This is a genomic window from Ensifer meliloti (genome assembly GCF_030064585.1).
GTDB lineage: Bacteria > Pseudomonadota > Alphaproteobacteria > Rhizobiales > Rhizobiaceae > Sinorhizobium > Sinorhizobium meliloti.
This window is the reverse complement of the sequence record NZ_CP120365.1, coordinates 113575-565442: the sequence shown is the minus strand read 5'-3', so window position 1 is coordinate 565442 and position 451868 is coordinate 113575. Positions and strand designations below refer to the sequence as shown.

General features: G+C 60.7%; 428 protein-coding genes, 8 tRNA genes, 8 pseudogenes and 1 riboswitch (2 of these 445 only partly in view). Of the genes and pseudogenes, 206 read left to right on the top strand and 238 right to left on the bottom strand.

The window, feature by feature from the left end:
* The 4 genes from PZL22_RS09785 to PZL22_RS09770 form a co-directional block, all read left to right on the top strand.
* On the top strand, nucleotides 1–1482 hold the 3' portion of the coding sequence (locus PZL22_RS09785) for an ATP-dependent nuclease (RefSeq protein ID WP_284718632.1). It extends 483 nt beyond the left edge of the window; 1482 of the gene's 1965 nt are visible here — the last part of the coding sequence; its start codon lies beyond the left edge, outside the window; its stop codon occupies nucleotides 1480–1482.
* Nucleotides 1483–1575: 93 nt separating this feature from the next.
* Nucleotides 1576–3333, top strand: a complete 1758-nt coding sequence (locus tag PZL22_RS09780; protein WP_284718631.1) for an RNA-directed DNA polymerase — start codon at nucleotides 1576–1578, stop codon at nucleotides 3331–3333.
* 145 nt (nucleotides 3334–3478) lie between these two features.
* On the top strand, nucleotides 3479–5437 hold the full coding sequence (locus PZL22_RS09775) for an nSTAND3 domain-containing NTPase (RefSeq protein ID WP_284718630.1): 1959 nt from the start codon (nucleotides 3479–3481) through the stop codon (nucleotides 5435–5437).
* Between the two features lie 46 nt (nucleotides 5438–5483).
* Nucleotides 5484–6673 (top strand): IS3 family transposase gene (locus PZL22_RS09770; RefSeq protein WP_086022611.1). Its coding sequence is split into 2 segments (ribosomal slippage): nucleotides 5484–5736 and nucleotides 5736–6673, totalling 1191 coding nucleotides; the frame shifts between segments, so codons are not numbered across the junction.
* Nucleotides 6674–7598: 925 nt separating this feature from the next.
* On the opposite strand, the gene PZL22_RS09765 is transcribed toward PZL22_RS09770, so the two are convergent.
* Nucleotides 7599–8282, bottom strand: coding sequence for an SOS response-associated peptidase (locus PZL22_RS09765; protein ID WP_284718629.1), 684 nt, complete (start codon nucleotides 8280–8282; stop codon nucleotides 7599–7601).
* Between the two features lie 266 nt (nucleotides 8283–8548).
* Nucleotides 8549–8734 (bottom strand): hypothetical protein, encoded by a 186-nt coding sequence (locus tag PZL22_RS09760; protein WP_284718628.1) that lies wholly within the window; start codon nucleotides 8732–8734, stop codon nucleotides 8549–8551.
* A 164-nt stretch (nucleotides 8735–8898) separates the two neighbouring features.
* On the opposite strand from PZL22_RS09760, the gene PZL22_RS09755 reads away from it, so the two are divergent.
* The 6 genes from PZL22_RS09755 (at nucleotide 8899) to tnpC (PZL22_RS09730) (ending at nucleotide 14679) form a co-directional block, all read left to right on the top strand.
* The gene (locus tag PZL22_RS09755) at nucleotides 8899–9246 is read left to right on the top strand and encodes a transposase (protein ID WP_234835345.1); all 348 of its coding nucleotides are present in this window, start codon (nucleotides 8899–8901) and stop codon (nucleotides 9244–9246) included.
* 204 nt (nucleotides 9247–9450) lie between these two features.
* A complete protein-coding gene (locus PZL22_RS09750) occupies nucleotides 9451–10701 on the top strand; it encodes a tyrosine-type recombinase/integrase (protein WP_127701869.1) in 1251 nt (416 codons plus the stop codon).
* The gene (locus PZL22_RS09745; RefSeq protein ID WP_027994007.1) at nucleotides 10695–11609 is read left to right on the top strand and encodes a tyrosine-type recombinase/integrase; all 915 of its coding nucleotides are present in this window, start codon (nucleotides 10695–10697) and stop codon (nucleotides 11607–11609) included. The genes PZL22_RS09750 and PZL22_RS09745 overlap by 7 nt, the downstream gene beginning before the upstream one ends.
* Nucleotides 11606–12619, top strand: coding sequence for a tyrosine-type recombinase/integrase (locus PZL22_RS09740; protein ID WP_127701868.1), 1014 nt, complete (start codon nucleotides 11606–11608; stop codon nucleotides 12617–12619). Before PZL22_RS09745 ends, PZL22_RS09740 begins: the two co-directional genes overlap by 4 nt.
* Nucleotides 12620–12691: 72 nt before the next feature.
* Nucleotides 12692–13012, top strand: coding sequence for an IS66 family insertion sequence element accessory protein TnpB (gene tnpB / locus PZL22_RS09735; protein ID WP_284718627.1), 321 nt, complete (start codon nucleotides 12692–12694; stop codon nucleotides 13010–13012).
* Between the two features lie 74 nt (nucleotides 13013–13086).
* On the top strand, nucleotides 13087–14679 hold the full coding sequence (tnpC, locus tag PZL22_RS09730; protein ID WP_284718626.1) for an IS66 family transposase: 1593 nt from the start codon (nucleotides 13087–13089) through the stop codon (nucleotides 14677–14679).
* A 1359-nt stretch (nucleotides 14680–16038) separates the two neighbouring features.
* Here tnpC (PZL22_RS09730) and PZL22_RS09725 read toward each other — a convergent pair.
* From PZL22_RS09725 to PZL22_RS09700, 6 genes are all read right to left on the bottom strand, one after another.
* Complete coding sequence (locus PZL22_RS09725; protein ID WP_284718625.1) at nucleotides 16039–16527, bottom strand: hypothetical protein; 489 nt, start codon at nucleotides 16525–16527, stop codon at nucleotides 16039–16041.
* Nucleotides 16528–16719: 192 nt separating this feature from the next.
* The gene (locus PZL22_RS09720) at nucleotides 16720–17526 is read right to left on the bottom strand and encodes a trypsin-like serine peptidase (RefSeq protein ID WP_284718624.1); all 807 of its coding nucleotides are present in this window, start codon (nucleotides 17524–17526) and stop codon (nucleotides 16720–16722) included.
* Nucleotides 17527–17570: 44 nt separating this feature from the next.
* Nucleotides 17571–19712 carry a protein kinase domain-containing protein gene (locus tag PZL22_RS09715; protein ID WP_284718623.1) on the bottom strand — a complete coding sequence of 714 codons (2142 nt, stop codon included), beginning with the start codon at nucleotides 19710–19712 and terminating at the stop codon, nucleotides 17571–17573.
* A complete protein-coding gene (locus PZL22_RS09710; protein ID WP_284718622.1) occupies nucleotides 19709–20476 on the bottom strand; it encodes a PP2C family serine/threonine-protein phosphatase in 768 nt (255 codons plus the stop codon). The genes PZL22_RS09715 and PZL22_RS09710 overlap by 4 nt, the downstream gene beginning before the upstream one ends.
* A gap of 2 nt (nucleotides 20477–20478) precedes the next feature.
* Nucleotides 20479–21156, bottom strand: a complete 678-nt coding sequence (locus PZL22_RS09705) for a vWA domain-containing protein (RefSeq protein ID WP_284718621.1) — start codon at nucleotides 21154–21156, stop codon at nucleotides 20479–20481.
* 503 nt (nucleotides 21157–21659) lie between these two features.
* Nucleotides 21660–21902, bottom strand: coding sequence for a class I SAM-dependent methyltransferase (locus tag PZL22_RS09700; RefSeq protein ID WP_284718620.1), 243 nt, complete (start codon nucleotides 21900–21902; stop codon nucleotides 21660–21662).
* Nucleotides 21903–22000: 98 nt separating this feature from the next.
* Between PZL22_RS09700 and PZL22_RS09695 the strand changes: the two genes are divergently transcribed.
* Nucleotides 22001–22165 (top strand): hypothetical protein, encoded by a 165-nt coding sequence (locus PZL22_RS09695; protein WP_284718619.1) that lies wholly within the window; start codon nucleotides 22001–22003, stop codon nucleotides 22163–22165.
* A gap of 68 nt (nucleotides 22166–22233) precedes the next feature.
* On the opposite strand, the gene PZL22_RS31595 is transcribed toward PZL22_RS09695, so the two are convergent.
* The 4 genes from PZL22_RS31595 to PZL22_RS31410 all read right to left on the bottom strand — a co-directional run bounded on the left by PZL22_RS31595 (nucleotide 22234) and on the right by PZL22_RS31410 (nucleotide 24234).
* Nucleotides 22234–22521, bottom strand: coding sequence for an HNH endonuclease (locus PZL22_RS31595; protein ID WP_411974196.1), 288 nt, complete (start codon nucleotides 22519–22521; stop codon nucleotides 22234–22236).
* Between the two features lie 388 nt (nucleotides 22522–22909).
* The gene (locus tag PZL22_RS09690; protein ID WP_284718618.1) at nucleotides 22910–23593 is read right to left on the bottom strand and encodes a hypothetical protein; all 684 of its coding nucleotides are present in this window, start codon (nucleotides 23591–23593) and stop codon (nucleotides 22910–22912) included.
* A gap of 273 nt (nucleotides 23594–23866) precedes the next feature.
* Nucleotides 23867–24142, bottom strand: coding sequence for a DUF5334 family protein (locus tag PZL22_RS09685; RefSeq protein WP_284718720.1), 276 nt, complete (start codon nucleotides 24140–24142; stop codon nucleotides 23867–23869).
* Nucleotides 24142–24234 carry a YHYH domain-containing protein gene (locus PZL22_RS31410; protein WP_223843467.1) on the bottom strand — a complete coding sequence of 31 codons (93 nt, stop codon included), beginning with the start codon at nucleotides 24232–24234 and terminating at the stop codon, nucleotides 24142–24144. The genes PZL22_RS09685 and PZL22_RS31410 overlap by 1 nt, the downstream gene beginning before the upstream one ends.
* A gap of 152 nt (nucleotides 24235–24386) precedes the next feature.
* On the opposite strand from PZL22_RS31410, the gene PZL22_RS09680 reads away from it, so the two are divergent.
* The 11 genes from PZL22_RS09680 to PZL22_RS09630 all read left to right on the top strand — a co-directional run bounded on the left by PZL22_RS09680 (nucleotide 24387) and on the right by PZL22_RS09630 (nucleotide 32958).
* Nucleotides 24387–25553 carry a hypothetical protein gene (locus PZL22_RS09680; protein WP_284718617.1) on the top strand — a complete coding sequence of 389 codons (1167 nt, stop codon included), beginning with the start codon at nucleotides 24387–24389 and terminating at the stop codon, nucleotides 25551–25553.
* Between the two features lie 58 nt (nucleotides 25554–25611).
* Entirely contained in the window at nucleotides 25612–25965 is a 354-nt protein-coding gene (locus tag PZL22_RS09675) for a hypothetical protein (protein WP_284718616.1), read from the top strand.
* Between the two features lie 39 nt (nucleotides 25966–26004).
* Entirely contained in the window at nucleotides 26005–26358 is a 354-nt protein-coding gene (locus PZL22_RS09670; RefSeq protein WP_284718615.1) for a hypothetical protein, read from the top strand.
* A 101-nt stretch (nucleotides 26359–26459) separates the two neighbouring features.
* A complete protein-coding gene (locus PZL22_RS09665) occupies nucleotides 26460–27116 on the top strand; it encodes a thermonuclease family protein (protein ID WP_284718614.1) in 657 nt (218 codons plus the stop codon).
* A 225-nt stretch (nucleotides 27117–27341) separates the two neighbouring features.
* Nucleotides 27342–27611, top strand: coding sequence for a hypothetical protein (locus tag PZL22_RS09660; RefSeq protein WP_284718613.1), 270 nt, complete (start codon nucleotides 27342–27344; stop codon nucleotides 27609–27611).
* Entirely contained in the window at nucleotides 27608–29017 is a 1410-nt protein-coding gene (gene hxsB, locus PZL22_RS09655; RefSeq protein ID WP_284718612.1) for a His-Xaa-Ser system radical SAM maturase HxsB, read from the top strand. Before PZL22_RS09660 ends, hxsB begins: the two co-directional genes overlap by 4 nt.
* The gene (gene hxsC, locus PZL22_RS09650; protein ID WP_284718611.1) at nucleotides 29014–30102 is read left to right on the top strand and encodes a His-Xaa-Ser system radical SAM maturase HxsC; all 1089 of its coding nucleotides are present in this window, start codon (nucleotides 29014–29016) and stop codon (nucleotides 30100–30102) included. Before hxsB ends, hxsC begins: the two co-directional genes overlap by 4 nt.
* On the top strand, nucleotides 30099–30758 hold the full coding sequence (gene hxsA / locus PZL22_RS09645; RefSeq protein WP_284718610.1) for a His-Xaa-Ser repeat protein HxsA: 660 nt from the start codon (nucleotides 30099–30101) through the stop codon (nucleotides 30756–30758). Before hxsC ends, hxsA begins: the two co-directional genes overlap by 4 nt.
* 496 nt (nucleotides 30759–31254) lie before the next feature.
* Nucleotides 31255–31686, top strand: a complete 432-nt coding sequence (locus PZL22_RS09640; RefSeq protein ID WP_284718609.1) for a winged helix-turn-helix domain-containing protein — start codon at nucleotides 31255–31257, stop codon at nucleotides 31684–31686.
* A gap of 6 nt (nucleotides 31687–31692) precedes the next feature.
* Nucleotides 31693–32178: a restriction endonuclease gene (locus PZL22_RS09635; protein WP_284718608.1), complete on the top strand. Its 486-nt coding sequence runs from the start codon at nucleotides 31693–31695 to the stop codon at nucleotides 32176–32178.
* 36 nt (nucleotides 32179–32214) lie between these two features.
* A complete protein-coding gene (locus tag PZL22_RS09630) occupies nucleotides 32215–32958 on the top strand; it encodes a hypothetical protein (RefSeq protein WP_284718607.1) in 744 nt (247 codons plus the stop codon).
* Between the two features lie 242 nt (nucleotides 32959–33200).
* Here PZL22_RS09630 and PZL22_RS09625 read toward each other — a convergent pair whose 3' ends face one another.
* Together PZL22_RS09625 and PZL22_RS09620 are read right to left on the bottom strand one after the other, a co-directional pair.
* Complete coding sequence (locus PZL22_RS09625) at nucleotides 33201–34007, bottom strand: metallophosphoesterase (protein ID WP_284718606.1); 807 nt, start codon at nucleotides 34005–34007, stop codon at nucleotides 33201–33203.
* 93 nt (nucleotides 34008–34100) lie between these two features.
* A complete protein-coding gene (locus tag PZL22_RS09620) occupies nucleotides 34101–36104 on the bottom strand; it encodes an AAA family ATPase (RefSeq protein WP_284718605.1) in 2004 nt (667 codons plus the stop codon).
* 320 nt (nucleotides 36105–36424) lie between these two features.
* Between PZL22_RS09620 and PZL22_RS09615 the strand changes: the two genes are divergently transcribed.
* Both PZL22_RS09615 and PZL22_RS09610 read left to right on the top strand, forming a co-directional pair.
* Entirely contained in the window at nucleotides 36425–36895 is a 471-nt protein-coding gene (locus PZL22_RS09615; RefSeq protein WP_284718604.1) for a helix-turn-helix domain-containing protein, read from the top strand.
* Nucleotides 36896–37195: 300 nt separating this feature from the next.
* On the top strand, nucleotides 37196–37453 hold the full coding sequence (locus PZL22_RS09610; protein ID WP_284718603.1) for a helix-turn-helix domain-containing protein: 258 nt from the start codon (nucleotides 37196–37198) through the stop codon (nucleotides 37451–37453).
* An 11-nt stretch (nucleotides 37454–37464) separates the two neighbouring features.
* Here the strand turns inward: PZL22_RS09610 and PZL22_RS09605 are convergent.
* Nucleotides 37465–37885: pseudogene (locus tag PZL22_RS09605) on the bottom strand (DDE-type integrase/transposase/recombinase); the annotation flags it as partial.
* 495 nt (nucleotides 37886–38380) lie between these two features.
* Here PZL22_RS09605 and PZL22_RS31590 point away from each other — a divergent pair.
* The 3 genes and pseudogenes from PZL22_RS31590 to PZL22_RS09595 all read left to right on the top strand — a co-directional run.
* A pseudogene (locus PZL22_RS31590) lies at nucleotides 38381–38557 on the top strand (helix-turn-helix domain-containing protein); the annotation flags it as partial.
* A 32-nt stretch (nucleotides 38558–38589) separates the two neighbouring features.
* Nucleotides 38590–38913 carry a hypothetical protein gene (locus PZL22_RS09600; protein ID WP_284718602.1) on the top strand — a complete coding sequence of 108 codons (324 nt, stop codon included), beginning with the start codon at nucleotides 38590–38592 and terminating at the stop codon, nucleotides 38911–38913.
* 71 nt (nucleotides 38914–38984) lie between these two features.
* Nucleotides 38985–39638 (top strand): tyrosine-type recombinase/integrase, encoded by a 654-nt coding sequence (locus PZL22_RS09595; protein ID WP_284718601.1) that lies wholly within the window; start codon nucleotides 38985–38987, stop codon nucleotides 39636–39638.
* A gap of 335 nt (nucleotides 39639–39973) precedes the next feature.
* On the opposite strand, the gene PZL22_RS09590 is transcribed toward PZL22_RS09595, so the two are convergent.
* From PZL22_RS09590 to PZL22_RS09575, 5 genes are all read right to left on the bottom strand, one after another.
* On the bottom strand, nucleotides 39974–41011 hold the full coding sequence (locus PZL22_RS09590) for a calcium-binding protein (RefSeq protein ID WP_003530927.1): 1038 nt from the start codon (nucleotides 41009–41011) through the stop codon (nucleotides 39974–39976).
* Nucleotides 41012–41371: 360 nt separating this feature from the next.
* Nucleotides 41372–41632, bottom strand: a complete 261-nt coding sequence (locus PZL22_RS09585; RefSeq protein ID WP_033048836.1) for a hypothetical protein — start codon at nucleotides 41630–41632, stop codon at nucleotides 41372–41374.
* A 560-nt stretch (nucleotides 41633–42192) separates the two neighbouring features.
* Complete coding sequence (locus PZL22_RS31405) at nucleotides 42193–42378, bottom strand: hypothetical protein (protein ID WP_017273565.1); 186 nt, start codon at nucleotides 42376–42378, stop codon at nucleotides 42193–42195.
* 361 nt (nucleotides 42379–42739) lie between these two features.
* The gene (locus PZL22_RS09580) at nucleotides 42740–42928 is read right to left on the bottom strand and encodes a hypothetical protein (RefSeq protein ID WP_324280302.1); all 189 of its coding nucleotides are present in this window, start codon (nucleotides 42926–42928) and stop codon (nucleotides 42740–42742) included.
* Nucleotides 42929–42942: 14 nt separating this feature from the next.
* Nucleotides 42943–43845: a LysR family transcriptional regulator gene (locus PZL22_RS09575; protein WP_003530936.1), complete on the bottom strand. Its 903-nt coding sequence runs from the start codon at nucleotides 43843–43845 to the stop codon at nucleotides 42943–42945.
* 94 nt (nucleotides 43846–43939) lie between these two features.
* On the opposite strand from PZL22_RS09575, the gene PZL22_RS09570 reads away from it, so the two are divergent.
* Together PZL22_RS09570 and PZL22_RS09565 are read left to right on the top strand one after the other, a co-directional pair.
* A complete protein-coding gene (locus PZL22_RS09570; protein ID WP_003530938.1) occupies nucleotides 43940–44605 on the top strand; it encodes a DUF924 family protein in 666 nt (221 codons plus the stop codon).
* A gap of 307 nt (nucleotides 44606–44912) precedes the next feature.
* Nucleotides 44913–45353 (top strand): YybH family protein, encoded by a 441-nt coding sequence (locus PZL22_RS09565; protein ID WP_003530940.1) that lies wholly within the window; start codon nucleotides 44913–44915, stop codon nucleotides 45351–45353.
* Nucleotides 45354–45775: 422 nt separating this feature from the next.
* On the opposite strand, the gene PZL22_RS09560 is transcribed toward PZL22_RS09565, so the two are convergent.
* Together PZL22_RS09560 and PZL22_RS09555 are read right to left on the bottom strand one after the other, a co-directional pair.
* Nucleotides 45776–45982, bottom strand: a complete 207-nt coding sequence (locus PZL22_RS09560) for a hypothetical protein (protein WP_003530942.1) — start codon at nucleotides 45980–45982, stop codon at nucleotides 45776–45778.
* Between the two features lie 271 nt (nucleotides 45983–46253).
* On the bottom strand, nucleotides 46254–47420 hold the full coding sequence (locus PZL22_RS09555) for a hypothetical protein (protein ID WP_003530946.1): 1167 nt from the start codon (nucleotides 47418–47420) through the stop codon (nucleotides 46254–46256).
* Nucleotides 47421–47548: 128 nt separating this feature from the next.
* Between PZL22_RS09555 and PZL22_RS09550 the strand changes: the two genes are divergently transcribed.
* Nucleotides 47549–48625, top strand: coding sequence for an ISAs1-like element ISRm21 family transposase (locus tag PZL22_RS09550; RefSeq protein WP_013844321.1), 1077 nt, complete (start codon nucleotides 47549–47551; stop codon nucleotides 48623–48625).
* Between the two features lie 153 nt (nucleotides 48626–48778).
* Here PZL22_RS09550 and PZL22_RS09545 read toward each other — a convergent pair whose 3' ends face one another.
* Nucleotides 48779–49261, bottom strand: a complete 483-nt coding sequence (locus PZL22_RS09545) for an Lrp/AsnC family transcriptional regulator (RefSeq protein WP_003530948.1) — start codon at nucleotides 49259–49261, stop codon at nucleotides 48779–48781.
* Between the two features lie 35 nt (nucleotides 49262–49296).
* On the opposite strand from PZL22_RS09545, the gene PZL22_RS09540 reads away from it, so the two are divergent.
* From PZL22_RS09540 to PZL22_RS09495, 10 genes are all read left to right on the top strand, one after another.
* On the top strand, nucleotides 49297–50859 hold the full coding sequence (locus tag PZL22_RS09540) for an aminotransferase class V-fold PLP-dependent enzyme (protein ID WP_003530951.1): 1563 nt from the start codon (nucleotides 49297–49299) through the stop codon (nucleotides 50857–50859).
* Nucleotides 50846–51721: an MBL fold metallo-hydrolase gene (locus PZL22_RS09535; protein WP_003530953.1), complete on the top strand. Its 876-nt coding sequence runs from the start codon at nucleotides 50846–50848 to the stop codon at nucleotides 51719–51721. The genes PZL22_RS09540 and PZL22_RS09535 overlap by 14 nt, the downstream gene beginning before the upstream one ends.
* A gap of 399 nt (nucleotides 51722–52120) precedes the next feature.
* Nucleotides 52121–53989: a TRAP transporter large permease gene (locus tag PZL22_RS09530; protein ID WP_003530955.1), complete on the top strand. Its 1869-nt coding sequence runs from the start codon at nucleotides 52121–52123 to the stop codon at nucleotides 53987–53989.
* A gap of 47 nt (nucleotides 53990–54036) precedes the next feature.
* On the top strand, nucleotides 54037–55047 hold the full coding sequence (locus PZL22_RS09525; RefSeq protein ID WP_127517398.1) for a TRAP transporter substrate-binding protein: 1011 nt from the start codon (nucleotides 54037–54039) through the stop codon (nucleotides 55045–55047).
* A 102-nt stretch (nucleotides 55048–55149) separates the two neighbouring features.
* Nucleotides 55150–55953, top strand: a complete 804-nt coding sequence (locus PZL22_RS09520) for an SDR family NAD(P)-dependent oxidoreductase (protein WP_003530959.1) — start codon at nucleotides 55150–55152, stop codon at nucleotides 55951–55953.
* A 3-nt stretch (nucleotides 55954–55956) separates the two neighbouring features.
* A complete protein-coding gene (locus tag PZL22_RS09515; RefSeq protein ID WP_003530962.1) occupies nucleotides 55957–56805 on the top strand; it encodes an IclR family transcriptional regulator in 849 nt (282 codons plus the stop codon).
* Nucleotides 56802–57971 (top strand): acetyl-CoA acetyltransferase, encoded by a 1170-nt coding sequence (locus PZL22_RS09510; RefSeq protein WP_003530964.1) that lies wholly within the window; start codon nucleotides 56802–56804, stop codon nucleotides 57969–57971. The genes PZL22_RS09515 and PZL22_RS09510 overlap by 4 nt, the downstream gene beginning before the upstream one ends.
* Nucleotides 57968–59617, top strand: a complete 1650-nt coding sequence (locus tag PZL22_RS09505; protein WP_003530966.1) for an acyl-CoA synthetase — start codon at nucleotides 57968–57970, stop codon at nucleotides 59615–59617. Before PZL22_RS09510 ends, PZL22_RS09505 begins: the two co-directional genes overlap by 4 nt.
* A gap of 8 nt (nucleotides 59618–59625) precedes the next feature.
* On the top strand, nucleotides 59626–60378 hold the full coding sequence (locus PZL22_RS09500; protein WP_027990713.1) for an SDR family NAD(P)-dependent oxidoreductase: 753 nt from the start codon (nucleotides 59626–59628) through the stop codon (nucleotides 60376–60378).
* On the top strand, nucleotides 60375–61232 hold the full coding sequence (locus tag PZL22_RS09495; RefSeq protein WP_033048838.1) for a PCC domain-containing protein: 858 nt from the start codon (nucleotides 60375–60377) through the stop codon (nucleotides 61230–61232). Before PZL22_RS09500 ends, PZL22_RS09495 begins: the two co-directional genes overlap by 4 nt.
* A gap of 16 nt (nucleotides 61233–61248) precedes the next feature.
* On the opposite strand, the gene PZL22_RS09490 is transcribed toward PZL22_RS09495, so the two are convergent.
* Together PZL22_RS09490 and PZL22_RS09485 are read right to left on the bottom strand one after the other, a co-directional pair.
* Nucleotides 61249–61512, bottom strand: a complete 264-nt coding sequence (locus PZL22_RS09490) for a hypothetical protein (protein ID WP_003530972.1) — start codon at nucleotides 61510–61512, stop codon at nucleotides 61249–61251.
* Nucleotides 61513–61669: 157 nt separating this feature from the next.
* The gene (locus tag PZL22_RS09485) at nucleotides 61670–62317 is read right to left on the bottom strand and encodes an outer membrane protein (RefSeq protein ID WP_003530975.1); all 648 of its coding nucleotides are present in this window, start codon (nucleotides 62315–62317) and stop codon (nucleotides 61670–61672) included.
* A 261-nt stretch (nucleotides 62318–62578) separates the two neighbouring features.
* On the opposite strand from PZL22_RS09485, the gene PZL22_RS09480 reads away from it, so the two are divergent.
* Nucleotides 62579–63586: a GlxA family transcriptional regulator gene (locus PZL22_RS09480; RefSeq protein WP_284718600.1), complete on the top strand. Its 1008-nt coding sequence runs from the start codon at nucleotides 62579–62581 to the stop codon at nucleotides 63584–63586.
* Between the two features lie 69 nt (nucleotides 63587–63655).
* Here the strand turns inward: PZL22_RS09480 and PZL22_RS09475 are convergent, their stop codons facing one another.
* The 3 genes from PZL22_RS09475 to PZL22_RS09465 all read right to left on the bottom strand — a co-directional run bounded on the left by PZL22_RS09475 (nucleotide 63656) and on the right by PZL22_RS09465 (nucleotide 66005).
* Nucleotides 63656–63961, bottom strand: a complete 306-nt coding sequence (locus PZL22_RS09475) for a hypothetical protein (protein ID WP_003530979.1) — start codon at nucleotides 63959–63961, stop codon at nucleotides 63656–63658.
* 329 nt (nucleotides 63962–64290) lie between these two features.
* Complete coding sequence (locus tag PZL22_RS09470) at nucleotides 64291–64698, bottom strand: DUF1236 domain-containing protein (RefSeq protein ID WP_003530981.1); 408 nt, start codon at nucleotides 64696–64698, stop codon at nucleotides 64291–64293.
* A 905-nt stretch (nucleotides 64699–65603) separates the two neighbouring features.
* Nucleotides 65604–66005: a DUF1236 domain-containing protein gene (locus PZL22_RS09465; protein WP_003530983.1), complete on the bottom strand. Its 402-nt coding sequence runs from the start codon at nucleotides 66003–66005 to the stop codon at nucleotides 65604–65606.
* A gap of 236 nt (nucleotides 66006–66241) precedes the next feature.
* Here PZL22_RS09465 and PZL22_RS09460 point away from each other — a divergent pair, with 236 nt between their 5' ends.
* Nucleotides 66242–66541: a hypothetical protein gene (locus PZL22_RS09460; protein WP_003530985.1), complete on the top strand. Its 300-nt coding sequence runs from the start codon at nucleotides 66242–66244 to the stop codon at nucleotides 66539–66541.
* A gap of 75 nt (nucleotides 66542–66616) precedes the next feature.
* On the opposite strand, the gene PZL22_RS31395 is transcribed toward PZL22_RS09460, so the two are convergent.
* From PZL22_RS31395 to PZL22_RS09445, 4 genes are all read right to left on the bottom strand, one after another.
* Nucleotides 66617–66856 carry a hypothetical protein gene (locus PZL22_RS31395; protein ID WP_003530986.1) on the bottom strand — a complete coding sequence of 80 codons (240 nt, stop codon included), beginning with the start codon at nucleotides 66854–66856 and terminating at the stop codon, nucleotides 66617–66619.
* 470 nt (nucleotides 66857–67326) lie between these two features.
* Nucleotides 67327–67590, bottom strand: coding sequence for a hypothetical protein (locus PZL22_RS09455; RefSeq protein ID WP_003530987.1), 264 nt, complete (start codon nucleotides 67588–67590; stop codon nucleotides 67327–67329).
* A 39-nt stretch (nucleotides 67591–67629) separates the two neighbouring features.
* Nucleotides 67630–67794, bottom strand: a complete 165-nt coding sequence (locus PZL22_RS09450) for a hypothetical protein (RefSeq protein ID WP_080573441.1) — start codon at nucleotides 67792–67794, stop codon at nucleotides 67630–67632.
* A gap of 166 nt (nucleotides 67795–67960) precedes the next feature.
* On the bottom strand, nucleotides 67961–68407 hold the full coding sequence (locus tag PZL22_RS09445) for an Rrf2 family transcriptional regulator (protein ID WP_127541775.1): 447 nt from the start codon (nucleotides 68405–68407) through the stop codon (nucleotides 67961–67963).
* Between the two features lie 102 nt (nucleotides 68408–68509).
* Here PZL22_RS09445 and PZL22_RS09440 point away from each other — a divergent pair, with 102 nt between their 5' ends.
* The 4 genes from PZL22_RS09440 to PZL22_RS09425 all read left to right on the top strand — a co-directional run bounded on the left by PZL22_RS09440 (nucleotide 68510) and on the right by PZL22_RS09425 (nucleotide 72572).
* Nucleotides 68510–69184: a TehB-like domain-containing protein gene (locus PZL22_RS09440; protein WP_284718599.1), complete on the top strand. Its 675-nt coding sequence runs from the start codon at nucleotides 68510–68512 to the stop codon at nucleotides 69182–69184.
* On the top strand, nucleotides 69181–70452 hold the full coding sequence (gene hmpA / locus PZL22_RS09435) for an NO-inducible flavohemoprotein (RefSeq protein ID WP_324280306.1): 1272 nt from the start codon (nucleotides 69181–69183) through the stop codon (nucleotides 70450–70452). The genes PZL22_RS09440 and hmpA overlap by 4 nt, the downstream gene beginning before the upstream one ends.
* Before the next feature lie 225 nt (nucleotides 70453–70677).
* Nucleotides 70678–71595: a hypothetical protein gene (locus PZL22_RS09430; RefSeq protein ID WP_244422793.1), complete on the top strand. Its 918-nt coding sequence runs from the start codon at nucleotides 70678–70680 to the stop codon at nucleotides 71593–71595.
* A gap of 332 nt (nucleotides 71596–71927) precedes the next feature.
* Entirely contained in the window at nucleotides 71928–72572 is a 645-nt protein-coding gene (locus tag PZL22_RS09425; RefSeq protein ID WP_003530992.1) for an HD domain-containing protein, read from the top strand.
* A gap of 302 nt (nucleotides 72573–72874) precedes the next feature.
* Here the strand turns inward: PZL22_RS09425 and PZL22_RS09420 are convergent, their stop codons facing one another.
* Entirely contained in the window at nucleotides 72875–73786 is a 912-nt protein-coding gene (locus PZL22_RS09420) for an SDR family NAD(P)-dependent oxidoreductase (protein ID WP_284718598.1), read from the bottom strand.
* 278 nt (nucleotides 73787–74064) lie between these two features.
* On the opposite strand from PZL22_RS09420, the gene tnpA reads away from it, so the two are divergent.
* The 4 genes and pseudogenes from tnpA to PZL22_RS31585 all read left to right on the top strand — a co-directional run.
* Nucleotides 74065–74508, top strand: a complete 444-nt coding sequence (gene tnpA, locus PZL22_RS09415; RefSeq protein ID WP_127702012.1) for an IS66-like element accessory protein TnpA — start codon at nucleotides 74065–74067, stop codon at nucleotides 74506–74508.
* Nucleotides 74505–74858 carry an IS66 family insertion sequence element accessory protein TnpB gene (tnpB, locus tag PZL22_RS09410; RefSeq protein ID WP_010975539.1) on the top strand — a complete coding sequence of 118 codons (354 nt, stop codon included), beginning with the start codon at nucleotides 74505–74507 and terminating at the stop codon, nucleotides 74856–74858. The genes tnpA and tnpB (PZL22_RS09410) overlap by 4 nt, the downstream gene beginning before the upstream one ends.
* Nucleotides 74859–74920: 62 nt before the next feature.
* Nucleotides 74921–76573 (top strand): IS66-like element ISRm14 family transposase, encoded by a 1653-nt coding sequence (locus PZL22_RS09405; protein WP_127702011.1) that lies wholly within the window; start codon nucleotides 74921–74923, stop codon nucleotides 76571–76573.
* A gap of 433 nt (nucleotides 76574–77006) precedes the next feature.
* Nucleotides 77007–78904 (top strand): annotated as a pseudogene (locus PZL22_RS31585) (PAS domain-containing protein); the annotation flags it as partial.
* A gap of 138 nt (nucleotides 78905–79042) precedes the next feature.
* Here PZL22_RS31585 and PZL22_RS09385 read toward each other — a convergent pair.
* On the bottom strand, nucleotides 79043–79477 hold the full coding sequence (locus PZL22_RS09385; RefSeq protein WP_003530995.1) for an EF-hand domain-containing protein: 435 nt from the start codon (nucleotides 79475–79477) through the stop codon (nucleotides 79043–79045).
* Nucleotides 79478–79715: 238 nt separating this feature from the next.
* Here PZL22_RS09385 and PZL22_RS09380 point away from each other — a divergent pair, with 238 nt between their 5' ends.
* On the top strand, nucleotides 79716–81155 hold the full coding sequence (locus PZL22_RS09380) for a catalase (RefSeq protein WP_003530996.1): 1440 nt from the start codon (nucleotides 79716–79718) through the stop codon (nucleotides 81153–81155).
* Nucleotides 81156–81261: 106 nt separating this feature from the next.
* On the opposite strand, the gene PZL22_RS09375 is transcribed toward PZL22_RS09380, so the two are convergent.
* Nucleotides 81262–82545 (bottom strand): epoxide hydrolase family protein, encoded by a 1284-nt coding sequence (locus PZL22_RS09375; RefSeq protein WP_080573443.1) that lies wholly within the window; start codon nucleotides 82543–82545, stop codon nucleotides 81262–81264.
* A gap of 252 nt (nucleotides 82546–82797) precedes the next feature.
* Here PZL22_RS09375 and PZL22_RS09370 point away from each other — a divergent pair, with 252 nt between their 5' ends.
* The 6 genes from PZL22_RS09370 to PZL22_RS09345 all read left to right on the top strand — a co-directional run bounded on the left by PZL22_RS09370 (nucleotide 82798) and on the right by PZL22_RS09345 (nucleotide 87842).
* A complete protein-coding gene (locus PZL22_RS09370; protein ID WP_003531000.1) occupies nucleotides 82798–83541 on the top strand; it encodes an SDR family NAD(P)-dependent oxidoreductase in 744 nt (247 codons plus the stop codon).
* A 395-nt stretch (nucleotides 83542–83936) separates the two neighbouring features.
* Nucleotides 83937–84665, top strand: a complete 729-nt coding sequence (locus PZL22_RS09365) for an alpha/beta fold hydrolase (RefSeq protein ID WP_284718716.1) — start codon at nucleotides 83937–83939, stop codon at nucleotides 84663–84665.
* A gap of 127 nt (nucleotides 84666–84792) precedes the next feature.
* Complete coding sequence (locus PZL22_RS09360) at nucleotides 84793–85233, top strand: hypothetical protein (RefSeq protein WP_003531005.1); 441 nt, start codon at nucleotides 84793–84795, stop codon at nucleotides 85231–85233.
* Between the two features lie 355 nt (nucleotides 85234–85588).
* Nucleotides 85589–86227: a response regulator transcription factor gene (locus PZL22_RS09355; RefSeq protein WP_003531006.1), complete on the top strand. Its 639-nt coding sequence runs from the start codon at nucleotides 85589–85591 to the stop codon at nucleotides 86225–86227.
* A gap of 305 nt (nucleotides 86228–86532) precedes the next feature.
* Nucleotides 86533–87012, top strand: a complete 480-nt coding sequence (locus PZL22_RS09350) for a carboxymuconolactone decarboxylase family protein (protein WP_003531008.1) — start codon at nucleotides 86533–86535, stop codon at nucleotides 87010–87012.
* A gap of 68 nt (nucleotides 87013–87080) precedes the next feature.
* Nucleotides 87081–87842: an SDR family oxidoreductase gene (locus tag PZL22_RS09345; protein WP_127542138.1), complete on the top strand. Its 762-nt coding sequence runs from the start codon at nucleotides 87081–87083 to the stop codon at nucleotides 87840–87842.
* A gap of 293 nt (nucleotides 87843–88135) precedes the next feature.
* Here the strand turns inward: PZL22_RS09345 and PZL22_RS09340 are convergent, their stop codons facing one another.
* Nucleotides 88136–89104 carry an alpha/beta fold hydrolase gene (locus PZL22_RS09340; RefSeq protein ID WP_003531013.1) on the bottom strand — a complete coding sequence of 323 codons (969 nt, stop codon included), beginning with the start codon at nucleotides 89102–89104 and terminating at the stop codon, nucleotides 88136–88138.
* Between the two features lie 289 nt (nucleotides 89105–89393).
* Between PZL22_RS09340 and PZL22_RS09335 the strand changes: the two genes are divergently transcribed.
* Complete coding sequence (locus tag PZL22_RS09335) at nucleotides 89394–90098, top strand: hypothetical protein (RefSeq protein ID WP_141630403.1); 705 nt, start codon at nucleotides 89394–89396, stop codon at nucleotides 90096–90098.
* Complete coding sequence (locus PZL22_RS09330) at nucleotides 90070–90789, top strand: winged helix-turn-helix domain-containing protein (protein ID WP_003531017.1); 720 nt, start codon at nucleotides 90070–90072, stop codon at nucleotides 90787–90789. The genes PZL22_RS09335 and PZL22_RS09330 overlap by 29 nt, the downstream gene beginning before the upstream one ends.
* 5 nt (nucleotides 90790–90794) lie before the next feature.
* On the opposite strand, the gene PZL22_RS09325 is transcribed toward PZL22_RS09330, so the two are convergent.
* From PZL22_RS09325 to PZL22_RS09305, 5 genes are all read right to left on the bottom strand, one after another.
* The gene (locus tag PZL22_RS09325; RefSeq protein WP_003531019.1) at nucleotides 90795–91445 is read right to left on the bottom strand and encodes an ArsR family transcriptional regulator; all 651 of its coding nucleotides are present in this window, start codon (nucleotides 91443–91445) and stop codon (nucleotides 90795–90797) included.
* 146 nt (nucleotides 91446–91591) lie between these two features.
* Nucleotides 91592–94429 (bottom strand): PAS domain-containing protein, encoded by a 2838-nt coding sequence (locus tag PZL22_RS09320; protein ID WP_003531021.1) that lies wholly within the window; start codon nucleotides 94427–94429, stop codon nucleotides 91592–91594.
* Between the two features lie 381 nt (nucleotides 94430–94810).
* A complete protein-coding gene (locus PZL22_RS09315) occupies nucleotides 94811–95992 on the bottom strand; it encodes an adenylate/guanylate cyclase domain-containing protein (protein WP_003531023.1) in 1182 nt (393 codons plus the stop codon).
* Nucleotides 95993–96184: 192 nt separating this feature from the next.
* A complete protein-coding gene (locus tag PZL22_RS09310) occupies nucleotides 96185–96556 on the bottom strand; it encodes a response regulator (RefSeq protein WP_003531026.1) in 372 nt (123 codons plus the stop codon).
* Nucleotides 96557–96621: 65 nt separating this feature from the next.
* Complete coding sequence (locus PZL22_RS09305; RefSeq protein ID WP_003531028.1) at nucleotides 96622–97260, bottom strand: response regulator transcription factor; 639 nt, start codon at nucleotides 97258–97260, stop codon at nucleotides 96622–96624.
* 486 nt (nucleotides 97261–97746) lie between these two features.
* Between PZL22_RS09305 and PZL22_RS31580 the strand changes: the two genes are divergently transcribed.
* From PZL22_RS31580 to PZL22_RS09265, 9 genes are all read left to right on the top strand, one after another.
* On the top strand, nucleotides 97747–97935 hold the full coding sequence (locus tag PZL22_RS31580; RefSeq protein ID WP_411974195.1) for a glutathione S-transferase N-terminal domain-containing protein: 189 nt from the start codon (nucleotides 97747–97749) through the stop codon (nucleotides 97933–97935).
* A gap of 73 nt (nucleotides 97936–98008) precedes the next feature.
* Nucleotides 98009–98395: a transposase gene (locus tag PZL22_RS09300; protein WP_015008426.1), complete on the top strand. Its 387-nt coding sequence runs from the start codon at nucleotides 98009–98011 to the stop codon at nucleotides 98393–98395.
* A gap of 68 nt (nucleotides 98396–98463) precedes the next feature.
* Nucleotides 98464–98736, top strand: coding sequence for an IS66 family insertion sequence element accessory protein TnpB (gene tnpB / locus PZL22_RS09295; protein WP_011970902.1), 273 nt, complete (start codon nucleotides 98464–98466; stop codon nucleotides 98734–98736).
* A 75-nt stretch (nucleotides 98737–98811) separates the two neighbouring features.
* Nucleotides 98812–100431, top strand: a complete 1620-nt coding sequence (gene tnpC / locus PZL22_RS09290) for an IS66 family transposase (RefSeq protein ID WP_284718597.1) — start codon at nucleotides 98812–98814, stop codon at nucleotides 100429–100431.
* A 23-nt stretch (nucleotides 100432–100454) separates the two neighbouring features.
* A complete protein-coding gene (locus PZL22_RS09285; protein WP_284718596.1) occupies nucleotides 100455–100883 on the top strand; it encodes a glutathione S-transferase family protein in 429 nt (142 codons plus the stop codon).
* A gap of 125 nt (nucleotides 100884–101008) precedes the next feature.
* The gene (locus tag PZL22_RS09280; RefSeq protein WP_003533188.1) at nucleotides 101009–102391 is read left to right on the top strand and encodes a mechanosensitive ion channel family protein; all 1383 of its coding nucleotides are present in this window, start codon (nucleotides 101009–101011) and stop codon (nucleotides 102389–102391) included.
* Nucleotides 102392–102700: 309 nt separating this feature from the next.
* Nucleotides 102701–103636: a LysR substrate-binding domain-containing protein gene (locus tag PZL22_RS09275; protein WP_003533189.1), complete on the top strand. Its 936-nt coding sequence runs from the start codon at nucleotides 102701–102703 to the stop codon at nucleotides 103634–103636.
* 145 nt (nucleotides 103637–103781) lie between these two features.
* Nucleotides 103782–104672 carry a LysR family transcriptional regulator gene (locus PZL22_RS09270; RefSeq protein ID WP_033049000.1) on the top strand — a complete coding sequence of 297 codons (891 nt, stop codon included), beginning with the start codon at nucleotides 103782–103784 and terminating at the stop codon, nucleotides 104670–104672.
* Nucleotides 104673–104900: 228 nt separating this feature from the next.
* Complete coding sequence (locus tag PZL22_RS09265) at nucleotides 104901–107798, top strand: PAS domain-containing sensor histidine kinase (protein WP_003533191.1); 2898 nt, start codon at nucleotides 104901–104903, stop codon at nucleotides 107796–107798.
* A gap of 57 nt (nucleotides 107799–107855) precedes the next feature.
* Here PZL22_RS09265 and PZL22_RS09260 read toward each other — a convergent pair whose 3' ends face one another.
* Nucleotides 107856–108218, bottom strand: coding sequence for a response regulator transcription factor (locus PZL22_RS09260; RefSeq protein ID WP_324280300.1), 363 nt, complete (start codon nucleotides 108216–108218; stop codon nucleotides 107856–107858).
* A gap of 18 nt (nucleotides 108219–108236) precedes the next feature.
* Complete coding sequence (locus tag PZL22_RS09255; protein ID WP_158000371.1) at nucleotides 108237–113819, bottom strand: trifunctional serine/threonine-protein kinase/ATP-binding protein/sensor histidine kinase; 5583 nt, start codon at nucleotides 113817–113819, stop codon at nucleotides 108237–108239.
* Between the two features lie 304 nt (nucleotides 113820–114123).
* Here PZL22_RS09255 and PZL22_RS09250 point away from each other — a divergent pair, with 304 nt between their 5' ends.
* Together PZL22_RS09250 and PZL22_RS09245 are read left to right on the top strand one after the other, a co-directional pair.
* Complete coding sequence (locus tag PZL22_RS09250; protein ID WP_003533202.1) at nucleotides 114124–114603, top strand: carboxymuconolactone decarboxylase family protein; 480 nt, start codon at nucleotides 114124–114126, stop codon at nucleotides 114601–114603.
* A 467-nt stretch (nucleotides 114604–115070) separates the two neighbouring features.
* The gene (locus PZL22_RS09245; RefSeq protein ID WP_033049006.1) at nucleotides 115071–116039 is read left to right on the top strand and encodes an MBL fold metallo-hydrolase; all 969 of its coding nucleotides are present in this window, start codon (nucleotides 115071–115073) and stop codon (nucleotides 116037–116039) included.
* 238 nt (nucleotides 116040–116277) lie between these two features.
* On the opposite strand, the gene PZL22_RS09240 is transcribed toward PZL22_RS09245, so the two are convergent.
* The 3 genes from PZL22_RS09240 to PZL22_RS09230 all read right to left on the bottom strand — a co-directional run bounded on the left by PZL22_RS09240 (nucleotide 116278) and on the right by PZL22_RS09230 (nucleotide 117009).
* Nucleotides 116278–116457 carry a hypothetical protein gene (locus PZL22_RS09240; RefSeq protein WP_003533206.1) on the bottom strand — a complete coding sequence of 60 codons (180 nt, stop codon included), beginning with the start codon at nucleotides 116455–116457 and terminating at the stop codon, nucleotides 116278–116280.
* 20 nt (nucleotides 116458–116477) lie between these two features.
* Nucleotides 116478–116783 (bottom strand): hypothetical protein, encoded by a 306-nt coding sequence (locus tag PZL22_RS09235; RefSeq protein ID WP_010969388.1) that lies wholly within the window; start codon nucleotides 116781–116783, stop codon nucleotides 116478–116480.
* A 150-nt stretch (nucleotides 116784–116933) separates the two neighbouring features.
* Nucleotides 116934–117009: transfer RNA gene (locus tag PZL22_RS09230), tRNA-Lys, on the bottom strand.
* Nucleotides 117010–117565: 556 nt separating this feature from the next.
* On the opposite strand from PZL22_RS09230, the gene PZL22_RS09225 reads away from it, so the two are divergent.
* Together PZL22_RS09225 and PZL22_RS09220 are read left to right on the top strand one after the other, a co-directional pair.
* Nucleotides 117566–118309: a cytochrome c biogenesis CcdA family protein gene (locus PZL22_RS09225; protein ID WP_003533210.1), complete on the top strand. Its 744-nt coding sequence runs from the start codon at nucleotides 117566–117568 to the stop codon at nucleotides 118307–118309.
* A gap of 138 nt (nucleotides 118310–118447) precedes the next feature.
* On the top strand, nucleotides 118448–119410 hold the full coding sequence (locus PZL22_RS09220) for an AEC family transporter (RefSeq protein WP_003533213.1): 963 nt from the start codon (nucleotides 118448–118450) through the stop codon (nucleotides 119408–119410).
* Here PZL22_RS09220 and PZL22_RS09215 read toward each other — a convergent pair.
* Nucleotides 119378–120589, bottom strand: a complete 1212-nt coding sequence (locus PZL22_RS09215; RefSeq protein ID WP_003533215.1) for a UbiH/UbiF family hydroxylase — start codon at nucleotides 120587–120589, stop codon at nucleotides 119378–119380. The two genes, PZL22_RS09220 and PZL22_RS09215, sit on opposite strands and share 33 nt — an antisense overlap.
* Before the next feature lie 343 nt (nucleotides 120590–120932).
* Between PZL22_RS09215 and pcsA the strand changes: the two genes are divergently transcribed.
* The 9 genes from pcsA to PZL22_RS09170 all read left to right on the top strand — a co-directional run bounded on the left by pcsA (nucleotide 120933) and on the right by PZL22_RS09170 (nucleotide 130606).
* Nucleotides 120933–121658: a phosphatidylcholine synthase gene (pcsA, locus tag PZL22_RS09210; protein WP_003533217.1), complete on the top strand. Its 726-nt coding sequence runs from the start codon at nucleotides 120933–120935 to the stop codon at nucleotides 121656–121658.
* A 52-nt stretch (nucleotides 121659–121710) separates the two neighbouring features.
* Nucleotides 121711–122688, top strand: a complete 978-nt coding sequence (locus PZL22_RS09205; protein WP_003533218.1) for a quinone oxidoreductase family protein — start codon at nucleotides 121711–121713, stop codon at nucleotides 122686–122688.
* A gap of 146 nt (nucleotides 122689–122834) precedes the next feature.
* Complete coding sequence (locus PZL22_RS09200; protein WP_003533224.1) at nucleotides 122835–124421, top strand: ABC transporter ATP-binding protein; 1587 nt, start codon at nucleotides 122835–122837, stop codon at nucleotides 124419–124421.
* Entirely contained in the window at nucleotides 124411–125505 is a 1095-nt protein-coding gene (locus PZL22_RS09195; protein ID WP_010969385.1) for an ABC transporter permease, read from the top strand. The genes PZL22_RS09200 and PZL22_RS09195 overlap by 11 nt, the downstream gene beginning before the upstream one ends.
* A complete protein-coding gene (locus tag PZL22_RS09190) occupies nucleotides 125505–126425 on the top strand; it encodes an ABC transporter permease (RefSeq protein WP_003533228.1) in 921 nt (306 codons plus the stop codon). Before PZL22_RS09195 ends, PZL22_RS09190 begins: the two co-directional genes overlap by 1 nt.
* A gap of 46 nt (nucleotides 126426–126471) precedes the next feature.
* Nucleotides 126472–127542: a BMP family ABC transporter substrate-binding protein gene (locus tag PZL22_RS09185; RefSeq protein WP_003533231.1), complete on the top strand. Its 1071-nt coding sequence runs from the start codon at nucleotides 126472–126474 to the stop codon at nucleotides 127540–127542.
* 172 nt (nucleotides 127543–127714) lie between these two features.
* A complete protein-coding gene (locus PZL22_RS09180) occupies nucleotides 127715–128464 on the top strand; it encodes a FadR/GntR family transcriptional regulator (RefSeq protein WP_033049008.1) in 750 nt (249 codons plus the stop codon).
* Nucleotides 128465–128596: 132 nt separating this feature from the next.
* Nucleotides 128597–129889, top strand: coding sequence for a hemolysin family protein (locus tag PZL22_RS09175; protein WP_003533234.1), 1293 nt, complete (start codon nucleotides 128597–128599; stop codon nucleotides 129887–129889).
* Between the two features lie 126 nt (nucleotides 129890–130015).
* The gene (locus PZL22_RS09170) at nucleotides 130016–130606 is read left to right on the top strand and encodes a hypothetical protein (protein WP_033049001.1); all 591 of its coding nucleotides are present in this window, start codon (nucleotides 130016–130018) and stop codon (nucleotides 130604–130606) included.
* 58 nt (nucleotides 130607–130664) lie between these two features.
* On the opposite strand, the gene PZL22_RS09165 is transcribed toward PZL22_RS09170, so the two are convergent.
* Genes PZL22_RS09165 through PZL22_RS09145 form a run of 5 tightly spaced genes read right to left on the bottom strand, consistent with a single transcriptional unit; the run spans nucleotide 130665 to nucleotide 136128 of the window.
* Nucleotides 130665–131885, bottom strand: coding sequence for a molybdopterin molybdotransferase MoeA (locus PZL22_RS09165; protein ID WP_003533236.1), 1221 nt, complete (start codon nucleotides 131883–131885; stop codon nucleotides 130665–130667).
* Nucleotides 131885–132379: a cyclic pyranopterin monophosphate synthase MoaC gene (moaC, locus tag PZL22_RS09160; RefSeq protein WP_003533238.1), complete on the bottom strand. Its 495-nt coding sequence runs from the start codon at nucleotides 132377–132379 to the stop codon at nucleotides 131885–131887. Before moaC ends, PZL22_RS09165 begins: the two co-directional genes overlap by 1 nt.
* Nucleotides 132379–133194, bottom strand: a complete 816-nt coding sequence (gene trpC / locus PZL22_RS09155) for an indole-3-glycerol phosphate synthase TrpC (protein WP_003533241.1) — start codon at nucleotides 133192–133194, stop codon at nucleotides 132379–132381. Before trpC ends, moaC begins: the two co-directional genes overlap by 1 nt.
* Nucleotides 133195–133203: 9 nt before the next feature.
* Nucleotides 133204–134217, bottom strand: coding sequence for an anthranilate phosphoribosyltransferase (trpD, locus tag PZL22_RS09150; protein WP_003533254.1), 1014 nt, complete (start codon nucleotides 134215–134217; stop codon nucleotides 133204–133206).
* Between the two features lie 18 nt (nucleotides 134218–134235).
* Nucleotides 134236–136128 carry a peptidylprolyl isomerase gene (locus PZL22_RS09145; RefSeq protein ID WP_003533255.1) on the bottom strand — a complete coding sequence of 631 codons (1893 nt, stop codon included), beginning with the start codon at nucleotides 136126–136128 and terminating at the stop codon, nucleotides 134236–134238.
* A 352-nt stretch (nucleotides 136129–136480) separates the two neighbouring features.
* Between PZL22_RS09145 and PZL22_RS09140 the strand changes: the two genes are divergently transcribed.
* The 5 genes from PZL22_RS09140 (at nucleotide 136481) to PZL22_RS09120 (ending at nucleotide 142928) form a co-directional block, all read left to right on the top strand.
* Nucleotides 136481–138127: a Na/Pi cotransporter family protein gene (locus tag PZL22_RS09140; RefSeq protein WP_003533257.1), complete on the top strand. Its 1647-nt coding sequence runs from the start codon at nucleotides 136481–136483 to the stop codon at nucleotides 138125–138127.
* 155 nt (nucleotides 138128–138282) lie between these two features.
* A complete protein-coding gene (gene glmU / locus PZL22_RS09135; RefSeq protein ID WP_003533259.1) occupies nucleotides 138283–139653 on the top strand; it encodes a bifunctional UDP-N-acetylglucosamine diphosphorylase/glucosamine-1-phosphate N-acetyltransferase GlmU in 1371 nt (456 codons plus the stop codon).
* Between the two features lie 243 nt (nucleotides 139654–139896).
* Nucleotides 139897–141723, top strand: a complete 1827-nt coding sequence (glmS, locus tag PZL22_RS09130; RefSeq protein ID WP_010969375.1) for a glutamine--fructose-6-phosphate transaminase (isomerizing) — start codon at nucleotides 139897–139899, stop codon at nucleotides 141721–141723.
* Nucleotides 141720–142217: a GNAT family N-acetyltransferase gene (locus PZL22_RS09125; protein WP_003537700.1), complete on the top strand. Its 498-nt coding sequence runs from the start codon at nucleotides 141720–141722 to the stop codon at nucleotides 142215–142217. Before glmS ends, PZL22_RS09125 begins: the two co-directional genes overlap by 4 nt.
* A gap of 18 nt (nucleotides 142218–142235) precedes the next feature.
* On the top strand, nucleotides 142236–142928 hold the full coding sequence (locus PZL22_RS09120; protein WP_003537698.1) for a DUF502 domain-containing protein: 693 nt from the start codon (nucleotides 142236–142238) through the stop codon (nucleotides 142926–142928).
* A gap of 14 nt (nucleotides 142929–142942) precedes the next feature.
* Here the strand turns inward: PZL22_RS09120 and recG are convergent, their stop codons facing one another.
* Nucleotides 142943–145048 carry an ATP-dependent DNA helicase RecG gene (gene recG, locus PZL22_RS09115; RefSeq protein ID WP_003537697.1) on the bottom strand — a complete coding sequence of 702 codons (2106 nt, stop codon included), beginning with the start codon at nucleotides 145046–145048 and terminating at the stop codon, nucleotides 142943–142945.
* Nucleotides 145049–145164: 116 nt separating this feature from the next.
* Between recG and PZL22_RS09110 the strand changes: the two genes are divergently transcribed.
* Nucleotides 145165–145470, top strand: coding sequence for an FAD assembly factor SdhE (locus PZL22_RS09110; RefSeq protein WP_003537695.1), 306 nt, complete (start codon nucleotides 145165–145167; stop codon nucleotides 145468–145470).
* Nucleotides 145471–145472: 2 nt separating this feature from the next.
* Nucleotides 145473–148988 carry a transcription-repair coupling factor gene (mfd, locus tag PZL22_RS09105; RefSeq protein ID WP_284718595.1) on the top strand — a complete coding sequence of 1172 codons (3516 nt, stop codon included), beginning with the start codon at nucleotides 145473–145475 and terminating at the stop codon, nucleotides 148986–148988.
* A 400-nt stretch (nucleotides 148989–149388) separates the two neighbouring features.
* Here the strand turns inward: mfd and PZL22_RS09100 are convergent, their stop codons facing one another.
* The 5 genes from PZL22_RS09100 to PZL22_RS09080 all read right to left on the bottom strand — a co-directional run bounded on the left by PZL22_RS09100 (nucleotide 149389) and on the right by PZL22_RS09080 (nucleotide 154796).
* Complete coding sequence (locus tag PZL22_RS09100; protein ID WP_003528029.1) at nucleotides 149389–149607, bottom strand: hypothetical protein; 219 nt, start codon at nucleotides 149605–149607, stop codon at nucleotides 149389–149391.
* Entirely contained in the window at nucleotides 149604–150398 is a 795-nt protein-coding gene (xth, locus tag PZL22_RS09095) for an exodeoxyribonuclease III (protein WP_003528030.1), read from the bottom strand. The genes PZL22_RS09100 and xth (PZL22_RS09095) overlap by 4 nt, the downstream gene beginning before the upstream one ends.
* A gap of 4 nt (nucleotides 150399–150402) precedes the next feature.
* A complete protein-coding gene (locus PZL22_RS09090; RefSeq protein WP_003528032.1) occupies nucleotides 150403–150579 on the bottom strand; it encodes a hypothetical protein in 177 nt (58 codons plus the stop codon).
* Between the two features lie 420 nt (nucleotides 150580–150999).
* Nucleotides 151000–152319, bottom strand: a complete 1320-nt coding sequence (locus tag PZL22_RS09085) for an alpha/beta hydrolase (RefSeq protein WP_284718594.1) — start codon at nucleotides 152317–152319, stop codon at nucleotides 151000–151002.
* A 98-nt stretch (nucleotides 152320–152417) separates the two neighbouring features.
* Entirely contained in the window at nucleotides 152418–154796 is a 2379-nt protein-coding gene (locus tag PZL22_RS09080) for an arylsulfatase (protein ID WP_033048528.1), read from the bottom strand.
* A gap of 360 nt (nucleotides 154797–155156) precedes the next feature.
* On the opposite strand from PZL22_RS09080, the pseudogene PZL22_RS09075 reads away from it, so the two are divergent.
* A pseudogene (locus tag PZL22_RS09075) lies at nucleotides 155157–156088 on the top strand (AraC family transcriptional regulator).
* Between the two features lie 90 nt (nucleotides 156089–156178).
* On the opposite strand, the gene PZL22_RS09065 reads toward PZL22_RS09075, so the two are convergent.
* Together PZL22_RS09065 and PZL22_RS09060 are read right to left on the bottom strand one after the other, a co-directional pair.
* Nucleotides 156179–156844: a DsbA family oxidoreductase gene (locus PZL22_RS09065; RefSeq protein ID WP_003528038.1), complete on the bottom strand. Its 666-nt coding sequence runs from the start codon at nucleotides 156842–156844 to the stop codon at nucleotides 156179–156181.
* An 82-nt stretch (nucleotides 156845–156926) separates the two neighbouring features.
* Nucleotides 156927–158741, bottom strand: a complete 1815-nt coding sequence (locus PZL22_RS09060; RefSeq protein WP_003528040.1) for an extracellular solute-binding protein — start codon at nucleotides 158739–158741, stop codon at nucleotides 156927–156929.
* A gap of 319 nt (nucleotides 158742–159060) precedes the next feature.
* On the opposite strand from PZL22_RS09060, the gene PZL22_RS09055 reads away from it, so the two are divergent.
* Nucleotides 159061–159690, top strand: a complete 630-nt coding sequence (locus PZL22_RS09055; RefSeq protein WP_003528049.1) for an invasion associated locus B family protein — start codon at nucleotides 159061–159063, stop codon at nucleotides 159688–159690.
* A 156-nt stretch (nucleotides 159691–159846) separates the two neighbouring features.
* Here PZL22_RS09055 and hspQ read toward each other — a convergent pair whose 3' ends face one another.
* The 3 genes from hspQ to PZL22_RS09040 all read right to left on the bottom strand — a co-directional run bounded on the left by hspQ (nucleotide 159847) and on the right by PZL22_RS09040 (nucleotide 162187).
* Nucleotides 159847–160176, bottom strand: a complete 330-nt coding sequence (gene hspQ / locus PZL22_RS09050; protein WP_003528052.1) for a heat shock protein HspQ — start codon at nucleotides 160174–160176, stop codon at nucleotides 159847–159849.
* Nucleotides 160177–160356: 180 nt separating this feature from the next.
* Complete coding sequence (gene glnA, locus PZL22_RS09045) at nucleotides 160357–161766, bottom strand: type I glutamate--ammonia ligase (RefSeq protein WP_003528053.1); 1410 nt, start codon at nucleotides 161764–161766, stop codon at nucleotides 160357–160359.
* Between the two features lie 82 nt (nucleotides 161767–161848).
* Nucleotides 161849–162187 carry a P-II family nitrogen regulator gene (locus PZL22_RS09040; protein WP_003528058.1) on the bottom strand — a complete coding sequence of 113 codons (339 nt, stop codon included), beginning with the start codon at nucleotides 162185–162187 and terminating at the stop codon, nucleotides 161849–161851.
* 345 nt (nucleotides 162188–162532) lie between these two features.
* Between PZL22_RS09040 and PZL22_RS09035 the strand changes: the two genes are divergently transcribed.
* A complete protein-coding gene (locus PZL22_RS09035; protein ID WP_003528061.1) occupies nucleotides 162533–164017 on the top strand; it encodes a bifunctional ADP-dependent NAD(P)H-hydrate dehydratase/NAD(P)H-hydrate epimerase in 1485 nt (494 codons plus the stop codon).
* 80 nt (nucleotides 164018–164097) lie between these two features.
* Here PZL22_RS09035 and gpt read toward each other — a convergent pair whose 3' ends face one another.
* Nucleotides 164098–164595 carry a xanthine phosphoribosyltransferase gene (gene gpt, locus PZL22_RS09030; RefSeq protein ID WP_003528063.1) on the bottom strand — a complete coding sequence of 166 codons (498 nt, stop codon included), beginning with the start codon at nucleotides 164593–164595 and terminating at the stop codon, nucleotides 164098–164100.
* Nucleotides 164596–164764: 169 nt separating this feature from the next.
* Nucleotides 164765–165526: a competence/damage-inducible protein A gene (locus PZL22_RS09025; RefSeq protein WP_003528065.1), complete on the bottom strand. Its 762-nt coding sequence runs from the start codon at nucleotides 165524–165526 to the stop codon at nucleotides 164765–164767.
* A gap of 161 nt (nucleotides 165527–165687) precedes the next feature.
* Between PZL22_RS09025 and wrbA the strand changes: the two genes are divergently transcribed.
* The 3 genes from wrbA (at nucleotide 165688) to PZL22_RS09010 (ending at nucleotide 167189) form a co-directional block, all read left to right on the top strand.
* A complete protein-coding gene (gene wrbA / locus PZL22_RS09020) occupies nucleotides 165688–166287 on the top strand; it encodes an NAD(P)H:quinone oxidoreductase type IV (RefSeq protein WP_003528068.1) in 600 nt (199 codons plus the stop codon).
* A 352-nt stretch (nucleotides 166288–166639) separates the two neighbouring features.
* A complete protein-coding gene (locus tag PZL22_RS09015) occupies nucleotides 166640–166882 on the top strand; it encodes a DUF2188 domain-containing protein (protein ID WP_003528075.1) in 243 nt (80 codons plus the stop codon).
* A gap of 88 nt (nucleotides 166883–166970) precedes the next feature.
* Nucleotides 166971–167189 (top strand): hypothetical protein, encoded by a 219-nt coding sequence (locus PZL22_RS09010; RefSeq protein WP_003528078.1) that lies wholly within the window; start codon nucleotides 166971–166973, stop codon nucleotides 167187–167189.
* Nucleotides 167190–167232: 43 nt separating this feature from the next.
* Here the strand turns inward: PZL22_RS09010 and PZL22_RS09005 are convergent, their stop codons facing one another.
* On the bottom strand, nucleotides 167233–167472 hold the full coding sequence (locus PZL22_RS09005; RefSeq protein WP_003528080.1) for a hypothetical protein: 240 nt from the start codon (nucleotides 167470–167472) through the stop codon (nucleotides 167233–167235).
* A 208-nt stretch (nucleotides 167473–167680) separates the two neighbouring features.
* Between PZL22_RS09005 and PZL22_RS09000 the strand changes: the two genes are divergently transcribed.
* The 3 genes from PZL22_RS09000 to PZL22_RS08990 all read left to right on the top strand — a co-directional run bounded on the left by PZL22_RS09000 (nucleotide 167681) and on the right by PZL22_RS08990 (nucleotide 168677).
* Nucleotides 167681–167932: a hypothetical protein gene (locus PZL22_RS09000; protein ID WP_003528083.1), complete on the top strand. Its 252-nt coding sequence runs from the start codon at nucleotides 167681–167683 to the stop codon at nucleotides 167930–167932.
* A gap of 205 nt (nucleotides 167933–168137) precedes the next feature.
* Nucleotides 168138–168527 carry a YciI family protein gene (locus tag PZL22_RS08995; protein WP_003528086.1) on the top strand — a complete coding sequence of 130 codons (390 nt, stop codon included), beginning with the start codon at nucleotides 168138–168140 and terminating at the stop codon, nucleotides 168525–168527.
* A 67-nt stretch (nucleotides 168528–168594) separates the two neighbouring features.
* A tRNA-Leu gene (locus PZL22_RS08990) sits at nucleotides 168595–168677 on the top strand.
* 22 nt (nucleotides 168678–168699) lie between these two features.
* Here PZL22_RS08990 and PZL22_RS08985 read toward each other — a convergent pair.
* Together PZL22_RS08985 and PZL22_RS08980 are read right to left on the bottom strand one after the other, a co-directional pair.
* Nucleotides 168700–169290 carry a hypothetical protein gene (locus PZL22_RS08985; RefSeq protein WP_003528236.1) on the bottom strand — a complete coding sequence of 197 codons (591 nt, stop codon included), beginning with the start codon at nucleotides 169288–169290 and terminating at the stop codon, nucleotides 168700–168702.
* An 84-nt stretch (nucleotides 169291–169374) separates the two neighbouring features.
* Entirely contained in the window at nucleotides 169375–170829 is a 1455-nt protein-coding gene (locus tag PZL22_RS08980) for a TrkH family potassium uptake protein (protein WP_010969358.1), read from the bottom strand.
* A 160-nt stretch (nucleotides 170830–170989) separates the two neighbouring features.
* Between PZL22_RS08980 and ilvA the strand changes: the two genes are divergently transcribed.
* Both ilvA and PZL22_RS08970 read left to right on the top strand, forming a co-directional pair.
* The gene (gene ilvA, locus PZL22_RS08975) at nucleotides 170990–172237 is read left to right on the top strand and encodes a threonine ammonia-lyase (protein ID WP_003528240.1); all 1248 of its coding nucleotides are present in this window, start codon (nucleotides 170990–170992) and stop codon (nucleotides 172235–172237) included.
* Between the two features lie 77 nt (nucleotides 172238–172314).
* A complete protein-coding gene (locus tag PZL22_RS08970) occupies nucleotides 172315–172635 on the top strand; it encodes an HlyU family transcriptional regulator (protein ID WP_003528242.1) in 321 nt (106 codons plus the stop codon).
* Nucleotides 172636–172947: 312 nt separating this feature from the next.
* On the opposite strand, the gene PZL22_RS08965 is transcribed toward PZL22_RS08970, so the two are convergent.
* Both PZL22_RS08965 and PZL22_RS08960 read right to left on the bottom strand, forming a co-directional pair.
* On the bottom strand, nucleotides 172948–174921 hold the full coding sequence (locus PZL22_RS08965; protein ID WP_003528244.1) for a bifunctional 2',3'-cyclic-nucleotide 2'-phosphodiesterase/3'-nucleotidase: 1974 nt from the start codon (nucleotides 174919–174921) through the stop codon (nucleotides 172948–172950).
* Nucleotides 174922–175049: 128 nt separating this feature from the next.
* The gene (locus tag PZL22_RS08960) at nucleotides 175050–175511 is read right to left on the bottom strand and encodes an Lrp/AsnC family transcriptional regulator (protein WP_003528246.1); all 462 of its coding nucleotides are present in this window, start codon (nucleotides 175509–175511) and stop codon (nucleotides 175050–175052) included.
* 157 nt (nucleotides 175512–175668) lie between these two features.
* On the opposite strand from PZL22_RS08960, the gene ald reads away from it, so the two are divergent.
* On the top strand, nucleotides 175669–176787 hold the full coding sequence (gene ald, locus PZL22_RS08955; protein WP_003528258.1) for an alanine dehydrogenase: 1119 nt from the start codon (nucleotides 175669–175671) through the stop codon (nucleotides 176785–176787).
* Nucleotides 176788–176828: 41 nt separating this feature from the next.
* On the opposite strand, the gene PZL22_RS08950 is transcribed toward ald, so the two are convergent.
* The 5 genes from PZL22_RS08950 to PZL22_RS08930 all read right to left on the bottom strand — a co-directional run bounded on the left by PZL22_RS08950 (nucleotide 176829) and on the right by PZL22_RS08930 (nucleotide 180825).
* Nucleotides 176829–177296: a DUF1203 domain-containing protein gene (locus tag PZL22_RS08950; protein WP_003528260.1), complete on the bottom strand. Its 468-nt coding sequence runs from the start codon at nucleotides 177294–177296 to the stop codon at nucleotides 176829–176831.
* Between the two features lie 101 nt (nucleotides 177297–177397).
* Nucleotides 177398–177961: a GNAT family N-acetyltransferase gene (locus PZL22_RS08945; RefSeq protein ID WP_003528262.1), complete on the bottom strand. Its 564-nt coding sequence runs from the start codon at nucleotides 177959–177961 to the stop codon at nucleotides 177398–177400.
* Between the two features lie 5 nt (nucleotides 177962–177966).
* Nucleotides 177967–178830 carry a 3-mercaptopyruvate sulfurtransferase gene (sseA, locus tag PZL22_RS08940; protein WP_003528264.1) on the bottom strand — a complete coding sequence of 288 codons (864 nt, stop codon included), beginning with the start codon at nucleotides 178828–178830 and terminating at the stop codon, nucleotides 177967–177969.
* 197 nt (nucleotides 178831–179027) lie between these two features.
* A complete protein-coding gene (locus PZL22_RS08935; protein WP_284718592.1) occupies nucleotides 179028–179777 on the bottom strand; it encodes an alanyl-tRNA editing protein in 750 nt (249 codons plus the stop codon).
* A gap of 7 nt (nucleotides 179778–179784) precedes the next feature.
* A complete protein-coding gene (locus PZL22_RS08930; protein WP_003528268.1) occupies nucleotides 179785–180825 on the bottom strand; it encodes a cysteine synthase A in 1041 nt (346 codons plus the stop codon).
* 314 nt (nucleotides 180826–181139) lie between these two features.
* Here PZL22_RS08930 and PZL22_RS08925 point away from each other — a divergent pair, with 314 nt between their 5' ends.
* The 3 genes from PZL22_RS08925 to PZL22_RS08915 all read left to right on the top strand — a co-directional run bounded on the left by PZL22_RS08925 (nucleotide 181140) and on the right by PZL22_RS08915 (nucleotide 182814).
* Nucleotides 181140–181988, top strand: a complete 849-nt coding sequence (locus PZL22_RS08925) for an SDR family NAD(P)-dependent oxidoreductase (protein ID WP_003528287.1) — start codon at nucleotides 181140–181142, stop codon at nucleotides 181986–181988.
* A 191-nt stretch (nucleotides 181989–182179) separates the two neighbouring features.
* Nucleotides 182180–182419 (top strand): AbrB/MazE/SpoVT family DNA-binding domain-containing protein, encoded by a 240-nt coding sequence (locus PZL22_RS08920; protein ID WP_003528289.1) that lies wholly within the window; start codon nucleotides 182180–182182, stop codon nucleotides 182417–182419.
* Nucleotides 182416–182814 (top strand): type II toxin-antitoxin system VapC family toxin, encoded by a 399-nt coding sequence (locus PZL22_RS08915; protein WP_003528291.1) that lies wholly within the window; start codon nucleotides 182416–182418, stop codon nucleotides 182812–182814. The genes PZL22_RS08920 and PZL22_RS08915 overlap by 4 nt, the downstream gene beginning before the upstream one ends.
* Before the next feature lie 76 nt (nucleotides 182815–182890).
* On the opposite strand, the gene PZL22_RS08910 is transcribed toward PZL22_RS08915, so the two are convergent.
* The 3 genes from PZL22_RS08910 to PZL22_RS08900 form a co-directional block, all read right to left on the bottom strand.
* On the bottom strand, nucleotides 182891–183217 hold the full coding sequence (locus PZL22_RS08910; RefSeq protein WP_003528293.1) for an SMR family transporter: 327 nt from the start codon (nucleotides 183215–183217) through the stop codon (nucleotides 182891–182893).
* Nucleotides 183214–183558, bottom strand: a complete 345-nt coding sequence (locus PZL22_RS08905; RefSeq protein ID WP_010969347.1) for an SMR family transporter — start codon at nucleotides 183556–183558, stop codon at nucleotides 183214–183216. The genes PZL22_RS08910 and PZL22_RS08905 overlap by 4 nt, the downstream gene beginning before the upstream one ends.
* A 77-nt stretch (nucleotides 183559–183635) precedes the next feature.
* Nucleotides 183636–183710: transfer RNA gene (locus PZL22_RS08900), tRNA-Asn, on the bottom strand.
* A 142-nt stretch (nucleotides 183711–183852) separates the two neighbouring features.
* Between PZL22_RS08900 and PZL22_RS08895 the strand changes: the two genes are divergently transcribed.
* The gene (locus PZL22_RS08895; protein ID WP_003528297.1) at nucleotides 183853–184146 is read left to right on the top strand and encodes a membrane protein; all 294 of its coding nucleotides are present in this window, start codon (nucleotides 183853–183855) and stop codon (nucleotides 184144–184146) included.
* Between the two features lie 47 nt (nucleotides 184147–184193).
* On the opposite strand, the gene PZL22_RS08890 is transcribed toward PZL22_RS08895, so the two are convergent.
* Nucleotides 184194–184541 carry a hypothetical protein gene (locus PZL22_RS08890; RefSeq protein WP_003528299.1) on the bottom strand — a complete coding sequence of 116 codons (348 nt, stop codon included), beginning with the start codon at nucleotides 184539–184541 and terminating at the stop codon, nucleotides 184194–184196.
* A gap of 400 nt (nucleotides 184542–184941) precedes the next feature.
* On the opposite strand from PZL22_RS08890, the gene PZL22_RS08885 reads away from it, so the two are divergent.
* Nucleotides 184942–186021 (top strand): calcium-binding protein, encoded by a 1080-nt coding sequence (locus PZL22_RS08885; RefSeq protein ID WP_003528301.1) that lies wholly within the window; start codon nucleotides 184942–184944, stop codon nucleotides 186019–186021.
* Nucleotides 186022–186065: 44 nt separating this feature from the next.
* Here the strand turns inward: PZL22_RS08885 and PZL22_RS08880 are convergent.
* The 9 genes from PZL22_RS08880 to PZL22_RS08840 all read right to left on the bottom strand — a co-directional run bounded on the left by PZL22_RS08880 (nucleotide 186066) and on the right by PZL22_RS08840 (nucleotide 192471).
* Nucleotides 186066–186139 (bottom strand) — tRNA-Cys (locus tag PZL22_RS08880).
* A 220-nt stretch (nucleotides 186140–186359) separates the two neighbouring features.
* Nucleotides 186360–187076, bottom strand: a complete 717-nt coding sequence (gene lexA, locus PZL22_RS08875) for a transcriptional repressor LexA (protein WP_003528303.1) — start codon at nucleotides 187074–187076, stop codon at nucleotides 186360–186362.
* A gap of 224 nt (nucleotides 187077–187300) precedes the next feature.
* Nucleotides 187301–187465, bottom strand: a complete 165-nt coding sequence (locus PZL22_RS08870) for a hypothetical protein (protein WP_086022558.1) — start codon at nucleotides 187463–187465, stop codon at nucleotides 187301–187303.
* A gap of 109 nt (nucleotides 187466–187574) precedes the next feature.
* A tRNA-Ala gene (locus PZL22_RS08865) sits at nucleotides 187575–187650 on the bottom strand.
* 181 nt (nucleotides 187651–187831) lie between these two features.
* Nucleotides 187832–189370 (bottom strand): DUF1254 domain-containing protein, encoded by a 1539-nt coding sequence (locus PZL22_RS08860; protein ID WP_003528305.1) that lies wholly within the window; start codon nucleotides 189368–189370, stop codon nucleotides 187832–187834.
* Nucleotides 189371–189445: 75 nt separating this feature from the next.
* Complete coding sequence (locus PZL22_RS08855) at nucleotides 189446–190933, bottom strand: DUF1254 domain-containing protein (RefSeq protein ID WP_033048537.1); 1488 nt, start codon at nucleotides 190931–190933, stop codon at nucleotides 189446–189448.
* Between the two features lie 469 nt (nucleotides 190934–191402).
* Nucleotides 191403–191492, bottom strand: a tRNA-Ser gene (locus PZL22_RS08850).
* Nucleotides 191493–191934: 442 nt separating this feature from the next.
* Complete coding sequence (locus PZL22_RS08845; RefSeq protein WP_003528309.1) at nucleotides 191935–192195, bottom strand: hypothetical protein; 261 nt, start codon at nucleotides 192193–192195, stop codon at nucleotides 191935–191937.
* Nucleotides 192196–192255: 60 nt separating this feature from the next.
* Nucleotides 192256–192471 (bottom strand): hypothetical protein, encoded by a 216-nt coding sequence (locus PZL22_RS08840; protein ID WP_003528311.1) that lies wholly within the window; start codon nucleotides 192469–192471, stop codon nucleotides 192256–192258.
* 450 nt (nucleotides 192472–192921) lie between these two features.
* On the opposite strand from PZL22_RS08840, the gene PZL22_RS08835 reads away from it, so the two are divergent.
* The 8 genes from PZL22_RS08835 to PZL22_RS08800 all read left to right on the top strand — a co-directional run bounded on the left by PZL22_RS08835 (nucleotide 192922) and on the right by PZL22_RS08800 (nucleotide 202144).
* Complete coding sequence (locus PZL22_RS08835; protein ID WP_003528312.1) at nucleotides 192922–193962, top strand: septal ring lytic transglycosylase RlpA family protein; 1041 nt, start codon at nucleotides 192922–192924, stop codon at nucleotides 193960–193962.
* 56 nt (nucleotides 193963–194018) lie between these two features.
* The gene (locus tag PZL22_RS08830; protein WP_003528313.1) at nucleotides 194019–195173 is read left to right on the top strand and encodes a D-alanyl-D-alanine carboxypeptidase family protein; all 1155 of its coding nucleotides are present in this window, start codon (nucleotides 194019–194021) and stop codon (nucleotides 195171–195173) included.
* 57 nt (nucleotides 195174–195230) lie between these two features.
* The gene (gene tmk / locus PZL22_RS08825) at nucleotides 195231–195935 is read left to right on the top strand and encodes a dTMP kinase (RefSeq protein ID WP_003528315.1); all 705 of its coding nucleotides are present in this window, start codon (nucleotides 195231–195233) and stop codon (nucleotides 195933–195935) included.
* Nucleotides 195932–196963 (top strand): DNA polymerase III subunit delta', encoded by a 1032-nt coding sequence (locus tag PZL22_RS08820; protein WP_003528317.1) that lies wholly within the window; start codon nucleotides 195932–195934, stop codon nucleotides 196961–196963. Before tmk ends, PZL22_RS08820 begins: the two co-directional genes overlap by 4 nt.
* Nucleotides 196964–197149: 186 nt before the next feature.
* Nucleotides 197150–198700, top strand: a complete 1551-nt coding sequence (gene metG / locus PZL22_RS08815; RefSeq protein WP_003528319.1) for a methionine--tRNA ligase — start codon at nucleotides 197150–197152, stop codon at nucleotides 198698–198700.
* Between the two features lie 14 nt (nucleotides 198701–198714).
* Nucleotides 198715–199494: a TatD family hydrolase gene (locus PZL22_RS08810; protein WP_003528321.1), complete on the top strand. Its 780-nt coding sequence runs from the start codon at nucleotides 198715–198717 to the stop codon at nucleotides 199492–199494.
* Between the two features lies 1 nt (nucleotide 199495).
* Complete coding sequence (locus tag PZL22_RS08805) at nucleotides 199496–200332, top strand: MBL fold metallo-hydrolase (RefSeq protein ID WP_003528323.1); 837 nt, start codon at nucleotides 199496–199498, stop codon at nucleotides 200330–200332.
* 402 nt (nucleotides 200333–200734) lie between these two features.
* Nucleotides 200735–202144, top strand: coding sequence for an ISNCY family transposase (locus PZL22_RS08800; RefSeq protein WP_284718591.1), 1410 nt, complete (start codon nucleotides 200735–200737; stop codon nucleotides 202142–202144).
* On the opposite strand, the pseudogene PZL22_RS08795 reads toward PZL22_RS08800, so the two are convergent.
* Nucleotides 202131–202869: pseudogene (locus tag PZL22_RS08795) on the bottom strand (hypothetical protein). The gene PZL22_RS08800 and the pseudogene PZL22_RS08795 sit on opposite strands and share 14 nt — an antisense overlap.
* Before the next feature lie 505 nt (nucleotides 202870–203374).
* Between PZL22_RS08795 and PZL22_RS08790 the strand changes: the two are divergent.
* Nucleotides 203375–203767, top strand: coding sequence for a GFA family protein (locus PZL22_RS08790; RefSeq protein WP_003529630.1), 393 nt, complete (start codon nucleotides 203375–203377; stop codon nucleotides 203765–203767).
* 27 nt (nucleotides 203768–203794) lie between these two features.
* On the opposite strand, the gene PZL22_RS08785 is transcribed toward PZL22_RS08790, so the two are convergent.
* The gene (locus PZL22_RS08785; RefSeq protein WP_193378095.1) at nucleotides 203795–205312 is read right to left on the bottom strand and encodes a winged helix-turn-helix domain-containing tetratricopeptide repeat protein; all 1518 of its coding nucleotides are present in this window, start codon (nucleotides 205310–205312) and stop codon (nucleotides 203795–203797) included.
* A gap of 126 nt (nucleotides 205313–205438) precedes the next feature.
* Here PZL22_RS08785 and PZL22_RS08780 point away from each other — a divergent pair, with 126 nt between their 5' ends.
* Nucleotides 205439–205651, top strand: a complete 213-nt coding sequence (locus tag PZL22_RS08780) for a DUF1127 domain-containing protein (protein WP_003529627.1) — start codon at nucleotides 205439–205441, stop codon at nucleotides 205649–205651.
* A gap of 11 nt (nucleotides 205652–205662) precedes the next feature.
* The gene (locus PZL22_RS08775) at nucleotides 205663–206829 is read left to right on the top strand and encodes an MFS transporter (RefSeq protein ID WP_033048658.1); all 1167 of its coding nucleotides are present in this window, start codon (nucleotides 205663–205665) and stop codon (nucleotides 206827–206829) included.
* Here the strand turns inward: PZL22_RS08775 and PZL22_RS08770 are convergent.
* The gene (locus tag PZL22_RS08770) at nucleotides 206826–207581 is read right to left on the bottom strand and encodes an SDR family NAD(P)-dependent oxidoreductase (protein ID WP_003529623.1); all 756 of its coding nucleotides are present in this window, start codon (nucleotides 207579–207581) and stop codon (nucleotides 206826–206828) included. The genes PZL22_RS08775 and PZL22_RS08770 overlap by 4 nt on opposite strands.
* A 168-nt stretch (nucleotides 207582–207749) precedes the next feature.
* On the opposite strand from PZL22_RS08770, the gene PZL22_RS08765 reads away from it, so the two are divergent.
* From PZL22_RS08765 to PZL22_RS08740, 6 genes are all read left to right on the top strand, one after another.
* Entirely contained in the window at nucleotides 207750–208331 is a 582-nt protein-coding gene (locus PZL22_RS08765) for a L,D-transpeptidase (RefSeq protein ID WP_003529621.1), read from the top strand.
* Nucleotides 208332–208520: 189 nt separating this feature from the next.
* Nucleotides 208521–208661 (top strand): hypothetical protein, encoded by a 141-nt coding sequence (locus tag PZL22_RS08760; protein WP_003529619.1) that lies wholly within the window; start codon nucleotides 208521–208523, stop codon nucleotides 208659–208661.
* Between the two features lie 162 nt (nucleotides 208662–208823).
* The gene (locus PZL22_RS08755) at nucleotides 208824–209408 is read left to right on the top strand and encodes a hypothetical protein (protein ID WP_003529617.1); all 585 of its coding nucleotides are present in this window, start codon (nucleotides 208824–208826) and stop codon (nucleotides 209406–209408) included.
* 133 nt (nucleotides 209409–209541) lie between these two features.
* Nucleotides 209542–210129: a protein-S-isoprenylcysteine O-methyltransferase gene (locus tag PZL22_RS08750; protein ID WP_003529615.1), complete on the top strand. Its 588-nt coding sequence runs from the start codon at nucleotides 209542–209544 to the stop codon at nucleotides 210127–210129.
* Nucleotides 210130–210138: 9 nt separating this feature from the next.
* Nucleotides 210139–210924, top strand: coding sequence for a hypothetical protein (locus tag PZL22_RS08745; protein WP_003529613.1), 786 nt, complete (start codon nucleotides 210139–210141; stop codon nucleotides 210922–210924).
* The gene (locus PZL22_RS08740) at nucleotides 210921–211805 is read left to right on the top strand and encodes an SDR family NAD(P)-dependent oxidoreductase (protein WP_003529612.1); all 885 of its coding nucleotides are present in this window, start codon (nucleotides 210921–210923) and stop codon (nucleotides 211803–211805) included. The genes PZL22_RS08745 and PZL22_RS08740 overlap by 4 nt, the downstream gene beginning before the upstream one ends.
* Nucleotides 211806–212144: 339 nt before the next feature.
* Here the strand turns inward: PZL22_RS08740 and PZL22_RS08735 are convergent, their stop codons facing one another.
* The 6 genes from PZL22_RS08735 to coaD form a co-directional block, all read right to left on the bottom strand.
* Nucleotides 212145–212966, bottom strand: coding sequence for a transporter substrate-binding domain-containing protein (locus PZL22_RS08735; RefSeq protein ID WP_284718590.1), 822 nt, complete (start codon nucleotides 212964–212966; stop codon nucleotides 212145–212147).
* A 447-nt stretch (nucleotides 212967–213413) separates the two neighbouring features.
* Nucleotides 213414–214544, bottom strand: a complete 1131-nt coding sequence (tgt, locus tag PZL22_RS08730) for a tRNA guanosine(34) transglycosylase Tgt (protein WP_003529609.1) — start codon at nucleotides 214542–214544, stop codon at nucleotides 213414–213416.
* A complete protein-coding gene (gene queA, locus PZL22_RS08725; protein WP_003529606.1) occupies nucleotides 214545–215627 on the bottom strand; it encodes a tRNA preQ1(34) S-adenosylmethionine ribosyltransferase-isomerase QueA in 1083 nt (360 codons plus the stop codon). It lies immediately after the preceding gene.
* Nucleotides 215628–215803: 176 nt separating this feature from the next.
* The gene (locus PZL22_RS08720) at nucleotides 215804–216313 is read right to left on the bottom strand and encodes a peptidylprolyl isomerase (protein ID WP_003529604.1); all 510 of its coding nucleotides are present in this window, start codon (nucleotides 216311–216313) and stop codon (nucleotides 215804–215806) included.
* A 25-nt stretch (nucleotides 216314–216338) separates the two neighbouring features.
* The gene (locus PZL22_RS08715) at nucleotides 216339–216911 is read right to left on the bottom strand and encodes a peptidylprolyl isomerase (protein ID WP_127516859.1); all 573 of its coding nucleotides are present in this window, start codon (nucleotides 216909–216911) and stop codon (nucleotides 216339–216341) included.
* Between the two features lie 25 nt (nucleotides 216912–216936).
* Entirely contained in the window at nucleotides 216937–217428 is a 492-nt protein-coding gene (gene coaD, locus PZL22_RS08710) for a pantetheine-phosphate adenylyltransferase (protein ID WP_003529599.1), read from the bottom strand.
* A 225-nt stretch (nucleotides 217429–217653) separates the two neighbouring features.
* Here coaD and PZL22_RS08705 point away from each other — a divergent pair, with 225 nt between their 5' ends.
* From PZL22_RS08705 to PZL22_RS08695, 3 genes and pseudogenes are all read left to right on the top strand, one after another.
* Nucleotides 217654–217785 carry a hypothetical protein gene (locus tag PZL22_RS08705; protein WP_003529597.1) on the top strand — a complete coding sequence of 44 codons (132 nt, stop codon included), beginning with the start codon at nucleotides 217654–217656 and terminating at the stop codon, nucleotides 217783–217785.
* A gap of 371 nt (nucleotides 217786–218156) precedes the next feature.
* A complete protein-coding gene (locus tag PZL22_RS08700; protein WP_003529595.1) occupies nucleotides 218157–218339 on the top strand; it encodes a ribonuclease HepT family protein in 183 nt (60 codons plus the stop codon).
* Nucleotides 218333–218401: pseudogene (locus PZL22_RS08695) on the top strand (HepT-like ribonuclease domain-containing protein); the annotation flags it as partial. The gene PZL22_RS08700 and the pseudogene PZL22_RS08695, both read left to right, overlap by 7 nt.
* A 153-nt stretch (nucleotides 218402–218554) precedes the next feature.
* Here PZL22_RS08695 and PZL22_RS08690 read toward each other — a convergent pair.
* The 3 genes from PZL22_RS08690 to ypfJ form a co-directional block, all read right to left on the bottom strand.
* A complete protein-coding gene (locus tag PZL22_RS08690) occupies nucleotides 218555–219958 on the bottom strand; it encodes an MATE family efflux transporter (protein WP_003529593.1) in 1404 nt (467 codons plus the stop codon).
* Between the two features lie 178 nt (nucleotides 219959–220136).
* Complete coding sequence (locus tag PZL22_RS08685) at nucleotides 220137–221381, bottom strand: TCR/Tet family MFS transporter (protein ID WP_003529591.1); 1245 nt, start codon at nucleotides 221379–221381, stop codon at nucleotides 220137–220139.
* A 338-nt stretch (nucleotides 221382–221719) separates the two neighbouring features.
* A complete protein-coding gene (ypfJ, locus tag PZL22_RS08680) occupies nucleotides 221720–222655 on the bottom strand; it encodes a KPN_02809 family neutral zinc metallopeptidase (RefSeq protein ID WP_003529582.1) in 936 nt (311 codons plus the stop codon).
* Between the two features lie 213 nt (nucleotides 222656–222868).
* Between ypfJ and PZL22_RS08675 the strand changes: the two genes are divergently transcribed.
* From PZL22_RS08675 to PZL22_RS08665, 3 genes are all read left to right on the top strand, one after another.
* The gene (locus PZL22_RS08675; protein ID WP_003529581.1) at nucleotides 222869–223912 is read left to right on the top strand and encodes a zinc-dependent alcohol dehydrogenase family protein; all 1044 of its coding nucleotides are present in this window, start codon (nucleotides 222869–222871) and stop codon (nucleotides 223910–223912) included.
* Between the two features lie 202 nt (nucleotides 223913–224114).
* Nucleotides 224115–227606: a carbamoyl-phosphate synthase large subunit gene (gene carB / locus PZL22_RS08670; protein WP_003529580.1), complete on the top strand. Its 3492-nt coding sequence runs from the start codon at nucleotides 224115–224117 to the stop codon at nucleotides 227604–227606.
* A gap of 82 nt (nucleotides 227607–227688) precedes the next feature.
* Nucleotides 227689–228036, top strand: a complete 348-nt coding sequence (locus PZL22_RS08665) for a DUF6894 family protein (RefSeq protein WP_033048661.1) — start codon at nucleotides 227689–227691, stop codon at nucleotides 228034–228036.
* A 3-nt stretch (nucleotides 228037–228039) separates the two neighbouring features.
* Here PZL22_RS08665 and PZL22_RS08660 read toward each other — a convergent pair whose 3' ends face one another.
* Entirely contained in the window at nucleotides 228040–229482 is a 1443-nt protein-coding gene (locus PZL22_RS08660; RefSeq protein WP_003529578.1) for an MFS transporter, read from the bottom strand.
* A 319-nt stretch (nucleotides 229483–229801) separates the two neighbouring features.
* Between PZL22_RS08660 and greA the strand changes: the two genes are divergently transcribed.
* A complete protein-coding gene (greA, locus tag PZL22_RS08655) occupies nucleotides 229802–230278 on the top strand; it encodes a transcription elongation factor GreA (protein ID WP_003529568.1) in 477 nt (158 codons plus the stop codon).
* An 83-nt stretch (nucleotides 230279–230361) separates the two neighbouring features.
* On the top strand, nucleotides 230362–231417 hold the full coding sequence (locus tag PZL22_RS08650; RefSeq protein ID WP_003529564.1) for a glycosyltransferase family 4 protein: 1056 nt from the start codon (nucleotides 230362–230364) through the stop codon (nucleotides 231415–231417).
* 6 nt (nucleotides 231418–231423) lie between these two features.
* On the opposite strand, the gene PZL22_RS08645 is transcribed toward PZL22_RS08650, so the two are convergent.
* From PZL22_RS08645 to PZL22_RS08630, 4 genes are all read right to left on the bottom strand, one after another.
* On the bottom strand, nucleotides 231424–232446 hold the full coding sequence (locus PZL22_RS08645; protein WP_003529562.1) for a glycosyltransferase: 1023 nt from the start codon (nucleotides 232444–232446) through the stop codon (nucleotides 231424–231426).
* The gene (locus tag PZL22_RS08640) at nucleotides 232443–233474 is read right to left on the bottom strand and encodes a glycosyltransferase (RefSeq protein ID WP_003529560.1); all 1032 of its coding nucleotides are present in this window, start codon (nucleotides 233472–233474) and stop codon (nucleotides 232443–232445) included. The genes PZL22_RS08645 and PZL22_RS08640 overlap by 4 nt, the downstream gene beginning before the upstream one ends.
* Before the next feature lie 18 nt (nucleotides 233475–233492).
* On the bottom strand, nucleotides 233493–234305 hold the full coding sequence (locus PZL22_RS08635) for a glycosyltransferase family 2 protein (protein WP_080573387.1): 813 nt from the start codon (nucleotides 234303–234305) through the stop codon (nucleotides 233493–233495).
* Nucleotides 234306–234426: 121 nt separating this feature from the next.
* Entirely contained in the window at nucleotides 234427–234897 is a 471-nt protein-coding gene (locus tag PZL22_RS08630) for an Lrp/AsnC family transcriptional regulator (RefSeq protein WP_003529557.1), read from the bottom strand.
* A gap of 431 nt (nucleotides 234898–235328) precedes the next feature.
* Here PZL22_RS08630 and trxB point away from each other — a divergent pair, with 431 nt between their 5' ends.
* From trxB to PZL22_RS08595, 7 genes are all read left to right on the top strand, one after another.
* Complete coding sequence (gene trxB, locus PZL22_RS08625; protein ID WP_003529556.1) at nucleotides 235329–236303, top strand: thioredoxin-disulfide reductase; 975 nt, start codon at nucleotides 235329–235331, stop codon at nucleotides 236301–236303.
* Nucleotides 236304–236421: 118 nt separating this feature from the next.
* Nucleotides 236422–237318, top strand: a complete 897-nt coding sequence (locus PZL22_RS08620) for a LysR family transcriptional regulator VtlR (RefSeq protein WP_003529555.1) — start codon at nucleotides 236422–236424, stop codon at nucleotides 237316–237318.
* A 652-nt stretch (nucleotides 237319–237970) separates the two neighbouring features.
* The gene (locus tag PZL22_RS08615; RefSeq protein WP_284718589.1) at nucleotides 237971–238261 is read left to right on the top strand and encodes an ArsR/SmtB family transcription factor; all 291 of its coding nucleotides are present in this window, start codon (nucleotides 237971–237973) and stop codon (nucleotides 238259–238261) included.
* 48 nt (nucleotides 238262–238309) lie between these two features.
* Complete coding sequence (locus PZL22_RS08610; RefSeq protein ID WP_003529552.1) at nucleotides 238310–239431, top strand: alkene reductase; 1122 nt, start codon at nucleotides 238310–238312, stop codon at nucleotides 239429–239431.
* 72 nt (nucleotides 239432–239503) lie between these two features.
* Complete coding sequence (locus tag PZL22_RS08605; RefSeq protein ID WP_003529551.1) at nucleotides 239504–240298, top strand: aminoglycoside phosphotransferase family protein; 795 nt, start codon at nucleotides 239504–239506, stop codon at nucleotides 240296–240298.
* A 171-nt stretch (nucleotides 240299–240469) separates the two neighbouring features.
* Nucleotides 240470–240979, top strand: coding sequence for a GNAT family N-acetyltransferase (locus PZL22_RS08600; RefSeq protein WP_003529550.1), 510 nt, complete (start codon nucleotides 240470–240472; stop codon nucleotides 240977–240979).
* 46 nt (nucleotides 240980–241025) lie between these two features.
* Nucleotides 241026–242039: a lytic transglycosylase domain-containing protein gene (locus PZL22_RS08595; RefSeq protein ID WP_003529549.1), complete on the top strand. Its 1014-nt coding sequence runs from the start codon at nucleotides 241026–241028 to the stop codon at nucleotides 242037–242039.
* A 327-nt stretch (nucleotides 242040–242366) separates the two neighbouring features.
* On the opposite strand, the gene gyrA is transcribed toward PZL22_RS08595, so the two are convergent.
* Nucleotides 242367–245162: a DNA gyrase subunit A gene (gene gyrA, locus PZL22_RS08590; RefSeq protein ID WP_003529548.1), complete on the bottom strand. Its 2796-nt coding sequence runs from the start codon at nucleotides 245160–245162 to the stop codon at nucleotides 242367–242369.
* 284 nt (nucleotides 245163–245446) lie between these two features.
* On the opposite strand from gyrA, the gene PZL22_RS08585 reads away from it, so the two are divergent.
* A complete protein-coding gene (locus tag PZL22_RS08585) occupies nucleotides 245447–246076 on the top strand; it encodes a MarC family protein (RefSeq protein WP_003529547.1) in 630 nt (209 codons plus the stop codon).
* Nucleotides 246077–246141: 65 nt separating this feature from the next.
* Here the strand turns inward: PZL22_RS08585 and PZL22_RS08580 are convergent, their stop codons facing one another.
* Nucleotides 246142–246666 (bottom strand): single-stranded DNA-binding protein, encoded by a 525-nt coding sequence (locus tag PZL22_RS08580; RefSeq protein ID WP_003529546.1) that lies wholly within the window; start codon nucleotides 246664–246666, stop codon nucleotides 246142–246144.
* Nucleotides 246667–246952: 286 nt separating this feature from the next.
* On the opposite strand from PZL22_RS08580, the gene uvrA reads away from it, so the two are divergent.
* From uvrA to PZL22_RS08565, 3 genes are all read left to right on the top strand, one after another.
* Nucleotides 246953–249874, top strand: coding sequence for an excinuclease ABC subunit UvrA (gene uvrA, locus PZL22_RS08575; protein ID WP_003529545.1), 2922 nt, complete (start codon nucleotides 246953–246955; stop codon nucleotides 249872–249874).
* Nucleotides 249875–249963: 89 nt separating this feature from the next.
* Entirely contained in the window at nucleotides 249964–250767 is an 804-nt protein-coding gene (locus PZL22_RS08570; RefSeq protein WP_003529537.1) for a DUF72 domain-containing protein, read from the top strand.
* A gap of 873 nt (nucleotides 250768–251640) precedes the next feature.
* A complete protein-coding gene (locus PZL22_RS08565) occupies nucleotides 251641–255432 on the top strand; it encodes a vitamin B12-dependent ribonucleotide reductase (RefSeq protein WP_003529536.1) in 3792 nt (1263 codons plus the stop codon).
* Between the two features lie 149 nt (nucleotides 255433–255581).
* On the opposite strand, the gene PZL22_RS08560 is transcribed toward PZL22_RS08565, so the two are convergent.
* Nucleotides 255582–256220 (bottom strand): glutathione S-transferase family protein, encoded by a 639-nt coding sequence (locus PZL22_RS08560; RefSeq protein ID WP_003529535.1) that lies wholly within the window; start codon nucleotides 256218–256220, stop codon nucleotides 255582–255584.
* Between the two features lie 190 nt (nucleotides 256221–256410).
* Between PZL22_RS08560 and PZL22_RS08555 the strand changes: the two genes are divergently transcribed.
* Both PZL22_RS08555 and PZL22_RS08550 read left to right on the top strand, forming a co-directional pair.
* A complete protein-coding gene (locus PZL22_RS08555; protein WP_010969297.1) occupies nucleotides 256411–256569 on the top strand; it encodes a hypothetical protein in 159 nt (52 codons plus the stop codon).
* 1490 nt (nucleotides 256570–258059) lie between these two features.
* Nucleotides 258060–258431: a hypothetical protein gene (locus PZL22_RS08550; protein ID WP_003529533.1), complete on the top strand. Its 372-nt coding sequence runs from the start codon at nucleotides 258060–258062 to the stop codon at nucleotides 258429–258431.
* Nucleotides 258432–258460: 29 nt separating this feature from the next.
* On the opposite strand, the gene PZL22_RS08545 is transcribed toward PZL22_RS08550, so the two are convergent.
* Both PZL22_RS08545 and PZL22_RS08540 read right to left on the bottom strand, forming a co-directional pair.
* Nucleotides 258461–259441 (bottom strand): DUF1775 domain-containing protein, encoded by a 981-nt coding sequence (locus tag PZL22_RS08545; RefSeq protein ID WP_003529532.1) that lies wholly within the window; start codon nucleotides 259439–259441, stop codon nucleotides 258461–258463.
* A 92-nt stretch (nucleotides 259442–259533) separates the two neighbouring features.
* Entirely contained in the window at nucleotides 259534–259929 is a 396-nt protein-coding gene (locus PZL22_RS08540; protein WP_013844430.1) for a hypothetical protein, read from the bottom strand.
* A 156-nt stretch (nucleotides 259930–260085) separates the two neighbouring features.
* A riboswitch (glycine riboswitch) is annotated at nucleotides 260086–260173 on the top strand.
* A gap of 142 nt (nucleotides 260174–260315) precedes the next feature.
* On the opposite strand from PZL22_RS08540, the gene gcvT reads away from it, so the two are divergent.
* Genes gcvT through gcvP form a run of 3 tightly spaced genes read left to right on the top strand, consistent with a single transcriptional unit; the run spans nucleotide 260316 to nucleotide 264698 of the window.
* The gene (gene gcvT / locus PZL22_RS08535; protein WP_013844340.1) at nucleotides 260316–261455 is read left to right on the top strand and encodes a glycine cleavage system aminomethyltransferase GcvT; all 1140 of its coding nucleotides are present in this window, start codon (nucleotides 260316–260318) and stop codon (nucleotides 261453–261455) included.
* A 16-nt stretch (nucleotides 261456–261471) separates the two neighbouring features.
* Complete coding sequence (gene gcvH / locus PZL22_RS08530; protein WP_003529528.1) at nucleotides 261472–261834, top strand: glycine cleavage system protein GcvH; 363 nt, start codon at nucleotides 261472–261474, stop codon at nucleotides 261832–261834.
* Nucleotides 261834–264698, top strand: coding sequence for an aminomethyl-transferring glycine dehydrogenase (gene gcvP, locus PZL22_RS08525; RefSeq protein ID WP_003529526.1), 2865 nt, complete (start codon nucleotides 261834–261836; stop codon nucleotides 264696–264698). The genes gcvH and gcvP overlap by 1 nt, the downstream gene beginning before the upstream one ends.
* Before the next feature lie 292 nt (nucleotides 264699–264990).
* On the opposite strand, the gene tig is transcribed toward gcvP, so the two are convergent.
* Both tig and PZL22_RS08515 read right to left on the bottom strand, forming a co-directional pair.
* Nucleotides 264991–266466 carry a trigger factor gene (gene tig, locus PZL22_RS08520; protein WP_003529524.1) on the bottom strand — a complete coding sequence of 492 codons (1476 nt, stop codon included), beginning with the start codon at nucleotides 266464–266466 and terminating at the stop codon, nucleotides 264991–264993.
* Between the two features lie 175 nt (nucleotides 266467–266641).
* Nucleotides 266642–266726 (bottom strand) — tRNA-Leu (locus PZL22_RS08515).
* A gap of 790 nt (nucleotides 266727–267516) precedes the next feature.
* On the opposite strand from PZL22_RS08515, the gene PZL22_RS08510 reads away from it, so the two are divergent.
* The 4 genes from PZL22_RS08510 to trmFO all read left to right on the top strand — a co-directional run bounded on the left by PZL22_RS08510 (nucleotide 267517) and on the right by trmFO (nucleotide 270308).
* Nucleotides 267517–267960, top strand: a complete 444-nt coding sequence (locus PZL22_RS08510; RefSeq protein ID WP_086022568.1) for a hypothetical protein — start codon at nucleotides 267517–267519, stop codon at nucleotides 267958–267960.
* Between the two features lie 243 nt (nucleotides 267961–268203).
* Nucleotides 268204–268347: a DUF1127 domain-containing protein gene (locus PZL22_RS08505; RefSeq protein ID WP_003529522.1), complete on the top strand. Its 144-nt coding sequence runs from the start codon at nucleotides 268204–268206 to the stop codon at nucleotides 268345–268347.
* 306 nt (nucleotides 268348–268653) lie between these two features.
* Nucleotides 268654–268797 (top strand): DUF1127 domain-containing protein, encoded by a 144-nt coding sequence (locus PZL22_RS31575; RefSeq protein WP_003529520.1) that lies wholly within the window; start codon nucleotides 268654–268656, stop codon nucleotides 268795–268797.
* Nucleotides 268798–268889: 92 nt separating this feature from the next.
* Nucleotides 268890–270308, top strand: a complete 1419-nt coding sequence (gene trmFO / locus PZL22_RS08500; RefSeq protein WP_003529519.1) for a methylenetetrahydrofolate--tRNA-(uracil(54)-C(5))-methyltransferase (FADH(2)-oxidizing) TrmFO — start codon at nucleotides 268890–268892, stop codon at nucleotides 270306–270308.
* Between the two features lie 29 nt (nucleotides 270309–270337).
* Here the strand turns inward: trmFO and PZL22_RS08495 are convergent, their stop codons facing one another.
* From PZL22_RS08495 to yajC, 5 genes are all read right to left on the bottom strand, one after another.
* Complete coding sequence (locus tag PZL22_RS08495) at nucleotides 270338–270793, bottom strand: hypothetical protein (RefSeq protein WP_003529516.1); 456 nt, start codon at nucleotides 270791–270793, stop codon at nucleotides 270338–270340.
* Nucleotides 270794–270887: 94 nt separating this feature from the next.
* Nucleotides 270888–271730 (bottom strand): phytoene/squalene synthase family protein, encoded by an 843-nt coding sequence (locus PZL22_RS08490; protein WP_003529514.1) that lies wholly within the window; start codon nucleotides 271728–271730, stop codon nucleotides 270888–270890.
* 21 nt (nucleotides 271731–271751) lie between these two features.
* Complete coding sequence (locus PZL22_RS08485) at nucleotides 271752–272138, bottom strand: Mth938-like domain-containing protein (protein WP_003529512.1); 387 nt, start codon at nucleotides 272136–272138, stop codon at nucleotides 271752–271754.
* Between the two features lie 2 nt (nucleotides 272139–272140).
* On the bottom strand, nucleotides 272141–274717 hold the full coding sequence (gene secDF, locus PZL22_RS08480) for a protein translocase subunit SecDF (RefSeq protein ID WP_284718588.1): 2577 nt from the start codon (nucleotides 274715–274717) through the stop codon (nucleotides 272141–272143).
* A 165-nt stretch (nucleotides 274718–274882) separates the two neighbouring features.
* A complete protein-coding gene (gene yajC / locus PZL22_RS08475; RefSeq protein WP_003534584.1) occupies nucleotides 274883–275215 on the bottom strand; it encodes a preprotein translocase subunit YajC in 333 nt (110 codons plus the stop codon).
* 338 nt (nucleotides 275216–275553) lie between these two features.
* Between yajC and PZL22_RS08470 the strand changes: the two genes are divergently transcribed.
* Entirely contained in the window at nucleotides 275554–276429 is an 876-nt protein-coding gene (locus tag PZL22_RS08470; RefSeq protein ID WP_003534583.1) for an ATP-binding protein, read from the top strand.
* 104 nt (nucleotides 276430–276533) lie between these two features.
* Here PZL22_RS08470 and PZL22_RS08465 read toward each other — a convergent pair whose 3' ends face one another.
* From PZL22_RS08465 to PZL22_RS08395, 15 genes are all read right to left on the bottom strand, one after another.
* Nucleotides 276534–278072, bottom strand: a complete 1539-nt coding sequence (locus PZL22_RS08465; RefSeq protein WP_013844335.1) for a LysM peptidoglycan-binding domain-containing protein — start codon at nucleotides 278070–278072, stop codon at nucleotides 276534–276536.
* 164 nt (nucleotides 278073–278236) lie between these two features.
* Nucleotides 278237–278890, bottom strand: coding sequence for a hypothetical protein (locus PZL22_RS08460; RefSeq protein WP_003534576.1), 654 nt, complete (start codon nucleotides 278888–278890; stop codon nucleotides 278237–278239).
* A gap of 171 nt (nucleotides 278891–279061) precedes the next feature.
* Nucleotides 279062–279715 carry a protein-L-isoaspartate(D-aspartate) O-methyltransferase gene (locus PZL22_RS08455; RefSeq protein ID WP_003534574.1) on the bottom strand — a complete coding sequence of 218 codons (654 nt, stop codon included), beginning with the start codon at nucleotides 279713–279715 and terminating at the stop codon, nucleotides 279062–279064.
* Entirely contained in the window at nucleotides 279712–280482 is a 771-nt protein-coding gene (gene surE / locus PZL22_RS08450) for a 5'/3'-nucleotidase SurE (RefSeq protein ID WP_003534572.1), read from the bottom strand. Before surE ends, PZL22_RS08455 begins: the two co-directional genes overlap by 4 nt.
* 27 nt (nucleotides 280483–280509) lie before the next feature.
* Nucleotides 280510–281793, bottom strand: a complete 1284-nt coding sequence (gene serS, locus PZL22_RS08445; RefSeq protein ID WP_003534571.1) for a serine--tRNA ligase — start codon at nucleotides 281791–281793, stop codon at nucleotides 280510–280512.
* A gap of 136 nt (nucleotides 281794–281929) precedes the next feature.
* Nucleotides 281930–282772: a twin-arginine translocase subunit TatC gene (gene tatC, locus PZL22_RS08440; RefSeq protein WP_003534569.1), complete on the bottom strand. Its 843-nt coding sequence runs from the start codon at nucleotides 282770–282772 to the stop codon at nucleotides 281930–281932.
* Nucleotides 282769–283407 carry a Sec-independent protein translocase protein TatB gene (tatB, locus tag PZL22_RS08435; RefSeq protein ID WP_003534566.1) on the bottom strand — a complete coding sequence of 213 codons (639 nt, stop codon included), beginning with the start codon at nucleotides 283405–283407 and terminating at the stop codon, nucleotides 282769–282771. Before tatB ends, tatC begins: the two co-directional genes overlap by 4 nt.
* A gap of 73 nt (nucleotides 283408–283480) precedes the next feature.
* Nucleotides 283481–283687, bottom strand: coding sequence for a twin-arginine translocase TatA/TatE family subunit (locus PZL22_RS08430; protein ID WP_003534564.1), 207 nt, complete (start codon nucleotides 283685–283687; stop codon nucleotides 283481–283483).
* A gap of 94 nt (nucleotides 283688–283781) precedes the next feature.
* Nucleotides 283782–284891: an ABC transporter ATP-binding protein gene (locus tag PZL22_RS08425; protein WP_003534562.1), complete on the bottom strand. Its 1110-nt coding sequence runs from the start codon at nucleotides 284889–284891 to the stop codon at nucleotides 283782–283784.
* A 64-nt stretch (nucleotides 284892–284955) separates the two neighbouring features.
* The gene (gene scpB, locus PZL22_RS08420) at nucleotides 284956–285675 is read right to left on the bottom strand and encodes an SMC-Scp complex subunit ScpB (RefSeq protein ID WP_003534560.1); all 720 of its coding nucleotides are present in this window, start codon (nucleotides 285673–285675) and stop codon (nucleotides 284956–284958) included.
* Nucleotides 285668–286507, bottom strand: coding sequence for a segregation and condensation protein A (locus PZL22_RS08415; protein WP_013844333.1), 840 nt, complete (start codon nucleotides 286505–286507; stop codon nucleotides 285668–285670). Before PZL22_RS08415 ends, scpB begins: the two co-directional genes overlap by 8 nt.
* A 72-nt stretch (nucleotides 286508–286579) precedes the next feature.
* A complete protein-coding gene (gene nagZ, locus PZL22_RS08410; RefSeq protein ID WP_033049162.1) occupies nucleotides 286580–287596 on the bottom strand; it encodes a beta-N-acetylhexosaminidase in 1017 nt (338 codons plus the stop codon).
* 139 nt (nucleotides 287597–287735) lie between these two features.
* Nucleotides 287736–290573: an SPOR domain-containing protein gene (locus PZL22_RS08405; RefSeq protein WP_003534554.1), complete on the bottom strand. Its 2838-nt coding sequence runs from the start codon at nucleotides 290571–290573 to the stop codon at nucleotides 287736–287738.
* A 63-nt stretch (nucleotides 290574–290636) separates the two neighbouring features.
* Nucleotides 290637–292394: an arginine--tRNA ligase gene (gene argS / locus PZL22_RS08400; RefSeq protein WP_003534552.1), complete on the bottom strand. Its 1758-nt coding sequence runs from the start codon at nucleotides 292392–292394 to the stop codon at nucleotides 290637–290639.
* Between the two features lie 97 nt (nucleotides 292395–292491).
* Nucleotides 292492–293709 (bottom strand): deoxyguanosinetriphosphate triphosphohydrolase, encoded by a 1218-nt coding sequence (locus PZL22_RS08395; RefSeq protein WP_003534550.1) that lies wholly within the window; start codon nucleotides 293707–293709, stop codon nucleotides 292492–292494.
* Between the two features lie 216 nt (nucleotides 293710–293925).
* Here PZL22_RS08395 and erpA point away from each other — a divergent pair, with 216 nt between their 5' ends.
* Nucleotides 293926–294255: an iron-sulfur cluster insertion protein ErpA gene (gene erpA / locus PZL22_RS08390; protein WP_003534548.1), complete on the top strand. Its 330-nt coding sequence runs from the start codon at nucleotides 293926–293928 to the stop codon at nucleotides 294253–294255.
* 25 nt (nucleotides 294256–294280) lie between these two features.
* Here the strand turns inward: erpA and PZL22_RS08385 are convergent, their stop codons facing one another.
* Nucleotides 294281–295744, bottom strand: coding sequence for a phospholipase D-like domain-containing protein (locus tag PZL22_RS08385; protein ID WP_003534546.1), 1464 nt, complete (start codon nucleotides 295742–295744; stop codon nucleotides 294281–294283).
* A 207-nt stretch (nucleotides 295745–295951) separates the two neighbouring features.
* Here PZL22_RS08385 and xth (PZL22_RS08380) point away from each other — a divergent pair, with 207 nt between their 5' ends.
* Complete coding sequence (gene xth, locus PZL22_RS08380; RefSeq protein WP_003534544.1) at nucleotides 295952–296743, top strand: exodeoxyribonuclease III; 792 nt, start codon at nucleotides 295952–295954, stop codon at nucleotides 296741–296743.
* A gap of 58 nt (nucleotides 296744–296801) precedes the next feature.
* Here the strand turns inward: xth (PZL22_RS08380) and exoR are convergent, their stop codons facing one another.
* The 9 genes and pseudogenes from exoR to PZL22_RS08335 all read right to left on the bottom strand — a co-directional run bounded on the left by exoR (nucleotide 296802) and on the right by PZL22_RS08335 (nucleotide 311083).
* Nucleotides 296802–297608 carry a two-component system ChvIG regulator ExoR gene (exoR, locus tag PZL22_RS08375; RefSeq protein ID WP_003534542.1) on the bottom strand — a complete coding sequence of 269 codons (807 nt, stop codon included), beginning with the start codon at nucleotides 297606–297608 and terminating at the stop codon, nucleotides 296802–296804.
* A gap of 369 nt (nucleotides 297609–297977) precedes the next feature.
* Nucleotides 297978–299267: an OmpP1/FadL family transporter gene (locus PZL22_RS08370; protein ID WP_010969273.1), complete on the bottom strand. Its 1290-nt coding sequence runs from the start codon at nucleotides 299265–299267 to the stop codon at nucleotides 297978–297980.
* A gap of 470 nt (nucleotides 299268–299737) precedes the next feature.
* Nucleotides 299738–302581, bottom strand: coding sequence for a valine--tRNA ligase (locus tag PZL22_RS08365; RefSeq protein WP_003534538.1), 2844 nt, complete (start codon nucleotides 302579–302581; stop codon nucleotides 299738–299740).
* Nucleotides 302582–302832: 251 nt separating this feature from the next.
* A complete protein-coding gene (locus PZL22_RS08360; RefSeq protein WP_003534535.1) occupies nucleotides 302833–303588 on the bottom strand; it encodes a PopZ family protein in 756 nt (251 codons plus the stop codon).
* 225 nt (nucleotides 303589–303813) lie between these two features.
* Nucleotides 303814–305184: an outer membrane channel protein TolC gene (tolC, locus tag PZL22_RS08355; protein WP_013844327.1), complete on the bottom strand. Its 1371-nt coding sequence runs from the start codon at nucleotides 305182–305184 to the stop codon at nucleotides 303814–303816.
* 276 nt (nucleotides 305185–305460) lie between these two features.
* Nucleotides 305461–306120: a protein-L-isoaspartate O-methyltransferase family protein gene (locus PZL22_RS08350; protein ID WP_003534532.1), complete on the bottom strand. Its 660-nt coding sequence runs from the start codon at nucleotides 306118–306120 to the stop codon at nucleotides 305461–305463.
* Nucleotides 306121–307002: 882 nt separating this feature from the next.
* Nucleotides 307003–307428 (bottom strand): TonB system transport protein ExbD, encoded by a 426-nt coding sequence (exbD, locus tag PZL22_RS08345; RefSeq protein WP_003534530.1) that lies wholly within the window; start codon nucleotides 307426–307428, stop codon nucleotides 307003–307005.
* Between the two features lie 6 nt (nucleotides 307429–307434).
* The gene (gene exbB, locus PZL22_RS08340; protein WP_013844326.1) at nucleotides 307435–308421 is read right to left on the bottom strand and encodes a tonB-system energizer ExbB; all 987 of its coding nucleotides are present in this window, start codon (nucleotides 308419–308421) and stop codon (nucleotides 307435–307437) included.
* A gap of 221 nt (nucleotides 308422–308642) precedes the next feature.
* A pseudogene (locus PZL22_RS08335) lies at nucleotides 308643–311083 on the bottom strand (ComEC/Rec2 family competence protein).
* A gap of 261 nt (nucleotides 311084–311344) precedes the next feature.
* Here PZL22_RS08335 and gltA point away from each other — a divergent pair.
* Entirely contained in the window at nucleotides 311345–312634 is a 1290-nt protein-coding gene (gene gltA, locus PZL22_RS08330; protein ID WP_003537363.1) for a citrate synthase, read from the top strand.
* A 329-nt stretch (nucleotides 312635–312963) separates the two neighbouring features.
* Here gltA and lpxB read toward each other — a convergent pair whose 3' ends face one another.
* The 14 genes from lpxB to PZL22_RS08260 form a co-directional block, all read right to left on the bottom strand.
* Nucleotides 312964–314133: a lipid-A-disaccharide synthase gene (gene lpxB, locus PZL22_RS08325; RefSeq protein ID WP_003537362.1), complete on the bottom strand. Its 1170-nt coding sequence runs from the start codon at nucleotides 314131–314133 to the stop codon at nucleotides 312964–312966.
* A complete protein-coding gene (locus tag PZL22_RS08320) occupies nucleotides 314130–315017 on the bottom strand; it encodes an LpxI family protein (protein WP_003537361.1) in 888 nt (295 codons plus the stop codon). Before PZL22_RS08320 ends, lpxB begins: the two co-directional genes overlap by 4 nt.
* Complete coding sequence (gene lpxA, locus PZL22_RS08315; RefSeq protein WP_162098024.1) at nucleotides 315017–315835, bottom strand: acyl-ACP--UDP-N-acetylglucosamine O-acyltransferase; 819 nt, start codon at nucleotides 315833–315835, stop codon at nucleotides 315017–315019. Before lpxA ends, PZL22_RS08320 begins: the two co-directional genes overlap by 1 nt.
* Entirely contained in the window at nucleotides 315832–316296 is a 465-nt protein-coding gene (gene fabZ, locus PZL22_RS08310; protein ID WP_010969260.1) for a 3-hydroxyacyl-ACP dehydratase FabZ, read from the bottom strand. Before fabZ ends, lpxA begins: the two co-directional genes overlap by 4 nt.
* On the bottom strand, nucleotides 316289–317353 hold the full coding sequence (gene lpxD, locus PZL22_RS08305; RefSeq protein WP_003534977.1) for a UDP-3-O-(3-hydroxymyristoyl)glucosamine N-acyltransferase: 1065 nt from the start codon (nucleotides 317351–317353) through the stop codon (nucleotides 316289–316291). Before lpxD ends, fabZ begins: the two co-directional genes overlap by 8 nt.
* Nucleotides 317354–317397: 44 nt before the next feature.
* Nucleotides 317398–319728 (bottom strand): outer membrane protein assembly factor BamA, encoded by a 2331-nt coding sequence (bamA, locus tag PZL22_RS08300; protein ID WP_003534979.1) that lies wholly within the window; start codon nucleotides 319726–319728, stop codon nucleotides 317398–317400.
* A gap of 248 nt (nucleotides 319729–319976) precedes the next feature.
* On the bottom strand, nucleotides 319977–321101 hold the full coding sequence (gene rseP / locus PZL22_RS08295) for an RIP metalloprotease RseP (RefSeq protein ID WP_003534980.1): 1125 nt from the start codon (nucleotides 321099–321101) through the stop codon (nucleotides 319977–319979).
* A gap of 400 nt (nucleotides 321102–321501) precedes the next feature.
* On the bottom strand, nucleotides 321502–322335 hold the full coding sequence (locus PZL22_RS08290) for a phosphatidate cytidylyltransferase (protein WP_003534982.1): 834 nt from the start codon (nucleotides 322333–322335) through the stop codon (nucleotides 321502–321504).
* On the bottom strand, nucleotides 322335–323078 hold the full coding sequence (locus tag PZL22_RS08285) for an isoprenyl transferase (RefSeq protein ID WP_003534985.1): 744 nt from the start codon (nucleotides 323076–323078) through the stop codon (nucleotides 322335–322337). Before PZL22_RS08285 ends, PZL22_RS08290 begins: the two co-directional genes overlap by 1 nt.
* A 36-nt stretch (nucleotides 323079–323114) precedes the next feature.
* Entirely contained in the window at nucleotides 323115–323675 is a 561-nt protein-coding gene (gene frr / locus PZL22_RS08280) for a ribosome recycling factor (protein ID WP_003534987.1), read from the bottom strand.
* 51 nt (nucleotides 323676–323726) lie between these two features.
* On the bottom strand, nucleotides 323727–324449 hold the full coding sequence (gene pyrH, locus PZL22_RS08275; protein WP_003534989.1) for a UMP kinase: 723 nt from the start codon (nucleotides 324447–324449) through the stop codon (nucleotides 323727–323729).
* Between the two features lie 183 nt (nucleotides 324450–324632).
* The gene (gene tsf, locus PZL22_RS08270) at nucleotides 324633–325556 is read right to left on the bottom strand and encodes a translation elongation factor Ts (protein WP_003534991.1); all 924 of its coding nucleotides are present in this window, start codon (nucleotides 325554–325556) and stop codon (nucleotides 324633–324635) included.
* A 251-nt stretch (nucleotides 325557–325807) separates the two neighbouring features.
* A complete protein-coding gene (gene rpsB / locus PZL22_RS08265) occupies nucleotides 325808–326575 on the bottom strand; it encodes a 30S ribosomal protein S2 (protein WP_003534993.1) in 768 nt (255 codons plus the stop codon).
* A gap of 185 nt (nucleotides 326576–326760) precedes the next feature.
* Nucleotides 326761–327579, bottom strand: a complete 819-nt coding sequence (locus tag PZL22_RS08260) for a cell envelope integrity EipB family protein (protein WP_003534995.1) — start codon at nucleotides 327577–327579, stop codon at nucleotides 326761–326763.
* A gap of 141 nt (nucleotides 327580–327720) precedes the next feature.
* Between PZL22_RS08260 and PZL22_RS08255 the strand changes: the two genes are divergently transcribed.
* Genes PZL22_RS08255 through PZL22_RS08240 form a run of 4 tightly spaced genes read left to right on the top strand, consistent with a single transcriptional unit; the run spans nucleotide 327721 to nucleotide 330571 of the window.
* A complete protein-coding gene (locus PZL22_RS08255; RefSeq protein ID WP_003534997.1) occupies nucleotides 327721–328185 on the top strand; it encodes a RidA family protein in 465 nt (154 codons plus the stop codon).
* A 13-nt stretch (nucleotides 328186–328198) separates the two neighbouring features.
* Nucleotides 328199–328924: a glycerophosphodiester phosphodiesterase gene (locus tag PZL22_RS08250; RefSeq protein ID WP_003534999.1), complete on the top strand. Its 726-nt coding sequence runs from the start codon at nucleotides 328199–328201 to the stop codon at nucleotides 328922–328924.
* Nucleotides 328925–328928: 4 nt separating this feature from the next.
* Nucleotides 328929–330116 (top strand): GNAT family N-acetyltransferase, encoded by a 1188-nt coding sequence (locus PZL22_RS08245; RefSeq protein WP_003535001.1) that lies wholly within the window; start codon nucleotides 328929–328931, stop codon nucleotides 330114–330116.
* Between the two features lie 35 nt (nucleotides 330117–330151).
* Entirely contained in the window at nucleotides 330152–330571 is a 420-nt protein-coding gene (locus PZL22_RS08240) for an HIT family protein (protein WP_003535003.1), read from the top strand.
* 254 nt (nucleotides 330572–330825) lie between these two features.
* Here PZL22_RS08240 and PZL22_RS08235 read toward each other — a convergent pair whose 3' ends face one another.
* From PZL22_RS08235 to PZL22_RS08200, 8 genes are all read right to left on the bottom strand, one after another.
* On the bottom strand, nucleotides 330826–331197 hold the full coding sequence (locus PZL22_RS08235) for an AzlD domain-containing protein (RefSeq protein ID WP_003535005.1): 372 nt from the start codon (nucleotides 331195–331197) through the stop codon (nucleotides 330826–330828).
* Nucleotides 331167–331913, bottom strand: a complete 747-nt coding sequence (locus tag PZL22_RS08230; protein ID WP_003535007.1) for an AzlC family ABC transporter permease — start codon at nucleotides 331911–331913, stop codon at nucleotides 331167–331169. The genes PZL22_RS08235 and PZL22_RS08230 overlap by 31 nt, the downstream gene beginning before the upstream one ends.
* Nucleotides 331914–331985: 72 nt before the next feature.
* The gene (gene clpA / locus PZL22_RS08225) at nucleotides 331986–334502 is read right to left on the bottom strand and encodes an ATP-dependent Clp protease ATP-binding subunit ClpA (protein ID WP_003535010.1); all 2517 of its coding nucleotides are present in this window, start codon (nucleotides 334500–334502) and stop codon (nucleotides 331986–331988) included.
* A gap of 9 nt (nucleotides 334503–334511) precedes the next feature.
* Nucleotides 334512–334865: an ATP-dependent Clp protease adapter ClpS gene (gene clpS, locus PZL22_RS08220; RefSeq protein WP_003535011.1), complete on the bottom strand. Its 354-nt coding sequence runs from the start codon at nucleotides 334863–334865 to the stop codon at nucleotides 334512–334514.
* Nucleotides 334866–335136: 271 nt separating this feature from the next.
* The gene (gene phaP2 / locus PZL22_RS08215) at nucleotides 335137–335490 is read right to left on the bottom strand and encodes a phasin PhaP2 (protein WP_003535013.1); all 354 of its coding nucleotides are present in this window, start codon (nucleotides 335488–335490) and stop codon (nucleotides 335137–335139) included.
* 241 nt (nucleotides 335491–335731) lie between these two features.
* Nucleotides 335732–335935, bottom strand: coding sequence for a DUF3126 family protein (locus PZL22_RS08210; RefSeq protein WP_003535016.1), 204 nt, complete (start codon nucleotides 335933–335935; stop codon nucleotides 335732–335734).
* 179 nt (nucleotides 335936–336114) lie between these two features.
* Nucleotides 336115–336942 (bottom strand): serine O-acetyltransferase, encoded by an 828-nt coding sequence (gene cysE / locus PZL22_RS08205; RefSeq protein ID WP_003535018.1) that lies wholly within the window; start codon nucleotides 336940–336942, stop codon nucleotides 336115–336117.
* Nucleotides 336943–337239: 297 nt separating this feature from the next.
* The gene (locus tag PZL22_RS08200) at nucleotides 337240–338019 is read right to left on the bottom strand and encodes an alpha/beta fold hydrolase (protein WP_003535020.1); all 780 of its coding nucleotides are present in this window, start codon (nucleotides 338017–338019) and stop codon (nucleotides 337240–337242) included.
* Between the two features lie 189 nt (nucleotides 338020–338208).
* On the opposite strand from PZL22_RS08200, the gene PZL22_RS08195 reads away from it, so the two are divergent.
* Nucleotides 338209–338454 (top strand): zinc-finger domain-containing protein, encoded by a 246-nt coding sequence (locus PZL22_RS08195; RefSeq protein WP_003535025.1) that lies wholly within the window; start codon nucleotides 338209–338211, stop codon nucleotides 338452–338454.
* A 27-nt stretch (nucleotides 338455–338481) separates the two neighbouring features.
* A complete protein-coding gene (locus tag PZL22_RS08190; RefSeq protein WP_003535027.1) occupies nucleotides 338482–339645 on the top strand; it encodes an FAD-dependent oxidoreductase in 1164 nt (387 codons plus the stop codon).
* A gap of 54 nt (nucleotides 339646–339699) precedes the next feature.
* Here the strand turns inward: PZL22_RS08190 and PZL22_RS08185 are convergent, their stop codons facing one another.
* On the bottom strand, nucleotides 339700–340887 hold the full coding sequence (locus tag PZL22_RS08185; RefSeq protein WP_284718587.1) for a cystathionine beta-lyase: 1188 nt from the start codon (nucleotides 340885–340887) through the stop codon (nucleotides 339700–339702).
* A gap of 337 nt (nucleotides 340888–341224) precedes the next feature.
* Here PZL22_RS08185 and PZL22_RS08180 point away from each other — a divergent pair, with 337 nt between their 5' ends.
* The 7 genes and pseudogenes from PZL22_RS08180 to PZL22_RS08150 all read left to right on the top strand — a co-directional run bounded on the left by PZL22_RS08180 (nucleotide 341225) and on the right by PZL22_RS08150 (nucleotide 347431).
* Nucleotides 341225–342250 carry an amino acid ABC transporter substrate-binding protein gene (locus PZL22_RS08180; RefSeq protein ID WP_003535031.1) on the top strand — a complete coding sequence of 342 codons (1026 nt, stop codon included), beginning with the start codon at nucleotides 341225–341227 and terminating at the stop codon, nucleotides 342248–342250.
* Nucleotides 342251–342355: 105 nt separating this feature from the next.
* A complete protein-coding gene (locus PZL22_RS08175) occupies nucleotides 342356–343549 on the top strand; it encodes an amino acid ABC transporter permease (protein ID WP_003535033.1) in 1194 nt (397 codons plus the stop codon).
* Between the two features lie 4 nt (nucleotides 343550–343553).
* Nucleotides 343554–344708: an amino acid ABC transporter permease gene (locus tag PZL22_RS08170; RefSeq protein WP_003535035.1), complete on the top strand. Its 1155-nt coding sequence runs from the start codon at nucleotides 343554–343556 to the stop codon at nucleotides 344706–344708.
* Nucleotides 344709–344726: 18 nt separating this feature from the next.
* Nucleotides 344727–345503 carry an amino acid ABC transporter ATP-binding protein gene (locus PZL22_RS08165; RefSeq protein WP_003535037.1) on the top strand — a complete coding sequence of 259 codons (777 nt, stop codon included), beginning with the start codon at nucleotides 344727–344729 and terminating at the stop codon, nucleotides 345501–345503.
* 188 nt (nucleotides 345504–345691) lie between these two features.
* On the top strand, nucleotides 345692–345937 hold the full coding sequence (locus PZL22_RS08160) for a type II toxin-antitoxin system Phd/YefM family antitoxin (protein ID WP_027990010.1): 246 nt from the start codon (nucleotides 345692–345694) through the stop codon (nucleotides 345935–345937).
* Nucleotides 345927–346212, top strand: a pseudogene (locus tag PZL22_RS08155) (type II toxin-antitoxin system RelE family toxin). The gene PZL22_RS08160 and the pseudogene PZL22_RS08155 overlap by 11 nt, the downstream one beginning before the upstream one ends.
* A gap of 142 nt (nucleotides 346213–346354) precedes the next feature.
* Nucleotides 346355–347431 (top strand): ISAs1-like element ISRm21 family transposase, encoded by a 1077-nt coding sequence (locus PZL22_RS08150; protein ID WP_013844321.1) that lies wholly within the window; start codon nucleotides 346355–346357, stop codon nucleotides 347429–347431.
* 177 nt (nucleotides 347432–347608) lie between these two features.
* Here the strand turns inward: PZL22_RS08150 and PZL22_RS08145 are convergent, their stop codons facing one another.
* The 5 genes from PZL22_RS08145 to cysG all read right to left on the bottom strand — a co-directional run bounded on the left by PZL22_RS08145 (nucleotide 347609) and on the right by cysG (nucleotide 352558).
* Complete coding sequence (locus PZL22_RS08145) at nucleotides 347609–348421, bottom strand: ferredoxin--NADP reductase (RefSeq protein ID WP_003537440.1); 813 nt, start codon at nucleotides 348419–348421, stop codon at nucleotides 347609–347611.
* 145 nt (nucleotides 348422–348566) lie between these two features.
* A complete protein-coding gene (locus PZL22_RS08140; RefSeq protein ID WP_003537442.1) occupies nucleotides 348567–349067 on the bottom strand; it encodes a DUF934 domain-containing protein in 501 nt (166 codons plus the stop codon).
* Between the two features lie 17 nt (nucleotides 349068–349084).
* The gene (locus PZL22_RS08135) at nucleotides 349085–350758 is read right to left on the bottom strand and encodes a nitrite/sulfite reductase (protein WP_003537444.1); all 1674 of its coding nucleotides are present in this window, start codon (nucleotides 350756–350758) and stop codon (nucleotides 349085–349087) included.
* A 14-nt stretch (nucleotides 350759–350772) separates the two neighbouring features.
* Nucleotides 350773–351090 (bottom strand): DUF2849 domain-containing protein, encoded by a 318-nt coding sequence (locus PZL22_RS08130; protein WP_003537445.1) that lies wholly within the window; start codon nucleotides 351088–351090, stop codon nucleotides 350773–350775.
* A 10-nt stretch (nucleotides 351091–351100) separates the two neighbouring features.
* Nucleotides 351101–352558: a siroheme synthase CysG gene (gene cysG / locus PZL22_RS08125; protein ID WP_003537449.1), complete on the bottom strand. Its 1458-nt coding sequence runs from the start codon at nucleotides 352556–352558 to the stop codon at nucleotides 351101–351103.
* A gap of 223 nt (nucleotides 352559–352781) precedes the next feature.
* Between cysG and PZL22_RS08120 the strand changes: the two genes are divergently transcribed.
* Nucleotides 352782–353369, top strand: coding sequence for a deaminase (locus tag PZL22_RS08120; protein ID WP_003537450.1), 588 nt, complete (start codon nucleotides 352782–352784; stop codon nucleotides 353367–353369).
* Nucleotides 353370–353372: 3 nt separating this feature from the next.
* Nucleotides 353373–354206, top strand: coding sequence for a nucleoside triphosphate pyrophosphohydrolase (mazG, locus tag PZL22_RS08115; protein ID WP_003537451.1), 834 nt, complete (start codon nucleotides 353373–353375; stop codon nucleotides 354204–354206).
* Between the two features lie 665 nt (nucleotides 354207–354871).
* Here the strand turns inward: mazG and hflX are convergent.
* The 9 genes from hflX to dusB form a co-directional block, all read right to left on the bottom strand.
* A complete protein-coding gene (hflX, locus tag PZL22_RS08110) occupies nucleotides 354872–356269 on the bottom strand; it encodes a GTPase HflX (RefSeq protein WP_003535430.1) in 1398 nt (465 codons plus the stop codon).
* A 6-nt stretch (nucleotides 356270–356275) separates the two neighbouring features.
* Complete coding sequence (gene hfq / locus PZL22_RS08105) at nucleotides 356276–356518, bottom strand: RNA chaperone Hfq (RefSeq protein ID WP_003535434.1); 243 nt, start codon at nucleotides 356516–356518, stop codon at nucleotides 356276–356278.
* Between the two features lie 100 nt (nucleotides 356519–356618).
* The gene (locus PZL22_RS08100) at nucleotides 356619–357482 is read right to left on the bottom strand and encodes a D-amino-acid transaminase (RefSeq protein WP_003535436.1); all 864 of its coding nucleotides are present in this window, start codon (nucleotides 357480–357482) and stop codon (nucleotides 356619–356621) included.
* A gap of 11 nt (nucleotides 357483–357493) precedes the next feature.
* Nucleotides 357494–358870 (bottom strand): Trk system potassium transporter TrkA, encoded by a 1377-nt coding sequence (gene trkA / locus PZL22_RS08095; protein WP_003535437.1) that lies wholly within the window; start codon nucleotides 358868–358870, stop codon nucleotides 357494–357496.
* Nucleotides 358871–358924: 54 nt separating this feature from the next.
* Nucleotides 358925–360289 (bottom strand): two-component system response regulator NtrX, encoded by a 1365-nt coding sequence (ntrX, locus tag PZL22_RS08090; protein ID WP_003535439.1) that lies wholly within the window; start codon nucleotides 360287–360289, stop codon nucleotides 358925–358927.
* On the bottom strand, nucleotides 360279–362594 hold the full coding sequence (gene ntrY, locus PZL22_RS08085; RefSeq protein ID WP_013844315.1) for a two-component system sensor histidine kinase NtrY: 2316 nt from the start codon (nucleotides 362592–362594) through the stop codon (nucleotides 360279–360281). The genes ntrX and ntrY overlap by 11 nt, the downstream gene beginning before the upstream one ends.
* Before the next feature lie 179 nt (nucleotides 362595–362773).
* Nucleotides 362774–364228: a nitrogen regulation protein NR(I) gene (gene ntrC, locus PZL22_RS08080; RefSeq protein ID WP_003535443.1), complete on the bottom strand. Its 1455-nt coding sequence runs from the start codon at nucleotides 364226–364228 to the stop codon at nucleotides 362774–362776.
* The gene (locus PZL22_RS08075; protein WP_003535444.1) at nucleotides 364225–365373 is read right to left on the bottom strand and encodes a two-component system sensor histidine kinase NtrB; all 1149 of its coding nucleotides are present in this window, start codon (nucleotides 365371–365373) and stop codon (nucleotides 364225–364227) included. The genes ntrC and PZL22_RS08075 overlap by 4 nt, the downstream gene beginning before the upstream one ends.
* Complete coding sequence (gene dusB, locus PZL22_RS08070; RefSeq protein ID WP_003535446.1) at nucleotides 365370–366398, bottom strand: tRNA dihydrouridine synthase DusB; 1029 nt, start codon at nucleotides 366396–366398, stop codon at nucleotides 365370–365372. The genes PZL22_RS08075 and dusB overlap by 4 nt, the downstream gene beginning before the upstream one ends.
* 148 nt (nucleotides 366399–366546) lie before the next feature.
* On the opposite strand from dusB, the gene PZL22_RS08065 reads away from it, so the two are divergent.
* Complete coding sequence (locus PZL22_RS08065; protein ID WP_324280305.1) at nucleotides 366547–367779, top strand: bifunctional 2-C-methyl-D-erythritol 4-phosphate cytidylyltransferase/2-C-methyl-D-erythritol 2,4-cyclodiphosphate synthase; 1233 nt, start codon at nucleotides 366547–366549, stop codon at nucleotides 367777–367779.
* Entirely contained in the window at nucleotides 367760–368257 is a 498-nt protein-coding gene (locus tag PZL22_RS08060) for a CinA family protein (protein WP_003535450.1), read from the top strand. The genes PZL22_RS08065 and PZL22_RS08060 overlap by 20 nt, the downstream gene beginning before the upstream one ends.
* On the opposite strand, the gene PZL22_RS08055 is transcribed toward PZL22_RS08060, so the two are convergent.
* The gene (locus PZL22_RS08055) at nucleotides 368245–368694 is read right to left on the bottom strand and encodes a type II toxin-antitoxin system RatA family toxin (protein WP_003535455.1); all 450 of its coding nucleotides are present in this window, start codon (nucleotides 368692–368694) and stop codon (nucleotides 368245–368247) included. The two genes, PZL22_RS08060 and PZL22_RS08055, sit on opposite strands and share 13 nt — an antisense overlap.
* A gap of 204 nt (nucleotides 368695–368898) precedes the next feature.
* Here PZL22_RS08055 and PZL22_RS08050 point away from each other — a divergent pair, with 204 nt between their 5' ends.
* Nucleotides 368899–369477 (top strand): hypothetical protein, encoded by a 579-nt coding sequence (locus PZL22_RS08050; RefSeq protein WP_003535456.1) that lies wholly within the window; start codon nucleotides 368899–368901, stop codon nucleotides 369475–369477.
* Nucleotides 369478–369721: 244 nt separating this feature from the next.
* Here PZL22_RS08050 and lipA read toward each other — a convergent pair whose 3' ends face one another.
* From lipA to PZL22_RS08005, 9 genes are all read right to left on the bottom strand, one after another.
* Nucleotides 369722–370690: a lipoyl synthase gene (gene lipA / locus PZL22_RS08045; RefSeq protein WP_003535457.1), complete on the bottom strand. Its 969-nt coding sequence runs from the start codon at nucleotides 370688–370690 to the stop codon at nucleotides 369722–369724.
* A 134-nt stretch (nucleotides 370691–370824) separates the two neighbouring features.
* Complete coding sequence (locus PZL22_RS08040) at nucleotides 370825–371076, bottom strand: GlsB/YeaQ/YmgE family stress response membrane protein (RefSeq protein ID WP_003535458.1); 252 nt, start codon at nucleotides 371074–371076, stop codon at nucleotides 370825–370827.
* Between the two features lie 75 nt (nucleotides 371077–371151).
* Nucleotides 371152–372597: a dihydrolipoyl dehydrogenase gene (lpdA, locus tag PZL22_RS08035; RefSeq protein ID WP_003535459.1), complete on the bottom strand. Its 1446-nt coding sequence runs from the start codon at nucleotides 372595–372597 to the stop codon at nucleotides 371152–371154.
* Between the two features lie 17 nt (nucleotides 372598–372614).
* Entirely contained in the window at nucleotides 372615–373196 is a 582-nt protein-coding gene (locus PZL22_RS08030; protein WP_013844313.1) for a GNAT family N-acetyltransferase, read from the bottom strand.
* Nucleotides 373197–373198: 2 nt separating this feature from the next.
* Complete coding sequence (locus tag PZL22_RS08025) at nucleotides 373199–373840, bottom strand: SGNH/GDSL hydrolase family protein (RefSeq protein WP_003535461.1); 642 nt, start codon at nucleotides 373838–373840, stop codon at nucleotides 373199–373201.
* Between the two features lie 56 nt (nucleotides 373841–373896).
* Entirely contained in the window at nucleotides 373897–375240 is a 1344-nt protein-coding gene (locus PZL22_RS08020; RefSeq protein WP_003535462.1) for a pyruvate dehydrogenase complex dihydrolipoamide acetyltransferase, read from the bottom strand.
* 12 nt (nucleotides 375241–375252) lie between these two features.
* Nucleotides 375253–376635 carry a pyruvate dehydrogenase complex E1 component subunit beta gene (locus tag PZL22_RS08015; protein ID WP_003535463.1) on the bottom strand — a complete coding sequence of 461 codons (1383 nt, stop codon included), beginning with the start codon at nucleotides 376633–376635 and terminating at the stop codon, nucleotides 375253–375255.
* A 17-nt stretch (nucleotides 376636–376652) separates the two neighbouring features.
* Nucleotides 376653–377699: a pyruvate dehydrogenase (acetyl-transferring) E1 component subunit alpha gene (pdhA, locus tag PZL22_RS08010; protein ID WP_003535472.1), complete on the bottom strand. Its 1047-nt coding sequence runs from the start codon at nucleotides 377697–377699 to the stop codon at nucleotides 376653–376655.
* A gap of 136 nt (nucleotides 377700–377835) precedes the next feature.
* Nucleotides 377836–378156, bottom strand: a complete 321-nt coding sequence (locus PZL22_RS08005; protein WP_013844312.1) for an FtsB family cell division protein — start codon at nucleotides 378154–378156, stop codon at nucleotides 377836–377838.
* A gap of 656 nt (nucleotides 378157–378812) precedes the next feature.
* Here PZL22_RS08005 and PZL22_RS08000 point away from each other — a divergent pair.
* Nucleotides 378813–379778 carry an IS110 family RNA-guided transposase gene (locus PZL22_RS08000; protein ID WP_013844028.1) on the top strand — a complete coding sequence of 322 codons (966 nt, stop codon included), beginning with the start codon at nucleotides 378813–378815 and terminating at the stop codon, nucleotides 379776–379778.
* Between the two features lie 327 nt (nucleotides 379779–380105).
* Here the strand turns inward: PZL22_RS08000 and eno are convergent, their stop codons facing one another.
* The 6 genes from eno to tpiA all read right to left on the bottom strand — a co-directional run bounded on the left by eno (nucleotide 380106) and on the right by tpiA (nucleotide 386550).
* Nucleotides 380106–381380 carry a phosphopyruvate hydratase gene (gene eno / locus PZL22_RS07995; RefSeq protein WP_003534744.1) on the bottom strand — a complete coding sequence of 425 codons (1275 nt, stop codon included), beginning with the start codon at nucleotides 381378–381380 and terminating at the stop codon, nucleotides 380106–380108.
* A 134-nt stretch (nucleotides 381381–381514) separates the two neighbouring features.
* Nucleotides 381515–382357, bottom strand: coding sequence for a 3-deoxy-8-phosphooctulonate synthase (kdsA, locus tag PZL22_RS07990; RefSeq protein ID WP_003534735.1), 843 nt, complete (start codon nucleotides 382355–382357; stop codon nucleotides 381515–381517).
* Nucleotides 382357–383247 (bottom strand): VOC family protein, encoded by an 891-nt coding sequence (locus PZL22_RS07985; RefSeq protein WP_003534734.1) that lies wholly within the window; start codon nucleotides 383245–383247, stop codon nucleotides 382357–382359. Before PZL22_RS07985 ends, kdsA begins: the two co-directional genes overlap by 1 nt.
* A gap of 152 nt (nucleotides 383248–383399) precedes the next feature.
* Entirely contained in the window at nucleotides 383400–385037 is a 1638-nt protein-coding gene (gene pyrG, locus PZL22_RS07980) for a CTP synthase (RefSeq protein WP_162098018.1), read from the bottom strand.
* A gap of 134 nt (nucleotides 385038–385171) precedes the next feature.
* Nucleotides 385172–385657, bottom strand: coding sequence for a preprotein translocase subunit SecG (gene secG / locus PZL22_RS07975; RefSeq protein ID WP_003534731.1), 486 nt, complete (start codon nucleotides 385655–385657; stop codon nucleotides 385172–385174).
* Nucleotides 385658–385779: 122 nt separating this feature from the next.
* Complete coding sequence (tpiA, locus tag PZL22_RS07970) at nucleotides 385780–386550, bottom strand: triose-phosphate isomerase (protein WP_003534730.1); 771 nt, start codon at nucleotides 386548–386550, stop codon at nucleotides 385780–385782.
* Between the two features lie 260 nt (nucleotides 386551–386810).
* Here tpiA and PZL22_RS07965 point away from each other — a divergent pair, with 260 nt between their 5' ends.
* A complete protein-coding gene (locus tag PZL22_RS07965; protein WP_003534729.1) occupies nucleotides 386811–387431 on the top strand; it encodes a cytochrome b in 621 nt (206 codons plus the stop codon).
* Entirely contained in the window at nucleotides 387428–388033 is a 606-nt protein-coding gene (locus tag PZL22_RS07960) for a YceI family protein (protein ID WP_003534728.1), read from the top strand. Before PZL22_RS07965 ends, PZL22_RS07960 begins: the two co-directional genes overlap by 4 nt.
* On the opposite strand, the gene PZL22_RS07955 is transcribed toward PZL22_RS07960, so the two are convergent.
* The gene (locus PZL22_RS07955) at nucleotides 388030–389355 is read right to left on the bottom strand and encodes an FAD-binding oxidoreductase (protein WP_013844309.1); all 1326 of its coding nucleotides are present in this window, start codon (nucleotides 389353–389355) and stop codon (nucleotides 388030–388032) included. The two genes, PZL22_RS07960 and PZL22_RS07955, sit on opposite strands and share 4 nt — an antisense overlap.
* A gap of 24 nt (nucleotides 389356–389379) precedes the next feature.
* A complete protein-coding gene (locus PZL22_RS07950; RefSeq protein WP_041169306.1) occupies nucleotides 389380–390315 on the bottom strand; it encodes an alpha/beta hydrolase in 936 nt (311 codons plus the stop codon).
* Between the two features lie 192 nt (nucleotides 390316–390507).
* Between PZL22_RS07950 and parE the strand changes: the two genes are divergently transcribed.
* Nucleotides 390508–392568: a DNA topoisomerase IV subunit B gene (gene parE, locus PZL22_RS07945; protein ID WP_003534725.1), complete on the top strand. Its 2061-nt coding sequence runs from the start codon at nucleotides 390508–390510 to the stop codon at nucleotides 392566–392568.
* A gap of 16 nt (nucleotides 392569–392584) precedes the next feature.
* Here the strand turns inward: parE and PZL22_RS07940 are convergent, their stop codons facing one another.
* The gene (locus PZL22_RS07940; RefSeq protein ID WP_003534724.1) at nucleotides 392585–393055 is read right to left on the bottom strand and encodes a GNAT family N-acetyltransferase; all 471 of its coding nucleotides are present in this window, start codon (nucleotides 393053–393055) and stop codon (nucleotides 392585–392587) included.
* Nucleotides 393056–393281: 226 nt separating this feature from the next.
* Here PZL22_RS07940 and PZL22_RS07935 point away from each other — a divergent pair, with 226 nt between their 5' ends.
* Nucleotides 393282–393713, top strand: a complete 432-nt coding sequence (locus PZL22_RS07935; RefSeq protein ID WP_003534723.1) for a hypothetical protein — start codon at nucleotides 393282–393284, stop codon at nucleotides 393711–393713.
* A 15-nt stretch (nucleotides 393714–393728) separates the two neighbouring features.
* Here the strand turns inward: PZL22_RS07935 and PZL22_RS07930 are convergent, their stop codons facing one another.
* A complete protein-coding gene (locus PZL22_RS07930; protein WP_284718586.1) occupies nucleotides 393729–394862 on the bottom strand; it encodes a DUF2336 domain-containing protein in 1134 nt (377 codons plus the stop codon).
* Between the two features lie 72 nt (nucleotides 394863–394934).
* Between PZL22_RS07930 and PZL22_RS07925 the strand changes: the two genes are divergently transcribed.
* Complete coding sequence (locus tag PZL22_RS07925) at nucleotides 394935–395645, top strand: aldolase/citrate lyase family protein (protein WP_003534719.1); 711 nt, start codon at nucleotides 394935–394937, stop codon at nucleotides 395643–395645.
* Between the two features lie 8 nt (nucleotides 395646–395653).
* On the opposite strand, the gene PZL22_RS07920 is transcribed toward PZL22_RS07925, so the two are convergent.
* Both PZL22_RS07920 and PZL22_RS07915 read right to left on the bottom strand, forming a co-directional pair.
* Nucleotides 395654–396256, bottom strand: coding sequence for a flavin reductase family protein (locus PZL22_RS07920; RefSeq protein WP_003534717.1), 603 nt, complete (start codon nucleotides 396254–396256; stop codon nucleotides 395654–395656).
* Entirely contained in the window at nucleotides 396256–396840 is a 585-nt protein-coding gene (locus tag PZL22_RS07915) for a nitroreductase family protein (protein WP_003534715.1), read from the bottom strand. Before PZL22_RS07915 ends, PZL22_RS07920 begins: the two co-directional genes overlap by 1 nt.
* 100 nt (nucleotides 396841–396940) lie before the next feature.
* Here PZL22_RS07915 and PZL22_RS07910 point away from each other — a divergent pair, with 100 nt between their 5' ends.
* On the top strand, nucleotides 396941–397936 hold the full coding sequence (locus tag PZL22_RS07910) for an RgsD C-terminal domain-containing protein (RefSeq protein ID WP_003534713.1): 996 nt from the start codon (nucleotides 396941–396943) through the stop codon (nucleotides 397934–397936).
* A 204-nt stretch (nucleotides 397937–398140) separates the two neighbouring features.
* Here PZL22_RS07910 and thrS read toward each other — a convergent pair whose 3' ends face one another.
* The 5 genes from thrS to PZL22_RS07885 form a co-directional block, all read right to left on the bottom strand.
* Nucleotides 398141–400123 carry a threonine--tRNA ligase gene (gene thrS / locus PZL22_RS07905; protein WP_003534711.1) on the bottom strand — a complete coding sequence of 661 codons (1983 nt, stop codon included), beginning with the start codon at nucleotides 400121–400123 and terminating at the stop codon, nucleotides 398141–398143.
* A 111-nt stretch (nucleotides 400124–400234) separates the two neighbouring features.
* Complete coding sequence (locus tag PZL22_RS07900) at nucleotides 400235–400774, bottom strand: DUF1697 domain-containing protein (protein ID WP_003534709.1); 540 nt, start codon at nucleotides 400772–400774, stop codon at nucleotides 400235–400237.
* Complete coding sequence (locus PZL22_RS07895; RefSeq protein ID WP_003534706.1) at nucleotides 400771–401208, bottom strand: DUF2267 domain-containing protein; 438 nt, start codon at nucleotides 401206–401208, stop codon at nucleotides 400771–400773. The genes PZL22_RS07900 and PZL22_RS07895 overlap by 4 nt, the downstream gene beginning before the upstream one ends.
* Nucleotides 401205–401579 carry a membrane protein insertion efficiency factor YidD gene (yidD, locus tag PZL22_RS07890; protein ID WP_003534704.1) on the bottom strand — a complete coding sequence of 125 codons (375 nt, stop codon included), beginning with the start codon at nucleotides 401577–401579 and terminating at the stop codon, nucleotides 401205–401207. Before yidD ends, PZL22_RS07895 begins: the two co-directional genes overlap by 4 nt.
* A gap of 3 nt (nucleotides 401580–401582) precedes the next feature.
* Nucleotides 401583–402029, bottom strand: a complete 447-nt coding sequence (locus tag PZL22_RS07885; RefSeq protein WP_003534702.1) for an iron-sulfur cluster assembly scaffold protein — start codon at nucleotides 402027–402029, stop codon at nucleotides 401583–401585.
* A 338-nt stretch (nucleotides 402030–402367) separates the two neighbouring features.
* Here PZL22_RS07885 and folE point away from each other — a divergent pair, with 338 nt between their 5' ends.
* From folE to PZL22_RS07870, 3 genes are all read left to right on the top strand, one after another.
* Complete coding sequence (folE, locus tag PZL22_RS07880) at nucleotides 402368–402982, top strand: GTP cyclohydrolase I FolE (RefSeq protein ID WP_003534700.1); 615 nt, start codon at nucleotides 402368–402370, stop codon at nucleotides 402980–402982.
* 101 nt (nucleotides 402983–403083) lie between these two features.
* On the top strand, nucleotides 403084–403536 hold the full coding sequence (gene hisI, locus PZL22_RS07875; RefSeq protein ID WP_003534698.1) for a phosphoribosyl-AMP cyclohydrolase: 453 nt from the start codon (nucleotides 403084–403086) through the stop codon (nucleotides 403534–403536).
* Between the two features lie 346 nt (nucleotides 403537–403882).
* On the top strand, nucleotides 403883–404848 hold the full coding sequence (locus PZL22_RS07870) for a patatin-like phospholipase family protein (protein WP_003534696.1): 966 nt from the start codon (nucleotides 403883–403885) through the stop codon (nucleotides 404846–404848).
* A gap of 462 nt (nucleotides 404849–405310) precedes the next feature.
* Here PZL22_RS07870 and PZL22_RS07865 read toward each other — a convergent pair whose 3' ends face one another.
* Nucleotides 405311–405739, bottom strand: a complete 429-nt coding sequence (locus PZL22_RS07865) for a CBS domain-containing protein (protein ID WP_003534694.1) — start codon at nucleotides 405737–405739, stop codon at nucleotides 405311–405313.
* A 395-nt stretch (nucleotides 405740–406134) separates the two neighbouring features.
* Nucleotides 406135–406866 carry a rhomboid family intramembrane serine protease gene (locus PZL22_RS07860; protein WP_003534691.1) on the bottom strand — a complete coding sequence of 244 codons (732 nt, stop codon included), beginning with the start codon at nucleotides 406864–406866 and terminating at the stop codon, nucleotides 406135–406137.
* Between the two features lie 281 nt (nucleotides 406867–407147).
* On the opposite strand from PZL22_RS07860, the gene PZL22_RS07855 reads away from it, so the two are divergent.
* The 6 genes from PZL22_RS07855 to PZL22_RS07830 all read left to right on the top strand — a co-directional run bounded on the left by PZL22_RS07855 (nucleotide 407148) and on the right by PZL22_RS07830 (nucleotide 413004).
* On the top strand, nucleotides 407148–407810 hold the full coding sequence (locus tag PZL22_RS07855) for a PAS domain-containing protein (RefSeq protein WP_003534688.1): 663 nt from the start codon (nucleotides 407148–407150) through the stop codon (nucleotides 407808–407810).
* 67 nt (nucleotides 407811–407877) lie between these two features.
* A complete protein-coding gene (locus PZL22_RS07850) occupies nucleotides 407878–408486 on the top strand; it encodes a PilZ domain-containing protein (protein WP_003534682.1) in 609 nt (202 codons plus the stop codon).
* A gap of 860 nt (nucleotides 408487–409346) precedes the next feature.
* Nucleotides 409347–409955 (top strand): transglutaminase-like cysteine peptidase, encoded by a 609-nt coding sequence (locus PZL22_RS07845; protein ID WP_010969216.1) that lies wholly within the window; start codon nucleotides 409347–409349, stop codon nucleotides 409953–409955.
* Between the two features lie 229 nt (nucleotides 409956–410184).
* On the top strand, nucleotides 410185–410913 hold the full coding sequence (locus PZL22_RS07840; protein WP_003534677.1) for a hypothetical protein: 729 nt from the start codon (nucleotides 410185–410187) through the stop codon (nucleotides 410911–410913).
* A 243-nt stretch (nucleotides 410914–411156) separates the two neighbouring features.
* Nucleotides 411157–412659, top strand: coding sequence for a D-alanyl-D-alanine carboxypeptidase (locus PZL22_RS07835; protein WP_013844306.1), 1503 nt, complete (start codon nucleotides 411157–411159; stop codon nucleotides 412657–412659).
* Nucleotides 412660–412734: 75 nt separating this feature from the next.
* On the top strand, nucleotides 412735–413004 hold the full coding sequence (locus PZL22_RS07830; protein ID WP_010969213.1) for a hypothetical protein: 270 nt from the start codon (nucleotides 412735–412737) through the stop codon (nucleotides 413002–413004).
* Nucleotides 413005–413675: 671 nt separating this feature from the next.
* On the opposite strand, the gene PZL22_RS07825 is transcribed toward PZL22_RS07830, so the two are convergent.
* Nucleotides 413676–414110: a DUF1489 family protein gene (locus PZL22_RS07825; RefSeq protein ID WP_003536712.1), complete on the bottom strand. Its 435-nt coding sequence runs from the start codon at nucleotides 414108–414110 to the stop codon at nucleotides 413676–413678.
* Between the two features lie 86 nt (nucleotides 414111–414196).
* Nucleotides 414197–415597: an L-serine ammonia-lyase gene (locus PZL22_RS07820; protein WP_003536714.1), complete on the bottom strand. Its 1401-nt coding sequence runs from the start codon at nucleotides 415595–415597 to the stop codon at nucleotides 414197–414199.
* Nucleotides 415598–416196: 599 nt separating this feature from the next.
* Between PZL22_RS07820 and PZL22_RS07815 the strand changes: the two genes are divergently transcribed.
* The 3 genes from PZL22_RS07815 (at nucleotide 416197) to PZL22_RS07805 (ending at nucleotide 418571) form a co-directional block, all read left to right on the top strand.
* Nucleotides 416197–416931, top strand: a complete 735-nt coding sequence (locus PZL22_RS07815) for a DUF599 domain-containing protein (RefSeq protein ID WP_013844304.1) — start codon at nucleotides 416197–416199, stop codon at nucleotides 416929–416931.
* A gap of 140 nt (nucleotides 416932–417071) precedes the next feature.
* Nucleotides 417072–418094: a heparan-alpha-glucosaminide N-acetyltransferase gene (locus PZL22_RS07810; protein WP_003536718.1), complete on the top strand. Its 1023-nt coding sequence runs from the start codon at nucleotides 417072–417074 to the stop codon at nucleotides 418092–418094.
* A 3-nt stretch (nucleotides 418095–418097) separates the two neighbouring features.
* Complete coding sequence (locus PZL22_RS07805; protein WP_003536720.1) at nucleotides 418098–418571, top strand: methyltransferase family protein; 474 nt, start codon at nucleotides 418098–418100, stop codon at nucleotides 418569–418571.
* Between the two features lie 226 nt (nucleotides 418572–418797).
* Here the strand turns inward: PZL22_RS07805 and PZL22_RS07800 are convergent, their stop codons facing one another.
* Together PZL22_RS07800 and mgtE are read right to left on the bottom strand one after the other, a co-directional pair.
* Nucleotides 418798–419184, bottom strand: a complete 387-nt coding sequence (locus tag PZL22_RS07800; RefSeq protein ID WP_003536722.1) for a MerR family transcriptional regulator — start codon at nucleotides 419182–419184, stop codon at nucleotides 418798–418800.
* An 84-nt stretch (nucleotides 419185–419268) separates the two neighbouring features.
* Complete coding sequence (mgtE, locus tag PZL22_RS07795) at nucleotides 419269–420690, bottom strand: magnesium transporter (RefSeq protein WP_003536724.1); 1422 nt, start codon at nucleotides 420688–420690, stop codon at nucleotides 419269–419271.
* A 223-nt stretch (nucleotides 420691–420913) separates the two neighbouring features.
* Between mgtE and PZL22_RS07790 the strand changes: the two genes are divergently transcribed.
* The 3 genes from PZL22_RS07790 to PZL22_RS07780 all read left to right on the top strand — a co-directional run bounded on the left by PZL22_RS07790 (nucleotide 420914) and on the right by PZL22_RS07780 (nucleotide 422287).
* Complete coding sequence (locus PZL22_RS07790; RefSeq protein ID WP_003536726.1) at nucleotides 420914–421432, top strand: peptide deformylase; 519 nt, start codon at nucleotides 420914–420916, stop codon at nucleotides 421430–421432.
* Between the two features lie 79 nt (nucleotides 421433–421511).
* Nucleotides 421512–421778: a putative periplasmic lipoprotein gene (locus PZL22_RS07785; RefSeq protein ID WP_003536727.1), complete on the top strand. Its 267-nt coding sequence runs from the start codon at nucleotides 421512–421514 to the stop codon at nucleotides 421776–421778.
* Nucleotides 421779–421933: 155 nt separating this feature from the next.
* On the top strand, nucleotides 421934–422287 hold the full coding sequence (locus PZL22_RS07780) for a hypothetical protein (protein WP_003536729.1): 354 nt from the start codon (nucleotides 421934–421936) through the stop codon (nucleotides 422285–422287).
* 258 nt (nucleotides 422288–422545) lie between these two features.
* Here the strand turns inward: PZL22_RS07780 and PZL22_RS07775 are convergent, their stop codons facing one another.
* From PZL22_RS07775 to PZL22_RS07760, 4 genes are all read right to left on the bottom strand, one after another.
* On the bottom strand, nucleotides 422546–424093 hold the full coding sequence (locus tag PZL22_RS07775) for a SpoVR family protein (protein ID WP_003536731.1): 1548 nt from the start codon (nucleotides 424091–424093) through the stop codon (nucleotides 422546–422548).
* A gap of 12 nt (nucleotides 424094–424105) precedes the next feature.
* On the bottom strand, nucleotides 424106–425422 hold the full coding sequence (locus PZL22_RS07770; protein ID WP_003536733.1) for a YeaH/YhbH family protein: 1317 nt from the start codon (nucleotides 425420–425422) through the stop codon (nucleotides 424106–424108).
* 24 nt (nucleotides 425423–425446) lie between these two features.
* Complete coding sequence (locus PZL22_RS07765) at nucleotides 425447–427396, bottom strand: PrkA family serine protein kinase (RefSeq protein ID WP_003536736.1); 1950 nt, start codon at nucleotides 427394–427396, stop codon at nucleotides 425447–425449.
* 584 nt (nucleotides 427397–427980) lie between these two features.
* A tRNA-Leu gene (locus PZL22_RS07760) sits at nucleotides 427981–428065 on the bottom strand.
* A 158-nt stretch (nucleotides 428066–428223) separates the two neighbouring features.
* Here PZL22_RS07760 and lipB point away from each other — a divergent pair.
* The 10 genes from lipB to PZL22_RS07710 all read left to right on the top strand — a co-directional run bounded on the left by lipB (nucleotide 428224) and on the right by PZL22_RS07710 (nucleotide 435710).
* Nucleotides 428224–428982, top strand: coding sequence for a lipoyl(octanoyl) transferase LipB (gene lipB, locus PZL22_RS07755; protein ID WP_003536740.1), 759 nt, complete (start codon nucleotides 428224–428226; stop codon nucleotides 428980–428982).
* Nucleotides 428983–429164: 182 nt separating this feature from the next.
* A complete protein-coding gene (locus PZL22_RS07750; RefSeq protein ID WP_003536742.1) occupies nucleotides 429165–429563 on the top strand; it encodes a helix-turn-helix domain-containing protein in 399 nt (132 codons plus the stop codon).
* 88 nt (nucleotides 429564–429651) lie between these two features.
* Complete coding sequence (locus PZL22_RS07745) at nucleotides 429652–430779, top strand: S-(hydroxymethyl)glutathione dehydrogenase/class III alcohol dehydrogenase (RefSeq protein ID WP_015007478.1); 1128 nt, start codon at nucleotides 429652–429654, stop codon at nucleotides 430777–430779.
* A 73-nt stretch (nucleotides 430780–430852) separates the two neighbouring features.
* A complete protein-coding gene (locus PZL22_RS07740; protein WP_003537410.1) occupies nucleotides 430853–431293 on the top strand; it encodes a YaiI/YqxD family protein in 441 nt (146 codons plus the stop codon).
* Nucleotides 431294–431315: 22 nt separating this feature from the next.
* Nucleotides 431316–431975 (top strand): DUF1345 domain-containing protein, encoded by a 660-nt coding sequence (locus PZL22_RS07735; RefSeq protein ID WP_003537409.1) that lies wholly within the window; start codon nucleotides 431316–431318, stop codon nucleotides 431973–431975.
* A 16-nt stretch (nucleotides 431976–431991) separates the two neighbouring features.
* Complete coding sequence (gene fghA / locus PZL22_RS07730; RefSeq protein ID WP_003537408.1) at nucleotides 431992–432825, top strand: S-formylglutathione hydrolase; 834 nt, start codon at nucleotides 431992–431994, stop codon at nucleotides 432823–432825.
* 33 nt (nucleotides 432826–432858) lie between these two features.
* Nucleotides 432859–433236 (top strand): fluoride efflux transporter CrcB, encoded by a 378-nt coding sequence (gene crcB, locus PZL22_RS07725; protein WP_003537407.1) that lies wholly within the window; start codon nucleotides 432859–432861, stop codon nucleotides 433234–433236.
* A gap of 38 nt (nucleotides 433237–433274) precedes the next feature.
* On the top strand, nucleotides 433275–434267 hold the full coding sequence (locus tag PZL22_RS07720; protein ID WP_003537406.1) for an RluA family pseudouridine synthase: 993 nt from the start codon (nucleotides 433275–433277) through the stop codon (nucleotides 434265–434267).
* Nucleotides 434267–434932 (top strand): HAD-IA family hydrolase, encoded by a 666-nt coding sequence (locus PZL22_RS07715; RefSeq protein WP_003537405.1) that lies wholly within the window; start codon nucleotides 434267–434269, stop codon nucleotides 434930–434932. Before PZL22_RS07720 ends, PZL22_RS07715 begins: the two co-directional genes overlap by 1 nt.
* The gene (locus PZL22_RS07710) at nucleotides 434925–435710 is read left to right on the top strand and encodes an ATP12 family chaperone protein (RefSeq protein ID WP_003537403.1); all 786 of its coding nucleotides are present in this window, start codon (nucleotides 434925–434927) and stop codon (nucleotides 435708–435710) included. Before PZL22_RS07715 ends, PZL22_RS07710 begins: the two co-directional genes overlap by 8 nt.
* Before the next feature lie 161 nt (nucleotides 435711–435871).
* Here the strand turns inward: PZL22_RS07710 and sugE are convergent, their stop codons facing one another.
* From sugE to PZL22_RS07695, 3 genes are all read right to left on the bottom strand, one after another.
* Nucleotides 435872–436186 carry a quaternary ammonium compound efflux SMR transporter SugE gene (gene sugE / locus PZL22_RS07705; protein ID WP_003537402.1) on the bottom strand — a complete coding sequence of 105 codons (315 nt, stop codon included), beginning with the start codon at nucleotides 436184–436186 and terminating at the stop codon, nucleotides 435872–435874.
* 167 nt (nucleotides 436187–436353) lie between these two features.
* Complete coding sequence (locus PZL22_RS07700) at nucleotides 436354–437664, bottom strand: replication-associated recombination protein A (protein ID WP_013844299.1); 1311 nt, start codon at nucleotides 437662–437664, stop codon at nucleotides 436354–436356.
* The gene (locus tag PZL22_RS07695) at nucleotides 437661–439058 is read right to left on the bottom strand and encodes a DegQ family serine endoprotease (RefSeq protein ID WP_003537883.1); all 1398 of its coding nucleotides are present in this window, start codon (nucleotides 439056–439058) and stop codon (nucleotides 437661–437663) included. Before PZL22_RS07695 ends, PZL22_RS07700 begins: the two co-directional genes overlap by 4 nt.
* A 389-nt stretch (nucleotides 439059–439447) precedes the next feature.
* On the opposite strand from PZL22_RS07695, the gene msrP reads away from it, so the two are divergent.
* Both msrP and msrQ read left to right on the top strand, forming a co-directional pair.
* Complete coding sequence (gene msrP / locus PZL22_RS07690) at nucleotides 439448–440389, top strand: protein-methionine-sulfoxide reductase catalytic subunit MsrP (protein WP_003536488.1); 942 nt, start codon at nucleotides 439448–439450, stop codon at nucleotides 440387–440389.
* A 2-nt stretch (nucleotides 440390–440391) separates the two neighbouring features.
* A complete protein-coding gene (gene msrQ, locus PZL22_RS07685; RefSeq protein WP_003536490.1) occupies nucleotides 440392–441042 on the top strand; it encodes a protein-methionine-sulfoxide reductase heme-binding subunit MsrQ in 651 nt (216 codons plus the stop codon).
* Between the two features lie 473 nt (nucleotides 441043–441515).
* Here msrQ and rplQ read toward each other — a convergent pair whose 3' ends face one another.
* The 19 genes from rplQ to rplP form a co-directional block, all read right to left on the bottom strand.
* Nucleotides 441516–441941, bottom strand: a complete 426-nt coding sequence (gene rplQ, locus PZL22_RS07680; protein ID WP_003536492.1) for a 50S ribosomal protein L17 — start codon at nucleotides 441939–441941, stop codon at nucleotides 441516–441518.
* Nucleotides 441942–441986: 45 nt separating this feature from the next.
* Nucleotides 441987–442997, bottom strand: a complete 1011-nt coding sequence (locus PZL22_RS07675) for a DNA-directed RNA polymerase subunit alpha (RefSeq protein ID WP_003536494.1) — start codon at nucleotides 442995–442997, stop codon at nucleotides 441987–441989.
* A gap of 103 nt (nucleotides 442998–443100) precedes the next feature.
* Nucleotides 443101–443490 (bottom strand): 30S ribosomal protein S11, encoded by a 390-nt coding sequence (rpsK, locus tag PZL22_RS07670; RefSeq protein WP_003536496.1) that lies wholly within the window; start codon nucleotides 443488–443490, stop codon nucleotides 443101–443103.
* A 230-nt stretch (nucleotides 443491–443720) separates the two neighbouring features.
* Nucleotides 443721–444089 (bottom strand): 30S ribosomal protein S13, encoded by a 369-nt coding sequence (gene rpsM / locus PZL22_RS07665; protein ID WP_003536498.1) that lies wholly within the window; start codon nucleotides 444087–444089, stop codon nucleotides 443721–443723.
* A gap of 230 nt (nucleotides 444090–444319) precedes the next feature.
* Nucleotides 444320–444898, bottom strand: coding sequence for an adenylate kinase (locus tag PZL22_RS07660; RefSeq protein WP_003536501.1), 579 nt, complete (start codon nucleotides 444896–444898; stop codon nucleotides 444320–444322).
* Nucleotides 444895–446235 (bottom strand): preprotein translocase subunit SecY, encoded by a 1341-nt coding sequence (secY, locus tag PZL22_RS07655; RefSeq protein ID WP_003536503.1) that lies wholly within the window; start codon nucleotides 446233–446235, stop codon nucleotides 444895–444897. The genes PZL22_RS07660 and secY overlap by 4 nt, the downstream gene beginning before the upstream one ends.
* A gap of 235 nt (nucleotides 446236–446470) precedes the next feature.
* Nucleotides 446471–446941: a 50S ribosomal protein L15 gene (gene rplO, locus PZL22_RS07650; RefSeq protein ID WP_003536505.1), complete on the bottom strand. Its 471-nt coding sequence runs from the start codon at nucleotides 446939–446941 to the stop codon at nucleotides 446471–446473.
* Between the two features lie 13 nt (nucleotides 446942–446954).
* Entirely contained in the window at nucleotides 446955–447158 is a 204-nt protein-coding gene (gene rpmD / locus PZL22_RS07645; RefSeq protein WP_003536508.1) for a 50S ribosomal protein L30, read from the bottom strand.
* Nucleotides 447159–447170: 12 nt separating this feature from the next.
* Nucleotides 447171–447740 (bottom strand): 30S ribosomal protein S5, encoded by a 570-nt coding sequence (rpsE, locus tag PZL22_RS07640; RefSeq protein WP_003536510.1) that lies wholly within the window; start codon nucleotides 447738–447740, stop codon nucleotides 447171–447173.
* 133 nt (nucleotides 447741–447873) lie between these two features.
* Nucleotides 447874–448236, bottom strand: a complete 363-nt coding sequence (gene rplR / locus PZL22_RS07635; RefSeq protein WP_003536512.1) for a 50S ribosomal protein L18 — start codon at nucleotides 448234–448236, stop codon at nucleotides 447874–447876.
* 12 nt (nucleotides 448237–448248) lie between these two features.
* The gene (rplF, locus tag PZL22_RS07630; protein WP_003536514.1) at nucleotides 448249–448782 is read right to left on the bottom strand and encodes a 50S ribosomal protein L6; all 534 of its coding nucleotides are present in this window, start codon (nucleotides 448780–448782) and stop codon (nucleotides 448249–448251) included.
* A 40-nt stretch (nucleotides 448783–448822) separates the two neighbouring features.
* Nucleotides 448823–449221 carry a 30S ribosomal protein S8 gene (gene rpsH / locus PZL22_RS07625; RefSeq protein ID WP_003536517.1) on the bottom strand — a complete coding sequence of 133 codons (399 nt, stop codon included), beginning with the start codon at nucleotides 449219–449221 and terminating at the stop codon, nucleotides 448823–448825.
* A gap of 12 nt (nucleotides 449222–449233) precedes the next feature.
* Entirely contained in the window at nucleotides 449234–449539 is a 306-nt protein-coding gene (gene rpsN / locus PZL22_RS07620; RefSeq protein WP_003536519.1) for a 30S ribosomal protein S14, read from the bottom strand.
* Between the two features lie 34 nt (nucleotides 449540–449573).
* Nucleotides 449574–450131, bottom strand: coding sequence for a 50S ribosomal protein L5 (gene rplE, locus PZL22_RS07615; protein WP_003536522.1), 558 nt, complete (start codon nucleotides 450129–450131; stop codon nucleotides 449574–449576).
* Nucleotides 450124–450435, bottom strand: coding sequence for a 50S ribosomal protein L24 (gene rplX, locus PZL22_RS07610; RefSeq protein WP_003536524.1), 312 nt, complete (start codon nucleotides 450433–450435; stop codon nucleotides 450124–450126). The genes rplE and rplX overlap by 8 nt, the downstream gene beginning before the upstream one ends.
* Before the next feature lie 14 nt (nucleotides 450436–450449).
* Complete coding sequence (gene rplN / locus PZL22_RS07605) at nucleotides 450450–450818, bottom strand: 50S ribosomal protein L14 (protein ID WP_003536525.1); 369 nt, start codon at nucleotides 450816–450818, stop codon at nucleotides 450450–450452.
* A 178-nt stretch (nucleotides 450819–450996) separates the two neighbouring features.
* A complete protein-coding gene (rpsQ, locus tag PZL22_RS07600; RefSeq protein WP_003536527.1) occupies nucleotides 450997–451233 on the bottom strand; it encodes a 30S ribosomal protein S17 in 237 nt (78 codons plus the stop codon).
* 13 nt (nucleotides 451234–451246) lie between these two features.
* Complete coding sequence (gene rpmC / locus PZL22_RS07595; RefSeq protein WP_003536529.1) at nucleotides 451247–451447, bottom strand: 50S ribosomal protein L29; 201 nt, start codon at nucleotides 451445–451447, stop codon at nucleotides 451247–451249.
* A gap of 12 nt (nucleotides 451448–451459) precedes the next feature.
* Nucleotides 451460–451868, bottom strand: the 3' portion of a protein-coding gene (gene rplP / locus PZL22_RS07590) for a 50S ribosomal protein L16 (protein WP_003536531.1). It continues 5 nt past the right edge of the window; only the last 409 of its 414 coding nucleotides appear in the window; its start codon lies beyond the right edge, outside the window; it ends in the stop codon at nucleotides 451460–451462.

Genomic DNA, 451868 nt, shown 5'->3' with positions numbered 1-451868 from the left:
GATGCTCAGAAGACGGAGGAGATGCTTCTGGCACTGGCGCTAGGACCTTTGCTCGCCAGCGTCGAGCAGGAGCGTACTAACAAGGAATCGGCTTTGTTCAAGGCTATCGCCAGCGTCAGCAGTCACATCGACGTACTGAGCAATGATCACACCGAGCACTTCAATGATATCGCCACGAAGGTTGCGACCGGGTTCCAGGGCGTGTTTCCGAAGATGGATGTCCGCTTAAACATCGCGGCATCTCCGCTTGTCCCGAAAATATCCGACCTCGTGAAAGCCGGTTCCAGCATCCGCATCAAAGATGGGCTCAGCGACACGATGTTGAAACAACAAGGGACAGGGGCGAGGAGGGCCTTGTTCTGGGCAATGCTACAAGTTCACAACGAGTTGACACGCGACAAGGAGATACGTGACGACTTTCGGAAAAGGTTGACCCAGGACATAGGTAACGCAGAAAGGAAGCTTGCTGGCAAAAAGATTGCCGAGGACGAAAAAGCCGGGGCCGAGAGGCTCTTCGACGACCTCCAGGCAAAGCTCAAAGCACACGACGCGGGAGCGCCCATCCCGGATAGCCCGGACGATCCAGCATTGCCTGGTTATCTTCTTCTCATCGATGAGCCGGAGAATGCTCTCCATCCTATGGCAGCTCGTGCGGCCCAACGTCACTTGTACAAGCTGGCCGAAAGCCCGGATTGGCAAGTGTTGATGACGACCCACTCGCCATATTTTATCAATCCCTTTGAGGATCACACCACAATCGTGCGGCTTGAGCGAACAGGAGACGACAAGGCAGTTGCCGTTGTGTCGCCCCGCACGTATCGATCTGATCGGATCGAATTCGACGGTGACGACAAACAGCGCCTACAAGCTTTGCAGCAAATTGACCCGAGCTTCGCGGAGATTTTTTTCGGGTCTTACCCGATCCTGGTGGAAGGCGATACCGAACATGCCGCGTTCATGGCATCAGTCGTGGAAAAGCAGCACGAACTGATCAACCAGGTGACAATCATCAGAGCGAGGGGAAAAGCTATCCTCGCACCGCTGGTGCGGGTCATGCAGCATTTTAAAATCGACTTCGGGATTGTTCACGACTGCGACCCACCGTTCAAGAAGAACGGCGATACGAACGGCATGTGGACGGAAAACAAGAAAATCCGGGATGCGATTCTGGCGGCACGTCAGGCGGGCATCACCGTAAGACACCGGATCAGCATCCCTGACTTTGAGCGTTTCCTAGGAGGCGACGAAGAGGCAAAGGACAAACCGCTGACGGCTTACCTACGTATCGCGGGCGAGCAGAAACTCGGAGACTCTGTTCGAACGCTATTGGACCAATTGCTTACCGGCGAACAGCACGAGCCCTTCGACGTTGAAGCCTTCCCTGCCGGAGCCGATTACATGAAAACCCTTAGCGGACATATCGCGGAATGGGCTGGACACAACGGCTTGGCGGACGAGATTCGGTTCAAAGGGAAGCCTTAACGGCCGCAGCCGATATTTTATCGCAACGCTGGTACGAAGATCATCCAATAGTTGGGCAGCGGGTAGAAGGTGGATCAGTTTTGTGGGGGCAGGGTGGACGACAAACCTAGCGCGCAGCGCTTTATCGACCAAGGCATTCTCCCTGAGAACTTGCCTCCGATCTTTACCACCAGCAAACTTTGGCAGCATTTTTCAGGGTCGGGTACAGCGTACGGGATTACCGGAAAAGCGGTAGGCGATCATGCTGTATACAATGCAAGCAAGCGAGGGGGCCAGCGGCGCGTATTTTCCCTTCCCCACCCGGCTTTCGTTCGTGATCTAGGTCTCTTCTATGAAAAGCATTGGGAAGACTTGAGGCCGCTCCTGGAACGAGCGCCGGGCTCTGTATCAAAGCCCATATTCACGCCGACGGGAAATCGACACGTCCGCATCACACCGCATTCCGAGCTTCCTGAACTGAGATTGCGTGCTTTCTCCAGGTTCAAATACTGCCTCGTCACCGATATCGCTCGCTTTTTCCCATCGATTTATACTCATACATTTCCATGGGCAATCAATGGGAAGTCGGCTGCGAAAGGCGATACCTCGTCTAACTCCGCTGCTGTTTTTGGTAATCGACTTGATTTCATTTTCAGGAACTCCCAATCGAGGCAGACAATAGGAATCCCGGTTGGTCCTGATGCCTCCAAGATTGCGTCTGAGTTGCTGCTGTCGGCTGTAGATAACGATTTCTTGTCGCGATATCCGATAACAGGTCGGCCGACATATGTTCGGCATGTCGATGACTATTGGATCGCCGGAAATTCGCAAGAAGAATGCGAACGCCATCTTTTCCATTTGCGGCTAGCGCTGCGGGAATTTCAGCTCGATATCAACGAAAGCAAAACCAAGATAATCTCAACAAAACTCGTGTTTGCAGATGACTGGCCCTTTGAGTTTGATCGGGAATTGATTGACAGCCTTGAGGGAGGGCGGAAGCATAGAAACGAGACGCTTTCCATCCTTGCAAAGATCACGGAAGTCGCGGCCACATCGGGCGATGACGGACTCATCCGGCATGCTATCCGGCTCATCGATGAGAACCGGCTGTGGGACACGAATTGGAGCTTGCTCGAACATTTCGTGGCACAGTGCGCCGTGCAATTCCCTCACTCGTTTGATTATGTTGCGCGGGTAGTAGCATGGCGGAAACGAATAAACCCCTCGACGCTTGATGCCGAGCTTTGGCGGCACGTAGCCCTTGCAACAATTGAACAGAATGCGCCCCTCGGTCGGGATTCCGAAGTCGTGTGGGCACTTTGGCTTCTAAGGGAGTTGGAGGTCGTACTGCCTCGTGCGACTACCGACCTGATGCTCGTCAATGCGGGCCCAATTCCCCTGGCCTTGCTGGCACATATGAGCGTCAATAAGCTCACTGCTGACCGACGGCTCCGCGACAAGCTGATAAAAAAGGTGCGCGGCAATCCTATCGCTGGACCGCTCTGGCCGCTCAGCTTGGAGTTGACCCACTTGGGCAAGGCCGAGCCGTCTTGGCTTCAAGAAAAGCTGCCCGCCTACCTTTTGGTGCTTCATCAGAAACGAGCAAGCATCATCGATTGGCAAGCAAAGCCCAAGGTCTTCGACGACACTCCCGACGGTGAAGACGATGGGCCCGAATACGCAATCGAAGACTATGGAGCAGACTACGGGTCGGATGAGAACGCCGCCGCCGAAGATGATGACGAAGAAGACGAGGATGGGAATTTCGACGATCCTATCCATGATCTACTAGATGATGAGTTCGATGAGGCAATGAGACGTGAGGACGAGCGCGATAGGCGGGGGGAGCCTGACGAAGAGGACGACATATGAGCCTCGGACAAGGGATAATCCTCAAGCCGCTTAGGCGCTAATCGGGATTGTTGCCCGCTTTTTTACGATCAAACTCGCCGGGACCCGAGACCATATCAACGTTGGCGACAAGGAATCTACGGCAAATCATTTCTTGCAGGCAGGTATGACAGCAATACCCTATCCGAGTTATGAGCTGCACACGTTAGGTTGGAAGGCTTTCCAAGATTTGTGTGTGACCGTCGCTGCCGAATCTTTAGGTCGCCCCGTGCAGATGTTTCTGCCTTCCAAAGATGGGGGACGTGACGGTGCTTTCGTTGGAACCTGGCAGTCCGGCGGTGAAACGGGTAGCTCAACAATCCAGTGCAAGTTCACAAGCTTGCCGCATGAGCACCTGTCGTTCGCGATGCTCCAAGACGAAATCAACAAAGTGAAGAACCTCGTCACGCAAGGCCTGGCACGCGACTATATTATCCTCACCAACCATCCGGTAAGCGGCGTTGCTGAGGCGGAAATCAAAGCACAGTTCGAGAAAGCCGGGGTCGAGAGGTGTTCTGTCTTCGGTAAAGATTGGATCGTGGGCGAGATTGTGAAATCCTCTCGTCTCCGTATGCTCGTTCCGAGGCTCTACGGATTAGGCGACCTAAGCCAGATTTTAGATGCCCGCGCATATGAGCAAGCTGGTATGATCCTGAGCGCGATGGGCGACGACCTGAAGAAATTGGTCGTTACAGATGCCCATAAACGGAGCGTTGAAGCGATCTCCAGGCACAATCTGGTGCTCCTGCTCGGCGCACCGGCAGCTGGCAAATCCACCATTGGCGCTAGCTTGGCAGTCGGTGCAGCGGACATCTGGAACTCGCTAACCCTCCGAGCTACGTCGCCAGAATATATCGAAGAACATCTCAATCCTCACGAGCATCAGTTCATTTGGGTTGATGACGCTTGGGGAAGCACGCAGTACCAGCGCGATAGGACAGAAAGCTGGAACCGGGTACTTCCTCTGATCCAGGCAGCAATGAAGCGTGGCACCCGGTTCCTCCTGACCAGCAGAGACTACATTTGGGAGGCAGCTAAGCGGGATTTGAAAGTGCACTCTTTGCCGCTTCTCACGCACAGCCAAGTGGTCATAAATGTGCAAGGCTACCGTGAGGCGGAAAAGGCTCAGATTCTCTACAATCATATCCGAATGGGCGATCAGCCAGCCGCTTTCCGGGCTGCGATCAAGGAATATCTTCCTGCTATGGCTTCGCGGGTAGACTTCCTGCCTGAGACCGCTCGGCGGCTCGGTTCTCAATTTTTGGCAGGTAATCTCAAGACAGACAAGGCAACAATTGAAAAGTTTTTTGCCTCGCCCGAAGGGTTTCTGGTCGACACGATTTCCGGGCTGGCAAGGGATTGCCTTGCTGCCTTGGCGGTAATCTATCTGTCTGGCGGGGTGGTCGCTTCGCCTGTCCCGGATGAAGGTGTTTTGCAGGAGGTGACGGCCGTCTACGGTGTGAGCGCCATTCAGGTGCGTGATGCCCTAAGCTCGCTCAATGGCAGCCTTGTCCTCCTCGCTCACAACGAACAAGGCCGCTACTGGACTTATAAGCATCCTACGGTCGGAGATGCGTTCTCGACTTACGTGTCCAGGAACCCGGAGTTTCTTGATTTCTTTCTGCGCGGCGCGAAGCCTGAAACGTTGATGCGGGAGGTTGTCTGCGGAGGTGTCGAATTGCGAGGCGCATCCGTAAGAATATTACCCAGCCACTATTCGTATCTTCTTGAGCGATTAAAGGGAGTCTCCGTTTATCCGCTGCGAAATTTCGTCTCTTATCGTGCCGACGCAGCTTTCGCCGCTCTCCTGCTGCATGAGCGCCAGGACCTTCTGGACGGGCTACAATCATTCGTCACTCCCATCGCGCAAGACCCAGACACCTCGTTGTTAGTCCGGTTGCATGAATATGGCATTCTCCCGCCGGACCTAAGACAGGGCTTCGTGGAGGCGGTCAAGAAAGCCGCTATCGAAGAGGCGGATACGAGCTTTTTGGATGATGACGGGGTTGCGAGCGTCCTTTCTAACCAAGACGAGGAAGAAATCCTGGAGGAGGTCAGAAGAGTTCTCCTGACCTGCCACGGGTAATTTCCTCCAGATTGGATTAGAGTCCGGCCTAGTAAAGGACGGACGCATGAAGAAGCAGAGATTTACGGAAGAGCAGATTATTGCGGTGCTGAAGGAGCAGGAGGCTGGCGCGAAGGTGGCCGACCTCTGCCGCAAGCACGGGATTTCGGAAGCGACATTTTACAACTGGAAAGCCAAATACGGCGGCATGGAGGTTTCCGAGGCGAAGCGCCTGAAGGCGCTCGAAGAGGAGAACGCCAAGCTGAAGAAGCTGCTCGCTGAGCAGATGCTGGATGCCGCCGCACTCCGCGAGCTTCTTGCAAAAAAATGGTAGGGCCCGCCGCCAAGCGTGAAGCCATCACGCATCTGAAGGCCGTCATGGGCCTCTCGGAGCGGCGGGCCTGCCAGATCATATCCGCTGATCGGAAGATGGTGCGCTATCGGTCCTGCCGATCGCCGGAGGTCGAACTGCGGGCAAGACTGCGCGACCTCGCCAACGAGCGACGGCGTTTCGGCTATCGGCGGCTGTTCGTCCTGCTCAAGCGGGAGGGAGAGCCGTCCGGCGTCAACCGCATCTACCGGCTGTACCGCGAGGAAGGCCTGTCGGTGCGCAAGCGGAAGGCCAGACGGCGTGCCGTCGGCACGCGTGTGCCGATACTGGTCGAAGCGAAGGCCAATGCCCGTTGGTCATTGGATTTCGTCCATGATCAGTTCGCCTGCGGAAGAAGGTTTCGCGTGCTCAACATCGTCGATGACGTCACGCGCGAATGCCTGGCGGCGATCCCGGACACCTCGATCTCCGGTCGTCGTGTTGCTCGCGAACTGACGGCACTTCTCGAGCGGCGCGGCAAACCAAGCATGATCGTCTCCGACCACGGCACGGAGTTCACGTCGAACGCCATCCTTGCCTGGTCGGAGGAGCATAAGGTCGAGTGGCACTATATCGCGCCGGGAAAGCCGATGCAGAACGGTTATATCGAGTCCTTCAACGGACGGATGCGCGACGAGCTGCTGAACGAAAGCCTGTTCTTCGGTCTCGATCATGCCCGCAGCGCCATCGCCGAATGGGCGGACGATTATAACCATTCCCGACCGCACTCATCGCTCGGATATCAGACCCCGGCAAGCTATGCCGGAACCATCGCCGCAACCGGCTCCAACGCTGCGCAAGATGAAGGCTACGCGTTTCCGCCGGTTGCTCCCACCGCGCCAAGTGGCGTATCGAAAACCGCCGAGGCTCTAATCGCCGCTGGATGAAAGTTCAGTGGCAGGTCACTCCTGCCCAATATCGATGAGCACATCCAACGCGTCCGCTCCCAATGGGACAGCGATTATCCGCCGGATGATCACTTCGATGAATTGCGCGGTGCGATTACGACGTTCGCAAAGCTCACCTATGGCGCGGAAAAAGCTAAGAGTTTCCTTGCCTCGACTGAAAGACGCATCTCGAATGCAGTGGACGATATGCAATCGGACTACACATCTCCTCCTTCGGAAGCTTCGCCAATCAAGGGTGGTGACACGATGTCTTCGCCTTTAGCCGGGCTTTTCCGGGACGTCGACGCATGACGACCTTCAGGGTGCGCCTCAGATTCTCGGTTGTCGCTTAAAGGCCACCGGCGATAGATATGCGATTTGCTAAGGGTACGCCTCCTGGCATTCCAGATCGTCGTCATTAGGGTTTTGGCGGTCCTCCGTGATCGGAGGGACCCAATTAGCTCGTGACGGCTCCAACTCGTCTTGCCTCCGTCCTTGTGGACGCGTGGGCCCCAGGTGCCGGGGTCATTTTCGAGCGGCCGTCAAAGCTCCTAAAATTCGGGCTAAAGATGATTCCTCGTTTTTAGTTCTTTGGTCTGTAAGCATTCTTAAACCCTTTAATTTGATTTGTATCGCTTGCTTTGACACCTCAAAATACCTGTGGAAACCGCTTGGTATGCCCGGATAGTTCCACGGTAAAAGCTTTGTTATTGTCCGTCAGGCTAAGCGTCGCCGACATCGCCATTACCGTGCGATGGGGCAGGGCGCTAACGTTTGTGTACCCCCGCCGCCATCGTGGGCGGGCTGACTGAGCCAAGTCCACCTGCCTGGTTACTGATCGGTGACAAGCTCAACGCCGATCATAATCCATGGTAGCTGACCGCGTGGAGGAACAACGCGATCCTTCCACCTTCTTATATCCCGGTCACAAAGGGAAACGGATATAGGGGGCCGCGCCGATCAAGGCCGCTTGTTCCACTGGCAACAGGGCCATCCGCTCGGTTTGAAATGGCTTTTGGAGAGCCCTCGCATCCTTCCATTCGGCCGTCATCCACAACTCGATTTCCGCAGGCTCGGTCAGGATGACGGGCATGGCCTTCGGATGGATTGGTTTGACGACTTCATTTGCCTCGCAGGTGAGAAAAGCGAACAGCTCATGCTCACCGCGTCGCGGATTCTTTATTGAGCCACGCTCGCCTGTCCACGGCGTCCATATGCCAGCGAAGAAGGCGAGCGGTTCGCTATCGTCGAGCGCGAACCATCGCGCCGTTTTCTTCGGCTTCGTGTCCTCATACTCGCAAAAAGCGGTCCACGGGACCAGGCAGCGATATTCGATCCCGGTCCATCTCTGCCAGTGAGGTGAGTCTAGGTTCCGAACGTTAGTAACGCCATAGTCCGGCTTGCCGTTGGTGACGGTCGGCGGCGACGGCATACCCCAGGTGAGATTGATCAGCTCGCGTTCGCCGTCGCGGCTGTTGCGAATGACAGGCCCTGCCTTGTCCGGGAACACTTCGGCCGTGGGGTTCGCCCGGTTTGTCATGTCGCGATGTGGTCTGGCCACCCGCCACAGTTCGTCAAACTCGACTTCGATACGATAGCGATTGCACATCCGTCCACTCCGAGTCGCGGTCGATCCTTCCGAGCCGCCAGCCATTGTTACCTTTGTTGTCGCACCGCGTGCAACGGAGCAGCGACCTCAACTCATCGAGAGTCGTTTCGCCACCCCATCTTCGCGCGATATCCCAGCGGTTTACCCAGTTGTTGTGGTCGCAAGCGGCGCAACGAGCACCGAGTATTTGGTCTTCGCAGAGATCGGCAAGGCGCAGGTGGCCTATGCCGCCCTCGGGATCAATTGGGCGGTTCTCCGGAACGAGGTCAATGCTGCGGCTTTGCCTCATGGCTGGGCTTCCAGTTCGGCCGATGCTCGAAACAGAACCAGGTCGGCGCTGCCTTGCCAACAGCAAAACCAAAGCCGCCCCACTTTTTGCAACCGACCTGCTCGCAGTAGTGAACATACGGACCAGTCTCATAATGCGGCTTCGCGCCCTGTTCGTCGCTCAACAGACGATCTCCTCCAGTCTCTTCCTCCAATTCTGGGGAGTTCCGTAAGCGGCAAGCAGACCCCGTCTGGCGGAAGGGGTGAGCGGTGGGATATCGGTAGCGGACACGATGAGCTGCTGTGAGCTTCTATGTCTGCGCCTAGTTCTGGAACTAGAACCTTCCATATGATCGAAGCTGTTGCCGACCGCCTTGAGGGTGCCCCGCGGCAGCTTCGCCGGCGCTGGTCGGATGAGTTCAAGGCACGGGCGGTGGCGGAGGCATTGGAGCCAGGCGCGAGCGTCTCGGCGATCGCTCATCGGCTCGGCATTCACCCGTCGCAGCTCTTTGGCTGGCGTCGTGCAGCCTTAGACGCTCGGAAGGTTCCCACGGAACCGGCGCGTTGCGAGGTAGTCGCGGCGTCTGCTGGCGAAGCGGTGATCGAGATCGTCATTGGCGATGTGATCGTGCGTGCTCGCGCTGACGTCAGTGAGGCGCACTTGCAGCGGGTGATCCGAGCGGTGCGGTCGGCATGATCCCATCCGGCGTAAAGGTGTTCCTCGCCAGTCATCCGGTCGACTTCCGCAATTATGTGAAGCGTGCAGTTATGTGGAGTCCGCCGCGGCTCGAGCTGCTTCCTCGTTTTTGTCCAATAGCTTAGATCGGTCATGAGCCTTCCCCACTCGGCATAATTGTTGTCGTCTCGAGACGTTCTTTTTGTCATCGAGAGGAGACCACCCGTGCCAAAATCGACGGAAGTTCTACCGGAATGCACGCAACTGATGGACCCAGGCAAATTGCGTCCGTTCCTTGAGGCGTTCACGAGCCGATTGTTGAACTTGGGACATACCCGCCTGACGGTGTCAGGCTACGAAGCGTCGGCCCGTCATTTCGGACAGTGGCTACAAAGCACGAAGTTTGCCATCACGGAGATTGACGACGATGTCGTCCGCCGCTTTGCGCAGCACCGATGCCGTTGCCCTGGCAGCCGGCAAGCCGATCGTCTGTCGGCAAAATATGTCAATCGCGCACGCCGGTTCATTGGCTTCCTGGTGGAATACGGGGCGGTGACGCCGTCGACAGATGAGCTGCCAGGTGTGGACCTTCACGAGGTCCAAATTGTTGCTTTCCAGACTTGGCTGAGACGGCATCGGGGGATATCCGAGCGCACCGTCCGTCGCCACGGTCGTATGGTCATGCGGCTGCTTGCCGGCCTCGGTCCTGATCCAAAACTGTACGATGCCCGTCTTGTTCGGCAGGTGATTCTTGACGAGGCCCAGCGAAGTTCGCGCGCCAACCTCAAGACGATGACGATGGCGTTGCGAGGCTACCTCAAGTATCTGGCTACCCAGGGCTTGTGCCAACCGGGGCTTGATCAGGCCATACCGACGGTCCCGCAATGGCGGTTATCGGCCTTGCCGCTCTACATCTCCACCGCCGACGTTGATCGGGTGGTTGCGTCGTGCGACGTCACGACACCGATCGGCATCCGCGATCACGCGGTTCTGCTGCTGCTCGCACGTCTCGGCCTGCGCGCCGGCGACGTTTCGAGCATGTGCCTTGAAGACATCGATTGGCGAGAGGGCACTTTATGTGTGCGCGGCAAGGGCCGCCGCGAGATCCGGCTTCCGCTGCCCCAGGACGTCGGTGAAGCGATTATCGACTATCTACGCGAGGCCCGTCCGCCCGCCGCCTGGGAGCAGATCTTCCTGCGGGCTGTCGCGCCGCATCGGCCGTTAGCGAGCGCGACTGTCTCTAGCATCGTCAAGCTTGCGCTTGTAAGGGCGGGTATCGACAACGCTCCCTCCCGAGGCGCCAATCTCCTGCGGCACTCCGCGGCGACCAGCATGCTTCGGGCCGGCGCCACGCTGGATATGATCGGGGCCGTGCTTCGCCATCGATCGGTCGACACGACTGCCCACTATGCGAAGGTGGACATCGACATGCTGCTCCAGGTCGCCCAGCCTTGGCCGGGGAGTGCGTCATGCTGAGCCAGGATCTCTCGCGATATGTGGAACTCCAGCGCACGGTGGGCTTCAAGTTCCGCGTCCAGCACACGCTTTTGCGGAGCTTCGTCACCTTCGCCGAGAGGCATGGCGATCGGCACATTGAAGTCACTCGTGTACTTGAATGGGCGACGCTTGCGCCATCCCCACAGCAGCGCCGCAACCGGCTGGTGACGGTCCGCCGCTTTGCGTTGGTGCTAGCAGCCGAGGACCTGCGCCATCAGATTCCTTCCGCCGAAGCTCTGGGGCGCAACCTGCTCAAGCGGCGGATCCCGCACATCTATACCCGGAATGAGATCACCGCGTTGTTGCAGGCGGCCGCACAATTGAAGCCGTCAGCCACGATCCGGCCGCTGATGTACGAGACCCTGTTCGGATTGCTGGCCGCCACCGGAATGCGCATTTCCGAAGCCCTCGCGCTTCGATTTGAGGACGTGACCGCCGATGGGTTGGTTATCCGACAAACCAAGTTCCAGAAGAGCCGCTTGCTGCCGCTCCACGACACGACGCGGGACGCCCTGGACAAATATTTGTTGGCGCGTCGTCGGCTCGGAACCTTGAACAGCATGCTGTTCGTTTCCGCTACGGGCGCGCCGCCGGCCTACAGTACCGTGATTGCTGTCTTCCTCCGCCTCGCACGATCGCTCGGTGTGCGGGGAGAGCCCGGGCAAACGGGCCCCCGCATTCACGATCTGCGGCACACATTCGCCGTGCGCTCCCTCGAGCAATGCCAGCACGATCACCATGCCGTCGGCCGCCATATCGTCGCCCTCAGCACCTACCTCGGCCATGCCCACGTCACTGACACCTACTGGTATCTGCAGGCAACGCCGATCCTGTTGAGGCAGATCGCAGCGGCTGGCGAGGCCTTGCATCAAGGAGCCGTCACATGACCGCGCTGGCTCCGCATCTCACCACCTTTCTACGAGAACACCTGCCGCGAGAGCGGCGGGCAAGCCCACACACCTGCGAGGCTTACGCCTACAGCTTCCAACTGCTGCTGTGCTTCGCCGCTAGCCGGTTGAGGACCACCCCGTCCCGCATCGAGATCGAGCAACTCGATCCGCCGCTGCTCCTTGCGTTTTTGGAGCACATTGAGAGGGAGCGCGGCAACTCGGCGCGCACCCGCAACGCCCGTCTTGCTGCCATCAAAGCCTTCTTCCGCTTCCTCGAGTACCGGCTCCCTTCCTGTCTGGATCAGGCGCGCCGGGTTCGGGCGATTCCGATGAAGAAGGTCGACGAGGCGCTCGTCAGCCATCTCAGCCGCGATGAGATGCAGGCTTTGCTTGATGCACCGAACCCGCGTCAGGTATCCGGCATTCGCGATCGAGCGATGCTGCATCTGGCCTTCGCTGCAGGGCTGCGCGTCTCCGAGCTCGTCAGCATCCGCCTCGACCAGATTGACCGCCAGACGGTCACCAGCATCCACGTCATGGGTAAGGGACGCCGCGAACGCGTGTTGCCCTTGTGGAAAGAGACCACGGCGGCGTTGAAGGCCTGGCTGGCAGTCCGTCCGGCGAGTGGCGACGCCGAACTCTTCCTCAATGCCATGGGACGCGCGATGACCCGGGCGGGATTCGAATATATCCTCGCCAAGCACGCCGCTACCGCGGCGCAGAAGCTCCCATCTCTCGCCGATAAACGCATTACCCCACATGTTTTGCGCCATACCTGCGCCATGCACACCCTGAAAGCGACCCGCGATGTGCGCAAGGTGTCACTCTGGCTCGGTCACGCCAGCCTGCAAAGCACGGAAATCTATCTGCGGGCCGATCCAACCGAAAAACTGGAGGCGCTTGCCGCAATGGCGCCGCCGTCGCTCAAGCCAGGTCGCTTTGCTGCTCCCGACAAGCTGCTCGCGATGCTGAAGTCCATCGGACGATCGACAAATTATGTCGAGTAATCCCACTCTCAAACACCGCAGGCGGCAAGCAATTGCCGCGGCGGACTCCACATAACTGCACGCTTCACATAATTGCGGTTATGCGGAGCTCCGCATAACCGCAAGGGGCCGGACAGCTTGCTGTCGCTGGTGCGGGATGCCGGCAATGATCCGTTCAACGGCGCGCTTTACGTCTTCCGGGCCAAACGGGCGGACAGAGTGAAGATCGTCTGGTGGGACGGCTCCGGCGTCTGCCTTTATGCCAAGCGGCTGGAAAAAGCGCAGTTCTGCTGGCCGCGGATCGGCCATAACCGAGTTCAGCTCAACCATGCCCAGCTTCTGGCGCTCATCGATGGGATGGACTGGAAGCGGGTTCGCGCCGTGCCGGTGAAGCCGCCGGAGATTGTTGGGTAAAAGCCCTGCGGCGAAGTGAATCAGCAGCCTGAAAGGGCGGGAAAACCGGAGCAAAATGTGCTCTGGTCGGGCCGATGACGCCGCCCGATCTCAAACTCCCAGGCGACGTTGAAGCGCTGAAAGCCATGGTGCTTGCCATGGCCGAAAAGGCGGCGCGGGCCGAGGCCCTAGCGAGCGAGGTCGCCGATCTCAAGGCGCGCAACGCCGATGCCGACGAGCGCATCGAGCGGCTGACGCAGATCCTGAAAGCCTTTGATCGCGCCCGCTTCGGCCGGCGATCGGAAAAGCTCGGCTCTCCCACCATCGACGACGAGCAGCAGGCCTTTGTCTTCGAGGAGATCGAGACCGGCATCGCCGCGATCAGGGCGAAGGTCAACAAGGGCCGCGAGCGTCCGGATGGCAAACGTCCGCCGCGGCCGCGCAAGGGCTTCGCACCGCATCTGGAGCGGGCCGAAGTGGTGATCGAGCCCGAGGATCTGCCGGAACATTCCGGCAAGCAGAAGGTGCTGATCGGCGAGGACGTCTCGGAGCGGCTGGATGTCATGCCGGCGAAGTTCCGCGTCATCGTCACCCGCCGGCGGAAATATGCCTTCAAAAACGAGGACGGCGTCATCCAGGCACCAGCGCCGGCACACATCATCGAAGGCGGTATTCCGACGGAAGCGCTTTTGGCCCAGATCGCCGTCTCCAAATATGCCGATGGCCTGCCGCTCTATCGGCAGGAGGCGATCTACGCCCGCGACCAAGTCGAGCTCGATCGCAAGCTGATGGCGCAGTGGATGGGAAAGCTGGGGTTCGAGTTGGAGATCCTGGCCGACTACCTCTTCGATGAGATCAAAAAGGGCGAGCGGATCTTCGCCGACGAGACCACGCTACCCACGCTCGCGCCCGGTTCCGGATCGACAAAGACGGCTTGGCTTTGGGCGTATGCCAGGGATGATCGACCATTCGGAGGCAGTGGGCCGCCGATGGTAGCCTATCGCTTCGAAGATAGCCGAGCCGGCGAATGCGTCGCCCGGCGTCTCAACGGCTATCGCGGCATTCTGCAGGTGGATGGTTATGCCGCCTACAACAAGCTGGTCCGCTCCGATGGCGGCAATGACGGCGTCACATTGGCTGGCTGCTGGTCACACAGCCGGCGCAAGTTCTACGAGCTGCATGCTGCGGAAAGCTCAAAGGTCGCAACGGAGACGGTCGAGCGGATGGCGAAGCTCTGGCAGATCGAGGAGACCGTGCGCGGGCAAAGCCCTGAGGCCCGTGTCGCGGCGCGTCAGCAAACCTCTGCCGCGGTTGTCGCCGAGCTCTTCGCTCTCTGGCAGAAAACCCTGCCGCGGGTCTCCGGCAAATCGAAGCTGGCTGAGGCGCTCCGCTATGCGATCTCGCGTCGTGCCATCTTCGAACGCTTTCTGACCGACGGCCGCATCGAGCTCGACTCCAACATCGTCGAGCGAGCAATCCGGCCCCAGGCCATTACGAGAAAGAACTCACTCTTTGCCGGCAGCGACGGCGGCGGAAGAAGCTGGGCAACCATCGCGACGCTGCTGCAGACGGCAAAAATGAACAACGTCGATCCGGTCGCCTGGCTCACCCAGACCCTCGAGCGCATCGCCAACGGCTGGCCGAGCAGCGAAATCGACGCACTCATGCCGTGGAACTACGCCGCCTGAACGGCCTCAACTTGTCGCTTACGGAGTTCCAGCATCGGTTGATTGTTCTCTGTTTGTTCTTACATTATTTCATCGCCATGGTCGAGACAATTGGCGAAGCTTTCAGCCTCGGATGGCAGCTCAAGGCGCGGTGTGCATTCGGCAACCGCGAGGCCATGAAGTCCGTTCGCCAGTGCACCTGGACCTACGATCTGGACATGCTGACGCTCGTCGCAACGCGCGGTCGGGACTTTCCCTTGTCTATGGTTGCTAGCCGTCTCCGCTGCCCCCGTTGCGGCTCCAGGACGGTTACCGTCATGTTCATGCCGCCCAGCGATGGCGACAGGAGACGAGGGGCAGCGTAGCTGACGGCTCTTGGTGCTCCGTGAGGAGGGTGATAGGCAGCGCTCTCTCGCGGACGAGACGAGAGCGCTGCCTGCTGGGTCGAGTTGTGGCAATATGGAGGGGGAGGAGCCGACGAGGCAGCAACATTCTACCTAGTCAAATAGATTCAGTAGCGAAGGGCCGGGTCTAACTGGAGACGTATCTAAGTCGACCTCGATCACTGTGGCTCGTCTTGCGACCCACTCCCAATTCGTCTTCGGGCTAGCCGCTCCGCTCCAGTATCGGTCCGCCACCTCATTGTCGCTGAGTAGCGGTTCCAGGTTTGCGCGAAATCTCTCGTCCTCGATGTATCGCCTCTGCAAGACGCCAATCCAGTAGAGGTCGCGCCGTTGCACGTCGGCGTCGGGCACTACTTCATGAACGTACCCGTCATTGAAGGTGACGCCGACGTTCTCAAAGTCTCGAACCTCTCGCATGTATACGCTGTCGCCGCGACTAAGTGAGGTCCGGGGGCGTCTACCCTCAAGGATTTCTTCGACTCGCGGAAATCTGTCGGCTAACGGAAAGGAACCTTGCCCGCTGAAGACATGCCCCACCGGATGCTGCTTCTTTGCGATTCGATAATAGGTCTTCAGCGTCATCGATTATGCTCCTCGATAATGATTCCGTGCGCCGGGAAAGTCCATTTTTTCAGCAAGAGCCGCTTGGAGCCCTAGCTGCATAGAAACGCCAACCGAACACCGCGCCACTCGCATCCCGGTCTTAACGACCTGACCCGGACTTTGGCAGATTTCGAATTTGGCCCTGGAAGGCGCGGGCTGGGCAGACGTCAGTCATTTACCGTAGACAGGGGGTGTTTTGGGCTTTGGATTATACCAAGCGTTGTCGATTTGCCTTGCCTCTATTGAAATCGCTTGAACTTCGTATGGAGCACAGGTCGCAACGTCCACGGCATCGATGTCAAAGATGGCGATGTTTTTTCCCGCGTCCCCAAATTGGCTGCGCAGCGTGTGGGCGTGATGACCTGCGCCTCGTTTATTCCTCCAGCAAACCGTCCACAACAGCCGCCATCTCGACAAATTGGCGGGCCAGTTCCTGAATTTCCGGATGCCCATCCACCTGAGATGTCGGCGATTCCATGATCAGCCTGGCAGCGAACTCCTGACCCCAGTAAGACTCGGGGAGCGTCTTCATCCAAGGCCAGTAATTGGTCTTACGACCGCCAGGAACAGTCGAGGACAGTTTTTCGAGCTTTTTTCGTGCCGGGCTCCCAAAGTGGCGCTCATCAGCACTCATCTTTTTGGGATCAGGTGACTTTACGCCAAATACAACCTCCCAGAAGAAGTATTTTTGCGATTCCAACGCGACCAAGCAGTTTTCGGGCCATGATGGGCGGCGAACACCCCAAGGTGTGAAGCGCTCGTACAAGCATGCTCCTAAAACGATCTCGATATCGACATCGGATGCTGCCTCGAAATCGGATGCTACTTTTTCCCGCACCTCGCAAAGAACGTAGTCGCCCACCTCGCGCATGATCCTCAGATGCAGCATCTCCTGGGACCAAAGGATTGATGCTATGCTTTTCGCTTGCCAGCATCGTCAAATTCGGCATCCACAGCGTCGCGATAGGGTTTGTCGGATTGGTCGGACACGTAGCCGCTCCCAAAGTTCGTTTCGCCTCATGCGTGTTCGCCTCCTCTCAAGCTCGTCTAATGCTCAATAAATACCGGGAGGATGGATTTTCCCGTCCTGATCGATGCAGTCAACGCGCTTGGCTACGACATTCTCTATGTCTGACCGAGATTCCGAAATGATGGCGCAAAGCCTGTATGTCGCGATGTGTGCGGGCGTTTCGAACCAACCGATCAGCGGACCACCACTGATGCCACCCAAATCGTGAGAAGGCGGAAGCGTATTGCACCGAATGGGAGCAGAATCCTCTCGATTAACCGCCCAGGTAATTTGATCATGAGTGACGGTTCTCGCGACACCGAGCGCTGTAAACAGACCAAAATCGAGTTCAAAAGCAGCGGTCGGAACTCTGTCAATGCCGGGATAGCCTGCGAGCATTATTCCACGACCCTCCTCAGGAACCCCAAAGGGGAAGGACAGTGGGATGATCGGCTTACCGATGAGGGCCAGTTCGTCTTCGTCCAATTCGATTGTGGCCACGTCAAGCGACCGAGAGGAGGGGTGATTGTCTGAACTATCAATCACCTGAAAGCCGGGCATTTGTTTCTCATAGAAAAAGAGGGCTACGTTCTTTGACAACCGATCATTGATGTAGCCGGAAACGACGTGGGCTGCCGTGATCCCAAACAACCTTGTCTGCGTTCGGACGACCGTCACTGTTCCGCTGTGAAGAACCGTGGAGCCTTGCTCACTCTGTTCGTGCCAGAAAACGGGAAAACAGCACCCCTTCAAAATCTCCCGGCACGCATCCCCATATGCACCAGTCATAAGTTCAGCAGCGGCCTGTACGGTCGGCACAGGGTGGCCTTCGGGTATCGTAGGGTTAGCCATGAAATTTACCCATTCGTCAAATCAGGAAGCAGAAGAGACGTTGCCTAGATGCTCCTTGTGCCAGTGCACATGGGATAGTTCGTACACCCCCAGAATTGTCCGCCTCGGTTGGAGCCCTGGCGTGCGGTTCTCTTGACCATCATGCGATTGCAATAGGGACATTTAGGAACCGTTCCGGGAATAGGTGAACTAACCTTATAGGGCGGTATCTGTTCTACGCCGCGCAGCGCCCACCCGATGTGTTTCATGTCCGCTTCTGCCTGGTAAAAATCCGGCAGCAAGGCAGCCAATTCCGGGTCCGTTGCATTCTTCCAGGCTTCAAAGCGCACCATTTCCATCTGAAGTGATTTTATCGCCGACCGCAGCTTCTCATCGATTGCCTGCTGCTTGGAGATAATCGTAGCCTTGTCGGCGGCTATGTTTCGCTGATCCTTGTCGTCATAGGTGGGGTTGTACTGAAAACGCTGCTCGACCCCTTTAAGCCAGGTCATGATCTGCGTCTTCTTTACCGGCCCAATCCCGTGAACTTGCTGCACGTCCCTACGTTTGACATCAAAAGCAGAAAAGAAGTTGTAGGAATTGAGAGCAGCGAGGTTTGACGAGTTCAGCCCTTTGATCTTTCCGGTACGGATCGAAATGTTCGAAAGATAGTCCTCAAGTTGGCGCTCCCGCCTTTTGGAGTCGTAGGTCTTCCGCACGTTCTGAAAGGCATTACAAAGCCTCTTATAATCGTCAATCAGACCGAAGGCCTCTGCCTTCAAATGAATTGCCCTCTCAATAGGTGCGGCCGCCTGCACCTCCATACCTCGCTTTTTAACTTTGTCACCAAGCTGGGAGTATCGGAGATCAATTTCGACATCGCCTTTGGGCTGACGGAAAAAGACCCACGCGGCCAGGGTCAGTCCAATGAATATAACGATACCCGGGAAGCCTCGTTGCGAGAAACCAGCAAGAGAGAGCGCAGCAATAGCGAGACCTGCGAGACGCCACAGCGGCGTCAGGCGCTCCTGCCGCTTGTATTCGAGCGCCGCAGCGCTGGGAGGAAGGGCGGGTTTCGGCGGAAGTGTGAGCGAGATCGTGTCCGGAATCGCGGTATTGTTGAGCGACGCCATGAACGATTGCAGGTCGAGAGCCAAACCAGTCTGATCGTCAATACGTCCACCCGGCAAGTGAACGGGGTGAGCGGCGTCGCTGACGAACAACGGTCGACCATAAGTCCTCTCCATTCTGCACAACGGGCATTCGGAGGCTGCCCTGGAGTAATGATGAAGCCGGTTTACGGAGCAAGGTCGAAGCGACTGTTCCATCTCTCCAAGAGCCGTGACCCAGTCGGCTGGAGAAGGGCGGCTATTGACGTGGTTCGGAGAAAACGCCTCTTCGAAGAGCTTCCTGATTTTCTCGGGGAAATCGTCTAGCCGAAGGGTTCCAGGCGGTGGTTCCATGTTGGTGTTGCGGGCCGAGTACGCAAAGCGATACTCCTTGATTGCCTGCTCGGTCGAGAGATCGTTGCCATGCTTAGGACGGCCGACGAACGGGTGTCGATCCAGGCAAAGCAACTGGAAAATGCAGACCGCTAACCCAAACGCATCATGTTGCGGAGTTCGAACGACATTCTTCAGATTCCATCCTTGAAGTTCGGGGGGCGTGTACTCGGGCACGCCGACTTCGCAGAGGTACCTGCTCTGCCCGGAGGAGAATTGAAAACTGTCCGCATCGATCAGGACGACAGTTGCATTTTGAGCGACCAGGATGCCGCGTTGGTTGATATCGCCCACGACACATCCCGCAGCGTGAACATTCGCAAAGATACGGGCGATATTTACGGCCACCCTGGCGATGAATTTGTAGTCGGCAGCAGGGAAGAGCTTCTGCCGCGAAACAGGAGTCTGAAGTTCATGGATTTCCTGATGCTCGCTGACAAGTTTCATCAGGAAGCCAGCAAAATTCCCCTGAGCATCGAGCACGATCTTCTCAGGAAAGGCGACATTCCCCACCTTCGCCGAAATCCCGGCGGCGACCATCGCACGTATCTTGCTTTCCCGTTTCGCGACCACCGACGGAAGATAGGCCTTCAATGCGTAGTTTGGACGGTTTGCAAGAACGAAAACTTTGCCCTCGCCGCCCTGGGCGATTTTCCTTCCAAGCACAAGTTCCTGTTGGTCCGAGAACAGTTTTTCGGTTTTCATCGCCGGTGCGCCAAAACCAGGGTTTTATCGTCATCAGTGCGGTCGTTGACACGATCACTGTCGAGAAAGCGCGACAACTGAGATGAAAGCGCCGCGTCTCGGCCGACGATTTCGCCGCGTTCCAAAGGAGCGATCATGGGCTGAAAGAACGCAGGATGAGGACATGCGGTTTGTGAGTTCAAGACCAATCCTTCGATGCCGTCCGTAAAGACCGCAAGGGCATCGTAGCGGTCTTCATATGCCGAAATGCGCAAACGCGGAGCAGGGGAGTCGGTGACAAAATACGTCGTCGATGCGTATTCGCCGTTCTCTGGAGCGCTGAGCGTTCTCCACTCATGGGAAACCGCGTCTCGCGCGACGACGGCACCGTCGCCAATGTGGCAAATCTTCAGTTGACCACAACCGGCGACCGCAAAGATCAGGGTAGCAGCGAAATCCCTCGAATCGAGCAACCGTCGGTCAGCGGCAACAAGAATGCGATCCCGGACCTCGTCGATCCAGTCCCAAATAGTCGCATCATCGGGGACCTGTTGGCTGCGTTCAAAATGCCTGCGGGCATTTTGGCTGAGAACGCGGCAGACCAACGAGGCTCCCTGACCTCCGAAGCTGGCGGACCCAGCGCCGTCGGATACGACGATGGAAAAGACCGAATTGCCCCCGGGGCCCTCACACTCAAAACTGCTTTGAGCGTCCTGGAGCCGAGTGCCTGCTTTGACATGAGACGTACCCCTGACTGAGGCAGCCGCAAAGGTCCATCGCGCCATGTTCAGCCAGCAACTGCCCAACCATCAGGTGCTGCCGGGTTCTCAAGAGGGAACTGTTCTCCAGGGGTGGAGCGAGCCATCGCACCAAGCGAGTTTGACAACCACTGGAAGAATTCCCGGAAATGCAGCCCTTTGAGCTTCAAAGGCTGTCGTACGGAAATCTGGCTAAGAATGGACATGTCCGCGTTTTCGACGCCGATTGCGTAAAAACTGAATGCCTTTGAAGCCTCACCTTCACGGACCTTTTGTGCAGCCGCCTGCCAACTGTCGGTCGGGGCACCATCGGTAATCAGGAACACCCACGGTCTGTAGAAATTGATCCCGTTTGCACGGTATCGCGCCTTCCGCTCTGCGAGCATCTCTAGAGCAGTTTCGATGGCACTGCCCATGGGCGTGTTACCTTGCGTCGTCAACTGCGGCGCAAAGAAATTCGCAGCTCCAGTGAAATCAAGCTCGGTCTTAACGGGTCCGAACGTCACAAGGGCGACATCAACCCTCTTCGCGGCCAGACTATCGGCTTGCAGCTCCTCCTGAAAAGCCTGGAGCCCCTGGTTAAGTTCCTCTATCGGAGCCCCTGACATCGATGCTGACACATCGAGCAAGAGGATGCAGGGGCATCGATTTTGCGGATTATCAAGAAATTCAGCGTCGCCAAAGGGTTGCTGCTCGAATTCATTCATTCAAAATCTCCCCAGCCGAACTTCGCAATTCGCTCAACTTTGTGGCGGGTGACTTTCAATATTGCAAGCAAAAAAGCTTGCTTAACTCTCCGGAAGGGACGTTCCGAAGTCGTCTCCACAGGTCCGGCGAGGTCACAACTGTGCGCCCCGCTGGGTGACCTCCGAAGAATGCTCCGGATGGCGGTGAAATCGCTGTTTCAACGTCCGAAGTGAACCAAAGGTGTCCTGAGCCGATGGCCGAAAATATCTCACGTCGCACAGCCAGGTCACCTAAATAGCCCTTGATTCCAATGGGCGTCTTCGCCGTTGTCAATGTCCGAATTGTTATCGATGCCACTCGCGAAGGTCTGCGCGGTCAGAGGCTTTCCAAGTGTTACAAGATCATCGAGATCGAGCCCATTGTACCAGCGACCAATTCCGGACGGCACGGCTCGCGGCTTTCTTCGCCATCTTGATCGATTCAAGGGCTAGCGGTGAGCCGAGCGTCACGAACAGGGGCACCTTCAACCCAAGCTCTCGATGCCGGTCATTCGGGCACCCATTGCGGCGAACTGTCTCGTATTGGAAGCTTCGCCGCAGCCGAAGTCGATTACGTTCAAGCCGCTGAGTGAGGGAAGGAAGGCCAGGAAAGCCGGGAGCGTGAATAGGTCTCGATAGGTGTCGTAACCGTGTCGGACGTCGTGAGCCCATTGATCGGCATTGTCGTTCCAGCGGGCGGCGACGTCGGCTTCAGATTGCTGGGTCACTCTGTGCTCCTTTTCGGGATACGATTTTGTCAATGTATTTGTTTCGAACGAGCCAGCAACAGTGTGCTATTACGTTCACCGCTGAGTAGAGAGACCACATGAGCGACGACAACATTATTAAGTTTAAACGACGGAAATCAAAGCAGGAGCCAAACGCGATCAATCCAATGCAGCGGAAAGCGCTTACCTGGCTTGCCGTGATAGCGGGGTTGATCCTGGTGTGGGCCTACTACCAATTCATCGCGCCGCCGAACTTGCCATGAGAGGCGCTTCGTTGGAGCAAGTTCCCGACGCCAGCTATAGAGTATCGCAGCCTATCGATGGCTGCAGCTTAGGAAAGCGATGTTTCCGCCGGACTCGGCTTCAACACAATACGGTGCCATCGACCTTGTTTCATCCGTGATCGGACATGTTCCTTGTAGGATGCGGAATCTTTTGGCCGCGTTGTCCGGTGCCTGGTCCAGTTGCAATAATGACAGGCAGCGACGACGTTCTCCTCGACATCGCGCCCTCCGTCACATCGAGCCACCAAATGCTCTGCAGTGCACCGAAAGCGCCAGGCTGTTCGGGCTGATATTCGAAAGCGTGCGCTGAAGATTTCCGGATCAGTCTCCCACATGGGCAGATCGCAATAGTAGCACAGCCCCCTTGGCGTTCGGCCGCCAAGCGTCTGAGATTCTGTAGTATGCAGTTTGATTTTGATTTCACGAGCCACGTCCTTTGCTTCATTGCTGAAGCGGACGTGCAGCGACTGTTAAAGCCGCCCCTCAGTTGGGAGGTTATTCCTCGCACAAGACGACGCCTAGAGACGTCACTCCGCAGTCTTTGAACGGTACGAGCGCCTCTATCTGCGCAACGCTGACGGGTCTTCAACCGACCCCAAGCAAGCAAATCGTCTTGCCTCCGACCAATGTCAAGGTAGATGGGCTAGCCAGATTGTCAACCGCGACCGCTCCCAAGGCGTCACCGCTAGGTTGCGGCGCACGAGCTTAATCCCCACCAAACATTCATTCGAACTGTCCGCGAGGATCGCTTCTGGCGTGCGGCAAGAGTTCGTAGCTTTCTAAGTTGGCCATGTCGAGGAAATATCGAGCCTTGCGCTTGGGCGCTGCTCGTAGCCAAACTGCAAGTTCCGATTGCGCAAGCCTCAACCAATCTGGAAAATCCTCGTGCCCCTGGAAGTCGCCTTCAATAAGGCCGGTCAACGCATTCGTATAAATGATGCGACCAACGCCTGGGAATTCGTAAATCTCGTGGTCGCGCTTTCCCTGTAATCGCTCCTCGATGAGCCGAAATCCGAGAGCGAGTACCAATCTGTCTTCGGGAAATCGCTCATCTTCGAGAAACCAGTGAACGATCTCCGCTCGTCGCTCCGTATCGCTCAAGCCATGGTAGGCACCAAGTCCCATGTTGCAAATCGTGCAACATGGGACCAGCTTACACTGGCCGAAATGCTCTTGAATCTGTTTCTTGGTAACGAGACCGCCGTTGGCAAACCGGTGAAGAACATATACCGGAGGTTGGTGGTCGAATTTGCCATCATTCGGCATGCAGCAATAAATGCATAAGTCGCCTGGGACCGTCGTATAGACCCGGGCAAAGCGCTTCTCCGCCTCACGTCGATTATATTTAAGACTAAGAGGCGTTCCGATCACAATGATTACATCGATATCCCGGACAAATGTGTGCATTCTTATCGTATCTACATTAAGGCAACGCAGAATTGCGGACGATTGTTGCTCCGACGGAAGATGCCCAACTAGTGCGGGGGAGATGTGCCGTTTCGGCCACTCGACCGGGCCGAGATGGTTAACGTCTATCCGGTGAGGCTCACACGTCGTACGGTGGGAGAACGGTAGCGGGGTTGGACCGAAAACCCCACGTGCCGAACTTACGGATTTCCACAGGGACCAGTCGCGCGTTGTTCCAGATCGATGCGTGGCCGCCCTGCGGCACTTGGGTTGCTAATCTTCCATTTCGAAAGTGCGGTACTCACCACTCTCGTTGTCGTAGACTTCGACCTCAACCGAGCCGCCACTGTCCTGGATCGACTGAACTTCGACGTCCCGATACTCAGCAGAGCCCCAGTCGTAGATTTCGATGTTCTGGCCTGGTCTAACCAGGTTGCCCTTGCCAATCTCGACAGAGTCACCTGTGTTGCTATCAACGCCATCCCAGGCGAATACAGGACTCGATAAGACGAGCGGCACAAAGAGGGCCGCAAACGAGACGCATCGCACTAGTGACAATGGTAGCCCCCTCTTTTTCGGTCGTTGTGACAACCATTCTCATCTGTTCCGCCACTATGAGCGTACGCCTGAACCAGGCCCATGAACATCGAGACAACAAGTGCCACGGCAATCGTAATCTTTAACTGCAAGTTAGCCTCCCCCTAGAAACAACCATAACTTTCATCAACGAGGTTGTTTCGTCAAGGTGTTTTGAACTATGGGTTTAATTAGTAGTGAATTGTGAGTGTCAGAAATGCTGTTCATCGACGAACCCTACGTCGCGTCAAGAAACCTCATCCTTGGGGCTATTTGCCTTATTTGCGCATCGGCACCCGCGACGGCCCAGTCGATGTCGGGCGTTGCGATTGGCAGTGACAGGGCAGCCCTCAATCAGCTAGGCACTCAGCCCACAGCTACGCAAGCGTTGGGCCCGCACACGGTGGTAAAGTTTCTCCTTCCGGGCGGAAACGAGCTTTCGGCAACCTTCATTCGCTCCACCGGCAAGATCGTCTATCTGGAGACGGATTGGGGCGGCGAGCCCGGAGGGTCATTCTCCGATTTCGAGGGATTCAAGTACGGTCAGACATCGCTCGCCGATATCCGGCGGCACTTCGGGCACAACGGCATGATGTTTGATGCCAGATCAGGGGTGTCAATGATGCCGGACGGAGGTGTGGCTCTCTTCAATTCCTATGAGATATCGGGAAGCGAAGTGGTCGCCACTTTCGTAACGACGATTTCGGCCGCCGCGCTTGCGGAGCTGCAGGCAAGGCACGGGAACGAGAAACTAGTTGATCAGATCGGGCCAGCAGCAAAGCTGAACGCGCTCATTCTTGCAGAACGGGACTATGTCGACACGATTTGGGGTGCAAAGAAAACCTACGGCCCGGGCTACGCTCCCATTACTTGGGGAACCGCCCAGAGTGGATCGGCCACTACCGAATCTAAGGCCGACCCCGACGTAATCCGACCGGATCAGTTCCCGGTAACTGATATCTTCACCGGAAAGACAAAACTTCCTGACTTCAAAGGGCGAGACAAGGCGTTCAACAACTTCCGCACTCGTATTCGAAACGGGATGATGGAGGGGCCGAACTTCGCCGGTGAGTATTCTGTTATTCAGATCGGGTGCGGCGCAGGATGCTCGTTCGTCATCGTGGGCAACAATCGAACCGGGCAGCCGTTGGATTTTCCGCGCGGGGGCGAGGACAATATGTATCTCACCCTGAAATATCAGCTCACCAGTAAGCTGATGACCGCCCAATGGGCAGATTACGATCAATCGAAATGCTTCATCGAGCACTTCCAGTTTGAAGGTTCGAAGTGGACTGCCTTGGGAAGGCGCGACGTCGGGCCGGTCGAGGCTTGCTACAATGAAATAAAGAACAGCCTCGATCAGCCCCAGCCCAGAACTGATTGATTGCGACAGATAAATCCTATATCAGGATCGAAGTAAATCTTGATTTGGGATTTTGGCGATGTTGAACACGGAAGACACGGCCTTGCTTTTGGCTGTAATGCTCAGGCGTTCGGGAAAAACCAGGGGACGGATCAGCGATATCACTCTGAAAACCATCTCGAAGCGTAAGCACTTGCGAGCCGCCTTTCGAAATGGTGTCGCTGATTGGACGGCTGAGTTCGGGGTCCAGATGTATCCTTTGGAACGTGGTGGCTATGGCTTGCTTGCTGCGTCGTCGCTGGAGGGTGCACCTGTTCTCAAAGCGGCGGAACTGCTCAAGAAAGAACTGGCTGCGTTCAAGAAAACCGGCACTCTCAAGCACGATGCTCTCTATGAGGAGCTTGGACTGGAAGTGGACGAGACTGAGGAATAATTTGCAGGGGAACTGCGCCAAAGTATGCGGAGGCTGTAAATGACGAACCATGGAAGCAGAGAATTTAACGAGAGCATCCATTTCCATTGCGTTACTTACTCGAATGATCCATCTGATTATGGGGCGAGTGTTTACTTTCTGAGCAAAGCAGAGGCAGTGGATTTTGCCGAGGAAGTCAGATCAAAGTTCCGCGCCGTTATATTGTGGGAACGCGGTGAATTCGAAAAATACGAAGATGTCTGGATGGCGTACTGGTGGACTGAGTTTCTTAAGGAGTCCGGTTACGGCCTTTGCGAGGGGCGTGGAAAGGGCTGGGTCCTCGATGAAGCGGTGCCCGCAAAGATTAGAAATGATTCCACCGTCGAGTATACGCCGTTAGATAGAAACTCATAAGAGACAACGGCCGAAAGGAGAGTGGTGGCTGGTATCCGAACCAGGCGTGTGGTGATGTTTGAAAAGTCCGCATAGGAATCAGGATAGAGTGAGAAAGTTGCATGCAGAACGCTCCAGTGGCGGTCCTTTTCGTGCTGCTTGGCAGCCCTGGTTGGGCAGCGTCATCTCCCCGAGTGGTCGACGGTGACACAATAGTTCTGAATGGGATCGTCTATCGTCTGCACGGGATTGACGCTCCCGAAGCCGGTCAAAAATGCAGCAAGCCGAACGGCAAATCCTGGGAATGCGGCAAGGCTGCCATCTCAGCTCTCGAAGAACTCGTCCTGGAGAAAGCCGTCGACTGCGATGATCGTGGTCAGGATGGCTACGGCAGGACAATCGGCGTCTGCAAGGTCGGCAGCGAGGACATCAACGCCATGATGGTAGCAACCGGTCACGCTTGGGCGTTTCGCAAATATTCCACGGATTATGCCGCTCTGGAAGACCAGGCACACAGCAGCCACATCGGAATTTGGATTACCGACAACCAGACCACCCCGTGGGACTACCGCGCCGAAAAATGGACGGTCGGGCTGCAGGAAGCGCCTGATGGATGTCCAATCAAGGGCAACATTTCAGAAAACGGCCACATCTACCACACGCCTTGGTCGCCCTGGTACAAGAAGACCAAAGTCCATGTCGACGAAGGAGAACGCTGGTTCTGCGACGAAGCGGAAGCAATCAAGGCCGGTTGGCGCGCGCCCTATTGGGGGCGGTAACTCCGTGCGAAAGTGAAGCGTTTCGATGTCGGATGCGAATTCCGTCGACGAAATTTCATCGCTTCCGGCTCCCAACCAGGGGGATAGCGAGCAGTCGAAGCCTCGCCTCTAATATAAGAGGCAACTGTTGACTGCACTTATATTGCTGATTGCGTCGATCAAAGCTCTTGCGTGAACAATCCCATTGGCACAGGTTGTGGCTTGCTACTGGGTGGGAGGCTGGTTATGGGGGATCGATCTGATAAACATCGTTGCGATGTCGCTGTTGGGCCTGATTTTCAGGCCCATGTCAATGATGCGATAAGCCGCTTTTCTTATCTGCATCCATCCATCGAAATTGAGGTCGGCCCGGAAGTAATCTCTCTTTTCGCCGACTCCCGCCATGATGTGGGCGATCTGGTCCGCGATCTCCAGTTCGCTCTTTACAGGCAAAAAATCTACGCCGAGACGCTGCCGCTCCGGAAAACGCTTATCGAGGGTGTGATGGGCCGGTGACCGTTTTTCCGCTGAAATTCAAACCTTCTGACGACGGCACATTGTTGTTCGCCGACGATGCGGGCGGGTTCTTCAAGTCCGATAATGCGTTTCTTCAACGCTATGTCGGAGACCGGCTCAATCCCAGTGACAAACGGTTTCTCGAAGAGAACGGGCACAGTTTCCGGGAGGTCGATGATCTCGCGTACACCGGATTTGCATACCGTTGGGCCAACCGCCTCTATGCGCCGAACGAACTCGACTATGTCATCCTCGTTCCGACGCTTCGCTGCAATCTTGCGTGCGGCTACTGTCAAGTCTCCCGCGTCAATGAGAACACGCCCGGTTTCGATTGGGAAGAATCCACATTGGAAGCTGTTCTTCGATTTCTGGATGGTCTTACGACCAAGAGGCTGAAAGTCGAGTTTCAAGGCGGCGAGCCGCTCTTGAAACTGGAGATGCTGATACCTGTGCGAGACTTCTGTCGCCAACGTTTCGAGCACACGGAATTCGTTATCTGCACCAATCTTCAAGCCGTTAGTGATGAGGCTTGGTCGTTCTTATCGGCACCGGATACGTTTATCAGTACGTCGCTCGACGCAAATTCGGAGACCCACGAGCGTCAGCGCACCATCACCGCCGATAAAACCCAGGAGTTCCTGAGCAACCTGCGGCAGGCGGTTGATAAATTCGGGACGGCGAAGGTGTCCGCGCTACCGACACTCGATGTCCGCAATCTGCCCGAGCCGATGTCAGTTATCGAGGCTTTCACGTCATTCGGCCTACGCTCCATCTATCTGCGACCCGTGAACTATCAGGGTTTCGCGCGTAAGCGATTTACCGCCAAGGATTCGGCTACTGAATGGAACGCTTATCACTCTGCCTTCGTCGACGCGCTCATTGACTATAACTGGACTGCTGCCGAGCCCGTCGAAGAATACTACTTCGTCCACTGCCTGCGGCGGGTTTTGAGAGCCGGGCACAACGGTCATGCCGATCTTCGGAATCCGAACATTCTCGGAGAGAGCTATCTCGTCATCGACTACGACGGCGCACTTTATCCCACCGACGAAGCTCGAATGGTAACGCGCGTCGGCCAATTCGACCTCTCGATGGGCAACGTGCGAACAGGTCTCGACAGAACTGCTCTCGCGACCCTCAACGCTGAGGCAGCGAACAATTTTCACCCCGACTGTGTCCACTGTCCCTATCAAGCGTTCTGCGGGATCGACCTCGTTGACGACCTGTCTCGCTATGGACGCATCGACATGCCGAAACATCTGACGGATTTCTGCCAGAGGCACACGTACATCTTCGATAAGGTTTTTGAGCTGATATATTCGGCCGATCCGAAGGTCCAGAAGTCTTTGGCGATATGGGCGGGCATGCGCGAGTACGAGCCCGCCCTGGCGAAGGTGCATCAATGATCGACCTCCGACTGAAAGTCGATCCACTGCCTCTGGCCGAACCATTGGTGCTGCGATTGTGCGAGCACGAGCGGCCAGACCCCTCTGAACACGATGCCTGTCTCATTCGAAGAGAGGCAGACTGTCGTGAGTATGAATATCTCGGATTTTCCGTTCGAGTCCATGCCAGCGAAGACATGCCACTGGACGGAGACGTGTTGATGATCGTTCCCGGGCAGGCAAGTGCGCATCGGCTCGTTCGCGCCTCATCGAAGCACAATACTCTGTTGGTCACGGAGCAATGCGATCAGCTTTGCGTGATGTGCTCTCAGCCGCCCAAGAAGCATCACATCGATCTCTTCGACCAGTTCGCCGTCGCCGCCAAGTTGGCCCCATTTGGCGCATACATCGGAATATCCGGCGGCGAACCGCTTCTACACAAAGATCGCCTTTTTGATTTTCTCGCGTCGGCCACTGTAGCTCGACCCGACCTGAACTTTCACATTCTGACCAATGCGCAGCATTTCGTGACCGAAGACCTTCAACGTATGGATGAAATCGGACTTGAACGGCTGCTATGGGGTATTCCTCTCTATGCGTCTGATCCGGACCTGCATGATGAAATCGTGGGAAAACCGGGAGCGTTCAACCGGCTGGAGCGAAGTCTTTCCTTCCTTATGCGGGCAGGCGCTTCTGTGGAACTGCGCACAGTCGTGACGAAACAGAATTGGGCCAACCTCCGCAGCCTGTCGAACTACGTCGTCCATCGTACCCCATTCATTTCGGTGTGGGCTCTGATGCAGCTCGAACGGATCGGGTTCGGCCGGATGAACTGGCACAAGACGTTCCAGGATACCTCCGCCGATTTCACAATGCTCAAGGCGGCGATTAACCTAGCCTCCGCGCGGGGAATTGCCGTCTCGCTCTATAATTTTCCGCAGTGCTCAGTGCCAGAGACTTACCGACAGCTCGCCCCATCGACGATCTCGGATTGGAAGAGAAAATACCTCGACTTCTGTGATGGCTGCTCTGCTCGCGCTACTTGTGGTGGTTTTTTCGAGTGGTATAGTCACAGCGAGGGGTTTAATAGGCTGGGGCCAATATGAAAAGCAGGTTGTTCCTCATACCGTCTTTCCTGGCGGCGGGATTCTTGCCGTCAAAATCCGACGCCGCGCCAGCGCCTGGAATGGTCGCCAAGAAAGAAGTCTCCGCTTCGATCTTCGAACGCCTGCGTCTCAATCACGTCTTTACGCTCGCGGGGCATCGTTCTCATTCCAGCCACCGCTCACACTCAAGCCATTCCAGCCATCGATCATCGAGTGGGGGCGGTTACGTCACTTTGCCCCGATACAATCCACCAGTCGTGCCGACGCAACCGATCTATCCGACGCAACCGGCCCAGCCGACCTATCGAGCCCAGCCAACCTACCGGGCGCAACCAGTTAGTCCGGACAATCTAACAAACACCTTTGAGGCGCTTCCTGCGCCAGGTTCAGCCGACTCCGATCCGACCTACTACCCTCCAGTCCCGCAAACGGAGGGGCCAAAGGTCCTTCCAGGAAATTCGGAGAAATTCCGGCAAATTGTAATTCAAGTTCAAAATGCGCTAAGCCTGTTTGGCTACTATGAAGGTGTAATCGATGGGAAAATTGGACCCAAGTCCAAGGTCGCTTTGGCGAAAATGCAGGAAGACTACGGGCTTAAGGTTACAGGCACAATTACGCCAGAAGTTCTCAATGCGCTGAATATTAGGGCATACTAATTCAAGTTCCACCGGGCCCATTCTTTCCAGCTGGAGACTTGCTTTTTCGTTTCGGATTTCCGCCGCTCGGCATATCGCCTTACGGTTGCGAAGCACATTCTGGTCCTGCTAGGTGTAGAGTTTCCAATCGCTGCAGAGGGGACGACATGACCGGCTTCGCTTATTTAGCTGTATTGATTACCGTGGTACACGTTACGGCGGCGAGCGCTACTGAGCAGAATTCAGACTCTTCGAAGACGCAGGCAACTCCCGAGGAGAACGAACTAGGGTCAAAACCCCCGCGTTGTTGGCCAACTAGAAACGTCGGCATCGCGGAAACATCCAAAGATTACTACGCCTCCTGCAAGCAGCAGGGCAGCGACGAGATGCCAGCTGGAGCCAATTAACTGCAGCAGGTTACGGCAACCTGCAGGTGTGTGCCGTTTCACCAATCGCTAGAAAACGCTGATCACAATGCGGAATTCGAGCGTCTGCTCAATGTCTTAGCGGAGAACTGATGTCGATTCCCGACTACCAGCGCCTGATGCTGCCGGTGCTTCGGCTTGCTGCCGAGGGCGAAAAGCGCGTAGCAGACGTGGCCGATAGGATCGCCGATGAGTTCGGCATGACGAACGAGGAGCGCGAGGAGCTGCTGCCAAGCGGTCGGCAGAGAATACTGCACAACCGCATACATTGGGCAAAGTTCTACATGTCGAAGGCCGGTTTAATTGCTTCTCCAGCCCGGGGCCGGTTCGTCGCGACCGAGGCAGGTAAAACACTGCTGGCAACTAATCTAGCTCGGATCGACGTTGCTCTGCTAATGCGTGACCCTGGCTTCCGCGAGTTCTATCGCAATGAGGGGCAAGCCACTTCGGTAGAGGATGCAGTTCAGACGACAGAACTGTCCTCCATAGCCACCACTCCGGAGGAGCGCATCGACGCTGCCTAGTCGTCGTTGCTCGCCGCATTGCGTGGCGAATTGCTGGAACGTATCGTCCAGAACAGCCCGGCTTTTTTCGAACAGCTGATTGTCGATTTGCTAGTGGCGATGGGCTACGGCGGCTCGCATAAGAATGCGGCGGAGCAACTGGGTCGCTCCGGGGATGGTGGTGTAGACGGCGTTATTAACGAGGATCGTCTTGGGCTGGATCGTATCTATGTCCAAGCCAAGCGATACGGCCCTGGCAACCAGGTGGGCCGACCGGAGGTGAATGCGTTCGTCGGCAGCCTTGTCGGCCTGGGGGCGACCAAGGGCGTGTTCGTTACGACCTCCACTTTCAGTCAACCAGCTAAGGATTTCGTTAAACATCTAGCCCAGCGCGTGATCCTGATTGACGGGATAGAATTGGCAGACCTACTGATCGAGCATAATGTGGGCGTCCGCAGCTACCGCGTCGTCGAATTCAAGCGGCTGGATGAGGACTTTTTCGCCGAGGAGTAGCGAAAGTGCCTGACGGCCTACTCGGGCATAAGACCCATGATAAGCGATGATCGTGTCTCGGCCGTGAAGGCTATCCTGAGTGAGTTTGTGCGGAGTCCCTCTCTTCGTCACGTCCGCGATCCGCACTCTCTTGATCGGGTATCGCGAGATATCGTGAAGTGCTTAGACCGCGAGCATGGCGTCTGGCAAAAATGGACGAGTGACCGAGAGGCGCTACTAAAGTTAGCCGTGGGATGCTGGATTCCCATTGAAACGTTGCGGGAGTATCTCAACGGGCTGCCCGGTCCGCCTTTGACGATGACGGATGTTGGCCAAAGGCTGCGGGTGTTCGAGGAGGAGCCGTACGCCAACTATCCGGATGAAGATTTGAGAGATGGCTGCCTTGCTATATTCGCGAGGGAGAAAGCCGAGGGCACTGAGCTTCCGGCAATAGTCGGACTGCTGTCGGAGTACGTCGAGGCGGAGCAACAGCGCATTCGCCTCGAACGTGCAGTACGATACAAGCGTATGCGGGCAGAGGAGCGACAGGAGGCGGAGCAGCGATTGTTATCGGGAGCTGATTGCGGATGGACGCAAATCGGAAAAGCGTCGATCTGGTATTGTCGCAAAAATGGGCGCACGTTTCGATTGAAGCCAACGCCTGATAAACGGTGGGAAATGCACCGAATTGATGGCTTGTCAGCGGAAGAAAAGGGGAAACTCATCGGAAGATATGGCGGGCGTGGCGATGCTACCAAGGTAGTCGCACAAATTGCATACCAGCCGGAGGCCCGATTTTAAGGGTTTGGTGAAGGGCGCGGGTTTGGGCATTGCCCTGAACTGCCAAGGCTGCAGCATAAGAACGTGGTCTTTCCGCCAAGCTTTGCTTCAACACGCCCGAATGCCATCGACCCTGCTTCATCCGTAATCGGACATGGTTCTTGTAGGAAACGGCATCTTTTGTTGACAATGGACGACGCCCGAGCAATCGCGGCCGTTCTAAGGGAGTATTGTTTCAGGTCTGGGCTGCTTGGCTCCCGAGATTAGATATCGACCACCAAACCGGAGATAAACCCGGTGTGAGGGCGTTCGCGCTCATATCCCCTTGGGTTGCAGATCACTCGTGTTGTGCCTTCTCGATAATCGAGGAAGTGATGCACATGACCATGCACCCAAAGATCGGGGTTCCCCTGCGCGATCAGCGCAGAAAGGTCGGACGCGAATGCACCATTGCTGGGATGTCCCTTAAAACCAGGGTGTAGTGATCGAGGTAGTGGTGCATGGTGGGATAGGACCACAGTGCGGCCATCGAATTGATCGGCGAGTTCGCGTGCGATGAAGGTACGACTTTCCATGTGGCGCTCGATTAACTCCTTGGCAGTCAGGAACCCGGGTCCGCGTTGAGGCCAATCCGACCCAAAGATGGCGAGAAAGTCCATCATGTAACGCTTACACACGTTGATTGCGTAGGCCTTCCGTTCGAGGAGGGGAAGTTCGTTTTCGACGCCGTGCTCGATTTCAAAATCGGTCCAGAGTGTCGCACCAACTATGCGCGTTCTACCGAGAATAAGGGTCTCATTTTCAAGTACAGCGACGTAGGTCCCCTTTGTCATCCGCCTTGCGATTTTGACACCCGCGTCGATAGTCGCTCCATAGAACTCGTGGTTACCCAGGACGACGACAACCGGCATCCGGGGACTAATGTTTCGGAGAAGGAACTCCATCGACATCTCGACGATACCAGAAACGTCTCCGGCGCAGATGCAGATATCGGCGTCGGGAAATTCGAGGTCATGCCGCGTGAGTTCGGAATTGTTGACATGCATGTCGCTGACTATCCAAGCCTTCATGGGTGTTCCTTAGAATAAAAGGGGGAGGACTAGGGACTAGGCATCGGCCGCACAATGGTCGGCATCGACGGTTTCCGCGCTGTCGCCGCTTGATTAGCCAGTGTTCCCAACAGCGTTCGAAGAGCCGTCGGTGGAGTAGAGGCCAGTCAGAAGGTATTCCAGACGTTTACCTTCGAGTCGTCTTTCTTCTTTTAGCGCTCGGGCGAGGGTGATCATCGTGTTGAGGTTCGATTCCAAGATGCCTTTTGCCCTCGAATATTCAGTATCCAGGATGTCATCGACATCCGTTCTAAGCCTGGGTCCGTTTTCAAGAACCGTGTGAATCGGGCGATCAAGGTCGTGAGATAGAACCGAAAGCCGCCTTCCCAGACCAAACTTCGCAGCCATAAGGGAAGCCGTTTCGGTAGCATTTGCTATATCGCTCCCCCGCGAGCCACCCGACGTGGTAGAGCGATTGCCAAAAACAAGCTCTTCACCGGCCATCCCGGCTAAACTGATTGCAATGTCCCAACGGAACCACTGCTCGGTCCTCAGAGCGGGGACCGGGCAATCTGACGACGTCCGGCCAAGTGCGTCGAAAGTTTCAACACAGTCATTTATATCGTCGAACACCTCGACGCAGGTCACTTTTCCTAGTCCTGAAAGCTCGGTCAATACGGCATGAGCAGCCTCATGAATGCAAATTCGCCATCGATCATGATCACCGAGACAAGGCCGCTGTGGCACGACAGCCCAGAGGTCCTCGATCCTGGGTTCGCGGTTCTCAGTACGTGCCAGTTGTTTTGCCTTGCGGGCCAGGTGCTCCAGATCGGCTCCGGTCTGCCCGTTTAGTTGCCGGGCAACCTCATAGAGTTCCTTTAGGGCACCGAGCCCGGGCAGGTAGAACTGAAGGATTTGCGCACGCTCGTTTGTATTTGGCCGCTTCATCTCGACGTGTGTTTCCAAGCGTCCTGAGCGCACAAGAGCTGGGTCAAGGGCTTCAGGAAAATTCGTCGAGGCGACAACGACCACGCCCTCGCGACCGGCCGCGCCGTCCAAGGCTTCCAGAAGGCCATTTACGACCTCGATGCAGTAGTGCTTGTTATCGCCGGAAAACGAGCGACGATCCCCGACACTGTCAATTTCGTCGATCAGCAAAATCGAAGGGGCTCTGTCGCGAGCTTCGGCGAAATCCTGCCTCATTGCTTTAAGCAAATCACCCAAATGACCGGCGCTCTGCCATTTGGAGAGGGACGTCGGGACTAAATGCGCACCACATTCCAATGCGAGTGACGCCGCAAAAGAAGTCTTTCCTGTTCCGGGCGGGCCATACAAAAGGACGCCCTTATCGAGATCAGACCAATCCAACTGACCTGCTCTCCATCGTCGGAGATCACTTCTGAACTTGAGGCCCCATTTCCCGGCTTCACCGTATGAAGCGAGCGGGACCAATTTTCGGTCTTTTGATGGTTTCGTCAAAAGGCGTTCAAGTCTGCTGAGCGCAGAGGCGGCCGACCGACCTCTGCGGAAAATGGAATCGATGAATGCCGGGTCCTGTTGCCTCAGTTGCTCCTTCTCCGCCGCCGAAAGCGGACCGGTATCCAGCTGCCGTGCGAGGCTGTCGACATGTCGATCATCAAGGATTTCAAGATTGACGACCGTATCGGCACTGATCTCGAATTCTGGATGCATTTCCGCGCCTCGCGGAAGGAATACAATGACCTTCTGAGCATCGAGATAGACACTTGGATTAAAGTCCCACGCTCCCCTTTTTGACCGGGGTGGGTGACAGAAGGTCTTTAATTTCGACAGGCCTCGGTCGCCCGATTTCAAGCAAAGATCGGCAACGTAATCGAAGTCGTCGATAGGCCAATCACGCGGCACAGTGATCACGAGGACCGATGTCGTTTCGGCGAAAAACTCCTTCTGCTGTCTCATAAGCCTGACGAAGGCGCAGAACGCCAGAAATTTCCTTGGGCTCGCGGCTAAAGCGGTTGGGGCCGACCGACAACTAAGCTTACCCGGGGTCCGGGAAATTACTGCCCTGAGGTTAGATGTCGCGTCCATAAGATGCTGGATCGCTTCGTCGAGCAATTCCTGGTCCGCATCAGAGTTCACTGGGAGTGCCCTCCGACGAGAGGGCGACCGAGACGGTACCAGCGAGTAAGGGTGCGCGCGAGCTGCCAATGCTCGTCCCAGAAAACAATTTCTGTTGTCGCCGCTGGTTTCCCATCTTCCACCTGAGGATGTCCGAGGACAGTGCCCAGAAGAATTGGGACCGCGCGCTTGGCGATCATCCAGTCAGAAATGGAAACGTCAGGCGCTATTGAAGCGGGTCCATCTCTGCCAACCTGTTCGAGGTCGTCAGCCAGACGCCTATATATTTCGATCATCTCCTGAGGAGCTGAAATTGCTAGATCGAGAGGGTGAGAGAGCATGTGACCTCCGGTGATTCTGTTAAATGCAAAAAAGCCGAGCCGTTCGGACAATTCATTTTGAATACGTTAAAGTTCATAATGTCAACTATGGTATTCAATTTGAATAATGTTGACATTTTTTTCTCCCGCGCGTTTTTCGCCTTTATGGCCATTATTCCGTCTGCAGAAATGTTGCGCGCTGCCAGGGCTTTGCTCGGTTGGAATCAGCGCCAGCTGGCTGCTGCAGCAGGCGTGTCTCGGCCCACCGTGCACAAGTTAGAAACTCGTGGAGTAACCCGTGGCGAAAACGCGCGTGACAGCGGGGACAACGCGACTCTCGAATCTGTCGAGGCTATTGTGCAGGCCTACCAAGCCCAAGGCATTGAGTTCATCGAGGCGACGTCATCGACAGGGTCCGGGGTTCGTTGGCGGACGCCAGCCGGTAGGATCGGAGAGGACCCTGCTGAGGAGGCAGTTCAAAGGAAGCTGTAGTTTCGCTGATTCCTCGTCTGGGTGGGTCCTCAAAGCCCAGAGGGTCCGAAACGGTTGATTGCGGAAAAGGACGGCCCGATGGCGTCCGCAGTGGGTGGGCTTTACTCTAGCTGCGGCAAATCACGGTGCGAGCGTGCGATGGGGAACACCAAAGGGGCGGCGGAGAAATAACGGATTCGCGGTAGTGCGATTACGGAAGCTTCCGTTGATGAAATCAGGAGCTGGTGCAGCTGGCCCAAGTTAAGCGGTCGCAAGAGTACGTCCGGTTAACACGATCAATGGGCGATCAGAGGATTAGCCATGGCAACAGCCTCGCCAGAGATTTTAAGGGCCGCCAGAACGATGCTCGGGATGCAGCAAAAGCAGATGTCAAAGTTGGCGGGAATTTCCACGCCCACCCTGCACAAGATTGAAAGTGGGAACAAGCGCATCGCGATAGAGTACGTGGAGCGCCTTCAGGCCGCTCTTGAAAAGGCAGGTATCGAATTTCTCGGGGAAGGCGAAGTTAGCGGGGAGGGGCTTCGCTGGCGCACCAAGCCTCATCGCGTGATTATATAGGGCCTTCGCTCCGACGTCAGTTCGGTGCCGTTGCCGGAGAGAATCATTCCTGGCTTGCCGGGTCGTTCGATCAGCGTCGTCAGTTCTTGGGCGACACGTCGACCGGAGATGGATATGTCCGGGATCGCTGCCAGGCATTCGCGCGTCACATCATCGACAATGTCGAGCACGCGGAAGCGTCTGCCGCAGGCAAACTGGTCATGCACGAAGTCCAGCGACCAGTGGGCATTGGCCTTCGCTGCAATCAGGATCGGTGCACGCGTGCCGACAGCACGCCGCCTGGCTTTTCCGCTTGCGAACGGAAAGACCTTCCTCGCGATAGAGCCGGTAGATGCGATTGATGCCGGACGGCTCTCCAACCCGCCGAAGCAGGACGAACAGCCGCCGATAACCGAAGCGCCATCGCTCATTGGCCAAGTCGTTCTTCCGTAAATCTCTGCTTCTTCATGCGTCCGTCCTTTACTGGGCCGGACACTAATCCATCCCGGAGGAAATTCGCAGTGGCGGGTCAGCGCTTGGACAGTGATGTCAAATTTCCGTGTTGCAGGTCTACACGAACCGCAATTACCTCGGTCACTCACGCGAACGTGATCAACACCCTAGGCAAGGAGTTAGCGATAGAAACATCCGCGTTGTTTTGGTGGGAAAATTCGAACATTTTGAATTATTAATCGTGTACTCATGGAATTAAAGCGAATGTCAAAGAAGTTTTTGCAAATATAAAGAAGTTCTTTTCGAGGTAGGATGCAAAATTCAGACACAATATTTATATGTCTGACCAAATGTTGACAAAACCACCCATTTTGTGATCGTTTATTTGTATTGATAATTTTCAACAAGTACATTTATACTGTAGTGATGCGGCAGCGGACCGTAGCGTGAGTAACAGGCCGCTGTTTGCCGGTCCGCAAATACGGAGTACCGCCGATGCTGGTCTATTTAACCGACGAATGCCTGATGACCACCGCCCAAGTGGCGGCGCGCCTTTCGATATCAACGAAGACGCTGTTACTCCACGTCCGCGAAGGCCAGATTGGCTGCGTTAACATCGGGACTGGACTTCGCAAGCACCGCCGCTTCGCGCTTTCGCAAATCGCGGAGTTCATCTCCAATCGTCAGACAAGGGAGATTCCGCCATGTCTGTCTATAAATCTAAAGCAAGCCCCTTCTACCACTACGATTTCCAGATCGACGGCAATCGCTTTCACGGAACTACCAAGACCCGGAACAAAAGGGACGCGGAAGCCGTGGAGCGCCAGCTGAAAGAGCAGGCGCGTCGAGATGCCGAGCAGGCCCGCAAGACCGGAAACGCACCTATGACAATCGACACCGCTGTAGGGCGATACTGGATGGAGAAGGGAAAGCACCGGGCCAACAATAAGAGTTTCTTTTCGTCACTTGAGCGTACAAACGCGAACAGTTCCGGTGGGGAAAATCCAAACTTAAAAATGCCCAAGTGAAAACATTGTCGAACGCGACAATCAATAGGGAAACTCTTCTTCCGCTTAAGGCTATATTCAGGCGTGCTAAGTTGCTGTGGGGCTGCAATCTGCCCAAGGAACCTCATTGGAAGGAGCACATACTGAGGGAGCCGAAGGAGCGCATCCGCGAGCTCTCTTACGGCGAACAGCAAGCCCTCGACCGCAACATCAGAGAAGACTACATACGGTGGTATATGTTTCTACATTTGACGGGCCGCCGTCTCAAGGAAACGCTTATCCGTTGGTCAGACGTCAATTGGGATGCGGGTGAGATCACGACGCCGGGTAAAGGCGATACGCGAGTTATGACGCCCATTACGCCGTCGATTTCTGAACTACTCGAAGCCTGCCGTGGCCATCATCCGGAATTCGTGTTCACTTTTGTCGCGCAGCGAACCAATCAGGGGCGAATCGCCGGGAAACGGTACCCAATCACATACCACGGCGTAAAAACCCAATGGCGGCGGGATATTTTGCGCTCGGGAGTCATAGGACTCCGTCTGCATGATATTCGTCATGACAGGGCGACGAAGCTGTATCGGCAGTTTCACAACCTGAAAATCGTGCAACGGGTTCTGAATCACGCCAGTATAACTACCACAGCAAAGTACACCCACGTGGTGGACGAGGAGGTGGCCGTTGCGCTCGAACGCAGCGCCAAGTCCCGGAATCATCCCCGAACATTCTTTCGCGACCAGGCGTAAGCACCGGACTTTCGGCGACTTTTCAATATCATGACGCCCCGCTTGATAAACAATGGGTCACTGCCTTCTAAGCAGGTTGTCGCAGGTTCGAGTCCTGCAGGGGTCGCCAACCACCATCTAAGTTATTGATCTTATTTTTAAGGTGCGACCTACATTCTGTTCGCTAGGCGTTCCGAAGCCGCCTTTGCGAGGCGCTTCTTATCGGCTTCCTTCGTGTAGATCTCGGCCATTGCGAGCGGTGGATGTCCAACCTTCGGGGGTCGGTTCATTCGGGCGGGTCTTTTTATTGCCTATACCTGCTGTTGACTGCTCTAGGCTGATAAACTTGATCGCAGTCAAAGGAAGAAATCGTCGACCCTGAGGCTCGTGGCGCCGTTCACCCTTACCTGGAAATCAGCGTAGCCATCGCCATTGACGTCGCCAGAGATGATTCCGGAGCGGAAGTTGAGCTCTCCAGCCTCGCCCGAGAAGGCATTCCCGCCGATATAGGTGAAGCTCTGGTTTCCGCTCCAGGTCGTGTCCGCATCGATTGTGGAAAGATCGATGACGTCGAATTCCGACCGATGGAAATCGGTGATCACATCGCGCCGGCTGCCTACGGCCGATTCGCTGATTGAGTTGAAATCGAAACTGTCGGTGCCGGTTCCGCCGACCAGGTAGTCGAAGCCGGTGCCGCCGCGCAGGATGTCGGCGCCGGAACCACCATAAAGGTCGTCGTCGCCGCTGCCGCCGTCGAGAACATCATTACCGCCGAGGCCCTCGATAATGTCGTGGCCGCCGAGCCCGCGCAGGGTGTTGGCTACGGCGCTGCCGGTTATATCATCATCGCCGTAATTCGTGCCGGTGGCGTTTTCAATGCTGATGAGGTCCTCACGCCGACCGCTGCCGGTAGTCGCATAGTTATAGCCGAGATCGATCGTCACGCCCTTGCCGCGCTCCGCGCTCCAATCATCCTGGAACTGGTAGCTGATAGTGTCGGTGCCCGTGCCGCCGTTGAAGTAGTTGTTGAAGCCGACGGAGAAGAAGGTGTCGTTACCGCTTTCGCCGTAATAATCGCTCGCATAGCCTTCGATCTCGAAACGGTCATTGCCGCTGCCGCCATAGACAATGTCGTAGGAGCTGGTATCGCGTGCGCGAATGTCGGCGACATAGATGTCGTTGCCGCCACCAAGATAGATGTCGTTGCCTCCTTCGTAGGAGTTCACCACGAGATCGTTGCCGTAGCCCGCATCGACGAAATTGTATCCGCCGTAGCTGTCAGTCCGGTTCAGGTAGATGTCGTCGTCGCCATCGTAGGCGTAGATCTCGACCGCGATATAGCCGTTCTGCTTGATGATGTCGGCGTAGTTCGTTCCGTAGATGCGCGTAGCCATTGCTCGACCTTTCGCCAAAACCATTGAAATCTCAGGCTGATCATCGATCAGCATAGCTGAATGGCCGGTGAACTGATTGCGGCGCTTTCGTGATTTTATCGTCCATAGGGCAGGCAATTCCTCCCAAACGGTAAGGTGGCAAAATTGCTCGGGATACTCTTCCCGTCGCCCCCGACATTCGGGGCCGAGGCTGGACTGAAACGTTCCTTAAGCAGGAGCGTTTCTTAGCTAGGGGCGCACCAAAGGAGGAATGCGATGCGTCCTTCCGAACGCGTCAAGGTTATAGAATGGGTCGCAGCTTTCGCCGCAGTCGCTTATATCGCCGCGCTTCTTGTGGCGGTGCTGCCTTGAGGGCGTCTTTCAAGCAAGCCCCGACAATTGCCGCTGCTTGCGAATGTAAGCGATTGCGGCTGCTTCAAGGCTTTTGCACTCCGTTTCGGACCTGAGCAGGGCCCCTTCGTCTTTCGGGGCTGAGCAGCGAAGGAGGTCGCGCCGCAAACACGCATGCTCGTAAGCCTCGCAGAGCCTCCGAAATGCGGGGCTTTGCATCATCCACGCGCTGCCGCGGAGATCTGGGGCTGCCAAAAACAGCCGTGCCATTCCTGCCTTTTGCACATTCATGTCGGCGCTCGCAAACCTCGTCGAGCTAACCGTTGCAACAGATACTGTTAGGAAAGGTTCCACGCGGCACCTCTGTAGCTTCGCCGGCTTTGATTAGGTCGATGCCTCCCATAGGAAGACCGCCAACGCGGTTCCAAGGACAGTCATGACGGCCAGCTTTAAAGCTTTCATTCTGCGTGTTCTTTTGCCGCTCCAGTCGTAATCCATCGTGGTCACCGTGCCAGCGAGGTTGGCCGCCTCGGCGGCGGCCGGCAGGCCTCTGACCGCCTTCGTGTCAGCCCCAGGACGAGGCCAGCTGCCAGAAGCGCCCGACCTCTAACCGCCTCCTCCCCGTGCGAGACGGCTGAAAGAACCTAGCGCCTCACGCCTGCTGAGGGCCATTAGCCCATCCGTCGTAATCCCACACCTCATGGTCGTAATCAGGAGATACCAATGAGCGCCATCACCGCTCAGCAGGTTCGCTCTGCCGCAAAGGGCGAAGTGCGCTGGGCGTGACTTTGCGCATGTCGTCAAGCGCGGCCTGGCGATACTGCTTCGGGGAGGTTGACGCCGCGTCCGGCTTATCGAAGTGACAGCCACCTTCTGCCGAGATATTCCAGCGCCTTCAGGCGTCCGGGATCGGCATCGCGGATGACGCCAACCGACTTCCGTCGCTTCGCAATCGTTTTCTTTCCAGTTTCTAGTCCCGTATTCTCTTCGGATGATGCACTTTGCTCCGGCAACGCGTGGTCGTCTCTGTCTTGCATCAATCAATTCCCCAATGCGCTGTAGTTGGTGGAGCCTCAGAGCTGCGGAGAAGGGACGATCTTTACAGCTCTGAGGCCATCACTCACCCAAGCGGCTGGGTCGCCGCTCGAGGGTGACAACTCCAATATGCGTGAAAGGTTTCGCTCGGCGGCGTGCCTCAGACCTTTGTCATTGATCAACCAGACAAAGGTCCGATACTGCCTCTTGAACCCGCTTTCGCCCTCACTATCTCCATAGCAGAAGCGACGTTCGAAGCGGTTCCCTTGGATGGAACGGGGCGAATGGGCCCAGCTAGATGATGACAACGTCGTAATCGGAGCTGCAGCGGATCCGGCCAATCCAACTGCAGCTCTGTTTACGTCAGGCCGTCTCGCGATTTTGAGGAGCGGGGCTGCCGCCGTCGTCGTCCCCGCCGTCATCGTCAGGCCACCAGCCCTTCCAATCGTCTCCCGGCGCTTCCTTCGCCTGGCGTCCGTCCAGACGGGCGATGAGCATCTTCACCAGCTCGTGTTCCGAAACTCTCTGGATCATTGATCGAGTAGCAGGCATTGCGAAACTGCACGTCAGTGGGTTCGCCCAAGCACATCGAGGAGCCAAACGAGGCCGCCGTCCATGAGCGCTGCCTTCGGCGCCACCGCCTGAATGGTGGGCGCGCCGAGATCCAGCGGCAGCTTTGCAGTAGCGACTGCGAAACGCTCCGCATGCATCTCGACGAACCGTTTCGGCAGGACGCAGACGAGCTGCGTCTTGGTGAGAAGATCGAGCGCCAGCATGAAATTCGGCACGGCCAAGGCCACGCGACGGGAAAGGCCACGGCTTTCGAGCAACTCGTCGACGATGCCCGATGGGTCGCCTCTCGGCGCGACAAGCAGGTGCTGCATGCGGCAGTAGTTCTCGAGCGTCGGGTTTTTCAGGAAGGGATGGCGGCTCTGCGCGGCGATCACGAAGTCGTCCTCGTACAGCCGTTGGGCGGCGAATCGGGCCGGCAGCTCGTAAAAAGGTGCGATCGCCACATCGATCAGCCGCCCGTCGAGATCGGAAAGCGCCGTCTCCATCTGCATGTGCCGGACGACGAGATCGATGCCCGGCGCAGTGCGGGCGATCTCGTCGAGCAACGGCGGCAGGAAAACCGAAAAGCCGTCGGCCGTGCCGATCGTGAAGCGGCGGCGGGAGCGCGCCGGATCGAAGGGTTCGGCGGTGGAGATGACAGTTCTCACTCGCGCGAGGACATCGCGGATCGGCGCCTCCAGTTCCTTTGCCCGCTCGGTCGGCACCACACCCTTCGGCGTCTTTAGGAATAGCGGATCGTTGAGCAGGCGCCGCAAGCGGCCGAGACCGTGGCTGACGGCGGACGCGGAGAGGTTCAGCCTTTCCGCGGCGCGACCGACATTCCTCTCGTCGAATACCGTTTCGAAGAGCACCAGCAGGTTGAGGTCGGCGCGAGAGAGATCGATTTCGTTCAGCATAATGGTGAAATCATATCAGTTCATTCAGCATCGGCAAAGGCGTAGTCCTTCGGCGTGGCGAGGCCTTGCGGTCTCCAACCAAGCGGAGGAACAAATGAGCGATTTCATCGGCTACATCGAAGCCCTGGCGCTGCGCAACTCGCAGCCTGCAGAGGAGCAAAGCCGCGCGCCAGCACTTGCTGATCGGGCCTTCAACATGCGACTGCGCGAGGCGCTTGCGGGGAGCGACGAGGCAGCGGCCATCATTCGCTTCTGGCGCGAAGCGGGGCCGACGCGCTGGTTCGCCAAGGAGGCCGAATTCGACCGCGCCTTTCGCGAGCGCTTCCTCACAAGCCATAAGGCGGCGGCACGCGGTGAGCTCCTGGACTGGACGGTTTCGCCGGAGAAGACTCTGGCACTCATTCTTCTCCTTGATCAATTCCCCCGCAACGCTTTTCGCGGCACGCCACGCATGTACGAGACCGACGCACTGGCGCTCGGCGTTGCACGGGCGGCGATCAACGCGGGTTACGATCTCAAGGGACCGGCCGACCTGAAGCTCTTCTTCTATCTTCCCTTCGCCCACTCGGAAAGGCTCGCCGATCAGGAACAATCGGTCGAGCTTGCGCGCCGCCTCGGCGAGCCGAGCCTTTCGCACGCCAAAGGCCACCGCGACATCATCCGCCGCTTCGGCCGCTTCCCGCACCGGAACTGGATACTCGCAAGAGCAATGACGGAGGATGAGCAGCGGTTCCTGGACGAGGGCGGGTTTGCGGGCTGAGGTATAGGTGCCGTGACGGACTTGTGGAGGATCCATAAATCCAGGCGAGCATGGAAAGGAAGTGCAGGGCCATGCGCGACGGGTGCCTCCGGATACCTCCCGGAGGACTGCAATCTCTCTCACCCTCATCCCTGTGACGAGCACAGGGATGAGGAGATCAAACAAGCGGCGGCGGGAATCCCGAATCTAAACAGGCCCAATCATCGGAACACTGCTACCCGAATGGGTGGGTTAACTCCCCGGCAATCGGAGCGTATGCTTTGTAAGACGGCATCTTTCCATGCCGCCATCCTTTTGGGAGGATGCCATGGCCAGACTTCTGACTGCCATGTTCGCCGTGTTCGGTATTTGCCTCTTCTCGCTCGCCTCTGCCAGGGCCGACCCGGGCGACGACGTAAAGGCCGCCTACTCGGCGTGGGACGCAGCATTCAACAATGCGGACGCAAAAGCCATCGCGGCGTTCTACACGGAGGACGCTATTTTCTTGCCTGCCACCCATGACGTGATCAAGGGACCTGCCGGGGTTGAGAAATTCTTTGGCGGGATCTTCGGCATGGGCGTGACAGGCCACAAGCTTGAATTGATCGAGGCGCAAGGCGAGGGCAACCTGCTGATCGGCACAGCGAAATGGTCGGCCAAGGGCAAAGACGCCAAAGGTGCCGATCAGCCATGGGCTGGAGTGGCAACCCATGTCTTTGAGAAACAGGCAGACGGCAGCCTGAAACTCAGAGTGCACACGTTCAACTGAGATCCACGCGTCCCGCGAAGCCAAGTGCGACAGTGTACTATCTTGCAAATGGCCTTCGGCTTCTTTGGAGCCGCCGACAGCCATGACGGGTTCGGACGGCTGGGGCGATGATCGACCCGGTGGGCGGCGCCTCCGGTTCTCGCTCGACCGCAAGTATGCTCATCACGATAGAGATGAGCACGAGTATGAGCACCAGAAAGGCGAGTCCCGCTTTATCCATCCCCCATCATGGCAAGGTGAATGCGAGCAAACCGGGGCAAACATCGACGAAGAAGGTCACCGACGCCTGTCACGGTTAATTTTATCTCAATCAACCTGCTCCTGCCGCAACCGGGCATCTCGACGCCGGACGGCACACAGTTTTCCCGCGAATGCTCCGGACGGCTGCGATCCGTTCCGGCCGATCGTTTGCCACGCCCGCGTCAGGAATGCAGCGTCAGTTTTTTCAGTATCTCGATCCTTCGCTCGCCCGATTGATAGATCGAGATCAATCTTGCGGCCAGCGCCTCCGCCTGGTCGCCGCAGTTGGGTACCTGACGCTCTTCCAGCAGTTGCTCGAACACACGGCCGAGTAAATCGATTTCGCCGGGATGAAAGGCTTGGGGAGAGTAGTTCCGGGATGCCGACACAGCGCGCAACTCCTCGGTTTGGGGCGAAAGCGCTATGATCTCCCGGCCATCGGCGCCCGTGCCACATGCCGATGATCGTGAAGCCTACGCTCATTTGCGCAATTGGCGACGCCTCGGCGGTTGCAAAGGATATCGACAAGGCCGAGCCGCGCAAATTCAGCCCCTAGATCACGTCGGGTCGACCTCAAAACATGAACGTGATCGATTCCAAAAAGTCAGAGCGGGATGCGGGCGGAAAACCGCACACACTTTTCCTCATCCCGCTCTGGCCTTAAGCTGCGGCGCACCGCGCCTCGGTCACTGCCGCCCGAACATGGACGTGGTGGCGCAGAATGAGCACATAGATCGCCGCGTAAATGCCGATCACGATCACGCCCACCCATTCGATCCTGAACGGCGTGAACTGGTAGGCCATGACCAGGCCGAGCTGAAGAAGGAAGTGCAGCGGATAGTATGCTCTCGCTCCGAGCCGCGACTTCGTCCAGCCGAGATTGAGGCCGTAGAGACGGATCAGGGAGTCGAGCGAATTCACGACGAAGATGATGCCGACCGTGACCATGAACCAGTTCAGCCAAGCCGGGATAACGATCTGCTGCTGGAAATAGATGTAAAGCACCGCGAACCACACCGCCAAGGGGATCGAAGGCAGGAGGATCATGGCGACCGCCAGCCGCCATGTCCTCAGCCCTCCGACGAACATGGAAACGAACTGACCGATCATGATGCTCCAGGAGAACCACCAGAAAAGGTAGAACTCGTGATATTCGGTGATCGGGCTGACGAAGCGGTGCAGATTGGCAAAATAGTCCGACAGCAGGCCCATATTCGACGCAAGGCCGCTGATGCCTATATCGCTGTAATAATAGGCGGCTGCCAAAAGCGCCACGACAGCCAGGGTCACGAACATCCATGTCGAGGTGACGGCCAGCCATTTCATGAAGCTGACGTTGCTGCTGGAATAGACGGACGCCGCGATGACGGCGACGACGATAGCCCAGCGCGCCGGCATCGAGATTCCCTCGATGTAGCTCGGCAATGCCGTGAGGAAGAGATAGCAGGTGAACGCGCATGTCGCGATGACCGTGAGATTGTAGACCCATTTGACGAGGGCGATCTCGAAGATCCTGAGCCGAGGCTCGAGCACCACGAAGTAGAAGGCCGAGAGGAAGTACATCATCCAGACCAATGGTCCCCACATGCCGAACTCGATTGCGAGGGGATTAGTGAAGCCGTAGGCGCCATCAGCCGCATAGGCCGGGAACTCGGTCAAGGGGAGCATGACCAGGCCCATATCCAGTCCAGCCGTGAACAGCAGCGCCACGAACGTGTATATGCCGACAGGAGTTTGCCCGCGACAGTGGACACTGCCCCAGCGGACGATGACGAAGATGGCGCTGAGAAGGACCGCTGCATAGGCGGTGCTGATGATATAGCTCACGGCAGATCTCCCCCTCTTGTCGTCCCGCCGCATCCGATCGGACGCAGGGGAATCGCATATAGCGAATAAGTGGTTGTTTTGTTGCGGCAAATCGATTCATGAAGTCCTCCGCTGCCTTGGAGGTCTCGATGAGTAGATTTGCCGCTTGCTTTGAAGATTTGCCAGATCCGCGCGGTCGCAATGCGCGCCATCCGTTGACGTCGATCCTGTTCATTGCCGTTGCGGCGATTGTCTGCGGTGCGGAAAGCTGTACCGATATGGCCGATTTCGGCGTTGCCAAGAAGAAATGGCTGAAGACAATCGTGCCGCTGCCCTATGGCATTCCCAGCCATGACACCTTCTCCACCGTCTTCCGCCATCTCGATCCGGATGCCTTTGATGCGGCCTTTCGCCGTCTCACGGCGAGCTTTGCGCAGGGTCTCGAAGGGGTGGTAGCGATCGATGGCAAGGCGGTGCGCGGTGCCTACCGGCGCGCCGCCAAGGCCACGCCACTCCACTTCGTCAATGTCTGGGCTGCCGGTCCCGGTCTGGTCATCGGCCAAAAGCTCGCGCCGGGCCGCAATGAGGTGCAAGGGGCTCTCGATGCGCTCGCGCTGCTGGCACTGGAGGGCTCTATCGTCACCGCCGATGCCCTGCATTGCCGGCCCGACACCGCCCGCGCCATCCTCGCTGCCGGCGGCGATTATGCTCTGGCACTGAAGGCCAACCAGCCCGGCCTCTTGGCCCAGGCGCTCGCCCGCATCGAGGACGCCGGCCACGTCGAGAGCATCCAGATTGCAGCCGAGACTGCCCATGACCGCACCGAGACACGCCGCGCCAGCGTTGTGGCTGCCGGCGATATCAACTTTCCGGGCCTGCAGGCCATCGGCTGCGTCGAGACCACAAGCCGTCATACCAACGGCCATTTGACCAGCCATGTCCGCTACTTCCTGCTCTCCACCACCATGTCGCCGAGCGCGCTGATCGAGGTTGTAAGAACCCATTGGCAAATCGAAAACAAACTGCATTGGGTTCTGGATGTCCACTTCCACGAGGACGCCGCCAGAAACCGCAAGGACAACGGCCCGCAGAACATTGCGTTCTTGCGCAAGATCGCTCTCAACCTCTTGCGATCGCACCCCGACAAGGCCTCCATCCGCCGGAAAATTAAAAAGGCGGGCTGGGATGACGAATTCCTCACTTCTCTTATCGCTCATATGCGATAGCCCTGCGATCGGACGGGAGCGGCATGAGGCCACAAGCATGCCGATTTCAAACGTCCATGAGCGACGCGGCGCTAATCGTGAACGACGCGCACCGCGGCCGTTTCGAGCCGCAAGCGATCGACAATGGCCCTGAAAGGGCGCAATTCGAGAGGCTCACCGGAGACGCGTCAAATCCACAGGGCGGTTGTCAATGATCGCTTCCATCGAAAAGAAGCCCGTCACGGTGGCGAGGTCGAAATTTGTGATGAGCTTCTGATAAAAGGCGTCATAGCCGGACATGCCCCTGGTGACGACTTTGATCAGGTAGTCCCATTCCCCGCCGATGCGGTAAAAATCAATGACTTCTGGAAGTTTCTCGACATGCGCCCTGAAGCCGTCGCTCCACTCCTTGGAGTGGTGACGGGTGCGAATCATCACGAACACGATGAGATCGAGGCCCAACGCGCCGATATCTATATCGCTATGGGACCCGCGGATCATTCCGATCGAGTGAAGCCGCTGGAGACGGCGCCAGCAGGCATTTTGCGACAACCCTACCTTCTCGGCCAGTTCGCGCTGCGAAAGGTTCGAATCCTTCTGCAGCGCCGCCAGAATCTTCAGATCGAATCCATCGACTTTAGCTTGAGATTCGATCATGTGACACAAAATCCGGGATGAACTGCAGAAAATAGGTGAACATTTCGACGGTGCGGCAGAATACAATCGATGTCAACATCCAAGCCTCGGAGGTGATCGTGCAAGCTGTCCGCTATGAGCCAAAAGACAACGTCACGCCTCTTGAGCGGTTTCGCCGAGGGCTGGACCGCAGCGGTGTTATAGAATTCCTGCGGGATGATCTCGTCGGGGCCACTTCGCAGATCGAGGGGCCCTACGGCATCAGGAACCTGGTCTATGCCGACTATGTTGCATCCGGCCGGGCGCTTCTAACAGTTGAACGTTTCATCCTGGAAGACGTCCTGCCATTTTACGCCAACAGCCATACCGAGGCTTCCTACTGCGGCGGTTTCATGACCCGCATGCGGCGGGAGGCGCGGGCGTTGATCGCCGAATGCTGCGGAGCGGATGAGAGGCATGCGGTCATCTTTACCGGATCCGGCGCGACTTCAGGGCTGAACCGCCTCGTCAAACTGTTCGGCGTCACCGAAGCGATCGCGGCAGGGAAGACCGTGCGGGTCATCATTGGTCCGTACGAGCACCACTCCAACATACTTCCCTGGCGCGAAAGCGGGGCGGAAATCGTAGAGCTGACCGAGTCGCCCATGGGCGGGCCGGACCTTTTCCTTCTGGATCAGGCGCTGCGAACCGGATCTCCCGACCTGACCATCTGTACATTGTCCGCGGCCTCGAACATTACGGGAATCACCAGCGACGTCGCGGCGATTGCCGACTTGGTGAAATCGGCCGGGGCCAAGATGATCTGGGATTATGCAGGGGCCGGTCCCTATGTACCGATTTCGATGTCGCCGAGCGGCTCTGCGGAGATCGACGCCATCGTTCTCTCGCCACACAAGTTCATTGGCGGCCCGGGCGCTTCCGGCATTTTGATCGTCCGGCGCGACGGCCTGGCAACGAACAAGCCTTCCTGGCCGGGTGGGGGGACGGTGAAATTCGTCTCGCCGGAGACGCATGACTACAGCGACAGCCTCGAAGCCCGCGAAGAGGCTGGGACACCGAACGTCGTCGGCGACATCCGGGCGGCCCTCGCCTTTGTCGTCAAGCACGCAATCGGGTTGGAGGAAATGGCGCGGCGCAATCGCCAACTTACCGTTCGTGCCTTTTCCGCGTGGAAGGATGTCCCACAATTGGAGATACTTGGACTTCCTGCGCTGGACCGGCTACCGATTTTTTCCTTCCGCATCCGCAACGGCAAGGGGGGGTATATGCACCAGCAACTCGTTACTCGCATGCTGAGCGACCGGTTCGGCATTCAGGCCCGTGGCGGTTGCGCCTGCGCCGGGCCCTATGTTCACAGGCTGCTGTCGATCGATGCGCAGCAGTCGGAGCAGATGCGCCAAGCCATTCTCGCCGGCGACGAAATAAAAAAGCCGGGCTTCACCCGGCTGAATTTCAGCGTTCTGCTCTCGGATGAAAAGGTGAAATTCATCCTCGATTCCGTCGCGAAACTGGCTGCCGACGCTCCGGCGTTCGAGCCGGATTACGACTTCGATCCGGCACGTGCGATCTTCTTCCCTCGTGGAGTGGCCGAGAATGGAGGGGCACATGCACAGGCCTGATGTAGCTGCCTTTTACGACGCGGCCACGGGCAGCATTCAGTATGTCGTGGCCGACCCGGAAACGGGAAAATGCGCGATCATCGATCCGGTGCTCGACTTCGATCAGAAGTCGGGTTCCACTGCGACGACGAACGCCGACGCCATCCTCGATCATGTGGCCAAGCAGGGTTTGAGTGTCGAATGGATACTGGACACCCATCCGCATGCGGATCATTTCTCGGCGGCACGCTACCTCGGGGATCGAACGGGGGCGCCGACGGCCATCGGCGAGCACGTTAAAGGCGTGCAGCAGATCTGGAAACAGATCTACAATTGGCCGGATTTCGTGTGTGACGGTTCGCAGTGGGATCGGCTGTTTCGCGACGGCGATATCTTCAATATCGGGAATCTCGCAGTCCGCGTACTGCACTCGCCGGGGCATACACTCGCGTCGATCAGCTACATCGTCGGCGATGCGGCCTTCATTCACGACACGTTGTTCATGCCTGACAGCGGTTCCGCCCGGGCCGACTTTCCCGGCGGCAGCGCCGAGAGCCTGTGGAACTCGATTCAGGCCATTCTTGCCCTTCCGGGCGAGACCCGCCTCTTCACCGGACATGACTATCGGCCAGGCGGCCGTGACGCTCTGTGGGAAAGTACGGTGGCGGAACAGAAAGCCGATAATAAGCATGTCGCCGGAAAAACGCAGACCGATTTCGTCAGCCTGCGGGAGGCGCGCGACAAGACCTTACCGATGCCCAAGCTTATCCTCCATGCCCTGCAGGTAAACATTCGCGGCGGAGAACTGCCTGCCGCCGAGGACAATGGCCGCCGCTACCTCAAGATACCGCTGGACGCCTTTTCCGGTGCCGTCTGGGAATGACGAGGGCAGGGACGATCTTCGTCCGTATGGATCCCATGGATCATTAAACTATTGCCCCTCATCCGCCTGCCGGCACTTTCTCCTCGCAAGCGGGGCGAAGGGGACTCGCGGCAGGGGCTCCAAAGATTGGTTCACATTATGGACCTGACTTCACGGCGAATAGATATTAAATTCAATTGATTAGTAAAGCGTGTTGATTGGTGTTTTCCTTTCACCTACAAAATGGACCTGATCGAAAGTCGCTGTGGAGGGCGACGGACGATCTGGAATGTCGATCCGATGCCGCCATTGGTTTCGGTCGACGCCTCTGGGGAGGAGCTTTGACGCCGTTCAATCCGCCGTGATGCGCACGACTTGCGCGCGCAACGCGATCGGACGGTTCAAAAGGGAGGAAGGCCGATGACCACCACGACGGAGGGCGTTTCCGAATTCGCCGTGCTCACAGAGACGATGGAGGCCCGGCCGGGTTCGCGGCTGATGCGCCCCGTCGAAGCGCTATCCGCCGTTCTCCTTGTGGCGATTATCGCCATGCTGCTCTCCGGCGTGGCTTTTCGCTATGGCCTGTCGAGACCGATCGTCTGGATCGATGAAGCGGCGTCGATCGCCTTCCTGTGGCTTGCCATGCTCGGTTCGGCCATCGCGATCGACCGTTGCGAGCATCTGCGTCTGACAATCCTTCTCAATGCTCTCGGCGAAAGGGCCCGGCGGTTCACCGAAACGCTCGGCATGGTCGCCATCATGTCGTTCCTTCTCGTCCTGCTGCCGGCAGCCTACACCTATGCCGCCGGCGAAATGGACATCACGTCGTCGGCATTGAACATCCCGGCGGGTTATCGCGCCGCGGCCATTGCAGTCGGCATGGTCCTCATGGTGCTGCTGGCCGTCGCTCAATTGCTCAGAACCGCCAAGCCGCTCGACGTGGTGGTTTCAGTGGCGTTCGTGCTCGGGGTTGCTTTGGTGCTCTGGTTGCTGACGCCTGCGCTCAGCTCGTTCGGCAACGGCAACATTCTGATCTTTCTCGTCGGCGGTGCCGCCGTCTGCCTCGCGATGGGTGTTCCGATCGCCTTCTGCTTCGGCATTGCGACGCTTCTGTTTCTCGCCTTCACGACATCGATGCCGCTGGTGGTCATGATCGGCCGCATGGATGAGGGCATGTCCAGCCTCATTCTGCTTTCGGTCCCGGTCTTCGTGCTTCTCGGCTGCATTCTGGACGCGACCGGGATGGGCAAGGCGATCGTCGATTTCCTTGCCTCCATGCTCGGCCATGTCAAGGCCGGCATGTCCTATGTTCTGTTGGGCTCGCTCTTTCTCGTGTCCGGCATTTCCGGGTCGAAAGTCTCGGACATGGCGACGGTTGCCCCGGCGCTGTTTCCGGAAATGAAGCGCCGTGGTCACAAGCCGAAGGAGATGATAGCGCTCCTGGCGACCGGGGCCGCCATGGCCGACACCGTACCGCCGAGCATCGTGCTGATCGTTCTCGGCTCGGTGGCCGGCGTGTCGATCGCGGCGCTGTTCACCAGCGGTTTTGCCATCGCACTCGTGCTGCTGGTCGCGCTTGCCGCGCTTGCACGCATCAAGGCAGCCCGCGAAAATGTCGGCGGCGTCGTGCGCCCGTCGCTGAAACGCATCGGCGGCACGGCGCTGATCGCGGCGCCGGCCCTTGTGCTGCCGTTCATCATCCGCAGCGCCGTCGCGAGCGGTGCGGCGACCGCGACCGAGGTCTCGACCATCGCGGTCGTCTACGCCTTCATCATCGGCACTGTCCTTTATGGCGGCATCGGCATGCGGCGAACCTACAGGATGCTGGTCGAGACCGCCGCGATGAGCGGTGCGATCCTCCTGATCCTCGGTACCGCCGCGGCGATGGCCTGGGCGCTCACCCAAACCGGATTCGCCTTCGAGCTCACCGATATGATGAGCGGCCTGCCGGGTGGATGGTTCACCTTCATGCTGGTCTCGATCGCCCTGTTCATGCTGCTCGGCTGCGTGCTCGAAGGCCTCCCTGCGATCGTGCTCCTGGCGCCGATCATGTTTCCGATCGCGCGTGCGATGGGGATCCATGACGTCCACTATTCCATGGTCATCGTCACCGCGATGAACGTCGGACTGATGGCACCGCCGATCGGCATCGGCTTCTACATCGCCTGCAAGATCGGCAACGTTTCGCCCGACGAAGCCATGGGAGCGATCTGGCCCTACATCGGCGCGATGGTGCTCGGCCTCTTGCTGATCGCCGCCGTGCCCTGGTTCTCGCTCGCATTGCTGTGAGCCCGCCACCCACATTCATCATCGACGATCAGGAGGAGAACAGAGCGATGAAAATAACCCGTAGGACGATGCTGCTCGGCACCGGAGCAGTGGCGCTTGGGGCTTCGATCCGCACCAAGGCTCATGCAGCGGACTTCACCTATAAGCTGGCAAACAACCTGCCGGTCACCCATCCGCTGAACATTCGCCTGAAGGAAGCCGCCGACAATATCCTGGAGGAGACGGGCGGCCGCCTGAAGATCAACATCTTCCCGAGCAGCCAACTCGGCAACGACACCGAAACGCTTTCGCAGCTTCGCAACGGCGCAACCGAGTTCTTCTCGCTCTCGCCGCTGATCCTTTCGACCCTGGTGCCCAACGCCGCGATCAGCGGCATCGGCTTTGCCTTCCCCGACTACGACACCGTCTGGAAGGCAATGGACGGCGAGCTCGGCGCCTATGCGCGCGGCGAGATCGAGAAGAAGGGTCTCGTGCCCATGGAGAAGATCTGGGACAACGGCTTTCGCCAGATCACCAGTTCGAACAAGCCGATCAACACGCCGGAGGACCTCAAGGGGTTCAAGATCCGCGTTCCGCCGAGCCCGCTCTGGCAATCCATGTTCACCGCCTTCGGCGCTGCACCGACCACGATCAATTTCGCGGAAGTCTACACGGCGCTCAGCACCGGCACCGTCGACGGCCAGGAAAACCCGCTGGCCATCGCCTCGACCGCCAAGCTCTACGAGGTGCAGAAGCATTGCGCCATGACCAACCATATGTGGGACGGGTTCTGGATGCTGGCGAACAAGCAGGCCTGGGAAACCCTGCCGGAAGACATAAGGGAGATTGCCGCCAAGCATCTCAACGAGTCGGCCATCGCCCAGCGCACCGATACCGCCAAGGTGAACGACACGGTGCGCGAGCAGCTCACCCAGAGCGGCATGACGTTCACCGACCCGGACAAGGCAGCCTTCCGCGAGACGTTGAGGTCGGCGGGTTTCTACGCCGAATGGAAGGGCAAGTTCGGCGACGAGGCCTGGGCCATTCTCGAGAAGGCCGTAGGCACCAGCCTCGGCTGACCACCTGAGCATGACGAGGCGGGCGGCCGTTCACCCGGCCGTTCGCCGACCGATGCAGCGACGCGGCGCGTACGAGCGTGTGGCGCCTTCCGAGGTTTCGAAGTGGCAGACCGTCTCAAGGGAAAATCGGCAATCGTCTTCGGCGCAGGTTCCTCGGACCCCGGCTGGGGCAACGGCAAGGCTGCCGCCGTGCTTTATGCGCGTGAGGGCGCCAGGGTCGCCTGTGTCGACGTCGACATGGAGGCAGCCGAGGAAACGGCGGCAATCATCGCGTCGGAAGGTGGGCAAGCCGTAGCCATCGCTGCAGACGTCACCGCTCTCGCATCTGTCGAAGCGGCCGTCGCGGCCGCACGGCAGGCATTCGGCATCATTTCCATTCTGCACAACAATGTGGGCGTCACGCATATGGGCGGACCGGTCGAGTTGTCGGAAGCGCAGTTCCAACAATCCGTGGATCTCAATCTCGGCTCGGTGTTCCGCACCGCCAAGGCTGTCATCCCGCACATGATCGAAGCCGGCGGTGGCGCCGTCGTCAACATCTCGTCGCTCGCCGGCATCCGGTGGACCGGCTATCCCTATTTCGCCTATTACGCGACAAAAGCGGCGGTCAACCAGGCGACGGTCGCGATCGCGGCTCAATATGCGCCGCACGGGATCCGCGCGAACTGTGTCGTCCCCGGCTTGATCGACACGCCTCTGATCTACAAGCAGATCTCCTCGCAATACGCCTCTGCCGAGGAAATGGTGGCAGCCCGCAACGCGGCGCTTCCGGGCGGGCGCATGGGTGATGCCTGGGATGTCGCCAATGCAGCGCTGTTCCTTGCCTCCGACGAAGCGAAATTCATTACCGGCGTTTGTCTGCCGGTCGATGGCGGCCAGAGCTGCACGATCATGGGGGTACACTGAAACATGGGCGACCCGGCCGACAGGGACATGACCGGTTCGCAAAGCGTCGATCGTGCGGCGAAGCTCCTGTCGCTGGTTGGCCGGCAGTTGGACGGCATGTCCCTGAGCGCCGTCGTCGAGAAGAGCGGTCTCAACAAACCTACGGTTCGCCGCCTCCTGCTCGCCCTGATCAGGGCCGGTCTCCTGGAGCAGGACGACCGCGACCGGCGCTACTATATCGGCGAAGAAGCCTATGTGCTCGGAACCCTCGCATCGACCCGGCACGGGCTCCTGCGCCTCGCGACGGAAAGCCTGCATCGCCTGGCGCAGAAGACCAGCGACTCCTGTTTTCTCTCCGTGCGCCGCGGAGCGTCGTCGGTCTGTCTCCACCGCGAGGAGGGGAGCTTTCCGATCCGCACCCACGCGCTCCAGGCGGGCTTCGTGCATCCGCTGGGCGTCGGCGCCGGCTCTCTGGCCATGCTGGCCGCATTGCCGGACGAGGAGGTTTCGTCCGTGCTGGAGCAGAATGCCGCCGTGCTCGAGGAGCAGTTTCCGATGCTTGCGCCGGACGAGCTGCGCCGGCGCGTCGAACTCACCCGCGCTCAGGGCCATGCGGTCAATCCCGGCCTTATCCTCACCAACTCCTGGGGTGTGGGCGTCGCAATCCGCTATCCCGACGGCGGCGTCGCCGGGGCCATCAGCATTGCCGCCATCGACAGCCGCATGCAGGAGCCGCGGCAGAGCGAGCTGGCAGCTCTTCTCAGGCAGGAAGCGTCACGCATCGAAAGCAAGCTCGCCGAGCAGTTCCGCGACCGCGGGACGCGACACATAGCCTCCATTGCAAGACCTCTCAAAAGGAGATTGTCCAGATGACCAAGGCGCAGATCGTAGGCTGGGCCCACTCCCAGTTCGGCAAGACCGACCACGCGGACACAGAGGCGCTGATGGCCGCGGTTGCGGCGCCGGCACTTGCCCATGCCGGTCTTGCCGCCTCGGATGTCGACGGCATCTTTGTCGGAGTCATGAATGGCGGCTTCTCCAAGCAGGAGTTTCAGGCCGCACTTGTCGGCATGACCGACGAGGCGCTCGCTCATGTCCCGTCCGTGCGCCTCGAAAACGCCTGCGCGACGGGCTCGGCGGCGATCTATACCGCGATGGATTTCATCGAGGCCGGCCGCGGCCGCATCGCGCTCGTCATCGGCGTCGAAAAAATGACCGCCGTTCCGACGGTAGAGGTCGGCGACATCCTTCTGGGCGGCAGCTACAGGAAAGAGGAGGCCGACGTCGAAGGCGGTTTTGCGGGCGTCTTCGGCCGCATTGCACAGCATTACTTCCAGCGTTACGGCGATCGTTCCGAGGAACTTGCGATGATCGCGGCCAAGAACCACGCGAACGGCGTAGCCAACCCTTACGCGCATATGCGCAGGGATTTCGGTTTTGCGTTCTGCAACACCGTTTCCGAGAAGAATCCGATCGTCGCGGCTCCCTTGCGCCGCACCGACTGCTCGCTCGTATCGGACGGGGCGGCAGCCCTCGTGCTCGCCGACGCGGACACGGCTGCGACGCTGCAGCGGGCAATCGCCTTCCGGGCCCGCAGCCACGTCAACGACGTGTTTGCGCTCAGCCGCCGGGACATGCTGGATTTCGACGGGCCACGGCGGGCGTGGAAAGCGGCCCTTTCCATGGCCGGCGCCACGCTGGACGATCTCTCCTTCGTCGAGACGCATGACTGCTTCACCATAGCCGAAATGATCGAATACGAGGCGATGGGCCTGACCGCACCCGGCGAAGGCTACCGTGCGATCCGCGACGGCACCACCACCAGGAGCGGAAGCTTGCCGGTCAATCCCTCCGGCGGCTTGAAATCGAAGGGTCATCCGATCGGTGCGACAGGGGTCTCGATGCATGTCATCTCCGCCATGCAGCTTATGGAGGAGGCGGGCGAAATGCAGATCCCCGGCGCCGGTCTCGCCGGCATCTTCAACATGGGCGGCGCTGCCGTCGCAAACTATGTCTCCATCCTGGAACGGGCGAAATGACGAACAACGAACCCAAGGGCGGCGTCACCCCTGTTTCGACGCGGGTCATGAACCTTGCCAATTTCCTTTCGCAGGCAGCAAGACGCAATCCGGACGAAATCGCCCTCGTTCACGGCGAACGCCGGTGGCGCTGGAACGAGGTGGAGGCGCGGGTCGACGCCATGGCATATGCGCTCGTCCATGAGTTCGGCGTGCGTAAGGGAGATCGGATTCTCGTCCACTCCGCCAACTGCAACCAGATGTTCGAGTCCATGTTCGCGGCTTTCAGAGCAGGTGCGGTCTGGGTTCCCACGAATTTCCGGCAACTGCCGGAGGAGGTTGCCTATCTTGCCGAATCGAGCGGTGCCAGGCTGGTGATATTCCAGGCCGCCTTCGAGGCTCATGCCGAAGCATGTCGGGCTACGGGCGAGCAGATCGGATCATGCATCCCGATCGGCTCGTCACGGGTCGGCGAAGACTATGACGCGATCGTTGCGCGCAATCTTGGAAGGTCGGTTTCGCCTGTTGCCGTCGATCGCGATGATCCATGCTGGTATTTCTATACGTCCGGTACCACCGGCCGACCCAAGGCTGCCGTGCTGACGCACGGGCAAATGGCCTTCGTCATCAACAACCATATCGGCGATCTCTTTCCGGCTACGACCCATCGCGACCGGTCGATCGTCGTTGCGCCGCTGTCGCACGGCGCCGGGATCCATCAGCTGTGCCAGGTCGCAAGGGGCGCAACCACCATCCTCTTGCCATCCGAGAAGCTCGACATACCGCAGTTCTGGGCCCTAGTCGAAAAATGGAGGGTCAACAACCTCTTCGCCGTACCGACTATCGTAAAGCTGCTCATCGAGGACCCGTCGGTCGATCGATACGACCACTCGTCGCTGCGCTATGTCATCTATGCCGGCGCACCGATGTACCGTGCCGACCAGAAAAAGGCGCTGGAAAAGCTCGGCGCCGTGCTGGTGCAGTATTTCGGTCTCGGCGAAGTGACGGGAGCGATCACCGTCCTGCCGCCCGCCTTCCACAGCTCGGAGGACGGCCCGGATGCGCGTATCGGCACATGCGGCTTCGAACGGACGGGCATGCAGCTGCAGATCCAGGACGAAGACGGCAACGAAGTCCCGGCGGGCGCAACCGGCGAGATCTGCGTGATCGGCCCGGCGGTGTTTGCCGGCTATTACCGGAACCCGGAGGCCAACGCGAAAGCGTTCCGCAACGGCTGGTTTCGTACAGGCGACCTTGGCCATGTCGATGCGCAGGGCTTCCTCTACATCACCGGCCGCGCCTCCGATATGTTCATCTCCGGCGGGTCCAACGTCTATCCGCGCGAGATCGAGGAAAAGCTCCTGATGCATCCGGATATCAGCGAGGCGGCGATCGTCGGCGTTCCCGATCCGGTCTGGGGAGAGGTCGGCATCGCGGTTTGCGTCGCACGTGGCGGTGCGACGGTCGGCGCGGCGGCTCTGAGGGAATGGCTGGACGGGAAGATTGCCCGCTACAAGCTTCCGAAGAAGATCGTGTTCTGGTCCGAAATGCCAAAATCGGCCTATGGCAAGATCACCAAGAAGTTGATCCGCGAGGAACTCGAACGGCGTGGCGAACTGGATATCGGTTCCGCTGGCATCGGAGAGCGCAGGAGTGCTGCCCCGTGAGCGATGGAATGAAATCCGTGCTCATCACGGGAGGCGCCTCCGGTATCGGCCTCGAAATAGCGAGGCTTCTGCACGAGCGCGGCTGGAGGGTCTACCTGATGGATCGCAATGCCGATGCGCTGGCGGACGCATGCCGCGCGATCCCGATCGATCCCGCCCAGGCAATCGCCTGCAGCGTGACGGATGAAAAGGAGGTCGAATCGGCCATCGCGACGGCCGCGGCGGCGGGCGCACCGCTGCGGGCGGTCATCAATTCGGCCGGCATCGCGATGGACAGGCCTGCCGTCGAGACCAGCGTCGACGATTTCCGCCGCATTCTGGACGTCAATCTGACCGGCACGTTCATCGTCTGCCGCGAGGCGGCGCGTCATTGGCTGGCGACGGCCACGCCCGGTGCAATCGTCAACATCTCCTCCGTATCGGGCCTTGTCGGCAACAAGGGACGCGCCGCCTATGGCGCCTCCAAAGGCGCGGTCAACCTGCTCACTTACATTCTCGCGACCGAGCTCGGACAGGATGGAATTCGCGTCAACGCCATCGCTCCCGGTGCAATCGACACGCCTTTGTCGCGCGCCGTCCATACGGATGACGTGCGTGCGCAATGGCACGAGCGCATCCCCCAGCGCCGCTACGGTTCATCGCGGGAAATCGCGGCCAGCGCGGCGTTCCTGATCTCGGAGGAGGCGAGCTATATCAACGGCCAGGTCCTGGCGGTCGATGGAGGGTTCGTCAACGCCGGTCTGGCTTTGAAAGGACGATGATGCGGAGTCTCCGCCAACCTGGTGCACCGTTCACGCCGAGGGTAATCTCTCTCGGGTGCCACGCCGAAAAGGCGCGATTGACCTTCAAACCGGGCCGGAGCGTGCTCGAAGCCGTCCATGAGGCGCTCGCGGAAAAAGGCTGCGACAGCGCGATGATAGAGGTCAGGGGCGGTGCGTTTGCGCCGCTTGCCTATGTCACACCGACTCTCTCGGATGACGGCATTCATGCCGCCTGGTACAGCGACATACATGCGCCTGATGGCCGCGCACCCATCGAAGATCTGGTCATGACGTTCGGCCGGCACGACGGGGAGCCGTTCCTGCACGGCCATGGTGTCTGGCGGCACGAGGACGGGTTGCGCGCAGCCGGGCACGTGATGCCGAAGGACTCGCAATTCGCCGAACCGGTGGAGGCGGAAGCCTGGATCATGTCGGGCGCCATCATGGACCAACTGGAGGACAGCGAGACCCGGTTCCGTCTGTTCACGCCTGTGCCTCATACCGCCGCACCGGCCATCACGACGCGGCGCGCCGTTCTCTGCCGTTTGAAACCGAACGAACCGATCCATCCGGCGATCGAGCGCACCGCAGCCGAGCACGGCATCGAGCGGGCGACTTTGCACGGCATCGGCAGTCTCGTCGGCTGCACTTTCGCCGACGGCCAGGTCATGGAATCGGCCGCTTCGGAATTGCTTATTCGCAAGGGGACGCTTTCACCCGATCGAAGCGGACAGGCTAAAGCGAAACTCGATATCGCGATCGTCGATACGGAATGCACCATATTCGAGGGTGAGATAGCCTACGGCGTTGATGCCGTTTGCATAACGTTCGAGGTGCTGATCGTCGAAGAGTGACGGTCGATGGCAAGCCTCACTCCTTCTTCGCTGTGTTTCGCCGCTCGAGCAATTGCTGGAAAATATCGGCTTGCCGGTCTGCCGCCGAGCGTATGGCGGCAAGGTGGTCGAGCATCGCGCCGAAGGCGACGAGGAGAAGGCCGCCGGCAACCGCCGGAAAGGCCCAGGGGAGGACAGCGACAAGGCTTTTCACGTCGGGAGAGGGGACCAGTGTCATCGCCAGCAAAACCAGCGTTCCGATGACGATCGCACCGCCCAAGAACTCCAGAAATCTTCCCATCCTTCCTCCCCGTAGTGTTTCGACGTGCTGCGGTTACATCCCGTCCCGCTTCCGCAACCCGTCTCCTGATGCCTGCTGCTTTCTCATGTCGGAGCCGATATGGCCTTCAGAAAAAACCCGGCGATTGCCGGGTCCTTGATCGAAACTCCTGCGGCGATCAGAATTTCACGCCGACGCCGACGGTAAACTGGTGTTGGTCGAGGTCGACGTTGACGCCGCCCACATCCTTGTCTCCGAAATCGTTGTAACGATATTCTGCGCGTCCGAAGACGCTGTCGGTGAAGCCGTAGTCGACGCCTCCGCCGATAGTCCAGCCGTTGAAGGTTTCCTTTTCCTTGGGCGCGCCGGCGACATCGACGAAGCCGCGCGTTACTGCCCAACCGCCGGTGGCGTAAATCAGCGTCCGGTCGTTTACGGTGTAGCCGAGGCGGGCGCGCACGGATCCGGAAACATCCGTCCCGGCTTCGGTGTCGGATCCGAAGACGGTGACGGTCTCATCGTTCCAGTTGTAGCTGACATCGCCCTCGACGCCGACGACCCAGTCGCCATGCTGATAGTTGTAGCCGGCGAAGGCGCCGAAGAGGCCGCCGCTGAATTTTTCGGAGGCGCTGCCGCCCGGAACGCTGAGGTCGCTGTTCAACCAGCCGCCTCCGCCCTGCAAGCCGAGATAACCGCCCGTCCATACGAAGCTGGATATCGTCTCGACCGTCGGCGCCGGCTCCGGTGCCTGTGCCAAATCGGCTGCATGGGCCGCTCCCCCGAGCAGCGAAGCCCCGAAGACTGCAACAAGCACATTTCTGATCATCACAGATGCCTCCTGTTGTTGCGGCAGAGATTAGCAACATATCGGGTGCGAGTCTGCGAAAAACAACGCCTTCGAGCCGCCCGTTCCGAGGGAAAGAAAGAGGGCCGGCGGTTGTTCCGGCCGGCCCTTCCGAAAGTAGCGGAAAAGGGGAACATCATCTCCGAGCGGGCCTGCAAATGCCCGCAAAAGAGATCGATTGCCGGTCGATAATGCCCTAACGCGCGTTTGAGATTTGACATATCACGCATAAAATTTGACGTTATGGGCATGATTGCGAACCGTTCTCCACAATCGTCGATTGAAGTCGTGGTGGTCGTCCTGCCCGAATCATCGATCATGTCCTTTGCCTCGGTCCTCGATCCGATGCGCGCGGCAAATCGAGTGGCCGGGCACGAGGTCTTCCGCTGGCGGCTGCTGTCTGCCGACGGCCAGGCGGTGATGCTGACCTGCGGTGTGCCGATTGCCGTGGACGGAAGTTTCACCCTGCCTGTCGTGGGAGATCTTCTCCTCATCATCGGCGGGTTCAATCTTCACAGGCACGCCGGCAAGCGGTTTCTCGCGACCCTGCAGGAATGTGCGCGACATTTCGACATCGTTGCAGGCGTCGAATCTGGGTGCTGGCTGCTCGGCCGTTCGGGGCTCATCAATGGCCGCAAGGCTACAGCCCATTGGGAGGAGCTCGAAGATTTCAGTCAGGCTTTTCCGGAACTGGAGGTGATCGGCGACCGTTTCGTGATCGACGGTAAATACTGGACCTCAGGCGGCGCGTCGCCGACCTTCGACATGATGCTGCATCTCGTCGCCGAGAGGCTGGGGCCTGCATTGGCGCTGGATGTTGCGAGCATTTTCGTCTACGACCAGATGCACGGCCCGACGGATGTCCAGCCTTTCGTTTCGCTCGGCCGTATCGAGGCACGCGACCCGGAGCTTGCCGCGGCCATCAGGCTCATGGAGCGCACGCTCGAGCGTCCGATGACCGTCGCGGCGCTGGCGCGCCGGCTTTCCGTCTCCCAGCGCAAGCTCGAAACGCTCTTCGCCAAAGGCCTCTCGACGAGCCCCGGCGCCTATTACCTGCGCCTCAGGCTGCAGGTCGCCCACCGCCTCGTGCGTGATACCGGAATTCCGATGCGTGACATCGCCCTGCGTTGCGGATTCGACAGTCTCTCGGCCTTTTCGCGCGCCTATCGGCGCGAATACCGGACGAGCGCTTTGAAAATGCGCAGCGCACGTGGCGCAGGCGTTACACCGGACGCGTCAGACAAGGGGTAATTGCGCTGCGCTTACGATGACCTGCAACAAGCGGGAGCAACGTGCCGCAGCGACTTGCGCTTCAAACGGTTACCTTCGTGCGTGTCCGGCCGACCCGGCGCAGGCCTCTTCGAATTCCTTGACCGTCTCCGGCTCGTTGTCCTCCGGCAGCACGGCATCAGCCATGTCGGCGCGGTCCGCCGAAGCGGCTGCATCGCCTTCATAGACATAGGACTGGATGTAGTAGGCCAGCTCGCCCTTCCATACATTCCTGCCGTCTATCTGCCGGCAGGCCACGGCAGTTTCGAAATCGGACTGGAGATCATCGACCGTAGCGGTGGCCGAGACGAGACTCGAAGGCGCCGCGAGTGAGGCAATCAACAAGGCGGTAAACATGGTGGCAGCCCTCCGGAAGCGAACCTAGGGGGAAACGGCGGGATGGTTCCTTGGTTCCCCTCGATAGAGGGCGATTCCGACTTGGAAGGAAGCGGCAATTTTACATGAATGAGTTTTTGCTGAAAAGCGATGTGTATGTGCCACACCATCGGGAGATGCGCGGAAACGAAGGGCGTGAGCATTTCCGCGATTCGAAGAAGCGCGGAAATGCTCTGGACCACGATGATCTCAGGTCGGGTCGACCAAGATCATGAACATGATCTATAAGGTTGAGCGGGATGAGGTCGGAAAAGCGCATAGACTTTTTCCGCACCCCGCTCCAATGCCTCTTACTGAACGACCTGGACGACCGTGTAGGTTCTTGGGTCGACGATCACGCGTTGGTTGTTCACCACGGCGAACGCGTAGGAGGGATTCTCAGGAACGGGCGTCAGAGCCACGGTCCGCGGCAGCGGACGACCGACGGCGATCCGCTCCTGCAGCACGACGGTATCGGCGGGAACCGGCTGCTGTCGCACATAGGTTACGACCTGCTGCGGCGGAGGAGCGATAACCGCGCCGGCGACGAGCCCGACCGCGCCGCCGATGGCAGCGCCCACGGGACCGCCAACGATAGCGCCGGTAACGGCTCCACCCGCGGCACCCGTCACCGCACCCTGGTTGGTGTCGTTTGCAATAGCGGGCGCGGCAAAGATGCCCGTTGCGATCGCAGTAACAATGAAGATCTTGGCGTTCATCTGTCGTACTCCCTTGATATACGATGGAAGAACGATGTACTTCGTGATTTGTTCCTGTTTTTACTGTAGGACTCTCAATTGGATACAGTAACGTTACGTTACCTGAGTGAAATATACCGTGACGGCAGGCGAGTTGCCGGCGCGACCCAGCGGTTCGGCGAAGCCCCAGAGCGGCGCTGCCCGAAGGGACTACTGGGACGCCGCTCCGGGGCCACTCGCGGGGTCCGCCGTCCAGCGGCGGCTGGCTTCGGACCTCGCGATCTCTCTGCAACAATCGCCGATGGCTTTGCTGCAGCCTTCCATGCGAACAATATCGCAGCCGGCAGCGCAGCGTATCGGACCTTTGGCCAGCCAAGAGCCTTATGACACCGGGACCAAAGTCCGGCAGATTAGTGATATCTCCGTGTCGACTCCCGCATCCGCCGCAAACGCGCATGCATCAAAGCCGCGGCGGGACGTGGAGCTATGGCGATAAAAAAGCCCCGCTCGATGGCGGGGCAGGCACGCATCCGCTTGGCAAACGAAATGCGGGGAAAGATGTAGCTCCAACGGAACTACGACGCGGACGCTATCTCTGAGCCGAACTGGTGGGAAGGTCTGAATCCCGGTTTCCGGTACGCCGCAGCGAATAAATCCACGGCGTCCGTGAGGGAAGCTGCGGAAAAGCCGGGTCGGCTTGGCCGCGACGATGAGCGGATCGTCTCAATTCAGCTCAAGCCGAAGAACGACAAGATGGCTATCACGATCACGACGAGGCCGACGAGGTAGATAATCTGGTTCATCGCTCAACTCCTTTCATCACGGGTGAACGGGCACGCCGCGGGTAAGTTCCAGGCCGGCGGTAAACGCGGGCCGGCCTGGCGCCCTATGCGAAGCGTGGGGTGGCCGTTCTGACCACCGTGAGGTCAGTTGATGACCTGAACGACTGTGCGCGACTTCGGCTCCACAATGAGACGCTGCTCATTGACCACCGCGTATGCATAGGTGGGATTATCCGGGACCGGAGTCAGCATAACAGTTTCGGGAACGGGCTTGCCGACCGCAATCGGCTGCTGAACGACCACCGATGGCGGTGCCGGCTGCTGCTGAACATACGTGACCACTTCGGGAGGAGGCGGCGTGAGTGCGCCGCCGAGCGTGGCGCCTACCACGGCGCCGACCCCGGCCCCGATCGGGCCGCCGATAATGGCGCCGGTTGCGGCGCCGCCGACCATGCCGGTTGCCGCATTGGTACCATCGGCTTGCTGCGCGACAGCACCGCTGGCGATGAGCGCGACAGTCGCGGTAATAAATACGAGCTTCTTCATAGCATTTCCTCTCGTTGAACTCGTCACTCAACGGGGAAATAAGCAAGCGGTTCCACTCTTTGGACTTTAGTCCGACTCAATGTCAGACGATTGCCCGATCAAGCGTGCGAACTTCGAGGATATATTTCGTTGATAGTCGATTTCCTTGGATACGCGCCGTTTCGAGGGCGTTGCGTTGTTCATCAGCGGTTCAGGCATAATGGCTCAAGCTGATAGGCAGCGAGAAGGAGTAGACCATGAAAAAGCTCTTATCCGCCCTCACAGCCGTAGTCTTGGCTGCGTCTTTTTCACTTCCGGTGAGCGCTGCACCGATATTCGTGCCTATGCCGGAACAAGTGAAGACCGACGCCGTCGAGCAGGTCAATCACCGGCGCCATCGCCATTGGCGCGCGGAGCGCCACTGGAACAGACGGTACGCTTCGCGTTCCTGCCGCTACTACGGCAGGTGCTATCCCCGCCATTACAGGCACTACAGCTATCGTGACTATCACCGCTACCACCGGCGCCCGGGCGTGACGATCTATTTCAACTTCTAGCGACGGTTCACACGGGCGCCAGTCCTTCCTCGAAGCGCTATTCGGGGAGGGATTTCTTTTTGCGGCGGATGGATGTCACCGGTGCCAACGCGCACCACGAGCATTCCTGCGGAACTTTGCCAGCGATCGTCTGAGTTTCGTCATGTTCCGGGCGACTTGCTCTATCGTGATCAAGTGCTTTTCGTTCGCCAACACGATGGCGGTCCCACATCTCCTGCAGGGGAGTTCGTCGTTCGCCTTCACCCAAGCGACAGGCCTGCTGGTCTCATGGCCGCATTCGGGGCAGGGGATGCCGATCTCTTCATTATCGAACATGGCAGCACTCCGGTTGAGTGCGAATTGCAGCACAACCTATTTCGAGGCGCAATGCTTACTCTCTGACTAAAATGGGCTACAAACGGACGTCGCGACCGCATCCTTATGGGCATGAGGGAGAGCGGACGATTCCGTGTCGGGTGCCTCGAATTGGTTGCCCGAGCTGTACCATCGGCCACGAAAAAGCCCCGCACAATGGCGGGGCAAGCCCTCATCCAGTTGCCTTCATTGGATTCGGGGACGCAGCCAGAATGCAGCTGCGCAGAGACGCTATCTGCGGTTTCATCAGCGAGAAAGGTCTGATTCCGCGATTCCGGTACGCCTCTTCAAAAATACATGGGCAGGTAAAGCGCTTTTGCACATTTACATCAAGCGCGATTTTCCGTGTCCTGATCACATCAGCGGCATTGCGGGCGGAACGAGCCTGCCGTCGTGAAGGCGACGGGGCAAATCGGCGCAGATCAGCAGCGTCAATGGACGGTGCGGATCGACTGATCGAGAAAGCTGCGTATTCCGTCGCGATGGACGGTCGCCAGAAATTCCTGGAAAGCATCGCGGTCGGTAGCGAACTGATCATCCCAGACGGTTGAATATCCCTCTTGATCGACGACCTCGAGCGTCCAGTCTGCGTTGCTGCCGGCCGGGCGGTATATGCCGATAGTGACCATGATGTCGTCGTCGACGAATTCGCCGGAGAACTCGGAAAACTCGTACTGCTGTTCGTTTTCGGTCATCGATCTCTTATAGCATGCGGGAGTGCCGAGGGGCAGCCTTCATGACGTCACCCCTGTATGTACGCAGGTATATCTGGTCGGGTCCCAGGTGCCGTCCTGACAGGGGACATCGGCAAATCCGGATACGAGCAGGAACAACAGCAGCACTGCGATCAGAATGGCCGCCAGGGCGAGCAGTCTCATGGCGCGCACGTTACGCTTCAATATCGCTTACTCCAGACCACGTGTTGATGCGAGTGATTTGCTCAATTTTGGTTGTGCAGGGCGATTTGATTTTATTGCTTTTTATATCGTGAGCGGCAGGGATTCGACCCCACGACCTACTGATTAGAAGGAAGAGGTTTTTGCCATGTCACTGTCAACTGGCGTTCTACTTCGAGCAGGCATTAAATCGAACCTGATCTGCCCCGAGAAACCGTCTGAGTTCAGGCTTTCTCACGATAAGATCAGCGACCGTATATTTGTCGAAGACAGCCGCAAACGCGGCTGAGGCCTCCGCGAGAACCGGTGGTACACCGCATGCCGGGGCTATGGGGCAACCTGCGCACTCGATCAGTTCATCAAGGCCCTCGGTGTGGCGTAGTACAGAGCCCAGGTTGATTTGCTCCGGCGGTCGCGCAAGCCTGATGCCACCGTTTCTTCCACGGACCGACTCGATGAAGCCGGCACCCGATAGGTCGTTGACCACTTTCTTGAGGTGGTCTTGAGAAATGTCGAACGCCGCCGCGATCTCCCGGATCGAGCCAAGCTCACCTTCGATTAAACCAAGGTGTATCAAGACCCGAATGCCGTAGTCGGTGTATTTGGTTAGCCTCATTAAACCCTGCGTCAAAACGCCCGATCAGAAAAGATGCATTTCAGTAGCACCTTTTTGCCGAAAGGAATAGGTGTATTCAAAATGCATCTTTTGGAGATATCCATGACGCATCAACTAACCGAAGCGGACATTTCCCGGGTATTGGCCCGCTTTTACGACCGAGTGCGTGCTGACGAACAACTAGGCCCGGTATTCCAGGTTGTTGAGGACTGGAATGAGCATCTGACAAGGCTGTCGGAATTCTGGTCTTCGATGATGCTTACAACGGGGCGCTACAAGGGCAATCCTCTATCGATGCACCTTGTGCACGCCGAGAAGATTCAGCCTGCCATGTTCATCCGTTGGCTCGAGCTCTGGCATCAGGCGACCGATGAGCTCCTGCCAACGCAAACAGCCCGTGAGATGCAGGCGAAGGCCAAAACGATCGCTGCCCGTTTTTCTCTGATGATCTGCGGGGAGAAGCTTATCGCCGATGCAGTTCCCCAGCCACCGACTGCGCCCACACCCTACCGGATTTCATCACTTTTCGACGAGACCACGCTGCCGCGAGCGTTGCTGGGAGCTCATGCCCTGAAGGCTGGAACCTGGGGAATAGTGCGCGTCGAAGAGGGGCAGGTGCGTTACCGCGAAGATGGCATCTCCAGTCCCCGGCTGCTCGAGCCCGGCACTCCCGCAATTATTCCCCCCGAAATTTCCCACAACCTCGAACTCGCCGGCCCCGTGAAGCTGCGGGTCGAGTTTCACGACCGCCGTCCGGTCGAAATTTATCAACACTGAGCAAAAAGGGCCGAATATCATGTCACGCCAGTTGTCCGCCCGAAACCATCGAGCTCGTAAAACAGAGCGTTCCCGCACTCGAAGCTCATGGTAGCGACATCACAAAGGCCATGTATGCGCGTCTTTTCCGGGACGAGCATATCAAGAGCCTGTTCAATCATGCGAACCAGGGCGAGGGTGGCTCCCAGGTGCATGCTTTGGCGGCTGCCATCCTCGGATATGCCAAGAACATCGAAAACCTGAGCGCCCTCGGTCCCGTCATCGAGCGGATAGCTCATAAGCACATCGGTTATCACATCCTCCCGGAGCACTATCCGTATGTGGCCGAGGCCCTACTCGCCGCCATCCAGGACATCCTCGGCGACGCCGCAACACCTGCGCTGCTCAATGCCTGGGGCGAGGCTTACTGGTTCCTTGCGGATATCCTCAAGGAGCGCGAGAGTGATCTTCGCGCCGATATTGAGAGCCGCAGTGGCGGGTGGAACGGGTGGCGTCGTTTCACGATTGCCGAGAAGATTAGGGAAAGCGACGTTGTGACGTCGTTCATCCTCAGACCCTCGGACGGTGGTCGCGTCATCCGTCATCGGCCGGGCCAGTACCTGACATTTAGGCTGCCGCTTTCAGACCGGAGTCTGGTCAAGCGGAATTACTCGATCTCCTGCGGGCCGAATGATGAATACTATCGTATTTCGGTAAAGCGCGAGGCCGCGGGGCAGGGTGGCTCCCTGTATTTCCACGACCATGCCAATGTCGGATCGGAAATCGAGGTGACGCCACCCGCGGGCGACTTCTTCCTTCCTGAAGAACCAAACGCCCCGGTGGTGCTGGTTTCGGGGGGCGTTGGCCTAACCCCGATGGTCAGCATGCTCGAGGCGATTGCGAAGGATTACCCGGACCTCGAAGCCCATTTCATCCACGGGGCTTTGAACAGTAATACGCACGCCATGGACAAGCACGTGAGAAGTCTCGCGTCGGCCCATGACCGTGTTACCGTCAAGACATTCTACAGCAATCCTGCGGCCAACGATGCGGCGGGCCTCTCGCACGACCACGATGGCTTCATCACCGTCGATTGGCTCCGTTCGCAGACCCCGTTCGAGACCTCTCATTTTTATCTCTGCGGTCCCAAATCTTTCCTGCGGGCGCTCGTTCCGGCGCTGTCCAAGGCAGGTGTCTCCCCCGACAGGGTCCACTTCGAATTTTTCGGGCCGGCGGACGGTTGCTCGTCGCCTGACATTTCGATGCAATCGTTATCTCAACGAAGGTGACTTCCATGCGGAAGCAGGCCCAATGGCTCATGCGGGCTCTCCCTGCAACAGCAATCATCACCCTAGCCCCAATCTCTGCATTCGCTCACGTGAAGTGGTTTGCCCCCTACATCGTGGGGGCGCGACCTGAGCCGGCCGGCGACACCTTGCGGGATATCTGGTTCTGGGTGGGTATTGCTCTTCCTGGTCTTTTTCATTCTGGCCCGCACCATAGAACGCACGTCTGTGGGCGAAACAGCCATCACCGCCTTGAACTGGGCGACCGATCCCCTCTGGGAGCGTCAGGACGACTACATCCGGTCGATCATCGCCGCGTTCTTCATCGCTATTTTCGCCGTCGGGGGCGTCTATCTGACCCCGGATTTGAAAACCCCGGCCGAGTGGGTTTCCTGGCTTCAGCTCGTGATCGCCTGTTGCATATTCTCCCGCCGTACGATGCCCATCGCCGGAATCGGGATCATCGCACTATGGATGCTCGCGCTGAGGGACTATGAGCTCTTTCACCTCTTCGATTATCTTGCTCTCGGCCTCGGTGTCGCCGGATATCTCGTTCTCGAGCCTCTCAAGAATGAGGAACTGAGGTCGCGCCGTTTCGAAGCGCTTCGCTGGGGCCTCGCGATCGCCCTGATGTGGTCAAGCCTCGAAAAATTTGCCTTTCCAAGCTGGTTCTATCCTCTGGTCGTTGAAAAGCCGTTCCTGACATTTGGCATGCCGAGAGACGTATTCATTCCGATGGCCGGCGTCACCGAATTCACCCTTGGCTTCGGATTGCTCTGGACACCCTTGATCCGGAGACTGTCCGCAATCGCGCTGCTCGTCATCTTCACGGCCGCCGTCTGGCCATTCGGCCGTGTGGACCTGATCGGCCATGGCTTGATCATGGCCATCCTGATTGCCGTCGCGGCGGACCATCGTCGGGGCGTGGACCTGATGACCACCTTTAAACGGAGAGTAACGAACATCCCTCTCGGTCTTTCGGCCGCGCTGATTGTCTTCTGCACCGCTTACTGGGGCCTGCACGTTGTGTTCTATGGCATGAACGGCGATGTCGCCATCGGCGATGCGGCAAAGACGACGCATAGCTACAGCAGCGAGCATCCTCATGGCCCGGGTGGACCGGAGGAACCGCATAGTTATCCATGATGCGGTCGACCGCTGAGGCTCCGTCTCTATTTTCGAGACGGAGCTCCCGCGCCACGGATGTAGTGCTACCAAAGCCACAAAGACCAAATCGACCCGGCGGCGGGCCGACCACCAACGGTGTCGAGCCGCGGGACGGCAGACATGCCGGAGCGAAGACGGCCGACAGGGCATCATCTGCAATGGCGATCTTTACCGGAGCTCGTTGAACGATCCTCGTGAAATTACCTGTGGCGTCAGGACTGCGTGGCCGGATACGCACTATGTATACTGATGGGGCCAGCGCATCTGTCCTATGACACAGCCAGCTTGACGACCGATAGCCGGAGGGTGACATGAGAGATGACAAGCGAATTCTGGCTGGCGTGGTTGTCCCGGACACAGAATTGGTCAGAAGGGCGATCGAATACGCTGAACGGGTCTACGAACCGTATCTTTTCAACCATGTCGTTCGGTCGTGGTTGTTTGCAGTCAGCTTGGCCAGGATTCAAGACATAAAGTATGACAGCGAAGTCGTGGCGCTCGGAACATTGCTGCATGACGTGACCCTGAACACGTCCTTCCGAGGTCCCCGCCGATTCGAAGTTGAGGGAGCCGATATCGCTCGTTCGTTTGCATTGGATGCGGGCGTCAGCGATAGCCGTGCCCAGTTGATCTGGGACAGCGTCGCGCTCAACTCGACCCCTTCAATAGGTCTGTATAAGGAGCCTGAAGTCGCCCTCTGTACGGCTGGCGTTTGTCTCGACGTTGTCGGGCTTCAATATGACCGGATACCGGCTGCCGATCGAAAGGCGATTACTGATGCGTATCCGCGGCTAGGCATGAAGAGGAAAATGACAAGCTGCTTCTGCCACATGGTGGAGGCTGCGCCTGAAACGACCTATGACAACTTCCTGCGCGACTTTGGAATGCGATATGTGCCGGGGTATGAGGGGCCGTCTTCCGTCGATTTTGTGATGAATGCTCCATTTGAAAGCTAGCCGCCGGTTGAGGCAGTTGGGGGATTCTTGCCTTCATCTGCGAGTAAGCTGCGACACGCGGCAGTAAATACTTCCTGCGAAATTCTTCACCTAAACCAACGTGTAATACTAAGAGTTCCTACAACAGCGTAGTAATTATTCGTCGATATCGCTTCTTCCTCTCAGCGATGTTGACTTGATAGCGTCCTCGGCGTTCCCCGCCGGCCGAGGATGGCGGGCATTATGTCCGCCTTGCAAGGGCCGTTTCTCCCGCCGGAAACGGCCCTTCTTTTTGCTCCGGTGCCTGGCACGGCGGGCAGGGGCTACGTGTCGCGGAAATCGACGGATTCGCTTACCGGCCGCCATTTCTCGGCATCGATCGATCTGGCGCGTTCGCCTGCGTCGATGCGTTTCATCGCATCACTTCCGAGGATCAGATGATGTGGTAGCTCGTCCGTCCGGGAAAGATCGAAGATGACTGCGGCGCACTTTTGTGGATCGCCTGGCTCACGGCCAACGATCGTCTTTCCGAACTGGACGTTGGGGCCGAGTATCGGTTCATAGTCCGATTCCAGCGCAGGTGTCGTTGCAAGTGCCGCAGAAGTCCAGTTTGTGCGGAGACTGCCGGGCTCAATTGAGATAACTTTGATGCCCAGCGGCCCGACTTCCTTGGCCAAGGCCTCGGAAAACCCGCTGACAGCAAATTTCGCCGCACAGTATGCCACCGTTCCGGCGGCCGCGATCCGCCCGGCGGACGACGATATATTGATTACATGGCCGGAGCGTTGCTTTCGCAGCAGAGGAAGAGCAGCCCGGGTCGTGTTGACGACGCCGAAGAAATTGACGTCTATTTCGGTCCTAAAGTCGTCTGCAGCTGTCTGTTCGAATGGGCCGACCCTGGCGTAGCCTGAATTGTTGACGAGTATGTCCAATCCACCGAATGTGCTGATGACATGATCGATCGCACCCTGACATGCTTCGGGTGACGTAACGTCAAGTTCATAGAGTTCGACCCGATCTCCGTACTGTTCCTTGAGTTGCTGCAGACGGGAGATGTCGCGGGAGGTGGCGACCAGTCGATCTCCTTTTGCGAGGACTAGTTCCGCCAGCGCGCGCCCCAGACCGCTTGCACATCCTGTTATCATCCACGTCTTGTTCATTGTTGGCGCTCCCCGAGATACGTGCCTTGCATGCTGGTCGATAGCTAAGTGCAGATGTCCTGCTCCAAAAGGCATGAATTTCGGACGCTGCGTCCAAATCTACACACCTTGTTTTGAGCCGCTGTTTGGTTTCCGTGGTCGTCGCGAATGCGACGACGTGGGTTGTTTTGCCGGGGCTTCGTGTGGGGGAGGGAGAAAGTTAGTCGAGAATTTTGGTCGTTCGGGCGCCGCGTGATGATGATGAGAGCTTCAACGGAAAGTGTCGTAAGCGCCGTCTCCGCCCCATTGGACAGGCTGTATTTTGAGGCTGGCTGGGCGTGCGAAAAGGTTTCCAGGACTATCTGGAGATTTGCATGGCAGATGATGGATTTGTTGGGCGCTACGAAGTTGTCGAGCCGCGCCGCGGAAACCGGCGTTGGCCCGATGATGTGAAGGCGCGGATCGTCGCGGAAAGCCTTGAGCCTGGTGTTCGTGTTGTTGATGTCGCGCGCCGTCATGACGTTGTTCCGCACCAGCTTTCCTTCTGGCGCCGACAAGCGCGCGAGGGCATTCTGGCGCTGCCGTTTGAGGCTATGCCGGGCCTGTCGGAGAGCGGCGATGCCGAGCCTGCATTTGTGCCTTTGGCGATTGCGGCAGAGCCGAGCGAGGCTGTGAGTGTTTTGGCGCCGCCGCTGTCGGAGGCGGTTTCGTCGGTCTTAACGCTGGAGATCGGGCCGGACGTTGTGATGCGGGTTCCCGGCGATGTGCCGGTTGAACGTGTGGTGGCTCTGGTGCGAGCCATGCGAGGGACGGCATGATCGTCGCGGGCCAACGACTTCCGATCCTGATTGCAACGCGGCCGGTGGACTTCCGCTGTGGGCATCAGGCGCTGGCTCTGATGATGCAGACCGAGTTGAAGCTCGACCCGCATTCCGGGGTGACGGTGATCTTCCGGTCGAAGCGCGGTGATCGTCTGAAAATCCTGGTATGGGATGGCACCGGCATGGTGCTAACCTACAAAATTCTTGAACATGGAAGCTTTGCCTGGCCCAAGGTGCAGGATGGGACGATGCGTCTTTCCAGGGGGCAATACGAAGCTTTGTTCGAAGGTCTTGATTGGCGACGGGTCATGGCGCAACGGGTGACCGCGCCGTCGGCGGCAGGGTAAATATACGGCTGCCTTTGCATTGTTTTATTTGGCTTTTTTGTGCTGCCTTGCTATAAGACCGCATGTCGTCACCCCTTGATCTCAGCCTGTTTCCGGACCTTCCGCCAGAGGTGGTGAAGGCGTTTGCGGCGATGCAGTTCGAACTGTCGGTCGAGCGTGCTGCACGTCAGCATGAGCAGGCTGTGGTTGCCGAAAAGGACGCCTTCATCGCCGAGCTGAAGGAACTGGTCGAGAAGCTTGAAGGTCAGGTTCACGACTATCGGCGCACGAAGTTCGGGCCGAAATCGGAAAAGCTCGATCCGGCGCAGATGGAACTGGCGCTGGAAGACCTTGAAACGGCAATTGCCGAAACACAGGCGCGGATTGCCGCCGTCGAGAAAAAGATCGAAGCCAGCGCATCCGATCCGGACAAGGTCGCTCCTCGCAAGGAGCGTAAGGCCCGTGCACTGCCCGAACACCTGCCGCGGGTCGAGCGGGTGATCGAGCCCGAGAGCATCGTTTGTCCCTGTGGTTGCGGCAACATGGTCCGGATCGGCGAAGACCGGACGGAACGGCTCGACCGGATTCCGGCGCGCTACGAGGTGATCGTCACGATCCGCCCGAAATACGCCTGCCCCAAGGGTCGAACGGGCGTCGTCCAGGCCAGAGCGCCGGCGCATCTGCTGGAAGGGAGCTGGCCGACCGAAGCCCTTCTGGCTGAGATTGCCGTCTCCAAGCATTCCGAACATATGCCGCTCAACCGGCAGGCCGAGGTCATGGCGCGACACGGGGTGCCGATAGACCGCACCGTCCTGGCCGATTGGATGGGCAGGACGGGTGCTGCGATCGCGCCGGTGGTCGACCATCTGGCCAAACGGCTGCTGTGGGAAAGCACGCGGCTTTATGTCGACGAGACAACGGCTCCGGTGCTTGATCCGGGGCGAGGCAAGACGAAGACCGGTTATCTATGGGCCGTGTTGCGTGACGATCGCGGCTGGAATGGCTCTGCGCCGTCGGGCGTGGTGTTCCATTATCGACCTGGGCGTAAAGGCGAATATGCCGCTGAAATCCTCGACGGGTTCAACGGGACAATCCAGGTGGATGCCTACGGTGGTTACTCTCACCTCGCCACGTCGGACCGGGTGGGTGGCGATCCCTTGAGGCTGGCTTTCTGTTGGGCGCACGGGCGCAGAAAGCTGATCAAGGCCACGCCAAAGAGTGGATCGCCCATCGTCGACGAGGCGCTGGTGCGGATCGCCGCGCTCTACAAGATCGAAGACAGTATCCGTGGCTCAGATCCCGAACATCGCCGGGCAGTTCGACAGGACCTCTCCCTCCCGCTGGTGGACGCGTTCTTCGCCTGGCTGGCAGCGCAAGCCAAGCGCGTCTCACGCAAGTCTGACCTCGGAAAAGCCCTGGCCTATATGCTAACGCGGCAGGACGGGTTCCGGCTGTTCCTGGACGACGGCCACGTCGATATCGACTCCAACCTGGTGGAAAACGCGATCCGCCGACCGGCCATGAACCGCCGCAATGCGCTCTTTGCGGGGCACGATGAAGGGGGCCGCAATTGGGCCCGGTTTGCCAGCCTGATCGGCACTTGTAAAATGAACGGCGTTGAGCCCTACGCCTATCTGTGCGATCTCTTCACCCGCCTCGCAAACGGCCACCTCGCCAAAGACATCGATGCCCTGATGCCATGGGCCTATGCCGCCCGCATCACGGCCTCACAATGAGCTCGTCAGGTACTCTTCGGTGAGCTCATTTGACCGCCGAGGATCGGCCTCAGATCGCCGCAACTGAAAAATCAATGGGGCGTGGACGTCGCATACAAAGTGTCCCGCATGCAAGGCAGCGAAATGCGCCGGCGTGCGATCTTCTCCTCAACGGAACGTTGGTGGTGTCGGTGCTCTGCGGAATGGGTTGCCGTCCAGGCGCATGCCGGGAGACGTCCGTGTCCATCCAACAGCGCGGCAACGGTTCGTCCAGGGCTTCCGAAGGGGGAACTCCTGCGCTCCATGCAGCGAAACTTTCGATGAGGCACTATTTCCAATGATGCTCGAGGTCCTGTCCGTCTCGTTAGCCGTTGTGGTTGTTCTGGCTGGCGTCATGATCGCGCAGCTTATGCGCGCGAGATCGCATTTGATCGAGTGCAGCCGGGAGATAAGTGAGCTCACAAAGTTGGTTGAGCTGCTGCCGGTCCACATCATTCGGGTCGCGCCCGATGGGGAGCCCATATACTTCAATAGGCGTCTTTTGGAATTTTGCGGTTTGGAGGGCCTGTCGGAGCTCGATAACCCAGGCAGTACCCGGCTTGCCACGGTTCTCCGCTCTCTAGTGCATCCGGCTGATGTGGGCCTGTTCAAGAAGACGGTGAGGTCTTTGGCAGAAGGCGAATCCTACTCGGTGCGATACCGGCTGCGACGTGGGGATGGACACTATCGTTGGATCAACGCTCGCGGCGAGCCGATCAGGGATCGGTCGGGTGACGTTGTTCAGTGGCTGATCGCCTCCGTTGACGTCGACGACGAAGTGCAGGCACTAAATGCTCTTCACGAGAGAGAAAGCCAGTTACGCCGGCTAGTCAATGCTGTCCCAGCGAATATCTGGTGCTCGAATCCTCGGGGTGTTCCAATGGGCATCAACCAACGGCTGCGCGACTTCGTCGGAACCGAGATAGAGGACTGCGATCTGCCGGAAGGAAGGCGGCTGGATGTGGCTATCAGAAGCTCGTTCATCCCGATGACCTTGCTAACGTTCGCGAGCGTTTCTCGCATTGCCGACGGACCGGTGAACCCTTTGCAATGAGATATCGTATGCGTCGGGCGGATGGGGTCTACCGATGGTTCGAGGGGCGTTCCGAGCCTTTCCGCGATGAGAGCGGCGAGATCAGACAAAGGTACGGCGTACTCTACGATATTGAAGATCAGGTGAAAGCCGAAGAGGCTTTGAAAGAACGGGAGCGCGTCGTTTGGCAACTGGTCGAGACGTTGCCGGTAATGGTCGATTGCGCAGCGCCAAACGGCGAACCGATTTTCCGTGGTCAGCAACTCAGGGAGTTCCTCGGTTACGAGCTTGAAGACCTCGACGGCGGTGAGAAGTCGAGATTGAACGGCACGCTTGACGCAGGTGTCCATCCGGATGACCTGGCGGGTGTAAAGGAGCATTATGCCATATCGCTCCGTAGCGGCGAACCTTACGCGCGCCGGCATCGGCTTCGCCGCTTCGACGGCGAGTATCGTTGGGTGGAGACGAGGGCTAAGCCAATGAGGAATGAGGATGGCGAGATCACCCAATGGAACGTGATTTGTTTGGATATTGACGGAGAGGTTAAAGCCGAAGAGAGCCTAAGGTTGGCCCAGGAAGCGTTGGCAAGGGCCAGTCAGGCCGCCAGCCTGGCCGAACTCTCGGCATCCATTGCGCACGAGGTGAACCAACCGCTGTCTGCAGTCATCAACTCTACGAACGCCTGCCTGCGATGGCTTCAGGCAGATCCGCCCAACCTGTTTCGAGCCACCAAATCGGCGGAACGCATCATTCAGAGCGCAAACTCGGCCGCGGATGTGGTCAGGCGAATTCGTGCGCTCTTTCAGCAGTCGCTCGACGTTCGGGACACGACTACGCTGGACGGAGTCCTAGCTGAGGTCAGGGATTTCGTCGCAGCCGAAGCATTGCGGCACAACACGGCGCTGGAAATCAACGTCGAAGATGACCTCCAGCTGATGCCGTTTGACCGGATTCAAATCCAGCAGGTCTTGATGAATCTGGTTCGCAATGGCTTGGACGCGATGTCCACAATTCCAATTGAACGCCTGCTGAAAATAAGGGTTTTCCGTGTTGGGGGCGAGGTTCACACAGAGGTCAGCGATCGGGGAGCCGGCGTGCAGTTCCCAGAGCGGATATTCGAGCCATTCTTCACTACCAAGGAGAAGGGCATGGGCATGGGACTTGCGATATCGCGCTCTATTGTCGAAGCGCACGGCGGGCAACTTTGGGCTGAGAAAAACGGCCCGATCGGTTCGAGGTTCATATTCTCCCTGCCGGCAGCCAACGCCAAATCCGCTTAGTGTAATGTGCCTGCTTTACCCGGCGCTCACCCGGTTTGTTGACACTCATGCTGTTGCTCGATGTCGAATTGTCATCTGATCAATCGAATCTCCTAGCCGCCGCAGGGGCATCCCGCGACGGCGAGCGGACGACCGGTTCTACGATCGGCGCGAGCGGAGACGTTCGGCGTAACCTGAATCCAGGTGCCCGACGCTGACCGGAAAAATCTTCTCCAAACCATCGTGGAGCTCTGACTCGGAAACCCACCCCTTGCCGTTCGTGTCAAGTTTCGCCCACTTGCTTTCACTGTAGGCGGTATCGTGCGGCTCGCCGTTCATCTCGGCGACGCGGGCCTGTCCATCCATAAACTCGGCCTTGGTAACCTTGCCGTCCTTGTCGGTATCCGCCCAATCGAGCGCTTGCTTCGACATACGGGAATGGAATTCCGCAATGAGTTCCTGATCGCTACGCACGGTGGGCATCGTGGGAGCCTGAGCCTGGCGCGTGTCCATTTTCTCACTGACGGAAGACAGCGCATTCCGGCGGGTCTGGGCAATCAGGGTATAGAGAGAATTGTCAGAACCGATTTTCATGAAAGTGATTTCCCTTGCTGGTTGCAGTTGATGCGCGCGAGGGTGGTTCCGACGCCTTGCTTGAAACTTGCCTTCGAGGCCCTCCAAACGTCCTTGTTACAATTGCAACCACTTCGCGAAGCAACGCCGGGGAGATTCGCCGACTGCGACTGGCGGGGAGACGCTAGAACGACCGTATAGCTATCCACCTTCCACGGCCGATGGCCTAGTGGGACGGCAAGAATCATCGGTAGAGGCCATGACCAAAGAGAGACTGACGACCGCCGCAGGCGCCCCCGTATCCGACAATTTCAACATCGAGACTGCGGGGCCGAGAGGTCCTGCGCTGCTTCAGGACATCTGGCTTATTGAAAAGCTTGCTCACTTCGATCGTGAAGTGATCCCGGAGCGCAGAATGCATGCCAAGGGCGCCGGTGCGTATGGCAACTTCAAGGTCACTGCCGATATCCGCCAATATTCGAAGGCTGCGGTTTTCGCCGAAGTGGGAAAGAAGACCCCGGCTTTCGTTCGCTTTTCGACAGTAGCGGGAGAACGAGGGGCAGCCGATGCGGAGCGCGACATTCGCGGCTTTGCGGTCAAGTTCTACACCGAACAAGGCAACTGGGACCTGGTCGGGAACAACACGCCTGTTTTCTTCTTTCGAGATCCTCTGCGCTTTCCTGATCTCAATCACGCCGTCAAACGTGATCCACGAACAGGAATGCGCAGTGCGCAGAGCAACTGGGATTTCTGGACATTGCTTCCAGAGGCACTTCACCAGGTTACGATTGTCATGTCGGATCGTGGGATACCGCGCTCTTTCCGCCATATGCATGGTTTTGGAAGCCACACCTATAGCATGATCAATGCTGCCAACGCGCGTCATTGGGTGAAGTTTACCCTTAGAAGCCAACAGGGAATATCAAATCTTACAGATGCTGAGGCGGCGGACATAATTGGCCGAGATCGGGAGAGCCATCAGCGTGATCTCTTCGACAATCTCGAGCGCGGCGAATATCCGAAATGGAAAATGTATATCCAGGTCATGTCAGAAGTGGCGGCGATGTCTCACAAGCACAACCCCTTTGATGTGACCAAGGTTTGGCCTCACGCCGACTACCCATTGTTCGAAGTCGGCGAACTCGAGCTGGACCGCAACCCTGAAAACTTTTTCGCAGAAGTCGAGCAGGCATCTTTCACACCTGCGAATATCGTTCCGGGGATCGGATTTTCGCCCGACAAGATGCTGCAGGCGCGCCTGTTTTCCTACGGTGATGCCGCACGATATCGGCTCGGTGTCAATCATCACCAGATACCGGTAAACGCGCCTCGTTGTCCCGTTCACGCATACCACCGCGACGGCGCGATGAGGATCGACGGCAACCACGGCGCTACCACGAGTTATGTACCGAACTCTGCAAGCGAATGGGACGAGCAGGCGGATTTCAGGGAGCCAATGCTGAGCCTGAACGGTCCGGCCGGTCGCTTTGATCATCGTGTTGACGAAGATCACTTCGAACAGCCAGGCAATCTCTACCGGTTGATGACCGAGGAACAGAAGACAGCCCTTATTTCCAATACAGTAAGGTCGATGGCAGAGGTGTCCGCGGGCGTGCGATCCCGGCACGTTGCAAATTGTCGCCGTGCGGACCGCGATTATGGAGATCGACTGGCCCGCGCTTTGGGGGTGGCCGAGTAATTCTTATCCCACCTTCATGGTGCCCATCTGATAGTTTGCTACCGTATGGGGATGGGACACATTGGATGGCTGACCTTTGACCAGCCATCCAAACCTTTCCGCGAGATCACCGCAAATTCGAGAACGCTTTTACGAGTTCGGCAGAAAAGAGTTCCGGCTGCTCCCAGGCAGCGAAATGGCCTCCATGCTCGACGGTGTTCCAATAGAACAGGTTCGACCATGCGCGCTCCACCCACGAGCGGGGTGCCTTGAAGAACTCGTGCGCGAAGATTGACGCGGCCATAGGAAGATCGATCGGGCCAGCCGAGTAGTTTCCAAACCCGGTCTGGAAAACCTCCCAGTAATAGCGTGCGGACGAGCCTGCCGTGTTGGTGAACCAATAGAGCGAAATGTTGTCGAGCACAGTGTCGATCGACAGTGCTTCGCTGAAGTTCCCGTTGTTGTCAGACCATGCCTGAATTTTTTCCAAAATCCACATGGCCTGGCCGGCTGGTGAATCCGCAAGACCGTAGGCAAGGGTTTGCGGCCGCGTGCCATGCTGGTGCGCGTAGGCGCCGGCGGGGCCGGAAAGGAACGCCATCGACTGAAGCACCTGCTGCTCTTCCGGGGTAGGATTCGCGAGCTTCTCGGTTTGAAAAACCAGGGGAAGATTGACGTGCGCTGCAATCAACCCTTCAGGCCTGCGTTGCGCCAATCGGTGCGTAACCAGCGACCCCCAGTCTCCACCTTGCGCAACCCACCGATCAAACCCGATGCGCTGCATAAGCACGCCCCAGGCATCGGCCGTGCGCTCTGCATTCCAGCCCAGATCTTTAGGCCGGTCGGAAAAACCATAGCCGGGAATTGAAGGGATAACGACGTGGAATGCATCCTCCGCCTTGCCGCCATGTGCGGTGGGGTTTGTAAGGCGATCGATGGTACCCAGAAATTCGACGATTGAGCCCGGCCAGCCATGGGTCATGATGATCGGCAGGGCATTGTCGTGTTTCGATCGGACATGAATGAAATGGACACCCAGACCGTCAATTTCTGTTCGAAACTGCGGATACGTGTTGATGCGAGCCTCGAATTTACGCCAGTCATATTGGTTGATCCAATAATCAACCAACGCTTTCGCGTCACTCAGGGGAACACCCTGAGCCTGATCTTCGACTGTCTCCTTGTCAGGCCAGCGGATGTTGGTCAGCCTGATTTTAAGGTCCTCGAGTGCCGCTTGGGGTATGTTTACCTGAAAGGGCACGAGTTCAGGAGACGCCTTTCCCTGTGGAACCGCACGGGCGGAGACACCGCTTGCCAAAAGTGTTGCGCTGATTGCGGCTGCGCCTCCTAAAAGCGCTCGCCTAGATTGCGACTGGAGCCCATAGGGTTTCGATGATGTCTCGTCGATCATTATTACTGCCTCTGTGATGAAGAAATCCGGTAGGAGACGCGGACTTTTTCCATCACGCGCTTCTCGTTCCCTCCGACACGTAGGTTGGGCCAACTTCGGCGATTAGACCTGCACCATGCACAACAACTGTTCCGGGAACGATATTCTGCTCTGCGATTTAGCGGATCAAGGAACACAAGTTGTTCCACATCGACCGCTAATATCCGTGCCGCCGAGCGATTATTTGCTCCGTATCGAAACGGAGTTAGAAAAATGAGTGCTTTAGATGGAAAGGTCGCCATCATCACGGGCGGCAACAGCGGAATCGGTAAGGCAACCGCCCGGCTTTTCGTGCGCGAGGGCGCGAACGTCATCATAACCGGACGGAGGCCAGACGTCGTCGACAATGCCGTGCGCGAGATCGGTGCCGGCGCCAGCGGATTTTGTGGAGATGTCGCTGATATCGCGTTCCATAGCCGCCTGGCGGCCGAAGTTCGGAATCGCTTTGGAGCCATCGACATCTATATGGCGAATGCCGGAATCATCAATCTTGCGGGCTCCCATACGGTTAGCCCGGAGGAGTATGATCAGCACTTCGCCGTGAACAGTCGCGGCGTCTTCTTCGGTGTACAAGCGATTGCGCCTTTGATCCGTGACGGAGGCAACATCATCGTCACCAGTTCATTGGCGGCGACGAAAATTCTGCCCCAGCATACGGTCTATGCCGGCTCCAAGGCCGCCCTCGCGGCTTTTGCGCGCAACTGGGCCATTGAGTTCAAGGAAAGGCGTATCCGGGTCAATATATTAAGCCCTGGTCCTGTGGACACCGAAATTCTCGGAAAGCTGGGTGTAAGCGAGGCGGATCGGCCGGCACTCGAGGAGCATATGGCGAATATTATCCCTGCTGGGCGCTACGGTCAGCCGGAAGAACTCGCCCAAGCCGCGTTGCTTCTCGCATCGAATGGCTTTGTAAATGGGGTGGAATTGCACGTCGACGGCGGAATGTCCCTGGCGTAACGCACACCGTTTGGGAGGAGTCGGCCGACGCGCTTGCCGCGTTGGCCGACATTTATACCAGCGCGAAGGGGATGCATTGCGGTATGAAAGCAATGGCGCGATCACGCTGCGTTTCATGCGAGCTTCCAAGTTACCCGCCACTGCTGAACCTTCGCTCACGGCCGTTGTAAAGCGCGCCGATATAGACGGGTGTGCAAACCAATGGTTGGGTTGTTGCCATTGTTTTTGTCATTGAAATTGCACCGCGGTCTCTTGGAGAGGCGGTGCCTGTTTTCCTGGAGAGATGATCCTCCAAGTGGCAATGCGGGCCTTTTATTTAAAAATTCCTGGAAGGATGTCCCATGCGTAAACTCATCAAGGTAGCAGCATCCGCAGCGTTCTATACGGTTTCGCTCATGCCCGTTTTTGCTGAAACCTCGAAGCCAACCATAGTCCTTGTGCACGGTGCATTTGCCGACTCCTCCAGCTGGAATGAGGTCGTGTCACGGTTAGAAAACGACGGCTATCCTGTCGTGGCGGTGGCGAATCCGCTCCGAGGTGTGAAGTTCGACGGCGAATATGTCGGGAACGTCTTGAACGGATTGAAGACGCCGGTCGTGCTGGTCGGGCATTCCTACGGAGGTTCGGTTATCAGCGAGGCTGCAGCCGACGCCGACAACGTGAAAGCTCTGGTGTTCGTCGCTGCATTTGCGCCGGAACCCGGGGAGTCTGCTGCGGCGCTTTCCAGCAAGGAACCTGGCAGTACGCTTGCACCGACACTGGCAGAACCCGTTGTTTTGGAGGATGGTGTAAAGGACCTCTACATCGACCAAAGCAAGTTTCCCGAACAGTTCGCGGCTGATGTGCCCTTAGCGGATGCCAGATTGCTGGCTGTAACGCAAAGGCCGATAACCGATGCGGCATTGACGGAACCGGTGCGCAAGGCCGGCTGGAAGAACATCCCCTCCTGGTTCGTCTATGGTGATGCGGATAAGAACATTCCGCCGACTACCCTTCAATGGATGGCCGAGCGGGCAAATTCCAAGGGAACGGTTGCAGTCAAGGGTGCTTCCCACGTCGTTATGATCTCCCATCCCGACGAGGTCACAAAATTAATCGAAACAGCAGCAGAAACAATAAATTGATGGAAGCGCGCTGCTGGTGAGCCTACGAGCGAGCCAAGGGGCGGAGTGACGTCCCTAAACCTTCGTTTGGGAGGTGCCGGCAGATAGGCAATGTTAGCCTTCACGCCATCAAACCTAGGAGATTGACATGCAGGCGATCAAATATCTTGTGCTCGGGATGGTATGGTTCAACGTGGTTTTGGCAGGCTGGTTGTCGATCCACATGCTCTATGATCCGGAGGGATGGTATTATTTTGTGCCTGGCGTCACTGACACGGGATTTTTCAATCAGCACTTCATCCGCGATATCGGTATAATCCAGGGATTTGTGGCAGCCGCGTTCGTTGTCGGCATCTACCGGACGGAAAGGCGGATCGAGCTCTGGGCGGCCGCGACGCTTTGGCTGATAGCACACGGCGCGTTTCATCTGTGGGAGGTCGCCGTCGGAATTTGTTCGGCATCCGTCATCGTTCGCGACTTTCCCGCGGTGAGCCTTCCAGCGATTTTCGGAATTGCGGCGACAGCGTGGGCGTGGAGCCAGCGGCAGAATGCCCCGGCTTCAACTCGAACCGCATCGCTCAGCATCTGAACCGGGACGGCGAGGAGCGCCTTTGCGTACCTCGCGAAGACCCGGCGTCTATCGCGACGTGATGTTCGTTGGGGAAACGCCTCCGGCGGTTCCCACGCACTGGTCGAGGCGGCGATGCAATGATCCCTGAGGTCGGTCGGCGTGATCGGATGCCGTTACAGACGAGGAACGTAAACCAAGGTTTATGGTCTCGACCGACCTAATCGGTGATATCTTGCACCTCACGCCAGGGTAGCGCTGTCACCGCCGTCTCCGACTGCGCCGTCGTGCGACGAGTAATCTCCAAGGCAGCCTGGGCGTCCGGTGTCCGGTTCAAGCGTTTTGACTTTGCCACAATTTTGATCGAGGCGAGACCATGCAACACGTTCAAGCCGAACCGTCCACTGATCCAATCGTTTACGTTGTGGATGATGACGAGGAACTGCGCGAGTCGTTGCTGGACCTGTTCCTGGTCACAAAAAAGCGCGCCTCGGCGTTCTCGAGCGGATCGGAGTTTTTACAACTCGCAGATATGAGCGCCCCAGGATGTGTCGTTGTCGACATGAGAATGCCGGGTGTCACTGGGCTGGATCTGCAAAAGCAGCTCAATTCGATCGGAAGTCGGCTGCCTGTTATCTTCTTGACGGCATTTGCGGATATCCCGACGAGTGTGAGAGCCATGAAAGCCGGTGCAACTGACTTTATCGTCAAGCCTTTCGCCAATCATGATCTGCTGCAGGCAGTAGACCATGCCATCAGATTGAATACGGAACGGCGAAAAACAGATGCGGAGCTCGACCGGATCAAATCTCTCGCCGACACTTTAACTCCGCGCGAGCGAGAAGTTATGCTGGCGGTGGTGAGCGGACTGATGAACAAACAGGTCGCTTACCAACTTGGAATAAGCGAAATGACGGTCAAGATTCACCGAATGAGCGTCATGCGGAAAATGCAAAGCCGATCACTGGCCGATTTGGTCCGAAAGGTCGAGCAGCTTCAAAGAGCTCAACCGTGATAGCAGGCTCGAGGCCTAAATCCGCTTCGGAGATTTGAATTATCCGCCCTCAGCAAGGCCTAAATTCGGAAAGACGATGATATCGGCTTCAGTGGTGGGTCTGTCACCCCGTCACCTGCATTTTGCTGATTAGGAGCAAATCCAGGAAATCGCTCGCTGCCGTTTGTTCAGCCGTTGATTTGCAATGGGATTTCTCGCGACACCGCACCCCAAACCTACGTTTATCTATGCCCCAAATGATATTCGCTTAGGGTCGAGAAAGGCCGTCAACCATCGACGGCCCTTCACCTGAATAGGATGACACAATGACACAGCGCATTAACTTCGCGACGGAATCCTCGGATATCACAAAGAAATTCGTGGAGTTCGTTGCTGCTACCAAGGTGAACGCAGTCGAAGAGTCCATTCGTGATCTGGTCAACGTGCGTATCGCGCAGCTCAACAACTGCACGTTCTGCCTCGACATGCACGTCAAGCAGGCAAAAATCCACGGTGAGCGCGATCTGCGTCTCTACCACCTGGCATCCTGGCGTGAATCGACGCTTTTTGCGCCTCGGGAGCGTGCCGCACTTGCCTGGGCCGAAGTGCTGACCAAGCTGCCCGAAGTCGGTGTTGCTGACGAGATCTACGAACGCGTACGCACGCAACTGAGCGAGAAGGAAATCTCCGACCTGACATTCGTTGTCATGGCAGCCAATGCCTGGACGCGCGTCAACGCCGGCTTCAAGACCGTTCCCGGTTCCTCGGATGTCATGCTCGGTCTGGACCAGGCCGGTCTGAACTGACGGACGAATGCGTGTCGCGCCTGCCGAGGCAGCTTTCTGCAGTATTTCTCGAAGACAAGGAGCAAGATATGAAAATCGTTGTGATCGGTGGATCCGGACTTATCGGTTCGAAGCTCGTGAAACGCCTCCAGGCCAAGGGGCATGAGGTCATTGCCGCGTCGCCGGCATCAGGCGTGAATACGATTACGGGCGAGGGCCTCGCGGAGGTCCTAACGGGAGCGCAGGTCGTCGTCGACGTCGCCAACTCACCTTCATTCGAAGACAAAGCGGTGATGGAGTTTTTCCAGACGTCGGGGCGCAACCTGCTGGCTGCTGAGGCTGCCGCGGGGGTCCAACACCACGTGGCGCTATCGGTCGTCGGAACGGACCGGCTCCAGGACAGCGGCTATTTTCGGGCGAAGCTCGCTCAGGAGAAGCTTATCAAGGAAGCCAAGATACCGTACACGCTGGTTCATTCGACGCAGTTTTTTGAGTTCATGTTCGGCATCGCTCAGTCCGGCGTTCAGGGCGATAAGGTCCATCTCTCTCCTGCTATGATGCAGCCGATCTTCTCGGACGATGTCGCTGACGCTCTTGCCGATCTGGTCTTGGGGCCACCCATCAACGGCGTCGCTGAAATCGCCGGCCCTGAGCCCATCCGAATTTCGGATGCTGTTGAAAAGTACCTGCGCCAGATCGGCGATCGCCGCGAGATCATTGTCGACAACAAGACGAAGTACTTCGGTGCGTTGCTCGATGACAAGACGCTCATGCCCGGTGCCGGTGTCCGGGTCGGCAAGACGGTATATTCCGAGTGGGTCAAGACGGCGACGCCACCTCCGGCGCGATAAGTCTTTCCAGCGCCTTTGTCCTGCCAGCGGTGAACTGGCATCAAGGAATTTACGTCATGGGAGATCGCAGGTGCTGCGATCTCCCATTTTTCGTAGTCGCCACCGTATCGCTCACGGCCTGGCATGGTTGACGGAATGCATTGGCGTTGGTCCTGCCTTCGGGCGAAGCGAGGCGGACAGTTCGAGGCATCGTCGGCGAACGATGATTGCGGAAAGGGAAAAAGGCGCAGTGGCAAAAAACTTCGGAGCTCAAAACAAGGAGGGTGCCCTGTTTGGGCACCCTCAAATTGGAATCAGTCTTCGATGAAGCTGAGTATGTCCGAATTGATCAGATCGGCATGCGTCGTTGCCATGCCGTGTGGCAAACCCTTGTAGATCTTGAGCGTGGAGTTTTTCAGGAGCTTTGCGGAAAGCACTGCGGAATCCGCAACCGGCACGACCTGATCATCATCACCGTGCAGCACGAGAGTCGGCACGTCGATGGACTTCAGGTCTTCGGTGAAGTCGGTCTCGGAGAATGCCTTGATTCCGAGATAATGAGCGTTTGCTGCACCGGTCATGCCCTGACGCCACCAATTCTGGATCATTGCATTCGACGCCTCGACGCCGTCGCGATTGAAACCGTAAAATGGGCCACTGGCCACATCATAGTAGAACTGCGACCTGTTTGCCGCGAGCGCCGCACGAAAGCCGTCGAAGACATCAATGGGAAGCCCGCCGGGATTGTCCTCAGTCTTGACCATAATTGGCGGAACTGCGCCGATCAGCACGAGCTTGGAAACCCGTCCCTTGCCATGTTTGGCAGTATAGCGGGTCGCTTCGCCGCCTCCCGTCGAATGTCCAACGTGGACGGCATTGCGGAGATCGAGATGTTCAACCACTGCAGCAACATCCGAGGCATAGTGATCCATGTCGTGCCCCTCGCTGACCTGGCTTGACCGGCCGTGGCCGCGGCGATCGTGGGCCACGACGCGATAACCTTTCGAAAGAAAGAAAAGCGCCTGGTTGTCCCAGTCATCACTGCTTAGAGGCCATCCGTGATGAAACACGATCGGCTTCCCGTTCTTCGGACCCCAGTCCTTATAGAAGATGACGGTGCCGTCTTTCGCGGTGACGTATCCGGTGCCCTGAGTGGTATCGTTTGTCGCTTTCTTCTTATCTGCGGACTCTGCCTTGACACTCATGGCCGCTGTTGCAGCCGCAAGGGTCAATGTGCCCGCCATAACATTTCGGCGCGTGGCGGCAATGGAGCGTGCATTCATTTCAGATCTCCTGATCGAAAAATTGGAAAATTTGCCCAAGTGCGGCCGGAAACTCGGCGGACGCCAGTGGAGCAATTGACGCTAACAACTTGGATTAAAACGCGAAACTATACATTGGTTTCGCCGATTGGAGCTAGCTGGCGGGATTGACGGGCCTGATGCTTCGTGACGTGCATCGGGCAAGGAGGCCACTATCCGCATGCCGTGTGAAGGTCGCCGGCGCGCTGAGAAGCACATATTCGGTCTCGTCCGGCCGCCACTCGAAAAACTGCGAGCCAGGGTTATGGTCATGAACGACAAGGTCGTGATCGGCAGCCAAGAAAAATTCAGCATGGATGCTGTCGGCAATGCCCGCAAACAACATCCGTTGTCTCCTGGGCCTGCCGTTATGCTCACACACACGCACGTCAAATATGCCGAGAGTCGCATCCCAAGGAGCTCTCGAAAGGGGACTGTTCTGCGCAGTCAGTGCCCGGTCAGAATAAGCATAAATCTCGGGGAGATCGAAGAACCGCTCGGTTTCCGTTTGTCCAAGCCCTTCGTTGTCGGGATGCCAACAGTCGGCATTAAGCCGTCCCGTGCGGCATTCACGGGTCAAGCTTCCATGGCTGAGCAATTGGCGGCTTTTTTAACCATAGCCGTTCCTGCAGATCGCAATCTCAACGACAGCATATCCATACGCCAGCGGGTTGCGGCCAATGCTGTCTATAACGGTTTTGAGATCCCGCAGGTAATCTGTGTAGGACGTAACAGGCATCTCGACATCCACTTTGCTTGGCGTGCCTGGTTGCCCGAGCGCGCCGCGAAGGCGAGATTAGGAGGATGCACGAGGCGGTTACAGCTATACGGAGGTTTGCCCCGAGTCCGACTCATTGAATCACTCTATTTCACGACATTAATGACATCGTTTATTGTTATAAATCCGGGGCTCGTATATATGTCCGTGGCATGCCACGGAGGAGCCGATGAAGCACATTGTCGTGTTGGAAAGTGACGACGCTGCGCGCTCTGATCTGGTCGGTTTTCTCGCGCTGCAGACCTTCCGGATAACGCAATTGTCAGAGCGTCCACAGCTTCGGCAAATCCTGTCACGTGAGATTGTCGATGCAGTTTTGATCGATGTGAAGTCGGACGAGGATGTTGAACTCGTGAAGGACGTTTCACTGCTTACCGACGCACCCGTGCTGATCCTGAGTGGCAACCGGATAAACGAAGATGAGAAGGTACGTGGACTCGAGGCAGGTGCGGCAGACTATGTCTGCAGGCCCTTTGGATACCGCGAACTCTCGGCTCGGCTCCATGCCGCATTGCGCAGAACGTCCAATTCGAAAGTCGAGCGCCAACGACGATCATACAAATTCTGCAATTATGAACTGGCGGTACAGCGGCGTATCGTTACGCGGCCGGATGCCGTCGCAGTCAAGCTTACGACCGCCGAGTTCAATTTACTGACAGCATTTTTGAAGTCGCCGCGTCAGGTACTCACGCGCGAGGAGTTGGTATCCGCAAGCCGGGTCCATTCCGGCGAGATTTATGATCGTAGCCTTGATGCACTGATCTTGCGGCTACGGCGGAAGATCGAAGTAGATCCTGCCTCACCCCAAGTGATTATAACCCGGCGTGGGGTTGGCTATGGGCTGGAGTGTGACGTTCAGTTCGATGAAACGCCGCGGCTGAAGCGGTGACAAAGTCAGTTTCCGACGATGCGCGATGCCTTAATTTTCACTCTGTCGGAAGGCCGTATTTCAAAGCGGCAGGTGAGTTTGCCATCATCCCTGCATGTATCAAAAACATCGTTTCCGCTTGCCGCACTCAGAAAGGATGCGACCGCGCTACAGATTCTTTTGTCAGTCCTGACAAGTCTTCCGATCGGACAGGAATGGCTCACGATCATCTTCTGGCCGTTCTCAATCGTTGTCTCGATTTGGGCACCGTGTTGTTCAAGGAAGCGAAGCGCAGTTGACAGGCCGTGATCCTCGCCAAGGACCGAAGTCTTAAACGCGGTATGCAAGTCCGCACCGAGTTGTTTCATGACATCCGGTACGTCGTCCCCGGCTTTCTTCAAAAGCGCCTCGAGAAGAAGAGGAGCAATTGCTTGATATGCGGCCGACATCTGCTCGACCTGCTCGGGAACGATCTCGTAGGAGAGGGATGGTTTTCCCTTTCGCCCTGTACGAACAATTTCCTGCGGCCGAACCAGTCCACGCATTCTGAGGTCCTTCAGCGGGATCAAGATGGCATTTCTGGTCAAACTCAGGGCTTGGCACAGTTCGGTAATCGTCATGCTGCGATGACGAAGCAAGGACAGGATCGCTTCTTTGGTCGGTTGCGGTAGGCGCATGCCAAAAGCATTTACGCGTGCGACTGGTAGAGGGCAAGCGCTCTGCCCAATACCCCTCAAGGCTTCAGCTCGGTTGGGGCGCCCGATCACGAAGGGCAATGCCGCTTTGAGCGCTGATACTGGAGGCCCTGCGCCCTTTCGATCAGCTATGCTGCCACGACAACGGCCGTCGGCAAGGTGAAAATGAATTTTGCCCCTTTCGGATAGTTGTCTTCAGCCCAAAGTTTCCCCCCATGGGCTTCCACGATGGACCGGGAGATGGCGAGACCCATTCCCATTCCCTTGTTCTTTGTCGTGAAGAAAGGCTCGAATATCTTGTCAGGTTGCAGGACCCCGGCGCCATGGTCGCTGACCTCGGTATAAACCCAGTGGTCTGTCTTATATACGCGGATTCGAAGGAGCCGGTCCTCTGCCTCGGGACCAATCGCGTCGAGACTGTTTCTGACCAGGTTCATAAGCACCTGCTGAATCTGTACGCGGTCGAAAGCCAGCAATTGCAGCTCGCCCTCGATATCAGCCTGTATGGAAACACCGTGTTTTGCGGCGTCTGCCGCCACGAGATCACGTACCTCGCCAACAACCCCATCCAATGACGTCGAGTCGCGGATATCCATTGACTGTTGAAACAAGGAACGAATGCGACGGACGACGTCGACCGCGGTATGGGCGCTCTGGATGATGCGGTCTGCAGATTTCCTTGCGCGCTCGATATTCGGAGGCTCTGCCTGCAGCCAACTCAGGCATGCGGTCGTGGAATTGATCACGGCTGAAAGAGGCTGGTTGACCTCATGGGCGATGGAAGCCGAGAGTTCCGCCATGCTGGCAGCCTGACTCGCTCGTGCCAGGCTCTCTCGTGCCAACCGCAGGTTCTCTTCTGCCTTCACTTCGCCGTCGATGTCCAAGCAAATTACGTTCCACTGAATAATGACGCCCTCGTCGTTTCGCATCGGAGCTGCTCTCGTCTCCACCCAGCGATACTCGCCGTCAAATCGCCTGAAGCGATGCCGCCTCGCATAAGGTTCACCCGTCGCCAGGCAACGTGCATAATGCTGCTTGACGTCCTCGACGTCGTCCGGATGAACGCCCGCGTCAAGGGTGCCCTCCAGGCGGGATTTGCCCGAACCATCCAGTGTATCAAGTTCATAGCCCAGGAATTCGCGAAGGCCTTTGCCACGGAATATCGGCTCACCGTCCGGTGCAGCGCAATCAATCATTGCCGGCAAGGTTTCGACCAGTTGCCACAGGAAACGCTCGCGCTCGCGCAGCGCTTCCTCGGCTTTCATCTGGTCGTCGACGTCGAACAGAACACCATACCATTGAAGGATGGTGCCGTCCTCGTCGCGATACGGCTCCGAACGACCTTCCACCCACCGATACATGCCATCAGCGCGACGCATCCTATACCTCATCAGGAACGGTTCGCCTGTCCTCCGGCACTCGTCCAAGCGATCTCGGACCATCGGCAAATCATCCGGGTGGGTTTGCTTGCGATGTGCGACGGCGCGCCTTGTCTCGCCGGGCTCATCGAAATCTCCGAGTTCCAGTCCGACGAAATTTCGCAGCTGTTGATTGACGTAGATCGGGTCGCCTGCAGGGGTTGAGCACCAGATTTGCGCAGGGACGGCGTCAACGAGCCTTCGAAGCTGCTTCTCGCTCTCGTGCAATTTCTCCTGCGCCCGCACTTCATCGTCGATATCTATCGACACCATCAGCCACTGGATAACTTTACCGTCTTCGTCCCGGAGCGGTTCGCCGCGACCATCCACCCAACGATATGCCCCATCTGCGCGCCTCATTCGATATTTCATCGTATAAGGCTCGTCGGTTGAGAGCGAGCGACGGACCGTTTCCAAGACATTGGCGGCATCATCGGGATGCACGAGAGATCCGATTGCGGCCGCCAAACGGCTCGTTCCAGGCTGGTCGAGTTGGGATATGTCTGTCAGTCCGAAAAAATCCAGCAGGCGCTTGTTGAAAAAGAAGGGTTCACCCTGGGGCGTGACGCGCCTGATCTGAACGGGGACCATGTCCACGAGTTGCGAGAGTTCCCGTTCGCGCTCCTTGAGCGCATTGATACTCTCCTTGAGAGTGGTCAGAGCCTGCTGATGTTGTCGCGAGATCGCGGCCACGATCAACGCCGAAAATGCCGAAATGCCGAGAAAGAGCTGCAGCATGATCTGCTTTTGCTGCTGCGAATCCGGATCGCTGGCAAACTGGTTGGCGCTTGATACCGTCAAGACCGTCGCGACTGCTGCCAGGAGCACCAGGGCAAGGACTGCGCCCTTGAATTCGAATCTCACGGCCGCCCACAGCAAAGGAGGCAACACAATGTAGGCATAGGGCTCATAACCGCTGATCGACAGAACAGCGACTCCGACGAAAATGCCTGCCAATGAGCACGCCTCGATCCACCTATTGGTCAAAACTTGAGATTTGGAGTTCCAGTTCTGAAAAACGATGAGTGCCAGGGGAGCGATAATCGCGATGCCGGTCGCATCTCCAATCCACCACAATATCCAAGACTCACCAAACGGCTGAATATCATACGCCGCGAGAGTGAGGCTGCCGCTCGTGGCGCTAATGATCGGACTGATACCTGCGCCTAACACAATCAGCGCCAGAACCTCTGAGTATGTTTCCAGCCTCATGGGCAGCCCGCATGTCCGGCGGAGCAGCCACGCGCCGAAAGATGCCTCGGCCGCGTTTCCGGCGAAAATAAACGTCGCCGCAGGTAACGGATTGTGGAACCAGAGCGTGTTTGCGAGAAGCTCGCTGACCAGACCAAACAGAATCCACCAGGGCCAGGTCTTCAACGGCGCGATAATGAGGGTGGCCAGGAAAAGACCGCTCGGCGGCCAAAGGGATATCCCGGTACCGGGTATGATCGCCAAGGCATGCGCGAACCCCCCGCCCAGGATATATGCAAGGATGAAGAGGCTCGCATGCGATAGTTGCGGACGAGCTGACCAGACGTTCGTCACCATCTGTCCCCTACCATCTTCCTGCAAAAACGAGCTGAGCCTGACACGATTGAGGATGCGATTTAGCCACCGTTATATGGGAAACTCAAGGACGATTGCTGCCCGGGACAGCCATAATACGCTTTTAAAATCATGCTCTTCTCGTCTGGTATAGCAGTGCTTCTTAACAAAGATCTCGTTTTCGCGGCCCGGCCCAGTGTCGCATCAAGCATCGTTTCCCGATCGCTTGCAGCTGGGAGCAGCTACCGTTGGCGGTCCTCGTTTAGGTCTGGCGCGTGGTGAACATCGCTGAAATGAAGGGGTTGTTGAATGAGCTTTTGCCGCCGCGGCTTGATTTGTGGGTCGACCAGGCGCCAAGAACAGTAGACGAGGCTGAGTCCGGGTTCAGCGAGCGTGAAGCTCAGCGTCGATACGCAGGGCATAAACTTCCATCAGATCATCGAAGCCGGGTATCCCGTGGTTCCCAAGGTATTCGGTTCGCGAGGCACAATTTGCCGCCTTGACGAAATCTCCCGAGATCAGGACCGGGCGCTGGAGAGTTTTGGTCATCCCTTCCAACCTCGACGCGAGATTGACCGCCGGTCCGATAACGGTGAAATCGAGCCTCCGCGTTGATCCGACATTGCCGTACATCACTTCTCCGACATGCACACCGGTGCCAAATCTTATCTGGTGATCGAGAGGGCTACGTCTGGCTAGCGCGTCATAGGCCTCCGTTACCGCCGCCATTAAGCGGTCGCAGGCGTCGGGGCGATCCAGCGGAAAGACGGACAGCAGACCGTCGCCGATAAACTTGAGGATTTCTCCTCCATGTCTCTCAATAGGCTCGGCGATAAGATCAAAGTAGTCGTTCAGGATAGCGATGACTTCATCCCGAGGTCGTCGTGCGGCCATTTGGGTGAAATTTCGCAGATCGCACATCATCACCGCCGCACTCACGGTAACTCCGCTCCCACGGGTCGTCGCACCATCGAGGATCTGCTCGCTCGCGTGCGGTCCGACATATGTCTGAAGCAAGGTGCGGGCGAGCTGGTTCTTCAGCCTGATCTCCGTCACCAGCGAAAACAGCGGGAGGATATCACTGATCAGGGCGATTTCGTCGTCATAAAAGCCTTCGGATCGATCGGTTGCGAAGGTGATAAGATGCCTGCGGCCCTGACTGTGATCGAGGGGCCACGCCGAATAGTCCGTGTGCCCTTGCTCGCGCAGCTCTTCGTAAATTTGAAAAATGTGAGGACCGAAAATTAGGATTCTCTGCCGAACCTGCTTGCCGGTATGGATCACACGGTGAAAAGGACTGCGCTGGAAGACATCGGTCGCTTCAACATCATAGGCGACGGTCTGCTCGTCCGCATGTGGCTGGTCGCGGACCCATATGATTCGTGTGCCGAGCCACTGCGGGTGATGAACGCGCAGATGAAGCGTGGACCTGCTAAGGCAGAAGCCGTAGTCAACGAGGCGATGGCAGAGTTGATGGAAGATGGCAGCCGTGCTTGGCTCTTCGCGAAGGCCTGTGGACAGCCAACCCAAAAGGGAGTTTCGGACATCGTCGTACTTCGGAGACATGCTTTCATCTCTGACCGGCTAATACCGGACCATCTATACAGGTGTCCTCATCGGCAATCCGTAGCCCTTTGGTTTTACCTCCGTTGAAATCGAAAAGGGCACGCGATGGAGATGTAAGTCGTGCGTGCAGAGATTTGGTACGTCGCGTGCGTTTCGGCGCCGAGGTACTCAATGGGCAGTCGGACGAATGCCCTATTTTGGACTCGAAGCCTCGATGAAAGCCAGCAAGTCCGCCGAGCTGATCGGCTTTTCGAGAAAGCCTGCTGCGCCACAAGCTTTGGCTGCGGCCCTGGTTCGGTCATCCGAAAAAGAGGTCATTATGCAGACCGGTGGACCGCCTCGTTTCACCAAGGTCTCCAACAGTTCCAGTCCGTTGGTGCCGGGCATTTTCAAGTCCGCAAGGACGCAATGTGCGAGATGCAACTCACCTGACATTAAGAAAACATCGGCGGATCTGTAGGTTCTACTCTTAATGCCCATTGCGTCAAAAAAGTCATGCAGGGACTCGAGCAGAAACGGGTCGTCATCGACAATGGCTACCGCCGTTTGTGTTTCAGAGTTCATTTGACCTCAAATATGGCTGCGGGCCACTGTCTTCTTCATGAAAGATCAAGAGTAGTTGCGTATTGCTAGTTTATGAGCTCGAACTGTCTGACCAGTTCGGCCAAAGAGGATGCTTGCATCTTGCGCATCACGCTGCCTCTGTGCAGCTTTACCATGATCTCGCTTATGCCGAGTTCGTATGCGACTTGTTTGTTCATCAAGCCGCTCGTCACCAATCCCAAAACTTGGACCTCGCGCGGAGTTAGCGTTGCTGCGCGCTGTCGTACCAATTGACGGCGAGCCCGGTGTTTTTGCTGTCCGGTGTCGATGGCGAATGCCGCGCTGATCGCATCGAGGAGTTCATAGGTGCGCAACGGTTTTTGAAGAAAGTCGATTGCGCCGGCCTTCATGGCATTGACGCTGGTGGCAACGTCTCCGTGTGCAGTCATGAAAATTACAGGGAGTTCATACCCCCTTGCTTCGAGTTCACTTTGAAACTCGATGCCATTCACATCGGGCAACCTGACATCCAGCAGGATGCAGCCGGCGACGTCCCGCGAGGCGCGCGCAAAAAAATCCGCCGCATTTTCAAAGGCGTCAGATTCGATATCCAATGATTGAAAGAGATCCTGAAGCGAAAGACGAAACTGCTCGTCATCCTCAACGATATGAACAACCTGCCGTAGCGGAAAACTGTTCTCGAGGACGGTGGCAGCAACGGTCATGGTTGTTCCTCCAGCCGGACAACGGCATCATTTCTCGTTGCATTTTACCAGCGTATACGGCCCATGCAAGTAAACCAACGTTTGCTATCTTATTGCAATTGAAAGAAGAAGTTTGTTGGCAGCGCCGCGTCGCTTCAGGAATAGTCGCGTACAACAGCTTTCCGTGGATGGCTTTTAAGCCGGTGCATTCGGTCGTGTGCCGGGATGTCTTCTGCTGAATTCCAAGCACGAATAAGCAAGGAGGCTGGCCAGGAGCGAATCCTAGAGCGCGTCATCTTCCCTAAACGCCATCGTTCCTGACAGATGCCGCCTTTATCGACGTCACTGTTCGCCCTCGCATTCAAGGAGGGTCAATAGCTGCCGCATACATTAAGTCCCGCAACTTCGGTGAAGAGGGTGAGGGCGCCTAATACCTTGTTCAATAGTCATACCGACAGCGAAGACATTAAGGTGCGAGTCGCTTGATGACGCAAAAAGGGGCTTGCCATGCTTCGACTCTATGACAGCCGGTTTTCGGGAAATTCATGGAAAGTCAGAATCCTGCTGAATCAGCTCCGGCGGCCGTTCGAGCGTATCACGCTCGATTTGGATGCGGGGGAGACGAAAACGGACTCGTTCATCGAACTCAACCGTTTTGCCCGCATCCCGGTTTTGCAGCTTTCGGATAAACGGTAAGCGCGTAGGGACCCCCACGTATCAATTGACGCGCTGATCGAGGATTTTCTGCATGAGTCATGCGGAGAATCCTATGAGCGACAGTGTGAATCAGCCACGAACATTCGAGGTTTTGACGGCGGCGCCGGTGCGGGCGCGGCGCAAGCCGCGAGACTGGCCGAACGAGGAGAAGGAGCGCCTGATTGCCGAGACGTTGTTGCCTGGAGCCAATGTCTCTGCGATCGCGCGCGCTGAGGGATTGGATCCCTCGCAGCTTTACGGGTGGCGTCGCAAGGCACTGTCATCGGGGTTGGTTGCGCCCCTGACGGAAACCGCGAAGAAGGAGGTCAAGTTCGCGCGCGTTGAGCCGGTGGCAAGCTCTGCGGTCGAAATCGTCCTCGGTGATGTCGTGGTGCGCGTCGGCGGCGATATCGAGTCGGATCACCTGGTGAAGATACTCCGAGCGGTCCGCAAGGCATGATCGCGTCCGGCGTCGTTGTTTACGTGTCGTGCCAGCCGGTCGACTTCCGCAAAGGTGCGGCATCCTTGATGGCTCTGGTCAGAGATGGCGGTCTCGACCCGTTCAACGGAGCGCTTTATGTGTTCCGGTCGAAACGGGCGGACCGTGTTCGCATCGTCTGGTGGGATGGCAGCGGTGTCTGCCTCTATTCGAAAACCCTCGAGGAGCAGAGCTTTTGCTGGCCGGGCATATCGGCCGCCAGGATACGTCTGGACCATTCGCAATTAATGGCGCTTCTGGCCGGTCTGGATTGGAAGAAGATCCGGCCAACCAAGGTCAGACGGCCGTTGCTGACGGGCTGAACAGGACTGCGGCAAGATGAATCATGTTGCTGTAATGATTGGGAAAGCGGCTGTTTTTGTGCTCTATTCGCCCGCATGGATTTGCCCCTTAGCGACCTGCCGGACGACGTTGATGCGCTGAAAGCGATGGTTCTCGCGTTGGCGCGCGAACAAGCCGCGAAAGAGGTCCGGCTGAAGGTGGCCGAGGCTGAGATCGCGCGGTTGGAGGCGGTTGAGAAGAGCGCCAACGAGCGGATTGCCAACCTGACCTTGATCATGAAGGTTTTGCAGCGCACGCAAAATGGCAAGCGCTCTGAGCGGCTCCGCCTCGGGGTCAATGACGAGCAAGTCTCCTTTGCCTTCGAAGAGGTCGAAACCGGCCTATCGGCAATCCGCAGCGAACTCGATCGCGCAGCCAAGGACAAGCCGAAGCGAGCGCCGCGTCCGCGCAAGGGTTTTGCCGCCCATCTCGAGCGCATCGAGGAGGTCATCGAGCCGGAAATCCCGGCCGGGTGCGAGGGGCTGTCAAAGGTTCTGATCGGAGAGGACCGCTCCGAGCGGCTGGACGTCGTGCCGCCGAAGTTCAGGGTTATCGTGACGCGTCGCCCCAAATACGCTTTCCGGGGCAGCGACGGCGTGGTCCAGGCCTTGGCGCCGGCACACATCATCGAAGGCGGCCTGCCGACGGAACGGCTGCTCGCCTATATCGCCGTTTCCAAATACGCCGATGGTCTTCCTCTTTATCGGCAGGAAGCGATCTATTTGCGTGATCGCGTCGAGATCAGCCGATCGCTGATGGCCCAATGGATGGGGCGTCTGGGCTTCGAACTGCAGATGCTGGCCGATTATATCCTGGAGAGGGTCAAGGAGGGCGAAAGGATCTTTGCCGACGAGACGACCCTGCCCACTCTTGCGCCCGGTTCGGGCAAAACCACCAAGGCCTGGCTTTGGGCTTACGCACGCGACGACCGCCCCTATGGCGGAACCAGTCCGCCGATGGTGGCCTATCGTTTTGAAGACAGCAGAGGTGCGGATTGCGTGACGCGTCATCTCTCCGGATTCACCGGCATCCTGCAAGTGGATGGCTACTCGGCCTATACCAATCTCGCCAAGACGCGCGCCAAAACCGGCAGCAACGAAACGGTTCAGCTTGCAGGATGTTGGGCACATCTACGGCGCAAGTTTTATGACCTGCACATCAGCGGAGTCTCGCAGGCCGCCACAGACACTGTCCTGGCAATGACCGAGCTCTGGCGCATCGAGGACGAAGTTCGCGGTAAGGATGCCGACAGCCGCGCGGCCCGGCGCCAGGAGAAATCCTCGACCACCGTCGCCAGCCTCTTCGAGCTCTGGGAAAAGGAACTGGGCAAGGTCTCGGGAAAATCTAAAACCGCCGAGGCGATCCGCTACGCGCTCACCCGGCGCGAGGCGCTGGAGCGCTTTCTGACCGACGGTCGCATCGAAATCGACTCCAACATCGTCGAACGGGCGATCAGGCCCCAAACGATTACGAGAAAGAATAGCCTATTCGCCGGCAGCGAGGGCGGTGGACGAACTTGGGCGACGGTGGCCACCTTGTTGCAGACCTGCAAAATGAATGGCGTCGATCCGCTCGACTGGCTCTCGCAGACCTTGACCCGCATCGCTCAAGGCTGGCCCGCATCCGAAATCGAAGCCCTCATGCCCTGGAACTTCAGGTCAGACGCCGTCAGCTAACCGCTTACGATAAACGAACAATCGTGGAGTCGGCTGCAATCCTGCTCTATCTCGCTGAAGGGACGGAATACCTTTCCGAGGACCCATACCTCAGGTCGCAGATTGTAGGTTGGATGTTCTTCGAACAGGGGGATTTGCAGAGATCGATCGCCTTGGCCCGTGTCTATCAGATCAAGGGTATGGCCGATGAAATGTCTCAGCAGATCGAGCGGCTGCATACAGACGGCTATGCAGGCCTCGAGCCACTTGAACGATGGCTTCACCGAAACGAATGGTTGGTCGGCGACAGCTACACGGTCGCAGATCTTGCGGTGTTCGCCTATGTCTCGCTTGCTCACGAAGGCGGCTACCGCATGGAGCGATTCCGATCCATCAACAGATGGCTGGGGGGAGTGAGGTCGCAGCCGGGTTGGCTGGGCTTCTTCGAGCGGAGCCCCTACCAATACGGTTAATATACGGCGCCTTGCTTCGCAGCTAGGCTGCCATCCGACAGGGCACTTTCAAGGTGGCGTTTCAAAAGGGGACGGCACTTTGACCCGCTGCGCTTGAACAAGGTGGTCCAGGTAGAAAGATATTTATGACGGAACAAGCGTACCCATCGATAATCTTGCTCAATGTCCTCGGAGTTGCCGGCATCGTCGTTTGGCACCTGCAAGGCCGTACGAGGCCGACGGAGCGGCTCATCGCGCAAATCGTGTTTTTTCTCGCCATGAGCGTGACCCTGGTATTTGCCAAGATAAACCCTTTTCGGTTCGACGCTCCACATATAGACAGTGATGGAACTCTTGTTGTGTCCGCGAAAATCCTGTGGTGGACCCATATGGCGTGGGCATCGATCGGGTTCGTCAGACTCTACATGGTGCTGGATGGCCGGCCTCGCGAAGCGAGACTGATCCAGGACCTTCTGGTGGCCGTGGTCTATCTTGGGGTCTTTCTATCGGTAATGGCGTTCGTCTTTGGCGTACCCATAGGCACCCTGCTGGCAACATCCGGTGTCGTTGCGATTATATTGGGTTTGGCCCTTCAGAATACGCTTGGAGACGTTTTTTCGGGCGTCGCGCTTACTTTGGGTCGGCCTTATGTCATCGGCGATTGGATACTGCTTAGCGACGGTACGGAGGGCCGTATTGTCGCGAGCAATTGGCGCTCTACGCATATTCTCACGGCGACGCATAACCTGGTTGTTTTACCAAATAGCGTTCTGGCCAAACAAAGCCTGACCAATGTCAGCAAACCCGACGAAAATCACCAGATCACGCTTTCCATCAGTATCGCTCCACACAAGAGGCCGAAGTTCGTGATCGACATTATGCATGAGGCGCTGAACAACTGTAACGGTATCGTCCACGAACCGCCTCCGACCGCAGCACTGGTGGGAATTAGCGGTGCAGCGATTGAGCTGCAGCTTCAGTTTCGGGTGACAGGCCCTGCACAGCGCATCATCGCGCGAAACGAAGTCATAGATCTGGTTTATCAGCATTGTAATTCGAACGGCCTGACGCTCGCAAAACCCGTTGCTATGCAGATCGTCGAGGGTCTGGACACCTTGGAGCCGCGATCGATATCAACCGAAAGGTTGTTGGACTCAGCTCCGTTGCTGACAGGCTTGACGGCGGAAGAGCGCGCCATCCTCGCAGCTGCCGCGATACGCAGAGACATGGCTGCAGGTTCGACTATCATCGCCAAGGGCGAGAAGGCAAAAAGCCTGCTTGTGATCCGTTCCGGGACCGTCATCCTGAAGGACGACGGCGTAGAGATTACCCGTCTTGCGCCGGGCGACTACTTGGGGGCGCGAAGTCTCCTTAACGGAGAGGCCGAGTTATACGAGGCCGAGGCATTGACGCGCGTCACGTTTTTCCAGATCGAGCAACCGGATCTCGAAAGACTGATTGCGAGCCGGCCTTCGATCGTCGACGACTTGACACCTCCGATTGAGCGAACCACGGAGCATACTGGGTAACCGCGGTGTGCCGGTTGTCTCCACGAAGGCGAGGCGAACTGAGCCACACTATTCGCTCCGCCTTTGATAGCCACTGACCCGAAACATGATCGCGGAGCCGCCTGGGCAGATGTTTGATGATGGCTTTGGAAAGCGTAGGGCAGGTTCTGGCGGCAATGTGTGGTATTCGGTCTGACCCTCTACGGCGCGAACACGCTATGGCCGGGGGGCGGCTTCAAAAGCTCGGAGATCGGGTCTCGTCGGGAGACGTCACGAGAACAGCCGTCCGGCGCGGGATGGCGCATTAATCCGAAACATGGGTAGGTGTCGATGCTTGACCTCAAGGACGTGTACTTCTTTGTTCAAGTCGTTGATCGCGGCGGGTTTACCGCCGCCGGCCGTAGTTTGAGGCTGCCGAAATCTACTCTGAGCTATCGGGTGCGCGAGCTCGAAACGTCCCTTGGTGTAAGGCTGATCAATCGCACGTCGCGTCAATTTGGAATGACGGATATCGGCGCCGAGTTTTATCAATACGCGGTGCAACTGCTTCACAGCGCTGACCTGGCCGAGGAGTTTGTCCGGCAACGTCTGGTCGAGCCAAGTGGAACGATCCGGATGACCACGGCGGTAGAGATTGCCCAATTTGCCTTGAAGGACCTCATGCCGGAATTTCTCAACCGGCACCCGAAGGTCAAAATAGTGTCAATTGCAACCGACAGGCTGGTTGACATGGTTGGGGAGGGCTTTGACCTCGCACTTCGGGGACATGTCGCGTCGCTGCAGAGTTCCACTCTCGTCCAACGTGGGATCGCGAGCGTTCCGTGGTACATTTTCGCAAGTCCTGGATATCTCAAAAAGACCGGCGAGATAGTCGAGCCGCAGAGCTTGACGACCCATGCTACGCTGTCGATGGACCGCCACGGTGCGGACTTGTGGCGCCTGAAAGGTCCCACTGGCCAAGAAGCCAATATCCCGATCGAGCCAAGATTTCTTAGCAATAACATGATTGCGCTCAAGGAAGCGGCCTGTGCTGATCTGGGCGTCGCAGCACTTCCCGGATACATCTGCCTGGACGAAATCGAGGCGGGCAAGCTACGCCAGATTTTGCCTGGCTGGATAGCGGCCGATGCTCGCATGAGTGCATTGATCCCCTACCGGAACGGGCTGCTTCCAGCCGTGCGCTCCCTCGTGGACTTCCTCGCTGCGGAAGTGCCGAAAGTCACCGCGTTCACGCCTTTAGCAGTCGATTTTAGAGGCAACTGTTAGCCTTCTCCGAACGCTGGTGCGGCGAACGCCTCGACTGAGCTTGGTCCGAGTTTGTCGGGGAGATTGTCTGGCTGCAAGCGGCATGGTGATTGTGAGCCTGTGGCAATATCGTAACTGCATTCAATGACTGAGCGGGGGAGTGGCTATGCAAGGGCTTTTGTCGGAAACGGCTGGTCTTGTGACTTTTGTGAGGACAGTTCAAACAGGTTCTTTCAGTGCCGCCGCCAAAAGCCTGGGCGCAACGCCATCGTCCGCTTCCAAACGTGTCTCCCGGCTCGAAGTTCTGTTGGGGGCCAAGCTGTTCCGGCGATCTACGCGTGTCCTCACACTCACTCCGGAGGGCGAGGCTTTCTATGAAAGAGTAATGCCGCTGCTCAGGGAAATCGAAAGCTCGACCGACGTCGTGCAATCCCATGGCGCAACTTCCGGACATTTGCGCGTAAGCCTTCCGGGCGAAATGGGGCGGCTGCTGCTCGGTCCGATTTTCAGCAATTTCATGCAAGCTTACCCCGGCATCTCGCTGGAAATCGGCATGACTGACAGGCACGTCGATATTTTGCGAGACAACTATGACATCGCATTCCGCGTCGGCCATTCGGATCATAATGGACTGATGTCCAAGACGCTTTCGCATCTTGATATGGTCCTTGTGGCAGCACCGTCGTTGATCGAGCGCTATGGAAAGGTCGAGGAGACCGCCAAGCTGCGAGAACTCCCTTTTGCACGGTATTCGGTCCAGGGGCGTCCGTATCCCGTTCGGTTTGCCGACGGTCTTGAAATACTTCCTCGAGGCAGGCTGGACTTGGACTCGGCTACCGCGATTAAGGAGGCGGCGAAACTGGGGCTAGGCGTGGCACATGTGCTGAAGCGGATCGTACAAAAGGACATCGACGATGGGTCCTTGGTTGTCTTGCTGCCAAATTGTGAGCTGGAGAAACTGCCGTTCCGCGCACTCCATGCTTTCGGACGAATGCCGAATTTGCGAATGCAGCTATTGACCGACTTTGTCACGAACTTCATCCGGGCTTCGGCCTAACACAAGAGTCGCTTTCAATTTATCGAGCTGCCAAAAGCATGCAGTCACTCGAGCGTCCCGTACCACAGTCTGCGCTCCGATTGGCTGGCCGGCAGCGCCGAACTGAGATATCCTGCGCTCTGATATTACTTCGGGTGAAGGGTTATTCCTGCCGTAGTCCAATGGGTTAGCCGCGGTAAATGCTGAGATGCGTATGCTGCCGGCCTTGTCGGCAACAGAGAATCGGGGATGGCTGAGCTCACAGTGCGGCGCTTCATATTTCTGGTGGGCCTTGCGTTGGCCGGATTGCTCGCATTCTGGGCTACCCATACCGCTTTCGGTTTTCTACCGCTCGTCGTCGCGCTGATTCTCTCTTTCGAGGGTCGGTCTCTCCGGCTCGCGGCATCGGCGCTTCTGCTGGGGTTCGTATGCTCGGTAGCAGTAGCAATAGGCTACAGGAATGACGGAGGAGGGGCCGGCGTGGCCTTGGCCGAATTCTTCGCTGTCACGCTTTGCATTGCTGCGCTCGTCAAAGGAAAACCGACCGGCTTGCCTGCTCCGGCGACCGTGCCGTTTTCGCCAACCTTGACCGAGCGTTCTGCGTCCGCGGCGATGCATCGCAACCCGTCTGACCAGACCGAGCTTATCCATGAGGATGACCGAAGGGACGCGATGTTCGCGTCCGCGCGAGCCTTCTGGACCGGCGTAGCGCAGGTCATGAGCTTTCGCCTTCGTCAGGAAGACGGAAGCTACCGGTGGACGGAAATCACTTCGGTCCCTGCTGTGCCGTCAGGTATTGCAGTCAGTCCGCTGGTGGGGAAGGACCTTCGGTTCGTTGCTGGCCAGACCGATACCGCAGTTTCCGACGTTGATCCGGTAACAGCAGCAAAGACTATCGAAAACCTCTTCGGCAACGGATGGGCATTCGATGCAGAGGGTCGTTGGCTGTATCTTCCGGCGTTCGCGCAAACGACGCTCGGTCGAACGCCTGAGGAGATGAATACATCCTGCGATGAGGGTTTTATCGCCTGGAAGCAGCTTCTGCACCCGGAGGAGTATGATGGCGTTGCTGAAAACTGGCTGCACTCATTGAAGACGGGTGCAGCATTCAATGCAGAATTCCGCATAAGGAGAAAGACAGGTTATGCATGGGCTCGCAGTTCCGCTCGGGCGGTTCGCGATGTGTCCGGCCGTTTAGTGGGTTGGTACGGCACGTCAATCGATATCGATGTGCACCGAAAAACAGTCGATGCACTGCATGAACGCGAGAGAGAGCTGTTGGAACTCGTCAACGTCGTTCCGAGTCATCTTTGGCGGCTCTCGCGAAATGGCGAGCCAAATTTCTTCAATACAAGAATGGCCGATTATCTCGGCGTGTCTGTTGAGGAAATCAGCAAACCCGGTTTGTCTCGCCTCGATGCGATGATCGAGACGGCCGTGCACCCGGAAGACCAATCCAATTTCAAGGCGACGATCATGCGGTCGCTTGAAAGCGGTGAAGGGTTTTCTTCCAGATACCGCCTGCGCCGCTTCGACGGGGTCTATCATTGGATGTCCAGCCGGGCCGAAGCGTTGCGCGGCAAAGATGGAGAAATCCTGCAATGGTACGGGCTTTGTCATGATATCGACGACCAGGTGAATGTCGAAGAGGCCCTGCAGCGAAGCGAATGGCATCTACAACAACTGATCGACGCTCTTCCGGTCCGCGTATGCAGCTGGACGCCGAACGGTGAGATTTCATACGTCAGCAGGCGCTATCTCGAGGAGCTGGGCCTCACGACGGCCAGCTTCGCGGAAATGAGTGCTGCAGCCATGGAGCTCGTTCACCCGGACGACATCCCAAGAGTTCGAGCGAGCGCTGCCGACGCGATCCAAAATGGGGCGGTCTTTCTCTCGCGGTATCGTCGGCGCGGAAAAGATGGCGTTTACCGCTGGACAGACGGCAGGTTTGAGCCATTACGGAATGCCGACGGAAGAATTACGGAGTGGTACGGCTTAGCCATCGATGTCGACGACGAAATGAATGTGCAACAGGCTCTCCGCGAAAGCGAACAGTCGCTGCAGCAGCTCGTGGAAACACTTCCGGCACTCATCTATTGTGCCGCGCCTGACGGCAAGCCGATCTATCGAAGCAAGAAGCTCCGCGAGTTTTTGGGTTTCGGCCTCGAGGATAAGGATGGTTTGGGCGGAACCAGGCTCAACGGCACGCTGGAAGCTATTATCCATCCCGAAGATCTCGGGCTCGTCCGGGAAAAATACGGTCACTCACTCGCCACCGGGGAGCCATACGTACACAAGCACCGTTTGAGGCGTCACGATGGTGTATACCGATGGGTGGAAACGCGGACCTCGGCCATGCGCGATGCTCTCGGGACAATCGTGCAATGGAACGGTGTGTGTCTCGATATTGATGATTGGGTGCGCGCCCAAGAGGAGCTAGGCCACACGCAACGGAACCTCGCGAGAGCAAGCGAAGCGGCTAGCCTTGCCGAGCTCACCGCATCTATCGCCCACGAAGTCGGTCAACCGCTGGCCGCACTGGTTTCGAGTTCCGATGCCTGTCAGCAGTGGCTTTCGGCGGACCCTCCAAATATCGAACGAGCGCAGAAAGCGCTTGAAAGGGTGGTCCGAAGCGCCGGGACGGCGACCGAGGTCGTCACCCGTATTCGGGCCTTGTTCAAGCACAACAATGATGCAAGGCGAAAAGAGTCGTTCGGCCTGATCCTGTCAGAGGCCGGAGAACTGATGAGCGAAGAAGCGATAAGACGCAACGTGCGCATGGAAATTGAAAGTGAACCTGAACTGCCGCTCGTCCTGATAGATCGAGTTCAAATGCAACAGGTGCTTGTGAACCTCGTCCGCAATGCGTTCGATGCTCTGGAGCAGGTCCCGTCCAACCGAATGCTGAAAATTCGGGCCTACGAAAAATGCAACACGATCCACGTCGAAGTGATCGACAATGGATTGGGCATTCAGGATCCAGTTCGGATATTTGAACCGTTCTTCACGACCAAAGGGCAGGGCATGGGGATGGGGCTGGCTATTTGCCGGTCTATCGTGGAGTCTCACGGCGGGCAGCTTTGGGTGGCTAAAACGGAGCCGAAAGGCGCGACATTCACGTTTACATTGCCAGTTGACGACTTGTGACCATGGCCGTTGTAGCCAAGATACTGCGGGCCACATTTCTCTGCAGATTTGCAGTCCTCAGGGATTCACCGCGAGTTCGATTGCAGAACGCAGTTCCTTGCTTGCGAAGGGCTTGAAGAGGCAGGTGCCGGCCTTTTTGGCTTCGTTGATCACAGCGTCTTGAGCGTGTCCGGTCATGAAGACTACGGGTATTTCTATTTCTCGACGTTTGAGTTCCAGATTGAGATCGACACCTCCCATGCCGGGCATTGAGATATCCAGGAGGAGGCAATTTGTTTCCGGTATCGCCGACGATTCCAGGAATTCATACGCAGATGCAAATATCCGCACCGAGTATCCGAACACCTCAAGCAGATCGAGCAGCGACTCCCGGACCGATTGATCGTCGTCAATGATCGTGATTGAGAGCGATTTCGTCATGCTGTTCATACCCGCATATTATGCGCTGTCCGGAGGCGCTTCGCGAGCTTTGGCCATTCTTGCGGCGGGGCTCGGGGGTTGCTCCGATGCGCGTTGGAGTGTGAACGAAAACGTGGCTCCTTGCTTCTCGTTCCGAGAGGCCCATAAACGTCCTTCAAGGCTTTCGATAATCGCCTGGCTGACCGACAGCCCGACACCCATGCCGTTGACCTTGGTCGTGTAGAACGCCTCGAACAGCTTTTCCGCCAAAGCCTGGTCGAATCCGATGCCGCAATCGCTAACATCGACGCGTATATCGTTCGGCCCGGATGTTCGGGTTCGAATGTGTACTGTCTTCGGCGTCCCGGATGTGGTGCGCATTGCATCCACCGCGTTCAGAAGCAAGTTCAGCACGACCTGTTGGACCTGCACGCGATCCCCTGCCGCAAGGGGAAGACCATGCGTGAAATCGGTCTGTACGATGACCTCGTTCATCTGAAGCTCGTTGGCCGCGAGATTGAGAACTTCACGGACGATTTCATTGACGTTGAGGGGCTCAATCGTCGCATTCTTGCTGCCAAAGAGACTTCGCAGCCTCTTTATCGTTTCGGCTGCACGGTATCCGTCACGAAGACAACGCTGAGCGGTTCTTACAGCGCCTTCTATATTTGGAGGGGTGCTCTCAAGCATGATCTGGCACGCCTCGGCATTGGCGACGATGCCCAGCAACGGTTGGCTGATCTCATGGGCAATCGATGCCGTCAGCACCCCCAAAGTGGCCGTTCGCGACACATGCGCTAGTTCGGATCGAACGTTACTGAGAGTGTCTTGGGCATGCTGCATTTCCGTCACATCCTGAAGCGAACCAAGATGCCGCCGCTTTCCAGCATGATCGACACCGCTGCGAGTAACCAGTCGAACGTCTTTGACGAGACCGCCGTCGAATTGAAGGCGAAGCTGACGATCGATGTCGGCGCCTGATTGCCGGGCGGTTTCGACCAACTCTTCAAACATCTTTTGATCGGCGGGGTGGATACGAGTTCTGATAACCCCGATCGTGACTGCCAATCCCGGTGGAAGTTCGAAGATCCTGTAAATTTCCTCGGAGCACTCAAGCGCATCCAGGTCATCGTGCCAATAGAAGCTTCCTGTCCGGCTCAGTCGCTGAGCCTCCCTTAGCCAGGCTTCACTGCGTTGGAGCTCGGAATAAAGCCGAGAGTTGCTCAGCCAGATGCCCGCTTGGGAGGCAAGGAAATCCAGAACAGCAATGCGATCTGGCGAGAAAACGCCCGATGTGAGACCGTTCTCGGCATAGAGAAGGCCGATGATCTCCGTGGCGTTGAATATGGGGATACAAAGGATCGATCTTGGACGCCGGCCATGGAAATATGCGTCGGAGACATCGAACGCTCCGGAAGGCAGATCATTTAGAACCGCGGGTGTTTTCGTTCGTAAAACGTATTTGAGGATGGAATTCGGCAAATCCGAAGGGCTGTGACGGCGCCGCTCGAGCGTGACGGCAATTTCTCCGCGTTCTGTTGCCGCTGTCGCTTCGATATTGAGTTCGCCATTGCTGAACAGTAGCAATGCTCCGCGCTCGGCTCCGGCGTGCTGGACTGAAAGATGCATGAGCTTCTCGATGAGCTTGCTCAACACCATCTCGCTTGAAAGCACTCTGGAGGCCCGCCCAACTGCTTCCACGTCCAACGCAGCCACGGGCATCTCGATTGTGCTCAGGGGCGAGGCGGATGGCTGGCGTTTGCTCAGATGAAGATAGCGAAAATCCAGCAGCCGGACTTTTGCCAGGCAGCCCCACCGGTTGTAGCATTCCCGTGCATTGCGCAAGTACGCGTCTGAGGCAATGTTCAGTCCTCTCGACGCGTAGAAGCGGCCGGCCAGCTCGGCAGAGATGGCTTCGACCTGAAGAAATCCTCCGGATCGCGACAGGTGAATTGACCTCTCGTACAGTGATTGCGCCACGCTGTCCTGCCCCTCCAAGCGCGCGCGCTCGGCACCCAACAGCGCTTCCCGGCACCCGAAATTGGACGGGCTGTTCTTGGACCAGGTTGCCATCCGGTCGTGATGACGGCAAAGCGTGTCCAGATATGTTTGCCGCTGGGCTGCGGACACGGTCTCACGATCGGCCAGTGCGGCCGACGTGAGGCCCGCATAAAAACCGTACTCGGCCTCTTCGATCGAAGACCGCATCGCCCACCGAATGGCCTCAACTCGCGATGCGGCAAGGTGCGCGGCGGTGAAATCCTCGGTTAGATAGTGCTCAATGAGCCTGAAAACCCAATGGTAGCCGATCATCATCGCGACACCGGGTTGCGGCTCGGCTTCCCCGAGCGCCCACGCGTCGTCGTCGGTCGAGATTGCCGTGTCTTCCCCCCGCAGTTTCCGAACGAGGCGAAGCTGGCTGAAAAACCTTTCCGTCGGGAGGCCGAGCTGGACCTTTTTCGCAAAGTCTACAGCGTTCTCGACTTCGTTCTGTACATGCTTCAGCGACTTGCCGCTTACGAATTCATGGGTAATCCGATTTCGCGTATTGTAGGCAGCAAACGCCAGATCTCCGGTTGAACAGCTAATTCGAAAGGCCTCTGCCATAAGGGGTGCGCTGTCGGCCAGCGGCCTGATCCAAGGCGTCGCAAACCCGGCAAATAGAGAATAGACTCGCGCTCTGTAGCGCCCGCTTTGGCTCTTATCGACAAGCCGGCGGGCGAGTTCACCGAATGCATAGGCGGTCTTGTAGTCACCGAACTGCACGCCAAGAGCCATATTCAGGGCCGAAAAGGCCACGGCCGAACTCTCACAAAAGCCATGCTGCAGGCTGAGATTAGTCATTCTCAAGAGGAGAAATTCCATGAGCCGGCGATCTACCGCGTAGGCGGCAGGAAACACCTCCGTCATCACCGCAATCGCGGAGATGATCCGCGGATCAGTCATCTCGGCGGCGTCGGCAAGAGTGTCGATATCAATGTCGGAAAGCCAAAGGTGGAGGCTGTCGAACTCGCTCCGAACATCGGCTTCTGTCGACTGTGACGGCCAGCCCGGATCCGCTTCGCTTAGAAATCGGACGCCTACCTCGACGGCGCGACTGCTCCTGCCAGTTGTGAAATAAAGGAGCACGGCGAGGCAAACAACCTCGGCCCTGTCGGCAAAATCCGTTGTCATCGCCATCAATCCGGAAAGCCGTTCCTCCGCAGCGACCAGATCCCCGGTAACAATCTCGCTCTCGGTTTGATTCAGCTCTAACTGAAAAAGGAGCTGATATTGATCTTGCCGGCGGTCGGCAATGAGCGAGCGCCCTCGTTCAAAATACGACCTCGCGGAAGAATAGGCACTTGCCGCCTTCGCCCGTTGACCAGCGACAAGGTAAAGCTGCGCGACTGTAGCCGCTTCGGCGCGGGTAACGGCAGGCAGGCCCCTGTCGAATTGGTTCGTTATCTCGAAGATACGCTCCTCAAGTTCCCGGCGTGCCGTGTGGGCGAGCAACAACCTTGCGATATCGAGGTGCGCCTGCGCAAGCGATTCGACCCCAAAGAAGGAATAGGCCGCCGCCTGCACATGGTCATGTGCAAAAGACAAGGTGCTATTTGAAAGCTTTATGAGCCCGGCATCGAGGGCGGGATCGAGCAATTCTCTCAAACCGCCGCTGGACACACGCAGCACGAGGGCAGCGGTGCGGGCGTCCGTGACGTTGCCCAGCAAGGAGAGCTGGCCTAACGCCTTCTGCGTACCCGCCGGCAAGCGATCCAACTGCATCGCCAAAAGCTGACCGACATTGTTTGTGAGGCCCTTCTCTCGAACTGCCGAGGTATTCCAGCTCCATTCCGAGTTACCGGGTTGGAAAAACAGCGTGCCCTCTGAAGCCAGCTGACGGACGAACTGAATGGCGAAGAATGGATTGCCTCCCGTTTTCTCGCCAACCAAATCCGCTAGCGTCCCGACGCGGTCAGGCGAGGTCGAAAGGATGTTCGCGACCAAGTGCAGAAGATCGTCATGTTGCAAAGATTGCAATCCGATCTCTGCCGTCCGACCACGCATTGAGCGCAGATTTGAGAGGACGCTTCGGAGCATATCGCTTTGCTCGTTTTCTTCATCACGGTAGGCCCCGATGATGAGTATGTGCCGAAGCTCAGGATCGTTTATAAGCCTTTGAACCAGGTCTAACGTCGCTGCGTCCAGCCACTGCAAGTCGTCGATGAAAAGCACCAGCGGATGTGAGGCAGTCGCAAAAACGTTTAGAAACGCCCTGAATACGAAGTGGAACCGAACCTGTGCGGTCGCCAGGTCCGCGGGAGCGGTCTCGGGCTGCGATCCGACGACGTAGGCCAGCTCCGGGATTAGATCGACGATGAGCTGAGCGTTGCTTCCCAACGCATTCAACAGCGAGTGGCGCCAATGTGCCAGTTCGCTTTCATCCTTGGTGAGAAGCTGCCGCACGAGCCGTGTGAATGCTTGTGCGAGCGTAGCATAAGGTATTTCCCATTTGTGCTGATCGAACTTCCCAGAGGCAAACAGCATGCCTCTTTCAACGAGATTTTTGGAAAGGTCTTCGACGAGCGAGGATTTTCCAATGCCGGGCGGCCCTGAAACCAGGACGAACTCACTTTCGCCACTGGCTACGACCCTATCGACCGCCTTCATCAAAAGCTGCTGCGCTTCGCCACGTCCGAAGAGCATCGGGGAATTTTGTCTTTGATCCAGCAGATCGCTTTTGGCGGGTTGAAAACGCTGGACCTGATCGGTGGCGGAAAAGTCTGCAAGGCAGCGTTGGAGGTCATTTTCGACGGCCTTCGCCGTCTGGTACCGGTCATCCGGATTTTTCTCGAGTAGCTTCAATATGATGGCATCGATCTGGGATGGGATCGCTGCGTCTCTGTCGCTCGGCCTTGGCGAACTTGTGGCGAGATGGCGGTGGGCCCATTCGAGAGCATCGTTGGCTTCGAACGGAAGCGCGCCGGTGAACAGTTCAAACAGAGTGATCCCGAAAGCGTAGAGGTCGCTCCTTAGATCCGGAGAGCGGTTCATTTTTCCGGTTTGCTCAGGCGACATGTAGGCGAGTGTGCCAGCGATTACGTCGATAGACCGCGGAGCCTTCCCATCCACGATGAATTGACCGGCAAGGCCGAACCCTGTCAGCTTTATGTCACCGGACGCATCGACGAAGCAGTTTGATGGGCGGATGTCTCCGTGGAAAAGGCCGATCTCATGGATTTTGCGGATCGATGACGCCAATCTGCATGCAGTTACCAGCACATTTGTCAGGCTGGGCCGCCAGTCGGCCTCTGGCACGGATGCTTCGAGAGAAACGCCGCCCGGGTCTTCAAAAACAAGGGCGATACGGCCGCGGTCCCGATGCATGCCTAGTGGATGGATGACTGCCGGGCAGTTTAGACCGGCAAGAAGACTGTATTCCCTTGCAAATCGATCATCGGTGCGGCTTGCAGGGGGCTCGCTTGTCCCCACGAGAACCAGAACGGAGGGGCCGTCAGTGGCCTTCGCGCGATACAATGCAACGTCGGGCTCGGCTTTGACAAATTCGACATCTAGAGCACATTTGGGAAGAAACGAGAGCGCCGCTTCTCGGACACCGTCTAAGTCTGCACGGGCTTTCATTTGTCCGGAACCTGTAGGTGCCTGTAAAGTTGGTGTCATCTTCCACTAACTCGATAGACGGCTGCTCAGCCCGTTCAAACTGTTCGCTTAGGACGGCTGAGGGTAGCCACGACCCACATCGGTGCGCGGCGATGGAACCATGGCATGGTTTTGTTACTCTACGCACCCGCGAGGCTATCAGGCGTCCCCAACAGATGTATACCTATGCCTGGGCCTGCCAGTAAACCAACATCCGTTCGGCTGTGCATTGAATCTGCTTGCATGTGCAGCTGGAAAGCATTTTTCAAGAAACGGGTGAGAGACAATGTCACAGCGGCTCAACTACGCACAGTTATCGCCTGAACATTTTAAAGGTCTGATGGCCTTCAGCAATGAGGTCAGGAAAGGTTCGATCGAGCCGTCGATCCTCGATCTTGTCGATATTCGAGCATCACAGCTCAACGGCTGCACATTTTGCCTCGATATGCACTCGAAGGAAGCGACAATTCACCAGGAGCGGCCTCTTCGCCTCCACCATATCGCATCCTGGCGGGACTCCAATTTGTTCAGTGCGCGCGAACGAGCAGCGCTTGCATGGACTGAAGCGCTGACCAAACTTCCGGACACCGGCGTTTCTGATGAGCTTTACGAACAGGTGCGAGAACAGCTTTCGGAAAAAGAAATCTCGGATCTCACGTTTCAGATCATGTCCATCAATGCATGGAATCGAGTGAGCATTGCGGTGCGCGCCGTTCCGGGTTCTGCGGACAAGGCGTATGGGCTTGACAAGGCCGGCCTGGTGTAAAGCGTTTCGGCAGCAGGAGATCCGCGCCGGTCTCCTGCATTTCCAGAAAAACGCTGCCATCTCAAACAATAGCTCGAAGATCGGTATCGTGCTGGCTTGCTGCTTTGCTCTTTCGACGTGCACTGAACACGGACGATGAAGGTGTGGCGGCGCGCCGGCACCATGAACATCCGGGGTCGCGAGCCGCCCGCGCTACGGCTGACGCCGGGCAAAGGTCCGTTTGAAAGCGTCCCGATTCTGTCTCGAATGGCTGAAGGCGCGGCGCACGATCAGCCCACTCCTAAACCTAAGTTTGGATTACTGGCTTCCGAGGGCGACTGTAATGGTGTTTGAGCCGTCACGAGAGAAGCGCTCGAAAACGACAATGTCCAGAACACGCCTCGTGCGCCGATTCCATGGCCATACGCAACTTCAGCGAACACCAAATGGCCCGTGGCGAGATCGTCCAAGCAACACAGGAGTGCATCATGTCTCAGCCACTAGCAGAAGCCCCTACGTCGGGTCCGCAGCAGCTAAAGATTCCCTCGGAGAACACCTTTCATCCCGGTAAACAGGGCACCAGCGAGCTCGTTCCGTCCCGTTATGCGGTGCGGATCGGCGAAATCGACGTGATGATCGTCAGCGATGGGGTCCTGCCGCTTCCAACGCAAATGTTGGGACATAATGCCGACCCTGCGGCTCGGGCGTCATGGATGGAAAACATGTTTCTGCCGCCGGATGCTTTCGACTGGCCACTAAACGCAGTGGTCGTGCGCAGCGGCGAACAAACCATCCTCCTGGACGCCGGACTGGGCCTTGACCCGGACCTGAATTTGCCGCGGGCCGGACAGTTGGTTAAGCGGCTGGAGGCAGCCGACATTGATCTCGCCTCCGTGACCGACCTCGTACTCACCCATCTGCATATGGATCACATTGGCGGACTTGTGGTCGAAGGGGTGAAGGAAAAGCTGCGTCCTGACCTCCGGATACATGTAGCTGCCGCTGAGGTCGAATTCTGGGAGGCCCCCGATTTCTCCCATACCAGCATGCCGCAAGGGTTCCCGGACGCACTCCGGGCGACGGCCAAGCGATTTCTGAGCGAATATCGCAGCCATCTTCGACCATTTGACGAGGAGCGCGAGGTTGCGCCGGGCGTCGTTGCCCGTCGGACCGGTGGGCACACTCCGGGTCACTGTGTGATCCGCATAGCATCCGGAGGGGAAGGGCTCACCTTCGCCGGTGATGCTGTGTTCGCCGTCGGTTTCGACCAGCCGGACTGGCATAACGGCTTCGAGCATGACCCGGAAGAGGCGGCTCGTGTACGGATCGAGCTTTTGCGGCAGCTGGCGGCGAGCGGCGAGCTCTTAGTGGCCACTCATCTGCCGTTCCCTTCCGTTGGCAGGGTGGCGGTCGCTGGCGATGCTTTTCGTTGGGTACCGGTTTTCTGGGATTACTGACAGCGATCGTATTTCCGTTTGTACTTGTCGATTTAGTAAGGCCCGGCAACTGCCGGGCCTTACTTTGAATCTGTGTTTTCCCCTGTGGCTTCGGTCCAAGCGCCATGCTGATCTTTTCAGCGTTCAACCGAAGGCAAATGGCAGCCACACGAGCACAAAGGCGGAGATGATGATCACTGCCACCGCAATCAATTCACCTCTTCGTCCCATCATCTACGGCCATTCGGAAATTACGTCGCTAACTCGGGGCAAACAGCAGAACCACAGCGATAACGATCAACAGCGGCCCCATCCAGCGAAAATGCCTTGTGAGTTGAACGAGCCACGGCATTTGAGCGTTCGTCTGAACGAAGCCAAAGCCTGCCGCTGTCATCCAGAGACCGGCGCCAAACATGATCATTTGATCGATATTGGCCATTTGTCGCAGGTTCGAACGTGTTACTTGGTCGGCTTCACAAGCGAGATGACCCGCGGCTTAGACGGCGCGTCCAGCCATTCGATCCACGTGTCTCGTTCCTCGATCGTGTCGAAAAACCGCCAGAGCTTGTATTCTTCTTCGGTGGTGTCCAGCATCTCGCCAACGGTCACGAGTTCCAGGGGCAATGTCACCTCGTTGCCGTCGAACCGCACGAAATAGAGTCCCTCGGCAGCAAGACGGATCACTTGACCAGTGGAGTAACTCCCATCGGGGGCGTCCATCGTGAAGTACATGCCGGTCAAGGTCTCAAAAATTTTGCTGCTCATCGGTTTCACATGCCAGTTCAAGAAATGGGAATCAGAGATTCGCCCAGGCCGCCGGCAAACGCAAGAGATCACTATGATAGATGAGGGCCGACGGGCCCAGCGCTAACTGGGAGGCAATAGAGCGCGAGTATGGCGTCGGCAAGGGCGCAGTGGTGAGCGCGCAGGGATTCGAACCCTGGACCTACTGATTAAAAGTCAGTTGCTCTACCGGCTGAGCTACGCGCTCCCATACCGGGCTTTGAGGCCCGGCGGAGTGGCCGGACATATGCACGCAGGCTTTGCGCCGGTCAACCCAAAAATTGCATTAAGGCCTGAGTTTATAACGGCTGCTGCGAGATGGGTAATGGCGTTGAAGCTCTGGTCGGTTTTGTTGGTACGCCTGGCGCGATGCACTTGAATTCCTTGAGTGCCGACTGCCTGGCCTAGGAAAGCTTTCGGAGGACTGCAATGTCTCCTCACCCTCATTTCTGTGCTTGTCACAGAGATCCAGCAGCGCCGCGTCTGCGGGCGCTGGAAGAGTTCTTTCAGACCAAGGACTTGGTCTGGCCGGATCCCTGTGACGAGCACAGGGATGAGGAAATGAAACAAGTCGCGGCGGGTATCCCGCATCTCAAGAGGCCTAAACCATGATTATGGATTCGGAGCGAGCGGCTGCGCGGCGGACCGCTCGTCTTCGGCGCGGCTATGGCTCCGTGCGGCAAAATGATCGCCAAAAGGTGATTGGTTTCGCTCCATACATGCGGGTAAGAAGGCGGCAAGTCGAGTGCCGGAGTTCTGATACCTTGTCGATTGCAGATATTTCCATCTGGACCGCCGTTCTTGCAGGTGCTCTGTCCTTTCTCTCGCCCTGCGTCCTGCCCCTGGTGCCGCCTTACCTGTGCTACATGGCAGGCGTTTCCGTCGATCAGTTCCGGGACGGAAATGCAGTGGCAACCGCAAGCACGCGCAGGGCCGTGCTGCCGGCGGCGTTGTTCTTCACGCTCGGCTTTGCGACGGTCTTCGTGGCGCTCGGGGCGGGCGCCTCTTCGATCGGTCTTTTGCTAAGGCAGCATCTCGATCTTCTTTCGCGCATAGGCGGGATCATCATCATCATCATGGGGCTGCATTTCCTCGGGGTCTTCCGGATCGGACTGCTTGCCCGCGAGGCACGTTTCCAGGGCGGCAAGCCGGCGACCCTGTCGGGAGCCTATGTCATGGGCCTTGCCTTCGCCTTCGGCTGGACACCGTGTATCGGCCCGGTACTCGGCACCATCCTGGGTGTTGCCGCCGCGCGCGATACGGTCGCCGACGGCGCTGCTCTGCTGGCGATCTATTCGCTCGGACTCGCAGTACCGTTCTGGATCGCGGCGGGCTTTTCCAGTGCCTTCATGCGTTTTCTTTCGCGTTTCCGCCGCCATCTGGGGCTCATCGAAAAGCTGATGGGCGCTCTGCTCGTCGCCGCCGGCCTTGCTTTCCTCTTCGGTTTCGTCAGTTCCGTCGCGATCTGGTTCCAGCAGACCTTCCCAATTCTCTCCCAAATCGGCTAAGCACGCCCTGGCTACAGCTTCCGGACGGGAACGTTACCCACCTTTCCGGGAAGCGCTGAGTCTTTGAACAACGCACTTCCGGACGGAAAACCGCTACGCATTTTTCCTGGAAGCGCTTCTGCAGCGGCGAGGGAGATCATGGCGGAAATCACGGGTCTGGTGCTGCCGTTCTTCGGCCTCATCTTTCTCGGCTATCTGACGGCGCGCCTCGTCGACCATCCGGGCGAGGCGATGGGCTGGCTGAACACGTTCATCGTCTACCTGGCGCTGCCGGCGCTCTTCTTCAAGCTGGTATCGCGCACGCCGGTGGAAGAGCTTACCCGTGCCGATTTCATCCTGACCAGCGTGGGCACGACCTATGTCGTCTTTGCGCTGATCTTCGCCATAGGGCTGTTCCTGCGCCGCAATACGGTTGCCGAGGCGACGATGCAGGGCTTCGCCGGTGCTTATGGCAATATCGGCTACATGGGCCCCGGTCTGGCGCTGCTGGCCCTCGGGGAGACGGCGGCCGTTCCTGTAGCGCTGATCTTCTGCTTCGAGAATGCAGCGCATTTCACCGTCGCTCCGGCGATGATGGCGGCTGCGGGCGGCAGCAAGCAGAAGCCGGCAGTCGTCGCACTCGGTATTGCGCGCCGAATAGCGTTTCATCCATTCATCCTGTCGACCTTTGCCGGCGTCGCCGCGGCTTTTCTCTCTTTCGAACCCCCGCTGCCGCTGCAGCGGCTTATCGACTATCTGGCGCAAGCGGCGGCGCCTTGCGCCCTTTTTGCGATGGGGGTCACGCTTGCGCTGCGCCCGCTCAAGCGTATTCCTGCAGAGATCGGCTACATCGTTCCGGCGAAGCTCGTGCTTCATCCGGTGCTCATGTACCTGGCGCTCAGCCTTGGCGGTGCCTACGATCCCATCTGGGTACAGACAGCCGTGCTGCTCGCCTCCTTGCCGACCGCAACCAATGTCTTCGTGATCGGCCAGCAATACGGCGTCTGGCAGGAGCGGGCATCGGCGACGATCCTCATCACGACGTTGCTTTCGGTCGCGACGGTGACCGGCCTGCTTTATCTGATACGCTCAGGCGCTCTTCCGGCGGATCTGTTCCCGTAAACCCTCCTTGAACGCCTGCAGCGCGCTGCCGGGATGTATTCCCTCGCGCATCAAAAGTCCGCGCAACGGCCCCGCAGAGGAGAGGAGATGCAGGCCGGCCGCACGCAGGGCCTGCACCGGCAGGAAATTGGAGAGCAGCGAACGGTTGAGCAGGTCGACGCTCGCCGTTCGGCTGAGAATGTCGGCGCGCCGCCGGCCATCGAAGCGGTCGCCTGTGTCTGCCGGCAGGCGGCTGCCGGTTGGCCGGCCGATGAGATCGACAAGGGTCATGATGTCGCGAAGACTGAGGTTCAGCCCTTGGGCCCCGATTGGTGGAAATGCATGGGCGGCTTCGCCGACGAGCAGGGCGCGACCCTTGCCGAAACGACGGGCGGAAAGGCCGGAAAGCGGAAATGATTGCGGCATTCCCTCCGTCGTGACTTTGCCGAGAATCGACTGCATTCGGTCCTCGATGGTGCGCGAGAGGACGTCCGGTGCAAGCGTCAGCGTCTCCTCGGCGTCCCGGGGCTTGCGAACCCAGACCAGGCTCGAGCGGTTGCCGGGAAGAGGCACCTGCGTGAACGGACCGCCCTCCGTATGGAACTCGGTCGAAACGTCCTGGTGCGGCAGTTCGTGGCTGAAATTCAGGACGATAGCGGCCTGCGGATAGGACCAGGTGCGAACGCCGATCCCGGCGGCCTCGCGCACCGCCGAGCGTCGCCCGTCTGCGCCGACCACCAGGTCGGCAGTGATCGAGCGGTCATCGCCAAGACCGATCCGAACCTCTGCGCCGTCAATGTCGAATCTCGTTGCCGCGGCGGTCGCACGCTCGAGCGTCGGCAGTCCCGCTTCGTGCCGTTCCAGAATCTCGAGGAAGGGCGCGTTCGGAATGTTGTAGCCGAAAGCATCGAGGCCTACTTCGGAGGCGCGGAAATTGACCGGAGGCGCCCGAAAAAGCCGCGTGGTCCCGTCGAGGATGCGAATGGCGACGAGCGGCGCAGTCAGCGGCTCGACCTCACCCCAAAGATCGAGCTTCTTCAGATATTCGATCGACTGGTCCATGAGCGCGGTGGTGCGGCCGTCGGCGATGGCAGGCCGCGGGCCGACGAGCGCAACGCGGTGACCTTCGCGGGCAAGAGCGATCGCCGCCAGAGAGCCGGCAAGCCCCGCGCCGATAATTGCGATGTCATAGTGATCCATGGCCGACAGGACCTCCCATGCGGTTGCCCGCCTTCGTCTCGATATCACAGCCTGAAGTGCCCGCATTCATCCGAAGCCCTTCAGCGTGTTGCTTCGTGCCCGCATCTTCGGGCGACATGCATTAGTTCTAGTCGCTTAGCCCATTGAAATAAATGGGCAGATTCAGCGCAGGGGCACGCGCCGCATGTCCACAGGACAATGCCGCCCCAAGGCGACGAACGTTTGGAATTTGCTGGCGATGCTCGGCAAACGGTGCATATTACGGCCAAAGCGGTGCCGGTGCTGAAATAGCGGCTGACCGGCGGCGCAGAGGGACGGGACAAGGGACAGGGCGGCTTCGCACATGAAGTTCTTCAATTACAGACGCGTTCCTTACGCGGAAATACGCGCCTTTTCCGTGCATATCCTCACAGCGTCCGGATCGTTCCTGGCCTTCCTCGGTGTCGTCGCTGCGGCAGAGCACCGCTTCGTCGACATGTTCTGGTGGCTCGGTCTGGCCTTGCTCGTCGACGGCATCGACGGGCCGATCGCCCGCAAGGTCCAGGTCAAGGAGGTGCTGCCCAACTGGTCCGGCGATACGCTCGACAACGTCATCGACTACGTGACCTATGTGCTGCTGCCGGCCTTCGCGCTCTACCAGAGCGGCATGATCGGCGAACCCTGGTCGTTCGTGGCCGCCGGCGCGATCGTGGTTTCCAGCGCTATCTACTATGCGGACATGGGAATGAAGACGGACGAGTATTTCTTTTCCGGATTTCCGGTCGTCTGGAATATGGTCGTCTTCACCCTTTTTGTGATCCAGGCGAGCGAAGTCACTGCATCGATTGTCGTTTTCCTATCGGTGATATTGACGTTCCTGCCGATCAACTTCCTGCATCCGGTGCGTGTGAAAAGGCTGAGGCCGCTCAATCTCGGCATCTTTCTCGTCTGGTCGGTGCTCGGAATGTATGCGTTGCTCCTGCATTTCGAGACCCCGCCCTGGGTAGTGGTGGGCGTCGTGGCAACCGGGCTTTACCTCTACGTCATCGGTTTCATACTGCAGATCTTCCCGAAACTCGGGCGTGCCTGAGCGCGATCGGTAGGCTCGGCGCGAAATCATTGCAATCGGTTAGGAGTTGGACATGGCACAGGCGATCGTCGTTCGCGAACTTGGCGGACCGGAAGTTCTGAAGATGGAGGGCGTTACGCTGGCGGCGCCCGGACCCGGCGAAGTGCAGATCCGGCAGGTGGCGATCGGCCTCAATTTCATCGACGTCTACTTTCGCACCGGCCTTTACAAGTCGGCGACCGGGCTTCCCTTCATTCCGGGCAAGGAAGGCGCCGGAGTAGTGACTGCAGTGGGTGACGGGGTGAGCATGTTCTCGGTCGGCGACCGCGTCGCCTACGCATCCGCTGATGGCGCCTATGCCAGCGAGCGCAACGTAGACGCCTCGCAACTCTTGAAGGTGCCGGAGGGAATCAGCCTCGAGACGGCGGCTGCGATGATGCTCAAGGGCATGACCGCGCAATACCTTCTCAACCAGACCTTCAAGGTGGGCCCGGAGACGACCTTGCTCTTTCACGCCGCCGCCGGCGGCGTCGGGCTCATTGCGGGGCAGTGGGCCAAGGCACTTGGTGCGACGGTGATCGGAACGGCCGGATCGCAGGAGAAGATCGATCTGGCTCTTGCCCATGGCTACGACCACGTCATCAACTACCGCACGGACAATTTCGTCGAGCGCGTCAAGGACTTGACCGGAGGGCGCGGCGTCGACGTCGTCTATGATTCCGTTGGGCGCGACACCTATCCGGCCTCGCTCGACTGCCTGAAGCCGCGCGGCCTCTGGGCCAGCTTCGGCAATTCCTCCGGGCCGGTGGATGCTTTCAACATCGGCATCCTGGCGCAGAAGGGTGCGCTCTATGCGACGCGCCCGACGCTCTTCACTTACGTCGCGACCCGGCCGGCCCTGGAGGCATGTGCAAATTCCCTGTTTGATGTTGTGCAAAGCAACAAAGTGCGTATCAATATCAACCAGAACTATCCGCTCGCCGAAGCCGGTCGGGCGCATACGGATCTCGAAACAAGAAAAACAAGTGGAACGACATTGCTGATTCCCTGACCGAAGCCTTACGGCGCCGGCGTCTTATCGGACGCGAAGGTCGCTGTAGTCTTCACGTTGCTGCAGGTTCCTGTCGATTGATCGGGTACGATCAAAGCAAGCGTGCAGTAAGGCGGGCGGGGATCGAAGAGGGGAAAGAGGGCAGCGTGCCTGAAAAGGGACAAACCGCGAGCGGCCCGCTGCTGGCCGTTCGCAACCTTACGAAATTGTTCGGCTCGTTCGCGGCCTGCAATGCAATCGATCTGCAGATAGAACCCGGAGAAATCCACGCGCTGCTCGGCGAGAACGGCGCGGGAAAGTCGACGCTGGTGAAGATGCTGTTCGGCGTGCTCGCGCCGAGCGCCGGCGAGATCATGTGGCAGGGGGCGAATGTCCGCATCGCCAGCCCGAGCGACGCCCGCCGGCTCGGCATCGGCATGGTCTTCCAGCATTTCTCCCTGTTCGAGGCCCTGACGGTCGCCGAGAACATCGCCCTTTCCATGGACCGGGCCGTTTCGCTCGCCCGCGTCGCCGAGGAGGCGTCACGGCTGTCGCGCATCTATGGCCTGCCGCTCGATCCGAAGGCACATGTCGCCGATCTCTCCGTCGGCGAAAGGCAGCGGATCGAAATCGTCCGGGCTCTCCTGCAGAACCCGCAGCTCATCATTCTCGACGAACCGACTTCGGTGCTGACGCCGCAGGAAGCGGACCGCCTTTTCGAGACGCTGCAGAAACTGCGATCGGAGGGGCGTTCCGTCCTTTATATCAGCCATCGTCTCGAGGAAGTGCAGCGCATCTGCGACCGCGCGACGGTGCTGAGACACGGTAAGGTAACCGGCGCCTGCGATCCGCGCGCGGAAACGCCCGCCTCTTTGGCAAGAATGATGGTCGGCAGCGATGTCGCGGTCGTCACACCGGAGGGCACGAGCACCAGAGGCGACGTGCAATTGGAGGCGCGGCATCTTACGGTCGCGGCGCGCACGCCCTTTGCGGTCTCGCTGAAGGACATCTGCCTGAAGGTCAGGGCGGGCGAGGTACTGGCGATCGCGGGAGTGGCCGGCAACGGGCAGAGCGAGCTTTTCGACGCGCTTTCGGGCGAATATCCGTTGGCCGACGACGATGCCATCCAGATCCGCCAGCGGCCGGTCGGGACCAGGAACATCAATGCGCGCCGTCTGATGGGCGCCGGATTCGTGCCGGAGGAACGCCATGGGCACGCCGCGGTCTCGGCGCTGTCGCTCTCCGACAACCTTGTGCTCGCGCGCAGCCAATCGGATCGCCGGGCTTTCCTCGGCGGCGGCGCACTGAAGATCATCCGCCACGGCGCCGTCAAGGCGGCGACGAAGCGGATTGCCGAGGCGATGGACGTGCGCAAGAGCGGCGAGGACCCGCCGGCCGGTTCGCTGTCGGGCGGCAATCTGCAGAAATTCATCGTCGGACGGGAACTCGACCGGCAGCCGGCCGTGCTCGTCGTCAACCAGCCGACCTGGGGCGTCGATGCCGGGGCGGCGAGCCGCATACGCCAGGCCCTCGTGGATCTCGCAAAGGCCGGTTCCGCCGTGCTGGTGATCAGCCAGGACCTCGACGAGATATTCGAGGTGGCGACGGAGATCGCAGTGATCAGCGACGGGCGTCTTTCCGATCCCTATCCTGCCCGCGAACTTTCGCGCGAAAAGATCGGCCTCCTGATGGGCGGCATGCATGGCCAGGCGCAAGGCCAGGCCGAAGGCGAGGGAGCGGCGCATGCGCATTGAACTCGAAAAGCGCGCGAAGGCCTCGACGCTGTTTTCCATCCTTTCGCCGTTCATCGCATTTGCGCTGACCATCGTCTTCGGCGGCGTGATGTTCGCACTTCTCGGCAAGAATCCGGTAACCGCGCTCTACAGCTTTTTCGTGGAGCCGCTGAGCGAGGTCTGGTCGCTGCACGAACTCGCGATCAAGGCGGCGCCGCTGATCCTGATCGGCGTCGGGCTCTCCGTCTGCTTCCGCTCCAACAACTGGAACATCGGCGCAGAGGGTCAGTTCATCATGGGCGCAATCGCCGGCTCGGCCCTGCCGGTACTCTTCTACGATTGGCAGTCACCGTTGATATTGCCGCTGATGATGCTTCTCGGCATGCTTGGCGGAGCGCTCTTCGCGGCGATACCGGCCTTCCTGAAGGCGCATATGAATACGAACGAGATATTGACGAGCCTGATGCTGGTCTATGTGGCCCAGCTCTTTCTCGACTGGCTCGTGCGTGGCCCTTGGCGCAACCCGCAGGGCATGAACTTCCCGGAAACGCGAACGTTCGGCGCGGATGCGATCCTTCCCGAAATGCTCGCCTCGGGGCGTACGCATTGGGGTTTTGCCTTCGCGATCATCGCGGCGGTGCTGGTGTGGTTCATGATGCGCTATACGTTGAAGGGCTTCGAAATCACCGTTCTCGGCCAGTCCGAGCGGGCAGGGCGCTTTGCCGGCTTTTCCTCGCGCAGGATGATCTGGTTCTCGATGCTGTTTTCCGGCGCGCTGGCGGGGCTCGCCGGCATTTCGGAAGTGAGCGGCGCCATGCAGCAGCTGCGTCCGGTGATCTCGCCCGGTTACGGATTCACCGCTATCATCGTCGCGTTCCTCGGCCGGCTCAATCCACTCGGAATCGTGGCCGCCGGTCTCGTCCTGGCGTTGACTTATCTCGGCGGCGAGGCCGCGCAGCTTTCGATCGGCGTATCCGAAAAGGTGACGCGCGTCTTCCAGGGGCTGCTGCTGTTCTTCGTGCTGTCTTGCGACGCGCTCATTCACTACCGCATCCGGCTGGTGTGGGACCGCTTCGCAGCGGTCAGGACGGAGGAGGCGCACTGATGGGCATAGTCGAAGCAATCCTCTTCAGTGTCATCACGGCTGCGACGCCGCTGGTCCTCGCCGCCCTGGGCGAGCTCGTCGCCGAGCGGTCCGGCGTGCTCAACCTCGGCGTCGAAGGCATGATGATCATGGGAGCTGTCTGCGCCTTCGCGGCGACGCAGCTCAGCGGCTCGCCCTATGTCGGAATTCTTGCCGGAATCGCTGCCGGGGCCGTGTTTTCGCTGCTGTTCGGCTTCCTGACGCTGACGCTTGTTGCCAACCAGGTAGCGACCGGCCTGGCGCTGACTCTCCTCGGGCTCGGCGTTTCCGGGATGCTCGGAGAGAGTTTCCTCGGCATGCAGGGGATCAAGCTGCAGCCGATCGCGATCCCGCTCCTGTCGAAGATACCCGTCGTCGGACCGCTTTTGTTTCGGCAGGACGCCATATTCTATGCGTCGGTCGCGATCGTGGTGGGCGTCCATCTGTTTCTGTTCAGGAGCCGTGCGGGATTGAAGTTGCGGGCGGTGGGCGACAGCCACGCCTCGGCCCACGCCCTCGGCGTGAACGTCATTCTCACCCGCTACCTGGCCGTTCTGTTCGGCGGCGCCTGCGCCGGACTTGCCGGCGCGCAACTGTCGCTCGTCTACACGCCTCAATGGGTGGAGAACATGTCGGCCGGCCGGGGCTGGATCGCGCTGGCATTGGTGGTTTTCGCCTCGTGGCGGCCCTGGCGAGTCGTCGCCGGAGGATATCTCTTCGGAGCCGTATCGATCAGTCAGCTTCATGCCCAGGCCTTCGGCATCGGCATTCCCTCGCAGTTTCTCACTGCGCTTCCTTATCTCGCGACGATTGTCGTACTCATTCTCATATCGCATAACCGGCGCATGACCCTGATCAACACGCCGGCATCGCTCGGCAAGCCGTTTGTGCCGGACCGGTGAAGAACAACAGCCAGACGGACATTTCTCAAACCGACAGAGGTCAAAAATGAAAAAACTACTCGTCGCCCTCGCAACCACCGTCGCCGTGCTCGGCATCGCGCCGGCCGCAAGCGCTCAGGAAAAGGCAAAGATCTGCTTCATCTATGTCGGCTCGAAGACAGACGGCGGCTGGACCCAGGCCCACGACATCGGCCGCCAGGAGCTCGAAAAAGAACTCGCCGACAAGATCGAAACGCAGTTCCTGGAAAACGTGCCGGAAGGTCCGGACGCCGAACGCGCGATCGAGCGCCTGGCGCGTTCCGGCTGCGGCCTGATCTTCACCACCTCCTTCGGCTTCATGGATGCAACGATCAAGATCGCGGGCAAATTCCCGGATGTGAAGTTCGAGCACGCGACCGGCTACAAGACCGCGCCGAACGTCGCCACCTATAACAGCCGTTTTTACGAAGGCCGTTACATCCAGGGCCAGATCGCCGCGAAAATGTCCGAAAAGGGCGTTGCCGGCTATATCGCCTCGTTCCCGATTCCCGAGGTGGTGATGGGCATCAACGCCTTCGTCATCGGTGCCCGGGCGGTCAATCCGGATTTCAAGATCAAGGTCGTATGGGCGAACACCTGGTTCGATCCGGGCAAGGAGGCGGACGCCGCCAAGGCGCTCATCGATCAGGGCGTCGATATCATCACGCAGCATACCGACACGACCGCGCCGATGCAGGTCGCCGCCGAGCGCGGTATCAAGGCCTTCGGCCAGGCATCCGACATGATTGCCGCCGGCCCGCAGACGCAATTGACTGCGATCGTCGATACTTGGGGCGCCTATTACGTGAAGCGCACCAAGGCCTTCCTCGATGGAACGTGGTCGACGACTTCGAGCTGGGATGGTCTGAAGGACGGCATCCTGACCATGGCGCCCTACACCAACATGCCTGATGACGTGAAGGCGATGGCGGAAGCGACGGAGGCGAAAATCAAATCCGGTGAGCTGAAGCCGTTTACCGGTCCGCTCAACAAGCAGGACGGCAGCCCGTGGCTGAAAGAGGGCGAAACTGCCGACGACGCGACGCTGCTCGGCATGAACTTCTATGTCGAAGGCGTCGACGACAAGCTGCCGCAATAGTCGAACGTCCGAAACACGGCAACCCCGCGCCTCGTGCGCGGGGTTTTCTATAGTCCGACCCGGCCTACCTGCAGCTCTCTGCAGGCCTTTCAGGAATCGTCTATTCGATCTAGTGTTGATCGTCGCCGGCAAGAATCACGCTGACGATGAGGAGTTTCCTGGGGAGGATTGGTTGAAGAGCGTGCTTGAGACCGTGATATCCGGCACGCCGAAGCGGACGAGCCATGCACAGGTCGTGGATCAGCTCGGCAAGGCGATCGTTTCGGGCGAGTTCCCGGTCGGCAGCATTCTCCCCGGAGATCCTGAATTGGCGCTGCGTTTCCGCGTCTCGCGGACGGTACTGCGCGAAGCGATGAAGACCCTTGCCGCCAAGGGCATGATCGTACCGCGCGCCCGGATCGGCACACGCGTCACGCCCCGCAAGGAGTGGAACCTCTTCGACAGCGACATTCTCACCTGGCACTTCGCCTGCGGCGTCGACGAGGATTTTCTCTATCATCTGAGCGAGGTGCGGCTGGCCTTCGAAACGCATGCCGCGGCACTGGCGGCAAGAAACGCATCGGACGCGGAAATCGCGGGGATGATGCGGCTCGCCGTCGCCATGGGCGAAGCGAATCACACCCCCGAGAGTCTCGCCGTAGCGGACCTCAAGTTTCATCTCTCCGTCATCGAAGCGTCCGGCAATCCCTTTCTGCGTACCGTCGGCGGCTTGATCGAGGCAGCCCTTGTGGGCGTCTTCAAGCTCAGTTCGCCGACCGCCGAGAAAGGCGGTATCGACGAGGTTGCGCGCAACCATATCCGCATCGTCGAGGCGATCGGCAAAAGGGACGAGGCGGCTGCACGCCTGGCGATGGAGCACGTGATCAAGGTGGGGCGTGCGCGTATCCGTCAGGCGCTGAGCGGAGGCAAGGCGAAGGCTTGACCGGGACCTCGTCGCGCACCTTAGCTCCTGCCGTGAAATCCTGCAGGTGACCTTGCCCGAACTTGCGGCTTAGCCTATCTGGGATGGGGGCAGTCGCGAGGCCGCCCCTTTTTCAACGGTGAACCGGAGACTATGTTCGAGCTTCTTGTCATTTTCCTTCTGCTTTTGATCAACGCTTTCTTCGCGTTGTCGGAAATGGCAATCGTTTCGGCAAGCAAACCGCTGCTTCGTCAGATGGTGAAGCAGGGCAACCGGCGCGCGGAGGCCGCGCTCAAGCTCGCCGAGGACCCGGGCAAGTTCCTGTCGACGGTACAGGTCGGCATCACCCTTGTCGGCATCCTCGCGGGCGCCTATGGCGGCGCGACGATCGCTGCCAAGATTGCGCCGTTCCTGAACGACATCGGCTGGATCAGCCCTTACGGCGACACGATCGCGGTCGCACTGGTCGTCACGCTGATTACATTTCTGTCGGTGGTCATCGGCGAGCTCATCCCCAAGCAGCTGGCGCTCCGAAATCCCGAAGGGCTGGCCATGTTCGTCGCCGGTCCGATGGCGCTGCTTTCGCGTATCGTGGCGCCGGTCGTCTATATTTTCGAAACGGCGGCCTCTATCGCGATGCGGCTCATGGGCATGAGGCCGGAAGATTCCGATCGGGTCACCGAAGAGGAAGTGCAGGCCATCATGGCGGAAGGCGTCGAAAGCGGCGCCATCGAGAAGAGCGAGCACGAGATGCTGCGGCGAATCATCCGCCTCGGCGACCGCAACGTCAAATCGATCATGACACACCGTACAGAGGTGAGTTTCATCGACGTTCACGACAGCCTGGAGACGATCGGGCAGAAGATCCGGCAGTTCGGCCACTCGCGTTATCCGGTGATCGACGGCCCATCGGGTGATGTCATCGGCGCGGTCCTTGCCAAGGAGATATTGAATGTTGCGCCGGCCGCGCCTTTCAACATCCGCGATTATGTCCGCGAAATTCTTACCCTGCCGGAGACGGCCTCCTGTCTGAAGGCGCTCGAAGCCTTCAAGTCGTCCAGTATCAATATGGCGATGATCGTCGACGAGTACGGGAGCACGGAGGGGATCATCACCACCGCCGACATCCTTGAGGCCATCGTCGGCGTCATCCCTTCGAATTATGATAATTCCGAGCACGCCCTCATTCGCCAGCGCGACGATGGCAGCTATCTCGTAGACGGACGGACGCCGATCGATGAAATCCACCTCCAGATCGGCATCGATGGAATCGACGCGGACGGCGATTTCGAAACCATAGCCGGCTTCCTGGTGCAGCAGTTGCGCAAGACTCCGGAGGAGGGCGACACCGCCCAGGCGCACGGCTATCGCTTCGAGGTGATCGACATGGACGGCCGACGCATCGACAAGATCCTCGTCAGCCGGGCCGGTGAGGCACTCTCATGACGCGGGTTTCCGCGACATTCCGCCTCTCAACTCGTCAGAATCGATCACATTCATGATTTCAGGCCGATCCGACCTAAAATCACCGTGATCCGCCTGGAAGTAGTCCAGGATGGATGCGCGCAGGCGATGCAGATGGCAGCGAAGGCGGAGAATCGTAACGGACGCGGGAGACTCTGGAGGAGAGCGGCGTGGGGCGCGGCCGCAGCGCTTATGCTGCTGCCCTTGCTCGCGATGCAGGTCACGGAGGAAGTGGCCTGGGATGTCGCCGATTTCGCTATCTTCGCAGCCATGCTGATCTCCGCAGGCGGCGTCTACGAGTTGTCAGCGAGGTTCTCGGCCAGCAGCGCATACCGCGCCGCCATCGGCCTTGCGCTCGCGACAGCATTCCTCCTGACGTGGGTGAATCTCGCCGTCGGCATCGTCGGGACCGAGGATGACCCCGCCAATCTCCTCTATGGCGGCGTGCTGGCGGTCGGCATCATCAGCGCCTTCATTGCGCGGTTCCGACCGGCCGGAATGGCACGTGCTTTCTTCGCAACGGCGCTCGCGCAGGCGCTGGTCGCCGCGGTCGCGGTGGCCGCAGGAATGGGTTACCCGGCAAGTCCGCCGCTGGAGATCCTTGCCGTCAATGCCTTGTTCGCAATGCTCTGGCTCGCATCGGCTTCGTTGTTTCGGAAAGCAGCGCGGGAAAAAACTCCCGCCGGCAAGGCGCCGTAGCTCAGCTCTCCAGCCTTTTTCGCCGATCGCTGATCGTTTTCGCCACCGCGACGTCAAGTCAGGCGGGATCTCTGAGCCTGAAAACGCTGCATGCTTCTCCGCTCGCGGCTTCGGGAGCACCCGGTCGCCGCACGATCAGCCCATCGGATTGCGCGAAAATGCTGACCATGGACGAATCCTGGCGCGGGAAGGGATGCGCTACGAGCGAACCGTCCGCCTCGAGCGTGAGGCGGGCACGTATATAATCCTGGCGCCGGTCATTGGCCGGCAGCGTTGCGGCGAGCCGTGCATCGACCAGTCTCGAACGGGGCGGCAGATGCGCAAGCTTGCGCGTCAGAGGTTCGAGGAAGAGCAGGGCGCAGACGAGGCTCGAAACGGGGTTTCCCGGAAGGCCGAGCACCGTGACGCCGTCGAGATCCCCGACCATCAGCGGTTTTCCCGGTCGCATGGCGATGCGCCAGAAATCAAGCGTCATGCCGCAGCCGAGAAGCGTCGACTGGACGAGATCGTGATCGCCGACCGAAGCTCCTCCGAGGGTGACGAGCACGTCCACCTGGGCTGCCTGTGCCTTGGCGACGGCGCCGGCGATCGCTGTCCGATCGTCGCCGACGATGCCGAGATCAAGAACGTCGGCCTCATTGTCGCGGGCAACCGCAGCGATCCCGAAACTGTTCGAAGCGATGATCTGGTCGGGGCCAAGGGAACTTCCCGGCGGCAACAATTCGTCGCCCGTGGCGATGATTGCGATTTTCGGTCGCGCGAAAACCGGCAGGTCCCGATGATTCATGCCGGCCGCGAGCGTCAGGCGGCCGGCGTCGAGTGCGCTGCCGGCGGAAAGCGCGACGTCACCCGCCAGGAAATCCTGGCCCGCCAAACGGATGTGGCGGCCCTTTGCCGGCGCAAATAGGGTGCGGATGCGTCCGTCCGGAAGTTTTTCCGTGTCTTCCTGAATGATGACGGTATCGGCGCCTGCGGGTACCGGCGCGCCGGTAAAGATGCGTACGGCCTCCCCGCCTTTCACGTCGCCGCGAAAACGGCGTCCTGCGGCCGACTGGCCGATAACGGAGAGCTCCGCTCCGACTTCGGCGATATCCTCGTGGCGGACGGCATAACCATCCATCGCGGAATTGTCGAAAGGCGGGTGAGTCAGCTTGGCCGCTACGTTCTCGGCAAGCACCCGTCCGAGGCATTCATGCAGCGCAACGCGCTCCGTCCGTCGCAGCGGATTGGCCCTGGCCAAAATTCTCTGTAGTGCTTCCTCGACCGAAAGAAGCGACATCAGCGCATCTCTCCCGCGCGGTGATAATCGCCGGAGCGCCCACCCGACTTGCTGACCAGCCGCACGCCGCCGATTTCCATTTCCCGGTCAGCGGCCTTGGCCATGTCGTATATCGTCAGGCAGGCGACGCTGACGGCAGTCAACGCCTCCATTTCGACACCCGTCCGTCCGGTCAGCTTCGCCATTGCCTGGACGCGCAAACCGGGAAGGGCGTCATCCGGCGTGATATCGACGGACACTTTCGTCAGAATCAAGGGATGGCAGAGCGGAATGAGGCTGGATGTCTGCTTGGCGGCCATGATGCCTGCGAGCCGTGCGGTCGCGATAACGTCGCCCTTCTTGGCATTGCCTTGACGAATCAGTGCCAGCGTCTCCGGCTTCATCCTGACGAAGCCCTCCGCGACAGCGACGCGGACCGTCTCGGCCTTGTCGCCGACATCGACCATGCTGGCTTCGCCGGCGCTGTCGATATGGGTGAGGGCCGGCCCGCTCATCACTCTGCCGCCAGGATGCTTGCCGAGCCGGTCAGCAGCGCACGAGTCGCCGCCTCTACGTCGTCCTTCCTCATCAGGCTTTCACCGACCAGGAAGGTGGTAATTCCGCTCTTCTCGAGGCGTCGGCAGTCTTCGTGCGTGAAAACGCCGCTTTCCCCGACCAGGAGACGGTCTGAGGAAACCATCGCCGCAAGCCTTTCGGAGACGGCGAGGTCGACCTCGAACGTCCTGAGATTGCGGTTGTTGATCCCGACGAGCGGGGATGACAGGCGAAGTGCTCGTTCCATTTCCTCCGCGTCGTGCACTTCGACGAGGACATCCATGCCGAGTGCAAATGCGGCTTCTTCCAGCCGGCGCGCATCATCGTCGCCAAGCGAGGCCATGATTAGCAGAATGCAATCGGCGCCCCAGGCGCGCGCTTCGAAAACCTGATAGGTGTCGAACATGAAGTCCTTGCGCAGAGCCGGGAGCGGGCAGGCCTCGCGTGCCTTCGTCAGGAACTCCGGCGCGCCCTGGAAGCTCGGCGCGTCGGTAAGGACGGAGAGGCAGGCAGCGCCGCCCGCGGCATAGGCCTTCGCCAGTCCCGGAGGATCGAAATCCGGGCGGATCAAACCCTTCGAGGGGCTCGCCTTCTTGATTTCAGCGATCAGCCCGAACTCGCCTTTGTCCCGCCGGGCCGCAAGCGCGGCGTGGAAACCGCGCGGCGCAGACTGATCGGCGGCCCGCGCCTTCAACTCTTCGAGCGGAACGCGCGCTTTCGCGGCGGCGATCTCCTCTCGCTTATAGGCTTCGATGCGGCGCAGGATATCCGTCATGTCTTCTCCTCAAGCCGCGTTCGAGACGGTGATCAACCGCTGCAAGGCGACCTTGGCGCCGCCGCTCGAAAGCGATTGCCGGGCCAGCGCCATGCCTTCGGACAGGTCGCCGGCGCGCCCTGCTATCATCAACGAAGCGGCGGCATTCGCAAGGGAAATGTCCCGGTAGGCGTTTTCCGCACCGTCGAGAACGGCCTGCAACGCAGCGGCATTATGGGCTCCGTCTCCGCCCTTCAAGGCATCGAGCGACACCCGTTCGAGGCCGAAATCGGCCGGCGTCAGCTCGAAGTTGGTGATCGTGCCGTCCTTGAGCGCGGCCACTTTGGTCACGCCGGTCGTGGTAATCTCGTCGAGCCCTTCGCCATGCACGACCCAGACGCTTTCCGAACCCAGATCGCGGAGCACTTCCGCGAGCGGGTCGACCCATTGCGGCGCGTAGACACCGACGAGCTGCTGCCTGACGCCGGCAGGGTTGGCGAGGGGGCCGAGCAGATTGAAGATGGTCCTCGTTCCGAGTTCCACCCGCGTCGGACCGACGTGGCGCATGGCCGAATGGTGCTGCTGGGCGAACATGAAGCCGAGACCGGCTTCGGCAATGCAGCGCGAGATCACCGCAGGCCCGATATCGAGATTGACCCCGAGGCACGAGAGCGCATCGGCCGTTCCGGACTTCGAGCTGAGCGCACGGTTGCCATGCTTGGCGACCGGTACACCGGCACCCGCGACAATCAGCGCGGCCAGCGTCGAAATGTTGTAGGTACCGGCACCGTCGCCGCCGGTGCCGACGATGTCGATCGCACCGTCGGGCGCTTCAACGGGCAACATGCGTGCGCGCATCGCGCCGACCGCACCCACGATCTCGTCGACCGTTTCGCCGCGCACCCGAAGCGCCATCAGAAAACCGCCGATCTGCGATGGCGTGGCGGCTCCGGACATGATGATCTCGAAGGCCGCGCGCGCATCTTCGCGACTCAGTGCCTCGCGCGCTGCGACTTTGGCGACGAACGGCTTCAAATCACTCATGAGTTCGCTTCTCCGTCGTCACCGTTGCGCCAGTGCCGTTTCGGCAAGCGACTGGTTGATCGAAACGCCATAGGCAGTTTGCAATGTGGAGACCATCTGATCCAGGATGTCGTCACCGCTCGCGCGCGCAATAGCTTCGATTTGGCCGCTGTCGTTGTCGAGGGCGTCGGCAGGCGCTTTCTCTTCGACCGCCGTAACCTGCATGAGCACCTGGCCGTCGCCGCCGATCCCCGGGGCGTTGGCGACGTGGCCGTTCGGACCGCCGAAGGCCGCGATCACCGCGGCAGGGCTCAGGGTCGCATCGTTGGTCGCGCGGGCCAGCCCAGTCTTGGTCTCGACGACAAGGCCAAGTTCGCTTGCGATATCGGCGAGCTTGGCGCCCTTTTCGATACGTTCCTTGAGTTCCTTGGCCTTGGCGGCCAGTGCCGCGCGCTGCTGTTCCGCGGTCCAGTCGGCGGCCACTTCGTCGCGAACTTCGTCAAGCGTGCGGTCCCGGGCCGGAATGATTTCCTCGACGTCGAACCATGCGGAGCCGTCCCGCCCGATATTGACGGCAAGCGTATCCGTTCCAACATCGGCCTTGAAGACTTCCTGGAGAAGGGCGCGCGGTTCCGGAAGATCCTTCACGTCGTCGCCGTTTTGATCCTTGCCGGAAGCGTCGACGGCGTCGACCGTGACGAGCTTGAGCTTCAGCTGTTCGGCGATCTCCTTGACGGTCACGCCGCCGGCGCGTTCGTCTTCGATCTTGTCATGAAGACCGACGAGCTGCTCGCGCGCGGCGTCGAGGGCGATTTCCTTGCGCAATTCTTCCTTGACTTCGTCAAAGCTGCGAACGGCATCGGGCCGGATGTTGGTTACGCGCAGGATGACCGGGCCGAACGCACCTTCGACGACGGGCGTGGTGCCGCCATCCTGGGCAACGGCAAAGGCTGCGTCGGCAATCTTTGCGTCTGGCATGCGCTCCTTGGTGAAATCGCCGAGGAGTACATCTGCCGACGTCTTGCCCTCGGCCTTGACCAGATCGTCGAAGGAGGTGCCGGCGGCAAGCTTGGCGGCCGCGGCGTCGGCGGCCTCGCGCGACGGGAAGGTGAGCTGCTCGACCGTTCTCGTGGCCGGCGTGCGGTAGCTCTCCTTGCGCTTCTCATAATCGGCGCGAAGCTCTTCCTCGGTCACGGCGTCCGGTGCGGCCAGGTCCTCGGGCTCCAGCTTGATGTAGCTGATCTTGCGGTATTCCGGAGCGCGATAGTTCGCCTTGCGGCTTTCGAACCAAGGCGCGAGCACGTCGTCGCCCGGCGTTTTGACCGCGTCGATATTTGCGTTGGAGAGCAGAAGATAGTCGATCGTGCGCGTCTCGTGGCGGTACTTGCCAATGGCGTCGACGAGTACCTTGGGCGCCGTGTAACCGTCCGTGAGCGCATCGACGATCTGCGATCGAACCGCGACCTGGCTGCGGTTGTTGATGTAATCCTGCTCGGTCAGACCGGCATTGCGCAGCACGCTCGAAAATGTCAGACGGTCGAACTGCCCGTTGGCGCCGTGGAAGGCCGGGTCTTCGCCGATCAGCCGCGCAAGCCTGTCTTCCGAAAGACCGAGATTCATGTCGGTAGCGAGCTGGTCGAGTGCAGCACCCGCGACGAGCTGGGCGTAGACCTGGTTCTCGACCCCGAAGGCTTGGGCCTGCTGGCGCGACAAAGGCGTACCGAGCTGGCGCGAGAGCAGGGCGACCTGCCGTTCGTAAGCCAGGCGAAAGTCGCTCGCCGACACCTTGACGTCGCCGACGGTGACCACCGCGTTGGGCGTGTTTGGCACCATCAATGTCTGACCGCCCCACACCATGAATGAGAGGATGAGAAGGGCCAGCAGGCCTTTGACGACCCGCGTCTGGGCAGCGTTTCTCAGGGAGTCGAGCATGGGGGCAGAAAACCTCGTTGGGATGCGCTGGCATTACGCCGAATGAATTCGTTCCTTAGAACAAACCAGAGAGGAATTGAAGGCCGGTTCGTCGCAAATTGCGGCCGGCGGAGTTGAACTTGCCAACCCGTCGCCATGGCCGCGCGCCTCAGGGCTCCCGGGGCATTCAAGAGTAAAGGCTGCGAAAGGCGCTAACGACGAAGGCAATGTCGGAATTCGTTAGCCGGCGACTTAATGCGCGCTGCAAATTAAGCGTTGGAAGCGCGTCCCGCTGTGGCAAACTGATGGGAATCGCTTCTTCGATACTCGACCGGGACTTTCGATCCGCCGGCCATTACGGGAAATCACCTCCATGCAGTCCACGATCGTGATGGTCAATCTCTTCGGTGCAGTGGCGCTGCTGCTCTTCGGCCTGTCGCTAGTCAAGGACGGGGTGACGCGTGCCTTCGGGGCGCGGCTGCGGGCAGCTCTTGCGCGCGGAACGAACGGTCCCTTCCGGGCTTTTGTGACGGGGCTCGTCGCAACGCTCGGGCTCCAGAGTTCGACGGCCACGGCACTCATGACGGCCTCTTTCGTCGAGAAGGGGCTGATCCGCTCGCAGATGGCGCAGATCGTGCTGCTGGGCGCCAATGTAGGCACCGCGATGACGGCCTGGATCGTCGCACTCGGCATCGGGTGGCTCTCACCGCTGCTCATCCTCGCAGGCGTGGCCACGCACCGCCTGAGCCGGTCGAGCGCGCGCCAGGGCGCCGGCTATGCGCTCGTGGGCATCGGTCTGATGCTTTTGTCGCTCGAGCTGCTCGGCACGGCGACCGAGCCGATGCGCCAATCCCAGGCTCTGGGAGCATTTCTCGGAATGCTCGACAACGCCTTGCCCGTGGCGATGATCATTGCGGCCGGTCTTGCCTTTGCGTCATCGTCCAGCCTCGCCGTCGTCATGCTGGTGCTGTCGCTTTCATCCGCGGGCGTGCTTTCTCCCGTATTGACGGTCGCTCTCGTGCTCGGTGCCAATCTCGGTGGCGCAATCCCGCCGGTCATCACCACGCTCGGCTCGCCGCCCGCCGCCCGCCGGGTCACGCTAGGCAACCTCGTGGTGCGCGGCATCGGCTGTCTCATCGCCCTTCCGGCGGTTGGCGCCAGCGCCGACTTCCTGCAGAGCCTGCCGCTGCCGCGGCAGAACCTGCCCGTCGACGTGCACCTGCTTTTCAATCTGCTCCTGGCGATGGTTGCCTGGCCGTTCGCGGGGTTGCTCGCCCGCACCATGAACCGCTTCTTCCCCGACGACGAAGCGGCGGAGACCGGGCCGCGCTACCTCGATGAGGCGGCGCTCGATACACCGGTCATGGCCCTTTCCGGGGCCACGCGAGAGGTCCTGAGGGTGGGCGACCTGATCGAGGTCATGCTGATGCGGGCCTCCGAAGCGTTCAGCAAGAATGACGTCAACGAACTGGGCGACATCGAGAACATCGAGCGGCAGGTCGACCTCCTGCAGCAGGAGGTGAAAATCTTCCTTTCGCGGCTGGGGCGCGATGGCCTGAACGAGGAGGACGGGCGCCGCTCGATCGTGATCATCGACTATGCCATCAATCTCGAGCACATGGGCGACATCATCGAAAAAGGTCTCTGTGAACAGATCGCCAAGAAGGTGAGGGGCGGCTTGCGGTTCTCGGAGGATGGCTATCAGGAGCTGAAGGGCCTTTTCAACCTCACCATCGACAATCTGCGCATCGCACAGACCATCTTCGTCACGCGCAATGCCGACCTGGCGCGCCATCTCATCGAGGTCAAGGTGGACGTGCGGCATATGGAGAAACGCTCCGCGGAGCGCCACCTGGAGCGATTGCGCGATGGCCTTCTGGAAAGCCTGCAAACCAGTTCGCTGCACCTCGATATGCTGCGGGACCTGAAGCGCATCAACGCGCACATCGCCTCCGTCGCCTATCCCATTCTGGATGAGAGCGGCCTGCTCACCGAAAGCCGCCTGCGGCCGCCGGGCTGATATCATACGGTTTGAACCTGATTAACGCGACGTGATTGTGCGAATTATGGTTCTCGCAATATGTTGCTGATAGGAACGCGCAAAAAGCGCGCGGGCAGAGGCGCGAGACGCCGCGTCGAAGAAATGTCCCGAGAGGGTATCAAGGAGATCAGAGTATGGAACGGACTTGCCTGGCGATCATCCTGGCAGCTGGCGAGAGCACGCGGATGAAATCGGCCATGTCGAAGGTGCTGCATCCGGTCGCGGGGCGGCCGATGATCGCCCATGTCGTCGACGCCCTGGCGAGTGCATCGATCTCGGATGTGGCGCTGGTCGTCGGGCGCGATGCGGACGCCGTATCTGCCGCCGCGGCAACCGACGAAGTGGCCGTCACCTCCTTTCTGCAGAAGGAGCGACTTGGCACCGCCCACGCGGTGCTTGCTGCCCGCGAAGCGATCGCGAAAGGCTATGACGACGTTCTCGTTGTTTTCGGAGACACGCCGCTTATCACCGCCGCACCTCTGAAGGCAGCGCGCGACGGTCTTGCGGCCGGAAACGACGTCGTGGTGATCGGCTTCCAGGCGACGGATCCGACCGGGTACGGGCGTCTCATCGTGAAGGATGGAGCGCTGGTCGCCATCCGTGAACACCGGGACGCCTCCGACGAGGAGCGCCGCATCACCTATTGCAATGGCGGGCTGATGGCGATCGACGGCCGCAAGGCGCTCGATCTGCTTAACCGGATCGGCAACGCCAATGCGAAAGGCGAATACTACCTGACCGATCTCGTCGAGATCGCGCGCTCCCTCGATGGCCGTGCAATCGCTGTCGAAGCGCCCGAGGAGGAACTTACCGGCTGCAATACCCGCGCCGAGCTTGCCTATATCGAGCGCCTCTGGCAGCAGCGCCGTCGTCACGAACTGATGCTGGCGGGCGTGTCGATGATCGCACCCGAGACCGTCTTCCTCTCATGGGACACCGCACTTGCCCAGGACGTTCTCCTGGAGCCGAACGTCGTCTTCGGGCCCGGCGTGCGCGTGGAAAGCGGTGCGGTCATCCACGCCTTCTCCCATCTGGAAGGCGCTCACGTCCGTGCCGGCGCTACGGTCGGACCTTTCGCGCGCCTGCGCCCGGGTGCCGACCTCGGAGCGAAATCGAAGGTCGGCAATTTCTGCGAGGTGAAGAACGCAGAGATCGGTGCCGGAGCCAAGGTCAATCACCTCACCTATATCGGCGACGCCTTTGTCGGCGCCGGATCCAATATCGGGGCCGGAACCATTACCTGCAACTATGATGGCGTGAACAAGCATGTCACCCGCATCGGCGCGAACGCCTTCGTAGGCTCCAATTCGTCGCTCGTCGCTCCGGTTTCGATCGGCGACGGGGCGCTCGTGGCGTCCGGAAGCGTGATCACGGAAGACGTGCCGGCGGATGCGGTCGCTTTCGGCCGTGCGCGCCAGGACGTGAAGCCCGGCAGGGCGCCGATATTGCGCGAGCGCTACGAGGCGGAAAAGGCAGCCAGGAAGCGGGCCAAGGCTGCGGAGTAGATGCATTAAATATTGAAACTGAAAGTGAAATCGAAACGGATTGCGTCGCGACGCAATTTCGCTACCAAGGCTTTCAACAGGCACCTGCGGCGCCGCGCGTTTGTCGGACGCGCAATGGTCCCTGCAGCATTCTGGATTTGCTGCATATTCCTGTCCTCGAGCCGGTACGATTCGGGGAAACATGCAGTGGTCGTTACATTTGAGCTGATACGCCGCAGGGCGTGAAGAGACGCGGAGAGGGATATGTGCGGGATTGTTGGCATCGTGGGGAATCAGCCGGTATCGGAGCGGCTGGTCGAAGCATTGAAGCGCCTGGAGTATCGCGGCTATGATTCGGCCGGCGTCGCGACGATCGACGCGGGAACGCTGCAGCGCCGGCGGGCCGAGGGCAAGCTGGTCAACCTCGAGAGCAGGTTGAGAGAGGAGCCTCTGGCCGGCACCATCGGCATCGCCCACACGCGCTGGGCAACCCATGGAGCACCCACGGAACGCAACGCCCACCCGCATTTCACTGAAGGCGTCGCCGTGGTTCACAACGGCATCATCGAGAATTTCGCCGAGCTCAAGGACGAGCTGGCGGCAGGAGGAGCGGAATTCCAGACGGAAACGGACACCGAGGTCGTCGCGCATCTTCTGGCGAAATACCGGCGCGATGGACTGGGGCGGCGCGAGGCGATGCATGCCATGCTGAAGCGCGTCAAGGGCGCCTACGCACTGGCCGTTCTCTTCGAGGACGATCCGTCGACCATCATGGCGGCACGCAACGGGCCGCCGCTGGCGATCGGCCACGGCAGCGGCGAGATGTTCCTGGGTTCGGACGCGATCGCGCTTGCTCCCTTCACCAATGAAATCACCTATCTCATCGATGGTGACTGGGCCGTCATCGGCAAGACCGGCGTCCATATCTTCGATTTCGACGGCAATGTCGTCGAACGTCCGCGCCAGATTTCGACGGCTGCTGCCTTTCTGGTGGACAAGGGCAACCATCGCCATTTCATGGAGAAGGAGATCTATGAGCAGCCGGAGGTCATCGCCCATGCTCTCGGGCATTATGTGAATTTCATAGAAAATCGTGTCGTTCCGATTTCCGACGCCATCGATTTCGGCAAGGTCCCGAGCCTGGCGATCTCTGCCTGCGGCACAGCTTATCTCGCCGGCCTGATCGGCAAATACTGGTTCGAGCGCTATGCCCGCCTGCCGGTCGAAATCGACGTCGCGTCCGAATTCCGCTATCGCGAGATACCGCTGTCGCCGCAGTCGGCGGCTCTTTTCATCTCGCAGTCGGGCGAGACCGCCGACACACTGGCCTCGCTGAGATATTGCAAGGAGCACGGCCTCAAGATCGGCGCGGTGGTCAATGCCCGCGAGTCGACCATCGCGCGGGAATCCGATGCGGTCTTTCCGATTCTTGCGGGCCCTGAGATCGGCGTCGCCTCGACCAAGGCTTTCACCTGCCAGCTTGCCGTCTTGGCCGCACTTGCGGTCGGCGCGGGCAAGGCCCGCGGAACGATCAGCGGCGAGGAGGAGCAAGCGCTCGTAAAGAGCCTTGCCGAAATGCCGCGCATCATGGGCCAGGTGCTGAACAGCATCCAGCCGAAGATCGAGAGTCTGTCGCGCGAACTGTCCAAGTGCCACGACGTCCTTTATCTCGGCCGCGGCACCAGCTTCCCGCTGGCAATGGAAGGGGCGCTGAAGCTCAAGGAGATTTCGTACATCCACGCCGAAGGTTACGCCGCGGGCGAGCTGAAGCACGGACCGATCGCCCTGATCGACGAAAACATGCCCGTCATCGTCATCGCGCCGCATGACCGCTTCTTCGACAAGACGGTATCGAACATGCAGGAGGTGGCGGCACGCGGCGGCCGTATCATCCTGATAACCGACGAGAAAGGTGCGGCCGCGTCGAAGCTCGATACGATGCACACGATCGTGCTGCCGGAGGTCGACGAGATCATCGCGCCGATGATCTTCTCATTGCCGGTCCAGCTTCTCGCCTATCATACGGCCGTCTTCATGGGGACCGACGTGGACCAGCCGCGCAACCTCGCCAAATCGGTGACGGTCGAATGATCATCCGACCGGAAACTGCGGGCGATGCCGAGACGATCCGGCAGATTACCGAGGCGGCTTTCGCCGGCCAACCCTATAGCGACCAGACGGAGGCCCGGATCATCGACCGGCTGCGCTCCGAGGACGCGATGACGCTGTCCCTCGTTGCCGAGGAAGAGGGTGAGTTGATCGGCCACATCGCTTTTTCGCCTGTCACGATCACCCCGTTCGCGGTCGGCTGGTACGGGCTGGGTCCCGTGTCGGTGCGGCCGGACCGGCAAGGACGCGGCACGGGGAGCGCACTTGTGCGCCGCGGGCTCGACATGCTGCGCAAGGCGGGGGCTTCAGGCTGCGTCCTGGCGGGCAATCCGGCCTTCTATGAGAGATTCGGGTTCCGCAACGAGCCTGCTCTTGTTTTTCCGGGTTGTGCGCCGCAATATTTCATGGCTTTACCCTTGTCGGGAGGGCTGGTTTCCGGCACCGTCACTTATCATCCCGCCTTCGGAGCGGACTGACGGATCGATGGCAACGGCATGACGGAAAGTTCCAAAAGCGGCATCATCGCGGCCCGGCTGCGCAACTACTTTCTTACCGGGCTTATCATCTGCGCGCCCCTGGCGATTACGGTGTGGCTGGTCCGCTCCTTCATCGAGTGGGCCGACGGTTGGGTGAAACCGTACCTGCCGAGCTTCTATAACCCCGATAATTATCTGCCGATCGCGATCCCGGGTTTCGGGCTGCTCGTCGCCGTGGTGGTCATCACCCTGGTCGGTTTCCTGACCGCGAACCTCGTCGGACGCTCGATCATCAATTTCGGCGAGTCGCTCCTCAACCGGACGCCGCTCGTCCGCTCCATCTACAAGTCGCTGAAACAGATCTTCCAGACCGTGCTGCAGGACCAGTCGTCCTCGTTCAAGAGGGCAGGGCTGATCGAATATCCAAGTCCCGGGCTGTGGTCGCTGGTCTTTATCGCCACGGACGTGAAGGGCGAGATTGCTGCCAGGTTCGACGAGCGCGGCATGGACATGGTGACGGTCTTCCTGCCTCCGACACCGATCCCCACCGCCGGCTTCCTGCTCTTCGTGCCCCGCGACAAGATCATTCCCCTGCAGATGAGCGCCGAGGATGCTGCGAAGCTGCTGATTTCCGGAGGCCTCGTCGCGCCGGATTACAACCCGCTGGCCAATGCGCCCCCGCGTGCGATCAAGCAGCAAGAGAGCGTTTGAGGTCCCGGGGATGATCAGCCGGCCCGCAGGAACCGGATCGCCTCGTCGCGCCGGAAGAGGTAGAGCAGCGTCCTGAGCGCCTGGCCGCGTTCCGACGTCAGTTCCGGATCCCTGTCGATCACATAGGCGGCATCCTTGCGCGCCATCTCCAGGAGGTCGCCATGCGCCTCGAGGCTTGCGATGAGGAAACCCGGCGTGCCGGACTGCCGCGTGCCGAGAAGCTCGCCTTCGCCGCGCAGCTTCAGATCCTCCTCGGCGATCAGGAACCCGTCTTCGCTTTCACGCAGGACCGAAAGACGCGCGCGCCCTGCTTCGCTGAGCGGGCTCTTGTACAAAAGGATGCAGGTCGAGGCTTCGTCGCCGCGCCCCACGCGGCCGCGTAGCTGGTGCAGTTGCGCAAGGCCGAAGCGTTCGGCGTGCTCGATGACCATGATCGTGGCATCCGGCACGTCGACGCCGACCTCGACGACCGTCGTAGCCACGAGCAAACGGATTTCACCGTTCTTGAAGGCGAGCATGACGGCGTCTTTTTCCGGTCCTGCCATGCGCCCGTGCACCAGGCCGACATCCTTGCCGAACCGTCGAGCAAGGCTCTGGTAGCGCTCATCGGCGGACATGGCGTCGGTCTCCTCGGATTCCTCGACGAGCGGGCAGATCCAATAGGCCTTCTTGCCCTGCCGGAGCGCTGCGTCGAGCCTCTCCACGATCTCGTCCGTCCGTTCGTTCGGAATCGTGACGGTCTGGATCGGTTTGCGCCCCGCCGGCTTCTCCGTGAGCTTCGATACGTCCATGTCGCCGAAGGCGGCGAGCACGAGTGTTCTCGGAATCGGCGTCGCGGTCATCACGAGCATGTGCGGCGAGATACCCTTGGCCGTCAGCCGCAGCCTCTGATGCACGCCGAAACGATGCTGCTCGTCGACCACGGCGAGGACGAGTTGGCGATAGATCACAGCGTCCTGGAAGAGTGCGTGCGTGCCGATGACCAGCTGCGTCTCGCCGGAGACAATGCGTTCCAGTATCGCGTCCCGTTCCTTGCCCTTCGTCCTGCCGGTCAGGATATCGATCGTGATGCCCGCCGGCGCGGCCATCCTCGAAAGCGTGGCGTGGTGCTGCCGCGCGAGAATTTCCGTCGGCGCCATCAGCACCGCCTGGCCGCCGGATTCCACCGCCGCCAGCATCGCCATCAAGGCCACGGCCGTCTTGCCGGAGCCGACGTCCCCCTGCAGCAGCCGCAGCATGCGGTCGGCTCCGGACATGTCGGCAAGGATCTCGTCGACGGCCGCCGACTGGCTGTTCGTCAAGGAGAAGGGCAGGGCTGCGATTACCGGACCGCTCAACCGGCCGGTCGGATGAATCGGCTTACCGGCGACCTTGCGCAATCGCTGGCGAACGAGGGAGAGCGAAAGCTGCCCCGCCAGGAACTCGTCATAGGCGATCCGGCGGCGCGCCGGCGCCTGCGCATCTATATCGGTTTCGTCCCACGGTTCGTGCAGGCGCTGGAAGCTTTCTTTGGCGCTCTTGAAGCCCTGTTGGCGCAGAAGTGCCTCATCCAGCCACTCCGGCAGGTCCGGGACGCGTGCCACTGCCGCCTCGATCGACTTGCGAAGGGGCCTCGAGGTCAGGCCTGCCGTCAGGCCATAGACGGGCTCGACGAGCGGCATGTTCTCCGATTCGGCCGCACGGACCATATAGTCCGGGTGGACCATGGAAGCCCGCCCGTTGAACCAGTCCACCTTGCCGCTGACGATCACCGTCTCATCGATGGGCAGGGCCTTCTCGAGCCAGTTCCCCCTGACGCGGAAGAAGGTGAGCGCCAGTTCGCCGGTCTCGTCGTGGAGAAAGACGCGATAGGGCACGTTCGATCTGCCACTGGGTGCCGGCTGGTGCCGGTCTACCCGGCCCGTGATGGTAACGATCGCACCGTTTGGAGCATGGGCAATGCCGGGCTGGCGGCGACGATCGATCAGCGAATGAGGGATATGGAACAGGAGATCGACGACGCGGCAGTCTTCAACCGTCTCGCGCCCGAGCAGGCGCGCGTAAAGTTCGCCGGTCTTCGGGCCGATGCCGGGCAATGTGTCGAGGGGCGAAAACAGCGGATCGAGCAGGGCAGGGCGCATAGCAATGAAATTGCGACGATAATTCCGGCTTTGGCAAGGCTGACAACCTGCTTTCCAGCGTTTATAGAGCCCATGATCTCGATCCGCAGAGCGGCGGAGAGCAGGAAGGACATCCCATGACCGGCATTTCGCGCACGAGCGCCGATCTCGACCCGCGTCGGCGCAGGATTCTCTTCCGCGCGTGGCACCGCGGCATTCGGGAGATGGACCTGATCCTCGGCCAGTTCGCCGAGGCGGAGCTCGCCACCTTGTCCGAAGCGGAGCTCGACGAACTCGAAGCGATCATGGGGGAGGAGGACAACGACCTCGTCCGCTGGATCACCGGAGAAAAACCGCTGCCCGAGCGTTATGCGACGGAACTCTTCTTCCGCATCGCTGCCTATCGCCCGGATTTCGACCCGGTTCGCCACGAAACGAAGTAGACATGACGATGATACCTGGCTTCGACCCTAGGAAGATTCTTGCGGCGACGCGGGAAATTACGATCGGCCCGGTGCCCACGGGTGCCGAGGCGCTCGTTCTCGCCGAACTGGCCCGGGCCGGGGCCCCCGTCGCCTATATCCTCTCCGATGGCCAGAAGGTCGCTGACCTCGAACAGGTGCTCGGTTTCGTCGCTCCCGATATCCCGGTCCTGACGCTGCCGGGTTGGGACTGCCTGCCTTATGACCGGGTCTCGCCGAGCGCCGACACCTCGGCGCGCAGGCTTGCCGCGCTGAGCGCGTTGATCGCCCACCGCAGGAAACCGCATCCGGCGATCGTGCTCGTCACCATCAATGCAGCGCTGCAAAGGATCTCGCCGCAGGATGTGATCGAAAGCCTCGCCTTCACGGCACGGCCCGGCAACCAGATCCGCATGGACGACCTTGCCGCCCGGCTGGAGCGAAACGGCTTCGAGCGGGTCCCGACCGTGCGCGAGATGGGCGAATTCGCCGTACGGGGAGGCATCCTCGATGTCTATGTACCCGGCAGCGGCGAGCCTTTGCGCCTCGACTTCTTCGGCGACACGCTCGAGGCGATCCGCTCCTTCGATCCCGCAAGCCAGCGCACGATCGGGCAGGTCCGGTCCCTCGACCTCAATCCGATGAGCGAGGTATCCCTGACGCCCGAGACGATCAGCCACTTCCGAAAGCAGTATCTTTCTCTCTTCGGAGCGGCGACGCGCGACGATGCGCTTTATCAGGCCGTGTCGGAGGGACGGCGCTATGCCGGCATGGAGCATTGGCTGCCGCTTTTCTACGATCGGCTCGAAACGGTCTTCGACTATCTCGACGGCTTTCGCATCGTCACCGACCATCTGGCGCGCGAGGCCGCGGCAGAGCGCTCGAAGCTCGTTCTCGACTATTACGACGCGCGCCTCGCCTCGGCTTCGCCGGGCAAGTCTCAGGTCACCCAGGGCACGCCCTACAAGCCCGTGCCGCCGGACATGCTCTATCTCACTGCGAAAGGCTTCGGCGAAGCCCTGAATGATCTCAATGCGGTCCGCCTTTCGCCCTTTACCGAACACGAGGGCGAAGCCCGCCAGGTCGTGAACATCGAAGCGCGTCAGGGCCTGCGTTGGGCCAAACCGGCGGGCGAGGCCGACAACGACGGCACGCGCACCAATGTTTTCGATCAGGCCGTGAAGCATATCGCCGAGAAGCGGGCAAAAGGCGCAAAGGTCATCGTGTCCGGCTGGACGGAGGGCTCGCTCGACCGGCTGCTTCAGGTTCTGGCCGAGCATGGTCTCGCCAATATCCGTCCGGTCAAGGCGCTCTCGGATATCGGTTCGCTCAAGCCGGGGGAGGCCGCATCCGCGGTTCTCAGCCTCGAAGCGGGATTCGAGACCGGCGACCTCGTCGTCATCGGCGAGCAGGACATTCTCGGCGACCGTCTGGTTCGCCGCTCCAAGCGGCGCAAGCGCGGCGCGGATTTCATCGCCGAAGTGACCGGCCTCGACGAGGGCAGTTATGTCGTACACGCCGAGCACGGTATCGGGCGCTTCGTCGGCCTCAGGACGATCGAGGCCGCCGGCGCACCGCATGACTGCCTCGAGCTCGTCTATGCGGACGATGCCAAGCTGTTCCTGCCGGTAGAAAATATCGAGCTTCTGTCGCGCTACGGCTCGGAAGGAACCGATGCTGTCCTCGACAAGCTCGGCGGCGTCGCCTGGCAGGCGCGCAAGGCCAAACTCAAGAAACGGCTGCTCGACATGGCCGGCGGCCTCATCCGCATCGCTGCCGAAAGACATACGCGCCATGCGCCGGTCCTTGCGGCGCAGGACGGGGTCTATGACGAGTTCGCCGCCCGCTTCCCCTATGACGAGACCGAGGACCAATTGAACTCGATCGATGCCGTCCGCGACGATCTCGGCCGCGGCCGGCCCATGGACCGCCTCGTGTGCGGCGATGTCGGCTTCGGCAAGACGGAGGTGGCGCTGCGTGCCGCCTTCATCGCGGCGATGAACGGCGTGCAGGTCGCCGTGGTCGTGCCGACGACCCTGCTTGCGCGGCAGCACTTCAAGACCTTCTCCGATCGTTTCCGCGGCTTGCCGATACGGATACAGCAGGCCTCGCGGCTGGTCGGCTCGAAGGATCTGGCGCTCACGAAGAAAGAGGTCGCCGAAGGCAAGACGGACATCGTAGTGGGCACGCACGCGCTGCTCGGCTCGTCGATCAAATTCGCCAATCTCGGCCTGCTCATCATCGATGAGGAGCAGCATTTCGGTGTCAAGCACAAGGAACGCCTGAAAGAGCTGAAGACCGATGTGCACGTCCTCACGCTCTCGGCGACGCCCATTCCGCGGACGCTGCAGCTTGCCCTCACCGGAGTGCGCGAACTGTCGCTGATCACGACGCCGCCGGTCGACCGCATGGCGGTGCGAACCTTCATTTCGCCCTTCGATGCTTTGGTGATCCGAGAGACGCTGATGCGCGAGCACTACCGCGGCGGCCAGAGCTTCTATGTCTGTCCGCGCGTGAGCGATCTTCCGGAAATCCATGATTTCCTTAAATCCGACGTGCCGGAACTGAAGGTTGCCGTGGCGCACGGGCAAATGCCGGCGACCGAGCTCGAAGATATCATGAACGCCTTCTACGAGGGGCGCTACGATGTGCTCCTCTCGACGACGATCGTAGAGTCTGGTCTCGACGTGCCGACCGCCAACACCCTGATCGTGCATCGTGCCGATATGTTCGGCCTCGCCCAGCTCTATCAGCTGCGCGGTCGGGTAGGACGCTCCAAGGTCCGCGCCTTCGCGCTTTTCACCCTTCCCGTCAACAAGACGTTGACCGGGCCGGCGGAACGGCGCCTCAAGGTTCTCCAGTCGCTTGATACGCTTGGAGCCGGGTTCCAGCTCGCCAGCCACGACCTCGACATCCGCGGAGCGGGCAACCTGCTCGGCGAGGAGCAGTCCGGTCACATCAAGGAGGTCGGCTTCGAGCTCTACCAGCAGATGCTGGAGGAGGCGGTCGCCGAGCTCAAGGGCGAGGAGGAGATCCACGATACCGGCTGGTCGCCGCAGATATCGGTCGGAACGCCGGTGATGATCCCGGAAGAGTATGTGCCGGACCTCAATCTGCGGCTCGGCCTTTATCGGCGCCTGGGTGAGCTGACCGACCTCAAGGAGATCGACGGCTTCGGTGCGGAGCTGATCGACCGTTTCGGGCCGCTGCCGACGGAGGTGCAGCACCTCCTGAAGATCGTCTACGTCAAGTCGCTCTGCCGCACGGCGAATGTCGAAAAGCTCGATGCGGGGCCGAAGGGCGTCGTGGTCCAGTTCCGCAACAAGGAATTTCCCAATCCCGCGGCACTCGTGGGCTACATCGCGAAACAGGGAACAGTCGCCAAGATCCGCCCGGACCAGAGCATTTTCTTCCAGCGCGAGCTCGCAACTCCGGAAAAACGCCTTTCCGGCGCCGCGATGGTGATGACGCAGCTTGCAGCGCTCGCAAAGGCCAGTTGAGATTCATCTTGAGTTTATGGCGGCTGCTGCGAGATCGATGATGGCGTTGAAGCTCTGGCCGGTTTTGTCGGCGCGGAGGGCGGTGCGGACAAGGTTGCCGTGCGCGTCGGTCAGAGCGGGGGAGGACTGCAATCTCTCCTTCTCAACTCTGTGCTTGTCACAGAGATGAGAGCAGCGCCGCGTCCGTGGCGCGGGGAAGAGTTCTTCGAGCCCAATGACTTGGGCTGGCTGGATTCCTGTGACGAGCACAGGAATGAGGAGATCAAACAAGCCGCGGCGGGTATCCCGAATTTCAGCAGAATCCGCCGCGTGCTGCTGCGTCAGATCGCGATCACCAACCTCATAAACCCGTGCGGACCGGCGACACCGTGCCGGACCATTCTCGAAGTCTCGTTCACCCTTAGTCGGCGGCGGGCCAATTGTTGGACGGTTCTTCGATGACCTGCTCGCTGATGTCGTCGGCGGGATCAGGGTCTCGTTCGTAGGCGAGCCGAAGCTGTCCAATCTCGTCAAGAATGGCGGCGTAGACATCCTGTTGGCGCGCGCCGGTAACGACAGCGGCGTCGACCAGTTTTTCCAGTTCGGGGCGCAGCTCGGCGCGCCAATCATTCATCGTCATTGATCTTCCTCCGCAGGTCCATCCGACAGTTCGATCCAGGCCGGTGCGTGATCGCTCGTGTGCTCCCATCCCCGGACATGCCTGTCGACCCCCGCAGCCGAAAGCCTCTTGGTGACATGCGGGCTGAGCAAGAAGTGATCGATGCGAAGGCCGGCATCCCTCGCGAAGGCGTTTCGGAAGTAGTCCCAAAAGGTGTAGACGCGGTCGCCGGGATGAAGCTGCCGGAGGGCATCCGTCCAGCCCTGTTCAAGCAGGCGATGATAAGCGTCTTTGACCTCGATGCGGAACAGCGCGTCGTTCACCCAACGCTCCGGTTTGTAGACATCGAGTTCTGTCGGCATGACGTTGTAGTCGCCAGCGAGGATCACCGGCACATCGAGCTCCAGCAGCTCTGCCGCGTAAGCCGTCAGCCTGTCGAACCATGCCAGTTTGTATTCGAATTTCGGTCCCGGATAGGGATTCCCGTTGGGCAGATAGAGGCAGCCGATCACCATGCCATCGATCGCTGCCTCGATATAGCGGCTATGGGTATCGTCCGGATCACCGGGGAGGCCCTTGCGCGTCAGCGTCGGCTCCCTGTCTCTGGCGAGGATCGCCACGCCGTTCCAACTCTTCTGGCCGTGCCAAATCGCCCCGTATCCGGCAGCCTCGATGGCTTTCACGGGGAATTTCGGGTCTGGTGCCTTGAGTTCCTGAAGGCAGACGACGTCGGGTGACGCCTCCTCCAGCCACCGCAGCAGGACATCCAGACGGCCATTCACCCCGTTGACGTTATAGGTGGCGATCTTCACGGACCTAGTTCTTGCGATCGCCCTTGTCGCCCTGGCCGGGCTTGGCATCGTGCTTCGCCTTCTGTTTCTTGTCCGACGACAGGGAACGGCCGACATCCACCGACTGTTTGAACTTCCCGCTTTCGTCGCGGCGCACGTAGCGCTTGTCGGTCCCGGTATCGATGAGTTCGCGCTTCGACATCACTGCCTCCGTTCGTCAGGTCGCCCGGCAGAACGCACGGAAAGCCGAAAAGTTACAAACCGCTGGCCGCGGCGCGCGAGATGAGCTTCCCACCAGGAGCGTGAACAGAGCCTTTCAAGGCAAGTTCGGCGGCGCGACGAAATGGTAATACGCCCATACCAGAAACAAACCCGCTATCAACGCGAGCCAGGTGAGTGCTTTCCGTTGCATCGGGCCGACCGACCTTGGCCCCTGCTTCGGTTTCGGTCGTTCAAACTTAATGATGTTGTCGTCGCTCATATGATCCCATTGGTCTGGCGGTGGACCTCATAGCAGTCCACCTTCTTGTCGCAGCCGATCTGAAAAGCCTACCCTAATCAAGACTCCCCGCAAAGCGCTCGGGCCATCTCTGTCGGGAAGGGGGCGATCGGCGCTGCCGGGCTAGGGGTTGCAATGTCCGGATCTTGCTGGGCTCTCCTGCCTGCATGTAATGCCGGCCGTGTCTGACCTCGTTGCGCCGGATGGCTCGGCGAGTGCCTCGACGTGATGGACGTAATTCCGCCGCGTGTTCTGATCGACAATGGCAGCGGGAGCAGCAACGACCAGTCCCGCCGCTGTTCCGACGGTATGGGCGGCCCCGGCGGTCGCAGCGACGATATGGTCGCCGAGTCCCAGGCGACTGTCGGTCAAGGTCTGGCCGCTGGACAGGCGGCTGCCGATCAGTCGTACGATTTCCGGCGACTCCGCAAACTTGGTGTGATGCAGATTGTCGCCTGCCTTGATTTTGGTGAGGTCGACGACGGTGATCCCATTCGCCGCCAACTCCTCCTTGTAGGGCGACTGCTCCGGATCGATCGCTCCCAACCGGGAGACATTTCCCCAGACGCGGCGGGAAACGGCGAGTGCACGGTCGTCGCGCGAGACGAAGAGTGTAAAGCGCGGCCGTTGCTTGCCCATGTCGGCGATCTGCGATCCGAAGACGTCGACGTCGACGTCCGGCGCCGCCAACATGACATTCCTGAACTTCGCCGGGAGGCCGTCGTTGCGAATGGCCATCTGGCGCAGGGACTCGAGCGCCAGCCAATTGCCCATCGAATGTGCCAGGATCGACACTTCCTTGACCTCGGGATCACGCGCCAGATACTGGAGAAGGCGTTCTACTGCGTTGCGGGTGTAGTTGGTGCTTTCGCGATCGTAGCCATAGGCCAGCAGGCTCCCGCGCGACGGCCACGTCGCGAGCACCGGAACGCTGCGCGCGCCCGAGTCGTGGATGATCTGCGCGAAGCGGAAGACCGCATCCTCGAAGTGGTTGTTGAACCCATGGATGAAGACGAGGACGCTGCCGTCCGGGCTCTTGCGCACATGCGTGTTCAACCATTTCTCCGCCGCACCGCGATCGACTTCCACCGCCTTCAGTGTTGCGAAATCCGTCTCGGGATTGGGTGGAAGCTTGCTCGGCCAAGCGACTTCACCGGCCTTGCGAACGGTATCGGGCGGAATCGACACCGTCATTTCCCCAAATGTCGGGCTGAGCGCACGCTCGCCGCTGAACATCTCGCCCGGTTTTTCCGCCCGGCTTCGGGTGGTCGTGACCAGCATCTCGACTTGGGCGGCTGACGGATTGGCCGCTACCGGCTCGAGGACCCCTGTCGGGCGGCCCGCACATCCGTAGAGCAGCACAAAACTCCAGGCGGCGCACGCCAAAAGCGGCCGTATTGGTGGTACGCCGGCTTTGACGTTCCGGGCGAGGTGCCGCTTCAATCCAATCACTCCTGTTGAATGCCGTGTGTACGCCGGCGGAAAGAGGAGCGGCGAACTGGGAGTTCGCCGCTCCTCCGAGCGCCCGGCGAGACCGATGCTTACTTCAGATATTCGACTTTCAGGCTTTCGATCTTGCCGTTGAAAGCAAACGGCTTGCGGTCGAAATACGCAAGGGCGACTGGAGAATAACTGTCTTTGCCCACGTCGAAGGCGTCGTTGGCGGTAAAGGCAAGTGGAGCGGAACGCGGCACGTGTCCTTTGGCCACCTCTTTGCCATCGATGCGGATAACGACGTCTAGCGGTGCAGCGTGATCGCTGCTGGCCTTACGTGTTTCGACCTCGATGTTGACCTTGCCGCTCGGCAACGGATCGGAGGATTCGAGACGCGTCCGCTCTATCTCGAACAGGTTGTACTCGTAGGTGAGCTTGCCGTTCTCGACCCACAAAGCGACACCGCCCGAAAACCCCCCCAGAGCATACAACACGCCTTCGGAGTCCGGCCGCAGTTCCGCCTCGATGGTCACAAGGTTGCTGCGGGCTCCGACTTTCGGCGCCGTGAACTCGGGAACACCGACCACGTCTTGGGTGAATTGGAACTCGGTCGCGGGATTGGACGGCGCATCTTCAGGATGGAAGACGGCAGACCACAATCCTCCCCCGACCGGGAACACCTTATAGGCTTCGGCCTGCACGCCAAACGCCTTCTTCAGCGCCTCGACCTTTTCCGGATGATCGGCCGCGACGTTCTTTGCCTGGGAGTAGTCCTGGCTGAGATCATGGAGTTCCCATAGGTCATTATCCGGCGACCATTTGAAGATGGCGGGATCGAGGCCGGCCTTCCATGGTATCCGGGGTCCGAAGACGGATGCGATCCACTCGTCCTGATAGATGGCACGGCTGCCCATGATTTCAAAGTACTGCTCCTTCTTTTGGCCCGACGCCTCGGGAGAGTCGAAGGTGTAGGTCATGCTGACGCCATCGAGGGGATCCTGGCTGATGCCGTCCACGAGCTTCGGCGGCTGGATGTCCAGGACGTCGTAGATCGTGGGTACGATGTCGTTGAGATGATGGAACTGGGAGCGCGGGGTCTGGTCCGGTTTGACTTTACCTGGCCAGGAGACCACGAGCGGCGTTCGCGTGCCGCCGAAATGGGCCGCGACCAGTTTGGTCGACCGGTGCGGCGTGGAACCGGCCCATGCCCAACCCGCATGATACATGTTATCGGCCTTGGGTGATCCGAGTACGTCCATCCCGCCCAACTCGTTCATCGCACGAATGTGGTCCTTGATCTCGGTGCGGATGCCGTTCTGCGCCAGAAGTTCGCTGATGGTGCCATTCTGGCCCTCCGCGCTGGACCCGTTGTCGCCCCAGACATAGAAGATCAGGGTGTTGTCGCGAATTCCAAGTTCGTCGAGGGCCTCGAGCAGGCGCCCGGCCTGAACGTCCGCATGCTCCGTATAGCCGGCAAAGACTTCCATGAGCCGGCGCTGGAACGGCTTCTCGTCTTCCGGAATATCCTCCCATCCTGACAGCGTATCCGGACGGGGCGTCAGTTGCGTGTTCTGCGGTATCCATCCGAGTTGTTTTTGGCGGGCATAGATGCGCTCTCGCATGGCATCCCAGCCGTCATCGAATTTGCCTTTGTACTTGTCCGCCCAGTCCTTGAAGATGTGATGCGGACCATGCGCGGCGCCGGGCGCCCAGTACATGAAGAAGGGCCGGTCCGGCGTCAGCGCGTGCACCTGCTTCATCCATGTGACCGCCTTGTCGGTCATATCCTCGGTGAAGTGGTAGCCTTCCTTCCCGTGAGACGGGTCGACGCGAACGGTGTTCTCGACCACTGCGGGCTCCCACTGCGAGGACTCTCCAGCAAGGAAACCATAGAAATAATCGAACCCGATACCTTCGCCCGCGGGCCAGTCCGTATACGGCCCGACGGCTGTCGTTTCATTGGCCGGGGTGTTGTGCCATTTGCCGAATGCTGCGGTCGCGTAGCCATAATAGCCAAGGACTTTCGCGACGGTGGCGGAGGTGCGTGGTATCCTGCCGGTGTATCCGTCCCAGTCGTTTGCCAATTCGGCGATCTGGCCGTTCCCGACCCGATGGTGATTGCGCCCGGTCAGCAATGCCGCCCGCGAGGGAGAACACATGGCGGCATTGTGGAAGCGATTGTAGGACAGTCCGTCTTGCGCAAGCCGGCTCAATGTCGGCGTTTCGATCACTCCGCCGAAGGTGTCCGGCAAGGCCGGACCAACGTCGTCGAGCATGATGACGACGATGTTCGGAGCATTCGCGGGGAGATGCGGCTGCGCGGGCAATGGACTGTAAGTGGACTGAGCTATTGTCGGGCCGGCCTTGCTCCCTGAGGGCTTCGGCGGAAAAGGCAGCGATTCCTGAGCCGTTGCGGGCGCTCCCAAAAGCAGGATTGCCGTGCTTAGCGCCAACAAACGTATTCTCGCGAGCTTAGGTGACTTCATGCGACCCTCCTGGTGCCGACAACGCATCTGAACCCTGCGTGATATGTCGACGTGTCTATCGGGTCGGCGTGCCGCACACCGGCGTGCCGACGGACCCAGCCGCCGGCGCAAACACCGGCCGCCGTGAGTTCACGACGCGTAATGTCCATTCTTCCCTCCAGCAAAAGATTAAGTCCAACGCGATGTACTGAATTGGCGAATGTAAACGGCCACGCTCCGCCCGTCGTATATTGCTGGCGAGCCTTCCCAAACGGTTGCATACTGCTATAGTGCTCAACTTATTTCTTGCCTTTTCATGCCAAGTTTGCTGCCCGGATGTCACATTCTGCACCCTCCATCAGGGTTAGGGCCTTCCTGCCGATGGCGCCCTATCTCGCCAAGCACGATGTTTCGGCCATAGAGTTCTGTGCGCGCCTCGGCATCTCACCGAACGTGTTCCGGAACGCCGACGGCTGGCTTCCGCGCGCCCAATGCTTCCACATGGCAAACGAAGTGGCTGCCCTCCTGGGAGATCCATTCGCGGGTGCGCATGTCGGGCGCTTGACCGAACTGCATGATCTCGGCCCATGGGGCCAGTCGCTTCTGGCAGCGGAGAGCGTGGCTGAAGCATGCGTGCTCGCGGTAGCGAACGTGTCGTCGATCCATCAGGGATCGGATATACGCTTCGTGGTGGAGGGCGGAACCGCTCGCATCATCTTCCGTTTCGTCGATCGTTTCGAGTTCGATCCCCGGCAATTCATCCTGGGCAGCCTCGCTGTCCTGCGGAAGGTGCCGCTTCTGGCGGGTGAGCCCGCTGCAATAAGGGTTCGGTTGACGGCTTCGAGGACGCATGGAAGCACGGCACTGGAGGAGTGTTTCGGTCCCAAGATAGAAACAGGGTGCGACTACGATGCGATCGAGTTCGATCGAGATTTGCTCGATCTAACTCTGAAACCCCCCCTGGGAATCGGCCATCGAACGTCACAGAGTCACTGGCCTCGACGATAGAGGCGGCAAAGATGCTCAGCGAAAGGCTGTCCGATGGTCATAAGCTTGGACTACAGACCGTAGCGAAAAGCCTCGGCATGTCGGTTCGCACACTGCAGCGGCGGCTGAAGTTTTGCGGCGTCGATTTTGAAGAGTTACTCGACGACACGCGCCGCAACGAGGCAATCCGGCTGATCTGTGAAGGTGTTCATAGCATGACCGACATTGCCTTAAGGCTGGGCTACAGTGATTCCGCGCATTTCACCCGCGCTTTCAAACGCTGGACGGGAGTAGCGCCATCCCGCTTCCGGACCGACCGGATATGACCGGCGGTGGTTATCCCCGCGGAAAGAAGCTTTTCTCCCGATGCAGTGAAACAACGTCGTTCCAGGCGGCATTTGCTCTGCTGTCGGGCGTCAGTGAGCCGGATGCTCGGCCTTCATCTGCGCGATCTCGCGCAAAGCGCTGGTCAGCACTTCGACCGATTGCGCCCCCATGACCGCATACTGCTGCTCGATGATGAAGCAGGGAACGCCGGTCACGCCGATTTCCCGGGCCATGTCGATTTCCTGCCTTACGGCGTCCTTGTCGGCGTCTGAAGCAAGGAGAGCCGCGATGACCGGCCTTTCGAGGCCGGCCTGTTCGGCGATGCCGAGGAGTACGGCATGGTCGCCGAGGTTGCGACCCTCCTCGAAATTCGCCTTGAACAGCAGGCTCACCACCGCGTCCTGCGCCGCTTCGCCGCCGGTCGCGGCCCAGCGGATCAGCCGGTGCGCATCGAGCGTATTCGGGCTGACCTTGACGGCATCGAAATCGAAGGCGATGCCGTCTTCCACACCGAGGCCTTCGAGCGTCCGGTGCGCCTCGTCGACGGCGGCCTGTCCGCCGAGCTTGGCCGCCAGGTGCTCTTTATGGTCGATGCCTTCCGGCGGCAGATCGGGATTGAGCTGGTAGGGACGCCACTGGATAGCGACGTTGATCTCGCCGGCGACATTGGCGATCGCCTGGTCGAGGCGATTCTTGCCGAGATAGCACCAGGGGCATACAACGTCCGAGACGATATCGATATTGACGGTTTCCATGGTGCCGGCCTTTCGGTTTAGCAAAACTGCGACATAGGCCGGCCGGAAACATCTTTCAATGCGTTAGCGAACGGATGCCAGCTTACTGAGCGCGCTCGTCCCACCAACTCGGCAACTGATAACCGTAAAGCGGTACCGTCGTCGGCCGGCCGATATGCTTCCAGCGGGCAATCCATTGCGCGTCGAGATGGTAAAGCGGAACCAGATAGGAATTGTTGACGAGGAGCCGGTCGTGCGCGCGAACGGCGGCGGTGAAGTCCTCGGGGTTGCGCGCCTGCAGGATGTTGTTGATCAGCTTGTCGACGTCCTTGTCGGCGACGCCTGCGAAGTTGTCGCTGCCTTGCCTGTCCCGAGTTTGCGAACTCCAGCGGTTGATCTGCTCGAGACCGGGAGAGAGCGACGAGGGGAAGGACTTGATGATGACGTCGTAATCGAAGGACTGGCTGCGCAACTGATATTGTGAATCGTCGACGGTCCGAACCAGCGCTGCGATGCCGAGCGGCGCGAGAAAGCGCTGATAGGCAAGCGCAACCTTCTCCTGGCCGGCATTCTGGCTCATGATCTCGAAGGCCAGCGGCGTACCCTTGGCGTCGACCATCTTGCCGTCCTTGATGGAGTAGCCCGCTTCGCGAAGAAGGGTCACCGCTTCCCGGAGCACATTGCGATCGCGGCCCGAGCCGTCCGTCACGGGGAGTCGATAGCTTCCGTCGAGGATCGCCGGATTGATGCGCTCCCTCACGTCCCCCATGAGGTCCAGTTCACGATTGTCGGCTGCCACGCCGAGGAAGGAAAGCGACGAATTCTGCCAATAACTCTGCGTACGCGTATAGGCGCCGTCGAAGAGATTCTTGTTGACCCATTCGAAGTCGAAAACGAGAGCGAGCCCCTGCCTGAGCTTGATGTTGTCGAACATCGGTCTGCGCGTATTGAAGACGAAGCCGAGCATGCCGGACGGTGTCTTCGGCTTGAACGTTTCCTTGATCACATTGCCGCTGCGAACGGCGGGAAAATCGTAGGCCCGGGCCCATTTCGTCGCGCTGCCTTCGGCGTAGATGTCCACCACACCCTTCTTGAAGGCTTCAAAAAGGGTGTTCTCCTGCAGGAAATATTCGACGGAGATCTCATCGTAATTGTCGAGGCCCACCTTCGAGGGCAGATCCTTGGCCCAATAGTCGGGGTTTCGGCGATAGACGATCCGCTCGCCAGGCCTGACTTCCGCGACCCGGTAGGGGCCGGAGCCGAGCGGCGGCTCCAGACTCGTCCGATCGAACGTCTCGACGTTGATCGCATGCTTCGGCAGCACGGGCGAAAGCCCCAGCAAAAGCGGAATCTCGCGATCGGCCTCCTCGGTGAAGGTGAAGCGCACGCTACGTTCCCCGACCTTCTCCATCTTCGCAACCTTCGAGAGGCGGTTGCTGAAAGGCGCACGCCCTTTGTCGCGCAACAATTCGAAGGTGAAGATCACGTCTTCGGCGGTCACCGGCCGGCCATCGGCCCAGCGCGCCTTGGGATTGAGGTTGAACTGGATGAAGGTGCGGTCATCGTCCCATTCGACGGTTTCGGCGAGCAGGCCGTACATCGTGAAGGGCTCGTCCTGTGAGCGCTGCATGAGGGATTCATAGACCAGGTTGCCAAAGCCAGGGTCCCACATGCCGCGCGCGGTCGTGCGCATGCTCTTCAAGATGAACGGATTGAGGCTGTCGAACGTACCGACGACCCCGTAGGCGATCTTCCCGCCCTTCTTCACCTGCGGATTGACGTAAGGGAAGTGCTTGAAATCGGCAGGCAAGGCGGGTTCGCCATGCATGGCGATCGCATGCACGGGCGCGGCCAGAGCACCAGTGGCAAACATGCTGGCTGCCAGGAGCATCACCAGGCCGGAAACAACTGCGCGCAACTTCACCTCCCGTGGGGATTCAACAGGCCGATTCCGCGCAAGGTATCAATGCGGGAGCGCATTTCCAACCGGCGCCGGGTCGGGAAAAGAACAAAGCAGGCTCCTGCCACATCCCGCACCGGTTCGAAAGGGCCGCTCAAAGCAAATGATTGCACAAAATCGCAACAAACACTGGATAAACCGCACAAGCCAATGTAACAGGTGTTTCCGGAATCGGGGCCATTCAAATGCCTCATTTGGCCAACAGGACAACGGCGGCTGACGATACTCACTCTGCGGAACTCTGTTCCGTGACCGGATTTCAGGAGACGGAATCACAATGATCTTCAAGTCGAACTTCACCACACGCGCGGGATTGGCAGCGCTGGCGCTTTCTTTCGCAGCAGCCGGTGCGCCGAGCGTCGCATCCGCGCAGCAGGCGGGAGGCAAGCCGCCGCAGGGTTGGTTCAAGGTCTGCACCAAGCAGGAAGACAACGATGTCTGCATCGTCCAGAACCTGCTCACCGCCAATAACGGCCAGCTCGTGACGGCCGTCGGCCTCATTACCGTCTCCGGCAAGGTCAATCGCAAGGTCATGCAGGTTTCCGTACCGTCCGCGCGCATGATCCCGCCCGGCGTTCAGATGCAGATCGACGGTGGCAAGGGCGTCAAGCTCGATTACGCGATCTGCATGCCGGACAAGTGCGTTGCCGAAGCGCCGCTCTCCGACGCGCTTATTGCGCAGCTGAAGAAGGGCAACGAGGTCGTCTTCACCTCGGTCAATTTCCAGCGCGCTCCGAACCCAATCAAGATGTCGCTCGAAGGGTTCACCGGCGTATTCGACGGCGAACCGATCGAGCAGTCCCAGCTTGAAGAGCGTCAGCGCCTCCTGCAGGAAGAGATGCAGAAGAAGGCAGAAGATGCCCGCAAGAAGCTGGAAGAGGCGCAAAAGGCTGCCAAGCAGCAGTAATCATTAGCTTCTCCGAGTAAAGAAAGACGCCCGGATCAACGATCCGGGCGTCTTTTTGTACCTGCATCCGCCGACAATTGCGGCGACTCCACGTTTTCAGCCCGGCGCCTGAGCGGACGCGGCAGCTATCCGCACGCACCCTTTCCTCATCCCGCTCTAATGCTGATAAGTGGCCTTGGGCTTGTAGTGTCCGGCGTCGGCCTTTTCGAACAGAGCGTCCACCTGGGGATGGCGGATCGGCCTGTCGCTGTCATCGGAAACGAGGTTCTGTTCCGAAACATAGGCGACGTATTCGCTTTCGTCGTTCTCCGCAAACAGGTGATAGAAGGGCTGGTCCTTTTCGGGCCGGATCTCCTGCGGAATCGCATTCCACCATTCCTCGGTGTTCGCATATTCCGGGTCGACGTCGAAGACGACGCCGCGGAACGGGAACATCCGATGGCGAACCACCTGTCCGATCTCAAACTTGGCGTTTCTTTGTTTCATGACGCAACACATCCTTTCAGACAGTTATCTGGGTTGTCGCATATGGAACATCAAGAGGCGCGCGCCTCCGGGGGCGAGCCTTCCATCGGCGTCGAACTGAAAAGGCGGGTTTCGGATGAAACCCGCCTTCCTCGTTTCATCTTGCATGGACAGAACCTGTGAGGGCCGTCCGCTCCGCCATCAGACGGAATAGTACATGTCGAACTCGACCGGGTGCGGCGTCATTTCGAAGCGCATGACTTCCTGCATCTTCAGTTCGATGAAGGAGTCGATCTGGTCGTCGTCGAAAACGCCGCCGGCGGTCAGGAACTTACGGTCCTTGTCGAGGCTTTCTAGCGCTTCGCGCAGGCTGCCGCAGACGGTCGGGATCTTCTTCAGTTCCTTCGGCGGTAGGTCGTAGAGGTCCTTGTCCATGGCCTTGCCGGGGTGGAGCTTGTTCTTGATGCCGTCGAGACCGGCCATCAGCATCGCGGCGAAGGCGAGGTAGGGGTTTGCCGTCGGATCGGGGAAGCGGACTTCGACGCGCTTCGCCTTCGGATTGGTGCCGAAGGGGATGCGGCAGGAAGCCGAGCGGTTGCGGGCCGAATAGGCGAGCAGGACCGGTGCTTCATAACCCGGGACGAGGCGCTTGTAGGAGTTCGTCGACGGGTTGGTGAAGGCATTCAGCGCCTTGGCATGCTTGATGATGCCACCGATGAAGTAGAGGCAGGATTCGGAAAGCCCGGCATACTCGTCGCCGGCAAAGGTCGGCTTGCCGTCCTTCCAGATCGACAGATGCACGTGCATGCCCGAGCCGTTGTCCCCGAAGATCGGCTTCGGCATGAAGGTCGCGGTCTTGCCATAGGCATTGGCGACCTGGTGCACGACATACTTGTAGATCTGCATCTTGTCGGCATTGCGCACGAGGGCATCGAACTTGACGCCCAGCTCGTGCTGCGCCGCTGCCACTTCGTGGTGATGCTTTTCAACCGTCACGCCCATTTCGGACAGCACGGTCAGCATTTCGGAGCGCATGTCCTGGCTGCTGTCAACCGGCGGAACCGGGAAATAGCCGCCCTTGACACGGGGGCGGTGACCGAGGTTGCCGGTCTCGTAGTCCGTGTCGTCGTTGGAGGGCAGTTCGGAGCTGTCGAGCTTGAAACCGGTGTTGTACGGATCGGCCTTGTACTTGACGTCGTCGAAGACGAAGAATTCCGCTTCCGGACCTACGAAGACCGTATCGCCGATGCCGGAGGCCTTGAGGTAGGCTTCTGCCTTCTTGGCCGTGCCGCGCGGGTCGCGGTTATAGGCTTCGCCCGAAACCGGATCGAGAATGTCGCAGAAGATGACCATCGTGGACTGGGCGAAGAACGGGTCCATATGCGCCGTTTCCGGATCGGGCATCAGCACCATGTCGGATTCGTTGATAGCCTTCCAGCCGCCGATCGAGGAACCGTCGAACATGACGCCGTCGGCGAACATGTCTTCGTCGACGCAGACGACATCCATCGTCACGTGCTGCAGCTTGCCCTTGGGGTCGGTAAAGCGCAGGTCTACGAACTTGACGTCGTTTTCCTTGATCTGCTTCAGAACTTCATTCGCAGTCGTCATTTGTTGCAATTCCCTGTGTGATGACGAGGATTGGAAAGACGGGGCCGGACGGCCCCCGGATAGGTGAGATCGCCAGACGCGATCAGATGGCGTCGAGGCCGGTTTCGCCGGTACGGATGCGGATCACTTCTTCCACATTGGATACGAAAATCTTGCCATCGCCGATGCGGCCGGTTTGCGCGGCATTGCGGATGGCTTCGATCACGGCCTCCGCATTTTCGTCCGCCAGCACCACTTCGACCTTCACCTTCGGCAGGAAGTCGACGACGTATTCTGCGCCGCGGTAGAGCTCCGTATGTCCCTTCTGCCGCCCGAAGCCCTTGGCTTCCGTGACGGTGATCCCCTGCAGGCCGACCTCCTGAAGGGCTTCCTTCACTTCGTCGAGCTTGAAAGGCTTAATGATCGCTTCGATCTTTTTCATGAGAAAATGTCTCTCCGCTTCTCCCTTTAAAGCAGGTTCTGCCCGCTTGGCCTCACACTATGCACGTAGCGTGCCACTTTTGTAGAGGAATGACGCGCAGAGTGCGAAATTTCCAGTGGTAACGCGATAGGTGCCGATGGGCAGTGGCTTCTGCAATGGCATTCTGCCTATTTTTTATGAGGTTTTGAGTGTTCGACGCCGGCGCGCGACGGAGGATCGCTGCGTTTCGTGCTCGAAGCATGTTATTTGAGCGCTTATAGTGCGCAAATGCACATTTCTTAGTCACGTCGCTTTCCGTCAACGCTGCTCTTGTCTTGCGCTTTCGGTCGGGATTAGATCGCTTCCATGCTTCAGGCGCTTTCGAATGTCCTCGTGACCCCGGCGGAAATGACAGCGGTCGACAAGGATGCCGCGCGTTCGGGGATCGATAGCTTCTCGCTCATGCGTTCGGCGGGAACGGCCGTATCAGCCGCCGCCTTGCGGCTTTACCCGGAGGCATTGCGCTTTGTGGTGCTTTGCGGCCCGGGCAACAACGGCGGCGATGGCTATATCGCCGCTGCCGCGCTCGCCGATACCGGCGCAAGCGTCGCCGTCTTTGCGCTCGGCGACGCGGCGATGCTGAAGGGCGACGCCGCGCGGGCGCGCGATGCCTTTGCGCTTGTACCGCGACCCCTCGACGCCTACGAGCCGCAATCGGGTGATGTCGTCATCGACGCACTTTTCGGGGCAGGGCTTGCGCGCGATGTGCCGGACGAGGCGAGAACAGTCATCGAGCAAGTGAATGCGAGCGGAGTACCGGTCCTCGCCGTGGACCTGCCATCCGGCATAGACGGGCGGACGGGCGAAATCCGGGGCTTGAGTTTCGTTGCGGCCCACACGGTGACGTTCATGGCGGCCAAACCCGGCCATCTGCTGATGCCGGGTCGCGCCCGCTGCGGCACGCTCGAAATCTTCGATATCGGCATTCCGGCAAGGCTCGTTGCGGATAGAGCCGGCGATCTTCACGTCAACACACCCGCGATGTGGGAGCAACACCTCGGTGCGCTCGATCCCGCGACCCACAAATACAAACGCGGCCATCTCGCCGTGCTTTGCGGCGGACCGGTTTCCACCGGGGCCGCGCGGCTATCGGCGGCGGCGGGCCTGCGCGCCGGCGCGGGGCTGGTGACGCTTGCCTCTCCGGCGGAAGCGCTCGCCGTCAATGCCGCGCACCTCACCGCCGTCATGCTCAAGGAAATCAACAACGCTGCCGGCCTTGCCGCCTGGCTCAAGGACAGACGCCTGAATGCCTTCGTTCTCGGACCCGGCTTCGGCGTCGGCAAAAAGGCGCGGGATTTCGTGCTCATGCTCTGCGGCCGCGCACTGGTGCTCGATGCCGACGGGATAAGTTCGTTCCGAGAGGGCAGGGAGCAACTCTTCGACAGGATCGCGGCGGAGGGCGGTGAGGTGGTGATGACGCCGCACGAAGGGGAGTTCGCCCGGCTCTTTCCGGATATCGCCGAGGATGCGGCGCTGTCCAAGATCGAGAAGGCTCAGGCCGCGGCGAGGCTCAGCCATGCCGTGATCGTCTATAAGGGGCCGGATACGGTCGTTGCCGCGCCGTCCGGCCGGGCCGCCGTCAATGTCAACGCGCCGCCCTGGCTCGCGACGGCAGGTTCGGGCGACGTACTTGCGGGGATCATCGGCGCCCACCTGGCGCAGGGCATGCCTGCTTTCGAGGCGGCAGCGTCCGCGGTCTGGCGCCACGGCGAGGCCGGTGTCGTGGCCGGCCGCACGGCAACGGCCGAGAGCCTTGTCGAGAGCATAGCGCCGCTTCGAGGGAATGCTTAGAACGCCGAGCGTTCTGTCAGGAGAGCACTTCCAGCAAAGTGTTAGGGTGTTTCACTTTGTCAATGAAACAGTGAAACACGCTAGCCGCGCGTGCCATTGGCAATCGGTTCCTGGTAGGTGAAACCGAGGTCCCAGGGGAAGTAGATCCAGGTATCCTGGCTGACTTCGGTCACGAAAGTGTCGACGAGGGGGCGACCCTTCGGCTTTGCGTAAACCGCAGCGAAATGCGCCTTCGGCAGCATCGCGCGAACCTCGGCGGCAGTCTTGCCGGTGTCGGTCAGATCGTCGACGATGAGAACGCCTTCGCCCCCATCCTTTGCGATCTCAGGCGAGATGCTCTTGAGCACCTTCATCTGGCCCTGCGTGTCGTAGTCGTGATAGGAGGCGATGCAGACCGTTTCGATCATCCGGATGTTGAGTTCCCGGCTGACGATAGCGGCCGGAACAAGGCCGCCGCGCGTGATGCAGACCATCGCGCGCCATTCCTGCCCGTTGTCGGCCAGCCGCCAGGCCAGGGCGCGGGCGTCACGGTGGAACTGATCCCAGGATACAGGAAAGGCTTTCTCGGGAAGAGACATGGCGGACTCCGGCTTCTTTGCGCTGTCGGCGATAAGCGTTGCTGCAGTTCGACGGCCACGCCGCCGACACTAGTTCATGCCTGATGCAATAGCGGCAATGAAGCCGAAAGTGCAAGAGCCAGTCCAGCCGCGAGCACCGCGATCTGCAATGATTTCGCCGACGCGGAGTTCAGGGCTGGTGTTTCTCGCGTGATCGGCCGATCGCCTCGATCATCGCGATCACCTCGGTTTCGGCGGCGCCAAGGACCGCGGCATCGCGTGCCCGGATCACGATATCCGTCGAGAAGCTCTTGCCGTCGAATTTCGGATAGGAGCCGATGCTCGTTTCGGGATGGTTCTTCTGCACCTCGGTCAGCGGCGCTCCGATGTCGCCCTCGCCATAGGGGGAGCGAACCGTACGGGAAAGGACGGGCGTGCCGGTCTCAAGGCTCGGCAGCAGCGCGTCGAGCATCGCCTGGAACACCTGGGGCACGCCGGCCATGACATAGACGTTCTCGATGGCGAAGCCGGGTGCGGTCGATACCGGATTGGGAATGTGGGTCGCGCCTTCAGGCATGCGGGCCATCCGCTTGCGCGCCTCGGTGAACTCCATGCCGCGGCGCTCGTACATCGCGGCAAGCAGCTCCATTGCCTTCGGCTCGTGAATGCACTCGACCCCGAAGGCCTTCGAAATCGCATCGGCAGTGATGTCGTCATGGGTCGGACCGATGCCGCCGGAAGTAAACACGTGGCGGTAGCGGCTGCGCAGGGCATTAAGCGCCTCCACGATCGCGTCCTGGTCGTCGGCGACGATGCGCACCTCGCGCAGATCGATGCCGACCATCGTGAGCATATCGGCGAGGTGGCCGATGTTCTTGTCCTTGGTCCGGCCGGAGAGAAGCTCGTCGCCGATGGCGAGCATGGCGGCGGTGACGATCGTGGGGCTGGTCATTGGCGCTCCAGGCGTATTCGGATCGCGAACGCGATCTCGTCAGTGTTGAAAAAAGCTGAACAGTCTGTCGACCATCCCTGCACTGGCAGTGGTATGCGTTTTGATAAATCCTGCCGGCCGCGGCGATCAAGCGGAATTGCCGGACAACAAGGAGTATCGTTTTGGCTAGAGTACTGGTTCTTTACTATTCGGCCTATGGGCATATCGAGACGATGGCCCATGCGGTCGCGGAAGGTGCAAGATCGGCCGGTGCCGAAGTAGCCGTCAAGCGCGTTCCGGAACTCGTGCCGGAGGACGTGGCGAAAGCTTCGCATTTCAAGCTCGACCAGCCGGCACCGGTCGCGACCGTCGAGGAACTGGCGGATTACGATGCAATCATCTTCGGCGCGGGCACCCGCTACGGGACCGTCGCTTCGCAATTGCGTAACTTTATCGACCAGACCGGCGGCCTCTGGGCAAAAGGGAAGCTCGTCGGCAAGGTGGGCTCCGCCTTCACCTCGTCGGCGACCCAGCACGGCGGCCAGGAATCGACGATTCTCGGCCTCATTCCCACCATGATGCATCACGGCATGGTCGTCGTCGGACTTCCCTATGCCTTCCAGGGTCAGATGGGCGTTGAGGAAGTCAAGGGCGGATCGCCCTATGGCGCCTCGACGATCACCGGCGGCGACGGTTCGCGCCAGCCCTCCGCGGTCGAACTCGAAGCCGCCCGCTTTCAGGGTGCGCATGTCGCGCGGATTGCCGCAAAGCTCGCGGACTGACGATCTTCAACCTTCGTGCGCGGCTCCCGATCGAGCCGCGCTTTTTTTTGCGGGCGATTCGCATCCCAGCTCGCCGCGGCCGCGTCGCGGAATATCGCCCGGCAGACGTTCGCAAATGTGGCCCAATGGGGCAATTTTGTGTTAACATCGCCGCATTCGGCATTGGAAATGCCCGACGGCGACGTGCGCTTTTTAGTTGGCAAGGTCGCTACAGCACTTTGAATGGCTGCGTGTTTTTCTCAGACCGGCTCCGATTCAGGGAAGTATGCGGCAGCAAGGAGGAACTAAAGGGCCCGCGCGGCGCGGCCCGTCGAGGGCAGGGACTGTCCTTGAACATCCATGGGAGTGAAGGATGGTGCAGATCACTTATTTCATCGTTCCACACGATGGAGGCTGGGCCTACAAGGCAGCCGATGCATATTCAGAGCCCTTTCCCAGTCGCGAGATGGCGCTTGCGGCCGCCAAAGCTGCAGCAGCCGAACAGCAGGTCGGCGGCGACGACGAGGAGATCAGCTTCCAGGATGAGAAGGGAAACTGGCATTTCGAACACGCCGACGGCGGAGATCGACCGGAAGCAACCGTAGAGGATGGCTGACGATGCTGCGTTGGAGGGCAATTGACGCGAAGCCGTTGTCCTTGGTTATGCGACCCGCGCAGGCGGCGACCGAAAATGGAGAATTTCCATGCATTACAATGTTCAGATCTTTACCTGGACTGCACGCCTGGGCGTTCACCAGGTCGGATCGGTCATCGAAATAGACGCGCCGAATCCCAAGGCGGCGGCGATTTCGCTGTTGGGATTGCGGCTTGACGAGACCGGCGAGTCGTCAAAGCTGGCCGTCAGGGTGTGGAGAGGAGAGGACGCCACGCGAGCCGACTGCGACTGTTTCTACTATCATTGAGCCGGTCATTGCCGGCGCCCTCGTCGCACAGCCGGGCCTGTGTTCAGGCCAGTTTCTTTTGTGCGTTGGCCTGACTGACGAAGGCTTGTCCCGCTCGCAGAAGAAGTCCCTCATCTCTCGTGCCGGACTGATATTCCCGGGTCAGCATCCTCCCGAACCGCCGAGCCTGCGCGCTCTCGCGCGGCCATCGGTATTCGCGGCACAGCTTGTCGAACACGCGCTGCAGCGTGTCGAGGTCTTCGGGAAGCAAGGCTATGCCGCCGAACGCTTGCAGTGAACGCACGCCCCACCCTCCGTAGTCGTCATCAAGGATGCCCTTGAGCCCTGCATTATCTTGCCATTGACATGCCGCGATTGAACCCCTGGCGAATCAGGGGTTGCAAAATTTCTTGGGCAGATGCCATTCCCCGATCCTCGAACGGGCCGGCAGGGCCATGAGGAACCTTCAGAAATGTCCGGGGTTGATCTGGCGAGACCGAAAGGAGCGAGCCATGAGCAATCCCAAATATGACGATCTGACGGACCAGCCGATGCCGTCTCCCACATGGAAACCGGAACCGAAAGAAATGGACATGGAGCCACAGCCGCTCCCGGATCAGGCGGCGGAATCCGGCACCGACGAGCCGCCGGCCAGAAGAGGCCAAACCACAAAGAAAGAGAAACCGGCCGAAGGCGCAGGATCGGACAATCCGACCCATCACACCGGCCGCGTTCCTCCAAAGGTGACCGATGGCGAGCTTTGATCGCGTCGAGCGGCTGACCCAACTTCAGGCGCGCGATTGGTGCGCGCCCCGTTAGAAGCCGGGCTTGCCCGCGCGCTGCAGAAACGATCTAATCGCTTCGATTCATGAGGTGCGGTTCCTCGGGATCGTTTCGCATCCGCGTGACTGTTTCATGCATGTCGTTGTGCCTGACCCGGGCACCGTATGGGGTTTTGGAGAGGGATCCATGTTCTACGCGATATTGGCCTATCACGAGGAAGAGGTGGTCGAATCCTGGACCAGGGAGGCAGATGCCAAGCTGATGGACGATCTGCTGCAGGTCAATGATCGCCTCGTCCGGGAAAAGCGATTGGGGCCGGCCGCACGGCTTGGCTCGACCAGGGATGCCGTGACGTTGCGGGGCGATGGTGCCGGCATGATCATCGACGGTCCCTTTGCCGAGACCAAGGAGCAGTTGCTCGGCCTCTACGTGGTCGACTGCCCGAACCTTGAAGCCGCCGTCGAGACGGCGCGCGAATTGCGCCGGGTCAACCCGACCGCCGTATACGAGATCCGACCGATTTCGCTCTACCTGCCCGGTGCGGCGCTTTCGGCGCCCGACGCGGGTCCGGCTTGACGTGAGGCAGGGCGGCGGCAAAACATCCCCTTGACTGAATCGCCTATGTGCCTGATTTAAGCTGCGGGCGGACGTGGCGAAACTGGTAGACGCAAGGGACTTAAAATCCCTCGGGAAACCGTACGGGTTCGATTCCCGTCGTCCGCACCAAAGCTGCAAGATCGGCATTCACTCAAGGGCCGGAGATCTCGAATGGTTGATCGACGCTTGCGCTCCTGCCGCTGTTGGTGTCGTTGAAGCGGTAGCGCAGCACATAGTTCCCTGATGGTGCCCCGGCGACGTCGATCCTCAGCGTCGCATAGATTTCCTGGTTGCGCTGATAGCCCTTGAAGGTGAAATCGCCGAACGCCTTCTGGCTCGCGAGGACCTCTCCCTTCGGATTCAGGATGTCGAAGTCGACCGTGAAGCGTGTCTCGAGCTTACCCTCGTCGCTTGCCTCCTTCCAGGTAAGTCCCACGGGCTCGACATAGGATATGAGCGTTTCGCCGGCTTCGAATACCGGATCGGGCCGGGGCTCGTACATTGCAAAGCCGGCCGGTGCTGCTGTGACGAAGACCGCCTTGCCGATGGCGAAGGGAAGGGTCTGCGAAAAGTCGCTCATGGCCTTGCGCAAGGTTTCCTGGGCGCCGGCGGCATCGCCGGAGCTCGCCTGCTGTTCGGCCTTCGCCGCAGCGTCGGCAAGCGGACCCGCCTCTGCCTGCGTGTCGGCGAGGATGACGGTGGCGTTCGTGAGTGCCGCCAGCAGGAGCAGGTATCTCGGCATCGCGCTTTCCAAATGCCCGATCGCTCTGAGCTTTCGGCATTTGGCACACCAAGTCAAGGCAAGGCTGCAGCCGAGCGGCGGCTGTTACTGCTTCCAGAAGATCGGAGTGAGCACGACGAGGACGGTCAGGACCTCCAGACGCCCGAGCAGCATCATCAGCGACAGCAGATAGAGCTCGGGATCCTGGAGTGTCGAGAAATTGCCCGCAGGGCCGATAAGGCTGCCGAGGCCGGGGCCGACATTGGAGAGACACGTGATGACGGCCGACACGGCCGTGACGAGATCATAGCCGAGGGCACCCATGACCAGACTGCCGAAGACCCAGAGCAGGATATAGGTGATGAAGAACAGCAGAATGGCGCGCTGCACGTCCGCGTCGACCGTATTCTTCCCGTACCGGACCGCGTAGATCGCATTCGGGTAGACGAGCTTGTTCAGGGCAGACCGGATGGCGTTGAAGAGCACGACGAACCGATAGGCCTTCATGCCGCCCGCTGTCGAGCCTGAACAACCGCCGATGAACGTGCATATGAACGCGACCATGACCACGAACGGTCCCCAAAGGCTGTAATCTTCGCTCGCATAGCCCGTGGTCGACAATATCGACGTGATGTTGAAGAAGGCATAGGTAAGCGCGAGGTGGAACTCGACGCCGTTGGCGAGCCGGTGATAGGCCGCGACCGCAACCGAGAATGCGGTGAGATAGCCGAGAAATACGATGATCTGAGGATCGCGAAGGGCGTCCAGGCGCCCGCGCACGACGAGCACGATCAGGATGGAGAAGGGCAGGCTGCAGACCGTCATGAAGAACGTGCTGGCCCAGAGCAGGGGAATGCTGGAAAAGTAGCCGAATGACGCGTCGTGCGTAGAAAAGCCGCCCGTCGCGACGGTCGTCATCGCGTGGTTGATCGCGTCGAACCTGTTCATCCCGAGCATGGCATAGCTGATCGCGCACAGCAGAGTGATCGACACGTACACGACGAGGAAGGCGCGGCCGAAGCTCGCGAGCCGGGCAAAGGGTTTGTCGCTGGTGTCGGAGGATTCCATCTTGAAGAAGGACATTCCGCCGACACGCAGATAGGGGATGATGAACAGGCCGAGAACGACGATGCCGATGCCGCCGAACCAGCTCAGGAGCGACCGCCAGAGCAAGAGGCCGGGCGGCGCGTCATCGAGCCCGACGATTACGGTCGAGCCGGTCGTCGTTACCGCCGAGACGGACTCGAACAGGGCCTGGGCAAAATCCAGCTTTACCGAGGAAAGCCAGAGTGGAATGGCGCCGACGATCGAAAACACGATCCACAGGACATTCACAACCAGGAAGCCGAATTTCTTCGAGAAGGGCGGGGGACCTGCGCGGGTCGCCATGAACGTCGTCGACGAGATTGCGCCCGACATGAAGGCGGTCACGGCGAAGACCTGCCAGTCCGGGTGACCATAATAGAGATCGACCAGGGCCGGAATCAGCATCGCGCCGGAGAGATAGAGCCCCAGGATCGCCGCGAGATGGACAGCATGCCGGATCAGATTCGCGTTCAAGCTCTTGATTTCCTGCAAGCGGTTTGTCGGTGGGCCGGCGATCGCCCGAAGCGGCCGCGATAGTGCCGTGCGTGACCGATTCGTGTCAAATCGATGGTCTCCGGCGCGGCAATGTGCAATAGCGACTGCCATCGGCAAACTCAACGGGTGAAGTCACGTGATGAAGCAGGATGTTGAAAAAGCGGCAGCGGCGATGCGCGAGATCTTTCCGCCGACGCCGCTTCAGCTCAACGAGCACCTGAGCGCGCGCTATGGGGCGACCGTCTTCCTGAAGCGCGAGGACCTTTCGCCGGTGCGCTCCTACAAGATCCGCGGCGCCTTCAATTTCTTCCGCAAGTCGCTCGGCTCCGGAGCGGCCGGAAAGACCTTCGTTTGCGCTTCCGCGGGCAATCACGCTCAGGGCTTTGCTTTCGTCTGCCGCCACTTCGGCGTTCCCGGAGTCGTCTTCATGCCCGTGACGACGCCCCAGCAGAAGATCGACAAAACGCGCATGTTCGGGGCCGAATTCATCACGATCCGCCTCGTCGGCGATATTTTCGATCAATGCTACAAGGCGGCGCGCGAGCATGTGGAAGCGATCGGCGGCGTCATGGTGCCGCCCTTCGACCATGACGATATCATCGAAGGCCAAGCCACGGTTGCAGCGGAGATAGCCGAACAATTGCCGGCCGGCCTCGTTGCCGATCTCGTCGTCCTGCCCGTCGGCGGCGGCGGCTTGGCCGCGGGCGTGACCGGGTATTTGGGCGACAGCCTCTCGGCCGACCGTTTTCTGTTCTGTGAACCGGAGGGGGCGCCGAGCTTCAGGCGCAGCCTGGAACTCGGCGGCGTCGTCACGCTCGACCAGGTGGACAATTTCGTCGATGGCGCGGCGGTCGCACGGATCGGCGACCTGAACTTTGCTGCGCTCCGGAGATTTTCGCCGGAACAGGTGATGCTGCTGCCTGAGAATGCGATCTGCCTGACGATCACCGAAATGCTGAATGTCGAGGGCGTGGTTCTCGAACCCGCCGGCGCGCTTGCAATCACCGCACTGGAAGCGCTTGGCCGCGATAGTCTCGAAGGCAAGATCGTCGTAGCGGTCGTTTCCGGAGGCAATTTCGACTTCGAGCGCCTGCCGGACGTGAAGGAGCGGGCCATGCGCCATGCGGGACTCAAGAAATACTTCATCCTGCGCATGGCGCAGCGTCCGGGCGCGCTTCGCGATTTCCTCGGTCTCCTGGGAGAGGAGGACGACATCGCCCGGTTCGAATACCTGAAAAAGTCTGCTCGAAACTTCGGCTCCGTGCTCATCGGTATCGAAACGAAACACGCGGAGAATTTCCCCGTTCTCAAACAGCGTTTCGATGCGGCGGGTCTCCGCTACCAGGACATCACCGAGAACGAGATGCTGGCCAACTTCGTCATTTGACAAGGCGGGAAGTGGCCGGCGCCGGGCTCACCAATTTTAGCTTTGACAGGGCCGGGGAGCACGGCTAACTGTGAGGCATGGCATCGTTTTTCTCGAAATTATTCGGTCGCTCCAGCGGCTCTGAAACGCAGGCACAGCCTGCGGCAGGCAAGACCGAGAACTATGCGGATTGCGTGATCCGGGCGACGCCTCAGCGCGAGGGATCGCAGTACCGGCTTGCCGGCAGCATCGAAAAGTCGATGCCGGACGGTGCAACGAAAGTGCGCAGCTTCATCCGGGCAGATCTCTTCACCTCCGAGCAGGACGCGATCGACTCGGCGATGCGCAAGGGACGCCAGATCATCGACGAGCAGCGCGCGGCCCTCTTTTCCGACGACGCTCAGTCGCGGCCTGTCTGATATCCGGCGACGGTAATCGCCAGTCCAAACAATATCCTACGGGTGATTCCTCATATTCCGCCCTAAGGCCCGTTTGATCTCCTCATTCCTGTGCTCGTCACAGGAATCCAGCCAGACCAAGTCCTTGGGCTGAAAGAACGCTTCCCGCGCCGCAGACGCGGCGCTGCTGGATCTCTGTGACAAGCACAGAGATGAGGGCGAGGAAGAACGCCATCATTCATCTCGCAGCAGCCGTCATAAGCTCCAGATGAATCTCAACAGGCCCTCGGGGCGTGAGGAAAAGTATGTTCGGTTTTCCGCCCGCATCCCGCGTCAGAGCTGGATTCTGAACCGGGCGAAACCGTCGCTGCCGTCGCCGGCATTCTCGATTTTCACCGCCTTGACCTCTGCCAGAAACTGTCGCGCCCTCGGGCCGCTGTCGAACAGCACGCTCGTGTCCTTCTGCGGCGCGAAGGTCCAGTTCGCGTCCGCCGATGGGTTGATCGTTCCCTGTTCGACGATGTAGCGCACGATGACGTCGCGGTTGGTGTCCGGCGCGACGAAGACGACCTTGTCGCCGGCGATGCCCGGAAAATTGCCGCCGCCGCCGGCGCGGTAGTTGTTGGTCGCCACGACAAATCTCTGCTTGGGATCTATCGGCCTGCCATCGAATTTCAGATCACGGATGCGGCTGGCCTCCGGGTTCGCCACATTGCCGTCCTTGTCGTATTTCGCAGGCTGCGAGAGATCGATCTGGTAGGTGACCCCGTCGATCACGTCGAAATTATAGGAAGGGAAGTCGCCATTGATCAGGCTTGCATCGACCGATCCCGGTGCAATCCGGTTGAAGATGCCGGCGGACATTTCGAGCCAGTTGCGCACCTCTTCGCCGGTGATGACGACCGCCTGCACCGTATTCGGATAGAGGTAGAGGTCGGCGACATTCTTGATGGCGATGTCGCCCGCTGGAACATCCGTATAGTACTCGGCACCGCCGCGCCCGCCGGCCTTGAACGGCGCTGCGGCGGACAGGACCGGCAGGTCGCTGTGCTCGGTTTCCTTGAGCATTTCGCGGATATACCACGTCTGGGCCTGGCTCACGATCTGCACCGACGGATCGTCCGCAACGAGCGCGAAATAGGAGTATAGCGGTGCCGAAGTTTTGCCGACGGGGGTGCGCACATAGGCAAGCGTCGCCTCGTGGTCCTTCTGAGCGGCTGCGAGCACTTCCGGCTTGTCACCGACCTCGGCGATCACCTTCTTTTCCTCCCGGCGAAAGATCGGCCGCGCCTCGCTTGTCGAACCGATCACACGCCACTGGCCGCCGTCGCGTTCGAGCAGCAGATCGATGAGGCCGAGATGGGATCCCCAGAAGCCGCCCATGACGCCGGGCTTTCCTGAAATCAACCCTTTGGCATTGTCGACGCCCGGAGTTCCGTCGAACTTGGGTCCCGGAAAGTCGAGGTGGCTGTGGCCGGTGACGATGGCGTCGATACCCTCGATTGCCGCCAGGGGTACGGACGCGTTTTCGAGATTTTCGGCATAGGCCTGCTGCCCTATGCCGGAATGTGAGAGGGCGATGACGATGTCGGCGCCTTCCTCGCGCATCTGCGGCACCCAGGCTTCCGCGGCTTTGACGATGTCGCGCGCATTCGCCTTGCCTTCGAGGTTCTTGGCGTCCCAGGTCATGATCTGCGGCGGTACGAACCCGATGAGGCCGATGCGGATGGGGTGTTCCTGACCGGCGCCGTCCTTCACTTTTCGATCGAGGATTACGTAGGGCTTGAGGAAAAGCTCGTCCTGGCGCGGGGCGGCGGCCATGGCGCCTTTGGTCAGGTTGGCGCAGACGATCGGAAAGTTTGCGCCGTTGATCACATTGAACATGAAATCCAGGCCGTAGTTGAACTCGTGATTGCCGAGCGTGCCGCAGTCGTAGCCGAGCACGTTCATCGCGGCGATGACCGGATGCATGTCGCCTTCCTTCATGCCGCGCTTGTAGGCGATGTAATCGCCCATCGGATTGCCCTGAAGAAAATCGCCATTGTCGACGAGGACCGCGTTCGTCGCCTCGGCGCGGATGGCGTCGACGATCGAAGCGGTGCGCGCTAGGCCAAGCGTGTCGTTCGGCTTGTCGGCATAGTAATCGTAGGGAAAGACATGGACGTGCAGGTCCGTGGTTTCCATGATCCTGAGATGTGCCTGGTTGGCAGCCGCGCGGGTCGAGAAGGGATGCAGCACGACAAATGCCGACGTGGCGGCAAGACCGCCGATGAGGGTCCGGCGCGAAATGGGATGCAAAGCAGTCATCGGTGATCTCCCCTCGAAAGCGCGTTCGATGCGTTCAGACAAGCGCAACTATGGCGGAATGGCCCGGCCACGCAAAGCGGCTGATTTTTGCAGACGGGGTTGCCGCCGCGTCTCGCTGCATCACGGTCTCAGATGCCGACATTGGGGCGATCGATGACCTCGCGAAGCGAAAAACTCGAATTGATCTTTACGACGTGCGGCAACGCCGAGAGCCAGTCGCGATGGATGCGCTCATAATCCTCCAGATCCTTCGCTGCCACGCGCAGGATGTAATCGTATTCCCCGGACATCAGGTAACACACGAGCACGTTGGGGCAGAGCTTCACGGCGGCTTCGAACTCCGCAAGGGTCTTGGCGAACTGCCCGGAGAGCGAAATATGCACGATGACCATGATCCTGTAGTCGAGCGCCTTGTGGGCGATGCGCGCATGGTAACCGGCGATCGTCCCGGACTTTTCGAGAATATCGACCCGCCGCGAACAGGCCGACGGGGAGAGACCGACCCTCCCGGCGAGGTCCGCGTTCGAAATTCGGCCATCCTGCTGCAGAATGCGCAGAATCGAACGATCGATAGCATCCAAGCCAGTCATTCGCATCTTCTTTCGAGTCGTGGCAATTTTGTGCAATAATCACCGAAACCAATGCATGGATGAGCACTTCTTTGCAAGGACATTCTGGATGCCATCTGCTTTGCTGGACCCCTCATCAACGCGGCGGAAAGCCCATAAATAGGAGAGGAACGCAAAGATGCGTGTCGGTTGCCCGAAGGAAATCAAAAACCATGAATACCGTGTCGGCCTTACGCCCGGATCAGTACGGGAATATGTAGCCCACGGCCACGAGGTCGTCGTGGAAACCAAGGCCGGGGCAGGGATCGGGGCCGATGACGACTCCTATCGCGCAGCCGGTGCAAGGATCGTACCGACAGCCAGAGAAGTCTTCGAAAAAGCGGACATGATCGTCAAGGTCAAGGAGCCGCAACCGTCCGAATGGGCGCAACTGCGCGAAGGCCAGATTCTCTACACCTATCTTCACCTCGCACCGGACCCGGAACAGACTCAGGGACTTCTCAAGTCCGGCGTCACGGCGGTCGCCTATGAGACCGTGACGGATGAGCGCGGCGGACTGCCGCTGCTTGCGCCGATGTCCGAGGTCGCGGGACGGCTTGCGATCCAGGCTGGCGCTACCTCGCTCCAGAAGGCAAATGGCGGCCGCGGAATCCTGCTCGGCGGGGTACCGGGGGTTCTTCCGGCCAAGGTCGCGATCATCGGTGGCGGCGTCGTCGGCCTGCATGCAGCCAAGATGGCTGCGGGTCTCGGGGCCGATGTTTCTATCCTGGACCGGTCGCTGCCGCGTCTGCGCCAACTCGACGATATCTTCAACGGCCGTGTCCATACGCGCTACTCGACGATCGATGCCTTGGAAGAGGAGGTCTTCTCCGCCGACATGGTGATCGGAGCCGTACTCATTCCCGGCGCTGCTGCGCCGAAGCTCGTCACACGCGAAATGCTGTCCGCCATGAAAAAAGGCGCCGTCATTGTCGATGTCGCGATCGACCAGGGCGGCTGCTTCGAGACGTCGCATGCGACGACGCACTCCGAACCTACCTATGAGGTCGAAGGCATCGTGCATTACTGCGTTGCGAACATGCCGGGGGCGGTGCCGATCACGTCGGCGCACGCGCTCAACAATGCGACACTCCAATACGGACTGCAGCTCGCCGACCGCGGCCTCAAGGCGATTGCCGAAGACCGGCATCTGCGCGCCGGCCTCAATGTCCACCGAGGCCGCGTCACCAATGCCGCCGTGGCCGAAGCGCTCGGCTACGACGCCCACGCTCCCGAGGCCGTCCTCCACGTCGCCTGACACGCTGAACCGCCCGGCGCCATCATGCGCCGGGCTCCCCCTCAGGCCGCCTCGATTCGGCACTGGTAGCAGTTGTATTTTCCCGAGCGAACATGCACGAAGGCGACGTCCGGCCGTGCCAGCAATTCCACGGCCCGCTGCTCGAGGTACTCGGCATCAACGGCCCCGCCCGTGCCGTAGACGATGCGCTCATCTCCCCCGTAGCCGCGCAGAAGATAGCTCTTGCTGGATGCGAGTATCGGCGGCATGGAGTCACCGTCGTGAATGGCGCAATTTTCAGCGTGGATGAAGATCGGTCCGGTTTCGGCATAGGCCTGAACCGACGAAAACGGCCGGTAGGCGAGAACGAGATAAGGCTGGCCCTCATCGACATTACAAAGACAGTGTCGGCACGGAACGCCGTCGCCGTCCGAAATGCGCCGTTCGGGCCGGGCGCCATAGGCGTCCGGCCCGCCTTGCCTTAGCCGCTCCGCCTCTTCGACGGGCATTGCAACGTAGTTGAGTTTCATGGCGCTTCTCCCGATTGGTTGAATTCAGGAGAAAGATGCGCACCTGTGTCTGGGAACGACACCCGATACTTGCCGAGCTTGGATCCGACATCCGAAAGCGTTCAGAGCTTCTTCGCGAAGGTGAGAAGTTCCTCGTCGCTCAGCGGCTCGACCACCGTCTCGCGCGTCGCGACCGGAGAAAAGCCGAACTGCTGGTAAAGCTGCAGCGCCCGGGGATGATCGAGATTGTTCGTCGTGACCGTGACCTTGCGCGGGTTCATGGCCCAGGCCGCAAACAAGGTCTGCAGCAAGAACCACTTGCCGAGTCCCAGGCCGAGCGCGTGCTCCATGAGCCCGAAATGGGTGAGGTCGATGACGTCATCGTCCAGTTGCTGGAATTCGAAGAAACCGGCCGGCGCACCGTCCACATAAAGCACCATGACCGTCGTTCGCTTGTCGTGGAGGATAGCCGCCAGATCGTCGTCGCTCATGCGCAGGCGCTCCGCCCAGTGCCAGCGCTTTCCGACACGCAGATAGAGAAAGCGGTAGTAGGCAAGCGGAATGTCCGAGACGCGCAGGATCGCCGTGTGGATGTTGATCGGCATCGGCAGGCTTTGCTTCGGCGGCGATGTCATTTCGAGTTCGGTCACGTGCGCCGTGATCGCGGCAGGCTTCGACCTTGGCATGGCTCTCACTCTTTACCAATTGCAACCGGGGTATCCGGCCGGCTACCCCATTCCGACCAGGAGCCATCATAAAGCGTATTGTCCTTATGTCCCAAGGATTGAAGCGCAAGCGTGATGATGGCGGCGGTTATGCCGGAGCCGCAGCTCGTGACGACCGGCTTCGTCAGATCGATGCCGGCATCCGCAAAAGTTCGGCGCAGCGCATCGAGATCCTTGAACCTGCCCTTGTCGGAGAATACGCCCGAGGGCAGGCTCCTTGCGCCTGGCATATGGCCCGACCGCATGCCCGCCCGCGGCTCCGGTTCCTCGCCGGCGAAGCGCCCGGCGCTGCGCGCATCGGCAATCTGGGAGAGCCGGTGCTCGACCACATCCCTCATGCGCTCGAACGAGGTGACCGCGTTCGGGTTGAAGACTGCGTTGAAAGCCTGCGGGCTGGGTTTCGCAACCTCGGTCGTCGTTGGCCGGCCGTCCGCTTTCCAGCCGTCCATCCCGCCATCGAGAACGAAGACGTTCTCGGCGCCCATGATTCGGAACATCCACCAGACCCTCGGGGCGGTGAATATCCCCGGGCCGTCGTAGACGACGATCGTGTCGTTCTCGCTGATTCCCATTGCGCCCACGGCCTCGGAGAATGCCTCGGGAGAGGGCAGGGTGTGCGGCAGCGCGCTCGTCCGATCGGCGATCGCGTCCTGGTCGAAGAAGACCGCCCCGGGAATGTGCGCGGCGGCGTATTCGGCTTTCGCGTCGCGGTTCTGCGCCGGCAGATACCAGGCGGCATCGATTATCTTGACCGACGGATCATCGAGGCGCTGTTCAAGCCAATCCGCAGAAACGACAAAGCGGCTCTTGTTTTCGTTCTCACCATTCATCGTCGTCACTCCACTGGCTTGCTGATGTAAAAGAACAGTTCGCTGCCCGCGCTAAGGCCTGTTGAGATTCAGGATACCCGCCGCGACTTGTTTGATTCCCTCATCCCTGTGCTTGTCACAGGGATGACGGGAGGAGAGATTGCTGTCCTCCGGCACGGTTCCTAGGCCGCGCAACCGGCACTGAATCCCAACGGGCGCTAGACCGCAACCCCGTCTTCGGGCGTCGCGAAGCGTATACGGAAGCGCCTGTTTTCCTTGCCCTTCTTCTCGATCTTGGCAATGTGGATCGCACCCACTTCCTGCGTCTCGGAAACATGCGTTCCGCCGCAGGGCTGGCTGTCGATCGATGAATTCTCGCCGATGCAGACGAGACTGACCCGGCCAAGGCCCATCGGCGGGCGGACATTCTTCGACTTGACGATGCCCGGATTGGCGGCCAGCTCCTCGTCGGTGATCCACTGCACGTAGACCGGATGGTTCTCTTCGACGAATTTCATCAGCCCTGCCGTGACCTCGTCCTTGTCGATCGTTTCGCTCATGTCGAAGTCCACGCGGCTTTCCTCCTCTCCCACGGCTGCGCCGGTGATCGGGAAGGGGCAGACGACCGACAGCAGATGGCAGGCCGTGTGCATGCGCATCAGCCGGTAGCGGCGCGGCCAGTCGATGTGCAGCACCAGCTTCTCGCCGACCGCCGGCACGGGCGCGCCATCGGCGGAAATGTGAACGATGACGTCCTTGTTCGCGCCATGCCGTGTTTCGACGATGTCGATGCGGCTGCCGTCTTCGCGCTCGAGGAAGCCCGTGTCACCCGGCTGCCCGCCGGATGTCGCATAAAAGCAGGTCTGATCGAGCTCGATGCCGCCGCCTTCCAGGATTGCCGTCACGCGTGCTTCGCAGGTCGAGAGGTAAAAATCGTCTCGAAAAAGGGCGGTGACGGTTCCGGTCATGGCAATCCTATCCAGCGGGTTCGTATGGCACTGCTATGTTCGAAGCGGTCTTCAGCCAGTCCGGAACCGGCAGCCCCTTGGAGGTCAGGAAGTCCGGATTGAAGAGCTTCGACTGATAGCGGTTACCATAGTCGCAGAGGATCGTCACGATCGTGTGTCCCGGCCCGAGGTCCCGGGCAAGCCGCACGGCGCCGGCGATGTTGATGCCGGTCGAGCCGCCGACGCAAATGCCTTCCTTTTCGATGAGATCGAAGACGTAGGGCACCGCTTCAGCATCCGGAATCTGGTAGGCGAAGTCCGGCGTGAAGTCTTCGAGGTTGGCGGTGATTCGGCCTTGACCGATGCCTTCGGTGATCGAGCTGCCGCTCGACTTGAGTTCGCCATGGGCATAAAAATTGTAGAGTGCGGCCCCCTCAGGGTCGGCGATGCCGATCTTGATCGCCGCATTGCGGGCGCGCAATCCTTCCGCCACGCCGGCAAGCGTGCCGCCGGAGCCGACGGCGCAGATGAAGCCGTCGACCTTGCCGTCGGTGTCGCGCCAGATTTCAGGCGCGGTCGTCTCGACATGCGCTTGCCGGTTGGCGACATTGTCGAACTGGTTCGCCCAGATGGCGCCGTTCGGCTCGGTTTCGGCGAGTTGGGCCGCCAACCGGCCGGAGATCTTCACGTAGTTGTTGGGATTCCTGTAAGGCACAGCCGGAACTTCGACCAGTTCGGCCCCAAGCAGGCGCAGCGCGTCCTTCTTTTCCTGGCTCTGGGTTTCGGGAATGACGATGACGGTGCGGTATCCAAGTGCGCTGCCGACAACGGCAAGGCCGATCCCCGTATTGCCGGCCGTACCTTCGACGATCACGCCGCCCGGCCGCAACTGGCCGGCCTTTTCGGCCTGGCGGATGATCCAGAGCGCTGCCCGGTCCTTTACGGACTGCCCGGGATTGAGGAACTCCGCTTTGCCGAGAATGTTGCAGCCGGTCGCTTCGGAAACGGCCTTGAGCCGGATCAGCGGCGTATTGCCGATTGCTTCGAGCACGGACGGAAGAACAGGCATATTGAAAACCTCGCGCTGGACGGAACGGATGCCGGCATTAGCCAAGCACTAACCTCGGTCGACGGCAAGCCGATGAACATTTGGTTTCATGGGCAGGATCGCCGAAATATTGGCGTGTTTTCGGCTCAGTCTGTCCTACAGGCAAGGAATAGCGTTTCGCAGCTTTCCTGTCCCGGGCAAAAAACGTCTCTGCCGTCAATCGACGGGCGGGAAGCGGAGATTGCGGGGCAGGCGCTTGCCGTCCGGAGAGGTATAGGGACCGACCGCTTGTGCGGCGGCCCCGGTGAGAACCCCCGTCGACGAGCGAGGAAAAGATGACAGCTGTATTCACCGCCCGCCCCGAACATGGATTGGCATGGATCACCGGTGCAAGTTCCGGCATCGGTCGCGCCGTGGCGCTTCGATTGGCCGAGGAAGGCTATTCCGTGGTCGTCACGGCGCGAAGTCACGAGAAGCTGGTAGACCTTCAGCACCAGGCGGCCGGACCGGGGCGGATGATCGTTCTCGATGGAGACGTCACCGATCCGAAGGACATGGAGCGGCTGCTGGCCAAAATCGAATACGAGCACGGGCAGGTGGCACTCGCCGTCCTCAACGCCGGCGTCGCCCTCCCGGTCCGTGGCGACGACCTGCGTCGGGAGCCCTTCGACAGGAGCTTCGCCGTCAATCTCAACGGCGTCGTCAACTGTCTCGTACCGCTTATCGAGCATATGAAGACCAAGGGGCATGGACAGATCGCGATCATGTCGTCGGTGGCCGGCTATGGCGGCTTGCCGATGAGCGCCGCCTACGGTGCGAGCAAGGCGGCGCTCATCAACATGGCGGAGAGCCTGAAATTCGACCTCGATCGCATCGGCATCCGCCTGCAAGTCATCTGTCCCGGATTCGTGGATACGCAGGCTGCACCGAAAGGCGGATTCCCGAGACCCGCGCTGGTGAGCACGCAGGAGGCGGCAGACCGGATATGCGCCGGCCTGAAGTCTTCGCGTTTCGAGATCACCTTCCCGAAACGATTTACGTACCTGGTCAAATTGCTGCGTATCCTGCCCTATGGGCTTTATTTCGCGCTTCTCGACCGGCTGGTACCGGGAAGGGCAGCCGTGGCTGCGGTTCCAAAGAACAAGCGCTCAGGCTCCGACGGACAGCCGCGTCAGGCGGTATGAAGCACCAGCACCGCGCCGAAAATCAAAAGGCGAGCCACCTCAGCCGATCAGCCTCAGCCTTTGGCCGAAGAAACGCCGCCGCGCCGATAGCCCCGGCTGGGGCCGAAGACCGGCATAAGCGACCAACCCTGCAATCTTGACCTATGCGCGGTTCGCATTACTTTTGTCCTTGTAAAATGTAAGGAGATGGCGTGCCGACCTCGACGATCACTTCGAAAGGTCAAATCACCATCCCGGCCAAGGTCCGCATCGATATGGGCCTTTCCGCGGGGGATCGTGTGGACTTCATCCGTATGGAGGACGGCCACTATGCGGTTGTGCCCGCTTCCCATTCGATCAGGTCGCTGAAGGGGATTGTTCCTCGTCCGGACAGGCCAGTCAGTCTTGAGGATATGCAGAAAGCGATTATCGCCGGAGCCGCCGGCGAATGATCGGCGTCGATACGAACCTGCTGGTGCGTTACCTGGCGCAGGACGATACCACCCAATCACCGTTGGCTTCACAGATCATCGACGGCTTCACACCCGAGGCGCCCGGCTACATCTCACAGGTGGTTCTCGTCGAAACCGTCTGGATCTTGACGCGATCATATAGGATGTCACGCGAAGCCGTTGCCAGCGTTATCGAAACTTTGTTGCGGGCGCGTGAGATCGTTGTTGATCGAGCGGATGCCGGCTATCTGGCGCTTGCCACCTACCGAGCGACAAAGGCGGACTTCTCCGATGCGCTGATCGCTCACGGCGGACTCTTGGCAGGCTGCACCGAAACGCTGACCTTCGACAAGCTGGCAGCCGATCATGCCGGAATGCGCCTCGTAAGCCCATGATCAGTGGCAGGTGCCGGGAGGCAGCGTCGCTTCGGCCCGGAGGGAACAAGCGCTCAGGCTCCGACGGACAGCCGCGTCAGGCGGTATGAAGCACCAGCACCGCGCCGAAAATCAGTGACAGTCCAAGCCAGCCGACCGGTTTCAGCCTCTGGCCGAAGAAAAGGCGGCCGCAGATGGCCGTACCGAAGATTCCGGTTGCGCCGAGAAGGGCATAGGCGACCGCCAGGTCCATATCCTTGATCGCTTCCGCCAGCAGCGCGAACGCCGCAAGCACCAAGACGATCGAAAGGGCACCCCAGCCGCGGCGGGCAAAGCCGTTCGACTTCGTCGAGGCGAGATTCGCCGCCACATCGAGCACGCCGGCGGCGATCGCGAATGCGAAGGAGAGACCCGACGCGCTCATGCGGCGGCTTCCTCCGCATCGCTCCTGCCGGCATTGAGGAGAAGTATTCCCGCAACAGCCATCGCGAGGCCCAGCATCTCGCGGCCGGAGAGCGCATGGCCGAAAACGAAAACAGAGACGAGCGTTATCACGGCGACGCCGGATCCTTCCCAGACGGCATAGGCGACGCCAACCGGAATGGTCTTCACCGCTCGTGCCAGGAAGACGTAGGAGAGCGCGATCGAGGCATACATGACCACATGCCCCCAATAGGAGCCGGAGCCGGATGCCGCCTTCATCACAGTCAGGCCGACGACCTCGGTCGCGATCGCGAGGACCAGGAAAAGCCATGCAAGACGCATGAGGAAACCTACGAGAAATCAGCCCGACAAAATGAAAAGAGCCATTCGGGCTTTGCCGCGAATGGCTCTTTCGAAACTGGCTCCCCGGGCCGGATTCGAACCGGCGACCTATCGATTAACAGTCGAGTGCTCTACCGCTGAGCTACCAGGGATCATCTGCGCCGCAGAAGTGAGGCTGCTAATACAAATGCTTTTCCGATTTGCCAAGCGGTTTTTCAAAAAAAATGACGGTAGGCGGTTGCCGCCCTGTGGAGAAGGCACCAACTGTGGGGTCATTGGTACGAAAGAAGAGTGATGGCGACCGAAGGCAAGAAGAAGCATTTTGGCATCGATCCCAAGACGCGTGAGATCGTGCTTGGCAAATGGCGGATGAGCCTGCCCAATTCGCCGGCATTGCGCGTCCTCATCGGCGTTCTGCTCGTCTTCGGCGGTGTGCTTGGTTTTCTACCGATCTTGGGCTTCTGGATGGTTCCTCTCGGCCTGCTCGTGCTTTCGCACGACATTCCCTCGATGCGCCGACGGCGGCGCAAGCTGGCCGTATGGTGGGCCCGATGGCGGAGCAAGCCGAACTCGTCCGGCAAGTCCTGAGAGGTGGACCTCGCGAAGAGTCTACCAGCATGCGGATGCAGCGCATTTCAGTCGTCGGAACTGCCCGGCCTTCGACGCCGTTTGGGCAGGAGGGCCACAATGACGCAGGCGAGGACCAAAGCGACCGGCCAGAAGTCGGTCGCCTGATCCCAACTCCACTTCCACATTTCATAACCCTCTAGGTGAGGTGGCGGCAGCTTTGCGCTGATCTCGAAATCACGTTTTTCGCGGCCGTGAAAGTGTCCGATGGCGAAGGCGAGGCCGATGATCAGCGCCAACCTTCTCGGCGCAATCACCATGAACAGCAAGGCGACGACTGCTGCAATACAGACGCCCTCGACCACATGCCCGAGCCAATCGAAGTGGCGCTGAATGTAGCCCCAAGGAATATCCATCACATCGCGCTTCGAGTGCCGCCCTCCCGATGAGGCCGGCCGACGGGACGCTATAGCACAATCGCCGATCACGAGACCACATGGTCCTCCGGGTTCTGCTCTTCGTGGACGTCGTCCGGAGCGTGGGCAACCTCTTCCGTCTTTCAGCATCCGGACGCAGAACTTCACCGGAAAGTACAACCTGTAGTTAATCCGAAGTGGTCAATGGACAGGAACATCGCGTTCGGCAACATTAGAGCACTTTCAGGAAAAGTGTGGACGGTTTTCCGTGCGGAAGTGCGTATTTTCAAAGCGTTAGCCCGCTCGTCACTCCGACGAGGCCGGACGAGGTCGACGCCCCCAGGGCCGTCCGGGTCCCCAAGACGAGCATCACCTGCTTTGCAGCACTGTGGAGAGAAAAATGGCGCATCTGATCGGTGGCATCGCCCCTTGGCTCGGGCTCGACAACCACATCTTCGGCACGAACGATCCGGACATTGTCTTCGGAGACCCATTCACGACCGACAATAGCCTGGGAGTCTTCGAAATCGGCGGCTTCCTGTCTTCGGGGCAGGGTGGCCGCGACAGCCTTGACGGGCACGGAGGCGACGACACGCTCTTCGGCGACGCTTGGGCGATCTCCGATCAGGGGCGTGGTGGCGACGACCAGCTCGACGGCGGCGCCGGCGACGACACGCTGTACGGCGATGCCTTCTCGATCGATGTGAGTGACTCCGCGATCGTCGCCGGAGGGAACGATCGTCTCTCGGGCGGCAAAGGCAACGATACACTCTACGGCGATGGCTACAATTGCCTCAGAGGACGTGGTGGCGACGACTGGCTCGACGGCGGCGCCGGAGACGATATTCTCTCGGGCGACGCTTTCTCCCTCGGCGATTTTTTCGTTGGCGGGAACGATCGGCTCCAGGGCGGAGAGGGCCATGACAAACTCTACGGAGATGGCCTCGACCAGGGCGTCGTGGAATCCGGCATCGGCGGCGACGACCACCTCTATGGTGGTTCTGGCAACGACTTTCTTGTTGGAGATGTTCTTTTCTCACGTGGCGGCAGTGGCGGCAACGACCTGCTCGACGGAGGCAAAGGCGATGATGTCCTGTATGGCGATGCAGAGGTCGGCGTGGACACCGCGGGTGGGGACGACCTCTTGATTGGCGGCGCCGGTAACGATCAGCTCTGGGGCGATGGCCGACTTACCGCAGCCTTCGCGGTCGAGACCGGTGCCGATCAGTTCCTGTTTGCGCGGAACAGTGGGCGGGATAAGATCTTCGACTTCGAATTGGACAAGGACATCATCCAAATCGCCGGCTATGGCTACGACGACTTCGCCGATTTTTTGTCCAACATCGGCGACGATGCTGACGGGAACGCTGTCCTGCAGCTGAATGGCACGGTCGATCAGGTCACTCTGATCGGCATCCACGCTGCCGACCTCAGCGCTGCCAACTTCGTCTTTGCGAATGCGGATTTCGCCCTCGTCTGACGAGAGGAAGTTTGTCGGTAACAAAGCTGATCAGGTGTGGCTTTTGGAGGCCTCGGCCGGAATTGAACCGGCGTACAAGGATTTGCAGTCCTCTGCGTCACCACTCCGCCACGAGGCCTCTACGATTTGCGTTTTCAAATCGTGGCGCGGATTTAGAATGATTGACCGCAATCCGCAAGAGGGTACATTTGGAATAGGGACTTTTTTATTCTGTATAAATGTGTCTTCCGTTCTATGACCGGGCGTGGTCATAGCGTCCCAAGGCGCAATACTCCCACGTCAGCGCTTTGAAATTGCGTACTTTCGTAGGAAGCGGCTGCGCACCTGGTCAGGAAGCTCTAATGATAGCGCCGGATGAGGCCGACGAGCCTGCCTTGGATCTTGACCCGGTCCGGACCGAATATGCGTGTTTCGTAAGCCGGATTGGCGGCCTCCAGCGCAATAGAGGCGCCCTTGCGACGGAATCGCTTCAGGGTCGCTTCCTCGTCGTCGATCAGCGCGACGACGATATCCCCGGGGCTGGCGGTGCTTCCGTTCCGGATGATCACCGTATCGCCATCGAGGATGCCGGCCTCGATCATCGAATCGCCCTTGATCTCGAGAGCGTAGTGCTCGCCGCTGCCGATCATTTCAACCGGTACGGATATATCGTGCATATTGTTCTGGATTGCCGAAATCGGCACACCGGCGGCAATGCGGCCCATGACCGGAACGGCGACCGATGCGGCCTCGGCCGGCGGCGCCGGTTTCGGTGCGGGGGGCGGCGCAGCAGGCTTGCCCAGACTGCCTTCGATCACGCTCGGCGAAAAGCCGCGGCGGACCTGCGAAGCGCCCGCATAGGCCTCCGGCAGCTTGATGACTTCGAGGGCCCGGGCGCGATTAGGTAGCCGGCGAATGAACCCACGCTCTTCGAGTGCGGTGATCAAACGGTGGATGCCCGATTTGGACGCAAGGTCCAAGGCGTCCTTCATCTCGTCGAAGGACGGCGGGACCCCGGATTCCTTCATTCGTTCGTGAATGAACAGAAGCAATTCCTGTTGCTTGCGGGTCAGCATGGCGTCACTCCAGAATCGCGAAACAAATCAAGAACAGAACCTATCTGTTCCATATGTGTTCCGCAAGTGCCTAAAATTCCGTGAATTTCGCTTGCTGTTGAATGCCGATCCGCCCCGCGATCCGGCGTGTCGATGGCGATCGCTCGGAATTCGGGGCAGGGGCCGATACGCTCTCGCATGTTTTGGGCTTACGGCGGGCGGCGCAGTCGGTCGCCTATGCAATGCTAATAGGCAAGGCGCAGTCCGCCCGGCGTAAGAACGTCGAATTCAGGCTCGGGATAAGGCCCGTACCACTGGGTGTAGGTCGTGTTGGTCGAGCCTGTGCTGGCGCACCCCGAAAGGGCGAAGAGGGAAAAAATTGCGGCTGCCACCAAAGATTTAACAGGCATGTTTTGCTCCACTCGCGGGAGTTGCCCAGACCTCGAACGGGTCAGACTAAAACTTTCTCTCAAATCAGCTTTTTTGGCAAGCAGCGAGCCGGCAGGGAGGACTGGTGGATGGTGGAGCCGAAGGGAGTCGAACCCTCGACCTCCGCAGTGCGATTGCGGCGCTCTCCCAACTGAGCTACGACCCCACTGGTCAACGATTGTATAAGAGTTTTCGGCCGACCGCGCCAGTGCATTCCACTTGCCGAATGCATCGCAATACAGAGATGAGGCTGACGACTGCAAGCCGCGTCGGTGCCCGCCGGCTGGCAGATAGGGCGGAGTGCAAGGTCACGAACACACAACGCCACTATCGGCTTTCAGCACTGGCTATTGAGCCACCTCGATCGCGGGCGGCTGCCAAGAGCCATCGAGAATTGCCTCTTTGCCCCAATAGGCGCGGATGTAGAGCGAGAACTTCCCGTCCGGCGCGGGCAGCCAGTTGTTTTCCTTGTCGCCCCCGGGCGACTTCGCGCCGGCGTAGAGGGTAAGCGAACCGTCGGAGTTGCGCTTTAGGTTCTTGTTCTTGGTGCCGAGTGAGTAGCGTTTGAGGTCGTTCGCGTGGAAGAGATGCTTGTCGTTGTACAGGGTCAATGACCAGAACCCGTTGACCGGCGGCTCCTGCCCGGCTGGGAAGGTGATCGCATAGCTGCCGCTGCCGCTGAGTTCTCCGCCCGCGCCGTCGTGGTCGGTGTAGAAATATTGCGTCTCGTTCGGCCGGTTGTCGAACATGTTCGATTTTGCCGTTCCGGTCCGGTTGAAATAGTCGACGCCGAACTGCGCATTGTTGGTAGAACGGTTCCATCCGTTCCCGGCCGGACGTCCGTTGTGCTTCCACTGGAAGAACGGCTGGATGACCTTGTCTTCGGTCTCGACCGCGGTCGCAACCAGCACCTTTTTCAGTTCGGGGTCCTTGGAGGCTGCATCGAGCAGCAGGCGGAATTGGCCATAGAGAGCCTCCTCGCCCGGCAACGGATCGACAGTGTCGAGAACCTCGCCGAACTGATCGAAGAACTTATCCGGGACCACCCATTTGGTTTCCTCGCCAGACGATGGCGGTCCGGGAATGTCCGGGACCTTGGCCCATTCGATCGTCTTCATCTCTCCGTCGAAATCCTTCAGCGGATAAGCGACGACCTGGTTGATGACCTCTTGAATCGCTTTCCTGTCCTCGGGCGTGTCGTCCTGGAAGACCCTGGGAATGGCGTTGGCGAGCGAGGTAGGGCAGCGCAAAACATCTGTGATCCCGTCCGGTTTCAGGCCGCTCCACCTCGGACCGGCGAGCAGGTAGAATCCGGGCTTCGAGCCATATGGTTTGCCTAGATGACCGAACTGGTCGGTGCGTGCGTCGTACAAAGCATAGACCCAGAAACGGTCGCCGAAATCCGGCACCTGAATCACGACCGGCTCTTCATCAAGCGCGAAGAAGCCCAAGCCGTAGACGACATCCTGGTTCGGGCACGTGACGAAAGTTTCCGACGGCTCAATGTAGTCGTTGAGCATCGCGATCTGGCCCCGCGGTGCGGCGGGCAGGACGCCGTTGAGGTGGCCCGGTTCCGGTGCCTGAGTGATCGCCGCCCTGCGGTTGATCATGTTAACCATCGGCCAGCCCCAGACGTAGGCCATCTGCGCAACCGTTCTTGCATAGTCGGGAGACATCACGATGCCCGTGGCGGGTTGCGTAACAGTTGCGGATGCGGCGTGCTGCTGTGCCTGCGCCGCATTGGCCGTGACGGCGACCGAGGCCGCCGTCACGGCGGCGGGAACCGCCGCTCCGGCGCTCACCGCTGCCAGCGATGCCGCACCCATGCCGCCCTTCATCAAGTCGCGCCGGGTGATGTCGAGTTGATCATTGAAACTCGTTTTCATAGCATATTCCTCTGTTGAATCGCTCCGGTTGGGCACTTGGACATGGGCGCGTTTCGTTGGGGACGCGCCCCGACCTCACTCCACCCTGACCACATCATCCGGCTTCCAGGTCTGATCGAAGAACTCGACGCCGGTTCCGTAGAGACGCAGCGCTATCAGGAAATTCCGGCCGCCGACGGTTTGGATCCAGTTCGAGTCCTGCGCGTCGGCAGGTTTTTCCGGTCCGAACCACAGGTCCACCGAGCCGTCCTGGTTCGTCGCGACCTTGTTGAAGCCGTTGATGGACGGCATCAGCTGCGGCGCTTCCACCATCGTGCCGTCGGTGATGTTGTAGGCGGTAACTGCCCAGAACAGGGCAGCCGGCGGATTGGGTGGCAAATGCAGCCTGTAGGTGCTGGAGCCGCTGAGGAACTCGCCCGCGGCATCTCGGTATGCAACCGGGTATTTGGAACCTGCCCCCAGCGTCCGCATGACCATTGCCGGAGCCGATGAATAGGCAACCTGGAAATAGCCAGCCCGCTGGTCGACATCGAGATAACTGTCCTGGAGCCATTCGGATGTGCCGCTGGCCCAGACATTTTCATACTGCCTGTCGGTGTAGTAGCGATTGCGTCCGTCCGGTCGGCCGAGCTGGCGCTGCGCCAAGATCATCTTGGGCGCTGTCTCGACCGCCTTTTTCAAGAGTTCCTGCTGCTTCCCGGTCGGCTCGAAGGGCTGGCCCTTGATGATGCCGATCGATGCCAGCACACCGCGCAGTTCGGAATCGATCGCCGAGACCGGCTCGTGGTCGACGAACTCCTTCAACTTGGTCCAGTAGGCGTTATCGACCGGATACATCATGTTGATGCGCTTGCCGCTGCCGTTAGGAAACTGCATCGGCTTGACGTCTTTCTCGGGCGTCCAAAGCGGATAGACGCGCGTCTGCTCCGCGAGCGCCACGGCGGGCTTGGGGTCCGGACCGTTTTCGCCCTTCGCCATGATCGTCCGGAAGAACAGAAAGACATTGTAGGTCTTCGCTTTGAACGCGAAGTAGCCCTGCGGAACCTCGCCGTCATAATCAGGCGGCAGCAGGAGGTAGAGGCCGCCGCGCGCGCGATCCGGTCCAATCAGTCCAACATCCGTGATCGTACGCTGGAAGAAATCGGTAAACATGCCGATGACATTGGGTGGCGCGGCGACGACGAGCGGGCCGGTTTCCTTCAGGTCGAGATAGCTCATCGAGTAGATTACGTCGGCGTTCGGTGTCGGCACCCACGTGCGCGAGTCCATCCGGTCCTTCCAGATTGGCAGGATGTTGTAGCCTTTACCGAATGTCGCCTCCGAACCGTCGCGCATACCGATCACGTTCAGCGCCGGAAGCATGGTTATGTAGGCATGGATCGCGCGTTGATAGTAGAGTTCGTCGCGCAGCGACTCCGCTTCCTCCTGCGGAAGCCAGTTGCCGTTGCCGATCTGCGTCACAAGCGGTGGTGCGGCCTGATCCTGCGCATTGACAGAGGAGGTGACGACCGTCGCCGAACAAAGCATTGCAGCGACGATCAAGTTCGCACGTTTTCTGGTCATGATTTCAACCTCGGTCGACTTCGGAAGACGCCACTGGGACGGATCGACCAAAGACTAGTACGAGCGCGAACCGTCTGGCAGTTGGACCATGGGGCAATGCGGCAGCTGGTTCGCATAGCGCGAGGGCGGGTAGCCGCCGAGAAATCCGCTTCCGTAGACGCCAGTCGCTTGTGATTGCCGCGCGGAAGACATGGGAGGCGGTGTAGAGTTGATCGACTCCGCCACTGCATAGCGGCACCCCCATTCGGGGATTTTTTGTCTGAGCCGAAAACTCCAATGTGCGAATTCAAGTGCGTGGATGCAAACAGCAACTGCTGAATGACGTCGCCCAGCTTCAGCGCCCGATGGCGGGCAATGCTGAGGTGTTTGCAGGCATAGCGAACATTGAAGGCGGATAGGGCGGAGCTTTTGAACGACAGTCCGGCACGCCCGCCAACAATGCCACGTCGGCGAGTGAGCGTCACGTTGATGGCGGACAGGGTGGGATTCGAACCCACGGTACGGTTCCCCGCACGACGGTTTTCAAGACCGTTGCCTTAAACCACTCGGCCACCTGTCCATTCCGGTTCCATACGCGATTCCCTCGCGGCTGGCATTTGTCGTTTTTGCGCCGCTAAAGTGCTGCGGGCGCAAAATGGGCGCAAATTCGAAGGCATGGCACAAGCCTTTCCTTTTGCTGTCAATCGGTTGGGCCGGGCCTCATTTTATATTTCAAGACCAGAGCCTTAAACCACTCGGCCACCTGTCCATGCCGGTGCCATACGCGATTCTTCGCGGCTGACATTTTTGGTTTTTGCGCACGCCAAAATGCTGTGAGTTTCGTGAAATTCGTTTCCGAGTTCTCGATAGACCGGCGATCGCTACCGGGCTTGCTGCCCATTCACCAACGCCTGGCTTTTTAGCAGCTTTGATCGCAGCGTCAACTTGCTCCGGAGCATTTGCGTGCATTCCAGGCGTGCCGCGCCGGCAGAGAATCGGGTGCTGTCGTGGACCCCTGATGATCATTGTATGCGACGGTTGAGAATTATCCTGAGGCGGGGGCTGGTCCGGTCGCGGCCGGATTGTTCATCCAGTCGTTCCTCCGGCGCAAATGGCGGCCAGTCGAAGTCTTCGTCAAGCGCGTCTCTGGCCTGCAGTCCATCGAGGCGATGGAGCAGGGCGATGATCATCTCGCGGTCGCTGATGCCGCTGCCGGGCGCCAAATAGGCGAACAGGTCCCTGCGACAATCCTCTATGAGCATTCTCATCTTCTCGGTGTTCATGAGCGTCCTTCCGAGGGTGCACTTGGCCGCATACGCCCATGACACGGTTGTGGGCCATCGTCACGGGCGCTGTCCGGTGTCAGGCGCTGCAGTCAGACTTCCGTCGCCTGCCCGGGGGACGTCGTACGCCGCGACGTCCCGACTTCTGCCCTCCAGAAGCGCCGCTCCGGCAAGCAGATAAACGGCAATCGCCAGCACCGACAGGAGCATTACGCCCAAGGGCAGGCCGGTTGCCGCCCGTCGCTCCGGCGGCCCATAATCGTCTCTATCGTACATTGCGAGATCCTCTCGGACGCCGGGCGGAACACGGGCAGCACGCCAACCGGTAACGGAGCCTCAGAGTTGCACCGACGGGAAGCTTCGGCCAGCTCTGAGGCCGCCGCACCCCGCGGCTGACGAGCCGTGCGGGTGCTTATTACGATATGTGTCGGCAGGGATACCCGGCAACGGGTTTAGGACCTTTGGCAGGCTCTCTCGGACTATGGTCCAGCGGCTCATTTACGTTCCGTAAACCATAGCGAGCGTTTTTTGGCGCCCCTTCGTCCTCCGGTTCGCAATTTCGCCTTGTTGTTGTCATGATTGTTCGACTGTTCCGTTTCGGGACGGCGAAATTCTCGCGGGGGGAATTACTGCACGATTGCGCCGATCCTTGCGCGTCCGGTCGGAAGCGTGAGCGCTGCAGGAGCGGAATTCGGGTGTGGCTTTGCGAATGATCTTGTGGGACAGATGACATCCAATAACGGTGCGGCATATCTTGTGAGGGGGCTCCGTCTCGCAGCGGTTCCGTTGCTTTGCGCGGTGCTTGCGGCCTGCGGATCGACATCGAGCGTCAAGAAGACCAAGTCGCGGAGCAAGGAATACTTCGCGGAGTCCGTCTATGGCGTCAAAGCCAGTCCCAGGGTCGCTACCGGAAACAACATCCCGAAGGGCGGCGGCCGCTACCAGGTAGGCAAGCCCTATCAGGTCAAGGGCAGGTGGTATCAGCCGAAGGAGGATTTCGGCTACAACAAGAGCGGGATGGCCTCCTGGTACGGGTCGGCCTTCCATGGCCGTCTGACGGCAAATGGCGAGGTCTACGACAAGCATCACCTTTCGGCCGCTCACCCGACCTTTCCGCTGCCGAGCTATGCGCGCGTGACCAACCTGGAGAACGGCACGTCTGTCATCGTGCGTGTCAACGATCGCGGCCCCTATGAATACGGCCGGATCATCGACGTCTCTTCGAAGACCGCCGACCTGCTGGACATCAAGCGCAAGGGCAGCGCCAATGTCCGCGTTCAATATGTCGGTCGTGCGCCGCTCGAAGGCAATGACATGCCCTACCTCATGGCTTCGTACGTCAGGAAGGGCGACCGTGGCCCGAGCGTGATGCCGGAAGGGCAGATCGCCTCAGGCGTGATGGTGGCTTCCAACGAGCCGTTGCGCGACATGGTTCCGAATCTCCGCGCCGTCCCGGTTCCGAATAAATCGATGCTCGATGCCGGCGTGCCGGTGAACGCGCTCGCCAAACCGGCGCAGGCCCCGGCGGCAACAAGCGCCTTCGGCGAATTCGTCGTTCTGCCGCAGATAGGGCCCATGCCGACGTCGCGCCCGCAATTGATCCCGCTGCCGGACGGCAGCATGGCCTATGCCGCGGCATATGTCGAAGTCCGCGTCAGCGACAAGCCTTCGCCCTTCGAGGCGATCATGGTCGATCGCAATCCGCTGACACCCGATTCCATCCTCGCCTATGCGAAGCGCCAGCACCGAAACGCCGACTCGCGCTGACGCCGGTTGAAGAGGGCTATTCGCGCTGATATGCCCATGAAGAACCGGAGTTTCTCATGCGCATGAAGTGGCTTGCGGTCGTAGGTTTCCTCGCGGCCGTCGTTTCGGGGCAAGCGGTCGCCCAGACGCCCGCCTTCGACACCAAAGCGAAGCAGATATATCTCGTCGATGCCGAGACGGGCACGGTGCTGTTTTCACGCGACGAAGATGCACCCGTCCCGCCTGCCTCGCTCGCCAAGCTCATAGCGATGGAGGTGGTTTTCGAGGCCCTGGATAAGGGCGAACTGACGCCCGAGACGAGTTTCGAGGTTTCTGAACACGCGTGGCGTACAGGCGGGGCCCCCTCCGGCACGTCAACGATGTTCGCCGCGATCAAATCCAGGATCCGCGTTGCGGACCTCATCCAGGGCGCAACGGTGCAACTCGCGAACGACGCATGCATTGTCCTGGCTGAGGGAATGGCTGGCAGCGAGGCTGCTTTTGCCGAACTGATGACCAAGCGGGCACGCGGTCTCGGACTGCCGGTCGCCACCTTCAAGAATGCCACGGGGCTGCCGCATCCCGAAAACAAGGTCACGATGCGCGAACTCGTCGCCCTTACGCGGCACCTATACGAGGCGCACCCGGATTATTACCGGGTCTATTCGCAGCCGGAATTCGAGTGGAACAAGATCCTTCAGCGCAACAAGAACCCTCTGATCGCCGCGAATGTCGGCGTCGATGGGTTGGCGACCGGCTTTGCGGAGGGTTTCGGCTTCTCGCTCGCCGTCTCGATGCAACGCGGCGACCGCCGCGTCTATCTCGCGATGGGGGGCCTCGAGAGTGAAAAGGAGAGAATCGAGGAGAGCCGCAGGGTCCTGGATTGGGCGATGACCGCTTTCGAGAAACGGCGCATCTTCGCCGATGGTGAAACCATCGGAGAGGCGAGCGTCTACGGCGGTGCGGATTCCCGAGTGGCGCTCGTGGCGGGCAGCCCGGTCGACGTTCTGCTGCCGGTCAAAAATCCTGAACGGCTGACGGCGCGCATCGTCTACAAATGGCCGCTCAACGCACCCGTCGCTGCCGGTCAGCAGGTCGGCGTCGTCAAGCTCTGGAACGGGGACAAGCTGCTGCGGGAAGTTCCCGTGAAGACGGCGAGGGCGGTCGAGCCCGGGACGCTCACGAGCCGGGCGATCGACGCGCTGCAGGAACTGCTGTTCTTCTGGCTGTGACAAATGCGCGTCGCGACGGTTCCTTCCGCCGGACCGATCGGCTAAACAGGGACGATAATGCACGCCGATCCGGGAATTGAAGTGTCGCTGGCCAAGGGTTTTTTCATAACATTCGAGGGGGGAGAGGGGGCCGGAAAGTCGACCCAGATGCGCCTTCTTGCGGAAGCGCTGAGCGCGCGCGGCTACCGCGTGCTCACCACGCGCGAGCCGGGAGGCTCCGTGGGCGCCGAAGCCGTTCGCCACGTGCTTCTTTCCGGCGCGGCCGAGTCCTTCGGAGTCCGCATGGAGGCGATCCTCTTTGCGGCCGCCCGCAGCGATCATGTCGAGGAGGTGATCCGGCCGGCGCTTGAGCAGGGAACGATCGTCCTTTGCGATCGGTTCATGGATTCCTCGCGTGTCTATCAGGGCGTGACGGGCAATTTGGAACCGGCTTTCGTCGAGACCCTGGAACGCGTTGCGGTGAACGGTGTCATTCCCGACTGCACTATCATCTTCGACCTTCCCGCTTCGGTCGGGCTGGAGCGCGCCCGCCGCCGCGCCGCAAACGACAGTCCCGACCGATTTGAAAAGGAACAGCTGGAGACGCATGAAAAGCGGCGCGAAGCCTTTCTCGATATTGCTGCGGCCGATCCGGAGCGTTGCCGCGTCGTCGATGCCAACCGTCCGCCGACCGCGATCGCTGCCGAAGTATTGAGTCTCGTCGAGGCGCTATTGCCCCTCGAGGGCAAGCCGCAACCCTCCAATGCGGAAGCGACGTCATGACCGCGGAACAGCCAGGTGTGCTGGAGGGGGCGCTTGCTCCCGCGACGAACAGCAAGCTCTTCGGTCATCAGGAGGCGGAAGCCTTTCTCGCGCAGAGCTACAGGTCCGGAAAGGGGCATCACGCGGTCCTGATCGAAGGGCCGGAAGGGATAGGCAAGGCAACTCTCGCCTTTCGCTTCGCCAATCATATTCTGAGCCATCCGGATCCGGCAGACGCCCCCGAAAGGCTTGCCGACCCTGATCCAGCCTCGATGGTCACGAGACAGCTTGCTTCGGGCGCATCGCACAACCTCCTGCATCTCGCGCGCCCAGTGGACGAAAAGACGGGCAGGGCGAAGGGCGCGATCACGGTCGACGAGGTTCGCCGCGCCGGCAAGTTCTTCGGCCAGACGTCGGGCACCGGAAACTGGCGCATCGTCATCATCGATCCGGCCGACGATCTCAACCGCAACGCCGCCAATGCCATTTTGAAGATGTTGGAGGAGCCGCCCCGCCGTTCGCTGTTCCTGGTGCTCACCCATGCGCCGGGAAAACTCCTGCCGACCATCCGTTCGCGTTGCCTGCCTTTGCGGCTGAAGCCTCTGGATACACAAGCCCTGCGCCAGGCACTTGCGCATCTCGGGCTCGATCTCGCCGGTCCTGACGCCGAACGGGTCCTCGCCGCGGCGAGCGGCAGCGTTTCGGAGGCGCTGAAGCTGATCAACTATGGCGGACTGGAGATCGCCGGGGCTTTCGACGACATCCTGGCAGGGCAGGGACCGGCCGCCCGCAAGAACATGCACAAGCTCGCTGACGTCCTTTCGGGAAAGGACAGCGAGACGATTTTCGATTTCTTCTCGTCGCTGCTGACGGGACGCATCATGCAGCTGGCGCGCGAAGCGGCGATCGCGGGGGACGTGGGCAGGGCCGAACGGTTCGCGAGACTCTCCAGCAGCGTTGGCGAACGCCTGGCGGTGAGCAATGCCTACAACCTCGATCGCAAGCAGACCATCCTTTCCTTGCTCGACGATCTCAAAGAGGCTTTATAGGCCGGGGCACACATGCCTCCCACGTTTTGTTGCCGTTTCCGCTCGTGTCGGTCGGGGCTGATTCCTGGCGAGATCGCGCGGCAGGGGCGACGGGGCAGGGCTTTTTCTTGCCCCGGCAGTTTCCTACCTGAAGCCTATGCGCTAATAGCACCCTTAGTTCCGATCCCGAGGATATCGAAGCCCGCTATGAGAGATACGTCCCCGTTCTACATCACCACCGCGATTTCCTATCCGAACGGCAAGCCGCATATCGGTCATGCCTATGAACTGATCGCGACGGATGCAATGGCACGCTTCCAACGGCTCGACGGGCGCGAGGTCTTCTTCCTGACCGGGACGGACGAACATGGACAGAAGATGCAGCAGACGGCAAAGAAGGAAGGAATTTCGCCGCAGGAGCTTGCCGCCCGCAATTCGGCCGAGTTCCAGAACATGGCGCGGCTGCTCAACGCCTCCAACGACGATTTCATCCGCACGACCGAACAGCGCCACCACGAGGCATCGCAGGCGATCTGGATGCGCATGGGCGAGGCGGGCGACCTCTACAAGGATTCCTACGCCGGTTGGTATTCCGTTCGAGACGAGGCCTACTACCAGGAGAACGAGACGGAGCTGCGCGGCGACGGCGTACGTTACGGACCGCAGGGAACGCCCGTGGAATGGGTGGAGGAAGAGAGCTATTTCTTCCGGCTCTCCGCCTACCAGGACAAGCTCCTGAAGCACTATGAGGAAAATCCGGACTTCATCGGCCCGGCGGAACGGCGCAACGAGGTCATCTCCTTCGTCAAGTCGGGCCTGAAGGACCTCTCCGTCTCGCGCACCACATTCGACTGGGGGATCAAAGTTCCGAACGATCCCTCTCATGTCATGTATGTATGGGTCGACGCACTAACCAACTACGTCACGGCCACCGGCTGTCTGACCGACCCGACGGGTCCGCGGGCGAAGTTCTGGCCAGCGAACATCCACGTCATCGGCAAGGACATCATCCGTTTCCACGCCGTCTATTGGCCGGCATTCCTGATGTCGGCCGGTCTTCCGCTTCCCAAGCGCGTCTTCGCTCACGGCTTTCTGCTCAACAAGGGCGAGAAGATGTCGAAGTCGCTCGGCAACGTGGTCGATCCGTTCAATCTGGTCGAGCACTTCGGTCTCGATCAGATCCGCTATTTCTTCCTTCGCGAAGTCTCGTTCGGCCAGGATGGCAGCTACAGCGAGGAGGGGATCGCGACCCGCATCAATTCCGACCTCGCCAACGGCATCGGCAATCTCGCCAGCCGTTCCCTGTCGATGATCGTCAAGAATTGCGACGGCCAGGTCCCGCTCTGTGGTCCGCTGACGGACGAGGACAAGGCGATGCTCGCCGCCGCAGACTCGCTGATCGACACCGCACGCGAAGAAATGGGCAAACAGCTCATCCATCGCGCACTTGCGGCGATCATCGCTGTCGTGTCCGAGACCGACCGCTACTTCGCAGGCCAGGAACCCTGGGCGCTGAAGAAGACCGATCCGAGCCGCATGGCAACCGTGCTCTACGTCACGGCGGAGGTCGTTCGCCAAGTCGCGATCCTTCTGCAGCCCTTCATGCCGGAATCGGCCGGAAAACTCCTGGATCTCGTCGCCGTCCCGACCGACCGCCGCGATTTTGCGCATCTCGGCGAAGCCGGACGCCTCGTCTCCGGGACGCCGCTCGAAGCACCCAAGCCGGTCTTCCCGCGCTATGTCGCGCCGGAAGCCTGAGTGAAGACGAAACCATGCTGATCGACACCCATTGCCACCTGGATTTTCCGGATTTCGAGGCCGAGCGCGACGCCATCATCGAGCGCGCGCGCGACGCCGGCGTGGGGCAGATGGTGACGATTTCGACCCGGGTGAAACGATTCGACACGATCCTCGCGATCGCCGAGAGATATCCGAACGTCTTCTGTTCCGTCGGCACGCATCCGCATAATGCCGATGAGGAACTGGACGTGACGGCCGACGATCTCGTTCGGCTCTCCGCCCATCCCAAGGTCGTCGCGATCGGCGAGGCGGGGCTGGATTATTTTTACGACAACGCGCCGCGCGACGCGCAGGCGGTGGGCCTGAGGCGGCATATCGCGGCAGCGCGAACAACCGGACTGCCGCTCGTCATACATAGCAGGTCGGCCGACGACGATATGGCTGCCATTCTAACCGAGGAATCGGGGAAGGGCGCCTTCCCCTTCCTTCTCCATTGCTTCTCGTCCGGCCCGGACCTCGCCCGGATCGGCGTCGAGCTCGGCGGCTATGTGTCCTTTTCGGGGATCCTGACTTTCCCTAAATCCGAGGAACTGAGGGACATCGCCAGGACGGTCCCGCGCGATCGGATGATCGTCGAGACGGACGCGCCCTATTTGGCGCCGAAGCCGTTCCGAGGCAAGCGCAACGAACCGGCCTACGTGGCGCACACGGCCGAGGTGCTGGCGCAAGCCATCGGGGTCTCCAGGGAGGAGATTGCCGAAATCACGACCGAAAACGCCTTCAGGATCTTCTCGAAGATGCCGAGGCTTTGAAATGGCGTTTCGGCGGGCCTTCACCATTCTGGGCTGCGGCTCGTCGCCGGGCGTGCCGCGCATCACCGGTGATTGGGGCGCCTGCGATCCGTCGAACCCCCGCAACCGTCGCATGCGGGCGGCCCTGCTCGTAGAACAGTTTGCGCCGGACGGCGGCAAGACGACCGTCGTGATCGACACCGGCCCGGATTTCCGCGCCCAGATGATCGCGGCGAATGTACGCCACATCGATGCCGTGCTCTACACCCATGCCCATGCGGACCATCTGCACGGGATCGACGATCTGCGCGGTTTCGTCATCGAAAATCGCAGGCGCGTGCCGATCTGGGCCGATGCGTTCACGATGGCCCGTATTCGCGACGGCTTCCGCTATTGTCTGGAGTCGCCGCCAGGCAGCGGCTATCCGCCGATCGTCGAGCCCTATGTGATTCCCGACGACCTGCCGCCGTTGACCATCCATGGAGCCGGCGGGCCGATCTCGTTCGAGCCGCTGATGCAGTTTCACGGCAACGTCCATTCGCTCGGCTTCCGCATCGGCGGTTTTGCCTATTGCAGCGACGTCAGCGACTTTCCGGTGGAAACGGTCTCGAAGCTCGGCGGGCTCGATCTGCTCGTCATCGACACGCTGCAGTACAAGTTTCACCCGAGTCACTTGTCCCTGGTGCAGTCGCTCGTGTGGATCAACCGTCTGCAGCCGAAGCGCGCCGTACTCACGCATATGCATGTGCCGATGGATTACGAAACCGTATGCGGCGAGACGCCGGATCACGTCGAGCCGGCTTACGACATGATGCGCCTGGAGTTCGATATCGACCTGCCGACGGTGGATGACGCATAAAGTCTCATATCAGCGATTTTCTCTAAGGCACTGATCCGATGCGGCTTACATCGGTTCTAAGTCATGTCGAGATTCATCTTATGACGCCGGTTGCTGCGAGATGGATGATGACGTTTCTCCTCGTCCTCATCTCTGTGCTTGTCACAGAGATCCAGCAGCGCCGCGTCTGCGGTGCGGGAAGAGTTCTTTCAGCCCAAGGACTTGGTCTGGCTGGATCCCTGTGACAAGCACAAGGGATGAGGAGATCAAACAAGCCGCGGCGGGTATCCCGAATCTCGACAGGCCTTAGTTCCATAATCTATCTTATGTGATCCCCCTATGTAGCCGCAAAGTTAAAGTGTCCTGTTTCTGCAATGTAAGAATGTCACTCTCCCCGGGTTTAGATGACCTGGGAGATTGCGGATGGGATTGATTGCGATGAGCGAGCGTGATCTGCAGCGGATTGAGGTTTTGTCGAAGGTCATCGATGGTCGGATGACGCTGGTAACGGCCGCTCATGTTCTGGGGTTAAGCACGCGCCAGGTGCGTCGACTGCTGGAGCGGATCCGGACGGATGGTGCCGCATCGATCCGGCACAAGGCGATCGGTCGGCCATCGAACAACCGGATCAGCGACGGCGTTCGGGATTATGCAGTGACGCTGGTTCGCGAACGCTATGCCGACTTTGGTCCGACGCTAGCGGCAGAGAAGCTTGCCGAGCGCGATGGCTTGCGGGTGTCGCGCGAGACCTTGCGCAAATGGATGTCGGAGGCCGGACTTTGGCTGTCGCGCAAGCAGCGGCGCACCTTCCACCAGCCACGATTGCGACGCGAGGCCTATGGCGAGCTGGTGCAGATTGATGGATCGGAGCACCGCTGGTTCGAGGATCGCGGTGATCCATGCTCGCTGCTGGTGTTCATCGATGATGCGACCGGCAAGCTGATGCAGTTGCGTTTCGTGCGCTCGGAAAGTGCGTTCAGCTATTTCGAGGCGCTGGAGCTTTATCTCAAAAATCATGGTGCTCCGGTCGCCTTCTATTCCGACAAGCATTCCGTGTTCCGGGTGGCGAAGAAAGACGCCAAGGGCGGCCAGGGCATGACCCAGTTCGGGCGTGCGCTTTCAGAGCTAAACATTGAGATTCTTTGTGCAAATTCGAGCCAGGCGAAGGGCCGTGTCGAGCGGATGAACCGGACGCTGCAGGACCGTTTGATTAAGGATCTGCGCCTGGAGGGCATCTGTGGCATGGACGACGGCAACGCCTTCCTGCCTCGGTTCATGGAGGGCTATAACCGGCAGTTTGCCATTACCCCTGCCCGACCTGATGATCTGCATCGGTCGCTGAATCTTGCCCCGGATCGGCTCAAGGAGATCCTGTGCAAACGCGAGCAGCGCTACGTCGGTGCGCAGCTGACGTTTTCGTTCGAGCGCCAGCGGATCATGCTTGAGGAGACCGAGGTGACGCGCGGGCTGGTCGGTCGCTATGTCGAGACCTACGCCTATGCCGACGGCCGGCTCGATGTGCGGTGGAAAGGCCATTCCCTACCCTACCGGGTATTCGACAAGGACCAGCGGGTGACGCATGCGGCGATCACCGAGAACAAGCGGCTCGGTGATGTCCTGGCCTACATCAAGGCGCGCCAGGACGAGCGGCCGGCGCCGAAGGTGAAGACCAACAGCGAGAAGATCGGCTACCGACCGCGTGGCCGCAAGCCGGGCAAGCGGACGGATTTCATGACCGATCCAGCGGTCGTTGCTCGGCGGCGGCAGGCACTTTCCCGGCAAAGTGCGGTGGAGCAAGGGCAACCCTACCCGGCACAGTTCAATGGAGAATAAACTCGGAATGCATGTCTGATTCCAACTTTAAACAGGCAGGCCACAAGGGTGTCTTGTGGTAGGTTCCGTGCTGCCAAATAGTCAGCCCCCTCGCGTTCTTCGTGCAGCAATCCCAGCCAGCACAGCGGGCGAATGATATCGTAGCGGAGCGACGACCTTTCCGCCCAGGTTTCGACAGTCATTTCTGCCGGCTCCGGGTACGATTCGCTCGGGTATAGCTCGTTCGCCAGGTCGTCCAGCGAACAGCCCGTTTCTGCTTTCATATTGATAAGATTGAGAAAGACGTGCCACCAACGCATCCGATTGCGGACAGCCTCCTGCGTCTGCCCGTGGTGGATATAAGCATAAAGATAATCCGTCGCGATCAGATCGAAGAAGGCCTGCGGTCTCGCCAAAAAGTCCTGGCCACGTTTTGTCGGCAGCACGACGTCTTTTTTCCGGCGAAGAAGCTTTAGATGTCGGACCATATCCCGCACCACCCAGAGCGGCGGCATGTCGGCTTCATTGAGGACCTTATTCATCCTGTACAGGTCTTCGGATGTGTACCCGGGCCAATCGAAATGAACGGCGGCCCAGTGCACGAACTTGCGGTTCATGGCGCCCGTCGCTGTTAATCCAATGCCATTGTGAGTGTCGGCATAGGATATCGTCACGATCATCCCGCGAAGCAGCGGCGACAGCGCGGCTACATCGACATCACCCATCAGCCTGATTTCCGGAAGCATCGCGAGATCCTGGCCCTGCACATACAGCTGCCTGCAACATCTACCAGGAACGCAATAAATGAAACTGAGAAAGCTAAAGCCGAAGGGGTGCCCTTCACCCGCCCCCTCCCTTCCCTTGCAACCCGATCCAGCCGGTCCGGTCGGGGGCTTGGCTCAGTGCCAGTGGGGATGTCGCGTGTCGCATTTCTAAATGGTTGGTGACGCACCCAAAGTGACATTTCAACTTTGCGCCGGAGCGGACATTTCAACATGGCCGCCACACCCCCCTATATAGCTGGGGTACATTCTATTTCCAAGTGCGACATGCCAATAAAAACAATGGCTTACCCCCTTCTAGATTTTTGCATGTCGCAGTGCTATTTGCAGCTCACCCGACCCACCCTACCTTGCAAGCCGGACCAGCCCGTAACATTCTACTTGGGCCAGACAGACATGCGACAAGCCGCGTCTCTCGTGGCGCTGGTCAACGTCAACGCTGGACCGCTTGATTTGAAGGAGACGCAGTATGGATCGATTCCAAGGCGGTTGCCTCTGCGGCAACGTGCGATTTGTGGCGACGGGACGACCATACCGGGTAGGCCTCTGCCATTGTCTCGACTGCCGCAAGCATCACGGTGCCCTTTTTCACGCGTCCGCCATTTTCCCTGAGAACTCTGTAACGATCGATGGCGAGACGCGCGATTACGCCGGTCGGCATTTTTGCCCCCGCTGCGGCTCGACCGTCTTCGCACGCGGCGGAGACGAAATCGAAGTGAACCTCGGATCCTTGGACGCCCCTGATCAATTGATGCCGACCTACGAAAGCTGGACCGTCCGCCGCGAATCCTGGCTGCCGCAGTTTCCCCTCAAGAGACGCTACGAGCGGGACCGTGACGAAACGAGTCGCTTCGAGGAATAGGCCGCACGAACGAACGATCGATTCGCGTCACTCCGGAAGGCCCGCCTTACGGTAGCCGTCGACAAAATGCGCAAGCGTCGCAGCGTCGCGGAACGGCTCCGTATCCGCCCAGTGGCGGGTTGTAAAATGCGGGTTGCCGACGAGGAACAGTTCGACCTCCGCGCGCGCCTCGTCGAGCCGGCCCAGTTGGGCAAGGCTTGCCGCCAGGAAACGTCGCGAGCTGGTGCGATAAGTCTCGTCCCGGCGCAGTGTCTCGACGGCGGCTTCGTATTCGCCGGCGGCATATTGCGCCTGGCCGAGCGTCAGATAGTACCAGCTTGCCGGAAACGGGTTCAGCCGGAACGCCTTGCGGATGTGCTCAAGGCCCTCCTCCACCCGCCCGGCCAGGACCGCGATGTCGGATAACGTCGCCCAGGTATCGGCCTCGTTCGGATCGAGCTCGATCGCCTTGGCGAATTCCGCATCCGCCTCGGCGAAGCTGCGCTCATAGGCAAGCAGGTTGGCCAGCACCCAGCGGCACCCGGCATCGTTGGGATCGATCGCCACGGCTTTGCGCGCCAGCTCCAAGGCAACGCTACGGTTGGGTTCGACCGGTTCGCCCCAATGCACCCATCTCATCCAGTGGTTCATGGCGAGCCAGCGATAGGCCTCGGCATATTCCGGATCGAGCGAAACCGCGCGCGTGAGCATCAGATGCGCTTCCCGCGCCGTCTGAGGCGAATCATCGATCAGCTTGCGCGCCCGCACGCAGAGATCGTAGGCCTCGAGATTTTTGGGGCGGTTGCGCGGCGGCTGTGGGCGCAGCCGGCCGAGCAATGCCTCCACGATCTTGCCGGTGACCTCGTCCTGAACGGCAAAGATATCTTCGAGGCTGCGATCGAAGCGTTCCGCCCATAGATGATTACCACTCACCGCATCGACCAGCTGTGCGTTGATGCGCACGCGCCCCGCGGCGCGTCGTGCGCTACCCTCCAGCAGATAGCGCACGCCAAGGTCCTCAGCGATCTCGCGCACGTCCCTCGCCTTTCCTTTGAAGGCAAAGGCCGAGTTTCGCGCGATGACGAACAGGCCGGAGATCCTGGACAAGTCGGTGATCAGGTCTTCGGTCAACCCGTCCGCAAAGGATTCCTGCTCCGGATCGCTGCTGAAATTAACGAAAGGCAACACGGCTATCGATGGTTCGTTGGGCAGCGGCAGTGGACTTCGCTTCGCGCCACCGGCCTTTTCGACAGGCCCCGTGAAGCGGTAGCCGACCCGCGGAATCGTGGCGATCCATTCGCCGCCGTCGGAGGGCGCACCAAGCATCTTCCGCAGTTGCGCGATCTGGACGGTGAGGTTGCCTTCCTCCACCGCCCTGCCCGGCCACGCCGCATCCATCAGCTCGGCTTTTCCCAGGATCTCACCAGGCCGCCCGACGAGCGCCTCAAGCAGCTTCAGCCCGCGATAACCGACGGCAACGGGCTCATCGTTCCGAACGAGCGTTCCCGCACCCGGATCAAGGACAAACGGACCAAAGACGAAGCGCGATCCCTGCATAGGGCGCATCTATAGTCCGTTTGGGAATTTTTGAGAACTTTTTGGAAGAGCTTAATTGCCACGCTGTTCGCATCGCGCAGAATTCATCCTCTTTCGGGTCGAGGGCTCTGCCCCTCAAACCGTGTGGAGGTTACCATGAACGATATCCCCTCCGTTGTGACGGAAACGCCGCGTCGGCCCTACCGCCCCGCCACAATTCGAAGCATTATCGCGACCTGGGACGAGCGGAAGCGCTTTCGCTGCGAACTTGAGCAAAAGTTGAAGGACGATCCCCATTTGATCAGCGATATCGGTCTGACGAAGCTTGAGGCCGAGGCGGAGATCGCCAAGCCCTTCTGGCAAGTATAAGGCAAGTCTGCATGACCGCTGAAAGCACGACTTTATCGCGACAGGACCAGATCCCGTGGGCCGCTATGGCCGGCATCATCGCGACCGTCACGGTGTTCGCCGTGGCACAGGGGCTGACCTATCCCCTGCTCAGCTTCATCCTGGAGCGGCAGGGGACGACGCCTGGCCTGATCGGCTTGTCGGCGGCGATGACCCCGCTGGGTTTCATCGTATCCGCCCTCTTCATTCCGGCACTGGCGCGGCGCGTGGGCGGGGCGCGGCTTGCGATCCTGTGTTCGGGCCTGGCCGCGCTCACGCTGATCGCGATCGGCTGGACGCAGGAGGTCTGGGCCTGGATGCCGCTGCGTTTCCTGCTCGGGTTCTTCGCCAATCCGCTGTACGTGATCAGCGAGACCTGGCTGCTCTCGATCACGCCCGCGCGGCGGAGGGGCCGAATCATGGGCCTCTATTCGTCGATCGTCTCGGGCGGCTTCGCCATCGGCCCGCTCTCGCTCGGTCTGGTCGGCACGCAAGGCTGGCCGCCCTTCATGGTCGGCATCGTGGCCTTCCTTCTCTGCGGGCTGATCGTGCTTGCGGTCGTGCCGCACCTGCCGAAGATGCCACATGAAGGCGAGGCGACATCGGTCGGCGGCTTTTTCGCACTGGCGCCGCTCCTCTTGTTCGCGGTTTTCGCCGCAGCCGCCTTGGAGCAGACCCTGCTTTCCCTGTTCGCGGTCTATGGCGCGGCGCTTGGCAGCACAGAAGGGCGTATCGCCTCGCTCATCACCTGTTTCATCGCAGGCAACGCCGTGCTGCAGATATTGCTGGGACGGGTGGCCGAACGGTTCGGGTCGCTGCGGACCATGATGCTCTGCGCCTTGGCTTCACTGGGTGGCTGCCTGCTGCTGCCGGCGATCTTCGAATCATGGCTCATCTGGCCGCTCTTTTTCGTCTGGGGCGGGGCCTCGTTCGGCATATACACCATGTCGCTGATCCAACTCGGCGAGCGATTCACGGGTCAATCCTTGGTCGCCGGCAACGCGGCCTTCGCCTTCGTATGGGGCATCGGCGGCATCGTCGGCTCGCCCGCGACAGGACTGGCGATGCAACTGATCGGACATCAGGGGCTGCCATTGTCCCTTGGCCTGCTTTGCTTTGTGCTGGCGGTGTTTCTAATCCCGCAGCTCAACAGGCCTTAATGCGCCGTAAAAGCCCCGTCGACCGGATGATAGCTGCCGGTGATGAAGCTCGCCTGTTCCGACAGCAGGAAACAGACGAGAGCCGCGACTTCCTCCGGTTTTCCCCGCCGGCCGAGCGGCTGCAGCGCTTCCAGGCGTCGTGTCTTCGCCAATTCCGAATGTCCCGACAGAAGCGGCGTTTCGATCCAGCCGGGGCCGACCGCGTTGATGCGAATCCCCATTCTTGCATATTCGATCCCGGCCGCCTTGGTGAGCCCCACCACCCCGTGCTTGGCGGCGGTGTAGGCGGACGCGGTAGGCAATGCAACCGCACCGAGAATCGAGGACATGTTGACGATAGCGCCGCCGCCCTTTCCGAGCATGGCGGCGATCTCGTATTTCATGCAGTAGAAAACGCCGTTCAGGTTGACTTCGATCAGCCTGCGCCAATCTTCGAGCGGGTAGTCCGCGGTCGCTTGGCGCGGGCCCTCTATGCCTGCATTGTTGACCGCCAGATGCAATCCACCGCATTCCCGCACGGTGAAGGCGACCATTTGCTCTACCGCCCCCGCGTCGGTGACGTCGACGGTGAAGTCTCGCGCCCTGCCCCCGGCAGAGCGAATCTCGGCCGCGACGCTGCCCGCCGCGTCGGCGTCGCGGTCGGCGACTATCACTTCCGCACCCTCGCCGCCAAGTTGCCTGGAGACGGCGGCGCCGATGCCGGAACCCGCGCCGGTCACGATTGCGATTTTTCCTTCCAGACCGAGTTTCATCGTGCCGCTCCTTGTCTCCGCTGCTTCCCCGAACCAGTCGATCAGACGCCGGTTCCGGTCGCAAGAGGTTTCATCCTTGCGGTCGTATCCGTTGCAAGGCTTGGCCGACACGCGCTTGGGTGTTAAACACGAAATCGTAGGGACTCACAATTTACTCAGCAGGTGAGAATGGAGAAGGATCGCATTACGCGCCGGGTACTCGTGCTGGGTAGCCTGGCTCTCTTGGCCTCTGGCTGCAGTTCGTTGCGCTCGGCGGACAGCCCGCAATCAGCCAGGACCCGTATAGACCCACGATACCGCAGGCAGGAGGTCGCCTATTATGGCGGCGAAGCGCCTGGAACGATCGTCGTCAATACGGGAGAACGTTACCTCTATTATGTTCAGGGAGGCGGTTCGGCGATTCGCTACGGGATCGGCGTAGGCGAGGAAGGCCGCACCCTCAAAGGCCGGGCGAAAATCGGCCGCAAGGCGGAGTGGCCCTCCTGGACGCCGACTGCAAACATGATTCGCCGCAAGCCGCATCTGGCGCAATATGCCGGCGGAGTGAGCGGAGGGCTGCATAACCCGCTTGGGGCCGCCGCGCTCTATCTCTACCAGGGCGGAAACGACACCATGTTCCGGCTGCACGGGACGAACGAGCCCTGGACGATCGGCCAGGCAGTATCGAGCGGTTGCATTCGTTTGACGAACGACGACATCGTCGATCTCTACAGCCGCACCCCGGTGGGTGCGACCGTGCTGATCATTTGATGGCGTTTTCCGTTACATTTCGGTATAAATGACTAAGCCCCGTGTGTTCCGACGCGGTTGATAACCCGGTAACCATAAAGCGGTTATCAACTGTGTCCTTTCTGCACTAGGCCCCGGCGCAAATCGCCACTATTACTTGAAGTGTTGCCTTCGATAACCCATTCCGACTATTGAGGAAAGGACTACTTGATGAGCCGAATTCTAGTTGTGATGATTGCGTTGCTTTCTGTTGCCGGCCTCACCGCGTGTGATACGATCGGCAAGGGTAAGGGTAAGGCCCCGCCGCCTGCTGCCGTCGATACGGTAGAACCGGCGCCGGTATACAAGTAACAGTGACTTTGCGCCGTGGGAGAGCTCAACGACCGCCCTCCCACGGCGCGTTATTCAGGCTAGACCGGCTGTGATACTGACGGCATAGTACGCGTCAAGAACTCCAGAGAGCCGGCCCGAGGTCTGGATTGTCAGAACTCGGAAGACAATCTAAGTGGTGTGATGACGCTTGCACGAGGCCGCATATCCCTTGTGATCTTGGTCGCACTGGCAGCAGCTGCATGCCAGACACAAGACAAAAATCCCGAACCCCGCTACGTTTCCAGCAGCCTGAAAGGGCCGGCGAAACTCGAATCTCAAGCGAGAGAGCAGGGATATTTCATCGAATTTCGCTCCCGCTACGCGCTGAGCTATGGCCACACCTACGTTATCTACGGGCGCACGAACAAGTCTGGTGCGGTCGTTCAGCGACAGGTTGCCGGCCTTGCACCGGCTACGCTTGATCCGACACCGTATGTCCTTGGCCATTTCGTGCCCGTTCCGGCTGAAACCGGCGCGAGCGACGGTGACCTTGAGGAAGAATACCGCTCGGCAAGCTGGCGCGTCATGCTGACGCAGGCGGAATACAACAAGGTCGTGGCTTTCATCGACAAACTGAAAGCCAAGTCGAAGTTCTGGCACGCGTCGCTCTACAACTGCAACGCCTTCGTGGCCGAAATCGCCCGCTCCATGGGCTATAAGACACCCGGCATCTGGCTTAGGCCGCAGGAATTCATTACAAGGCTTCGGGAGATGAACGGAGGTTGAGAGGCGACGGGCACAGAGCTCGCGATCCAACCGTCACCGTTCGAAATAGAATCACGCTGCGAAGCATCGGCTGAAGAAGGTTCCCGCCCGATCGTTGACGCCAGGCGCATGCTAAGGACTTGGGGAACTAGACATGTCGGTATCCTCCATCGGCGAGATCGCCTGGGTGCTCGGAATCGTTGCCTGGTACTTCATTCGCCGCCCTTATGAACGCCGCGCGAAGCGCGTGCGTGTCGTCAGCCACCGCCGCTCAACCTCCGAAAAGCTGGGCCTGGCGGCGGCCCTGCTTGGCCTCGCGATCATTCCCGCTTTTTATGTCGCTACCGGGATCCCGGAGGGGGCCGACCACCCTGCCCGGCTCTGGGCCGTCGTGCTCGGTGCCGCGATTTTCTGTCTGGCCATGTGGGTCTTTCGCAGAACCCACAAGGAACTCGGTCGCAACTGGTCGATCACGCTCGAGATTCGCGACAAGCACGAACTGATTCGGCGCGGTCCTTACGCCCTGGTCCGCCATCCCATGTATACTTCGTTCCTGCTGATGGGCGTAGGCCAGGCGTTTCTTCTGCCGAACTGGGTCGCAGGGCTGGCGGGTCTTGCCGGTTTCGCGGTCCTCTTTCTTCTGAGAGTGGACAAGGAGGAACGCATGATGATGGAAATGTTCGGCTCCGAGTATCGCGACTACATGGCGGACACCAAGCGGATCATTCCTTACATTTACTAGAGGTGCATGATGCGAGGCCGAGCCCTCAAGCTTTCAGCGTCTCGGCGCCTGGTCGGGGATCTCATGCGATTTTCGATGAAGGTGCCGCGGGTGAGCGTGCAGCGGCGGATGAATCTCGGGCCGTTGCTCAAGGCCAGAACATCGCTTGAAAGCAGGCCATCCTGGACGGCGCTCTTCCTCAAAGGATACGCCCTTCTCGCTCAGGAGACGCCCGAGTTGCGGCGCGCTTACGTCAAATTTCCCAGACCGCAGCTATACGAATATCCGGGAAGCATCGCTTCCATCGCGCATGAAAGGGAGTACGAGGGCGAACGAATCGTGCTGCTGACGACGATCAAGAATCCGGAGCGCCGTCCGATCGCGGAGCTGGGGTCCTTGATGCAGACGGCGCGAACCAGTCCCGTGCTGGAGGTCAAGGAATTCCGGCGCGCCCTGAAGATCGCCCGCCTCCCCGGTCCGATCAGATGGCTTCTCATGTGGCTCGGATTGAACATCGGCCGGCAAAGGGCGCGCCGTTTCGGTACATTTCAGCTGTCGGTCTATTCGGGCCTCGGCGCGGAATCGCTCAACCCCCTCACGCCTTTGACCTCGCTTCTCAATTACGGCCCGATCGACAACGATGGCTCGGTCACCGTGCGCATCCACTATGACCACCGGGTCATGGATGGCGCCAACGTCGCGCGTGCCCTCGAGCGGTTCGAGAGGATATTGAACGGCGAAGTCACCGCGGAGCTGGAAGGGCTTGCATCCGGGCGCGACGTATCCGCTGCGGCAGGTTCCGGAGCGGCGCGATGACTTCGGGCGATCAACGTCGTCCCGCTGTCGTCGTCGTCGGTGCCTCCCGGGGAATCGGCAAGGCAATCGCCGAAGTGGCCGCGAGGGATGGTGCACCGGTCGTACTCGTGGCGCGTTCGGAAGTGGCGCTGGCGGCGGCCGCCGACGATATCCGGAACGCCGGAGGCGAGGCGTTCACGGTCCCGCTGGATTTCCTGGCTGATGATGCGGCGCTCGGTCTCGAGGACTTCCTGTCCGCAAACGGCCTGTTCTGCGACGTACTCGTCAACAGCGCCGGTTATGGATTGCGCGGAGGCGCGACGGTCCTGCCGCTCGATGAACAGCTCGGCCTCGTCGACCTCAACATCCGCGCCCTTACCGAACTCACCTTGCGCCTCCTGCCGGGCATGGTCGCGCGCCGTCGCGGCGGCGTCATCAATCTCGGTTCGGTCGCGAGCTTCACGCCGGGTCCGTATATGGCGCTCTACTATGCCAGCAAGGGCTTCGTCCGCTCCTTTTCGGAAGCGCTGCACCAGGAACTGCGTCACACGGGCGTGACCGTCACTTGCGTGGCGCCGGGCCCGGTCTCGACGGAATTTCTGGCAACCTCAGGCGCCAATCGCGTGGCACTGTTCAAGATCTTGCCCAAGCTCGAGGCGGGCTATGTCGCTGAAAAGGCGTGGCGCGGCTTCAAAACAGGCCGCCGCCTCGTCATACCCGGCCTCTCGGCCAAGCTGACGATCCTGTTGGCGGCGCTGGTGCCCTCCGCGATCATGCTGCCCCTGATCGGCCGATTGCAGCGCAGGAGCAAGGATCCGTGCCCCTGCGGCTCCGGCAAAAGCTTCACGTCGTGCTGCGGTGCCCGCGGAAATTCGCTCGGAACCACCACGCAAAGTCGGTAGAGAAGCATTCGCGGATTAGGAGCGGTCACGAAACATCGCCCTCTCCATGACGTCGAGTCTTTATGGTCGCTGAATATAGACATTAAAACGTTTCAATATGTTATTGATATTCAATCGCTATCTTCGATAATCCCCTCTAGCTAAGTCCATGGAGGAAGCACGTCCCGGCAGGAAAACTGCTACGGCGATCAGCTGATTTCCAGATCCGAGACGTCCCATGGACGACGAGCGGCCTTTCCTTGACACGGGGAAGAACCAGGGCACCGGTTCCAGAAAGACCGAATGCTCTGTCTCCGCCTCACGGATTAGGCGTCTCCGAAGCCACTCTTCGTAGCGTTATCAGTCCTTGCTGTAGTCAGCGCCGTACCATTTGGTCGTCAGTTTTCCAAGCGTGCCGTCAGCCTTCATCGCTTTGATGATTTCGCCGATCCTAGCGGTCCATTCCGAGTCGCCCTTATCGGCAATGACGACCGCAGGCGACCGAAAGGGATACACGCCCTCGAGGATACGAACGGCATAGCCGTTTCTGACTGCATTTTGGGCGGTCTGCTCGGGGGCGATGACAGCGTCCAATCGAACCCCGTTTCCAAGACGCAGGTCATCGAAGGGCATCATTGAATCCGGAAACGTGCGCACTTCGCCCGGTTCGAGATTGTATTGGACCGGCGGCAAGCCCGGCGCATCGATCTCCAGGCGACGGTTGATGAAGTCCTCGGATGCCGTACCTGTTTCGACGCCGATAATCTTACCATCCAGCTCCTCTTCCGATTGAATGCTGCTCTCGGCATGAACGACGTAGACATAAGGGCTGTAATAATAGATTCCGGCGAAATCGATGACCTCTGCCCGCGCCTTGGTTGGAGCAACGGAACCGACCCCGAGGTCGAAACGTCCCTGCCAGTGGCCTCCCGTCATGGTTGCCCATTCCGGGGTTTCGAAACGTACATTCGCGCCCAACCGTTTGCCGATTTCATTGGCGACATCGATGTCAAAGCCGACAAGGACGTTGTTCTCATCGAGAAAACCCTGCGGAGGCCAGCCGACATTGGTGGCGACGACCATCTCTTTTCTTTCAATGACGCGATCAAGCGTTGAGCCTGCCATTGCCGAACTGCAGAATATAAACAGCGATACCGATGCTATAGCTAACATTCTTTTCATGTTGTCTCCTACCCCCCGTTGAACGGTCAACAATGCCCCGGACGTTTTTTGCTCGGATAGTTCTACAAGCGGACGACCTCCGCAAACCTATTTATTAGAATTCTGCTATCGGAATTTCCGATTCCGACTTCCAAAATAGTGCGATAAACTCAGATTGCTCAAATGAAACCATCGCCACCGGCAAGCTCATTTCGTTTCCGTCGGTGGAGGTCGTCGGCGACGACGTGGCTCAGGAGGCGCATAACTTTCGGGCGCGCAGATTGCCGTTACCGGCTCAACGGCGTGGTCGTGGTTGAGGCGGCGAGCCGTGGCCTCTATCCTTCGGCAGAACGTTGTGTGCAATCGTCGCTCGACTGCGCGGCGTCGGACGGACATTCCTATGAATGTTAAAGGGATGGAGCATTCCCGCGAACCCGAAAAAGAATGGGAATGCTCTGGCCGTGAAGCTCACACCGGTGGCAGATCGCCGCGTTGCCAGCCTTCCATGGTCTCCGCCATGAAATCGGTATAGCGTCCTTCTTCGATAGCCTTGCGGATGCCGGCCATCAGCTCCTGATAATAGGCCAGATTGTTCCAGCTGAGCAGCATGCCGCCGAGCGATTCGTTTGAACGAATCAGGTGGTGCAGATAGGCGCGCGAATAGTCGCGAGTCGCCGGACAGGAAGACTGTTCATCGAGCGGGCGCGTGTCTTCCGCGTGTCGGGCGTTGCGCAGATTGATGCGGCCGTAGCGCGTGAAGGCGAGGCCATGGCGTCCGGAGCGGGTCGGCATGACGCAGTCGAACATGTCGATCCCATGCGCGACGGACTTCAGGATATCGTCCGGCGTCCCGACGCCCATCAGATAGCGCGGCTTGTCGGCCGGCAGGACGGGGCAGGTCACGTCCAGCATGCCGAGCATGACCTCCTGCGGCTCACCGACGGCGAGACCCCCGACGGCATAGCCCTTGAGGTCGAGATCCCTGAGTGCCAGGGCCGAGCGTTCGCGCAGTCTGGGAATGTCGCCGCCCTGTACGATCCCGAACATCGCCTTGCCAGGCTGATCGCCGAAGGCGACCTTGCAGCGCTCCGCCCAGCGCAGCGACATTTCCATCGCACGTTCGATTTCGTCGGGTTCCGCCGGCAGCGCCACGCACTCGTCGAGCTGCATCTGAATGTCGCTGCCGAGCAGGCCCTGGATCTCGATCGAGCGTTCCGGCGACATGTGATAGAGCGCGCCGTCGACATGGCTCTTGAAGGTCACGCCCTGTTCGTTGAGCTTGCGCAGGCTCGACAGCGACATGACCTGGAAGCCGCCGCTGTCGGTCAGGATCGGCCGTTCCCAGCGGATGAACTTGTGCAGCCCGCCAAGCCTGGCGACACGTTCGGCGCCCGGGCGCAGCATCAGGTGATAGGTATTGCCCAGAATGATATCGGCGCCCAGATCGCGCACCTGGTCGAGATACATCGCCTTGACCGTGCCGACGGTACCGACCGGCATGAAGGCAGGCGTACGGATCGTCCCGCGGGGGGTCACGACTTCGCCGCGGCGCGCATTGCCGTCAGCCGCAAGCAGTTTGAATTGGAACGTCTCGGTCATTTAATCTTTCCGGAAGAGCAGGCTCGAATCGCCGTAGGAATAGAAGCGGTAACCCGTTGCGATCGCGTGGGCATAGGCCGCGTGCATCGTTTCGAGCCCCGCAAACGCCGAGACCAGCATGAACAGGGTCGATTTCGGCAGGTGGAAATTGGTCATCAGCATATCGACTGCGCGAAAGCGATAGCCCGGCGTGATGAAAATCCCGGTTGCGCCCGACCAAGGACGGATGTTCCCGTCTTCGGCGGCTGCGCTCTCGATCAGCCGAAGCGATGTCGTGCCGACACAGACGATGCGGCCGCCGCGTTCGCGCACGGCATTGAGCTTCGCAGCGGTCACCGGGTCGACGTGGCCGATTTCCTCGTGCATCACGTGGTCGGCGGTATCGTCTGCCTTGACCGGGAGGAAGGTTCCCGCACCTACATGCAGCGTGACGAAATACCGTTCGATCCCGCCTTCGTCGAGTTTGGCGAAAAGGCGGTCGGTGAAATGCAGCCCTGCAGTCGGCGCGGCTACCGCCCCCTCCTCGCGCGCATAGACGGTCTGGTAGTCGGTCCGGTCCTGCTCGTCGTCGGCACGCTTGGATGCGATGTAAGGCGGCAAGGGAATGTGTCCGACGGCCATGATCGCCTCATCGAGCGAGGGGCCAGAGAGATCGAAGCGAAGCGTCACCTCGCCGGCATCGCCTTTTTCCTCGACCACGGCCTCCAGCGAACCGAGCAGGCAGGCATTGCCGCCATGTCCGAAGCTGATCCGGTCCCCGGGCTTCAATCGGCGGGCCGGGCGGGCGAAAGCTTTCCAGCGACTGGGTGCAACCCGCATATGCAGCGTCAGCGACACGGGCGTGCTTATATCCTCACCCCGGTAGCGAACGCCTTCGAGCTGCGCCGGTATGACCTTGGTGTCGTTGAAGACCAGCGCATCTCCCGGCCGCAGGAACGACGGCAGATCGAGGACGCCGCGATCTTCGAGAACCGGTGCGCCGTCGGGGCGAACGACGAGCATGCGGGCGCTATCGCGCGGGCTTGCGGGCCTCAGCGCAATGGAATTTTCCGGCAGGTCGAAATCGAACAGGTCTACGCGCATCTATGGTATCAATTAAAAGCAAACCCGCCCCGGCGGCTCGCGCGATCGGGGCGGGCAGGTCAGTGCGCTACAGCGCCGCGCGTCTGACAAGACGCGCAAAGGCCGTAGCACTTCGAACCGCTGCATGTTCCGTCCTTGGATCGGGGACGATCCAAGGAAACATGCAGTAGCCCAGATCAGGCGTCGGCGGCAACCCGCATCGAAACGATGGTATCCGGATCGCGGACCGGTTCGCCGCGCTTGATGTTGTCGATATTCTCCATTCCTTCGACGACCTGGCCCCAGACAGAATACTGCTTGTTGAGCCAGGGAGCATCGGTGAAGCAGATGAAGAACTGGGAATTGGCCGAGTTCGGCATCTGGCTGCGCGCCATGGAGCACGTTCCGCGCACGTGTGAAACATCGGAGAATTCGGCTTTCAGGTCCGGCTTGGAGGAGCCGCCCATGCCCGCACGGGACGGGTTAAACTGCTCGCCGCCGGTCTTGCCGTATTGCACGTCGCCGGTCTGGGCCATGAAATCCTCGATCACGCGGTGAAAGACCACCCCGTCATAGGCGCCTTCACGCGTCAGCTCCTTGATGCGGGCGACATGGCCCGGAGCCACATCCGGCCGCAGCTCGATCACCACCCTGCCCTTTGTGGTTTCCATGATGATCGTGTTTTCCGGATCCTTGATCTCGGCCATGATTCTTCTCCTTCTGTTTTCAGTCTTACCTGCCGACCTTAACGCTGATCATGCGGTCTGGATCGGCGACGGCACCATTATTGGCGTCATCGCCGAGCTTAATCTTGTCGACATTCTCCATGCCTTCGACGACCTTGCCGACGACCGTGTATTGGCCGTTGAGGAAGTCACCGGGCGCGAGCATGATGAAGAACTGCGAGTTGGCGCTGTCGGGATCCTGCGCGCGGGCCATTCCGACGGTGCCGCGCTCGAAGGGAACGTCGGAGAACTCGGCCGGAAGGTTGGGCTTGGACGAGCCGCCGGTTCCGGCGCGGTCGCTCTGGAAACCGTCCTTCATGTCGCCGAATTCGACGTCGCCGGTCTGGGCCATGAAGCCCTTGATGACACGATGAAAGGCGACATTGTCATATTCGCCTGCCGCGGCCAGTTCCTTGATCTGCTGGACGTGCTTCGGGGCGATATCCGGGCGCAACTCGATGACGACGGGGCCGTCCTCGAGCTGAACCGTCAGGATATTTTCGCCGGACTGCGCCAGCGCACCTCCCGTGAAGGCGGCGAGCGCCAAGGCTCCGGCAACAGCGAATTGGAGAATCTTCATTGGGACTCCTTGCGTGATGTAAAGCTTATTTGCGCTTCGCCTGCAGCGCCTGGTGAACCGCCCCAGGGACGAAAGCGCTGACGTCACCGCCCATAGCCGCGATCTGCCGAACCAATGTGGCCGTAATGGGCCGGGAGGCGGTACCTGCCGGCAGGAACAGGGTCTGAATGTCAGGGGCCATCTGCCGGTTCATGCCCGCCATCTGCATCTCGTAGTCGAGGTCCGTTCCATCGCGGAGCCCCCGGACCAGCAGCCTTGCGCCGTGCTCGCGGGCGGCATCCACCACCAGGTTGTCGAAAGAGACGACGGATATGTCGGCTGCCCTCTCCGGCAACGTCTCCTCAAGCGCGGCCCGGATGAGATCCGCCCTTTCGTCGAAGGAGAAAAGCGGTGCCTTGCCGGGATGAACGCCAATCGCGACGATGACTTTGGCTGCGACGTTCAATGCCTGCACGAGTACATCGAGATGCCCGTTGGTGATCGGATCGAAGGAGCCGGGATAGAAAGCCGTGGTCATCGCGCCTGTTTCCGTTTGGTGACGCCTTTTGTCACGGACGGCCGCGGACCGCAAGGGTTGTACGATCCTTGCGCCCTGTTCCCCGGGAAACAGCGGCGGCAAAAGGCTGAATGCTAGATGAATGCAACGTTCAAGAGGGTTTCACACTGCAAGCCGTAACGTGAACCCAAGTTAACGGGAACTTTTTTGAGTACATGCCGTTTAAACCGACGAAAGGAGACGGCCATGGGACTTGCTCTATTTTCGATGGCGATGTTCTTCGCGATGGTCGTTGCGACGATCCATGCGCTGCGAGACGAGGACCGTGACCGCGCGACCGTACTGTTGCCGCTGGCCGATAGACGCAGGCGGAAATGACGAGTGCGAGTGTCGTCGCTTGCCCCAGCTGAATCCAATGCCTCCAGGAAACTTCTCGCCGGAAGTTTCACAAGCGATCCCATTCTTCCCCTGATGCGATCGCTTCTACAAGCCGGACGGTCTCCCCTGCCCGTCCGGCTTTTTCTTTGCGCAGCTGCATATAGAACAGAAAGCTCCAGCAACACGCCGATGCCGTTCAGAGCATGGGCGCGCCTTGTATCTTTTCGGTTCGACGGCTCGCGATGAGGCCCGTGCGGTATCAAGCAGTTCCTTGAGGAGAAGCTTTCCATAGAGGTGGATGTCACTACTCGAAACAGCCTTCGTCCGATGCTCCGCACCGATATCGAGAAATCCGCGGTCCGCGTTTTCTAATGGCCAAGCGCAAGGTTGGGCCGGTTCTCGCCGAAATCCTGGAAGCCATCCACGGCATCGAGACTCATGCCGCCGGAAAGTCGCTGGGCGACTTTGAACGGGACTGGCTGTTGCGCCTCGCCATTCAGCGCGCTTTGGAAATCATCTCGAAGCAACCCGCCACGTTCCAGACGAACTGCTGACGATCGCGCCGGATGTTCCATGGAAGCAGATTCGCGGCATCGGCAACATCCTGCGCCACGAATACCATCGGATTGCCGACGACGTTATATGGGTGGTCGTCACCGAACACATTACCCCGCTTGGGGTTGCTGTTGCAGCATATCGGCGACGAGCCACAGGCGTGAGCGACCAGACGTCTCGCCAAACACCACCGCAACACGTTTCCAGCAATCTGCTAAGAAGCGGCCGGCGCCGCGCTCACCCTACGGAGCAGACGGAAGAAGCGCCAATTGAGCAGCAAGGCCGCAGACGCGAGCCCCAGGACAAAACCGAACCAGACGCCGACGCCGCCGAAACCCAGCGGAAAGGCAAAAGCCCAGGCGCAGAAGAAGCCGATCGGCCAATAGGCTATCATCGCCAGGATCATAGGTATGGTCGTGTCCTTGAGGCCGCGCAGCATGCCGGCGGCGATGGCCTGGAGGCCGTCGACGAGCTGGAAGGCGCCCGCGATGACGATCAGCGGTCCTGCAAAGGCGAGAACCTCGGCTGCATCGGGCCGCCTCGTATCGAGGTAGAGGCCCGCAAGCTCATGCGGGAACAGAGCGAAGATGGTGCTGCCGACGGCAGCAAAGCCGACGCCGAGCGTCAGCACGGCAATTGCGGCACGCTTCACGCCTACCATGTCGCCGCTGCCATAGGCCAATCCAATGCGCACCGTTCCGGCCTGCGCCAGGCCGAGCGGGATCATGAAGGCAATCGATGCGAACTGGAGTGCTATGCCATGGGCAGCCAGTTCGATGGTTCCGATCGTGCCCATGAGCAGCGAAGCCACGGTAAACAGGCTGACTTCCGCGAGAATCGTCACCGAGATCGGAATGCCGAGATAGACCACCTCTCCGAAAGCCAGCCAATCCGGCCGCCAGAAGCGGACGAACAGCTCGAAGCGATGCAGTTCCGGTTGCCGGCGGATATAGCCGATCGTCAGCGCCGCACCGAGCAGCGCCACGCCGAGAGCGGCGACGGCCGCGCCGAAGATGCCCAGCTCCGGAAAACCGAAATGGCCGAAAATAAGGACATAGCAAAGCGCGGCGTTCAGAACCAATGTCACGAGCGTCACGTAGAGGATCACCCCTGCCCGCTCGAGCCCGCTCAAAAATGCCCTGAGGACCATGAAAATGAGGCTGGGGAAGATCGCCCACTGGGCGATATGCAGATATTCTCCCGCAAGCGCCGCGACCTCGGGTTTCTGTCCGGCAAAAAGCAGGATCGGCTCGGCCATCCAGAGGACCGGCGCAGTCAGCACACCGTAAAGCAGCACCACCCACATGCCCATTCGTACCGAGCGCCGCACGGAGACCTGATCGCCCCGGCCCTGCGCCTGAGCGACCATGGGAACCACCGCATTGGCAAATCCGCTGCCGAAGATGAAGATCGTGAAGAAGACCTGTGTCGCGAGGATGATTGCCGCCAGCTGAGTGGCACCCAGCTGGCCGACCATGAGCACGTCCGTCGTATTGATCGCCAATTGGGCGAGCTGGGCGCCGATGAACGGCACGCCAAGATAGAGGCTCGCGCGAAAATGCGTGGGCCATGAATTGTCGCTCTGCGCAAGCACGAGGTCTTTGGTCGCGGTCAGCATGAGGAATCCTGGCTCTGCACCGGCAATGGGCAAAGGGAAAAATGAAGAAGAGAGAACGAATTAGAGCACCACCAGGGCTTGCGCCAGCGGTAAAGGCCGAACTGCTCAATTTTTCATCGATTGATCAAGAAAATTGATCAATCTGCAGGCATGGAAGCAACGGACCGCTAAGCCTCCGTCACACTCGCACGGCACCGCGGACGGCGCCTCGGCCGGCGCCGACCTTGGCAAGGAAGATCACTAGCGCGGCGACGATCAAGCAGCCTGCCAGGGCATAGGGAGCGCCGGCAAAGCTATGGGCGGCTGCAGGGTCGGTGAAAAAGGCGAAAATCTGCGTGAACATCAGAGGTCCGAGGATCGTCGTAATGCTCGATATGCTGGTGAGCGCACCTTGCAGCTCGCCCTGTGCCGACGGCGGGACATGGACGGAGGCTATGCTGCGGAGCGGTGGGTCGGCTAGGCTTTCGAGCGCGGTCGCGACGATCACCGCGTAGACCATCCACCCCTCCCAGGCGGCCGCATAGCCCGCCATCCCGAGGGCCGTGAAGGTGAGCCCGAGTGCCGCCGTACGCCTTTCTCCCAGTGCCGGCACGACACGGGGGAGCACCAGCGCCATCACGATTGCGCCGGCGACGCCGAAGATCCCCAGCGAAAGCCCGATCTGCCCTTCGCTCCACCCGTAGCGATAGGAGCCGACGAAGGACCAGACGGCCGGGTAGACGGCGTGAGCCAGCCAGTAGAGGAAGAAGACGAGGCCTACCCAGCCGATGCCCGGGTAATGGCGCATCTGCTTGAGCGCGCCGAGCGGGTTTGCCCGGTGCCATTCGAAGCGCCGCCGGTTGGCCGGGGCGAGCGTCTCGGGCAGGAGAAAGACCCCCATGATGAAATTGAGGAATGAAAGCGCTGCCGCACCATAAAAGGGCACTCTCGGGCCCAATTCGCCGAGGAAACCTCCGATGACCGGGCCGAGCGCAAAACCGGTGCCGAAGGCAATGCCGATCAGCCCGAAGTTCTTGGCGCGGTTCTCATCGTCGCTGACATCGGCAATGTAGGCGGATGCCGTGCCGAAGCTCGCGCCGCTGATGCCGGCAAGGCTGCGCCCGATGAAGAGCATCCAATAGCTGGTCGCAAGCGCGCAGATCAGGTTGTCGAGCGCAAAGGTCAGCACGGACGCAAGCAGGACCGGCCGACGCCCGAATCGATCGCTCAGATTCCCGATAAGCGGTGCGAAGAGAAACTGCATCGCCGAGTAGACGAGCAACAGCCATCCACCGTCGACTGCGGCCTCGCCGATATCCGCGCCGGTCAGTTCCTCGAGATAGGTCGGCAACACCGGCACGATGATCGCGATGCCCATGATGTCGAGGAAGAGAATGAGGAAGACGAGGAACAGACCGCGTCTCACGAATTTCTTGTCGAGCATGAAGCTCTCTCCCCGCTTTCCGCCGGAGCGGAGACAGAACGTGAACGACGTTACCAGAATAGGTGTAACGGCTTGCCTGGTCCGAAACAATACGTGAACATGTCAAAGTTTCTGATCGTACCGATCGGTTGTACTTATAGCTCGCATTCGCCTCCGCGTCGCTCCGACTTCAGGAAGTCCACGAAGGCGCGCAAATGGCGCCGGGAGGTGCCGGCGACCCGCATGGTAGAGGAATGGTCCGGGAAAGCCGGTTCGGAAGCACAGCTCATGCACATGGACAGTGAGCGGCGGAAATGACGGAGAATCGCCGGACCGAGCAGCCCAGTCCGGCGATGTGATCAGACAGCGCCGGAGAAGGTGTCGCAATCCGACATCTTGCCACTGTCGAAGCCCCGCTGGAACCACCGCATCCGCTGCTCCGACGTGCCGTGATTGAAACTTTCCGGGACGACATAGCCCTGCATGCGCTTCTGCAATGTGTCGTCGCCGATCTGGGTCGCAGCGTTCAGCGCCTCCTCCAGATCGCCCCGTTCCAGGAGCCCCTTCTGCTCGGTGTATTTGCCCCAGATCCCGGCGAAGCAGTCCGCCTGCAGCTCGACCCGGACCGACATCTGGTTCGCCTCGGCCTCGCTCATGCGCTGCCGCATCTCATTGAATTTGGGCAATACGCCGATCAGGTTCTGGACGTGATGACCGACCTCATGCGCAAGCACATAGGCCTGGGCGAAATCGCCGGAAGCTTCGAATTTCTGGGCCAGCTCGTCGAAGAAACTCATATCGAGATAGACCTTGCGGTCGCCGGGGCAATAGAAGGGACCCGAGGCGGAAGAGGCAAAGCCGCAGGCCGAACGGACCGAGCCGTTGAACAGCACCAGCCTCGGTTCCTCATATTGCTCGCCGCTCGCCTGGAAGATGCCGTTCCAGGTGTCTTCCGTTTCGGCAAGAACCGTGGCCATGAATGCCTTCATCTCTTCTTCCTCGGCCGTGCCCTGCGGCGCCCCCGACCCGTCGCTCTGCTCGAAGCCCGGCATGTTCGCCGGACCACCGCCTTCGAGCACCTGAAGCATGTCGATGCCCATTGCCTTCAGGACGAAATAGAGAATCACGAGGAAGATGAGCGTGCCAAAGCTCATGCCCCCGCCGGCGCGACGCATTCCGCCGCCGCCACCGGGCAGGCGGAATCCACCGCCACGGCCGAAAGGGCTGCCTCCCCGGGGGCCGGCCCCGCGCTGATCCTCGATGTTTCCGGACTGGCGGCGGCCCTTCCATTCCATGATCTGTCCTCCAGAAGGCGTCGCCTCTACTTTAGCGCGCTGAGTGATTTTATAAGCCGGGGCGGCGATCCTTGTAAAACGCAATCGCCGCCACCCGGTTGCATCCGGCGCATCGTTTTGTCGAGCGGAGCTGCCGGCCCAAAGGGCAAGGCGGCAGGATTGACGCTCGCCCCGTGTTCGGCTCCAATGGAAAACAGGCGGCGGGAGGAACAGATGAAGGCAGTGCGTCTTGCGTCGGTCGGCAATATCTCCGTTCGGAACGTTGGGATTCCTGAGCCCGGGCCTGACGATCTGCTCGTCAAAGTGGAAGCCTGCGGCATCTGCGGGACCGATCGTCATCTCCTTCATGGAGAATTTCCGTCGACGCCGCCGGTCACGCTCGGCCACGAATTCTGCGGTATCGTCGTCGAGGCCGGGAGCGCCGTTCGAGATATCGCACCGGGTGCGAGGATCACCGGAGATCCCAACATCTCCTGCGGCTGCTGCCCGCAGTGCCAGGCGGGCCGGGTCAATCTCTGCCGGAACCTGCGCGCGATCGGCATCCATCGCGACGGCGGCTTCGCCGAATACGTCCTGGTGCCGCGGAAGCAGGCCTTCGAAATTCCGCTTACTCTCGATCCCGTGCACGGCGCTTTCTGCGAGCCTCTCGCCTGCTGCCTGCACGGTGTCGATCTTTCGGGAATCAAAGCGGGGTCGACGGTGGCGATCCTGGGCGGCGGCGTGATCGGCCTGCTGACGGTGCAACTCGCAAGGCTCGCCGGCGCCACGACGGTCATTCTCTCGACACGCCAGGCAACGAAGCGTCGCCTGGCCGAGGAAGTCGGCGCCACCGCAACGGTCGACCCGTCGGCCGGCGACGTGGTCGAGGCGATCGCGGGTCCGGCGGGTCTCGTCCCCGGAGGTGTCGATGTCGTCATCGAGTGCGCCGGAGTCGCGGAAACGGTGAAGCAGTCGACGCGCCTCGCCAAAGCGGGCGGTACGGTCGTGATCCTCGGCGTGCTGCCGCAAGGAGAAAAGGTCGAAATCGAACCGTTCGACATTCTCTTCCGCGAGCTCCGCGTGCTTGGTTCCTTTATCAATCCCTTCGTCCACCGCCGCGCGGCCGACCTGGTTGCGACAGGCGCGATCGAGATCGACCGGTTGATTTCACGGCGCATATCGCTCGATGAAGCACCTGATGTCATTTCAAATCCCGCCGCTGCCGGCGAGGTGAAGGTATTGGTGATCCCGTCCGCCGAGCGGGTGGCGCAGCAGTAGTGTTTCTATCGGAGAACCGTAGGTTCGAGAGGCGGAACAAATATCTTTGCTTTCTTGTCGATTCCCGAATTTTCGGGGTTCCGCTGGCGAAAACATTTGCCTATAAGCCGCTTCTAGCCTGAAAAGACCATCAATGCGCGACCCGGCCGGTGACCTCCCAACCTGGCCGGTTTTTCGCGCAGCTAGAAACGGATGATTGCCCATGCCGAAGCGCCAAGACATCAAATCGATCCTCATCATCGGCGCGGGGCCGATCGTCATCGGTCAGGCATGCGAATTCGACTACTCCGGCACCCAGGCGTGCAAGGCGTTGAAGGAGGAAGGCTACCGCGTCATCCTGGTCAACTCCAACCCGGCGACGATAATGACCGATCCGGGTCTGGCGGACGCGACCTATGTCGAACCGATCACGCCAGAGGTCGTCGCCAAGATCATCGCCAAGGAACGCCCCGACGCGCTGCTGCCGACCATGGGCGGACAGACGGCGCTCAACACGGCCCTGTCGCTGCGCCGCATGGGCGTGCTCGACCGCTACAATGTCGAGATGATCGGTGCGAAGCCCGAGGCGATCGACAAGGCGGAAGACCGCGCCCTGTTCCGCGAGGCCATGGCGCATATCGGCCTCGAGACGCCCAAGTCGCGTCTGGCGAACGCCACGGACATCAAGGACCACGACCGCAAGTCGCACGAGGCGGAGCGCTCAGCGCTCAAGGCGAAGCTTTCCGGTGACGAACTCGACAAGGCGCTGGACGAACTCGAAAACCAGTGGAACCTCGGCGAAGGCGATCGCAAGCAGCGCTATGTGAACCACGCCATGGCGATCGCCGCACAGGCGCTCGACGATGTCGGCCTCCCCGCGATCATCCGGCCGTCCTTCACGCTTGGCGGCACCGGGGGCGGCATCGCCTATAACCGTTCGGAGTTCTTCGAGATCGTCGGCAGCGGTCTCGACGCGTCGCCGACGACGGAAGTCCTGATCGAGGAATCGGTCCTCGGCTGGAAGGAATATGAGATGGAGGTCGTCCGCGACAAGGCGGACAACTGCATCATCATCTGCTCGATCGAGAACATCGATCCGATGGGCGTCCACACGGGCGATTCGATCACCGTTGCGCCGGCACTGACCTTGACCGACAAGGAATATCAGATCATGCGCAACGCCTCGATCGCGGTGCTGCGCGAGATCGGCGTCGAAACGGGCGGCTCGAACGTCCAGTTCGCCGTCAATCCCGAGAATGGCCGCCTCGTCGTCATCGAGATGAACCCGCGCGTCTCGCGCTCCTCCGCACTCGCATCGAAGGCCACCGGCTTCCCGATTGCCAAGATCGCCGCCAAGCTCGCAGTCGGCTATACGCTCGACGAACTCGAAAACGATATCACCGGCGGCGCGACGCCTGCATCCTTCGAGCCTTCGATCGACTACGTCGTCACCAAGATCCCGCGCTTCGCCTTCGAGAAATTCCCGGGAGCCGAGCCGACGCTCACGACCGCAATGAAGTCGGTGGGCGAAGTCATGGCGATCGGCCGGACCTTCGCCGAATCGCTGCAGAAGGCGCTGCGCGGCCTCGAGACCGGACTGACCGGACTCGACGAGATCGAGGTGCCTGATTTCGACGACAATGGCGACGGCCGCAATGCCATCCGCGCCGCCCTCGGCACGCCGACGCCGGACCGCCTGCGCATGGTCGCACAGGCGCTGCGTCTCGGCATGAGCGAAGCCGAAGTGCATGAAGCCTGCAAGATCGACCCCTGGTTCATTGCCCAGTTCAAGGCGATCGTCGACATGGAGGCGCGCATCCGCGAGCACGGCCTGCCCGCCGACGCCGAGAACCTGCGCATGCTGAAGGCAATGGGCTTCTCCGACGCCCGGCTTGCGACACTTACCGGCAAGCGTCCGAAAGAGGTGGCCGAGCTCCGCAACGCACTGAACGTGCGCCCCGTCTACAAGCGCATCGACACCTGCGCGGCCGAGTTCGCATCGCCGACCGCTTACATGTATTCGACCTATGAGACGCCTTTCGTCGGTGCCGCCCGGTCGGAGGCGCAGGTTTCCGACCGGAAAAAGGTCGTCATCCTCGGCGGCGGCCCGAACCGGATCGGCCAGGGCATCGAATTCGACTACTGCTGCTGCCATGCCGCCTTCGCACTGAAGGACGCCGGCTACGAAGCGATCATGATCAACTGCAACCCGGAGACGGTTTCGACCGACTACGACACCTCCGACCGGCTCTATTTTGAGCCCCTGACGGCAGAGGACGTGATCGAGATCATGCGTGCCGAACAGGAAAACGGCACGTTGCACGGCGTCATTGTCCAGTTCGGCGGCCAGACTCCGCTGAAGCTTGCCGAAGCGCTGGAAAAGAACGGCATCCCGATCCTCGGCACCGCGCCGGACGCGATCGATCTCGCCGAGGACCGTGATCGCTTCCAGAAGCTCCTGATGAAGCTCGACCTCAACCAGCCGAATAACGGCATTGCCTACTCCGTCGAGCAGGCCCGCCTCGTTGCCGGCGAAATCGGCTTCCCGCTGGTCGTGCGCCCGTCCTATGTTCTCGGCGGCCGCGCCATGCAGATCATCCATTCGGAAAGCATGCTGCAGAGCTATTTGCTCGACACCGTTCCGGGGCTCGTTCCTGAAGATATCAAGCAGCGCTATCCGAACGACAAGACCGGCCAGATCAACACCTTGCTCGGCAAGAACCCGCTCCTCTTCGACAGCTACCTGACGAATGCGATCGAAGTGGACGTCGATTGCCTTTGTGACGGCAAGGATGTCTTCGTTTCGGGCATCATGGAGCATATCGAGGAGGCCGGCATCCACTCGGGCGACTCCGCCTGCTCGCTGCCGGTGCATTCGCTCGGCAAGGACATGGTCGACGAACTGGAGCGTCAGACGGGGGCGCTCGCCAGAGCGCTGAACGTCGGCGGCCTGATGAACGTGCAGTTCGCCATCAAGGACGGCACCATCTATGTGCTCGAAGTAAACCCGCGCGCCTCACGCACCGTTCCCTTTGTCGCCAAGACGATCGGCGCGCCGATCGCCAAGATCGCCGCCCGCGTCATGGCCGGCGAAATGCTCGACGAGGCGATCGCCGCCTATGGCAAGAAGCCGGATCCGCGCAACCTGAAACATATCGCCGTCAAGGAGGCCGTCTTCCCCTTCGCCCGCTTCCCGGGCGTCGATACGCTGCTCGGCCCGGAAATGCGTTCGACCGGCGAGGTCATCGGGCTCGACACCGATTATGCGCTGGCCTTTGCCAAGTCGCAGCTCGGCGCCGGCGTCGACCTGCCGCGCGACGGAACGGTCTTCGTCTCGGTTCGCGACGAGGACAAGGAACGGGTGCTGCCCGCGATCCGCATCCTCGCCGATATCGGCTTCAAGGTCATGGCGACCGGCGGCACGGCGCGCTTCCTCGGCGAGCAGGGCATCGTTGCAACCAAGATCAACAAGGTCCTGGAAGGACGGCCCCATGTCGAGGACGCCATCCGCAACCGGCAGGTCCAGCTCGTGATCAACACGACCGACGGCAACAAGGCGATCTCCGACTCGAAGTCGCTTCGCCGCGCGACGCTGATGCAGAAGGTGCCCTACTACACCACGATGGCCGGTGCCGAGGCCGCGGCACTCGCCATCAAGGCACTGAAGGCGGGCAACCTCGAAGTGCGTCCGCTGCAGAGCTACTTCGAAACCTGACCATTGCGGATTTACGCTTGTGAACGCAGCCTGAATGTCCGATTCAGGCTGCGTTCCATTGCGGCATGGTTCCATGTCCAACATGCGGAAACGGATCACCCGTGACGCGCATGGTTGGGGCAACGACATGCAGCTATATTTCTTCGATCTCCATTGGGACGACGATTGTTTCACCGATGACGAGGGTATCCTTCACTTCGATGAGGGATCGGCGCTCTATTACGCCCAGCGTATCGCCGACAGGATCGGCCGCGACGCGGATTATGGTACCCTGAAGGTCAGGATACGCTCGCAGACAGGCGCGCTCCTCGCAACCGTCACCCCCTCGCTGGGCCGCGTCGCCGAACAGGATGCCCTGCTCGGCCGCCGCCGCCCCGGCCTTTTCCCGCATCCGTTCAAAGCCGGTCGTGAGCCTGCTGCGGCTCGGTGAACGCTACTGGATGGTTGCCCTCCCTTCGCATCGCGCCAGCCGCAGGGTCCTGATCCCGAAGACGAGCGACGCGGCGGCGAGAACGCAGCCGAGCGCGAAAACACCCAGCATTGCGGCCGAAATCACCCGGGCGCTGACACCTTCGTCGAATCCTCCGGCGTTGGCGACCGCTCCGAAAACGGCCGCGCCGATCGCGTAGCCGGCTGATTGCAGCGTCGGCAGCAGCGCCGAGGTCTTGTCGCGTTCCTCGATGGACGAGACGTTCATCAGCAGCTGGCTCAGCGTTCCCCAGCAAAGGCCGAATCCGGCTCCGATAGCGCTCTGGCTGACGAAGACAAGGCCGTATTCGCCGGAGGCGACGGCGAGCGTCAAGCCGCCGAGGCCGAGGCAAAGGAACAGCGGCCCGGTCCAGACCAGCCGCACGCGCGTCTCGTGAGAGCGCAGGCTCGCGACGATGATTGCCGTCAGGCTCCAGGATATCGCCATCAAGGCGTTTGAAAAGCCCGCGGCGGTCGGGCCGAAACCCCAAAGATGTTGCAGCGCGTAGACGAGATAGACGGAGCCCGAGGCTTGTGCCAGAGGCATCAGCAGCACGACCCAAAGCCCTGTTCCGAGCGGGCGATCGAACGAAAACGCGCCGAATGGGAGGATGGACTGCGGCGATCGGCGGTCGAAGTGAACGGTCGCGACGAAGACCGCAAGTGCCGCCGCCAGCAGCGCCGACATGCTGTAGCCGTCGGCAGCCGTATTCGAGAGCGAGATCAGCATTATGCCGAAGCCGAACGCCACCAGCCGCAGCAAGGGAACCGATCCGGCCGCCCTTGGACTTTGCTTTGGTTGATGAAGGATCGCGACGACGAGCGCTATGAAGATTGCGGCTGCCGGTATGTTGACGAAGAAGGCGGCGCGCCAAGACCAATATTCCGTGAGCAGGCCGGATATGAGCGGCCCGCCGAAGGCGGCGGCAGCCCATACGATCGCTTCTGCGCCGAAGATCTTGGGCACCAGCCGCTGCGGAAAGAGCTCCGGTATCAGTGCGTAGCACAGGGCGGCAATGATACCCTCCCCAAATCCCTGGAGCACCCTCCCGGCCAGAACCTGCGGCATGCTGCTCGCCATCGTCGCGATGGCCGTGCCCGTTGCGAAGACGAGCGCGGCAACGATCAGCGTGTTGCGCGCGCCGAACCGGACCTTCAGGCTTGCCGCCAAGGCGCCACCAACGATGGCGAAAACGAGGTAAAGCGTGAAGGCCCAGGACAACAGGGCGGCTCCGCCAAACTCCGCGACGGCCGTCGGCAGTGCCGTCGAGACGAAGAACTCGTTGAAGGCAAAAAGCGCGACGCCCAGGCACAGCGTCACGGTTGCGGCGAGGTGGCGCGGGCGCAGGAGCTCGCTCCAGCTCCCCTCCTCCAGGTCGACCTCCGTCTGCGGCGCCGGATCGGCCACTTGTGATGCCTCTTCGACTAAACTCATGATTCGGCCCCGTGTAATTGGTATGGAGCCGGCACTGATACGACCTCAATCGCGGTTGAGGTAAAGAGGCTTTACTGCAGAATTTCACCTTTACCCCAACCCGCCGGAAGCCGCGGATCGATATGAAGCGCCGCGCGAGGATCGCGAAAAATCTGGCTTTCGGACTTCCGATTCTGTTATAAGATCGGTTCGGTTTGTTAGGACGGTTCCGGTGCTTGCGCTCCGGAGGCCGTTTTCTTTTGCGCTGGCGCCGCCGAAAGGCGGCGCCGCGTGCTTGATGAAGGATGATGAAATGGTCGACAAGGTGCCCATGACCCAGGGTGGATTCGTCAATCTGCAGGAGGAGCTGCGCTGGCGCCAGCAGGAAGAACGGCCGCGCATCATCGAAGCGATCGCCGAGGCCCGCGCCCATGGCGACTTGTCGGAGAACGCCGAATATCATGCGGCAAAGGAAGCGCAGAGCCATAACGAGGGAAGAATTTCCGAACTCGAAGACCTGATCGCGCGCGCCGAAGTCATCGATCTTTCGAAAATGTCCGGATCGAAGATCAAGTTCGGCGCAAGGGTGAAGCTCGTCGACGAGGATACGGAAGAAGAAAAGACCTATCAGATCGTCGGCGATCAGGAGGCCGACGTCAAACAGGGACGCATTTCCATCTCCTCTCCGATCGCCCGCGCGCTGATCGGCAAGGAAGTCGGCGATTCGATCGAAGTCAATGCACCCGGCGGATCCAAGGCGTATGAGATTCTCGCCGTTCAATGGGGCTGACCTGCCTTTCGGGGCGCGCGCGCGGTCCCGCGCCGCCCCTCCTCCCTTGAATTGATTGTCGCAGGCGCAAGGAGAGCGCACAGGTGGTCGATATCCGCGACGTCGAAGTGATCGCGCCCAATTTCAAGCAGCGTCTGTCCGGCGTTACCTCGACAATCATCCAGCTGGTGCCTGTGCAGCGTGCCCTTGGACAGAAGATCGCGGTTCTCGGACCAGGCCTTCCCAAGAGCCTTCCGTCGGTTCGCTTTCGCGATCTCATTCATCTCTGGAAGAGGCCCGAAGGCCGGCCCTGTCGCGTTTGGCACGCGCGTCGAAACGTCGAAATGCTCCCGGCCATCCTTCTGCGCGACCTGCTGCGCATGAAGATCCGGATCGTCTTTACCTCCGCTTCGCAACGCCGGCATACCGGATGGAGCAAGTTCCTCATCCGCCGGATGGACGCGGTTATCGCCACCAGCGGCAGGACGGCCGCCTATCTCGATGTACCGAACACCGTCATCCTGCATGGGATCGACACCAAGCGCTTTCAGCCACCCTTCGACAAGACGGAGGCGAAGAAGGCGCTCGGCCTCGATCCCGCGAAGAAATTCGTCGGATGCTTCGGGCGCGTACGCCATCAGAAAGGGACCGACCTCTTCGTCGACAGCATGATCGCCCTCCTGCCCTGCCGCCCGGACTGGGGAGCTATCGTTGCCGGGCGGGCCACCGGCCCTCACCTCGCCTTCGAGTCGGAACTGAAGGAGCGCGTCGCCAAGGCCGGCCTCGCCGACCGTATCCTGTTCGTAGGCGAACACACGAATATTCCCGACTGGTACCGCGCTCTCGATCTCTTTGTCGCCCCGCAACGCTGGGAAGGCTTCGGCCTGACGCCGCTCGAAGCAATGGCGACCGGGGTCCCCGTCGTGGCAACCGATGTCGGCGCGTTTTCGGAACTGGTAACCGGCGGCTCCGAGGAGACGGGCCTCATCATTGCGGCCGACGATCTCAAGGCGATGGTCGATGCGGCAGCCGCCTTCATGGATGACCGGCCGCGGCTTGCCGCCGCAAGCGCCAATGGTCTGGCACGGACCTCCAAAAACTTCGCCATCGAGCAGGAAGCCCGCGCGATCGCAGCGGTTTACGAAAGCCTGATGCATTGATCTTGGCTACGGCTTCGAGGCAAACAGCTGCAGATAGGCGTCAGTGATCGCTTCTCTGGAAAACTGCCCGACAAGCGTCTCGTGTCCGCGCTCGGCCAGGCGCGTTCTTAGGGAATTGTCGGCCACGATCTGCTCGATGGCGCGGGCGAAACCCTCGGCATCGCCGATATCGACCATCAGACCGTTTTCGCCGTCGCGCATGAACCATTGCGGCCCTTCGGAACGGGTCGATACGACCGGCGTACCCTGGGCCCAGGACTCGAGGATGACGTTGCCGAGCGGCTCGTGGCTGGACGACATCACAAAGACATCGGCCGCAGCCAGGAAAGGTCTCGTGTCGTCCTGCCAGCCGGCAAAGCGAACGCGGCCGGAAACGCCGAGGTCCGTCGCGAGTTTGTGCAGATTGTCACGCTCCTCTCCATCGCCAAGCAGCCAAAGATAGACCCCCGGCAGTCTGGCGACCGCTTCGATCAGCGTATGAAACCCTTTCCGCTCGACGAAGCGGCCCATGGACATCACGACGGGCGCATCGGCGGGCGTATCGAGCTTTGCGCGGTCAACCGCCACGACACGCCCGGTCCCGGTGAAATTGGAGATGACCCTTATCTCCCGTTTCCAGCCCAGGTCGCTGACGCGCTCGGCAATGCCCGGCGTGTTGCACACGATGCAGTCGGTGTTTCTGAAATAGCTCAGGCGGGTCGGATAATCGCCAAGGCGCGAGATCTTGAATGCGCCTTTGTAGTTCGGCATCAGTTCGCTTGCCCGGGGCGCCCAAGCCATCAGGACATCCGGCTTCTCGCGCCGGGCCATGTGCTTCACCTTCAACGGGAGCAGGATTCGATCGAGCGAGAGGTTGCGAAAATGGCTTTCCCGGATCTTCGCGGCGCCTTCGATGTCTCGCCGCCAGCCGCGCCCGGGGCGGATGATCGCCGTCTGCTCGACGCCGCGTTCCGCAAGCGCATTGACCAGGTGTACGAAGAAGCGCTCGGCGCCGCCGTCCTTGCCGAAGTGAAAGTGAGTGACTTTCATCGCTTTGCGACACCTCTGTCGAACAGGTCGAGATAAGCGTCGGTGATCGCTTTTTCGGAGAAGCGCGTGCGCAAGGTTTCGCTGCCGCCGGCGCTCAGCCTCTCGCGAAGCGCCGGATCGTCGCGCAGCCGGCGAATGGCCTCCGCAAGACCCACGTCATCGCCGCAATCGACCATGAGAGCGTCGCTCTCATGCGTCATCACCCAGGATGGCCCCTCAGCGCGAGAGGCTATCGTGGGCTTTCCGGCGCCCCAGCCTTCGAAGCAGACATTGCCGAGAGGCTCGTGCGACGAGTTGATGACGAAGGCGTCGCCGGCGGACAGAAAACCATAGGCGTTCGTCTGCCATCCGGTGAAGCGTACGCGATCACGAAGCCCGAGTTCGCCGGTCAGCTGCTCGAGCTGCTCTCGTTCCGGGCCATCTCCGACAAGCCAGAGATAGGTGTTCTCCACCTCCTTCACGGCGCGGATGAGCCCTGCGAAACCCTTACGCTTGACGAAGCGGCCCATGCCGACCACGACGAAGGCGTCCGCCGGCGTCTGCAGGTCGGCCCGCGCTACGGGCGGTGCAGGCCTTGCGCGGGTGAAGTTCGCAATCACCTCGATGTCGCGCTTCCAGCCAAGCTCACGAACCTTGGCGGCCATATCCGGTGTGATGCAGACGAGCGTCTCGACATTGGTATAGTAGCCGAGATGTTCGGGATAATCCCCCAGCCGGGAGATGCGAAATGCCTTGGCATGAGCCGGCATGAAGCGGCTCGCCCGCAACTGCCAGGCCATTATGACGTCCGGTTCGAACTCGCGAAGGACCCGGTTCATCCGCCATTTCAGGAGGAAGCGAGAAAGCGAAATGCGCCGAAAAACCCCTTCATAGATCGTAGCACCGTTCTCCAGGTCCTTGCGCCAGCTGCGGCCCGGTCGGATCAGTGCCCGTTGTTCGACGCCCCTCTCGTGCAGCGCATTGACGAGATTGACGAAGAACCGCTCCGCACCGCCCTCCGTGCCGAAGTGAATATGCATGACCTTCATGCCGAACCCCTTGATCGATCAGTGCGAAAGCGCATCATCCACATTCGGGCGCGCCTTCAGAGCGTGCCGCTGGTAGATCTTCGCCGCCGTCAGGAAGGCATAGACCGCCCCGGTCATGGCCTCGATGAAGCCCGACAGGCCGCAGCGCCAGAGACCGTTGCGGAAATAGAGCCTGAGAAAATAGATCGGCGGGGTGAAGATGAGCTTGTAAAAGCGCGGCCGTTTTCCGGACTCGACCTGCTGGTCCGCCTTCAGCGTCGAATATTTGTTTTCCTTCAGAATCTGCTCGTCCATGACCAGCGGGCGGAAATGAAGGAGACTGCCGGTCCGGGCATTGCCGACGCTTCCCTCGGGCACGATGCCTTCATGGACTTTCTGACTGAGGTCGTAACGTCCCTTGCCGCGCCGGATCAGCCGCAAGTTCCGGCGCTCGCGGACGTTTTCGGGGGTATAGCCATAGCCGATCAGATAGGGGCGACGCGCCACCCGCCAGCCGACGATCTCGTCCGATGCTGCGAGCAGTTCAGGCAGCAGTTCTCGCAGCGCCTTGTCCAATCTCTCGTCCGCGTCGATGTTGAAGCACCAGGGCTGGCTGCATTGCTCGAGCGCAAACTGCTTCTGCCCGGCATAGCCGCGCCACGGCTCGTACATGAAACGGATGGGCCAGCCCGCGTCGATATAGGATTGCACCAAAGCGGTGGTGCCGTCCGTCGACCCGGAATCGACGATCACGATTTCCGCGCAGCGCTCGAGGCTCTCGATGCACTTGCCGAGATAGGCCTCCTCATTCAAGCAGATGATGAAGGCTGAAAGGGGAAGCTTGGGGATCATATGGCCGTCCCGCGTCGCCGGAAGCGGCAGGGCTCCCTCGCTCTCGTCGTGGAAATTGTTCAATTCATTCGGTCCGCGAGGCGTTTGGTTGCGATGCGCGGCGGCCGGGCCGCCCTGCACATCAGATTTCTACCTGACATGCGTCCTTCACTTGACGGATCGTCAGCATCGTCCGCACCGTGTCGACATTCTCGGTGGCGGTCAGTTCTTCAATAACGAAATCCTGAAAGCTCGCAAGGTTTTCGGCCACGCACTGCAGCAGAAAGTCCGATTCCCCGGACACCATCCAGGCCTCGCGAACAAGCGGCCACGAGGCGGTGCGGGCGGCAAACGCCTTGAGATTGGCGTCGGACTGGTGCTTGAGGCCGACCATGCAGAAGGCGACGAGGTCGTATCCCAGCGCGGACGCATTCAGAAGCGCACGATAGCCTCTGATGACGCCGGCCTCCTCGAGCTTGCGCACGCGGCGCAGGCACGGAGGAGCCGAGATCCCCACTCTCTCGGCCAGTTCCACATTCGTGATCCGGCCGTCGTCCTGCAGTTCGCGCAGTATCTTCATATCGATGGCATCGAGCTCGACGCGTACGACCATTGCCCAAATCCCCAATCCTGTCGGCCTTGCGGGGAAGGCCTTATTTTATCCGCCGATCAACTGCACGACAGGCCGAAACCGCAGCGCCGATCCGTCCGCACCAAGAGCCGCCTGGCGGCGGCCTTAACGGCGCTTCTCCGTGCTTGGGTAGCACGTAACCGAATGCCGATACGAGAGCGCTTGCAGTTGCATGCACAAAAACCTTGTGCGCCCGGGCGCTGGAGCGTCTTATGACGGTACTGCGGGTCAAACCGATGCAAATATGCCCGATCTGGTGTCAAAACGACGCTGACCACGCAACCACTTGTGTGTATCAGAGCGCGCGCCCTTGAAAGTGCGCGCCGTGAATACCTAAAGTAAGGCAATATTTGCATTATCGGATTGCACCGGAGGACGCTCCCGGCTCTCTCCGGCGGACGAAGGACAAAAGCATGACTGCGCGCCACACGAAAGTGCTGATTATCGGTTCCGGACCTGCCGGTTATACCGCTGCCATCTATACCGCGCGGGCCATGCTTTCGCCGGTCCTCATCGCCGGCATGGAACAGGGCGGCCAGCTGATGATCACCACGGATGTGGAGAATTATCCGGGCTATGCCGATCCGGTCCAGGGACCCTGGATGATGGAGCAGATGCTGAATCAGGCGATCCACGTCGGCACGGAAATCGTCAACGACCTCGTAACCGATGTCGACCTGTCCGTCCGCCCCTTCCGGATCAAGACGGATAGCGGCACGGATTGGACGGCGGACGCTTTGATCATCGCCACCGGCGCCAAAGCGAAATGGCTCGGCATCGAAACCGAGCCGACCTTCATGGGATTTGGCGTTTCCGCCTGTGCTACCTGCGACGGGTTCTTTTACCGCAACAAGGAAGTCATCGTCGTCGGCGGCGGCAACTCCGCCGTGGAGGAAGCGCTTTACCTCTCCAATCTGGCGAAGACCGTCACCGTCGTTCACCGCCGGGATGCTTTTCGTGCTGAAAAGATCCTGCAAGAGCGCCTTTTCGCAAAGCCGAACGTCAAGGTGATCTGGGACCACGAGGTTCTGGAATATCTCGGGACGCCTGCAAAGCCGCCGATGCCGGCCTCGGTCAACGGCGTGAAGCTTCGCAACACCAAGACCGGGGAAACATCCGACATGGCAATCGACGGTGTTTTCGTCGCGATCGGTCATGCGCCTGCGGTCGAACTCTTCAAGGGCAAACTTCGCCAGAAGCCGAACGGGTATCTCTGGACTGCGCCGGATTCCACCGCGACCGACGTCCCGGGCGTCTTCGCCGCCGGCGACGTGACCGACGACATCTATCGCCAGGCGGTTACCGCCGCCGGCATGGGTTGCATGGCTGCGCTCGAAGCGGAGAAATACCTTGCGGGTCATATGCCCGTCGCAATTGCAGCCGAATAGAAGCTGCTGAACAGGGCGCGCGCCGGGATCGGGGGCGCGGCTCTGAGTGGGAACATGCATCGGTCGTCTCCGGAGAAAAGTGGCAAGCTTCTCCGGCTGAGCCTTTATGGGGGATTCTATGTCGCTGGACTGGGACAAACTGCGCATTTTCCATGCGGCGGCCGAGGCTGGCTCGTTCACGCACGCGGCAGACAAACTCCACCTTTCGCAGTCGGCGATCAGCCGCCAGGTCAGTTCGCTCGAGCAGGACGTCGGCATCAAGCTCTTTCATCGGCACGCCCGCGGCTTGATCCTGACCGAACAGGGCGAAATGCTCTATCGCACGGCGCACGACGTGCTGATGAAGCTCGAAAGCGTCAAGGCCCAGCTTAGCGAGACGACGGACAAGCCGAGCGGCAAGTTGCGGATCACGACCACTGTCGGCCTCGGCCAGGGGTGGCTGACCGACAAGATCCAGGAATTCATGTCCTTGTATCCGGAAATCCAGGTACAGCTCATCCTCGACAACGAGGAACTGGACGTGAACATGCGCCATGCGGACTGCGCCATCAGGCTGCGGCAGCCGCAACAGTCGGATCTGATCCAGCGCAAGCTCTTCACGGTGCACATGCATGTCTATGCCGCGCCGTCCTACATCAACAAATATGGCGAGCCGCAGTCGCTTGACGATCTCGACAATCACCGGATCATCACCTTCGGCGAGCCCGCCCCCAACTATCTGCTCGACGTGAACTGGCTGGAGATTGCCGGACGCGATTCCGACAATCCGCGCATATCGCATCTGCAGATCAACAGCCAGACATCGATCAAGCGCGCCTGCCTGCTCGGCATCGGCATCGCCATGCTTCCGGACTATATCGTCGGTCGCGATCCCGGCCTCATTCAACTGCCGATAAGCGCCGATATCCCCTCTTTCGATACCTATTTCTGCTATCCGGACGAACTGAAGAACGCAGCGAAGCTGAAAGTCTTCCGCGATTACATCGTCGCTAAAGCGAGAAACTGGAACTTCTGACGATCCGTTCAATTGCCCGATTTGTGAGCAATTGCCAACGTCCTGCGTAAGCCTTTGTTATTCCTCGGCTCTTTTCAAGGGAAAGCGAAGCTCTTCGCAAACCGAATCCTTGTGCGCTGCAAAAATGAGCAGCGATGCGCAAACGGCATGGCTGTCATGCATATTAAATGATTGCCGATAGCCCAAAAAAGCAGCATACCACACTCAGCTGATGCATCTTTGGTGGCTTCTCCTCCCAGTGCCACCGCAGCAGCTGTTCCCCTCTGGAGGTTTTAATTACCTTCACAACTACAAGGGCCCAAGTTTTTCTTGTGGCCCTCTTTTTTTGCCTGGCGGAGCCCCACAGCCCTCAGTTGCGAAAATCTTGGGAACGGCTATTGAAAGCGGCTACGGCCCTACCCATATCTTTTTCAGCTGGTGCATCTAGCGGCTTTCTCCTCCCCAGCCGCTGCAGCAGCTGTTCCCCTCTGGAGGTTTGAAACCTTCACAACTGAAAGGGCCCAAGTTTCTTGTGGCCCTCTTTTTTTGTCCGCATTTTTGCCCGGCGTTTATGGCCACTTCCTTTGTAGCCCACAGCATTCACGACGTTGTGACTTCCCGTATCGAATTTTAGCGATATATATATCGAGAAAACTGAATACGCCGAAATACGATGGATAGAGACGAAATTCTGAAAGCACTGGCGCATCCGACGCGCATGGAGATCCTGACAAGGCTGAAGGAGCCGCAGGCGCATTTCTCCGGCCAGGAGCATCCGCTCGACATGGGCGTCTGCGCAGGGCAGTTCGAAAGATGCGGCCTTTCGCAGTCGACGGTTTCATCTCATCTCGCCGTGCTGCAGCGCGCCGGTCTGGTGACGACCCGCCGCGTCGGCCAATGGGTCTTCTACCGGCGCAATGAGGAGACCATCGCAGCTTTTCTGAAGACCATCGGCGATCTCTGATAACCCCCACTTCCTCCCAAGTCTCAACCGCAATGGAAAGGACAATCCATGGCCTCTCTCTTCGACCCGATCACGATCGGCGATATCAGCCTCAGCAACCGCGTGGTGATGGCACCTCTGACCCGGAACCGTTCACCCCAGGCAGTGCCCAATGATCTTAACGTCGCCTATTACGAGCAGCGCGCATCCGCCGGCCTGCTGATCACCGAAGGGACGGCAATCAGCCACCAGGGCCAGGGCTATGCCGACGTGCCCGGGCTTTACAAACCGGAGGCCCTCGCCGGCTGGCGCAAGGTCACGGAATCGGTCCACAAAGCCGGTGGCAAGATCGTCGTGCAGATGTGGCATGTCGGGCGGATATCCCACGACTCGCTCCAGCCGCAGGGCGGCAAACCGGTCGCCCCTTCGGCTATCCGCGCCAAATCGAAGACCTACCTCGTCAACCCCGATGGGACGGGCAGCTTTGCCGAAACCTCCGAACCGAGAGCGCTCGAACCGGCGGAGATCGCCGGCATCGTCGAGGATTACCGCAAGGCCTCTCGGGCCGCGATCGAAGCCGGATTCGACGGCGTCGAGATCCATGCTGCCAACGGCTATCTGATCGACCAGTTCCTGCGCTCCGGCTCCAATGAACGCACGGACGCCTATGGCGGCTCGATCGAGAACCGCGCCCGCTTTCTCTTCGAGGTGGTCGATGCCGTTACCAAGGAGATCGGCGCTGGCCGGGTCGGGATCCGCATCTCTCCCGTGACCCCCGCCAACGACGCCTTCGATCCGGACCCGCAGCCGCTCTTCACCTATGTCGTCGAAGGCCTCGCCCGATATCCGCTCGCCTATGTGCACGTCATCGAAGGCGCAACGGGCGGAGCGCGGGACCACCAGCAGGGCGATCGCCCCTTCGACTACACAAGCCTCCGTGCGGCCTACGCAGCGGCCGGCGGCAGGGCGGCCTGGATGACGAACAACGGATACGATCGCGGTATGGCGCTGAAGACGGTCGAGAGCGGCGAAGCCGATCTGGTTGCTTTCGGCAAACCCTTCATCGCCAATCCGGATCTCGTTCGTCGTTTGAGAGACAACGTGGCCCTGAATGCACCGGACCAGGCGACCTTCTATGGCGGTGGCGCCAAGGGTTACACGGATTATCCGTCGCTCGAAAACGTCGCCTGAAATCGATAAGGAGGAAGGAGCCCCGCCCAATGCGCGGGGCTCCTTGCGCAGCGAATCGATTATGCTGCCCCGATGTTCACGTCTTTCATCGATGAATGGTCTCTCGAGCCCGCGGGCGACCCGATCCTCACGAGGACGAGCCGGCTGCTGCCCGTTCGCTGGCGCGGCCTGCCGGCGATGCTCAAGGTGGCAGACGAGCCGGAAGAAAAGTCTGGCGGGCAGTTGATGCGATGGTGGGACGGTCACGGCGCCGCCCAGGTCTACGCCGCAGCCGATAGCGCCATCCTCCTCGAACGGTCGGAGAGCCGCCGTTCGCTTTTTCATATGGCGATGACCGGCAGCGACGACGACGCCACCCGGATCGCCTGCCGCGCCGTTGCCATGCTGCATGCAGCACGCCCCTCCCCGCCGGCGGGTCTCGCACCGCTCGAGCGCTGGTTCCAGGCGCTGGCCCCCGCAGCCCGCCTCCATGGCGGTATTCTCAGGACCTGCGCAGACGCTGCCCAACATCTCCTATCCACGCCCGATGTCCCGGTCGTCCTGCATGGAGACATTCACCATGGCAACATCCTCGACTTCGATGCCCGGGGCTGGCTGGCCATAGATCCCAAGGGCCTCTGTGGCGACCGCGGTTTCGATTACGCCAATCTCTTCTGCAATCCGGAGCTTCCCGTCGTAACCGCTCCGGGGCGCCTATACAGACAGCTTGCAATCGTCGCCCATGAGGCGCGGCTGGAGCCGAAGAGGCTCCTTCAGTGGGTCATCGCCTATGCCGGCCTGTCGGCGGCCTGGTTCCTTGGCGACGGAGAAAGCCCGGAAAGCACTTTAGCAGTGGCCGCGATTGCCGACGCGGAGCTGAGGGGTTAGAGCGGGATGAGGAAAAGTGTGTGCGGTTTTCCGCCCGCATCCCGCTCTAATTTTTTGGAATCGATCACGTTCATGTTTTTAGGTCGACCCGACCTAAAGACATCGTGATCTGGTGGACAAAAAGAGATTCGGCTGTTGAGCTGAAAAGTCCGCTGGACCCGGAGGAAGAGTATGGAGATCAGAGACGCCGCCGAAACCGATCTTCCGGCGATATGCGCGATCTACAATGACGCTGTGGCGAACACGACGGCGATCTGGAACGAGACCCTTGTCGACGTCGCCAATCGGAAGACCTGGTTGAAAGCACGCAATGCTGCCGGCTTCCCGGTGCTTGCCGCCCTTTCCCTTGACGGCGAGGTCGTCGGCTACGCCTCCTTTGGCGAGTGGCGCGCCTTCGACGGATACCGGCACACGGTCGAGCACTCGGTCTATGTGCGGGCGGACCAGCGCGGCGGCGGCATAGGCCGGGCGCTGATGCTCGAGCTCATCGACCGGGCCGAAGCACTTGGCAAGCACGTGATGATCGCGGGGATCGAGTCGGGAAACCTGCCGTCGATCCGTCTCCATGAGCAACTCGGTTTTCGCGAGATCGGCCATATGAAGGAGGTCGGCACGAAATTCGGCCGCTGGCTCGACCTCACCTTCATGCAACTGATCCTTCGCACCGGTTCTCCCGACTGAAAGCTTTGCAGCCCGATTTCTCGTCCGCAACGAAGATGCTATCTATATGCACTCGTTGGTCGCCGAGGGCCGCATGGTCGAGTACGAAAAGGCAGGCACAAGCCGCATCCGGAGCACCCTGAAAGGACATCTGGCACGCGTCGCCGCGGCCGTATTGTCCGTGGTCATGTGTTTTGTCTCCGGCCACTCCGGGGCCGCGGAGGCGCGCACCGACGCGCCGGCTCCGCCGCGGAAATGCCTCTACTCGGGGGTGTCGACTGAAAACCCCTTCCTCCGTCTCTGCATCACCCCCGACAATTTCGCCCGGGACGTCTGCGGCATCATCGAACATTATGCCAAGGCGAACGACCTGCCCGCCGCTTTCTTCGCCCGTCTGATCTGGCGCGAAAGCCTTTTCCAGCCGGACGCCATCAGCCCGAAGGGCGCAGAAGGAATTGCCCAGTTCATGCCCGCGACGGCAAAGCTGCGCGGCCTGTCGGACAGCTTCAACGCGGTGGCGGCGCTGGGCAAATCCGCCGAGTATCTGAGCGAGCTCAAGTCCCGTTACGGCAATCTCGGTTTTGCGGCGGCGGCCTACAATGCCGGCGAAGCAGGCCTGGAGCGCTTCCTGGAAAAGGACCGCTTACCCTATGAAACGCGGGATTACGTGCTGGCGATCACCGCCTATTCCGTCGAAGACTGGCGCGACAATCCACCGAAGTCGCTCAACATCGAACTCGACAAGGACAAAAGCTTCCTCGATGGCTGCGTCGCGCTCGCCAATACGCGGCGCTTGCGCGAGCTGGTTATCGCCGATGAAGCCGTCTGGGCGCCATGGGGCGTTCAGCTCTCGGCCCACTATCAGAAATCCATGGCGCAGCGGCTGTTCCTGAATGCCGTGAAAAGATTGCCCGCTCCGATCAACAGCGAAAAGGCGGTTCTGGTGCGGGAGCGCAATGCCAGCTTCGGATCCAGGCGCCGCTACGCTGCCCGCATCGGCCGGCAGACGCGCGCCGAAGCCGATCAGCTTTGCGCCGCCATACGAAAAAGCGGCGGCGCCTGCGTCGTTTTCAAGAACTAACGGCGCCTTTCGCCGGTACAGCGATGGATGAGGATGGGCTTGACCTCCTCATCCCTGTGCTCGTCACAGGGATCCAGCCAGGCCAAGTCCTTGGGCTGAAAGAACATTCCCCGCGCCGCAGACGCGGCGCTGCCCTCATCTCTGTGACAAGCACAGAGATGAGGGCGAGGAGAGATTGCAGTCCCGGATACGTTTCCTAGTAGGCCGCGCAGTCGGCACTCGAAGAACTCAAGCCCAACCCCGAGCGCACCTTCTGGTGACCTTTGCACATATGATAAGGCCCGACGCTGGATAGCCCCGGGCCTTGAAATCTTTCCTGCGCTTAGATCACTCGTCCGGTGTCGACGTGGTGTCCGTCGGCAACTCCGGTTCGGCCATGACGCCTTCGGCACCTACGGCTTCGATCTCCTCGTCGCCATCCGGCTCAGTGATCCGCTCGACCGAAACGACCTTCTCGTCCTTGGCGGTGGAGAAAATGGTCACGCCCTTGGTGGCGCGGCTCGCCAGGCGAATGCCTTCCACCGGGACCCGGATGAGCTGACCTCCATCGGAAACGAGCATGATCTGGTCGTTGTGCTCGATCGGGAAGGCGGCGACGAGTTCGCCGATTTCCGCCGTCTTCGAGGTATCGGTGGCGCGAATGCCCTTGCCGCCGCGGCCTGAAGTACGGAAGTCATAGGACGAGGAACGCTTGCCGAAGCCTTTCACCGAGACCGTCAGGATGAATTGCTCGCGCGCCTTCAGTTCCTCGTAGCGCTCGTTGGTGAGTTCGCCGCCATTGGTGACCTCCTCGCCGACAAGCACGATTTCCTCTCCTTCACCGGTCAAGGCGCGACGCTCCGCGGCCGATCGCTTCAGATAGGCGGCACGCTCCCACGGCTCGGCTTCGACGTGAGCGACGATGGCCATCGAGATGATCCGGTCGCCGTCACCGAGCGAAATGCCGCGAACGCCGATCGAGTTGCGGCCCGCGAAGACGCGGACATCGGCGACGGGGAAGCGGATGCACTGGCCGAGCGCCGTCGTGAGCACCACGTCGTCGAACTCGGTGCAGGTGTCGACCGAGAGGATCTCGTCGCCCTCCTCCTCGAGCTTCATCGCGATCTTGCCGTTGCGGTTGACCTGGACGAAGTCGGAGAGCTTGTTGCGACGGACCGTGCCGCGGGTCGTCGAGAACATGACGTCGAGGTTTTCCCAGGTCGTCTCGTCCTCGGGCAGCGGCATGATCGTGGTGATGCGCTCGCCGGGTTCCAGCGGCAGCATGTTGATCAGCGCCTTGCCGCGCGACTGCGGCGTGCCGATCGGAAGCCGCCAGACCTTCTCCTTGTAGACGATGCCGCGGGAGGAGAAGAACAGAACCGGCGTGTGCGTATTGGCGACGAACAGCCTGGTAACGAAATCCTCGTCGCGGGTGGCCATGCCCGAGCGGCCCTTGCCGCCGCGGCGCTGCGCCCGATAGGTCGTCAGCGGCACACGCTTGATGTAGCCCAGATGGGACACGGTCACCACCATGTCCTCCTGCGCGATCAGGTCCTCGTCGTCCATGTCCGGACCGCCTTCGGCGATCTCGGTGCGGCGCGGCGTGCCGAACTCGTCCCGGACCGCGGTAAGCTCGTTCTTGACGATCTGCATGATGCGGAGCCGGGACGACAGGATGTCGAGGTAATCCTTGATCTCCTCGCCGATCTTGTTGAGTTCGTCGCCGATCTCGTCGCGGCCGAGCGCGGTCAGGCGCTGCAGGCGCAGGTCGAGGATCGCGCGGGCCTGTTCTTCGGACAAGTTATAGGTAGCGTCGTCGTTGATCCGGTGGCGCGGGTCGTCGATCAGCCGGATGAGCGCATCGACGTCGTGCGCCGGCCAGCGGCGCTCCATCAGCTGTTCGCGCGCCGTCTGCGGATCCGGCGCCTGGCGGATGAGCTTGATCACCTCGTCGATATTCGCGACGGCAATCGCGAGACCGACCAGCACATGCGCCCGCTCGCGCGCCTTGCGCAGCAGGTATTTCGTGCGCCGGCTGACGACGTCCTCGCGGAAGGAGACGAAGGCGCGCAGCATGTCGAGCAGCGTCATCTGCTCCGGCTTGCCGCCGTTCAGCGCCACCATGTTGCAGCCGAAAGAGGTCTGCAGGGGCGTGTAGCGGTAAAGCTGGTTGAGGATGACTTCGGCGTTGGCGTCGCGCTTCAGTTCGATGACGACGCGATAGCCCTGGCGGTCGGATTCGTCGCGAAGATCGGAGATGCCCTCGATCCGCTTCTCGCGGACGAGCTCGGCCATCTTCTCGATCATCGTCGCCTTGTTCACCTGATAGGGGATCTCGGTAATGATGATCTGCTCGCGATCGCCGCGCATCGGCTCGATATGGGCACGCCCGCGCATGATGACGGAGCCGCGGCCGGTCTCGTAGGCCTGACGGATGCCCGAACGGCCGAGGATCAGCGCCCCGGTCGGAAAATCCGGTCCCGGAATGATCTGCATCAGCTCCGGCAGCTCGATCGCGGGATTGTCGATCAGGGCGATACAGCCGTCGATCACCTCTACGAGGTTATGCGGCGGGATATTGGTCGCCATGCCGACGGCGATGCCGCCGGCGCCGTTGACGAGCAGGTTCGGGAACTTTGCCGGGACGACGACGGGCTCGTGCAAGGTGCCGTCGTAGTTGTCGCGGAAATCGACCGTGTCCTTGTCGAGATCGTCCAGCAGCGAATGCGCCGCCTTCTGCAGCCGGCACTCGGTATAACGTTCCGCCGCCGGCGGATCGCCGTCGACGGAGCCGAAGTTGCCCTGACCGTCGATCAGCGGCAGCCGCAGAGACCAGTCCTGCGCCATGCGTGCGAGCGCATCGTAAATCGCCATGTTGCCGTGCGGATGGTATTTACCCATCACGTCACCGGTGACGCGGGCGCATTTTACGTATTTCTTGTTCCAGTCTATGCCGAGCTCGCTCATCCCGTAGAGGATGCGGCGGTGAACGGGTTTGAGACCGTCGCGCACATCGGGAAGCGCACGCGACACGATCACGCTCATGGCGTAATCGAGATACGACCGCTGCATTTCCTCGATGATGGAAATCGGCTCGATGCCTGGCGGATTTTTTCCGCCGCCGGGGGTGCTTTGCTCAGTCAATGTGATCACGATCTTTGTTCAGAATCAGTCGGTTTTTTATAGCCGAATGCGGCTCGGAGCGCCAATTTTCGGCCGGTGTTTTGAACAGTCTTTTGCCGCAGGAACAGGCTTTTCTAGGGCAAGGAAAGGAGCTCGCAAGGAAAGCTGCGCGCCTCGGGGATGGCGCTGGTTTAAGCCATTGCGTTGCGCTTGGCTACCCGCTCTTTCCAAGCTCGCACCGCTTGCCTAACAATGCGGGCCACACCACCGGGAATAGCCGGGGTAAAATCCGGAAGGGGACACGGATGTTCGACGTCGATCTCTTGATCAATGCGCTGACGACGCTGCTCGTCACGCTTGATCCGCCCGGCCTTGCGCCGATCTTCCTGAGCCTGACCGTCGGCTTGAGCCGGCAGCAGCGCTTCCAGGTCGCGACCCGCGGCTCGCTCATCGCTTTTTTCATCCTCGCGGCCTTTGCGCTTTTCGGCGACGGCATCCTCGGTCTGCTCGGCATCTCGATCGGCGCCTTCCGGATCGCCGGCGGCATGCTGCTCTTCTGGATCGCTTTCGAGATGATTTTCGAGAAACGCCAGGAGCGAAAGGAGAAGGCCGGGGAAACGGCGATCACGAAGGACCACCTCCACAATATCGCGGTCTTCCCTCTCGCACTGCCCCTGGTTGCCGGGCCGGGAGCGATCTCGGCAACCATCCTTCTCGGCAGCTCATTTCCCTCGGCACTGGAGCGGGTGCAGCTCATCGTCGTCATCGCCGCATCGATGGCGATACTGTTCCTGGCGCTGGTGATCGCCGAGCGCATCGACCGGTTCCTGGGCGTCACCGGCCGGGCGATCCTCACCCGCCTCCTCGGCGTCATCCTTGCCGCACTCGCCGTTCAATTCGTCGTGGACGGCGTGCGTTCGGCGTTTCAGGTCTGAACGCACAACGAGAACGGCCCGCAACGAAGCGGGCCGGATGGTCTCGGACTGGCTGGCGCAGTCGATCAGAACGGAATGTCGTCGTCGAGATCGCGCGAGAAGTTGCCGCCCTGGTTCGGCTGGTTCGATTGACCGCCGGACCGGGCGCCGCCCGAGGAGGGCCGCGACTGATCGTATTCCTCGTAGCCGCCACCGCCGTAGTCGCTGCCGCCGCGACCTGCGCCGCCGCCCTCGCCTCCGCGGCCGTCGAGCATCGTCAGGGTCGAGTTGAAGCCCTGAAGGACGACCTCGGTCGAATAGCGGTCATTGCCGGTCTGATCCTGCCACTTGCGCGTCTGCAGCTGGCCTTCGATGTAGAGCTTGGCGCCTTTCTTCACATATTGTTCGACGACCTTGCAGAGGCCTTCGTTGAAGACGACGACCGTGTGCCACTCCGTCTTCTCGCGGCGCTCGCCCGAATTGCGGTCGCGCCAGGTCTCGGACGTGGCAATTCTGAGGTTGGCGATCGGCCGGCCGTCCTGCGTGCGCCGGATTTCCGGGTCGGCCCCGACGTTTCCGATCAAGATCACCTTGTTGACGCTACCAGCCATATCGCTTTTCCCGTTTTTGCCGCCGGACCGCTCGGCCGGCTCTCCAATGTCTCATGAGCGAACACCTTAACGGCCCGCCGCCGCCGATACGCCCCGTATCGCGCATAATCCACAGCTGATTTGGCGTGGATATGGCAGAGTTTGTTCTTTTTTTGTTCTAATATTTCTCTATGATCCTGTCAACCGAATCGCAATTGAGCCGCCTCTTTTGCCGATTGCGCCTCGACATGGGCGCGGCCGTCATTACATAGGGGGCTTTCAACAGACATACAAAGCTGGCCTTCCGATGAGCGAACTCAAGACCATCTCCATTCGCGGCGCTCGCGAGCACAATCTCAAGGGCATCGACCTTGATCTGCCGCGCAACAAGCTGATCGTGATGACCGGCCTTTCGGGCTCCGGGAAATCGTCGCTCGCCTTCGACACGATCTACGCCGAGGGCCAGCGGCGCTATGTCGAGAGCCTCTCGGCCTATGCGCGCCAGTTCCTGGAAATGATGCAGAAGCCCGACGTCGATCAGATCGACGGGCTCTCGCCGGCGATCTCGATCGAGCAGAAGACCACGTCGCGCAACCCGCGTTCCACCGTCGGAACCGTTACCGAGATCTACGACTATCTGCGCCTGCTCTTCGCGCGCGTCGGCGTGCCCTATTCTCCCGCCACAGGCCTGCCGATCGAAAGCCAGACCGTCAGCCAGATGGTCGACCGGGTGCTGGAGTTCGGCGAGGGGACGCGCCTCTACATGCTGGCCCCGCTCGTGCGCGGGCGCAAGGGCGAGTACAGGAAAGAGCTCGCCGAGTTGATGAAGAAGGGCTTCCAGCGCGTAAAGGTAGACGGGCAATTTTACGAGATTGCCGACGTGCCGGCGCTCGACAAGAAGTACAAGCACGACATCGACGTGGTCGTCGACCGTGTCGTGGTGCGGCCCGATATCGGAACCCGTCTCGCCGACAGTATCGAAACCTGTCTTACGCTCGCCGACGGCTTGGCGATCGCCGAATTCGCCGACCGCCCCCTGCCTCCGGAAGAGACCTCCGCCGGCGGCTCGGCCAACAAGTCGCTGAACGAAACGCATGAGCGGGTGCTGTTTTCCGAGAAGTTCGCCTGTCCCGTCTCGGGTTTCACCATTCCCGAGATCGAACCGCGGCTTTTCTCCTTTAACAATCCCTTCGGAGCCTGCACGACCTGCGACGGGCTGGGCAGCCAGCAGAAGATCGACGAGGCGCTGATCGTTCCGGAGCCGAACCGCACCCTCAGGGACGGCGCCATTGCACCCTGGGCGAAATCCACGTCGCCCTACTACAACCAGACGCTCGAGGCCCTCGGCACGGTTTTCGGCTTCAAGCTCGGCAGCCGCTGGAGCGAGCTTTCCGAGGAAGCACAGGAAGCTATTCTCCACGGAACGAAGGACAAGATCACCTTCCACTATCAGGACGGCGCCCGATCCTACAACACGACGAAGACGTTCGAGGGCATCGTGCCGAATCTCGAACGCCGCTGGAAGGAGACCGACAGCGCCTGGGCGCGCGAGGAGATCGAGCGCTATATGTCGGCGGCCCCCTGCCCCGCCTGTGCCGGTTACCGGCTGAAACCGGAAGCGCTTGCCGTCAAGATCCACGCGCTGCATATCGGCGAGGTCTCCGAAATGTCGATCCGCGCCGCACGCGACTGGTTCGAGGTCCTGCCCGAGCATCTCAGCACGAAGCAGAACGAGATCGCCGTGCGCATCCTCAAGGAGATCCGCGAGCGCCTGCGCTTCCTGAACGACGTCGGCCTCGAGTATCTGAGCCTCTCGCGCAATTCCGGCACGCTTTCGGGCGGCGAAAGCCAGCGCATCCGGCTCGCGTCGCAGATCGGCTCAGGGCTGACGGGCGTTCTCTATGTTCTCGACGAGCCCTCGATCGGCCTGCACCAGCGCGACAATGCCCGCCTCCTGGATACGCTGCGGCATCTGCGCGATATCGGCAACACGGTCATCGTGGTGGAGCATGACGAGGATGCGATCCTGACGGCCGATTATGTCGTCGACATCGGCCCGGCGGCCGGCATTCACGGTGGCGAGGTCATTGCGGAAGGGACCCCTTCCGATATCATGTCCAATCCGAAGTCGTTGACGGGGAAATATCTCTCCGGCGAGCTTTCCGTTGCCGTGCCCGGCGAACGGCGCAAACCGAAGAAGAAAAAGGAAGTCACCGTCGTCGGCGCGCGTGCCAACAATCTGAAGAACGTGACCGCGTCGATCCCGCTCGGTGTCTTCACCGCCGTCACGGGCGTATCGGGCGGGGGCAAGTCCACCTTCCTGATCGAGACGCTCTACAAGGCTGCCGCCCGCCGCGTCATGGGCGCGCGCGAAAATCCGGCCGAACACGACCGCATCGACGGCTTCGAGCATATCGACAAGGTGATCGACATCGACCAGTCGCCGATCGGGCGCACGCCGCGCTCCAACCCGGCGACCTATACCGGAGCCTTCACGCCCATTCGCGACTGGTTTGCCGGGTTGCCGGAAGCAAAGGCGCGCGGCTACCAGCCGGGCCGCTTCTCCTTCAACGTCAAGGGCGGCCGCTGCGAGGCCTGCCAGGGCGACGGCGTCATCAAGATCGAGATGCACTTCCTGCCGGATGTCTACGTCACCTGCGACGTCTGTCACGGCAAGCGCTACAATCGCGAGACGCTGGACGTTCACTTCAAGGGCAAGTCGATCGCCGATGTGCTCGACATGACGGTGGAGGAAGGCGTCGAGTTCTTCGCGGCCGTTCCGGCGGTGCGCGACAAGCTGGTGACACTGAACCAGGTGGGCCTCGGCTATATCAAGATCGGCCAGCAGGCGAACACACTTTCAGGCGGCGAGGCCCAGCGCGTCAAGCTCGCCAAGGAGCTGTCGAAACGCTCAACCGGGCGCACGCTCTATATTCTGGACGAGCCAACAACCGGCTTGCATTTCCACGATGTAGCCAAGCTTCTTGAAGTTCTGCATGAGCTCGTCAATCAGGGTAATTCCGTGGTGGTCATCGAGCACAATCTCGAAGTCATCAAGACGGCCGACTGGATCATCGACTTCGGCCCGGAAGGCGGCGACGGCGGTGGCGAGGTCATTGCGCAAGGGACGCCGGAAGAGGTCGTGAAGGAGCCGCGCTCCTATACCGGCCAGTTCCTGAAGGAGCTTCTGGAGCGCCGGCCGGTGAAGAAGGTGGTTGCGGCGGAGTGATGCGTGGCCTCCTGAAAGCGGGTGGCGTCTCTGATTCGCCCCGGCTACAGCGGTTTTGCGTGTCTGAGTGAGCATCGAGGAGGAAGAGGATGGCAAATTCGGGACAGATCCGTGTCGGCATCGGCGGATGGAACTTCGAACCCTGGGAAGGCACCTTCTATCCGGACGATCTTCCGAAAAAGCGGCAGCTCGAATTCGCCGGCAAGGAATTGCGGACGATCGAGGTCAACGGCACCTATTACAGCTCACAGAAGCCGGCGACTTTTGCCAAGTGGGCGGCGGAGGTTCCCGACGGCTTCATTTTTTCGCTGAAGGCCAGCCGCTTCGTGACAAATCGCAGGGTCCTGTCCGAAGCCGGTGAATCTATGGAGCGGTTCCTGACGCAGGGGCTGACGGAACTCGGCGACCGCCTCGGTCCCATCCTCTGGCAGTTCGCGCCGACCAAGAAATTCGATGCGGAGGATTTCGAGGAATTCCTGAAGCTCCTGCCGGAAAAGCAGGACGGCCTGAAGCTCCGCCACGTGGTCGAAGTCCGCAACCCCAGCTTCCAGGTTCCGGACTTCGTCAAGCTCATTGAAAAATACAAGGTTGCCGTCGTTCTCGCCGAGCATGCGGACTACCCGATGATCGCCGATGTCACGGGTGATTTCGTCTATGCACGGCTGCAGAAGGGGAGCGACGATTTAAAGACCTGCTATCCGCCAAAAGATCTCGATCGCTGGGCCGAGCGGCTGAAGACCTTTGCCGCCGGCGGTGAGCCGGACGACCTGGAGAAAGCTGCGCCGGAACGCAAGCCCGAGACGGCACCCCGCGACGTCTTTGCCTTCTTCATCACCTCAGGCAAGGTCAACGCTCCGAACGGCGCTAGGGAACTGCAGAAACGCGTGGGCTAAGGCCTGTTGAGATTCGGGATTCCCGCCGCGGCTTGTTTGATTTCCTCATCCCTGTGCTCGTCACAGGGATCCAGCCAGACCAAGTCCTTGGGCTGAATGAACGCGCCGCAGACGCGGCGCTGCTGGATCTCTGTGACAAGCACAGAGATGAGGTGCGGAGAGATTGCAGTCCTCCGATACGTTTCCTAGACCTAGGCGCCCCGCAACGCGGGGTGCGGGCGCCAGGGGAGTCCCAACGTCGCCCCTCGACTTGATACTGCTGGTACCGCCGAATCACCAAAACGGGCCGCATCACACACCCACCTGATTCGCAATCGCGAGTAGCGCTAGGCCGCGTCTTGTACCCGCTTTTTCATCCATAAAAATTTGAATTTGGGCCTGCCGCTAGCTCATCTTCGCAGGCAAGCAGTGGAAGTCCCTGTTTTTCAACGGATTGATCGATGTCCCCGTTTTCCACAGTCGACCCACACAAGATATAGCGCTCAAACTTCCGTCACAAACCACCCCTTGACGCCCCGAGGCGATTCACGGTTAATGGATTTCACGTTGCGACGGCGGCGGACCGGGAAGTTCAGAGGCCGGTTCACACCCCCAAATCGTCGGTTCCGACATGCGGCCCGGGCGGATGACCCCGAGCGGCTGCAGTGGCGGAATCTTGCGCGAAATTTGGGTCGCTCAAGCGGCATTTCGAGCTGGCGTAAAGAGCCTGTTAATACTATATTTAGTGTTTGCAGCCAACATCATCACAAGATACAGGATTACCCAGGAGCTGGGTTTCCTCACATCGACAGAAATTTTCAGACTGGCTGCGAGATCCATCGCGGCCGGGCGAGGTTAACTGCGCTTTAGCGCATGGCAACAAAGGACGGGACAATGAAGATCGAGCGCCGTTTCACGAAGGCAGGGCAATCCGCCTATGCCGAGATTGAGTTCCGCAAGGCGACGAGTGAGATCAAGAACCCGGACGGGTCCGTGGTCTTCCGCCTTGCGGATATCGACGTGCCGGCGCAGTTCTCGCAGGTCGCCGCCGATATTCTTGCCCAGAAATATTTCCGCAAGGCCGGCGTGCCGGCAAAGCTGAAGCGTGTCGAGGAAAACGACGTGCCGTCCTTCCTCTGGCGCTCGGTTCCGGACAACGACGCGCTGAAGGCGCTGCCGAAGGAAGAGCAGTACGGCTCCGAAACCGATGCCCGCCAGGTTTTCGATCGCCTGGCCGGCACCTGGGCCTATTGGGGCTGGAAGGGCGGCTATTTCGACACGGAAGAGGACGCCAGCGCCTTCCGTGACGAGCTCGCCTACATGCTCGCCACCCAGCGCGTTGCTCCGAACTCGCCGCAATGGTTCAACACCGGCCTCCACTGGGCCTATGGAATCGACGGCCCCGGCCAGGGCCATTTCTACGTCGATCCCTTCACCGGCAAGCTGACGAAGTCGAAGTCCGCTTACGAACACCCGCAGCCGCACGCCTGCTTCATTCAGTCGGTCGCGGACGACCTCGTCAACGAGGGCGGCATCATGGATCTCTGGGTGCGTGAGGCGCGCCTCTTCAAATACGGCTCCGGCACCGGCTCCAACTTCTCGCATCTGCGCGCCGAAGGCGAAAGGCTCTCGGGCGGCGGCAAGTCCTCCGGGCTCATGAGCTTCCTGAAGATCGGCGACCGCGCCGCGGGCGCCATCAAGTCGGGCGGCACGACGCGCCGCGCCGCCAAGATGGTCGTCGTCGACATCGACCATCCCGACATCGAGGAATACATCAACTGGAAGGTCAAGGAAGAGCAGAAGGTCGCCGCCCTCGTCACCGGCTCGAAGATCGTCGCCAAGCACCTGAAGGCGATCATGAAGGCCTGCATCAATTGCGACGGCAGCGACGATGCCTGCTTCGATCCCAAGCAGAACCCGGCGCTGAAGCGCGAGATCCGTGCCGCCAAGCAGGCGCTGGTTCCGGAAAACTATGTCAAGCGCGTCATCCAGTTCGCGCGGCAGGGCTATAAGGACATCCAATTCAAGACCTATGACACGGATTGGGATTCGGAGGCCTATCTCACGGTTTCCGGCCAGAACTCCAACAACTCGGTCTCGATCAAGGACGACTTCCTGCGCGCCGTGGAGGCGGATGGCGATTGGCACCTGACCGCCCGCAAGGACGGCCGCGTCATGAAGACCCTGAAGGCGCGCGACCTCTGGGAGTCGATCTCCCACGCGGCCTGGGCCTCGGCCGATCCGGGCCTGCACTTCAACACGACGATGAACGACTGGCACACCTGCCCGGCTGCAGGCCCGATCCGCGCCTCCAACCCGTGCTCGGAATACATGTTCCTGGACGACACGGCCTGCAATCTCGCCTCGCTCAACCTGATGCAGTTCAAGGATGCCGCGACCAAGCGGATCAATATCGGCGACTACGAGCATGCCGTCCGTCTCTGGACCGTCGTTCTCGAAGTCTCTGTGATGATGGCGCAGTTCCCGTCCCGCGAGATCGCCGAGCTCTCCTACGAATACCGCACGCTCGGCCTCGGCTATGCGAATATCGGCGGCCTGCTGATGTCGTCAGGCATTCCCTACGACTCGCCCGAGGGCCGCGCCATCGCCGGCGCGCTGACCGCGATCATGACCGGCGTCGCCTATGCCACCTCGGCCGAGATCTCCGCAAAGCTCGGCCCCTTCCCCGGCTTTGCGCCGAACCGCGACAACATGCTGCGCGTCATGCGCAATCACCGCCGCGCGGCTCACGGCGAGACCGCCGGTTATGAGGGCCTGTCCGTCAACCCGGTCGCGCTCGTCCACGGCGATTGCCCGGACCAGGATCTGATCGCCCATGCCAAGGGCGCCTGGGACAAGGCGGTCGAGCTCGGCGAGAAGCACGGCTACCGCAACGCCCAGGCCACCGTGATCGCGCCGACCGGTACGATCGGGCTCGTCATGGATTGCGACACGACCGGCATCGAGCCCGATTTCGCCCTGGTGAAATTCAAGAAGCTCGCCGGCGGCGGCTATTTCAAGATCATCAACCGCGCGGTTCCCGAGGCGTTGCGCACGCTCGGCTACTCGGAAAGCCAGATCGCCGAGATGGAGGCTTATGCCGTCGGCCACGGTAACCTCAACCAGGCCCCGGCCATCAATCCCACGACGCTCAAGGCCAAGGGCTTCACCGACGAGAAGATCGAAGCCGTCAATGCGGCGCTTAAGGCTGCCTTCGACATCAAGTTCGTCTTCAACCAGTGGACGCTCGGCGCCGACTTCCTGAAGGAGACGCTGAAGGTCAGCGATGAGCAGCTCGCCTCGATGGACTTCAACCTGCTCGAGCATCTGGGCTTCTCCAGGAAGGACATCGAAGCCGCCAACATCCATGTCTGCGGCGCGATGACGCTCGAAGGGGCACCGTTCCTGAAAGCAGAGCACCTGCCGGTCTTCGATTGCGCCAATCCCTGCGGCAAGATCGGCAAGCGCTACCTCTCGGTCGAAAGCCATATCCGCATGATGGCGGCCGCCCAGCCCTTCATTTCGGGCGCAATCTCCAAGACGATCAACATGCCGAACGAGGCGACCGTCGAGGATTGCAAGAACGCCTACATGCTCTCCTGGAAGCTCGCGCTGAAGGCGAATGCGCTCTACCGCGACGGTTCCAAGCTCTCGCAGCCGCTGAACGCCTCGCTGATCGAGGACGAGGAAGACGAGGACGCGATCGAGGAGCTGATGCAGGCGCCGGCAGCCGCCCAGGCGGTCGCCGTCACCGAGAAGATCATCGAGCGCGTCATCGAGAAGGTGGTGCGCGCCCGCGAGAAACTGCCGAACCGCCGGCAGGGCTATACCCAGAAGGCGATCGTCGGCGGCCACAAGGTGTATCTGCGCACCGGCGAATTCGGCGATGGACGGCTCGGCGAGATCTTCATCGACATGCACAAGGAAGGTGCGGCCTTCCGGGCGATGATGAACAACTTCGCCATCGCCATCTCGCTCGGCCTGCAATATGGCGTGCCGCTCGAGGAATATGTGGAGGCCTTCACCTTCACCAAGTTCGAGCCGGCCGGCATGGTCCAGGGCAACGACGCGATCAAGAACGCGACGTCGATCCTCGACTATGTCTTCCGCGAGCTTGCCGTTTCCTATCTCGGCCGCCACGACCTTGCTCATGTCGACACCTCCGACTTCAGCAATACCGCGCTCGGCCGCGGCATTCAGGAAGGCAAGACCAACCTCGTCTCCACCGGCTGGACCCGTGGCTACAAGCCGTCCATCGTCGGCGGTACCGGCGAGCGCTCCGAGCCGAAGGGTGCTTCGACGGCCGCCCCGGCCCGCGCCTCGGCCGGCGCTTCCGTCACCTCGATCTCCGGCAATGCCGTGCGAAAGCTTGAGCCGGCAATCGCCGCCGCCACCTCCGAAGTCGTCGCCTTCAAGCGCGATTACGAGGAACGAGCCGTCGAACTCGCCGAGGAGATTGCCGAAGAGGCGGAACAGGAGGTGACTGCCCTCTTCTCCGACAAGGCCGCGGCAGAGGCCGCTGCGGCGAAGTCCGAAGCGAAGAAAGTCGAAGCCGAACGCCGCGCCCGCTCGATCATGCAGGGCTATACCGGCAACATGTGCTCCGAGTGCCAGAACTTCACGATGGTCAGGAATGGCACGTGCGAGAAGTGCGACACATGCGGCGCCACGAGCGGGTGCAGCTGAGACAGGCGGCAGAAGTTGTAGTCAGCCATCGGTTACGACGCACAGCCACTGAAATGACGCAGTAATCGATATGGCCGCCTCCCTGGAAGCGGCCATATCTATGTTCTGCACAGGGATATCCGCGGGCTTCACGGAAGAGGAAACTCAGGCTATGCGGGCCGCGTCTCCATCATCGAGCGCCTCACCGACATCCGCGCCCACCACGCCGCCAGCATCTCGTGCTCCCGGAGCATTTCCTGCCCTTCCGGCGCCCTGAGGAAATAGTCGAATATCGGGGCGGCATAGAGGTCGGCGAGCGACATTGTCTCGCCTGCGAGCCATGGCGCCGTTCCCACAATTTCGGAAATCGCCTTGAGGCAGGTCCTTGCTTTCGGCAGCGCAGCGGCGATTGCGTTCTCGTCAGCGGCCGCGCCGCTCGCCGGCTTTGAGACGCGTTCCACGTAGACTCCCCAGACCAGAGTGGGATAGGCGTAGTTGTCGGCGATACTCATCAGCTGGTTGCAGCGGGCGCGCTCCCGCGGATCGAGAGGTTGAAGCCTCCTCCCGTCGAACACGTCATCGACGTAGCGCGTTATCGCGCCGGTCTCGTAAAGCCTGAAGCCCTCATATTCGAAGGCAGGGATGCGACCGAAGGGATGCCGCTCCAGATAGTCCTGTCGCGGGCCGTCGCTCGCGAAGATGTCTACGGGGACGAGTTCGTAGTCCGTTCCCTTCTCGGCCAGCGCCAGCCGCACGATCCGCACGTAAACGCTGTACTCCGCTCCGAACAGGCGCGGCCTTCCGGTCATTGCAGCCCTCCCCGTTGCCTGAAGATTTCGACCTGATGATGTAGCACCACTTCCAGGCATCAATGTGCGGATGCGGCAGGCGGCTGTCACTCCGAAAGGAAAAAGCAAAAGAGTCAATGTGAAAGCGATGGACGGGCGGCTCAGGATACCGCAATTTATGCGCGTCTGACGAAGCAGAATCGGAGAGTTCATGCCCCTCAAATATCTGACCGCCCTATTGGCGCTTGCCGTCCTGTCGGGGTGCACCAGCACCGGCGGAAACAACACGACCTATGCTCAGTGGTACGGGCCGAATCCCGTTCCCAATTTCAGCGCCGCGAGCCCCGGTGGTGTTCGCGTAGGCTATTAAGCACCCGGACCGGCCAAGGACGCTCGCGGAATTGCGCAGCGGCCGATGTTCTTCAAGGTGTGGGTGAACCGGTTCCCTGACGGAGGCGGCGCAGTCGCAGCGCCTCCGTTTTTGCCGTGCGAGCCTGCGCCGCCGTTTGGCTCGCAATGGAATTGGCCGCGCAGAGGTGACACTCACCTCGGGAGGTGACACTCACCTCGGGAGGTGACACTCACCTCGGAGGCGGCGATCACCTTGGAGGTGACGATCACCTCGGAGGTGACGATCACCTCGGCGGGACGAGACCTTGATAGTAATCCCCGTCACCGCCGACCACCCGGTCCCCGGTGTGCGAGCACGCCGCCAGCGTGGCGAGTGCGAGCAACAACACGATCTTGCGCATAGGCCCCCGTACCTTTCCTAACAGTTTGACGGCCATTGATATTCTGCCATTCGCGCAGGATCAATTCCCAACCGCGCAATCCACACGGTCCTGCGGCAGCGCTTCTTACACCATCCGGGCTCCTACATCGGTCCCGAGAAATCGGAACCGATTGTCGGAGGCGCGATGCCGCATGCAACGTCTCATCAGCGCTTCGGGGGTATCAAGCCGGGATAGTATTGCCCGTCCCCTCCATAATACCGTTCGGCGCTGGGCGTCGCCGTTTGTGAGCACGCGCTGAGAACGAAGACCGCCACCAACATTCCGATTAGAGTATGTCCTTTCGCATATAGATTTCCGCAACCGGGTCGCGCCGACGCGCTGCATCGGCTCTCCGTTGCACCTGCAATTGTATATGCGATTCAACCGACGATGAACACGATTCCGTGATCTCTACCATCAAGTGCAGCTCCCGTATTCCCCCAACCGGCCCACTTGGGTGTCGAACCGGTCAGGTACCGCAAGCCGGTCGCTATGATGGCTGCGCCCGGAGTGAGCGTTGCCGCAGCGGTGCCGACCGCCAGGACGTCACGGGCACGGTGCGCGGGCGCCTCTCGTGAGGCATGCAGCGACAGCCCTCTTGCGATGCGACGGAAGCGGGTTCGTGCGCCGCATTTGGGGCTTCGATTGATGCGTGTCGTTCTTAAAGCCGCTATAGACCTGAGCGACATGCTTCAGAGAGGCGTCGGGGGTACGACGCCGCTATAGTATTGGCCTTCTCCCGTATAGTACCGTTCGGCGCTGGGCCTTCCTGTTTGCGAGCACGCGCTGAGAGCAAAGATCGCCAACAACAATACGATCGCGCGCATAGACTTACGTCCTTTCGTGAGTGAACTTCTTCAATATGACTTTTATGAACTAGATTTTTTCCGGCGCAGAAGCCGCGCCGGTTCTCGGTTACGGCTGCGATTGTACATGCCGTTCAACCGACGGTACACAAAATTGCGCAATGTTCAGCCCCGCAGCCCTCGAATCGTTACGATTTTCCTAAAATTCAATCACCCGATTTCACCTGCTCGCAAGCGCAGTCTGGCACAGGAAAGGATTATCATGCCCGAGGACTGACAGGATGACCCAGGTCGTTACCATCTCCGCGACGACGGCGGCCTATGCGGCGGATGCATTGAAGCCGCCCACGCGCTTGCGTGGCGATGGACCTGCCGACGAGGCAATCACACTGCTTTGCGCGCGCGGCCAAGAGCAGGCGCCGGTCCCGAAGGTCAGAAGCGCGCTGCCGCTGCACCTCATGCTGATCGCTGCAGAGCGCCGTCTGCCGCAACAGACGCAGGCCGAAACGCTGCGCCGCTATCTCGAAAACGCCGAGAACGAGGACGAGGACGGGGGCGGAGGCGATCGCCGGCGGGAAGACAAGCCTGCCGGCGATGAACAGGAACTGGACGAAATCACCGAAATGCTCGACCGGCTCGTTCAGGGATCCTGAGCCGGTCGACGCGCTTTCCTGTCAGTGTTCTATTGATGGCTGTGGCCGGAGTGAGCGTTGCCCGCGGCGGTGCCGACCGGCAGGACATAGTCGACCTCCCCCGCCTTCTCGAAGGTGAGCGTCACGGGCACGGCATCGCCTTCGGCAAAGGGCTTCTTCACCTCCATGAACATGAGATGCAGGCCGCCGCTCTTCAGCTCGACGGTTCCGCCGGCGGGAACGGCAATGCCGTCCTCGAGCTTGCGCATTTTCATGACGTCGTTCTCCATCGTCATTTCATGGAGTTCGACCCGGCCCGCGGCCGGGCTCTCGACGGCAAGCAGCCGGTCGTCGGCACTGCCGCCGTTCCTGACCACGAATCCGCCGCCGCCGACCTTGGCGCCGGGCAGCATGGCCTTCACGGCTCCGCCCGAGATCTCGAGATCGCCGAGCCTCACCGTTTTGGGCGCGGACTGATGATGCCCTCCGTGACCGGAATGCTCGTCGCCCGCCGCCATGGTGACGGTGATCGTCGGCGCCGGATGCTCGAGGGAATGGGCGTCCTCGCCCTCCGCCGCCACCTGATCCCAGACCACCTTGCCGTCGGCGCCGCAAAGCTGCGTCGTCGGAAAGGCAAGCACGGTCTCCTTGTCGAAGCCCGCGAGTTTTCCGCGCACGACGAAGGTGTCGTAATGTTCGTCGGGAAGGTTGCCGCCTTTCCAGCGAATTTCCAAGGGACCGGAGGAAACCTTGGTGCCGTGATCGTCATAGGTTTTCCGGTAGTCGCCCTTGATGATCTCCAGCTCCCAGCCGGGCTTAGGCTGGGGCTTGGCAAAGACGAATCCCTCCGGCAGCTGCACCCGCACTTCGGTCGTCGCCTTGCCGTCGCAGCCATGCGGCACCTGAAGCGTGGCGTTGACGGTCGTTTCGGCCGGCGCGCTGCCCGTCTCGAATGTCGCATGCGCATGGGCGAGCCCTGTGGCGGCGAATGTGAGGCCGGTGGCAAGCAAGGAAAATCTGATCGTGTTCATGTCGTAATCTCCGAACCACGTGCCGGAACGCGGCCTTCGTGGGTCAATGCCGCATAGCGGCGCAAGAAATTCTGGGTTGGATTCGAGGAGATTTACGGCTGGGCCGGCGGGCCGCGCGGTGGCGGCAGCAGGCGCAGGGGCAGAAGCACCGCCTCGGCGGCGACGATCGGCGTTCCGGCAGTCCAGTCGCCGTTTTCGGCCGGCAGGCTTTCATCGGGCGCCGCCGGCAGGAGCACGGAGGCGGCGAGCCGGCAGGCTTCGCAAACGGGAGCAGATGACGACGACTTGCCGTGGCCGGCGTCATGATCGACGCCGCCCGTGCCGAAGCAGATATCGGCGAAGGTGCCGTCGGGGAGAAGATATTCGGCGGAAATCGCCGGGCCGGCCGCTTTCGCAAGGGCTGGCTTATGGGCGAAGGACAGGAATAGGAGTGCGAAGGCTGCGAGCAGCCGCATCGCAATTCCCCATTTCCGCTCGCGCCCTGTCATGGCCACCTCTCTTCGGTCTTCCCTATCCGCTGCCCAAAGAAATTGCAAAGGCCGATTTTGCCGCACTTGTCGCGGAGGATGAAGTCAGGGCGACAAAAATATGTTTGGTCGCGACATAGGCCCTTGCCAAAATCCGGCCTTCGCCGTTATCTGGATTCGACCTCGTTGGGAGAAACCGGTTCGATCCGGTGCCGAAGGAGCAACCGCCCCGGAAACTCTCAGGCCAAAGGACCAGCAAGGTGCCGGTAGGACTCTGGAGAGAAGCGTTCGCGCTCGCCGAAGGGATAACAATCTCAGGCAAAGGGACAGAGGGGGCTCGAATTTGTCGGCGCATGACGCCGGTATTGTGAGCCGGCGCGAAAACGCGCCAGACCTGGAGGCCGGACTTGGAAGACGTTTCCACCTTGAAACACACGCCTTTGCACGCGCTGCACCTTTCGCTCGGTGCACGCATGGTGCCCTTCGCCGGTTACGACATGCCGGTCCAATACCCGGAAGGCGTATTGAAGGAGCACCTGCATACCCGTGCCGCCGCCGGCCTCTTCGACGTGTCCCACATGGGACAGATCGTCGTGCGGCCGAAATCGGGAAAAATCGAGGACGCGGCGCTGGCGCTGGAAAAGCTCGTGCCGGCGGATGTTCTCGGCCTCGCGGAAGGCCGACAGCGCTACGGCCTCTTCACCAATGCCGCAGGCGGCATTCTCGACGACCTGATGATCGTCAATCGCGGCGATCATCTCTTCCTCGTCGTCAACGCGGCCTGCAAGGATGCCGATCTTGCGCATCTCAAGGACGGTCTCGGCAGCGTCTGCGACGTGACCATGCTGACCGACCGTGCCCTGATCGCCCTTCAGGGACCCCGGGCCGGAGCGGTTCTCTGCGAACTCTGGGCGGACGTCTCGTCGATGCGCTTCATGGATGTCGCCGAAGCCGACCTTCACGATGTGAGCTGCATCATCTCCCGCTCCGGCTACACCGGCGAGGATGGCTTCGAGATCTCCATTCCCGCGGAAGCGGCTGTGGATGTGACGCAGCGCCTGCTCGAACATCCCGACGTTCTGCCCATCGGGCTCGGCGCGCGCGACTCGCTCCGCCTCGAAGCGGGGCTTTGTCTCTATGGCAACGATATCGACACGAATACGAGCCCCATCGAAGCAGGCCTCGAATGGGCGATCCAGAAAAGCCGCCGCGCCGGCGGTGAGCGCGCCGGCGGCTTTCCGGGCGCCGGCCGGATACTGGCCGAGCTCACCGACGGAGTTTCCAGGCGGCGTGTCGGCCTGAGGCCCGAAGGCCGGGCGCCGGTCCGCGGCAATGCCAATCTCTTCGCCGATGCGGAGGGCAGGACGGCGGCAGGAACCGTCACCTCCGGCGGCTTCGGTCCAAGCGTGGATGGACCGGTCGCCATGGGCTATGTCGACGCCGAGCACGCCGAAGTCGGCACCAGACTGTTCGCAGAGGTGCGCGGCAAATACCTGCCCATCGCCGTCACTGCCCTGCCCTTCATCAAACAAACCTACAAACGCTGATCAGGAGAACCTGCGTATGCTGAAATTCACCGAGGAACACGAATGGCTGAAGATCGATGGCGACGTCGCGACCGTCGGCATCACGGAGCATGCCGCTGGCCAGCTCGGCGATCTTGTCTTCGTGGAACTGCCGGAAGCGGGTGCCAGCTTCTCCAAGGGCGACTCGGCCGCGACCGTCGAGTCCGTCAAGGCGGCTTCGGACGTCTATTGTCCGCTTGATGGAGAAATCGTCGAGGTCAATCAGGCGATCGTCGACGATCCGTCGCTCGTCAACAGCGATCCGCAAGGCGCGGCCTGGTTCTTCAAGCTGAAGCTCGCCGATCCGGACGCTGCCAATGCGCTCCTGGACGAAGCGGCCTACAAGGAGTTCGTCGCCTGATGAGCATGCCCAAGGACTTTACCTTCACCGATTACAAGCCTTACGACTTCGCCAATCGACGTCACATCGGCCCTTCGCCGGCCGAGATGGACGAGATGCTGAAGGTCGTCGGCTATCCGAGCCTCGACGCGCTCATAGACGACACCGTGCCGCCGTCGATCCGCCAGCGGACGCCGCTTGCCTGGGGCGCGCCGATGACCGAGCGCGAGGCACTCGACAAGCTGCGCGAGACGGCGAACCGCAACCGGAAGCTCGTCTCCCTGATCGGTCAGGGCTACTACGGGACCATCACCCCGCCGGTCATCCAGCGCAATATCCTCGAGAATCCGGCCTGGTACACCGCCTATACGCCCTATCAGCCGGAAATCAGCCAGGGGCGGCTGGAAGCCCTGCTCAACTACCAGACCATGGTTTGCGATTTGACCGGCCTGGACGTCGCGAACGCCTCGTTGCTCGACGAGGCGACGGCGGCAGCCGAAGCAATGGCCATTGCCGAGCGCGTCGCAAAGTCCAAGGCGAAGGCGTTTTTCATCGATGAGAACTGCCATCCCCAGACGATTGCGCTCCTGAAGACCCGGGCGGAGCCGCTCGGCTGGCAGATCGTCGTCGGCGATCCGTTCGAGGATCTGGACGCTGCCGGCGTCTTCGGCGCGATTTTCCAGTACCCCGGTACCTACGGCCATGTCCGCGACTTCTCGGGCCTGATCGCCAAACTCCATGGGCAGGGGGCAATCGCCGCCGTAGCAGCCGATCCGCTGGCGCTGGCGCTTCTGAAGTCTCCGGGTGAAATGGGCGCCGACATCGCGATCGGTTCGACCCAGCGCTTCGGCGTTCCGGTCGGCTACGGCGGACCGCACGCCGCCTATATGGCGGTCAAGGATGCCTATAAGCGCTCCATGCCCGGCCGCCTCGTGGGCGTGTCGGTCGATGCGCGGGGCAACCGCGCCTACCGGCTGTCGCTCCAGACCCGTGAACAGCATATCCGGCGCGAAAAGGCGACATCGAACATCTGTACCGCGCAGGTGCTGCTTGCCGTCATGGCCTCCATGTATGCGGTCTTCCACGGTCCGGACGGAATAAAGGCGATCGCCCAGAGCGTGCACCAGAAGACGGTCCGGCTTGCCATGGGATTGGAGAAGCTCGGCTATACCGTCGAGCCGGATGTCTTCTTCGATACGATCACCGTCGAAGTCGGCAAGCTGCAAGGCATCATCCTCAAAGCCGCCGTGGCCGAGGAGGTAAACCTTCGCAAGATCGGCACGACCAGGATCGGCATCAGTCTCGACGAGCGTTCGAGGCCGGTCACGCTCGAGGCCGTCTGGCGCGCCTTCGGGGGCGATTTCAAGGTCGAGGAGTTCGAGCCGGACTACCGCCTGCCGCAGGAACTGCTGCGCACCAGCGCCTATCTCACCCATCCGATCTTCCATATGAACCGCGCCGAGAGCGAGATGACGCGTTACATGCGCCGCCTCGCCGATCGCGATCTTGCGCTCGACCGCGCGATGATCCCGCTCGGCTCCTGCACGATGAAGCTCAACGCGACCGCGGAGATGCTGCCGATCACCTGGCCGGAGTTCTCGGAAATCCATCCCTTCGTGCCGGCCGACCAGGCACTCGGCTATCAGCATCTCATCGAAGACCTGTCGCAAAAGCTGTGCGCGATCACCGGCTACAATGCGATCTCGATGCAGCCGAACTCGGGTGCCCAGGGTGAATATGCCGGTCTGCTCGCGATCCGCGCCTACCATATCGCCAACGGCAACGAGCATCGCGACGTCTGCCTGATACCGACCTCGGCGCACGGCACCAACCCGGCCTCGGCGCAGATGGCCGGCATGAAGGTGGTGGTCGTCAAGGTGAGCGACGCCGGCGAGATCGATATGGACGATTTCCGCGCCAAAGCGGAGCAGTATGCGGACACCCTCTCCTGCTGCATGATCACCTATCCCTCGACGCACGGCGTGTTCGAGGAGAACGTCCGCGAAGTCTGCGAGGTCGTGCATAAGCACGGTGGCCAGGTCTATCTGGACGGCGCCAACATGAATGCGATGGTTGGCCTTTCCCGCCCTGGCGACATCGGCTCGGATGTCAGCCATTTGAACCTGCACAAGACCTTCTGCATTCCGCATGGCGGCGGCGGTCCCGGCATGGGCCCGATCGGCGTCAAGTCGCATCTCGCCCCCTTCCTTCCGGGACACCCGCAGACCGACGGGCACGAGGGCGCCGTATCCGCCGCACCGTTCGGGTCGGCCTCGATCCTGCCGATCTCCTGGAGCTACTGCCTGATGATGGGCGGCGAAGGCCTGACGCAAGCGACCAAGGTGGCGATCCTCAACGCCAATTACGTCGCCGCCCGGCTGAAGGGTGCCTATGACGTGCTCTACAAGTCGGCGAAAGGCCGGGTCGCGCATGAATGCATCATCGATACCCGTCCGCTCGCCGAAAGCGCCGGCGTCACGGTCGATGACGTCGCCAAGCGCCTGATCGACTGCGGCTTCCATGCACCGACGATGAGCTGGCCGGTCGCGGGCACACTGATGATCGAACCCACGGAATCGGAAACGAAGGCCGAGCTCGACCGCTTCTGCGACGCCATGCTGGCAATCCGCGAAGAGGCCCGCGCCATCGAGGACGGCCGGATGGACAAGGTCAACAATCCGCTGAAGAACGCGCCGCATACGGTCGAGGACCTCGTCGGCGACTGGGACCGGCCCTATTCGCGCGAGCAGGCCTGCTTCCCACCGGGCGCCTTCCGCGTGGACAAATACTGGTCGCCGGTCAACCGTGTCGACAATGTCTATGGCGACCGCAATCTCGTCTGCACCTGCCCGCCGATCGAGAGCTACGCGGAAGCGGCGGAATGATGACGTGATCCGATCGGGCGCGGTTCAAGCGCCGCGCCTGCCTGCCACGTCGTGAAAGCAAAAAGCCCGGCTCCTAAGCCGGGCTTTTCGTTGGCCTACTGCATGTCTCCTTTAATCGTATCCGATTAAAGGACAAAAACATGCAGCAGATCAAAGTGCTGCAGCGACCTTTGCGCGTCTGATAAGACGCGCGGCGCTGTAAGCACTTCCCGGAGAAGTGCGGAGCAGCTTTCCCTCTGCAGAAAAGAAAAAGCCGCCCGGAGGCGGCCTCTTCGTGTCCTGAGAGATGCGGTTACTCGGCGCTCTCGTCCGCAGCCTTCTTCTTGGCCGGGGCCTTCTTCTTCGGCGCGGCGGCTTCTTCGCCCTCGCCGGCTTCGGCCTTGGCGGCTGCCTTCTTCTTGGAGGCCGTCTTCTTGGCCGGCTTTTCGTCGCCCTCGTCGTCAGCCGTCAGCTCTTCCTTCGAGACCTTCTTGTCGGTCACCGAAACCTCGGTGAGCAGGTGGTCGACAACCTTCTCTTCGAAAAGCGGTGCGCGCAGCGAGGCGGCAGCACCGGGCGTGTTGCGGAAATATTCGAGGATTTCCTTTTCCTGGCCGGGGAACTGGCGCAGCTGCTCGAACAGCGAACGCTGCATCTCGTCATCGCTGACCTGAACGCCGGCCTTTTCGCCAATCTCGGAGAGAACCAGACCGAGGCGGACGCGACGCTCGGCGAGCTTGCGATATTCGGCTCGCGCTTCCTCTTCCGTCGTGTCTTCATCGGCGAAGGTCTTGCCGGCCTGCTGCAGGTCGGTGTTGATCTGGCGCCAGATGTTCTCGAACTCGGCATCGACGAGGCGCTCGGGCGTATCGAACTGATAGAGTTCGTCGAGCTGGTCGAGAAGCTGGCGCTTGACCTTCTGGCGGGTGATCGAGCCGAACTGGCTTTCGATCTGGCCGCGGACGATTTCCTTCAGCTTGTCGACGGATTCGAGGCCGAGCTTCGTTGCCAGCTCGTCGTTGATCTCGATCGGGGCAGCGGCAGCGACGTCCTTGACGGTGATGTCGAAGGTCGCTTCCTTGCCGGCAAGGTTGGCTGCCGGATAATCGGCCGGGAACGTGACCGTGATGGTCTTTTCATCGCCCGCCTTTACGCCGACAAGCTGCTCCTCGAAGCCCGGGATGAAACGGTTGGACCCGAGCACGAGCTCAGCATCTTCGTCCTTGCCGCCGTCGAAGGCTTCGCCGTCGACCTTGCCGAGATAGTCGACCGTGACGCGGTCGCCATTGGCAGCCTTGCCCTTCTTCGATTCGTAGGTGCGGGCGCTCTCGGCGATGCGCTGGATCTGCTCGTTGACTTCATCCTCGCTGACGTCGACGACCTCACGGGTGACCTTGATGCCGCTTGCATCCTTGAGTTCGATCGGCGGAATGATTTCGTAGGCGACCGTGAATTCGAAATCGGCTTGGGCGTTCAGGATCTTGTCGGCTTCCGCCTCGTCCTCGGTCATCGCGATTTCGGGCTGGGTTGCCGACTTCTCGCCGCGGCTCGTGAGGATTTCCGTCGGCTTTTCACGAACGATCTCGTTGACGAGATCGGCCATGATCGACTTGCCGTAAACCTTCTTCAGGTGCGCAACCGGCACCTTGCCGGGACGGAAGCCATTGATGCGGACACGATCCTTCACCTCGACGAGGCGCTCGTTCATCCGAGCCTCCATTTCGTCGGCCGGGATAACGACCTTGAGTTCGCGCTTCAGCCCTTGAGCGAGCGTTTCGATAACCTGCATGTTAAAACCTTCACTTCACGTTGACAGTGCTCTTCCCTTGAAAGGCTAGGCGAGCACGTGAGCCGATCCATTTGCCGGGAGTGGCTTTACGCAATTCCGACCGCTTTGCAAGCAAAATGGCGCCTTGCCGGCCCTCCTCAGCGCCGAATACCGACGCGTGACTGCTATATCGTCCTGGTGCGGGTAGAGAGACTTGAACTCCCACGCCTTGCGGCACCAGAACCTAAATCTGGCGTGTCTACCAATTTCACCATACCCGCGTTCAGACGATCGCACCGCCCAATCGCATTCCTCACAAGATTTCATCAGCGGAATGCCGCGGATATTCTTGGGCCATGCGAAAGGTTCAGGGCTCCCGAGCGCGGCGTCTCTATAACACTCGTTTTCAACGGATCAAAGGGAAAATGCTCGCGCCCGTTGCCCGCTCGCAGCCCGCGCTTCGAACGGCAAGCTTGAGGCTCCTTAGCAGAGGATGCCGGCAGAAACGTGATGCCGCGCGTCCCGACGCATAACAGCCACTGGATCCGCGCCATCCATTGTCGGGACGGCGGACGGCCATCCGCGTTGCGCAATCCGCATATCTTCCATGTGGACATTGCACTGCACAAATCGATTTGAGGCCACTATATTCCAATCATCGAGGCGCCGCGGTGATAGCCGGACGGGCGCCGGCGGGAATGATCGCCCGCAGCGGGACGTGCCGCAAAGATCCGGGCTTAAGCTCGACAGAATTCGAAGCAGCGCACTCCTCCTCCCATCGCCGCTTCGATGGATTGGCAACACTCCTCCTCCCGGTTGCCAATCGCCTTTATGACGCCCGCCGGTCCTCCTCCCCCGACGGGCGTCATTTTCCCTCAGATATCCCGGCGCATTTTGTAAAACGATCCACTTGCCCATTATTTCGGCATTTAGTGATCATTCGACGCCTGAGCCATGCATCACTTGCATAGGTGCCATTCGTGGCAGCCCCTAGTAAAATCCGGGGGTTCGGCCTATATTCCAATCATCGATCGGGCAGCGCACTCCTCCTCCCAGCGCGCCCGATACGGATTGGCGACACTCCTCCTCCCGGTTGCCAATCAGATCAAACAACGCCCGCTGGACCTCCTCCCCCAGCGGGCGTTGTTTATTTCTCCCTCCGCCCATAGCAGTGACGCCGAGACCCACACTACGGCGCGCCGCGTTCTAAGGTCTGTTGAGATTCGGGATACCCGGGGCGGCTTGTTTGATTCCCTCATCCCTGTGCTCGTCACAGGGATCCAGCCAGACCAAGTCCTTGGGCTGAAACAACGCTTCCCGCGCCGCAGACGCGGCGCTGCTCTCATCTCTGTGACAAGCACAGAGATGAGGAGAGGAGAGATTGCAGACCTCCGATACGTTGTTTCCTGGGGCATGCAGTCGGCAATCTTGTCCGCACCGCCTGAACGCCGACAAACCCACGAGAGCCTCAACGACATCATCTATCTCGCAGCAGCCGTCATAAACTCCAGATGAATCTCAACAGGCGCAAAGACCGCCAAGGTCCTTGGAACGGTCTCGAAATGCGCGGGAAGCCTGCATCGGCACCAAAAGGTTAAGTCGCGGTTAATGCCATCGAAAAGCTTTGCACGCCGCGCATGGGTGCGATGCAGCATTATCTCTGTAATCCCGGCTCAAACCGATTATATTCCGGTTCATAAGATGATGGCCAGCAAGAGAGATAGAGCGCTGGCGAACGACCTAGAAAGGAATAGGATCATGAACCTCGCACGTTCTTTCAACAACTGGCGCAAGTATCGTCAGACCTGCAACGAACTCGGCCGCATGAGCGACCGTGAGCTGACTGATCTCGGCATCGGCCGCGCAGACATCCCCTACGTTGCCCGTCAGGCAATCAAGTAAGCATCAAAGCTTTCGCCAGATCATGGCCTTTCAAACGCCTTCCGGCTCCGCCGGTGGGCGTTTTTTTATTCTGCTGGGCCGTTCTGATCTCGTGCAGTAGTCCCTGAGAAAGCAACTTAACCGATACTTGATCGATGGCGCATTTTCGAGCCGGGCGAAATGCATGCTCACGAAATGATCGATGCACTGCACAAATGCATAGCAGATGCATCTACTTTGCACTCCATCTCCCAGTTAGACAAGCGTATAAGAACCTCAACGACGCAGACAATCACTGTCGCGAGCGATCTTCTTGAGGAAACGACCATGAACCCGATTCGCATTGCAAAAAGCTGGATCAACTACCGCCGTACCGTTGCCGAGCTGGGCAGCCTTTCCAACCACGCTCTGAACGATATCGGCATTACCCGCTACGACATCCGCAACATCGCGGCTCGCTCCTTCCGCTAATCGGATCGAGTATTGCTTGGCTTGAAGACGGCGCCCTCGGGCGCCGTTTTCGTTTCTTGGAAGCGACGGATGCCTGTGGTAGGAAGCCGCCCATGAACAAAACGACGTCCTCCCATTCGCCCATCCACGTCATCGGCGGCGGCCTCGCCGGGTCGGAAGCCGCCTGGCAGATCGCCGAAGCGGGCGTGCCGGTCATCCTGCATGAAATGCGCGGCGTGCGTGGCACCGATGCGCACAAGACCGAGAGCCTCGCCGAACTCGTCTGCTCAAATTCTTTCCGCTCCGACGATGCGACCAGCAATGCCGTCGGCGTGCTCCATGCGGAGATGCGTCTTGCGGGCTCGCTCATCATGCGATGCGCCGATCTCAACCAGGTGCCTGCAGGCGGTGCGCTCGCGGTCGACCGCGAAGGCTTTGCCGAGGCCGTCAGCGCAGCGATCGCAGACCATCCGCTGATCACGGTTCTTCGGGAAGAGATCCGGGGCCTGCCGCCGAGGGATTGGGATCTCGCCATCATTGCGACGGGCCCGCTGACAGCACCGGACCTCGCCGAGGCGATCCGCGCGGAGACCGGCGCCGATGCCCTCGCCTTCTTCGACGCCATCGCACCGATCGTCCATGCCGACACGATCGACATGGATATCTGCTGGCACCAATCGCGCTACGACAAGGTCGGCCCGGGCGGCACGGGCAAGGATTATATCAACTGCCCGCTCACACAGGAGCAGTATGACGCCTTCGTCGATGCGCTCATTGCCGGCGACAAGGCCGGCTTCAAGGAATGGGAAGGCACGCCCTATTTCGACGGCTGCCTTCCGATCGAAGTGATGGCAGAGCGCGGCCGAGAGACCCTGCGTCACGGGCCGATGAAGCCGATGGGCCTCACCAATGCCCATAATCCGTCGGTCAAGCCCTATGCAGTAGTGCAGCTTAGGCAGGACAACGCGCTCGGCACGCTCTACAATATGGTCGGCTTCCAGACGAAACTGAAATACGGCGCGCAAGGCGAAGTCTTCCGGATGATTCCGGGGCTCCAGAATGCCGAGTTTGCGAGGCTCGGCGGCCTGCACCGCAACACCTATATCAACTCACCGACGCTCCTCGATCATTCGCTGACGCTCAAGTCACGTCCGGGACTGCGCTTTGCCGGCCAGATAACCGGCTGCGAGGGCTATGTGGAAAGCGCGAGTATCGGCCTCCTGGCGGGCCGCTTCGCCGCGGCGGAACGCAAAGGCGCGTCTCCCGTGCTACCGCCGGTGACCACGGCCTTCGGTGCTCTCCTCGATCACATCACCGGCGGCCACATCGTCTCCGACGACGAACCGGGCAAGCGCTCGTTCCAGCCGATGAATATCAATTTCGGGCTGTTTCCGCCGCTCGAGCCGGGCGCCCTGACAAGGCCGGAGGGTGCCAAACGCTTCCGGGGCAAGGAGAAGGCGCTCGCCAAGAAGCAGGCGATGGCATCGCGCGCGCTGAGCGATTGCGCAAGCTGGCTCGACCAAGCCGTCTGACGAGAGATGAGAACTCCGGTTTCAACCGGTCAATCCAGACCCTGCGCCGCGTCACCCGCTACTTCCAACTCCGATTTCGGACTGAAAGTGCCGAGCAGCCAGAGCGAAACCTCGGCTGCCTCGGCGGCCGTCCGAAACTCGAAAGCATTGTCCAGATAGGCGAAATCCGGGAAGTGGACGATTAGCCCCCGCCCACTCTCGGACGTGTTGACCCGCACCTTGCCGGGCTGAATGACGTGGCAGACATAATGCGTGCCGTGCGATTGTATGAACCCGGCCTTGCCATCGTGCAGCCGCAGGAAGATCGCCGTTCTGTCGACGGTCGAATGCAGCGCCCGGATCGCTTCGTCGGGGAATGCCCGGCCGAATTCCACGATCGCCGACCCGGCATCCGGATTGTCGGCATCGCGCTCTGCACGTGCGTTCATCCGAATATAGAACAGGCAGACGGCGGCGATCGCCACCAGGAGCAGTAACCAAAGCATTGCGTGGGTCCCTTGATAGCGACGGGATTCCGATTGAGGAGGGTCATATCCCGCGAGACTTGCGCCAGCGTGACGGCCGGGCGGCTAGCGAACGCTAAAACTCCCGGCGCCGGCTCGCCCGCCACATCCGCCATTGCCGCTGCCATTGCGGCGGCTGCAGTGACTGACGAAGGATTCGTGCTCCGGCGGCCTCCGCGCGATCGAACACCGGTTCGGCGAGGGCAACGGGAATGAACGCCGAGAAATTCCGGCCCGAGATCGCGCCTGCGCCTTCACGTGCCTTGGCGAGATGATCGCGGCCGAGGCCGCAGAAGGCGCGAACGGCCCTTTCGATCGCACTCTCGTCGGTCCCGGCAAGAAGCGTTTCCCTGTCGAGGCCCGTTGCGCTCAAAAGCTCGGCAGGAAGATAGACCTGGCCACGCCCGACATGAACCGGGAGAAGCAGTAGGAGACCGGCAACCGTCTGAGCAACCCCGGCATGGCCGGCTGCGTCTGCAGACCTCGCTGCGTTGTCGGGGTCCAGGATGAGAGATGAAAGCTGAATGAGTGCCGATGCGGTTTCGCCGGCATAACCCTCCAGCGCCGCCCTGTCCTGCATCGGGTCGTCGTAAAGATCGAAAATGCGTGCATCGATCATGTCTTGAAGGACGCGAACCGGAAGGTGATGCTCGCGAATGCAACGCAGGAGCGCTTCGGCCAGCGGATGCCCCGCGCCGTCGGACTGCTCGTTTTCGAGAGTGTCACGCCACCATTGCAGCCGGATCTCGCCCGGGAGCGGCTCCTTGACCATGTCGCGGACACGGGCGATTTCCGCGTAAAAGGCATAGAGCGCCGCGAGCGAGTGGCGCTTCTCTGCCGGAGAAAGCAGACAGGCCAGGTAGCGATCGCGGTCGGTGTCCCGCAAGGTTGCGAGAATCTGATCATCGGACTGTTGCACGCCGAGCTTCCTTCGAACGCCTCACACCGCGATCAATGCCGCGGCGACGGCGCGCGATTCCGCCAGCATCACGTTATAGGTCCGCACCGCCGCCCCGGTGCTCATCGGATCGGACGAGATGTTGGCGGCCCTGAGCGCTTCCTTCAGGTCTCCCGGCAAGGGACGGATTTCCCGGCCGGTGCCGACGAGCAGCACCTCGACGTCACGCGCCTCATCGAAGATGCGCTGGAATTTCGCGACCGCGAGCACGTCGCCTTCGGCAACGTCCCAGGCGTATATGCCGGAAGGCAGCATCAGAACCGACCCGCGATGCGACATATCGGCGAAGCGGAAGCCGCCATTGCCGTAGGCGTCGACAGGTGCGCGTCCCGGAAAGTGCGCTTCGCGCATTTCGATCCCTTTTGCCATGATCACACCGCACCCTTTGCTTCCGTCTCCGACGAGGCATCCGGCTCCGCCGGGTCCTGCGTGCCTCCAAGACGATTGTTTCGGCGATTGAAGAGGATAAGCAGCGGTCCCGCGACATAGATCGAAGACACGGTGCCCACAAGCACACCGAATATGAGTGTTGCGCTGAAGGATTGGACGAGACCACTGCCTCCGAACAGATACAACGCAACGAGAGCAAGGAGCGTCGTCACGGCGGTCAGGACGGTCCGCGACAGGGTCTGGTTGATCGACGTGTCGATCAGGACAGAGAGCGGCATCCTTCGATAGCGCACCAGATTCTCCCGGACTCGATCATAAATCACCATGGTGTCGCTCAGCGAGTAGCACACGATCGTCAGCAGCGCTGCGATGCTGGCGAGATTGAATTCGATGCCGGTCAGAACGAGGAACCCGAGCGTCAGCAGCACATCGTGCAACGTCGCGACGATGGCTCCGACGGCAAATCGCCGGCCGAACCGAAGCCACACGTAAAGCAGAACGGCCAGCACGGCTGCGGCAACCGCGAGCGACCCTGCCCGCGTCAACTCTCCGGAAACACCGGGGCCAACCACCTCGACACGCCGGAAGACATATTGATCCTCAAGTTCGGAGCGAACCAGCCCGACGGCCGTCTGCTCGGCATTGTCGCCGGCTTCCTGCGACGGGATACGGACGAGAACGTCTTGCGCCGATCCAAGTTCCTCGACTTGAACGTCTCCGAGGTTCAATTCGTCGAGACGGGCACGGATGTCGGCACCATCGGCGACGCCGGTCCGTGCTCTCAATTCGATGACGGAGCCGCCCCTGAAATCTGCTCCCATGTTGAGCCCGAGGCTCGTCAGGAGAACCAGCGAAGCAAGCGACAATGCCGTCATAAGAATAAAGACCGGATTGCGGATCGCCATGAAACGGAAATCCGCCCGGCTGAAAAATCCGGTCCGAATGCCGCGCGGCAGACGCTGCGGCAGGCGGCGGCGATACCATCCGCGAATAAGGCGGCGTGTCAGGCTGTGCGCCGTCAGAATGGTGGTGACGCTGCCGATGGCAAGCGTAACCGCAAAACCCCGAATAGCGCCCGACCCAAGATAGAGGAGGATGGCGCCGGCAATGAATATCGTCAGATTCGCGTCGACGATGCTCCTCAAGACGCGCTCGAATCCGTCGTCCAGCGCCCTTCGCAAGGGTTTGCCGCTGGTGCGCGCTTCTTCCCTGAGCCGCTCGTAGATGAGAACGTTCGAATCGACCGCAATTCCGATTGTGAGGATGATCCCGGCAATTCCGGGCAGCGTCAGCGTGGCGCCGGTGACGGACAGGACCGCGATGATCAGCACGACGTTGACGATGACGGCAATGACGGCCACGACACCGAAGAAGCCGTAGAAGCCGATCATACAGGCTGCTACGGCAATGGCCGCGATCAGGCCCGCCGTGAGGCCGTTTGCAACGGCGTCAGCCCCGTCCTCGGGACCGACGGTGCGCTCCTCGATGACCGTCAGCGAAACGGGAAGCGGGCCGGCCCGCATCAGGGCGGCAAGATCGTTCGCCCCGTCCTCCGAGAGATTTCCGGAAATCCGGACGGCATCACCGGAAAGCGCGCCATCCAGAACGGACGTCGAGATAACCTGTCCGTCGAGCACGATCGCGAACTGCTTCCGCGGATCCGACTGCAGGAACGGCGCGACCCGCGCGGCAGCCCCGGCTGCAATCCTTGCATTGACGACAGGTTCGCTCGTTGCCGGATCGAAGCCCGGCTGTGCCTCGACGAAGTCCGGCGCCGCAGCAAAGGCGCGTCTCTCGACGAGGTAGGGTATCGGCGGATCGTCCAGCGAATAGAGGACCTCGGACCCCGCAGGCGGCCTCGTATCGACGGCCTGTTGTGCTGGCATCGAGGAATCCAGCCACTTCAGGGCGACATCTCCTCGCTGCCCGAGGAGATCCTTCAATCTTTGCGGCTCGTCCAGACCGGGGACCTGCACGCTCAGCCGGTCACCGCCGCGACGCTCTATGATCGGCACGACCGCGATGACTTCGCCGACACGCCGGCGTACGACCTCGATGGACTGGGCGACGGCATCTGAGACCCTCAGATCTATGCCCTCGTCCGTCAGGCGAAGCCGAAGCGTGTCGCTGGTCGCGCTTTCCTCGTAGACCAGTTCCTGGATGGAATTCCCGAAAAGCCCGCCCTGTCGAACGGGGGCGACCAACGCCTTCAGTGCGTCACGCGCCGCTGGTGCTTTCATTGCATCGCGGAGACGAAACTGCAGACCCTGCCCGCTTCCGGACAGCCCCGTATAGCGGATATCCGCCTGTCTCAGCGCATCGGCGATCGTGTCGATGGTCGATTGCAGGCGCTCCGCGACGATGTCTTCGCGGCTGACCTTGAGGACGATATGGGAACCGCCCCTGAGATCGAGCCCGAGCGGCACCTGCCGATGCGGCAGCCAGGTCGGCCAGTCCGCGAGCTGCTCTCTGGAAAGGAGATTCGGCAGTGCGAAGGCGAGGCCCGCAAGGACGACCAGCCAGATGAGAATATTCTTGAACGGCGACAACCTGGGCATATTTCGAAATGCTCCATCCGCCGGTCTCTGCCGGTCGCGGCCCTTGCCCTAACCACGGTGATTTTGGCCTCGCGTCGCTCCAAAATCAAACCGTGATCAATGCCGATCGAAGGCGCGGTATGCGGGCGAAAACCGCGCACGCTTCTTCAAGTACCCGCGCCGGGGTTACTCCTTGACGGGCTCGCCCTTCACGCGAACCTCGGAGACGCCGCTGCGCACGACGCGGACCTTGATGCCCTCGGCGATCTCCACTTCGAGCTCCGTATCGTCGACGACCTTGGTCACCTTGCCGACAATGCCGCCGCCGGTGACGACCTGGTCGCCGCGCCGGATGTTCTTCAGGAGCTCTTCGCGGCGCTTCATCTGCGCACGCTGCGGCCGGATGATCAGGAAATACATCACCACGAAGATCAGCAGGAAAGGCAGGATGGACATCAGAATGTCGGCGCCGCCGCCCCCAGGGGCCGCCGTCTGCGCGAAAGCTTCGGTAATAAACATCGATCACTCCTTGAGTTCAAATTGCGCGCTTGCCCCCGCGGCAAACCTGCCGGAATATAGGCAAGCCGTCCCGTAGCACAAATCGTCGGTACACTTCCCCGTTTCTCCTGCCTCTGGCACAAATTCCGCAGCAGGAGAACCCCCTGGTTGCAGGCTGCCGGTCTTTTCCAGCGTAAACCGCCGTGCTACCGAGAAAAACGCCGCCGGCGGCAGCTTCAACGGATTCGACCGGAGGATGAACGTCGCGGCGATTCAAGGATTTGGGTGGGCTGACGCACGCCCGCTATCGCGCGGGTCGGCCGCCCAGTTCGAAATTCAGCCTGCCGGAGATACATGAAATGCCCGAAAGCAAGATCGACGCCCTGCTCAACGAAATACAGAAGCTTTCGGCCGCGATGGAGCGCATCGCCGGACCGGCCTATGCCGTCAACAATTGGCATGAGGCGGAGTGTTTCGTCTGGGCACCGGCCACGCGCCACCTGCAGCCCGTCCCGAGGCCGAATCGCATCGACCTCGCGCTCATCGCCGGCGTCGACCATGTCCGCGACATTCTCTTCGACAACACGCTCCGCTTCGCCGAAGGCTATCCGGCGAACAACGTGCTCCTGTGGGGCGCACGCGGCATGGGCAAATCGTCACTGGTCAAGGCGGTCCACGCAAAGGTCGCCCACGACACCGCCAGCGCAATCAAGCTCGTCGAAGTACACCGGGAGGATATCGCCACCCTGCCCGTGCTGATGGAAATCCTGAAGGCGGCGCCGATGCCCGTGATCGTCTTCTGCGACGATCTCTCCTTCGATCACGACGATACCTCCTACAAGTCGCTGAAGGCGGTTCTCGACGGCGGCGTCGAGGGGCGCCCGGCAAACGTTCTGCTCTATGCGACGTCCAACCGCAGACACCTGCTGCCCCGCAACATGATGGAAAACGAGCAATCCACCGCCATAAACCCCTCGGAAGCCGTCGAGGAAAAGGTGTCGCTCTCCGACCGCTTCGGGCTTTGGCTTGGTTTCTACAAATGCAGCCAGGACGACTATCTGGCGATGGTCGACGGGTATGCGCAGTACTTCAAGTTGCCTCTCGAGCCCGAAGCGCTGCATGCCGAGGCTCTTGAATGGGCGACGACGCGAGGATCGAGGTCCGGCCGCGTCGCCTGGCAATTCATTCAGGATCTGGCCGGTCGTCTGCGCAGACAACTCGACACTCCTGCGTAATTGCACTTGCCGCCAGGTGGCGTGATCGCACAAGCGCCGCGCGTCTCGCCAGACACGCGGCGCTTTCGATTTGCCTACCAGCCGGACACAGCCGGTGCCACGGCTTATTCCAGATAGGTCGCAGGGTTGACCGGGGTCGCATTCTTGCGCACCTCGAAGTGAACTTGAGGCCGGGTCGCTCTGCCTGTCATGCCGGAGGATGCGAGCGTCTGGCCGCGCTGGACTTTCTGACCGCGTTGGACCTTGAGTTCGGCAGCGTTGCCGTAAACCGTCACCGTACCGTCGTCGTGGCGCACCAGAACGGCATTGCCGAGTTCTTTCAGGCTGCTGCCCGAGTAGATCACGACGCCGTTCTCGGCTGCCTTGATGGGGGTCCCCTCCGGCACCGAGATGTTGATGCCATCGTTTCGGTTGCCGTCGACATTGGCGCCATAGGCCGCGACGACCGCGCCACGGACCGGCCAACGGTACTTTCCGATGCCGGTCGATTTCGGAAGATCCTCGTTACCATCCGACCGGATGGCAACCTCCGACACGCTTTCCTTGGCGGCAGGCGCCTTGGTTTCAGTCAGCTTGCCCTGCTCCGTCGAAGCCGCCTGGGCCTCGTTCTTCTTGGCCGAAACAGAAGCCGTGACCACCGCATCGGTCGCCGGTGTTTTCGCCGAGGCACTCGGGATGTTGAGTTTTTGCCCGATGCGGATGGCTTCTGTCGATAGCCCGTTTGCCTGCTTCAGGGCAGCGACCGAAACGCCGTTCGCCTTGGCGATACGGTTGAGCGAGTCGCCCGGCTTGACCGTATAGGCACCATCTCCACCGCCCTCGCCGGCGCTGTTGAGCTTGCCCGCCGCGACATCGCTGCGGCTTTCGCTCTTTTCACGCGATTGGGACTGGCCGGGGAGGATCGCCACCTCGCGCTGATCGGTCGGCAGCGGAGACGGACGCTTCTTGCCGCCCTCCACGTCGGCGATCGAACCCGATGCAGCCGCTTTCGCGGCGCTGCCTGCAGTACCGAATGTCGGAATGACGAGGCGTTGGCCCGGCTCTACCTGGCTTGCCGATTTCAGGCCATTCGCCTTCAGTATCTCCTTCTCGGGGACGCCGAACCGTCTGGCGAGGACCGTAACCGTGTCGCCTTGACGGACCATGATCGTCGGCGCGTTGGAGGCGCTCCAGCCCCCCTTGCCCGACATATCCTTGGCAGCCCCCGCCAGCGGCTCCGCCTTCGGGAGGGCCGCAGCCTGCGATTCGAGGGAGGCGGTCTGAACCTGCGGCTGCCGGGATGCGGCCGACGGCTCATCGAGGCTCGTTCGCTGAACGCTCATCGGCGTCGATGCGACACGGGCGCTGGATACCGGCGCGGCGGCCGTATTGTAGCCTCCGTTGCCGTCGCCGGAGGGATAGGATTGGCCGAGCGCTGCGCTGTTCCCGTAGGAGGGCGCCGCACCGCCGCTCGCGACATCGCCTCGCGGTACCGTACTCGAGCCCTGCGGGATCGAACCCGTCATTATGTCGTCGGACCGCGAAAAGAGCCCGCCGAAGCGGCTGGCGTCAGAACTGCAACCGGTCGCTACACCCGCAAGCAGGATCGCCGCACAGAGACGGATCACGGACTTGCCTGCCTGGGGAGATACAAATTTACGCATGACGCTTTACCCACTCCGAACGCAACTCGCTGTAGAATGATTAAAGCGCATTAGAGTTACCGCCCGGTTAAAGGCGGCACCATTTTGGCGAAATGCTAACCATAGCCGCGCCGAAGGGGGCGTTTTCCGGTCATATATGCGCTGCTGGACCCGGAGACGGATCGTTATAGCAGCTCGGAATAAAGCCGTTCGATTTCGGTCATCGGTCTCGGCTCGGGCGCATCTACCTCGTAGCTGATGTTGGACGCATCCCAGGCGAAAAAGGCGCGTTCTGCCGGCGACATCGTGATTGTGGCCGGCGAAGGGGCAATCTTGTCTTCCTCGAGAAAGACGCTGACCAGGTTCTCGAATTCGGCATCCATGTCCAGGCCGCTGTCGGCATCATAATCGAGCGACCGCAGGCCGGCGACCGCCGCTTCGCGCGTCCCGAAATAGCGCAGGCTGTTCTGATCCTCCGGGCGAAGGCCGTCATAATAGTCGATGAAGGCCCGGTAATATGCCCTGTAGTCACCGGTTTCGGCGAGCCTGCCGAACGCCTGGTGTTCGCGTGCCGCTAGTTGCGGCGAAAGACGATTGTTCCACTCGTCCTTCGTGAGTGGCGGCAATTTCTCAGGCGTTCTTTTGGCCCGGCCGAGATAGAGCAGCGCGTCGGCGGAAAGCGAAATGCGCGGTGTCGGGTCGACGAAGCCCGTAGGCGGAACCGCCACCCCGCTCTCGCCCTTGTCTGCGGCACCGGCCTGGTCAGCCGAACGCCCGGCGAGATTGCCCAAGCCGTCACCTGCCGCAGCGGCAGCGTTCAACCTGTTCTCGATCTGCATATGCCGTCTCCGTCTGTCGCACGACGACCGCGATGCGGAGCCGATGCACACTCCGCGCCATCTTCATGCTGCCCCGGCTCTGATCACGATGATTTCAGGTCGGGTACCTAAAGCGGGAAGCTTGCGCGGGGCTGGAGCGGGTTAAAATTGTCTTAACGCACTCATCCCGCTTTAAAGGAACGACGCTACCTGTGGGACGATCGGGAGGTAAGGCGCGTCGAACAGATCTTCCCGGTCGAAGCGGCTACCGGTGCGGTTGACGCGAACGATGCGGCAATGCGTTTCGCTCATCATGATCGGCACCAGCAGGGTGCCGCCGGAGACGAGATGATCGGAGAACGTCCGGGGAAGGCTGTTGAACGCGGCGGTTATGAGGATCCGGTCGAAGGTGCCCTCACCCGGCACTCCTGCGCTGCCATCGGCCTGGCGCACGACGACGTTGCGCAGGCCCGCCTTCTCCAGGTTTTTCTGCGCCGATGCGACGAGTGTCTGATACCGCTCGATCGTCAGCACGCGTTCGGCGATCCGCCCCATCACGGCCGCGGTAAAGCCGCTGCCGGTTCCGACCTCGAGTATGCGCTGGCCAGGCTTGAGATTGAGACAATGCAGGAGCCGGACGGCCATGTCGCAGCCCTCCATGAAGGAGCCGCAATCGAGCGGGATCAGCCGTTTGGAGTAGACCTCGTCCTGGTATTGCGGCGGAGCGAAGAGCGTCCGCGGCGTCTGCTCCACAGCCTTCAGCAGTTCATGATTGACGATGCCGCCCGAGCGAAGCCGCAGCGCCATCGCTGCAAACCCCTCCTGCTGCGAAATTCGTCCGTTCAAGCGACAGTTCCTTCCCGCAATGCCCGCGCGATGCGTTCCTGAGCGGCATGATCGGTCATGTCCAGTTTAAGCGGGGTTACCGAAATCCTGTTGTCGCGGAGAGCCCTGATGTCGGTGCCTGAACGGAAATCGCCGGCACGCTCGCCGAAACGGAGCCAGAAATAGGGAAAGCCGCGTCCGTCCGTCCGCTCGTCGATGCTGAGACCGAATTCGAGCTTGCCCTGCGACGTGACTTCAACGCCCGCAACGGCATCGACGGCGCAGTTCGGAAAGTTCAGGTTGATGAGCGTTCCGTCCGGCAAGTCGACACCCATCAATGTGCGGATGAGCGCCGGTGCGTGCGTCTCTGCTACATCCCAGGGAACGTCGCGGCCGACGGCATGTTGATAGGCCTGGCTGAGCGCGATCGAACGAATGCCCTGCAGCGTTCCCTCGATGGCGCCGGCCACCGTTCCGGAATAGGTGACATCGTCCGCAAGATTGGCGCCGACATTGACGCCGGAAAGGACGAGGTCGGGCTTGCGATCAAGGATCTTCTTGACCGCCATGATCACGCAATCGGTCGGCGTGCCCCGGAGCGCGAACCGCCGTTCGGAAACTGGGCGCAGACGCAGCGGCTCCGAAAGGGTCAGAGAATGAGCAAGCCCGCTCTGGTCCACTTCCGGCGCCACCACCCAAACGTCGTCCGATATCGTCCGGGCGATCCGTTCCAGCACGGAGAGGCCCTCGGCGTGAATGCCATCGTCATTCGTCAGCAGGATGCGCATTGCCGGTCTTCTTCCGCTTCTTCGTGCTTAGGCCGATTTCTCGATCCGCCGCAGGCCGCCCATATAGGGCACAAGGACGTCCGGCACCGTGATCGAGCCGTCATCATTCAGGTAATTCTCGATCACGGCAATCAGCGCCCGGCCGAGGGCGACGCCGGATCCGTTGAGCGTGTGGACGAACTTCGTCCCCTTCTCTTCTTTCCCGCGGTAACGTGCGTTCATCCGGCGGGCCTGGAAATCGCCGCAGACGGAGCAGGAGGAAATTTCGCGATAGGCGTCCTGGCCCGGCAGCCAGACCTCGAGATCATAGGTCTTGCGCGCGCCGAACCCCATATCGCCGGTGCAGAGCGTCATGACGCGGTAGTGCAGGCCGAGGCGCTTCAGCACCTCCTCGGCACAAGCGGTCATCCGCTCGTGCTCGTCGATCGAACTTTCGGCGTCGGTGATCGACACCAGTTCGACCTTGTTGAACTGATGCTGGCGCAACATGCCGCGGGTGTCACGACCTGCGGAACCGGCCTCGGAGCGGAAGCACGGGGTCAGCGCAGTGAAGCGCAACGGTAGTTTTTCACCGTCGAGAATCTGCTCCCGCACCATGTTCGTCAGCGGCACTTCCGCGGTCGGGATCAGCCAGCGCCCGTCGGTCGTACGGAAGAGATCGTCGGAGAATTTCGGCAACTGTCCGGTGCCGTACATCGCATCGTCGCGGACGAGCAAAGGAGGCTGAACCTCGATGTAGCCATGCTCCCCGGTGTGCAGATCGAGCATGAACTGGCCGAGTGCCCGCTCGAGGCGCGCAAGCTGGCCCTTCAGGATGGTGAAGCGCGAGCCGGCAATCCGGGCCGCTCCTTCGAAGTCCATCAGTCCCAGCGCCTCGCCAATCTCGAAATGCTCGAGAGGCTTGTGGTTCCAGCCGGGCTTGGCGCCGACGACTCGGGTCACGACATTCGCGCTTTCGTCCGCACCGACGGGCACGTCGGCGAGCGGCGTGTTGGGGATGCGCGACAGCGCATCCGAGAGCTCGGCCTCGATCCGGCGGCTTTCCTCTTCGGCCGCCGGCAACGCATTCTTGAGGTCGGCGACTTCGGCCTTGAGCCTGTCGGCCAGCTCGCTGTTCTTCTGGGCCATCGCCGCGCCGATCTCCTTCGACGCAGCATTGCGCCGCGACTGCATGTCCTGCAACGACTGGAGGACTGCGCGGCGGCGTTCGTCAAGTGCGATCAGGGACGCCGACAATGGCTCCGCACCCCGTTTCGCCAGGGCTTCATCGAGCGCGTCTGCATTCTCACGGATCCATTTGATATCGAGCATAGTCGTTCCACGCGTTGGTTGCTGCATGACATCGGAGCCGTTGACGACGAAATCCTGCAGCGATTCAGAATGCCACAGCGCCCCTCGCGCGTCCGAAAAGCGCGGGCGCTGCAGTAACGGCGCAAGAACTCCGCGGTCAGCCCTTGGCGGGGTCAGCCGTCTCGGACGAACTTTCCTGCTCGGAGGCAGCCTCGCGCTCGAGGGCCTCGGCAGCCCTTCGCCTTTCGACGATTCGCGCCGTGTAGATTGAAATTTCGTAGAGAAGGATGGCTGGCAGCGCAAGGCCGATCTGGGAAACCGGATCCGGCGGCGTCAGAACCGCTGCGACCACGAAGGCGATCACGATCGCGTATTTGCGCTTTTCGGCGAGCCCCTGGGAGGTGACGAAGCCGACACGCGCGAGGAGCGTCGTAATGACCGGCAACTGGAACACCAGACCGAAGGCGAAGACCAGAGACATGATGAGGCTGAGATATTCGGACACCTTCGGCAGGAGCTGGATGGCGACCTGCCCTTCGCCGCCGCCCTGTTCCATGGCGAGGAAGAACCACATGACCATCGGCGTGAAGAAGAAATAGACCAGCGCGCCGCCAAGCAGGAACAGGAGTGGCGAAGCGACGAGGAACGGCAGGAAGGCAGCGCGTTCGTTCTTGTAAAGGCCGGGTGCAACGAACCTGTAGACCTGCGACGCGATGACCGGAAATGCGATCACCAGCGCACCGAACATCGCGACTTTGATCTGCGTGAAGAAGAACTCCTGCGGCGCCGTGTAGATGAGCTCGACGTTGCGGTGGCTGAGCCCGGCCCAGCTCACGGCCCACTTGAACGGCAGAACAAGGAGGTTGAACAGCTGCTTGGCAAAATAGAAGCAGACGAGGAACGCCACGAAGAATGCGCCCACCGCCCACATCAACCGCGTGCGCAGTTCGATCAGATGCTCGATAAGCGGCTGCGGCCGGTCCTCGATATCGCGGCTCATGCATCACCTTTCTTGCGCGAAGCCGCGCGCGTCTTCGACTTGTTCGCAGCCGGCGCTTCGCCCGGCGCCTTGCGCGCCGGCGACTTCTTCGGCGCCGTTTCGCCCGCGGCCTTCTTCGTGACGGAAGTGCCTGGCTTCTTCGACTGCGCTCTGGGCTTGGGCGCTTCGCTCGCCTTCGGCACGTCGGCGGCACGGTCCATCTGCCTCGATGCCGAGCTCACCGCTGCCGCCGCCACCTTTTCCGTGGCTTTTGCCGCCGTTTCGCCGACGGCGTCGGTATGGACCGGTTCGACCAGTGGTTCGGGCGTTGCGGAGGCTGGCGGTCTGTCGGGCGTGGTCGCCTTTTGCAGATCGGATTTGATCTCGTTTCCGAGCTGCCGCAGCGGGTTCATCGCATCCCGCAATGCCGCGGTCGGATTGAGACTTTGCGCATCGCTGATCGTCTTGCGCACGTCGTCGAGATCGGCTTCGCGCAGCGCCTCGTCGAACTGCCGCCGAAAATCGGACGCCATTCCGCGCATCTTGGACGTCATCCGTCCAAACGCGCGCAGCATCGGCGGCAGGTCCTTCGGACCGACGACGATGATCAAGACGATTGCGATAACAACAAGCTCGGTCCAGCCGATATCAAGCATCCGACGCGCCCTAAAAACCCGTGATGCGGGCTACCGGGTGCCTGTCGCACCCAGCCCCGTCAGCTTCCGACCGTCAGCGGACTTCGTCAGATTTGTGGTCGACGGTCTTGCCGTCGATCGATTTGTCGGCCGAAGCGACCTCGTCGTCGCCCATGCCCTTCTTGAAGTTCTTGATGCCTTTGGCAACGTCGCCCATCAACTCGGGGATCTTGCCGCGGCCGAACAGCAGCAGAACCACCGCCAGAACGATCAACCAATGCCAGATACTAAAGGAACCCATCCACTTACTCCCTCGAGACCCTAAACAGATTAGAGCCCAGCACGTTGTCATTTTTCAGGCGCACCCCTCAGGGGACGCCTCCTCTTGGCGGACCCTAAGGTGTTGATGCGTCTTTTTCAAACACCAATATGTCGCGCTCGTTAACGGAAAGCGTGACGTCACGCAATCCTTGCGGCAGCAAATCGGCGCGGATGCGGGCGCGGACCGTGCGTTCGGACTGCGGCACGGCGAGTTCCAAAAGCTCCACGACGCCCAGGAAGCGCCGGGACACGATGCGCGCCGGAATTTCTCCACCGGTCTCGTCGAGCCGGATGCCGGAAAGACGCACGGCTACGCTCAGTGGCTGCCCCTCCGTATATTGCCCGGTTGCCACAACCCCCAGCGGCGTTTCGACGTGGCCGTCCCGCACGCGCGCATCGAAGACGTTTATTTCGGAGAAGAAGCCGGCAGTGAAGAGATCGCAGGGCCGGCGATAGAGCTCGTCCGCCGTGCCGACCTGCACCAGGCGGCCGTCCTTCAGGAGGGCGATCCGGTCAGCCATACGCATCGCCTCCTCGGCGTCGTGCGTTACGACGATGGCGGTCGCGCGCGTCTCGCGCAGTATGGCCAGCGTGTCGGCGCGGATGGAATCCTTCAGGCGGGAATCGAGGCCGGAAAAAGGCTCGTCCATCAGCAGCACCGCCGGCCGCGGCGCAAGTGCACGGGCCAGCGCCACGCGCTGCTGTTCGCCGCCGGAGAGCACATGCGGATACCGCTCGGCATAATGCAGAAGGCCGACCCGCTCCAGCGCGGCATCGGCCTGCAGCAATGCCTTCTTCTTCGGCAATTCGGTCAAGCCGAAACAGACGTTCTCACGGATGGTCATATGAGGGAAAAGGGCGAAGTCCTGGAACATCAGGCCGACGCCGCGTTGCTCGGGCGGAACGAAGATGGAAGGGCCGGATATTTCCTGTCCATTCAGCAGAAGGCGCCCGCCCGTCTGCTTCTCGATGCCCGCGGCGATGCGCAACAGCGTTGTCTTGCCGGAGCCGGACGGTCCGAGCAGGCAGAGCACTTCGCCGGCTTCGGCCTTGAGCGTTACGCCCTTGATCGTATCCTTGGAATGGTAACGATGGCTGATGTTCTCGAATGCCAGGTTCGCTGCGAACGACACACCCGAGCGCCTCGTCATCGTGACGGCGCCGTTACGCGCATCTGAAACCATGCTTGCATTCCTCGACCCGAAGATCCCGCTCTATACCTAAAGCCGATATCCATACTCAGGATTTTTAATCGTCTTCTTCAGGCTTCGGTGTCAAGAGGCCCAGTTCTTCGAGGTCCATCTGGGTGATGGGATCCTCGTTTTCGGCAAACTCATCGTCGCCGATCGGAACCGGAATGTTCAGATTGGAAGGGACACGCCCGGACAGCAGGCCGGCCCCCTTCAGTTCCTCGATGCCGGGAAGATCGCGGATCTCTTCGAGGCCGAAATGATCGAGGAAGTCTCTCGTCGTGCCGAACGTCACCGGACGCCCGGGCGTGCGCCTGCGACCGCGGAACCGCACCCATCCTGCCTCCATGAGCACGTCGAGGGTACCCTTCGAAGTCTGGACGCCGCGGATATCCTCGATCTCTGCCCGTGTCACCGGCTGGTGATAGGCGATGATCGCCAGCACCTCCAGCGCCGCGCGCGACAGTTTGCGGACCTCCTGCTCGTCCGTATTGACGACGAAGGACAGATCCGCGGCAGTGCGGAAGGCCCAATGGTCGGCGACCTGAACAAGGTTGACGCCGCTGCCCGCATAACGGTTCTTGAGCCTCGCCATCACGCTTCCGACGTCCACACCGCGCGGCAGGCGCCCGGCGATATAGGCTTCTGAAACCGGTTGGGCGGAGGCAAATACGAGGGCCTCGGCGATCCGCTCGGCTTCCTGCTCGAGCCTCGGATCGAAAGAAAATTCTTCCTCGTAATCCTCGTCACCGGGCAGGAATTTCTGGGCTTCAGCCACGCGCCGCCTCCATCTCCGCCAAGGTTGCCGCATCGAACGGATTTGGCCCGCGCCGCAGATAGATCGGCGTGAAGGCCCCTTCCTGACGGATTTCCAACCGCCCTTCGCGCACCATTTCGAGTGACGCCGCAAAGGAGCTCGCAATCGCCGTCGCGCGCTCCTTCGGGCTTGTCATGTAGCGGATCAGGAAATGGTCGAGCGCCGTCCAGTCGTCAAGGCTGCCGACCATTCTCGCCAGGATCAAACGCGCATCGCCGAGCGACCAGACATGCCGCTTCTCGATCGTCACCTGGGTTATCGCCTGACGCTGCCTGAGCGTCGCATAAGCTGTCAGCAGGTCGTAGAGCGAGGCGTCATAATCGGACTTCCTCTCCGTGACGATGTGCTCGGGCGCACCGCGCACGAAGATGTCCCGGCCGAGGCGGTTCCTGTTCACGAGCTTCATCGCGGCGTCGCGCATCGCCTCCAGACGTTTCAGGCGGAATGCAAGCGCCGAGGCCATCTCCTCGCCCGATGGGCCTTCATCCTTTGCCGGCTGAGGGATGAGCAGGCGCGACTTGAGATAGGCAAGCCACGCCGCCATGACGAGATAGTCGGCTGCAAGCTCGATACGGATAGACCGTGCCCGCTCGACGAAGGCGATATATTGTTCCGCGAGCGCCAGCACCGAAATGCGGGAAAGATCGACGCGCTGGCTGCGCGCAAGGTGCAGCAGGAGGTCCAGCGGACCTTCGAAGCCGGCGATGTCGACGACGAGCTCGTCCTCGTGCAATCCGCGAAGGGCAGACTCGTCCTGCCACAAAGGCTCCATCGGCGCCTTCGCGGAAGGCATTTCCTGCCTTTCGTCCGATTTGCTCACGACCCTGCCCTTTCAGCAACGGACCCGCCCGCCAGGCTCAAGAGCCTAGGCGAGCGCAAACATTGCGTTGAACTCCGCGCGCAGTGCAGCTTCGACTGCGTCGTCCGGTTCCCGGAAAGCGGCCTCGGCAGCCCTCGCCCGGCGGAGCCTCTCCCCGGAGAGAACCGGAACGACATCTGCCACGGCCTTCATTTCTTCCATAATGCCGTGACAATGCAAGACGAGATCAAGACCGGCGGCGATTATTCCGCCGGCACGTGCCGTCATGTCGCCGGCAAGCGCATTCATGGAGACGTCATCGGACATCAGCAGACCGTCGAAGCCGATGTGGCCCCGGATGATCTCGCGCACGACTTTCGCAGAGGTCGTCGCCGGGTTGTCCGGGTCGATAGCAGTGAAGACCATGTGCGCCGACATGGCCATCGCTTCGTCCTTCATTGCCGCGAAGGGCAGAAAATCGCTGCTCTTCAACTCATCGAGACCGGCGCTGACGACCGGCAGGTTGTGATGCGAGTCGACGAAGGTCCGGCCGTGACCGGGCATGTGCTTCATCACCGGCAGCATGCCGCCCGCCTTCAAACCTTCGCTCATCGCGCGACCGATCGCGGTTACCGTCGCCGGGTCATGCCCGTAGGCACGATTGCCGATCACGTCATGGCTGCCGGGTACCGGCACATCGAGTACCGGCAGGCAATCGACCGTAATGCCGAAGCGCATCAGGTCGAAGGCATGCAGGCGCCCCATGAGCCATGCGGCACGCAGGCCGAGTTCCCTGTCCCGCCGATAGATTTCGCCGATCGCCGCGCCGTTCGGATATTGCTGCACGAGCGGCGGGCGTATGCGCTGAACGCGACCGCCCTCCTGATCGATCAATACCGGGGCCTGGGGGCTGCCGATGCTCTCACGCAGGCTCGCCACCAGGTCGCGGATCTGCTCTTCCTCGCCGATATTGCGTCCGAAGAGAATGAAGCCCCATGGGCGCTCGCCCGCAAAGAAGTCGCGTTCTTCCTGCGTCAGCGTGAGGCCCTTGCAGCCGGATATGAATGCTTTTGATTCGCTCATGCCGAAAAGCATACTGCATGTTTCCCGGAGCGGGAAAAGTGTGTGCGGTTTCCGCTCACTTCCCGCTCCAGCCCTTTGCACAACGAAAACGGGCGCGGCATCCCTGCCGCGCCCGTTCTTGTTTCGGACTTTGCCGTGTTTATTTCGTTACCAGGCAGCTTCCGCCGGCGCTTTTGTAGCGAGAGCAAAGCGAATTGGCCTCCTCGCGCGAACCGACGGGGATCCTGACCCGGTAATACGTGCCCTTGCCGGCAATCTCTGCCTTGCGGATGTCCACCCCGCGACCGCCGATCACGCTCGCGAACTTCGAGGAGAGATTGTTGTAGCTCTTCTGCGCCTCGGCCTCCGAAGGCAGAGAGGCAATCTGGATCACGTAGCTGCCGGCGGGAACCGAAGCCGTCGCCAGCGGTGCGGCTGCCGTTTCGGTTGCCGGCTGGCTTTCCGCGGGGGCCGCGGCGGGAGCAGCCGCCTCCGGCTGAGCGGCCGGGCGTGCCTGCGGCAGCGCGGTCGTCTTTACGCTTCGAACGGGAGTGACTCCTTCGGACGCTGCAGCGAGCTGATCCGGTGGCGCGGCAGCGGTTGCTTCGGCTTGTGAACCGGCGGCAACCGCTTCACCGGACGCACGGGCCGGGATCGGCGCCGCACCGCCGGCTGCTACCGCCGCGCTTTCCGGTTGCGGAGCCGGTTCCTCACGGGGGACAAGCGTACCGTCCGGCTTGACGATCATGGTGCGGACCTTGCGCGGTGCAACGGCGGGAACCGCTTCCTCTTCATCAGTCGCATTGCCGGCATCAGCCCCCGGCAGCAAGCGGGCGACCTCGTCGTCGTCGGCGGGCGAAGCACCCGGCAACATCTCGACGTCTCCACGTCCCTCGAGCGGCAAAGTCTCCGGCGTCAGCGTCCGCTGCACCACGTCCATCGGCTCCTCCGTCGAGGAGACCAGGCTCTGCTGGAGCGGCGCCTTGCCCGAGACGCCGGCAACGCGGTCGTAAACCGCCTTGTCCTGGTTCGGCACAGTCTTGCCGCCCTTCTCCTCGGGTACGACCTTCACCGGCGCCTTGTCCGCCAGGATGATCTTCGGACCATCGCCGGAAAGCACCGCGTTGCTGCCGCCCATCCAAGCGTAGACGGCGGCGCCGCCGACGATGATGATCCCGGCAACGCTGGCGGCCAGCAGCATCGAGCGCTGAGACCGCCGGCCATAACCCTCTTCACGATATTCCTCGGCCCGAGCATGGGGCATCGCCGTCACGCGCTCGGCTTCCTGCGTTGCGCTCCGGCGCTCCGCCATCGAGCGCTGGAAGTCTTCCTCCATCGCCTTCTCGAACTCGTCGAAATCATCGGCCGGTGCGAGTGCAGGACCCGCCTTGTCCGCCGATACAGACACGGGCTCGAGGTCTGCGCCGTTCTTGGCAGCAGGCGTCGGCGCGCTGAACAGCTGCGCCATCTCGGCGTCGATATCCAGATCGTAATCGGCCGGATAAGCCGCTGCCTTTTCCTCGGTCTCGACCGGAGGGAGTTGTGGAACGTCCAGTTCGCCGATCGGTGCGACGCCGCTTTCGGTCTCGCCGATCATCGCCGGGTCGAAAGGCAAGGCTACGTCGGCGGATGGCTTTTCGGGCTCCACCGGCACAGACATGTCCCGCGCCGATACCGGCGCTTGATGGACGAATGTCTCCGGCTCGCGTGGCGCGGCCATAGCCTGCAGATACGGCTGCGCAGGCGTTTCCACGAGCGCCGGGTGCGCTACGGCGGCTTGCGTAGCGACAACGCTCGCCGGCGCCTCGGCAACCGGGCTGTCCGCAAGATCGAGGTCGAGCGCTATGTCGGCCAATTCGAGTTCGAAGTCCTCGATGTCGAAGCTCGGCTCGACTTCCGCTTCCGGCATCCTGTTTTCGGGGATCTGAGGCGCTGCTTCCGCACGCATCTCGGGCGCACGTTCAGGCGACACGCTCTGCGCGACGACCGCCGGGCTTGTGGCAGCCGCGCTTGCGACAGCCGTCTCGACGGTCGGTGTGGCAAAAGCCCGCTGCTGCGAAACGCCGCCTGACGACGCTACCGGAGTCGCGCGGCTGAACGTCGGAGTAAAGGGATAGTTGTTCTTCTTCACCGCCGCCAAAGCGGGCCGATCCTGAGTTTCGGCCACGGCCGGCGCAGCGGCCTCTGCGGCGGCAGGCACCGGAAAACGCTCGACGTCGGTCAGGAGCCGGTCGGCGTCAGTGGAAGCTGACGGTTGCGACGGCATTTCCGGGGGTGCGACGGCAATGTCCGCCAGCTCGTCGCTCTCGACCGCACCGGCGAGATCGCCGGCCATGTCGACATAGACGGGCTCTGCAAGCCCGGCCTGCTCGGCGAGTTTGCCGGCTACGGCCAGCTTGGCGGAAAGCGGCTCCTGCCAGTCGGAGAAGATAGGAACATCGCTTACGTCGGCAGGTACGGAACCCGGCTGGGCAGCGTCGGTCGCATCCGGCGACGCATCGTAGCCAAGCGACAATTCGAGCTCGCGCTCCAGGTCCACGGCCGGTTCGTCATGCGGCGCCGCGACCGCAGCCAAATCGCCATTCGACGTCCATTCCACCGGGGTCTCGATCGAAGGCAACGCGGCGGCCTCGGCGACCTCCTCGGGGGCCGGAGCGATATCGGCGACGACTGCATTCTGAGCAGCCTGCTCGTCGAAGACAGAGTGCGGGCCATCGGTCGGCACTGCGGCAGACGGATGTTCGACAAGGCCGCTATCGGGCCGAACAGGCGCCGCATGGGGCGTATCGTAGCTATCGAAGGCGCGGAGGAGCTCCTCCTCGAGATCGAAGGCCGGCTCGCGCCGCATCGCCTCCTGATGGCGCTGAAGTTCCTGCAGTTGCTGAACGGCTGGCCGAGCATCGTAACCGACAATGCGGGCAAGTTCGCTCAACGGATCATCATCGGCCAATGGTTCGAATTCTGCCGGCCCGCTTCGTGCGAATTGTTTGTCTGCCATACTCTCCACTCACAACTGCCTGCGTTGAATTGCCAGTGCATTGTGGGGAATTGGTGACACGACTTACCGCATCTCATCCGGTGCAGAAGTGCCTGTGATCGACAGGCCTGACTTCAATACCGAGGCGACAGCATGCACCAGCCCGAGTCTGGCAATGCTTAATTCTCTATTCTTATCGTTAACAAAACGTAATTCCGGGTTTTCCTTACCTTTGTTCCAGTGTCCGTGGAAGACCGCGGCAAGATCATACAGGTAAAAAGCGATCCGGTGAGGCTCGTGCGAGAGTGCTGCCGCCTCCACCACACGGGGATATTCTGCAAGCTTGGCGACGAGCTGCATTTCGGTGGGATCGACGATCGCGCCGGCCGCGGCCGCGAAATCGACTGAGGACAGATCAAGATCCGGGAATGCTTCCGCAGCCTGGCGGAAAACGGAACGGCAGCGCGCATGGGCGTATTGAACGTAGAAGACCGGGTTGTCCTTCGACTGTTCCGTCACCTTTGCGAAGTCGAAGTCGAGCGGCTCGGAGCTCTTGCGGTAGAGCATCATGAACCGCACGGGATCGCGCCCGACTTCGTCGACGACGTCGCGCAGCGTCACGAAATCGCCCGAGCGCTTGGACATCTTCACGGGCTCGCCGTTGCGATAGAGCTTCACGAGCTGGCAGAGCAGCACCGTCAGCTTCGCCGTTCCGCCGGAGATCGCGCGCGCAAGCGCTTCCAGCCGCTTCACGTAGCCGCCATGGTCGGCGCCGAGGACATAGATCATCTCGTGGAAACCACGATCGAACTTGTCCTTGAAGTAAGCAACATCGGCCGCGAAGTAAGTATAGCTGCCATCGGACTTGATCAGCGGGCGATCGATGTCGTCGCCGACCTCGGTCGAGCGGAAGAGCGTCTGCTCCCTGTCCTCCCATTCTTCCGGCAGCTGCCCCTTCGGCGGCGGCAGCGTGCCCTTGTAGACGTGACCCTTGAAGGTCAAATCGTTGATGGCTGTGCGGATCCGCGCTGCACCGTTGTCGTGCAGGGCCCGCTCGGAAAAGAACACGTCATGGTTGACGTTGAGTGCCGCCAGATCCTCACGGATCATCGCCATCATCGCGTCGATGACGCGCTCCTTGACGAGCGGCACCCATTTGTCCTCCGGCATGATCCTGAGGCTCGTGCCGTACTCGTCCGCGAGCGCCTCGCCCACCGGCACGAGATAGTCACCGGGGTAGAGTCCCGCCGGGATTTCGGCGATATCCTCGCCGAGCGCCTGACGGTAGCGCAGGAATGCCGAGCGGGCGAGCACCTCGATCTGCGAACCCGCGTCGTTGATGTAGTATTCCTTGGTCACGTCATAGCCCGCAAAGGCCAGCAGGTTGGCGAGCGCGTCACCGACGACCGCACCGCGGCAATGGCCGACATGCATCGGACCCGTCGGATTGGCCGAGACATATTCCACGTTGATCTTGCGGCCGGCGCCGAACGTGCTGCGTCCGTAATCGACGCCGGCACGGGTGATGGCTGCCAGAAGCTTCTGCCAATAGGAAACCGACAGGCGGACATTGATGAAACCGGGACCGGCAACGGAGACGCCGGCAACCTCCGGATCCTGCCCGAGCTTGTCGACGATAAGGTCCGCAAGCGCGCGCGGGTTCATGCCCAGGGGCTTGGCGAGCACCATTGCGGCATTGGTCGCCACATCGCCGTGACTTGCATCACGCGGCGGCTCTACATTGATGCGCCCGAAGTCCAGCTCGGATCGCTTTTCACGAATAATCTCGATCGATTCCAGAATTCTGTTAATTCTTGCTTCGAAGTCTGTGAAAAGGTTCATCTAATCCGTCCGCTTTTTCCAGCCACACTGGAGAATGGCGCAAATTCAAAGGAGGCCGGGTCCATCGAGAACCTGCAGCCTCCACGCGGGGGCGTCACTAGCGCAAATCGGGCGTATGGTCAAACAAGCGCCTATGCACGCTTATCGCGAAAGTATCGGTCATACCGGCGAGATAATCCCCGACGTGACGCGCCCGGGCCGGCTCCGCCATACCGGCGATCTGGTCGATCCAGTAATGCTCCTTCATCAGCGACGGATCGTCCATGAAGGCCCGGTAGAGGTCCGTTACGATCGATGCCGCTCCCTGCCGTACCCGCATCACCTCCGGATGCCGATAGATGCGCGTCATCAGCAAATTCTTGATCTGGCGGTCCGTCTCGCTCATCTCATCCGAGAAGGTGGCCATGACCCTGCCCGCGCATCGCACGTCTTTCGCGCTTTCCGGCCGGACTTCACCAAGCCTTTTCTGCGCCACGGCGATGACGTCCTCCACCATGGCGGTGATCTGCCGCCGCATGATCTCATGCGTGAACCGGCTGCTTTCAAGGCCCGGATATCGGTCGTGGACCTCGCGCATCAACCGGGCGAGAAACGGTATCTCTTCCAGCATTTCGAAAGTGAGATAGCCGGCACGCAGACCGTCGTCGATATCGTGGGTATTATAGGCGATATCGTCGGCAATTGCCGCCACCTGCGCCTCGAGGCTCGCAAAGCTCGCAAGCTCGAGGTCGTGAAGCGCGCAGTAATCGAGAATCGGCTGCGGAACCGGGCCGCGGAGGCCCTGCCCGTCGGCCGTCATCAGCGGGCCGTTGTGTTTGACGAGCCCTTCGAGACTCTCCCAGGTGAGATTGAGGCCGTCGAACTCCGCATAGCGCCGCTCCAGCTTGGTGACGATGCGCAGCGACTGGGCGTTGTGATCGAAGCCGCCATAGGGCTCCAGCACCTCGTGCAGTGCGTCCTCGCCGGTGTGCCCGAACGGCGTATGGCCGAAATCGTGGACGAGCGCCACACCCTCGGCGAGATCCTCGTCCAGTTTCAGCGCCCTGGCGAGAGCGCGAGCGATCTGGGCGACTTCGATCGTATGCGTGAGCCGCGTGCGGTAGTGGTCTCCGTCGGCGGCAATGAAGACCTGCGTCTTGTGCTTCAGCCGCCGGAAGGCCGTGGTATGAACGATGCGGTCGCGGTCGCGCTGGAAATCGGAACGGGTCGGGCTCGATGCCTCGGGGTAAAGTCTGCCGCGGGAAGCCCAGGGGTTCGATGCATAAGCTGCGTGTTCACCGTAACCGAAACCAAGGGCCTGCCTGTCGACTGTCATTTCACACCTGCGCGCGTCATCCCATTGACGGGACATTCAAGCCTTCATACCTATAGAAAGCGCTACAGGAAAGCGACGCCGGCCGGCGACTCCGTCCCCTCGGGGCGGAACAGCGGCTTGCGGCAAGCCTGAAGATCGCCTGTCATGGCATGCGATTATAGCGTCAGAGCGAAGACGAATCTCTCCGGTTCTTGACCCCGGCAGGAGGCAAATAAGATGCAGGAAACAGTTACGCTTTCGGATGCGGCGGCCAGACGCATTGCCGCCATTCTCCAGGCGGAGAAGGACAAGAGCGCGATGCGCGTCTCCGTCGAAGGCGGCGGGTGCTCGGGCTTCTCCTACAAGTTCGATTTGGTGGACGCGGCAAATGCCGACGATCTCATCCTCGAAAAGGACAACGCCAAGGTCCTGATCGACAGCCTGTCGCTGGTCTATATGGGCGGCTCGGAGATCGATTTCGTCGACAACCTCCTCGGGCAGTCCTTCCAGATCAACAATCCGAACGCCGTCGCAAGCTGCGGATGCGGAACAAGCTTTTCGATCTGACGCCTCGCGCTGCATAACGCCACAGCTAAAGGTAGGGCGATCCGAGCCAGAGCAATCGGTTTGCCAGACGGTTTACGAGCGGCTGCGCGCGGAGCCCTGCAAGGGTCACTTCATCCGCGGCCGCGCGTATGGCACAGACCTTTTCGCCGATTGCGCGTGCGAAGGATTCGTCGAGTATTTCGAGGTCGAACTCGAAATTGAGGCGCAGGGAGCGGGGATCGAGATTGGTCGAACCGACATAGGCCCAGCGATCGTCGATGACCATCAGCTTGGAATGGTTGAAGGCGCCCTTTGCCCGCCAGACGCGGCAATGACCTTTCAGCACCTGGTCGAACTGTGCCGTCATAGCGCGGTCGACGAGTGTCAGATTGTTGACGGAGGGCACGACGATGTCGACTTCGACGCCCTTCCTCGCCGCCGTCACGAGCGCGCTGACCAATTCCTTGTCGGGCAGGAAATAGGGCGACATCAACCGGATATGTTTTCGCGCCATCGAAAAGGCGCCCATAAGCATCTTGTGATTCGTCTCGTTGGTATTGTCAGGACCTGAGGGAACGGCCCGCATCAGCACCGATCGCCCGTCCGGCTCCGCCGGAAGGTCGGCGAGCCGCCAGCCGTCGCCTGCCAGTACCTCCTTGCTCGAAAACTGCCAGTCTTCCGCGGCAACCTGAAAGATATCGGCGACAACGGGTCCGGTCACGCGGAAATGCGTGTCGAAAGAAGCAGCCTTGCCTGCGATTTCAGCGGCAAAGCCCGCGCGGATGTTCATGCCGCCGGCGAAAGCGACCGCGCCGTCGACAACCATGATCTTGCGGTGTGTCCTGAGATTGGCATAGGGCAGCCTCAGGCCCATGATGATATTGCCGTTGAAGACGGCGGTCGGCACGCCTCCTTCCTTCAGATAGCCCACAATGGACGGCACCGAATAGCGCGCACCCACGGCATCGATCAGGACGCGCACGGCGACGCCGCGTTTCACTGCGGCGATCAGGGCATCGGCGAAACGCATGCCGATGGGATCGCGGTCGAAAATATAGCTCTCGATGAGAATGCTGCGACGGGCGGAGGAGATCTCGTCGAGCATCGCCGCATAGACCGCGTCGCCGCCCTCGAGCATGGTGATGTGGTTTCCCGCCGACATCGTGAAGCGCGCAACGCGGTCTCCAAGCATCTTCATTGCCGCGAAACGCTGCCCGAAACGGGCCACCACCTGATCATGCGTGACATCGAAGCGCCCGAAAGGGTCCCGCTCGGTCGAGCGCAGCAGCGAGCGCTGCAAGCCGATAGACGAGCGGCGCATCCGATTGATGCCGGCAACCGCGTAGATGACCGCACCGATGACCGGTGAGAGCAGCACAACCCCGACCCAGCCGGCGGCCGCCCGCACATCGTCTTTCGTCATCGCCGCATGGATGATTGCCGGGACGCCGAGGACGACCGAAAGCAGCGCCAGAAAATGCGGCCAGTAACTCTCTATGAACACGATCATGCGCGGGACTATAGACGGACGCGGTGCGGAATCAATTCGGCTACTTAAGGGTGAAATCTAGCGCGGGGAAGAAGCGGAAGATGCGCCGGAACGGCGGCCGCCTGATCCGGACCCATGTGGCGGATCCCGGATTTGTCAAAAGAATTTCCAGCGGCTAGAACGAACCGACCGAACGGACTCAAATCTCGTGAGATGCAAGGCTGCCCAATGAAGATTGCCACATGGAACATCAATGGCGTCAAAGCGCGTCTCGACGGCCTCGTTGGCTGGCTCAGGGAATCGAACCCCGACATCGCCTGTCTGCAGGAGATCAAATCCGTCGACGAAACATTTCCGAGAGGCGAGATCGAGGCGCTCGGCTACCATGTGGAGACGCATGGACAGAAAGGCTTCAATGGCGTCGCCCTGCTCTCCAAGGTGAGACCGGACGAGATCAATCGCGGATTGCCGGGAGACCCCGCCGACGAACAGTCGCGCTTCATCGAAGGCGTGTTCTCCGTCAATGGCGGAGCCCTTCGGGTCTGCTGCCTCTATCTGCCCAACGGAAATCCGGTAGAGACGGAAAAGTACCCCTACAAGCTCGCATGGATGCGGCGCCTGGCCGCCTTTGCGGAACAGAGGCTCGTCCTCGAGGAACCGCTCATCCTGGCCGGCGACTACAACGTCATTCCGGAGGCGCACGACTGCTGGGACGTAAAGGTCTGGCGGAACGACGCTCTCTACCTGCCGGAGACACGTGCCGCCTTTCGGCGGCTGCGCAACCTTGGCTTCACCGACGCGGTGCGCGCGACCTCCGACGAGGCGCCGCTCTATTCATTCTGGGATTATCAGGCCGGCTGCTGGCAGAAGAATTTCGGCATCCGCATCGATCACCTGATGCTGTCGCCGGAGGCGGCAGACAAGCTCGTGTCGACCTCTATCGAAAAGCACGTCCGGGCCTGGGAAAAGCCGTCCGACCATGTGCCGGTAACGGCTGAATTCGCGTTCGAGACAGCCTGAGGCGAGCCGACCTTCCCTGCCCTAAGGTCGCCATCCTCGGGTCAGGCCGCACGGGACCTCAATCGTCGTCGTTCTGCAGATGCATGTTCTGGGACATCGTTATCGCTACCCGGCGGTCGTCTTCGGTGGCGAGCGAGAACGCTTGTTCCTGCATGGCCTGGAGCCAGGGCCGGTCCTTGGGGGAACATTGGCCGAGCGCCGCCGTCATGTATGCGAGGCCGCGAGCAGTCTGACCTTCCTGGAAAATGACGTTGCCGAAAACGCCCATGGCGCCGGCATGACCATTCTTGCGCGCCCGGTTCAGCCATTTCTTGGCCTGCTGGACATTGACGCTTCCGCCCTCGCCCGAAAGCAGCATGCGCGCGAGCTGAAATTGCGCTTCCGCCACGCCGAAAGTGGAGGCCGCCTGGAAATACAACTGCCTGGCCTGTGACAGGTCGGACCTTACCGGGGTATCGGGAATGCCGCGCCGGTAGTAGCCGGCAAGCGAAATCAACGCATTGACGAAGTAGCCCGTATCTTCCGAGCCGGGCTCGACGCCCTGTTGTGCGATTTCGCTGTAGATCTTGAACGCTTCGAGATCGTTCTCCGCGACCCCATCGCCATAGGCGTACATATTGGCGAGCGCCCAGCGAGAGCCCGTGTGCCCCTTTTCGGCCGCATACCGGTAGGCCTCTACCGCTTCGTCTTTCCGGCCGCTCTTATAGGCGGAAAAACCGAACTTGAAGAGCGCGAAGGGGCCTGACTCCTTGGTCACGCCGGCTCCGGGATCGAAAGCCCGTGCTGGCCCGGCCGCAGTTGCGCCAACCGCCAGCGACATGCCAAGCACCGCAACCCTAAGCGACTTCAATTCACCCGCGCGCATAACAATCAGTTTCTTTCGTTCGAGCCGGCCACGCCGACCCCATCACCGTCGCGAAGATGCTGTACGCACTGGCTCCTGCGCCCACCGGTGCTCCGGCTGCGTGCCTGAGGCCAATTGCTACGGAATATCATGACGGCACACAAACTCACTTCACCTCAACGCGGGCATGGAACTCGACTAGCCTTCGTCCCTATATCGCTGCTCTCATTTTGTGGCGGGAAATGGACATAATCGATCCGGCCCGGATAGTAGCAAACCGTAGCAGGAAATGTGTTGCTGAATCGTCACATTCACAACCGCTTATAAGCGTGGTTACCAGACACAAAAAAGGCCCGGGGAGACCGGGCCTTTGGAGTAATTGCGGAGAGGTCAGAACCTGACCTTCAGAGAAGTTGAGATCGCCCCGACGAAGTCATTGCCGAAGTCGTAGGAGACGTCACCGCCAATCGTTTGTCCTTCGAAATCAACCGGACCGGAACTGCCGCTGGTCAGGATTCCGACGACACCGGCGAGACGGATTTCCACATTTTCGGTCGGCGTATAGGAAACACCTGTGCCGAGCGTCCAGGTATCGGTCTGCGCGCCGTATCCCTGGCTTGTTCCACGATCCCAGGTGAGGCTGACTGCACCGCTCCACTGATCGTTGAACTTGTGGCCGATGCCGCCGGTAACCGTCCAACCGTCCCGGTAAAGGAGGTCGAGGCTGGTGCACGGCGTAGTAGGCGATATCGTCGCAGGGCAGAATGTTACAACCTGCAGCTGACTCCAATCGGTCCATTTGATGGAGCCGAACGCCAACCAGCCGGGGGCGATGCCCGATTGAACCTTGAGTTCAAGCGAATCCGGCATCGAGGCCGAACCCTGAACGTCATATTTGGTGCCGGTGATCACCCGAGGACCAACCGGAAAAGGGTTCGGAAACGCAAGCTGACGCAGATCGATGAAGCCCGAAAGATCATCCAGATCCACAGCACTGTTATAAACTAAGCTCGCCCGCATCGCATATTCGGGAATTTCGTACGCGACGCCGGTGCGCCAGCCCCATCCGCTATCTTCCAGCTCGAGACGACCGACGCCGGAAAAGGTTGAAAACGGAAACGGCGCGAAGGTGTAATCCTGCACGAGCCGTTCTTTAAAGCCGCCCACTTCCTGATAGAACCCACCGCCAATAACACGGAAATAGCCGGGTCCCATTTGCCACTTATAGGAACAGGTGGCCGCATAGTTGTCGCTCTCCACCTTCGTCTCGATGTTGTTGTTGGCACCGGCCCAGTTTTTGCCGGGGTTGGTGTGGGCGCCCCAAGGCTGCGAGTAGTCCGCCATACAGTCAATACTGTCACCCAAGGCAGCCTTAATGCCGATGCGGGGCGCCCAATAGCTCTCGGTGTCGTCCGCGGTGCTTGGACGATAATTCAGGTTTCCGCCACCGAATGTCCCGCCGAGTATGTCCGTATCGGCGGTATCCGTATCCTCTACATTCTTCAGCTTACGCTGCGGATTGACATAGGTCGCCGTCGCTTCTGCCGCATAGTCCGACGGGTCGAACAAGAGATCGATATTATAGCCGCTGCGTTCAAGCCCTCCCGCCTGCGCAGCCGAGGCCACGAGCATTCCGGCAACCGCAGCCAGAATACCCTGCTTCAATCCAATTCGAGCCATCAAGCTCCTCCCCTGCATTCCAAATCATGCGACCACCCAGCTCGATGCCGCGCTTGAGGGAAGTATCCTCACGATTGCGTGAAATGGCAAACTGCAAACCCCGGGAAAGGCCCGGCGGGCACGGTCACCGGATTTACGTAAGAATTCCCATTTCTCGCCACAATTCGAACTCCAGTAGAATTTCATTCCTTTAAGGCCAGGATTTTGATCACCCGGAGGAACTAATTTCTATTTAAGGCGGCGTGTGTGACGCTTGAACAACAACATGGCTTTTTACGCCAAATCCTTGCGGAGCACTATTGAAACGCAGGCACGTAAAACCTAGACGTGCATTGTCGGCCGCCCCCACCTCCCATTACCTCGCGCAGTGACCAAGCATCCGATTCGCGGCACGGGCGAGAAATTAGAAAATCCGCGGCATTGCTGCCGCGGATTCCATTTCTCCTCGAACCTGCCTGGGAGACGAAGCTTCAGCCCGCTTCCGAAACGCGGGACAAAGCAACGCCGAGCGATTCTCTTTGCAGGTCGAGTTCGACCAGCCGCTCGCGCTCGGCCTCGACCAGTTCAGGCTTGGCATTGGCGACGAATTTTTCGTTGGCGAGCTTGCCGAGGATCCGCTCCCGCTCGACGTCGACCTTTGCAATGGCCTTTTCCAGGCGCAACTTTTCGGCCGCGAGATCGATGAGACTGCCGAGCGGAAGGCAAGCCGTCGCTTCGCCGACCACGATCTGAGCGCTGCCGCGGGGCGCCACTGACGCGTGCTCGATGTTCTCCACCCTCGCCAGCCGCTTGATCGCGGAGGCGTGCCTGTCGAGCCGCTCGCCCGTCAGCGCCTTCGCCCCGACGATGACCAGTGGTGCCATCGCCGCCGGAGGGACGTTCATTTCGGCGCGAACCGAACGAATGCCGGAGACGAGGTCGATCAGCCAGTTGATTTCGTCCGCGGCCGCGTCATCCGCATAGAAGGCGGCAGGCCATTCGGCATGACAAAGGAGCGTCGTACGCTCTCGCCCGGGACCGGTCGTCATTTCCCAAAGCTCTTCCGTCATGAAGGGCATGAACGGATGCAGCAGCTTATAGATCTCATCCAGGACATAGGCCGTGCAGGCCTGGGACTCGCGCTTGGCCGCCTCGTCGTCGCCGTTGAAGACAGGCTTCAGGAGTTCGAGATACCAGTCGCAGAACTGGTTCCAGACAAAGCGGTAAAGGGCTCCCGCCGCTTCGTTGAAGCGGTAATCCTCGATCGCCTCGCTCACGTCACGAATGGTGCGCGACAGTTCCGTCAGGATCCAGCGGTTGATCGTCAGCGACGCGGCCTCGGGGATGAAGCCTTCGCTGCTTATTGCCCCGTTCATCTCGGCAAAGCGGGTCGCATTCCACAGCTTGGTTCCGAAGTTGCGGTAGCCTGCTATCCGGGCCGGGTCGAGCTTCACGTCGCGCCCCTGAGCCGCCATGATCGCCAGCGTGAAGCGCAATGCGTCGGCGCCGTATTCGTCTATCAGCTCCAGCGGATCGATGACGTTGCCCTTGGACTTCGACATCTTCTGCCCGTTCTTGTCACGGACGAGCGCATGGACATAAACCGTATGGAACGGCTCGACTGGCGTGCCGTCCGCATCCTTCATGAAATGAAGGCCCATCATCATCATCCGGGCGACCCAGAAGAAAATGATGTCGAAACCGGTTACCAGCACATCGGTCTGATAGTATTTGTCGAGCTCGGGCGTCTCCTTCGGCCAACCGAGCGTCGAGAAGGGCCAGAGCGCCGAGGAGAACCAGGTGTCGAGGACGTCCTCGTCGCGTGTCAGGATCTCACCCGGCTTGAAGTTTTCGAGCAGGTCTTCGACATAGGCCTTCATCGGTCCTTCATGGGCGATGTAGTGCTGGATCGCCGCATGCAGCGCTTCCTCCTCGTTTCGCTCAACGAAGATCTGCCCGTCGGGACCGTACCAGGCGGGAATCTGATGGCCCCACCAGAGCTGGCGGGAAATGCACCAGGGCTGAATGTTCTCCATCCATTCGAAATAGGTCTTTTCCCAGTTCTTCGGGACGAAGTTCGTCCTGCCTTCCTTGACGGCCGCAATCGCCGGCTTCGCCAAAGTCTTGGCGTCGACATACCATTGCTCGGTCAGGCGCGGCTCGATCGGCACGCCGCCGCGGTCGCCATGGGGCACCATGTGCTTGTGGGGCTCGATATGATCGACGAGGCCGGCCTCTTCGAGCATCTCGACGATCAGCTTGCGGGCTTCGAAGCGATCCTTGCCTTCCAGCCGGTCCCAGGCGCCATGGAGCGCCGCCGGATGGTCGAGACCTTCGAGGAAATCCTCATTGTTCTTGATCGTTATCCGGCCGTCTGCCGTGAGAACGTTGACCTGCCTCAGTCCTTGGCGCTTGCCGACGTCGAAATCGTTGAAGTCATGGGCAGGCGTCATCTTTACCGCGCCGGTGCCGGTCGTCGGGTCCGGATACTCGTCGGCGACGATCGGGATGCGGCGCCCGACGATCGGCAGGATGACATGCTTGCCGACGATGCCTTTGTAGCGGACGTCATCGGGGTGCACGGCAACGCCGGTGTCGCCGAGCATGGTTTCCGGACGCGTGGTCGCTACGACGAGATAGTCGCGCGTCTCCCATTCCGTCGCATTGCCGTCCTCATCGAAGGCGACAGGATGCTGATAGGTCACGCCCTCTTCGAGCGGGTAGCGCAGATGCCAGAGATGGCCGTTGACCTCGACCGGCTCGACCTCGATGTCGGAAATCGCGGTCTGCAGCTTCGGGTCCCAGTTGACCAGACGGGTGTCGCGATAGATGAGGCCTTCCTTGTAAAGGCTGACGAAGACCTCGATGACCGCCTCGGACAGACCCTCGTCCATCGTGAAGCGCTCGCGCGACCAGTCGCAGGAGGCGCCGAGCCGCTTCAATTGATTGAAGATCAGGCCCCCGGACTCGGCCTTCCACTCCCAGACCCTCTCTATGAAGGCCTCGCGGCCCATATCCCGGCGGCTCGGAAGCTGACGTTCCATGAGCTGGCGCTCGACGACCATCTGGGTCGCGATACCCGCATGATCCATACCCGGCTGCCAGAGCACATCCTTGCCGCGCATGCGCTCGAAGCGGACCATGATGTCCTGCAGCGTGTTGTTCAGCGCATGACCCATGTGCAGCGAACCCGTCACGTTCGGCGGCGGGATCACGATCGTGAAGGTCTCCGCGTCCGGCTTCGCGTTGACACCGGCGCGGAAGGCATCCGCTTCGTCCCAGGCCTTGGCGATCTTCGGTTCTACCGCTGCGGAATCGTAGGTTTTATCAAGCATTCTTTGGCCGATTTCTGGAGATTGATGTCAGCGTTTGTAAACCGGAAGGCCCGGGGCAAGTCAACCTGAACGGGGAAAAAGCCGCAGCCATCGTGCACGCGGCTTCCATCTTAGAGCACTTCCAGGAAAAGTGTGTAACGGTTTTCCGCCCGGAAGTGCGCAGGTCAAAATCGCTTTCGGGAAAAGTGCGCAGCGATTTTCCCGGGATTGCCACGACGGCAGAAGCAATTCCTGCCTATCTGCCGTTTACGTCAGCGCCGGGGCCCGCGCGCAACGCGCTCGATCTCTTCGCGCACCAGTCTTTCGACCAATGTCGGCAAGTTGTCGTCCAGCCATTCCTGCAACATCGGACGCAGCATCGCCTCGGCGATCTCGTCGAACGAACGCCGGGGTCCGTTCTCGACGGCATGTGCCAACTCGTCGAAGGCGCGCGCGACCTGACGGCTGACAGCCGGGGAAACGATCGTTCCAGGCGTGCTTTCCGGCGCCGTCGCCTCGTCCGAGGCCGTCGCATGCGCGGCCGCCGACACATCCCCGGCCACGGGAGCCGACTCGGCGTTCGCGGCCGCACTCGCCGGAATGGCCGACGAGGGGAAAGCAGCGATGCGGGACATCATCGCCGGGCTATCCGCTGGCGACCGCGCCTCCTCGGCTCCTGCTTGATCCCTCGGAACCGGATGCACCGCCTGCCGCTCCGAAGCTGCCCTCACCCTTGCCGCGACATCGGCAAGCGAAAGCGGCGCAGACGGCGATACCGGCGCGTTGGTACGGGTGTCGACTGCGGATGGTGACGTCCTGACCGGGGAAAACTGGTCCTCGACGGATCCGAACGCATCCGCTTCGATCTCCGAATCTATCGACAGTTCGATATCGTCGCCGGCGTCGTCCTCGAACGTCTGCCGCGCGGAGGTTCCGGCCGGACCAGGCTCGTTACTCTCTATGATCTTGCGAATGGATGCCAGAATCTCATCCATCGAAGGTTCACGTGCGACGTTGAGCTGCGCCATTTCAATCCCCGTTTGCTGCGGACGAACACGGAAAAAAGCCCTCCGTGTGCCGATTCGAACAAACCTTAAGTGAGTTCGCCGACGAAACAAACGCCGCGAATCAGCTCGGTAAATTCTTGCACAGATTTGTTTTTTTCGGCAGGGGCAATGGCACTTGCGCTCTAACACAAAACGCCGCGGCCCTCAGGGCACGCGGCGTTCTGTGTCGAATTGGCTGAGGGCCGCTTAGCGCCCGTCGACGGTGCGCAGGCCGAACCACTTGTCCTTGACGGCCTCGTAATGTTCCTCGGCCCGATACTCGGCCACCTGCAGGCCCTGGCTCCTGACGGTCAGGTGGCCCATTGCGGCGAGCAAGGCGTAGCTTGCAACCACGGCGTCGCGCTGCGCTCCGGCCAACGACTCCTGCGCGTCCAGAACGTCCTGCTGCGAAATGAGAACGTCGAGGGTGGTGCGCTGACCGACCTTGCGTTCCTCCACAACGCCTTCGAGCGCCAGATTGGCGGCGGCGATCTGCGACCGGCTGGCCTTGATTCTGGCGAGTGCGGATTCGAGCTGCGCGTGGGCCGAGACGACCGTCTGCTGCACCGAGGCCCGCGCCGAGTCGACGAGGATTCGCTGCTGCCCCAGGATTTCCTTCGCCTGGCGAATCTGTCCGTATTCGGCACCGCCCTGATAGATCGGAACTTCCAGCCGAGCCGTGACGCTCGCGGTGGTATCGTCGAGGCCTTGACCGGCATTACCGGTGTTGCGGGTCACGGCGCCCTGGAGAACGACGCCCGGCAGCATCGTGCCTTCCGCCGATTTCACCTGGTAACCGGCCGAATCGACGGCATATTGCGCCGCCAGGATTTGCGGGTTCTCCCGCAGCCCCGTCGCAACGGCCTGATCGAGGGACCTCGGCATGGCCTTCGTGGCCGGTCCGGGCTGTCTGATGCCGGTCGGCGCTGCGCCGACGATCTGCACATAGACCGCTTCGCTCTGCTTCAGCTGCGCGATTGCAGCGACGAGCAGCGACTGTGCGTTGGCGAGTTCGGCTTCCGCCTGGCTCACATCCGTCCGCGTGCCTTCGCCCACTTCGAGGCGGGCCTGTGCGGCGCTCAACTGTTCCCGAAGGAAGGCGAGGTTCTGCCGGCGAATGGAAACGACCTGCTGATCGCGGGCTATGTTCGCATAGGATTGCGCGGCCGAAAGAAGGATCTGAATCTCATTGGCCTTCAGCGTCTCGCGGCTCGAAAACACGTCCGCTTGGGCCGCCCTGACATTGTTCAATGTCTGAAATCCATCGAAGATCGTCTGCGTGATGGAGATGCCGACCTGTCCTGCGTGAAGGTCCTGCGCACGGCTCTTTTCCTGGTCCAGCCGCGTTAGCGTTCCAGTCGCCGACGCGGAAATCTGCGGCCGGTAGCCGGCCTTCGCAATCGGCACCCCTTCGTCGGTCGCGCGCAGGCCGGCGCGAGCGGCGTTGAGATCCGGGTTGTTCGCATAGGCCTTGGCCATCGCCCCGAAAATCGTCTCCGCGAGAACGGCGTGGGGCGCGAGCAGCACACTGGTCGAGACAGCCGCCCACAAGGCTGCTTTGCGGACAATCGACACCATCTTCCCTCCGATCAATCGGGGCAGCGTCGCCACCCCGCATTTTTCAGCAGACCGTTTGGCGGCCTGCACAAACACTGCAGTGAAGCCCAGCGCCACCCATGGCGGGCAAATCACCGCTTCCAGGCTCTTTTGAACTCCGGATTCGGTTCTACGACAACTGCGCACCGACCCTCTACACGGCCATTTCAAAAAGAAACAAATAATACGTTGCCGATTGGCAACATTGCAGTTTTAGCTTCAGCACTCATATGTTGAGCTACCTCAATAAGAGGCACATCAAAAAACAAAAGAACGGTCGCGGCGGAAGCCGGGAAGCGGCTTCACGGCGGTGTTGAAGTCAGCTCGCTCGGACGTCATGCCCGATTCGCGCACGTAAAGTTTCGCACGAGATGCGTTACCAAAACCTTCCACGGCCACGAGCCGGCCGCCGTCGCGAAGCTGCTCGAACAGCTCGGCAGGGAGCATCTCGACGGCACCGTCGATGAAGATGACGTCATAGGGCGCTTCCGCCGCATATCCCTTGGTCAGATCGCCGCTCACCACGGCGACGTTGTCGTAACCGAGGCGTGCCAGCGTTGCCGTGGCCGTGGCGGCCAGGGCTTCGTCGCTCTCCAGCGCCACGACGGAACCGGCGAGAAGCGAAAGCAGAGCCGAGGCGTAACCTGTCCCGCAGCCGATCTCGAGGACCAGATCCGATTTGGAGATCTCCGCGAGCTGGAGGAGCTTTGCCAACGGCGACGGCTCCATCAGGTAACGCGGCTGGGAACCGCCGACGAGCTCGATATCGGTGTCGATATAGGCCAGCTCCCGCATCTTGGCAGGCACGAACTCCTCACGCGGGACCGACAGGAAAGCAGACAGGACTGAATGGGAGGTCACATCCGTGGTCCGGATCTGATTGTCCACCATCTTGATGCGGGCTGCTTCGAAGTTCATGATATTGCCTCGTGTCGGAATGGGCGCGGCGCCGGAAAGACCGTGCGATCTTGCGTCCGGCGGCGGCCAGCCTGTTGCCTGAAGCGCAACGCACCGATCGTATGCATGCGACGCGCCCTAGGTTGTTGTCTCTGTGCATGTCGTTGGCCCAAAACCGCTCCGCGCTTTCGGACGCATGCATAAAGCTCATAGATCGCCGCACGGCCGGTTTCAAGCGACTGCGCATCTGTGCACGCAAAAAGGCACCGCCAGCCCACATCGGGACTGACGGTCGGGACATGAGGAACCTGACGAGACGCGGGATGCGGTGGGGGGAACCGCACACAACCCACTTTTCCTCATCCCGCTCTAAGGCCTGTTGAGATTCATAGGCGAAGGTCAAGCCACTTGTCGTCTCCCCGCATGCGGGCTACGGCATACACATATCTCTTGCGCGCCGGTGCGGCGGATACTGCTCATGAAAGGGATCCCTCGGGAACCCAACCGCCTCAACGCCGCTCGGTCGGGATTGCCCCTCAACCGGCTGCCGCCACCTTCTCCCCGCAGGCGGGGAGAAGGGATATGCCGCGCCCACTCGCTCCCTCGGGCGGACAGTGAATGCGGGGTTCAGTCGGCGCCGCTTGTCCCTTCTCCCCGCCTGCGGGGAGAAGGTGCCGGCAGGCGGATGAGGGGCGGGGGACCGCTAATGCCAATGTCAGCGCATACGGGTTTGATCCCGAGGACCCTTCCGCAAGCCTCGCCACTGATGGAAATACAGATGCCGCCGCTCCGGAGTGCCGTGGCATCGTTTTGGACATGCGAAGGTCTAGCCGTTTATCGTGCTCGTCACAGGGATGAGGAGAGCAAACAAGCCGCTGCGGTTTGCCCGAATCTCAACAGGCCTTAGCGGGCAGGCGCGGCCTCAAGGCCGACGAGTGCGATCTTGCCGTAGCCGGCATTCTGAATGAGGTTCATGACCGTCATCAGTTCGCCGTAGTCGACCAGCCGATCGGCGCGCAGGAGCACGCGCGTTTCCGTGTTGCCGCCGGTTATCCGGTTGAGTTCGGCAACGAAAGCTTCGCGAGGCGCCTCTTCATTGCCGATGGCAAGCGTGAGGTCGGCCTTCAACGTCACGAAGATCGGCTTGTCGTCGCGCGGCGTCGGCTTTGCCACGGATTGCGGCAGATCGACCTTCATGTCGACCGTCGCGAGCGGCGCAGCCACCATGAAGATGATGAGCAGCACGAGCATGACGTCGATGAAGGGGGTGACGTTGATCTCGCTGTTCTCGTCGAGATCGCCGCTGCTCTCGGAAATTCTTCCAGCCATTTTCGCTTATCCGATTCTGGCGATCGAGTCGGGGGCGTGGGCGAAGCCGTCTTGGCGGCGCGGCGGCGCTCTGCGGGCGTGGCGATGATCGAGATCGCGGCTTACCAGTCTTTCGACGGCTGCCGCCGCATCTGCCAGGATGAGCTTGTAGCCCCCGACGGACCGGGCAAAATAGTTATAGATCACCACCGCCGGTATTGCCGCGACGAGGCCGATCGCAGTCGCCAGCAGCGCCTCGGCGATGCCCGGCGCGACGATGGCGAGGTTGGTCGTCTGCGCCTTGCTGATGCCGATGAAGGAATTCATGATTCCCCAGACGGTGCCGAAGAGGCCGACGAATGGACCGACGGACCCGATCGACGCCAGGATTCCCGTACCGGCGCTCATCCTCTTGCCGGCGCGAACCTCGATACGCGTGAGCAGAGAAGAGACGCGTTCCTTGACACCCACTGCCGGCGCAAGGTCCAGAACGGCTTCCGAGCGTGTCATTTCGTCGATCGCTGCGGCGACCATCTCCCCAGCCACACCGGCGCGGCGCTCGAGCTTTGGCTGCACCTCGGCGAGACCATTCGCGGAAACGAGCGCAGCCACGGCGCGCTTGAGGCGCGACTTGGCATAAATGAGTTCCAGCGTCTTCACGAGGAAGATCGCCCAGGTGGCGACGGAGGCGAGCGCCAGAGCGACCATCACCGCCTTTACGACGATATCGGCAGCGAGGAACATGCCGACCGGCGAAAGATCATGCGGAAGCACGGGGTTGACTTCCGTCGCGTCGCCCGCCGTTGCGTCGCCCGCTGCTGCCTCGAGCGGCGCCGGTTGCGCGCCCGGGTCATCGGCGCCGGGAACATCTGTCGCCGGCGGCTGCGCATCGACCGAAACGGACGAGGGCTGTTGTACGGTCTGCGCGAGGCCGTTCGCGACCGGACCGGCAAGGAAAACAGCCAGCGTTGCCGCCAGCAACACGTTCAATTTCGGCCGGATCCGATCAGACATCTCGTTCCTCTTTTCCCGCATTCGCCCGAGCGTCACGGGCCTGCAATCGATTTCAACCAACCAGGTGGGCGCGGGATGCAAACCGCAGCCGCTTGCGCCTCCCTTGTCGGTGAAGCGCCTTCGCAACGCTCTTTACGACAAACAATGGCGGGATGACAAGATTGTGGAGTACAATAATCAAGAATATGCGGCAGATGGGGCGATGAGGAATGCGCGGGCGGTCAGGGCGGTGAACCTTGCGGCATAAAACTGCCCGTCCGCCAGTCGTAGCGGCGATGACGCTGCCAGGGCGCTCAGTGGAGGAGAACGACGAGACGACGCGCATGCGAGGCGCCGCGCCCGGTTGTTCCTGCTCGGCATGGATCTCGACCGCCCCCGTCCGGCGCAGCGTCTCGGTGCTTATGACCAGCGATCCGCCGGGCGGGCAGCCTGCAGACGGGCGGCGGCTGGCGACGACGACCAGATCGACGCGACCGCACAGGAAGGAGAGCGATTCGGCCTTTTCGATAACAGCCACTGTCCATCCCTCGCGGCTGCGCCCGGCGCATCCTGTTCCCTTTCTGCAGGCGAAGACGCCGGCTCGAGCCGAGGTCAGGAAAGCTGATGTCCCGGCGGCGGTGTCCGGTTCCGCTGCAAGGTCGACCGGCGCCTTATGTGCTGTGATCGCAAGCGCGCGCTGCCATTGCGAGAAGATGAACTCCGGCGGACGGCTCCGATTGGTCGCGATTGCATCCGCGGCGACCAGACCGACCAGTTGAGCATCCTCCGATATGGCGATCGATGGGCGCTCCTTCCGCGGCTCGAGCACGATCGCGGATGCACCCAGAGCGATCAGCCCCGCACCGACGAGCGCCAGCCGCGTTCTCAGCACGCAGAGCAGGATGCCGCCGAAGGCAATAAGGAAGAACTGCACGTCGCCCATGCGACCGGTCGTCCACTCGCCGTCGAGGGATGCGACATATCTCGCGACCGCCAGCATCCAGTCCAGCCCCTGCCCCATGACCACGAGGGGGTAATATTCGAGCCCGAAGGGCATAAGTAGCATCGCGAACAGCGCGAACGGCATGATGAGCACGCTGATCAGAGGCGTCGTGAGAACGTTTGCGGCCAGCCCGTAACCGGGGAGCCGGTTGAAATGGGCAGCCGCGTAAACCGCCGTCGCCAACCCGCCGATGACGGAGGTGGCGACAGTACCGATGGCGAGGCCGGACACGACCCCCGCGCCCCCCCGGTTCCTCGGGGTTTCGCGATCCTTTCTCCTGTGGTCGCGCCAGCGGGAATAGCCCGCAACGAGGGCCAGCGTCGCCGCAAAGGACATTTGGAACCCTGGTCCGGCTGCCGCCGATGGCGTCCAGGCGAGGATGACGAGTGCGGCAAGCGCCACGTTGCGCAGGCTGATCGAAACGCGGTCGAAGAACAATGCGACGAGCATGATCGAGATCATGATCCAGGATCTGAGCGCCGAGACCGCGCCGCCGGAAATCAGGATATAGAAGAAGACCATGAGAAGAGCGCCGACGGCGGCGATCTTCTTGACGGAATATCTTTCGGCCAAGCCGGGAACGAAGCTCAGCAGGGTCCGGGCGCCGATGAGAAACGTGCCCGCCGCCAGCACCATGTTAAGGCCCGAGATCGCCAGGACGTGCGACAGGCCGGCGGCGCGCAGCATCTCGACGGCCTCGCGGCTGATCGCGCGCTCCTCGCCGGTCACCAGCGCCGCAGCGATTGCACCGGTATCGCCGCCGATCGCTGTCCGGATACGGTTGCCGATCGCCTCGCGGACCAGTGCCAGATATGCGGCCGCCTTCGCCGGCAGCGAGGCCTGGGACCGATCCGTGACAGCGCCGGCATCCACCGGCGCTCGCGGCGCGCCATAGAAATACCCGACCGCGCCTACGCCTTTGAAGTAGGCGCCGAACGCGAAGTCATTGAGACCCGGCAGAGCCGGCCCGGAGGGCGGCGACAAACGCGCCTTGCCTTCGATCGTCGCCCCGACCGGAAACGCCTCGTGACGGCTCCGCGCCAGGAGCGTCGCCCTTTCCGGAGCCCTGCGAAGACGCGGGCCGGAGGTTTCCTGGATGCGAACGAGATAGCGCCAGCGCCCCCTGTCGTCCGGATCCCGCGACAGCACGGTTCCGCGAACGGTCGTCGTAACGGGAGTATCGAGAATGACCGTGTCGCGCCTTGCTGTTTCGGCCGCGGCGAGCAGCATGCCGGCCGTAAAGAGAGCAGGCGCGATCAACAGCGGCCGCCAGTTTCGCAGGTCTCCCCGGCAAAGCACCGCAGATATGCCGAAAACGCAAAGCAGCGCTGCAAGTTTGGCAGTTCCGACGGTTTCGGGCAGCGCGAGCCATGCAAGCGAGCCGAGCGCAAGCACGACCGGGATCAGGACGAAGCCGTGGCCGTATTCCTGCTCTTCTGCAACTGCAGCGCCTATCCGGAGGGAAACCGCCGTGGCCGCCGAGCGTATCCGATGGCGAATGTGTGTCGCATGCCGGCCGGCAGGCGCCCGGCGGCCGGAGCCGATGACGGGCAAATCGCCAGTGAGAACCTGCGTCGCCTCGCTCTCGGGCCACGCGCTGCGTTCCCCATCGCGCACGACCGCTTGTGCCCCGCGTTCCGCTCCGCCCGCGCCTGTTTTCGCGATCCTGCAGCCAACCATGCAATCTTGCAACTCGAAGGCTGATGCTCAAAAAAGAGGCAGACTAGATAGAATGGTACCGCATTATCAGCTTAGCGATCATTGATCTCTTCGAACGAATTGCCGTAACATGCGTTTGTTGCGTTGCCATATGCGTTTTCGCATCGCACAAGTTTGCCTTTGGTACTGCTTGGCAGTCGAAAATAAATCATATAGCAAATTCGCAACGCTCAAATTCGCGGCACAGAGCTATGCCACGATGTCACAAAAACGGAGGGTCCCATGTCAGAGAAAAGCGCGACAGTAACATTCGGCGGAAAATCCGCGGACCTGCCGGTGCGATCGGGATCAATCGGTCCGGACGTCGTGGACATCGGCTCGCTCTACAAGCAGACGACGATGTTCACCTACGATCCGGGCTTTACCTCCACGGCATCGTGTGAATCGAAGATCACCTATATCGATGGCGACGAGGGCGTCCTGCTTCACCGCGGATTTCCGATCGAGCAGCTTGCTGAGCACGGCGATTTTCTCGAAGTCTGCTACCTGCTTCTCTACGGCGAACTGCCGACAAAGGCTCAGAAGGCCGATTTCGATTATCGCGTCACGCATCACACCATGGTCCACGAGCAGATGTCGCGGTTTTTCACCGGCTTCCGCCGCGATGCCCATCCGATGGCCGTCATGTGCGGCTGCGTCGGTGCCCTTTCCGCCTTCTACCACGACTCGACCGACATCACCGATCCGCATCAGCGGATGGTCGCATCGTTGCGCATGATCGCCAAGATGCCGACGATCGCCGCGATGGCCTACAAGTACCATATCGGCCAGCCCTTCGTTTACCCGAAGAACGATCTCGACTACGCCTCGAACTTCCTGCGCATGTGTTTCGCCGTGCCTTGCGAGGAATATGTCGTCAATCCGGTCCTGGCGCGCGCCATGGACCGGATCTTCATCCTCCACGCCGACCATGAGCAGAACGCATCGACCTCGACCGTTCGCCTCGCCGGCTCGTCGGGTGCCAATCCCTTCGCCTGTATCGCTGCCGGTATCGCCTGCCTTTGGGGGCCCGCCCATGGCGGCGCCAACGAGGCGGCGCTCAACATGCTCGCCGAAATCGGCACGGTCGACCGCATTCCGGAATATATCGCCAAGGCCAAGGACAAGAACGATCCGTTCCGTCTGATGGGCTTCGGCCACCGGGTCTACAAGAACTACGATCCGCGCGCGAAGATCATGCAGAAGACCACGCATGAGGTTCTCGCCGAACTCGGCCACAAGGACGACCCGCTCCTGGAAGTCGCGATGGAGCTCGAACGCATCGCCCTGACGGACGAGTACTTCATCGAGAAGAAGCTCTACCCGAACATCGACTTCTACTCCGGCATCACCCTGAAGGCCCTGGGCTTCCCCACCACGATGTTCACGGTGCTCTTCGCCCTTGCCCGCACCGTCGGCTGGATCGCCCAGTGGAACGAGATGATCGAAGATCCGGAACAGCGCATCGGCCGTCCGCGCCAGCTCTATGTCGGCGCACCGCTGCGCGACTATGTGCCGATCTCAAAGCGGTAAACGCGGGACGACCTCGACAAGAAGCCCACCCCACCAACCGTCATCCTCGGGCTCGCCCCGAGGATCCAATCACGAACGTCGTTGGTATCGGGAATGGAAGATCGAGCTCATCGAGAAGTTGAACCCGATCGGCACGCATATGGATCCTCGGGTCAAGCCCGAGGATGACATCGGTAGGGTTCGTAAAAACTAGGGCGAGGTTCTTGCACGAACAGGCAGATCGGCTTTGCGAAGGCTGAGGTTAAGGGTCACAGCAACGTCCCTTCCCAGTCCCCTCGACTCCTCCCCGGTCATCCTCGGGCTTGACCCGAGGAAGCACTCGCCTCTCCTCATCCGGCCCGAAGGCAAGCGAGGACGATATCCGCCGCCTTTTCGCCGGGCGGCCGATCCGTTTCCATTCGCTGTTGAACGAGGGCGAAGCCGTCGAGCATCGCACGACGTTGCGCCGTATCGCTCGAAAGCCGTTCGAACCAGCGCGTCAGAACGGCCGGCCGGATCGACTTGTTGAAATATTCGGGCACGACCGGAAAATCCGCGATGAGGTTCGGAAGCGCCGCGGTCCATATCCGAATGCGGGAATGCAGGAGGCTGACGATCCAGTCGGCAGAGTAGGTGGACACGACCGGAACTCCAGCGAGCGCCAGTTCGAGGATCACCGTACCCGAGGCGGCAATGGCCGCGTCGGCTTGGGCAAAAGCCTCCCATTTCCCGTCCGCCGTTACGCTTATCTCGGGCTGGATCCTCCAGGATGCCGTCAACGCCCTCACACGCTCTTCCTGGCGCGGCACGGTCGGCAAGAGGAAACGAATGCCTTCGTGCCGCTCCGCGAGTTCTTCGGCTGCTTCGCGGAAGATCGGAAGCAGGCGGCTGACCTCGCTCCCGCGCGATCCGGGCAGCAGGAGACAGGCCTTCGGCTCGCGCCGATCCTGCATCTGCTGTCTAAGCCGCTGGCGCTCCCGGACAGCGAGGACATTGCCGTCCGATGCGAGCCGATGCCCGACATAGGTCGTCGGCGGACCGCCGAGCTTCGCCATCGCTTCCTGCTCGAAGGGCAGAACCGCGAGCACGTGATCCACATAAGCACGCATGCGCGGCGCCCGCTCCGGCTTCCACGCCCAGACGCTCGGGCAGACGTAGTCGATCACGGGCAAGTCCGGCAATGCGGCGCGGACGCGTTGCGCCACGCGGTGGGTGAAGTCCGGGCTGTCGATGATCAACAAAGCATCCGGACGCGCAGCGGCGATCGCGCGGGCGGTCTGCCCAATCCGCAACAGAAGCTTCGGCAGGTTCGCCAGAACCTGCGAGAAACCCATGATCGACAGTTCGGAATAGTCGAAAAGCGACCGGAGCCCTTCGGCTTCCAGCCCCTCGCCACCAACGCCCACGAGTTCGAGCGGACCGCCCAGACGGTCACGCAGCGCCCGTACCAGGTCGGCCCCGAGCAGGTCTCCGGAAACTTCTCCGGCGATAACCGCCAGCCTGTAGGCCCTGCCCGTCATCTCCGGTCCCTGCGGCCGTCGCGCTCGATACCGAGAATAAACAGCCCGCTCCTGTCGGCCTCCTGCACGAGACGCGCGCGCTCGAGAACCAGCGCGCGTCCCGCCTCGACGGCAATGCCCGCGAGGCCGGCTGCATGCGCTCCTGCGACCGTCGACGGACCGATCGAGGGCAGGTCCGCCCGTTCGTCCTGTTGCGGCTTGCAGAGCTTGACGAGAACGCCGCGACGACGGATTGAAATCCGCCCGTCTTTCCTGAGGTCGGCCACTCTCGCCAACATGGCGTCCGTCCCTTCCGCCCCCTCCAGCGCCACCACCCTGCCGCCGACTGCAACGGCGCCCTGGCCCACATCCAGCGCCCCCAGCGCGTTGGCTGCGGCGATGCCGGCTTCGATGTCACGCCGGTCTTCGTCCGTCGGGGCATGGGCGCCGAGCGGACCGGTATCGGCAAGAAGCCCCGGAACGACCTCGTGCGCGCCGATCACATGGGCGCCACTTGCCTCGATCAATTCGATCACCATGCGCAGCACGGCGTCGTCCCCGCCGGATATCAAGGTGCGGAAAACCCGCGGCACCTTGGCCAGCGTTTTCAGCGTAGGACGGATATCGCGCCACTCCGGCCGTCGCCGCACCGCACCGGAAAGGACGACCCGGTCGATTCCCTCGGTCTCGAAAGTGCGGCTGATCGCGGCAAAGTCTCCGATTGCGCAAACGGCATGGTCGAAGCCGGTCCAATCGGTATCGGCCTCACGCGAAAGCGCGATGATGAACGGGTCTTCACCCTGAAGGCGTGCGGCCTCGGCCACGTGATGGGGAAGCGTTCCGGCACCGGCGATGATGGCGAGCCTGCCTTTTGACTGCGGCAGGCGATGAATCGCCACCGCCATCAGCCCTTGGCGCCGCGATTCGGCGACGACAGCGCGCGGTCGCTCTCCGCGGCGATGAAATCCAGGATCTCGATTGCCGGCGCGCAATCGAGATATTCGTTGCGGATAGCGGCTGCGTTCGCGCGGATCGAGCCGTCTCCTTCGAATATCTGCTTATAGCACCGCCGAACGCGATGAATCGCGGGACGATCGATCCCCGCACGGGTCATCCCGACCACGTTGAGTCCGCTCAAAACGCCGGGGTTGCCGTTGAGCATTCCATAGGGAATGACGTCATAGCTCACCGCCGACAGGCCCCCGATGAAGGCCTGACGCCCGATGCGGGTAAACTGGTGAACCGCGGAGCCGCCCCCGAGTATGGCTCGATCCTCGACGGTCACGTGCCCCGCAAGCATGACATTGTTGGAAAGGATGATGTTGTTGCCGAGGCGGCAGTCATGCGCCACGTGCGAATAGGCCAGGAACAGGTTGTTGTTGCCGATAATGGTTGCGCCGCCATGCTCCACCGTACCCGTATTCATGGTCACGCCTTCGCGGATGGTACAGTTTTCGCCAATCACCAGTTTCGTATTCAAGGCGCTGTGGTGCACGCTCTGCGAATCGCCGCCGATGACGGCACCCGGAAAGATCTTCGTGCCCTTGCCGACGCTCGTATGGCCGATGACCGCGACGTGACTCAGAATTTCGACGTCATCCGCAAGAACGACATTCGGCCCGATGTGGCAGAACGGGCCGATCTTCACGTTTTCGCCGATTACCGCACCGTTCTCGATGGCCGAGGACGGGTGGATCTTCGCACTTGATGCTATCATTCTCAGGCGTCTTCCTTGCTGACAATCATCGCGCCGATATCAGCTTCCGCGACGAGTTGCCCGTCAACTTTTGCATCGCAGTGAAATTTCCAGATATTGCCGCGCTGCTTCTGCTTCACGACATGGAACTCCACCCGGTCGCCCGGCACGACGGGTTTGCGGAACCGTGCATTGTCGATCGTCATGAAATAGACGAGATTGCTTCCGATTCCCGTCTTGCGCGCACAGATCGCGCCGGCCGTCTGCGCCATGCCTTCGATCAGAAGAACGCCCGGCATGATCGGCTTCTCGGGAAAATGCCCGGTGAAATGCGGCTCGTTGGCCGTCACGTTCTTGATCCCGATGGCCGAATTGTCGTCATCGATCTCGATGATGCGGTCCACCAGCAGGAAGGGGTAACGATGGGGAAGAAGCCTCAGGATTTCCTGTATGTCCGCCGTGCCGAGGACCGTTGCAGCCTCATTCATCCTTGCCACCCTTCTTCTTCTGCCTCTCGCTCGACCTGAGGGCCATTTCGGCGACATCGCGCAGGAAATCCCGCATCGGTCGCGCCGGAATCCCGCCATAGCGCTCGCCGGCCGGCACATCGCTCGCCACGCCGCTCATCGCGGCGATCTGCGCTCCGTCTCCAATGGTGATATGCCCGTTGACCCCGACGCCTCCGCCGATCATGACGCCGTCGCCGATCTGCGTGCTGCCGGCGATACCGACCTGGCTGACGATGCCGCAGTAGCGGCCGATGCGCACGTTATGGCCGATCTGCACGAGATTGTCGATTTTCGTCCCCTCGCCGATCACGGTGTCATCCATTGTGCCGCGGTCGATCGTCGTGTTCGCACCGATCTCGACGTGATCCTGGATGATCACCCGCCCGACCTGGACGATCTTGATCATTCCGCCCTTCGGGCCCGGTGCGTAGCCGAATCCGTCCTGGCCGATGCGCGCGCCCGGATGAATGATGACGTTGTTGCCGATCAACGCACAAAGGATGCTTGCACCGGCGGAAATGGTGCAATCCCGGCCGATCCGCACGCCCTGTCCGATCATTGCTCCCGCCGCAATGCGCGTTCCGCTTCCAATCTCGGCGCCGGCTCCGATCACAGCCATCGGCTCGACCTCGACGCCCGCCTCCAGGCGCGCCGTCGGATCGACGAAGGCTCCCGGCGCTACGCCCCTCTCGCTCGTATTATACGAGGGCCGCATGGCCCTTTCGTGAAGCAGGGTGCCGGCAAGCGCGAAGGCCGTGTGCGGCTTCGATGTCAGCAGCACGGGAATAGTGTCGGGGACGATCGACGAAATTGCTTTGTCGCAGATGATCGCGGCGGCGCGACAGGTCTGCAACTCTTCGCGATTCTTGCGCGACAGCATGTAGCAGATGTCGCCCGGCTTGGCGCGATAAACAGGCGCGACCGCACGCACGGTGCGGTCGGCGGCGCTTGTATCCAGCAACTCCGCCCCAATCTGATTCGCGAGGTCGCCCAGACGAATCCCCTGATGGGGCGGAAAAAACCAATTCTGTTCCATGGACACTCCAGAACGATTCTCTGGCAGTTCTGGACTGCTCTTTATCAGAACGACGAGTTGATACCGAACTTGAAGTTCTGGACCTCGTCGAAGTCTTCCTTCGCAACCGGCACGGCGTAGTCCACACGCAGCGGACCGAAAGGCGAAGCCCAGATCAAGCTGACGCCGACCGAGGCGCGCAGCGAGGCATCGTCCCCGCGTACCGATTCACCAGGACCGATCTCGACGTCGTTGCCGTAGAGCGTGCCCGCGTCGACGAAGAGCGCGCCGCGGAAACCGCTGTCACGCGGAAGACCCGGCAGCGGGAACGTCGCTTCCGCAGACGCCGTGAAATAGGTCGTACCGCCCAGTGCGTCGCCGTTGTTCATGCGCGGGCCGAGACCGTTGCGCTCGAAGCCACGGATGTCGTTGCTGTTCAGCTGGAACTGGTCGAAGACTTCCAGCGAACCGGACGTCTCGAACAGATGACCGGCGCTACCGGAAAGCGAACCGATGATGTCGGCCTCGTCATGCAGCGTGTAGTACCACTTGGCTTTACCCGTCAGCTTGTAGAAGTCCGACGTGCCGCCAAGGCCGGCAAACTCCTGCGTCACCGAAGCGAGGATGCCCTCGTGCGGCAGTTGAGCATCATCCAGCGTGTTGTAGGTGATGGACTGCGAGATGGACGAGCGCGTCCAGGGGCTGCCGTCGATTACACGGTCGTAGGGAGACGAGAGTTCGTCCCGGTCGCCGAAATATTCGAGCTCCGTGTAGTTGTAGCGCAGCGTGGTCGACAGGTTTTCGGTGATCGGCGCGGTCACGCGCAGGCTGAAGCCCTGATCGTTGTAGCTGTAGTTGTCGTCGTCGAAGTCGTTTTCGTTCTTGAAGAGGTCGAAGCCCGCCGCGAGACGATAGCCGAGGAAATAGGGCTCGGTGAACGAAACATTGTAGGTCTGGCTGTCCTCGCCCTTGCCGGCGGCAAGACGAATATACTGGCCACGGCCCAGGAAGTTCTTTTCCTCGATCGAAGCCTCGACGAGGAAGCCGCCGCCGTCGCCGGCGGAATAGCCGGCGCCGATGCCGAACGAACCGGTCGACTGATCCTGCACGTCGACGACGATGACGACGCGGTCAGCCGCGCTGCCCGGCTGCGTCGAGATGTTGACCGACGAGAAATAGCCGAGCGCCTCCAGGCGGCGCTTGGCGCGAGCAACCATTTCCTGGTTGAAGGCATCGCCTTCGCCGACATCGAACTCGCGACGGATAACGTAGTCACGCGTCCGGGTGTTGCCGCGAATCTCGATGCGCTCGACATAGGCGCGCTCGCCCTGGTCCACGAGATAGTCGACGGCGATCGTGTGGTTGGCGAGATCGCGGTTGCCGCGCGGCGTGACGCGCGCAAAGGGATAACCCTCCGACGCGACGCGCTTCGAAATCTCGCTCATCGTGCTCTGAATGTCCTTGGCCTTGTACACCGTGCCTTCGCGGCTCTGAACGAGACCCCTCAGTTCCTCGGCGTCGATGCCTTCGACCGTCGACTCGATATTGACCGGACCGAAGTCGTATCGAGGACCTTCCTCGATGGTGATCGTCACCGTGTATTCGTTGGTCGCCTCATTGAGCGCCGCTTCGGACGAGACCACCTGAAAATCGGCGTAGCCGCGGTTGTAATAAAACTGCCGCAGCAATTCCTCGTCGGCCCGCAACTTATCCGGATTGTAGACGTCCTTGCGCGTGAGGAACGAGAAGATGCCCGATTCCTTGGTCGCAATCACCGACTGCAGACGGCCGTCGCTATAGACCTCGTTGCCTACGAAGTTGATCTGCGTGATCTTCGTGCGTTCGCCTTCATTGATGACGAAGGCCAGGTTGACACGGCCTTCGGCAATCGGAACGACCTGGGTCGTCACGGTCACGTCGCTGCGGCCGATGGCGGCATAGGCGTCCCTGATGGCCTGAATGTCGGTTTCGACGGTCGCCTCGCTATAGGGACCGAGCGGCTGGGTGCGAACGACACCCTGGAGCTTGTCATCCTTGATCTTGCGGTTGCCGTTGAAGACCACCTGGTTGACGAGCTGATTCTCGCTGACGGAAACGACAAGCGATCCGCCGGAAACCGTGATGCTGACATCGGAGAAATAGCCGGTGGCATAGAGCCGCTTCACGGATGCGTCGATATCGGCATTGCTGAAGCTCTTGCCGGGAACGATCGTGATATTGGCGCGAACGGTTTCCGCGCTGACGCGCGTTGCCCCACGCACTTCAACCCGATTGATGACCGCGGCTTGCGCGACTGAGGTACCAGCAACAAGTCCTACCCCGGTACCCGTGGCGACCATGCTTGCTGACAGAGCAAACGCCGACACCGCGTTCAAAAACCTTGAACCAGCTTTCATGTCAAAATCTTACCTTTTCCCAACGTCCCGCGGCAGTTTCGTGCCGACTCCGGTCACGGTTGCCGTTTTAACCGCTTTTCCCATACAAGCAAGTCAGCTCGTTAATTTCTGTTTACTTCAATTCCAACCGTGGCTTAACAGCCACTACGGCCTCTTATTATCGTAAACAAACCGTTATCGAGCAGCCGGCGAAACTCACTCGCTCCCCGAATCCTTAACGATGTCCGCTCCCGCCCAAGACTCCGCCCCTATCCGAAGAGCCAGTTGATATCGTTCCAGGCCGCAAAAACCGTCAGCATGAGCACCATGGCAAAGCCTATGCGGAATGCGAGATCCTGTGCGGCAGGACCGACCGGCCTGCCGCGCAACGCTTCGACCGCATAGAACATCAGATGGCCGCCATCAAGCACCGGCACGGGCATTAGGTTGAGCAATCCAATGGAAACCGAAAGCACGGCCGCGAAATTCAGCACCTCGGCAATGCCGAGCTTCGCCATCTGACCGGACATCTGGGCGATACGGATCGGCCCGCCGACCTGATCGGCGCTCATCCGGCCGACAAAGAGATTCGAAAGATAGTCGAGCGTGCCCGTTACGATCCGCCAGCTCTGCAGTGCCCCTTGCCCCACCGCTTCGAGAGGTCCGTAGGTCTCGACCCGGAAATTGCCGGCCTCCTGGTTCGTTCCGATGCCGATCTTGCCCTCTTCCATCTTGTTGCCGAGCGGGTCGACGGATTCGGTGCGTTGGGGCACCATCGGCAGGTCGATCGCAGCGCCCTCGCGCTCGATCCGAACGGTGATCGGCAGCTCGGGACGGACGCTCACATAGCGGCGCACGTCGTCGAAGGTGGCGATCGGCTTTCCGTCGATCGAAAGCAGCCGGTCTCCCGGCAGAACACCCGCCTTTTCCGCGGCACTGTCCGGCGCCACGAAAGCGACGACGGGATCGGCGACGGCACGGCCGTAAATGGAAAAGAGGACTGCGAAGATCGCAATCGCCAGAAGAAAATTCGCGATGGGACCGGCCGCGACCGTCGCCGCGCGTTTCCATAGCTTTGCGCCCAGGAATGTACGGCCCCGCTCTTCCGGCGCGATCGTCTCCAGCCGCCGGTAGTCGGGCGTGCTCGCCGCATCCTCGTCGCCGAAGAACTTCACGTAGCCGCCAAGCGGGACCGCGCAGAATTTCCAGCGGGTGCCGTGGCGATCGGTCCAGCCGAAGAGCTCGGGTCCGAAGCCGACGGAAAAGGCCAGGATGCGGATGCCCGACCAGCGCCCCACCAGGTAGTGTCCCATCTCGTGAACGAAGACCAGCAACGTCAGGAGGAACAGGAAGGTGGGGATCGTGTACTGGAGATTGTCAAGCAGTAGGCTCATAGTCATTCCTAACGCGTCCGCTGCCACGTCCGCCAGTTCAAATTGCAAGGTCGGGGCCGTGCCGCCATGGTTCGCACCGCCGCATGATAGTCCCGCTTCGAGCCGGATATAAGGACTAGGACCTGTGGACACTTATGGATAGGGATTTGACGGCCCAAATTGCGAGGGACTTTCGTGGAAAATCCGGCGCCGCAGGCCGTCCGCCTGCAAGCCGGATTTTTCGCGACAAGGCACCGCAATATGGGCCGCCCGAAGGGTTTTGCACAAATCGCCCACTGCCGGCGGCTTTTCCCTTGCAAAGGGGGCAACCCTTTGCTGCGGAAAAATCCTTGGCATTGACCGATTTGTGCAAAATCAAACCCCTATCCATAAGTGTCCACAGGTCCTACACCGGCAGTCTTCAAAGACCCAGCAGAATCGAGCCGAAGGCGACTTCCCGGCCGCCCGCCAGCAGGAACTGCCCAAGCACCAGAGCCAGTGCGGCAATGCAGGCGAATATCAGCCCGTCCACCCGGTCCATGACGCCGCCGTGACCCGGAATCAGCCTGCTCGAATCCTTGACGCCGAAGCGGCGCTTGACGAAGGACTCGAACAGATCGCCTATCTGGCTTGCGACGGAGAGGACCAGCGCGATGACGGGGATGCGCAGGCCCTCGAGCGAAAAGTGGGCCATGAAAACGGCGACACCCGCAAGAACGCCGAAAGTCGCGCCGCCGATCGCGCCCGACCAGGTCTTGCCCGGCGAGATTGCCGGCGCCAGCTTCGGCCCGCCGATCGCCCGCCCCGTGAAGTAGGCGAAAATATCCGTTGCCCATACGACGGCGAACACGAACAGCATCGCCATCAGCCCGAGATAGTCCGCTCCGCGGATCGCCGCGAGCGAAATGCTCGTCAGGCCCGCATAGACGATCCCGCCCGGCAGCCACCAGCTGGTTCCCTTTATCAGTACCCAAAGCGCTGCCGCGAGCACACAGAGGGCAAGTCCCGGCAGGCTGATATGCATATAGTCGAGGAGGACGAGACCGGCGATCACCACCTGCGCCAGCCAGCCGAGGGCATTGCCCTGAAAGTCCCGCTCGGGGAGCTTGGTGATGGTGGACCACTCGTAATAGACGAGCAGGCCGATCGCGACGGAGAGAAGCTGGAAGGCGAAGCCGCCGATCCAGGTTGCAGCAAGAACCACCGCAGCCAGAACCAACCCGGAGGCGATACGAAGTTTGAGTTCGGCCTGCATCAGGAGCCGACCGCCAGAGTCGGTTGGGTCAGTCCGCCGAATCGGCGCTCGCGGCAGGCATATTGTTCGATCGCCGCAAAGAATGTCTCGCGCGTGAAATCCGGCCAGAGGTCCGGAATGAACAGCAATTCGGAGTAGGCCCCCTGCCAAAGGAGAAAGTTGGAGAGACGCTCCTCGCCGCTCGTCCGGATGATGAGATCGGGATCGGGAATGCCCGCCGTATCGATCGTCGAGGATATCCGTTCCGCGGTAATCTCTTCCGGCCGCAGACGACCGGCAGCCACGTCCCCCGCCAGGCGGCGCATGGCTCTCGCCAGCTCGTCTCTGGCGCCGTAATTGAACGCGATGACCACCGTGATGCCGGTGTTTGCGATCGTCGTCTCCTCCGCTTCGATGAGCAGAGGCAGGATATCGCCGCTCAGGTTCGAACGGTCGCCGATCACCCGGATGCGGACGTTCTCACGGTGGAGATCGGCGAGATCCCGTCGGATGAAAGCCTTGAGCAGGCCCATGAGGTCGCTGACCTCGTTTTCCGGCCGGTTCCAGTTCTCCGACGAGAATGCGAACAGCGTCAGGTAACGGATGCCGATCTCCGCCGCCGTCCTTACCGCCCCGCGGACCGCCTCTACGCCCTTGCGGTGGCCCATGGTACGGGGCAGTCCACGCGCATTCGCCCAACGACCGTTGCCGTCCATGATGATGGCGACGTGAGCCGGTACGTTAGCGGGATTGAATTCTTGCATGGGTTGTCCGGACAAAGAGACTCACCTATCCGCAGGTCAGACCTGCATGATTTCCTTTTCCTTCTCCGCGAGCAAGCGGTCGATTTCGGAAATTACGTCATCGGTCATTTTTTGGACCCGCTCGGACTGAGCACGGCTCTCGTCCTGGCCGATCTCGCCGTCCTTTTCGGCTTTTTTCAGGTCGTCCATACCGTCACGGCGAACGTGGCGGACGGCAACCTTGCTTTTTTCGGCATAGTCGTGCGCGACCTTGACCAGCGATTTGCGGCGCTCCTCGTTCAGTTCCGGCAGCGGAATGCGCAGGTTCTGCCCGTCGACGATCGGGTTGAGCCCCAGATTGGACTCCCGGATCGCCCGCTCCACGGCACCGACCATGGACTTGTCCCACACCGAAACCGAAAGCATCCGCGACTCCGGGACCGTGATGTTTGCCACCTGGTTCAGCGGCATGCGCGAACCGTAGGCTTCGACGGTCACCGGATCGAGTACGTTCGCCGAAGCGCGACCGGTCCGCAGCGACGCGATGTCGTGCTTGAAAGCAGCGATCGCCCCGTCCATCCGACGCTTGAGTTCCTTCAGATCCACACCTTCACTCATGGTTCAAGACTCCCGTTCCTATCAGCGGCCCTTGCGGGCCCCAGCAGCTTGTCAATTATCGGTCACGATGGTGGCACGGCCGCCACCCGTCAATATCTCCGTGAAGCCGCCCTTCTCGTGGATGGAGAAGACGACGATCGGAATGGCATTCTCCCGCGCAAGCGCCACGGCGGCAACATCCATGACCGCGAGGCCTTTTTCGAGAATCTCGCTATGGGTCAGGCGGTCGAAGCGGGTGGCCGAGGGGTCCTTCTTCGGATCCGCGGAATAGATGCCGTCGACCTGTGTTCCCTTGAAGATCGCCTCGGCGCCCATCTCCGCCGCACGAAGCGCCGCAGCCGAATCCGTCGTGAAGAACGGATTGCCCGTGCCGCCGGCGAAGATCACGACACGGCCGAGCGAAAGATGATAGAGCGTCGCGCGCTGCGAGAAACTCTCGCAGATTTCCGGCATGGCGATGGCCGACAGGACGACGGTGTCGATATCGAGCTTGCGCAGCGACGTCGCCAGCGCAAGCGCGTTGATGACCGTCGCCAGCATTCCCATGTGGTCGCCGGTTACGCGGTCGCCGCCCTTGGACGCGACAGCGACACCGCGGAAGATGTTGCCGCCGCCGACGACGACGCCGACTTCGACACCCATCGCTCTCGCTTCCGCGATATCGGAGGCAATTCGGTCGGCTACGGCAACATCGATGCCGAACCCCTGGCTTCCCATAAGCGCTTCACCGGAGGCCTTGAGAAGAACGCGCTTGTAGATTGGCTTGGCCGACATTGTCACTCCTGAAATAGATCGGCGCGCGTGTGCAGGCATCTGGCGCACACCGGCGTAAAGGCAAAATCCGCTGCGTGGTATCAACCGCTCCGGCGGGTCCTACGCATCGACTGGAGCCGGATACACGAAGGGCACCGCGTTGTCACGCGATGCCCCCACGTTTTCCCATTCGGGGTGAAGAAATCAACCCTTCGCGGCGGCTGCCACTTCTGCCGCGAAATCGCTCTCTTCCTTTTCGACGCCTTCGCCGAGCAGGAGACGAGCAATGCCGGCGACTTCGATCGGCGCGCCGACGGACTTTTCCGCTTCCTTGATCGCGGCTTCCACCGTCTGGTCAGGGTTCATGACGAAAGCCTGCGACAGAAGGGCGACCTCCTCGAAGAACTTGCGCATGCGGCCATCGACCATCTTTTCGATGATGTTGTCCGGCTTGCCGGAAGCGCGCGACTGCTCGATGAAGACGTTGCGCTCGCGCTCGGCGACCGCCGGGTCGATTTCGCTCGAACGGACGGCGAGCGGGTTGGTCGCGGCGACGTGCATGGCAACCTGCCGGCCGATCGCGTTCAGAGCTTCCTTGTCGCCGGTCGACTTCAACGCGACGAGCACGCCGAGCTTGCCGATGCCTTCACCTGCGGCATTGTGCACATAGGTCGCGACGACGCCGTCCTCGACCTCGAGCAGTGCCGAGCGGCGCAGCGTCATGTTCTCGCCGATCGTGGCAATGGCGTCCTTGATCGTGTCTTCAACGGACTTGCCGGTCGCCGGATAGGTCGCCTTGGAAACGGCTGCAACGCTGCCGTCGGTGCCAAGCGCGACATTGGCAACGCCGCGGACGAGCTCCTGGAAGGCATCGTTGCGGGCAACGAAGTCGGTTTCGGAGTTGATTTCGACGACGACGGCCTTGGTGCCGGAGCTGGCAATGCCGATGAGGCCTTCGGCAGCAGTGCGGCCGGACTTCTTGTCAGCCTTGGCGATGCCCTTGGCGCGCAGCCAATCGATGGCGGCTTCCATGTCGCCATTGGTCTCGGCAAGCGCCTTCTTGCAGTCCATCATGCCTGCGCCGGTCTTTTCGCGCAGCTCCTTCACCATTGCGGCGGTAACAGTCATCTTTGTGCCTCTTGTCTGTTTGCTGGCGCGCCGACCGGGATTGGCGCAGTGCCAGAAGGTTTGGCAGGAAATGGCCTTTCTGTGTGACATCGTGATGAAGCCACTTTAGCGATGTTCGCGGGCTCACCGCGCGCGATCGGCCGGGCCATTTCCGGCTGATAAAGAACAAGGCCGTTCAGATTCTACATCACAAACGGCCTCGTCCCGATATTTCATGCGTACGGCAGCGCTTCGTCTGCCGGTCGGGCCGATCAGGCTTCGGACGCTTCCTCGAGAGCCGGCTCGACCGGAACCTCTTCGGATGCGCCGAGATCGCGACCAGAGGCGCCCTGCTGACGGGCAATACCGTCAATGGCGGCGCGGGCGATGAGATCGCAGTAAAGGGCGATAGCGCGCGATGCGTCGTCGTTGCCCGGGATCGCGTAGTCGATCTGGTCCGGATCGCAATTGGAGTCGATGACGGCAACCACCGGAATGCCAAGACGCTTGGCTTCGTCGATGGCGATCGATTCCTTGTTGGTGTCGATGATGAACATCAGATCCGGGGTACCGCCCATATCGCGGATGCCGCCGAGTGCGCGGTTGAGCTTCTCGCGCTCGCGCTCGAGGTTCAGGCGCTCCTTCTTCGTGAAGCCGGAAGCTTCCGAAGCCAGGATCTCATCGAGCTTGCGCAGGCGCTGGATCGAGTTGGAGATCGTCTTCCAGTTCGTCATCATGCCGCCGAGCCAGCGGGCATTGACGTAGTACTGGGCGGAACGCTTCGCTGCGTCCGCGATGATCTCGGAAGCCTGGCGCTTGGTGCCGACGAAAAGCACGCGGCCGCCGCTGGCGACGGTGTCGCTCACGACCTGCAGGGCGCGCGACAGCATCGGAACGGTCTGGGCGAGATCGATGATGTGAACGTTGTTACGGTCGCCGAAGATGTACGGCTTCATCTTCGGGTTCCAGCGGTGTGTCTGGTGGCCGAAGTGCACGCCCGCCTCGAGAAGCTGGCGCATAGTGAAATCAGGCAATGCCATGCCTTTGTCTCCTTTTCCGGTTGAACCTCCGCAAGGCGTCGAGCGCACCGCAATGCGCCCACCGGCGGAACGATCCGGATTTCTCCCGGAAAATCCCATGCCTTACGTGTGGAATGGCCAGCCCCTTAGCGGCAACCGCCCGAGAAATCAAGCCTTGATGTCGTTTTGGAGTCGTTTGCCGGCGCTTACTTGCACTCTTCGGTGTTGAAGACCTCGAGCTTGGCGAGTTTTCCGCTCAGGACGAAGTCTCCGTAGTCCATGGTGAGATCCCGCGTCACTCCGTTCTCGTAGAGCTTGAACGCCATGCGATAGACGGGCAGCGCGTCGCCGTTCGCTTCGTCGTTGAAATAGGTGATCGTCACCGGCCAATAGTTCTCGCCCGCAAGCTTTCCGGCCTTGCCGACATCCGCGTCGTCAGGAGCGGGCTTGCGCGGCTTGCCCACGAAGGTCGAGGTGATCAGCGTCTTGTCGCCCGAATCGGAACCATCGAAGATACGCGCCTCGAAAAAGCTCTCTCCTTTTTTCGCACGTTCGATCACTTCGAGCATGTGCTCGGTCGGAAACCGGCTGGCCGCAAGCGCCACCTGGCGCTTGTCCGGAGCGGTCAGCTCGACCTTGACGCCCGATTTATCGTCATGCGCGCTTCCGCGCACCTCCTTGTCCAGCTTCTCGTCGGTGAAGGAGCGGGTGAGGAAACGAAAATTGCCGTTCTTCATGTCCTCATAGGTGGTGGTCTGCTGATCGGTGAGGCGAACCTCCTCGCCCGTATCGACCTGGGTGACGAAGCGGAAGCTGACGGTATAGCCTTCGCAGGAGGAGCCGTTGAACTCATAGACCATGCGGCCATACATGCCGGAGATGCCGGACCGCTCAGAGGCGTCCTTCAGCTCCAGATCGTAGACGGCGCGATGGGGAACAAGAGCAGTCGCCTGTGCAGCGCCCGCCGTCATGACCACGACACAGACGCTTCCCAGGGTGACCAGACCGAAGCCTTTACGAAACATCCGTTTCCTCCTGTTGGACTCGCCGCCAATGCGATAAACAAGCTTTCGGCAGAAACAAGGCAGATCGGTTCTGGTCCACGCCTGTCACGATCTGCTTTGCATGCCGGATTTTAGCACAAAAGACAACAACGGAGCCTTTCCATGTCCGCAGAGATCGAAACCCGCCTCACCGAACTCGGCATCGTCCTTCCGCAGGCTGTTGCGCCTGTCGCGAACTACGTGCCTTACGTCGTCTCCGGGTCGATGCTCTACATTTCCGGGCAGCTGCCGATGGAAAACGGCAAGGTCGCCGTCACCGGCCATGTCGGCAAGGATGTCGATGTCGCCGGCGCGCAAAGAGCCGCCGAACTCTGCGCGATCAACATCCTGGCACAGGCCAAGGCGGCTCTTGGCGATCTCGGCCGTATCCGCCGCCTCGTCAAGATCAACGGCTTCGTCGCTTCCACGCCGGACTTCGTCGAACAGCACCTGGTGATCAACGGTGCCTCCAACCTGCTTGCCAACGCGCTCGGCGAGGCCGGCAAGCACGCTCGTGCGGCTGTCGGCATGGCTTCCCTTCCCTTCAACGCGGCTGTCGAGGTCGACGCCGTGATCGAAATCGCGTGATCAGGGACGTCCAATGAAGGATCTTTCCTGGCTCAAGGCCCAGCCGATCGCCCATCGCGGCTTCCATGACATGAATCGCGAAGTCTGGGAGAACACGCTCTCGGCCTTCGCCCGCGCGGCCGAAGCCGGTTTCGCGATCGAATGCGATCTTCAATTTGCGGCCGACAGCGTTCCGGTCGTTTTCCACGACCACGACCTGCAGCGTCTCTGCGGGATCAGAGGCGACGTGCGGGCGAAAACGTCCGCCGAGCTCGGGCTGTTGTCCATCGGCGGCACCAGGGACAAGGTACCGACGCTCAAGCAGATGCTGCGCCTCGTCGCCGGCCGGGTCCCGCTCATCATTGAACTCAAGGGGCGGAAGGGCGACGACGAGGGCTTTGCCGCGGCCGTGCTCGAGACGCTGGAAGGCTATGACGGCCACGTTGCGCTGATGAGCTTCGACCATTGGCTGCTCAGGGACCTGAAGGAGCTGGACGCGCCCTACCCCCTCGGCCTGACTGCCGAAGGCTCCAATCCGGAGACCTTCTTCGTGCACGAGGAGGCGATGCATCTCGGGCTCGACTTCATTTCGTACCATTACGGCCACCTTCCAAATCCTTTCACGGAAAAGGAGCGCGCGCTCGGCCGCACGCTCATCACCTGGACGGTGCGGGACAGACAGGCTCAGGAGCACACATTCGCCAATGCCGACCAAATGACCTTCGAGGGTTTCGATCCGCGGGAGATCATGATTTCGTAGGCGCATGACAGACGCGATCACCATCCGCATAGAGCATTCGTTCACGTCGATACCGCCGGCGAGCTGGGACAGGCTTGCCGGCGCCTCGAAGGGGCATGCCGGCACGCCCTACAACCCCTTCGTCTCCCATGCCTACCTTTCCGCACTGGAAGAATCCGGATCGGCAACGGCGGAAACGGGATGGCTCGGGCAGCATCTCCTGATGGAGGACGCGGACGGTTCCCTGCGGGGGGCGCTTGTCTGCTACGTCAAGAGCCACAGCCAGGGGGAGTATGTTTTCGACCATGGATGGGCGGATGCCTTCGAGCGTGCCGGCGGCCGCTACTACCCGAAGCTGCAATGTTCCGTGCCCTTCACGCCGGCAACAGGGCCGCGGCTGCTTGCGGCCGAGGGGAGCGACCGGCAAACGGTCGGCAATGCGCTCGCGGCCGGTCTCAAGGAACTCACGCGCCGCCACGGTCTTTCCTCGGCCCACGTGACCTTCGTCCCGGTTGACGAGATGGCGGCCTTGGAGCAGGCGGGCTTCCTGCACCGTATGGACCAGCAGTTCCATTTCATCAATCAGGGCTATGGATCGCATGACGACTTTCTCGCCACGCTTGCCTCGCGAAAGCGCAAGGCACTGAAGAGAGAGCGCCGCGCAGCCGTCGAAAACGGCATAACCATCGACTGGCTGACCGGCAGCGACCTCACGGAAGAGATCTGGGACCAGTTCTTCGCCTTCTACATGGACACCGGCGGACGCAAATGGGGCCGCCCCTATCTGACCCGCGCCTTCTACTCACTCATCGGCGAGCGGATGGCCGACGACATCTTGCTGGTCATGGCCAAACGCGGCGGGCGCTACATCGCGGGTGCGATCAATTTCATCGGCGGCGATGCGCTGTATGGCCGGCACTGGGGCTGTATCGAGGACCACCCCTTCCTGCATTTCGAAGTCTGTTACCATCAGGCGATCGATTACGCGATCGCGAAGGGATTGAAACGCGTCGAGGCCGGCGCGCAGGGCGAGCACAAGCTCGCGCGGGGCTACATGCCGGTGACCACCCATTCCGCTCATTTCATCAGCCATCCGGGGCTTGCGCGCGCCGTAGCCGATTATCTGGAACGGGAGCGCCGGGATGTGGAAGAAACCGGCGAGTTTCTTGCGGGGCACGGGCCTTTCCGCAAAGGTGAGCGCCAGGACGACTGAGACACCGCGAACGCGTGCCAGGAAAAGGAAACGACATGAGTGCATATGACACAAACAATATCTTCGCCAAGATATTGCGCGGCGAGATACCCTCGCACCGCGTCTACGAGGACGAAGCTACGGTCGCCTTCATGGATGTGATGCCGCAGGCCGAGGGCCACGTTCTGGTGCTGCCGAAGGCACCGTCCCGCAACATTCTCGACGCCGACCCGGCCACCCTCACCAGCCTGATCGCAACTGTCCAGAAGATCGCCGTCGCCGCCAAGGCCGCTTTCGACGCCGACGGCGTCACGATCATGCAATTCAACGAGGCACCGGCCGGACAGTCGGTCTTCCACCTCCACTTCCACGTCGTCCCCCGCCGCGAGGGCGTTCCGCTGAAGCCGCATTCCGGCAAGATGGAAGACGGGGACGTGCTGGCCGCAAACGCAGAGAAGATCCGCCGGGCGCTTTAAGGCCCGTTGAGATTGGGGATTCCCGCGGCGGCTTGTTTGATTTCCTCATCGCTGTGCTCCTCACAGGGATGAGGACGTTGGGAAGGCCCAGACATCGCTTCAGCCCGTAGAGATCGGGCTGTTTGCTATGTGCTCACCTGAAATCGCGGAGACGGCGTGCCGGCAGAGAAAGACTCAGGCAAAGGATCCTCATCTAATAAGGTAGCCTTGATTCAAACGTTTACGGCAATCTGTCATATCAATGCTTTAAATCGTCAAAACCCCCGCCACCAAAGACCAGCGGCCAGGGCGGCGATTGCCGTTGCAATGCCGGCGGCGGGCTTCTGGCGGGCGGCGAAAAACACGATCGCGCCTATCACGACGGAGCCCAGCCGAAGCCACAGTGGCGACTGCGCAAGAACGCCGGTCGGGTAAAGAATAAGCTTTGCGATGACCGCTGCGACCAGTGCCGTCGCCACCGCCCTCACCCAGTTCAGCGCCTCCGAATCGTCGCGCAGACGATTGCCGGCGAGGACCCCTAGCCATCGCCAGATATCGGTCGCGAGCCAGCCGGCTATCGCGATGAACGCATAGGCCCACCATCCGTCCATCCAGGTCACGCGCTCTTCTCCCGCCGCGCGCGCCATAGGCGCTCGCCCGCCCAGGCCAGCGTTCCGCCGCCAAGGCCGGCGAGCAGGATGTCGAACTCGGGTGCGATCCAGTAGCAGAGCGGCCCTGCGACGAGCCCGATGGCGAGGGCCGCGTAGACGACCGGATGGCGCGCGGAATTCCAGATCGAGGCGAGGAAATAGACCGGCGTCAGAAAGAAGAGACATCCGGCGACGATCGGCGGGAAATCGGCGACGAGCCGATAGACGATCCCGACCAGCGCCATGTTCGTGGCCACCAGCGTGATGCCGAAGCCGGCGAAGAAGGTCGCGCGATGCTGGCGCGGAACCGCATGCACGCGCTCCATCGCGAAGACCCAGGCGGTGATGGCGATGAAATGCGAAAGCACGAGAAGCAGCCATGTCGGCGTCTTCGGCGTGCGCAGTTCGGGAACGAGTGCGGCGACCATCGGCATCAAGCGCACCGACGAAAGCGTGACCGCCAGGAACGCCGTCGCAAGACTGGCGCCGCTGAGGATCGAACTCACGAGAATGACCTTTGCCGGCAGGGCCCAGACGATGCCGGTCATGAACACGACCTGCGCCGGCGGGATCCCGGCCTGAACCGTCAGCGAGCAGAAGCCCACGAAGGAAAGCATGAGGATTATGGCCGGAAGGCTGAATATCCCGCGCGCACCCGCCAGAAACCAGCCCAGAGGCGATCGCTCCTCTTCGATACGGTTTGTGGAATCCACCCGCTATGCTCCACGCTCACAAGAAAGTGCCGGGTAACTCACCCGGCACCGTCACGTCCAGTCGCGATCGCGTTATTTCTTGCGCGGCACCTTCGGAACCGTCCGCCCCCTGAGGGGAGCCGCGCCGGAGCTGCCGCCGCTCTTGTTCGAGGACTTGGCGGTCGTCTTCTTCGACTTGGCTTTTGCGCCCTCTTCGGCTGCGGCTACGCTTTCCTTTTCGGCAGCCTTCTTGGGTTTCGCGCCCTTGCCGGCCGGACGCGAGACCTCGGCCTTGGGCTTGATCGGAGCAGTTTCCGGCACGGCTTCGAGCATGAGCCCCTTCGTGCCGTCTTCCTTGTTGCCGATCGTCACCTTGACGACACCGCCCTTCTTGAGCTTGCCGAAGAGGATCTCGTCCGCGAGGGGCTTCTTGATGTTTTCCTGGATGACGCGCGCCAGCGGCCGTGCACCCATCTTCTCATCATAGCCCCTCTCTGCAAGCCAGGCGATCGCATCAGGCGCAAGGTCGAAGGTGACATTGCGCTCCGCAAGCTGCGTTTCGAGCTGCATGACGAACTTCTGCACGACCTTGTGGATGACCGGGGTCGGCAGAGAGTTGAACGGAATGACGGAGTCCAGACGGTTGCGGAACTCCGGCGTGAAGAGGCGATTCAGCGCCTCCACGTCCTCGCCGGTTCGCTTGGAGGAACCGAAGCCGATCGCCGCCCGAGCCATGTCGGACGCGCCGGCATTGGTCGTCATGATCAGGATGACGTTCCGGAAATCGATCTTCTTGCCGTTATGGTCGGTCAGCGAACCGTGGTCCATGACCTGCAAGAGGATGTTGAAGAGATCCGGATGCGCCTTTTCGATTTCGTCGAGGAGCAGCACGCAATGCGGATGCTGGTCGACGCCATCGGTCAGGAGTCCGCCCTGATCGAAACCGACATAGCCGGGAGGCGCGCCGATCAGTCGGGAGACCGTGTGGCGTTCCATATATTCCGACATGTCGAAGCGCAGCAGCTCGACGCCGAGCGAGGTGGCGAGTTGCTTCGCCACTTCCGTCTTGCCGACGCCGGTCGGGCCGGAAAAGACGTAGCAGCCGATCGGCTTGTTGGGCTCGCGAAGGCCTGCGCGCGCCAGCTTGATCGACGAGGCGAGCGCCTCGATCGCCAGATCCTGGCCATAAACGACGGAACGCAGTTCCTGCTCGAGATTGGCGAGCACGGCTTCGTCGTCCTTGGACACGGTCTTCGGCGGGATGCGTGCCATCGTTGCGACGGTCGCTTCGATCTCCCTTTCGGTGATCAGCTTGCGGCGTTTGCTGACGGGCAAAAGCATCTGAGCGGCACCGGACTCGTCGATGACGTCGATCGCCTTGTCCGGCAGCTTCCGGTCATTGATATAGCGTGCCGAAAGCTCCACCGCCGCCTTGATGGCATCGTTGGTGTATTTCAGCTGGTGGTAGTCCTCGAAATACGGCTTGAGGCCCTTCATGATCTCGATCGTGTCCGCGATCGTCGGCTCGTTGACGTCGATCTTCTGGAAGCGGCGAACGAGAGCCCGGTCCTTTTCGAAGAACTGGCGGTACTCCTTATAGGTGGTCGAGCCGATGCAGCGGATCGCGCCGGAAGAAAGCGCGGGCTTCAAGAGGTTCGACGCGTCCATGGCGCCGCCGGACGTGGCGCCGGCACCGATGACCGTGTGGATCTCGTCGATGAACAGCACTGCACCGGGATAGTCTTCGAGTTCCTTGACCACCTGCTTCAGGCGTTCCTCGAAGTCGCCGCGATAGCGGGTACCGGCCAGCAGGGTTCCCATGTCGAGCGCGAAGATCGTTGCGTCCTGCAACGCCTCGGGCACCTTCTTCTCGATGATCCGCTTGGCAAGGCCCTCGGCGATCGCCGTCTTGCCGACGCCCGGATCGCCCACGTAAAGCGGGTTGTTCTTGGACCTGCGGCAAAGCACCTGAATGGTCCGGTTCACTTCGGCGTGACGCCCGATCAACGGATCGATCTTGCCGGACTTGGCCTTTTCGTTGAGGTTCACGCAATAGGCCGTGAGCGCATCCTGCTGCTTCTTCGGGCCGGCCTCCTCGCTCTCGCGCGAAGCCTTCTGTTCGGAGTCCTGGTCTTCCGCCCCGCGCACCGGCCGCGCCTCGGAGCTCCCCGGCCGCTTGCCTATGCCGTGCGAAATGAAATTGACTGCATCATACCGTGTCATCTCCTGCTCCTGCAGGAAATAGGCAGCATGGCTCTCGCGCTCGGCGAAGATCGCCACGAGCACGTTGGCGCCGGTCACCTCCTCGCGGCCCGAAGACTGCACATGGATGACGGCTCGCTGGATCACGCGCTGGAAACCGGCCGTCGGCTTGGAGTCCTCGTCGTAACCGGTGACGAGGTTCGACAATTCGTTGTCGACGTAATCGGTCACGGTCTTGCGAAGCGTGTCGAGATTGACGTTGCACGCGCCCATCACAGCCGCCGCATCGGCATCATCGATCAATGCCAGCAGCAGGTGCTCGAGCGTCGCATATTCGTGATGGCGCTCGTTGGCAAAAGTCAGTGCCTGATGCAGCGCCTTTTCGAGGCTGGGCGAAAATGTTGGCACGTTAGTTCCTCATTTCTTTTCCATGACGCATTGCAACGGATGTTGATGCTGCCTGGCGAAATCCATCACCTGCGTCACCTTGGTTTCGGCGACCTCGTAGGTGAAGACGCCGCATTCTCCAACGCCGTGGTTGTGGACATGTAGCATTATGACGGTCGCCTCTTCGCGGTTCTTCTGAAAGAAGCGCTCGAGGATGTGAATGACGAATTCCATCGGTGTGTAATCGTCATTCAAAAGCAGAACGCGGTACAAACTCGGCTTCTTGGTCTTCGGCTTGGTGCGCGTGATGACGGACGTGCCACGACTGGGGCCGCCTCCGTCTCCTTCGCTTCCCTGCTGCATCCGGACCGGCATGGCGATCATTCTTGTTCATTCCTTTACAGCCGCGGATCCATTCGCATTCGGCCACGACATGCTTGCCTTTATCTAATGGTTCGTTCTTGGATTTTAAGACCGAACCCACGCACTGCAAACATATTCGCACGGCGAAACACAAGATTGATCAAATTTCTTCGGCGGCGGTGGCAACTTTCACGGGTTGCGGCGGGATCAATGAGCCGCGGCGCACGAACAGACGAAGGCCGGCCGCGGCATCCGCGACCGGCCTGTTCTGCAATAGCGATGAGGCTGATGGTCAGGCGGCGGCGGCTGTCTTGACCGCAGCGGTCGCCTTGGCAACCGGTGCCTCGTACGGCTTGTAGGCGTCCTTGGCGAGGTCGGCATACATCTCACCGATCTTCGTCGCCTCGGTGAAGAAGCCTTCGTAGCTTGCCTTCAGATAATTCGTCTGAAGCTCGAACGCTGCCTCCAGGCTTTTGACGCTGGTAAGCTTTTCGAGATGAGCAACGCTATCCTCGAAGGACTTCTTCGAATAATCGGCCGCTTCGGTCGCAATAGCCTGGAAGCCTTTGGTCATGGCGGAGTAGCTCTTCACGGCCACGTCGAGGGCTTCCTTGCTCTTCTTGTTCGCATCGTCGAAGTTAAACATCGGGTGTCTCCTTGTGACGGCTCGGCTAGGAACTCGGTTTAGTCTATGTGCACTGCACAAAAAGTCAAGTTCAGTGTGCAATGCAATAAAACACAGTTCTTGCAACGACTTGATGAAGACCGGACGCCTCCGGACAAATTCTTCGAAAAGTATGATTTAACAGCAGAAAACCCGGCCTGATTGCTCAGAACCGGGTCTTGCAACGCGCGATTACCACCGATCCCGGTGGGATCGAGGGCTCTCAGAGATCGATGTCGAGGATCGCCATCGAGAAATTATAGGAGAGCTCGCCGTCCTCTTCGTCACGGAAGACGACACCGAGAAATTCGTCGCCGAGATAGACTTCAGCGGATTCGTCCTTCTTCGGGCGAGCCTTGACGACCATGGACTGGTTGAACGTGCGCTTAAGATAGGCCTCAAGCTTGCGGATTTCTTCGGGCTTCAAAACTCTTCTCCGTAGCCGATTGATTTGCCGCGCTTGTTGCACGGGCCATTGCCAGGTGTAAACCCATCAGAGCGCCAAGCGTTCGCCGAGAGGCGAAGAAATGCTCGCAACGCCTTGAATTTCTGCACTGAATTTTCGCGGCGTCGATGCCCGGCACAGCCGGGTTACAGGCGCCTTGATCAGATATCGAACGACGCCAGGATCTGGTCCATTTGACGCGACGGCTCGGAACAGCCGGCCTCGCCGACGACCTTCGCCGGCACCCCGGCAACCGTCGATTTGGGAGGGACCGCCTTCAGCACGACGGAACCGGCGGCCACGCGCGAGCAGTGGCCGATGTGGATGTTGCCGAGAATCTTTGCGCCGGCGCCGATCAGCACGCCGTTGCCGATCTTCGGATGACGGTCGCTGCCTTCCTTGCCGGTGCCGCCAAGCGTCACGCCATGCAAGATAGATACGTTGTCGCCGATGACCGCGGTTTCGCCGACGACGAGCCCCGTTGCATGATCGAGGAAGATGCCGCGCCCGATGCGGGCGGCCGGGTTGATGTCGGTTTGGAAAACACTGGAGGAGCGGCTCTGGAGATAGAGCGCAAAGTCTTTCCGGCCGCGGTTCCACAGCCAGTGAGCCAGACGGTGCGTCTGTATGGCATGGAAGCCCTTGAAATAAAGCACGGGCTCCATGAAGCGCGTGCAGGCCGGGTCGCGGTCGTAGACCGCCTGTATATCGACGCGCAGGACGGCGCCCCATTCGGGCCAGTCCTCGAGCATTTCGGCGAAGGTCTGGTGCAGGAGGCTCGCCTGTAGGTCGGGATGGTCCAGCCTCTCGCAGATCCGGTAGATGACGCAATCTTCCAGGGAATGCTGATTGACCACCGTCGAATAGAGAAAGGCCGCCAGCATCGGGTCGCGCTCGGCCGCCAGACGCGCCTCCTCGCGCAGGCTATCCCAGATCGGATCGATCGCTTCGAGCGATTCCGTATGACGAAGTTCTGTCTTGGCGACCATGGTCGCTCTCCTTCCTGGGCGGTCCCTCAGCGGGGTCGTCTTTGGCTTGCCTGTTTAGGACGGGTCGTTGTTCCGGCATATATAGGCCAATTCCCGGCCGACATAAATGGCCTGACCGGTATTCACCTCTCGTTACAGCGCCGCGCGTCTTATCAGACGCGCAAAGGCCGCTGTAGCACTTTGATCTGCTGCAGGTTTTTGTCCTTTAATCGGATACGATTAAAGGAAACATGCAGTAGTGGCACGGACGGGAGCAACTCGAGGAAAAGTGCGCAGGGTTTTCCGTCCGGACTGGCCTCACCCAACCCCGGCAAGGAACTCCAGAACCGCCTTCTTGAACACCCGGTCGCCGACCGCCAGCATGTGGTCGCGCCCGGGAATGTCGAGTGCCACGGCATGCTGCATCAGCGCGGCGAGCTCCTCAGCCGATCCGGCGATGTCATCCTTTGTCCCGACGCCGATCAGCACCGGCACGTCTATGCGGCCTACCTCGTCGGCGGTAAGCAGGTCCCGCGATGTCGATATGCATGCGGCGAGCGCCTGACGATCGCTTTTCGTCTGGTCTGCGAAGGCGCGGAACGTCCGGCCCCGCTCGTGCGTAACGTCCTCCAAAGAAGGTGCAAGCAGCGCGTCGGCGATCGGATCCCACTCCCCCACCCCCGTGATCATGCCTATCCCGAGACCGCCGAATACCAGCGAACGGACGCGATCCGGGTGCTGCAAGGCCAGGAATGCCGATATGCGCGCGCCCATCGAATAACCCATGACATGCGCTTCGCCGATGCCGAGATGCACCAGAAGTGCCGCCGCATCCCCCGCCATCTGCGGCGGGTGATAGAGCGAGGGATCATGGGGCTTGCTGCTTTGCCCGTGCCCGCGATTGTCGAGCGCGATGACGCGGTATCCGGCGTCGCCGAGCGTCTTCAGCCATCCGGGAAAAACCCAATTGACATTGGCGCTCGATGCAAAGCCGTGAATGAGCAGGATCGGGTCGCCCGAGGGGTCACCTTCGTCGAAATAGGCGATTTCCAGTCCGTCGTGCGCGAAGCGGGAAAATGGCGGAGGGTTCAAGTCCATCTGGTTTTCCTGGTATTGTCCTGTCGGCGCGGACGTTAGTTGGTAAAGCAACGGCCGGAAACCCCAACCGCTCCAAAAACCATAGGCGCGGCATGTTTGCCGCTACACATTTTCGCCAAAGCTCACTATGGTGCCGGCAAAATCGACACCCCAATCGACACCTAAGACTTGCATATATCGGAGTACGACATGGCCGGCCACAGCATCCCCCATTTTCAGAACGACGGCGGGCACCGGGTCATCGAGATCGGCGTCAAGGAATTCATGTGCACGGGCGCTTCCGTCCCGTTCGACCACCCTCACATCTTCGTCGACATGGGCGACGAGAACGAGAAAGTCTGTTCCTATTGCTCGACCCTCTACCGCTACAATCCTTCCCTGAAGGCGACGGAAACGATCCCTCCGGGCTGCCTTTTCACCACTAAAGCCGCCTGATCCTGCGCAGGCGACGGCGCGATATCCATGCAAAAGGCTGATCCGGTTGCGATCGTCGGTGCCGGCATCGCCGGGCTGACGGCTGCGCTCTGCCTTGCACGGCAGGGGTTCCGGACGGATATCTTCGAGCAGGCCGATGCATTGGAGGAAGCCGGTGCCGGGCTTCAGCTTTCGCCGAATGCATCGCGCATCCTCATCGAACTCGTGTTGCTGCCCGCTCTCGAACGCGTCTGGAATGAACCGGAAGCGATCTCGCTTACCGACGGCCGCTCGCTGCGGCCGCTTGCCAGCGTGCCTGCCGGCGCACGCGCCCGCGAGCGCTGGGGTGCTCCCTATGGCGTCCTGCATCGCGCCAGCCTGCAAACGATCCTTCTGGATGCCGTCCGGGCCGAGCCGCTTTGCCGCCTTCATCTGGGGAGCCGGATCGGGGACGATCCGCGAACCGTCATCACCGAGGCGAGCAAGCGCTCACCGGCAGCGATCATCGGCGCGGACGGTATCTGGTCGCGGATACGCTCCTCCGTTCCCGGCGCCGGCACCGTCCGTTTTTCGGGCAATGTCGCCTGGCGCTTCACGCTGCCACGCACCCGGGTGCCCGCCTGCCTGTCGCAAGATCGCGTCACCGCCTTCCTCGCGCCGAAGGCCCATCTCGTCGCCTATCCGATCCCGAAGATCGACGGCTTCAACTTCGTTGCGATCGTTGCCGGAAAGGCGTCGGGCGAAACCTGGGAGGGGCGCGAATCCGGCGATCGCCGGCGCGAGTTCGAGGCGGCCTTCAGGGATTGGCATCCCGACCTGCGCTCGTTGCTCGGTCACGCCGCCTCGGCGACCTACTGGCCGCTCTGCACGGTTGAAGACGGGGCTTGGCACAATGGACGCGACACCATCCTCATCGGCGATGCTGCCCACGCCATGACGCCATTTGCAGCCCAAGGCGCGGCGATGGCCATCGAGGACGCCCGGGAACTCGCCCGCTGTATGGCCGATACTCCCGACCTTCCCTCCGCCTTCGCACGCTATGAAGACGCACGCAGGGCGCGGATCGGCCGCGTTCGCAAGCGCGCCGCCTTCAACAGCTTCGCCTACCACGCAGCAGGTCCGGTGCGGATCGCGCGCGATCTCGTTCTCTCATTTAAAAAACCCGAGGCGCTCGCAGCCGATTTCGACTGGCTTTACGGCTACGGCCCTTAGTTGGCGCAGGATGACGGGACCGAATTACCGCCTCCCCGTCGCTTCGTTCGGACCTCAGACGGCGTTTGCCGCAGCAAGGCCCGCCTCGATATCCCGGCGGATGTCCGGTACATCCTCGAGTCCGATCTGCAGCCGGATGACCGGCCCTTCGGACGGTGCCTTCGCGACCTTGCGATCGGAGAGGTTCACGTGAACGGCGAGGCTTTCGAAGCCGCCCCAGGAGTAGCCGAGCCCGAACAGCGAGAGCGCATCCAGGAAGGCATGCGCCTTTGCCTTGCCGTCTTCCGGTTCCGCCTTGAGCACGAAGGAGAATATCCCGCTCGCGCCGCCGAAGTCGCGCTTCCACAATTCGTGTCCGGGAAAGCTCGGCAGTGCCGGATGAAGCACGCGCGCCACCTCGTCTCGGCCCTCCAGCCATTCAGCGATCGCGAGCGCGCTTGCCTGATGACGCTCCAGGCGAACGCCCATCGTGCGCAGGCCGCGCAGGATCTGATAGCTGTCGTCCGGCGAAACGCAGACGCCGAGCGTGACCATCGCCTCGCTGAGTGCCGGCCAATGGGCCGCATTGGCCGAAACGGTTCCGAGAAGAACGTCCGAGTGACCGGAAGGGTACTTGGTCGCCGCATGGATCGACACGTCGACGCCGTGGTCGAGGGGCCGGAAGTAGACCGGCGTCGCCCAGGTATTGTCCATGGTCACGATACAGCCGTGCCGGTGCGCCGCGGCGGCGATTGCCGGAATATCCTGCATCTCGAACGTATTCGAGCCCGGGGCTTCCGTATGCACCAGCCGCGTGTTCGGCCTGATCAGGTTTTCGATGCCGGCGCCGATCGTCGGGTCGTAATATTCGACCGTGACGCCGAGCCTGGAGAGCATCGTGTCGCAGAAGTGGCGGGTGGGGAAATAGACCGAATCGACGATGAGCACATGGTCGCCCGAGGAGAGATAGGCGAGGAACGGCACCGTGACCGCAGCGAGCCCGGAGGGAACGAGGATCGTGCCCGATGCGCCCTCCAACTCGTTCACGGCCTCGCAGAGCGCGTCGGTCGTCGGTGTGCCGCGCGTCCCATAGGTATATTTCTGCGCCCGCGTCTCCATCGTCCTCGCATTCGGGAACAGCACGGTGGAGGCGTGAACCACCGGCGGATTGACGAAGCCATGGAAGTCGGAGGGGTTGTTGCCGGTGTGCGCGAGACGGGTATTGATGCCCTGCTCCGCTCGCCCGATCTTGTTGTCTGCCATTGAAACATCCGCTGTTGATTTTCGCTGCCGACTCATCGAACGGGCCACCGGCCGGGTCAAGGAAAAATTCAAGCCGGCCGCCCGTGAATCACGAAGGAGGCGCAACTGGCGGTTTTTTATTCATGACGGGCAATTCTGTCGCGAGACCTGCCTAAACTTCTGGCGAGCTTCACGTTTTTCACATGGAAGATCATAAAATCGGCAACGTCTCTTGACCCTTCCAGATTTTGAGCATGAGATAGTTTGTACTCAGGCCAGGAGGGTGGCCGAGGCTGCACGCGCCAAGAGAGCGCAACCGTGCAGACGCGAAAAACGACAACCGAAAAGGTTCAAAAAAATGGCAAGAAGAATTCTGACAGCTCTCGTTGGCGCTGCTGTCGTGGGGATTGGCACACATGCGGCATCCGCCGCTACGCTTGACGACGTGAAGGCCAAGGGCTTCGTCCAGTGCGGCGTGAATACCGGCCTCGCCGGTTTCGCAGCCCCTGACGCCTCGGGCAATTGGAGCGGATTCGACGTCGACTATTGCAAGGCGATTGCGGCCGCGATCTTCGGCGACGGCAGCAAGGTCAAGTATACGCCGCTCTCCGCCAAGGAGCGCTTTCCGGCGCTGCAGTCCGGCGAAGTCGACGTGCTCGCACGCAACACGACCTGGTCGATCAACCGCGACACGGCGCTTGGCTTCAACTTCCGTCCGGTCAACTACTACGACGGCCAGGGCTTCATGGTTCGCAAGGAACTCGACGTGAAGTCCGCCCTCGAGCTTTCCGGCGCCGCCGTCTGCGTTCAGACCGGCACGACGACCGAGCTGAACCTCGCCGACTACTTCAAGGCGAACAATCTGCAGTACAACCCGGTCGTCTTCGAGAAACTCGAGGAAGTGAACGCTGCCTACGACGCCGGCCGTTGCGATGTCTATACGACCGACCAGTCCGGCCTCTATTCGCTGCGCCTCACCCTCTCGAAGCCCGATGACCACATCGTTCTGCCGGAGATCATCTCCAAGGAGCCGCTCGCACCGGCGGTCCGCCAGGGTGACGATCAGTGGTTCGACATCGTCAGCTGGGTCCATTACGCCCTGGTCCAGGCCGAAGAGTTCGGCGTAACCCAGGCCAATCTTGAAGAAATGAAGAAGTCGACGAACCCCGACGTTCAACGCTTCCTGGGCGTCGAGGCCGACAGCAAGATCGGCACGGATCTCGGTCTCACCAACGAATGGGCGGTCAATATCGTCAAGGCAGTCGGAAACTACGGCGAAGTGTTCGACCGCAACATCGGCGCAGGCAGCCCGCTGAAGATCGAGCGCGGCCTCAACGCTCTCTGGAACAAGGGCGGTCTCCAATACGCACCGCCGGTCCGCTGATCGGACGCTATGTCGGGGGGACGGCCGCGGCCGTTCCCCCGATCAACGATAAAAACCCGATAAGGGGAACATCCGAAAGGATGGACAAGGGGAAAGAGGCATTGCATGGCCATCGGCGTCACCAACGCGCCTGAACGAAGCAGGTCCTCAGGGTCGATCATCAACGATCCTCAGGTGCGCGGGATATTCTATCAGGCAATCACCATCATCATCCTCGCAGCGCTCATCTACTGGATCGTCGACAACACCGTCGACAACCTGAGACGCGCGAACATCGCATCCGGCTACGATTTCGTTAGAAGCCGCGCCGGCTTCGATGTCGGACAGTCGCTGATTTCATTCACCAGCGATTCCACCTATGGCCGCGCCTTGCTGGTCGGCTTCATCAATACGTTGCTCGTCGCAATTACCGGAATCATCACGGCGACGATCATCGGCTTTATCGTCGGCATCGGACGCCTTTCGCACAACTGGATCATCGCCAAGCTCTCGCTGGCCTATGTCGAAGTGTTCCGCAACATCCCGCCGCTGCTCGTCATATTCTTCTGGTACAGCGGGGTGCTGTCGATATTGCCGCAGGCACGAGATGCGCTTGCCCTGCCCTTTGATATCTTTCTGAGCAATCGCGGCGTCGCCTTTCCGAGGCCGATTGCCGAAGAGGGTGCAGAATACACGCTCCTCGCGTTTGTTATCGCCGTCGCCGCAAGTGTGTTCTTTGCCCGTTACGCGCGCCAGCGGCAGTTGGCGACCGGCGAGCGACTTCCCGTCCTGTGGACCGTGCTCGGACTGATCATCGGTCTGCCGCTGGTCACATTTCTCGTGACCGGTGCGCCGATCACTTTCGACATTCCCGTGGCGGGCAAGTTCAACCTCACGGGCGGTTCGGTCGTCGGACCGGAGTTCATGTCGCTGTTCCTCGCGCTTTCCTTCTACACGGCAGCCTTCATCGCCGAAATCGTCCGGGCCGGCATCCGCGGCGTTTCCAAAGGCCAGACGGAGGCGGCACATGCGCTCGGCATACGCCCGGCGCTGACGACGCGCCTCGTGGTCGTGCCGCAGGCGATGCGCATCATCATTCCGCCGCTGACCAGCCAGTATCTCAACCTCACCAAGAACTCCTCGCTGGCGGTTGCCATCGGTTATGCCGATCTCGTTGCCGTCGGCGGCACCATCCTCAACCAGACCGGACAGTCGATCGAGATCGTAAGCATCTGGCTCATCGTCTATCTCAGCCTGAGCCTCGCGACGTCGCTGTTCATGAACTGGTACAACGCCCGAATGGCGCTGGTTGAGAGGTGAGATCATGAGCACGAATCAGGCCTCATTCGTTCGCGCTTCGATGATCGAAGCTTCGCCTGCCCCGTCACTGGAAAGCGGTGTCGTCTCCTGGCTGCGGAAAAATCTGTTCGCCACGCCCAAGGACACCGCCCTGACGATCATCAGCCTGCTCATCCTGGCATGGCTGGTGCCCCCCGCAATCCAGTGGCTCTTCATCGATGCCGCCTGGAGCGGCGGCGGCCGCGGCGTCTGCGCCACGCTCTCGCAAGGCGGCTCGCAGCCTGAAGGCTGGAGCGGCGCCTGCTGGGCCTTCGTCAATGCGAAATTCGCCCAGTTTCTTTTTGGCCGCTATCCGCTCGACGAGCGCTGGCGTCCGGCGCTTGTCGGCATCCTCTTCGTGTTGCTCCTGGTGCCGATGCTGATACCGCGAATCCCGTACAAGGGATTGAACGCGCTTCTGCTGCTGGTCGCCCTGCCTATCCTTTCGGCGATCCTCCTCCCCGGCGGCTGGTTCGGCCTCACCTATGTCGAAACGCCCCTCTGGGGCGGCCTGATGGTCACCCTGGTCCTGTCCTTCGTCGGAATCGCGGTTTCGCTGCCGCTCGGCATCCTGCTGGCGCTCGGGCGCCGGTCGAACATGCCGGTGATCAAGATGCTCTGCACCGTCTTCATCGAGGTCATCCGCGGCGTTCCATTGATCACGGTGCTTTTCATGGCCAGCGTCATGCTGCCGCTGTTCCTGCCGCAGGGCGTCACCTTCGACAAGTTCCTGCGCGCCCTTATCGGTGTGTCGCTCTTTGCCTCCGCCTACATGGCGGAAGTCGTGCGCGGCGGCCTGCAGGCAATTCCGAAGGGCCAGTATGAGGGCGCCGATTCGCTGGGACTCAGCTTTTGGCAGAAGATGGGATTCATCGTCCTGCCGCAGGCCCTGAAGCTGGTCATTCCCGGTATCGTCAACACATTCATAGGCCTGTTCAAGGACACATCGCTCGTGTCGATCATCGGCATGTTCGACCTGCTCGGCATCGTTCGCCTGAACTTCAGCGATACGAACTGGGCCACCGCCGTCACGCCACTGACCGGCCTTATCTTCGCGGGCTTCGTCTTTTGGCTTTTCTGCTTCGGCATGTCGCGCTATTCAGGCTTCATGGAACGCCTGCTCGACAGAAGCCAGCGGTAAAAAAGGGGAAAAAAGAAAATGGCAAATACCGCCACTGCACCGAAATTGGCCGTCTCGACGACGGATGTCGCGATCGAAATCACCAACATGAACAAATGGTACGGTGATTTCCATGTGCTGCGCGACATCAATCTCAGGGTCATGCGCGGCGAGCGCATCGTCGTCGCCGGCCCGTCGGGTTCCGGCAAGTCGACGATGATTCGCTGCATCAATCGGCTCGAGGAGCACCAGAAGGGCAAGATCGTCGTCGACGGCATCGAACTCACCAACGACCTGAAGAAGATCGACGAAGTGCGCCGGGAAGTCGGCATGGTCTTCCAGCACTTCAACCTCTTCCCGCATCTCACGATCCTGGAAAACTGCACGCTGGCGCCGATCTGGGTGCGCAAGATGCCGAAAAAGGAAGCCGAGCAAGTCGCGATGCATTTCCTGGAGCGCGTCAAGATTCCGGAGCAGGCGCTCAAATATCCGGGCCAGCTTTCGGGCGGTCAGCAGCAGCGCGTCGCCATCGCCCGCTCGCTTTGCATGCGGCCGAAAATCCTTCTCTTCGACGAGCCGACCTCTGCGCTCGACCCTGAGATGGTCAAGGAAGTGCTCGACACGATGGTCGGACTCGCCGAGGAAGGCATGACCATGATCTGCGTCACCCACGAAATGGGCTTCGCCCGCCAGGTCGCCAACCGCGTGATCTTCATGGACCAGGGCCAGATCGTCGAACAGAACTCGCCGGCCGAGTTCTTCGACAATCCCCAGCACGAGCGGACCAAGCTGTTCCTCAGCCAGATCCTGCACTGATCCGGAACAGCTCGAAACGACGGCGGCCCGCCTTCATGGCGGGCCGTTTCGTTTTGTACTCCAAGCCAAAACCTCACAGAAACCTTCCATTCTAAGGCCTGTTGAGATTCGGGTACCGCCGCGGCGTTGCAATAAAGTACTATTTCTGGTACTGAAACAGGCATCATCAATCGTTTGAAGATGGCATTATGCAGCGTGTAGAAGCCTCTGTGGCCGTGAGCGTTTCCGACTTGAAGAAGAGTCCGACGGCAGTAATGGGCGAGGCTCAAGGCGAGCCCGTGGCCGTGCTGAACCACAATCGTGTCATGGCCTATCTGGTGCCTGCCGATGTCTACGAATCCATGCTTGAGCGGCTGGACGATCTCTATCTTGCCGAGCTTGTGAAAGAGCGGGCGGACGAGAAGGGCGAGCCGGTCGATATTGATGCCCTATAGCCTCGAATTCCTGCCGTCTGCTCGAAAGGAATGGGACAAGCTGGGCGCGACGATCCGGCAGCAGCTCGTAAAGAAGCTGCGTGAGCGTTTGGAGCGCCCCCGCATTCCGAGCGCCGCACTACGGGATGCCCGACCACTACAAAATCAAACTGAGACAGCTTGGCTATCGTCTCGTCTACCGGGTCGATGACGGCTCTGTCACTGTGCTGGTCGTGGCAGTTGGAAAGCGAGAGCGGGGTGACGTCTACAACTTGATGAGAGCACACGGGCGTTAGATCGCCGGACCGGGCATCATAGGCCACCTAAACGCTCCAGGCCGCACCCGGCGAGAGGCAGGGGAATCGCATATAGCGAATAAGTGGTTGTTTTGTTGCGGCAAATCGATTCATGAAGTCCTCCGCTGCCTTGGAGGTCTCGATGAGTAGATTTGCCGCTTGCTTTGAAGATTTGCCAGATCCGCGCGGTCGCAATGCGCGCCATCCGTTGACGTCGATCCTGTTCATTGCCGTTGCGGCGATTGTCTGCGGTGCGGAAAGCTGTACCGATATGGCCGATTTCGGCGTTGCCAAGAAGAAATGGCTGAAGACAATCGTGCCGCTGCCCTATGGCATTCCCAGCCATGACACCTTCTCCACCGTCTTCCGCCATCTCGATCCGGATGCCTTTGATGCGGCCTTTCGCCGTCTCACGGCGAGCTTTGCGCAGGGTCTCGAAGGGGTGGTAGCGATCGATGGCAAGGCGGTGCGCGGTGCCTACCGGCGCGCCGCCAAGGCCACGCCACTCCACTTCGTCAATGTCTGGGCTGCCGGTCCCGGTCTGGTCATCGGCCAAAAGCTCGCGCCGGGCCGCAATGAGGTGCAAGGGGCTCTCGATGCGCTCGCGCTGCTGGCACTGGAGGGCTCTATCGTCACCGCCGATGCCCTGCATTGCCGGCCCGACACCGCCCGCGCCATCCTCGCTGCCGGCGGCGATTATGCTCTGGCACTGAAGGCCAACCAGCCCGGCCTCTTGGCCCAGGCGCTCGCCCGCATCGAGGACGCCGGCCACGTCGAGAGCATCCAGATTGCAGCCGAGACTGCCCATGACCGCACCGAGACACGCCGCGCCAGCGTTGTGGCTGCCGGCGATATCAACTTTCCGGGCCTGCAGGCCATCGGCTGCGTCGAGACCACAAGCCGTCATACCAACGGCCATTTGACCAGCCATGTCCGCTACTTCCTGCTCTCCACCACCATGTCGCCGAGCGCGCTGATCGAGGTTGTAAGAACCCATTGGCAAATCGAAAACAAACTGCATTGGGTTCTGGATGTCCACTTCCACGAGGACGCCGCCAGAAACCGCAAGGACAACGGCCCGCAGAACATTGCGTTCTTGCGCAAGATCGCTCTCAACCTCTTGCGATCGCACCCCGACAAGGCCTCCATCCGCCGGAAAATTAAAAAGGCGGGCTGGGATGACGAATTCCTCACTTCTCTTATCGCTCATATGCGATAGCCCTGCGGCGAGAGGGGACATGCCCTACGAAATGCTGGTGACTATGGCAGCCGAGGCGCCCGCCACGAGTCCCTTCGCCCCGCTTGCGGGGAGAAGGTGCCGGCAGGCGGATGAGGGGCGGCCGCAAATCGGCGTAAAGTTTCTTTAAGAGGACGCTATCGCCGTCGGCGCCATGGATCAGCCGACGAATGCACGTTCGATGACGAACTCTGCCGGCTTGTTGTTGGCGCCTTCCGTCAGGCCGGCGGCTTCGAGGATTTCCTTGGTATCCTTCAGCATCGCGGTGGAACCGCAGATCATTCCGCGGTCGATCTCGGGATCGAGCGGCGGCAGGCCGAGGTCTGCGAAGAACTTGCCGTTGGTCATCAGGTCGGTGATCCGGCCCTTGAAAGGATATTCTTCGCGCGTAACCGTGGCGTAGTGCCGAAGCTTGTCGCCGACGATCTCGTTCAGGAACTCATGATTGCGGATTTCATCGACAAGATCGAAGCCATATTTCAGCTCCGCCACGTCGCGGCAGGTATGGGTAAGGATGACCTCCTCGAACTTCTCGAAGGTCTCCGGGTCGCGGATGAGGCTCGCAAAGGGCGCGATGCCCGTGCCCGTCGAGAACATATAGAGCCTGCGGCCGGGCACGAGCGCATCCAGCACCAGCGTGCCGGTCGGCTTCTTGCGCATCAATACCTGGTCGCCGGGCTTGATCCCCTGCAGATGCGACGTCAGCGGCCCATCGGGCACTTTGATGGAGAAGAATTCCAGTTCCTCGTCCCAGGCCGGGCTCGCGATCGAATAGGCACGATAAACGGGCTTGTCGCCGACCATCAGTCCGATCATCGCAAATTCGCCCGAGCGGAAGCGGAACTCCTGCGGGCGTGTCATGCGGAAGCGGAAGAGCCGGTCGGTGTAGTGTTCGACGCTCGTCACCGTTTCAGCGAAGACGCCTGCCGGAGCCTGTACCGCGAAATCTTCTTTTTTTGCCGGAGCATTCATCGTGACCACAGTCCTGTAAATGGTGACGCTGTTTATCAACTACAAGCGGATATTCCAACCCATGCCGAATTGAAAGGAAATCCCTTCCAAATATAGTCGCTTTCGAGGATTTCGGCTTGCTTCACACTGTCGCGGCCTGCACCTTTCAAGAGACGCGGCGCCAGCTGTAGGAATTGATGTTGGCGGACGGCTTTGCCGTCGGCTGGTAGTGGTTGGAAATGCCCGGCAGCCGGCCCTCCGAAAGCCGTTTGATCGCCGTGGCGTTGGTTACGGCGAAGCTGTCGACGCCGCAACGCAGCATAAGCGGGATCGGGTCGATCAGCACGTCGCCGACGGCGCGGATTTCGCCCTGGTAGCCGAGCCGCGAACGCAGCAGCGAAGCATGGCTGAAGGACCGGCCGTCGCTGAAAGCCGGAAATGCCACCGCCACCAGCGCGATCCTTTCGAGATACGGCTGAAGACGCATCACGTCGTCTGCGGGGTTGATCAGAACGCCAAGCTCCGAGGCATCGCTCTCCGCAACCGCCGCCATGAAGCCGTCGATGTTCAGAATCGCCTTCTCGTTCGACCCGGCCTTGGTCTCGTCGGTTTCGATCACCCAGGGATCATCGTTCACGAAGCCGGTTTCTTTCCAGATTTTCGTCATCTTTTGCTGTCCTTGGATCACGCGGCTGCCTGGGCACCGCCGCCATAGAGCGCATCCTTGAAAGGCTGCGGCCCCACCCGGCGATAGGCCTCGAGGAAGGTCTCCGACTTGTCCCGGCGCAAGCCGAGATAGGTATCGACGATCGTCTCCACCGCGTCGGTCACTCTTTCCGGCTCGAAGCCGCGACCGATGATCTCGCCGATCGATGTATGTTCGTCGCCGGAGCCGCCGAGCGTGATCTGATAGAGCTCCGCGCCCTTCTTTTCGACGCCCAGAAGACCGATATGGCCGACGTGATGGTGCCCGCAGGCATTGATGCAGCCGGAGATCTTGATCTTGAGCTCGCCGATTTCGGCCTGCCGCTCGGGCGAGCCGAAACGGTTCGAAATCTCCTGCGCGACCGGAATCGAGCGTGCATTGGCAAGCGCACAGTAGTCGAGCCCCGGACAGGCAATGATGTCGGTGATCAGCCCCGCATTGGCGGTGGCGAGGCCGGCGGCGACCAGGGCGCGATAGACAGGCTCGAGGTCGGCAAGCGCCACATGCGGCAGGATCAGGTTCTGCTCATGGCTGACGCGGATCTCGTCGAAGGCATATTCCTCGGCGATATCGGCGACCGCATCCATCTGTTCGTGGCTCGCGTCGCCCGGAATGCCGCCGATCGGCTTCAGAGAGATCGTCACCATGCCGTAGTCGGGATGCTTGTGCGGCTGGACGTTCTGGTGCACCCAGCGGGCAAATTCCGGATCGGCCTTCTTCCAGCGGGCGAGACTGCCCCAGCCCTCCGGCCGGTTCGGCAGTGTCGCGGGCGCAAAATAGGCAGCGATCGCCTGGATATCAGCGTCCGGCAGCTTCAGTTCCGTGTCCTTCAGATTGGCGAATTCGAGCTCCACCTGACGGGCCAGTTCCTCGGCACCGGTTTCATGAACCAGGATCTTGATGCGCGCCTTGTACTTGTTGTCGCGGCGACCATGGAGGTTGTAAACGCGCATGATCGCGGTCGTGTAGGAGAGCAGATCCTCTTCCGGCAGGAAGTCGCGGATCTTCTTGGCGATCAGCGGCGTGCGGCCCTGCCCGCCGCCGACATAGACGGCAAAGCCAAGCTTGCCGTTCTCGTCCTTCTTCAGGTGCAGGCCGATGTCATGCACCTGAATGGCGGCGCGGTCGCGCTCGGCGCCGGTCACGGCGATCTTGAACTTGCGCGGCAGGAACGAGAACTCCGGATGGACGCTCGACCATTGCCTGAGGATTTCGGCATAGGGGCGCGGGTCGGCGACTTCGTCAGCCGCGGCACCGGCGAAATGGTCCGCCGTCACGTTGCGAATGCAGTTGCCGGAGGTCTGCAGCGCGTGCATCTCCACGCTTGCCAGTTCCTGAAGGATATCAGGCGTGTCGGAAAGGCGCGGCCAGTTGTACTGGATGTTCTGGCGGGTCGTGAAATGTCCGTAGCCGCGGTCATATTTGCGGGCGATATGGGCGAGCATCCGCATTTGCCGGCTCGAGAGCGTACCATAGGGAATGGCGACGCGGAGCATATAGGCATGGAGCTGCAGATAGACGCCGTTCATCAGGCGCAGCGGCTTGAACGCATCCTCCGCGAGTTCACCGGACAGTCGCCGCTGGACCTGGTCGCGGAACTGCTCGACGCGTGCGGAAACGAAGGCGTGGTCGAATTCGTCGTAACGATACATGGCTTCTCAGGTCCTCAGGCAGCAACATTCTTCGGGCCCGCAAGCCCGCTGTATCCAGGAGCGTAGGGGATCGACGGCCCTTCGGCACGGATCCGCTCACGCATGCGCAACGGCCGCAGCGTACCGTCTACTTCCTCGACGTCGATAACGTTGACGTCCACCACTTTATTCTCGTCGAACGAGCGCTTTCCGGTCGCCTCCAGGGCCGCGACGGCCTCCGCATGGCGAGCGACGAAGGCATCCTGCAACGACTCCACCCAATTGCCGGAAGCGTCGAGCCAGACGGAGATGCCATCCGCCAGACGGTTTGCCGTCAGAACCTTTTCCACCATCGCGTCGTCCTCAATTCCAGATCTGTTCGGTGCGTTTCGCTGAAACTTTGCCGGCACCGCTATACTTGGTGCGGCCGGCCGCCAGCGGCTCGGACCGCTCGAAATTCGCGCCCGCAACCGCTTCGCCGATGATCACCATGACCGGCCCGTCCAGTTCCGTGCGGGCCTCGAGGTCCGGCAGATCGCGGAGCGTTCCGTGCAGGAGACGGCGCTCGGCACGGCTCGCATTCTCGATCACCGCGACGGTCGTGTCCTGCGGCAGACCGGCCTGCATGAGCCGCGAGGCGACGGAGGCCGCAACGGTGCGGCCCATATAGACGGCAATCGTCGCGCCGGAAACCGCCAGTCGCGCCCAATCGGGAAGAACGCTGCCTGTCAGATCGTGCCCCGTCGTGAAAACCAGCGACGATGCCACGCCGCGCAGCGTCAGCGGCAGTTCGAAATCGGCGGCCGCGGCAAAGGCGGATGTGATCCCCGGCACCACCTCGTAGCTGATGCCGGCTTCACGCAGTGCCGCCATTTCCTCGCCTGCCCGGCCGTAGACCAGAGGGTCGCCGGACTTCAGCCGCACGACGCGCTTGCCTTCGCCGGCAAGCTTCACCAGCAACTGATTGATCTCGTCCTGCGACTTGGTATGGCAGCCCTTGCGCTTGCCGACCGAAAGCCGCTCGGCGTCGCGGCGGCCCATGTCGACGATCGCTTGCGGCACCAGCGCATCATAAACGATGGCGTCCGCTTCCATCATCACGCGCTGCGCCCGGAGCGTCAGCAGGTCTTCGGCGCCCGGTCCGGCGCCGACCAGCCACACATGGCCGGCCACGCCCCCCGCGACATCCAGAAGCTTCGAGGCCTCGCGGCGCGCGGATGCAAGATCGCCGAGCGCTACTTGATCCGCCACAGGGCCCGAGAAGAAGCGGCGCCAGAAGACACGCCGCGCGACGCCGCGCGGCACGAGGCGGTCGACGGCGTCGCGATAGCTCGCAGCCAAAGAGGCAACGATACCCAAGGACGGCGACAACAATTGATCGATCTGCGCGCGGATCATCTGCGCCAGAACCGGCCCTGCCCCTTCGGTGCCGATCGCAACTGCGACGGGCGCCCGGTTGACGAGTGCCGGCGTGAGGAAATCGCAATAATCCGGCTGATCCACGGCATTTGCGGGGATTTTCCGCTCGCGCGCCGCAGTCACGACAACGCGGTCAAGCGCCTCATCGCCGGTTGCGGCAAAGACGAGGACGGAGCCTTCGACCTGATGAGCCCCAAAGGGTTCGCGCACGGTCTCGATATTGTTGGCATCCAGAAAAGCCTCGAATGCCGGTTCCGGGCGATCCGCATAAGCGACGATGCGCGCCTCGGTGTTCAGCAGCAACCGCACCTTGGCGAAGGCCTCGTCCCCATTGCCGAACACCGCCACGCTTTTCTGCGCGACGCGAAAGAATGCCGGAAAGACGGACAATTTCTGCGACATAACGAGGGGACGGCTCCTTTTGCAGGCTGCGGGGAATATCCCCTATAGGCCGCAACATTTGAAGGAACAGAAATTTCAATGCTTTTCCGGTCACGTATTGTTTTGCTCGACAGCCAATCTTTTTGAGCAAATATCTCCGGGACCCTGATCCGCCCGTTGGCTCGGCCATTGCGCCGATCGGCCGACCTCCGTTAAATGCCGGCTCAAAGCAGGAGACCGAGACATGAAAAAGACCGAACTGGCAGAGCGCCTGCTGACCGTCATCGAAGAGGACATACTGCCGCTCACCGAGAAGGGCGTAGCCGACGGCAACAAGGTGTTCGGCGCCGCTATCCTGCGCAAGTCCGACCTGTCGCTGGTGCTGGCCGAAACCAATAACGAGACCGAGAACCCGCTGTGGCATGGCGAGGTGCACACGCTCAAGCGCTACTACGAGATGGCCGAGACGCCGGACACGCGCGAGCTGATCTTCCTCTCGACGCATGAGCCCTGCTCCATGTGTCTCTCGGCGATCACCTGGGCAGGTTTCGATAACTTCTACTATTTCTTCAGCCACGAGGATTCGCGCGACAGCTTCGCTATCCCGCATGACCTGAAAATCCTGAAGGAGGTTTTTCGCCTCGAACCGGGCGGCTACGCCCGGCAGAATGCGTTCTGGCAATCGGCATCCATCGCGGCACTGATGCAGGAGGCCGATCCGGAAACGCGGCAGCGGCTCAGCGACCAGGACGCCCGCATCCGGGCACGCTACGATCGTCTGTCCGATACCTATCAGGCGAGCAAAGACACCAACGCCATACCGCTGAATTGAGCCATGGAAGCTTCCCGCGACATTCAACGCCTGCTCGACATCATGGCCGCGCTCCGCGATCCGGAGACGGGCTGCCCCTGGGATATCGTGCAGACCTTCGAGACGATCCGGCCTTATACGATCGAAGAGGCCTATGAGGTCGCCGACGCGATCGAGCGTCATGATATGGACGACCTGTGCGACGAACTCGGCGACCTTTTGCTGCAGGTGGTCTTTCACGCACGCATGGCCGAGGAGGCCGGCGCGTTTTCCTTCGGTGACGTCGTCGAAGCCATCACGCGCAAGATGATCCGCCGCCATCCGCATGTCTTCGCCCGCTCCGACGCCGACACCGCCGAGGCGGTGAAGCTGCAATGGGAAGAGATCAAGCAGGCCGAGAAGGCCGACCGGCGGCAACGGCGCCTGCAGCGCGGCGTGTCGCAAGAGGAGCATGCTGGCCATCTCGGCTCGATCCAGCGCAGTTTTCCGGCGCTGGTCGAGGCGCTGAAGCTGCAGGAACGGGCGGCAAAGGTCGGCTTCGACTGGTCCGAGCCTGAGCCGATCCTCGACAAGGTCGAGGAGGAAATCGGCGAGCTGCGGCAGGCACTTAAAGACGGTGACCTCGGGAAGGTCGCGGACGAGCTCGGCGACCTGATCTTCGCGCTCGTCAATATCGGCCGCCATGTCGGCACCGATCCGGAAATGGCGCTGCGCGGCACCAACACCAAGTTCAGGCGCCGTTTCGGCCACATAGAGAAGGAACTGGAAGCCGGAGGCGAAACGCTCGACGCGGCATCGCTGGAGCGCATGGAAGAACTCTGGCAGGCGGCGAAGGCTATCGAAAGGCAGCTGACGTAGGCTCGTGCGTTACCCGCTGCGTCTATGCTATTCCTCATCCCTGCCCGTCAAGGAATCCAGCCGGGCGAAATCCTTGGGCTGAAAAGACTCACCCGCGCCGCAGACGCGGCGCTGCTCTCATCCCTGTGACGAGCACAGGGATGAGGGTGGAGAGGGTGCGGTCCTTCGGAATACTTCTCGTAGGCCGTGGGATATTAATGAGATGGCGCGCATGTCCTTCGGGCGAAGGTCACCGTAGCGCCCGTGCATCCCCGCCTCCTTCATCCCTGTGCTCGTCACAGGAATCCAGCCAGACCAAGTCCTTGGGCTGAAAAGACTCACCCGCGCCGCAGACGCGGCGCTGCTCTCATCCCTGTGACGAGCACAGGGATGAGGGGAGAGAGGGTCCGGTCCCTCGGAATACTTCTCATAGGCCGTGCGGAAGGAGATGGCGCGCAGTCCCCAAACGAGGTTGCGGCAGCGCCCGTGCATCCCGCCTCCCTCATTCCTGTGCTCGTCACAGGAATCCAGCCAGACCAAGTCCTTGGGCTGAAAAGACTCAGCCGCGCCGCAGACGCAGCGCTGCTCTCATCCCTGTGACGAGCACAGGGATGAGGGTGGCGAGGGTGCGGTCCACTCTTATAACCTGTGCGGAAAGTCAGGAAATGGCGCAACACTCCTGGCTGCTACCAATCCTCTTCGACGGCCTTCGGGCCGTTGCCCAGCCGCCTCTCGAGCTCCGTGGCCTCTCCCTCCGTCAGACGCAGGTCAAGGCTCACGCGTCCATCCTCGAGGTCTTCCCGGCCATCGACGATCGCATGCTGGTAGACCCAAGGCAGCAACTGCAGCTGATCGAGACCCAGAACGACGGTGCACTCGGTCATGACGCCCGAAAGACGCCGGCCTATTTCAGTGAGAAGATCGTCGACACCTTCGCCGGTCATGGCCGAAACGGCGACCGTGTTGTCGGCGCTCGCGGCCTTCTTCACCAGCGCTTCGCGCACTTCCGGCTCGACCTTGTCGATCTTGTTCCAGACCTCGACAATGCGCTCGGCACCCTCCTTCTCGTCGATGCCGAGATCGGCCAGGATGCGCAGCACGTCGCTTGCCTGGGCCTGATTGTCCGGATCGGACAGGTCGCGCACATGCAGGACCAGGTCGGCCTCGAGTACCTCTTCCAGCGTCGCCCGGAAGGCGGCGACCAGATGCGTCGGCAGATCGGAAATGAAGCCGACGGTGTCGGAGAGGATGACCATACGCCCATGCGGCAGTTTCAGCCGCCTCAGCGTCGGATCCAGCGTCGCGAAGAGCATGTCTTCGGCGAGCACGCCGGCCCCGGTCATCCGGTTGAAGAGCGTCGATTTGCCCGCGTTCGTATAGCCTACAAGCGCGACGATCGGATGCGGCACCTTCTTGCGCTTCGACCGGTGAAGCTGGCGCGTGCGCCGCACCTGCTCCAACTCGCGCTCCAGCTTGACGATCCTGTCCTGCAGCAGCCGGCGGTCGGCCTCGATCTGCGTTTCGCCGGGCCCGCCCATGAAACCCGCGCCGCCACGCTGCCGTTCGAGGTGCGTCCAGCTGCGAACCAGGCGGCCCTTCTGATAATTGAGATGTGCGAGATCGACCTGCAGCGTGCCCTCCCTGGTGGAGGCACGCCGGCCGAAGATTTCCAGAATGAGGCCGGTGCGGTCGATGACCTTGGCGTTCCATTCCTTCTCGAGATTGCGCTGCTGGACAGGCGTCAGCGGGTGATCGACGATCACGAGCCCCGCATCCTTCTCGCTCAGGACGTGACCGATCTCCTCGATCTTGCCGGTGCCGAGCAGCGTGCCCGGTTTTGGCTGGGCGACGGAAACGATCATGCCGTGAACGACGTCCAGGTCGATGGCGAGCGCCAGGCCCGTCGCCTCCTCCAGCCGGCTTTCGTCCGAACGCGTAGCGGGCTGCGCAACGATGTCGGCAGAAGCCTTCCCGGTCTTTTTCAGGATCGGAACGACGACGACGGCACGCGAATCATCGCGGAGCCTCTCGAGCTCCGGAATGATCGACGACGATTTTGAATCACGCTTGGTAATGTTCCTCACATCCCGTCAGGAGGCAGCTTCCTCATTCTCGAACATCTGCAACGGCTGGCCCGGCATGATCGTCGAGATGGCGTGCTTGTAGACGAGCTGAGAATGACCGTCGCGGCGCAACAGCACACAGAAATTGTCAAACGATGTTACGACACCCGTCAGCTTGACGCCGTTGATGAGGAATATGGTCAAAGAAATCTTTTGCTTGCGGACCGTGTTGAGAAAGAGATCCTGCAAGTTTTGAGAACGTTCCGCCATCGCGCCGCTTCTTTCTTATTTGCCGGCGTTCTGGCGCCGGTGCATTTTGTTAATTTTTAAGGTGTCACGTACGATCCCGGCACCTCCGCAGGGTTTGGTATCAAATCACCGTCTTTTCCGCAATGTCGAAAAAGGCCTCGCGAATATTCTGTGCTATGCTTCCTGGATGACCGTTGCCGATCGTCTTTCCGTCGACGGAAACGACGGGAAAGCAGATGCTGGTAGCAGCGGTGATGAAGACCTCCCGCGCTGCGAGCATTTCTTCCACGGAGAAGGCCGTTTCCTCGATCGCAAGGCCCAGCGGCTTGGCCACGTCCATCAGGGTGGTGCGGGTCACGCCGCGCAGAATGCCACTTTCCGCCGGGCGGGTGCGTAACGTCCCTTCGCGGTCCACGATCCATACATTCGTCGCCGCCCCCTCTTTGACCATGCCGTCCACGTCGACGAAGATCGCCTCCTGCGCGCCCGCTTCCTTCGCCTGCTGACGGGCAAGCACATTCGGGAGAAGGCCGACGCTCTTGATATCGACGCGATCCCACCGGTTCTCCGGCACCGTTATCGCCGATATGCCCTCGGCATTCTTCCGGGCGATCGCCCCGGGATCCGTGCGTTTGGCGGTGACGACGATCGAAGGCGGCGTGTCCGCATCAGGGAAAACATGATCCCGCCGCGCGACGCCGCGGGTCACCTGCAGATAGAAGAGCCCGTTGCGGACCCTGTTTCGGCGCAGCACCTCCCGGATGACATGGATCAGCGCCGCACGACTCATCGGCCAGCCTATCCTGAGCTCGCCCAGGGATCGCCCGAGGCGATCGAGGTGTCGGGTCAGGTCGATGATGAAGCCGTGCCGCACCTCGCAGACCTCGTAGACGCCGTCGGCAAACTGGTAACCCCGGTCCTCGACGTGAATGGCGGCTTCGGCGTGCCGGACGTAAGTGCCGTTGACATAGGCGATTCTCGGCATGGCTGAGGCCCTCAGAAATATTGAATGCTGACGCGGAAGAGCTGTTCGACATCGCGGACGGTCTCGGCGGCCGCGAGGAGGACCACGCGGTCCTTCGCCTTGATCCGCGTGTTGCCGTCTGGGCGCACATAGGCCTTGTCGCGATAGAGCGCGCCGATGCGGATACCCTCCGGCAATTCGAGCTCGCGCAGCGCCTTGCCGACCAGCGGAGAGGTTTCGAGCGCCTCTGCCTCGATCACCTCCGCCATGCCGTTCTGCACCGCGTAGACCGACCGGATGCGGCCCTTTCGCACGTGCTGCAGCACACGCGAGATGGTGACGGCGCGCGGATTGATATAGGCGTCGACACCGGCGGCGCCGGCGAAGTCCTGATAGGCCGGTTCGTTGATCAGCACGAGGGTCGACTTCGCTCCAAGCCTCCTGGCAAGCATGCTCCCGAGGATGTTGATCTGGTCGTTATTCGTCAGCGCGACGACGAGATCCGCCTCCTGGACATCCGCTTGCGCCAGGATCCGCTGATCCATGGCCGAGCCGTGGAGGACCACCGTGCTGTTGAGCTTGTCGGCGACGAGCACGGCGCGATCGCGGTCGTTTTCGACGAGTTTCACCCGCATGCGCGGCTGCTGTTCCTCGATCGTTCGCGCAACGAAATAGCCAATATTGCCTGCGCCGAGGATGATGATCCGCCGCGCCTCCTGTTCTTCATGGCCGAAGAGCGCCAGCGTGCGGCGGGCATGGTCGCGGTCGCAGACCACATAGGCGAGATCGCCGGTCTTCAACTGGTCGGAGGAATGCGGAACGATCAGCTTACCGTCCCGGAAGATACCGGTCACGGTCGCGTGCAGATCGGGAAAGAGCTCGCTCAATTGCTGCAGCGGCGTGTCGACGACGGGGCAGTCTTCCATACATTCGATCGCAACCATCGCGATCCGATCGTCGGCGAAGCGCACCACGTCGGTGGCGCCGGGAAAGGATATGCGGCGAAGCACGAGCCGCCCTACCTCGATTTCCGGAGAGATCGTCACGTCGATCGGGACGTTCTCGCGCGAAAAGAGGTCGGAATATTCGGGCGCAAGATAGCTCTGCGCGCGGATGCGGGCGACCTTGGTCGGTACGTTGAAAATCGCATGGGCTACTTCGCAGGCGACGATGTTGACCTCATCGTACAGCGTTACCGCGATGAGCATGTCGGCCTGGTCGGCGCCCGCCTTCGCCAGTACATCCGGATGCGCCCCGTGGCCGACGTAACCGCGCACGTCCAGCGTCTCGGTTATGTAGGCAATCAGCGCGGCCGACGTGTCGATCACCGAAACGTCGTTATTCTCGCGCGACAGCCGCTCGGCGATGCCGTAACCGACCTGCCCTGCCCCGCATATGATCACCTTCATTGCTATTCCTTACGTCTGGGACGGATCTGCCGATGGCTCGTTATGGGTTTCTGATCACACGCCCAACGATTTCAGCTTGCGATGAAGGGCGGAGCGCTCCATTCCGACGAATTCGGCGGTGCGCGAGATATTGCCGCCGAAGCGATTGATCTGGGCGATCAGATAATCGCGTTCGAACATCTCGCGAGCCTCCCGCAGCGGCAGGGTCATGATGTGCTGATCGCCCTGCGCCGAGATCTTCGGCAGGGTGTCCCCCACCTCGTTCGGCAGCATGTCGGCGGTGATCGGCGTATCGGGACCGTCGCTGCGCGCGAGGATCATCAGGCGCTCGATGTTGTTGCGCAGTTGGCGGATATTGCCGGGCCAATCATGCGCCTGCAGTACGGCCAGCGCATCCTCGCCGATCTTGCGGGGACGGATGCCGGCCTGTTCGCTTACCTGTCGCATGAACATGTCGACCAGGAAAGGGATGTCCTCGCGCCGCTCCGCAAGAGCGGGAACGCGCACCGGAATGACGGCGAGCCGGTGATACAGGTCCTCGCGGAACAGGCCCTCGGTGATCATGTTCTCGAGATTGTAGGCGGTCGAGGAGATGATGCGGACATCGACCTTGACGCGCTTGGAGCCGCCGACCCGCTCGAACTGCTGGTCGACGAGGACGCGCAGGATCTTGTTCTGCGTTTCGCGCGGCATTTCGCCGACCTCGTCCAGGTAGAGGATGCCCCCGTGGGCCTCCTCGAGTGCACCCGTTCGACGCGGCTGCCCCGTCGTTCCTTCGGTACCGAAAAGCGCGATCTCCATTCTGTCGGGCGTGATCGCAGCCGCATTGAGAGCCACGAAAGGACCGTTGGCACGCGCGGACTTGCGATGGATCATCCGCGCGACGAGTTCCTTGCCGGAGCCGGACGGTCCCTGGATCATGATACGGCTGTTGGTGGGCGCCACTTTCTCGATCATCTGGCGCAGTTGCGACACGGCAACGGAGGTTCCGATCAGTTCCACCGGATCGCCCGACTTCCGTCTCAGCTCTGAGTTTTCGCGCTTGAGCTTGGAATTCTCGAGCGCCCGCTCGGCGATCAGGATCAGCCGGTCGGCCTTGAACGGCTTCTCGATGAAATCATAGGCTCCGCGCTTGATCGCGGAAACGGCGGTTTCGATGTTGCCGTGACCTGAGATCATCACGACCGGCAAATCGGGGTGCCGGTTCTTGATCTCGTCGAGCAGTGCCAGGCCGTCGAGCTTGCTTCCCTGCATCCAGATGTCCAGGAAGATCAGGCGCGGCACACGGTCGTTGATCGCCGCGAGCGCGCTCTCGCTGTCGAAAGCGGTCCGCGTTTCATGGCCCTCGTCCGACAGGATCCCCGAGACGATCTCGCGAATATCCTCCTCGTCATCCACAACCAGAATATCAGCCGCCATTGGTATTACCCTTATCCTTCAAATTATCTTCGCCCCCGGTCTCGCCGGCGGGCGGCAGAACCACCCGGATCATCGCCCCGGCGCCACCGTCGAAGTCCGGCGGTGCGTCGTGCAGTTCCAGTTGCCCGCCGTGGTCCTCTATGATCTTCTTGACGATAGCGAGGCCGAGACCGGTGCCCTTATCCCGCATCGTCATGTACGGCTCCAGAATTCGGTGCCGGTTCTCGGTCGGAAGCCCCTTGCCGTTGTCGATGACGTCGACCACGAAACGGCCGGTGGTATCATCGCGACGGGATCGGATGACGACTGTGGGCGCGCCTCGTGACGTTCCCGCGGGCACGGCTTCGATCGCCTCCACCGCGTTCTTGACGAGATTGCCGAATGCCTGACCCAGCATGCGGCCGTCGAACTGCCCCTCGAGCGGTTCGTCGCCGAAATCGCGGACGAAGTTGATGTGGCTGTTGCCCATCTCGCGCAGGAATACGGCGTCCTTCAGGATCGCCCGCAGGTCCGACTTCTCCTTCGTCGGCTTCGGCATCCGCGCGAAGGCGGAAAATTCGTCGACCATCCGGCCGATGTCCTCGACCTGGCGCACGATCGTTTCGGTGCACTGGTCGAAGACCGCGCGGTCCTCCTGATCGATCTGCTTGCCGTAGCGGCGTTTCAGCCTCTCGGCCGAGAGCTGGATCGGCGTCAGCGGGTTCTTGATCTCGTGTGCGATGCGGCGAGCGACGTCCGCCCATGCGGTGGAGCGCTGCGCGATTACCAGATCCGTGATGTCGTCGACGGTGATGACATAGGAGCCATGCGATTCGTCGCCCTCCTCCCGCGTCACCTGAACATTCATCGTGCGCTCGGTGCCGCCGCGCATGATATTGATCTGCTTGCGGTAATCGTTGCGGTAGCGGCTCTCGGCCTCGACCAGAACCGCTTCGATTTCGGGGGCCACGTCGCTGAGATTCGCTCCGATGAGCTCCGGCGCCGCCTTCTTGAGCATCCCTTCCGAAGACGGATTGAAGATGGTGATGCGGCGATCCCTGCCGACGCCGATGACTGCCGCCGTCACGCCGGAGAGCACTGCCTCGATGAAGCGGCGGCGTTGGTCGACCTCGTCCTTCGCCACCAGGATCTGATCCTGCTGGGTCCGAATTTCGCTCACCATCTTGTTGAACGTGCGCGACAGGTTGCCGACGTCGCCGTCGACGGCGCGCACCGGAACGACGACGTCAAGATTGCCGGAAGCGACGCTGTCGGCGGCGCCGATCAGCTGCCGGATCGGCCGGACGATGCGGTCGGCGACCGCAATGGCCGTCCAGATCGCCGCCAGCAGCACGATCAGGGCAAAACCGATGTAAAGGACGCCGAAGGCGATCTGCAGGGAGGTCCGCCCGGCCTCGAGCGTCTTGTATTCCGCAGTGTTCTCTTCCATCAGCCGCATCGATCGCATGACTTCCGGATCGACGTTTCGGACGGTGTAAAGATAGGTCCCCGGAATGTTTTCGAGCGGAATGACGGCTCCCACCAGATTGGTCACGCCCGGAGGAATAAGCGTCGGCTGACCGGCAATGGTGCTCTTCAGTGCGTCCTGCGGGATCGCCGGCAGCGGACGATCGGTCGAAATATTGGCCTGGAGTATGGCGCTGCCGTCAGCGCGCACGAGGAATGCGCCGAGCATGCCGCGCCCCCTCGCCTGCCGTGTCATCAGCTCGACGAAGCCGGTACGGTCGAGGCTATAGAGCTGGCGATTGCGCTCCAGGTCGTTGGCCATCGACACCGTCTGACCCTGAAGGTAGCTGGCATTCTCGAGGACGTAGGCCTGCGCGACGTTCAGGGAGGAACGGACGATCGCCTGCGTACGCAGCGAGAACCAGCGGTCGAGGCCGACATCGAGGGTGATGCTGGCGAAGATCGCGACTAGGATCGCCGGCGTGATCGCGACGATCGAGAAGAGCGCGACGATGCGCACATGCAGGCGCGCTGCGGCTCTTCCCTTGCTGCGCGCCCTGAGCAGTCTGAATATCTCGCGAGCGATGAGATAGATCAGGCCCACGACGAAGAGGCCGTTGATGCCGGCGCAGGCGATCACGATGTTTCTCTCGGGCCGGATCGGGGTCAGACCGAGAAGAACGAGCAGCGACAAGGTGGCGCAGATCAGGGCACCGGTGGCGAGCATAAGCCCCGGCAAGGCAAAGGAGGCTCGCCGATCCTGGGCAGCAGTGACTCCGTCCTCCGTGCCCAATGGCAAGGCCATTCCATCCACCATGAAAAGTGCTACCCCCAACCGGCGTACCGACGACACCGGCATACGCCTGCGTTCCGGACCGAGACATTGAACCTTAAAGCGCCGCGTCTCCTTTCGGATACGCAAAGCTCCCCGCCCGCACCCGTCTGATCGACCGGCTGCGACCGAGCGCCGGCGAATCGACGCTTATGCGAGGTTCAAGCAACGCATTGTGGCGAAAATGCAACGGTGTTGCATCTCAGTCAAGCGCTACGCGAGCTGCGGTACACCGAGACCCCGAGTTCGCGGATCTTCTTGCGCAGCGTATTGCGGTTGAGACCCAGGAGGTCGGCCGCCTTGATCTGGTTGCCGCGAGTCGCCGTCAGAGCCGCGAGGATCAGAGGATATTCCATTTCCGCAAGGACGCGGTCGTAGAGGCCGGAGGGCGGTAAGGCATCGCCAAAGCTCGCGAAATACTGCCGCATGTTTTCCTCGACCGCCTGCGATATCGACAGCGAGCCCGAGCGCGCCGCGGCCTTCTCGATCGGGCTGTCCGGAATCTCCGAACGCAGTTCGTTCTCGATGATTTCGCGGGTAATGACATCCTGTGGATAAAGTGCCGTCAGACGGCGAACGAGGTTCTCGAGTTCGCGCACATTACCCGGCCAGGGATGCGCCTTCATCAATTCGAGCGCCTCCTGATCGAAGCGCTTGACGTCGAGCCCTTCCTTTTCGGCCTGCTGGACGAAATGGCGGACAAGGTCCGGAATGTCTTCGGCGCGGTCTCTCAGGGGCGGCAGACGCAGGGGCACGACATTGAGGCGATAGTAGAGGTCCTCGCGGAAAAGGCCCTGATTGATCGATTGTTTCAGATCCTTGTTGGTGGCAGCGACGATGCGGACATCCGAGCGGATCGGCGTGCGTCCGCCGACGGTCGTATACTCGCCCTGCTGCAGCACGCGCAGAAGACGCGTCTGCGCATCCATCGGCATGTCACCGATTTCGTCGAGGAAGAGCGTCCCCCCTTCGGCCTGCTCGAAGCGCCCGGTGGAGCGCGTCTGGGCGCCGGTGAAAGCCCCCTTCTCATGACCGAACAGTTCCGACTCGATGAGGTCGCGCGGGATCGCCGCCATGTTGATGGCGACGAAGGGGCCATTTCTCCGCTTGCCATAGTCGTGCAATGCACGGGCAACGAGTTCCTTGCCGGTGCCGGACTCGCCGGTGATCATCAGCGTGAGGTCGGTCTGCATCAGCCGCGCAAGCACGCGGTAGATTTCCTGCATGGCGGCGGAACGGCCGACCAGCGGCATCCCGTCCTGCGAATCGTCCTCGAGCTTGGAGGGCCGCCGCTTCGGTTCGGCGAGCGCCCGGCCGATGATGCCGATCAGTTCCGTCAGATCGAAAGGCTTCGGCAGATAGTCGTAAGCGCCCTTCTCCGAAGCCTTGATGGCTGTCATGAAGGTATTTTGAGCGCTCATCACGAGAACCGGCAGATCCGGCCGTGCCTTCTTGATCCGTGGCAGGAGATCGAAGGCGTTTTCATCCGGCATCACGACATCGGTCACGACCAGGTCGCCGTCGCCGGCTGCTATCCAGCGCCAGAGGGTTGCGGCATTGGAGGTGATGCGCACATCGTATCCGGCACGGCTGAGCGCCTGGTTCAGCACGGTGCGAATGGCTGCGTCGTCATCCGCGACGAGGATCGTTGCGCCCGTCATCCATTGGTTCCTTTTGTCATCGGAGTTTCTTCATCGGCCGCCAGCCCCTTGGATGCCGGCATGAGAACGCGGAAGGTCGTGCGGCTATGCTGGCTGTCGCATTCGACGATGCCGCCGTGGCCGCCGATGATCTTGGCCACCAGCGCCAAGCCGAGACCGGACCCGTTCGTCTTGGTGGTGATGAACGGGTCGAAAAGATGCGGCAGCAGATCGGGAGGAACTCCCGGACCGTTGTCATGCACGCAGAATTCCAGAGGCAGCGAGATCTTTTCGCGCGTTCCCGCGACCGAGAGGCGAATGCCCGGCCGATAGGCCGTCGTCAGCAGAATCTCCCCGTCCGCCCTGTCGCCGATCGCCTCGGCCGCATTCTTGATCAGATTCAGGAAGACCTGAACCAACTGGTCGCGGTTTGCGAAAACCGGGGGAAGCGACGGGTCGTAATGTTCCGAGATCTTGATTCTCCGGGCAAAGCCGGCCTTGGCGATCGCCTTGACGTGGTCGAGCACCGCATGGATGTTGAGCGGCAGGCGGTCGACCGGGCGCTCGTCGGAGAAGACCTCCATCCGGTCCACGAGCGAGACGATGCGGTCCGTTTCGTCGCAGATCAGTCTCGTCAGGGCGCGATCCTCGTCATTGACGGAGGTTTCCAGGAGCTGCGCGGCGCCGCGAATGCCCGAAAGCGGATTCTTGATCTCGTGGGCGAGCATCGAAGCAAGGCCGGTGACGGACCGCGCTGCGGCACGGTGGGTGAGCTGGCGGTCGATCTTGTCCGCCATGGACCGTTCCTGAAAGACGATCACCACCGATCCGGGTTGCGACAGTACCGGGGCCACATAGAGATCGACGAGCTTGTCGGCTCCAAGGCGAGGAGAGCTGAGGTCCACCCGGTACTCGTTGACCGCCGCCCGCCGCTCGCGAACCTGCTCGATCAGCGTCAGGAGCGGGCTGCCGAACGGAATGAAAGCGCTGATATCGTGGCGCGCAAGATGGTTGGCGCTGGCCCCGAAGAAGGATTCGGCCTCCCAGTTCGCAAAGGCGACGAAGCCGTTCTCGTCCACCAGGATGACCGGATTCTGGATCGCGTTCAGCACGGCCATGGAAAGATCGTTGGCACCTTCCACCGGTGCCGTTGCCTTCTCGGTCATGCCGCAATCTCCTCCCTCGCCGCCGCATCGCCGGAGCGAACAATGGCGGCTACCACGCTGTCGCGTACGAAACCCTTATCGGTCGATGTCAGAATCGCGGCTTTCTCCGAAGCGGGAAGCTCGGGCGCGAAACGATCGAGATACCAGCCCGCATGTTTGCGGGCGGTCCGCAGCCCGACCTCCACGCCGTAGAATTCGAGCATCATCTCGTAATGCTCCGCAAATATGCGGGCGACGCCCGACGCATCCGGGTGAGCAGCAGCGTCGGCGAGAACGCCAGCATGCCACGGCCGCCCCTGGCACGATCGACCGACCATGACGGCGTCCGCACCTGACCGGCGCAGGATCTCATGCGCATCCGCAACCGAATCCACATCGCCATTGGCAATCAGCGGGATGGAGACCACCTCGCGAACGGCCCGGATCGCATCCCAATCGGCCTTGCCGTTGTAGAATTGCATGCGTGTTCGTCCGTGAATGGTGATCGCCTTCACGCCTGCCTCCTCCGCCCTTCGGGCAATCAGCGGCGCATTGATCGAATTCTCATCCCAGCCGAGGCGCATCTTGAGCGTTACCGGGATCGTGGCTGCTTTGACCGTCGCTTCGATAAGCGAAAGCGCATGATCCGGATCGCGCATCAGCGCAGATCCGGAATAGCCGCCGGTGACCTTCTTCGCGGGACAGCCCATGTTGATATCGATGATATCGGCGCCATTGGCCTCGACGATCCTCGCCGCCTCGGCCATCCAGTGCGCTTCACGCCCGGCGAGTTGCACGATGTGCGGATCGATGCCGGAATTCTTCAGCCGCGCCCAGGATTCGGCGGCATTACCGACCAGTTCGCGGCTCGCCACCATCTCGGTCACGACGAACCCCGCGCCGAAACGCCAGGCAAGCATGCGAAAGGGCAGATCCGTCACGCCGGACATCGGCGCGAGCGCTACGCGATTGCGGATTTCGACATTCCCGATCAGAAGCGAGGGTGAAAAAGCCGTCGAGGGCAAATGCATATCTTTCAGGCACATGAAAATCTTGCACTATTTTTAGACATTGTTCTTCTGCTTGCCAAGCCTTTTCGACGCGCGGGACAAAATTCCTCGCATGGCTGGCCATGGCAGGACCTTCGCGGTACATCACGGCGAATATTGGCGAATGCGGGACCACATACAGAAGATGCAAGGCGAAGAACAGTTCTCCTGCGGCGTCGTGATCGTTGCGGCCGGCCGCGGCGAGCGCGCCGGCCAGTCGGCCGAGGGACCGAAGCAATACCGCACGATCGGTGATCGGCCCGTTATCGCCCATACGCTTGACATTTTCGCGACATGGCCCGGAGCGGGACCTGTCGTCGTCGTGATCCACCCCGATGACGAAGAGCTGTTCGCGGCGGCCCGCAAGCGGATGGCCGGGACCTTGGAGCTGACGGTGGTCCACGGCGGAGCGACGCGCCAGCTTTCGGTGCTCGCCGGGCTGGAAGCGGTCGCCGCTACGGGCGTGGAATACGTGATGATCCACGACGCGGTGCGCCCCTTTTTCGATCACACACTGCTCGATCGCTGCGGTGCGGCGCTTCGTGAGGGCGCCCAGGCCCTCCTGCCGGCAATTGCGGTCGCCGACACGCTGAAGCGTACGAAGGCGGCCGGCCTCGTTGCCGAGACCGTTCCGCGAACCGATCTCTACGCCGCACAGACGCCGCAGTGCTTCCGCCTCGAGCCGATCCTCTCCGCTCACCGGCGAGCGGCGGCAAGCGGCAGGTCCGACTTTACGGACGACGCCTCTATCGCCGAATGGGCCGGCATCCCCGTCCTTCTGGTGGAAGGAGCCGTGGACAATTTCAAGTTGACACTCCGGAGGGACCTGTCGATGGCAGACGAGAAACTGACCCGCATGGCCATTCCCGATGTGCGCACCGGCAACGGATATGACGTGCATCAACTCGTGGACGGCGACGGCGTCACCCTCTGTGGTGTCTTCATCCCCCACGACCGCAAACTCTCCGGCCATTCCGACGCGGACGTAGCCCTGCATGCCCTGACGGACGCCCTGCTCGCCACTTGCGGCGCCGGCGACATCGGCGACCACTTCCCGCCATCCGACCCGCAGTGGAAGGGCGCGCCTTCGCGCATCTTTCTCGAGCACGCTGCGCGGATCGTCCGCGAGCGCGGCGGCACTGTTACCAATGCCGACATATCGCTGATTGCCGAGGCGCCCAAGGTCGGGCCGCATCGTCAGCAGATGCGCGAAAACCTTGCGGCGATACTCGGTATTTCGCTCGACCGCTGTTCGATCAAGGCGACGACCAACGAGAAACTCGGCTTTGTCGGGCGGAACGAAGGAATTGCGGCGATCGCCACGGCGACCGTCGTCTATGCATCACGGAGCAAGCCCGATGTGGACGACCGATACTGAAGAGAAAGCGCGGGCCATAATCCAGGATTTCACCTCCCGCGGACTTAAACTGGCGACCGCGGAGTCCTGCACCGGCGGCTTGATCGCCGGCGCCTTGACGGAAATCGCAGGCTCGTCCTCCGTCGTCGACCGCGGCTTCGTCACCTATTCCAACGAAGCGAAGGTCGAGATGCTCGGCGTGAACCCCGCAACGCTTGCCGCACATGGCGCCGTCTCGCGTGAAACGGCGATGGAGATGGCGCGCGGCGCGGTTTTGCGCTCAGCCGCCGATATCGCCATAGCCGTCACGGGCATAGCCGGGCCGGGCGGCGGCTCCGCCGAGAAGCCCGTCGGCCTCGTTCACCTCGCCGCTGCCGCTCGCGACGGCGCGATGATTCACCGGGAAATGCGCTACGGCGACATCGGCCGGCCTGCGGTGCGGCTTGCCACCGTGCACACGGCGCTCGATCTGGTCGCAGAGCTGGCTCACGCTCCGTAGATCACATCCGCCCGCTTTTCGAATGCTTCGGAGAACATGCGGAAGGCGCGATCGAACATCGAGCCCATGAGCGCGCCCAGAAGGCGGCTCTTGAATTCATAGTCTATGCAGAAGTGTACGATCGACTGGCTTTCGTCCACGGGCTCGAAACGCCAGACATTGTCGAGGTACTTGAACGGACCCTCGATATAGTTGACGTCGATGATCCGCTCTTCCCGTTTGAGAAGCACCTGGGTCGTGAATGTTTCCCGGATCGCCTTGTAGCCGACCGTCATGTCGGCAAGCAGCAGCACCTTGCCGTCGCGCTCCTTGCGCGAGCGTACGCTCAGCGCTTCGCAAAGGGGCAGGAACTCCGGATAACGCTCGACATCGGCAACGAGAGCGAACATCTGCTCGGCCGAGTGCTTGACGACGTGGTTGGTTTCGAAATGCGGCATGAATTTGAGTTAAGGCCCCAGCGCCGGAAGATCAAGGAGGCGGCGCATTTGTGCCCGGCTTGTTGCGGCAGACTGCTCATGCGAACGATATTCGACCTTGATGCTATATGTTCGCATGGCGCCCTATGCTGGCAAAGGAATTCGCCTTTCGTAACTCACCGCGTTTCCTCTATTCTGCGCGAGCTTCCTTTCGCACGAGATATTATGGACGAAGAGCAACAACTCGAAATTCTGTCGCCGGTCACCGATCTTGGCTTTGTCCGAATCCTCTTGGCCGACCTGCATGACGAGCTGCCTTCAAAGGTTGCTCGGTTCCGCCAATTGGCGGACCTCTCGACGTCCCTCGGCGCAAACGGCACGATGTTCACCGGAGGCGAGACGACATATCTTGCTTGGACAGAAGCCAGATCGAGCTTCGTTCATGGAAACTACATCGCGACCGTGATGTTATGCCAAGGGCTTGCAGAACATCTTTTGGCATCATACCTGGAACTCGGAATTGACGGGGAACAACTGCCGCCAAGGGTCAAATTTCCTATTACCCTCGAACGATGCTTGAGCCGGGGGATCATCGTCGACGCCGACGTCAAAGATCTTCAACGTCTCATGAAATTGCGCAACCCACTGTCGCATTATAGGAATATTGATGATCCCTCGAACTTGACGCACCGAGCCCTCGAAAATCAATCGCCAGCCGCCGACCACGTTAGGGGTGACGCAAGCTTTGCCTTGTCGGTAGCGGTCCGATTGCTTTCGCTGCCGGCATTCAGGGTCGATAAATGAGCGCCTCATGCGCGTCCTGCTCAAGTGATTGGTGCGCCGCACTTGTTGAATTTGGCAGCATGTCGCGAATGCCCCTCATCCGCCTGCCGGCACCTTCTCCCCATTATGATGGGGAGAAGGGACTCGCCGAGCCGTCCCGATCCTCATCGGGTAAACGAGTGCGGGGTGTTGCCACGGGTTCCCTTCGCCCCGCCTGCGGGGAGAAGGTGGCCGGCAGGCCGGATGAGGGGCGGAAGCAGGCGGACTACTCCGCCGCAGCCAGCTTCCTTTCGCGCGCCGCCTTCAGCCTTGCGAAGTCGTCGCCGGCATGGTGGGACGAGCGGGTCAGCGGGCTTGAGGAAACCATCAGGAAGCCCTTGGTGTAGGCGACCGTCTCGTAGGACTTGAATTCTTCCGGAGTGACGAATTTCTCGACCTTGTGATGCTTGCGGCTCGGCTGCAGATATTGGCCGATCGTCAGGAAATCGACATCGGCGGTACGCAGGTCGTCCATCAGCTGCAGCACTTCGTTGCGCTCCTCGCCGAGGCCGACCATGATGCCCGACTTGGTGAACATTGTGGGGTCGAGTTCCTTCACGCGCTGCAGAAGCCGGATCGAATGGAAATAGCGCGCGCCCGGCCGGACCGTCAGGTAGTTGGACGGAACCGTTTCGAGATTGTGGTTGAAAACGTCCGGCTTGGCGGCCACGACACGCTCCAGCGCGCCGGGCTTGCGGAGGAAATCGGGCGTCAGGATTTCGATCGTGGTTTCCGGCGAGGCTTCCCGGATCGCGAAGATGACCTTCTCGAAATGCTCGGCGCCGCCGTCGTCGAGGTCGTCGCGGTCGACTGAGGTGATGACGACATGGCTCAGGCCCATCTGCTTCACCGCCTTGGCGACATTTGCGGGCTCGTCCAGATCGAGGGCATTGGGCTTGCCGGTCGCGACGTTGCAGAAGGCACAGGCACGCGTGCAGATCTCGCCCATGATCATGAACGTCGCGTGCTTCTTGTCCCAGCACTCGCCGATGTTCGGGCATCCGGCTTCCTCGCAGACCGTAACGAGCTTGTGGCTCTTCACGATCGAGCGGGTCTCCTGGTATCCCTTCGAGGTCGGTGCCTTCACACGGATCCAGTCCGGCTTGCGCAGGACCTCGGTGTCGGGCCGGTGGGCCTTTTCCGGGTGGCGAACACGCTGCGCCCGATCCGAGACGGCGTCGAAAACCGTTACCATGTGTCTTCCTTCATAGTGACGGGCAAGCGGCAGCAAGGCCGCCCGCACCTTGTCGCCTTATATAAACAGCCGGACATGAAAAGTCAGGCCACCATTTGCATGGCAGCCTGACGGCAAACGAATGGTGAATGGCCCTACCCTCGAACGGCGCGGCCCGCCGCGATCAACAGGCATGCGCCGATGAATCCGATGATGAGATAGGCGATCCAGCCGGTGTAAGCCATGCCCAGGGCCGCGAGAATGAAATTCAATACCACGGCGCCGATAATGCCGAGGATGATGTTCGCGAACAGCCCCATCTGGCTGTTCATGAATTTTTCCGCCAACCAGCCGGCAAGCCCGCCGATGATGATCGCCGCCAGGATACCTACGCCATTCAAGCTCATGAGAACCTCCCCGCATTGTAGATGCCATGCAATCAATGCGTGAAAAAGCCGAAAGTTCCGGACGGCCGCGCGTCATCAGGCGTTCAATACTCTGCCGTAGGCATCGAGCACGCTTTCCTTCATCATCTCCGAAAGGGTCGGGTGCGGGAACACCGTGTGCATCAGTTCCTCTTCGGTCGTCTCCAGGTTCATGGCGACGACGAAGCCCTGGATGAGTTCCGTCACTTCGGCCCCTACCATGTGCGCGCCGATCAGTTCGCCGGTCTTCTTGTCGAAGATGGTCTTGATCAGGCCCTGGTCTTCGCCGAGCGCGATCGCCTTGCCGTTTGCGCCGAAGCTGTATCGGCCGACGCGGATGTCGCGGCCGAGTTCCTTGGCCTTCGCTTCCGTGAGGCCCACGGAGGCGACCTGCGGGTCGCAATAGGTGCAGCCCGGGATCTTGCCCTTGTCGAGCGCGTGCACGCCGGGAACCCCGGCAATCTTCTCGACGCAGATGACGCCCTCATGCTCGGCCTTGTGCGCCAGCATCGGCGGCCCGGCGACGTCGCCGATCGCATAGATGCCCGCGACATTGGTCTTTCCGTAGCCATCGGTGACGATGCAGCCGCGGTCGGTCTTCACGCCGAGAGCCTCGAGGCCGAGGTTCTCGATGTTGCCCTGAACGCCGACGGCGGAGATCAGACGGTCCGCCTTGATCGGCGTGACCTTGCCGTCCTTCGTCTCAACATGCGCCGTGACGTCGTTCGCGCCCTTCTCGACCTTCGTCACCTTGGCATCGGTGATGATCTTCAGGCCGCGCTTTTCGAGCTGCTTACGGGCGAAAGTGGAAATTTCCGCATCCTCCACCGGCATGATCTGCGGCAGCAGTTCGACGACGGTCACGTCGACGCCCATCGTGCGGTAGAAGCTCGCGAATTCGATGCCGATCGCGCCGGAGCCCATGACGAGCAGCGACTTCGGGAATTCCTCCGGCTTCATCGCCTCGAAATACGTCCAGATCAGCTTGCCGTCCGGCTCGATGCCGGGGAGCGCGCGCGGGCGCGCGCCGGTTGCGACGATGATGTGCTTGGCCGTATAGGTCCCCTCTCCCTTGACGCCCTTCGGAACCGGGTTCTGCGGCTGGACGGCTGGCTTGGACGGCGCGCCGACGACGATCTCGCCGGGTTTGGTGAGCTTCGCCTCACCCCAGATCACGTCCACCTTGTTCTTCTTCATCAGGAAGGCGACGCCGCCGTTCAGCCGCGCAGAGACGCCGCGCGAGCGGGCAACGACATCCTTGACGTTGGCGGTGATCTTGCCTTCGAGGGTCAGGCCGTAGTTCTTGGCATGGTTGGCATGGTCGAGAATTTCGGCGGAGCGCAGCAGCGCCTTGGTCGGAATGCAGCCCCAGTTGAGGCAGATCCCGCCCAGATGCTCCCGCTCGACGATCGCCGTCTTCAAGCCCAGCTGCGCCGAACGAATGGCGGTCACGTATCCGCCCGGACCCGAACCGACAACGATAACGTCGTAATTCTCAGCCATGTTTTTCCTACCTTTGGTCAAGCGGCGTTGCGGGTGAAAAGCACCCAGTCGTGTTTTCTGCTGTCTTCGAAAAGCGGCACGGCCCCGGCGCGCGCCACCTCCTCGAAGCCGTTCAGCCTGTAAAGCGCCTGCGCCGTTTCATTGTGGCTTTCGGTGATCAGGCTCACCGGCGCCTGCCCGGCGCGGGAAAACTCGTTCTCGAGCAGAGCGCGGCCTATGCCTTTACCGCGGTAATGGCGGTAAACGCCGAGGCTATCGATGAACCAGTGACCGACCACCTCCTTCTGCAGGAAAAGCAAGGGCGCAAGCACGGGATGTTTCGGCTCGATCTCGAGGATCGATGCATCGATGCCGTAGGAAACCGACACGCCGACGATCTCGTCTCCGATTTCGGCCACCACCGCATTGCGCCACGTACCGGGCCCGGCATCCCGACGCAGCACGTTGCGGCCATGCTCGAAGGCGGTTTCCGCGGATTTGCTCAGAACGCCGCCGTACCAGAGCCAGGCGGCAAAGCCGTGTGAGGCGATGTCGATCAGGATCGCAAGTTCCGCTGCCTCGCTTCGCTTAGCAGGCCTGAGGGTCGCGCCAGCCGTCATCGTCAAAGCCCGAGCATCATCCGCACGACAGGCTCCAACCCTCTGCCGACCGCCCGGGTGTTCTCCGCGTCGAGGTGGACACCGTCGATCGGCGTCGTCCTGGCCACCGATCCGCCGTCGAAGAAGCCGCAGTCGAGCTCGTCGGCGAGATCGCGATAAAGCGGCGCCAGCATTGCGGATTGCTCGACCCCGCCCGCGAACATGGCGGCAAAGGCGCTGTTGGCCGTCTCGCAGAGCGGCGGCGGCGAGACGATGAGAATCTCGGGCCCCTCCTCCGTTTCCGTCGGCCAGTCGTGCCTGCGCACCAGATTGACGAGGCGCTCGATGCCCTTCACCGCGCCGAAAGCGGTGCCGTGAATGATCGGCTTCATGTCGTTCGAGCCGAGCATGAACACGATGAGATCGAGTGGCGCGTGGGTGTGCAGGACCGTCGGGAGGACACGCGCGCCGTTCCGGTCGCAATCGGCGAGATGGTCGTCATAGGCGGTCGTCCGCCCGTTCAGCCCTTCGGCGATGACATGCGCGTCCGAACCGAGCGCCTTCTGCAGCACGCTCGGCCAACGGTCCTCCAGCGCATGCCGGCCGGAACCGGTTGCATCGTATCCCCAGGTCAGACTGTCACCGTAGCAAAGGACTGTCTTCATCTGCCTACTCGCTTTTCATGGGGAAAGGACCGGCCGGGAAGCCGGTCCGGATCGCATCAGACGAGCATACCCATCGGGTTTTCGATGTAGCGCTTGAAGGCGGCGAGCAGTTCGGCGCCGAGCGCGCCATCGACGCAGCGATGGTCGGTCGAAAGCGTGACGGTCATCACATTGGCGATGACCATTTCCTTGTTCCTGACGACGACACGGTCCTCGCCGGCGCCGACCGCGAGGATCGTCGCGTGCGGCGGATTGACGACGGCGGCGAAGTCCTTGACGCCCATCATGCCCATATTGGAGACGGCCGTGGTGCCGCCCTGATATTCTTCCGGCTTCAGCTTGCGCTCCTTCGCGCGCTTGCCGAGATCCTTCATCTCGTTGGAGATCGCCGAGAGGCTCTTCAACTCCGCCTGGCGGACGATGGGCGTGATCAGGCCGCCGGGAATGGAGACGGCCACGCCGACGTCCGCGTGCTTGTGCTTGACCATGTTCTGATCGGTCCAGGACACATTCGCATCCGGAACGTCGCGCAGCGCCAGAGCAAGCGCCTTGATCACCATGTCGTTCACGGAAAGCTTGTAGACCGGCTTACCATCCTTTTCAGGTGCTGCGGCATTCAGCTGGGCGCGCAGCGCCATAAGCGCGTCGAGCTCGCAATCGACCGAAACATAGAAATGCGGGATCGTCTGCTTCGATTCGACGAGGCGCTTGGCGATCGTCTTGCGCATGCCGTCATGCGGCACGAGTTCGTAGGAGCCCGGCTCGAAGAGCTTGAGGACGGCGTCCTCCGACATGCCCTTAGCGAGCGTCGCCGGGGCCGGAGCTGCTGCCGGCGCGGCGGCGGGCTTGGCGGCGCCACCGGAAACGGCTGTCTCGACGTCCTTCTTGACGACGCGGCCATGCGGTCCGGAACCGGCGATCGCCGAAAGGTCGATGCCTGCCTCCTTCGCGAGGCGGCGTGCCAGCGGCGACGAAAAGATGCGCTTGCCTTCGCCATCGGCGGGCGCAGGAGAAGCCGGAGCAGCAGCTTGCGGTGCCGGCGCTGCGGCGGGTGCCGGAGCCGCGGCCGGTGCCGTTTCGGCCGTTTCCTTCGGCTTCGGTGCCGGGGCTGCTCCCGCTGCACCGTTGCCGCCCTTGGCGGCAGTCGCGACGTCTTCGCCCTCGGCGGCGAGAACCGCGATCAGCGCATTGACCTTGACGCCTTCGGTGCCGGCGGGAACGACGATCTTGGCGACCGTGCCCTCATCGACGGCTTCCACTTCCATCGTCGCCTTGTCGGTCTCGATCTCGGCGATCACATCGCCGGACTTGACCTTGTCGCCTTCCTTGACCAGCCACTTGGCCAGATTGCCTTCTTCCATGGTCGGAGAGAGGGCCGGCATGGTGATGTTGATTGGCATCGAACGACCCCCTTATTTGTAGCAGACGGCTTTCACCGCATCGACGACTTCCGCGACATTCGGCAGAGCAAGCTTTTCAAGGTTGGCCGCGTAAGGCATCGGCACGTCCTTGCCGGCGATCGTCAGAATCGGCGCATCGAGATAGTCGAAGGCCTGCTGCATGACGCGGGTGGCGATCTCGGTGCCGACGGAGGACTGAGGATATCCTTCCTCGACGGTGACGAGGCGGCCGGTCTTCTTGACGGACTCGATGACGGTCGGCAGGTCCATCGGCCGGATCGTGCGAAGGTCGATGATCTCGACGTCGATACCCTGCGCCTCGAGTTCCGCCGCGGCCTTGATCGCATAGGTCATGCCGATGCCGAAGGAGACGAGCGTCGCGTCCTTGCCGGTACGATGGATGCGTGCCTTGCCGATCGGCAGCACGAAATCGTCGAGCTTCGGCACTTCGAAGGACTGGCCGTAAAGGATCTCGTTTTCGAGGAAGATCACCGGGTTCGGATCGCGGATGGCGGCCTTGAGCAGCCCCTTCGCGTCCGCCGCCGTATAGGGCATGACGACCTTCAGGCCCGGAATGTGGCTGTACCAGGCGGCATAGCACTGGGAGTGCTGCGCGGCGACGCGGGCTGCAGCACCGCTCGGACCGCGGAAGACGATCGGCGCGCCCATCTGGCCGCCGGACATATAGAGCGTCTTGGCGGCCGAGTTGATGATCTGGTCGATCGCCTGCATGGCGAAGTTGAACGTCATGAACTCGACGATCGGGCGCAGACCCGTCATCGCTGCGCCGACGCCGACGCCGGCAAAGCCATGTTCCGTGATCGGCGTGTCGACCACGCGGCGCGCACCGAATTCCTGCAACAGGCCCTGCGTGACCTTGTAGGCGCCCTGGTATTCGGCGACCTCTTCGCCCATGACGAAGACGTCCTCATTGGCGCGCATCTCTTCGGCCATCGCGTCGCGAAGCGCTTCGCGGACGGTCATCGTCGCCATTTCGGTTCCGGCCGGAATTGCCGGGTCGGAAGGAACGTCCGCCTTGGGCTGCGCCGCCACGGGCGCCGCGGAAGCAGCCGGTGCTTCAGCCGCGGCCGGCTTAGGCGCTTCCGCTTTCGGGGCTTCGGATTTCATGGAATCGATGTCGCTTGCGGCTTCGCCATCCTGCAACAGCACGGCGATCGGCGTGTTCACCTTCACACCCTCGGTGCCGGCTGCGATCAGCAGCTTGCCGATCGTGCCTTCGTCTACCGCTTCCACTTCCATCGTGGCCTTGTCGGTTTCGATTTCCGCGATGACATCGCCGGAGGACACCTTGTCCCCCTCGTTCTTCAGCCACTTGGAGAGCGTGCCTTCCTCCATGGTCGGGGAAAGGGCAGGCATAAGGATTTCTACAGGCATGTTTGTCCCTCCCCGGATCAAAGCAGGATATCGGTATAGAGCTCGGAGACATCCGGCTCCGGATCAGACTGGGCGAAATCGGCACTGTCCGCAACGATGTCGCGAACCTCCTTGTCGATCTGCTTCAGTTCGTCCTCGGTGGCCCAGCCCTTATCCGTCAGGCGGGCCTTCACCTGCTCGATCGGATCATGCTCCGAACGCATCTTCTGCACTTCATCCTTCGAGCGATACTTCGCCGGATCGGACATGGAATGGCCGCGATAGCGGTAGGTCAGCATTTCGAGGATGATGGGGCCCTTGCCGGAACGGCAATGTTCGACCGCCTCGTCGGCTGCGGCCTTGACGGCGCGGACATCCATGCCGTCGACCTGATAGCCGGGAATGCCGAAGGAAGCGCCGCGCTGGGAGAAATCGGTCTGCGCCGATGCCCGCGACACGGAGGTACCCATGGCATAACGGTTGTTCTCGACGATGTAGATCACCGGCAGTTTCCAGAGAGCGGCCATGTTGAAGCTCTCATAGACCTGACCCTGGTTGGCGGCACCGTCGCCGAAATAGGCGAGGCTTACATTGTCGTTGCCGCGGTACCTGTTGGCGAAAGCGAGGCCGGTCCCGAGCGAGACCTGTGCACCGACGATGCCGTGACCGCCATAGAAATGCTTTTCCTTGGAGAACATGTGCATAGAGCCGCCCTTCCCCTTGGAAAGACCGCCACGGCGCCCGGTGAGCTCCGCCATCACGCCGCGCGCACTCATGCCGCAGGCGAGCATATGGCCATGGTCGCGATAGCCGGTGATGACCTGGTCGCCCTCTTTCAGCGCCAGCTGCATCCCGACGACGACGGCTTCCTGACCGATATAGAGGTGACAGAAACCACCGATGAATCCCATGCCGTAGAGCTGGCCGGCCTTTTCCTCGAAACGCCGGATCAACAGCATTTCCCGGTAGGCCTTGAGATCGTCTTCCTTGGAGAATTCGGCGATCGTGCCGCCGGCAAAATCTTTCTTGGCCGGCTTGGCAGCGGTCTTGCGGCTGGAAACGGACGCGGATTTTCGCGGAGCCATTCGTTCCTCCCAATGGTTAGCCTTTGGCGGCTACCATAGGGAAAGAAAAGCGCGGCAGCAATGCCATATTTGCATGGCTATTATTCGCGCCAACCATTTGAAATTTAACGTCTTTTTTAATTTAACCTATTTTCAGTTAATTCGCTGGGTGGTGGAAAATAACGATCTCGTCGCTGCGCGACATGTTGAGCGCGAGGCGAGCCTTCTCATCGAGCATGTCTCTCTCCAGCGAACCGTCGCTCATCAGCTCGACTTCCTTTTCCAGGATTTTTCGCGTCTGAGTGAGCTCGTCCAGCCGTGCCTGCCGCTCGGCAATCTGGCGGTCGAACTCCTTCGTCGCCTCCAGACCATAGCCGCCATGGATCGAATGATAGCCGAAATAGGAAAGGAAGGCGACCGCCAGCAACGGCACCACCAATCGCCCCAGTCTTCGCTTCTTGTGATGCCGTGTCCACATCGCTCATGCCCTGAATTGAGTTGGAGCGGGCTGCAGGAGAAACTGCAAACCATAGTCCCGCGCCCGCTCCAATACGCAGTACGAATATGAAGACTAGCGTCGATTGATTAACCGACGGTTGACCATGAATAATTTGCGAATGGAGAGGGAATTCGGAGGACGGAGTGCCGTCGGCCGGCCATCGGCAATGAAATCGCGGCGGCCCCTCATCCGCCTGCCGGCACCTTCTCCCCGCAAGCGGGGCGAAGGGACTCGTAGCGCCGCCGCTTGTCCCTTCTCCCCGTCAGAACGCTACGGCATGCACATATCTCTTGTTGTCCAGCCCTTCGCGGACTTACTCCGGAGTGGCGGCATCTGTATTTCCAGCAGTGGCGAGGCTTGCGGATGGGTCCTTGGGATCAAACCCGTATGCGCTAACATTGGCATTAGCGGTCACCCGCCCCTCATCCGCCTGCCGGCACCTTGCATAAGAAATGTTGTAAAGGATTCGGTATGCCTTTGGCCGGGCGGCCGCCCGGCCAAAGGCGCCGACCGTCGGATCGCCGGCACCAGAACCTTTGGGGGTTACGGAGAAGCAGGATCGCGGTCGGTTCCTCATCGTGGCCCGAATGGTTGCTGGAACAACCTGGTTCGTATGCAAGGCAGGGACGACAAGGATGACCGAGATTAGCATGAAAGCGGCCGGTATTGATACCGGGAAGATATGGCTTGATGTCGCCACCTACCCGGTGAGCGACAAACAGAAAGTGCCCAACAACGCCGACGGCTGGCAGACTCTGGCTGACTGGCTCGAGCGGCAGGGGATCGGACGGGTCGGGATCGAAGCGTCCGGCGGATATGAGCGCGACGTGATTGCGTATCTGCATCAGAGAGGCTTTGAGGTCGTCCTGCTGCAGCCGCGGCAAGTGCGCGCTTTCGGCCTCTATAAGCTGCGCCGAGCCAAGAACGACCAGCTCGACGCCGCGCTGATCGCCGAGTGCGCTGCCCGTTCGGATGCGCGATGCCATGCGCCGGATAGCCGGCTGATCGCGTTTGGCGAATGGCTGCTGTTCATCGAGCAGATCGAAGCCGATATAGCCTGCCTCAAGACCCGCCGCGAGCGTTTCACCGACAGGCGGATCCTCGAGGAGATCGATCGTTCCATCGGTGAGCTCAAGAGCCGTTGCAAAGCCCAGCTCGCGCTGTTGCAGGCCGCTGTCCGCGAGCATGACGATCTCGCCCGGAAGCTTGATCTGATCGAAAGCATCGACGGCATCGGCATCCGTACGGCACTCACCCTGGTCATTCTGATGCCCGAACTCGGCAGGGTCGACCGTGAGGAGATCGCCGCGCTGACCGGCGTGGCGCCTTATGACGACCAGAGCGGCAAGCGTGAAGGCGAGCGCCATATCGCCGGCGGACGGGCGCGCGTCCGCAGGGCCCTGTTCAATGCCGCCTTACCGGCGTCGCAGCGCTGGAACGAGACGCTGGTTGAGCTCTACGATCGTCTCACCGCAAAAGGCAAATCCCACAAAGCGGCGCTCATCGCCTGCGTCCGCAAACTCATCATCTTCGCCAACACCGTCGTCAAGCGCCAAACCCCATGGACGAAAAGCGCGCCACAACAAAATTCTTGCGCTTAGTCTAATGGTTGCGCTTCTCCCCGCAGGCGGGGAGAAGGGACAAGCGGCGCCGACTGAACCCCGCATTCACCGCCCGCCCGCCCGAGGGAGCGAGCGGGCGCGGCATATCCCTTCTCCCCGCCTGCGGGGAGAAGGTGGCGGCAGCCGGTTGAGGGGCAATCCCGACCGAGCGGGGTTGAGGCGGTTGGGTTCCCGAGGGATCCCTTTCATGAGCAGTATCCGCCGCACCGGCACGCAAGAGATATGTGCATGCCGTAGCGTTTTAGACGGGGAGAAGGTCGCGGCAGGCGGATGAGAGGCGGAAAACTACCCCCGCCCCGCCTTCAATCATCCACGCAGGACCGAGCCTCCGGCATATTGCGCCTGCGGGCCGAGTTGTTCTTCGATACGGATCAACTGGTTGTACTTGGCGAGCCGGTCGGAACGTGCGAGCGAGCCGGTCTTGATCTGACCGCAATTGGTGGCGACCGCGAGGTCGGCAATCGTCGAATCCTCGGTCTCGCCGGAGCGGTGCGACATGACGGCGGTATAACGCGCCTTGTGCGCGGTCTCGACCGCATCGAGCGTTTCCGAAAGCGATCCGATCTGGTTGACCTTGACGAGAATTGAGTTCGCGACGCCCATCTTGATGCCGTCGCGCAGGCGCGCAGAATTGGTGACGAACAGGTCGTCGCCGACAAGCTGGCACTTGTTGCCGACGAGGTCGGTCAGGGATTTCCAGCCGTCCCAATCGTCTTCAGCCATGCCGTCCTCGATCGAGATGATCGGATATTTGCCCGCGAGCTCGGCGAGATACTCGGCCATGGCGCCAGGCTCAAGCGTACGGCCCTCACCCTCGAGCACGTATTTGCCGTCCTTGAAGAATTCGGTCGAAGCGCAGTCGAGGGCGACATACATGTCCTCGCCAGGTTTGTAACCGGCCTTCTCGATCGACTTCATGATGAAGTCGAGGGCTGCAGGCGCCGAGGCGAGGCCCGGCGCAAAGCCGCCTTCGTCGCCGACATTGGTGTTGTGGCCATCCGCGGCGAGCTGCTTCTTCAGCGTGTGGAAGACTTCCGAACCCATGCGGACGGCGTCCTTGAGGGTCTCGGCGCCGACCGGCATGATCATGAATTCCTGGAAGTCGATCGGATTGTCGGCGTGCGCGCCGCCATTGATGATGTTCATCATCGGAACGGGCAGGAGATGCGCGTTCGGGCCGCCGACATAGCGGTAGAGCGGCAGGCCGGAGGTTTCCGCAGCGGCCTTCGCGACGGCAAGCGAAACGCCGAGAATGGCGTTGGCGCCGAGGCGCGACTTGTTCGGCGTGCCGTCGAGCTCGATCATGGTACGGTCGATCTGGATCTGGTTTTCAGCGTCGAGGCCGCCGATCGCCTCGAATATCTCGCCGTTCACCGCATCGACGGCGCGCTCGACGCCCTTGCCGAGATAACGCGTGCCGCCATCGCGCAGCTCAACCGCCTCATGCGCACCGGTGGAGGCGCCCGAGGGAACCGCCGCGCGACCGAAACTGCCATCCTCGAGATGAACATCGACCTCGACGGTCGGGTTGCCGCGGCTGTCGAGGATCTCTCGGCCGATGATGTCGATGATTGCAGTCATGATCTCTTCCCTTGTGGACGATGATGATGGTCGGCCTGTCTTAATTCACGGCCTTGAAATTACAATGGCGCCGGGATCGCAAAATCCGGACCGCCGGGCCGCTTCATGAAAAATTCACGAAGCGCGGCACCGGCTCACGCTTTCGCAACGGCGTCAAAGGCGAGCAGTTTCTCAAGCAGCCGCGGCATGTCCTTCAGCGGCACCATGTTAGGACCGTCGGAGGGAGCATTGTCGGGATCCTCATGGGTCTCGACAAAGACACCGGCGACACCGACGGCGACGGCCGCACGCGCCAATGTCTCGACGAACTCACGCTGGCCGCCGGTGGAGCCTCCCTGGCCGCCCGGCTGCTGGACGGAATGGGTCGCATCGAAGACCACCGGAGCGCCGAGTGCCGCCATGATCGGCAGCGAGCGCATGTCGGAGACCAGCGTGTTATAGCCGAAGGAAGCGCCGCGCTCGCAGAGAAGCACGTTCGGGTTGCCGCTCTCGGTGAACTTGGCAAGGACGTTCTTCATGTCCCAGGGGGCGAGGAACTGGCCCTTCTTGACGTTGATCGTCCGCCCCGTCTTGGCGGCGGCGACGAGCAGATCCGTCTGCCGTGACAGAAAGGCCGGGATCTGCAGGATGTCGACGGTCTCGGCCACGGCAGCGCATTGCTCTTCCGTATGGATATCGGTCAGCACCGGAAAACCGAACTCCCGCTTGAGGTCGGCGAAGACCTCCATCGCCTTGTCGAGCCCGATGCCGCGTTTGCCGGAAAGCGAGGTGCGGTTCGCCTTGTCGAACGAAGATTTATAGACGAGTCCGAGCCCGAGCGATCTGCAGAGCTCGACGAGCTCCCCCGCAATCATGAAGGCGTGTTCGCGGCTCTCCATCTGGCAGGGTCCGGCGATCAGCGTCAGCCGTTCCTTCTGCGAGAACACCACCTGGCCGGCACCTTCGCCGACGACGACCCTTGAATTGGTTTCCATCATCATCCTCCAAAGGCGAAGACTACACCCTGACCCGGCGCTTCCGGAACAATGAGGCGTCCGCCCATTTCTGCGAATTCGATATCGTTCTGCGCGAACAGCGCCCGCGTGGCCTCCAGATCGCTCACGCGGAAGACCACGGCGCGACCCCGCAAGCCGCGCTCTGCACCCTCGATCGAGCGACCGAAGAATGCCTCCACGCCGGCCGGGGTCAGGACGTTGATTTTGGCACTGCCTGCCTGGATGTCCATGCCGAAGGAATGGGCCGAGACCTCGCGCTCGTCCACGGCTTCCTGCAGAAGATACTGGAAATCCGTCGGGTTCTGCTCCGAAAGCACGACCTCGGCAATGCCGAGCACGCCGTTTCCATGGCGGTGAAGCGAGCTGCTGTCGACCGGCAGCGCACGCAGGCGCTGGCAGGCAAAAAGGAAAAAGTCCGGCGAACGCAGGTCCGCGGCAAAGGAAAGCCGGAAGGAACCGAGCCCTTCGCGCCCGTCGGGCAGCCGCAAAGGCCGTGAGAATTCGAGCATTTCGCCGCCGGAGATGCCGCGCGAGCGGAAACGGATGTGATCTTCGGCAGCGTCCGGCGTCCCGAGCACGACGGCCGACAGGCCCTCCGCCCCCTGGCGAAAACGAAACGCCTGGTCACGCGCCACGAAGGCGTTGCCTTCAAGCGCGGCTGCCTCGCATTCCTCCCGCGAAGCGACCGCGAGCGGCTCCAGATAGGTGTCGTCCGAGAAGAAGACGCAGGCATTTGCGGTGCCGAAGGGGTGGCGCGCCTCATCGGCAACCGTGAAGCCGAGCGCCGCCAGGCGCTGCCTCGTCCGCGCGAGATCGGCCACCGGCAGCACGAGATGATCGAGCGGGCGGGCGGTTCGCTTGGATTGGCTCATGGCGGATTCCCTGATGACCGGTTTGCCGCTGTTTGCAACTTTTGACCGCCGATTGCAAGCGCGGCGGCGGGGCGCCCGGCACCGTGACCGGAAATGCGAACGGCCGCCTCTTGCAGGCGGCCGCAGAAGTGATTGCCCGTTCGGTGATCCGGCTACACAAGCCGGGACTGTTCGAGCGCCGCCTCGATGAAGCTCGAAAAGAGCGGGTGCGGATCGAGCGGACGCGACTTCAGTTCCGGATGGTACTGAACGCCGATGAACCAGGGATGGTCGGGATACTCGATCGTCTCCGGCAGAACGCCGTCCGGGGACATGCCGGAGAAAACCAGGCCACAGGATTCCAGTCGGCTCTTGTAATCGACATTGACCTCGTAGCGGTGGCGGTGACGCTCGGAAATATCGGGCGATCCATAGATCCCGGCGATCTTCGTGTCGGGCTTCAACGCTGCGCGATAGGCGCCGAGGCGCATGGTGCCGCCGAGATCGCCCGCGGCGGACCGCTTCTCGAGTTCATTGCCCTTCACCCACTCGGTCATCAGACCGACGACCGGCTCCTTGGTCGGGCCGAATTCCGTCGAAGACGCCTTTTCGATACCGGCGAGATTGCGCGCCGCTTCGACGACCGCCATCTGCATGCCGAAGCAGATGCCGAAATAGGGCACCTTGCGCTCGCGGGCAAAGCGCGCCGCATTGATCTTGCCTTCCGAGCCGCGTTCGCCGAAGCCGCCCGGAACGAGAATGCCGTGGACCTTTTCCAGATAGGGCGCCGGGTCCTCCTTTTCGAAGACTTCCGACTCGATCCACTCGAGCTTGACCTTGACGCGATTGGCGATGCCGCCGTGGTAGAGCGCCTCGATCAGCGACTTATAGGCATCCTTCAGGCCGGTATATTTGCCGACGATCGCGATCGTCACCTCGCCTTCCGGCGTGCGGATCCGGTGCGCCACATCTTCCCAGGCTTCCATGCGCGGCTTCGGCGCCGGCTCGATGCCGAAGGCGGCAAGCACTTCGTTGTCGAGCCCTTCCTTGTGATAGGCGATCGGCACGTCATAGATCGAAGCGACGTCGAGCGCCTGGATGACCGCGGACTGGCGGACATTGCAGAAGAGCGACAGCTTGCGGCGTTCCGCTTCCGGGATTTCCCGGTCGGCGCGCACGAGCAGGATGTCCGGATGAATGCCGAGCGCCTGCAGTTCTTTGACGGAATGCTGGGTCGGCTTGGTCTTCAGCTCGCCCGCGGCCGGAATGTAGGGCATCAGCGTCAAATGGACATAGACGGCGGTGCCGCGCGGCAGATCGTTGCCGAGCTGGCGGATCGCCTCCATGAAGGGCATCGCCTCGATATCGCCGACCGTGCCGCCGATTTCGCAGATGACGAAATCGTAGTCCTCATTGCCTTCGGTGACGAAGTTCTTGATTTCATTTGTGACGTGCGGGATCACCTGGACCGTCGCGCCGAGATAGTCGCCGCGCCGCTCCTTGTCGATGATGTTCTTGTAGATCCGGCCCGTGGTGATGTTGTCGGTCTTGGTCGCCGAGCGCCCCGTGAAACGCTCGTAGTGCCCGAGATCGAGGTCCGTTTCCGCGCCGTCGTCGGTGACGAACACCTCGCCGTGCTGGGTGGGGCTCATGGTGCCCGGATCGACGTTCAGGTAGGGATCGAGCTTGCGCAGCCTCACACGGTAGCCACGCGCCTGCAGCAACGCTCCAAGAGCGGCCGCAGCGATGCCTTTTCCGAGGGAGGAGACCACGCCGCCAGTGATGAATACATATCGCGCCATGGGAGTCACCGGATACCTTTTCACAAACGATTCCGCCACCGAAAAATTCGTCTTTCAGAATTTTCCGTGCGGAATGGCAGATTTCACACAAAACAAAACCGGCGGATGAAGGCATCCGCCGGCAGATCTTCTGATTTGCGGCCTTACTGACCGCTCGGAACCTGCGATCCCGTATTGCCGTTGGCGCCATCAGCCGGGGCTGCGGGGGCCGGAGCGGCAGGTGCGGCACCTGCCGGGGCCTGAGGCGCGGCAGTGCCACCTGCCGGTGCGGCGTTGTTGGCGCCGTTGCCATTGGCCGGAGCCTCGGTGTTTCCGCCGGCCGGTGCGGGCTGACCGCCACCGAGCGAATCGAGTACCCCGCCGCTCGAGCTCGTTCCCGGGATTCGATCGAGAATGTCGGTCGCCTGCGGCTCGTAGCGCGACAGGATGCCCATCGCCAGCGCCAGGGCGAAGAAAAGGAAGGCCAGAACCGCGGTCGTTCGGGTCAGCGCATTGGCCGTGCCACGCGCGGACATGAAGCCCGAGCCGCCGCCGATCCCGAGACCGCCGCCTTCGGAACGCTGAATGAGAACGACGCCGATCAGGGCGACGACCACCATGAGATAGATGACGAGTAGTACGGTCTGCATCAGCTTCCAGTCCTGCCCTCTGCGGGGCATGCGAATCGAACGACGCCGGCCTCACCGTGGGGCCGCGTCAAATTTGGCGCCTCTTTATACCAAGCCGCCAGCTATTCCAAGTCCCGCGGCAATCAGGCAGTCAATTCTTCATAGGCCCTGTAGATGGCGAGGAAATCATCGGCTTTCAAGCTCGCGCCGCCGATCAGGGCGCCGTCGACATTGGCAACGCCCATGAGTTCTTTCGCATTCGAAGGCTTGACGGAACCTCCATAGAGGATCCGCATCTTGCCGCCTTCCGCGCCGAAGCGCGAGACGAGCTCGCGGCGCATGAAGGCGTGCGCCTCCTCGACGTCGGACACGGTGGGCGTCAGGCCGGTGCCGATCGCCCACACGGGTTCGTAGGCGATCACCGTATTTTCGGCCGTCGCCTGATCCGGCAGGCTCTCGGCGAGCTGGCGCTTCAGAATATGGAGCGTCCGGCCGGCCTTGCGCTCCTCTTCCGTCTCACCGACGCAAACGATCGCGACGAGATCCGCGCCATGCGCGGCCTCCGTCTTGGCACGCACCAGTGCGTCGCCTTCGCCATGATCGGTGCGCCGTTCGGAATGGCCGACGATCACATGCGTGCCGAAACAATCGGCGACCATTTCAGCCGAGACTTCGCCGGTATGGGCTCCCGACTGCTTCTGGTGGCAGTCCTGCGCCCCGATCATCAAAGGGCTGTCGTCGCAAAGCGCGGTCGCAACGTAAAGCAATGTGGCCGGCGGGCAGATCAAGGCGTCAACCCTCGCGGAAAGGTCGCCTTTGACGCCCTCCGCCATTGCCTTGATCTGGTCCAGAGACGCACGTGTTCCATTCATCTTCCAGTTGCCGGCGACGAGCGGGCGGATATCGGGCGTCATGGGATCTCCTCCAGATCAGGTCTCTTCGTCTCGGCAAGCGGCGTAGCAAATCGCTCGCGTAAAAAAAAGCACCCAGGCGGATTATTCGGGCATCGGCGGTACAAGCTCTGCGGAATACGTCGCCCCATAACGCTTTGCCGGCTGTCCGGCCCCAATGGCGAATCGACCGGGCGAAAGCGAATAAAAACGAGGCCGCGGGCGTCTAATGCGGAGACGCTCTACCGTCACGTAGACGTACGCGCCGGGCGTCGGAGTCTGCCATGCTGCGCAACAGCGACAACGGGTTCGGAACGGTGACGATCGCCCTTCACTGGACGATCGCGGTTCTGATCCTCGGGCTCATCCTCGCCGGCTTCGTCATGCGGCGCATCGAGATCGACCCGGCTCTGCAGTTCTCCCTTTACCAGTGGCACAAGTCGTTCGGCTTCACCGCTTTGGGACTGGCTGCGTTTCGGATGCTCTGGTGGCTCGTGGAAACCACCCCGGCAGCTTCTCCGACCCTTGGCCCGATGGAGCACATGGCCGCCCGGGCCACGCATCTGTCGCTCATCGCGCTCGCACTCCTCGTGCCGCTGTCCGGCTGGGCGGTCGTGTCCGTCTCGACGCTGGCGATCCCGAGCTTCTATTTCAACTTGATCATCATTCCGCATCTGCCGCTCCCGAAATCCGGGACTTCGGAAGCGTTCTGGGCCCTCGCCCATGCAATGCTCGCTTATGTGACGCTTGGCCTGGTCGCAATCCACGCGGCGGCGGCATTCTATCACCATCTCGTGCGGCGCGACTTGGTGCTCATCCGCATGCTTCGCTCCGGGTCAATGCCGCGCACCGGCAGCACCGTCAACACTTCCGGAAAGGACGACACCGAGAGGAAACGAACATGACCGGCCCAGGCAAGCAGTCCATGGCAGTGACCCTGCCGCTCGCGCTTCTCGCCCTTGCCCTCGCAGGGACGCCGGTTGCGGGGGCGAAAGCGCCGGCACTTGCGGACGCCGCCGGGAACTACCGCATCGCGAGTTCCTCGAGCATCCAGTTCAGCGTGGGCCAAGTGGGTGGCAGCGGCGGCATTGCCGGCCGCTTCACTAAATTCTCGGGCATATTCCGGATCGATGGCGACGACGTCGGGCGATCCTCCGTGGAGTTCACGCTTTTTCCGGAGAGCGTAAGGTCCACCGAGCGCCGGATCGAGGACTTCCTGCGCTCCAGCGCAGTGTTCGATGCAGCCAACCACAAGACCGTGACCTTCCGCTCCACCGGCGTCAGCCAGACCGGCCCGGATACCGCAACGATCGAGGGCGTTCTCACCGCCCGCGGCAAGAGCCGCAAGGAGCGCTTCGACGTGAGGCTCACCGATTGGAACAGGCGCTCGATTTCCTTCACGATCCGCGGCAGCATCCGCCGCTCGCCCTACGGCATGACCGTCGGGACGCCCATTTACTCCAACGTCGTGGAGTTCGACATGAACATAACGGGGCAGAAGCGTTAGGTTTGCCCGGGCGCCAGGGCCGTGCGCCGCCAGAAGTCCGAGGCCATTGCCGGATCGCGCAGCGCCTCCAGCCTTTTCCAGGCGGGAAATGATGCTTCGAAGATGGCTGGGCTCATGCGGAAGTCCTGGCACGGATTGACCGCACCGCCGGCCACGACGGCAATCTCGTCGAGAGCGTCGAGCAGCTTGACGGTGGCCTCGCCTTGATTGGCAAAGTCCATGGTCAGGGCGAAGCCCGGTCTCGAAAAGGAGAGAAGCCCCGGGGAGGCTATGCCACCGAAACGGTGCAGCTTCGTCCGTACGGACCCATGACCGGCACGGCGGGCTGTTTCGAGCAACCGCGCCGTGGTCTCCGGCGCGGTCGCAACGGGATACACGCTTTGATGCTGGCAGAGGCCACGCCGCCCGTAGAGCCTGCGCCACCCGCCGATCGCGTCGAGAGGGTGAAAGTAGGAAGTCCACGTCTGCGTCGACACGGTCTCACCACGGTCGTGCTTGCGAAAGCGGTATTCGTTCAGCATTTTCAGCGTCACGCTGTTGAACAGACTGAAGGGCGGCGAAAAAGGCACGGCGAGCCTCGGCCCCTTCGGGATATCAGGATATTCGCAAGCGCCGTCGGCGTGATCCGCGGCGAACAGGACGCCCCTCCCCATGCGCCGTCCCGTCGCGAGCTGGTCGAGCCAGGCTACGGCATACTCGTGCTCCTCTTCGGCCCGTTCGGCCAGCGTGAAATATCGATCGAGACTATCGAAGCGAAGCACGTGCCGCTGGACATGCGGCGACGGCACCTTCATCAACCGAAGCTCGACGTCGAGGATCAGCCCGGTCAGTCCCAGGCCGCCGATCGTCGCAGCGAAGAGTTCCGCATTCTCCTCGGGCGAGCAGACCAGGCGTTGGCCCGTCGAGCGCAGCAAGGTCAGGCGCCGGACGTGATTGCCGAAGGAGCCGCGCGCATGGTGATTGCCGCCGTGGATGTCGTTGGCGACGGCGCCGCCGACGGTGACGAGGCCCGTCGCCGGCGTCACGGGAAGAAAGAAGCGATGCGGAACGGCGCGCGCCAGCAGGTCGGCAAGGATAGTGCCGGCCTCGCAGCGAATGGTCCCGCTCCCCGGATCGAAAGACAGGATGCGGTTATGCTTCCTGCTTTCGATAAGCGTCCCGAGTTGGTTGCGGCAAACATCGCCGTGGCTCAGGCCATTGCCGACGGGAAGAAACGCCATGGCGGCCACCGAGCTTATGCCGTCCTCGTAGTCATCGGGTGAAACGGTCGGTCGAGACCGGTTTCCAAACCGACCCGCTTCCTCGAAATCGTCCATTCTCATTACCGCCGTCAACTCCACAACCGCCTAGCGGTCAAGGATCCAGTTCAGCGCCTCTCGCCAGTCCGTCATTCTGATCGGAGTTCCATGCGAACCTGTTTCGAACAGGACGAAACGGGCAGGATAGGCCTTCGATCTGAGGCTGCGATAGAGCGCGACCTGGGACTCGGCCGGATAGACGCTGTCGCGGCTGCCGTGGCTGAAGAGTATCGGCAGCCGCGCGCCGTAGGCGGCACTCTTGCGAAAGTCTGGGTCGGCGGGGCCGCCCATGATCATCATGCCGCCAAGGGCCGAGACGGCTGCCTCTTGGCGGGCTATGCCCCAGCAGATGAAGCTTCCCATGGAGGCACAGGAAAGGACCACCGGCCTTCCGCCGGAACGCTCCGCTGCGAAACGGATCAGTGCCGAAACATCCGCTACGCCCGCAGCATCGAAGGACCTGACGCTTGGAGCGTAATAGGTTCCGCCATTGACGACAGCCAGATTTTTGAGGCGATTGAAATTGCCTCCGAAGGCGAAATCATTGGCACCGAGACGGCGGTCGCCGCCGCGACCATGAATAAAGATCACGGTGAATGCGGCGCCGCGATCGGGGCCGACGCGGGTGACGTCAAGCCCCCGCTCGCCGAAACCGAGCGTCTCGTTCACCTGCACGCCCTTGACACCGAGCGACACGTAAGCGCGCTTCACCCGCCGCTCGGGTATCTGGTCGCGCTCGTTGATGTCGCGTAGTTCCTGGTAATCGACAACGCGGAAGTCGCCGCCATCCGCCTCCTGAAGCAGTCTGCTATAGCGAAACAGCGCATCCTTGTAGGGCTTAACGGGTTCGGCCCTTGCGGAAACGGCAAGGCTCGCGAAAAGAAGCGCGCCGATCAGATGCCGTATGGAGAAAAGAATTGTGGACATGGACACCCGATCGGCTCCCTCGTTCGGCGCCTGCCTTGCCACCGGCGCCTCGGCCAAGCAACACTGGCGCGGCAAATCTGGCTCATTAAAGGGTATTTCTTCCTCCGGGGCATCGAAATTCGCCTTTTGTTCGCTCTTCGGGCGAGACTCTGGCAGAATTCCGGTGATTCGCGCGACAAAGGATGGCGGCCGCGCCGCGGTCTTGCTATGGCCTAGCCGACAATTAGACAGGAACGATCTGAACGCTTCATGGACGACAGCAGCGACCTTTTTTCCGCTATGCCCCAACAGCCGAAGCCGGCGGATGCCGCGCCACGCAAGCCCGCGGCCCCCGCCGCCGGTAACGAAGCGTCGCGCCCCGCACCCAAGACGAGCGACGGCAGCGACTACGACGCCTCGGCAATCGAAGTGCTGGAAGGTCTGGAGCCGGTCCGGCGCCGTCCGGGCATGTATATCGGCGGGACGGACGAAAAGGCCCTGCATCATCTGTTCGCCGAGGTCATCGACAACTCGATGGACGAGGCGGTCGCGGGACACGCCAACTTCATCGACGTGAACCTGGACGCCGACGGCTACCTGACGGTGACCGACAACGGCCGCGGCATCCCCGTCGAGAACCACCCGAAATTTCCCGGCAAGTCGACGCTCGAGGTGGTGATGACGGTGCTGCATGCCGGCGGCAAGTTCGACGGCAAGGCCTATGAGACCTCCGGCGGCCTTCACGGCGTCGGCGTTTCCGTGGTCAACGCACTGTCGGACGACCTTGAAGTCGAGGTTGCACGCAATCGCCGGCTCTATCGCCAGCGCTTCTCCCGCGGCATCGCGCAGGGCGGCCTCGAAGACCTGGGTGACGTACACAACCGGCGCGGCACCAGGGTCCGTTTCCACCCCGACCCGCAGATCTTCGGACCGCATGCCCGCTTCGAGCCGGCGCGGCTTTTCCGAATGGCCCGCTCCAAGGCCTATCTCTTCGGCGGCGTCGAAATCCGCTGGTCCTGCGATCCGGCGCTCCTGCCGGAAGGATCGGAAATCCCGGACAGGGCCGTGTTTCATTTCCCCGGCGGCCTCAAGGACTATCTCGCCGCGACGCTCGGCAAGGAATTCACGGTCACCCGCGAGATTTTCGCCGGCAAATCGGAAAAGTCGGGCGGCCACGGTTCGCTCGAATGGGCCGTCACCTGGTATGGCGGCGACCAGCAGATCCATTCCTACTGCAACACCATCCCGACGCCCGAAGGGGGAACGCACGAGGCGGGTCTGCGCATTGCGCTGACGAAGGGGCTCAAGAACTACGCCGAGCTCACACAGAACAAGCGCGCTGCGATCGTCACCACGGACGATGTCATGATCTCTGCGGCAGGCATGCTCTCGGTCTTCATTCGCGAGCCGGAATTCGTCGGTCAGACGAAGGACAAGCTGGCAACGGTGGAGGCGCAGCGCATCGTCGAAAACGCGCTTCGCGATCCTTTCGACCATTATCTTGCCGACAATCCGGCAGAGGCGGCCAAGCTTCTCGACTGGGTGGTGGAGCGCGCCGAGGAGCGTGTACGCCGGCGCAAGGAAAAGGAAGTCAGCCGCAAGACGGCGGTCCGCAAGCTGCGCCTGCCGGGCAAGCTCGCGGACTGCGCCCAGAATACGGCGGAAGGTGCCGAACTCTTCATCGTCGAAGGGGACTCGGCCGGCGGTTCGGCCAAACAGGCGCGCAACCGCGCCAACCAGGCGATCCTGCCGCTGCGTGGCAAGATCCTCAACGTCGCCAGCGCCGGCCGGGAGAAGCTCGGTGCCAATCAGCAGATCGGCGATCTCGTCCAGGCGCTCGGCTGCGGCACGCGCTCGAAGTATCGCGAAGAGGACCTGCGCTACGAGCGCATCATCATCATGACCGACGCCGACGTCGACGGTGCGCACATCGCCTCTCTTCTGATCACCTTCTTCTATCAGGAGATGCCGGAGCTCATCCGCGGAGGCCATCTCTATCTCGCCGTGCCGCCGCTCTATCGCCTGAGCCAGGGTTCCAAGACGCTTTATGCCCGCGACGACGCGCATCGCGAAGAGCTGATGCGGACGGAGTTCAATGGTCGCGGCAAAGTCGAACTCGGGCGGTTCAAGGGCCTCGGCGAGATGCTGCCCGCGCAGCTCAAGGAAACCACGATGGACCCGGCCAAGCGGACGCTCCTCAAGGTCGAAATCGACGATGTCGACTTCGAGGGCACCCGCGATGCCGTCGACAGCCTGATGGGAACGAAAGCCGAGGCCCGCTTCCGTTTCATCCAGGAGCGCGCGGTCTTCGCGGACAACCTGGACATCTGAAACTCGCGATCGCCCCTCACGCCTCCTGCCGAACCGGTTTTTCCATGAACAGGCTCAGCGGATCAGGTAGATAGCTGCCGAAGGGCGCACACTCCACGTAGCCGGATGCCTTGTAGAGACCGATCGCTTCCGGCTGATAGATGCCGGTCTCAAGACGGATTGCCGTGAGACCGAGCTTTGCCGCTTTGGCTTCGAGAGCCGATAAAAGCAGCTTGCCAAGCTTCAGCCCCCTCGCCTCCGGGTCGACGAACATCCGCTTGATCTCGGCCGTACCGTCGCCCGCTTCGACGAGGCCACAGCAGCCGACGACTTCGCCGTCACGGCGGGCCACGAAAAAGGATACGGTGGGCTGCTCCAACTGAGACAGATCGACCAGATGATTGCTTTCGGCCGGATAGAGCGATGCCGCATAGGCGTCGGACAATTCCAGAAGGCGAATAACGGCCGGCTGGCGCGGCGACTCTTCGGCGATGGTTACGGCGGTCATTTCAGTCTCTCCATTCGGTCCCGTCCGGAAGCACATGATTTCAACGCTCTAATGCCGAAGATCGCCGGGACCAATACGCCAAACGACGCAATTTCGCAGCTACTACAATCAATCCGCGTAACGGGGAGAAACAATTTGTTTCGGCGCCCGCCGGCTTTTGCCCTTCTTTGGAAAGAATCGGACGGCCATAAACAAGCGTCGTCATCATCTGAACGGAAGAGTGACCATGAAAGCCGCCCTGATCGTCATGACCATTCTCGGTTGCGACGACAACGTTACCCAATGCCATTACATCTCGACCGTGAACGGCGACTGGCCGTCGATCGCGCAGTGCGACACGGAATCGCAAAAGGAACTGCCGCGGTTCTCCGACAGGAACTACCCCGTCGTGGTGGCCGTGTGCGAGAGCTCAGGGCCGGGCATGACGGCGGAAAGCGAGCCGGTTCCGGAGCTGAATGCAACGCTTCCGGCTCAGCCGGGCGTGCAGCAAAACACAACATCAACGGCAGAAGGCGGAGAACCAACCTTGCCGAGGCGCGCCCTGGCATTGATCAGCGGCGCCGTACCCGACCGGGAGAAACTGAAGGCGATCGTCAGTGCGCCGGTCCACTACGTCGAAGACGGCTATTCCTGGGTGGCGCGCCGATTCGGCAATTGAGGTAATCAAGCCGTCTTACGCGGCCTGGCGGCAGAGCATCAAGGCGTAGTTGCGCGCCCTCTGCCGCTGCTCGGCAAAAGCCAGCCGCTCCGCGAGTTCGGCGACGGCGTGATATGCGCCGAGGCTTCGGCGGCGAAGGCGATCCGAAAGTCTGGCGGCGACGGAGAGGGAGGCTCCATCGTGATCCGCATCTGCCTCGCATTGGCAGAACAATACGGCCTCCGAAAACATTCCGCTCACTTCACGGCCAAGCCCCGCAGTTTCGAGGAGGGCCCTGATCGAGTGGAATCGCCCGCCCGAAAGGATCGATCGGACGCGCTTCTCCGGGACTCCGGACAGATCCACGATTGCCGCAGAAAAAAACTCCGTCCTGCCGCTGCAAAGCGCCGTCAGCAGTAGAGCCGGCGTCAGGCGGCCGGTTTTGCGGAGAGCGGCAACCATCCGCTGCAATTCCTCCCGCGCGGAGGCGGAGGAAAGCGTCAGCGCTGCCGCGTCGCAAGTCTCCCGCACGACACGCTGCGCCCGGTCCTCGCCGATAACGGCGCGTACCAGGTCGGACGCCGCAAGCGCCGCGCCGGCTTTTTCGGCGAGGGTCTGGCGCGCGTCGCTCGGCAGATCATGACGCTCGAGCAACAGGCCGCGGGCGGCCACGCTGTCGCCGAGGCGGTCGGCAATTCGCCGCAACGAGCCCGGAGAAAGCCTGGCCCCCGGATTTTCCAACAGGATGAGCACCTCTTCCTCGCCGCCAATCTCGGCGATGGCAGCCGCAACGGCGCATGAGACGCCGCTGCGGGAGGCGATCAGCGCCCGCATCTCCGCGCCGCCGTCCGCCGCCATGTCGACAAGATCGTCGTCATTCAAGACCGGTGAGCGGGAAATCGCGATGTAGGCAATCTCGGGCTGGTCCTGCGCAAGCGCCTTGATGATCGAGCGCGGCACCATCGGGCAATCCGCCAGCGCCTCGGCAAGAGACCGCCGCACCTTGGGCGAAGGATCGTCGAGGAGAAAGGTCATCGCCATTTCGACCGCCTGCCGATCGATGCCGTTCACATCGGCCTGAGCAAAGGCGCGACCAAGCGCACTGGCAGCACTGGCGCGTTCGCTGGCTTTCGCCGTTTCCACCCAGCGAAGAAATGCTTGTATGATCACCTATGCCCCACTAGTCACCCGAGCAGCCCCATGCTCGAAGCCTAGCGGCCAAAGGTTTAAGATTGGTTCACCATGTCTGTTAACGGCGCGCAAACCATCCTACCGTTCCTGTATCTGCCGGCCGGCGAACCGGTGCCTCGCAGGGAGATCCTGACCGCCTTCCGAGCGATCGTGATTGCCGGGAGCGAAACTGGCCTGCCGCCCTCGGATCTGCCTCGACAGGACGCCGGCTGCCTGTTGCTCGCCCGAATCGAAACGAGTAGCGATCCGGGCGAAGACGAGCTTGCCGCTTTGATCGGCAGCGGCTTCGACGGCGTCGTTCTGGCCGGATGCCGCGGCCCGGCAGACATTCAACGGCTCGATGTGCTGCTCAAGGTCGCCGAGGCGGCGGCCGGCAAGCCCCAGGGCCGAACGGTTATTCTTGCGGAATACGCGACGACGCCGGAAAGCGTCCTGTCGCCTCACTCGCTGGCGGGTGCCTCATCGCGCCTCTCGGCACTGGTGTTCGATGCCTCGGCCCTGGCCGAAGCGTGTGGTTGCAGGCGCGTGACCGAAACGGGCGACGTGCCGGCTGTCGTTCGAGCCGGCCGTGCTGCGGCAGTCCTGAGAGCCTGCGAGGCCCGCATCGCGGCTTACGACATGCTGCCTATCGACGCCGAGGATGAGGCGACCGTGCGGCGCCTGTGGAAAAACAGCGTGGAGAACGGCTTTTCGAGCGTTGCCCTCCGCTCGCCGCAGCAGATCGATCTTCTTGCCGCTGCAGGCGTCGTGCCGGAAGTCTAGAACCTGATCTAGCGAACAGGCCGCATCATCTCGAAGACGTCGCCGCCATCGCAATAGTCCATGTAGCCGAGCCGGGCGAGCGGCTTGACGGTCGCCATGTCGAACCGCCCATCGCGGATGGCCTCCTCGCGGATGTGAATGCCGACCACTGCGCCGATGACGACATAGCTGTCGGAAACGACGCCATCGATACCCTTGGGACGGAAGATCTCCGTCATCCGGCATTCCAGCGCCGCGAATGCCTCGCCCACGAAGGGAGCCTTCACGAGCGTTCCCTCTACAGGCGTCAGTCCGGCGATCTCGAACTCGCTTTCACCATGCGGGGCGGCCACCGAGGTGAGATTGACCGCCTCGCTCAGGTTGCGGCTGGCAAAGCTCGCGGTGAACTCCCCGGTCGCCTCGATGTTGCGTACCGAATCCTTGTAGCCGCTCGAGGCGAACATCACGAGCTTCGGCCGGTCGCTGATGGCGTTGAAAAAGGAATAGGGCCCAAGGTTCAGCGCCCCATCGGCCCCGCGCGTGCCGATCCAGCCGATCGGTCTCGGCGACACGATCGCCTTGAAGGGATCGTGCGGCAGGCCGTGCCCGTTTCCGGCGGTGTCGTAGAACATCAGTCGCCCTCCCCGACCCAGGTGACGATCTCCTCGAGTTCGGGCCTGGGGCGCTCCGTCGGCGGCACCATTGCAGTGCCGATGTGAATGAAGCCCGCAATCTTCTCGCCCGGCGCCACGCCGAGCAGCGGATAGGCCCGTTCCTCGAAGGCATACCATTCGGTCAGCCAGTTCGAGGCGTAACCGAGCGCATTTGCGGCCATCAGCAGATTGAGGCAGACGGCACCAGCCGACATCTGCTGCTCCCATTCCGGAATCTTGAAATGCGGCGCCGCCTTGCTGACCACGGCGACCACGACCGGCGCGCGCGTCAGCCGCGCCTCCTCGACCTTGATCATCTCTTCCGGCATGTCCGGCTTGGCGGCAAGCGCCATCTTCTTCAGTTCGGCGCTGATGCGCGCCCTCTCCTCGCCCCGATAGACAATGAAGCGCCACGGCGCCAATTTGCCATGATCCGGCACGCGCGAGGCGAGCTTCAGCATTTCCGCGACTTCCGCCTTGCTGGGTCCTGGCTCACCCATCTGAAAGGCCGGGATGGACCTGCGGGAGGCAAGATAGTCGACAAGCTTTATTTCGGTTTTCATATCGAGCGAATTCCACTAGTTTGCCGCCGGATCGGCAGCCACGAAAATGCCATACCGGCGTCCCAAGTGGAGTCACCCAGTCAAGAAGTCAACTGCTCTCATGCGTCTCCGTCTTCGTATTTTCCTGAGAACCGTTCTGGCGATCACACTCGCCGGGGCCGGTGCGGGACGCGCGCTTGCGGAGGATCCGACTGACGCCTTCAAGAGCTTTCCCTCGATCTCCGGCACGCACAAGATGCCGAAGCTTACCGGTTTCAGCCCGCTCATCACCGATCCGACGCAGGGCGGCCAGCTGAAGGACGTGGAGCTCGAGGCGCTGCTGACGGATAAGGGAAAGCCGGTCCAATCGGGCCTTACCTGGCGGGTCTTCAGCCCCATTCCGGGCAGCGACGGAAAGCTGCCGCTGCTCGCGACCTCCGAGGGCGGCTCCACCGCTTTCAATCTCGTGCCCGGCGAATATTTCGTCAACGTCGCCTTTGGCCGGGCGGGCGCGACCCGCAAGATTCGCGTGCCCGAAGACGGCCCGCTCGACAAACAGGTGCTCGTGCTCGATGCCGGGGGCGTCATGCTGAACGCCGTCTCCGGCAGCGATGTCCGCATCCCGCCGAACGAACTCAGCTTTTCGATCTTCTCTTCCGACGTGAAGGAGGATGGCGAGCGCGGCCTCGTGGTCGCCGACGTCAAGCCCGGTACGGTGGTTCAGCTCAATGCCGACACCTACCACGTCGTGTCGAACTACGGATCGGTGAATGCCGTCATCCGTGCCGATATCCAGATCGAAGCCGGCAAGCTGACCGAAGCGACGATCCAGCACCGCGCCGCGAAGCTGACCCTGAAGCTCGTCTCGGAAGCCGGCGGCGAAGCCATTGCGGATACCGCCTGGTCGATCCTCACTTCCTCCGGCGACGTCGTCAGCGAGAGCGTCGGCGCCTTCCCGACCCTCGTCCTTGCCGAGGGCAGCTACACGGCGGTGGCCCGCAACAAGGACAAGATCTACCAGCGCGATTTTGCCGTGAAGGCCGGCGTCAATACCGACGTGGAAGTGCTGCTCAACGGCAACGGCGAAGCCGACCAGGCCGCGGAAGCGCAGGACTGAAGCCCGCCCCTCATCCGCCTGCCGGCACCTTCTCCCCGCAAGCGGGGCGAAGGGACAAGCAGCGGTCGCCCGATCATCTTTCACGCCGGTTGCTGCAGCGGGACGAGCGTGCCGCTTGTCCCTTCTCCCCATCAAGATGGGGAGAAGGTGGCGGCAGCCGGATGAGGGGCAGCCGCGTCATGAGCGCGCACTTACGGAAAACCGTTACACGCTTTTCCTGGAATTGCTCCTGCGCTTGAGGTCCGGTGCCATGGCTTCGGCGGAGAGCGAAGCAACGGCCTCGTCCAGCGACATTGCCGTCTGCGCCTGAGAACCCAGGCGACGGATGTTGACCGAGCGCTCCTCCGCTTCGCGCCTGCCGCACACGACGATCACCGGAACCTTCGTTACCGAATGCTCGCGGACCTTGTAGTTGATCTTCTCGTTGCGGAAATCGGTCTCGACCGTCAGCCCCGCATCACGCAAGCGTTCGGCGACTTCGCGGCCATAGTCGTCCGCTTCCGAGGTAATCGTTGCGACCACCACCTGCAGCGGCGATATCCAAAGCGGCATATGGCCGGCATAGTTCTCCAGCAGAATGCCGAGGAAACGCTCCATCGAACCGCAAATGGCACGGTGGATCATCACCGGCTGACGCTTCTCGGATTCGCTGTCGATGTAGAAGGCGCCGAAACGCTCCGGCAGGTTGAAGTCGACCTGCGTCGTTCCGCACTGCCATTCGCGGCCGATCGCGTCCTTCAGCGTATATTCGAACTTCGGACCGTAGAATGCGCCCTCGCCCGGCAGGATGCCGGTCTTGATGCGGCCTTCGGACTGCTCCTCGATCGTCTGCAGGACTTCCGTCATCACGGCTTCGGCGCGATCCCAAAGCTCATCGGAGCCCACACGCTTTTCCGGCCGCGTCGACAGCTTCACGACGATTTCCTTGAAGCCGAAGTCCTCGTAGACGGAAAGGATCAGGTCGTTGATCTTCAGGCATTCGGCCGCCATCTGCTCGTCGGTGCAGAAGATGTGCGCGTCGTCCTGCGTAAAGCCACGGACCCGCATGAGGCCATGCAGCGCGCCGGAGGGTTCATACCGGTGGACTGCGCCGAATTCCGCCAGCCGAACAGGCAGTTCGCGGTAAGACTTCAGACCATGCTTGAAGATCTGGATATGCCCGGGGCAATTCATCGGCTTCAGCGCGAAGACGCGATCATCGTCCGTATCGTCGCCGGCGACAGTCACCTTGAACATGTTGTCGCGATACCAGCCCCAGTGACCGGAGGTCTCCCAGAGCGACTTGTCGAGGACCTGGGGAGCATTGACCTCCTGGTAATCGCCTTCGAGCCGGCGGCGCATATAGGCGACGAGACTCTGGAAGATCCGCCAGCCCTTTCCATGCCAGAAGACCACGCCAGGCCCTTCCTCCTGGAAGTGGAAGAGGTCCATCTCGCGGCCGAGCCGGCGATGGTCGCGCTTCTCGGCTTCGGCGAGCACGTGCAGATACTGATCCAGCTCCTCCTGCGTGTGCCACGCAGTGCCGTAGATGCGCGTCAGCATCGGATTGTTGCTGTCGCCGCGCCAATAGGCGCCCGCCACCTTCATCAGCTTGAAGGCCGTACCGATCTGGCCTGTCGAGGCCATGTGCGGCCCGCGGCAGAGATCGAACCAATCGCCCTGGTAATAGATCTTCAGGTCCTGGCCCTCGGGGATGGCGTCGACGAGCTCCACCTTGTAGTTCTCGCCCTTGGCGGCAAAGACCTCCTTGGCCCTGTCGCGTGACCAGACCTCCTTGGTGAAGGGCTTGTTGCGGGCAATGATCTCCCGCATCTTCTTCTCGATGACGGGCAGGTCGTCCGGCGTGAAGGGCTCGTTCTTGGCGAAATCGTAATAGAAGCCGTTGTCGATGACCGGACCGATGGTCACCTGCGTTCCCGGCCACAATTCCTGCACGGCCTCCGCCATGACATGGGCCGCGTCGTGGCGGATGAGCTCGAGCGCGCGCTTGTCTTCGCGCGTGACGATCTCGATCCTGCCTTCCGTCACGGCATCCGAGAGATCGCGCAGTTCGCCGCTAATGGCGATCGCGACGGCCTTCTTGGCGAGCGACTTCGAGATCGATTCCGCGACATCGCGACCGGTCGTGCCGGCGGCGAATTCTCGAACGGAGCCATCAGGAAATGTAAGGGAAACAGAATGCGACATCATGATCTCCTATCCAGTCCCGCCAACGAATGCGGGTGGTATGGTTTGCCGGCCGGGGCCGGTTCGCGGGCCTGATAAAGCTTTTTCACCGTGGAGTAAAGGCGCGGCCGCTCAACCGGCGACCATTCCACGCAGTCCCTTTACGGTGTTCCAGTTGCGCACCGTCCCGATGCCGAGCCGCTTGGTCGTTAGCGCCCCGAGCAGCTTCGATTCGCTCGCCTTGCCGGCAAAATCGACCCAGAGATCGCCGTCCACTATGGCCACGCGCTCGCCCCTGGGGCAATAGCCGAGCAGTTTTTCCCGCATGTCGACCTCGAGAGGCAAGCGCATCACCCGCACGTGGACGCTCGCAGGGTCCCTTTCGCTTTCCGCGAGAAAAGGGTTGCCTGCAGCAAGTCTCGACCAGTCCTCCGCGGAACGAACGATGATGTCGACGTGACGGCCGAAGGTCTTCTCGAAAGCCTTTTCGAGTTCGGCCTCCAATTCCGCGAGGGGCTTTTCCGGCGCCTCGAACAGGAGATTGCCCGTGGCGACAAGCGTGCGCGGCGCCCTGCAGCCGAGCGCTTCGGCCATCGCCTTCAAGTCGGCCATTACGACGCGCCGGCCGTCGCCGAGAACGATGCTGTGGAGCAAGGCGACGTAAGCCTTCATTCGCTTGAAGCCCGCCAGAAATCGACTGCCCCCGCCGGCAGCCGTGCAAGCACACGATCGAGCAGGGTTTTGTCGACATTCCGCCGCAAAGCCGCGGCTACATCTGCAATCGCCGTTTCCGGAGAGACGTTGTGGTTGCCGCGGAAGGCCTGCACCTCGCGCGTCATCGCCCGGCGCTCGGAGAAGGGGAGCGTCGGCTCCTCCAGATCCCAATCGGCGACGAAGATCGCACGAAGGACCGGCGGCAGCGCATTGGCGAAAAGCAGGGCGTCGGAAATTTCGAGGCGGCGGCGGAAAGTGTAAAGCACCGCCTGCACCATCGTATAGGCCTGATTGGTTGTCTGAAGAGCGGCGATATCGCGCGCGTCGACGATGAACCGGTCGAAATCCGCAGAGGCCTGCCGGTACTCCATCGGAATGGTCACGGCTCTCATGCGTCCTTTCGGCGTGGCTGCCAGTAGCGCCATGGCGTGTACCAGCGCTGGCGCGGTGCGAGGCTGTCCGGCACCGGATCGAATCCGTGGGTTCCGCCCGGGCCGCAGCGGACGACCCGGAACAAGGTCAGCCACCCGCCGGCCCAGAGGCCGTATCGGGCGATCGCCTCGAAGCCGTACTCCGAACAGGTCGGCAGGTGCCGGCAGGAATTGCCGATGAAACTCGACAGCGTCAGTTGATAGGCGCGGATCAGGGTCATGCCGACGAGCCGCCCCGGCGTCTTGCGGAAAGGCCCGGACCAATTCCGCCCCCCGGCGGCACCGGTATCGCCGCGGGTGATTGCATGATCGGCATGGGGCTGAGGGCACATGGCTCAGACGGCCGCAGCGAGGCGCCTGGCCTCGATCTGGCCGATGGCATCGACGACGGCATCGAAAGTCAGCATCGTCGAGGCATGGCGCGCCTTGTAGTCCTTGACGGGCTTCAGAAAGCGCATGTCCTCGAAACGGTCCGACGGGCCCTCCCCATCGGCCTTCAGCATGGCCAGCATATCCTCGCGGGCCTGCCGGATCTCGTCCGCATGGGCACCTACGACATGCCGCGCCATGATGGATGAGGACGCCTGGCCGAGCGCACAGGCCTTGACGTCATGGGCGAAGTCGGTGACGACGTCGCTGTCCATCTTCAGCCAGATTCTCACCTTCGAGCCACAGAGCTTGGAATGCGCGGCGGCTTCGGCGTCGGCGTCGGCCAACATTCCGAGGCGCGGAATATTGCCTGCGAATTCGAGAATTCTGCTGTTGTAAATGTCGTCGATCATTTAGGAATCCGGTGGATTTTTCGCGGTTTCTGACGTTCGGCGCATGATTTTCCCCAGGCGGCGGGAAAAAAGCAAGGCGTGGCGCATTCGGGCTCTTTTATCCATGTGGCACCATACTATATGCTATGTCGTGTTGGGGTGACAGTTCCGCAAGGGGATCAAATGTCGCCTGTTGTTTGGGAAACCGTGCCGGACGGTCCAGTGCACTGCTAAGCCGAGACCCGAAAGCCCCGGAACCCGCCAACGGAACCCAAGCCTGCAGGGTTAGGCGTATGGCCAATGGCGAGTTGTCCGAAAAGATAAAACGTCAGCAATTTCGTATTGCTTGAAGGGGCCATATGGACGCCATAGTGAAGAATTTTCCTGTGCTCGACGACACAGGTCGTCCGACGCAGAAGGAAGCCGAAGAAGCCGTTCGCGTCTTGTTGCGCTGGGCAGGTGAAGATCCGGCACGAGAAGGCCTGAAGGACACGCCTTCGCGTGTCGCCAAGGCGTATCGGGAAATTTTCGGCGGCTACGATCTCGTGGCGGAAGACGTGCTCGGGCGAACCTTCGAGGAAGTCTCCGGCTACGACGATATCGTGCTCGAAAAGGACATCCCGTTCTATTCGCATTGCGAGCACCACATGGTGCCGATCATCGGCAAGGCCCATATCGCCTATCTGCCGAACGGCCGCGTGCTCGGCCTTTCCAAGATCGCCCGGGTCGTCGATATCTACGCCCGTCGCCTGCAGACGCAGGAAGCGATGACGGCGCAGATCGCAAAGGCCATCGACGAGACCCTCATGCCCCGGGGCGTGGCGGTGATGATCGAGGCCGAGCACCTGTGCATGGCGATGCGCGGTATCAAGAAGCAGGGCGCGACGACGCTGACGACCACCTTCACCGGTGCGTTCAAGAGCGAGCCGGCCGAACAGGTCCGCTTCATGACGATGCTCAGGGGCTTCAAGTAAGCTCCGCCACCGCATGTTGAAACGCATGCAGCAACCCCCAAGTGCTACAGCGGCCTCGCGCGTCTGATCAAGACGCGCGGCGCTGTAGTGGAGCTCAGACGATGACGCTCACTTTTGCATCCCCCCCGCAGGACAAGGCCGAACTGGAAAGCGGCCCGGCCTTCACCCCGCGTTTCGACGAGAAGGGTCTGATCACGGCCGTCGTGACCGATGCCCGCGATGGCGAATTGCTGATGGTCGCGCATATGAACGCCGAAGCGCTGTCCCTCACGCTCGAGACCGGATTCGCGCATTACTACAGCCGCTCACGCGACCGCCTCTGGAAGAAGGGCGAAAGCTCGGGCAATTTGCAGACCGTCCGGGAAATACGAACCGATTGCGACCAGGACGCCGTTTGGTTGAAAGTCTCGGTGGCCGGCCACGATGCCACCTGCCATACCGGGCGCCGCTCGTGCTTCTATCGGACGGTCGGCGTCGCCGATGGCGAAGCAAAAGTGGCGATCACCGACGACCACAGGCATTTCGATCCGGCGCAGATCTACGCCGGCAACTGAGCATCTGCTTTTTTCTGGTTCGCCTGGTTGATATATTCATCTTTTGGCAACCAAACGGGCATCTAATCATTAATCTTGTAAGTGGTTCCCGCGGTAACGGCGGAGCACCAAAATGTGTTGCAGGCTGTATCCAATGTTTATCGGGCGGGCCGCATTTGTAGCCGGTTCAGTGCTATATCTCGATCATGGTGTCAGTCTTTCAGCGACCAGATGTGAGGCCGGCACCGGCATGTTTCGATGGCCGAATCGCTTCGGTTCAAGGAATATTCGGTAGTAGGGCTCGGCAGGGCTTTCTGCAGGGCCGTGTGCTAGAAGCTAATCTATTCGGCGGTGTCGGAGGTGCCGGATGCTGAACTGGACATTCACGCGTAACAGTCAGATTGCCGATCTTTCCGGCGCGAACGGGTCGTCGATCACGACCACTCCTCCAGCACTACCCATTTCTCAATCCGTGAAACCCAGGATTGCGCTGGCGCTCGGCGGCGGTGCTGCGCGGGGCTGGGCCCATATCGGTGTCCTGAAAGCCCTCGACGAGGAGGGTATCGAAGTCGGAATGATTGCGGGCACATCGATCGGTGCGCTGGTGGGCGGCTGTTACCTCGCCGGCAAGCTCGATGAATTGGAGGCTTTCGCCCGCTCGCTTACCGTGCGCCGCATTGCCGGCTTGCTCGATTTCGCGATCGGCGGCGGTGGCCTCTTCGGCGGTCTGCGGCTCACCAAGCGGATGCAGGAACATCTGCAGAACCTCAGTATCGAGGATCTCGACCGGCCCTTCGTGGCCGTCGCCACGGAGGTCTACAGCGGTCACGAGGTATGGATCGAGAAAGGATCCCTTATTACCGCCATTCGCGCATCTTACGCCTTGCCTGGCATTTTCGAGCCCGTCAACGCCAATGGCCGGACTCTCATCGACGGCGCGCTGGTCAACCCCGTTCCCGTTTCGGTCTGCCGCGCACATGAGCAGTTGCACGTCGTCGCCGTCAACCTGAACTACGATGTCTACGGGCGCTCGGCGGTGGTCAAGCACAGCGCCGGCATGGAAACGCCCGATGCGCCGGCAACGGAGGCAAACCGCTTTTCAGCACGGCTCGGCATGACCAGCGTCATGGTCCAGGCCTTCAACATCATTCAGGACCGCATTTCGCGCGCCCGGCTGGCTGGCGATCCGCCGGATCTGTCTCTCCACCCGAAGCTGAACGATATCGGACTTTCGGAATTCCACCGCGCGGGCGAAGCAATCGAGCGCGGCTATCAGGAAGCCAAGATCAAGCTTTCGGAAATCCGGCGCATGCAGGAACCGCTGTCCCGTTGAAAGGCCGGGAGAACTTGCGGATCGGCCCAAGTGTTCCAAGGCCCGTTGAGATCCGGACACCCGGCGCCGCTTGTTTGATTTCCTCATTCCTGTGCTTGTCACAGGAATCCAGCCAGACCAAGTCCTTGGGCTGAAAGAATGCTCCCGCGCCGCAGACGCGGCGCTGCTGGATCCCTGTGACGAGCACAGGGATGAGGTAGAGGAGAGATTGCAGTCCTCCGAAAAGTTCCTACAGCGCCGCTCGTCTTATGAGACGCGCAAAGGTCGCTGTAGCACTTTGAGCTGCTGCATGTTTTTGTCCATTGATCGGCCACGATCAATGGACACATGCAGTGGCGCACGGTCGGTACTCAAGGAAATTCAAGCGCATCGCCATGTGTGCTGACAAAACCGAGCAGGGCTTCAACGCCATTATCCATCTCGCAGCAGCCATCATAAACTCAAGATGAATCTCAACAGGCCCTAGCCGGCGATATAGGCCTTGATCTGTTCGGCCTCGTTCTCGATGGCGCGGATGTGATATTTGACCACGTCTCCGATCGAGATAATGCCGGCCAGCCTGCCTTCCCGCTCCACGGGCAGATGACGCGCGCGAAATTTACTCATCATCTCCATCAGCGAGTCGACGGACATTTCCTCGCGACAGCAATAGACGTTCTGCCACATGACGGAAGAAACCGGCTTGTCGAGGCAGGCGGCACCATATCGGGCAATCGAGGCAACGATGTCGCGCTCCGTCATGATGCCAACGATATGCTCCTCCGGATCGACGACGACAACGGCTCCGATATGATTTTCATGCAGTAAAGACGCGGCCTGCTGAACCGTCACCTGCGCTGTGACCGTGATGACGTTGCTGCCTTTTTCATTGAGAATCGCTTTCACCGACATGCGCACATCTCCCGTTGCGACAAAACCGGGCCGACGGGAAGAGTTTCAGTCCGTGCCGCTCACTGCACTTTCTTCCGGCGGAAGGAAGACCGCGAAGACAGTGCAGATGGCCGCAAGAAACCCGTACCCATTCCGGCGCCTGCGCAGCCCTTTGCCGCTCCTCGAGCACAAAGCTACGCCGGCACCCGGCCTTTTCCGCGGTCGCCTCGAGCAATTCGGCGGCCGTGATGAATGGTGCTCCAGCGACTTCAGGAAATCAAGGCTTCTGCAGAAAGCCTGCCGCCTCTGCGGCGAAATCAGGCATCACGAAAATTCTGCGGTTGATACAATCGATTATCGCACTCTCGCCCGAAGGCGGCCGAGGCTTCTTCCCGGCTGGCGGCGCCTCACCCAACCTACCTTCGGGGATCGAAGAATGCGAACAGAAGGAAGCCGAAGAGGAAACCGCCGATATGCGCCTCCCAGGCCACGCTTCCTGCCCCTCCGATCGACAGAAAGCCAAAGCCCACCAGCAAATTGGTCAGGAACCATATCCCGGTGAAGACGAGCACGGACCGGTTGGTGAGCGTCTCCGCAAACGACAGCCGTCGATTGAGATGGGCAAACTGGCGGCTGATGCGACCGCTCGGGGAAAATACGAAACGGGCCGCCGCCCCCATCAAGCCTGAAACGACGCCCGAAGCCCCGATCACCACGGCCATCTCGCCCCAGTGGAAGATGATGTGCAAGCCGACGGCGGCAGCCGCCGACAGGCACCAGAACAAGGCGAGCCGAGCCATCCCGATCCGTCTGACGACGGGGGCGCCGAACGCGACCATCCAGAAGACATTGAAGATGAGATGCTCCCAACTGCCGTGCAGGAAGGAATAGGTTACCGGCGTCCAGAGCCAGACCAGCCCCTGCTCACCGAGCGGAAGCGTGTAGCGCACGGGCAGAAAGGCAAAGTTGAGGATCAGCTCCTGGTCGATCTCGGCCGGCAGGACATAGGTCCTCAAGACATGGACCGCGATCAGGAACGAAAGGATTCCGGTCAGCCCCGGCGGAAGATTGAAGGCGGGCTCGCGACTGCGGACGTCGGTACTGTCGACATCGGTTTCCGGTGACGTTGCCGCCTGATCCCGTTCCATAGCTGCCTCTTCCCTTCGGTCGCTGCGGTTGCGCCCAGACGGCGGCGAACCGCCCGCAGTAGCGCGCAAGGGATAAGCAAACAAAAAAACGCCGTCCAGTGAAAACTGAACGGCGTCACGCGCCGTTGCGCGCGCGTCAGTCGATGTGCTGAAGGCAATCCTTCGTGAAGTGCTGCCGAATGACATGGCAGCCGCCGGCGTCGAGCGCAATCGAAACCGGCCGTTAACCTTAATTTCGCCCTGGCACGAAAATCGCTCCATGCATTCAAGGACCACGCAATATGCCGCCGACTATCTCGATCTGGGACGGTCTGCGCCGCAACAACGACCGATCGGGCAAGATGCGCAGCAGAACGACAATGGAACTGTTTCAATACTGGAACGAAGTTCGCGGCGGCCGCGATCTCCCGCGCCGTGACGAAATCCAGCCCGCCGATATTCGTTCACTCCTGCCCAACGTCTTCATCCTCCAGGCGCAGGCGGACGGCGGAATACACTTTCGTCTCGCGGGCACCCACATCTGCGGCTTGTTCGGCGACGAACTCCGCCACCGTCAATTCTCCGCCTTGTGGCTCGGCGGACAGCAGGAGGAGGCTGCCCGCATCGCCGGTCAGGTCATGAAGCGATGCACGCCGATACTACTGGCTGGGTCCGGCGCAACCGCAACCGGGGATCGGTTGGACGTGGAAATTCTGCTTACCCCCCTCGCCTCTCCCGATGGAACGGGCGACCGCATACTCGGCGCTCTGTCGCCGCTGTCCCGTCCGATATGGCTGCACATGAAGCCATTGCAGCACCTTGTCCTGGACAGCCGCTGTGCCGCATTGCCTGCGTCCGAATGCTCCACGACTGCCGGTCTGACCGGCAGCCGCATCGATGCCTGCGATCGCCCCTTCCGCATGGCGCAGCACCTGCGCGTCTTCGAGGGTGGAAGGCGAAACTGAGCGAACCTTCTGTTAATCGGTGCGGCCTATACTTTCGCCTGCAAAATATATCCATCGTAGAGTGATCATGTTCTCCTTCCAGCATGCGCAGAACAGCGCCCCGAAACCACATCAGGAAAGCGCGTTTCAGCGCGTTTCGGTCAATCTTTCGGGACGACTGATGCTTGCCAGTCACGAGGAATATGACTGTACCGCCCTAGAGATGTCGCCGGGCGACGTTCTGTTGACCTCCCCCGCGCGTCCGCGCGGCGGAGAGCGTATCATTGCTTATGTCGACCATGTGGGTCGCCTCGAAGGCACGGTGTCACGCGTTGCGGACGATGCGTTCGTGATCCAGCTCAACGCCACGGAACGCAAGCGCGAGAAGCTTGCGGCACAGCTGACCTGGATCGCCAACAAACACGAACTCGGTCTGCCGGAAGACCGGCGCCATGACCGGCTGGCACCTCGCAAGACATTGACGGAACTCACAGTCGATACCGGCGAGAGATACAGCTGTCGGATCATCGACCTCTCGCTTTCCGGCGCGGCGGTCGACATCGACACACGGCCTGCCGTAGGATCGCCGGTCAGGCTGGGTAACATGAAGGGCAGGATCGTCCGTCATTTCCAAGAAGGCGTCGCCATCGAATTCTCCGGGATACAGTCCCGCGAGGCACTGACCGAGTTTCTGTAAGCGCACTAAGGCGTGTTGAGATTCATCTTGAGTTTATGGCGGCTGCTGCGAGATGGAAATTTCGTTGAAGCTCTGGTCGGTTTTGTCGCTACGCATGGCGCGACGCGCTTGAATTTCTTGGATACCGACTGCGCAGCCCACTGCATGTTTCCTTTGATCGTCGCCGATCAAAGGACAAGAACATGCAGCAGTCAAAGTGCTACAGCGACCTTTGCGCGTCTGATAAGACGCTGCAATCTCTCCTCACCCTCATCTCTGTGCGCGTCACAGAGATCCAGCAGCGCTGCGTCTGCGGCGCGGGGAAATGTTCTTTCAGCCCAAGGACTTGGTCTGACTGGATCCCTGTGACGAGCACAGGGATGAGGAGATCAAGCCGGGGCGGGTATCCCGGATCTCAACAGACCTTAGAGGCGGCGCTTGCGTCAGCGGACCGCCTGGACCAGGCCTCTGCCCTCGCCTAGTCCAAAATCAACTCTTCCGCAGCGGGCCGGCAACAGAAATAGCTTCTGGTAAACCGGGCGTTACGCTTCCCAGCGATCCGACACTATTTCCTGCTGGCTCCGATGGGTCCCACCGTCACCGGCTGCATGGCTGGCGGGACGCGCAATCGCGGCTCTGCTACGCTCGCCGCACATAGTATTCTCACCTATATTCAATGGCTTACACGGATTTGCACCGTCGTCGCTCCCGGTGGCCGCCGACAAGCAGCATGAAAATCGATAAAATTTGAATCGAATTTTATTACAGCTCTCCTCAATTTTTATTCTTATGTTATTCGAGTTTGTTCTTGTTTTTACTTCCGATCTTCGCCGCCGGTAAAAAACTCTGTGCCAATGTCGAACCACAACGGGGAGACAGACATGCGCACAATCATCACCATGGCGATCGCTGCCGCAGCCCTTGCCACCGGCCTCATCGCCGGGCCGGCTTACGCGGTGCCGGCGAACATGACGGTCGGCGGCGCGACCAACCCGCCGATCGGGCATTACGAGTTCTGCAAGGCCAATCCCTCCGAATGCGCGGCCATTGGCGCGGACCATGGCCCGTCCGTGCTGACGCGCGACAGCTGGAAGAAGATCCTCGAAGTCAATTACGAGGTGAATCAGGCGATCGCCCCGATGACCGACATGGAAATCCATGGCGTCGAGGAAAACTGGTCCTACCCGGACGCCGTCGGCGACTGCGAGGATTACGTGCTGCTGAAACGCCGCAGGCTGATCGAAAGCGGCTTCTCCCCCGCCGATCTTCTGATCACCGTCGTCCTGCAGCCGAATGGCGACGGTCATGCCGTCCTGACGGTGCGCACCGACCGCGGCGATTTCATTCTCGACAACATGCGCAGCAAGGTGCTGCTCTGGTCGGACACGGAATATACCTACCTGAAGCGGCAGTCCTCGGAGCATGCCGGGCGCTGGGTGAAACTGCAGGATGGCCGCGCTCTCGCCGTCGGCAGCGTCAGCGCACAATAACGCATGAGCAGGCGCCGGCCATGGCCCGCGCCTCTGATCGGCCCCGGTCGGCACTACCCCGCCCGGCCCGGGCCGATTTTCTCCGGGCGGCGCAGACCCGTCACGCTTCACCCAATATTAACCAAGTTGGACGAGCCTTGGCTGCGAGCGAATTCCGCGCGGCGAGGTCATCCAGTGGCCTTCGAGCGGATAGAACGCGCGCCCTGATCAGCTACCCTACGGCGCAGCCATGAACCCGCCCCACATTCCCGAACCGGAACTCCTGCCGCTCCTTTCGTCCCGCTTCGTCTACAAAGCGGCAGCAGCCGTCGTGATCCTCCTTGCGCTGACAATCACCCTTTCCTTTTCCGGGCGCTGGTTCGGCCGACATCTCGCTGAGGCCGGCCACACGGCAAGCCGCGAAACCTACGACATCTTTATCGGCCAGGACCATTTGCGCCTGCCGGCGAATGTCATTCGCTTCGAAAACCAACGTAGCACGAGCATCGTCGGGCGCGTGGATCTCTATCTCACCTGGCCCGGGCTCGAAGGCTACGGCGAGGAGACGCGGCCCTTGTTCGACGATGTCAGCCAGCTGGAAAACCTGATCTTCCTGCAGGTCGCGCAGAGTACGATGTCTCGCGACATGTCGGGGCGTCTCGCCCCCGTCTACCGCCATATCCTGCAGGACGCGCCGCAAGCCGGCCCCGAGGGCCTGACAAGGTACGACGCAAAGCCGGATTCGAGCTATGCCGGCGAAGTCTTCTTCATCGCCGAGAGAGATGAGCGCCCTGCCTACGTGCTGCGCTGCGTACTCCCCGAGACCACCGCGGCTTCGACCAGCGCCGATTGCCAGCGCGACGTTCACATGGGCAAGGACCTCATCGTTCTCTACCGTTTCTCCAGCAGGTTGCTGCCGCAGTGGCGTGCCATCGAAGATTCGATGGAAACTTACATCAGCACGCATCTCGTGCCGTGATTTTGACGAAGAGTCGTGATGCAGCCAATGCGCCGGCTAGAACGGGATGGGGGAGTATGCGCGGGGTTTTCGGCCGAGCCTACCAAAACGTCATGATCTAGTGCGGGCTGAAGGTGCCGATCCTGAACAAAACGACCTGTGGCGGGCAACCAATCATTCATCATAAACCGATTGGTAACGCTATCCCGATACTGTCTCGGGAAAGGTCGTATCCGGAGACGGCATCCGGACGGCACCCCTGATATGAGAATGAAGAGCGATACAGTGTCTCAATCCGTTTTTTTTGATCTCGCGAAACGCCCGTTCGGCGTCTTTTCAGAAGTTATGGGGCGGATTTTTCTCGCCGGCCTGATCGCCGTGCTGACCTTTTCGGCGCCCGCCTTCGCGAATTCCAAATATGCCGGCATCGTCGTCGACGCGAAAACCGGCAAGGTTCTTTACGGCGAAGACGCTGATCAATTACGCTATCCGGCCTCGCTGACGAAGATGATGACGCTGTATCTGACGTTCGAGGCGCTCGAAGCCGGACGGATCAGCAAAAGCACGCCTGTTCCCTTTTCCAAGAAGGCGTCGGCAGAGCCGCCGTCGAAGCTCGGTGTGCGCGCCGGGCGATCGATCACCGTCGAGCAGGCGATCCTCTCGCTGGTGACGCGCTCCGCCAACGATGCGGCGACGGCGCTTGGCGAGCTCCTGGGTGGTTCGGAACAGCGCTTCGCCCGGATGATGACCAACAAGGCCCGCGCGCTCGGCATGACGCGCACCACCTATCGCAACGCCCATGGCCTGCCCAATTCCGAACAACGGACGACGGCCCGCGACCAGGCCCGCCTCGGCATCGCGCTCCGGCAGCATTTCCCGCAGTATTACGACTACTTCTCCACGCGCAGCTTCCGTTTCGGCAAGCAGACGATCGGCAACCACAACCGGCTGCTCGGCAACGTCCGCGGAGTAGACGGTATCAAGACCGGCTATACGCGCGCTTCCGGCTTCAATCTCGTAACCTCGGCCCAGCTCGACGGGCGCAGCATCGTGGCGGTCGTCATGGGCGGCACGTCGGGCGGCGCCCGCGATGCGCAGATGCGCAAGCTCGTCGCGAAATACATGCCTTCCGCATCGCGCCGCGGCAGCGGCAATCTGATCGCCGAGGTCCCGGCCGAACCCGTGACGACGGTAGCCGAAGCCGAAGTACGGCCGGCAACCGCCGCAGCTGTCGCGTCGGCGGCAATGGACCTGCCGAATACCGGCCCGGTCCCGGATTTCCGCTACACCGGCGAAAGCGCCGCCGGCGTCGCAATGGCCTATGCATCGACGAAACCGGCTTCGGACAATCCCGTGCTCGCAGCCAAGATCGCGCCGAACACGCTCGACTCGCAGATCGCCAGACTTGCCCAGGAGCCGGAAGCCGCTGGCGACGTCGATACGCAGATCACCAATTCGGTCGCGACCGCTGAAACCGCACCTGCCGCGGCCGAAGCCAGCACCGAAGCGAATGTCGGCATGCAGGGCTGGGTCATCCAGATCGGCGCCACGCCCGACAAGACGCAGGCCATGACGCTGCTCGACAATGCCAAGGAAAAGGGCGGCAAGGCACTGCGTAACGCCACCCCCTTCACGGTCGCCTTCAGCAATGACGGAGCTCAGCTCTACCGCGCCCGCTTCGGCGGCTTCGACGATCAGGACAAGGCCGTCAACGCATGCAGGGCATTGAAGAAGAAGGGCTTCGCTTGCTGGGCGAGCCAGCAGTAAGAGACTCTATGAAGGGCAGCCGGGCGCGTTTCTCCGGCTGTCCTCCTCGGTTTTGTACAGCGTAACGAGGTCAGCATGGCAATGAACGAGAACGTCCCCGGCGACACGATGATGGCGGACAGAAGAGCCAGACCATCGCGAATTCGGCTGCATCCGTTGCACGAGGCGGCCATGCGCATCGCGGACATCGGCCTGAACCGATCCAAGGCAAAAACGCGCGACCTGGTTGGCATGCTCCTTACGCATGGCGCGCGCGCCTGGCGTTCGACCCAGCCTCGGGCGGGCATCCATTTGCACGTCGCGGCACCGGGGCGCAGCCGCCCCCTCCGAATTCGCCTGCATTAGGCTCGAATTTGGAATATCGCATGCGGCTTTCCGCGCGCAGCCAGCGTTTCAACGCTTTAAACTCGATCATGCGGGCAGGTCATGGACCGCCCCTCATCCGCCTGCCGGCACCTTCTCCCCGCAGGCGGGGCGAAGGGAACTCGCGGCGCCCCACCGCTTTTCCCTTCTCCCCATCAAAATGCTACGGCATGCACATATCTCTTGCGCGCCGGTGCGGCGGATACTGCTCATGAAAGGGGTCCCTCGGGGACCCAACCGCCTCAACCCCGCTCGGTCGGGATTGCCCCTCATCCGCCTGCCGCCACCTTCTCCCCGCAGGCGGGGAGAAAGGGATATGCCGCGCCCACTCGCTCCCTCGGGCGGACGGTGAATGCGGGGTTCAGCCGGCGCCGCTTGTCCCTTCTCCCCGCCTGCGGGGAGAAGGTGCCGGCAGGCGGATGAGGGGCGCGTGACCGCTAATGCCAATGTTAGCGCATACGGGTTTGATCCCAAGGACCCATCCGCAAGCCTCGCCACTGCTGGAAATACAGAGGCCGCCACTCCGGAGTAAGTCCGCGAAGGGCTGGACAACAAGAGATATGTGCATGCCGTAGCATCAAAATGGGAGCAGCCGTGGTCATGAGCGCGATTTGTCGGACGCGTCCGCTCTCGCCGGCGAAGGTGGCCGCCGGCTATAAAAGGCCGAGTTCGGCAAGTTCACGCCGCAAGTCGAGCGGCATCTCCCCGCCATCGGCGAGCGAGGCAAGATCGCGCGGGGCTTCCTTCTCCTCGAGATAGCGCCAGCCCTGAAAAGCCCGACGCGGCTGCGGTTCCGTCTCCATGACTTCCGGACCGAGAAGGAGATTGCAGCGGCCGATGCCCTCGCCGTCGGTGAAGGTCTCGATGCCGATCAGCGGCTGACGCGCCTGAACGTATCCCTTGATCACCCAATAGAGCGAACCGCCGGCGAGAAGCTCTTCCGTACGCTTCGGGACCATCCGGGTCGTGTGGAAGGAGTGCGGCTGCTGCCCGGCTGCGATCGCCGCCAGGGCCTTGCGCGCTACCCATTCGCGCAGGTCCTCGATCGATTCGGCACCGACACAGAGTTTGATGAGATGCAAAGCCATGGCGAACCTTGAACACCCGGCCGGCGGCTGCGGTCAAGCCGTCCGGGCGTATTCGTCCACAGCCCCATCGGCTTCGGACTGAGCGCTCAGCACTCGACCACGTTGACGGCGAGACCCCCGGTCGATGTTTCCTTGTACTTCTCGTTCATGTCCGCGCCGGTCTGGCGCATCGTCTCTATACAGGCATCGAGCGGCACGAAATGCTTGCCGTCGCCCTTGAGTGCGAGCGAAGCGGCCGTAACCGCCTTGACGGCCCCAAGGGCATTGCGTTCGATGCACGGCACCTGAACGAGACCTGCGACCGGATCGCAAGTCATTCCGAGATGGTGTTCGAGCGCGATCTCGGCCGCATTCTCGATCTGCTCGGGCGTTCCGCCCATGACGGCAGCAAGACCCGCCGCGGCCATCGCCGACGCCGATCCGACTTCGCCCTGACAGCCCACCTCCGCGCCTGAAATCGAGGCGTTGTGCTTGATGATACCGCCGATCGCCGCTGCGGTCAGCAGGTAATCCCGGATGCCTTCCTGATCGGCATCGTCGTGGAAATGCAGATAGTAGCGGATCGTCGCCGGAACGACGCCGGCCGCGCCGTTGGTCGGCGAAGTCACCACCCGGCCGCCGGCAGCATTCTCCTCATTGACCGCCATGGCATAGACGCTCAACCAATCATTTGCGAGCAGAGGATTGGTCTTGTTGGAGCGCCATTCCTCCTGCAGCTTGTCATGGATCGCCCGGGCGCGCCGGCGCACCTTCAGCCCACCAGGCATGATGCCGTCCTGGCTGAGGCCGCGATCGATGCAACTGCTCATCGCCGTCCAGATGCGGTCGAGCCCGGCGTCGAGCTCGTCCCTCGACATGCTGCACTCTTCGTTCGCCCGCTTCATCTGGGCGATCGTCAGCCCGGAGCGCGCGGCCATGTCGAGCATCTGCTGGGCCGTGGCAAAGGGATAGGGCACCTTTACGCCGGCGGGCTTGTTCTTCTGGGCCCTCATCGCGTCCAGTTCCGTATCGGTCACCACGAAGCCGCCGCCGATCGAATAGTAGATGCGTTTCAGAAGGAGCCGGCCGTCCCGGTCGAAGGCGGAGAAGGACATGCCGTTTGCATGACCCGGCAGCGGCGTCTTCTTGTCGAAGACGAGATCGGTTTTCGGCTGGAACATATAGCCCGCGTGACCGGGCGGGGTGATGCGGCCCGTACGCTCCACCTGCTCGATGATCCCGTCCATCCCGTCCGGCTCGACGAGATCCGGCCGCTCGCCCATCAGGCCGAGAATGACCGCCCTGCCCGTTCCATGGCCGATGCCTGTATGCGCCAGCGAACCATGGAGGCTTACCTTGATGGCGCCGACAGCCGCGTGAGACGGTCGCGGCCATTCATCCGACAGGATGAGATCCAGAAACCTGTTGGCCGCCGACATGGGCCCCATCGTGTGTGAGCTCGATGGACCGATACCGATCTTGAAAACGTCGAAGACGGAAAGAAACATGAATTGCCTGCCCAGAGCCTGACGCCACGCTGCTGCCGATGAGCTCCGCGTTCGCGTCGATGATAGGACCGAAACCGACCGTTTTCCTGCTCGGGCGGTGTCGATCATTCCTAATATAGGATCGAACCCTAAGCGATCCTATGCCGATCCATCAGGCGACCGACCGACATTGGATTCTGTTCGTGCGACATGCCACTGAAGAACTGCGCATGTGTTCGGCGATCAAAAAAAAGCGATGCAGCCCGTGGACTGCATCGCCTGACATTTCAATCTATCTTCAGAAGCCGCCGAAGAGATAGGCGAGAACGAGAACACCCCCGAAACCCGCCACGGCGCGAACCGTCACGCCCCAGCACGACTTCTCTACTGTTTTGTCCATGATGTCTCCGAATACCGAAGCCCGGTAACCATTAAGTCGTGTGGCCGTTCAATAGCGAAGAATCTGTTAACGCGCAATGGTGAAATATGGCGAAATAGTGTCAGAGCGATGCGGGACACCTTGAGCGCGGACACGAAGCCGTGTGCAAGCGGCGGAATCCCGGAGCGCCCGGCTCGATGCTCGCGCCTCGATTTCGCCGTGAGTCTTAAGACAGGCCAACATGGGCCCATCTTGCATTTTCGGACGGCCGTGCCAAAACACCGCTATGACCTCTGAAGATTACGTCGCGCTCGCCATCTTCGTCCTCCTCTGGGCCGGCTTCAGCTGGGCTTCCGACGGGGGGCGCGGCTTCGACCGCGTCAGCCTCACGCGTTTGATGAACGAGCACAGGGCGCGCTGGATCCGCAATTCGCTCAATCGCGATCTGAAGATGATCGACACGCAGATCATCGCCGGGCTGCAGGCCGGTACCGCTTTCTTCGCCTCGACGACGATCTTCGCGCTCGGCGGTTGTTTCGCATTGCTCGGCGCGACCGACCAAGTGCAGATGATCTTTAGCGATCTGCCACAAATATTCCGAAGCGGGCGGACGGCCTTCGAACTGAAAGTCGGCGGCCTGACCTGCCTCTTCGGCTATTCCTTCTTCAAGTTCGGTTGGTCATACCGGCTGTTCAACTACTGCTCGATTCTGATGGGCGGCATTCCGATGACCGCGGACATGAAACGCGACCAGAAGGCCGCCGAGCGTGCCGCGGAGCGTGCGATCCGCATGAACATACTTGCGGCCAAGCACTTCAATGCCGGCCTTCGGGCGATCTTCCTGTCGATCGGCTATCTCGGCTGGTTCATAAGCCCCTATGTGTTCATGGTGCTGACCGCCCTCGTGATCTTCGTCCTCGCGCGCCGGCAGTTCTTCTCCGAAGCGCGCGCCGCGCTGATCGAGAATGCGCAATAGGCTGCAGCAACCGATTGCATCCGGCCCGCGGTTTGCGGTAACCGACCGAATGACTGGCGGCCCTCATTTCAACATATTCGCGACGCGACTGAAATGAGGCGCCCTCGTAGATCCACCTCCAGCAGCAGAGCGATTCTTCGATGTCCGAACACAGCGCGACGACGACACCTGAAGCGCAAATGCGCACGGAGGCGACCGGAACCAACCGGATGGTTCTCCTGGATGCGCTGCGCGGCCTGGCACTCGTCGCCATGGCCCTCTATCACTTTGTCTGGGACCTCGAATTCTTCGGCTATGTCGCGGCCGGCACCGCCGGGACCGGCGGCTGGCGGATGTTTGCACGCTTGATTGCCAGCAGCTTCCTGTTTCTTGCCGGTTACAGCCTCGTGCTCGGCCAGCTCCCGAAACTCCGTCCGCGCGCCTTCGCCATACGTTTCGCGAAGATCGCCGGCGCAGCCGCGCTGATCAGCATCGGGACCTGGTTCGCCTTCCCTCAGTCGTTCATCTTCTTCGGCATTCTCCACGCCATTGCGGCGGCAAGCCTCGTCGGCCTCCTGTTCCTGAAATTGCCGGCCGTCGTTTCCTTTCTTGCGGCTGCCGCGGCCTTCGCGGCTCCCCTCTATCTGCGCTCGTCGTTTTTCGACATGCCGGCGCTCTGGTGGGTCGGCCTCTCGGAAACGATCCCGCGCTCGAATGACTACGTTCCTCTGCTCCCCTGGATTGCCCCTTTCCTGCTCGGCCTCGGCACCGCGAAGCTGCTCCACCCGTTATTTTCCGCCCGCCGCAGCCGAAGCGCCGGGACCCATAAGCACTCGTGGATGACGCCTCTCGCCTTTGGCGGCCGTCACAGCCTTTTGATATATCTCATCCACCAGCCGCTGCTTATCGCGGCAGTCTATCTCTTCTCTCTCGCCGTTCCCGCCCCGGCACCGGATTCGGCACGGGCCTATCTGCTGAACTGCGAACGGGCCTGCAGCAACGAAAATTCCGCGATCTCCTGCAGCGCCTTTTGCGGTTGCACGCTCGCCGGCCTGAAGGAACAGAACCTGTTCGACGATCTGAACCTGGGCAAGATCGACGTGAACACGGATGAACGCATTGCGCGAATCGCCGGTCAGTGCACAATGGATGCACAATCAGGAGAGGCACAGTCAGGGGACTAGGACATGAATGCCTTTCGTGCCAAGCCGCTGAAGTTTCCATGGCCGCCTCTGCTCTATGGCGCGGCCGTCCTGATCGCGCTGGCCCTGGGCCACCTTTTCCCGATTCCGGTGGCGCACGAGCACAGTTGGATCCTCTCGCTGGTGGGCTACGGATTCGTGGTGCTGGCGATCACCATCGATATCTGGGCCGTCAAAACCCTACTTGACCGCCATACAGCCGTACTTCCGAACCGGTGCGCCACCTGCCTCGTCACCTGCGGCCCATTTCGTTTCACCCGCAACCCGATCTATTTCAGCTACACGCTGGCGATGACCGGCCTCGGATTGGCGACGATCAACCCCTGGTTCTTCATCACGGCAATTGCCGCGGTCGGATTGACCACCCTTTTCGCGATCCGCAAGGAGGAGCGGCACCTGCTGTCGCGCTTCGGTTTCGAGTTCGAGCGATATTGCCGGCACACTAGCCGTTGGATTTGAGCGGACATGGAAGAGTCTGCCTTTTCCTCATCGTGCACGTCACAGGGATCCAGAAGCGCCGTCTGCGGCGCGGAAGCGTCCGTTCAGCTGGCTGGATTCATGTGACACGCAGGAATGGGGGAGTTTTGGGGGGCGGTACGCGAGCGTTCGCGCGCGGATTATGCGAGCCGTCTTTCGCTGATTGCATTGGCTTGCGAAACGAATGGGCAAAAACTCAAACGGACCGTCAGGTGCCGACACCGATTTCGGCAAGACGCGTGAGGCAGGCCTCTTCGACATTGTCGAGTTCGCTAAGTGTGTCTTCGATGTCCTTGCGCTTCTGCCGCAAGTCCTCGCGCTTCTCCTCGACGCGTTTGATCAAGAGCTGCAACTGGCCCATTTCACCCGGCGGATCCTTGTAGACCTGAATGATCTCGCGAATTTCGGCAATGGTGAAGCCAATGCGCCGGCCACGCAGGATCTCCTTTATGAGGTGCCTGTCGGCGGGGCGGAACAGACGCGTGCGGCCACGACGCTCCGGATGAATCAGTCCCTCATCCTCATAGAAGCGCAGTGTCCGGGTCGAGATGCCGAATTCCCGGGTCAGCTCGGTAATGCTATAATATTTGTTCACGCAGCCATTCCATCAAAGACGCGCCCTAACTATTGTTGACTTTGACGTAAAAGTCAAACACGGCGCGCCCGCTTGCGTCGCAACTCAGCCAATACTGAACCACCATGTCGCGATGCCGAGAAAGCTGAAGAAGCCGGTTATGTCGGTGACGGTCGTCACGAAGACGGCGGAAGAGACCGCCGGGTCGGCACCGTATCTTTCGAGCAGAATCGGGATCAGGATGCCGGCGAGTGCGGCGGCCATCATGTTGATCAGCATCGCGGTCGCGATGATGCCGCCGAGGTCGGGATTCTGGAACCAAAGTCCCGCAACAAGACCGATGAACCCACCGAAGATCACGCCGTTCAGAAGTCCGACGCCCGCCTCGCGGCGGATGATTCTCGGCGCGTTGTGAATATCGAGCCCCCGGGTCGCGAGCGCGCGCACCGTTACGGTCATGGTTTGCGATCCGGCATTGCCGCCCATTCCTGCGACGATCGGCATCAGGACCGCAAGTGCGACGATCTGCTGGATCGTGGCATCGAACAGGCCGATGACCGAAGCAGAAACGCAAGCCGTCATCGAGTTGATGAAAAGCCAGGGAACGCGTGAGCGCGCGGCTTCCGCGACCGAGTCCGACAGTTCTTCGTCACCGACGCCGCTCAGGCGCAGGAAATCCTCTTCCGCCTCTTCCTGGATCACGTCGACCACGTCGTCGATCGTCAACACGCCGACGAGCCGGCCGTTTTCATCGACGACGGCGGCCGAGAGAAGGTCGTACTGTTCAAAAAGCTGCGCCGCCTCCTCCTGGTCCATTTCCGCCGGCACGGAATGGCTGGTATCACGCATGATCGCATCGATCTTTACCGAGCGCTTCGCGCGCAGCACCCGGTCCAGATCGACTGCCCCGAGCAGCTTGAAAGTCGGATCGATGACGAAGATCTGCGTGAAGCTTTCGGGAAGGTCGTCGTCCTCGCGCATGTAATCGATCGTCTGGCCGACGGTCCAGAAAGGCGGCACCGCGACGAACTCGGTCTGCATGCGCCGCCCGGCGGTGCTCTCCGGATAGTCGAGCGAGCGGCGCAGGCGGACGCGCTCGGTAAAGGGAAGCTTGGCGAGGATCTCTTCCTGATCCTCCTCGTCGAGATCCTCGAGAATGTAGACCGCGTCATCGGAATCCATCTCGCCGATCGCCTCGGCAATCTGCTCGTTCGGCAGATGTTCGACGATGTCGAGACGGATTCCTTCATCGACCTCGGTCAGCGCAGCCAGGTCGAAGTCCTTGCCGAGCAGCAGAACCAGAGCGATACGCTGCTCCGGCTGGATCGCCTCGATAAGGTCACCGAGTTCCGAGGCATGGAGGCCGGCGACATGCTGGCGAAGATAAATGATATCGCGATCCGCGATCGCGGCGCCGACATGCATCAGGAAATCGGAGCGTACCGACCCGTCTTCGGCGTAGATGTCCGAGCCGTCGTGGACAGCGATTTCGTCGGAACCGCGGTCGTCGTCGCCGGTGCTGCTCATGGACCCGCCCCTCCAGAGATTACCGCCGTCCGAGCCCGCGCCGGAAACGGCTCCTCTGCCCTGCTAGCGCAAAGCTCCGCCTGCGTCCACAGTCGAGACGAGATCGGCGATCCGCCTCGGAACATTTATCCAAGCTGTTGCAAAAACATATGAAATGATGAAACGAATGTGAGGATCCTAACGGGCGCCGGCCCGACCACTGACCCGAGCAGAGACATTCCTCATGGCCGTCCGACCGATCATACGCTTTCCAAGCCCGCTGCTGACGACGTCAGCCGAACGGATCGGCCGGTTCGGTGGCACACTTCGCCAGCTATCAGACGATCTCGTCGACACGATGCGCGCCGCCCCCGGCATAGGCATCACCGCGTCCCACATCGGCATCCTGCAGCGGCTGACGGTCATCGAAGTCGATCCGCAAATGGGACCGCGCAGCTTCGTCAACCCGGAAATCGTCTGGCAATCGAGCGAGACGGCGCGGCACAGCGAGGGCAGCGTCTCAATGCCGGGTGTCGCCGAAGAAGTGGAGCGGCCGGTGCGCGTGCGCATCAGCTTCCAAACTCTGGACGGCGAGACACGCGAGGAAGAAGCCGAGGGATTGATGGCGGTCTGCCTGCAGCATGAGATCGACCAGCTCAACGGTATCTTCTGGATTCGGCGGCTTTCCAGGCTAAAGCGCGAACGCGCCGTCAAGCGGTTCGAAAAATTTAACCGAGCCGAAGCTTTTCCGGGCACGCAATGATTGCGGCACCCCTTCGATCTGCCGTAAACCGTTTTCCGGTCGGCCACCGGCTCCAGAATAGCAAGGCGAAGGACAATCGATGAAGAAAATAGCCCTGATGCTTCTCTGCGTGGTTGCGCTTGCAGCCTGCACCGCAACCCCTCCCGACCTGGAGCCGCTTCCCGGAAGCCTCACCTATGGAGAAACTGCCTCCTCTCGGAAGACCCGTGCCGCCCCGGGGACCATGATCCAGAACCGGTTCCTCCATAAGGGCACCATGGTCTTCGAGACCTATGAGGTTCAACCCGACCATACATATAAGCTCGTTCGCCGCAGCGTGGCCGACTCCTGGCCGCCCGGCGACTGATCACGGAACATTGTCGGCCTCCGCTCCGTTCCCTACTGCATGTATCCTCGGATCCTAGCCGGTCCAAGGACAAAAAATGCAGCAATTCAAGGTGCTACACCGACCTTTCGCCTCCTTGAGGCGCGGCGCTGTAGATAGCCAGTGGAGTCAAAGCGATGGCCAAATATCTTGACGAACGCGGCGATCCGGCCTCGGCAACGCACGGAGCGGATCGAGAGAATTTCACCGGTGAGGAAGCCAAGCAGGGACGCACGGGCGTTCCGGTGCTTGGGGTCCTCGTCGGCGGACTGTTCCTAGCCCTCCTCGCCTGGGGCGCCGTCGAAATCTGGGGTGAAAGCACCGACAACGACCGCCTCACGGAAACGGAACAGGTTCAGCCGGCGTCCTCTCCGGAGCAGACAGGCAGCGTCGGCACCGGACAGCCCGTCCCGACCGACCGGGATCCCACGGCACAGACCGGCACCGGCGGCGAGTCGCAGCAGGTTTCCCCGGAGGGGACCGAGAAATAATTGCCGGGTCGACCTGAAATCATGAGACGCGGGATGCGAGCGGAATACTTGTCCCGCCCCAAAGCGCATATCGGAGGACTGCAATCTCTCCTCTCCTCATCTCTGTGCTTGTCACAGAGATCCAGCAGCGTCGCGTCTGCGGCGCGGGAAGCGTTCTTTCAGCCCAAGGACTTGGTCTGGCTGGATCCCTGTGACAAGCACAGAAATGAGGTGATCAAACAAGCCGCGGCGGTAATCCCGAGTCTCATCAGGCCTTAGCTAGTCCGACAGTTCCTCAGTCGAGCACTCGTAGAGCGTCTCGCCGCTCTCCATGTCGACGCCGGCGAGGCTCACCTCGTAGCCCCACAGACGGCGGACGTGGCGCAGAGTGGCATCGCGGCTGTTCTCCTCCAGGAGGACCCCATTCTTCACATTGTGCTGCAATCGCAGGTGCCGGTCGCCCAGCAAATCGACATCCATAACCTGGATATCCGGCTGGCTGCTTCCGATGTCGTAGCTGCGGGCGAGAGCGCCGCGTATCGTTTCGTAGCCGCGCTCGTTATGGATGGATGCCACTTCGCAGAAATTGTCGTCCGCCTCGTCCGTTAGCAGGAACAGCCGAAACTTGCGGATCAGCGAAGGGCTCAGGAACTGCAGGATGAAGGACTCGTCGCGGTGGTTCGCCCAGGCATCGAGAAGCGTCTCGCGCCAAAGGCCGGTGCCGGCGATTTCGGGAAACCAATCGCGATCCTCCGCCGTCGGCGCGACGCAGATGCGCTCGATGTCCTGCATCATGGCAAATCCCAGCGCATAGGGGTTGATCCCCGGAAAGCGGGGATCGTCGAAGCCCGGCTGAAAAACGACATTGGTATGACTCTGGAGAATCTCCAGCATTGCGCCTTCGCTTATTTTGCCCTGGTCGAAGAGATTGTTCATGATGGTGTAGTGGACGAAGGTGGCGCATCCCTCGTTCATGACCTTCGTCTGCCGCTGCGGATAGAAGTACTGAGCGATCACGCGAACGATTCGCAGTATCTCCCGCTGCCAGGGCTCAAGGATGAGGCTGGTCTTCTCCAGGAAATAGAGCAGGTTCTCTTCCGGGAGGTTCAGTGATTTTTTCCGCTCCGAGAGCTCCCGTTCCAACTGCGTCGGATCGTTGTTCTCCCCCGCGGGCGGAAGCGTTCTCCACAGGTCGCTGAAGGTCTGCTCTTCATATTCCAGCCTCTCGCGCATCCGCTCCTGCTCTTTTTCGGTCGACAGGCGCGGCGGCCGTCTGTAGCGGAAGACGCCCTGCTCCATGAGTGCATGGGCAGAGTCGAGGATCGCCTCGACTGCCGGCGTTCCATGCCGCTCTTCGCATTTGCTGATGTATTTCTTCGCGAAGTCCATATAGCTGAGGATTGCGCTGGCGTCGGTCCACTGCCGGAAGAGGTAGTTGTTCTTGAAAAAATGATTATGGCCGAAGGCTGCATGGGCGGTCACCAGGGCCTGCATGGCCATGGTGTTCTCCTCCATCAAGTAGGTGATGCAGGGATTGGAGTTGATCACCAGCTCATAGGCGAGGCCGCGCCGGCCCCTGCGATAGAGATGATCCTCGAAAACGAAGCGCTTCCCGAAGGACCAATGCTGGTACATGAGCGGCATGCCCACCGACGAATAGGCATCCAGCATCTGCTCGGAGGAGATGATCTCGAGCTGATTGGGGTATACGTCGAGACCGAGATCTTCGAGCGCGATCTCCTCGATGGCATCGTAGGTGCGCGCCAGTGTCTCGAAATTCCAGTCGGAACTCTGGAACAGAAGGTTTGAGGCGGCGCCTTTTGACATCCCGGTCCCTTTTCACTTGCGCAATTGCATTTCCGGCTGCTTGCCGAAGAGTTTTCGGAAAACGGGGTAGATATCCGCCGGTTTCGCGATGCGGGTCATCTGGAAATTCGGCCATTCGCCGTCGACGGTGCGATAGGCCCGCCAGAGCGAAGTCCCGTTATCGGTCGTGCCGAAAATCTCCGTCTCTCGCTCATCGATAATCTCGACATAGGCGTAATATTGGCAAAGTCCCATCAGTTCGTCGTGAAGAAGGGAAGCGCAGCGTTCGGAGTCGCCTGAGATATTCTCGCCGTCCGACGCCTGCGCGGCATAGATGTTCCATTCGTGGGCAGGATAGCGCTCCCGGATGACGCGCAGCATCTCCTCCAGCGCGGTGGAAACGACCGTGCCGCCGCTCTGCTTGCTGTAGAAGAAGGTATTCTCGTCGACCTCGCCGGCCTCGTCGGTGTGCCGGATGAACACGATGTCGATCCGCTCATAGCGGCGCTTGAGGAAGAGGTGCAGCAGCACGAAAAAACGCTTGGCGAGGTCCTTCTCCCGCTCCCCCATCGAAGCCGAGACATCCATGAGGCAGAACATGACCGCACTCGCATTGGGCAGCGGCTGCGGCTCGAAACGATTGAAGCGAATGTCCACGGGATCGACATAGGGAATCCGCCGGCGCCGGCGCTCGAGCCTGTCGAGCTTCTGGCGCAGCTCCTCTAGGCGCTGCCGGTGCTTGATGCGGCCACGCGGCTCCGTCTCGAGCCCTGCAATCTCGTCGGCTAACGCCTCGATTTCCCGGCGCGACGGCCGCCGCAATGCGATGCGGCGTCCGTAGCTGTTGCGCATGGTGCGGCCGACATTGATGTTCGTCGGCGAGCCGCTTGCGCTGAAACCGGCGCGCCGTCGCTTGAAGGTAACCGATTCCTTCAGATTGAGCTTCACCATGTCGGGGAGCTCGAGGTCCTCGAAGAAGAGATCGAGCACCTCCTCGCGTGAAAGGACGAACTGAAACTCGTCTTCGCTTTGGCCGGTGCCGGCACCGGCATTGCCCGCACCGCCACCTGACCCCCTTTTGGGAATACGGTCTCCCGCCGCGAACTCCCGGTTTCCCGGTAGGACGTGGCGCCGCTCGCCGCTGTTGGAGTCCGGCTGGAAAGCGGGCTCGTTGACACCGCGTGCGGGCATGGACACGTTCTGTTCGGCATCGACATCCGCAATCTTGCCCGACTTGACCCGCTCTTTGATGGTTCGCTTCAGTTCCTCTCGTGCCCGTTTCAGGAAGCGTTGCCTGTTACCGAGACTTTTGTCCTTCGGATTGAGGCGACGGTCGATGAAATTCGGCATTAGCTAACCCCCGCATCCGCAGCCTCAACCCGCCTTGTTTACACGCATGTACCAGTCGACGAGACGCCGCACCTGCCGTTCGGTGTACCCGCGCTCCTTCATGCGCTGGACGAATTCGACATGCTGCTTCTCCGTGGAGCTGTCCTTCTTCGACCCGAAGCTGATGACCGGCAACAGGTCTTCGACCTGGCCGAACATGCGTTTCTCGATGACCTCGCGAAGTTTTTCATAGCTCGTCCAGGACGGGTTCTTGCCATGGTTCTTGGCCCGCGCCCGCAAGGTGAACTTGACGACCTCGTTGCGGAAGTCCTTCGGGTTGGCGATGCCCGCCGGTTTTTCGATCTGAGACAGTTCGCTGTCGAGGATCTTGCGGTTGAGGATCTGGCCGGTGTCGGGATCCTTGAAGTCCTGGTCCTCGAGCCAGGCATCGGCGTAGGCGATATAGCGGTCGAACAGGTTCTGGCCGTATTCGCTGTAGGACTCCAGATAGGCCTTCTGGATCTCGTGACCGATGAATTCCGCATAACGGGTGGCGAGTTCCGACTTGATGAAGTCGAGATAGGCTGCCTCCGTTTCCTTCGCAAACTGCTCGCGCTTGATGGCCTGCTCCAGGATGTACATCAGATGTACGGGATCGGCCGCGACCTCCTTGGTGTCGTAATTGAAGGCCTCGGACAGGACCTTGAAGGCGAAGCGTGTGCTGACGCCGGTCATGCCCTCGTCGACGCCGGCAGCGTCCCGATATTCCTGCACCGATCGCGCCTTCGGGTCGACATCCTTGAGGTTCTCGCCGTCATAGACGCGCATCTTGGTGTAGAGAGACGAGTTCTCGTGAGGAACGAGCCGGGTGGATACGGTGAAACGGCTCAGTATCTCCAACACCTCGGGTGCGCAGGGATTGCTGACCAGTTCGCTCTCGCGAAGAAGCTTTTCGTAGATCTGCTTCTCCTCGGTGACGCGCAGGCAATAGGGCACCTTGACCACCAGGATGCGGTCCAGGAATGCCTCGTTGTTGCGGTTGTTCTTGAACTGCAGCCATTCCGATTCGTTGGAGTGGGCCAGAATTGTGCCCTGAAACGGGAACGCGCCGAAGTTTTCGGTACCGTTGTAGCTGCCTTCCTGGGTCGCCGTCAGAAGGGGATGCAGGACCTTGATCGGCGCCTTGAACATCTCGACGAATTCGAGCAGCCCCTGCGTCGTGCGGTTCAGGCCGCCGCTGTAGGAGTAGGCGTCCGGGTCGGCCTGGCTGTAGTTCTCGAGCTGGCGGATATCGACCTTGCCGACAAGCGAGGAGACGTCCTGATTGTTCTCGTCGCCCGGCTCGGTCTTGGCGATGCCGATCTGACGCAGGCGCGACGGCATCAGCTTGACGACGCTGAACTTGGATATGTCGCCACCGACCTCGTCCAGCCGCTTGGAGGCCCAGGGAGAGATCAGGCCTGTCAGCCTCCTACGGGCGATGCCGTATTTGTCTTCCAGGAGATCGGCCATGCGTTCGGGATGGAACAGGCCGAGCGGCGATTCGAAAACCGGGCTGATCTTGCCGTCGACCATCAGCGTGTAGATCGGTCGCAGTTCCATCAGCTTCTTCAACCTTTCGGCGAGCGAGGACTTACCGCCGCCGACCGGCCCCAGAAGATAAAGGATCTGCTTGCGCTCCTCGAGACCCTGGGCGGCATAGCGGAAGTAGCCGACGATCCGCTCGATCGTGTCTTCCATGCCGAAGAAGTCGGAGAAGGCCGGGTAAATTTTGATGGTTCGGTTTGCGAAGATCCGACCTAAACGCTCGTCAGCGCTGGTATCGACGAGAATCGGGTCTCCAATTGCGTCCACCATTCTTTCCTGAGCGGTGGCGTACATGCTTTTGTCATCGCGACATGCGAGGAGATATTCCTGTAGACTTATCTCTTCTTGCGCTGCACTCGTATAAATCTCCGAAAAGAGATCGAAGACGTCAGATTCACTCCTTTGCATCGTGCTCTCCCGCGGCGGGCCGCTTGGTTGAAACGGGCTCGCTGCCTTTCGGCATCTGCTTCAGGTGAACGGTTTTCCTAGCTTCAAAGTTCCTTCACATAACCGACACTGAAACGGATACCGAAGCAGCAGCCAGCGACGAACATCCGCTTATCAGTTCGGGACCGACCGATCGGCGCCTCGTGAAAGTTGTGAGGCGCACTCCGCAAGACTCGTCGCTCTGTCACCCCATCATGCCGGCGCTTCTCGCGAATCCGTCATGACAAGCGAATCATAACTTGTCCCTGCTCATTCGCCGACTTTTTTTTTGCGATTCCACGAATTTAGCCATCAACAACATCATGCAGGACGGTGATTTCGTGATCGGGCACCGCCATATCGATGCGTTGGCGGGCGCTCCGCATCGGCACGGAGCAGAGACCTGGACGACGCTGCGGCCCGAGGCATGACGCCGAGCCATTATGCGCCGTAGTTCAGAGGATAGTCCTCGCGTCCTACCGCGTCCAGCAACAACGTCGTGAAGGAGGATTAAAAATAAAAAAACCCGCGGAACCATCTGGTTACGGGGGCTTCTTCATCTTAGATGGTGCGGTCGAGAAGACTCGAACTTCCACGGGTTGCCCCACAGCGACCTCAACGCTGCGCGTCTACCAATTCCGCCACGACCGCATCGTGGTAGGTGCCGATTGCGTCGGCGGGGCTGCATGTAGCAAAAGGATTCCGGGTGCACAAGTGCATGACGACAGAAATTTGACGAGAAACAAAACTATTTCGATCGGCTCCCCGCGAACCACTGGAAACGCTGGACTCTTGCCGTCGGCGACCCCATGTACAGGCCGGAAAAAATCAGCATTCGCAAGGTTCCCATGCAACGCGAAGACCTTATCCAGAGCATGTTCGCTCCGCCGGATGCACCGCCGGTGCGGTGGCGCATTGCGCCTTCCCTCGTCGATTATCCGGAGGCCGTCGAGACGATGGAACGCGAGGCTGCTGCGATCGCGGACGGCACCGCCGACGAGCTGGTCTGGCTGGTCGAGCACCCGCCGCTTTACACCGCGGGAACCAGCGCCAACGCCGCCGACCTCGTGATGCCGGATCTGCTCCCGGTTTTCGCAACAGGAAGAGGCGGCGAGTACACCTATCACGGTCCCGGGCAGCGGGTCGTCTACGTCATGCTCGACTTGAAGCGCAGACGCCAGGACGTCCGCGGATTTGTCGCCGCACTCGAGAGCGTCATCATCGCCACGCTCGATTCCATGAACGTCAAGGGCGAACGCCGTGAAGATCGTGTCGGCGTCTGGGTGCGCCGCCCGGAGAAGCCGCCGCTCATGGACGGCTCGATGGCGGAGGACAAGATAGCGGCCATCGGCATTCGCTTGCGCAAATGGGTGAGCTTTCACGGATTGTCGTTGAACGTCGATCCGGACCTCGAGCATTTCGGGGGCATCGTGCCTTGCGGAATTCGCGGCTATGGTGTCACCAGCCTCGTCGATCTCGGTCTGCCCGTCATGATGGCCGACGTCGATATCAGGCTGAGGGAAGCCTTCGAAAGGGTCTTCGGCCCGACCCGCACCGAGAACGAATAGCAGGGTTCCACAGCACGTTGCTCGGTCCGAAATGGCGGCAAAGCCGCTTTTAGCCGTCTTTTTGCCGCTTCACATTGCCCCATCCGCAAGGAAAAGCCTATAAGCTCCCTTCACCTTCGCCCCACCGCGGGCAGTCAGGGTGCCTCGGCACCCGACAACGACAACAGGCGAAAGGAGCTACCATGCTGTTATCAACCGAGAATGCGATTGCACGTCTGCGCGAGACAGGAGACGGCGATACGCTGGGCGGTCGTATCTGGAGAGCCCGTGACGCGACGGGGCTCTCTACGAAGGAGCTGGCCAGCAAGCTCGGTGTCCGCAACGACACCATTTCTTCCTGGGAACGCGATCGCGCCGAGCCACGGGCCAATCGCCTGTTCATGCTGGCCGGCGTGCTTGGCGTGACGCCCGCCTGGCTGATGGCCGGTATCGGACGCGCACCGGATGATAGCACTGGAGATGCTTCGGGGGACGAACTTCGCAAGCAGCTGGATCTCGTAAAGAAGCTGCATGAGCAAACCGCCGAGGCCATTGCGGCGCTCGAGATGGAGTTCGAACGCCTCGACCAGGACGTTCGGTGATCGGATAGGATTTTTCCTCTTGCCGGCGGCGGCCGGCGCGATATGACGGTCGCCCCGCCTCGTTGTTCTTAGTTGATGGAGTAGAGAAATGGACGTACGCGCCGCCGTGGCCTTGGAAGCCGGCAAGCCGCTGGAGGTCATGACCGTGCAGCTCGAAGGCCCGCGGGCCGGCGAGGTGCTGGTCGAGGTGAAGGCGACCGGCATCTGCCATACCGACGATTTCACGCTGTCGGGGGCCGATCCGGAGGGGCTGTTCCCGGCGATCCTCGGTCATGAGGGCGCCGGCATCGTAGTCGATGTCGGCCCCGGCGTCACCTCGGTGAAGAAGGGCGACCACGTCATCCCGCTCTATACGCCGGAATGCCGCTCCTGCCCCTCCTGCCTCAGCCGCAAGACCAATCTGTGCACCGCCATCCGCGCCACCCAGGGGCAAGGGCTGATGCCGGACGGCAGCTCGCGGTTCTCGATCAACGGCGACAAGATCCACCATTATATGGGCTGCTCGACCTTTTCGAACTTCACCGTGCTGCCGGAGATCGCGCTCGCCAAGGTCAATCCGGACGCCCCCTTCGACAAGATCTGCTATATCGGCTGCGGCGTCACCACCGGCATCGGCGCGGTGATCAACACCGCCAAGGTCGAGATCGGCGCCACCGCCATCGTCTTCGGTCTCGGCGGCATCGGCCTCAACGTCATCCAGGGGCTTCGCCTTGCCGGCGCCGACATGATCATCGGCGTCGACCTCAACAACGACAAGAAGCCCTGGGGCGAAAAGTTCGGCATGACCCACTTCGTCAATCCGAAGGAGGTCGGCGACGACATCGTCCCTTATCTCGTCAACCTGACGAAGCGCGGTGCCGACCAGATCGGCGGCGCCGACTACACCTTCGACTGCACCGGCAACACCAAGGTCATGCGCCAGGCGCTCGAAGCCTCGCATCGCGGCTGGGGCAAATCGGTGATCATCGGCGTCGCCGGCGCCGGCCAGGAGATTTCGACCAGGCCGTTCCAGCTCGTCACCGGCCGCACCTGGATGGGCACCGCGTTTGGCGGCGCGCGCGGCCGCACCGACGTGCCGAAGATCGTCGACTGGTACATGGAGGGCAAGATCGAGATCGATCCGATGATCACCCACACCATGCCGCTCGAGGACATCAACAAGGGTTTCGAGCTCATGCATTCCGGCGAGAGCATTCGCTCTGTCGTCGTCTACTGAGTTCGCAATCTCACTCAGGAAAGCGCCGGAGATCATTGAATCCGGCGCTTTTTCTCCCGCCGGAAACTACTCGATGATCTATGTCGATGCCGATGCATGCCCGGTAAAGCCGGAAATCCTGAAGGTGGCCGAGCGCCATGGTCTCGAGGTGACCTTCGTCGCCAATTCCGGCCTGCGTCCCTCGCGCGATCCGATGGTTCGCAACGTCATCGTGTCGGCCGGTTTCGACGCAGCGGATGATTGGATCGCCGAACGCGCCAAGGACGGCGATATCGTCGTCACTGCCGACGTGCCGCTTGCCGTGCGCTGCGTCGGCGCCGGGGCACTCGTCACCGGTCCGACCGGGCGCGTCTTCGACGAGACCAACATCGGCATGGCATCCGCGATGCGCGACCTCTCGGCCCATCTCAGGGAGACCGGGGAAAGCAAAGGCTACAACGCCGCCCTCACCTCCCGCGACCGCTCCGCCTTTCTCGAAACGCTTGACCGACTCTGCCGACGGGTAAAAAGGTAGAACCGGCGAACGGAGGCGGCGAATGGATCGGAAGGCAGGCCTGCGGCACTGGCCGTTCTATCTCGCCCTGACGGGCGGGTTGCTCAGCCTGCCGATCGGTTTTGCATTCTTCCGCGCAGAAGCAATCGAGGTCGCCGCCATCCTCTTTTTCCTTATCTATCTGTCGATCACGGCTTTGCGGCTTCCCAAACTGACCGGCAGCTATCTCGAGGCCAATGCGCGCGACACGGGCGAGCCGGAGCCGATCATCTTTCTCGTGACGCTCGTTGCCGCGGCAACTTCGCTGGTGGCCCTGTTCCTCGCGCTGAACCGCGCCGGGGGCGGCGGCACTGTGGGGCTGTCCATCGCCTTCGCAGCGGTTGCGCTCGGCTGGGCGACGATCCACACCATGGCGGCGCTGCATTATGCTCATCTTTACTGGCTTGCCGGCCGCAATGATCCCGCCAGCAATCCCGCAGCGCGCGGTCTTGCATTCCCGGAGACCGACAGCCCCGGCGGATACGATTTCCTCTATTTCGCCTTCGTCATCGGGATGACGGCGCAGACTTCGGACGTCGCCATCACGACAACGGCGATGCGCCGCGTCAACCTGATGCACGCGATCGTCTCGTTCTTCTTCAACACGGTGCTCGTCGCCGCCGCCGTCAATGCCGCGGTTCAGCTTGCAGGCGCCACCCCATGAAATTCAGGAGCCAAGAATGAAAGTAATCTCGCAAAACACGGCCTTCGGCGGCATGCAGGGCGTCTACGCTCATGATTCCACGGCCTGCAAAGGCGAAATGACCTTCGCCGTCTTCGTCCCGCCGCAGGCGATCACGGAGCCTCGCCCCGTTCTCTGGTATCTCTCCGGCCTCACCTGCACCCACGCCAATGTCATGGAGAAAGGCGAGTACCGGCGTATGGCCTCGGAGCTGGGGCTCATCATCGTCTGCCCGGATACGAGCCCAAGAGGAGCGGATGTTCCCGATGAGCTCACCAACTGGCAGATGGGCAAGGGCGCCGGCTTCTATCTCGATGCAACGGAGAAGCCCTGGGCCGAGCACTATCGGATGTACAGCTATATCACAGAAGAACTCCCGGCCCTCGTCGGCCAGCATTTCCGCGTGGATATGGGCCGTCAGGGTATCTTCGGCCACTCGATGGGCGGGCATGGCGCCATGACGGTCGCTCTCAAGCACCCCGGCCGTTTCAAGAGTTGCTCCGCCTTCGCGCCGATCGTCGCGCCGTCTTCCGCCGACTGGTCGGTCGGTGCCTTCGAGAAGTATCTCGGTCCCGATAAGGCCGCCTGGCGGGAATACGATGCCTGCGCGCTCGTCGAGGACGGCGCCCGCTTCCCGGAATTCCTGATCGACCAGGGCAAGGCGGATAGCTTCCTCGAAAACGGTCTGCGCCCATGGCTGTTCGAAGAAGCCGTCAAAGGAACGGACATCGGGCTTACGCTCCGAATGCACGAGCGTTACGACCATTCCTATTATTTCATCTCGACCTTCATGGACGACCATCTCAGGTGGCACGCCGAGAGGCTCGGCTGACATGATGCAGCCTTCTCGGATCGGAACGATTTGATGAACCATATCCTCCTCGTCGGTGCCGGCGGCGCCCTCGGCTCCGTCCTGCGCTACCTCATCGGCCTCTGGATGCTGCAGCGCGCCGGTCCCGCCTTTCCCTGGGGGACGCTGTTCGTGAACGTCACTGGCTCCTTTCTGATCGGTTTTCTGGCGGAATTCATCATGCACAAGATGGGTGCCTCGCCGGAAATGCGCGTGTTCCTGGTCACCGGCGTGTTGGGGGGCTACACGACGTTCTCGGCCTTTTCGCTCGACGCGATCGCCCTTCTCGAACACGGGCAGACGATGAGTGGCCTCGCCTATATCGTGGCGAGCGTCGGTCTTTCGATACTTGCCGTGTTCGCCGGGCTGGCCCTGATGCGCGCAATGGTCTAAAGCCAGCCTTTAAGGAAAAGAAGGCGGATTTCTGCAAGATGGCGGGCATAGAACACAGGCAGGTTGACAGCGACGAAGCGGGAATGCGTCTCGACCGCTGGTTCAAGGTGCATTTCCCCGGACTGGGCTTCGGTCCGCTGCAGAAGCTGCTGCGTTCCGGACAGATCCGCGTGGATGGGGCGCGGGCAAAATCCGACACGCGCATACAACCCGGTCAGACGATCCGCATTCCACCGCTGGGCGTCGATCCGAAGGAAGCGAAATCCGGGCCGATCGGAGGCCGTGACCTGCGCCAATCGCCGGACGGCGAGCTTCTGTCGCGCATGGTGCTGCATGAGGATGCCAAGGTCATCGTGCTCAACAAACCGGCCGGCCTTGCCGTTCAGGGCGGCTCGGGCGTCAACCGGCATATAGACAAGATGCTCGAGGCCTGGACCAGCCAGAAGGGCGAAAAGCCGCGCCTCGTCCATCGTCTCGACCGTGATACGTCCGGTGTACTTGTCGTCGCCCGCACGCGCGGGGCTGCGCAACAGCTGACCGCGGCGTTTCGCGAGCGCGACACCAAGAAGACGTACTGGGCTCTGGTCAGGGGCGTGCCGCGCAAGCGGGAAGACAAGATTTCCACCTGGCTCGTAAAGGAGCCCACGCCCGATGGCGACCGTGTTCGGATTGCCAAGCACGGCGAGGATGGCGCCGACCACGCCATCTCCTATTACCGGATCGTCGAGCAAGCCGGCCAGAACCTCGCCTGGCTGGAAATGGAACCCTATACCGGCCGCACGCACCAGCTGCGCGTCCACGCCGCCCATATCGGCCATCCGATCATCGGCGATCCGAAATACTTCGAAGCCGACGTCAACTGGACCTTCCCCGGCGGCATGCAGAACCGGCTGCATCTTCACGCGCGGCACATAGACATTCCGCATCCAAACGGCGGGCGGCTGAAGATCACCGCTCCCCTGCCCCAGCACATGGTGCAGAGCTGGAACCTGCTCGGCTTCGACGAGAACGCCGCCGGCGAGGAAGAGTGATGAAGCTCGTCCTTTTCGATTGCGACGGGACGCTCGTCGACAGCGCGGGACTGATCCATGAGGTAATGGCCCGCACCTTCGAGGCGTTCGATCTGGATCGCCCGACATCGGACGCGACCAAGGCGATCATCGGCCTCACCCTCGATATCGCGATTGCCCGGCTCATGGGGCAGGAACACGTCGACGACCGGGCGACCGCAATGACGGCGCATTACAAATCTATATTCGCTTCGGTACGAGGCGAGCCCGGCTGCAGCGAAGCGCTGTTTCCGGGCATTGCGGAGATGATGCAGACTCTGGCCGGACGCGACGAACTGCTGATCGGTGCCGTCACCGGCAAATCGAGGCGAGGTCTGACGCATATCGCGGCGACGCATGGATTCGACAAGATTTTCTTCGTCTCCCGCACTGCGGACGACTGCCCCTCGAAGCCGCATCCCGCCATGGTGATGGAGTGCTGCGCGGAAGCCGGAGTCGATCCCCGCGACACGATCGTGATCGGCGACGCGATCTATGACATGCAGATGGCGAAGGCCGCCGGCGCCGATGCCCTGGGCGTCGCCTGGGGTTACGCCAGTGTGCCGGAGCTGATGGTGTCCGGCGCGGATCACATCGCCCGCGTGCCGGCAGACATAATCGAATGGATGGACCGCAACCATGCCTGATATTCGCGACGACCTGAGTGGTGCGCTGAGCCACGACGATCCCGTGCGCCGAGCCCAGATCCAGATGCAGAAACCGCTGCCGAAACGCTTCTACAAGCAGGCGAGCGCCGCACCGGCGGATGACGGCGGATACGCCGTGCTTCTCGACGGAAGGTCGGTGCGCACACCGGCCAAACGGGCGTTCACCGTTCCTACCGAAAAGCTCGCAGGGCTGCTGGCAGCCGAGTGGGACGCCCAGACCGAAGTCATCGATCCATCGGCGATGCCGCTCACGCGGATCGTCAACACCGCGATCGACGGAGTTGCGCTCGACGATCGTGCGGTCTTCGACGACATTCTCCGTTTTGTCGGCAGCGATCTCCTCTGCTATCGGGCCGATAGCCCGAAGGAACTCGTCGCTCGGCAGAACGAACACTGGAATCCGATAATCGACTGGGCCGCCCGGACGCTCGGCGCCCGGTTCATTCTCGTCGAAGGCGTCATCCATCAGGAACAGCCGGCGGAGGCGGTCTCGGCCTTTGCCGAAGGCCTGCGCGGCTTTGCGACCCCCCTCGGCCTCGCCTGCCTGCACACCGTCACCAGCCTGACCGGATCCGCGCTGCTCGCCCTTGCCCTCGCCATGGGCAGGCTCTCCGCCGAACAGGCATGGGCTGCCGCTCATGTCGACGAGGATTGGCAGATCGAACAGTGGGGAACAGACGAAGAGGCATTCAGACGCCGCGAAAACCGCTGGCGGGAAATGCTGGCTGCCGCGGTCGTGCTCGACGCGCTGAAGTGACGATGAGGGTGGCTCGCCCCTCATCCGCCTGCCGGCACCTTCTCCCCGCCAGCGGGGCGAAGGGGACTCGTTGCGCCAACGGCTTGTCCCTTCTCCCCGTCTAAAACGGGGAGAAGGTGCCGGCAGGCGGATGAGGGGCAAAATTTCAGCAGTCGAACCCGTCAGCCGACGAGCTTCAGACCGGCGATGCCCGCGACGATGAGGCCGATGCAGCCGAGGCGCATCGCAGTTGCGGGCTCTGCGAACAGAATGATGCCGAGAATGACCGTACCGACGGTACCGATCCCGGTCCACACGGCATAGGCCGTGCCGAGCGGCAGCGAACGCACCGCTATTCCGAGCAGAACGACGCTCAGGATCATCGACCCGACCGTCAGCACAGTCGGCGTGAGCCGCGTAAATCCATCCGTATATTTGAGACCGATCGCCCAGCCGATTTCGAGAATTCCGGCGAGCAACAGCGTGAACCAGGCCATTTCCAACTCCTTCATATGGAGCGAGGCCGTCCCCGCGGAAGTTCGGATCCATTCGATCCGTGCAGCCGTCTGCGATGTGTGATCCTTCTATGCCACGGGCTCATCCGGACAGCAAGGCATCCTGTGGTACGGCAGGCCTGCTGGAGTGACAGAGCTGGATCGAGCCCTCATGAATTCCGGTCGCGCCGAAGCTTGTTCCACCACTCCAGCCGCTTGCGGATCTCGCGTTCGAAGCCGCGCTCCGGAGGGTCGTAGAAGGTCTTTCTGCCCATCTTCTCGGGGAAATAATCCTGGCCGGAAAATGCGTCGGGCTCATCATGATCGTAGCGATAGCCGTCGCCGTAGCCTTCCCCCTTCATGAGCTTCGTCGGAGCGTTGAGAATGTGCTTCGGCGGCAGCAGAGAACCGTTCTCCTTGGCCGCGCGCATCGCCGCCTTGTAGGCGGTATAGACCGCGTTGGACTTCGGCGCAGTTGCAAGATAGACGCAGGCCTCGGCAAGAGCCAGTTCCCCTTCGGGGGACCCGAGATAATCATAGGCATCCTTGGCGGCATTGCAGATCGCCAGTGCCTGCGGATCGGCGAGGCCGATATCCTCGACCGCCATCCGCACGAGCCGTCTGCCTATATAGAGCGGATCCTCCCCGGCATCGAACATGCGGCAGAGATAATAGAGCGCCGCGTCCGGATCGGACCCCCGAACGGACTTATGAAGCGCCGAGATCAGGTTGTAATGACCGTCCTGGCCCTTGTCGTATACCGGCGCGCGGCGCTGGACGATTTCCTGCAGCCCGGCGGAATCGAATATCTCGTCCCGGCGCGCCGCCCGCCATACCTCTTCCGCGAGCGTCAGCACCGCGCGGCCGTCCCCGTCCGCCATGCGGATCAGGCTGGCGCGAGCCTCGTCATCCAGCGGCAGCGGTTTGCCCTCGGCCGCCTCCGCCCGCTTCAGGAGTTCCTCGAGGCTGGCTTCGTCATGCGGCTTGAACGTCAAGACGCGGGCCCGCGACAAAAGCGCGGCGTTAAGCTCGAAAGACGGGTTCTCGGTGGTGGCGCCGACCAGGATGACCGTGCCATCCTCCATGACTGGCAGGAAGCTGTCCTGCTGCGCCCGGTTGAACCGGTGGATCTCGTCGACGAAAAGCAGCGTCTGGCGCCCTGACATGCGCCGGGCGCGGGCTGATTCGAACACCTTCTTGAGGTCCGCAACGCCGGAGAAGATTGCCGAAATCTGCTCGAATGCGAGACCTGCCTCGCCTGAAAGCAGGCGGGCAACCGTTGTCTTGCCGGTTCCCGGTGGGCCCCAGAAGATCATCGATCCGAGGGATCCGGAAGCGATCATCCGTGTGAGCACGCCGTCCGGGCCGGTCAGATGCTCCTGGCCCGTCACCTCCGCCAGCGTGCGCGGGCGCAGGCGATCCGCAAGCGGCCTTGCCGAGGCCATTTCCGGAGGCTCATGGGGGGCGAAGAGGTCGCTCATCGGAAGAACTGACGGATGATCTGACCGTTGCGCTCGATCTCGACACGCCAGAAGGAGGCATCCTCGGCGACGACGCTTTCCAGCGTCTTCGAACTGTCGATTGCCGTCCCGTTGACCGAACGAACGATGTCCTTCGGTTCCAGGCCGATACGCGCAGCCGGCGAGCCGCGATTGATCTCCGTGATGACCACGCCCTGCAGCGACGTGGGCATGCGCAACTCGTCCGCAAGCCGGGGCGAGAGATTTGCCACGACAGCGCCGGCGAAGGGATTGCGCCCCTCGATCAGCCGTTCGTCTCGTGGCTGCGTTTCCGGCGCCCGCTCAAGCTTGAGGGTGATTTCGCGTGCACCGCCGTTTTCCGAAATCGTCACACGCGCCTCGTGACCGATCCCCACGGTGGTCAGACGATAGCCGAGCGCATCGGGGTGTTCGACCGGAATGCCGTTGACGGCGGTGACCACCTGTCCGGGGCGCATGCCGGCGCTCTCGGCCGGACCGCCTGCGACGACCGCCGTCACCAGCGCCCCGCGCGCCCGCTCAAGCCCAAGCGCCTCGGCCACGTCGGAGGTCACCGGCTCGAAGGTCGCGCCGACGAAGGGACGGATGAACGAGCCGTTGCCTCCTTCAGCGGAGGCAACGAAAACCTTGACCAGGTTGGCGGGGATCGCAAAGCCCACACCGTTGGAACCGCCGCCTCTCGAAAAAATCGCAGTATTGATGCCGATCAACTCGCCCTTCATGTTGATCAGGCCGCCGCCGGAATTGCCGGGGTTGATAGCTGCATCCGTCTGGATGAAAAAGCCGAAATCGCCGTTGGAGATCTGGTTGCGGGCGAGCGCCGACACGATGCCGCTCGTCACCGTCTGCCCGACGCCGAAAGGATTGCCCATCGCCAGCACCAGGTCGCCGACCTCCACCGCGTCGGAATCACCGATCGGGACGATGTCGAACGGACCGTCCGACTGGATTTTCAGGACCGCCAGATCGAGGCGATCATCCTTCAGGATGATCTTGCAGGGAAACTCACGCCCGTCGGCCAGCGCCACCTTGATATCGTCCGCCCCCTCGATGACATGGTTGTTGGTCACGACCAGGCCATTGCGGCCGACGATGACGCCCGACCCCAGAGACGACTGCTTCTCGGTGCGATTCGGCATCCGCTGCCCGAAGAATTCCTCGAAGAAAGGGTCCCCGGCAAAGATCGAGCGGCGCTCCACCACGCGCTCGGCATAGACGTTCACGACTGCATTCGCAGTCTGTTTGACGAGTGGCGCGAAAGAGAGCTGCATCTCCGACCGCGACTGCGGCACGGTCCGGGCATCCTGGGCCATCGCAGGTGTCGAAATGGCAACAGCAAGCGCGAGAGCCGCGAGAGCTCGATGGCCGAAGATCATGAAGCATTCTCCCTTTCGTTGCTGCTACGTTCAGATAGGATTTCGCACGGAAAAAGGCAAACCTGCCGCCCGACAATTCAGCGTAACGGAGCCGCAAGGACGGATCGTTTCATCAGGGAATTCATGGGAGTACACACTGCGCTCCGATGCTCGGCCTACTGCATGTCTCCTTAAATCGACCTCGATTTAAGGACGAAGACATGCAGCACTTCAAAGTGCTACAGCGACCTTTGCGCGTCTGATAAGACGCGCGGCGCTGTAGGCCTCCCAAGGACGCAGGCAACGTTCACGAGTCATGCACGAAAACGTGGTCTCGCCAGCCTTTTCCGGTGAACGAAACTCTGCTCATTTGCGTATTAGAAAAGGCCGAATGACACCGAGGAGACCCCATGCCCAGCTATCGCGCGCCGAAGATTGCCGCTGCCGAAATCACACCGGAGCGCTTCTTCCTGGATCGGCGGACTTTCATCGCCGCCGCGGCCGGAAGCCTGGCCCTCAGCGTACCCAAGCCGAGCCGCGCGGCCGCACTCGAGGCGTCCAAGAGCACGTACAGGGCCGATGACCCCGCAACGCCGGAAAAGGACGCCACCACCTACAACAACTTCTATGAATTCGGGACGGGCAAAGGCGATCCGGCTGCCAACTCGGCAAACTTCAAGCCGGCGCCCTGGACGGTGAAGGTCGACGGATTGGTCGGCAAGCCGCGGGAATTCGGCCTGGAGGAACTCCTGGCCTTCCCTCTCGAAGAGAGAATTTACCGGATGCGCTGCGTCGAAGCGTGGTCAATGGTCATTCCCTGGATCGGCTTTCCATTGGCCGCGCTCCTCGACAGGGTCGAGCCGCTCGGAAGCGCGAAATATGTCGCCTTCGAGACCGTGGTCCGGCCCGAGGAAATGCCGGGCCAGTCCGGTTATTTCCAGCCCCTGGGATGGCCCTACCGGGAAGGCTTGAGGCTCGACGAAGCGCGCCACCCGCTGACGATCCTCTCCGTCGGGCTCTATGGCAAGACGCTGCCGAACCAGAACGGCGCACCGATCCGCCTGGTGGTACCGTGGAAATACGGCTTCAAGGGAATCAAGTCGATCGTGCGCATCTCGCTCACCGAAACGCCGCCGCCGTGCACCTGGAATCTCGCCGGGCCGAGTGAATACGGCTTCTATGCCAATGTGAATCCGGCCGTCGATCACCCCCGCTGGAGCCAGGCGACCGAAAACCGTATCGGCGAAGGCGGCTTCTTCGGCGCCAACCGCCGCGATACGCTCCCTTTCAACGGCTACGCAGAGGACGTCGCGAGCCTCTACGCCGGCATGGACCTCAGCGTGAATTTCTGAGGATGCGGAGCCTTCCTGCCCTGCCGAAGCGATTGCACGGCCCTTCGATCTGGGCGCTCTATATACTCGGCTTCCTACCGGCAGTCTGGGGGTTCTATCTGGGAGCCACCGGTCGGCTGCCGGGAAATGCGGTCAAGGAATTCGAGCACCTGCTCGGCATCTGGGCCCTGCGCTTTCTGATTGCCACGCTGGCGATCACGCCGATTCGCGACCTGTTCGGCGTCAACTGGCTCAGATACCGCCGCGCCCTTGGCCTCCTCGCCTTTTATTATGTGATGATGCATTTCCTCACATATATGGTGCTGGACCAGACGCTCCTTCTCCCGGCGATTGTCGCCGACATCGCCCGTCGTCCCTTCATCACCATCGGCATGGCGGCCCTCGTGCTGCTCATCCCGCTGGCGGTTACATCGAACAACTGGTCGATAAGGCGCCTCGGGCAACGATGGAACAAGCTTCACAGGCTCGTCTACGTGATCGCCGCGGCCGGAGCGCTGCATTTCGCCATGTCGGTCAAGGTCGTCGGCCCCGAGCAAATGCTGTATCTCTTCCTTGTGGCGGTCCTCGTCGCCTGGCGCGCCGTCAGAAAGCGGTTTCTGCGGTGGCGGCGACAGGGCACCGCACCCATGCGGTCGCAAGCCAGAGCGGGATGAAGGCGCCAGTGGGGAAGCGCCGCATTGGCCAAGGTCTCGCAACACCTCTCCCAACCCTCATTCCTGTGCTCGTCACAGGTATCCAGCCCAGGCACGTCCTTGGGCTGAAAGGCTCTCCCGCGCCGCAGACGCGGCGCTGCTGGATCCCTGTGACGAGCACAGGGATGAGGGTAGAGGGTGCGGTCCCCCGGGGATACTTAGGCCGTGCGGATATTTAGGAGATGGCGCGCATATCCTTCGAGCGAAGGTTGCCGTAACGCGCGTGCTTGCCTCCCTCATTCCTGTGCCTGTCACAGGAATCCAGCCAGCCCAAGTCTTTGGGCTGAAAGGACTTCAGCGCCGCAGACGCAGCGCTCTTCCCTGCGACAAGCACAAGGGATGAAGACCTACTTCTACTTTCAATAGAACGAAAAAAAGCGGCCGGGTGAAATTATCACCCAGCCGCTTTCATTCTTTGGTCAGCTCTGACGAAATCAGGCCGCTTCGGCTGCTTCAGCTTCGGCAGAAACGCGGGCGCGGTCCTTCGAACCCTTGGCGTCGACGTCGCGGTCGACGAATTCGATGACAGCGAGCGGGGCATTGTCGCCCTGGCGGAATCCTGCCTTCATGATGCGCAGGTAGCCGCCATTGCGGGTGGCGTAGCGCGAGGCAATCGCGTCGAACAGCTTCGAGACGACGGCAACGTCGCGGATCTGCGAGATCGCCTGGCGGCGGGCATGCAGATCGCCGCGCTTGCCGAGCGTGACGAGCTTTTCCACGATCGGGCGGATTTCCTTGGCCTTCGGCAGGGTCGTGACGATCTGCTCGTGCTCGATCAGCGAAGCTGCCATGTTGGCAAACATCGCCTTGCGGTGGCTGGCGGTTCTATTCAGCTTGCGGCCGGCTTTACCGTGGCGCATGGCTATTCTCCTTTACTTGCAGGCATCCGCCCGCAGTCTAATAGGTTAGTACTGGTCTTCGTAACGCTTGGCGAGGTCTTCGATGTTCTCCGGCGGCCAGGACGGCACTTCCATGCCGAGGTGCAGGCCCATGGAAGCGAGAACTTCCTTGATCTCGTTGAGCGACTTGCGACCAAAATTCGGCGTACGGAGCATTTCTGCTTCGGTCTTCTGAATGAGGTCGCCGATATAGACGATGTTGTCGTTCTTCAGGCAGTTGGCCGAACGGACGGAAAGCTCCAGTTCGTCGACTTTCTTGAGAAGCGCGGGGTTGAAGGCGAGTTCGGTGACCGCCTCTTCCTCGGTTTCCTTCTGCGGCTCGTCGAAGTTGACGAAGACCGACAGCTGGTCCTGAAGGATGCGGGCCGCGAAAGCGATCGCATCTTCACCGGTGACGGAGCCATCGGTTTCGATGGACATCGTCAGCTTGTCGTAGTCGAGAACCTGGCCTTCACGGGTGTTTTCCACCTTGTAGGAGACCTTCTTGACCGGAGAGTACAGGCTGTCGACCGGAATGAGGCCGATCGGCGCATCTTCCGAGCGGTTGCGGTCAGCCGGTACGTAGCCCTTGCCGTTGTTGACGGTGAACTCCATGCGGATTTCCGCGCCCTCGTCGAGGGTGCAGATCACGTGGTTCGGGTTGAGGATCTCGATGTCGCCAACCGTCTGAATGTCACCGGCGGTCACGACGCCCGGCCCCTGCTTGCGCACGACCATGCGCTTTGCGTCGTCGCCATCCATCTTGATGGCGATTTCCTTGATGTTGAGCACGATGTCGGTCACGTCTTCCCGGACGCCCGGGATAGAAGAGAACTCATGCAATACGCCGTCGATCTGAACCGCGGTTACGGCAGCACCGCGCAGCGACGACAATAGGACGCGGCGAAGCGCGTTGCCGAGCGTCAGGCCAAAGCCGCGCTCAAGCGGCTCCGCGACCAACGTTGCCTTGGTGCGGCCGGAGGAGGCGAACTCCACCTTGTTCGGCTTGATCAATTCCTGCCAATTTTTCTGGATCATGTTTTCTGCCTTCCGTTCGTTGCCACCATCCAATCGTGACAACCGAGCCCCGAAGACCGGGAGGACACCGGAAAGTCCTCACCGGAATGTTGAATACAGATGATCAGACGCGGCGCTTCTTGCGCGGACGGCAGCCATTGTGCGGGATCGGGGTCACGTCACGGATCGACGTGATCATGAAACCTGCAGCCTGGAGCGCGCGAAGAGCGGATTCACGGCCGGAACCCGGACCGCAAACTTCTACTTCCAGCGACTTCATGCCGTGTTCCTGGGCCTTCTTGGCGCAATCTTCAGCGGCGATCTGCGCGGCGAACGGGGTCGACTTGCGCGAACCCTTGAAACCCTTCGCACCGGCGGACGACCAGGCAATAGCATTGCCCTGCGCGTCGGTAATGGTGATCATCGTGTTGTTGAACGACGAATTGACGTGTGCAACGCCCGACGTAATGTTCTTGCGCTCGCGACGGCGAACGCGGGTGGCTTCCTTGGCCATAGGATCCCTTTCTTAGATCTCTGCACCGCCGTAATTCCAGCGGCTCCACCGGGAAAAGGATTTGTCGTCCCCTGCCCTGCATCTTACGATTCGCGACAGCCGGCGCACCGGCCTCGCGAGCATTCCGAGGAACAGGTAACGGTCCTCGCGTTGGTCGGACACTTGCCCTTCCCAAACTGCAAAAGGAGGCCGGCGCGTGCGCCAGCCTCCCGTTTTCCCTTTTCGGGAAATTACTTCTTCTTGCCGGCGATCGCCTTTGCCGGACCCTTGCGGGTGCGGGCATTGGTGTGCGTGCGCTGACCGCGCACCGGCAGGCCGCGACGATGGCGAAGACCGCGATAGCAGCCGAGATCCATCAGACGCTTGATGTTCATCGAGGTCTCGCGACGCAGGTCACCCTCGACCTGATAGTCGCGGTCGATCGTTTCACGGATCTGAAGGACCTCAGCGTCCGTCAACTGGTGAACGCGACGTTCGGCCGGAATACCGACCTTCTCGATGATTTCCTGTGCGAATTTCGTGCCGATCCCGTGAATATACGTCAGCGCGATGACGACGCGCTTTGCGGTCGGGATGTTGACGCCAGCGATACGTGCCACGTCTATTCTCCTTGCGTTCCAGTTGCCTACAGGCAATAGGTGCTTCGTTACGCGACCTTAAGAGCCGCACTTTGATTGAGGTTCGAGACACGTCAAAAACGACCGTACCCGGACTTCATTTCGTTGAAGACCGCGCCGATCGCTTCTCTTGTCGCGAGTTGACGCAGTCTTTGGAGGAATCGGCCGGAAAAGTCAACTCCCCGGCGCTCCCATTTTGGCAAAGGCAGCGCCTATGCCAGAATCTTCTCGATCTCGGCGGTAACCGTATGCACATCCGCCATGCCGTCCACCGTCTTCAACCGACCGGTTCGGGCGTAGTGTTCCGAAAGCGGAGCGGTCTTTTCCCGATATTCCTGCAGACGACGCCGGAATGCTTCCGGATTGTCGTCGGAGCGTACGGTGCCGCCGGCCGCGACGGTTTCGGTTACGCGATTCTCCATGCGCCGCACAAGGGCTGCCTCATCGACCTTCAGCTCGATGACCGCATCGAGTTTCAGGCCTTTTTCCTCAAGCATCCGGTCGAGCGCTACGGCCTGCGGAACCGTGCGCGGATAGCCGTCGAGAATGAAGCCCCTTGCGCAATCCGCAGAATCGATGCGGTCGGAGACGATCTCGTTGACGATTTCGTCGGAGACGAGCTGGCCGGCATCCATCACGGCTTTCGCGCGCTTGCCGACTTCGGTCGCCTGAGCTACCGCCGTCCGAAGCATATCCCCCGTGGAAAGCTGCGGAATGCCGTATCTCTCCGTCAGAAGCTTGGCCTGAGTACCCTTGCCAGCGCCCGGCGGTCCCAAAAAAATTAGCCTCATCGTCCCCTCTTTCCTCCGCGCAGCTTCGACTTCTTGATCAGTCCCTCATATTGCTGGGCAATGAGGTGACCCTGGATCTGTGCTACCGTATCGAGGGTCACGCTGACAACAATCAAAAGCGACGTACCACCAAGGTAGAACGGCACGCCTGTCTGCGAGATGAGTATCTCGGGCAGGATGCAGACGAAGACCAGGTAGATCGCGCCGATGACGGTGATGCGCGTCAACACGTAATCGATGTATTCGGCCGTGCGTTCACCGGGGCGGATGCCTGGAACGAACCCGCCATGCTTCTTCAGATTGTCGGCCGTATCCTTCGGGTTGAAGACGATGGCCGTATAGAAGAAGGCGAAAAAGGCGATCATCGCACCGTAAAGGATCATATAGAGCGGCTGACCGTGAGCGAGCGCACCGACGATCGCGGTTGCCCAGCCGGGCATGGTCGCGGTGTTGGCAAAGCCGGCAAGCGTGGCGGGCAGCAGGAGAAGCGACGACGCGAAGATCGCCGGGATCACACCCGAGGTGTTGAGCTTCAGCGGCAGGTGCGACGTGTCGCCCTGGAACATGCGGTTGCCGACCTGGCGCTTCGGATACTGTATCAGCAGGCGGCGCTGCGCGCGCTCGACGAAGACGATCAACGCGATCACGCCGACGACCATGACGATGATCGCAAGGATGAGAGGCGTCGACAGAGCACCGGTACGGCCGAGCTCAAGGGTCCCGGCAAGCGCCGAGGGCAGAGCGGCGACGATGCCGGCGAAGATGATCAGCGAAATACCGTTGCCGATGCCGCGGGACGTGATCTGCTCACCGAGCCACATCAGGAACATCGTGCCGCCGAGCAGCGAAATAACGGTGGAAATCCGGAAGAACCAGCCCGGATCGTTGACGAGGCCGCTGCCGCTTTCCAGACCGACAGCGATACCGTAGGCCTGCATCGCACCCAGCAGCACCGTGCCGTAGCGGGTGTACTGGTTGATGACCTTGCGGCCCTGCTCGCCTTCTTTCTTCAGCTGCTCGAGCGCCGGAACGACCGACGTCATGAGCTGCACGATGATCGATGCGGAAATGTAAGGCATGATGCCGAGGGCGAAGATCGCCATGCGCTCGACCGCGCCGCCCGAGAACATGTTGAAGAGGCCGAGGATGCCCCCCGACTGTCCCTGGAATGCCTGCGCGAATGCGTCCGGGTTAAGGCCCGGCAACGGAATGTAGGTGCCAAGTCGATAGACCAGAAGCGCACCGAGAGTGAACCAGAGGCGTTTCTTCAGATCTTCCGCCTTGGCGAAAGTCGAAAAATTCAGGTTCGAGGCGAGCTGTTCCGCTGCAGAAGCCATGCAATTCTCCGCGTACCAAGTCTCGGAAACACGGGAAAACCCGGTCGTTCCGGATGGAATCAGTTTTCGTCGTTGAAAACCAGGCGCGAGGCGATTGTCGCTGCAATCGGATGCCTCACCGTGGTTTCCGTTATGTCCCGTCGCGGCAGGCGATTCGCTGCGCTTGGACGTGAGGCTCACATATGGGAGCAAAACCGCCCGGCGTGAAGCACCCCGGGCGGTTCATCAGTCATATTTATTCAGCGGCTGCGGAGAGCAGCTTGATGGAACCGCCAGCCTTCTCGATCTTCTCGATCGCGGGCTTGGAGGCGCCGGCAACTTCGAGCGAAACCTTCGCCTTCAGTTCGCCGTCGGCGAGAACGCGCACACCATCCTTGACGCGGCGGATAACGCCGGCCGCCTTGAGAGCAGCGGCATCGACGGTCTTGGATGCGTCCAGCTTCTTGGCATCGACTGCGGCCTGAATCCGGCCGAGCGACACGACAACGAACTCCGAAGCGAAGATGTTGTTGAAGCCGCGCTTCGGCAGGCGACGGTAGATGGGCATCTGACCGCCTTCGAAGCCGTTGATCGCGACGCCCGAACGCGCCTTCTGACCCTTTACACCGCGACCGGCCGTCTTGCCGGAACCGGAGCCGATACCGCGGCCCAGGCGCTTGCGGTTCTTGGTCGCGCCTTCGTTGTCCTTGATTTCATTCAGTTTCATATCTCGATCCCCCTCACTTCTCGTCGACGACGCGAACGAGGTGCTGGACGGCCCGGATCATGCCGCGAACGGCCGGAGTGTCTTCCAGCGTGCGTACCCGGTGCATCTTGTTGAGGCCCAGGCCGACGAGCGTCTGACGCTGCACGGCCGGACGGCGAATGGGGCTACCGATCTGCTCGACGGTAACCGTCTTCTTGGCAACTTCCTTCTTAGCCATCTGTCAGCTCCCTTATTCTTCGGAAGCAACGCCGGCGGAAACGCGACGGGACTGGAGCGTGGCGTACTTCATGCCGCGCTGTGCCGCGATATCCTTCGGGTGCATCTGGTTCTTGAGCGCGTCGAAGGTTGCGCGAACCATGTTGTAGGGGTTCGACGAACCGGTCGACTTGGCTACGACGTCGTGAACGCCGAGCGTCTCGAAGACGGCGCGCATCGGGCCACCGGCGATGATACCGGTACCGGGCTTGGCCGAGCGCAGCAGCACCTTGCCGGCGCCATGACGGCCGTGCACGTCGTGGTGCAGAGTGCGGCCACCGCGCAGCGGTACGAAGATCAGGTCACGCTTGGCGGCTTCCGTTGCCTTGCGGATGGCTTCCGGCACTTCGCGTGCCTTGCCATGGCCGAAGCCGACGCGGCCCTTCTGGTCGCCCACGACGACGAGAGCGGCGAAACCGAAACGACGACCGCCCTTCACCACCTTGGCGACGCGGTTGATAGCGACGAGCTTATCGACAAACTCGCTGTCGCGCTCTTCGCGGTTCTGGCGATCTTCGCGAGAACCTCTTCTTTCTTGTGCCATTGTCCTCTTCCTTTTTCTTTTCCGGGTGCAATCGGCAGATTGACGAAAGCCGCCTCGCTTCCTTGGAAATCGAAGCGGCCGGGGATTTGCGAAGCCGGGTTACGCCCGGGCATTGCTGCCCGGGCGACGAACCTTAGAAGTTCAGGCCGCCTTCGCGAGCTGCCTCGGCCAGCGCCTTGATGCGGCCGTGGTAGATGAAGGCGCCACGGTCAAAGACAACGTCCTTGATGCCCGCCTTGGAAGCACGTTCTGCCAGGAGCTTGCCGACAGCCGTAGCGGCTTCGGTATCCGCTCCGGTCTTCAGCGAAGACCGCAGATCCGTGTCGAGGGTCGATGCCGAGGCAATCGTCTTGCCGGCAACATCGTCAATGATCTGCGCATAGATGTTCTTCGACGAGCGATGAACCGACAGGCGCGGGCGGCCATTGGCAACCGCCTTGATTTGACGGCGCACGCGGCTGGCGCGACGCACAAGAGTATCTTTCCTGCTAGCCATTTCGCGTGATCCTTACTTCTTCTTGCCTTCTTTGCGGACGATCCGCTCTTCGGCATACTTGACGCCCTTGCCCTTGTAGGGCTCGGGGCCGCGGTATTCGCGGATTTCCGCGGCAACCTGGCCGACCTGCTGCTTGTTGATTCCGGAAACGACGATTTCCGTCGGCTTCGGCACAGCGATCGTGATGCCTTCCGGCGTCTGGTAGACGACGTCGTGGCTGAAACCGAGCGCGAGCTGCAGGTTCTTGCCCTGCATGGATGCGCGGTAACCGACGCCGTTGATTTCGAGCTTGCGCTCGTAACCGTCCTTCACGCCCTTGAGGATGTTCTCGATCATCGTGCGGGACATGCCCCACTTTGCGCGAGCATCCTTGCTCTCGTTGAGCGGCTGAACGACAACCGTGTTGTTTTCGAGCTTCACCGAAACTTCGTCATTTGCGACGAAGAACAGTTCGCCCTTCGGGCCCTTTGCCGTTACCTTCTGGCCATCCACGTTAGCCGTGACGCCTGCCGGAACTTGAACGGGCTTCTTACCGATACGAGACATTTTTATACCTGTCTGTTCGCTATGGAGATCCTGCTCGATCTTAGAAGATCGAGCAAAGAACCTCACCACCAACATTCTGTTCGCGTGCCTGGTGATCGGCCATCACGCCCTTCGGAGTCGAAAGGATGGTGATGCCGAGGCCGTTCGCGACCTGCGGAATGGACTTGACCGAGACATAGACCCGGCGGCCCGGCTTGGAGACGCGCGCGATCTCACGGATCACGGAGGCGCCTTCGTAGTACTTCAATTCGATGTTCAGCTCGGCCTTGCCGTTGCCGAATTCGACTTCTGAGTATCCGCGGATGTAGCCTTCAGCCTGAAGGACATCCAGCACGCGTGCGCGAAGCTTGGAAGCCGGCGTCGAAACGCTCGACTTGCGGCGAGCAGCGCCGTTGCGGATACGGGTGAGCATATCGCCCAAAGGATCAGTCATTGCCATGTACCCGTCTCCTTACCAGCTCGACTTGACCACGCCCGGCACCTTGCCGAGATTGCCCAGTTCGCGAAGTGCAATACGCGACATGCGCAGCTTGCGATAATAGGCACGCGGACGACCGGTGACTTCGCAACGATTGCGGATGCGGGTCTTGGACCCATCGCGGGGCAGTTCAGCCAGCTTGAGGGTGGCCTTGAACCGCTCTTCGATCGGCAAAGACTGGTTCATGATGATTGCCTTCAGGACCGCGCGCTTGGCGGCGTGATTGGCAACCAGTTTGCGGCGGCGCTTGTTCTTTTCAACTGCGCTCGTTTTCGCCATAACAGTTATCCTTCTTTACGCTTGCCGTTACGGATTACTGACGGAACGGGAAGTTGAACTCTTTGAGAAGAGCGCGTGCTTCGTCGTCGTTAGTTGCCGTCGTGCAAACGATGATGTCCATGCCCCACATCTGATCAACCTTGTCGTAGTTGATCTCAGGGAACACAATGTGCTCCTTGATGCCCATGGCAAAGTTGCCACGACCATCGAAGGACTTCGGATTGAGGCCGCGGAAGTCTCGAACACGCGGAAGAGCGATGTTGATGAGACGATCCAGGAACTCATACATCCGAACGCCGCGCAGGGTAACCTTGGCACCAATCGGCATGCCTTCGCGAAGCTTGAAGCCCGCGATGGAGTTGCGAGCGCGGGTGATGACCGGCTTCTGGCCGGCAATCGCAGCGAGGTCGGCAGCAGCAACCGTCGGCTTCTTGGAATCGCCGGTCGCTTCGCCAACACCCATGTTGATGACGATCTTGTCGAGGCGCGGGATCTGCATTTCGTTGGCGTAGGAGAACTGCTCCTGCATCGCCTTGCGGATGCGCTCTACATATTCCTTCTTGAGCCGCGACTCATAAGCGGACTTAGCCATCGATCACATCTCCCGAACGCTTGGCCACGCGGACCTTCTTGTCACCATCGATCTTGAAACCGACACGGGTCGGCTTGCCGTCCTTCGGATCGGCGATCGCGATGTTCGAAAGGTGGATCGAGGCTTCCTTTGTGATAATGCCGGCTTCCTGGTTCTGAGTCTGGCGCTGGTGACGCTTCACCACGTTGACGCCGCGCACGAGAGCCCGGTCTTCCTTCGGCATGACCTGAATGACTTCACCGGTACGGCCCTTGTCCTTACCGGTCAGAACGACGACCTTGTCGCCTTTGCGAATCTTTTGCATCTCTGATCGCTCCCTTAGAGTACTTCCGGAGCCAGCGAGATGATCTTCATGTGGTTCTTGGCGCGGAGTTCGCGCGGAACCGGTCCGAAGATACGGGTGCCGATCGGCTCTTTCTTGTTGTCGATGAGAACGGCTGCGTTGGTGTCGAAACGGATGACGCTGCCATCCGCACGGCGGATGTCTTTCGCGGTGCGAACGACAACAGCCTTCATGACATCACCCTTCTTCACGCGGCCGCGCGGAATGGCTTCCTTGATCGAAACGACGATGATGTCGCCGATCGACGCGTACTTGCGCTTGGAGCCGCCCAGCACCTTGATGCACATGACACGACGTGCGCCGGAATTATCCGCCACGTCGAGGTTTGTTTGCATCTGAATCATGTCAGGTCGCCTTCTTGTTGTTACCAGGCCGGTTGGGTCGAAACCCCCTCGCCCGGCTTATTGTGCTCATCTCAAAGCAAAAGAACGCTCGAACTCGAGCGTTCCTCGGCTTTAATTGCGTGCTTCATACAGATATTTGCCCGAGACGCAAGGGTCCGGCGGACAAAACCTGCAGAAATCAAGACTGGGCGGAAACGACCGTCCAGCGCTTGTCCTTGGAAATCGGCGCGCATTCCTCGATGGAAACGAGGTCGCCGACCTTGAACTGATTGTTCTCGTCGTGAGCCTTGTACTTCTTGGAACGACGAACGGTCTTCTGAAGGATCGGGTGCGCAAAGCGGCGCTCGACCCGGACGACGACGGTCTTGTCGTTCTTGTCGCTGACGACGGTGCCCTGCAGAATGCGTTTCGGCATATTGTTCTGGTCCTTAGGCCTTGGCTTCTGCCGCCTTCTGGCGGGCAATGGTTTTGATGCGTGCGATGTCCTTGCGGACCTCGTTGATACGCGAAGACTTCTCGAGCTGGCCAGTCGCCTTCTGGAAGCGCAGGTTGAACTGCTCCTTCTTCAGCTTGGCAAGCTCTTCCTTGAGTTGGTCGGCGCTCAGAGCGCGAACATCTGCGGCTTTCATGAGCTTCACTCCTTACTCTGCGATACGCTGCACGAAGCGCGTCTTGACAGAGAGCTTGGCAGCGCCGAGGCGAAGTGCCTCGCGGGCGAGCTCCTCGTTGACACCGTCGATCTCGAACATCATGCGGCCGGGCTTGACCTTGCATGCCCAGTATTCGACCGAACCCTTGCCCTTACCCATGCGGACTTCGGTCGGCTTTGCCGTGACCGGAACGTCGGGGAATACCCGGATCCAGACGCGGCCGGCGCGCTTCATATGACGGGTGATCGCACGGCGGGCCGCTTCGATCTCGCGAGCATTGACGCGGTTGGGCTCCTGGGCCTTCAGACCGAATTCGCCGAAGGCGAGGTCAGAGCCGCCCTTCGCGACGCCCTTGATGCGCCCCTTGAACTGCTTGCGATACTTCGTACGCTTTGGCTGC

Bases quoted from the DNA above. Each gene is read 5' to 3' on its own strand.
- secDF (WP_284718588.1), bottom strand. From the start codon at position 274,717: ATGCCCAGGTTGTCGCCGTTCAAGAATATTCTCATCTGGCTGGTCGTC.
- yajC (WP_003534584.1), bottom strand. From the start codon at position 275,215: ATGTTTATTACCGAAGCTTTCGCGCAGACGGCGGCCCCTGGGGGCGGC.
- PZL22_RS08360 (WP_003534535.1), bottom strand. From the start codon at position 303,588: ATGGCGCAGCTCAACGTCGCACGTGAACCTTCGATGGATGAGATTCTG.
- PZL22_RS08720 (WP_003529604.1), bottom strand. From the start codon at position 216,313: ATGGCCGAGATCAAGGATCCGGAAAACACGATCATCATGGAAACCACA.
- PZL22_RS09320 (WP_003531021.1), bottom strand. From the start codon at position 94,429: ATGGTGACGAACGTCTGGTCAGCTCGTCCGCAACTATCGCATGCGAGC.
- tnpB (WP_011970902.1), top strand. From the start codon at position 98,464: ATGGCTCTGGTCAGAGATGGCGGTCTCGACCCGTTCAACGGAGCGCTT.
- ntrY (WP_013844315.1), bottom strand. From the start codon at position 362,594: ATGCCGGTGTCGTCGGTACGCCGGTTGGGGGTAGCACTTTTCATGGTG.
- ntrX (WP_003535439.1), bottom strand. From the start codon at position 360,289: ATGGCGGCTGATATTCTGGTTGTGGATGACGAGGAGGATATTCGCGAG.
- ntrC (WP_003535443.1), bottom strand. From the start codon at position 364,228: ATGACGGGCGCAACGATCCTCGTCGCGGATGACGACGCAGCCATTCGC.
- gpt (WP_003528063.1), bottom strand. From the start codon at position 164,595: ATGTCTCTTCCCGAGAAAGCCTTTCCTGTATCCTGGGATCAGTTCCAC.
- PZL22_RS08960 (WP_003528246.1), bottom strand. From the start codon at position 175,511: ATGACTGGCTTGGATGCTATCGATCGTTCGATTCTGCGCATTCTGCAG.
- PZL22_RS09140 (WP_003533257.1), top strand. From the start codon at position 136,481: ATGCAGTCCACGATCGTGATGGTCAATCTCTTCGGTGCAGTGGCGCTG.
- PZL22_RS08100 (WP_003535436.1), bottom strand. From the start codon at position 357,482: ATGCCGAGAATCGCCTATGTCAACGGCACTTACGTCCGGCACGCCGAA.
- PZL22_RS08130 (WP_003537445.1), bottom strand. From the start codon at position 351,090: ATGGTGGAAAAGGTTCTGACGGCAAACCGTCTGGCGGATGGCATCTCC.
- PZL22_RS09525 (WP_127517398.1), top strand. From the start codon at position 54,037: ATGAAAATAACCCGTAGGACGATGCTGCTCGGCACCGGAGCAGTGGCG.
- PZL22_RS07750 (WP_003536742.1), top strand. From the start codon at position 429,165: ATGCTGTTATCAACCGAGAATGCGATTGCACGTCTGCGCGAGACAGGA.
- coaD (WP_003529599.1), bottom strand. From the start codon at position 217,428: ATGACCACGGCTTTCTATCCCGGCTCCTTCGATCCGATCACCAACGGG.
- PZL22_RS09500 (WP_027990713.1), top strand. From the start codon at position 59,626: ATGAAATCCGTGCTCATCACGGGAGGCGCCTCCGGTATCGGCCTCGAA.
- PZL22_RS07895 (WP_003534706.1), bottom strand. From the start codon at position 401,208: ATGAGAGCCGTGACCATTCCGATGGAGTACCGGCAGGCCTCTGCGGAT.
- PZL22_RS09680 (WP_284718617.1), top strand. From the start codon at position 24,387: ATGCTGTTCATCGACGAACCCTACGTCGCGTCAAGAAACCTCATCCTT.
- PZL22_RS08255 (WP_003534997.1), top strand. From the start codon at position 327,721: ATGTCCGCAGAGATCGAAACCCGCCTCACCGAACTCGGCATCGTCCTT.
- PZL22_RS07810 (WP_003536718.1), top strand. From the start codon at position 417,072: ATGTCCGAACACAGCGCGACGACGACACCTGAAGCGCAAATGCGCACG.
- PZL22_RS07850 (WP_003534682.1), top strand. From the start codon at position 407,878: ATGTTCTCCTTCCAGCATGCGCAGAACAGCGCCCCGAAACCACATCAG.
- trpC (WP_003533241.1), bottom strand. From the start codon at position 133,194: ATGACGGATATCCTGCGCCGCATCGAAGCCTATAAGCGAGAGGAGATC.
- PZL22_RS08020 (WP_003535462.1), bottom strand. From the start codon at position 375,240: ATGCCAATCAACATCACCATGCCGGCCCTCTCTCCGACCATGGAAGAA.
- PZL22_RS07835 (WP_013844306.1), top strand. From the start codon at position 411,157: ATGAGAATGAAGAGCGATACAGTGTCTCAATCCGTTTTTTTTGATCTC.
- thrS (WP_003534711.1), bottom strand. From the start codon at position 400,123: ATGTCGCATTCTGTTTCCCTTACATTTCCTGATGGCTCCGTTCGAGAA.
- PZL22_RS08240 (WP_003535003.1), top strand. From the start codon at position 330,152: ATGAGTGCATATGACACAAACAATATCTTCGCCAAGATATTGCGCGGC.
- PZL22_RS09545 (WP_003530948.1), bottom strand. From the start codon at position 49,261: ATGATCGAATCTCAAGCTAAAGTCGATGGATTCGATCTGAAGATTCTG.
- PZL22_RS09625 (WP_284718606.1), bottom strand. From the start codon at position 34,007: ATGAAGGCTTGGATAGTCAGCGACATGCATGTCAACAATTCCGAACTC.
- PZL22_RS09480 (WP_284718600.1), top strand. From the start codon at position 62,579: ATGGGCATGATTGCGAACCGTTCTCCACAATCGTCGATTGAAGTCGTG.
- PZL22_RS08905 (WP_010969347.1), bottom strand. From the start codon at position 183,558: ATGCGTCTTGCATGGCTTTTCCTGGTCCTCGCGATCGCGACCGAGGTC.
- PZL22_RS09255 (WP_158000371.1), bottom strand. From the start codon at position 113,819: ATGAAAGCCCGTGCAGACTTAGACGGTGTCCGAGAAGCGGCGCTCTCG.
- PZL22_RS09610 (WP_284718603.1), top strand. From the start codon at position 37,196: ATGGCAACAGCCTCGCCAGAGATTTTAAGGGCCGCCAGAACGATGCTC.
- PZL22_RS09365 (WP_284718716.1), top strand. From the start codon at position 83,937: ATGCCCGTTTTTGCTGAAACCTCGAAGCCAACCATAGTCCTTGTGCAC.
- gltA (WP_003537363.1), top strand. From the start codon at position 311,345: ATGTCAGAGAAAAGCGCGACAGTAACATTCGGCGGAAAATCCGCGGAC.
- PZL22_RS09000 (WP_003528083.1), top strand. From the start codon at position 167,681: ATGAGCAATCCCAAATATGACGATCTGACGGACCAGCCGATGCCGTCT.
- PZL22_RS08735 (WP_284718590.1), bottom strand. From the start codon at position 212,966: ATGAAAAGAATGTTAGCTATAGCATCGGTATCGCTGTTTATATTCTGC.
- PZL22_RS08160 (WP_027990010.1), top strand. From the start codon at position 345,692: ATGCAGCGTGTAGAAGCCTCTGTGGCCGTGAGCGTTTCCGACTTGAAG.
- PZL22_RS08765 (WP_003529621.1), top strand. From the start codon at position 207,750: ATGGAGAAGGATCGCATTACGCGCCGGGTACTCGTGCTGGGTAGCCTG.
- PZL22_RS07700 (WP_013844299.1), bottom strand. From the start codon at position 437,664: ATGAGCGACCTCTTCGCCCCCCATGAGCCTCCGGAAATGGCCTCGGCA.
- PZL22_RS31580 (WP_411974195.1), top strand. From the start codon at position 97,747: ATGCTTCGACTCTATGACAGCCGGTTTTCGGGAAATTCATGGAAAGTC.
- PZL22_RS08545 (WP_003529532.1), bottom strand. From the start codon at position 259,441: ATGAACACGATCAGATTTTCCTTGCTTGCCACCGGCCTCACATTCGCC.
- hspQ (WP_003528052.1), bottom strand. From the start codon at position 160,176: ATGAAACAAAGAAACGCCAAGTTTGAGATCGGACAGGTGGTTCGCCAT.
- PZL22_RS08430 (WP_003534564.1), bottom strand. From the start codon at position 283,687: ATGGGTTCCTTTAGTATCTGGCATTGGTTGATCGTTCTGGCGGTGGTT.
- PZL22_RS09145 (WP_003533255.1), bottom strand. From the start codon at position 136,128: ATGCTCGACTCCCTGAGAAACGCTGCCCAGACGCGGGTCGTCAAAGGC.
- pyrH (WP_003534989.1), bottom strand. From the start codon at position 324,449: ATGTCGGCCAAGCCAATCTACAAGCGCGTTCTTCTCAAGGCCTCCGGT.
- PZL22_RS07965 (WP_003534729.1), top strand. From the start codon at position 386,811: ATGCTGCGCAACAGCGACAACGGGTTCGGAACGGTGACGATCGCCCTT.
- glmS (WP_010969375.1), top strand. From the start codon at position 139,897: ATGTGCGGGATTGTTGGCATCGTGGGGAATCAGCCGGTATCGGAGCGG.
- exbB (WP_013844326.1), bottom strand. From the start codon at position 308,421: ATGTCTGATCGGATCCGGCCGAAATTGAACGTGTTGCTGGCGGCAACG.
- PZL22_RS09580 (WP_324280302.1), bottom strand. From the start codon at position 42,928: ATGCCTGCTACTCGATCAATGATCCAGAGAGTTTCGGAACACGAGCTG.
- PZL22_RS08550 (WP_003529533.1), top strand. From the start codon at position 258,060: ATGACCCAGGTCGTTACCATCTCCGCGACGACGGCGGCCTATGCGGCG.
- PZL22_RS08630 (WP_003529557.1), bottom strand. From the start codon at position 234,897: ATGGTCGTACGCGTCGAGCTCGATGCCATCGATATGAAGATACTGCGC.
- PZL22_RS08930 (WP_003528268.1), bottom strand. From the start codon at position 180,825: ATGCCTGTTCTTCCGTCCGTGCTCGAAGCAATCGGCAATACGCCGCTG.
- trkA (WP_003535437.1), bottom strand. From the start codon at position 358,870: ATGAAGGTGATCATATGCGGGGCAGGGCAGGTCGGTTACGGCATCGCC.
- PZL22_RS08835 (WP_003528312.1), top strand. From the start codon at position 192,922: ATGACATCCAATAACGGTGCGGCATATCTTGTGAGGGGGCTCCGTCTC.
- PZL22_RS07860 (WP_003534691.1), bottom strand. From the start codon at position 406,866: ATGGAACGGGATCAGGCGGCAACGTCACCGGAAACCGATGTCGACAGT.
- rplN (WP_003536525.1), bottom strand. From the start codon at position 450,818: ATGATTCAGATGCAAACAAACCTCGACGTGGCGGATAATTCCGGCGCA.
- PZL22_RS09385 (WP_003530995.1), bottom strand. From the start codon at position 79,477: ATGAAAATCGGTTCTGACAATTCTCTCTATACCCTGATTGCCCAGACC.
- PZL22_RS09165 (WP_003533236.1), bottom strand. From the start codon at position 131,885: ATGTCGCTTCTTTCGGTCGAGGAAGCACTACAGAGAATTTTGGCCAGG.
- kdsA (WP_003534735.1), bottom strand. From the start codon at position 382,357: ATGATGGAAACCAATTCAAGGGTCGTCGTCGGCGAAGGTGCCGGCCAG.
- dusB (WP_003535446.1), bottom strand. From the start codon at position 366,398: ATGTGCCTGAAAGATATGCATTTGCCCTCGACGGCTTTTTCACCCTCG.
- PZL22_RS09440 (WP_284718599.1), top strand. From the start codon at position 68,510: ATGACGCATCAACTAACCGAAGCGGACATTTCCCGGGTATTGGCCCGC.
- rpsB (WP_003534993.1), bottom strand. From the start codon at position 326,575: ATGGCATTGCCTGATTTCACTATGCGCCAGCTTCTCGAGGCGGGCGTG.
- cysG (WP_003537449.1), bottom strand. From the start codon at position 352,558: ATGTCGCAGAAATTGTCCGTCTTTCCGGCATTCTTTCGCGTCGCGCAG.
- PZL22_RS08000 (WP_013844028.1), top strand. From the start codon at position 378,813: ATGACCGAGATTAGCATGAAAGCGGCCGGTATTGATACCGGGAAGATA.
- fabZ (WP_010969260.1), bottom strand. From the start codon at position 316,296: ATGAATGAGGCTGCAACGGTCCTCGGCACGGCGGACATACAGGAAATC.
- PZL22_RS09675 (WP_284718616.1), top strand. From the start codon at position 25,612: ATGTTGAACACGGAAGACACGGCCTTGCTTTTGGCTGTAATGCTCAGG.
- PZL22_RS07715 (WP_003537405.1), top strand. From the start codon at position 434,267: ATGAAGCTCGTCCTTTTCGATTGCGACGGGACGCTCGTCGACAGCGCG.
- PZL22_RS09375 (WP_080573443.1), bottom strand. From the start codon at position 82,545: ATGATCGACGAGACATCATCGAAACCCTATGGGCTCCAGTCGCAATCT.
- PZL22_RS08540 (WP_013844430.1), bottom strand. From the start codon at position 259,929: ATGACAGGGCGCGAGCGGAAATGGGGAATTGCGATGCGGCTGCTCGCA.
- PZL22_RS07780 (WP_003536729.1), top strand. From the start codon at position 421,934: ATGGCCAAATATCTTGACGAACGCGGCGATCCGGCCTCGGCAACGCAC.
- PZL22_RS08760 (WP_003529619.1), top strand. From the start codon at position 208,521: ATGAGCCGAATTCTAGTTGTGATGATTGCGTTGCTTTCTGTTGCCGGC.
- tig (WP_003529524.1), bottom strand. From the start codon at position 266,466: ATGCAGGTTATCGAAACGCTCGCTCAAGGGCTGAAGCGCGAACTCAAG.
- PZL22_RS09475 (WP_003530979.1), bottom strand. From the start codon at position 63,961: ATGTTTACCGCCTTGTTGATTGCCTCACTCGCGGCGCCTTCGAGTCTC.
- carB (WP_003529580.1), top strand. From the start codon at position 224,115: ATGCCGAAGCGCCAAGACATCAAATCGATCCTCATCATCGGCGCGGGG.
- PZL22_RS08150 (WP_013844321.1), top strand. From the start codon at position 346,355: ATGAGTAGATTTGCCGCTTGCTTTGAAGATTTGCCAGATCCGCGCGGT.
- bamA (WP_003534979.1), bottom strand. From the start codon at position 319,728: ATGAAAGCTGGTTCAAGGTTTTTGAACGCGGTGTCGGCGTTTGCTCTG.
- PZL22_RS08690 (WP_003529593.1), bottom strand. From the start codon at position 219,958: ATGCTGACCGCGACCAAAGACCTCGTGCTTGCGCAGAGCGACAATTCA.
- PZL22_RS09335 (WP_141630403.1), top strand. From the start codon at position 89,394: ATGAACGACAAGGTCGTGATCGGCAGCCAAGAAAAATTCAGCATGGAT.
- PZL22_RS31410 (WP_223843467.1), bottom strand. From the start codon at position 24,234: ATGGGCCTGGTTCAGGCGTACGCTCATAGTGGCGGAACAGATGAGAAT.
- PZL22_RS08870 (WP_086022558.1), bottom strand. From the start codon at position 187,465: ATGCCTGTTAAATCTTTGGTGGCAGCCGCAATTTTTTCCCTCTTCGCC.
- nagZ (WP_033049162.1), bottom strand. From the start codon at position 287,596: ATGAGCGAATCAAAAGCATTCATATCCGGCTGCAAGGGCCTCACGCTG.
- PZL22_RS09710 (WP_284718622.1), bottom strand. From the start codon at position 20,476: ATGGCGCGATGGACCTTTGCGGCTGCCTCAGTCAGGGGTACGTCTCAT.
- PZL22_RS07855 (WP_003534688.1), top strand. From the start codon at position 407,148: ATGCCGCCGACTATCTCGATCTGGGACGGTCTGCGCCGCAACAACGAC.
- PZL22_RS07695 (WP_003537883.1), bottom strand. From the start codon at position 439,058: ATGATCTTCGGCCATCGAGCTCTCGCGGCTCTCGCGCTTGCTGTTGCC.
- rseP (WP_003534980.1), bottom strand. From the start codon at position 321,101: ATGAGCCTACTGCTTGACAATCTCCAGTACACGATCCCCACCTTCCTG.
- PZL22_RS07815 (WP_013844304.1), top strand. From the start codon at position 416,197: ATGGGCCCATCTTGCATTTTCGGACGGCCGTGCCAAAACACCGCTATG.
- PZL22_RS09195 (WP_010969385.1), top strand. From the start codon at position 124,411: ATGCGCATTGAACTCGAAAAGCGCGCGAAGGCCTCGACGCTGTTTTCC.
- PZL22_RS09585 (WP_033048836.1), bottom strand. From the start codon at position 41,632: ATGAATGTGCAAAAGGCAGGAATGGCACGGCTGTTTTTGGCAGCCCCA.
- PZL22_RS09035 (WP_003528061.1), top strand. From the start codon at position 162,533: ATGCTTCAGGCGCTTTCGAATGTCCTCGTGACCCCGGCGGAAATGACA.
- PZL22_RS09695 (WP_284718619.1), top strand. From the start codon at position 22,001: ATGAGCGACGACAACATTATTAAGTTTAAACGACGGAAATCAAAGCAG.
- gcvH (WP_003529528.1), top strand. From the start codon at position 261,472: ATGCTGAAATTCACCGAGGAACACGAATGGCTGAAGATCGATGGCGAC.
- mgtE (WP_003536724.1), bottom strand. From the start codon at position 420,690: ATGAGCAGCACCGGCGACGACGACCGCGGTTCCGACGAAATCGCTGTC.
- PZL22_RS09660 (WP_284718613.1), top strand. From the start codon at position 27,342: ATGGGGGATCGATCTGATAAACATCGTTGCGATGTCGCTGTTGGGCCT.
- PZL22_RS08030 (WP_013844313.1), bottom strand. From the start codon at position 373,196: ATGACGGCTGGCGCGACCCTCAGGCCTGCTAAGCGAAGCGAGGCAGCG.
- rpsN (WP_003536519.1), bottom strand. From the start codon at position 449,539: ATGGCGAAAACGAGCGCAGTTGAAAAGAACAAGCGCCGCCGCAAACTG.
- PZL22_RS08180 (WP_003535031.1), top strand. From the start codon at position 341,225: ATGGCAAGAAGAATTCTGACAGCTCTCGTTGGCGCTGCTGTCGTGGGG.
- PZL22_RS09665 (WP_284718614.1), top strand. From the start codon at position 26,460: ATGCAGAACGCTCCAGTGGCGGTCCTTTTCGTGCTGCTTGGCAGCCCT.
- PZL22_RS08770 (WP_003529623.1), bottom strand. From the start codon at position 207,581: ATGAAACTCGGTCTGGAAGGAAAAATCGCAATCGTGACCGGCGCGGGT.
- argS (WP_003534552.1), bottom strand. From the start codon at position 292,394: ATGAACCTTTTCACAGACTTCGAAGCAAGAATTAACAGAATTCTGGAA.
- PZL22_RS08605 (WP_003529551.1), top strand. From the start codon at position 239,504: ATGTTCACGTCTTTCATCGATGAATGGTCTCTCGAGCCCGCGGGCGAC.
- PZL22_RS09765 (WP_284718629.1), bottom strand. From the start codon at position 8,282: ATGTGCAATCGCTATCGTATCGAAGTCGAGTTTGACGAACTGTGGCGG.
- PZL22_RS08705 (WP_003529597.1), top strand. From the start codon at position 217,654: ATGGGACTTGCTCTATTTTCGATGGCGATGTTCTTCGCGATGGTCGTT.
- PZL22_RS07765 (WP_003536736.1), bottom strand. From the start codon at position 427,396: ATGCAAAGGAGTGAATCTGACGTCTTCGATCTCTTTTCGGAGATTTAT.
- PZL22_RS09205 (WP_003533218.1), top strand. From the start codon at position 121,711: ATGGCACAGGCGATCGTCGTTCGCGAACTTGGCGGACCGGAAGTTCTG.
- PZL22_RS07900 (WP_003534709.1), bottom strand. From the start codon at position 400,774: ATGAAGGCTTACGTCGCCTTGCTCCACAGCATCGTTCTCGGCGACGGC.
- secG (WP_003534731.1), bottom strand. From the start codon at position 385,657: ATGCAGACCGTACTACTCGTCATCTATCTCATGGTGGTCGTCGCCCTG.
- PZL22_RS09065 (WP_003528038.1), bottom strand. From the start codon at position 156,844: ATGGAAACCGTCAATATCGATATCGTCTCGGACGTTGTATGCCCCTGG.
- PZL22_RS08970 (WP_003528242.1), top strand. From the start codon at position 172,315: ATGGCATCGTTTTTCTCGAAATTATTCGGTCGCTCCAGCGGCTCTGAA.
- PZL22_RS08350 (WP_003534532.1), bottom strand. From the start codon at position 306,120: ATGAACTTCGAAGCAGCCCGCATCAAGATGGTGGACAATCAGATCCGG.
- PZL22_RS09755 (WP_234835345.1), top strand. From the start codon at position 8,899: ATGATCGAAGCTGTTGCCGACCGCCTTGAGGGTGCCCCGCGGCAGCTT.
- PZL22_RS07825 (WP_003536712.1), bottom strand. From the start codon at position 414,110: ATGGCTTTGCATCTCATCAAACTCTGTGTCGGTGCCGAATCGATCGAG.
- PZL22_RS08460 (WP_003534576.1), bottom strand. From the start codon at position 278,890: ATGCAGATCGAGAACAGGTTGAACGCTGCCGCTGCGGCAGGTGACGGC.
- PZL22_RS08800 (WP_284718591.1), top strand. From the start codon at position 200,735: ATGGGATTGATTGCGATGAGCGAGCGTGATCTGCAGCGGATTGAGGTT.
- PZL22_RS07955 (WP_013844309.1), bottom strand. From the start codon at position 389,355: ATGAGAATGGACGATTTCGAGGAAGCGGGTCGGTTTGGAAACCGGTCT.
- PZL22_RS08250 (WP_003534999.1), top strand. From the start codon at position 328,199: ATGAAGGATCTTTCCTGGCTCAAGGCCCAGCCGATCGCCCATCGCGGC.
- PZL22_RS31595 (WP_411974196.1), bottom strand. From the start codon at position 22,521: ATGTGGGAGACTGATCCGGAAATCTTCAGCGCACGCTTTCGAATATCA.
- PZL22_RS08950 (WP_003528260.1), bottom strand. From the start codon at position 177,296: ATGAAACTCAACTACGTTGCAATGCCCGTCGAAGAGGCGGAGCGGCTA.
- tnpB (WP_010975539.1), top strand. From the start codon at position 74,505: ATGATCGTCGCGGGCCAACGACTTCCGATCCTGATTGCAACGCGGCCG.
- PZL22_RS09570 (WP_003530938.1), top strand. From the start codon at position 43,940: ATGAGCGATTTCATCGGCTACATCGAAGCCCTGGCGCTGCGCAACTCG.
- PZL22_RS09185 (WP_003533231.1), top strand. From the start codon at position 126,472: ATGAAAAAACTACTCGTCGCCCTCGCAACCACCGTCGCCGTGCTCGGC.
- metG (WP_003528319.1), top strand. From the start codon at position 197,150: ATGAGAGATACGTCCCCGTTCTACATCACCACCGCGATTTCCTATCCG.
- PZL22_RS08290 (WP_003534982.1), bottom strand. From the start codon at position 322,335: ATGCAGGCCGAACTCAAACTTCGTATCGCCTCCGGGTTGGTTCTGGCT.
- rpsE (WP_003536510.1), bottom strand. From the start codon at position 447,740: ATGGCACAAGAAAGAAGAGGTTCTCGCGAAGATCGCCAGAACCGCGAA.
- PZL22_RS08365 (WP_003534538.1), bottom strand. From the start codon at position 302,581: ATGCTTGATAAAACCTACGATTCCGCAGCGGTAGAACCGAAGATCGCC.
- rpsQ (WP_003536527.1), bottom strand. From the start codon at position 451,233: ATGCCGAAACGCATTCTGCAGGGCACCGTCGTCAGCGACAAGAACGAC.
- PZL22_RS08190 (WP_003535027.1), top strand. From the start codon at position 338,482: ATGCAAAAGGCTGATCCGGTTGCGATCGTCGGTGCCGGCATCGCCGGG.
- queA (WP_003529606.1), bottom strand. From the start codon at position 215,627: ATGCGCGTAGACCTGTTCGATTTCGACCTGCCGGAAAATTCCATTGCG.
- PZL22_RS08370 (WP_010969273.1), bottom strand. From the start codon at position 299,267: ATGGCTCGAATTGGATTGAAGCAGGGTATTCTGGCTGCGGTTGCCGGA.
- ald (WP_003528258.1), top strand. From the start codon at position 175,669: ATGCGTGTCGGTTGCCCGAAGGAAATCAAAAACCATGAATACCGTGTC.
- PZL22_RS09690 (WP_284718618.1), bottom strand. From the start codon at position 23,593: ATGCACACATTTGTCCGGGATATCGATGTAATCATTGTGATCGGAACG.
- PZL22_RS09575 (WP_003530936.1), bottom strand. From the start codon at position 43,845: ATGCTGAACGAAATCGATCTCTCTCGCGCCGACCTCAACCTGCTGGTG.
- PZL22_RS08040 (WP_003535458.1), bottom strand. From the start codon at position 371,076: ATGAGCTTGAATGGCGTAGGTATCCTGGCGGCGATCATCATCGGCGGG.
- PZL22_RS08060 (WP_003535450.1), top strand. From the start codon at position 367,760: ATGTGGACGACCGATACTGAAGAGAAAGCGCGGGCCATAATCCAGGAT.
- PZL22_RS08715 (WP_127516859.1), bottom strand. From the start codon at position 216,911: ATGAAGATTCTCCAATTCGCTGTTGCCGGAGCCTTGGCGCTCGCCGCC.
- PZL22_RS09530 (WP_003530955.1), top strand. From the start codon at position 52,121: ATGACCACCACGACGGAGGGCGTTTCCGAATTCGCCGTGCTCACAGAG.
- PZL22_RS07710 (WP_003537403.1), top strand. From the start codon at position 434,925: ATGCCTGATATTCGCGACGACCTGAGTGGTGCGCTGAGCCACGACGAT.
- PZL22_RS08845 (WP_003528309.1), bottom strand. From the start codon at position 192,195: ATGAACACCGAGAAGATGAGAATGCTCATAGAGGATTGTCGCAGGGAC.
- PZL22_RS08260 (WP_003534995.1), bottom strand. From the start codon at position 327,579: ATGTTTCGTAAAGGCTTCGGTCTGGTCACCCTGGGAAGCGTCTGTGTC.
- tnpA (WP_127702012.1), top strand. From the start codon at position 74,065: ATGGCAGATGATGGATTTGTTGGGCGCTACGAAGTTGTCGAGCCGCGC.
- lipA (WP_003535457.1), bottom strand. From the start codon at position 370,690: ATGGTAACGGTTTTCGACGCCGTCTCGGATCGGGCGCAGCGTGTTCGC.
- PZL22_RS08915 (WP_003528291.1), top strand. From the start codon at position 182,416: ATGATCGGCGTCGATACGAACCTGCTGGTGCGTTACCTGGCGCAGGAC.
- PZL22_RS07720 (WP_003537406.1), top strand. From the start codon at position 433,275: ATGGCGGGCATAGAACACAGGCAGGTTGACAGCGACGAAGCGGGAATG.
- PZL22_RS08665 (WP_033048661.1), top strand. From the start codon at position 227,689: ATGCGGAAACGGATCACCCGTGACGCGCATGGTTGGGGCAACGACATG.
- PZL22_RS08820 (WP_003528317.1), top strand. From the start codon at position 195,932: ATGACCGCGGAACAGCCAGGTGTGCTGGAGGGGGCGCTTGCTCCCGCG.
- greA (WP_003529568.1), top strand. From the start codon at position 229,802: ATGGTCGACAAGGTGCCCATGACCCAGGGTGGATTCGTCAATCTGCAG.
- crcB (WP_003537407.1), top strand. From the start codon at position 432,859: ATGAACCATATCCTCCTCGTCGGTGCCGGCGGCGCCCTCGGCTCCGTC.
- PZL22_RS09470 (WP_003530981.1), bottom strand. From the start codon at position 64,698: ATGAACGCCAAGATCTTCATTGTTACTGCGATCGCAACGGGCATCTTT.
- phaP2 (WP_003535013.1), bottom strand. From the start codon at position 335,490: ATGTTTAACTTCGACGATGCGAACAAGAAGAGCAAGGAAGCCCTCGAC.
- PZL22_RS08145 (WP_003537440.1), bottom strand. From the start codon at position 348,421: ATGAATGCTCCGGCAAAAAAAGAAGATTTCGCGGTACAGGCTCCGGCA.
- PZL22_RS09670 (WP_284718615.1), top strand. From the start codon at position 26,005: ATGACGAACCATGGAAGCAGAGAATTTAACGAGAGCATCCATTTCCAT.
- gcvP (WP_003529526.1), top strand. From the start codon at position 261,834: ATGAGCATGCCCAAGGACTTTACCTTCACCGATTACAAGCCTTACGAC.
- PZL22_RS08935 (WP_284718592.1), bottom strand. From the start codon at position 179,777: ATGACCGGAACCGTCACCGCCCTTTTTCGAGACGATTTTTACCTCTCG.
- PZL22_RS09485 (WP_003530975.1), bottom strand. From the start codon at position 62,317: ATGATCAGAAATGTGCTTGTTGCAGTCTTCGGGGCTTCGCTGCTCGGG.
- exoR (WP_003534542.1), bottom strand. From the start codon at position 297,608: ATGCGCGCGGGTGAATTGAAGTCGCTTAGGGTTGCGGTGCTTGGCATG.
- tmk (WP_003528315.1), top strand. From the start codon at position 195,231: ATGCACGCCGATCCGGGAATTGAAGTGTCGCTGGCCAAGGGTTTTTTC.
- rplX (WP_003536524.1), bottom strand. From the start codon at position 450,435: ATGCAAAAGATTCGCAAAGGCGACAAGGTCGTCGTTCTGACCGGTAAG.
- PZL22_RS08570 (WP_003529537.1), top strand. From the start codon at position 249,964: ATGGCAAATTCGGGACAGATCCGTGTCGGCATCGGCGGATGGAACTTC.
- PZL22_RS09510 (WP_003530964.1), top strand. From the start codon at position 56,802: ATGACCAAGGCGCAGATCGTAGGCTGGGCCCACTCCCAGTTCGGCAAG.
- tatB (WP_003534566.1), bottom strand. From the start codon at position 283,407: ATGCTTGATATCGGCTGGACCGAGCTTGTTGTTATCGCAATCGTCTTG.
- PZL22_RS09260 (WP_324280300.1), bottom strand. From the start codon at position 108,218: ATGACGAAATCGCTCTCAATCACGATCATTGACGACGATCAATCGGTC.
- PZL22_RS08740 (WP_003529612.1), top strand. From the start codon at position 210,921: ATGACTTCGGGCGATCAACGTCGTCCCGCTGTCGTCGTCGTCGGTGCC.
- PZL22_RS09280 (WP_003533188.1), top strand. From the start codon at position 101,009: ATGACGGAACAAGCGTACCCATCGATAATCTTGCTCAATGTCCTCGGA.
- PZL22_RS08395 (WP_003534550.1), bottom strand. From the start codon at position 293,709: ATGACAGTCGACAGGCAGGCCCTTGGTTTCGGTTACGGTGAACACGCA.
- PZL22_RS08985 (WP_003528236.1), bottom strand. From the start codon at position 169,290: ATGCCGAGATACCTGCTCCTGCTGGCGGCACTCACGAACGCCACCGTC.
- hfq (WP_003535434.1), bottom strand. From the start codon at position 356,518: ATGGCGGAACGTTCTCAAAACTTGCAGGATCTCTTTCTCAACACGGTC.
- PZL22_RS09740 (WP_127701868.1), top strand. From the start codon at position 11,606: ATGACCGCGCTGGCTCCGCATCTCACCACCTTTCTACGAGAACACCTG.
- PZL22_RS09495 (WP_033048838.1), top strand. From the start codon at position 60,375: ATGATGCGGAGTCTCCGCCAACCTGGTGCACCGTTCACGCCGAGGGTA.
- PZL22_RS08470 (WP_003534583.1), top strand. From the start codon at position 275,554: ATGCCCGAAAGCAAGATCGACGCCCTGCTCAACGAAATACAGAAGCTT.
- PZL22_RS09170 (WP_033049001.1), top strand. From the start codon at position 130,016: ATGCAGATGGCAGCGAAGGCGGAGAATCGTAACGGACGCGGGAGACTC.
- lpxB (WP_003537362.1), bottom strand. From the start codon at position 314,133: ATGACGGGCAGGGCCTACAGGCTGGCGGTTATCGCCGGAGAAGTTTCC.
- PZL22_RS08700 (WP_003529595.1), top strand. From the start codon at position 218,157: ATGGCCAAGCGCAAGGTTGGGCCGGTTCTCGCCGAAATCCTGGAAGCC.
- PZL22_RS08195 (WP_003535025.1), top strand. From the start codon at position 338,209: ATGGCCGGCCACAGCATCCCCCATTTTCAGAACGACGGCGGGCACCGG.
- xth (WP_003534544.1), top strand. From the start codon at position 295,952: ATGAAGATTGCCACATGGAACATCAATGGCGTCAAAGCGCGTCTCGAC.
- PZL22_RS08610 (WP_003529552.1), top strand. From the start codon at position 238,310: ATGGCCTCTCTCTTCGACCCGATCACGATCGGCGATATCAGCCTCAGC.
- PZL22_RS08895 (WP_003528297.1), top strand. From the start codon at position 183,853: ATGGCGACCGAAGGCAAGAAGAAGCATTTTGGCATCGATCCCAAGACG.
- PZL22_RS09460 (WP_003530985.1), top strand. From the start codon at position 66,242: ATGAAAAAGCTCTTATCCGCCCTCACAGCCGTAGTCTTGGCTGCGTCT.
- rplR (WP_003536512.1), bottom strand. From the start codon at position 448,236: ATGGCTAGCAGGAAAGATACTCTTGTGCGTCGCGCCAGCCGCGTGCGC.
- PZL22_RS09265 (WP_003533191.1), top strand. From the start codon at position 104,901: ATGGCTGAGCTCACAGTGCGGCGCTTCATATTTCTGGTGGGCCTTGCG.
- PZL22_RS09315 (WP_003531023.1), bottom strand. From the start codon at position 95,992: ATGTCTCCGAAGTACGACGATGTCCGAAACTCCCTTTTGGGTTGGCTG.
- PZL22_RS08495 (WP_003529516.1), bottom strand. From the start codon at position 270,793: ATGCTTTGGTTACTGCTCCTGGTGGCGATCGCCGCCGTCTGCCTGTTC.
- PZL22_RS08600 (WP_003529550.1), top strand. From the start codon at position 240,470: ATGGAGATCAGAGACGCCGCCGAAACCGATCTTCCGGCGATATGCGCG.
- PZL22_RS08165 (WP_003535037.1), top strand. From the start codon at position 344,727: ATGGCAAATACCGCCACTGCACCGAAATTGGCCGTCTCGACGACGGAT.
- PZL22_RS07985 (WP_003534734.1), bottom strand. From the start codon at position 383,247: ATGAGCCAATCCAAGCGAACCGCCCGCCCGCTCGATCATCTCGTGCTG.
- PZL22_RS08890 (WP_003528299.1), bottom strand. From the start codon at position 184,541: ATGGATATTCCTTGGGGCTACATTCAGCGCCACTTCGATTGGCTCGGG.
- PZL22_RS09600 (WP_284718602.1), top strand. From the start codon at position 38,590: ATGTCTGTCTATAAATCTAAAGCAAGCCCCTTCTACCACTACGATTTC.
- PZL22_RS09550 (WP_013844321.1), top strand. From the start codon at position 47,549: ATGAGTAGATTTGCCGCTTGCTTTGAAGATTTGCCAGATCCGCGCGGT.
- tnpC (WP_284718626.1), top strand. From the start codon at position 13,087: ATGACGCCGCCCGATCTCAAACTCCCAGGCGACGTTGAAGCGCTGAAA.
- PZL22_RS08780 (WP_003529627.1), top strand. From the start codon at position 205,439: ATGAACGATATCCCCTCCGTTGTGACGGAAACGCCGCGTCGGCCCTAC.
- tolC (WP_013844327.1), bottom strand. From the start codon at position 305,184: ATGGTGTCGATTGTCCGCAAAGCAGCCTTGTGGGCGGCTGTCTCGACC.
- PZL22_RS08620 (WP_003529555.1), top strand. From the start codon at position 236,422: ATGTCGCTGGACTGGGACAAACTGCGCATTTTCCATGCGGCGGCCGAG.
- PZL22_RS07910 (WP_003534713.1), top strand. From the start codon at position 396,941: ATGCGTCTCCGTCTTCGTATTTTCCTGAGAACCGTTCTGGCGATCACA.
- PZL22_RS08050 (WP_003535456.1), top strand. From the start codon at position 368,899: ATGGACGAAGAGCAACAACTCGAAATTCTGTCGCCGGTCACCGATCTT.
- PZL22_RS31405 (WP_017273565.1), bottom strand. From the start codon at position 42,378: ATGCAAGACAGAGACGACCACGCGTTGCCGGAGCAAAGTGCATCATCC.
- PZL22_RS09720 (WP_284718624.1), bottom strand. From the start codon at position 17,526: ATGGCTAACCCTACGATACCCGAAGGCCACCCTGTGCCGACCGTACAG.
- PZL22_RS08135 (WP_003537444.1), bottom strand. From the start codon at position 350,758: ATGTATCGTTACGACGAATTCGACCACGCCTTCGTTTCCGCACGCGTC.
- PZL22_RS09775 (WP_284718630.1), top strand. From the start codon at position 3,479: ATGACAGCAATACCCTATCCGAGTTATGAGCTGCACACGTTAGGTTGG.
- PZL22_RS07740 (WP_003537410.1), top strand. From the start codon at position 430,853: ATGATCTATGTCGATGCCGATGCATGCCCGGTAAAGCCGGAAATCCTG.
- PZL22_RS09080 (WP_033048528.1), bottom strand. From the start codon at position 154,796: ATGAAGTCACCTAAGCTCGCGAGAATACGTTTGTTGGCGCTAAGCACG.
- PZL22_RS09465 (WP_003530983.1), bottom strand. From the start codon at position 66,005: ATGAAGAAGCTCGTATTTATTACCGCGACTGTCGCGCTCATCGCCAGC.
- PZL22_RS08185 (WP_284718587.1), bottom strand. From the start codon at position 340,887: ATGGCAGACAACAAGATCGGGCGAGCGGAGCAGGGCATCAATACCCGT.
- PZL22_RS09490 (WP_003530972.1), bottom strand. From the start codon at position 61,512: ATGGGAAGATTTCTGGAGTTCTTGGGCGGTGCGATCGTCATCGGAACG.
- PZL22_RS08140 (WP_003537442.1), bottom strand. From the start codon at position 349,067: ATGACGAAAATCTGGAAAGAAACCGGCTTCGTGAACGATGATCCCTGG.
- rplO (WP_003536505.1), bottom strand. From the start codon at position 446,941: ATGAAACTGAATGAAATCAAGGACAACGAAGGCGCGACCAAGAACCGC.
- PZL22_RS09250 (WP_003533202.1), top strand. From the start codon at position 114,124: ATGTCACAGCGGCTCAACTACGCACAGTTATCGCCTGAACATTTTAAA.
- PZL22_RS08505 (WP_003529522.1), top strand. From the start codon at position 268,204: ATGAACCTCGCACGTTCTTTCAACAACTGGCGCAAGTATCGTCAGACC.
- PZL22_RS08675 (WP_003529581.1), top strand. From the start codon at position 222,869: ATGAAGGCAGTGCGTCTTGCGTCGGTCGGCAATATCTCCGTTCGGAAC.
- msrP (WP_003536488.1), top strand. From the start codon at position 439,448: ATGCCCAGCTATCGCGCGCCGAAGATTGCCGCTGCCGAAATCACACCG.
- PZL22_RS07865 (WP_003534694.1), bottom strand. From the start codon at position 405,739: ATGTCGGTGAAAGCGATTCTCAATGAAAAAGGCAGCAACGTCATCACG.
- PZL22_RS07960 (WP_003534728.1), top strand. From the start codon at position 387,428: ATGACCGGCCCAGGCAAGCAGTCCATGGCAGTGACCCTGCCGCTCGCG.
- PZL22_RS09455 (WP_003530987.1), bottom strand. From the start codon at position 67,590: ATGACCGAAAACGAACAGCAGTACGAGTTTTCCGAGTTCTCCGGCGAA.
- tpiA (WP_003534730.1), bottom strand. From the start codon at position 386,550: ATGACGCCCGATATCCGCCCGCTCGTCGCCGGCAACTGGAAGATGAAT.
- ypfJ (WP_003529582.1), bottom strand. From the start codon at position 222,655: ATGGAATGGAAGGGCCGCCGCCAGTCCGGAAACATCGAGGATCAGCGC.
- PZL22_RS09305 (WP_003531028.1), bottom strand. From the start codon at position 97,260: ATGACCGTTGCTGCCACCGTCCTCGAGAACAGTTTTCCGCTACGGCAG.
- PZL22_RS09235 (WP_010969388.1), bottom strand. From the start codon at position 116,783: ATGAGCAGCAAAATTTTTGAGACCTTGACCGGCATGTACTTCACGATG.
- rplQ (WP_003536492.1), bottom strand. From the start codon at position 441,941: ATGCGCCACGGTAAAGCCGGCCGCAAGCTGAATAGAACCGCCAGCCAC.
- PZL22_RS09370 (WP_003531000.1), top strand. From the start codon at position 82,798: ATGAGTGCTTTAGATGGAAAGGTCGCCATCATCACGGGCGGCAACAGC.
- PZL22_RS07785 (WP_003536727.1), top strand. From the start codon at position 421,512: ATGAAGAAAATAGCCCTGATGCTTCTCTGCGTGGTTGCGCTTGCAGCC.
- mfd (WP_284718595.1), top strand. From the start codon at position 145,473: ATGACGATGATACCTGGCTTCGACCCTAGGAAGATTCTTGCGGCGACG.
- PZL22_RS07675 (WP_003536494.1), bottom strand. From the start codon at position 442,997: ATGATCCAGAAAAATTGGCAGGAATTGATCAAGCCGAACAAGGTGGAG.
- PZL22_RS09420 (WP_284718598.1), bottom strand. From the start codon at position 73,786: ATGCCTTTTGGAGCAGGACATCTGCACTTAGCTATCGACCAGCATGCA.
- PZL22_RS07915 (WP_003534715.1), bottom strand. From the start codon at position 396,840: ATGAAAACCGAAATAAAGCTTGTCGACTATCTTGCCTCCCGCAGGTCC.
- PZL22_RS08120 (WP_003537450.1), top strand. From the start codon at position 352,782: ATGAAAAAGACCGAACTGGCAGAGCGCCTGCTGACCGTCATCGAAGAG.
- PZL22_RS08580 (WP_003529546.1), bottom strand. From the start codon at position 246,666: ATGGCTGGTAGCGTCAACAAGGTGATCTTGATCGGAAACGTCGGGGCC.
- PZL22_RS08755 (WP_003529617.1), top strand. From the start codon at position 208,824: ATGACGCTTGCACGAGGCCGCATATCCCTTGTGATCTTGGTCGCACTG.
- PZL22_RS09745 (WP_027994007.1), top strand. From the start codon at position 10,695: ATGCTGAGCCAGGATCTCTCGCGATATGTGGAACTCCAGCGCACGGTG.
- PZL22_RS09310 (WP_003531026.1), bottom strand. From the start codon at position 96,556: ATGAACTCTGAAACACAAACGGCGGTAGCCATTGTCGATGACGACCCG.
- PZL22_RS09380 (WP_003530996.1), top strand. From the start codon at position 79,716: ATGACCAAAGAGAGACTGACGACCGCCGCAGGCGCCCCCGTATCCGAC.
- rpmD (WP_003536508.1), bottom strand. From the start codon at position 447,158: ATGGCTAAGAAGGAAGTTGCCAAGAAGACGGTTACCGTCGAGCAGATC.
- PZL22_RS09345 (WP_127542138.1), top strand. From the start codon at position 87,081: ATGAAAATCGTTGTGATCGGTGGATCCGGACTTATCGGTTCGAAGCTC.
- tsf (WP_003534991.1), bottom strand. From the start codon at position 325,556: ATGACTGTTACCGCCGCAATGGTGAAGGAGCTGCGCGAAAAGACCGGC.
- PZL22_RS09325 (WP_003531019.1), bottom strand. From the start codon at position 91,445: ATGCGCCTACCGCAACCGACCAAAGAAGCGATCCTGTCCTTGCTTCGT.
- PZL22_RS08565 (WP_003529536.1), top strand. From the start codon at position 251,641: ATGAAGATCGAGCGCCGTTTCACGAAGGCAGGGCAATCCGCCTATGCC.
- PZL22_RS09405 (WP_127702011.1), top strand. From the start codon at position 74,921: ATGTCGTCACCCCTTGATCTCAGCCTGTTTCCGGACCTTCCGCCAGAG.
- PZL22_RS09110 (WP_003537695.1), top strand. From the start codon at position 145,165: ATGACCGGCATTTCGCGCACGAGCGCCGATCTCGACCCGCGTCGGCGC.
- PZL22_RS09015 (WP_003528075.1), top strand. From the start codon at position 166,640: ATGGTGCAGATCACTTATTTCATCGTTCCACACGATGGAGGCTGGGCC.
- PZL22_RS08745 (WP_003529613.1), top strand. From the start codon at position 210,139: ATGCGAGGCCGAGCCCTCAAGCTTTCAGCGTCTCGGCGCCTGGTCGGG.
- PZL22_RS08485 (WP_003529512.1), bottom strand. From the start codon at position 272,138: ATGGCAAAAGGGATCGAAATGCGCGAAGCGCACTTTCCGGGACGCGCA.
- PZL22_RS07775 (WP_003536731.1), bottom strand. From the start codon at position 424,093: ATGTCAAAAGGCGCCGCCTCAAACCTTCTGTTCCAGAGTTCCGACTGG.
- PZL22_RS31395 (WP_003530986.1), bottom strand. From the start codon at position 66,856: ATGTTCGATAATGAAGAGATCGGCATCCCCTGCCCCGAATGCGGCCAT.
- PZL22_RS07790 (WP_003536726.1), top strand. From the start codon at position 420,914: ATGGCCGTCCGACCGATCATACGCTTTCCAAGCCCGCTGCTGACGACG.
- PZL22_RS08885 (WP_003528301.1), top strand. From the start codon at position 184,942: ATGGCGCATCTGATCGGTGGCATCGCCCCTTGGCTCGGGCTCGACAAC.
- PZL22_RS08945 (WP_003528262.1), bottom strand. From the start codon at position 177,961: ATGCCAAGGTCGAAGCCTGCCGCGATCACGGCGCACGTGACCGAACTC.
- PZL22_RS09010 (WP_003528078.1), top strand. From the start codon at position 166,971: ATGCATTACAATGTTCAGATCTTTACCTGGACTGCACGCCTGGGCGTT.
- PZL22_RS09705 (WP_284718621.1), bottom strand. From the start codon at position 21,156: ATGAATGAATTCGAGCAGCAACCCTTTGGCGACGCTGAATTTCTTGAT.
- PZL22_RS09505 (WP_003530966.1), top strand. From the start codon at position 57,968: ATGACGAACAACGAACCCAAGGGCGGCGTCACCCCTGTTTCGACGCGG.
- PZL22_RS07830 (WP_010969213.1), top strand. From the start codon at position 412,735: ATGGCAATGAACGAGAACGTCCCCGGCGACACGATGATGGCGGACAGA.
- PZL22_RS08405 (WP_003534554.1), bottom strand. From the start codon at position 290,573: ATGGCAGACAAACAATTCGCACGAAGCGGGCCGGCAGAATTCGAACCA.
- PZL22_RS09025 (WP_003528065.1), bottom strand. From the start codon at position 165,526: ATGACCAGCCCCACGATCGTCACCGCCGCCATGCTCGCCATCGGCGAC.
- PZL22_RS08775 (WP_033048658.1), top strand. From the start codon at position 205,663: ATGACCGCTGAAAGCACGACTTTATCGCGACAGGACCAGATCCCGTGG.
- PZL22_RS08910 (WP_003528293.1), bottom strand. From the start codon at position 183,217: ATGAGCGCGTCGGGTCTCTCCTTCGCATTCGCGATCGCCGCCGGCGTG.
- PZL22_RS09565 (WP_003530940.1), top strand. From the start codon at position 44,913: ATGGCCAGACTTCTGACTGCCATGTTCGCCGTGTTCGGTATTTGCCTC.
- exbD (WP_003534530.1), bottom strand. From the start codon at position 307,428: ATGGCTGGAAGAATTTCCGAGAGCAGCGGCGATCTCGACGAGAACAGC.
- PZL22_RS09175 (WP_003533234.1), top strand. From the start codon at position 128,597: ATGTTCGAGCTTCTTGTCATTTTCCTTCTGCTTTTGATCAACGCTTTC.
- erpA (WP_003534548.1), top strand. From the start codon at position 293,926: ATGCAGGAAACAGTTACGCTTTCGGATGCGGCGGCCAGACGCATTGCC.
- PZL22_RS09190 (WP_003533228.1), top strand. From the start codon at position 125,505: ATGGGCATAGTCGAAGCAATCCTCTTCAGTGTCATCACGGCTGCGACG.
- PZL22_RS08790 (WP_003529630.1), top strand. From the start codon at position 203,375: ATGGATCGATTCCAAGGCGGTTGCCTCTGCGGCAACGTGCGATTTGTG.
- PZL22_RS09100 (WP_003528029.1), bottom strand. From the start codon at position 149,607: ATGACGATGAATGATTGGCGCGCCGAGCTGCGCCCCGAACTGGAAAAA.
- PZL22_RS09445 (WP_127541775.1), bottom strand. From the start codon at position 68,407: ATGAGGCTAACCAAATACACCGACTACGGCATTCGGGTCTTGATACAC.
- PZL22_RS09270 (WP_033049000.1), top strand. From the start codon at position 103,782: ATGCAAGGGCTTTTGTCGGAAACGGCTGGTCTTGTGACTTTTGTGAGG.
- PZL22_RS07935 (WP_003534723.1), top strand. From the start codon at position 393,282: ATGAAAGCCGCCCTGATCGTCATGACCATTCTCGGTTGCGACGACAAC.
- PZL22_RS08385 (WP_003534546.1), bottom strand. From the start codon at position 295,744: ATGATCGTGTTCATAGAGAGTTACTGGCCGCATTTTCTGGCGCTGCTT.
- PZL22_RS09715 (WP_284718623.1), bottom strand. From the start codon at position 19,712: ATGAAAACCGAAAAACTGTTCTCGGACCAACAGGAACTTGTGCTTGGA.
- PZL22_RS09640 (WP_284718609.1), top strand. From the start codon at position 31,255: ATGTCGATTCCCGACTACCAGCGCCTGATGCTGCCGGTGCTTCGGCTT.
- sugE (WP_003537402.1), bottom strand. From the start codon at position 436,186: ATGGCCTGGTTCACGCTGTTGCTCGCCGGAATTCTCGAAATCGGCTGG.
- uvrA (WP_003529545.1), top strand. From the start codon at position 246,953: ATGAGCGAACTCAAGACCATCTCCATTCGCGGCGCTCGCGAGCACAAT.
- PZL22_RS08560 (WP_003529535.1), bottom strand. From the start codon at position 256,220: ATGACCGGAAGGCCGCGCCTGTTCGGAGCGGAGTACAGCGTTTACGTG.
- tgt (WP_003529609.1), bottom strand. From the start codon at position 214,544: ATGACCGAGACGTTCCAATTCAAACTGCTTGCGGCTGACGGCAATGCG.
- PZL22_RS08200 (WP_003535020.1), bottom strand. From the start codon at position 338,019: ATGGACTTGAACCCTCCGCCATTTTCCCGCTTCGCGCACGACGGACTG.
- PZL22_RS08320 (WP_003537361.1), bottom strand. From the start codon at position 315,017: ATGGCGGTGGCGATTCATCGCCTGCCGCAGTCAAAAGGCAGGCTCGCC.
- PZL22_RS09090 (WP_003528032.1), bottom strand. From the start codon at position 150,579: ATGTCGAAGCGCGAACTCATCGATACCGGGACCGACAAGCGCTACGTG.
- PZL22_RS09535 (WP_003530953.1), top strand. From the start codon at position 50,846: ATGCACAGGCCTGATGTAGCTGCCTTTTACGACGCGGCCACGGGCAGC.
- fghA (WP_003537408.1), top strand. From the start codon at position 431,992: ATGAAAGTAATCTCGCAAAACACGGCCTTCGGCGGCATGCAGGGCGTC.
- PZL22_RS09215 (WP_003533215.1), bottom strand. From the start codon at position 120,589: ATGGATCACTATGACATCGCAATTATCGGCGCGGGGCTTGCCGGCTCT.
- PZL22_RS08170 (WP_003535035.1), top strand. From the start codon at position 343,554: ATGAGCACGAATCAGGCCTCATTCGTTCGCGCTTCGATGATCGAAGCT.
- PZL22_RS08785 (WP_193378095.1), bottom strand. From the start codon at position 205,312: ATGCGCCCTATGCAGGGATCGCGCTTCGTCTTTGGTCCGTTTGTCCTT.
- hxsA (WP_284718610.1), top strand. From the start codon at position 30,099: ATGAAAAGCAGGTTGTTCCTCATACCGTCTTTCCTGGCGGCGGGATTC.
- PZL22_RS09330 (WP_003531017.1), top strand. From the start codon at position 90,070: ATGAAGCACATTGTCGTGTTGGAAAGTGACGACGCTGCGCGCTCTGAT.
- PZL22_RS08025 (WP_003535461.1), bottom strand. From the start codon at position 373,840: ATGAAGACAGTCCTTTGCTACGGTGACAGTCTGACCTGGGGATACGAT.
- PZL22_RS07925 (WP_003534719.1), top strand. From the start codon at position 394,935: ATGTCTGTTAACGGCGCGCAAACCATCCTACCGTTCCTGTATCTGCCG.
- PZL22_RS09630 (WP_284718607.1), top strand. From the start codon at position 32,215: ATGATAAGCGATGATCGTGTCTCGGCCGTGAAGGCTATCCTGAGTGAG.
- moaC (WP_003533238.1), bottom strand. From the start codon at position 132,379: ATGAGCGGGCCGGCCCTCACCCATATCGACAGCGCCGGCGAAGCCAGC.
- PZL22_RS08830 (WP_003528313.1), top strand. From the start codon at position 194,019: ATGCGCATGAAGTGGCTTGCGGTCGTAGGTTTCCTCGCGGCCGTCGTT.
- PZL22_RS09275 (WP_003533189.1), top strand. From the start codon at position 102,701: ATGCTTGACCTCAAGGACGTGTACTTCTTTGTTCAAGTCGTTGATCGC.
- PZL22_RS08585 (WP_003529547.1), top strand. From the start codon at position 245,447: ATGTTCGACGTCGATCTCTTGATCAATGCGCTGACGACGCTGCTCGTC.
- rpsH (WP_003536517.1), bottom strand. From the start codon at position 449,221: ATGGCAATGACTGATCCTTTGGGCGATATGCTCACCCGTATCCGCAAC.
- PZL22_RS09220 (WP_003533213.1), top strand. From the start codon at position 118,448: ATGGCGGAAATCACGGGTCTGGTGCTGCCGTTCTTCGGCCTCATCTTT.
- glmU (WP_003533259.1), top strand. From the start codon at position 138,283: ATGGAACGGACTTGCCTGGCGATCATCCTGGCAGCTGGCGAGAGCACG.
- pdhA (WP_003535472.1), bottom strand. From the start codon at position 377,699: ATGGCTCCGCGAAAATCCGCGTCCGTTTCCAGCCGCAAGACCGCTGCC.
- lpxD (WP_003534977.1), bottom strand. From the start codon at position 317,353: ATGGAACAGAATTGGTTTTTTCCGCCCCATCAGGGGATTCGTCTGGGC.
- serS (WP_003534571.1), bottom strand. From the start codon at position 281,793: ATGCTCGATATCAAATGGATCCGTGAGAATGCAGACGCGCTCGATGAA.
- PZL22_RS09515 (WP_003530962.1), top strand. From the start codon at position 55,957: ATGGGCGACCCGGCCGACAGGGACATGACCGGTTCGCAAAGCGTCGAT.
- PZL22_RS07920 (WP_003534717.1), bottom strand. From the start codon at position 396,256: ATGTTCTACGACACCGCCGGAAACGGGCACGGCCTGCCGCACGATCCC.
- trpD (WP_003533254.1), bottom strand. From the start codon at position 134,217: ATGAGTGATTTGAAGCCGTTCGTCGCCAAAGTCGCAGCGCGCGAGGCA.
- PZL22_RS08640 (WP_003529560.1), bottom strand. From the start codon at position 233,474: ATGAAGGTCATGCATATTCACTTCGGCACGGAGGGCGGTGCGGAGCGG.
- PZL22_RS08750 (WP_003529615.1), top strand. From the start codon at position 209,542: ATGTCGGTATCCTCCATCGGCGAGATCGCCTGGGTGCTCGGAATCGTT.
- yidD (WP_003534704.1), bottom strand. From the start codon at position 401,579: ATGTGCCCTCAGCCCCATGCCGATCATGCAATCACCCGCGGCGATACC.
- PZL22_RS09360 (WP_003531005.1), top strand. From the start codon at position 84,793: ATGCAGGCGATCAAATATCTTGTGCTCGGGATGGTATGGTTCAACGTG.
- PZL22_RS08595 (WP_003529549.1), top strand. From the start codon at position 241,026: ATGCACTCGTTGGTCGCCGAGGGCCGCATGGTCGAGTACGAAAAGGCA.
- PZL22_RS09245 (WP_033049006.1), top strand. From the start codon at position 115,071: ATGTCTCAGCCACTAGCAGAAGCCCCTACGTCGGGTCCGCAGCAGCTA.
- PZL22_RS08685 (WP_003529591.1), bottom strand. From the start codon at position 221,381: ATGCTCGACAAGAAATTCGTGAGACGCGGTCTGTTCCTCGTCTTCCTC.
- PZL22_RS09590 (WP_003530927.1), bottom strand. From the start codon at position 41,011: ATGGCTACGCGCATCTACGGAACGAACTACGCCGACATCATCAAGCAG.
- PZL22_RS09240 (WP_003533206.1), bottom strand. From the start codon at position 116,457: ATGGCCAATATCGATCAAATGATCATGTTTGGCGCCGGTCTCTGGATG.
- PZL22_RS08005 (WP_013844312.1), bottom strand. From the start codon at position 378,156: ATGTGGACACGGCATCACAAGAAGCGAAGACTGGGGCGATTGGTGGTG.
- PZL22_RS07660 (WP_003536501.1), bottom strand. From the start codon at position 444,898: ATGAGGCTAATTTTTTTGGGACCGCCGGGCGCTGGCAAGGGTACTCAG.
- folE (WP_003534700.1), top strand. From the start codon at position 402,368: ATGGACGCCATAGTGAAGAATTTTCCTGTGCTCGACGACACAGGTCGT.
- recG (WP_003537697.1), bottom strand. From the start codon at position 145,048: ATGCGCCCTGCCCTGCTCGATCCGCTGTTTTCGCCCCTCGACACATTG.
- PZL22_RS07770 (WP_003536733.1), bottom strand. From the start codon at position 425,422: ATGCCGAATTTCATCGACCGTCGCCTCAATCCGAAGGACAAAAGTCTC.
- PZL22_RS08615 (WP_284718589.1), top strand. From the start codon at position 237,971: ATGGATAGAGACGAAATTCTGAAAGCACTGGCGCATCCGACGCGCATG.
- tnpC (WP_284718597.1), top strand. From the start codon at position 98,812: ATGGATTTGCCCCTTAGCGACCTGCCGGACGACGTTGATGCGCTGAAA.
- PZL22_RS09120 (WP_003537698.1), top strand. From the start codon at position 142,236: ATGACGGAAAGTTCCAAAAGCGGCATCATCGCGGCCCGGCTGCGCAAC.
- PZL22_RS07845 (WP_010969216.1), top strand. From the start codon at position 409,347: ATGCGCACAATCATCACCATGGCGATCGCTGCCGCAGCCCTTGCCACC.
- PZL22_RS08805 (WP_003528323.1), top strand. From the start codon at position 199,496: ATGGCGTTTCGGCGGGCCTTCACCATTCTGGGCTGCGGCTCGTCGCCG.
- frr (WP_003534987.1), bottom strand. From the start codon at position 323,675: ATGAGTGAAGGTGTGGATCTGAAGGAACTCAAGCGTCGGATGGACGGG.
- lipB (WP_003536740.1), top strand. From the start codon at position 428,224: ATGTACAGGCCGGAAAAAATCAGCATTCGCAAGGTTCCCATGCAACGC.
- PZL22_RS09350 (WP_003531008.1), top strand. From the start codon at position 86,533: ATGACACAGCGCATTAACTTCGCGACGGAATCCTCGGATATCACAAAG.
- PZL22_RS31575 (WP_003529520.1), top strand. From the start codon at position 268,654: ATGAACCCGATTCGCATTGCAAAAAGCTGGATCAACTACCGCCGTACC.
- PZL22_RS08425 (WP_003534562.1), bottom strand. From the start codon at position 284,891: ATGGTTTCAGATGCGCGTAACGGCGCCGTCACGATGACGAGGCGCTCG.
- PZL22_RS07820 (WP_003536714.1), bottom strand. From the start codon at position 415,597: ATGTTTCTTTCCGTCTTCGACGTTTTCAAGATCGGTATCGGTCCATCG.
- secY (WP_003536503.1), bottom strand. From the start codon at position 446,235: ATGGCTTCTGCAGCGGAACAGCTCGCCTCGAACCTGAATTTTTCGACT.
- lpdA (WP_003535459.1), bottom strand. From the start codon at position 372,597: ATGGCTGAGAATTACGACGTTATCGTTGTCGGTTCGGGTCCGGGCGGA.
- ilvA (WP_003528240.1), top strand. From the start codon at position 170,990: ATGAAGCAGGATGTTGAAAAAGCGGCAGCGGCGATGCGCGAGATCTTT.
- PZL22_RS09040 (WP_003528058.1), bottom strand. From the start codon at position 162,187: ATGAAAAAGATCGAAGCGATCATTAAGCCTTTCAAGCTCGACGAAGTG.
- PZL22_RS09055 (WP_003528049.1), top strand. From the start codon at position 159,061: ATGATCTTCAAGTCGAACTTCACCACACGCGCGGGATTGGCAGCGCTG.
- PZL22_RS07805 (WP_003536720.1), top strand. From the start codon at position 418,098: ATGAATGCCTTTCGTGCCAAGCCGCTGAAGTTTCCATGGCCGCCTCTG.
- parE (WP_003534725.1), top strand. From the start codon at position 390,508: ATGGACGACAGCAGCGACCTTTTTTCCGCTATGCCCCAACAGCCGAAG.
- PZL22_RS08995 (WP_003528086.1), top strand. From the start codon at position 168,138: ATGTTCTACGCGATATTGGCCTATCACGAGGAAGAGGTGGTCGAATCC.
- PZL22_RS08075 (WP_003535444.1), bottom strand. From the start codon at position 365,373: ATGACCGAGAAGGCAACGGCACCGGTGGAAGGTGCCAACGATCTTTCC.
- PZL22_RS07885 (WP_003534702.1), bottom strand. From the start codon at position 402,029: ATGATCGACGACATTTACAACAGCAGAATTCTCGAATTCGCAGGCAAT.
- PZL22_RS07735 (WP_003537409.1), top strand. From the start codon at position 431,316: ATGGATCGGAAGGCAGGCCTGCGGCACTGGCCGTTCTATCTCGCCCTG.
- PZL22_RS09425 (WP_003530992.1), top strand. From the start codon at position 71,928: ATGAGAGATGACAAGCGAATTCTGGCTGGCGTGGTTGTCCCGGACACA.
- pcsA (WP_003533217.1), top strand. From the start codon at position 120,933: ATGAAGTTCTTCAATTACAGACGCGTTCCTTACGCGGAAATACGCGCC.
- PZL22_RS08465 (WP_013844335.1), bottom strand. From the start codon at position 278,072: ATGCGTAAATTTGTATCTCCCCAGGCAGGCAAGTCCGTGATCCGTCTC.
- surE (WP_003534572.1), bottom strand. From the start codon at position 280,482: ATGCGCATCCTGCTGACGAATGACGATGGCATTCACGCCGAGGGCCTC.
- cysE (WP_003535018.1), bottom strand. From the start codon at position 336,942: ATGGTCGCCAAGACAGAACTTCGTCATACGGAATCGCTCGAAGCGATC.
- PZL22_RS08925 (WP_003528287.1), top strand. From the start codon at position 181,140: ATGACAGCTGTATTCACCGCCCGCCCCGAACATGGATTGGCATGGATC.
- PZL22_RS09355 (WP_003531006.1), top strand. From the start codon at position 85,589: ATGCAACACGTTCAAGCCGAACCGTCCACTGATCCAATCGTTTACGTT.
- tatC (WP_003534569.1), bottom strand. From the start codon at position 282,772: ATGAGCCGCGATATCGAGGACCGGCCGCAGCCGCTTATCGAGCATCTG.
- trxB (WP_003529556.1), top strand. From the start codon at position 235,329: ATGACTGCGCGCCACACGAAAGTGCTGATTATCGGTTCCGGACCTGCC.
- PZL22_RS08965 (WP_003528244.1), bottom strand. From the start codon at position 174,921: ATGACTGCTTTGCATCCCATTTCGCGCCGGACCCTCATCGGCGGTCTT.
- PZL22_RS09340 (WP_003531013.1), bottom strand. From the start codon at position 89,104: ATGAATGCACGCTCCATTGCCGCCACGCGCCGAAATGTTATGGCGGGC.
- trmFO (WP_003529519.1), top strand. From the start codon at position 268,890: ATGAACAAAACGACGTCCTCCCATTCGCCCATCCACGTCATCGGCGGC.
- PZL22_RS08635 (WP_080573387.1), bottom strand. From the start codon at position 234,305: ATGATCCCCAAGCTTCCCCTTTCAGCCTTCATCATCTGCTTGAATGAG.
- glnA (WP_003528053.1), bottom strand. From the start codon at position 161,766: ATGACGACTGCGAATGAAGTTCTGAAGCAGATCAAGGAAAACGACGTC.
- PZL22_RS09300 (WP_015008426.1), top strand. From the start codon at position 98,009: ATGAGCGACAGTGTGAATCAGCCACGAACATTCGAGGTTTTGACGGCG.
- PZL22_RS07870 (WP_003534696.1), top strand. From the start codon at position 403,883: ATGCTGAACTGGACATTCACGCGTAACAGTCAGATTGCCGATCTTTCC.
- sseA (WP_003528264.1), bottom strand. From the start codon at position 178,830: ATGAATGGTGAGAACGAAAACAAGAGCCGCTTTGTCGTTTCTGCGGAT.
- hxsC (WP_284718611.1), top strand. From the start codon at position 29,014: ATGATCGACCTCCGACTGAAAGTCGATCCACTGCCTCTGGCCGAACCA.
- PZL22_RS08840 (WP_003528311.1), bottom strand. From the start codon at position 192,471: ATGTACGATAGAGACGATTATGGGCCGCCGGAGCGACGGGCGGCAACC.
- eno (WP_003534744.1), bottom strand. From the start codon at position 381,380: ATGACTGCAATCATCGACATCATCGGCCGAGAGATCCTCGACAGCCGC.
- PZL22_RS08065 (WP_324280305.1), top strand. From the start codon at position 366,547: ATGCAAGGCGAAGAACAGTTCTCCTGCGGCGTCGTGATCGTTGCGGCC.
- PZL22_RS08175 (WP_003535033.1), top strand. From the start codon at position 342,356: ATGGCCATCGGCGTCACCAACGCGCCTGAACGAAGCAGGTCCTCAGGG.
- PZL22_RS08055 (WP_003535455.1), bottom strand. From the start codon at position 368,694: ATGCCGCATTTCGAAACCAACCACGTCGTCAAGCACTCGGCCGAGCAG.
- PZL22_RS07745 (WP_015007478.1), top strand. From the start codon at position 429,652: ATGGACGTACGCGCCGCCGTGGCCTTGGAAGCCGGCAAGCCGCTGGAG.
- clpS (WP_003535011.1), bottom strand. From the start codon at position 334,865: ATGATCGCCATGCCGGTCCGGATGCAGCAGGGAAGCGAAGGAGACGGA.
- lexA (WP_003528303.1), bottom strand. From the start codon at position 187,076: ATGCTGACCCGCAAGCAACAGGAATTGCTTCTGTTCATTCACGAACGA.
- PZL22_RS08285 (WP_003534985.1), bottom strand. From the start codon at position 323,078: ATGCAAGAATTCAATCCCGCTAACGTACCGGCTCACGTCGCCATCATC.
- PZL22_RS08810 (WP_003528321.1), top strand. From the start codon at position 198,715: ATGCTGATCGACACCCATTGCCACCTGGATTTTCCGGATTTCGAGGCC.
- PZL22_RS08855 (WP_033048537.1), bottom strand. From the start codon at position 190,933: ATGACCAGAAAACGTGCGAACTTGATCGTCGCTGCAATGCTTTGTTCG.
- rplF (WP_003536514.1), bottom strand. From the start codon at position 448,782: ATGTCTCGTATCGGTAAGAAGCCCGTTCAAGTTCCGGCAGGCGTCACG.
- PZL22_RS07840 (WP_003534677.1), top strand. From the start codon at position 410,185: ATGAACCCGCCCCACATTCCCGAACCGGAACTCCTGCCGCTCCTTTCG.
- PZL22_RS08555 (WP_010969297.1), top strand. From the start codon at position 256,411: ATGCCCCTCAAATATCTGACCGCCCTATTGGCGCTTGCCGTCCTGTCG.
- hisI (WP_003534698.1), top strand. From the start codon at position 403,084: ATGACGCTCACTTTTGCATCCCCCCCGCAGGACAAGGCCGAACTGGAA.
- PZL22_RS08860 (WP_003528305.1), bottom strand. From the start codon at position 189,370: ATGAAAACGAGTTTCAATGATCAACTCGACATCACCCGGCGCGACTTG.
- PZL22_RS08645 (WP_003529562.1), bottom strand. From the start codon at position 232,446: ATGAAAGTCACTCACTTTCACTTCGGCAAGGACGGCGGCGCCGAGCGC.
- PZL22_RS08415 (WP_013844333.1), bottom strand. From the start codon at position 286,507: ATGCCTTCCGCGAAGGCGCCGATGGAGCCTTTGTGGCAGGACGAGTCT.
- PZL22_RS08015 (WP_003535463.1), bottom strand. From the start codon at position 376,635: ATGCCTGTAGAAATCCTTATGCCTGCCCTTTCCCCGACCATGGAGGAA.
- PZL22_RS09125 (WP_003537700.1), top strand. From the start codon at position 141,720: ATGATCATCCGACCGGAAACTGCGGGCGATGCCGAGACGATCCGGCAG.
- rpsK (WP_003536496.1), bottom strand. From the start codon at position 443,490: ATGGCCAAGGAAGCCACCCGCGTTCGCCGTCGCGAGCGCAAGAACATT.
- mazG (WP_003537451.1), top strand. From the start codon at position 353,373: ATGGAAGCTTCCCGCGACATTCAACGCCTGCTCGACATCATGGCCGCG.
- PZL22_RS07940 (WP_003534724.1), bottom strand. From the start codon at position 393,055: ATGACCGCCGTAACCATCGCCGAAGAGTCGCCGCGCCAGCCGGCCGTT.
- PZL22_RS08235 (WP_003535005.1), bottom strand. From the start codon at position 331,197: ATGGCGCGCGCGGCGGGAGAAGAGCGCGTGACCTGGATGGACGGATGG.
- PZL22_RS08245 (WP_003535001.1), top strand. From the start codon at position 328,929: ATGACAGACGCGATCACCATCCGCATAGAGCATTCGTTCACGTCGATA.
- rpmC (WP_003536529.1), bottom strand. From the start codon at position 451,447: ATGAAAGCCGCAGATGTTCGCGCTCTGAGCGCCGACCAACTCAAGGAA.
- msrQ (WP_003536490.1), top strand. From the start codon at position 440,392: ATGCGGAGCCTTCCTGCCCTGCCGAAGCGATTGCACGGCCCTTCGATC.
- rplE (WP_003536522.1), bottom strand. From the start codon at position 450,131: ATGGCTAAGTCCGCTTATGAGTCGCGGCTCAAGAAGGAATATGTAGAG.